Source organism: Bradyrhizobium sp. CCGUVB14 (assembly GCF_024199935.1).
Taxonomy (GTDB): Bacteria; Pseudomonadota; Alphaproteobacteria; order Rhizobiales; family Xanthobacteraceae; genus Bradyrhizobium.
Map to the genome: position 1 here is coordinate 560,375 of NZ_JANADS010000001.1, position 452,299 is coordinate 1,012,673.

Annotated in this window: 411 protein-coding genes, 4 tRNA genes, 1 other RNA gene and 8 pseudogenes (2 of these 424 cut by a window edge); 218 read left to right on the forward strand and 206 right to left on the reverse strand. The window is 64.4% G+C overall.

The features are described from left to right. The 3 genes from NLM32_RS02720 to NLM32_RS02725 form a co-directional block, all read right to left on the reverse strand. On the reverse strand, positions 1–1,680 hold the 5' portion of the coding sequence (locus tag NLM32_RS02720; RefSeq protein ID WP_254127748.1) for a methyl-accepting chemotaxis protein. It extends 420 nt beyond the left edge of the window; only the first 1,680 of its 2,100 coding nucleotides appear in the window; the start codon lies at positions 1,678–1,680; its stop codon lies off the left edge, out of view. A 154-nt stretch (positions 1,681–1,834) separates the two neighbouring features. Next, complete coding sequence (locus tag NLM32_RS45695; RefSeq protein WP_283048043.1) at positions 1,835–1,957, reverse strand: hypothetical protein; 123 nt, start codon at positions 1,955–1,957, stop codon at positions 1,835–1,837. 131 nt (positions 1,958–2,088) lie between these two features. Continuing rightward, positions 2,089–2,280 carry a hypothetical protein gene (locus NLM32_RS02725; protein ID WP_254127749.1) on the reverse strand — a complete coding sequence of 64 codons (192 nt, stop codon included), beginning with the start codon at positions 2,278–2,280 and terminating at the stop codon, positions 2,089–2,091. Positions 2,281–2,377: 97 nt separating this feature from the next. On the opposite strand from NLM32_RS02725, the gene NLM32_RS02730 reads away from it, so the two are divergent. Further along, a complete protein-coding gene (locus NLM32_RS02730) occupies positions 2,378–2,548 on the forward strand; it encodes a hypothetical protein (protein WP_254127750.1) in 171 nt (56 codons plus the stop codon). 123 nt (positions 2,549–2,671) lie between these two features. Continuing rightward, positions 2,672–3,799, forward strand: a complete 1,128-nt coding sequence (locus NLM32_RS02735; RefSeq protein WP_254127751.1) for a beta-propeller fold lactonase family protein — start codon at positions 2,672–2,674, stop codon at positions 3,797–3,799. Between the two features lie 311 nt (positions 3,800–4,110). On the opposite strand, the gene NLM32_RS02740 is transcribed toward NLM32_RS02735, so the two are convergent. The 4 genes from NLM32_RS02740 to NLM32_RS02755 all read right to left on the reverse strand — a co-directional run bounded on the left by NLM32_RS02740 (position 4,111) and on the right by NLM32_RS02755 (position 13,206). Then, positions 4,111–6,927 (reverse strand): hypothetical protein, encoded by a 2,817-nt coding sequence (locus tag NLM32_RS02740; RefSeq protein ID WP_254127752.1) that lies wholly within the window; start codon positions 6,925–6,927, stop codon positions 4,111–4,113. A 250-nt stretch (positions 6,928–7,177) separates the two neighbouring features. Next, a complete protein-coding gene (locus NLM32_RS02745) occupies positions 7,178–8,005 on the reverse strand; it encodes a hypothetical protein (protein WP_254127753.1) in 828 nt (275 codons plus the stop codon). 452 nt (positions 8,006–8,457) lie between these two features. Further along, a complete protein-coding gene (locus NLM32_RS02750; protein WP_254127754.1) occupies positions 8,458–10,905 on the reverse strand; it encodes an adenylate/guanylate cyclase domain-containing protein in 2,448 nt (815 codons plus the stop codon). Between the two features lie 255 nt (positions 10,906–11,160). Next, positions 11,161–13,206, reverse strand: a complete 2,046-nt coding sequence (locus NLM32_RS02755; RefSeq protein ID WP_254127755.1) for an AsmA family protein — start codon at positions 13,204–13,206, stop codon at positions 11,161–11,163. Positions 13,207–13,452: 246 nt separating this feature from the next. Between NLM32_RS02755 and NLM32_RS02760 the strand changes: the two genes are divergently transcribed. Continuing rightward, a complete protein-coding gene (locus tag NLM32_RS02760) occupies positions 13,453–14,127 on the forward strand; it encodes a Crp/Fnr family transcriptional regulator (RefSeq protein ID WP_254127756.1) in 675 nt (224 codons plus the stop codon). A gap of 52 nt (positions 14,128–14,179) precedes the next feature. On the opposite strand, the gene NLM32_RS02765 is transcribed toward NLM32_RS02760, so the two are convergent. The 4 genes from NLM32_RS02765 to NLM32_RS02780 form a co-directional block, all read right to left on the reverse strand. After that, positions 14,180–17,323, reverse strand: coding sequence for an efflux RND transporter permease subunit (locus NLM32_RS02765; RefSeq protein WP_254127757.1), 3,144 nt, complete (start codon positions 17,321–17,323; stop codon positions 14,180–14,182). Further along, the gene (locus NLM32_RS02770) at positions 17,323–18,252 is read right to left on the reverse strand and encodes an efflux RND transporter periplasmic adaptor subunit (protein ID WP_254127758.1); all 930 of its coding nucleotides are present in this window, start codon (positions 18,250–18,252) and stop codon (positions 17,323–17,325) included. The genes NLM32_RS02765 and NLM32_RS02770 overlap by 1 nt, the downstream gene beginning before the upstream one ends. A gap of 143 nt (positions 18,253–18,395) precedes the next feature. Next, complete coding sequence (locus NLM32_RS02775; RefSeq protein ID WP_254127759.1) at positions 18,396–19,061, reverse strand: OmpA family protein; 666 nt, start codon at positions 19,059–19,061, stop codon at positions 18,396–18,398. Between the two features lie 144 nt (positions 19,062–19,205). After that, positions 19,206–20,735 (reverse strand): caspase family protein, encoded by a 1,530-nt coding sequence (locus NLM32_RS02780; RefSeq protein WP_254127760.1) that lies wholly within the window; start codon positions 20,733–20,735, stop codon positions 19,206–19,208. 369 nt (positions 20,736–21,104) lie between these two features. Between NLM32_RS02780 and NLM32_RS02785 the strand changes: the two genes are divergently transcribed. Beyond that, a complete protein-coding gene (locus NLM32_RS02785; RefSeq protein ID WP_254127761.1) occupies positions 21,105–21,911 on the forward strand; it encodes an N-acyl homoserine lactonase family protein in 807 nt (268 codons plus the stop codon). 83 nt (positions 21,912–21,994) lie between these two features. On the opposite strand, the gene NLM32_RS02790 is transcribed toward NLM32_RS02785, so the two are convergent. Together NLM32_RS02790 and NLM32_RS02795 are read right to left on the reverse strand one after the other, a co-directional pair. Then, complete coding sequence (locus NLM32_RS02790; protein WP_375143621.1) at positions 21,995–22,714, reverse strand: methyltransferase domain-containing protein; 720 nt, start codon at positions 22,712–22,714, stop codon at positions 21,995–21,997. Between the two features lie 90 nt (positions 22,715–22,804). After that, the gene (locus tag NLM32_RS02795; RefSeq protein ID WP_254127763.1) at positions 22,805–23,347 is read right to left on the reverse strand and encodes a MarR family winged helix-turn-helix transcriptional regulator; all 543 of its coding nucleotides are present in this window, start codon (positions 23,345–23,347) and stop codon (positions 22,805–22,807) included. A 110-nt stretch (positions 23,348–23,457) separates the two neighbouring features. Between NLM32_RS02795 and NLM32_RS02800 the strand changes: the two genes are divergently transcribed. From NLM32_RS02800 to fahA, 5 genes are all read left to right on the forward strand, one after another. After that, entirely contained in the window at positions 23,458–25,074 is a 1,617-nt protein-coding gene (locus NLM32_RS02800; RefSeq protein WP_254127764.1) for an FAD-dependent oxidoreductase, read from the forward strand. An 8-nt stretch (positions 25,075–25,082) separates the two neighbouring features. Next, the gene (locus tag NLM32_RS02805; protein WP_254127765.1) at positions 25,083–25,313 is read left to right on the forward strand and encodes a DUF2783 domain-containing protein; all 231 of its coding nucleotides are present in this window, start codon (positions 25,083–25,085) and stop codon (positions 25,311–25,313) included. A 23-nt stretch (positions 25,314–25,336) separates the two neighbouring features. Beyond that, entirely contained in the window at positions 25,337–26,293 is a 957-nt protein-coding gene (locus NLM32_RS02810; protein ID WP_254127766.1) for an MBL fold metallo-hydrolase, read from the forward strand. Positions 26,294–26,295: 2 nt separating this feature from the next. Continuing rightward, on the forward strand, positions 26,296–27,642 hold the full coding sequence (gene hmgA, locus NLM32_RS02815) for a homogentisate 1,2-dioxygenase (protein WP_254127767.1): 1,347 nt from the start codon (positions 26,296–26,298) through the stop codon (positions 27,640–27,642). A gap of 211 nt (positions 27,643–27,853) precedes the next feature. Continuing rightward, entirely contained in the window at positions 27,854–29,125 is a 1,272-nt protein-coding gene (fahA, locus tag NLM32_RS02820) for a fumarylacetoacetase (protein WP_254127768.1), read from the forward strand. A 132-nt stretch (positions 29,126–29,257) separates the two neighbouring features. Here the strand turns inward: fahA and NLM32_RS02825 are convergent, their stop codons facing one another. Beyond that, entirely contained in the window at positions 29,258–29,569 is a 312-nt protein-coding gene (locus NLM32_RS02825) for a DUF1272 domain-containing protein (RefSeq protein ID WP_254127769.1), read from the reverse strand. A gap of 74 nt (positions 29,570–29,643) precedes the next feature. Further along, a complete protein-coding gene (locus tag NLM32_RS02830) occupies positions 29,644–30,123 on the reverse strand; it encodes an Lrp/AsnC family transcriptional regulator (protein ID WP_254127770.1) in 480 nt (159 codons plus the stop codon). A gap of 121 nt (positions 30,124–30,244) precedes the next feature. On the opposite strand from NLM32_RS02830, the gene hppD reads away from it, so the two are divergent. Further along, positions 30,245–31,363, forward strand: a complete 1,119-nt coding sequence (gene hppD, locus NLM32_RS02835; protein ID WP_254127771.1) for a 4-hydroxyphenylpyruvate dioxygenase — start codon at positions 30,245–30,247, stop codon at positions 31,361–31,363. Positions 31,364–31,512: 149 nt separating this feature from the next. On the opposite strand, the gene NLM32_RS02840 is transcribed toward hppD, so the two are convergent. The 6 genes from NLM32_RS02840 to NLM32_RS02865 all read right to left on the reverse strand — a co-directional run bounded on the left by NLM32_RS02840 (position 31,513) and on the right by NLM32_RS02865 (position 37,951). Beyond that, on the reverse strand, positions 31,513–32,166 hold the full coding sequence (locus NLM32_RS02840; RefSeq protein ID WP_254127772.1) for a hypothetical protein: 654 nt from the start codon (positions 32,164–32,166) through the stop codon (positions 31,513–31,515). A 131-nt stretch (positions 32,167–32,297) separates the two neighbouring features. Next, positions 32,298–32,828 (reverse strand): MFS transporter, encoded by a 531-nt coding sequence (locus NLM32_RS02845; RefSeq protein WP_254127773.1) that lies wholly within the window; start codon positions 32,826–32,828, stop codon positions 32,298–32,300. A 75-nt stretch (positions 32,829–32,903) separates the two neighbouring features. After that, positions 32,904–34,016, reverse strand: coding sequence for a CaiB/BaiF CoA-transferase family protein (locus NLM32_RS02850; protein ID WP_254127774.1), 1,113 nt, complete (start codon positions 34,014–34,016; stop codon positions 32,904–32,906). A gap of 206 nt (positions 34,017–34,222) precedes the next feature. After that, positions 34,223–35,023: a xanthine dehydrogenase family protein subunit M gene (locus NLM32_RS02855; RefSeq protein WP_254127775.1), complete on the reverse strand. Its 801-nt coding sequence runs from the start codon at positions 35,021–35,023 to the stop codon at positions 34,223–34,225. Positions 35,024–35,038: 15 nt separating this feature from the next. Beyond that, on the reverse strand, positions 35,039–37,381 hold the full coding sequence (locus NLM32_RS02860; protein ID WP_254127776.1) for a xanthine dehydrogenase family protein molybdopterin-binding subunit: 2,343 nt from the start codon (positions 37,379–37,381) through the stop codon (positions 35,039–35,041). Between the two features lie 84 nt (positions 37,382–37,465). Then, positions 37,466–37,951, reverse strand: coding sequence for a (2Fe-2S)-binding protein (locus NLM32_RS02865; protein ID WP_254127777.1), 486 nt, complete (start codon positions 37,949–37,951; stop codon positions 37,466–37,468). Between the two features lie 344 nt (positions 37,952–38,295). Here NLM32_RS02865 and NLM32_RS02870 point away from each other — a divergent pair, with 344 nt between their 5' ends. From NLM32_RS02870 to NLM32_RS02890, 5 genes are all read left to right on the forward strand, one after another. Further along, positions 38,296–40,335, forward strand: a complete 2,040-nt coding sequence (locus tag NLM32_RS02870) for a methyl-accepting chemotaxis protein (protein WP_254127778.1) — start codon at positions 38,296–38,298, stop codon at positions 40,333–40,335. A gap of 149 nt (positions 40,336–40,484) precedes the next feature. Next, a complete protein-coding gene (locus tag NLM32_RS02875; RefSeq protein WP_254127779.1) occupies positions 40,485–42,518 on the forward strand; it encodes a methyl-accepting chemotaxis protein in 2,034 nt (677 codons plus the stop codon). Between the two features lie 349 nt (positions 42,519–42,867). Beyond that, positions 42,868–44,355, forward strand: coding sequence for an MFS transporter (locus NLM32_RS02880; protein ID WP_254135191.1), 1,488 nt, complete (start codon positions 42,868–42,870; stop codon positions 44,353–44,355). Positions 44,356–44,359: 4 nt separating this feature from the next. Continuing rightward, a complete protein-coding gene (otsB, locus tag NLM32_RS02885) occupies positions 44,360–45,181 on the forward strand; it encodes a trehalose-phosphatase (protein ID WP_254127780.1) in 822 nt (273 codons plus the stop codon). Between the two features lie 237 nt (positions 45,182–45,418). Then, positions 45,419–46,882 carry a trehalose-6-phosphate synthase gene (locus tag NLM32_RS02890; RefSeq protein ID WP_254127781.1) on the forward strand — a complete coding sequence of 488 codons (1,464 nt, stop codon included), beginning with the start codon at positions 45,419–45,421 and terminating at the stop codon, positions 46,880–46,882. A gap of 42 nt (positions 46,883–46,924) precedes the next feature. On the opposite strand, the gene NLM32_RS02895 is transcribed toward NLM32_RS02890, so the two are convergent. Further along, positions 46,925–47,266, reverse strand: coding sequence for a hypothetical protein (locus NLM32_RS02895; RefSeq protein WP_254127782.1), 342 nt, complete (start codon positions 47,264–47,266; stop codon positions 46,925–46,927). 196 nt (positions 47,267–47,462) lie between these two features. Between NLM32_RS02895 and NLM32_RS02900 the strand changes: the two genes are divergently transcribed. After that, a tRNA-Ser gene (locus NLM32_RS02900) sits at positions 47,463–47,552 on the forward strand. A 46-nt stretch (positions 47,553–47,598) separates the two neighbouring features. Here NLM32_RS02900 and NLM32_RS02905 read toward each other — a convergent pair. Beyond that, a complete protein-coding gene (locus tag NLM32_RS02905; protein ID WP_254127783.1) occupies positions 47,599–48,396 on the reverse strand; it encodes an alpha/beta fold hydrolase in 798 nt (265 codons plus the stop codon). A 74-nt stretch (positions 48,397–48,470) separates the two neighbouring features. Between NLM32_RS02905 and NLM32_RS02910 the strand changes: the two genes are divergently transcribed. Then, entirely contained in the window at positions 48,471–49,388 is a 918-nt protein-coding gene (locus NLM32_RS02910) for a LysR family transcriptional regulator (protein WP_254127784.1), read from the forward strand. Between the two features lie 102 nt (positions 49,389–49,490). Here the strand turns inward: NLM32_RS02910 and NLM32_RS02915 are convergent, their stop codons facing one another. Both NLM32_RS02915 and NLM32_RS02920 read right to left on the reverse strand, forming a co-directional pair. Next, the gene (locus NLM32_RS02915; RefSeq protein ID WP_254127785.1) at positions 49,491–53,120 is read right to left on the reverse strand and encodes a hypothetical protein; all 3,630 of its coding nucleotides are present in this window, start codon (positions 53,118–53,120) and stop codon (positions 49,491–49,493) included. A 257-nt stretch (positions 53,121–53,377) separates the two neighbouring features. Further along, on the reverse strand, positions 53,378–54,328 hold the full coding sequence (locus tag NLM32_RS02920; protein ID WP_254127786.1) for a LysR family transcriptional regulator: 951 nt from the start codon (positions 54,326–54,328) through the stop codon (positions 53,378–53,380). A 99-nt stretch (positions 54,329–54,427) separates the two neighbouring features. Here NLM32_RS02920 and NLM32_RS02925 point away from each other — a divergent pair, with 99 nt between their 5' ends. From NLM32_RS02925 to NLM32_RS02935, 3 genes are all read left to right on the forward strand, one after another. Next, positions 54,428–55,609, forward strand: coding sequence for an MFS transporter (locus NLM32_RS02925; RefSeq protein ID WP_254127787.1), 1,182 nt, complete (start codon positions 54,428–54,430; stop codon positions 55,607–55,609). A 12-nt stretch (positions 55,610–55,621) separates the two neighbouring features. Then, complete coding sequence (locus tag NLM32_RS02930; RefSeq protein WP_254127788.1) at positions 55,622–56,656, forward strand: aldo/keto reductase; 1,035 nt, start codon at positions 55,622–55,624, stop codon at positions 56,654–56,656. A gap of 122 nt (positions 56,657–56,778) precedes the next feature. Then, positions 56,779–58,347: an amidase family protein gene (locus tag NLM32_RS02935; protein ID WP_254127789.1), complete on the forward strand. Its 1,569-nt coding sequence runs from the start codon at positions 56,779–56,781 to the stop codon at positions 58,345–58,347. A gap of 66 nt (positions 58,348–58,413) precedes the next feature. On the opposite strand, the gene NLM32_RS02940 is transcribed toward NLM32_RS02935, so the two are convergent. After that, entirely contained in the window at positions 58,414–59,718 is a 1,305-nt protein-coding gene (locus tag NLM32_RS02940; protein ID WP_254127790.1) for a TadE/TadG family type IV pilus assembly protein, read from the reverse strand. Between the two features lie 274 nt (positions 59,719–59,992). On the opposite strand from NLM32_RS02940, the gene NLM32_RS02945 reads away from it, so the two are divergent. The 5 genes from NLM32_RS02945 (at position 59,993) to recQ (ending at position 66,396) form a co-directional block, all read left to right on the forward strand. Then, complete coding sequence (locus NLM32_RS02945; protein ID WP_254127791.1) at positions 59,993–60,925, forward strand: glutathione S-transferase family protein; 933 nt, start codon at positions 59,993–59,995, stop codon at positions 60,923–60,925. Positions 60,926–61,104: 179 nt separating this feature from the next. After that, positions 61,105–62,406: an O-acetylhomoserine aminocarboxypropyltransferase/cysteine synthase family protein gene (locus tag NLM32_RS02950; protein ID WP_254127792.1), complete on the forward strand. Its 1,302-nt coding sequence runs from the start codon at positions 61,105–61,107 to the stop codon at positions 62,404–62,406. Positions 62,407–62,418: 12 nt separating this feature from the next. Further along, positions 62,419–63,420 carry a homoserine O-succinyltransferase gene (locus NLM32_RS02955; protein ID WP_254127793.1) on the forward strand — a complete coding sequence of 334 codons (1,002 nt, stop codon included), beginning with the start codon at positions 62,419–62,421 and terminating at the stop codon, positions 63,418–63,420. 105 nt (positions 63,421–63,525) lie between these two features. Further along, complete coding sequence (locus NLM32_RS02960) at positions 63,526–64,269, forward strand: polysaccharide deacetylase family protein (RefSeq protein ID WP_254127794.1); 744 nt, start codon at positions 63,526–63,528, stop codon at positions 64,267–64,269. Positions 64,270–64,530: 261 nt separating this feature from the next. Next, positions 64,531–66,396 carry a DNA helicase RecQ gene (gene recQ, locus NLM32_RS02965; protein WP_254127795.1) on the forward strand — a complete coding sequence of 622 codons (1,866 nt, stop codon included), beginning with the start codon at positions 64,531–64,533 and terminating at the stop codon, positions 66,394–66,396. A 177-nt stretch (positions 66,397–66,573) separates the two neighbouring features. Here the strand turns inward: recQ and NLM32_RS02970 are convergent, their stop codons facing one another. Beyond that, complete coding sequence (locus NLM32_RS02970) at positions 66,574–67,590, reverse strand: 1-aminocyclopropane-1-carboxylate deaminase (RefSeq protein ID WP_254127796.1); 1,017 nt, start codon at positions 67,588–67,590, stop codon at positions 66,574–66,576. Between the two features lie 158 nt (positions 67,591–67,748). Here NLM32_RS02970 and NLM32_RS02975 point away from each other — a divergent pair, with 158 nt between their 5' ends. The 3 genes from NLM32_RS02975 to NLM32_RS02985 all read left to right on the forward strand — a co-directional run bounded on the left by NLM32_RS02975 (position 67,749) and on the right by NLM32_RS02985 (position 70,154). After that, on the forward strand, positions 67,749–68,213 hold the full coding sequence (locus NLM32_RS02975; protein WP_254127797.1) for an Lrp/AsnC family transcriptional regulator: 465 nt from the start codon (positions 67,749–67,751) through the stop codon (positions 68,211–68,213). A gap of 107 nt (positions 68,214–68,320) precedes the next feature. Next, the gene (locus NLM32_RS02980; RefSeq protein WP_254127798.1) at positions 68,321–69,466 is read left to right on the forward strand and encodes a PLP-dependent cysteine synthase family protein; all 1,146 of its coding nucleotides are present in this window, start codon (positions 68,321–68,323) and stop codon (positions 69,464–69,466) included. A 127-nt stretch (positions 69,467–69,593) separates the two neighbouring features. Then, positions 69,594–70,154, forward strand: a complete 561-nt coding sequence (locus NLM32_RS02985) for a carboxymuconolactone decarboxylase family protein (protein WP_254127799.1) — start codon at positions 69,594–69,596, stop codon at positions 70,152–70,154. A gap of 16 nt (positions 70,155–70,170) precedes the next feature. On the opposite strand, the gene NLM32_RS02990 is transcribed toward NLM32_RS02985, so the two are convergent. Both NLM32_RS02990 and NLM32_RS02995 read right to left on the reverse strand, forming a co-directional pair. Further along, positions 70,171–71,754: a sensor domain-containing diguanylate cyclase gene (locus NLM32_RS02990; protein ID WP_254127800.1), complete on the reverse strand. Its 1,584-nt coding sequence runs from the start codon at positions 71,752–71,754 to the stop codon at positions 70,171–70,173. Positions 71,755–71,893: 139 nt separating this feature from the next. Beyond that, entirely contained in the window at positions 71,894–72,766 is an 873-nt protein-coding gene (locus NLM32_RS02995; RefSeq protein ID WP_254135192.1) for a hypothetical protein, read from the reverse strand. A 214-nt stretch (positions 72,767–72,980) separates the two neighbouring features. On the opposite strand from NLM32_RS02995, the gene NLM32_RS03000 reads away from it, so the two are divergent. After that, the gene (locus NLM32_RS03000) at positions 72,981–73,226 is read left to right on the forward strand and encodes a hypothetical protein (protein WP_254127801.1); all 246 of its coding nucleotides are present in this window, start codon (positions 72,981–72,983) and stop codon (positions 73,224–73,226) included. Between the two features lie 9 nt (positions 73,227–73,235). Here NLM32_RS03000 and NLM32_RS03005 read toward each other — a convergent pair whose 3' ends face one another. Further along, positions 73,236–74,171: an alpha/beta hydrolase gene (locus tag NLM32_RS03005; protein WP_254127802.1), complete on the reverse strand. Its 936-nt coding sequence runs from the start codon at positions 74,169–74,171 to the stop codon at positions 73,236–73,238. Positions 74,172–74,320: 149 nt separating this feature from the next. On the opposite strand from NLM32_RS03005, the gene NLM32_RS03010 reads away from it, so the two are divergent. After that, entirely contained in the window at positions 74,321–75,208 is an 888-nt protein-coding gene (locus tag NLM32_RS03010) for a branched-chain amino acid aminotransferase (RefSeq protein ID WP_254127803.1), read from the forward strand. Here the strand turns inward: NLM32_RS03010 and NLM32_RS03015 are convergent, their stop codons facing one another. Both NLM32_RS03015 and phaR read right to left on the reverse strand, forming a co-directional pair. Beyond that, positions 75,209–75,832 carry a trans-aconitate 2-methyltransferase gene (locus NLM32_RS03015; RefSeq protein ID WP_254127804.1) on the reverse strand — a complete coding sequence of 208 codons (624 nt, stop codon included), beginning with the start codon at positions 75,830–75,832 and terminating at the stop codon, positions 75,209–75,211. A 106-nt stretch (positions 75,833–75,938) separates the two neighbouring features. Continuing rightward, positions 75,939–76,523, reverse strand: coding sequence for a polyhydroxyalkanoate synthesis repressor PhaR (phaR, locus tag NLM32_RS03020; protein WP_254127805.1), 585 nt, complete (start codon positions 76,521–76,523; stop codon positions 75,939–75,941). Positions 76,524–76,828: 305 nt separating this feature from the next. On the opposite strand from phaR, the gene NLM32_RS03025 reads away from it, so the two are divergent. The 3 genes from NLM32_RS03025 to NLM32_RS03035 all read left to right on the forward strand — a co-directional run bounded on the left by NLM32_RS03025 (position 76,829) and on the right by NLM32_RS03035 (position 79,940). Further along, complete coding sequence (locus NLM32_RS03025) at positions 76,829–78,007, forward strand: acetyl-CoA C-acetyltransferase (protein WP_254127806.1); 1,179 nt, start codon at positions 76,829–76,831, stop codon at positions 78,005–78,007. A gap of 236 nt (positions 78,008–78,243) precedes the next feature. Continuing rightward, positions 78,244–78,969 (forward strand): acetoacetyl-CoA reductase, encoded by a 726-nt coding sequence (phbB, locus tag NLM32_RS03030; RefSeq protein ID WP_254127807.1) that lies wholly within the window; start codon positions 78,244–78,246, stop codon positions 78,967–78,969. 101 nt (positions 78,970–79,070) lie between these two features. Continuing rightward, positions 79,071–79,940: a DMT family transporter gene (locus NLM32_RS03035; protein ID WP_254127808.1), complete on the forward strand. Its 870-nt coding sequence runs from the start codon at positions 79,071–79,073 to the stop codon at positions 79,938–79,940. Positions 79,941–79,952: 12 nt separating this feature from the next. Here the strand turns inward: NLM32_RS03035 and NLM32_RS03040 are convergent, their stop codons facing one another. The 3 genes from NLM32_RS03040 to gloB all read right to left on the reverse strand — a co-directional run bounded on the left by NLM32_RS03040 (position 79,953) and on the right by gloB (position 81,997). Then, complete coding sequence (locus tag NLM32_RS03040) at positions 79,953–80,636, reverse strand: flavin reductase family protein (protein WP_254127809.1); 684 nt, start codon at positions 80,634–80,636, stop codon at positions 79,953–79,955. Between the two features lie 133 nt (positions 80,637–80,769). Next, positions 80,770–81,192, reverse strand: coding sequence for a cupin domain-containing protein (locus NLM32_RS03045; RefSeq protein WP_212303588.1), 423 nt, complete (start codon positions 81,190–81,192; stop codon positions 80,770–80,772). Positions 81,193–81,229: 37 nt separating this feature from the next. Further along, a complete protein-coding gene (gloB, locus tag NLM32_RS03050; protein ID WP_254127810.1) occupies positions 81,230–81,997 on the reverse strand; it encodes a hydroxyacylglutathione hydrolase in 768 nt (255 codons plus the stop codon). Positions 81,998–82,105: 108 nt separating this feature from the next. Between gloB and NLM32_RS03055 the strand changes: the two genes are divergently transcribed. Next, entirely contained in the window at positions 82,106–82,852 is a 747-nt protein-coding gene (locus tag NLM32_RS03055; protein ID WP_254127811.1) for a class I SAM-dependent methyltransferase, read from the forward strand. A 64-nt stretch (positions 82,853–82,916) separates the two neighbouring features. On the opposite strand, the gene NLM32_RS03060 is transcribed toward NLM32_RS03055, so the two are convergent. Both NLM32_RS03060 and prmC read right to left on the reverse strand, forming a co-directional pair. Next, the gene (locus tag NLM32_RS03060) at positions 82,917–83,705 is read right to left on the reverse strand and encodes a DUF4167 domain-containing protein (RefSeq protein ID WP_254127812.1); all 789 of its coding nucleotides are present in this window, start codon (positions 83,703–83,705) and stop codon (positions 82,917–82,919) included. Positions 83,706–84,168: 463 nt separating this feature from the next. After that, positions 84,169–85,065, reverse strand: a complete 897-nt coding sequence (prmC, locus tag NLM32_RS03065; protein WP_254127813.1) for a peptide chain release factor N(5)-glutamine methyltransferase — start codon at positions 85,063–85,065, stop codon at positions 84,169–84,171. A 91-nt stretch (positions 85,066–85,156) separates the two neighbouring features. On the opposite strand from prmC, the gene NLM32_RS03070 reads away from it, so the two are divergent. After that, positions 85,157–85,582, forward strand: coding sequence for an HIT family protein (locus tag NLM32_RS03070; RefSeq protein WP_254127814.1), 426 nt, complete (start codon positions 85,157–85,159; stop codon positions 85,580–85,582). Here the strand turns inward: NLM32_RS03070 and NLM32_RS03075 are convergent. From NLM32_RS03075 to NLM32_RS03090, 4 genes are all read right to left on the reverse strand, one after another. Then, positions 85,579–86,277 carry an ABC transporter ATP-binding protein gene (locus tag NLM32_RS03075; protein ID WP_254127815.1) on the reverse strand — a complete coding sequence of 233 codons (699 nt, stop codon included), beginning with the start codon at positions 86,275–86,277 and terminating at the stop codon, positions 85,579–85,581. The two genes, NLM32_RS03070 and NLM32_RS03075, sit on opposite strands and share 4 nt — an antisense overlap. After that, positions 86,274–88,115, reverse strand: a complete 1,842-nt coding sequence (locus NLM32_RS03080; protein ID WP_254127816.1) for an ATP-binding cassette domain-containing protein — start codon at positions 88,113–88,115, stop codon at positions 86,274–86,276. The genes NLM32_RS03075 and NLM32_RS03080 overlap by 4 nt, the downstream gene beginning before the upstream one ends. A gap of 11 nt (positions 88,116–88,126) precedes the next feature. Continuing rightward, the gene (locus NLM32_RS03085) at positions 88,127–89,002 is read right to left on the reverse strand and encodes a branched-chain amino acid ABC transporter permease (protein WP_254127817.1); all 876 of its coding nucleotides are present in this window, start codon (positions 89,000–89,002) and stop codon (positions 88,127–88,129) included. Between the two features lie 98 nt (positions 89,003–89,100). Beyond that, on the reverse strand, positions 89,101–90,435 hold the full coding sequence (locus NLM32_RS03090) for a substrate-binding protein (RefSeq protein WP_254127818.1): 1,335 nt from the start codon (positions 90,433–90,435) through the stop codon (positions 89,101–89,103). Positions 90,436–90,769: 334 nt separating this feature from the next. On the opposite strand from NLM32_RS03090, the gene NLM32_RS03095 reads away from it, so the two are divergent. Then, positions 90,770–91,255, forward strand: coding sequence for a hypothetical protein (locus tag NLM32_RS03095; protein WP_254127819.1), 486 nt, complete (start codon positions 90,770–90,772; stop codon positions 91,253–91,255). A 123-nt stretch (positions 91,256–91,378) separates the two neighbouring features. Continuing rightward, the gene (locus NLM32_RS03100) at positions 91,379–91,849 is read left to right on the forward strand and encodes a MarR family winged helix-turn-helix transcriptional regulator (RefSeq protein WP_254127820.1); all 471 of its coding nucleotides are present in this window, start codon (positions 91,379–91,381) and stop codon (positions 91,847–91,849) included. Between the two features lie 31 nt (positions 91,850–91,880). Here NLM32_RS03100 and prfA read toward each other — a convergent pair whose 3' ends face one another. The 3 genes from prfA to NLM32_RS03115 all read right to left on the reverse strand — a co-directional run bounded on the left by prfA (position 91,881) and on the right by NLM32_RS03115 (position 96,897). Continuing rightward, complete coding sequence (prfA, locus tag NLM32_RS03105) at positions 91,881–92,966, reverse strand: peptide chain release factor 1 (protein ID WP_254127821.1); 1,086 nt, start codon at positions 92,964–92,966, stop codon at positions 91,881–91,883. A gap of 57 nt (positions 92,967–93,023) precedes the next feature. Then, positions 93,024–95,291 carry a phosphoenolpyruvate--protein phosphotransferase gene (gene ptsP / locus NLM32_RS03110; protein ID WP_254127822.1) on the reverse strand — a complete coding sequence of 756 codons (2,268 nt, stop codon included), beginning with the start codon at positions 95,289–95,291 and terminating at the stop codon, positions 93,024–93,026. Positions 95,292–95,640: 349 nt separating this feature from the next. Beyond that, the gene (locus NLM32_RS03115) at positions 95,641–96,897 is read right to left on the reverse strand and encodes an aspartate kinase (protein WP_254127823.1); all 1,257 of its coding nucleotides are present in this window, start codon (positions 96,895–96,897) and stop codon (positions 95,641–95,643) included. Between the two features lie 164 nt (positions 96,898–97,061). On the opposite strand from NLM32_RS03115, the gene NLM32_RS03120 reads away from it, so the two are divergent. From NLM32_RS03120 to NLM32_RS03130, 3 genes are all read left to right on the forward strand, one after another. Further along, the gene (locus tag NLM32_RS03120) at positions 97,062–97,529 is read left to right on the forward strand and encodes a PH domain-containing protein (protein ID WP_254127824.1); all 468 of its coding nucleotides are present in this window, start codon (positions 97,062–97,064) and stop codon (positions 97,527–97,529) included. A gap of 14 nt (positions 97,530–97,543) precedes the next feature. Then, positions 97,544–98,317, forward strand: a complete 774-nt coding sequence (gene ubiG, locus NLM32_RS03125) for a bifunctional 2-polyprenyl-6-hydroxyphenol methylase/3-demethylubiquinol 3-O-methyltransferase UbiG (protein ID WP_254127825.1) — start codon at positions 97,544–97,546, stop codon at positions 98,315–98,317. 266 nt (positions 98,318–98,583) lie between these two features. Beyond that, complete coding sequence (locus tag NLM32_RS03130) at positions 98,584–99,483, forward strand: EamA family transporter (RefSeq protein ID WP_254127826.1); 900 nt, start codon at positions 98,584–98,586, stop codon at positions 99,481–99,483. 13 nt (positions 99,484–99,496) lie between these two features. Here the strand turns inward: NLM32_RS03130 and NLM32_RS03135 are convergent, their stop codons facing one another. From NLM32_RS03135 to NLM32_RS03155, 5 genes are read right to left on the reverse strand one after another with little or no spacing between them, the layout of a single operon-like run. Then, complete coding sequence (locus tag NLM32_RS03135; protein ID WP_254127827.1) at positions 99,497–99,973, reverse strand: DUF1178 family protein; 477 nt, start codon at positions 99,971–99,973, stop codon at positions 99,497–99,499. Continuing rightward, positions 99,970–100,860 (reverse strand): carbon-nitrogen hydrolase family protein, encoded by an 891-nt coding sequence (locus NLM32_RS03140; RefSeq protein WP_254127828.1) that lies wholly within the window; start codon positions 100,858–100,860, stop codon positions 99,970–99,972. The genes NLM32_RS03135 and NLM32_RS03140 overlap by 4 nt, the downstream gene beginning before the upstream one ends. Continuing rightward, entirely contained in the window at positions 100,857–101,132 is a 276-nt protein-coding gene (grxC, locus tag NLM32_RS03145; RefSeq protein WP_254127829.1) for a glutaredoxin 3, read from the reverse strand. The genes NLM32_RS03140 and grxC overlap by 4 nt, the downstream gene beginning before the upstream one ends. A gap of 47 nt (positions 101,133–101,179) precedes the next feature. Then, positions 101,180–101,977 carry a ComF family protein gene (locus NLM32_RS03150; RefSeq protein WP_254127830.1) on the reverse strand — a complete coding sequence of 266 codons (798 nt, stop codon included), beginning with the start codon at positions 101,975–101,977 and terminating at the stop codon, positions 101,180–101,182. Positions 101,978–102,021: 44 nt separating this feature from the next. After that, entirely contained in the window at positions 102,022–102,540 is a 519-nt protein-coding gene (locus NLM32_RS03155) for a macro domain-containing protein (RefSeq protein WP_254127831.1), read from the reverse strand. A 177-nt stretch (positions 102,541–102,717) separates the two neighbouring features. Here NLM32_RS03155 and NLM32_RS03160 point away from each other — a divergent pair, with 177 nt between their 5' ends. After that, the gene (locus NLM32_RS03160) at positions 102,718–103,566 is read left to right on the forward strand and encodes a methyltransferase domain-containing protein (RefSeq protein ID WP_254135193.1); all 849 of its coding nucleotides are present in this window, start codon (positions 102,718–102,720) and stop codon (positions 103,564–103,566) included. Positions 103,567–103,680: 114 nt separating this feature from the next. Here NLM32_RS03160 and NLM32_RS03165 read toward each other — a convergent pair whose 3' ends face one another. After that, on the reverse strand, positions 103,681–104,091 hold the full coding sequence (locus NLM32_RS03165; RefSeq protein WP_254127832.1) for a (deoxy)nucleoside triphosphate pyrophosphohydrolase: 411 nt from the start codon (positions 104,089–104,091) through the stop codon (positions 103,681–103,683). Positions 104,092–104,318: 227 nt separating this feature from the next. Between NLM32_RS03165 and NLM32_RS03170 the strand changes: the two genes are divergently transcribed. Next, a complete protein-coding gene (locus tag NLM32_RS03170; protein ID WP_254127833.1) occupies positions 104,319–104,687 on the forward strand; it encodes a hypothetical protein in 369 nt (122 codons plus the stop codon). Positions 104,688–104,691: 4 nt separating this feature from the next. Here the strand turns inward: NLM32_RS03170 and argJ are convergent, their stop codons facing one another. Then, the gene (gene argJ, locus NLM32_RS03175; protein WP_254127834.1) at positions 104,692–105,933 is read right to left on the reverse strand and encodes a bifunctional glutamate N-acetyltransferase/amino-acid acetyltransferase ArgJ; all 1,242 of its coding nucleotides are present in this window, start codon (positions 105,931–105,933) and stop codon (positions 104,692–104,694) included. 114 nt (positions 105,934–106,047) lie between these two features. Further along, the gene (locus NLM32_RS03180) at positions 106,048–106,956 is read right to left on the reverse strand and encodes a peptidylprolyl isomerase (RefSeq protein ID WP_254127835.1); all 909 of its coding nucleotides are present in this window, start codon (positions 106,954–106,956) and stop codon (positions 106,048–106,050) included. Positions 106,957–107,308: 352 nt separating this feature from the next. Here NLM32_RS03180 and secA point away from each other — a divergent pair, with 352 nt between their 5' ends. Then, positions 107,309–110,149, forward strand: coding sequence for a preprotein translocase subunit SecA (gene secA, locus NLM32_RS03185; protein WP_254127836.1), 2,841 nt, complete (start codon positions 107,309–107,311; stop codon positions 110,147–110,149). A gap of 238 nt (positions 110,150–110,387) precedes the next feature. Here secA and NLM32_RS03190 read toward each other — a convergent pair whose 3' ends face one another. Then, positions 110,388–110,822, reverse strand: coding sequence for a MarR family winged helix-turn-helix transcriptional regulator (locus NLM32_RS03190; RefSeq protein WP_057747431.1), 435 nt, complete (start codon positions 110,820–110,822; stop codon positions 110,388–110,390). A 179-nt stretch (positions 110,823–111,001) separates the two neighbouring features. On the opposite strand from NLM32_RS03190, the gene NLM32_RS03195 reads away from it, so the two are divergent. The 10 genes and pseudogenes from NLM32_RS03195 to NLM32_RS03240 all read left to right on the forward strand — a co-directional run bounded on the left by NLM32_RS03195 (position 111,002) and on the right by NLM32_RS03240 (position 121,233). Beyond that, positions 111,002–112,186: a substrate-binding domain-containing protein gene (locus tag NLM32_RS03195; protein ID WP_254127837.1), complete on the forward strand. Its 1,185-nt coding sequence runs from the start codon at positions 111,002–111,004 to the stop codon at positions 112,184–112,186. A gap of 154 nt (positions 112,187–112,340) precedes the next feature. Continuing rightward, positions 112,341–113,855 carry an amidase gene (locus NLM32_RS03200; protein WP_254127838.1) on the forward strand — a complete coding sequence of 505 codons (1,515 nt, stop codon included), beginning with the start codon at positions 112,341–112,343 and terminating at the stop codon, positions 113,853–113,855. A gap of 36 nt (positions 113,856–113,891) precedes the next feature. Then, the gene (locus NLM32_RS03205; RefSeq protein WP_254127839.1) at positions 113,892–114,749 is read left to right on the forward strand and encodes a branched-chain amino acid ABC transporter permease; all 858 of its coding nucleotides are present in this window, start codon (positions 113,892–113,894) and stop codon (positions 114,747–114,749) included. Between the two features lie 4 nt (positions 114,750–114,753). Next, positions 114,754–115,686 (forward strand): annotated as a pseudogene (locus NLM32_RS03210) (substrate-binding protein); the annotation flags it as partial. 249 nt (positions 115,687–115,935) lie between these two features. Next, positions 115,936–117,162, forward strand: coding sequence for an ISL3 family transposase (locus NLM32_RS03215; protein WP_254127840.1), 1,227 nt, complete (start codon positions 115,936–115,938; stop codon positions 117,160–117,162). A gap of 22 nt (positions 117,163–117,184) precedes the next feature. After that, a pseudogene (locus NLM32_RS03220) lies at positions 117,185–117,475 on the forward strand (ABC transporter substrate-binding protein); the annotation flags it as partial. A gap of 84 nt (positions 117,476–117,559) precedes the next feature. Continuing rightward, positions 117,560–118,639, forward strand: coding sequence for a branched-chain amino acid ABC transporter permease (locus NLM32_RS03225; RefSeq protein ID WP_254127841.1), 1,080 nt, complete (start codon positions 117,560–117,562; stop codon positions 118,637–118,639). Between the two features lies 1 nt (position 118,640). Beyond that, complete coding sequence (locus NLM32_RS03230; protein ID WP_254127842.1) at positions 118,641–119,375, forward strand: ABC transporter ATP-binding protein; 735 nt, start codon at positions 118,641–118,643, stop codon at positions 119,373–119,375. After that, positions 119,368–120,063: an ABC transporter ATP-binding protein gene (locus NLM32_RS03235; RefSeq protein ID WP_254127843.1), complete on the forward strand. Its 696-nt coding sequence runs from the start codon at positions 119,368–119,370 to the stop codon at positions 120,061–120,063. The genes NLM32_RS03230 and NLM32_RS03235 overlap by 8 nt, the downstream gene beginning before the upstream one ends. Before the next feature lie 237 nt (positions 120,064–120,300). Further along, entirely contained in the window at positions 120,301–121,233 is a 933-nt protein-coding gene (locus NLM32_RS03240; protein ID WP_254127844.1) for a transposase, read from the forward strand. A gap of 189 nt (positions 121,234–121,422) precedes the next feature. Here NLM32_RS03240 and NLM32_RS03245 read toward each other — a convergent pair whose 3' ends face one another. From NLM32_RS03245 to NLM32_RS03260, 4 genes are all read right to left on the reverse strand, one after another. Next, complete coding sequence (locus NLM32_RS03245) at positions 121,423–122,937, reverse strand: L,D-transpeptidase family protein (protein WP_254127845.1); 1,515 nt, start codon at positions 122,935–122,937, stop codon at positions 121,423–121,425. Positions 122,938–123,379: 442 nt separating this feature from the next. Next, positions 123,380–124,342, reverse strand: coding sequence for an acetyl-CoA carboxylase carboxyltransferase subunit alpha (locus NLM32_RS03250; RefSeq protein WP_254127846.1), 963 nt, complete (start codon positions 124,340–124,342; stop codon positions 123,380–123,382). A gap of 189 nt (positions 124,343–124,531) precedes the next feature. Then, positions 124,532–125,509, reverse strand: a complete 978-nt coding sequence (xerD, locus tag NLM32_RS03255; RefSeq protein WP_254127847.1) for a site-specific tyrosine recombinase XerD — start codon at positions 125,507–125,509, stop codon at positions 124,532–124,534. 17 nt (positions 125,510–125,526) lie between these two features. Then, a complete protein-coding gene (locus tag NLM32_RS03260) occupies positions 125,527–125,673 on the reverse strand; it encodes a histidine kinase (RefSeq protein WP_254127848.1) in 147 nt (48 codons plus the stop codon). 170 nt (positions 125,674–125,843) lie between these two features. On the opposite strand from NLM32_RS03260, the gene NLM32_RS03265 reads away from it, so the two are divergent. From NLM32_RS03265 to NLM32_RS03275, 3 genes are read left to right on the forward strand one after another with little or no spacing between them, the layout of a single operon-like run. Further along, positions 125,844–126,455, forward strand: coding sequence for a shikimate kinase (locus NLM32_RS03265; protein WP_254135194.1), 612 nt, complete (start codon positions 125,844–125,846; stop codon positions 126,453–126,455). Further along, positions 126,452–127,600: a 3-dehydroquinate synthase gene (gene aroB / locus NLM32_RS03270; protein WP_254127849.1), complete on the forward strand. Its 1,149-nt coding sequence runs from the start codon at positions 126,452–126,454 to the stop codon at positions 127,598–127,600. Before NLM32_RS03265 ends, aroB begins: the two co-directional genes overlap by 4 nt. Before the next feature lie 42 nt (positions 127,601–127,642). Continuing rightward, positions 127,643–128,947 carry an HlyC/CorC family transporter gene (locus tag NLM32_RS03275; protein WP_254127850.1) on the forward strand — a complete coding sequence of 435 codons (1,305 nt, stop codon included), beginning with the start codon at positions 127,643–127,645 and terminating at the stop codon, positions 128,945–128,947. Between the two features lie 151 nt (positions 128,948–129,098). Here NLM32_RS03275 and NLM32_RS03280 read toward each other — a convergent pair whose 3' ends face one another. Continuing rightward, entirely contained in the window at positions 129,099–129,368 is a 270-nt protein-coding gene (locus NLM32_RS03280) for a BolA family protein (protein ID WP_375143517.1), read from the reverse strand. A 105-nt stretch (positions 129,369–129,473) separates the two neighbouring features. On the opposite strand from NLM32_RS03280, the gene NLM32_RS03285 reads away from it, so the two are divergent. Further along, a complete protein-coding gene (locus NLM32_RS03285) occupies positions 129,474–130,112 on the forward strand; it encodes a J domain-containing protein (protein WP_254127852.1) in 639 nt (212 codons plus the stop codon). Positions 130,113–130,331: 219 nt separating this feature from the next. Here NLM32_RS03285 and NLM32_RS03290 read toward each other — a convergent pair whose 3' ends face one another. Next, a complete protein-coding gene (locus NLM32_RS03290; RefSeq protein WP_254127853.1) occupies positions 130,332–131,426 on the reverse strand; it encodes a citrate synthase/methylcitrate synthase in 1,095 nt (364 codons plus the stop codon). An 80-nt stretch (positions 131,427–131,506) separates the two neighbouring features. On the opposite strand from NLM32_RS03290, the gene NLM32_RS03295 reads away from it, so the two are divergent. Then, positions 131,507–132,721: a citrate synthase family protein gene (locus NLM32_RS03295; RefSeq protein WP_254127854.1), complete on the forward strand. Its 1,215-nt coding sequence runs from the start codon at positions 131,507–131,509 to the stop codon at positions 132,719–132,721. Positions 132,722–132,919: 198 nt separating this feature from the next. On the opposite strand, the gene NLM32_RS03300 is transcribed toward NLM32_RS03295, so the two are convergent. Beyond that, on the reverse strand, positions 132,920–133,579 hold the full coding sequence (locus NLM32_RS03300) for a VTT domain-containing protein (protein ID WP_254127855.1): 660 nt from the start codon (positions 133,577–133,579) through the stop codon (positions 132,920–132,922). Between the two features lie 297 nt (positions 133,580–133,876). On the opposite strand from NLM32_RS03300, the gene cobS reads away from it, so the two are divergent. From cobS to NLM32_RS03330, 6 genes are all read left to right on the forward strand, one after another. Then, positions 133,877–134,875 carry a cobaltochelatase subunit CobS gene (cobS, locus tag NLM32_RS03305; RefSeq protein WP_254127856.1) on the forward strand — a complete coding sequence of 333 codons (999 nt, stop codon included), beginning with the start codon at positions 133,877–133,879 and terminating at the stop codon, positions 134,873–134,875. A gap of 143 nt (positions 134,876–135,018) precedes the next feature. Further along, entirely contained in the window at positions 135,019–136,923 is a 1,905-nt protein-coding gene (gene cobT / locus NLM32_RS03310) for a cobaltochelatase subunit CobT (RefSeq protein ID WP_254127857.1), read from the forward strand. Beyond that, positions 136,920–137,990, forward strand: coding sequence for an esterase-like activity of phytase family protein (locus NLM32_RS03315; protein WP_254127858.1), 1,071 nt, complete (start codon positions 136,920–136,922; stop codon positions 137,988–137,990). Before cobT ends, NLM32_RS03315 begins: the two co-directional genes overlap by 4 nt. A gap of 103 nt (positions 137,991–138,093) precedes the next feature. After that, entirely contained in the window at positions 138,094–138,789 is a 696-nt protein-coding gene (locus NLM32_RS03320; RefSeq protein WP_254127859.1) for a hypothetical protein, read from the forward strand. 315 nt (positions 138,790–139,104) lie between these two features. Continuing rightward, positions 139,105–140,217, forward strand: a complete 1,113-nt coding sequence (locus tag NLM32_RS03325) for an NADH:flavin oxidoreductase/NADH oxidase (protein ID WP_254127860.1) — start codon at positions 139,105–139,107, stop codon at positions 140,215–140,217. A 131-nt stretch (positions 140,218–140,348) separates the two neighbouring features. Further along, positions 140,349–140,756 carry a hypothetical protein gene (locus tag NLM32_RS03330; protein WP_254127861.1) on the forward strand — a complete coding sequence of 136 codons (408 nt, stop codon included), beginning with the start codon at positions 140,349–140,351 and terminating at the stop codon, positions 140,754–140,756. Positions 140,757–140,802: 46 nt separating this feature from the next. Here NLM32_RS03330 and NLM32_RS03335 read toward each other — a convergent pair whose 3' ends face one another. The 3 genes from NLM32_RS03335 to NLM32_RS45700 all read right to left on the reverse strand — a co-directional run bounded on the left by NLM32_RS03335 (position 140,803) and on the right by NLM32_RS45700 (position 143,025). Beyond that, positions 140,803–141,048 carry a PilZ domain-containing protein gene (locus NLM32_RS03335; RefSeq protein ID WP_187437594.1) on the reverse strand — a complete coding sequence of 82 codons (246 nt, stop codon included), beginning with the start codon at positions 141,046–141,048 and terminating at the stop codon, positions 140,803–140,805. A 235-nt stretch (positions 141,049–141,283) separates the two neighbouring features. Next, positions 141,284–142,666 (reverse strand): DUF2235 domain-containing protein, encoded by a 1,383-nt coding sequence (locus tag NLM32_RS03340; protein WP_254127862.1) that lies wholly within the window; start codon positions 142,664–142,666, stop codon positions 141,284–141,286. 224 nt (positions 142,667–142,890) lie between these two features. Further along, a complete protein-coding gene (locus NLM32_RS45700) occupies positions 142,891–143,025 on the reverse strand; it encodes a hypothetical protein (RefSeq protein ID WP_256560985.1) in 135 nt (44 codons plus the stop codon). A gap of 422 nt (positions 143,026–143,447) precedes the next feature. Between NLM32_RS45700 and NLM32_RS03345 the strand changes: the two genes are divergently transcribed. From NLM32_RS03345 to NLM32_RS03355, 3 genes are all read left to right on the forward strand, one after another. Then, positions 143,448–143,744 (forward strand): hypothetical protein, encoded by a 297-nt coding sequence (locus tag NLM32_RS03345; protein ID WP_254127863.1) that lies wholly within the window; start codon positions 143,448–143,450, stop codon positions 143,742–143,744. Positions 143,745–143,984: 240 nt separating this feature from the next. After that, positions 143,985–144,263 carry a DUF1488 domain-containing protein gene (locus NLM32_RS03350; protein ID WP_254127864.1) on the forward strand — a complete coding sequence of 93 codons (279 nt, stop codon included), beginning with the start codon at positions 143,985–143,987 and terminating at the stop codon, positions 144,261–144,263. Positions 144,264–144,419: 156 nt separating this feature from the next. Continuing rightward, positions 144,420–145,115, forward strand: a complete 696-nt coding sequence (locus NLM32_RS03355; protein WP_254127865.1) for a hypothetical protein — start codon at positions 144,420–144,422, stop codon at positions 145,113–145,115. A gap of 335 nt (positions 145,116–145,450) precedes the next feature. Here NLM32_RS03355 and ftsZ read toward each other — a convergent pair whose 3' ends face one another. From ftsZ to NLM32_RS03370, 3 genes and pseudogenes are all read right to left on the reverse strand, one after another. Continuing rightward, positions 145,451–146,707 carry a cell division protein FtsZ gene (gene ftsZ, locus NLM32_RS03360; protein ID WP_254127866.1) on the reverse strand — a complete coding sequence of 419 codons (1,257 nt, stop codon included), beginning with the start codon at positions 146,705–146,707 and terminating at the stop codon, positions 145,451–145,453. 52 nt (positions 146,708–146,759) lie between these two features. Continuing rightward, complete coding sequence (locus tag NLM32_RS03365) at positions 146,760–147,374, reverse strand: hypothetical protein (protein WP_254127867.1); 615 nt, start codon at positions 147,372–147,374, stop codon at positions 146,760–146,762. Positions 147,375–147,545: 171 nt separating this feature from the next. Continuing rightward, positions 147,546–147,675: pseudogene (locus NLM32_RS03370) on the reverse strand (DUF2235 domain-containing protein); the annotation flags it as partial. 303 nt (positions 147,676–147,978) lie between these two features. Between NLM32_RS03370 and NLM32_RS03375 the strand changes: the two are divergent. Genes NLM32_RS03375 through NLM32_RS03385 form a run of 3 tightly spaced genes read left to right on the forward strand, consistent with a single transcriptional unit; the run spans position 147,979 to position 152,484 of the window. Further along, complete coding sequence (locus tag NLM32_RS03375) at positions 147,979–149,232, forward strand: DNA cytosine methyltransferase (RefSeq protein WP_254127868.1); 1,254 nt, start codon at positions 147,979–147,981, stop codon at positions 149,230–149,232. Continuing rightward, the gene (locus NLM32_RS03380; protein ID WP_256568204.1) at positions 149,225–151,576 is read left to right on the forward strand and encodes an ATP-binding protein; all 2,352 of its coding nucleotides are present in this window, start codon (positions 149,225–149,227) and stop codon (positions 151,574–151,576) included. Before NLM32_RS03375 ends, NLM32_RS03380 begins: the two co-directional genes overlap by 8 nt. Beyond that, positions 151,573–152,484, forward strand: coding sequence for a response regulator (locus NLM32_RS03385; RefSeq protein ID WP_254127870.1), 912 nt, complete (start codon positions 151,573–151,575; stop codon positions 152,482–152,484). The genes NLM32_RS03380 and NLM32_RS03385 overlap by 4 nt, the downstream gene beginning before the upstream one ends. A 7-nt stretch (positions 152,485–152,491) precedes the next feature. Here the strand turns inward: NLM32_RS03385 and NLM32_RS03390 are convergent, their stop codons facing one another. Next, complete coding sequence (locus NLM32_RS03390) at positions 152,492–152,971, reverse strand: very short patch repair endonuclease (RefSeq protein ID WP_309144828.1); 480 nt, start codon at positions 152,969–152,971, stop codon at positions 152,492–152,494. Between the two features lie 121 nt (positions 152,972–153,092). Then, positions 153,093–153,398 (reverse strand): 50S ribosomal protein L28, encoded by a 306-nt coding sequence (gene rpmB / locus NLM32_RS03395; RefSeq protein ID WP_254127871.1) that lies wholly within the window; start codon positions 153,396–153,398, stop codon positions 153,093–153,095. A gap of 536 nt (positions 153,399–153,934) precedes the next feature. Here rpmB and NLM32_RS03400 point away from each other — a divergent pair. The 5 genes and pseudogenes from NLM32_RS03400 to NLM32_RS03420 all read left to right on the forward strand — a co-directional run bounded on the left by NLM32_RS03400 (position 153,935) and on the right by NLM32_RS03420 (position 160,805). Further along, positions 153,935–154,744: a DUF3108 domain-containing protein gene (locus NLM32_RS03400; RefSeq protein ID WP_254135196.1), complete on the forward strand. Its 810-nt coding sequence runs from the start codon at positions 153,935–153,937 to the stop codon at positions 154,742–154,744. Between the two features lie 762 nt (positions 154,745–155,506). Further along, complete coding sequence (locus NLM32_RS03405) at positions 155,507–158,887, forward strand: helicase-related protein (protein WP_254127872.1); 3,381 nt, start codon at positions 155,507–155,509, stop codon at positions 158,885–158,887. A 10-nt stretch (positions 158,888–158,897) separates the two neighbouring features. Continuing rightward, a pseudogene (locus NLM32_RS03410) lies at positions 158,898–159,170 on the forward strand (RNA-binding S4 domain-containing protein); the annotation flags it as partial. Positions 159,171–159,313: 143 nt separating this feature from the next. After that, the gene (gene fdxA, locus NLM32_RS03415) at positions 159,314–159,652 is read left to right on the forward strand and encodes a ferredoxin FdxA (RefSeq protein WP_254127874.1); all 339 of its coding nucleotides are present in this window, start codon (positions 159,314–159,316) and stop codon (positions 159,650–159,652) included. A 349-nt stretch (positions 159,653–160,001) separates the two neighbouring features. Then, positions 160,002–160,805, forward strand: a complete 804-nt coding sequence (locus tag NLM32_RS03420; protein ID WP_375143518.1) for a CarD family transcriptional regulator — start codon at positions 160,002–160,004, stop codon at positions 160,803–160,805. Positions 160,806–160,977: 172 nt separating this feature from the next. Here NLM32_RS03420 and NLM32_RS03425 read toward each other — a convergent pair whose 3' ends face one another. Then, complete coding sequence (locus NLM32_RS03425; protein ID WP_254127876.1) at positions 160,978–161,649, reverse strand: hypothetical protein; 672 nt, start codon at positions 161,647–161,649, stop codon at positions 160,978–160,980. A 128-nt stretch (positions 161,650–161,777) separates the two neighbouring features. Here NLM32_RS03425 and NLM32_RS03430 point away from each other — a divergent pair, with 128 nt between their 5' ends. Next, entirely contained in the window at positions 161,778–162,665 is an 888-nt protein-coding gene (locus tag NLM32_RS03430; RefSeq protein WP_254127877.1) for a LysR substrate-binding domain-containing protein, read from the forward strand. Between the two features lie 528 nt (positions 162,666–163,193). Here NLM32_RS03430 and NLM32_RS03435 read toward each other — a convergent pair. From NLM32_RS03435 to cyoA, 8 genes are all read right to left on the reverse strand, one after another. Continuing rightward, complete coding sequence (locus tag NLM32_RS03435) at positions 163,194–164,585, reverse strand: adenylate/guanylate cyclase domain-containing protein (protein WP_254135197.1); 1,392 nt, start codon at positions 164,583–164,585, stop codon at positions 163,194–163,196. 138 nt (positions 164,586–164,723) lie between these two features. Beyond that, positions 164,724–165,257: a response regulator transcription factor gene (locus NLM32_RS03440; protein ID WP_254127878.1), complete on the reverse strand. Its 534-nt coding sequence runs from the start codon at positions 165,255–165,257 to the stop codon at positions 164,724–164,726. Continuing rightward, the gene (locus NLM32_RS03445) at positions 165,247–166,632 is read right to left on the reverse strand and encodes an ATP-binding protein (protein ID WP_254127879.1); all 1,386 of its coding nucleotides are present in this window, start codon (positions 166,630–166,632) and stop codon (positions 165,247–165,249) included. The genes NLM32_RS03440 and NLM32_RS03445 overlap by 11 nt, the downstream gene beginning before the upstream one ends. Further along, positions 166,604–167,452, reverse strand: coding sequence for an SURF1 family protein (locus NLM32_RS03450; protein ID WP_254127880.1), 849 nt, complete (start codon positions 167,450–167,452; stop codon positions 166,604–166,606). The genes NLM32_RS03445 and NLM32_RS03450 overlap by 29 nt, the downstream gene beginning before the upstream one ends. Beyond that, complete coding sequence (gene cyoD, locus NLM32_RS03455) at positions 167,449–167,829, reverse strand: cytochrome o ubiquinol oxidase subunit IV (protein WP_254127881.1); 381 nt, start codon at positions 167,827–167,829, stop codon at positions 167,449–167,451. The genes NLM32_RS03450 and cyoD overlap by 4 nt, the downstream gene beginning before the upstream one ends. Continuing rightward, entirely contained in the window at positions 167,826–168,455 is a 630-nt protein-coding gene (gene cyoC / locus NLM32_RS03460; RefSeq protein ID WP_254127882.1) for a cytochrome o ubiquinol oxidase subunit III, read from the reverse strand. Before cyoC ends, cyoD begins: the two co-directional genes overlap by 4 nt. After that, a complete protein-coding gene (gene cyoB, locus NLM32_RS03465; RefSeq protein ID WP_254127883.1) occupies positions 168,456–170,453 on the reverse strand; it encodes a cytochrome o ubiquinol oxidase subunit I in 1,998 nt (665 codons plus the stop codon). Positions 170,454–170,464: 11 nt separating this feature from the next. Next, complete coding sequence (gene cyoA, locus NLM32_RS03470; RefSeq protein ID WP_254127884.1) at positions 170,465–171,625, reverse strand: ubiquinol oxidase subunit II; 1,161 nt, start codon at positions 171,623–171,625, stop codon at positions 170,465–170,467. A 181-nt stretch (positions 171,626–171,806) separates the two neighbouring features. Between cyoA and NLM32_RS03475 the strand changes: the two genes are divergently transcribed. After that, the gene (locus NLM32_RS03475; protein WP_254127885.1) at positions 171,807–173,144 is read left to right on the forward strand and encodes an MFS transporter; all 1,338 of its coding nucleotides are present in this window, start codon (positions 171,807–171,809) and stop codon (positions 173,142–173,144) included. A gap of 55 nt (positions 173,145–173,199) precedes the next feature. Continuing rightward, positions 173,200–173,601 (forward strand): cytochrome c family protein, encoded by a 402-nt coding sequence (locus tag NLM32_RS03480; protein ID WP_254127886.1) that lies wholly within the window; start codon positions 173,200–173,202, stop codon positions 173,599–173,601. Positions 173,602–173,725: 124 nt separating this feature from the next. Here the strand turns inward: NLM32_RS03480 and NLM32_RS03485 are convergent, their stop codons facing one another. Then, a complete protein-coding gene (locus NLM32_RS03485) occupies positions 173,726–175,117 on the reverse strand; it encodes a M48 family metalloprotease (RefSeq protein ID WP_254127887.1) in 1,392 nt (463 codons plus the stop codon). Positions 175,118–175,249: 132 nt separating this feature from the next. Then, the gene (locus tag NLM32_RS03490; RefSeq protein ID WP_254127888.1) at positions 175,250–176,101 is read right to left on the reverse strand and encodes a thermonuclease family protein; all 852 of its coding nucleotides are present in this window, start codon (positions 176,099–176,101) and stop codon (positions 175,250–175,252) included. Between the two features lie 254 nt (positions 176,102–176,355). On the opposite strand from NLM32_RS03490, the gene NLM32_RS03495 reads away from it, so the two are divergent. The 4 genes and pseudogenes from NLM32_RS03495 to NLM32_RS03510 all read left to right on the forward strand — a co-directional run bounded on the left by NLM32_RS03495 (position 176,356) and on the right by NLM32_RS03510 (position 181,512). Beyond that, positions 176,356–177,561: an ABC transporter substrate-binding protein gene (locus NLM32_RS03495; RefSeq protein ID WP_254127889.1), complete on the forward strand. Its 1,206-nt coding sequence runs from the start codon at positions 176,356–176,358 to the stop codon at positions 177,559–177,561. Between the two features lie 134 nt (positions 177,562–177,695). After that, positions 177,696–178,484 (forward strand): enoyl-CoA hydratase, encoded by a 789-nt coding sequence (locus NLM32_RS03500; protein ID WP_254127890.1) that lies wholly within the window; start codon positions 177,696–177,698, stop codon positions 178,482–178,484. 2 nt (positions 178,485–178,486) lie between these two features. Beyond that, positions 178,487–179,231, forward strand: a pseudogene (locus NLM32_RS03505) (hypothetical protein). Between the two features lie 167 nt (positions 179,232–179,398). Further along, a pseudogene (locus NLM32_RS03510) lies at positions 179,399–181,512 on the forward strand (acetate--CoA ligase family protein). Between the two features lie 185 nt (positions 181,513–181,697). On the opposite strand, the gene NLM32_RS03515 reads toward NLM32_RS03510, so the two are convergent. From NLM32_RS03515 to NLM32_RS03525, 3 genes are all read right to left on the reverse strand, one after another. Beyond that, on the reverse strand, positions 181,698–182,516 hold the full coding sequence (locus NLM32_RS03515) for an enoyl-CoA hydratase/isomerase family protein (protein ID WP_254127891.1): 819 nt from the start codon (positions 182,514–182,516) through the stop codon (positions 181,698–181,700). Between the two features lie 86 nt (positions 182,517–182,602). Next, on the reverse strand, positions 182,603–183,763 hold the full coding sequence (locus NLM32_RS03520) for an acyl-CoA dehydrogenase family protein (protein ID WP_254127892.1): 1,161 nt from the start codon (positions 183,761–183,763) through the stop codon (positions 182,603–182,605). 15 nt (positions 183,764–183,778) lie between these two features. Beyond that, positions 183,779–184,843: an acyl-CoA dehydrogenase family protein gene (locus NLM32_RS03525; protein ID WP_254127893.1), complete on the reverse strand. Its 1,065-nt coding sequence runs from the start codon at positions 184,841–184,843 to the stop codon at positions 183,779–183,781. A gap of 245 nt (positions 184,844–185,088) precedes the next feature. On the opposite strand from NLM32_RS03525, the gene NLM32_RS03530 reads away from it, so the two are divergent. Further along, the gene (locus NLM32_RS03530; protein WP_254127894.1) at positions 185,089–185,874 is read left to right on the forward strand and encodes an SDR family NAD(P)-dependent oxidoreductase; all 786 of its coding nucleotides are present in this window, start codon (positions 185,089–185,091) and stop codon (positions 185,872–185,874) included. A gap of 214 nt (positions 185,875–186,088) precedes the next feature. Here NLM32_RS03530 and NLM32_RS03535 read toward each other — a convergent pair whose 3' ends face one another. Next, the gene (locus NLM32_RS03535) at positions 186,089–186,361 is read right to left on the reverse strand and encodes a GlsB/YeaQ/YmgE family stress response membrane protein (RefSeq protein WP_194479162.1); all 273 of its coding nucleotides are present in this window, start codon (positions 186,359–186,361) and stop codon (positions 186,089–186,091) included. A 40-nt stretch (positions 186,362–186,401) separates the two neighbouring features. Next, entirely contained in the window at positions 186,402–186,998 is a 597-nt protein-coding gene (locus NLM32_RS03540; RefSeq protein WP_254127895.1) for a YidB family protein, read from the reverse strand. Between the two features lie 163 nt (positions 186,999–187,161). Between NLM32_RS03540 and NLM32_RS03545 the strand changes: the two genes are divergently transcribed. Continuing rightward, complete coding sequence (locus NLM32_RS03545) at positions 187,162–188,169, forward strand: 2-dehydropantoate 2-reductase (protein WP_254127896.1); 1,008 nt, start codon at positions 187,162–187,164, stop codon at positions 188,167–188,169. An 18-nt stretch (positions 188,170–188,187) separates the two neighbouring features. Next, a complete protein-coding gene (locus NLM32_RS03550; RefSeq protein ID WP_254127897.1) occupies positions 188,188–188,403 on the forward strand; it encodes a hypothetical protein in 216 nt (71 codons plus the stop codon). 28 nt (positions 188,404–188,431) lie between these two features. Here the strand turns inward: NLM32_RS03550 and NLM32_RS03555 are convergent, their stop codons facing one another. Continuing rightward, complete coding sequence (locus NLM32_RS03555) at positions 188,432–189,040, reverse strand: hypothetical protein (protein ID WP_254127898.1); 609 nt, start codon at positions 189,038–189,040, stop codon at positions 188,432–188,434. Positions 189,041–189,249: 209 nt separating this feature from the next. Between NLM32_RS03555 and NLM32_RS03560 the strand changes: the two genes are divergently transcribed. The 6 genes from NLM32_RS03560 (at position 189,250) to NLM32_RS03585 (ending at position 194,064) form a co-directional block, all read left to right on the forward strand. Further along, positions 189,250–190,278, forward strand: a complete 1,029-nt coding sequence (locus NLM32_RS03560; protein ID WP_254127899.1) for an alpha/beta hydrolase — start codon at positions 189,250–189,252, stop codon at positions 190,276–190,278. A 90-nt stretch (positions 190,279–190,368) separates the two neighbouring features. Then, positions 190,369–191,886 carry an AMP-binding protein gene (locus tag NLM32_RS03565; RefSeq protein ID WP_254127900.1) on the forward strand — a complete coding sequence of 506 codons (1,518 nt, stop codon included), beginning with the start codon at positions 190,369–190,371 and terminating at the stop codon, positions 191,884–191,886. Positions 191,887–191,910: 24 nt separating this feature from the next. Beyond that, entirely contained in the window at positions 191,911–192,549 is a 639-nt protein-coding gene (locus NLM32_RS03570; protein ID WP_254127901.1) for an RraA family protein, read from the forward strand. A gap of 94 nt (positions 192,550–192,643) precedes the next feature. Next, positions 192,644–193,501, forward strand: a complete 858-nt coding sequence (locus NLM32_RS03575; protein WP_254127902.1) for a hypothetical protein — start codon at positions 192,644–192,646, stop codon at positions 193,499–193,501. A gap of 18 nt (positions 193,502–193,519) precedes the next feature. Beyond that, positions 193,520–193,891, forward strand: coding sequence for a cupin domain-containing protein (locus NLM32_RS03580; RefSeq protein WP_254127903.1), 372 nt, complete (start codon positions 193,520–193,522; stop codon positions 193,889–193,891). A gap of 96 nt (positions 193,892–193,987) precedes the next feature. Continuing rightward, positions 193,988–194,064, forward strand: a tRNA-Arg gene (locus NLM32_RS03585). 23 nt (positions 194,065–194,087) lie between these two features. On the opposite strand, the gene NLM32_RS03590 is transcribed toward NLM32_RS03585, so the two are convergent. After that, entirely contained in the window at positions 194,088–195,071 is a 984-nt protein-coding gene (locus NLM32_RS03590) for a GlxA family transcriptional regulator (RefSeq protein WP_254127904.1), read from the reverse strand. A gap of 105 nt (positions 195,072–195,176) precedes the next feature. Here NLM32_RS03590 and NLM32_RS03595 point away from each other — a divergent pair, with 105 nt between their 5' ends. From NLM32_RS03595 to NLM32_RS03605, 3 genes are all read left to right on the forward strand, one after another. Further along, positions 195,177–195,818, forward strand: coding sequence for an HD domain-containing protein (locus NLM32_RS03595; protein ID WP_254127905.1), 642 nt, complete (start codon positions 195,177–195,179; stop codon positions 195,816–195,818). A gap of 188 nt (positions 195,819–196,006) precedes the next feature. Continuing rightward, positions 196,007–198,013, forward strand: a complete 2,007-nt coding sequence (locus tag NLM32_RS03600) for an SPFH domain-containing protein (RefSeq protein ID WP_254127906.1) — start codon at positions 196,007–196,009, stop codon at positions 198,011–198,013. Positions 198,014–198,131: 118 nt separating this feature from the next. Further along, positions 198,132–199,271, forward strand: coding sequence for an amidohydrolase/deacetylase family metallohydrolase (locus NLM32_RS03605; RefSeq protein WP_254135198.1), 1,140 nt, complete (start codon positions 198,132–198,134; stop codon positions 199,269–199,271). 177 nt (positions 199,272–199,448) lie between these two features. Here the strand turns inward: NLM32_RS03605 and NLM32_RS03610 are convergent, their stop codons facing one another. From NLM32_RS03610 to NLM32_RS03625, 4 genes are all read right to left on the reverse strand, one after another. Beyond that, on the reverse strand, positions 199,449–201,059 hold the full coding sequence (locus tag NLM32_RS03610; protein ID WP_254127907.1) for an ABC transporter substrate-binding protein: 1,611 nt from the start codon (positions 201,057–201,059) through the stop codon (positions 199,449–199,451). A gap of 163 nt (positions 201,060–201,222) precedes the next feature. Next, the gene (locus tag NLM32_RS03615) at positions 201,223–201,807 is read right to left on the reverse strand and encodes a TlpA disulfide reductase family protein (RefSeq protein WP_254127908.1); all 585 of its coding nucleotides are present in this window, start codon (positions 201,805–201,807) and stop codon (positions 201,223–201,225) included. Beyond that, positions 201,800–202,261: a DsrE family protein gene (locus NLM32_RS03620; RefSeq protein WP_254127909.1), complete on the reverse strand. Its 462-nt coding sequence runs from the start codon at positions 202,259–202,261 to the stop codon at positions 201,800–201,802. The genes NLM32_RS03615 and NLM32_RS03620 overlap by 8 nt, the downstream gene beginning before the upstream one ends. Before the next feature lie 20 nt (positions 202,262–202,281). Further along, a complete protein-coding gene (locus NLM32_RS03625) occupies positions 202,282–202,710 on the reverse strand; it encodes a DoxX family protein (protein WP_254127910.1) in 429 nt (142 codons plus the stop codon). Between the two features lie 103 nt (positions 202,711–202,813). Here NLM32_RS03625 and NLM32_RS03630 point away from each other — a divergent pair, with 103 nt between their 5' ends. Continuing rightward, on the forward strand, positions 202,814–203,698 hold the full coding sequence (locus NLM32_RS03630; RefSeq protein ID WP_254127911.1) for a LysR family transcriptional regulator: 885 nt from the start codon (positions 202,814–202,816) through the stop codon (positions 203,696–203,698). Between the two features lie 8 nt (positions 203,699–203,706). On the opposite strand, the gene NLM32_RS03635 is transcribed toward NLM32_RS03630, so the two are convergent. After that, a complete protein-coding gene (locus NLM32_RS03635) occupies positions 203,707–204,432 on the reverse strand; it encodes an alpha/beta fold hydrolase (RefSeq protein WP_254127912.1) in 726 nt (241 codons plus the stop codon). 158 nt (positions 204,433–204,590) lie between these two features. Here NLM32_RS03635 and NLM32_RS03640 point away from each other — a divergent pair, with 158 nt between their 5' ends. Further along, a complete protein-coding gene (locus NLM32_RS03640) occupies positions 204,591–205,571 on the forward strand; it encodes a helix-turn-helix domain-containing protein (RefSeq protein WP_254127913.1) in 981 nt (326 codons plus the stop codon). A 21-nt stretch (positions 205,572–205,592) separates the two neighbouring features. Here NLM32_RS03640 and NLM32_RS03645 read toward each other — a convergent pair whose 3' ends face one another. Continuing rightward, positions 205,593–206,738, reverse strand: coding sequence for an acyl-CoA dehydrogenase family protein (locus tag NLM32_RS03645; protein ID WP_254127914.1), 1,146 nt, complete (start codon positions 206,736–206,738; stop codon positions 205,593–205,595). 120 nt (positions 206,739–206,858) lie between these two features. Between NLM32_RS03645 and NLM32_RS03650 the strand changes: the two genes are divergently transcribed. Continuing rightward, complete coding sequence (locus tag NLM32_RS03650; protein ID WP_254127915.1) at positions 206,859–207,557, forward strand: alpha/beta family hydrolase; 699 nt, start codon at positions 206,859–206,861, stop codon at positions 207,555–207,557. Positions 207,558–207,560: 3 nt separating this feature from the next. Here the strand turns inward: NLM32_RS03650 and NLM32_RS03655 are convergent, their stop codons facing one another. Beyond that, positions 207,561–208,535: a ketopantoate reductase family protein gene (locus NLM32_RS03655; protein WP_254127916.1), complete on the reverse strand. Its 975-nt coding sequence runs from the start codon at positions 208,533–208,535 to the stop codon at positions 207,561–207,563. A 157-nt stretch (positions 208,536–208,692) separates the two neighbouring features. Here NLM32_RS03655 and NLM32_RS03660 point away from each other — a divergent pair, with 157 nt between their 5' ends. Continuing rightward, positions 208,693–209,496 (forward strand): enoyl-CoA hydratase-related protein, encoded by an 804-nt coding sequence (locus tag NLM32_RS03660; RefSeq protein WP_254127917.1) that lies wholly within the window; start codon positions 208,693–208,695, stop codon positions 209,494–209,496. Positions 209,497–209,499: 3 nt separating this feature from the next. On the opposite strand, the gene NLM32_RS03665 is transcribed toward NLM32_RS03660, so the two are convergent. Together NLM32_RS03665 and NLM32_RS03670 are read right to left on the reverse strand one after the other, a co-directional pair. After that, entirely contained in the window at positions 209,500–209,778 is a 279-nt protein-coding gene (locus tag NLM32_RS03665; protein ID WP_254127918.1) for a hypothetical protein, read from the reverse strand. Between the two features lie 67 nt (positions 209,779–209,845). Next, positions 209,846–210,730 carry a LysR family transcriptional regulator gene (locus NLM32_RS03670; RefSeq protein ID WP_254127919.1) on the reverse strand — a complete coding sequence of 295 codons (885 nt, stop codon included), beginning with the start codon at positions 210,728–210,730 and terminating at the stop codon, positions 209,846–209,848. A gap of 111 nt (positions 210,731–210,841) precedes the next feature. Here NLM32_RS03670 and NLM32_RS03675 point away from each other — a divergent pair, with 111 nt between their 5' ends. From NLM32_RS03675 to NLM32_RS03690, 4 genes are all read left to right on the forward strand, one after another. Beyond that, complete coding sequence (locus NLM32_RS03675) at positions 210,842–212,206, forward strand: FAD-dependent oxidoreductase (protein WP_254127920.1); 1,365 nt, start codon at positions 210,842–210,844, stop codon at positions 212,204–212,206. A 35-nt stretch (positions 212,207–212,241) separates the two neighbouring features. Next, entirely contained in the window at positions 212,242–213,246 is a 1,005-nt protein-coding gene (locus tag NLM32_RS03680; protein ID WP_254127921.1) for an ABC transporter substrate-binding protein, read from the forward strand. A 177-nt stretch (positions 213,247–213,423) separates the two neighbouring features. Further along, the gene (locus tag NLM32_RS03685) at positions 213,424–214,197 is read left to right on the forward strand and encodes an ABC transporter ATP-binding protein (protein ID WP_254127922.1); all 774 of its coding nucleotides are present in this window, start codon (positions 213,424–213,426) and stop codon (positions 214,195–214,197) included. Continuing rightward, positions 214,190–215,011 (forward strand): ABC transporter permease, encoded by an 822-nt coding sequence (locus tag NLM32_RS03690; RefSeq protein ID WP_254127923.1) that lies wholly within the window; start codon positions 214,190–214,192, stop codon positions 215,009–215,011. The genes NLM32_RS03685 and NLM32_RS03690 overlap by 8 nt, the downstream gene beginning before the upstream one ends. 165 nt (positions 215,012–215,176) lie before the next feature. On the opposite strand, the gene gtdA is transcribed toward NLM32_RS03690, so the two are convergent. Continuing rightward, positions 215,177–216,217: a gentisate 1,2-dioxygenase gene (gtdA, locus tag NLM32_RS03695; protein WP_254127924.1), complete on the reverse strand. Its 1,041-nt coding sequence runs from the start codon at positions 216,215–216,217 to the stop codon at positions 215,177–215,179. 109 nt (positions 216,218–216,326) lie between these two features. On the opposite strand from gtdA, the gene maiA reads away from it, so the two are divergent. Then, positions 216,327–216,959 carry a maleylacetoacetate isomerase gene (gene maiA / locus NLM32_RS03700; protein ID WP_254127925.1) on the forward strand — a complete coding sequence of 211 codons (633 nt, stop codon included), beginning with the start codon at positions 216,327–216,329 and terminating at the stop codon, positions 216,957–216,959. Beyond that, positions 216,949–217,461, forward strand: a complete 513-nt coding sequence (locus NLM32_RS03705; protein WP_254127926.1) for a MarR family winged helix-turn-helix transcriptional regulator — start codon at positions 216,949–216,951, stop codon at positions 217,459–217,461. The genes maiA and NLM32_RS03705 overlap by 11 nt, the downstream gene beginning before the upstream one ends. Before the next feature lie 90 nt (positions 217,462–217,551). On the opposite strand, the gene NLM32_RS03710 is transcribed toward NLM32_RS03705, so the two are convergent. The 5 genes from NLM32_RS03710 to NLM32_RS03730 all read right to left on the reverse strand — a co-directional run bounded on the left by NLM32_RS03710 (position 217,552) and on the right by NLM32_RS03730 (position 222,818). Beyond that, the gene (locus NLM32_RS03710; RefSeq protein ID WP_254127927.1) at positions 217,552–219,165 is read right to left on the reverse strand and encodes a benzoate-CoA ligase family protein; all 1,614 of its coding nucleotides are present in this window, start codon (positions 219,163–219,165) and stop codon (positions 217,552–217,554) included. Beyond that, on the reverse strand, positions 219,162–220,316 hold the full coding sequence (locus tag NLM32_RS03715; protein ID WP_254127928.1) for an FAD-dependent monooxygenase: 1,155 nt from the start codon (positions 220,314–220,316) through the stop codon (positions 219,162–219,164). Before NLM32_RS03715 ends, NLM32_RS03710 begins: the two co-directional genes overlap by 4 nt. 190 nt (positions 220,317–220,506) lie before the next feature. After that, positions 220,507–220,722 (reverse strand): hypothetical protein, encoded by a 216-nt coding sequence (locus tag NLM32_RS03720; protein WP_254127929.1) that lies wholly within the window; start codon positions 220,720–220,722, stop codon positions 220,507–220,509. Positions 220,723–220,842: 120 nt separating this feature from the next. Then, positions 220,843–221,664, reverse strand: coding sequence for a cysteine rich repeat-containing protein (locus NLM32_RS03725; RefSeq protein WP_254127930.1), 822 nt, complete (start codon positions 221,662–221,664; stop codon positions 220,843–220,845). A gap of 152 nt (positions 221,665–221,816) precedes the next feature. Then, positions 221,817–222,818, reverse strand: a complete 1,002-nt coding sequence (locus NLM32_RS03730) for an NADP-dependent oxidoreductase (RefSeq protein ID WP_254127931.1) — start codon at positions 222,816–222,818, stop codon at positions 221,817–221,819. Between the two features lie 210 nt (positions 222,819–223,028). On the opposite strand from NLM32_RS03730, the gene NLM32_RS03735 reads away from it, so the two are divergent. Then, positions 223,029–224,324 (forward strand): dicarboxylate/amino acid:cation symporter, encoded by a 1,296-nt coding sequence (locus tag NLM32_RS03735; protein ID WP_254127932.1) that lies wholly within the window; start codon positions 223,029–223,031, stop codon positions 224,322–224,324. 12 nt (positions 224,325–224,336) lie between these two features. Beyond that, positions 224,337–225,257: an amino acid ABC transporter substrate-binding protein gene (locus tag NLM32_RS03740; RefSeq protein WP_254127933.1), complete on the forward strand. Its 921-nt coding sequence runs from the start codon at positions 224,337–224,339 to the stop codon at positions 225,255–225,257. A 183-nt stretch (positions 225,258–225,440) separates the two neighbouring features. Here NLM32_RS03740 and NLM32_RS03745 read toward each other — a convergent pair whose 3' ends face one another. Further along, positions 225,441–226,244, reverse strand: a complete 804-nt coding sequence (locus NLM32_RS03745; protein ID WP_254127934.1) for a RimK family alpha-L-glutamate ligase — start codon at positions 226,242–226,244, stop codon at positions 225,441–225,443. 389 nt (positions 226,245–226,633) lie between these two features. Between NLM32_RS03745 and NLM32_RS03750 the strand changes: the two genes are divergently transcribed. The 4 genes from NLM32_RS03750 (at position 226,634) to NLM32_RS03765 (ending at position 230,779) form a co-directional block, all read left to right on the forward strand. Then, complete coding sequence (locus NLM32_RS03750; RefSeq protein ID WP_254127935.1) at positions 226,634–227,407, forward strand: ferredoxin--NADP reductase; 774 nt, start codon at positions 226,634–226,636, stop codon at positions 227,405–227,407. A gap of 304 nt (positions 227,408–227,711) precedes the next feature. Next, positions 227,712–228,590, forward strand: coding sequence for a patatin-like phospholipase family protein (locus NLM32_RS03755; protein WP_254127936.1), 879 nt, complete (start codon positions 227,712–227,714; stop codon positions 228,588–228,590). A gap of 213 nt (positions 228,591–228,803) precedes the next feature. Then, a complete protein-coding gene (locus NLM32_RS03760; protein ID WP_254135199.1) occupies positions 228,804–230,429 on the forward strand; it encodes an FMN-binding glutamate synthase family protein in 1,626 nt (541 codons plus the stop codon). A 107-nt stretch (positions 230,430–230,536) separates the two neighbouring features. Beyond that, positions 230,537–230,779 (forward strand): PilZ domain-containing protein, encoded by a 243-nt coding sequence (locus NLM32_RS03765; RefSeq protein ID WP_254127937.1) that lies wholly within the window; start codon positions 230,537–230,539, stop codon positions 230,777–230,779. Positions 230,780–230,960: 181 nt separating this feature from the next. On the opposite strand, the gene NLM32_RS03770 is transcribed toward NLM32_RS03765, so the two are convergent. The 6 genes from NLM32_RS03770 to NLM32_RS03795 form a co-directional block, all read right to left on the reverse strand. Beyond that, positions 230,961–232,259 (reverse strand): hemolysin family protein, encoded by a 1,299-nt coding sequence (locus NLM32_RS03770; RefSeq protein ID WP_254127938.1) that lies wholly within the window; start codon positions 232,257–232,259, stop codon positions 230,961–230,963. Positions 232,260–232,369: 110 nt separating this feature from the next. Further along, positions 232,370–233,683 (reverse strand): AAA-associated domain-containing protein, encoded by a 1,314-nt coding sequence (locus NLM32_RS03775; RefSeq protein WP_254127939.1) that lies wholly within the window; start codon positions 233,681–233,683, stop codon positions 232,370–232,372. A gap of 13 nt (positions 233,684–233,696) precedes the next feature. Beyond that, the gene (locus NLM32_RS03780; protein WP_254127940.1) at positions 233,697–235,430 is read right to left on the reverse strand and encodes an ABC transporter permease subunit; all 1,734 of its coding nucleotides are present in this window, start codon (positions 235,428–235,430) and stop codon (positions 233,697–233,699) included. A 56-nt stretch (positions 235,431–235,486) separates the two neighbouring features. After that, entirely contained in the window at positions 235,487–237,493 is a 2,007-nt protein-coding gene (locus NLM32_RS03785) for a carbohydrate porin (protein ID WP_375143519.1), read from the reverse strand. Positions 237,494–237,872: 379 nt separating this feature from the next. Further along, positions 237,873–238,133 (reverse strand): hypothetical protein, encoded by a 261-nt coding sequence (locus NLM32_RS03790; RefSeq protein ID WP_254127941.1) that lies wholly within the window; start codon positions 238,131–238,133, stop codon positions 237,873–237,875. Between the two features lie 139 nt (positions 238,134–238,272). Continuing rightward, positions 238,273–239,079, reverse strand: a complete 807-nt coding sequence (locus NLM32_RS03795; RefSeq protein ID WP_254127942.1) for a creatininase family protein — start codon at positions 239,077–239,079, stop codon at positions 238,273–238,275. 140 nt (positions 239,080–239,219) lie between these two features. Here NLM32_RS03795 and NLM32_RS03800 point away from each other — a divergent pair, with 140 nt between their 5' ends. From NLM32_RS03800 to NLM32_RS03830, 7 genes are all read left to right on the forward strand, one after another. After that, entirely contained in the window at positions 239,220–240,242 is a 1,023-nt protein-coding gene (locus tag NLM32_RS03800) for an ABC transporter substrate-binding protein (protein ID WP_254127943.1), read from the forward strand. An 11-nt stretch (positions 240,243–240,253) separates the two neighbouring features. After that, on the forward strand, positions 240,254–241,069 hold the full coding sequence (locus NLM32_RS03805) for an ABC transporter ATP-binding protein (protein ID WP_254127944.1): 816 nt from the start codon (positions 240,254–240,256) through the stop codon (positions 241,067–241,069). Next, positions 241,066–241,884, forward strand: a complete 819-nt coding sequence (locus NLM32_RS03810) for an ABC transporter permease (RefSeq protein WP_254127945.1) — start codon at positions 241,066–241,068, stop codon at positions 241,882–241,884. Before NLM32_RS03805 ends, NLM32_RS03810 begins: the two co-directional genes overlap by 4 nt. Beyond that, positions 241,884–242,873, forward strand: coding sequence for a 2-hydroxyacid dehydrogenase (locus tag NLM32_RS03815; protein ID WP_254127946.1), 990 nt, complete (start codon positions 241,884–241,886; stop codon positions 242,871–242,873). The genes NLM32_RS03810 and NLM32_RS03815 overlap by 1 nt, the downstream gene beginning before the upstream one ends. Next, entirely contained in the window at positions 242,873–243,568 is a 696-nt protein-coding gene (locus tag NLM32_RS03820) for an AprI/Inh family metalloprotease inhibitor (protein WP_254127947.1), read from the forward strand. Before NLM32_RS03815 ends, NLM32_RS03820 begins: the two co-directional genes overlap by 1 nt. 138 nt (positions 243,569–243,706) lie before the next feature. Further along, entirely contained in the window at positions 243,707–244,114 is a 408-nt protein-coding gene (locus tag NLM32_RS03825; protein WP_254127948.1) for a YciI family protein, read from the forward strand. Positions 244,115–244,247: 133 nt separating this feature from the next. Beyond that, positions 244,248–245,528: an RNA polymerase sigma factor gene (locus NLM32_RS03830; RefSeq protein ID WP_254127949.1), complete on the forward strand. Its 1,281-nt coding sequence runs from the start codon at positions 244,248–244,250 to the stop codon at positions 245,526–245,528. On the opposite strand, the gene NLM32_RS03835 is transcribed toward NLM32_RS03830, so the two are convergent. Then, positions 245,525–247,006 carry a peptidoglycan-binding protein gene (locus NLM32_RS03835; RefSeq protein ID WP_254127950.1) on the reverse strand — a complete coding sequence of 494 codons (1,482 nt, stop codon included), beginning with the start codon at positions 247,004–247,006 and terminating at the stop codon, positions 245,525–245,527. The two genes, NLM32_RS03830 and NLM32_RS03835, sit on opposite strands and share 4 nt — an antisense overlap. A gap of 277 nt (positions 247,007–247,283) precedes the next feature. Between NLM32_RS03835 and NLM32_RS03840 the strand changes: the two genes are divergently transcribed. After that, a complete protein-coding gene (locus tag NLM32_RS03840; RefSeq protein WP_254127951.1) occupies positions 247,284–247,658 on the forward strand; it encodes a hypothetical protein in 375 nt (124 codons plus the stop codon). A 159-nt stretch (positions 247,659–247,817) separates the two neighbouring features. Further along, the gene (locus tag NLM32_RS03845) at positions 247,818–248,123 is read left to right on the forward strand and encodes a glycine zipper domain-containing protein (RefSeq protein ID WP_254127952.1); all 306 of its coding nucleotides are present in this window, start codon (positions 247,818–247,820) and stop codon (positions 248,121–248,123) included. Between the two features lie 57 nt (positions 248,124–248,180). Here the strand turns inward: NLM32_RS03845 and NLM32_RS03850 are convergent, their stop codons facing one another. Next, complete coding sequence (locus tag NLM32_RS03850) at positions 248,181–248,606, reverse strand: Tautomerase enzyme (RefSeq protein ID WP_254127953.1); 426 nt, start codon at positions 248,604–248,606, stop codon at positions 248,181–248,183. 160 nt (positions 248,607–248,766) lie between these two features. Here NLM32_RS03850 and NLM32_RS03855 point away from each other — a divergent pair, with 160 nt between their 5' ends. Next, positions 248,767–249,348 (forward strand): TetR family transcriptional regulator, encoded by a 582-nt coding sequence (locus tag NLM32_RS03855; protein ID WP_254127954.1) that lies wholly within the window; start codon positions 248,767–248,769, stop codon positions 249,346–249,348. 23 nt (positions 249,349–249,371) lie between these two features. Further along, complete coding sequence (locus NLM32_RS03860) at positions 249,372–249,755, forward strand: VOC family protein (RefSeq protein ID WP_254127955.1); 384 nt, start codon at positions 249,372–249,374, stop codon at positions 249,753–249,755. Positions 249,756–249,780: 25 nt separating this feature from the next. Here the strand turns inward: NLM32_RS03860 and NLM32_RS03865 are convergent, their stop codons facing one another. From NLM32_RS03865 to NLM32_RS03885, 5 genes are all read right to left on the reverse strand, one after another. Beyond that, positions 249,781–250,572 (reverse strand): DUF4239 domain-containing protein, encoded by a 792-nt coding sequence (locus NLM32_RS03865; RefSeq protein ID WP_254127956.1) that lies wholly within the window; start codon positions 250,570–250,572, stop codon positions 249,781–249,783. A 28-nt stretch (positions 250,573–250,600) separates the two neighbouring features. Then, on the reverse strand, positions 250,601–251,314 hold the full coding sequence (gene radC, locus NLM32_RS03870; RefSeq protein WP_254135201.1) for a DNA repair protein RadC: 714 nt from the start codon (positions 251,312–251,314) through the stop codon (positions 250,601–250,603). A gap of 98 nt (positions 251,315–251,412) precedes the next feature. After that, complete coding sequence (locus tag NLM32_RS03875) at positions 251,413–251,799, reverse strand: VOC family protein (protein ID WP_254127957.1); 387 nt, start codon at positions 251,797–251,799, stop codon at positions 251,413–251,415. Between the two features lie 251 nt (positions 251,800–252,050). Continuing rightward, a complete protein-coding gene (locus NLM32_RS03880) occupies positions 252,051–252,905 on the reverse strand; it encodes an intradiol ring-cleavage dioxygenase (protein ID WP_254127958.1) in 855 nt (284 codons plus the stop codon). Between the two features lie 79 nt (positions 252,906–252,984). Beyond that, the gene (locus NLM32_RS03885) at positions 252,985–253,923 is read right to left on the reverse strand and encodes a DMT family transporter (protein ID WP_254127959.1); all 939 of its coding nucleotides are present in this window, start codon (positions 253,921–253,923) and stop codon (positions 252,985–252,987) included. Positions 253,924–254,055: 132 nt separating this feature from the next. On the opposite strand from NLM32_RS03885, the gene NLM32_RS03890 reads away from it, so the two are divergent. The 3 genes from NLM32_RS03890 (at position 254,056) to NLM32_RS03900 (ending at position 256,195) form a co-directional block, all read left to right on the forward strand. After that, on the forward strand, positions 254,056–254,652 hold the full coding sequence (locus tag NLM32_RS03890) for a bifunctional transcriptional activator/DNA repair enzyme AdaA (protein ID WP_254127960.1): 597 nt from the start codon (positions 254,056–254,058) through the stop codon (positions 254,650–254,652). Between the two features lie 118 nt (positions 254,653–254,770). Beyond that, positions 254,771–255,211, forward strand: coding sequence for an antibiotic biosynthesis monooxygenase (locus NLM32_RS03895; RefSeq protein WP_254127961.1), 441 nt, complete (start codon positions 254,771–254,773; stop codon positions 255,209–255,211). A 66-nt stretch (positions 255,212–255,277) separates the two neighbouring features. After that, on the forward strand, positions 255,278–256,195 hold the full coding sequence (locus tag NLM32_RS03900) for a sigma-70 family RNA polymerase sigma factor (RefSeq protein WP_375143520.1): 918 nt from the start codon (positions 255,278–255,280) through the stop codon (positions 256,193–256,195). Between the two features lie 18 nt (positions 256,196–256,213). Here the strand turns inward: NLM32_RS03900 and map are convergent, their stop codons facing one another. Both map and NLM32_RS03910 read right to left on the reverse strand, forming a co-directional pair. Next, entirely contained in the window at positions 256,214–257,032 is an 819-nt protein-coding gene (gene map / locus NLM32_RS03905) for a type I methionyl aminopeptidase (protein ID WP_254127962.1), read from the reverse strand. A gap of 174 nt (positions 257,033–257,206) precedes the next feature. After that, complete coding sequence (locus tag NLM32_RS03910; protein WP_254127963.1) at positions 257,207–258,517, reverse strand: mechanosensitive ion channel family protein; 1,311 nt, start codon at positions 258,515–258,517, stop codon at positions 257,207–257,209. 235 nt (positions 258,518–258,752) lie between these two features. Between NLM32_RS03910 and NLM32_RS03915 the strand changes: the two genes are divergently transcribed. Then, entirely contained in the window at positions 258,753–260,546 is a 1,794-nt protein-coding gene (locus NLM32_RS03915) for a potassium/proton antiporter (protein WP_254127964.1), read from the forward strand. Positions 260,547–260,624: 78 nt separating this feature from the next. Here NLM32_RS03915 and modC read toward each other — a convergent pair whose 3' ends face one another. The 5 genes from modC to mepA all read right to left on the reverse strand — a co-directional run bounded on the left by modC (position 260,625) and on the right by mepA (position 264,803). After that, entirely contained in the window at positions 260,625–261,287 is a 663-nt protein-coding gene (modC, locus tag NLM32_RS03920) for a molybdenum ABC transporter ATP-binding protein (protein WP_254127965.1), read from the reverse strand. A gap of 2 nt (positions 261,288–261,289) precedes the next feature. Beyond that, the gene (gene modB / locus NLM32_RS03925; protein ID WP_254127966.1) at positions 261,290–261,985 is read right to left on the reverse strand and encodes a molybdate ABC transporter permease subunit; all 696 of its coding nucleotides are present in this window, start codon (positions 261,983–261,985) and stop codon (positions 261,290–261,292) included. 26 nt (positions 261,986–262,011) lie between these two features. Next, positions 262,012–262,797 carry a molybdate ABC transporter substrate-binding protein gene (gene modA, locus NLM32_RS03930; RefSeq protein ID WP_254127967.1) on the reverse strand — a complete coding sequence of 262 codons (786 nt, stop codon included), beginning with the start codon at positions 262,795–262,797 and terminating at the stop codon, positions 262,012–262,014. Between the two features lie 250 nt (positions 262,798–263,047). Next, complete coding sequence (locus NLM32_RS03935; protein WP_254127968.1) at positions 263,048–263,551, reverse strand: hypothetical protein; 504 nt, start codon at positions 263,549–263,551, stop codon at positions 263,048–263,050. Between the two features lie 307 nt (positions 263,552–263,858). Beyond that, the gene (gene mepA / locus NLM32_RS03940; protein ID WP_254127969.1) at positions 263,859–264,803 is read right to left on the reverse strand and encodes a penicillin-insensitive murein endopeptidase; all 945 of its coding nucleotides are present in this window, start codon (positions 264,801–264,803) and stop codon (positions 263,859–263,861) included. 571 nt (positions 264,804–265,374) lie between these two features. Between mepA and NLM32_RS03945 the strand changes: the two genes are divergently transcribed. Next, the gene (locus NLM32_RS03945) at positions 265,375–267,534 is read left to right on the forward strand and encodes an EAL domain-containing protein (RefSeq protein WP_254127970.1); all 2,160 of its coding nucleotides are present in this window, start codon (positions 265,375–265,377) and stop codon (positions 267,532–267,534) included. A gap of 18 nt (positions 267,535–267,552) precedes the next feature. Here NLM32_RS03945 and NLM32_RS03950 read toward each other — a convergent pair whose 3' ends face one another. Further along, positions 267,553–267,981 (reverse strand): hypothetical protein, encoded by a 429-nt coding sequence (locus NLM32_RS03950; RefSeq protein WP_254127971.1) that lies wholly within the window; start codon positions 267,979–267,981, stop codon positions 267,553–267,555. Between the two features lie 395 nt (positions 267,982–268,376). On the opposite strand from NLM32_RS03950, the gene NLM32_RS03955 reads away from it, so the two are divergent. Beyond that, the gene (locus NLM32_RS03955; RefSeq protein ID WP_254127972.1) at positions 268,377–269,102 is read left to right on the forward strand and encodes an RDD family protein; all 726 of its coding nucleotides are present in this window, start codon (positions 268,377–268,379) and stop codon (positions 269,100–269,102) included. On the opposite strand, the gene NLM32_RS03960 is transcribed toward NLM32_RS03955, so the two are convergent. The 3 genes from NLM32_RS03960 to NLM32_RS03970 form a co-directional block, all read right to left on the reverse strand. Next, on the reverse strand, positions 269,103–271,067 hold the full coding sequence (locus NLM32_RS03960) for a methyl-accepting chemotaxis protein (protein ID WP_254127973.1): 1,965 nt from the start codon (positions 271,065–271,067) through the stop codon (positions 269,103–269,105). Between the two features lie 200 nt (positions 271,068–271,267). After that, entirely contained in the window at positions 271,268–272,422 is a 1,155-nt protein-coding gene (locus tag NLM32_RS03965) for an acyl-CoA dehydrogenase family protein (RefSeq protein ID WP_254127974.1), read from the reverse strand. A 68-nt stretch (positions 272,423–272,490) separates the two neighbouring features. Beyond that, positions 272,491–273,174 carry a hypothetical protein gene (locus NLM32_RS03970; RefSeq protein WP_254127975.1) on the reverse strand — a complete coding sequence of 228 codons (684 nt, stop codon included), beginning with the start codon at positions 273,172–273,174 and terminating at the stop codon, positions 272,491–272,493. A gap of 93 nt (positions 273,175–273,267) precedes the next feature. Between NLM32_RS03970 and NLM32_RS03975 the strand changes: the two genes are divergently transcribed. The 3 genes from NLM32_RS03975 to NLM32_RS03985 are packed head-to-tail and all read left to right on the forward strand — an operon-like array spanning position 273,268 to position 276,307. Beyond that, positions 273,268–273,909 (forward strand): TetR family transcriptional regulator, encoded by a 642-nt coding sequence (locus NLM32_RS03975; RefSeq protein WP_254127976.1) that lies wholly within the window; start codon positions 273,268–273,270, stop codon positions 273,907–273,909. Between the two features lie 9 nt (positions 273,910–273,918). Further along, positions 273,919–275,529, forward strand: a complete 1,611-nt coding sequence (locus NLM32_RS03980) for an amidase family protein (protein ID WP_254127977.1) — start codon at positions 273,919–273,921, stop codon at positions 275,527–275,529. A 31-nt stretch (positions 275,530–275,560) separates the two neighbouring features. Then, positions 275,561–276,307: a hypothetical protein gene (locus tag NLM32_RS03985; protein ID WP_254127978.1), complete on the forward strand. Its 747-nt coding sequence runs from the start codon at positions 275,561–275,563 to the stop codon at positions 276,305–276,307. Here NLM32_RS03985 and plsY read toward each other — a convergent pair. Next, positions 276,304–276,990, reverse strand: coding sequence for a glycerol-3-phosphate 1-O-acyltransferase PlsY (gene plsY / locus NLM32_RS03990; protein ID WP_254127979.1), 687 nt, complete (start codon positions 276,988–276,990; stop codon positions 276,304–276,306). The genes NLM32_RS03985 and plsY overlap by 4 nt on opposite strands. Before the next feature lie 42 nt (positions 276,991–277,032). Further along, positions 277,033–278,133, reverse strand: a complete 1,101-nt coding sequence (locus NLM32_RS03995) for a prolyl oligopeptidase family serine peptidase (protein ID WP_254127980.1) — start codon at positions 278,131–278,133, stop codon at positions 277,033–277,035. A gap of 57 nt (positions 278,134–278,190) precedes the next feature. Here NLM32_RS03995 and NLM32_RS04000 point away from each other — a divergent pair, with 57 nt between their 5' ends. From NLM32_RS04000 to NLM32_RS04020, 5 genes are all read left to right on the forward strand, one after another. Then, complete coding sequence (locus tag NLM32_RS04000) at positions 278,191–279,213, forward strand: serine hydrolase (RefSeq protein ID WP_254127981.1); 1,023 nt, start codon at positions 278,191–278,193, stop codon at positions 279,211–279,213. Between the two features lie 129 nt (positions 279,214–279,342). Next, positions 279,343–280,374, forward strand: a complete 1,032-nt coding sequence (locus NLM32_RS04005) for an alpha/beta hydrolase (RefSeq protein WP_309144829.1) — start codon at positions 279,343–279,345, stop codon at positions 280,372–280,374. 147 nt (positions 280,375–280,521) lie between these two features. Then, a complete protein-coding gene (locus NLM32_RS04010; RefSeq protein ID WP_254127982.1) occupies positions 280,522–281,484 on the forward strand; it encodes a tetratricopeptide repeat protein in 963 nt (320 codons plus the stop codon). 59 nt (positions 281,485–281,543) lie between these two features. Continuing rightward, complete coding sequence (locus tag NLM32_RS04015; RefSeq protein ID WP_254127983.1) at positions 281,544–282,074, forward strand: hypothetical protein; 531 nt, start codon at positions 281,544–281,546, stop codon at positions 282,072–282,074. Between the two features lie 203 nt (positions 282,075–282,277). Further along, on the forward strand, positions 282,278–282,691 hold the full coding sequence (locus tag NLM32_RS04020; protein WP_254127984.1) for an SRPBCC family protein: 414 nt from the start codon (positions 282,278–282,280) through the stop codon (positions 282,689–282,691). Positions 282,692–282,799: 108 nt separating this feature from the next. Here NLM32_RS04020 and NLM32_RS04025 read toward each other — a convergent pair whose 3' ends face one another. Then, positions 282,800–283,291, reverse strand: a complete 492-nt coding sequence (locus tag NLM32_RS04025; protein ID WP_254127985.1) for a hypothetical protein — start codon at positions 283,289–283,291, stop codon at positions 282,800–282,802. A gap of 255 nt (positions 283,292–283,546) precedes the next feature. On the opposite strand from NLM32_RS04025, the gene NLM32_RS04030 reads away from it, so the two are divergent. Continuing rightward, positions 283,547–283,696, forward strand: coding sequence for a hypothetical protein (locus tag NLM32_RS04030; RefSeq protein WP_254127986.1), 150 nt, complete (start codon positions 283,547–283,549; stop codon positions 283,694–283,696). Positions 283,697–283,830: 134 nt separating this feature from the next. On the opposite strand, the gene NLM32_RS04035 is transcribed toward NLM32_RS04030, so the two are convergent. The 3 genes from NLM32_RS04035 to NLM32_RS04045 form a co-directional block, all read right to left on the reverse strand. After that, complete coding sequence (locus tag NLM32_RS04035) at positions 283,831–284,682, reverse strand: L,D-transpeptidase (protein ID WP_254127987.1); 852 nt, start codon at positions 284,680–284,682, stop codon at positions 283,831–283,833. A 142-nt stretch (positions 284,683–284,824) separates the two neighbouring features. Continuing rightward, positions 284,825–285,070: a hypothetical protein gene (locus tag NLM32_RS04040; RefSeq protein ID WP_254127988.1), complete on the reverse strand. Its 246-nt coding sequence runs from the start codon at positions 285,068–285,070 to the stop codon at positions 284,825–284,827. Between the two features lie 129 nt (positions 285,071–285,199). Continuing rightward, positions 285,200–285,409 (reverse strand): hypothetical protein, encoded by a 210-nt coding sequence (locus NLM32_RS04045; RefSeq protein ID WP_254127989.1) that lies wholly within the window; start codon positions 285,407–285,409, stop codon positions 285,200–285,202. 180 nt (positions 285,410–285,589) lie between these two features. Between NLM32_RS04045 and NLM32_RS04050 the strand changes: the two genes are divergently transcribed. The 6 genes from NLM32_RS04050 to NLM32_RS04075 all read left to right on the forward strand — a co-directional run bounded on the left by NLM32_RS04050 (position 285,590) and on the right by NLM32_RS04075 (position 293,161). Beyond that, the gene (locus tag NLM32_RS04050; RefSeq protein ID WP_254127990.1) at positions 285,590–286,279 is read left to right on the forward strand and encodes an aspartate/glutamate racemase family protein; all 690 of its coding nucleotides are present in this window, start codon (positions 285,590–285,592) and stop codon (positions 286,277–286,279) included. Between the two features lie 102 nt (positions 286,280–286,381). Continuing rightward, positions 286,382–286,804 carry a RidA family protein gene (locus tag NLM32_RS04055; RefSeq protein WP_254127991.1) on the forward strand — a complete coding sequence of 141 codons (423 nt, stop codon included), beginning with the start codon at positions 286,382–286,384 and terminating at the stop codon, positions 286,802–286,804. Between the two features lie 371 nt (positions 286,805–287,175). Further along, the gene (locus NLM32_RS04060) at positions 287,176–288,423 is read left to right on the forward strand and encodes a serine hydrolase (protein ID WP_254135204.1); all 1,248 of its coding nucleotides are present in this window, start codon (positions 287,176–287,178) and stop codon (positions 288,421–288,423) included. A 29-nt stretch (positions 288,424–288,452) separates the two neighbouring features. Then, complete coding sequence (locus NLM32_RS04065) at positions 288,453–289,448, forward strand: ABC transporter substrate-binding protein (RefSeq protein ID WP_254127992.1); 996 nt, start codon at positions 288,453–288,455, stop codon at positions 289,446–289,448. Positions 289,449–289,716: 268 nt separating this feature from the next. Beyond that, complete coding sequence (locus tag NLM32_RS04070; RefSeq protein WP_254127993.1) at positions 289,717–291,537, forward strand: tetratricopeptide repeat protein; 1,821 nt, start codon at positions 289,717–289,719, stop codon at positions 291,535–291,537. Between the two features lie 796 nt (positions 291,538–292,333). Next, complete coding sequence (locus tag NLM32_RS04075) at positions 292,334–293,161, forward strand: hypothetical protein (protein ID WP_254127994.1); 828 nt, start codon at positions 292,334–292,336, stop codon at positions 293,159–293,161. 155 nt (positions 293,162–293,316) lie between these two features. On the opposite strand, the gene lepA is transcribed toward NLM32_RS04075, so the two are convergent. Continuing rightward, positions 293,317–295,128, reverse strand: a complete 1,812-nt coding sequence (gene lepA, locus NLM32_RS04080) for a translation elongation factor 4 (protein ID WP_212445792.1) — start codon at positions 295,126–295,128, stop codon at positions 293,317–293,319. 113 nt (positions 295,129–295,241) lie between these two features. Between lepA and NLM32_RS04085 the strand changes: the two genes are divergently transcribed. Beyond that, positions 295,242–296,867: a glycosyltransferase family 39 protein gene (locus NLM32_RS04085; RefSeq protein WP_254127995.1), complete on the forward strand. Its 1,626-nt coding sequence runs from the start codon at positions 295,242–295,244 to the stop codon at positions 296,865–296,867. A 9-nt stretch (positions 296,868–296,876) separates the two neighbouring features. On the opposite strand, the gene NLM32_RS04090 is transcribed toward NLM32_RS04085, so the two are convergent. From NLM32_RS04090 to NLM32_RS04110, 5 genes and pseudogenes are all read right to left on the reverse strand, one after another. Beyond that, a complete protein-coding gene (locus NLM32_RS04090) occupies positions 296,877–297,194 on the reverse strand; it encodes an HPr family phosphocarrier protein (protein WP_254127996.1) in 318 nt (105 codons plus the stop codon). Continuing rightward, positions 297,191–297,592 carry a PTS sugar transporter subunit IIA gene (locus NLM32_RS04095; RefSeq protein ID WP_007597752.1) on the reverse strand — a complete coding sequence of 134 codons (402 nt, stop codon included), beginning with the start codon at positions 297,590–297,592 and terminating at the stop codon, positions 297,191–297,193. Before NLM32_RS04095 ends, NLM32_RS04090 begins: the two co-directional genes overlap by 4 nt. 132 nt (positions 297,593–297,724) lie before the next feature. Continuing rightward, positions 297,725–298,264, reverse strand: a pseudogene (locus NLM32_RS04100) (HPr kinase/phosphorylase). Further along, positions 298,261–300,051 (reverse strand): sensor histidine kinase, encoded by a 1,791-nt coding sequence (locus NLM32_RS04105; protein ID WP_254127998.1) that lies wholly within the window; start codon positions 300,049–300,051, stop codon positions 298,261–298,263. The pseudogene NLM32_RS04100 and the gene NLM32_RS04105 overlap by 4 nt, the downstream one beginning before the upstream one ends. A gap of 194 nt (positions 300,052–300,245) precedes the next feature. Continuing rightward, positions 300,246–300,947, reverse strand: coding sequence for a response regulator transcription factor (locus tag NLM32_RS04110; RefSeq protein ID WP_027535781.1), 702 nt, complete (start codon positions 300,945–300,947; stop codon positions 300,246–300,248). A gap of 240 nt (positions 300,948–301,187) precedes the next feature. Here NLM32_RS04110 and NLM32_RS04115 point away from each other — a divergent pair, with 240 nt between their 5' ends. The 3 genes from NLM32_RS04115 to NLM32_RS04125 all read left to right on the forward strand — a co-directional run bounded on the left by NLM32_RS04115 (position 301,188) and on the right by NLM32_RS04125 (position 306,486). Continuing rightward, positions 301,188–301,931 (forward strand): HugZ family protein, encoded by a 744-nt coding sequence (locus NLM32_RS04115; protein WP_254135205.1) that lies wholly within the window; start codon positions 301,188–301,190, stop codon positions 301,929–301,931. A 69-nt stretch (positions 301,932–302,000) separates the two neighbouring features. Continuing rightward, positions 302,001–304,592: a tetratricopeptide repeat protein gene (locus NLM32_RS04120; protein WP_254127999.1), complete on the forward strand. Its 2,592-nt coding sequence runs from the start codon at positions 302,001–302,003 to the stop codon at positions 304,590–304,592. Between the two features lie 277 nt (positions 304,593–304,869). Further along, positions 304,870–306,486, forward strand: coding sequence for a phosphoenolpyruvate carboxykinase (locus tag NLM32_RS04125; protein ID WP_254128000.1), 1,617 nt, complete (start codon positions 304,870–304,872; stop codon positions 306,484–306,486). Between the two features lie 241 nt (positions 306,487–306,727). Here NLM32_RS04125 and NLM32_RS04130 read toward each other — a convergent pair whose 3' ends face one another. From NLM32_RS04130 to NLM32_RS04140, 3 genes are all read right to left on the reverse strand, one after another. Continuing rightward, positions 306,728–307,543, reverse strand: a complete 816-nt coding sequence (locus NLM32_RS04130; RefSeq protein WP_254128001.1) for an acyl-CoA thioesterase II — start codon at positions 307,541–307,543, stop codon at positions 306,728–306,730. A 4-nt stretch (positions 307,544–307,547) separates the two neighbouring features. Beyond that, positions 307,548–307,919, reverse strand: a complete 372-nt coding sequence (locus NLM32_RS04135; protein ID WP_254128002.1) for a hypothetical protein — start codon at positions 307,917–307,919, stop codon at positions 307,548–307,550. A 70-nt stretch (positions 307,920–307,989) separates the two neighbouring features. Then, entirely contained in the window at positions 307,990–310,515 is a 2,526-nt protein-coding gene (locus tag NLM32_RS04140; RefSeq protein WP_254128003.1) for a glycogen/starch/alpha-glucan phosphorylase, read from the reverse strand. A gap of 207 nt (positions 310,516–310,722) precedes the next feature. Here NLM32_RS04140 and NLM32_RS04145 point away from each other — a divergent pair, with 207 nt between their 5' ends. Then, positions 310,723–310,950: a hypothetical protein gene (locus NLM32_RS04145; protein WP_254128004.1), complete on the forward strand. Its 228-nt coding sequence runs from the start codon at positions 310,723–310,725 to the stop codon at positions 310,948–310,950. 62 nt (positions 310,951–311,012) lie between these two features. Here the strand turns inward: NLM32_RS04145 and NLM32_RS04150 are convergent, their stop codons facing one another. Beyond that, on the reverse strand, positions 311,013–311,303 hold the full coding sequence (locus tag NLM32_RS04150; RefSeq protein ID WP_254128005.1) for a GIY-YIG nuclease family protein: 291 nt from the start codon (positions 311,301–311,303) through the stop codon (positions 311,013–311,015). Positions 311,304–311,506: 203 nt separating this feature from the next. Between NLM32_RS04150 and NLM32_RS04155 the strand changes: the two genes are divergently transcribed. Beyond that, complete coding sequence (locus NLM32_RS04155; protein ID WP_254128006.1) at positions 311,507–311,938, forward strand: hypothetical protein; 432 nt, start codon at positions 311,507–311,509, stop codon at positions 311,936–311,938. A gap of 110 nt (positions 311,939–312,048) precedes the next feature. Here the strand turns inward: NLM32_RS04155 and NLM32_RS04160 are convergent, their stop codons facing one another. Both NLM32_RS04160 and pyrE read right to left on the reverse strand, forming a co-directional pair. Beyond that, complete coding sequence (locus tag NLM32_RS04160) at positions 312,049–312,828, reverse strand: DUF2865 domain-containing protein (protein ID WP_254128007.1); 780 nt, start codon at positions 312,826–312,828, stop codon at positions 312,049–312,051. A gap of 151 nt (positions 312,829–312,979) precedes the next feature. Continuing rightward, entirely contained in the window at positions 312,980–313,543 is a 564-nt protein-coding gene (pyrE, locus tag NLM32_RS04165) for an orotate phosphoribosyltransferase (RefSeq protein ID WP_254128008.1), read from the reverse strand. 187 nt (positions 313,544–313,730) lie between these two features. Between pyrE and NLM32_RS04170 the strand changes: the two genes are divergently transcribed. After that, positions 313,731–314,357 carry a glutathione S-transferase family protein gene (locus NLM32_RS04170; RefSeq protein ID WP_254128009.1) on the forward strand — a complete coding sequence of 209 codons (627 nt, stop codon included), beginning with the start codon at positions 313,731–313,733 and terminating at the stop codon, positions 314,355–314,357. A gap of 144 nt (positions 314,358–314,501) precedes the next feature. On the opposite strand, the gene NLM32_RS04175 is transcribed toward NLM32_RS04170, so the two are convergent. From NLM32_RS04175 to NLM32_RS04190, 4 genes are all read right to left on the reverse strand, one after another. Next, a complete protein-coding gene (locus NLM32_RS04175) occupies positions 314,502–315,137 on the reverse strand; it encodes a LysE family translocator (protein ID WP_254128010.1) in 636 nt (211 codons plus the stop codon). A 94-nt stretch (positions 315,138–315,231) separates the two neighbouring features. Beyond that, complete coding sequence (locus NLM32_RS04180; protein ID WP_254128011.1) at positions 315,232–315,771, reverse strand: NADPH-dependent FMN reductase; 540 nt, start codon at positions 315,769–315,771, stop codon at positions 315,232–315,234. 11 nt (positions 315,772–315,782) lie between these two features. Next, complete coding sequence (gene polA / locus NLM32_RS04185; RefSeq protein ID WP_254128012.1) at positions 315,783–318,821, reverse strand: DNA polymerase I; 3,039 nt, start codon at positions 318,819–318,821, stop codon at positions 315,783–315,785. A gap of 235 nt (positions 318,822–319,056) precedes the next feature. Further along, positions 319,057–320,124 carry an acyltransferase family protein gene (locus NLM32_RS04190; protein ID WP_254128013.1) on the reverse strand — a complete coding sequence of 356 codons (1,068 nt, stop codon included), beginning with the start codon at positions 320,122–320,124 and terminating at the stop codon, positions 319,057–319,059. A 193-nt stretch (positions 320,125–320,317) separates the two neighbouring features. Between NLM32_RS04190 and NLM32_RS04195 the strand changes: the two genes are divergently transcribed. From NLM32_RS04195 to NLM32_RS04210, 4 genes are all read left to right on the forward strand, one after another. Beyond that, on the forward strand, positions 320,318–321,634 hold the full coding sequence (locus tag NLM32_RS04195; protein WP_254128014.1) for a UDP-glucose/GDP-mannose dehydrogenase family protein: 1,317 nt from the start codon (positions 320,318–320,320) through the stop codon (positions 321,632–321,634). 142 nt (positions 321,635–321,776) lie between these two features. Beyond that, positions 321,777–324,251: an ATP-dependent helicase HrpB gene (hrpB, locus tag NLM32_RS04200; protein WP_254128015.1), complete on the forward strand. Its 2,475-nt coding sequence runs from the start codon at positions 321,777–321,779 to the stop codon at positions 324,249–324,251. A gap of 239 nt (positions 324,252–324,490) precedes the next feature. Continuing rightward, positions 324,491–325,003: a TIGR02281 family clan AA aspartic protease gene (locus NLM32_RS04205; RefSeq protein WP_254128016.1), complete on the forward strand. Its 513-nt coding sequence runs from the start codon at positions 324,491–324,493 to the stop codon at positions 325,001–325,003. A 201-nt stretch (positions 325,004–325,204) separates the two neighbouring features. Continuing rightward, positions 325,205–326,704, forward strand: coding sequence for a phosphomannomutase/phosphoglucomutase (locus NLM32_RS04210; protein ID WP_254128017.1), 1,500 nt, complete (start codon positions 325,205–325,207; stop codon positions 326,702–326,704). A 151-nt stretch (positions 326,705–326,855) separates the two neighbouring features. Here NLM32_RS04210 and NLM32_RS04215 read toward each other — a convergent pair whose 3' ends face one another. The 10 genes from NLM32_RS04215 to NLM32_RS04265 form a co-directional block, all read right to left on the reverse strand. After that, positions 326,856–328,325 (reverse strand): methyl-accepting chemotaxis protein, encoded by a 1,470-nt coding sequence (locus NLM32_RS04215; RefSeq protein WP_254128018.1) that lies wholly within the window; start codon positions 328,323–328,325, stop codon positions 326,856–326,858. A gap of 525 nt (positions 328,326–328,850) precedes the next feature. Further along, positions 328,851–329,360, reverse strand: a complete 510-nt coding sequence (locus tag NLM32_RS04225) for an Lrp/AsnC family transcriptional regulator (RefSeq protein WP_200470386.1) — start codon at positions 329,358–329,360, stop codon at positions 328,851–328,853. A 97-nt stretch (positions 329,361–329,457) separates the two neighbouring features. Beyond that, positions 329,458–330,381: a sugar kinase gene (locus NLM32_RS04230; RefSeq protein WP_254128020.1), complete on the reverse strand. Its 924-nt coding sequence runs from the start codon at positions 330,379–330,381 to the stop codon at positions 329,458–329,460. A gap of 6 nt (positions 330,382–330,387) precedes the next feature. Continuing rightward, the gene (gene nudC, locus NLM32_RS04235; protein ID WP_254128021.1) at positions 330,388–331,326 is read right to left on the reverse strand and encodes an NAD(+) diphosphatase; all 939 of its coding nucleotides are present in this window, start codon (positions 331,324–331,326) and stop codon (positions 330,388–330,390) included. Positions 331,327–331,337: 11 nt separating this feature from the next. Then, positions 331,338–331,757: an HIT domain-containing protein gene (locus NLM32_RS04240; protein WP_148751635.1), complete on the reverse strand. Its 420-nt coding sequence runs from the start codon at positions 331,755–331,757 to the stop codon at positions 331,338–331,340. Positions 331,758–331,930: 173 nt separating this feature from the next. Continuing rightward, positions 331,931–333,058, reverse strand: a complete 1,128-nt coding sequence (locus NLM32_RS04245; RefSeq protein ID WP_254128022.1) for a muconate cycloisomerase family protein — start codon at positions 333,056–333,058, stop codon at positions 331,931–331,933. Beyond that, complete coding sequence (locus tag NLM32_RS04250; RefSeq protein WP_254128023.1) at positions 333,055–333,810, reverse strand: SDR family NAD(P)-dependent oxidoreductase; 756 nt, start codon at positions 333,808–333,810, stop codon at positions 333,055–333,057. The genes NLM32_RS04245 and NLM32_RS04250 overlap by 4 nt, the downstream gene beginning before the upstream one ends. Next, the gene (locus tag NLM32_RS04255; RefSeq protein ID WP_254128024.1) at positions 333,810–334,604 is read right to left on the reverse strand and encodes an amino acid ABC transporter ATP-binding protein; all 795 of its coding nucleotides are present in this window, start codon (positions 334,602–334,604) and stop codon (positions 333,810–333,812) included. Before NLM32_RS04255 ends, NLM32_RS04250 begins: the two co-directional genes overlap by 1 nt. Further along, positions 334,601–335,263, reverse strand: a complete 663-nt coding sequence (locus NLM32_RS04260) for an amino acid ABC transporter permease (protein WP_254123809.1) — start codon at positions 335,261–335,263, stop codon at positions 334,601–334,603. The genes NLM32_RS04255 and NLM32_RS04260 overlap by 4 nt, the downstream gene beginning before the upstream one ends. 192 nt (positions 335,264–335,455) lie before the next feature. Continuing rightward, positions 335,456–336,310, reverse strand: a complete 855-nt coding sequence (locus tag NLM32_RS04265; protein ID WP_254128025.1) for a transporter substrate-binding domain-containing protein — start codon at positions 336,308–336,310, stop codon at positions 335,456–335,458. A 184-nt stretch (positions 336,311–336,494) separates the two neighbouring features. Here NLM32_RS04265 and ffs point away from each other — a divergent pair. The 5 genes from ffs to NLM32_RS04290 all read left to right on the forward strand — a co-directional run bounded on the left by ffs (position 336,495) and on the right by NLM32_RS04290 (position 340,005). Beyond that, an RNA gene (ffs, locus tag NLM32_RS04270) (signal recognition particle sRNA small type) lies at positions 336,495–336,591 on the forward strand. Between the two features lie 94 nt (positions 336,592–336,685). Continuing rightward, positions 336,686–338,527 (forward strand): DNA polymerase III subunit gamma/tau, encoded by a 1,842-nt coding sequence (locus NLM32_RS04275; protein ID WP_254128026.1) that lies wholly within the window; start codon positions 336,686–336,688, stop codon positions 338,525–338,527. 27 nt (positions 338,528–338,554) lie between these two features. Further along, positions 338,555–338,875, forward strand: coding sequence for a YbaB/EbfC family nucleoid-associated protein (locus NLM32_RS04280; protein WP_027530442.1), 321 nt, complete (start codon positions 338,555–338,557; stop codon positions 338,873–338,875). A 1-nt stretch (position 338,876) separates the two neighbouring features. Beyond that, complete coding sequence (gene recR / locus NLM32_RS04285; RefSeq protein WP_027561562.1) at positions 338,877–339,479, forward strand: recombination mediator RecR; 603 nt, start codon at positions 338,877–338,879, stop codon at positions 339,477–339,479. An 88-nt stretch (positions 339,480–339,567) separates the two neighbouring features. Next, entirely contained in the window at positions 339,568–340,005 is a 438-nt protein-coding gene (locus NLM32_RS04290; RefSeq protein ID WP_254128027.1) for a hypothetical protein, read from the forward strand. Between the two features lie 162 nt (positions 340,006–340,167). On the opposite strand, the gene NLM32_RS04295 is transcribed toward NLM32_RS04290, so the two are convergent. Then, positions 340,168–341,532, reverse strand: coding sequence for an MFS transporter (locus tag NLM32_RS04295; RefSeq protein ID WP_254128028.1), 1,365 nt, complete (start codon positions 341,530–341,532; stop codon positions 340,168–340,170). A gap of 75 nt (positions 341,533–341,607) precedes the next feature. Beyond that, the gene (locus NLM32_RS04300) at positions 341,608–342,810 is read right to left on the reverse strand and encodes a DNA recombination protein RmuC (protein WP_254128029.1); all 1,203 of its coding nucleotides are present in this window, start codon (positions 342,808–342,810) and stop codon (positions 341,608–341,610) included. Between the two features lie 171 nt (positions 342,811–342,981). Here NLM32_RS04300 and def point away from each other — a divergent pair, with 171 nt between their 5' ends. The 3 genes from def (at position 342,982) to truA (ending at position 345,370) form a co-directional block, all read left to right on the forward strand. Beyond that, the gene (def, locus tag NLM32_RS04305) at positions 342,982–343,506 is read left to right on the forward strand and encodes a peptide deformylase (RefSeq protein WP_254128030.1); all 525 of its coding nucleotides are present in this window, start codon (positions 342,982–342,984) and stop codon (positions 343,504–343,506) included. A 203-nt stretch (positions 343,507–343,709) separates the two neighbouring features. Further along, positions 343,710–344,633 (forward strand): methionyl-tRNA formyltransferase, encoded by a 924-nt coding sequence (fmt, locus tag NLM32_RS04310; RefSeq protein WP_254128031.1) that lies wholly within the window; start codon positions 343,710–343,712, stop codon positions 344,631–344,633. Beyond that, a complete protein-coding gene (gene truA / locus NLM32_RS04315) occupies positions 344,633–345,370 on the forward strand; it encodes a tRNA pseudouridine(38-40) synthase TruA (RefSeq protein WP_254128032.1) in 738 nt (245 codons plus the stop codon). Before fmt ends, truA begins: the two co-directional genes overlap by 1 nt. 152 nt (positions 345,371–345,522) lie before the next feature. Here truA and dapE read toward each other — a convergent pair whose 3' ends face one another. The 11 genes from dapE to rpmH all read right to left on the reverse strand — a co-directional run bounded on the left by dapE (position 345,523) and on the right by rpmH (position 355,339). Then, positions 345,523–346,689 (reverse strand): succinyl-diaminopimelate desuccinylase, encoded by a 1,167-nt coding sequence (gene dapE / locus NLM32_RS04320; RefSeq protein WP_254128033.1) that lies wholly within the window; start codon positions 346,687–346,689, stop codon positions 345,523–345,525. Beyond that, entirely contained in the window at positions 346,686–347,339 is a 654-nt protein-coding gene (locus NLM32_RS04325) for a DUF805 domain-containing protein (RefSeq protein WP_254128034.1), read from the reverse strand. Before NLM32_RS04325 ends, dapE begins: the two co-directional genes overlap by 4 nt. A 236-nt stretch (positions 347,340–347,575) precedes the next feature. After that, positions 347,576–348,421, reverse strand: a complete 846-nt coding sequence (gene dapD / locus NLM32_RS04330) for a 2,3,4,5-tetrahydropyridine-2,6-dicarboxylate N-succinyltransferase (RefSeq protein ID WP_254128035.1) — start codon at positions 348,419–348,421, stop codon at positions 347,576–347,578. 174 nt (positions 348,422–348,595) lie between these two features. Then, on the reverse strand, positions 348,596–349,321 hold the full coding sequence (locus tag NLM32_RS04335) for a pyrimidine 5'-nucleotidase (RefSeq protein ID WP_254128036.1): 726 nt from the start codon (positions 349,319–349,321) through the stop codon (positions 348,596–348,598). Positions 349,322–349,506: 185 nt separating this feature from the next. Further along, the gene (locus NLM32_RS04340; RefSeq protein ID WP_254135206.1) at positions 349,507–350,493 is read right to left on the reverse strand and encodes a DUF1036 domain-containing protein; all 987 of its coding nucleotides are present in this window, start codon (positions 350,491–350,493) and stop codon (positions 349,507–349,509) included. A 155-nt stretch (positions 350,494–350,648) separates the two neighbouring features. Beyond that, the gene (gene argB, locus NLM32_RS04345; protein WP_254128037.1) at positions 350,649–351,536 is read right to left on the reverse strand and encodes an acetylglutamate kinase; all 888 of its coding nucleotides are present in this window, start codon (positions 351,534–351,536) and stop codon (positions 350,649–350,651) included. 276 nt (positions 351,537–351,812) lie between these two features. After that, positions 351,813–352,172, reverse strand: a complete 360-nt coding sequence (locus tag NLM32_RS04350) for a DUF423 domain-containing protein (protein WP_254135207.1) — start codon at positions 352,170–352,172, stop codon at positions 351,813–351,815. After that, on the reverse strand, positions 352,172–352,825 hold the full coding sequence (gene yihA, locus NLM32_RS04355) for a ribosome biogenesis GTP-binding protein YihA/YsxC (RefSeq protein WP_254128038.1): 654 nt from the start codon (positions 352,823–352,825) through the stop codon (positions 352,172–352,174). Before yihA ends, NLM32_RS04350 begins: the two co-directional genes overlap by 1 nt. A gap of 89 nt (positions 352,826–352,914) precedes the next feature. Further along, positions 352,915–354,768: a membrane protein insertase YidC gene (yidC, locus tag NLM32_RS04360; RefSeq protein WP_254128039.1), complete on the reverse strand. Its 1,854-nt coding sequence runs from the start codon at positions 354,766–354,768 to the stop codon at positions 352,915–352,917. Positions 354,769–354,784: 16 nt separating this feature from the next. Then, a complete protein-coding gene (rnpA, locus tag NLM32_RS04365) occupies positions 354,785–355,177 on the reverse strand; it encodes a ribonuclease P protein component (RefSeq protein WP_254128040.1) in 393 nt (130 codons plus the stop codon). Positions 355,178–355,204: 27 nt separating this feature from the next. Continuing rightward, a complete protein-coding gene (rpmH, locus tag NLM32_RS04370; RefSeq protein ID WP_008542748.1) occupies positions 355,205–355,339 on the reverse strand; it encodes a 50S ribosomal protein L34 in 135 nt (44 codons plus the stop codon). A 362-nt stretch (positions 355,340–355,701) separates the two neighbouring features. On the opposite strand from rpmH, the gene NLM32_RS04375 reads away from it, so the two are divergent. Both NLM32_RS04375 and NLM32_RS04380 read left to right on the forward strand, forming a co-directional pair. Further along, entirely contained in the window at positions 355,702–357,231 is a 1,530-nt protein-coding gene (locus NLM32_RS04375; protein WP_254128041.1) for a sensor histidine kinase, read from the forward strand. Between the two features lie 259 nt (positions 357,232–357,490). Continuing rightward, a tRNA-Arg gene (locus NLM32_RS04380) sits at positions 357,491–357,567 on the forward strand. A 246-nt stretch (positions 357,568–357,813) separates the two neighbouring features. Here NLM32_RS04380 and NLM32_RS04385 read toward each other — a convergent pair. Further along, positions 357,814–359,871 carry a hypothetical protein gene (locus tag NLM32_RS04385; protein ID WP_254128042.1) on the reverse strand — a complete coding sequence of 686 codons (2,058 nt, stop codon included), beginning with the start codon at positions 359,869–359,871 and terminating at the stop codon, positions 357,814–357,816. A 153-nt stretch (positions 359,872–360,024) separates the two neighbouring features. Between NLM32_RS04385 and NLM32_RS04390 the strand changes: the two genes are divergently transcribed. Then, a complete protein-coding gene (locus tag NLM32_RS04390) occupies positions 360,025–360,255 on the forward strand; it encodes a hypothetical protein (RefSeq protein WP_254128043.1) in 231 nt (76 codons plus the stop codon). A 9-nt stretch (positions 360,256–360,264) separates the two neighbouring features. Here NLM32_RS04390 and NLM32_RS04395 read toward each other — a convergent pair whose 3' ends face one another. The 7 genes from NLM32_RS04395 to NLM32_RS04425 form a co-directional block, all read right to left on the reverse strand. Next, positions 360,265–361,206 carry a sensor domain-containing diguanylate cyclase gene (locus NLM32_RS04395; RefSeq protein ID WP_254128044.1) on the reverse strand — a complete coding sequence of 314 codons (942 nt, stop codon included), beginning with the start codon at positions 361,204–361,206 and terminating at the stop codon, positions 360,265–360,267. Positions 361,207–361,414: 208 nt separating this feature from the next. After that, a complete protein-coding gene (locus NLM32_RS04400; RefSeq protein ID WP_254128045.1) occupies positions 361,415–363,196 on the reverse strand; it encodes a tetratricopeptide repeat protein in 1,782 nt (593 codons plus the stop codon). A gap of 155 nt (positions 363,197–363,351) precedes the next feature. After that, positions 363,352–366,462, reverse strand: a complete 3,111-nt coding sequence (locus NLM32_RS04405) for an efflux RND transporter permease subunit (protein ID WP_254128046.1) — start codon at positions 366,460–366,462, stop codon at positions 363,352–363,354. Next, a complete protein-coding gene (locus NLM32_RS04410) occupies positions 366,459–369,644 on the reverse strand; it encodes an efflux RND transporter permease subunit (protein WP_254128047.1) in 3,186 nt (1,061 codons plus the stop codon). Before NLM32_RS04410 ends, NLM32_RS04405 begins: the two co-directional genes overlap by 4 nt. Positions 369,645–369,652: 8 nt before the next feature. Continuing rightward, positions 369,653–370,888: an efflux RND transporter periplasmic adaptor subunit gene (locus NLM32_RS04415; RefSeq protein WP_254135208.1), complete on the reverse strand. Its 1,236-nt coding sequence runs from the start codon at positions 370,886–370,888 to the stop codon at positions 369,653–369,655. Positions 370,889–371,082: 194 nt separating this feature from the next. Then, the gene (locus tag NLM32_RS04420; RefSeq protein WP_254128048.1) at positions 371,083–372,180 is read right to left on the reverse strand and encodes a glycoside hydrolase family 3 N-terminal domain-containing protein; all 1,098 of its coding nucleotides are present in this window, start codon (positions 372,178–372,180) and stop codon (positions 371,083–371,085) included. A 198-nt stretch (positions 372,181–372,378) separates the two neighbouring features. After that, complete coding sequence (locus NLM32_RS04425; RefSeq protein WP_254128049.1) at positions 372,379–373,674, reverse strand: MFS transporter; 1,296 nt, start codon at positions 373,672–373,674, stop codon at positions 372,379–372,381. A 91-nt stretch (positions 373,675–373,765) separates the two neighbouring features. Between NLM32_RS04425 and NLM32_RS04430 the strand changes: the two genes are divergently transcribed. Together NLM32_RS04430 and NLM32_RS04435 are read left to right on the forward strand one after the other, a co-directional pair. Then, complete coding sequence (locus NLM32_RS04430) at positions 373,766–374,362, forward strand: TetR/AcrR family transcriptional regulator (RefSeq protein ID WP_254128050.1); 597 nt, start codon at positions 373,766–373,768, stop codon at positions 374,360–374,362. 264 nt (positions 374,363–374,626) lie between these two features. Beyond that, positions 374,627–375,946: an aminotransferase class V-fold PLP-dependent enzyme gene (locus tag NLM32_RS04435; protein ID WP_254128051.1), complete on the forward strand. Its 1,320-nt coding sequence runs from the start codon at positions 374,627–374,629 to the stop codon at positions 375,944–375,946. A 19-nt stretch (positions 375,947–375,965) separates the two neighbouring features. Here the strand turns inward: NLM32_RS04435 and NLM32_RS04440 are convergent, their stop codons facing one another. After that, positions 375,966–376,364 carry a VOC family protein gene (locus NLM32_RS04440; RefSeq protein ID WP_254128052.1) on the reverse strand — a complete coding sequence of 133 codons (399 nt, stop codon included), beginning with the start codon at positions 376,362–376,364 and terminating at the stop codon, positions 375,966–375,968. A gap of 229 nt (positions 376,365–376,593) precedes the next feature. Here NLM32_RS04440 and NLM32_RS04445 point away from each other — a divergent pair, with 229 nt between their 5' ends. Continuing rightward, complete coding sequence (locus NLM32_RS04445) at positions 376,594–377,034, forward strand: hypothetical protein (protein WP_254128053.1); 441 nt, start codon at positions 376,594–376,596, stop codon at positions 377,032–377,034. 181 nt (positions 377,035–377,215) lie between these two features. Here the strand turns inward: NLM32_RS04445 and NLM32_RS04450 are convergent, their stop codons facing one another. Beyond that, entirely contained in the window at positions 377,216–378,334 is a 1,119-nt protein-coding gene (locus NLM32_RS04450; protein WP_254128054.1) for an AraC family transcriptional regulator, read from the reverse strand. Positions 378,335–378,530: 196 nt separating this feature from the next. On the opposite strand from NLM32_RS04450, the gene NLM32_RS04455 reads away from it, so the two are divergent. Beyond that, the gene (locus tag NLM32_RS04455) at positions 378,531–378,869 is read left to right on the forward strand and encodes a hypothetical protein (protein WP_254128055.1); all 339 of its coding nucleotides are present in this window, start codon (positions 378,531–378,533) and stop codon (positions 378,867–378,869) included. Between the two features lie 36 nt (positions 378,870–378,905). Continuing rightward, entirely contained in the window at positions 378,906–379,193 is a 288-nt protein-coding gene (locus tag NLM32_RS04460) for a DUF1488 family protein (protein WP_309143668.1), read from the forward strand. Between the two features lie 15 nt (positions 379,194–379,208). Here the strand turns inward: NLM32_RS04460 and NLM32_RS04465 are convergent. From NLM32_RS04465 to NLM32_RS04480, 4 genes and pseudogenes are all read right to left on the reverse strand, one after another. Beyond that, positions 379,209–379,319, reverse strand: a pseudogene (locus NLM32_RS04465) (LLM class flavin-dependent oxidoreductase); the annotation flags it as partial. Next, complete coding sequence (locus NLM32_RS04470; protein WP_254128057.1) at positions 379,298–379,675, reverse strand: Rid family hydrolase; 378 nt, start codon at positions 379,673–379,675, stop codon at positions 379,298–379,300. The pseudogene NLM32_RS04465 and the gene NLM32_RS04470, both read right to left, overlap by 22 nt. A 45-nt stretch (positions 379,676–379,720) precedes the next feature. After that, a complete protein-coding gene (locus NLM32_RS04475; protein WP_254128058.1) occupies positions 379,721–380,743 on the reverse strand; it encodes an LLM class flavin-dependent oxidoreductase in 1,023 nt (340 codons plus the stop codon). 164 nt (positions 380,744–380,907) lie between these two features. After that, entirely contained in the window at positions 380,908–382,608 is a 1,701-nt protein-coding gene (locus tag NLM32_RS04480; protein WP_254128059.1) for an ATP-binding protein, read from the reverse strand. Between the two features lie 310 nt (positions 382,609–382,918). Between NLM32_RS04480 and NLM32_RS04485 the strand changes: the two genes are divergently transcribed. Continuing rightward, the gene (locus tag NLM32_RS04485; protein ID WP_254128060.1) at positions 382,919–383,212 is read left to right on the forward strand and encodes a DUF718 domain-containing protein; all 294 of its coding nucleotides are present in this window, start codon (positions 382,919–382,921) and stop codon (positions 383,210–383,212) included. A 17-nt stretch (positions 383,213–383,229) separates the two neighbouring features. Here NLM32_RS04485 and NLM32_RS04490 read toward each other — a convergent pair whose 3' ends face one another. Next, positions 383,230–385,251, reverse strand: a complete 2,022-nt coding sequence (locus NLM32_RS04490) for a YgiQ family radical SAM protein (protein ID WP_254128061.1) — start codon at positions 385,249–385,251, stop codon at positions 383,230–383,232. Between the two features lie 271 nt (positions 385,252–385,522). Between NLM32_RS04490 and NLM32_RS04495 the strand changes: the two genes are divergently transcribed. From NLM32_RS04495 to NLM32_RS04505, 3 genes are all read left to right on the forward strand, one after another. After that, a complete protein-coding gene (locus NLM32_RS04495) occupies positions 385,523–385,807 on the forward strand; it encodes a hypothetical protein (RefSeq protein WP_254128062.1) in 285 nt (94 codons plus the stop codon). Next, the gene (locus tag NLM32_RS04500) at positions 385,788–386,732 is read left to right on the forward strand and encodes a DMT family transporter (protein WP_254128063.1); all 945 of its coding nucleotides are present in this window, start codon (positions 385,788–385,790) and stop codon (positions 386,730–386,732) included. The genes NLM32_RS04495 and NLM32_RS04500 overlap by 20 nt, the downstream gene beginning before the upstream one ends. Positions 386,733–386,842: 110 nt before the next feature. Further along, positions 386,843–387,043, forward strand: coding sequence for a hypothetical protein (locus NLM32_RS04505; protein WP_254128064.1), 201 nt, complete (start codon positions 386,843–386,845; stop codon positions 387,041–387,043). Positions 387,044–387,111: 68 nt separating this feature from the next. Here NLM32_RS04505 and NLM32_RS04510 read toward each other — a convergent pair whose 3' ends face one another. Together NLM32_RS04510 and NLM32_RS04515 are read right to left on the reverse strand one after the other, a co-directional pair. Continuing rightward, complete coding sequence (locus tag NLM32_RS04510; protein ID WP_254128065.1) at positions 387,112–387,777, reverse strand: GntR family transcriptional regulator; 666 nt, start codon at positions 387,775–387,777, stop codon at positions 387,112–387,114. Positions 387,778–387,785: 8 nt separating this feature from the next. Beyond that, positions 387,786–389,198 carry an FAD-binding oxidoreductase gene (locus NLM32_RS04515; RefSeq protein ID WP_254128066.1) on the reverse strand — a complete coding sequence of 471 codons (1,413 nt, stop codon included), beginning with the start codon at positions 389,196–389,198 and terminating at the stop codon, positions 387,786–387,788. 178 nt (positions 389,199–389,376) lie between these two features. Between NLM32_RS04515 and NLM32_RS04520 the strand changes: the two genes are divergently transcribed. Continuing rightward, positions 389,377–390,261: a dihydrodipicolinate synthase family protein gene (locus tag NLM32_RS04520; protein WP_254128067.1), complete on the forward strand. Its 885-nt coding sequence runs from the start codon at positions 389,377–389,379 to the stop codon at positions 390,259–390,261. Between the two features lie 9 nt (positions 390,262–390,270). Here NLM32_RS04520 and NLM32_RS04525 read toward each other — a convergent pair whose 3' ends face one another. Genes NLM32_RS04525 through NLM32_RS04540 form a run of 4 tightly spaced genes read right to left on the reverse strand, consistent with a single transcriptional unit; the run spans position 390,271 to position 392,866 of the window. After that, on the reverse strand, positions 390,271–391,476 hold the full coding sequence (locus NLM32_RS04525; RefSeq protein WP_254128068.1) for an MFS transporter: 1,206 nt from the start codon (positions 391,474–391,476) through the stop codon (positions 390,271–390,273). Positions 391,477–391,484: 8 nt separating this feature from the next. Beyond that, on the reverse strand, positions 391,485–391,814 hold the full coding sequence (locus tag NLM32_RS04530; protein WP_254128069.1) for a hypothetical protein: 330 nt from the start codon (positions 391,812–391,814) through the stop codon (positions 391,485–391,487). Next, complete coding sequence (locus tag NLM32_RS04535) at positions 391,811–392,380, reverse strand: isochorismatase family protein (RefSeq protein WP_254128070.1); 570 nt, start codon at positions 392,378–392,380, stop codon at positions 391,811–391,813. The genes NLM32_RS04530 and NLM32_RS04535 overlap by 4 nt, the downstream gene beginning before the upstream one ends. A gap of 33 nt (positions 392,381–392,413) precedes the next feature. Then, complete coding sequence (locus NLM32_RS04540; RefSeq protein ID WP_254135209.1) at positions 392,414–392,866, reverse strand: MarR family winged helix-turn-helix transcriptional regulator; 453 nt, start codon at positions 392,864–392,866, stop codon at positions 392,414–392,416. Positions 392,867–393,254: 388 nt separating this feature from the next. Between NLM32_RS04540 and NLM32_RS04545 the strand changes: the two genes are divergently transcribed. Genes NLM32_RS04545 through NLM32_RS04555 form a run of 3 tightly spaced genes read left to right on the forward strand, consistent with a single transcriptional unit; the run spans position 393,255 to position 397,871 of the window. Beyond that, positions 393,255–395,588 carry a TonB-dependent siderophore receptor gene (locus tag NLM32_RS04545; protein WP_254128071.1) on the forward strand — a complete coding sequence of 778 codons (2,334 nt, stop codon included), beginning with the start codon at positions 393,255–393,257 and terminating at the stop codon, positions 395,586–395,588. Between the two features lie 8 nt (positions 395,589–395,596). Beyond that, positions 395,597–396,619 carry an extracellular solute-binding protein gene (locus NLM32_RS04550; protein ID WP_254128072.1) on the forward strand — a complete coding sequence of 341 codons (1,023 nt, stop codon included), beginning with the start codon at positions 395,597–395,599 and terminating at the stop codon, positions 396,617–396,619. Next, positions 396,612–397,871, forward strand: a complete 1,260-nt coding sequence (locus NLM32_RS04555) for a PepSY domain-containing protein (RefSeq protein WP_254128073.1) — start codon at positions 396,612–396,614, stop codon at positions 397,869–397,871. The genes NLM32_RS04550 and NLM32_RS04555 overlap by 8 nt, the downstream gene beginning before the upstream one ends. On the opposite strand, the gene NLM32_RS04560 is transcribed toward NLM32_RS04555, so the two are convergent. Continuing rightward, positions 397,752–398,615 carry a LysR family transcriptional regulator gene (locus NLM32_RS04560; protein ID WP_254128074.1) on the reverse strand — a complete coding sequence of 288 codons (864 nt, stop codon included), beginning with the start codon at positions 398,613–398,615 and terminating at the stop codon, positions 397,752–397,754. The two genes, NLM32_RS04555 and NLM32_RS04560, sit on opposite strands and share 120 nt — an antisense overlap. Positions 398,616–398,777: 162 nt before the next feature. Here NLM32_RS04560 and NLM32_RS04565 point away from each other — a divergent pair, with 162 nt between their 5' ends. The 6 genes from NLM32_RS04565 to NLM32_RS04590 all read left to right on the forward strand — a co-directional run bounded on the left by NLM32_RS04565 (position 398,778) and on the right by NLM32_RS04590 (position 406,834). Then, entirely contained in the window at positions 398,778–399,689 is a 912-nt protein-coding gene (locus NLM32_RS04565; RefSeq protein WP_254128075.1) for an alpha/beta fold hydrolase, read from the forward strand. A gap of 80 nt (positions 399,690–399,769) precedes the next feature. Further along, a complete protein-coding gene (locus NLM32_RS04570; protein ID WP_254128076.1) occupies positions 399,770–401,002 on the forward strand; it encodes a rhodanese-like domain-containing protein in 1,233 nt (410 codons plus the stop codon). A gap of 239 nt (positions 401,003–401,241) precedes the next feature. Beyond that, on the forward strand, positions 401,242–402,486 hold the full coding sequence (serA, locus tag NLM32_RS04575; protein WP_254128077.1) for a phosphoglycerate dehydrogenase: 1,245 nt from the start codon (positions 401,242–401,244) through the stop codon (positions 402,484–402,486). A gap of 115 nt (positions 402,487–402,601) precedes the next feature. Beyond that, complete coding sequence (locus NLM32_RS04580; RefSeq protein WP_254128078.1) at positions 402,602–403,621, forward strand: patatin-like phospholipase family protein; 1,020 nt, start codon at positions 402,602–402,604, stop codon at positions 403,619–403,621. 3 nt (positions 403,622–403,624) lie between these two features. Further along, positions 403,625–405,079 carry a GntP family permease gene (locus tag NLM32_RS04585; protein WP_254128079.1) on the forward strand — a complete coding sequence of 485 codons (1,455 nt, stop codon included), beginning with the start codon at positions 403,625–403,627 and terminating at the stop codon, positions 405,077–405,079. A 93-nt stretch (positions 405,080–405,172) separates the two neighbouring features. Continuing rightward, entirely contained in the window at positions 405,173–406,834 is a 1,662-nt protein-coding gene (locus NLM32_RS04590; protein ID WP_254128080.1) for a tannase/feruloyl esterase family alpha/beta hydrolase, read from the forward strand. Between the two features lie 28 nt (positions 406,835–406,862). On the opposite strand, the gene NLM32_RS04595 is transcribed toward NLM32_RS04590, so the two are convergent. Genes NLM32_RS04595 through NLM32_RS04605 form a run of 3 tightly spaced genes read right to left on the reverse strand, consistent with a single transcriptional unit; the run spans position 406,863 to position 411,516 of the window. After that, complete coding sequence (locus NLM32_RS04595) at positions 406,863–408,653, reverse strand: ATP-dependent Clp protease adaptor ClpS (RefSeq protein WP_254128081.1); 1,791 nt, start codon at positions 408,651–408,653, stop codon at positions 406,863–406,865. Positions 408,654–408,695: 42 nt separating this feature from the next. Next, complete coding sequence (locus NLM32_RS04600) at positions 408,696–410,312, reverse strand: MDR family MFS transporter (protein WP_256568211.1); 1,617 nt, start codon at positions 410,310–410,312, stop codon at positions 408,696–408,698. Beyond that, positions 410,260–411,516, reverse strand: coding sequence for an HlyD family secretion protein (locus tag NLM32_RS04605; RefSeq protein WP_254128082.1), 1,257 nt, complete (start codon positions 411,514–411,516; stop codon positions 410,260–410,262). Before NLM32_RS04605 ends, NLM32_RS04600 begins: the two co-directional genes overlap by 53 nt. A gap of 141 nt (positions 411,517–411,657) precedes the next feature. On the opposite strand from NLM32_RS04605, the gene NLM32_RS04610 reads away from it, so the two are divergent. The 7 genes from NLM32_RS04610 (at position 411,658) to NLM32_RS04640 (ending at position 419,299) form a co-directional block, all read left to right on the forward strand. After that, positions 411,658–412,266: a TetR/AcrR family transcriptional regulator C-terminal domain-containing protein gene (locus tag NLM32_RS04610; RefSeq protein ID WP_254128083.1), complete on the forward strand. Its 609-nt coding sequence runs from the start codon at positions 411,658–411,660 to the stop codon at positions 412,264–412,266. A 47-nt stretch (positions 412,267–412,313) separates the two neighbouring features. Continuing rightward, the gene (locus NLM32_RS04615) at positions 412,314–412,793 is read left to right on the forward strand and encodes a MarR family winged helix-turn-helix transcriptional regulator (protein ID WP_254128084.1); all 480 of its coding nucleotides are present in this window, start codon (positions 412,314–412,316) and stop codon (positions 412,791–412,793) included. Further along, entirely contained in the window at positions 412,790–413,560 is a 771-nt protein-coding gene (locus NLM32_RS04620; RefSeq protein ID WP_254128085.1) for an enoyl-CoA hydratase, read from the forward strand. Before NLM32_RS04615 ends, NLM32_RS04620 begins: the two co-directional genes overlap by 4 nt. Before the next feature lie 124 nt (positions 413,561–413,684). Next, the gene (locus tag NLM32_RS04625) at positions 413,685–415,766 is read left to right on the forward strand and encodes a methyl-accepting chemotaxis protein (protein ID WP_254128086.1); all 2,082 of its coding nucleotides are present in this window, start codon (positions 413,685–413,687) and stop codon (positions 415,764–415,766) included. Between the two features lie 132 nt (positions 415,767–415,898). After that, positions 415,899–416,837, forward strand: coding sequence for a dihydrodipicolinate synthase family protein (locus NLM32_RS04630; protein WP_254128087.1), 939 nt, complete (start codon positions 415,899–415,901; stop codon positions 416,835–416,837). Positions 416,838–417,221: 384 nt separating this feature from the next. After that, positions 417,222–418,622, forward strand: coding sequence for a selenium-binding family protein (locus tag NLM32_RS04635; RefSeq protein ID WP_254128088.1), 1,401 nt, complete (start codon positions 417,222–417,224; stop codon positions 418,620–418,622). 83 nt (positions 418,623–418,705) lie between these two features. After that, positions 418,706–419,299, forward strand: a complete 594-nt coding sequence (locus tag NLM32_RS04640; protein ID WP_254135211.1) for a hypothetical protein — start codon at positions 418,706–418,708, stop codon at positions 419,297–419,299. Here NLM32_RS04640 and NLM32_RS04645 read toward each other — a convergent pair. Genes NLM32_RS04645 through NLM32_RS04655 form a run of 3 tightly spaced genes read right to left on the reverse strand, consistent with a single transcriptional unit; the run spans position 419,277 to position 421,870 of the window. Next, complete coding sequence (locus NLM32_RS04645; RefSeq protein ID WP_254128089.1) at positions 419,277–420,002, reverse strand: DUF1045 domain-containing protein; 726 nt, start codon at positions 420,000–420,002, stop codon at positions 419,277–419,279. The two genes, NLM32_RS04640 and NLM32_RS04645, sit on opposite strands and share 23 nt — an antisense overlap. A gap of 18 nt (positions 420,003–420,020) precedes the next feature. Next, a complete protein-coding gene (locus NLM32_RS04650; RefSeq protein ID WP_254128090.1) occupies positions 420,021–421,214 on the reverse strand; it encodes an alpha-D-ribose 1-methylphosphonate 5-triphosphate diphosphatase in 1,194 nt (397 codons plus the stop codon). Further along, on the reverse strand, positions 421,211–421,870 hold the full coding sequence (locus NLM32_RS04655; protein ID WP_254128091.1) for a chloramphenicol acetyltransferase: 660 nt from the start codon (positions 421,868–421,870) through the stop codon (positions 421,211–421,213). Before NLM32_RS04655 ends, NLM32_RS04650 begins: the two co-directional genes overlap by 4 nt. Before the next feature lie 175 nt (positions 421,871–422,045). On the opposite strand from NLM32_RS04655, the gene phnC reads away from it, so the two are divergent. The 4 genes from phnC to phnE (NLM32_RS04675) all read left to right on the forward strand — a co-directional run bounded on the left by phnC (position 422,046) and on the right by phnE (NLM32_RS04675) (position 425,654). Then, positions 422,046–422,855 carry a phosphonate ABC transporter ATP-binding protein gene (phnC, locus tag NLM32_RS04660; RefSeq protein ID WP_254128092.1) on the forward strand — a complete coding sequence of 270 codons (810 nt, stop codon included), beginning with the start codon at positions 422,046–422,048 and terminating at the stop codon, positions 422,853–422,855. A 60-nt stretch (positions 422,856–422,915) separates the two neighbouring features. Continuing rightward, positions 422,916–423,851 carry a phosphonate ABC transporter substrate-binding protein gene (phnD, locus tag NLM32_RS04665; protein WP_254128093.1) on the forward strand — a complete coding sequence of 312 codons (936 nt, stop codon included), beginning with the start codon at positions 422,916–422,918 and terminating at the stop codon, positions 423,849–423,851. Positions 423,852–423,927: 76 nt separating this feature from the next. Further along, the gene (gene phnE / locus NLM32_RS04670) at positions 423,928–424,812 is read left to right on the forward strand and encodes a phosphonate ABC transporter, permease protein PhnE (RefSeq protein WP_254128094.1); all 885 of its coding nucleotides are present in this window, start codon (positions 423,928–423,930) and stop codon (positions 424,810–424,812) included. Next, positions 424,809–425,654 (forward strand): phosphonate ABC transporter, permease protein PhnE, encoded by an 846-nt coding sequence (gene phnE, locus NLM32_RS04675; protein ID WP_254128095.1) that lies wholly within the window; start codon positions 424,809–424,811, stop codon positions 425,652–425,654. Before phnE (NLM32_RS04670) ends, phnE (NLM32_RS04675) begins: the two co-directional genes overlap by 4 nt. A 124-nt stretch (positions 425,655–425,778) precedes the next feature. On the opposite strand, the gene phnF is transcribed toward phnE (NLM32_RS04675), so the two are convergent. Beyond that, the gene (phnF, locus tag NLM32_RS04680) at positions 425,779–426,507 is read right to left on the reverse strand and encodes a phosphonate metabolism transcriptional regulator PhnF (RefSeq protein ID WP_254128096.1); all 729 of its coding nucleotides are present in this window, start codon (positions 426,505–426,507) and stop codon (positions 425,779–425,781) included. A gap of 120 nt (positions 426,508–426,627) precedes the next feature. Here phnF and phnG point away from each other — a divergent pair, with 120 nt between their 5' ends. The 10 genes from phnG to NLM32_RS04730 all read left to right on the forward strand — a co-directional run bounded on the left by phnG (position 426,628) and on the right by NLM32_RS04730 (position 434,356). Then, positions 426,628–427,092 carry a phosphonate C-P lyase system protein PhnG gene (phnG, locus tag NLM32_RS04685; protein ID WP_254128097.1) on the forward strand — a complete coding sequence of 155 codons (465 nt, stop codon included), beginning with the start codon at positions 426,628–426,630 and terminating at the stop codon, positions 427,090–427,092. Positions 427,093–427,096: 4 nt separating this feature from the next. Beyond that, entirely contained in the window at positions 427,097–427,705 is a 609-nt protein-coding gene (gene phnH, locus NLM32_RS04690; RefSeq protein WP_254128098.1) for a phosphonate C-P lyase system protein PhnH, read from the forward strand. Positions 427,706–427,708: 3 nt separating this feature from the next. Further along, positions 427,709–428,824 (forward strand): carbon-phosphorus lyase complex subunit PhnI, encoded by a 1,116-nt coding sequence (locus NLM32_RS04695; RefSeq protein WP_254128099.1) that lies wholly within the window; start codon positions 427,709–427,711, stop codon positions 428,822–428,824. Then, the gene (locus tag NLM32_RS04700; RefSeq protein WP_254128100.1) at positions 428,821–429,729 is read left to right on the forward strand and encodes an alpha-D-ribose 1-methylphosphonate 5-phosphate C-P-lyase PhnJ; all 909 of its coding nucleotides are present in this window, start codon (positions 428,821–428,823) and stop codon (positions 429,727–429,729) included. The genes NLM32_RS04695 and NLM32_RS04700 overlap by 4 nt, the downstream gene beginning before the upstream one ends. After that, on the forward strand, positions 429,722–430,519 hold the full coding sequence (gene phnK, locus NLM32_RS04705; protein WP_254128101.1) for a phosphonate C-P lyase system protein PhnK: 798 nt from the start codon (positions 429,722–429,724) through the stop codon (positions 430,517–430,519). Before NLM32_RS04700 ends, phnK begins: the two co-directional genes overlap by 8 nt. Before the next feature lie 8 nt (positions 430,520–430,527). Then, positions 430,528–431,226, forward strand: coding sequence for a phosphonate C-P lyase system protein PhnL (gene phnL, locus NLM32_RS04710; protein WP_254128102.1), 699 nt, complete (start codon positions 430,528–430,530; stop codon positions 431,224–431,226). A 12-nt stretch (positions 431,227–431,238) separates the two neighbouring features. Next, on the forward strand, positions 431,239–432,396 hold the full coding sequence (locus NLM32_RS04715) for an alpha-D-ribose 1-methylphosphonate 5-triphosphate diphosphatase (RefSeq protein WP_254128103.1): 1,158 nt from the start codon (positions 431,239–431,241) through the stop codon (positions 432,394–432,396). Further along, positions 432,393–432,989 carry a phosphonate metabolism protein/1,5-bisphosphokinase (PRPP-forming) PhnN gene (phnN, locus tag NLM32_RS04720; protein WP_254128104.1) on the forward strand — a complete coding sequence of 199 codons (597 nt, stop codon included), beginning with the start codon at positions 432,393–432,395 and terminating at the stop codon, positions 432,987–432,989. Before NLM32_RS04715 ends, phnN begins: the two co-directional genes overlap by 4 nt. A gap of 25 nt (positions 432,990–433,014) precedes the next feature. Next, positions 433,015–433,626: a pyridoxamine 5'-phosphate oxidase family protein gene (locus tag NLM32_RS04725; protein WP_254128105.1), complete on the forward strand. Its 612-nt coding sequence runs from the start codon at positions 433,015–433,017 to the stop codon at positions 433,624–433,626. A 496-nt stretch (positions 433,627–434,122) separates the two neighbouring features. Then, on the forward strand, positions 434,123–434,356 hold the full coding sequence (locus NLM32_RS04730) for a hypothetical protein (RefSeq protein WP_254128106.1): 234 nt from the start codon (positions 434,123–434,125) through the stop codon (positions 434,354–434,356). Between the two features lie 22 nt (positions 434,357–434,378). Here NLM32_RS04730 and NLM32_RS04735 read toward each other — a convergent pair whose 3' ends face one another. From NLM32_RS04735 to NLM32_RS04745, 3 genes are all read right to left on the reverse strand, one after another. Next, entirely contained in the window at positions 434,379–435,161 is a 783-nt protein-coding gene (locus NLM32_RS04735; RefSeq protein ID WP_254128107.1) for an alpha/beta fold hydrolase, read from the reverse strand. A 4-nt stretch (positions 435,162–435,165) separates the two neighbouring features. Beyond that, a complete protein-coding gene (locus NLM32_RS04740; RefSeq protein ID WP_254128108.1) occupies positions 435,166–436,461 on the reverse strand; it encodes an O-acetylhomoserine aminocarboxypropyltransferase in 1,296 nt (431 codons plus the stop codon). Positions 436,462–436,558: 97 nt separating this feature from the next. After that, a complete protein-coding gene (locus tag NLM32_RS04745) occupies positions 436,559–437,353 on the reverse strand; it encodes an IclR family transcriptional regulator (RefSeq protein ID WP_254128109.1) in 795 nt (264 codons plus the stop codon). Between the two features lie 129 nt (positions 437,354–437,482). On the opposite strand from NLM32_RS04745, the gene NLM32_RS04750 reads away from it, so the two are divergent. The 7 genes from NLM32_RS04750 (at position 437,483) to NLM32_RS04780 (ending at position 444,058) form a co-directional block, all read left to right on the forward strand. Further along, positions 437,483–438,448, forward strand: a complete 966-nt coding sequence (locus NLM32_RS04750; RefSeq protein ID WP_254128110.1) for a tripartite tricarboxylate transporter substrate binding protein — start codon at positions 437,483–437,485, stop codon at positions 438,446–438,448. Positions 438,449–438,451: 3 nt separating this feature from the next. Continuing rightward, positions 438,452–439,069, forward strand: coding sequence for a flavin reductase family protein (locus NLM32_RS04755; protein ID WP_254128111.1), 618 nt, complete (start codon positions 438,452–438,454; stop codon positions 439,067–439,069). 49 nt (positions 439,070–439,118) lie between these two features. Next, a complete protein-coding gene (locus NLM32_RS04760; protein ID WP_254128112.1) occupies positions 439,119–439,979 on the forward strand; it encodes a fumarylacetoacetate hydrolase family protein in 861 nt (286 codons plus the stop codon). A gap of 3 nt (positions 439,980–439,982) precedes the next feature. Then, on the forward strand, positions 439,983–440,786 hold the full coding sequence (gene hpaH, locus NLM32_RS04765; protein ID WP_254128113.1) for a 2-oxo-hept-4-ene-1,7-dioate hydratase: 804 nt from the start codon (positions 439,983–439,985) through the stop codon (positions 440,784–440,786). A 23-nt stretch (positions 440,787–440,809) separates the two neighbouring features. Further along, a complete protein-coding gene (locus NLM32_RS04770) occupies positions 440,810–441,202 on the forward strand; it encodes a RidA family protein (protein ID WP_254128114.1) in 393 nt (130 codons plus the stop codon). Between the two features lie 13 nt (positions 441,203–441,215). Next, the gene (locus tag NLM32_RS04775) at positions 441,216–442,091 is read left to right on the forward strand and encodes an amidohydrolase (RefSeq protein WP_254128115.1); all 876 of its coding nucleotides are present in this window, start codon (positions 441,216–441,218) and stop codon (positions 442,089–442,091) included. 257 nt (positions 442,092–442,348) lie between these two features. Next, positions 442,349–444,058 (forward strand): methyl-accepting chemotaxis protein, encoded by a 1,710-nt coding sequence (locus tag NLM32_RS04780; protein WP_254128116.1) that lies wholly within the window; start codon positions 442,349–442,351, stop codon positions 444,056–444,058. Positions 444,059–444,196: 138 nt separating this feature from the next. On the opposite strand, the gene NLM32_RS04785 is transcribed toward NLM32_RS04780, so the two are convergent. Further along, positions 444,197–445,204 carry a luciferase-like monooxygenase gene (locus tag NLM32_RS04785; protein ID WP_254135212.1) on the reverse strand — a complete coding sequence of 336 codons (1,008 nt, stop codon included), beginning with the start codon at positions 445,202–445,204 and terminating at the stop codon, positions 444,197–444,199. Between the two features lie 259 nt (positions 445,205–445,463). Between NLM32_RS04785 and NLM32_RS04790 the strand changes: the two genes are divergently transcribed. From NLM32_RS04790 to NLM32_RS04800, 3 genes are all read left to right on the forward strand, one after another. Next, positions 445,464–445,967, forward strand: coding sequence for a Twin-arginine translocation pathway signal (locus tag NLM32_RS04790; protein ID WP_254128117.1), 504 nt, complete (start codon positions 445,464–445,466; stop codon positions 445,965–445,967). A gap of 11 nt (positions 445,968–445,978) precedes the next feature. Next, a complete protein-coding gene (locus NLM32_RS04795) occupies positions 445,979–446,608 on the forward strand; it encodes a ferric reductase-like transmembrane domain-containing protein (RefSeq protein ID WP_254128118.1) in 630 nt (209 codons plus the stop codon). Positions 446,609–446,721: 113 nt separating this feature from the next. Continuing rightward, positions 446,722–447,198, forward strand: coding sequence for a Crp/Fnr family transcriptional regulator (locus tag NLM32_RS04800; RefSeq protein ID WP_254128119.1), 477 nt, complete (start codon positions 446,722–446,724; stop codon positions 447,196–447,198). Between the two features lie 364 nt (positions 447,199–447,562). On the opposite strand, the gene NLM32_RS04805 is transcribed toward NLM32_RS04800, so the two are convergent. Further along, the gene (locus NLM32_RS04805; RefSeq protein ID WP_254128120.1) at positions 447,563–448,435 is read right to left on the reverse strand and encodes a dienelactone hydrolase family protein; all 873 of its coding nucleotides are present in this window, start codon (positions 448,433–448,435) and stop codon (positions 447,563–447,565) included. Between the two features lie 262 nt (positions 448,436–448,697). Here NLM32_RS04805 and NLM32_RS04810 point away from each other — a divergent pair, with 262 nt between their 5' ends. Further along, positions 448,698–449,021, forward strand: coding sequence for a hypothetical protein (locus tag NLM32_RS04810; RefSeq protein WP_254128121.1), 324 nt, complete (start codon positions 448,698–448,700; stop codon positions 449,019–449,021). Beyond that, complete coding sequence (locus NLM32_RS04815; protein ID WP_254128122.1) at positions 449,021–449,257, forward strand: hypothetical protein; 237 nt, start codon at positions 449,021–449,023, stop codon at positions 449,255–449,257. Before NLM32_RS04810 ends, NLM32_RS04815 begins: the two co-directional genes overlap by 1 nt. A gap of 842 nt (positions 449,258–450,099) precedes the next feature. Here NLM32_RS04815 and NLM32_RS04820 read toward each other — a convergent pair. Next, positions 450,100–450,174, reverse strand: a tRNA-Thr gene (locus NLM32_RS04820). A gap of 317 nt (positions 450,175–450,491) precedes the next feature. On the opposite strand from NLM32_RS04820, the gene NLM32_RS04825 reads away from it, so the two are divergent. Beyond that, positions 450,492–450,674: a hypothetical protein gene (locus tag NLM32_RS04825; RefSeq protein WP_254128123.1), complete on the forward strand. Its 183-nt coding sequence runs from the start codon at positions 450,492–450,494 to the stop codon at positions 450,672–450,674. A gap of 84 nt (positions 450,675–450,758) precedes the next feature. Continuing rightward, positions 450,759–452,299: the 5' portion of an FAD-dependent oxidoreductase gene (locus NLM32_RS04830; RefSeq protein ID WP_254135213.1), read on the forward strand. It continues 127 nt past the right edge of the window; only the first 1,541 of its 1,668 coding nucleotides appear in the window; its start codon is at positions 450,759–450,761; its stop codon lies beyond the right edge, outside the window.

Below are 452,299 nucleotides of genomic sequence, written 5' to 3' on the forward strand. Positions count from 1 at the left end.
GCCCGCGCGCGCCGCCTCGATGGTGGCGTTGAGCGCGAGCAGATTGGTCTGTTCCGCAATGCCGGTGATCAGCGCGACGACATCGCCGATGCGCTGGGCGGCATCGGCGAGCGCCTGCACCTCGGTATTGGTGCGATCGGCTTCGCTGGCGGCGGCGCCTGCAATGCTGGAGGATTCCGCGACCTGACGGCTGATCTCGGTGATTGAGGCCGAGAGCTCTTCGGTGGCCGCCGCAACCGTCTGAACGTTGGAGGAGGCATCGCCCGACAGGCTCGCGACCGAGGCCGCCTTGGACGAACCCTGCTCGGCGGTCGACGACATCGACTGCGCGGTGGCGTTGAGCTCGCCGGAGGCCGAGGCCAGCGTGTGCAGCGATTCCGTGACGGTCTTCTCGAACTGCTCGATCAAGCCGTCGACGGCATGCTGGCGCCGCTCCTTCCGGCCCTGCTCGGCCGCCTGCTCCTCGGCGAGGCGATCGCCGGTGATCATGTTCTCCCTGAACACCGACACCGCACGGGACATTTCCCCGATCTCGTCGCCGCGCTCGATGCCGGCGAGCTCGATCGCATAGTCACGCTCGGCAAGGGAGCGCATCGCCTGCGTCAGCTTGCGGATCGGCGCGCTGACGCGGCGGTTCACCAGGATGAAGCCGAACACCGTGATGGCGAGCGCGACCAGCATCATGCCGCCATTGAGCGCGAGGCTCCATTTCGCCGATGTCATCTGCTGACCGGCGCGGGAGACCATTTCAGCCAGCGCGGCCTGGCCGGCCTCGACGGTGTAATTGAGGATTGCGGTGTTGAGCTTGGAGAGATCCTGGACCTTGATGTCGATGGTCTGGTTGTTGCTCAGCGCCTTGATGAAGCCCTGCTGGCGCTCGGTCATGGCGGCGGCCTCGCCCTGCTTCGAGCGCGCGATCACGTCGGTGAGGCTGGCCGGCGCATCAGGGCGCGCCGCGACATCCAGCACCTGGCTCCAGGCCTGCTTGGCGCGGCCGGTGTCCTCGGCGGCGCCGACCATGTCGGCGGCGCTCCACGGCTTGCCGGCCGCGGCTGCGGCTTCGAGACGGATGGCGACGGAGCCACCGTTCGCACGCGCCGCCCAGGCCGACTGCTTGATGCCGAGGAGATGATCGACCACGGGATCGGTGAGCTTGAGCGCGTTCTCGATCTCGCCGGTCAGCGCCAGAATGGCATCGAGATAATCCTGCGCGCCCTTGCGAAACTCGTCGCCGACCTTGGCGTCACGCGTGGCCTTCGGCTGATGGATGGCGCCTTCCGCCTTGGTCCGCAACGGCACGAGGGCGTCGTGGATCGCGACCAGCTTGCTGGTGCCGGCGGCCAGACGGGAATCGCTCACGCCCGCGAGGCGGTCGAGCACGTTCTTGTAGGCGGCCTCCGATACGGCGCGGTTGGTGGCGATGCGGTCGTCGGCATTGGAATTGGCCGGGGCGTCCGCCACCAGCGCCGACAGGAAGGTGCCGCGCTCGAGCCGGAAGCCGAGCAGGGTCGCAAACAGCTGCTGGTCGGTGCTGGCGAAGCGCTCGACCTTCTGCGCCGCGTTGTTGCGCTCGATGGCGCCGAACAGCCCGGTCGAGAGCTGCCCGACCAGGAACAGGCCGAGGACGCCGATGATGGCGCCGAGAACCGAACGAATGGAGGGATTGCCGAACAATGCCATGGGGAGCGCCGGATCTCTGAATCTGAAAAAGATGCAGAAAAATACCGGCGTGCCCCTAAGATTTGGTTCACCACATCTACCCGGGTCCGCAGGCCGCGCGCGAGCGAGGCCCGATCGGTAGCCGGGGAGGGCTGGCTAGCTCAGGTCGCGCGGTTCATTTCGCCCGTCTGGCGGCCTGGATCTCGACGAACTCGGCGTCCGGATGCGTAACGATGGTCGTGAACATGATGCCGCTGATGATGAGCGACCAGGCGGTGTCCCAATAAATCCAAAACACTTTCCAGCCTCCGTTTTGCCAGCCTCCGTTTGGCGTCCTCCGCCCGCGGGACCGGAGTAACGGCGCGACAAGGCTGCCGTTCCCTGGAGATCCCGTGGCCGGGCCTCGGCTCGAGCAGGAGCCGACGAAGCTTAGCGCTTTCTGGTGTTGGTCGGCGATACCTTGCGATCGGTTTGATCGGCCTGACCGGTGTGGCGCTTTGCCACGACGTCTTCATCCCGCGGGCCTTCACGCGGGCGCGGCGGCGGCTTGGGCTGGCCGGACTGGCCGCCGTGCTTGCCGCCCATATCGGGTTTGCCTTCGAGGTCGTTTTCGCGGGGCATGCCGGGTCAATGCGCGCGGCCGGCAATGGTTCTTAATTAACCCGCACGGTATCGGCTGTGAACGAGTTCATACGCTCGCCGCCTTTTGCAGTGCAGGATGGCCGAACCCTGGACGGACGGATTTGGCCTGATGCGGAAGCAACTCGTCGCCTGGACTATCCTGACCTCGGCCCTGGTCGCGGTCGCGGTCTGGACCGTGCTCGGCCCGCCCGACCGTCCCGCCGGCCCGCATCTGCCCTCGCGCGACCTGACGGCTGCGGTGCGTTAACGCCCGCAACCGCACCGATACAATTTCGGCATCGATCGATCCCAATTGGATTTTGGTACAGCGGAACACGAGCCGCTATCTTCTGCCGCAAAACAACGACCCCACACCGGCCGGAGGACGCCCATGATCAGACCGACGCGCACCGCATCCCGCGCTGCGACGACCACCACACTCTTCACCGCTCTTGTCGCCTCTCTTGCCCTCGTTTCCGGAGTCCGTGCCGGCATGGCCGAAACCTTCGCCTATGTCGGCAATGCCGACTCCAACGACATCAGCGTGTTCAAGATCGCCGACAACGGTGAGATGACGCCGGTGCAGACGGCCGCCTTCACCGGCGTCGAAAAGCCTGGCTCCTCCACGCCGCTTGCGATCACGCCGGACCATCGCGTGCTGATCGCCGGCGTCCGCTCGCAGCCGTTCCTCGCGGTGAGCTTTGCGATCGATCCCAAGACGGGTCTCCTCAGCCATATCGGCAACGGGCCGCTCGCCGACAGCATGGCCAACATCGCCACCGACCGCGGCGGCAAGGTGCTGTTCAGCGCCTCCTATGGCGGCAACAAGGTCGCGCTGAATCCGCTTCAAGCCAACGGCGTCGTCGCCGAGCCGAAGCAGGTGATCCCGACCGGGCTGAACGCACATGCCTTCCTGCCCTCGCCCGACAACCGTTTCGTGTTCGCGACCAATCTCGGTTCGGACCAGGTGTTGAGCTTTGCGTTCGATGCCGCTGCGGGCACGCTGACGCCGAGCGATCCTCCGTCGATCAAGACGCCGGAGAAATCCGGGCCGCGGCACTTCGTGTTCCATCCCAACGGCAAGTTCGTCTATCTCATCCACGAGCTGAACGGCGACGTCGCAGCCTACAGCTATGAAGCCAAGAGCGGAGCCTGGGACGAGGTTCAGCGCACGACTGCATTGCCTGAAGGCTTCAACGGAAAGCCCTGGGCGGCCGACATCCACATCACCCCGGACGGCCGCTTCCTCTACGCGTCCGAGCGCACCACCAACACGCTCACCGCCTACAAGGTCGATGCATCAACCGGCAAGCTGACCACGATCGGCAGCGTGCCGACCGAGAAGCAGCCGCGCGGCTTCAACATCGATCCGACCGGCCGCTACCTCGCCGCGGTCGGCGAGCTGTCCGACGGCATGACGGTCTACGCCATCGACCAGAGCAGCGGCGCACTCAGCAAGCTGAAATCCTACCCCACCGGCAAGAAGCCGAACTGGGTGGAGTTCTTGACGCTGAACTGAGGTTCGTCCTCGTACCCTCGTCCAAGGCAGGGCTGTCGCCGTTGCGGGAAGCTCGCCTGTGGCCATCCTTCGAGACGCCCGCCTCCGGCGGGCCCTCAGGATCAGGACGGAGTGTGTGGCGGCAATTGCAAGGGGGCGACGATGCTGCGGAGCCTCATCCTGAGGAGACCGCGGAGCGGTCGTCTCGAAGGACGAGGCGCTCGCTCAGGCCTCGCCAAGCCCATATGCGATAGCCCTCCCCCACAAAGGGGGAGGGTAGGAAGACAGCGTTGCTGTCGGCCGAACGCGATACGACTTCGACCCGTCGCGCCCTAGCTGAAGAAATGCCCGCCCGAGGCCTGCGCATAGGCCTGCCATTGATGATCGAGCACGATCGTCTCGTGGCTGCCGTTGCTCTGGCTGATGTCGATCACGAGGTCGTTGGCGCCGCCGCGCTGGGCGGTGACGTCGGCCGACGCCTTGACGAGATCGGCCAGCGCCGCCATCGAGTTCACGACCACGCCAGAGCCGGCGCCTTCGCCGGTGTTGAGCACGGTCGCGGGATGCGCGCCTGACGAGGCGAAGGTGCTGGCCTCGTAATCGTAGAGCACCAGTGCATCACCCTTGTTGAAGTTGAGGTCGAACACGGTGTCGGTGGCGCGCTGGCCGGCGGCCTGGTCGGTGCCGTTGAAGCGGAATTGATCCGCGCCGGCGCCGCCATAGAGCAGATCGTTGCCGCCACCGCCGTTGAGCACGTCGGAATGCAGCCCGCCGATCAGGATGTCGTTGCCACCCTTGCCGTCGAGGAAGCTGCCGACCGGGCTGAACAGATTGGCGATCAAGAGATTGTTGCCGCTGTTGCCCTCGACCAGATTGTCGGAGACGACGGTGATCGTGGTGCCGCCATGGCCGTCGGACGCAAGCTGGTAGTTCAGCCCCGACGCATAGGCATGCGAGTCGAGCTGGAGCGTGATGGTGCCGGAATTGCCGCCGGTGATGGTGAGCACATTGTCGGCCGACAACGTCGCTTTCGTCGCCTTGCCGATGCCGGCGAGGTCGATGGTGTCACCGACGCCAAAGCCCTCGATCGTGTTGTCGAGATGGCCATGGTCCAGCGCCGCCTTGTCGATCTTCAGCGTCTGCGCGCCGCTCTCGAAGGTGATCGCCCCGGTGCCGGCCGCGTCGAGCGCCGCGAGTTCCAGCGTGCCGGCATGCAGCGTGGTGCCGCCGGTATAGAAGCTGGTCTGGCTCAGAACGGTGGTGCCGGTGCCGGCCTGATCGAGCGAGCCGTTGCCCGAGATCGTGCTGTTGAACACGAAGACGTCGGAATGCGTCGAGGCGAGCACGCCGTTGTCGATGACGTTGCCGGCGAGCGAGCCGCCGTCGGCAACAGTCAGCCTGGCGCCGGTCTCGATGCTGATGCCGGAGGTGAAGCTTTCGGCATCGGTCACGGACCAGCTGCCGCCCTGCACATCGAGCACCTCGAAATTCACCGTGTGCGCCAGCGTGCCGGAGCCGGTGCCGAGCAGGTTGAAGGTGTCGGTGCCGTCGCCGCCGTCGATCGTGCTGGTGAAGACAGCACCGGTGTAGTCGTTGACGATGTCGTCGCCGCCGCCGAGTGCGACGCTGCCCTCGATCGTGCCGTGATTGGTGATGGTGTCGGCGAAGGTGTCGGTGATGGAGATCGCCTCGCCATTGCCGCCGTGGATGAGACCCCAGTTCACGATCGTCGTCGGCGCCCAGCCGTTGCCGCCATTGCTGCCGTTGCTGCCATCGGGGCCGCCGGTGCCGTCACTGTCGTTGACGGTGATCGCGCGCTCGAAGCTGGTGATGACGCCGCCGATCTCGTTGATGATGGTGCCGCCGCCGATAGTGACGGCCTCCTGCAGGTCGACCGTCCCGTCGGCCTCGACGACATGCACGCCGGTGGCCTGGATGGTGCCGAAATTGTCGAGCGTCAAAAGGCCGTCCACGTCGATGCCGTCGCCGTCCACCGCCACGCCGGCGTTATAGCCGCCGGTGCCGATGATGATGCCGTGATTGGTCACTGTGGTCATCGACAGGCTGGGCGTGTCCAGATTGATACCGCTGCCGAGATCGCCGGTGATGGTGCCGTCATTGTTGACGGTGACGGGCTGGTCGCCGGTGATGCCGTGACGGGTGCCCTCGATATTGCCGCCGGTATGGTTGTTGACGGTGCCGCCGGCATTGCCCTGGAAGTCGATGCCGTCATTGTCGTCGCCGCCGGCATTGCCGCCGAAGACCTTGCCGTAATTGTCGATCACCATGTTGACGCCGCCGCGGATCGCGTCAGCATCGGCCGCCTTGATCAGCCCGGTCGCCTCGTTGGTGAGGTGAATGGTACCGTTGATCGAGACCAGGTCGGTGAAATCGATCGCCTGGCCGTTGCTGGAGCCCGATCCTGTCGACTGGATGGTGCCGGCATTGTCCACGGTGACAGAGTAGGTGGCGGTCGTGGTCAGCGTCGCGGCGGTGATGCGGACCGCATCGCCCTGCGACTGGATCACGCCGTGCTGGTCGTTGTCGAGCGTGAACGAGGTGATGTTGGTGAGATTCGAGGTGTTGAGGTTGATCGCGCGGCTCGCCGAGGCGGTGGCGTCGATCAGCCCGTCATTGTCGATGGTGATGATGCCTGCACCGGGACGGATCGCGTCATTGCCGGAGGCGCCGATCACGGCGCCGGTGTGATTGGTGATGTTGATCGTCTCGGTTGGCGAAACGATCGCGGCGAAGTCGAGCGCCTGGCCGCTCGTGCCCGCGACGATGTTGCCGGACGCATCTACCGTGCCGGAGACGATGCTGCCGGAATTGTCGACCGTGATGGTGCCGCCCGAGAGCGCGGTGTTGATGCGGAACGAATCGTCGCCCGTGATCAGCTTGGCGCCGGCCTCGTTGGTGAAGGAGAGATTGCCCGATGTGAACGAGCCCTTGGTGTCGATGCCACGCGTCGTCGCCGTGATGGTGCCGGCGTTGTCGATCACGACGGTCTGCCCGGCCGTGCCGCCGGTCCAGGTGATGTCGGTGGTATCTGACAGCGTGCCGCCGGCCTGGATGATGCCGGTGTCGGTGCCGCTGACGGTCTTCGCGGACGTGACTGTGGAACCGCTTGCCACGGTGAAAGAAGCCATGATCCCTCCCTGACGTGCCCTGGAAATTCGGCGCCAGTCGGCACCGCAAAATGTTTGTGGGGCCTGAGCGGTATCGGCGGGACATGACGGTGGGATGACGCGCTGTTAGATCACGTACAAAGATCGTAGCCCGGATGGAACGACTTGTCCGCCGAAGCTCGAAGAGCGAAGGCGGAAGCGCAATCCGGGACCTCAACCGCGCATCTCGTTCCACTCCATGCGGGCTACATGCGTTGGAGAGAAGGGCGGATTACCCGCACGCCCAGTCGAATTTCATGTCCTTGAAGTCGAGCTGTGCATTGCCGCCACCAAAATTGTAGCCGCCGAAATATTCCTCGAACTCGATGTAGAACGGGCTCATCTCCGGCACCGCCTGGCACGGCCGCATCGTGCCGCCGAGATGATTTTGGGCGTGGTCCTTGCCCCAATCGTGCAGGCGGAAATTGTCGCGGCTCACGACACCGTCGACATAGTAATAGTAGGGCTGGTACCCGGTCGGCGGCCCTTCCTTCACATGCTTGTCCTGAGGGCCCTTGCCGGAGTTGGGATCATCAGCGCGGGCCGTCAGCCCGATGGCGCGGTTTTCGGCGAGATCGTTGCGCGGCCTGCTCGGCAGGAGCTTCTTCGCGTAAGCGGGCGCGGATTCGTGAAACGCGCTAGCGCCGCCGACATCGAGCCAGCGCGGCCGCTCCGCGGTCGCAAGCGCAAGCGGCGCCGGCGGGGTTGCGAACGCGCCGCCATATTCGGCCTTGGTCAATAGGATCGCGGCATATTCGTAATCGAGAATGTCGGTCATGCGCGAGAGGCGCGGATGCGCGGGGCGCGCCGCCACCGCCTCGCGGATCTCGGGATCATCCGGCGCGCCGCCGTCATTGTGGTCGGGCGCGGTCGCAAAGAACGACACCGCGACGATGTCCTCGCCATGTACGCGGTAATCCTCCGGCAGCAGAAGCGTGAAGCCGTGCATCAGCGGGTAACCGGTCACGGGATCGAGCGGCCATTGCTCGCTCGCGATGCCCGGCGGCAAGCCATAGACCCAGCCATGGTCGCGTGTGCGGTCGGCGGGGCGGTCCAGCATCTGCAGATCATACGCACGCGAAGGCAAGGCAAACGCCACAGGTCTCTCCCATCCGAAGTCAGGCCTCGTCGCTGAGGCCTGAGTTAGTCGCGGGGAGAAGCGATGTGGTTCGTGGGGGCGCCACAAACTCCGTTGTCGTCCCGGCGAAAGCCGGGACCCATAGCCCCAGGGAGCAGTTTGGCGAAGATTGGTCGTTCGGTACTAATACCAACCGCAATCGATAGATTCCGCGGTATGGGTCCCGGCCTTCGCCGGGACGACCGCAACTCGCGGCTTCAAACACATCAGAGCTTGGTGATCTCAGGCCCCAAACGCCCGATGATGCCATCATGCCGGTGTTTTGCCCGACGTGTCAAACGGCGCTGACCGCCCCGGCGTGGCGCTTGCGCAAATCGTCGATCCCACAAACCCGCCTACTGTGCATGGGGTTGTTTTCGACTTTTTGTTTGCGGTTACCCTCTGCGCCGCGCGGCGGAGGCATCGACCAGCGCGTCCGCTTCGTCATGCCAGGACAAGATCTCCATCGCCAGCACCGGATGATTGAAACCCTTGAGCTGGAGATCGTCGAGCGCACGGGCTTCGACGGAGTGTTCGACCATGCCGTAGACGCGGCGGCTCACCACGATCTGGTTGGCCAGCGCCTCGCCGCAGAGGCGGGAGGCGAGGTTGGTGACGCTGCCGATCGCGGCATATTCCAGCCGCTGTTCGAAGCCGACCTGGCCGAGCGTAGCATAGCCGAGCGCGATGCCGATGCCGAAGCCGAGGCTGTGGCCGCGGTTGCGCCAGCGCTCGGTCAGCGGGCCGATGGTGTCGCGCATCTCCACCGCCATCTTCACGGCGCGCGCGGTGTGGTCCTCGAACTGGATCGGCGCGTTGAACAGGATCATCACGCCGTCGCCGGCATATTTGTCGAGCGTGCCCTCGTATTTGAAGATCAGCTTGCCGAGCGCGGCGTGATATTCGCGCAGCACGTTCATTGCCTCTTCGGGCTCGGTCGCCTCGGTGAAGGCGGTGAAGCCGCGCAGGTCGCAGAACACCACGGTGACTTCGCGGCGCTGGCTGGTCAGCAGCCCCTCGGGACTGTCGGAGGAGGCGATCAGCTGCGCCACCTGCGGCGCCAGGAAACGCTCGAGCTTGCGGATGCGCTCGATCTCGCCGAGCTGGGTCTCGACGCGTTCCTCCAGCGACTTGTTCCAGTTCTTCAGCTGCTCGGTCTGCTCGCGCAGCTTGTCGGCCTGGGCGCGCACGGTCTCGTTCGCGGTCTCCAGCGCGTGGCTCTTGTGGTCGACCTCGGTGAACAGGCGCGCATTGCGCATCGCCAGCACCGCCTGGTTGGCGAAGGTGCGCATCAGGCCGGTGAGGCTGCCTTCGAACGCGCCGCTGGCACGGCGCAGCACCACCAGCGAGCCGAGCGTGCCCTGCTGATCGACCAGCGGCACCGCCAGCACCGAATGGAAGCCGGCGCTGACCGCGACGTCGCGCAGCGGCTGCCCGGCGGCGTGATCGAGATCGGCAATCGCGATCGGCTCGCCGCGCGCGGCGGCCTCGCTCAAAATGTTCTCGCCTTCGTCGATCGTGACGTGGGCGCCCTCGACCGATTTGTCGATGCCGTCGGCCTCGACCAGGTTGAAGCGGCGTCGCTCGGCGTCGTAGCCGTAGATCGCCACCGCGTCGGCGTGGCTGATCTCCAGCGCACGCGCGGCGATGGTCGGCAGCACGGCGTTGAGGTCGAGCGAGGATGCGACCGCGCGGCCGACCTCTTCCAGCACCTTCAGCTCGTTGATCGACTGCGCGAGATCGCGGGTGCGCGCCTCGACCTTTGTTTCGAGATCCGAATAGGTCTCCTGGAGCTGGCCGGCCATGCGGTTGAACTGGCCGGCGAGCTCCTCCAGCTCGTCGGAGGTGTGCACGTCGATGCGGTGGCTGAAGTCGCCTTCGCCGAGCTTGTGCGCGCCGTCGCGCAGCGCGGTGATCGGGATGATCATGCGGCGCGCCAGCAGCGTGCCGGCGAGGATCGCGACCAGCAGGCCCATGCCGATCAAAAGCGCGATGCGCACGAGTTGGTCGCGGATCGGTGTCAGCGCCTGCACGGTCGGCTGCTCGAACAACACGCTCCAGCCGAGTTTCGGCACCGGGCTTGCGGCGGTCAGCACCGAATGGCCGTTGAAGTCGGTGCCTGATGTGTCGGGCTCACGGCCGGGCGAGATCGCAGCCGCGACCTGCGCCAGCTTCGACAGATCCTTGCCGATTTCGGGTCCCTTCGACGAGGCCGCCAGCACGCGGCCGCGCGCGTCGACCACATAGGCGAAGGCGGCCTTGCCGACCTGGGCGTCGGACAGGAAGTCGGAGAGGAAGCTGAGATCAATCTCCGCCACGGTGACGCCGGCATTGAAGCCAGAATGCGCCACCGAGATCGACATCACCGGCTTCTGATCGACGAAGCTCGCCGCCGAATAGCTGACCCCGCGCGCCACCGCGTCGGTGAAGCGCATGTCGCGGGCGAGGTCGGCGTGGCCGCCCGTCGTGGTCGACTGGCGCGAGACGCGCAGCACCTCGTGGCCGTCGCCGTTGAGCTGGAACAGCTGGGAGACGACGGAGACCTGCTGCAGCAGCTGGGCGTAATCGGCGCGGCGCTTCTCCAGCGTGTCCCGGCTTGCCGTCGTCACCCAGCTGATCTGGCGCTCGAGCTCGGAGATGGATTGCTCCATGCGCCGGGCGGCGGCCTGCGCCTTGTCTTCCAATCCGTCGGTCAGCGATGTCTTGGTGGCGCGATAGGAGATCCAGGTCTCCATCGCGCCGTTGACGGCGAGCACGAACACGACGAGGCCGACGAGGGAGGCGACGTATTTGACGAAAAGGCCCTCGCGCAGAAACCAGGTCTTGTCTTTCGCTCCCGCCATCCGGATCCTCTCGCGCCGCAACCGACGCCGGCGCTATGGGCCGTACGGGCCCCGCGGCTCTTCTACCACAATTTGGGCCTTTGGACCGGCAGGGGGCCGGTCAAGGGCGGGTGTGGTTACCCGCCGCCGACGTGGGGGCGGCTGGCCGGGCGGTGAATTGTCGCAGCCGGCAGGCCGCCTCGTCCGTTCGGATGAAGAACTGTGTGATGAGGCCGTGTAAGGCTGCGCGCGGAGTTCGCCGCCTTGGTCCGCCAATCACCGATTAAACAACTGCCGCATCACGTCGTTCATCGGCTGGCTGTCCTGCTGCGCCTCGGGCGGGTCCTGGGTCGGAGGGGTCGGCGAAGCCTGGGGGGCCGGTGTGGTCGGGCTGCCTGGCAGGCTGCGGCTCCGGCCGGTGCCGTTTCCGGCGCCGCTCGAGAGCCCCTGCTGGATCAGGTTGCCGATCGCCTCGCCCAGCTGGCCGCCGAGCAGATTGTTTTGCCCCTGTCCCTGCCCTTGCTGCTGCGTCTGCGGATTGGCATTGCCGGCCGCGTTGCCGCCACCGGGTGCGGCGGTGCCGCCGAGGCCGAAACTGTTCAGGATGTTGCCGAGCCCGGCTCCGTCAGGCCCGAACAGGCCCTTGCCCATCTCGCGCAATTTGGCATAGGCGGCATCCGGATTGTCGAGCACACCGGCCATGTCGGGATAGATCCGCGGCTGCGACCACGCGCCGGTGATCATCACGGGAATGCCGAAGCCGACGGGATCGGAGGTGCGGCCCTGGCCTTCGGTCGTCATCACCAGTTTCGGCTCGACGCGAAAGCCCATCATCTTGGTGTCGAGCGCAATGGTGCCGGCGCCGGTGACGCGCACCAGCGGCCCGATCAGATTGAGATCGGTCGTCACCGCCTGGCCCTTGTCGATGCGGAAGGACGCCGAGAGCTGCGACAGGTCCGTGCTCTGCTCCTGGCTGTCCTGCCAGCCCGACAGCGTGCCCGACGTCAGCGAACGGATCATCTGCGCGACGTTGATGCCGCGGATGGCGCCGTCCTGGAAACTGACGAAGGCGGTGCCCTGCATGTTCGCCATCAGCGCGCGCTGGCTGGTGCCGGCACTGCGCAACGCGAGCTTGGCTTGCAGCTTGCCGTCGATCCGGTCGAACTCGGCAAGGCCCTGCAGCAGCGGCAGCGCGCGCACGCCGACGAGGTCGGAATGCATCGCAAAGCTCGGCGCGCCGCTGGTCGCATCCAAAATCACCTCGCCCGCGACCTGGCCGCCATAGGCGCCGAGATTGGCGGTGCCCGCCTTCAAGATGCCGCCGGCAAGTTTGGCATCGACCGCCAGCGGCGCAAGACGGGCGTCGCCGACGACGGCTTCGTTGGCCGAGATCCTGATCTGCGCGTCGACATAATTAAGTCCGGACACGTCGATCGGCGCATCGCTCCAGGGTTGCCCGGTCGTACCGTCAGGCGATTTCGCCAGCGGGATCGCGAGCCGCTGGAAATCGAGATCGACCTTCACGAGCGGCTTGCTCGCGATGTCAACCGAGGCCCAGCCGTTGAATGCGCCATCGCCGAACGTGCCGTTGACGCCATTGACCATCACGACCGCACCGTTGAGCCGCAGCTCCGCGTGGCCGGCGAGCTGCGACTTCAGCACGTCGGGCATATCGATGGCGAAATCCACCGGGATGGTCTGCCGCTCGATCGGCGGCGCCGGTGTCGTGGCCCTGATGTCGAATTTGGTCGGATGATCGCCGACGCGCGCGGTTCCGGCGATATTGACCTTGCGGTCGCGGCCCATGACGGCGTCGGCATCGATCGCGCTGATGCGGCCGTCGACGCGATCGCGCACGCGCGAGAATGCGACTTCGCCGTTGGTGACCTTGATGCGGTCGATGGTCGCGCCGTCCATGTCGAGCGCAAGCGGCTTCGGCGAGGTATCGGCGTTGGGCAGGCGCTCGCGCAGCAGCGGTTGATACAGCACCGGATGGGTGACGATGATCTCGCTGATCTTCGGACGACCCGACCACACGCTTGCGAGCGACATGTCGGCCTGCACGCTGTCGATCGTCACGCGCGTGATGCCGCTGCGGTCCTTGGGGTCCTGGAGCGTGAGATCGTTCAGCGTGACGTTCAGCGTCGGCCACAGGCTGATCTTGGTGGTTCCGTCGATCGACAGGCGATAGCCGCTCGCCTGCTCGACGCGCGAGGCGATGGTCGCGGTCAGGAAGCCCGAGGGAATCCCGATCACCAGCAGGAGTGCGATCACGACGATGACGGCGAGCAAAGCTACGCCGGCGAATTTCACTGCTCTCATGTCGACTTTCCAACGACGGACGAGCGGCGTCGAATCCGGCAGATTGCCCGTCCTTCGCGCCCGAGTTTATCCCGGGACGGGAAGCCGCTCCAAGCGGCTAAAATTAGTCGGGAGGTGCTGCAAAGTTATGTGACTTATGACACACTTCTCCGACGCGGTTTTACGCGATTCTGACGATGATGCTTCCAAGCGATTTGCAAGCGATTTGCCAAAGAAACTGGCCAAGAAATTCACAAGGACGTTGAAATGAGCAAGCAGGCCGAATTTGCGGTCATTCTGAAAATGAATGCCATGTTCGCCGATCTCGGTGCGGACGAACTCCAGCGGTTGTCCAATCTCTGCCACACCCAGCATCTGGCGAATGGCGAGGTGTTGTTCCAGAAGGGCGATCCCGGTGACGCGCTGTACGGCGTGCGCCGCGGCCAGGTCCGTATCGAGACCGGTGCCTCCGACGGCAGCCGGCTGACATTGAACTTCATGGGGCCGGGCGACCTGTTCGGCGAGGTCGCGGTGCTGGACGGCCAGAGCCGCACCGCCGACGCGACCGCCGGCGAAGTGAGCGAATTGTTCGTGCTGCGGCGCGAAGACTTCCTCGCCTTCCTCGAACGCGAGCCGAAGGTCGCGATCAAGATCATTGCGCTGTTGTGCCAGCGCATCCGCTGGCAGAGCGAGCGCATGGAGGAATCCATGTTGCAGCCGCTGCCGGTCCGGCTGGCGCGGCGGCTCTGCGCGCTCGCCGCCGATTTTGGCTCCGAGGTGCACATTTCGCAGGAACAGCTCGGCGTCTTCGTCGGCGCCGCCCGCGAGAGCGTGAACCGCCAGCTTCAGGCCTGGCGCAAGGAAGCGATTTTGGATCTCCAGCGCGGCCGTATCCTGCTGCGGAACATGACCAAGCTGACGGCGATCGCACGGAACGAGTAGCGATCGCGACGAGGGGTTTCAGTTCGCTCGCCTCAGCCGCGCCGGCGGGAACTTACTCCGCCGCCGGGTGCACGATGCTCTTCGGCGCATGTGCCGCTTCCGCGGCCTCATGATGACCGTCGGTCTCCGCGTCTTCGCTGTGCACGATCAGCCGCTTGCCGAAGCGCCAGATCAGGGCGCCGAGGTCGTCCATCACCATGAACATCGCGGGCACGAACACCAGCGACAGGATGGTCGAGAAGATCAGGCCGCCGATCACCGCGAGCGCCATTGGCGAGCGGAACTCGCCGCCGGCGCCGACCGCGAGCGCGCTCGGCATCATGCCGGCGGCCATCGCGATCGTGGTCATCACGATCGGGCGGGCGCGCTTCATGCCGGCGTCGATCATCGCCTCGTCGCGCGGCTTGCCGGCATTGATGGATTCGATCGCGAACTCCACCAGCATGATCGCGTTCTTGGTGACGATGCCCATCAGCATCAGGATGCCGATCCACACCGGTGTGGTGAGCTGCTTGCCGGTGACGAGCAGCGCGGCAATCGCGCCGCCGATCGAGAGCGGTAGCGAGAACAGGATGGTGATCGGCTGCAGGAAGGTGCCGAACAGCAGCACCAGCACCGCATAGACCATCATCAGGCCGGCCGTGATCGCGGTGGCGAAGCCGTCGGACAGTTCATTGAGGCTTTCGGCGTCGCCGGAGGGGGAGACTTTCACGCCCTTCGGCAGGCTCTTCATGACAGGCAGATCGTAGATCTTCTTGGTCGCATCGCCGAGCGCCGCGGAGCCGACGAGGTCGGCGGCGACGGTTGCCTGCCGTTCGCGGTCGTAGCGGTTGATGCTGGTCGGGCCCTGGTCGAGCTTGACGTCGGCGATGACGGACAGCGGCACGCCGCCTTTCTCGCCGTGCTCACCGAGCGGCACGCGCAGCTGCTCCAGCGTCTTGAGATTGCCGCGCGCGGCATCCTCGAGCTGCACGCGGATCGGCACCAGACGGTCGCCGACGTCGAACTTGGCAAGCGCCGGACCGACGTCGCCGATGGTTGCGACGCGGATGGTCTGCGACAGGCTTTCGGTCGAGACGCCGAGCCTTGCGGCGAGATCGGCGCGCGGCTCGATGCGCAATTCGGGGCGCTCCAGCGAGGTCTCCGAGATCACGTTGGAGATGGTCGGAATTCGCTTCATCTGCGTCGCGAGTTCGCTGGCGACGTTGTTGACGATGTTGGCATCGACGCCAGTCACGACCAGGGAGATCGCGCGCAGGCCGTTCTCGTCCAGGAACCAGAAGCGGATATCGGGAACGTTCTCCAGCTCCTGGCTGATCGAGAACTCGAGCTCGCGCTGGGTGATGTTGCGGTCGTTCTTGGGCGTGTAATTGATGATCAGGGCAGCGCGCCGGACTTCCTGGGTGCCTGGCGGAACGCGGCCGCCGTCCACGAAGATGCTCTTCACTTCGGGCCGCTTGCGCAGCCGTGCGACGATGTCCTCGGTGACCTTTTCGGTGTAGGCGAGCTGCGTGCCCGGCGGCAGTTCGAGGGCGAGCAGCGAGCGGGCGCTGTCTTGCGCCGGCAGGAAGCCCTGCGGCAGCAGCGTGATGCTCCAGATCGAGGCCGCGAAGATGCCGAACCCGATCAGCACGGTGATGAAATAGTGCTTTACCGACCACGAGACGAGACCGTGATAGGTCCGCAGGATGCGGCCGGGTGGCGGCTCTTCATGATTGCCATGTTTGAGAAAGTAGGCCGCCAGCATCGGCGTCACGAAGCGCGCCGCGAGCAGGGAGAAGAACACCTGCACCGACACGGTGATGCCGAACTGCTTGAAGAACTGTCCGGCGATGCCCGACATGAAGCTCGCGGGCGCGAAGATCGCGATGATGGTCAGCGAGATCGCGATCACGGCGAGGCCGATTTCGTCGGCGGCTTCGAGCGCGGCACGGTAGGGCGATTTGCCCATGTTCATGTGCCGTACGATGTTCTCGATCTCGACGATGGCGTCGTCGACCAGAATGCCTGTCGATAGCGTGATGGCGAGGAAGCTGACGAGGTTGAGCGAGAAGCCGAGGATGTCCATCGCCCAGAACGCCGGGAAGATCGACAGCGGCAGCGAGACCGCGGCAATGATGGTGGCGCGAAGGTCGCGCAGGAATAGCAGCACGATGACCACGGCGAGGATGGCGCCCTCGAACAGGGTCGAGATCGCCGCCTCGTAATTGCCGTTGGTGTATTCGACCGAGGTGTCGATCAGCTTGAGGTCGACATCGGGATAGGCGGCCTTGAGTGCGTCGATGCGCTTCTGCACGGCTTCGGCGACCTTCACGTCGCTGGCGCCCTTGGAGCGCTTGATGCCGAGCGCGACGACCGGCTCGCCGTTGAAGCGGGCGAAGGTCCGGCGGTCGGCGATGGTGTCGGTCACGGTGCCGAGATCGTCGAGACGGACCTCGCCGCCGCCGAACAGCGGGACCATGGTGCCGGCGAGGTCGCTCAGCGTCTTGGCGCCGGCCAGCGTCCGGATCGCCTGGTCGTTCTTGCCGATTTCGGCGCGGCCGCCGGCGACGTCGACATTAGTGCCGCGCAGGCTCTGGCTGACATTGACGGCCGTCAGCCCCATCGCCTGCAGGCGGTCGGGATCGAGCGAGACCAGGATCTCGCGCTCGACACCGCCGATGCGTTCGACCTGGGCGACGCCGCGCACGCCCTGCAGCGCGCGCTTGACCACGTCGTCGACGAAATAAGACAGTTGCTCCGGCGTCTTGCCGGGCGAAATCGCGGCATAGGTGACGATCGGCAGGCCGATCACGTCGACGCGCTGGATCAGCGGCTCGGTCACGTTCTGCGGCAGGTTCGAGCGCACGCGCGTCACCGCGTCCTTGACGTCGTTGAGTGCGCGATCGGTGTTGGTTTCCAGCGCGAACTGGATGGTGGTGACCGACACGCCGTCGGTGATCGAGGAGGTGATGTGCCGCACGCCCTCGACGCCTGAGACGGCGTCTTCAACCGTCTTGGTGACCTGGGATTCGAGTTCCGCCGGGGCGGCGCCGAACTGCGCCACCGCGACCGAGATCACGGGAATGTCGGCCGAGGGCAGTCGCGTGATCGCGAGCTTGGTGAAGGAGGTCCAGCCGAGGATCAGGAGGATGATCGAAAACACCACCGACGGCAGCGGATTCCGGATTGACCATGCCGAGATATTGAGAGCCATCAGCGTACCCGCGTGCGATCGAGTTCATCGGCGAACATGGTCTTGATCTGGTCGCCGTCATGGAGCGAAGAGCCGGCGTCGGCGACGACGATTTCGCCGACGTCGACCCCTTCAAGGATTTCGGTTTGGCTGTCGGATGTCAGCCCGACGCGCACCCGGCGTGTCTCGACGGTATTGCCTTTGACCACCTGCACGGTGAGATGGTCGATCGCCGTCTTGGGAACCGCGACGCCGCAGCTTCGCTTGGCGTCGATCGAGGCACGGGCAAACACGCCGACCTTCAGCGACGGATTGTTGGTGACGCTGATGCGGACGCGGCCGAGCTGTGTGGCGCGGTCGATCTCGGGCGCAACCAGCCGGACGCGGCCGATCAGATCGGCGGCGTCATCCCGGCTGATCCGTACCGTCGCGCCGGGGCTGAGTTTTGGCATGTGCACGGCCGGGACCTGCGCATCCAGCTCGATCTCGTTGTTGACGGCGATGCGGAACATCGGTCCGGCCTGCGGCGATGCCGGTGCACCGACAACGGTCCGCACTTCCGTGATGAGACCCGGCGCCGGTGCCTTCAGCGAGATCGGACCCTGCGGGCCCGGCCTTTGCGGCTGGCCCGGGATCTGCGGCGGCGCCGTCAGGCGCGCCAGCTCCTGGTTTTCGGTGACGATCGCGCCTTCGGTGACGAAGACGTCGGTGACCTTCGATCCTTCCTGGTCGGGCATGACCACGGCCTCGCGCCGCGGCACGAAGAAGCCGGTGACGCGCACCAGATCGGAGAAGCAGGCGTTGGTCGACTTCGCGACGATGACGAGGGCCTCGCCCGGCGTCTCCTTCGCCTCGGGGCGATGCCGATGCTCGAACCAGTAATAGCCGAGGCCGAGCGCAACGATGAACGCCACGGTTCCCGCAGGCTTGAGATATTCGGAGATGTTCATCGCCGGATCATCCTGGCCTGGCTCGGGGTTGCTGGGATCGTTTCCCTGAAACGAAGCGGCGTCCCGCAGGGCTGCGGGACGCGCGCTGGGAGCAAGACTTTACACCACATCACGACTTGTCACTGCAAAGGATTACGTCGTGGTCACTTCGATGCGGTGGTCTTGTTTTCCATATTCACGACCTGAACGCGGCGGTTCACCTCCGCCATCGGCTGGTTCGGATCCTTCAGCTTGCTCTTGCCGTAGCCGACGGTGACGAGGTCGGTGGCGGCAATGCTGTACTTCTCGACGAGGTAGCGCTTGATCGAATCCGCGCGGCGTTCCGACAGCTCCTGATTGTAGCCCTCGCCGCCGGCGGCGTCGGTATGCCCGGCGACCACGAAGGTCGAGCCCTTCAAATCGGGGCTGGTCAGTGCGCGGCCAAGCGCCTGCACCGAAGGCAGCGACTTGGTGCTGATGTCGGCCGAGTTGTAGTCAAAGGTGATTTCGAGATCGATATTCGGCTTGTCCTTGGCGGCCGAGGCGATCTCCTCGCGCTCTGTCGACGACAGCGAGCGCGTGGCGCGGCCGCGGACCGACTGGATCAGCTTGGTTTCCGCCGCGTTCGGCGCCGGATCGGCCTGCGGAGCGATCGAGAGGCCGCGGGTGAGGGGCTTCTTCGGCGGCGGCGCCAGCGCGCGGACGATCTCGTCCTCGGTGACGTTCTTGCTGTTGCCGTCGTCGCCGGCGAAAGCGGGCGGGAGCGTCAGTGCGGCGCCGATGGTGAAGATGGACAGGATCGCGGTCAGTCCCTTTGCAGCCAATCTCATTGCCAGTCCCTCCTGCGCGAGCCCGCGCGGTACCAAAATTCCTGCAAGTGGCCCCCACGGCAAGGCCGCCTGCGGCACCCGTTCTGTTAGTCTTGCCGGACCGCCGCGGGTTCGAGGCGCTGCCGGCCTCAAATCAAAAAAATATCAACGCACTCCGTAACTTGCGAATTCCTGCACGATGTTCGGGTCCATCGCTTTGGCATTGGCGACGTCGAGCGCGCCCTCCTGGGCGGAGCCGTTGCGCTGCTTCGCGACGCCCCGTCCATAGAGCGAAGAGGTCAGGCGCGGGTTGATCTTCAGCGCGGCGTCAAAATCGGCGATGGCGTTCTTTGCCGCCCCGGATTTGAGGTTCACCAGCCCGCGGCTGTCCAGCGCATCGACGAAGTTGGGCCGCAGCCGCAGCGCCTCGTTACAATCCTTCAGCGCGCCCTGGAGGTCGCCGACCACGGCACGGGTCCAGCAGCGGTTGTTCAGCGCCTCGACGTCCTTCGAATTGATCCGGAGCGTCTCGTCAAAATCCTTGATGGCAAGGCTGTAGGCCCCCTTGCTGGCATAGACCTGGCCACGCCGATACAGCGCATTCACATCGTCCGGATTGGCGGCGATCTTAGCCGTCAGGCCCTTGATGGTGGGATCCTCCGCCAGCGCGGACGCGCTCGGCCCACCATCTGCATTCGGCGACGGGGCGGGCTCGGCCGGTTTGGCCGGCGGTGTCGGCGGAGGCAGCGCAGCTTCAACCTGCGGCTTCGGCGCCGGCGGCGGTGACGGAGGTGCAGGCGGCGCCGGCGGATTGTTCGCAGCCACGGGCGGTGCTGCTGGCGGTGGGGCGGGCGGTGCCGGAGGCGGGTTGTTGGCGACCGCAGGCGGCGCCGGTGCGGGAGGCGCCGGTGGCGGGGTCGTCGCCGTCGGGCGCGATCCGGCTGCACCCGGAATGAACGAGAAATCCTCGGCGAGCGAGGACGAGATCCACGGCACCTGCTCGCCGCGCGAGGCGCGGGTGACGCCCATCTTAGTGCGGTTCAGCGTTTCCTCCGCCATCAGGTCGGGGACACGGATTTCCTTGAGCAGTTCCTGGACGAACAGGCTGTGGTCGCCGCCGGCGTCCGATACCACCGATGCCAGCGCCGCCGAATACATCACCAGGGTGCCGTTCGGCGCGATGACGGGGGTCAGGCCCGCCGAGAAGCTGCGGAACCGCCGTTCGAACGGATTGCGCCTGGAGGCATCGATCAGCGCGATCTTGACGCCCGCGCCGCGGGTGTTGAGCTCGCCCAGGATCGCTTCGATGCTGAACCCGTCGCGACGGACGTCGGACTCGGTCCAGATCTGCGCGTCGACCGGGATCATGTAGCTCTGGCGCGCCGACTGGATGCCGAACCCGCTGTAGAAGATCAGCGCCACCGAGCCCGGCTTGATCTTGCCGTAGAGCTTGTCGAAGGCGCGGCGCATAGCGTCGCCGGTCAGGTTCTCGCCGACCTCAACGGTAAAGCCGTCGCGCTTGAGTTCGTCGGCGACGTCGCGAGCATCGTTGAGCGGCTCCTTCAGCGGGCTGTCGGCATCCGGGTATTTGGCATTGCCGATGACCAGCGCGTAGCGGTCGCCGGCCGCGTGCGACGGCGCGGTCGGGATGAGCGAGAGGAGCAAGGGCAGAAGAAAAAGGAAGCGAATTTTCATAATCAGCGCGGTCCAGCCAAAAAGGCGCCGTTCCCAGCTTGCGCCGCGGCGACCTTAACTTACGCAAAGTGCATTATCAAACCGGGGAGTGGAGGCGTCAACCGCTTGGAGATTCGGCACTATCGCGACAATTGACCGCGACGCAGGGGCAACTCGCGAGGGGAATAAATCGGCGGTCACGGCTCTCCTCGACGCGTTCTCGTTCAGGGTTCCGGCCGTCATGTTAGGCCGGCACTCGCGACGAAAATGTGATTGGTCTCACATTGCGCCCTGCGTCCATCGCGGGCTCAGGCGTTTGACCTTTATGGTGGGCAATGGCTTGGTGCGCGGCAGGTCCATTCAGAAAAAGCAAAAGCCGGGATCAAGATCATGGGAAACGCCTACGAAATCTACGCTCTTCGCTATGCGACGATGTCGCCGCGCACCCCCAGCATGAATTTTCTGGCGCCCGACCCGCATGACAGCGCGGCGCAGGATCTCGACTACTTCGTTTGGCTGATCCGGGGGCAGGGGCGCGATATTCTGGTCGATACCGGTTTCAATGCCGAGGAGGCTATCTCGCGCGCGCGCAAGCTGACGCTCAATCCGGTCGATGCGCTGGAGCGTTTCGGCGTCGCCGCGTCGAGCATTCGCGACATCATCGTGACGCATCTGCATTACGATCACGCCGGCAATCTCGATCGCTTCCCGAATGCGCGCTTCCATCTCCAGGAGCGCGAGATGGCTTACGCCACGGGCCGCTGCATGTGTAACGGACTGCTGCGACATCCATTCTCGGTCGAGCACGTCACCCAGATGGTGCGCCATGTCTACGGCGAGCGCGTCAATTTCTATTCCGGCGACGGTGAAATCGCGCCTGGTGTCACCGTGCACCGCGTCGGCGGCCATTCGGACGGCTTGCAGGTGGTCAAGGTCGAGACCGCGCGCGGTCCGGTGGTGCTGGCGTCAGACGCTGCGCATTACTACGCCAATCTGCAACGCCGCAGCCCGTTCCCGATCGTCTACAATGTCGGCGACATGGCCATGGGCTGGGAGACGATCGAACGTCTCGCCGGCCATCCCGACCGGTTCATTCCCGGCCACGATCCGATCGTGACCGAGATTTATCCGCGCGCCAGCGACAAGGTCGACGCCTGGGCATTGCATGTGCCGCCGACGCGGTCGTTCGCGAAGTGACGGAGCCAGGGCGCGTCCGTGTAAGTCCTGAGCGCAGCGGACATCAGGCGGTGAGGCGAGATTCGCGGGCGGCGGGCGTGATGTCAACGAGCGCCGGCAGGATCCTCGCAAGCAACGACATCGCGGGGAGATCTTCGAGCCGCTAGCTCCGGCGGAGAGAATACCGCCAGGTATCCTGCGTCCCCCGCGAGCTTGTATGCGGCAACCTCGCGATAGCCGACGGCGGTCAATTCGCAGCGCAAGAGCTCAATTGGCGTGCCATGCTTCGACGTTGGAAGCTCAAGATCGACAATTCCGACCCGCGCACCCTGCTTCAGGGCGGGCGCGAGATTGTAGAGGAAGGCATAGGGTTGGGCGATCTCGTGATACATATGCACAAGGATTGCGGCGTCCAGCGAGGAAGCGGGCAGACGCGGGTCGTGTGGTTCGCCGAGCGCAAATTGCACGTTCGTCAACTTCAGAAGTTCTGTTCGCCTGGCGAGTTCGACGAGGTAATCCCGCGTGACGTCCTGGGCAATGACAGAGCCGGCGGGGCCGACGAGGTGCGAGAGCCTGACCGTGTGGTAGCCACTGCCTGCTCCAATGTCGCCGACTGTCATGCCTGGTTTCAGTTCAAGAACGCGTGCGATTTGACCGGCCTCATTGAGGGCGTCGCGGCGCTCTTCGGCGGAGCGGCGTGGGCTGACGATCCGTGCGACAGGGCGCTGCGGTGAGGGAAACTCGCTTGCAGCGACTCCAGGGGGAGCCAGATAACCTATGTCAGCGGCGCATGCGCGAGTTGCGGCAAACGCCACAAATAGCATCGCCATATACGCCACTGCCGTCACGGGCCTACCAAGTTTTTTCAACCGGACTCCCACAAGCCGACGTCTGCGCCTCTATGCGTGCGCGCCCTAATACGCCTGCTTCGCATCTGCCTCTTCGCTGGTCTGGATCAGGTCGAGGCTGTCCTCGATCTTGCCGAGCAGCGCGGAGAGTTGCTTGCGCTCCTGCGCGGACAGGCAGGCGAGGATTTCGTCTTCCCGTCGCAGCAATTGCGGAAACAATTCCTCGTACAGTGCGCGGCCTTTCTTCGTCAGTTGCAGGCGGAATTCGCGGCGATCGGCTTCGTTCTCGACCCGCTCGATCAAGCCGTCATGCAGCAGCGCCGTCACTGCGCGGCTGATGGTGGATTTGTGCGTGCGGGTGCATTGCGAGATGTACTGCGCGCTGCAGGCATCGTTGCGGAAGCCGAGCGTGGCAATGACGCGCCATGCCGGAATGTCGAGGCCGTGACGTTCCTGATATTCGACCGCGAGCGCGGAACTGACCTCCGCCGCGAGCCGGTTGAGGCGGAACGGCACGAACTTGAACAGATCGAGCCGTGACTTTGGCCGCGGCGAAGCCTCATCGGCCTGCCGTGTCTTCAACGCGATGTCGCTGGATGTCCTCGCCAAGGGGCGCGCTCCGAATTCCAGTTGACGGCCGGCCGGCTCCGGTCCAAAATAGTTGCACGTGAGACTATCTAGCAGATCAGTCCTCCCCTGACCAGAGCCGAGGTTAGTGTATGGCGCAGGCCAATACGCATCAGGCCAAAACCCAGTTCGGCTATCGCCGCCACCCCGATCAGGATCGCCCCGGTCAGAATCCGGCCGAGCATCCGGTCGTGGTCGTTGGCGCCGGGCCCGTCGGGCTATCGCTGGCGATCGATCTCGCCCAGCGCGGCCAGCGCGTCGTCCTTCTGGACGATGCCGACCGCATCGGCGAGGGCTCGCGCGCGATCTGCTTCTCGAAGCGCTCGCTGGAATATTGGGACCGGCTCGGCGTCGCCGACCGCATGGTCGACAAGGGCGTCGTGTGGAGCGTCGGCCGCATCTTCCACGGCGAGTCCCAGCTCTATCAGTTCAACCTGCTGCCGGAGGACGGCCACAAGCGGCCGGCCTTCATCAATCTCCAGCAATATTACGCCGAGGCCTATCTGGTCGATCGCATCGGCGATCTGCCCGCGGTCGACCTGCGCTGGCGCAACAAGGTCACGTCGGTCGAACAGCGCAACGATTCCGTCGCGCTTACGATCGAGACACCCGAAGGCGCCTACCGCCTGCATGCGCAATATGTCGTTGCCTGCGACGGCGCGCGTTCCTCGCTGCGGCAGATGGTCGGCGCCGAGTTCGCGGGACAGGTGTTCGAGGATCAGTTCCTGATCGCCGACGTGAAGATGACGGCGGAATTCCCGACCGAGCGCTGGTTCTGGTTCGATCCGCCGTTTCATCAGGGACGTTCGGCGCTGCTGCACCGGCAGCCTGATGACGTCTGGCGCATCGATCTCCAGCTCAATCGCTATGCCGATCCCACAGTCGAGAAGAAGCCGGAGAACGTGCGGCCGCGGATCGCGCGCATGCTCGGGCACGACAAGTTCGAGTTCGAGTGGATCTCGCTTTACAAATTCCAGTGCCGGCGGATGGATCGCTTCCTCCATGGCCGCGTGATCTTTGCCGGCGATTCCGCGCATCAGGTCTCGCCCTTCGGCGCTCGCGGTGCGAACTCGGGACTGGAAGACGCCGAAAATCTCTCCTGGAAGCTCGACCGCGTGCTGCGCGGCACCTCGCCTGCGAGCCTGCTCGAAAGCTACCATGTCGAGCGCAGCCTGGCGGCCGATGAGAATATCCGCGAATCCACCCGCTCGACCGATTTCATGGCGCCGAATTCGCATCAGGAAGCCCGGCTGCGTCAGGCGGTGCTGTCGCTGGCCAAGGAAACCGAGTTCGGCAAGCGCATGGTCAACGGCGGAAGGCTGTCGGTGCCATGCAGCTACGACACGTCACTGTCGTCACCGGATGCGGAGGCGTGGAGCGGCGGACCCTCGCCCGGTTGCTCCATGCCGGACGCACCCATTGGCCAGCAGGCCTATCTGACGGATGCGTTCCGCAAGGGTGGAACGGAGTTTACCCTGCTGTCGTTCAGCAATGGCGCGGCGATCGATACGCCCGATGGCGTCAAGGATATCCGCATCGGCGGGGAGGGCGGACTTGCCGATCCCTCCGGCTTTGTCGCGAAGCGTTATGACGCCGAGCCGGGCTCTGCCTATCTCCTGAGGCCCGACGGCTACGTCGCCGCGCGCTTCCGCCATCCGACGCGTGCGGCGATCACGGCGGCACTGTCGCGGGCCGCAGGCTTGAATTGAGGTTTCGCATGCCGCTTTCCACCAGCTCCAATTTTGCGCGACCCGATGATGCCTTTCGCGCCGTCGTCGAGGCGCATCGCGGCCTTACTGACGAGCAGAGCGCCGATTTCGACGCCGCGCTGGTTTTGATCCTCGCCAATCACATCGGCGACATCGACGTATTGCGGGAAGCGCTCGCGCTGGCGAGACGCCGCATGATCGACGGCCAGCAGCAACAACAGCAACAGCAACAGCAATAACCCGACACTTGAAGGACGAACTGATGGCGAAGAACTTCGCATCCACCGGCGATCTCTCCGAGAAGAAGATCACCTTCTCCGAGATCGGCACCGATCTCTACGCCTTCACCGCCGAGGGCGATCCGAACACGGCGATCATCGTCGGCGACGACGGCTGCCTCGTGTTCGATGCGCAGTCGACGCCGGCGATGGCCAACAAGGTGATCGAGCGCGTCAAAACCGTCACCGACAAGCCGATCAAATATGTCGTGCTGTCGCATTATCACGCCGTACGCGTGCTCGGCGCCTCCGCCTACAAGGCGCAGGGCATCGTCGCCTCGCAGGAGACCCATCGTCTGATCGAGGAGCGCGGCCAGCAGGATTGGGATTCCGAGTATGGCCGCTTCCCGCGCCTGTTCCAGGATGCTGCCAGCATTCCCGGCCTGACCTGGCCGACGCTGACCTTCGAAGGCGAGATGTCGATCTACCTCGGCAAGCGCGAGGTGCGGCTGATGCAGCTCGGCGCTGGCCACACCTCCGGCGATATCGTCGCCTGGGTGCCGGACGCCGAAGTGATGTTCTCCGGCGACCTCATCGAATATCACTCGGCCTGCTATTGCGGCGACGCGCATCTGCGCGAATGGCCGCTGACGCTGAACGAGATCCGCAATTTCAATCCCAAGGCGATCGCGCCGGGCCGCGGCGATGCGCTGAGGGGCACAGCCACCGTGCGCGAGGCCATCGCGATGACGCGCGACTTCGTCACCTCGCTCTATGGCGCGGCCGAAGTCTCGGTCGCCAGGGGCCGGACGCTGAAGGAATCGATGGCCGCGACGCGCGAGGTGATGGATCCGAAATTCCACAGCTTCGCCATCTACGAGCACTGCCTGCCGTTCAACGTCTCGCGCGCCTATGACGAAGCGTCGGGGATCGACGATCCCGTGATCTGGACCGACAAGCGCGACCAGGAAATGTGGGCGGCCCTGCAAGGAGGAGGATAGTCATGAACATCAATACCTCGCCTGATCAGATCATCCGGAGCTCGGCGCAGGTGACGCCGGGCTACATGTCCGGCTTCGGCAACAGTTTTGAGACCGAAGCGCTGCCGGGCGCGCTGCCGATCGGGCGCAACTCGCCGCAGCGCTGCGCCTACGGGCTTTACGCCGAGCAGCTCTCGGGCTCGCCCTTCACCGCACCGCGCGGCACCAATGAGCGCTCCTGGCTCTATCGCATTCGCCCCTCGGTGAAGCATTCCGGCCGTTTCGAGAAGGTCGATGCCGGCCTGTGGCGCTCGGCGCCGTGCCACGAATATGATCTGCCGATCGCGCAATTGCGCTGGGACCCGACGCCGCTGCCGAAGGAGGAGGTGACCTTCCTCCAGGGCGTGCAGACCATGACAACGGCCGGTGACGTCAACACTCAGGCCGGCATGGCCGCGCATGTCTATCTCATCACCAAGTCGATGGTGGATCAGCACTTCTACAATGCCGACGGCGAACTGATGTTCGTGCTTCAGCAGGGCAATCTTCGCGTCGTCACCGAGTTCGGGCGCATCGATGCCGAGCCCGGCGAGATCGTGGTGATCCCGCGCGGCGTGAAGTTTCGCGTCGAGATCCCGAACGGTCCGGCGCGCGGCTATCTCTGCGAGAATTACAGCGGCGCCTTCACGCTGCCGGAGCGCGGGCCGATCGGCGCCAATTGTCTCGCCAATGCCCGCGACTTCCTCACACCGGTCGCGAACTACGAGGATAAGGACACGCCGACCGAGCTGTTCGTGAAATGGGGCGGCTCGCTGTTCAAGACCACGCTGCCGCATTCGCCGATCGACGTCGTCGCCTGGCATGGCAATTACGCGCCCTACAAATACGATCTGCGCACCTTCTCGCCGGTCGGCGCGATCGGCTTCGACCATCCCGATCCCTCGATCTTCACGGTGCTGACCTCGCCGTCGGAGACCGCGGGCACCGCGAATATCGACTTCGTCATCTTCCCCGAGCGCTGGATGGTCGCCGACAACACCTTCCGCCCGCCCTGGTATCATATGAACATCATGAGCGAGTTCATGGGCCTGATCTACGGCGTCTACGACGCCAAGCCGCAGGGCTTCGTGCCGGGCGGCAACAGCCTGCACAATTGCATGCTGCCGCACGGCCCGGACCGCGACGCCTTCGAGCATGCCAGCAACGGCGAGCTGAAGCCGGTCAAGCTCACGGGCACGATGGCCTTCATGTTCGAAACCCGCTACCCGCAGCGCGTGACAGCGCATGCCGCGAATGCGTCGACGCTGCAGGACGATTACGCGGATTGCTGGAAGGGGCTTGAAAAGCGGTTCGATCCGAACAAGCCGTGAGATTTCTTACCCTCCCCTGGAGGGGGAGGGTCGTTACGCATGTAGCGAAGCGAAATGCGTAGCGGGGTGGGGGTGACGGTCTCTCCGCAGGAAACACTGCCCGTGTTGAGAGATCACCCCACCCCGTCTCATATTTCGCTGCGCTCAATATGAGCCGACCCTCCCCCTCCAGGGGAGGGTGACACCGTCACCGCTGCGCCACGGGAAACCAATGCCCCACCCCAACGATCCCAGCCTCCGCTCCTTCATCGACATCGACCCTGCCTCCGACTTCCCGATCCAGAACCTACCCTATGGCGTGTTCTCGACCGCGGCCAATCCGACGCCGCGGGTCGGCGTTGCGATCGGCAGCTATGTGCTCGATCTCTGGGAGCTCGAGCAGGATTCCCGGCTCGATGTCGGTCCGCTCGGCGTGTTCTCCGGCCCCTCGCTCAATCCATTCATGGCGCTGGGGCCGAAGGTCTGGAGCAAGACACGGGCGCGGATCAGCGAGCTGCTGCGCCACGATCACCCGGAACTGCGCGACAACGAGGAGCTGCGCAAGCAGGCGCTGGTGCCGATGCGCGATGCGAAGCTGCATCTGCCATTCACCGTTTCCGGCTACACCGATTTCTATTCGTCGAAAGAGCACGCCACCAATGTCGGCGTGATGTTCCGCGGCAAGGACAATGCGCTGCAGCCGAACTGGCTGCACATGCCGATCGCCTATAACGGCCGCGCCTCGACTGTCGTCGTGTCAGGCACCAGGGTGAAGCGGCCACGCGGGCAGTTGAAGCCGCCGAATGTCGACGTGCCGAGCTTCGGGCCGTGCAAGCGGCTCGATTTCGAGCTGGAGATGGGTGCGGTGATCGGCCAGCCGTCGCCGATGGGCGGCATGCTCACGGAAAGCCAGGCCGAAGAGATGATCTTCGGCTTCGTGCTGCTCAACGACTGGAGTGCGCGCGACATCCAGCAATGGGAATATGTGCCGCTCGGGCCGTTCTTGGCGAAAGCGTTCGCGACCTCGATCAGCCCCTGGGTGGTGACGCGCGAGGCGCTGGAGCCGTTCCGGCTGAAGGGGCCGGCGCAGGAGCCGGTGCCGCTGGATTATCTCAAGCAGGCCAAGCCGCAGAACTACGATCTCGAGCTGGACGTCTCCTTGCGTGCCGCCGGCGCCAATGCGCCCGCCGGCATCAGCCGGACCAATTTCAAATACATGTACTGGTCCTCGGTGCAGCAGCTGATGCACCACGCCTCCTCCGGCTGCGCCATGAATGTCGGCGATCTCCTCGGCAGCGGCACCATCTCCGGCCCGGAGAAGAACCAGCGCGGCAGTCTCTTGGAGATCAGCTGGAACGGCACCGAGCCGGCCGAGCTGCCCGGTGGCGCCAAGCGCTCGTTCCTGGAGGACGGCGACAGCCTCGTGATGCGCGGCTGGTGCCAGGGCAACGGCTATCGCGTCGGGTTCGGTGAGGTCGAGGGGACGATTTTGGCGGCGGAGTGAGTTGCGAGCTCAGTGCCGTAGGGTAGGCAAAGCGACTTGTCCGCCATAGCTCGAAGAGCGACGGCGGAAGCGTGCCCACGATATCGATGACGTGGGCACGGCGCTAACGCGCCTTTGCCCACCCAACGAGACCTATCGCTCCTCCGGCGCCACGTTCCTGACCCGCGCGCAATGCGCCGCGACGTCGTCTAGGCTGTATTTCAAATGCACCCGCTTGTCCGAGGGCGCCTGCTTGCTCGTGCAGACGCCCGGCCGCCATTCCTGCGTCGGGCGGATCGGGCGCGGGGCAAAGCCGCCGCCGCAGTTCGGGCAGACGTTGGAGAGCTTTGTCTCCACGCAATCCGCACAGAACGTGCATTCATAGGAGCAGATCCGCGCATCCGTTGCGCTTGGCGGCAGGTCGCGGTCGCAATATTCGCAGTTCGGTCGCAGCTGGAGGGCCATGGGTGAATCTCCGCAAATTGGGCCCGATCATCGCAGATCGCGCCAGCGACGCGAATGGCGTAGTTCCCTCGATTTCAGCCAGCTTTCAAATCCTTCAGCGGCAGCCGCGAGCTTTCCTTGAGCCGGTCGAGCACGATCGATGAGCGCACATGCGCCACGCTCTGATGCGGCATCAGCACGTCGTTGACGAGATTGGAGAGTCCCTTGAGATCGCGCAGCACAGCCTTGAGCACGTAGTCGGCGTCGCCCGTGAGCGAATAGGCCTCCTGGATCTCGTCGATCCGGTTCACCAGCGCGCGAAAGCGTTTTGAATTGTCCGGCGAATGGGTCGCAAGTCCCACCTGGATGAAGGCGATCACGCCGAAGCCGAGCGCCTCGCTGGAGAGGTCGGCGTGGTAGCCGGCGATGACCTTCTCCTCCTCCAGCCGCATCCGGCGGCGCGAGCATTGCGAGGCAGACAGGCCGGCGAGTTCGGCAAGCTCCTGGTTGGTGAGGCGGCCGTCATCCTGGAGCGCGCCGAGGATCTTGAGGTCGAAGGCATCTACCGAGATCATGCGTCTTTTATCCACTTCGTGCACGGATCGTGCATAAGATAGCCAAATCGTCGCCTATTTGCACGCTCATTGCGCGGATGATGAAGGATAATTCTTTCCAGCAGCAATCTGGGAGAACACCATGGGTCCGTTTCCGCACGATGCACCGCCGGCCACGATCAGCGCCGACAATCCGATGGGCACCGACGGGTTCGAGTTCGTCGAATACGCGCACCCCAATCCGCAGGAGCTGCACGATCTGTTCAAGCTGATGGGCTACGCGCCCGTCGCGCGCCACAAGACCAAGAGGATCACGGTCTATCGCCAGGGCGACATCAACTATCTCGTCAACGAGGAGCCCGGCACCCACGGTTACGAGTTCGTCGCCGCGCACGGCCCCTGCGCGCCGTCGATGGCGTTCCGCGTGGTCGATGCGAAGGCGGCCTACGACCGCGCGATTGCGCTTGGTGCGGAGCCGGCGGACGCGTCATCCGCACAGAAGACGCTCGACGTGCCCGCGATCAAGGGCATCGGGGGCAGCCTGCTTTATTTCGTCGATCGCTACGGTGCCAAGGGCTCGGCCTATGATACCGAATTTGAGTGGCTGGATGCGCGCGACCCGCGGCCCCACGGTGCCGGCCTGTTCTATCTCGACCATCTCACCCACAACGTTCATCGCGGCCGCATGGACGTTTGGACGGGCTTCTACGAAAAGCTGTTCAACTTCCGCCAGATCCGTTTCTTCGACATCGAGGGCCGCGCCTCGGGCCTATTCTCGCGCGCGTTGACCAGCCCGGACGGCAAGATCCGGATTCCGATCAACGAGGATGCCGGCGATTCCGGCCAGATCGAGGAATATCTGTCGATCTACCGCGGCGAGGGCATCCAGCACATCGCCTGCGGCTGCCGCGACATCCATCACACCATCGAGGGGCTGCGCGATGCGAGCCTGCCGTTCATGCCGTCGCCGCCCGAGACCTATTTCGAGCGGATCGATGCGCGCCTGCCCAAGCATGGCGAGGACGTCGCGCGCTTGCAGAAGAACGGCATCCTGATCGATGGCGAGGGCGTCGTCGACGGCGGCCAGACCAAGGTGCTGCTGCAGATCTTCTCGGCCAACGCGATCGGCCCGATCTTCTTCGAGTTCATCCAGCGCAAGGGCGATGACGGCTTCGGCGAGGGCAATTTCAAAGCCCTGTTCGAGTCGATCGAGGAAGACCAGATCCGTCGCGGGGTGCTGAAGGTGGATACGGCGGCGTAAGGCGTAGACGTCAGGCACTTCTGCCGTCACGCACACTGCCGTAGGGTGGGCAAAGCGCAAGCGTGCCCACCACTATTGGTTGCTTCAGAAAGACCGTGGGCACGGCGCTTCGCGCCTTTGCCCACCCTACGAGAGCGAGTTCGCCAGCTCTAGCGCGACGACCCTGCCACCGCAGCATCCGTCGTGGCACTCCGCCGCTGCTCCACTCCCTCAGGCATTCGCATCACCATCGTGGCGAGGATGCTGACCGCGCCCATGGCGACGACGTACCAGACCCATGACAGCTTGTCGCCCGTCGCCCCGATGATCCCCGTGAACACGAGCTGCGCCGTGCCGCCGAAGATGGTGACGCCGAGTGCGTAGGCGATCGACAGTCCGGAGGTGCGGACGATCGCGGGGAAGATCAGCGGGATGAGGATGATGCCGGCGCCGCCGGACATCGCATGGAACGCCATCAGCACGGCGACGGTGACCACGTACACGGCCGGCGAGCCCGACGACACCACCAGGAGCAACGCGGGGTAGAACAGCAACGTCACGATGATGCGCGGGACCACGGCGATGGTCTTCAGGCTGTACCTGTCCGCGAGCGCGCCACCGAGCAGCGCGAAGATCGTGCCGCTCACGAAGGTGGCGAAGTTGGCCGTCATCGCCCAGCTCTGGCTGTAATGCAGCGTGTTGATGGCGTAGGTCGCGGTGTAGAGGAAGAAGTACTGGCCGATCGTCGCGCCGGAGATCAGCAAGATGCACAATACGATCTTGCCCCAGTGGTTGGCGAGGATGTCGGAGAGCACGCCGCCCATGGTGCCATGGGCCTCCTCGGCATCCAGCGTCTCATCGAGATTCTTGCGGATGAAGTAGCCGACCGGCGCAATCAGGATTCCAAGCAGGAAGGGAACGCGCCAGCCCCAGCTGTCGTTGGCGCCGGGCGTGATCAGAAATGCCAGGCCAAGGCCGACGAGCGCAGAGAACAGGCTGCCCAGGTTCTGGCTGGCGAGCTGCCAGCTTCCGAAGAAACCTTTGCGGTGCGAGGCGCGCTCTCCAGCAGATAGGTCGTCGCCGGCCCCATCTCGCCACCGGTCGAAAAGCCCTGCAGCAACCGCGCGAGCACCAGCAGGACCGGCGCCAGCAATCCGATCTGGTCGTAGGTCGGCAACAGGCCGATCATTCCGGTGCCCAGCGCCATTAGCCAGATGGTCAGCGTCATCGCGGGCTTGCGGCCGTAGCGATCGGCATAGGCGCCGATGACGATGCCGCCCAGCGGTCGCGCCACGAAGCCGACGCCGAAGGTCGCAACCGTCAGCAGCAGGCTTGTGTTCGGATTGTCCGCCGGAAAGAACGCCTTGGCGAGCCAGACGGCAAAGGCCGCGTAGACCGTGAAATCATAGAATTCGAGCGCGTTGCCGAGAATGGCTGCGCCGACGCGCATGGTCTGGGAGGGACGCGGACGGTCAGTCTGGTTCACGGGAAGCACCTTGTGTCACTTGTTTGAAACGCGAAGTGACGCAAAAGGTGCCTTGTGGCAACCCGCAAGAGTGCCTTAGCGGCCCGCTTTCCACGCAGCGGTGACCGCTGCGATCTCCGCGCCTTCCGGTTCGCGAACCGTCGACGGCGTACGCGAGAAGCGCGGGGCCGGCGCCGGCTGTTTCACCCCGTGGCGCTCGATGAAGACGTCGCGGGCGACCATGTGCGGATGCTCGGTCGCTTCCGACATGGTCAGCACCGGCGCGAAGCAGATGTCGCTGCCTTCCATGATGTTGCACCAATCCTCGCGCGTCTTGCTCTTGAACACGGCCTTCAGCTTCTCCTTCAGCGCGGGCCATGCCTTGGGGTCCATCTGCGCATCGAAGTCGGCGTCGGTGAGGCCCGCATGCTCGCGCAGCAGCGCGTAGAACTGCGGCTCGATCGAGCCGATCGAAACGAAATGGCCGCAGGCGCATTCATAGACGCCATAGAAGTGAGCGCCGCCGTCGAGGAAGTTGCGGTTGCGACCCTCGGTCCAGCGTCCCAGCGTTTTCATGTCGAAGAAGAACGACATCAACGACGCCGCGCCGTCGCACATCGCGGCGTCGACCACCTGGCCCTTGCCGGACTTTGATGCTTCCAGCAGTGCGGCGAGCACACCGACAACGAGATAGAGCGCACCGCCGCCGAAATCGCCGACCAGATTGAGTGGCGGCACCGGGGCCTCCCTGGTGCCGATCGCGGCCAGCGCACCGGTGATCGAGATGTAGTTGATGTCATGGCCGGCGGCATTCGCCAGCGGGCCTTGCTGGCCCCATCCGGTCATGCGGCCGTAGACCAGCTTTGGATTGCGTGCGAGCACGACATCCGGCCCAAGCCCGAGCCGCTCCATCACGCCGGGACGAAAACCTTCGACCAGCGCGTCGGCGCTGGCGAGCAGGTCGAGCACCTGCGCGATGGACGTCTTGTCCTTGAGATCGAGCTCGATCACCTTGCGACCACGGCCTGCCACCGACTTCATGCTCTTCTTCGCGCCGACGCGGTCGAGCGTGACGACCTCCGCACCCATGTCGGCCAGCATCATGCAGGCGAACGGGCCCGGTCCGATGCCGGCGAATTCGACGACGCGGAAGCCCGCGAGAGGGCCGGAGGTGCGGACGGATGTGGTCTGGGCTGGTTTGTCGAGCACGTTGTTGTTTCCTCGGGTCGCGGGCAGATGCCGATGGTTCGGCTGGCGCCTCTGACGTTCCTCTCTGGGGCGAGTTAATTGGCTGATTAACTTTTCTCGCCTTCACGCCAGCGAGGCAAGCGCTTTTCATGCATGGGCGCATAATAAAAGCGGCGCACATTGCTGCGCGCCGCGGAAGATTTGTGTTGAGTCGCTAGGTCGCGATGTTAGCCGGCGGCAGCCACCGCGCGCTGTGCCATCACCTTGATCAGATTGGCGCGGTACTCTGCCGTGCCGTGGATATCGGCCAACAATCCGCTCGCCGGAATGTTGACACTGTCGATCGCCGACGGCGACCAGTTCGCCTTCAGCGCGGCTTCGATCGCACCAACCCGCATCACGCCGCTCTGCGAGGCGCCGGTGGCGGCGACGCGGATCTCGCCCGACTTCGTCTGTGCGACGAAGACGGCGGTCAGCGCGAAGCGCGAAGCGGGATGCCGCATCTTGGCATAGCCTGCTTTCGCGGGGACCGGGAACGACACGGCGGTGATGATCTCGCCGTCTTCAAGCGCCGTCGTGAACAGGCCCTTGAAGAAATCCTCCGCCGAGATCGATCGTTTGTTGGTCTTCACGGTGGCGCCGAGCGCGAGCAGCGCGGCCGGATAGTCCGCGGCCGGATCGTTGTTGGCGATCGAGCCGCCGATCGTGCCGCGGTAGCGCACGGCGGGGTCGCCGATCAGCGATGCCAGATAGGCGACCGCGGGGATTGCCTTCTTCGCGGCATCGCTGGTCGCCACATCATAATGCGGCGTGGCGGCCTTGATGGTCAGCGTGTCGCCCGAGGCCTCGACGCCGATCAGCTCCTTGATCTTGCCGAGGTCGATGACATCGGAGGGGCTCGCGAGCCGCTGCTTCATCACCGGCAGCAATGTCTGGCCGCCCGCGAGCAACTTCGCTTCGCTGCTTTTTCCGAACAGGCTGGCAGCTTCGTCGACCGAGGAAGCACGATGATATGTGGTCTGGTACATTTTCGTTCCTCCCTCTCAAGCCGCGTGGATCGTGCGCCACACCCGATCCGGGGTCGCGGGCATTTCCAGATTGTTCTTGCCGATCGCATCCGTGATCGCATTGATCACGGCCGCAGAGGCGCCGATTGCGCCGGCCTCACCGCAGCCCTTGATGCCCAAGGGATTGCCCGGGCACAGCGTCGTGGTGTGGGAGAGATTGAACGAAGGCACATCGTCGGCGCGCGGCATGGCGTAGTCCATGAACGAGGCCGTCACCGGCTGGCCGTTGCCGTCGTAGATGGCGTGCTCGAGCAGCGCCTGTCCGATGCCTTGAACCAGGCCGCCATGGACCTGGCCCTCGACGATCATCGGGTTGATCAGCCGGCCGAAATCGTCGGCCGCGACGAAATTGACGAAAGAGGTCTTGCCCGTCCCAGGATCGACCTCGAGCTCGCAGATGTAAGCGCCGGCCGGGAAGGTGAAGTTGGTCGGGTCGTAGAAGGCGCTTTCCTTCAGGCCCGGCTCCATTCCGTCAGGCAGATTGTGTGCGGTGTAGGCCGCGAGCGCGACCATCGGCAGCGCAATCGCCTTGTCAGTGCCCGTCACCTTGAACTCGCCGTTCTCGATGACGATGTCGGCTTCCGAGGCTTCGAGCGCGTGCGCAGCGATCTTCTTGGCCTTGGATTCCATCTTCTCCATGGCCTTCAGGATCGCGGTGAGACCAACGGCCGCCGAGCGCGAGCCGTAGGTGCCCATGCCGAACTGCACCTTGTCGGTGTCGCCATGGACGATCGAGACCTGGCTGATGGGAACGCCGAGGCGATCCGCGACGAGCTGGCAGAACGTGGTCTCGTGGCCCTGGCCGTGGCTGTGCGAGCCCGTGAGGATCTCGATGGTGCCGACCGGGTTGACGCGGACTTCAGCGGATTCCCACAGACCGACGCCGGCGCCCAGGCTGCCGACAGCCTTCGACGGTGCGATGCCGCAGGCCTCGATGTAGCAGGAGACGCCGATGCCGCGCAGCTTGCCTTGCGATTTCGCTTGCGCCTTGCGGGCGGCGAAGCCGGCATAGTCGATCGCCTTCATCGCGGCGTCGAGCGAAGCATTAAAGTCGCCGGTGTCATAGGCCATGATCACGGGCGTCTGGTGCGGGAACTGGGTGATGAAGTTGCTGCGGCGCAGCTGGGCCGGATCGACCTTGAGCTGCCGCGCCGCCGTCTCCATCAGACGTTCGATCAGGTAGCTCGCCTCGGGACGGCCCGCGCCGCGATAGGCATCGACCGGCGTGGTGTTGGTGTAGACGCCGATCACCTCGGCATGAATCTGCGGGATGTTGTACTGGCCCGACAGCAGCGTCGCGTAGAGATAGGTCGGCACCGACGACGAGAACAGCGACATGTAGGCGCCGAAATTCGCGTAGGTCTTCACCTTCAGGCCGATGATCTTGTTGCTGGCGTCGAATGCCATCTCGGCATGGGTGACGTGGTCTCGGCCATGCGCGTCGGTGAGGAAGGCCTCGGTGCGGTCGCCGGTCCATTTCACGGGACGGCCGACCTTCTTCGAGGCCCACAGTGCCACCATCTCCTCCGGATAGATGAAGATTTTCGAGCCGAAGCCGCCGCCGACGTCGGGGGCGATCACGCGCAGCTTGTGCTCGGGGGCGATGTTGTAGAACGCCGACAGCACCAGGCGGGCAACGTGCGGGTTCTGCGAGGTCGTATAGAGCGTGAAGTGTTCTTCCGCCGCGTCGTAATCGGCGATCGCCGCGCGCGGCTCCATTGCGTTCGGAGCGAGGCGGTTGTTGGTGACGTCGAGCTTGACGACATTGGCGGCCTTGGCGAAGGCGGCGTCGGTCGCGCCTTCATCGCCGATCACCCAGTCATAGACCTGGTTGCCGGGGGCTTCGGGATGAAGCTGGGGCGCGCCGGCCTTGATCGCGGCATGGACGTCAGCGACCGCGGGAAGTTCCTCGTAATCGACGACGACGGCTTCCGCCGCGTCGCGCGCGAGATTCTTGCTGTCGGCGATCACGACCGCGACGGCCTGGCCGACGAACCGCACGGTCTCCGGCGCCATCGCCGGCCATGCGCCCATCTTCATCGGGCTGCCGTCCTTGGAGGTGATGGCCCAGCCGCAGATGAGGTTGCCGACCTTGTCGTCGACCAGCTCTTGTCCGGTTAGCACCGCGACCACGCCCGGCATCTTCAGCGCGGCGGAAGAGTCGATCTTCTTCACCTTGGCGTGCGCGTGCGGGCTGCGGATGAAATGGGCATGGGTCATGCCCAGCAATTTGATGTCGTCGACGTACCGGCCCTTGCCGGTAATGAAACGCTTGTCTTCCTTGCGCACGACGCGCGCGCCGATGCCTTCAACACCCATGTCTGGTCCTCCCGACCGGAATTGTTTTGACTGCGCTTTCCCTCGAAAGCCGCAGCGGTGGTTCTTTATTCGAGGCGAGCCGCTTTACTCGGCCGCCTGCGAGACCTTCATGCGTCCGGCTGCATCCAGCACGGCTTTGACGATGTTGTGGTAGCCGGTGCAGCGGCAGATATTGCCTTCGAGCTCGTGGCGCACGGTGGCTTCGTCGAGCTGGCCACCATGGCGTTGCACGATGTCGATCGCCGACATGATCATGCCCGGCGTGCAATAGCCGCACTGCAGGCCGTGATTGTCGCGGAAGGCAGCCTGCATCGGGTGCAGCTCGTCGCCCTTGGCGATGCCTTCGATGGTGGTGACGTTGGCGCCATCAGCCTGGCCGGCCAGCATGGTGCAGGACTTCACCGCCTTACCGTCCATATGGACGACGCAGGCGCCGCACTGGCTGGTGTCGCAGCCGACATGGGTTCCGGTGAGGTTGAGATGGTCGCGCAAGAGATGGACCAGCAGCGTGCGGTCCTCGACGTCGACAGCAACGGCCTTGCCGTTCACCGTCAGTTTGACTGTAGACACGGTTGTAGTCCTCCCGGGATGATTTTGATTGTTTCTAATTAGAGACCGTCGCCCCCGGGCTTGGCAACTAGGATTTTGGTCGCTCCGGTCATGGAAAAGTCATTTGATTCCGGCGGACGCAGGATGGTTTGCGGGCGGGCCAGGCGATCCCCGGACGGTGTGGCCGGGCCCGGGTGGGATGCCAGCCGTCATCCCAAGCGGTCGGCCTTTGGCCCATGACGCCTCGGGTCGCGCGAGGTGTGCCAAATTTACCGCCCTTTATTCATTGTGCCCTAGTTTTGCGCATCCGGGTCTGGGGGCGGGGCGCCTCCGGTCGCGGCTGAAGAGAATAAATGGGGGTTGGAATGTCCGGGCGTACCGCGTCGCCGTCTAAGCGCAGCTTGTTTCCGACCCTCCGGTTTCGCGCCAAGATCATCCTCGGCTTTGCCGCAGTGCTGGTGATCTCCGCCGGCAGCATGGCCTTTGCCTATTTCGGCTTCGAGCGGGTCTCATCCGGCGTCGGGTCCTACCGCTCGAGCGTCTCGGAGGCCGATCTCGCCCGTAATATCGACCGCGAGCTGCTCGGCTACCGCTCGGCCGTCAAATTTTTCGTCGTCACCGGCAAGGAAGAAGACGCCAAGGCGGCGCTGGATGCCGAAGCCAGCCTGAAGGCTGCCATCGACCTGGCCGTCAAGAGCGCCAAGACGTCGGCGCGGCAGGACGGCCTCGACAAGCTCGCCAAGGAGTTTGCGAATTTCGCCGCGACCTTCGCCAAGGTCCTCCAGGCCAAGCGCGACAGCACGCTGCTGGTGCAGAACCAGCTCTCGCGCCAGGCCAATCTGCTGAAGTACAAGCTTGATGACATCGGCAACAACGCCTCCGATTCCGAGGCGCAGTCGATCGAGTTCGGCACCAAGCAGGTCAACGCCCAGTTCCAGACCGCGAGCGCAGCGGCGACCAATTTCGTGCTGACGTCAGACCAGGCGATCGCGACCAGTGCGCTGGCGCGGCTGAAATTCGTCGAGAACTCGCTCGGCGCGGTCTATTCCATGGACGACAAGATCGTCGCCGGCCTGAAGGATGCCAAGACCATCCTCGTCGCCTACCGCGAAGCGCTGGAGAAGCTGATCGCCAACGCCAAGATGGTCGACGAACTCGTCACCGAGATGAGCGGCTCGGCGGGCGCGATCCTGCGCGGCGCGACCGCGATGAAGGCGGATCTGGTTGCCGAGCAGCAGCGGCTCGATTCGGAATCGGCCGCGACGATCGGGAAGACCGAGCAATTGGTGCTGATGCTGGCCGTCGGCGGCACGCTGCTCGGCGCGATCCTCGCCTTCCTGCTCGGCACCGGCATCTCGCGGCCGATGATCGCGATGTGCAAGGCGATGCGCGAGCTGGCCTCGGGCAATTTCGATGTCGTGCTGCCGGGCTTGGGGCGCAAGGACGAGATCGGCGAGATGGCCGGCGCGGTCGAGGAGTTCAAGGTTCAGGCGGTCGCCAAGGCGGAGCGCGATGCCGCCGCCAGCGAAGCCCAGAACCGGGAGCAGGCCGCAAGCCGCCGCGGCGAGCTGATCCGCTTTGCCGATGATTTCGAGAGCGCCGTCGGCGCCATCGTGTCCAACGTCTCGGCTTCCGCCGTGCAGCTCGAATCCTCGGCCTCCACGCTGACCCGCACGGCCGAGACCACGCAGGCGCTGTCGAGCCAGGTCGCCGGTGTCTCCGAGCAGGCCTCGAGCAATATGCAGTCGGTCGCAACCGCGACGGAAGAGCTCTCGGCTTCGGTCGAGGAGATCGGCCGTCAGGTCCGCGACTCCAGCCGCATTGCCGAGGCTGCCGTGGTGCAGGCCAAGGAGACCGATGGCCGCATCGGAAAACTCTCCCATGCCGCCCAGCAGATCGGCGAGGTGGTCAAGCTGATCACGGCGATTGCCGAGCAGACCAATCTACTGGCGCTCAATGCCACCATCGAGGCGGCCCGCGCCGGCGAGGCCGGCCGCGGCTTCGCGGTGGTCGCGAGCGAAGTGAAATCGCTGGCCAGCCAGACGGCGAAAGCCACCGACGAGATTTCCTCGCACATCACGGGCATGCAGGGCGCCACCGCCGAGTCGGTCGCCGCGATCAAGGAGATCGGCGCGACCATCGGCCAGATCTCGTCGATCTCGACGTCGATTGCGAGTGCCGTCGAGCAGCAGGGCGCCGCGACCCAGGAGATCGCGCGCAGCGTCCAGACCGTCGCGCAGGGCACCCAGACCGCCGCCACCGACATCGGTCAGGTCAATCGCGGCGCGGCTGAGACCGGCTCGGCCTCGGAAGAGGTGCTGAACTCGGCGAAGACCCTGTCGTCCGAAAGCACCCGCCTCCGCGCCGAGCTCGATCGGTTCATGGCGAACATCAGGGCGGCGTAGGGGCAGCCGCCCCGCGTCACCTAACCGCAAGTTGCGGCAGCGGTAAATTTACCGCGGCTTATCCTTTGCCATTTACCGTGCATTTGAGTCGGGGAGCGGGCTGCTTCCCGGCTGCGCCTGGTTTTCCGCGAATGGAATGGGGTGGGGGAATGTCTGCGAAGTCAAAGCCGAGCTCATCGAAGCTCTTCACCTTGCGTTTTCGTGCAAAAATCATCCTCGGCTTCGTGGCGGTGCTGGCCATCCTCGCCGTCAGCATGGCATTCGCCTATTTCGGCTTCGAGCGAATCGCGGGTGCCGTCGCGTCCTACCGGACCAGCGTGGCGAAGGCAGACCTGGCGCGCACCATCGATCGCGAACTGATCAGCTATCAGGGGCTGACCCGGGCCTACACGCTGACCGGCGCGGCGGACGACGAGACCGCGGCCAAGGGGGCCGAGGAGAATCTGAAGGCGGCGATTGCCAAGTCGATGTCGGCCACGACGGGGGCGGCGCGACGCGAGGAGGTCGGCAAGCTCGAGGCCGAGTTCCAGCGCTTCGCAAAGGTGTTCGGCGAGATCATCACGCTGACGCGCGAGAACAACAAGATCGCGACCGATGAGCTGAACAGCGTTGGCAACAAGATCCGCTTCAAGTTCGACGACCTCGCCGACACTGCGGCGCTCGCCGGCCTCGCCTCGGTCCAGACCACGGCCAAGGACATCACCTCGCAATATCTCGCGGTCTCCACCTCGGTCAGTGCCTTCGTCGCCAAGCCGGAGCCGAAGACCGCCGACGGTGTGGTCGCCCGCATCAAGTTCCTGGAGACGCTGCTGGTCTCGATCTACGCCAACGACCAGAAGATCACCGACCGTGTCACCGAGATCGGCGGTCTGCTGAAGCAGTACCGCACGTCGTTTGCGAAGCTTTCCGACAACGTGAAGATCATCGTCAAGTCGAACGGCGAGATGACCAAGACGGCCGCGTCCATTCTGAAGCTCTCGGGCGAGTTGCGGTCGGACCTGTCGGCCGATCAGCAGCGGATCGAGGCGAGCGCCAATGTGACGATCGCGGAAACCGAGCGGTTGATGCTGATGCTGGCGCTGGGTGGCCTCGCCATCGGTGCCGTGCTGGCCCTGATGCTCGGCAATGGCATCTCGCGGCCGATGATCGCGATGTGCAAGGCGATGCGCGAGCTGGCCTCGGGCAATTTCGATGTCGTCCTGCCGGGCCTTGGCCGCAGGGACGAGATCGGCGAGATGGCCGGCGCGGTCGAGGAGTTCAAGGTTCAGGCGGTCGCCAAGGCGGAACGCGATGCCGCCGCCAGCGAAGCCCAGAACAGGGAGCAGGCCGCAAGCCGCCGCGGCGAGCTGATCCGCTTTGCCGATGATTTCGAGAGCGCCGTCGGCGCCATCGTGTCCAACGTCTCGGCTTCTGCCGTGCAACTCGAATCCTCGGCCTCCACGCTGACCCGCACCGCCGAGACCACCCAGGCGCTGTCGAGCCAGGTCGCCGGTGTCTCCGAGCAGGCCTCGAGCAATATGCAGTCGGTCGCAACCGCGACGGAAGAGCTCTCGGCTTCGGTCGAGGAGATCGGCCGTCAGGTCCGCGACTCCAGCCGCATTGCCGAGGCTGCCGTGGTGCAGGCCAAGGAGACCGATGGCCGCATCGGAAAACTCTCCCATGCCGCCCAGCAGATCGGCGAGGTGGTCAAGCTGATCACGGCGATTGCCGAGCAGACCAATCTACTGGCGCTCAATGCCACCATCGAGGCGGCCCGCGCCGGCGAGGCCGGCCGCGGCTTCGCGGTGGTCGCGAGCGAAGTGAAATCGCTGGCCAGCCAGACGGCGAAAGCCACCGACGAGATTTCCTCGCACATCACGGGCATGCAGGGCGCCACCGCCGAGTCGGTCGCCGCGATCAAGGAGATCGGCGCGACCATCGGCCAGATCTCGTCGATCTCGACGTCGATTGCGAGTGCCGTCGAGCAGCAGGGCGCAGCGACCCAGGAGATCGCGCGCAGCGTCCAGACCGTCGCGCAGGGCACCCAGACCGCCGCGACCGACATCGGTCAGGTCAATCGCGGCGCGGCTGAGACCGGCTCGGCCTCGGAAGAGGTGCTGAACTCGGCGAAGACGCTGTCGAGCGAAAGCACCCGCCTCCGCGCCGAGCTCGATCGGTTCATGGCGAACATCCGCGCGGCGTAGGGGCTCGGACCGCGCTATTTGCTCCGATGTCATCCTGGCGAAAGCCAGGACCCATTACCCCAGGGAGAAGTTGCCGCGTGAGCTGGTAATTCCGGGTCTTCGCCAAACCACTTCCTGCGGTTATCGGTCCCGGATCTTCGCTGTGCTCGTCCGGGACGACAGCGGAGTTAGGTGCGCGAGTCTCATTTCCTCAAACGTTCCCTTGAACTCCTGCTGTCCGCGAATGTGTCATCTTTGCGGGTCGAGCCATGCATCTGCCCGGACGCAGTTCCCAAGGGAACCGGCCCTTGCCGCAGACGTTGTCGCAGGTGGCAGGCGGAATGCCGCACCCCCATGACCCAGCAACGTGATGGAATTGCAGCAGAGCCGAGCGCTGAACGATGGACCTGCAGTCTCGACGGCGGCCGCGACCGATCGGATCGTCGAGACCAGCATTCCCGCGCGGCTCGATGCGCTGCCCTGGAGCGGCTTTCACACCCGCGTGGTGCTGGCGCTTGGCATCACCTGGATCCTCGACGGGCTTGAGGTGACGTTGGCCGGCGCGCTCTCAGGTGCGCTGAAGCAGAGCCCGACACTGCACTTCTCCAACCTCGATCTTGGTGTTGCCAACTCGGCCTACCTCGCCGGCGCCGTGCTCGGCGCGCTCGGCTTCGGTTGGCTGACCGATCGCATCGGCCGCAAAAAGCTGTTCTTCATCACGCTCGCGCTCTATCTCTCCGCGACGGCCGCGACCGCGCTGTCGTGGAATATTGCAAGCTATGCGCTGTTTCGCTTTCTGACCGGCGCCGGCATCGGCGGCGAATACACGGCGATCAACTCGACCATTCAGGAACTGGTGCCGGCGCGCTACCGCGGCTGGACTGATCTCGTCATCAATGGCAGCTTCTGGATCGGCGCGGCGATGGGCGCGGTCGCCGCCATCGTGCTGCTTGACCCAGCATTGATCGGCCCCGATCTCGGCTGGCGTCTTGCCTATCTCATCGGCGCGACCCTCGGTCTGGTCGTGCTGTTGATGCGGATGTGGATTCCGGAAAGCCCGCGCTGGCTGATGATCCACGGTCGCCCCGATCAGGCCCACGCGATCGTCGACGACATCGAGCGTTCGGTGATCGGGCATGATCAGGATGCGAGCGATCGAGGCTTCGCCAAGATGCGGCTGAAGATGCGCGATCACACCCCGATCAGCGAAGTCGTGCACACGCTGTTTGTCACCTATCGCCAGCGTTCGCTGGTCGGCCTGGTGCTGATGGTCGCGCAGGCCTTTTTCTACAATGCGATCTTCTTCACCTTCGCGCTGGTGCTGACCGATTTCTACGGCATCAGCGCCGATCATGTCGGCTGGTACCTGCTGCCGTTCGCGGCCGGCAACTTCCTCGGCCCGCTGCTGCTCGGCCGCCTGTTCGACACGCTCGGCCGCCGCGCGATGATCATGTTCACCTATGGTATCTCCGGCCTGCTGCTGGCGCTGTCAGGTTATCTGTTCTCGATTGGCGCTTTGAGCGCGCAGGGGCAGACCATCGCCTGGATGGTGATCTTCTTCTTTGCCTCGCCTGCGGCGAGCGCCGCCTATCTCACTGTCAGCGAAACCTTTCCGCTCGAAGTTCGCGCGCTGGCGATCGCCGTGTTCTATGCGGTGGGCACCGGCATTGGCGGGGTGGCTGGCCCCGCGCTGTTCGGCGCGCTGATCGATACGGGATCACGCAACAGCGTGTTCGCCGGCTATCTGCTGGGGGCTGTCCTGATGATCGCGGCTGCGATCGTGGCGTGGCGCTACGCCATCTCGGCGGAGCGCAAATCGCTCGAACAAATCGCGCGGCCGCTGGCTTCTATGGAGTAGACTTATGACATCGGAACTTGCTGAACTGGATCAGAGGCGTCCCATGCTGGAAGATGAAGCACCCGACGCCGTGCCCGTGCCCCATGCGCTCGTCCCGCATCTCAACGAGACTGCGATCCTGCTCGACATCGACGGCACGCTGCTTGATTTGATGCCGACGCCGCGCGAGGTGTGGGTGCCGCCCGGCTTGTCGGAGACGCTCAACCGGCTGACCGAGCGCACATCCGGCGCGCTGGCCATGGTCAGCGGCCGGTCGCTCAACGACATTGACCTGATTTTCGCGCCGGATGTGTTCCGCGCCGTCGCCGGACACGGCGCGGAGATGCGCCTGTCGGTGGACAATGAAGCCGACGACGTGCACGCGCCGCCGATGGACAAGGAGCTGAAGCGGCGGCTGGCTGCGATCGCAAAGCTCAGCCCCGGCATTCTGCTCGAGGACAAGGGCTATTCGCTGGCGCTGCATTACCGCCTCGCGCCGCATGCCGAGAAGGCGATCTACGAGGCTGTCTCGCTGATCCGCGCCGATCTGCCGAATGCGCCGATCGAGGTGCTGCCCGGCAAGTTCGTTTGCGAGATCAAGCATTCCGGTTTCACCAAGGCGACCGGCGTACGCGAGCTGATGAAGCACGAGCCATTCAAAGGACGCCGTCCGATCTTCATCGGCGACGACGTCACCGATGAAACCGTGTTCGCGATCATGCCCGACATGAACGGGCTCTCCTTCTCGGTCGGCCGCCGCGCCATCGGCGTCAACGGTCACTTCGATGCGCCGAACGATGTGCGTGCGTTCCTCGCGCGCCTGCTCGACGATACAAGGTTGGAATAAGGCGAGCGTCATCGCAGAGCCACATTGTCGCGCGCGCTGTTCCATTGCGCACATGGCTCGCGTTGCGCGAATTTCACGCCAAGACTCTCATTTCCAAGTGGAAACGCCGGGTTCCCTCGCAGGAAAACAGGTTCCAACGCGCGTGCCTGACTTTGGTTTCATTTCGTAGAAATGATGACAGGAACCATATTGATGAACAGCAGTTAAACGGGTGGAATGAACAGGAGGGGACGACCTGTGAACTTAGTCGTCGTTTCGAATCGAGTTGCGCGCGGTAAACCCAACGAGCCCATGACGGGCGGCCTCGCAGCGGCATTGCTTCCCGTCGTGGAGCATTCAGGTGCGATCTGGGTGGGTTCCTCCGGCCGCGTGCGCGACGGCCATCAGAAGGAACCGTTCGCCGAGATCGAGGCGCTGGGTTCCGGTGCGATTGCGACGCTGGACTTGCCGGCTGCGCATTACGGTGGCTATTACGAAGGTTTTGCCAATTCGGCGCTGTGGCCGGCGCTGCATTCGCGCAGCGACCTGATCCGCGTCTCGCGCGAAGATTATGTCAGCTATCGCGAGGTCAACGCGTTCATGGCGCGCGCCCTGATGCGCTTCCGCAAAACCAAAACTGCGTTCTGGGTGCAGGATTATCATTTCCTCGCGCTCGGCGCGGAGCTGCGCGATCTCGGCGTCGACGATCCCATCGGCTTCTTCCTGCACACGCCGTGGCCGGTTGCTGCAGTCATGCAGGGCGTGCCCAATCATCGCGAGCTGATCACCGCGATGCTGGCCTATGATCTGCTCGGTTTCCAGACCGACGAGGATTGCCAGAATTTCCTCGGCTATGCCGGTGGCGAGCTCGATCTCACCATCGAGGACGGCGTGGTGCTGTCGCAACATGGACGGACGCGCTGCGAAGTGTTTCCGATCGGCATCGACGCGGAGAAGTTTGCAGCCTATGCCGCGAAGTCGGCCTCGCATCCCGACGTGTCGCGGCTGCGTCGCAGTCTCAACGGCGAGCGGCTTGCGATCGGCGTCGACCGGCTCGATTATTCCAAGGGCCTCGTCAACCGCATCAGCGCGTTCGACCGGCTCTGGACCGATCAGCCGCAGTTTGCGCGCAGCATCTCGTTGCTGCAGATCGCCAACCCTTCACGCGGCGCGATCGAAGCCTATGGCAATCTTCAGAACGAAGTCGCCCGCCTCGTCACCGACGTCAACGGCCGGCATGGCGAGGTCGACTGGACGCCGATCCGCTATCTCAACAAGGGTTTCAGCCAGGCCGTGCTGGCGGGCCTCTATCGCACCGCGCAGATCGGCGTCGTGACGCCGCTTCATGACGGCATGAACCTCGTCGCCAAGGAATATATCGCCGCGCAAAACCCGGCCGATCCCGGCGTGCTCGTGCTGTCGAAGTTCGCCGGTGCGGCCAACGAGCTCGAGACCGCGCTGCTGGTCAACCCGCATGACATCGACGGCATGGCCCGCGCCATCGCGGTCGCCGCCGCGATGCCGCTCACCGAGCGCAAGATGCGCTGGGAGGCGATGATGAAGACGCTGCGCGGCCACACCATCCAGCAATGGTCGTCGGATTTCGTCGCCGAGCTCGAGAGTTGCCGCCCCGAGAAAGTCGCGGCCGCCCCGCTCGCGGCGCAGCCGCCGCAGGCGCTGCGCTGGCTGAAGTCCGCGATCTCGGGTGTGCGGTTGATCTAGTTCTCTTTCCCTCTCTCCGCTTCCACGGGGAGAGGGAAAGCCTCAATAGCAATACGACACGCCATCCAGAATCGCGCATTGCCGCTTGTTCGGCGCGTTCGGGTCGTCCATTGGCACCATGCCCTTGCCCTGGCCGACGAATACGCCGGGCCCGACATGCACCGAGCTCTTGTTGCCGATGATCACGCTCTGGTGCGGGGTCGAGCTGGAGCGGGTCCCGTCCGGCCAGAGGATGGCGTCGCCCGAAAGCACCCCGCGCCGCCCGTCGTCGCAGGTCACATCGACGCCCTGCCGGGTGCAGGCCTGTGCGTTGGCCGGCGCGGTAAAGGCGGCGCCAAGGGCCAAAATCAGGCTCAGCGCGGCGATGGTTTTGCAGATGGTCATGGCGTCCCCGGTCGTGTTTGGCGTCCTCAGGTGAATCGTCGCGCCAAACCCGCGACGGGTTCAGCCTCAGGCGGGTTCCGGGCGGTCTCATGTCGCGAGATATTCCTAAGCAAATACAATATGTTGCGGAAAATTCACCCGATTTACCCGCGATCCCTTGCAAAATCACCGGCGCCCCTTCAAGAGAAGGCGCTCCGGAGAGATGGCCGAGTGGCTTAAGGCGCACGCTTGGAAAGCGTGTGTGCGGGAAACCGTACCGTGGGTTCGAATCCCACTCTCTCCGCCATCTGGCCGGCGACCCCACAACCTTCCTAGTCCGGTACGCGCGCACCCTAGTCCTCTCGCAGGAATTCCAGCACGGCTTCGAGAAAGGAAGCCTGCCGCTCGATATTGAGCATATGGACGCCGGGCAGCAGGACAAGTTGCGATTCCGGAATGGCGCTGGCGATCGCCTCGCTGTGGCTTGCCAGGGTGACGGTGTCGTCGATGCCTCCGATCACCAGTGTCGGTGCCCTGATCAGCGTGTTGGTGCGCCGGAGATCGGCGTCGCGTACGACGGCGAAGCATCCGGCAAGCCCGTCGGGCGCTGTCGCGAGGATCATGTTGCGAAAGGCATCGACCGTCGCCGATTCATCTCGGATCATCTGTGGCGGAAACCAGTTGCCGATGAACATGTCGGCCATGGCCGCCATGTTCCGTTCGCGAAGGACGCGCTTGATGAGGTCATCCCACTGCGGAGACGGGCCGAGATAGGGTGACGTATTCGAAAGAATGAGCCGGTCGATCCGCTTGGGCGCGCGAAAACCCAGCCATTGGCCAACAAAACCGCCGAGCGAGAGGCCGCAGAAATGCGCACGCGCGATCCCGAGCGCATCCATCAGCTCGATGACGTCGCGTCCGAGGCGGTCGAGCGAATAGGGGCCTTGGGGAGCATCCGAGCTGCCATGCCCCCGTGTGTCGTATCGCAGCACGCGAAAGGACTTCGAGAGCTCTGCGATCTGCCGGTCCCACATGCGGTGGTCGGTTGCGATCGAGTTCGAGAGGATCAGCACCGGGTTGTCGCCTCGGCTATCGAATTGGTAGGCGATCCGGCAGCCGTCTCCGGCAGTGACGTGGCTGATGTCGCTCATTCAGTATCTCCGTGCGCGAGTGTTCAACCGATCTAGCGCTCGCGCCGGAGGCGGAGAATTACTATGTTTGACCAATGTCTGTCGAAGAAACGAACAATCCGGCTTCATTCAAGTTGCACGACCTGCGCTGCTTCGATGCGGTGGCACGTCTGGGAAGTTTTCAGGCCGCGGCGAATGCACTTCATCGGACGCACCCGTCGGTCTTCGCGGCCGTGACGCGGCTGGAGCAACGCCTTGGCCTGACGCTGCTCGATCGGAGTGGCTATCGCGTCGAGCTGACCGAGGTCGGGCGGATGTTTCATGCCCGCGCTGCGACATCGTTGCGCGACATCGATAATCTCGATGGTTACGCGCGGCAGCTGGCGACTGGCGAAGAGCCGGTGCTGCGGGTCGTCCTCGGCGATCTATGCGACCGGCCTGCGGTCCTCGGTACGCTCTCGGCGTTCTTCGCGGGGAGGCCGCGCACGCGCTTGCACCTCGATTATGAAGCAGTGAGCGGACCCTTCGAGCGACTGGCTGATGGCTCCGCGGATTTGATTTTCCACCGCGTCGACGACTCGCGCTACGATCTGGAGCAGATCAGGTTTCGCGAGATCCGGCTGCTGCCGGTCGCCGCGCCGGGCTTCCTGGCCGCCGAGGCAGGCGCCGAAATAACACCTCGGCAATTGCAGCTCGTTACGCAGTGCGTGATCCGTGACACGGCACGCGACACCACTCCCGAGGATCACTTTCTGATCGACGGCGCGCCGCACTGCTCCGTGCCCGACCACACGATGAAGAAGGAGTTGATTCTGCATCGGATGGCTTGGGGCCATCTGCCGGAATTCATGGTCGAGAACGAACTTCGCACGGGCAAACTGATCAACATGCAGGGGCGCTATATCCCCGGGCGCACCGAAACTCTGGCGGCAATGCGGCGTATCGATCGGCCTCATGGACCGGTTGCCGAAGAGTTGTGGGGATGCCTCAAAGACAGCCTTCCGAAATTGTAGCTCTTCCGCCGGCACAAGGTCGCCGGATTAGATATCGGGACCGATGTGGACGAGGGTGAGGCGGCCGCGCCAACGCGGCCCCTGACCATCGTCAGATCAGCCCTACACGATCACAAAGTTCGATGCGTGCAATTGGCTGATGGCGGTGTCGACGAAATCGACAGACCCCGCGTTGGGGGCGCTGCCCAGGGCAAGCAGGGTCCCGCCGTGTCCATCGCTCTTCAGCGCGCTCATGATGTCGGCGACGGAGTGGTAATTGCCGACGCCGTTTGCAAGATCGATGACGCCGAGCGGGTCGTTGCCAAATCCGGAAATCGTGTCGATCTGATTGCTGGAGTTGATGAAGACGGTCAGGCCCGAGCTCTGATCGCTGATGTTGACATGGGCCGCGCCATTGATGATCGCCTGATTGCCGAACCCGACAAAGTTGAACTGGTCTGATCCGCCATTGGCCGTCACGACGTCCAGGCCAATCTGGTTTGTCACGGTTGCCGTGGATCCGTTGAGCACCACGTGATTGCCGACCCCACCGAGTGTGATTGCGTCGTGGCCCGCGCCGGCAACGACGCTGTCTGCTCCGTTGCCGGCCATGATCGTGTTTGTTCCCGAACCGACGGTGATCTGGTTGACCATGCCGTCGAGCTTCACGGTGTTGTTGCCATCGCCGAGCGTGACGCTGTTGGCGCCGCCTCCGCCCGTGACGAGATCGTTGCCATTTCCGAGGATGACGGTGTTGCCAAATCCGGACAGCGTCACCTGGTTGTCGCCGTTGCCGGCCTTTATCGTGCTCGCTCCGTCACCCGGATGGACGACATTGTTGCCGTTGCCCAGCGTGATGAAGTTTCCGAATCCGCCTGCGTCGATGGTGTCGTTGCCATTGCCGAGCGTCATCATGGTGGCGCCCGTCGAGCCCTTCACCGAGATATTGCCGTCGCCACCGGTGACGAGGTTGCCGAATCCCTCCAGATAGACGGTGCTGTCGCCGCTCGACACGTCAACCGTCCCGTAGAGTCCGGCGTAGATCGTGTCGTTCCCGCCATTGCTGTGGATGACATTGAACATGCCATAGGCATGGATGATGTCGTTGCCCGTCGTACCCTGAATGGTGGCATAGCCGGATGTCGGGCCGTCGATGATCGTGGGACCGGCCTGATGCGTGTCGATGATGGTCGTGTGGGCGTCGCTGACGGTCAGGCCCACGCTGTTTGTGTCGCTCAGGGTGAACGTCGTCGTTGCGCTGCCGTCGCCATGCGGCGAGGCCACAAAGCTGAGGCCGTGCAACTCGGCGGTCAGCTTGTCGGCGCTGGTCGCTGCAAGTTCGTAGATCCCGTTTCCAAGCGAGATCAATCCTGTCCCCGACAGGATGCCGGCCGCGCCCGCGAGCGTGATGATGAGGCCGTCCGTTGCTCCGGCGTTGGGATCCGTGATGCTGACGGTCGCGAATGGATTGATCGCAGCTTCGTTGCTGGTCGTTTGCCCCGATACGGCACCCGCGATGGTGGGCAGGGCCGCGGCTGTCAGCAGAATGCCGCCGTTGCTGTCCTTCGTGATGCCGAACTGCGCGACCGAGGTATTCGCCAATGTGAAGGTCTCGCTGGCCGTACCGTTGCTGACCGTGAGCTTCGAGCCGGACACAGTCGCCGTTGCGCCGGCGGCATAGGACAGCCCGGACAGGTCGATCTGATCGCCGAGCGAGATGCCCTTGATCTGGCTTGCAAAGGTCGATGCGCCCGAAACCAGCTTCTGCTCGATCTTCAGTGTGCCCTGGCCGGAAAAACTGATCGCGTCGTCGGACACCGCGCCCGCCTTGAGATCAAGCACGCCGCCGGCGATCGTGGTCGCGCCGACAATGCCGCCCGCTTCGACGAGTTCTGTGGCGCCGAGATGAATCGTCGATGCGTTCGCGGTGCCCTGATCGAGCACATCAAGCGTGCCGCCGTTCAGAGTGGTGGAGGTGAGGATGCCGCTGTTGGAGACGGAGAGGCTTCCTGAATTCAGGATTGTTCCGCTCGCCGCGCTGGCGTCGATCGCAGGTGCGCTTGGGTCATTCGTGGGGTCCGCAATGGATCCCGAAACCGTCATCACGCCACCGTTGATGGTGGCGTTCTTGGCGATCGCTCCCCCGGACAGGTGCAATTGGGCGCCGCTGCCGACAACGGCCGAATCGACTTCGCTTCTGATGACGATGCCGTACGGGCCTCCCGGAGGATAATAGACCGTCTCTCCCGAAGCATTGACGACACCGCCCGAGTTGACGACGGTGCCGCTGGCAAAGCCACCATTGGTGAGATTCTGGACACCGCCGGCATTGACGGTGGTTGACGTCACGTAGCCGGTGTCGACGTCCTGCTCGCCGCCATTATTGACGGTGGTGTGATCCGCCCGTCCTGGACCCGGCGCATCATGCATATACAGGCCGGCGACATGCTGAATGCCGCCCATGTTGATGGTGGTATAGCTCGCAGCGGACGCAAGCCCGACATCCTGTTCGCCGCCATCGATAATCGTGTGGCTGGCGGTGGCTTCCAAATCGTAATTGCCCAGGACCTGCTTGCCACCCGCCAATATCGTCGTGTTCGTGGCTGCGCCGAACACCTTGAACAATGTGCCGTTCGATACGGTGAAGCCATCTTCCGTGTAGCCATAGTCGGCAATAAGCGTTGCGCCACTCTGGACAGTGGTATTGGACAGCGTCGCGCCGGCCTCGAGGATGAGCGTTGCTCCTGCGGAGACGATGCTGTTCTCGAGGACGCCGCCGTCCAGAACCTGCAGCGTCACGCTCTTCGCAACGGTAAATCCGTTTTCAACCGTACCGTCGCCGATCCCGAGAGCGCTGCCGGCGTTGAAGACTGTCCCCGAAAAGCTGGCATTACCAAGGACGATGAGAACGCCGTATTGATTGACGGTCGTGTTGGTCGCCGTCGCGCCGGCCGACAGTTGCATCGTTGCGTTGCTGATTGTCGTGCCGGTCGCCGTGCCACCTGCAGCCACATTCAGCGTGCCGTAGTTCTGGACGATTGTCCCGGACACCAGCGCGCCGTTCGATACCGTCAAGGTTCCAAAACCTTCGACGGTGGTGCCGGTCGCCATGCTGGCGTCGACGGCCGGCTGGCCGGGGAAGCCCGCGAACGGATCGGGTATCGATCCCGAGACCGTCATGGCGCCGCCATTGACGGTCGCATTCACCGACGTCCCGCCGCCGGTGACGTCGAATTCACCCCCGTAGTTGATGGTGGCGCCGGTCGCCACGCTTTGGATGACCGGCGGCGGATACACGGGTGCCGTCTCTACGGTTTCGCCGGAAACGTTGAGTCTACCGCCGGAATTGACGATGGTGCCGCTGGCGCTGCCGCCATTCGTCACATTCTGGACGCCGCCGGAATTGACCGTCGTCGCCGTTGCGGTGCCCGTATCGATGTCCTGCTCGCCGCCGCTATTGATCGTGGTGTGATCAACGGCGCCGGGGGTTGGGCCTTCATGGACGAATTCGCCGGTGACACGCTGGATGCCACCTGAGTTGATGGTCGTATAACTGGCGACGCCATCCAGGATGACGTCCTGCTCTCCACCATTGATGACAGTGTGGGTCGCCGTGCTTGTCGAGGAAGATCCACCGACCGTCTGCAAGCCGCCAGTTTCGATCGTCGTGCTGTCGACGGAAACGCCCCCGGTGACATCCATCGTGTCGCCATTGTGGATGGTAACGCCACTGGCGGGAGGAACAGCCGTCATTTCAATGCTCCACGATTCGCGTTTGGAAAATCAAACTAAGCAAAATCGTGTGACGGCATTTCAACTTGAGGGTGCACGGGCTCGGAGTGTCTGTCAAGCTTCCGAAAGAAATCCCACGTATGCGAGAGTCGCGAAGCTAGCTGTCGCATTCATGTCATCGCACAGGCCGCTTCGCGTGCGACAATTTCTGGAGTTTCGCGTTGTGACGCAAATGTAGGCAGTGCGATTGACTGATACGCTCTTCGCCATTCGCCTCATTACACCAACTTCCACTTCCCATCCTGCGCACGTTTGAGCGCCGGGTCACTCACCCGCACGTGCTCCGCCAAAAAATCGATGAAGGCGCGCACGCGGGCGGGCAGAGGAGCGGCGTGGCCGACATAGACCGCGTGAATATCTTCGCGGTCGCCGGGATTGTAGCTTTGCAGCACCGGCACAAGGCGGCCGGCTTCGATGTCGGGGCCGATGTGGAAGAGGGCGAGGCGCGCGAGTCCGACGCCGCCGAGCGCCAGGCGGCGGGCGATCTCGCCGTCGCTGGCGCGCGCGGCGGGAGACGGCACGGCTTCCTCGGTGCGGTCGCCGCGCCTGAACGGCCAGCCGCCGCGGATGCGCGGAAAGGTCCAGCCGATGCCGCGGTGCTCGGCGAGATCCGACGGCGTCTTCGGTGTGCCCGCGCGTGCCAGATAATCCGGCGCGCCGACGACCACCATGCGGCTGGTGCCGAGCTTGCGCGCAATCAGGCGTGAAGTCTTCAGCGGACCGACGCGGATAGCGACATCGGCACGCTCCTGCATCAGATCGATCAGCGTGTCGGTCAGCACGAGATCGAGCGTGACCTCGGGATGCTCCGCAAGGAAGCGGGGGATCAGCGGCATCAGATGCAGCATGCCGAAGGGAATGTTGCTGTTGACCGTGAGGCGGCCGCGTGGCGCGGCGCCGGAGGCGGCCTCGCGCTCGGCTTCCTCCATCTCGCCGAGGATGCGCAACGAGCGCTGATAGAAGGCCTGGCCTTCCTCCGTCAGCGTCAGCTTGCGCGTGGTGCGGTTGATCAGCCGCGAGCCCAGCCGCGTCTCCAACCGCGAGATCAGCTTGCTGACGCCTGACGGCGTCAGGCGCAGCTTCCGGGCGGCCTGGGTGAAGCCGCCGAGGTCGACGACACGGACGAAAACCTCCATCTCGGCGGAGCGGTTGGTGTCGAAACGAGCCATGTTGAATTCACGTCACAAATGATTGGATTGTGGACATTCTAATGGTTTTGCCGCGGCGCGGCTATCTGCGTGGCTCGTCTTCATCCATTGGAGCTACGCATGCCTCCCGCCGTCCTCGCGCTCACCGCCGGTGCCTTCGGCATCGGCACCACCGAATTCATCATCATGGGCCTGCTGCTTCAGGTCGCTGCCGACATGCATGTCTCCGTGCCAGTCGCGGGCCTGCTGATCTCCGGCTATGCGCTCGGCGTGTTCGTCGGCGCGCCGGTGCTGACGCTCGCCACCCGCCGGCTGCCGCGAAAGACCGTGCTGCTGGCGCTGATGGCGATCTTCACGCTCGGCAATGCTGCCTGTGCGCTCGCGCCTAACTATGAATTGCTGATGGCCGCGCGGGTGCTGACCTCGCTGGCCCACGGCACCTTTTTCGGTGTCGGCTCGGTGGTGGCGACCGGCCTCGTTGCCGAGGACAAGCGGGCGTCCGCCATTGCCACGATGTTCATCGGCCTCACGGTCGCGACCCTGTTGGGGGTGCCCTTCGGTGCCTGGTTCGGCCTGATGCTCGGCTGGCGCGCGGCGTTCTGGGCGGTGACGGCGATTGGCGTGATCGCCTTTGCGGTGGTTGCGGCGCTGGTGCCCGGCCATGTCGGCAACGGCGACAAGCCGATCTCGCTGGCCGAAGAGATTGCCGTGCTCGGACGCGGACAGGTGCTGCTCGGCCTGGCCATGACCGTGTTCGGCTTTGCCGGCCTGTTCGTCGTCTTCACTTACATCCAGCCGATCCTGACGCGTTTCACCGGCTTTTCGGATGCCGCCGTGTCCCCGATCCTGCTGGTGTTCGGCGTCGGGCTTGCGGTCGGCAATGTTGTCGGCGGCAAGCTCGCCGATCGTGGGCTCGTGCGTGCACTGATCGGCACGCTCGCCGCGCTCGCGATCGTGTTGCTCGGTCTCTCCGCCGTACTGTCGGTCAAGATCCCCACCATTGCGCTGATCCTGCTGCTTGGTGTCGCGGCGTTTGCAACGGTCGCGCCGTTGCAGCTTCGCGTGCTGGAAGCGGCCGGCCCGAGTGGCCGCACGTTGGCTTCGAGCCTCAACATCGCCGCGTTCAATCTCGGCAATGCGCTCGGTGCCTGGGTCGGCGGCGTCGCCATCGATCGCGGGCTCGGCCTTTCCGCGCTGCCGCTGGTTGCGGCGGGCATCACCGCGATCGGACTCTTGCTGGCGCTGTGGAGCCTTCAACTCGATCGCAGGCAGGTCGCCGTTGCGGCCTGCCCGGCGGAATAGGGGGAGATGCACATGCAATACCGCAATCTCGGCGCTTCCGGACTTAAAGTGCCCGTTCTCAGCTTCGGGACCGGCACCTTTGGCGGCCAGGGCCCGCTGTTCTCGGCCTGGGGCCGCAGTGGCACCGACGAGGCGCGCCGGCTGGTCGACATCTGCCTCGAGGCCGGCGTCAATCTGTTCGACAGCGCCGATGTCTATTCGAACGGCGCCTCCGAGGAGATTCTCGGCGTCGCGATCCAGGGCCGGCGCGACAAGGTGCTGGTCTCGACCAAGATGAGCCTGCCGATGGGCGATGGTCCGCTCGACGCCGGCTCGTCGCGGCATCGCCTGCTGGCCTCGGTCGAGGCGGCACTGCGGCGCCTCGGCACGGATTATATCGACCTGCTCCAGCTCCACGCGTTCGACGCCTTCACGCCGATCGAGGAGGTGCTGTCCACGCTCGATACGCTCGTGCGCGCCGGCAAGCTGCGCTATGTCGGCGTCTCCAACTTCGCCGGCTGGCAGTTGATGAAGTCGCTCGCCATCGCCGATCGTCACGGCTGGCCGCGCTATGTCGCGCATCAGGTCTATTACTCGCTGCTCGGCCGCGACTATGAGTGGGAGCTGATGCCGCTCGCAGCCGACCAGGGCATCGGCGCGCTGATCTGGAGCCCGCTCGGCTGGGGCCGGCTCACGGGCAAGATCCGTCGTGGCCAGCCGCTTCCGCAAGGTAGTCGGCTGCACGCCACCGCGCAGTTCGGTCCGCCCGTGGACGAGCAGCGGCTCTATGCCATCGTCGACGTGCTCGACGCGATTGCTGACGAGACGGATCGCACCGTGCCGCAGGTCGCCATCGCCTGGCTGTTGTCGCGCCCGACGGTATCGTCCGTGATCATCGGCGCGCGTGACGAGGCGCAGTTGCGCGACAATCTCGGTGCGGTCGGCTGGTCGCTGAGCGCGGATCAGCTCAAGCGCCTCGACGAGGTCAGCGTGGTGATGCCGCCCTATCCCTATTATCCCTATCGCGTCCAGGAGGGCTTTGCGCGGCTGAATCCGCCGCTTGCGTGAGTGCATCGATCCCTGACAATTCGGCGCATTGGCGGCTGCCGCCAATGCGCCATGCAGAAACGCCGCTGTACAGGTCTCAACGCGCTCCGTAACCTCCGCGCCGCAATTTCAGGAGATGCGACGTGGCGAAGAAGACGGCGACCAAGAAGAAAAGCAACTCAAAGAAAGCAGCGAAGACCTCGAACAAGAAGGCCACCGTCCGCAAGGGCGCTGTTGCGAAACCGGCCAAGAAGACCCTCAAGACAGCAGTCAAGAAGGCCGCCGCGCGCCGTCCCAAGGGGCCGGCCTGGCAATGGTCGGCCGTCGAGACCGCGGCGGCGATCCGCTCCGGCGCGATCTCGGCGGTGGAAACCGTCGAGGCGCATCTGGAGCGCATGCATGCGGTGAATCCCCGGCTGAACGCGGTCGTCGTCGATCTCGGCGAGGACGCGCTGAAGGCCGCGCATGCGGCCGACAAGCAGCGCGCCAAGGGCGCCGAGCTCGGCCTCCTGCACGGCGTGCCCGTCACCATCAAGGAGAATGTCGACTACGAAGGCCGGCCTAATTTCAACGGCGTTCCCGCCAACAAGAATCTGGTCGCGCCGTCGGATTCGCCCGTGGTGCGTAACCTGAAGAAGGCCGGCGCGATCGTCATCGGCCTCACCAACACGCCGGAATTCTCGTTCCGCGGCTTCACCGACAATCCGCTGCACGGATTGACGCTCAATCCCTGGGATCCGAACATCACCTGCGGCGGCTCCTCGGGCGGCGCGGGGTCGGCGGTCGCCGCCGGCATCGGCACCATCGCGCATGGCAACGACATCGGCGGCTCGCTGCGCTGGCCGGCGCATTGCAACGGCGTCGCCACCATCAAGCCGACGCAGGGGCGCATTCCCGCCTTCAACGCCAGCGCGACGGCCGAGCGGCCGATGCTGGCGCATCTGATGTCGGCGCAGGGGCCACTCGCCCGCCACGTCGGCGACGTCCGTCTCGCGCTGGAGGTGATGAGCCAGCGCGATCCGCGCGATCCCTGGTGGGTGCCGGCGCCGCTGACCGGGCCGAAGCCGAAGGGGCCGGTCAAGGTCGCGCTGGCCAAGATCCCGGACGACATGGCGGTCGATCCGGCGGTCAGCGCGGCGCTTCGCCAGGCCGCCGATCATTTGGAGCGCTCCGGCTATCGCGTCAGCGAAGTCGAGGTGCCCGATATCAACGGCGTCTGGCAGACCTGGTGCGACATCATCACCAACGAGACGGTGGTGATGCAGGAGGCCGGCATGCTGAAGGTCACGTCGGAAGATTTCCACAAGGCGTGGGGCGGCATGAAGACCAAGGCGAGCACGCTCGATCTCAAGGCCTGGATGCAGGCGACGGCCGCCCGCAACGGCCATATCCGTGCGTGGCAATTGTTCTTCGAGGAGTATCCGGTGGTGCTGGCGCCGACCACGGTGAAGCCGACGCCAGGGCCGCGCGACGACACCGTCAGCGCCGAACGCGTGCAAGAGATCTTCTGGGGCGAGATCCGCTTCATCTCTGCGATCAACGTGCTGGGGCTGCCCGGCGCCGTGGTGCCGGTGGCCGTGCACGACGGCAAGCCGATCGGCGTGCAGCTCATCGCGGGCCGCTATCGCGAGGATCTCGCGCTGGATGCTGCCGCCGCGATCGAGAAGCGCGCCGGCGTGCTGACCCACCGGCTCTGGGAGACGATGGCCTGAACTTGCTGTTGTCTCGCTGTCGGGGCTTCGCGCAATACGCGCGAAGCCCCGATGCGTCCGCCGAGATCAGTTGGTCAGATGGGAGGCCGCGATCGCCTTCTGGAACAGTGCATTCAGCGCCGTGGTGATGTTGGAATCGCTCGAGACTTCGTAGTAATAGCCGGTCGTCGCGCAGGCCTGCATCTTGGTCGCGATCGAGCTGCGGAACGGTGCGATGTAGGTGTTGTACCAGCTGTTGTTGGTGATCGCGAGGTAGGTGGTATAGAGCACCGCGATCTTGACGCCGCGCGCCTTGATGGTGTTGCAGATCGTCGTCGTCAGCGGCTCCTGGCATCGCCCCGACGAGGTGATCACGGTCTGACTGCAGCTCGACGGATAATAGTAGTCGGCGACGCCGTCGGAGACGAAGAACAGCCATTTCTGCGGCGAGGAGGACGAGCCGTCGCCCGGCGTCGGGATCGTGGTGTTCATCGACGTCATGGTGCCGTCGAAATCGGTGCACATGTCGTTGTTGTAGTTGGTGTAGGGGATCGTCATCAGGTCGACGCCGGCAACCGCCGTCTTGACCGAAGACATGCTCGAGGAGAGCGCCGAGATCGTCGTCAGGCCCAATGCGGCGCAATCGCTGCCCATGGTGTAGACCGCCATCCGGTACTGGTTGCTGACGAGCTGGCTCGCGGTGGCGGTGTCGGTGAGCGACTGCGTTGCGTCGCGCACCAGGTCGATCCGCATCTTGATGCCGAGCTTCTTGGCGATCGAATAGTAGCTGTTGGTTTGAAGCGTCTTCTTCGAGCTCGACGTATAGGTGTCGTGACAGGCGAAGGCGCAGCTGTCGGAGGTCGCGTTCTGCAAGGCCGTCATGTCGGCCGTGGTCGCGCCCAGTCCCTGCGATGGGGAATTGTCGAGCAGCACGTAGAAGTCGATGTAGGCCGGCAGCGAGGCTGCAGCGCTCGAGGACGCCGAGACTCCGAGGGTCTTGTAGCCGAACATCCCCATGAAATAGGTGGTCACTGTCGCGGTCGCCGTCCCCGACGCCGTTCGGGTGGTGACGCTGTCGGTCACGGTGATGTTCACGGAGGTCGAGGTCATGCTGAGCGCGGCCAGCTGTCCGGTGAAGGCGTTCTGCGCATCGCTCTGCGCGGTCGAGGCGCTCTTGGTGATCTCGGTCTTGGCGGTGGCGACCAGCACGGCGGTGTCGAGCGCGGACGTCAGCTTCGTTTTGGCCCGCGTGGCCATGGAATAATCGATGGCGGCGCCGATGAAGGACAGTATCGGCAGCAGCGAGAGCGCGAAGATGACGGCGATATTGCCACGGCGATCTGAAGCAAAGGACGAGAGCAGGCGATGAGCATTACGGGTAGCAAGGTACAAGCAAGCATATCCTTACGCGAACAACAGTGCGTGGACGCTAGCATTGTGGAACTTACGCAAGGGTTGACCCGGTTCCACAAACGCGTGTCGGGATATTGCTGATCGTGTCGCCGACCGAACGAAAACTCCGAAAAAAATAGCTGTTTCTGCGCGTCGAGTTCGACTGGTCCCGTAGTACTCCGGTGTGCGCGCTTGACGCACGTCGGCGTTTGCTCCCAACATGCACGGACACCGCGCCGTAGCAGCGCGCATCAACCTTCAGTAGGGAGGCGACATGCCGGAGCATCTTCCGATCATCCTGCATCACTTCGACGAGTCGCCATTCTCCGAGAAGATCCGCCTCATCTTCGGTCTGAAGAACATCGCCTGGACCTCGGTCCGCATCTCCAGGATCATGCCGCGTCCGGATCTGATGCCGCTCACCGGTGGTTACAGGCGTACGCCGGTGATGCAGATCGGCGCGGACATCTATTGCGACACCCAGCGCATCATCCGCGAGCTCGAGCACCGTTTTCCCGCGCCGACCCTGTCTTCTGATCGAGGCGAGGGGCTCGCCTGGGCCAGCGCGATGTGGACCGACAAGTCGTTCTTTCAGAATACGGTGAACCTGGTGTTCGGTTCGCTCGCCGACAAGGTGCCGCAGAGCTTCATCGAGGATCGCGAGAAGCTGCGCGGTGCGAAGTTCGACATTGCGGCGATGACGGCGGCGATCCCGCAGATGCGCGACCAGTACCGCGCTCACGTCGGCTGGATCGAGACGCAGCTTGCCGGAGGTCACCCGTGGCTCGGCGGCGCCGCGGCTGACCTCGTCGACATCAATGCTTACATGAATGTCTGGTACGTCCGCTCCAACCTGGCTGTCGCCGATCAGCTGTTGGCTGAATTTCCCAAGGTGCGCGCCTGGGAAGAGCGCATCCGCGCGATCGGTCATGGCACGCGAACCGAGATGTCGACCGCAGAGGCGCTCAGGATCGGTCGGGCAGCGACGCCGCAGACAGGAGAGGCCAACGACCCGCACGATCCGAACGGCCGCAAGGTCGGTGATCTCGTCGACGTCAGGCCCGACGATTACGGCAGGATCGCCGTGCGCGGACGGATCGTTTCGCTGTCAGCCCAGAGCATCGCCATCCGCCGCCACGACGATATCGCGGGCGACATCGTCGTCCATTTTCCGCGCGCGGGGTTTGGGGTGACGCCGGCGGAGTAGTTAATCCAAGTTGACTCAAATTTTAGCCAATTCACCAACAACCATTAGGGTTACTTCCTCGATCTCTAAGCGAATTATTGTCCGCTTTACCACCCGCCTCTAACAGAGGGACGGCGGACAACGCACATGCCTCATACAGGCCAATAAGTGCGGCCCGCGTCCCACGCGGAGGTGGTACGATGCGCAACGAGACGATTGCTATTCACGCCGGCTACGAGCCCGAGGCCACCACGCACGCGGTTGCCGTGCCGATCTACCAGACCGCGGCCTACGCTTTCGACAGCGCCGACCACGGCGCGGCCCTCTTCAATCTCGAAGCTGAAGGTTTCCGCTACAGCCGCATCGCCAATCCGACCAGCGCCGTGCTGGAGAAGCGCATCGCCCAGCTCGAAGGCGGCGTCGGCGCGCTCGCGGTTGCGACCGGCCAGGCTGCGCTGCATTTCGCCTTCGTCAACGTCGCCGACCACGGCGGCAATATCGTGTCCGTGCCGCAGCTCTACGGCACCACCCATACGCTGCTCTCGCACATTCTGCCGCGACAGGGCATCACCGGCCGCTTCGCCGAGAGCGACAAGCCGGACGCGATCGCGAAGCTGATCGACGAGAACACCCGCGCGGTGTTCGCCGAGACGATCGGCAACCCCGCCGGCAATGTCTGCGACATCGAGGCCCTGGCGAAAATCGCGCATGCCCATGGCGTGCCGCTGATCGTCGACAACACCGTCGCCACGCCCATCCTGCTTAAGCCGTTCGATTACGGCGCCGATATCGCCGTGCATTCGCTGACCAAGTTTCTGGGCGGCCACGGCACCACGCTCGGCGGCGCCATCGTCGATTCCGGAAATTTCCCCTGGGCCAAGCACGCCGACCGCTTCCCGGCCTACAACAAGCCGGACGCCTCCTATCACGGCCTCGTCTATGCCGAGCGCTTCGGCAAGACCGCCTATATCGAGCGCGCGCGCAGCGTCTATCAGCGTACCATGGGTTCGGTGCTGTCGCCGTTCAACGCCTTCCTGCTGCTCCAGGGCATCGAGACGGTGGCGCTGCGCATGGAGCGCCATTGCGAGAACGCCCGCAAGGTCGCCGAATTCCTGCGCAACGATCCGCGCGTCGCCTGGGTCAACTACACCGGCTTCCCGGACAGCCCCTATTATCCGCTGGTCCAGAAGTATCTCGACGGCAACGCCTCCTCGCTGTTCACCTTCGGCATCAAGGGCGGCATGGAGGCCGGCAAGACGTTCTATGATGCGCTGAAGCTGATCACGCGCCTTGTCAATATCGGCGATGCCAAGTCGCTGGCCTGCCATCCGGCTTCGACCACGCACCGGCAAATGTCGCCGGAGCAGCAGCGCTCGGCCGGCGTGCTACCGGAAACGATCCGCCTCTCGATCGGCATCGAGCATGCCGCCGATATCATAGAGGATATCGACCAGGCGCTGGAAAAGGCCTGCCCGGCTGCGCATCTTCAGGCCGCGGAGTAGGCAATCGCGCCGATGAGCATCTTGATCGACAGGGATCAAGGTATTGTAAGCCCGGCGCTGGTACCGGCCGAAGGTGACTTCGCGCGCGATCACGCCGGTGCCGAGCTCAACATCGGGCTGATCAACAATATGCCTGATACGGCGCTGAAGGCGACAGAGCGGCAGTTCATGAAGCTGCTGCAGGCTGCTGCGGGGCCGCGCCGCATCCGTTTTCATTGCTTCTCGCTGCCGTCGGTGAAGCGGTCGCCGGAAGCGAAGTGGCATGTCGAGAGCGAATATTCCGATCTCTCCGATCTCAAGCGTCAGAGGTTCGACGGGCTGATCGTGACCGGCGCCGAACCGGTCGCGCCCGAGCTCGATCAGGAGCCGTACTGGCGCGACCTCACCGAGCTGATCGACTGGGCGAGGATCAATACCCGCTCGACGATCTGGTCATGCCTTGCCGCACATGCGGCGGTGCTGCACCTCGATCGCATCGAACGACAGCGGCTGCCGTCCAAATGCCATGGCATCTTCGACTGCGAGACCGTGACTGGCGATCCGCTCACGCGCGGTGCGCCAGCGCCGCTCAAGGTCTCGCATTCCCGCCTCAACGAAGTCACCGAGGGAGATCTCACGCAGGCCGGCTATCAGGTGCTGACCAGGTCGGCCCGGGCTGGCGTCGACGTCTTCGTTCGGCAATATGCCAGCCGCTTCGTGTTCTTCCAGGGCCATCCCGAATATGACGCGCTGTCGCTCCAGCGCGAATATCTGCGCGACATCGGCCGCTTCCTCGCGCGCGAGCGGGAGGCCTATCCGGCGCTCCCCGTGAGCTATTTTGACGCAGCGACGGAGGAAAAGCTCGTTCGCTTCGAAAAGCGGGCCAGGCATCAGCGGCATCCGGCACTGACCAATGAATTGCCGGCGCTGACTTTGCGCCCCGATATTGCGGCCGGCAGCGCCGCGGCGGCGCTTTTCCGCAATTGGCTGCAATATCTCGATGCGGACACCGAGGCTCCGCTGCTGGCGCGTTAACCCAGGGCTGTGGGTTCCGCGTTAGGATTACCCGAGCGTTAAGCTTGCCTCGAGCCGCGCGTAAATGTTTCAGTCGAGACATATAGAATCACAGGGAATGCACCCGTGCTGTCGGCCCTCAACGGACGCTTGAGCAATCGGCTAGCCCGGCATTTCCGCGCCGCGCCGCACCGCTTGCCGGCGCACGCGCCGATGGTGAGCTTCACCTTCGATGACGCCCCCGACAGCGCCGCGAACGAGGGCGCCTCGCTACTGGAAGCGCATGGCGGGCGCGGCACGTTCTACCTCGCCGGCAGCCTGATCGATCAGCCCGGGGACCATTGGCACGGCCTGTCGAACGACGCGATCATTCGTCTGCATCGCGGCGGCCACGAGATCGCCTGCCACACGTTCTCGCATCTGCGCGCGGTCGATCTCGACGAGAGCGCGATGGCGCGCGAGATCGAGCGGAACCGCAGTCATTTCCGCGGTATCGACTCCTCGATCAAGCTCGAGAATTTTGCCTATCCCTATGGCCTCGCTTCGGTCTGGCGGAAACCGCAGCTCGCCAAAACCTTTCGCTCGGCGCGTGGCATCCTTCCCGGCGTCAACAGCGATGTTATCGATCTCCAGTTCCTGCGCGCTTCGCCGCTGGTCAATTGCGAGATCGATGCGGCGGGCGTGGATCGCTACTTCGACGAGGCGGTCGCGAGCGGCGGCTGGCTGATCTTCTACGGTCACGACGTCGTCGATGCGCCAAGCCCTTATGGCTGCACACCGGCCCTGATGCGCCACGCGCTGACGGCCGCGGACAAGCGCGACATGCCGATCGTGACGGTCGCCGAGGCCTTGCGCAGGATCGGGGCGTAGTTTTCACCTCTCCCCGCTTGCGGGGAGAGGTCGGATCGCCCCCGGCGATGCGCAGCATCGTCCGGCGCGATCCGGGTGAGGGGGTACAGGTCTCACCACCATCTCATCTGCGGATAGATGCCCCTCACCCCAACCCTCTCCCCGTAAGAACGGGGAGAGGGAGAAGAAGCAACGGTGCAAGCCCCCGCAAATCGTCTTGCAACGCCCGTACGGCCATGCGACTTGCGTTGTGCCGAATCTCGCAAACCCCCGACACGCCCCATGCCCGTCCCTTCCACCGTTCCGCTGCCAGCGCCGGCCGATGGCCGCGATGCGCTGTCGGTGCTGCATTCGGTGTTCGGCCTGCCGGGGTTCCGAGGCGCGCAAGGCGAAATCATCCGGCACGTCACCGACGGCGGTAATTGCCTGGTGCTGATGCCGACCGGTGGCGGCAAGTCGATGTGCTATCAATTGCCGTCACTGTTGCGTGAGGGCTGCGGCATCGTTGTCTCGCCGCTGATCGCGCTGATGCGCGACCAGGTTGCGGGCCTGATCGAGGCCGGCGTGAATGCTGCCGCGCTGAACTCGTCGCTGACCTTGCAGGAGGCCTCCGAGATCGAGCGGCGCCTGATCGCGGGCGATCTCGACCTGCTCTATGTCGCGCCGGAGCGCCTGGTGACGCCGCGTTGCCTGTCGATGCTGGCACAAGCCAAAGTGGCGTTGTTCGCAATCGACGAGGCGCATTGCGTTTCGCAATGGGGGCATGACTTCCGGCCCGAATATGTCGGTCTCTCCGTCATCGCCGAGCGTTTCCCCGATGTGCCGCGCATCGCGCTGACCGCGACCGCCGACGAATTGACGCGGAAAGAAATCGTCCAGCGGCTCCAGCTGACGGATAGCCCGCAATTCGTCTCGAGCTTCGACCGGCCCAACATCCGCTACGAGATCGTCGATAAGCGCAATGCGGTGTCGCAGCTGAAGGAGTTTATCCGGGATCGCCATGCCGGAGATGCCGGCGTGGTCTATTGCCTGTCCCGCAACCGCGTCGAGGAGGTTGCTGGCGCACTCGCCGAGGCCGGCATTGCGGCGCTGCCCTATCACGCCGGGCTCGACAGTCAGGTGCGCTCGCGCAACCAGGACCGCTTCCTCAACGAGGACGGCATCGTCATCGTCGCGACCATCGCCTTCGGCATGGGTATCGACAAGCCCGACGTGCGCTTCGTCGCCCATCTCGATCTGCCCAAGAGCATCGAGGCCTATTACCAGGAAACCGGGCGTGCGGGGCGCGACGGCAAGCCGTCCGCGGCGTGGATGGCCTACGGGCTCTCGGACATCGTGCAGCAGCGCCGCATGATCGACGAGTCCACTGGCTCCGAAGACTTCAAGCGCGTGTCGATCGGCAAGCTCGATGCGCTGGTCGGGCTCGCCGAGACCGCGCAGTGCCGGCGCCGGCGCCTGCTCGCCTATTTCGGCGAGGTCGTGCACGGCGAAAGCTGCGGCAATTGCGACAACTGCCTGACGCCGCCGAAAATGCGTGACGGCAAGGTGTTGGCGCAAAAGCTCTTGTCCTGCGCCTACCGCACCGAACAACGCTTCGGCGCGATGCACTTGATCGACGTGCTGATCGGACGGTTGACCGAGAAGGTGACGCAGTTCGGCCACGACAAGCTGTCGGTGTTCGGCATCGGGCGCGAGCTCAACGAGAAGCAATGGCGCACCGTGCTGCGGCAGCTGGTGGCCATGGGTCATCTGCAGAGCGACAGCGAAGCCTTTGGCGCGCTGAAGCTGACCGAGACCGCGCGCGGCGTACTACGTGGAGAGACAGAGGTGTGGCTGCGCGAGGAAGCGCCCGGCACCCGGGTTCGGTCAAGCCGCGCAAAATCCCGCCGCGGCGACCTCGCGCCGGCGGCCAGCGCGCCGCAGGGCGACGTCGATCCCGAATTGCGCGCGCGGCTGCGCTCCTGGCGTTCCGATGTGGCGCGCGAGCGCGGCGTGCCGGCCTATGTCGTGCTGCATGATGCCACCATCGACGGCATCGTCCGGGCCTGGCCGACCACGCTCGACGAGCTCCGCAACGTCCCCGGCATCGGCGACAAGAAGCTCGAGCACTATGGCGACGAGCTGCTGCAGATCGTCAAGACGCGGTAAGGCTTCTCGTCATCCCGGACAAGCGCAGCGAAGCGGAGCGCAGATCCGGGATCCATACCGCGTGATCTATCTTGAGGCATGCGGGGAGACATTCTTCGCCAAACATCTCCCTGGGGTTATGGGTCCCGGGCTCGCGACTTTGTCGCGCCCCGGGACGACAGTCGTTGTGGGTCTACCTCAGCCGTTCCGGAACGCGTAGCCGTAGCCGTTCAGCGCCGGTGCGCCGCCGAGATGGGCGTAGAGAATCTTCGCGCCCTTCTCGAAATGGCCCTTCTTGGTCAGGTCGATCAGGCCCTGCATCGATTTGCCTTCATAGACGGGGTCGGTGATCATCGCCTCGAGCCGTGCGGTGAGGCGGATCGCCTCCTTGGTCTCCTCCGACGGAACGCCATAGGCGGGATAGGCGTAGTCCTCGATCAGCACGACGTCGTCTGCAACGATGTCCTGGCCGAGTTCGACGAGCTTTGCGGTGTTCTGAGCGATCGAGAGCACCTGCGCTTTCGTCTGCGCCGGCGTGAAGGAGCCATCGATGCCGATCACCTTTCGCGCACGGCCGTCCGCCGCGAAGCCGACCAGCATGCCGGCATGGGTGGAGCCGGTCACGGTGCAGACGATGATGTAGTCGAACTTGAAGCCGAGCTCTTTCTCCTGCTTGCGCACTTCCTCGGCGAAGCCGACATAGCCGAGCCCGCCGAATTTGTGCACGGAGGCGCCGGCCGGGATCGCGTAGGGCTTGCCGCCGGCAGCCTTCACGTCCTCGATAGCCTGCTCCCAGCTCTTGCGGATGCCGATGTCGAAACCGTCGTCGACCAGACGCACGTCGGCGCCCATGATGCGCGAGAGCATGATGTTGCCGACGCGGTCATAGACGGCGTCCTCGTGCGGCACCCAGGCTTCCTGCACCAGGCGGCACTTCATGCCGATCTTGGCGGCGACGGCGGCGATCATGCGGGTGTGGTTCGACTGCACGCCGCCGATCGAGACCAGCGTATCGGCGTTCGACGCGATCGCGTCGGGAATGATGTATTCGAGCTTGCGCAGCTTGTTGCCGCCATAGGCGAGGCCGGAATTGCAGTCCTCGCGCTTGGCGTAGATCTCGACATTGCCGCCGAGATGTTTGGACAGCCGCTCCAGCTTCTCGATGGGCGTCGGGCCGAAGGTCAGCGGATAACGCGGAAATTTGTCGAGGTTCATTGGTTCATCCCGATTGGCGTTGGTCTGGGATGTGGCTAGCATTGCACTGCAAAAAGGTGCTTTCGAATTTTGCGCCCATATTGCATGTGATCTTGCGAAAATTAGGCCAATAGCTAGAATTCCTTCCGAAGATAGATTAAATATCGGAAGCTTCTTCCATGCCCGCCCGACTCGATCGCATCGACCTCAAGATGTTGAGATTGCTGCAGAATAACGGTCGGCTCAGCAATGCCGAGCTGGCCGTATCAGTCGCGATCAGCCCCGCCACATGCCATCGCCGCACCCAGCGCCTGTTCGAGGACGGCTTTATCGCCACCGTCCGGGCCATGGTGGCGCCGAAGAAGGTGGCCAAGGGCACGCTGGTGATGGTCGGCGTCGTGCTCGACCGCTCGACCCCGGAGAGCTTTGCGATCTTCGAGCAGGCGATCGCAAAACTGAAATTCGTGCTCGACTGCCATCTCGTCGCCGGCGACTTCGACTATTTCCTGAAAATCCGCGTCGGCGACATGGAGGATTTCAACCGCATCCATGGCGAGCAGCTCATCGCGCTCCCCGGCGTCCGCCAGACACGCACCTTCTTCGTGATGAAGGAGGTCGTCGACAACGCGCCGCTGGAGTTCTGAGCCGGAGCGTTTTCCAGCGAAGTGGAAACCGGTTCGCGGCATGAAAACGCGTCAAACAACAATCCGCCGCTATTGATGCGCGATCCGCATCATGAGAGATTCCTCCGATGCAGACATTCCCCTACCGCAACCTCAATCCGGCCGGGCCGGCCTATCGGCGCGGCTGGGTCGACGAGGCCGTGGCCGCGATCGAGGCCGACCAGTGCCGTACGGCCGACACGCATCTGATCCGGCTGATCGTGCCGGCGCTCGCGGGCATCGATATCTATCTGAAGGACGAGTCCACGCATCCGACCGGCAGCCTCAAGCACCGGCTGGCGCGCTCGCTGTTCCTCTACGCGCTCTGCAATGGCCATATCCGCCAAGGCACGCCCGTCGTGGAGGCGTCGTCGGGCTCGACCGCGGTGTCGGAGGCGTATTTCGCGCAGATGATCGGCGTGCCCTTCTATGCCGTGATGCCGCGCACGACCTCGGCGGAGAAGATCGCCGCGATCGAGCACTATGGCGGCAATTGCCATCTGATCGACGACGGCCGCGCGCTCTATGCGGAAGCAGCTGCGCTCGCGACCCGGCTCGGCGGCCATTACATGGACCAGTTCACCTTCGCCGAGCGCGCCACCGACTGGCGCGGCAACAACAACATCGCCGAGTCGATCTTCACGCAATTGGCGGGCGAGCCGCGACCGATCCCGGACTGGATCGTGATGGGCGCGGGCACCGACGGCACGTCGGCCACCATCGGTCGCTATCTGCGCTATCGCCAATATCCGACGCGGCTGTGTGTCGCCGATGTCGAGCACTCCGCCTTCTTCGATTGCTTCCGCACGCAGGACCGCTCCCATGTGTGCGAGCGCCCTTCACTCATCGAAGGCGTCGGCCGTCCCCGCTGCGAGCCGTCGTTCGTGCCGGGCGTGGTCGACCGCATGATGAAGATTCCGGATGCGGTGACGATTGCCGCGATGAACGTGCTGTCGCGCCGGTTGCGGCGCGCGGTCGGCGGTTCCACGGGCACCAATTTCCTGGCACTATGCCGGCTCGCCTCGGAGATGCGCAAGGCAGGCCAGACCGGCTCGCTGGTGACGCTGATCTGCGATTCCGGCGAGCGTTACCGGCAGACCTATTATGAACCCACCTGGCTCGCCGCGCGCGGTCTCGATCCGGCGCCGTTCGAGGCGGCTCTGTCGTCGTTCCTTGAGACCGCACAGCCACTCGCGCTCGCGGTCGACGACGTCGTCAATCCGCAGAGCCCATGACGCTCTGAAGTCTTCGTAGCGGCGTCTCTCTGCTATTTGCGAAATTGCACGATCGTCACGGCAACTTCACTTGCCTTGCGCCCGCACGCGCGCGAGCGTTCGATCTTCTCAACGAGGAGATCTTGCCGTGCGCATTCCCATTCTTGATCCGAAACCGCTGAGCGACGAACAGAAGCCGCTCTATGCCGACATGCAAGCGGGCATCAAGGACCACTTCAAGGGCTTTGTGAACATGCGCGACGATGGCGCGCTGCTTGGTCCCTGGAATCCCTGGATCCGCGAGCCGCGCTTCGGCAAGCCGGTGTGGGAGCTGGTCAAGGCGATCGCGTCGAACCCGCTGCTGCCGGCGCCGGTGCGCGAGGTCGCGATCCTCGTCACTGGTTCACATTTTCGCTCCGGCTACGAGCTCTACGCCCATGTCCTTGTCGCCGAGCAGCGCGGCCTCTCCGACGAGAAGCTTGCGACCATCGTCGCCGGCCAGCGGCCCGTCGATCTCACCAAGCAGGAGGCGGTTGCCTACGACATGGCCTCTGCACTGGTGAGCGGCGGCGTGCTGCCCGAGCTGACCTATCGGGCTGCGGTCAAGGAATTCGGCGAGCACGGCGCGGCCGAGCTGTCCTACCTCGTCGGCGTCTACTGCATGGTCTCGGTCACGCTGAACACCTTTGACGTGCCGGTGCCGGAGTAGAAGCGCCTCGCGACGATCACTCTGCCGCCCTGCTTGCAGGCGGCGGGGGCATCCAGGCGATGCAACGATTGCGGCCTTCGGCCTTGGCCTGGTAGAGCGCCTGGTCGGCTGCGCCCATCAGCGCGTCGATGCCGGACATGCTGACGCTGGCTTCGGCAATGCCGATGCTCACGGTGACGCCGAACTGCACCTGATGAGCGTTCAGCCGCATCGCCATCGCGCGCTTGCGGATTCGCTCGGCAACGAGCTTGGCGCGTGACAGGCTGGTCTCGGGCAGCAGAACCGCGAACTCCTCGCCACCGATGCGGCCGACGAGATCGGACTTGCGCTTGCCCTCGTTGCATGCGGCCGCAACAGCCTTGATCGCCTCGTCGCCGACCGCGTGACCGTAGCGATCGTTGACCGACTTGAAATGATCGATGTCGAGCATCAGGACGGAGACCGAGCGGTAGTAGCGCTGGAAGCGGCTCCATTCCGCATCGAGCGAACCCAGGAAATGCCGGCGGTTGTACAGACCGGTGAGCGGATCGGTGGTCGCGAGCCGCTCCAGCATGTTGGCCTTGTCGTTGAGATCGGTGATGTCGACATAGGTCAGCATGCGGCCGCCGTTCGACATCGTGGTGCAATGAGCCCTGATCAATCGCCCGTCGGGCGTCTGGAGGTCGCGCACGTGATCGCCTGCCTTGACCTCGGCGAGACGCCTGCCGGGGAATTTCGCCAGCTCGTTTGCCGCAAGGTCCGGGGCGCTCGCGCGTTGCGCGCGGCTCACCAGCGAAGCATAGGCTGGGCGGGTGGCGGCTTCTTCCTCGCTCACCTCCCAGAACCGCCGCATCCGCAGGTTCATGAAGCTCGCATTCAGGTTGGAGTCGAGAAGGAGAACGCCGTCCTGAACGTTTTCCAGGGCGTCGCGCAGCAGCTTCAGCTCGTCGGAGAAGCGCACGATGTCGGTGACGGGCGTATAGGTCAGCATGCGTCCGCCGTCGGGCAAAGGCGTGCATTGGACGCGCACGACATCGCCGTTGGTTCGGCGTACGTCGATAGGTGTCGGGTCGCCGGCCTCGATCACGCGGACACGCTCTTTCACATGGGCTTCGAGGGCGGGATCCGGCACCTCGTAGGCTCCGATGTCGCGCCCGTGATGAAGCAGCGTGAGAATGGATGGGTAGCTGTCGGCGACCTGGTCAGGCAGGTGCCACATCTGGCGAAACGAGCGGTTGATGAGGCGCGCCCGGAGGTGGTTGTCGAGCAGCACGATGCCGGTCGGCACATGATCCAGGGCCGCGCGCAGGGCCAGCATCTGGGCGCGCATCAGCGAGTCGGGTGAGCGCTCCTGTTCGCTGCCGGCGGGGCGTTCGACGCTGCCCGGCTGTTCGAAAGCGACTCCCACCTGACGGTCCGATCGCCAGATCACGCGGCAGCTCAGGATGTCGCGTCCCGCAAGCGTGAGCTGGAATCGATCGGGGACGCCGAGACCGCTCTGCATCTCGAGCGTCGCGGCCTCCTCGGTCAGCCGGCGCACGACGCAATCGATCGACGACTGGCCGAAATTGAAGATGATCTTCCCAGCCAGGAACGTCCGTTCCGGCACCAAGCGGGACATCCGCAGTCTCCAAGGCTGAATACGCCGTCTGATTGTGCCGCAACGTTCCTTGCGGCGGCGTAACGCAATCGAAGTTTTCGGATGAGGATTAACGATCGGTTGACGCGGAACTCCAATGGAGGCCCACGGCGGCCCGCGCTCAGTGGCGCACGGCGTAAAGCGGCGTCCGCAGCGTCACCTGGTAGGATGGTTTCGGCATCCACGCGATCTGGGCGGTGATGCCGAACAGACGGTTGTCATTGTCATCCATGCGGTCGAGGTCGAGGCGCAGGATCGGCTGGGTGAAGGATTCCGCCAGGGTCCGGCCTGCGAGCTGCGCACCGCCGAACGACTGCATGCCGAGGCGCCCGATGAATTTCCAGTTGCTCGGCCATTGGTAATAGCCGCCGGCGTAGAGGATCGTATTCGGCCTGATCCGGGCCACCACGCTGGCAATGTCGGTGTGGGTGTATTGCACGCCGGCAAGCCAGCCGCGCGTCTCGTCCTCGTCGAGCGCGTAGTCGAATTCCAGGATGTTGTTGAACGAATTCGTCATGCCCGGCGCGTTCGGCACCGACTGCGTGATGGTGGATTGCAGGGTGATGGTCGGGATCTTGCCGCCGTTCTGCTGGTAGAGGTCGGCCTGCACGCCGATGTTCCAGCTGGTGACGTCGAATGTCGACCAGCCGCCGCCGATATCCGTCGCCGAGCCTGATACACCGCCATAGAGCGACACGCGATCGCTGACGTCCACGGTCAGCGGCAGGTCGACGGCAATCGATTTCGCCGCCGGCAAGCCGTTGGGCAGCGTCGCGCCGCGTTGGGCCGCCAGCGCTTCGAACGCGGCCGAGAGGGAGGTGTTGCCGAAACCGAGCCCGAGCGTGCCCGCGGGGATCGTGGCATAGGTCGTGCGAACATCGAGGTAGATGTTCGGGACGACAGGCTTTGCCGCCGTGTCCTCGGCCTCGTCGCCGGCGTAGGCGGCGCCGCCCGGGATCGTCAGACACAGCAGTCCCATCGCGACAGCGCGCAAGACCGGGGCGGACGCTGGGCTGTGGTGGGACACGTGACAATCCGACGCGTGGCACTCTGGTGACGGAGCTGTTCGCTAGATGGAACGTGATCGTTCGTGTGGTCAAGGTCTATCCGCGGGCAATGGACGATGCGCATCTACGCGGTTACCCTGCTGTGATTGCACCGACACACTCGTCCGGCACAGTGCAGGCCGGACAATGGAGACGATCATCATGAACACGTCGCGCCGCATCCTGCTCGCTGGAATGGCGGGGCTCGCCGTGGCTCCGACCGCAATGGCCGCGGCACCGGCACCGGCCATTGCGGATGCGACGGTTGCCGAAGAACGCTTCGCGCGCCTGATTGCCGCCGCGCATGCGCCCGACCTCGCCTGCGCGCGGCAGGCCGAACGCTATGCGGATGCGCATTGGCCGGACTATGTCGTGGCAGCCAGGGCCGTGCTCGAGGCCCGCGTGTGATTCGCGCCTCTAAGTCTCCACCGCGCGCCTGACCTGCTCGCCGATCTGTGACAGCACGAGCTGCGATTGTGGCAGGATCGCGCCCATGGCGTGGAAGTTGTGGACCATGCCGTCATGGCAGACGTGCTCGACCGCGACGCCCGCGGCGAGCAGCTTGCGCGCATAGGCATTGCCCTCGTCGCGCATCGGGTCGAACTCGGCGGTGTGGATGATGGCGGTCGGCAGGCCCGAGAGACGCGTCGCGCGGAGCGGGGAGATGCGGGGATCGGCGGCATCCAGGCCCTCGGGCAGGTAATCGGACAGATCGGCCTCGATGGTGATGCGGTCGATCAGATGGCCTTCGGCGAAGGCCTCGCGCGAGGGCGAGGTTTCCTCGAAGTCCAGCACCGGGCAGATCAGGCATTGCGCGACGATGGAGAGGCCGGCGCTCTGCGCCGCCTCCTGGCATACGACCGCAGCCAGCGTGGCGCCTGCGGAATCGCCGCCGACCACCAGGCGTTCGGCGTCGATGCCGAGCGACGGAGCTTCGCGCGCAACCCATTCGGTGGCGGCGATGGCATCGTCGACTGCGGCGGGAAATTTGTGCTCGGGCGCGAGGCGGTAGTCGACCGAAACGAGGCGGCAGCCGGTCGCATGTGCCAGCGCCGCCGCGATACGGTCATGCGTCGCGATGCTGCCGGCGACGAGCCCGCCGCCATGAAAGAACACGAAGCCCGGTGCGCGCTCGCCCGCCGACGCCGGCGAATAGAGCCGATAAGGCAGCTCTCCGCCAGGGCCGGGCAATTTGCCGTCGGAGGCGGTCACATCCGGCGCCGCGGCGCGCGCGAACTGCATCAGCTTCGCCAGCGATTGTCGCCGCGCTTCGACGCTCGGCCGGGTCCGCACCTGCGGCGCAGCCGCAGCCATCATGGTCAACAAGCGCTTTGCGAGCGGATCGAGCGGCATGGGAAACTCCGTGACGTGCCCGACACTATAGCGGTTTTGACCGCGTTGTTGTCTTAACCTCACGGGAGGGGAGAGTTGATGCTTCCCCGCAGCAAATCGTTTAGAAATTGGGACAATAGTGCCCGGATATTTTTCGAGGGAGGCCTGATATGGCCGAGATCAAGAAGCCGATCGAATATTCGCCGAGCTGGACCTTCTTCGAGGGCAAATGGCATGACGGCAACGTGCCGATCATGGGGCCGCGCACGCATGCGGCCTGGCTCGGCTCGGTCGTGTTCGACGGCGCGCGCGCGTTCGAGGGCGTCGCGCCGGATCTCGACCGCCATGTGGCCCGCGCCAATCAATCCGCGATCAATTTTGGCCTGAAGCCGGTGGTCGATACCGGCACCTGGCTCACGCTCGCACACGAGGGCATCGCGCGCTTTGCGCCGAATGCCGAGCTCTATGTCCGTCCGATGTATTGGGCGCAGAACGGGTCGGGCGGCGGCGTGCTGTTCGACCCTGAAACCACCAATTGGTGCCTGTGCATCTACGAGGCACCGATGCCGAAACCGGTCGGCAACGCGATCACGCTGTCGCCGTTCCGCCGGCCCACCGCCGAATGCGCGCCGGTCGACGCCAAGGCCGCCTGTCTCTATCCGAACAATTCGCGGGCGCTGGCGGAAGCCGCCTCGCGCGGCTTCCAGAACGCGCTGATGCTCGACATGCTCGGCAATGTCGCGGAGTTCGGCAATTCCAACGTGTTCATGGCGAAAGACGGCGTCGTCTTCACGCCGGTGCCGAACGGCACCTTCCTCAACGGCATCACACGCCAGCGCGTGATCAGCCTGCTCCGTGGTGACGGCGTCACCGTGGTCGAGAAGACGCTTCGCTATGCCGACTTCCTCGCCGCCGACGAGATCTTCTCCACCGGCAATTTCGCCAAGGTCGCGCCGGTGATTCGCATCGATGCGCGCGAACTGAAGCCGGGCCCGCTCTACACCAAGGCGCGAAAACTCTATTGGGATTTCGCGCACGCGGTGAAGCTGGCGGCTTGACTAGAGCCGGCGCCGCCTCCGAAACCGGCTGAACTGAAACGCCTGCGTCGAATGCCACGGCGTGTGGTGAACCTCGCTCCGCGTCTCGATCAGCTCGAACTCTGGCCCGAGCTCGCCTGAAAGGCTCGCGCTGTCGTGCCGCTGCACCGGCAGGCCGCTGCATTTTTCCGGGCCATCGGGCGCGAACGTCGCGATGATCACGTGCCCGTCCGGCGCGACCGCCGACCGCAGGCGCTCGACATAGGCGGCCCGGTCGTGCGGATCGGTCAGGAAGTGAAAGGCGGCGCGATCGTGCCAGATATCCCAGGTCTTCGCCGGTTGCCATGTCGTGGCGTCGGCGACGATCCAGTCGATCGTTGAGGCGGCCGCGCCGATTCGTTTCCTCGCCGCGTCGAGCGCGTTGGCGGAAAGGTCGAGCACCGCGATGTCGCGATATCCGTCTTGCAGCAGCGCATCGACCAGCCGCGACGCGCCACCTCCGATATCGATGATGGCTGCGTGATGATCCGGATGCGCCGCGCGAATCATCTCGAGCGAGATCGCAGGACTGTCCTGAAACCAGCTGACCTCGGTCTCGCCCTTGGTGGCGTAGACGTTGTCCCAATGGGTGGTCCGGTCAGGCATGGTGGCTCCGGCCTTGGCCGGGATGGCGGCGAGCGGATGGCGCTGCCGCAATCAATCTGGTGTTTGCGCGCCCGCATCTGCGGACGCGCCGGTCTGGACGAGAGGCCTACTCGTCCTTCTTTGACATGCGCTCGAGGCGCTCCTGCATGTCCTTCATCTGCTGGCGCAGGTCGTCGATGTTGCTGTCCTTGGCCGGCTCGGCGCTCGCATCGGGCTCCGGCTCCGAGCGGCCCGGCGTGGGGACGAACGGCTTGAACATCGAGAAGGTCTGCTGGAACAGCTCCATGTTGCGGCGGACCTGTTCCTCCAGCGGCGCAAACGGAGTTCCGGACAGCGAGTTGGCGATCTGCTTGCGGAACTTCTCCTGCTCCTGGGTCAGCGTCGCGATCGACTGCTCCAGATATTTCGGCACCACCATCTGCATGCTGTCGCCGTAGAAGCGGATCAGCTGGCGCAGGAAGGTGGTCGGCAGGAGATTCTGGCCGGCCTTGTTCTCCTGCTCGAAGATGATCTGGGCGAGCACGGAGCGGGTGATGTCGTCGCCGGTTTTGGCATCGTAGACCAGGAAATCTTCGCCGTCCTTGACCATGGCGGCGAGGTCTTCCAGCGTCACGTAGGTGCTCGTTCCGGTGTTATAGAGCCGGCGGTTCGCGTATTTCTTGATGGTGGTGGGTTGGTCTGATTTCGCCATGGGCTCTCACTTCAAAGACGCTGAGAACGGGAACCTGCAGCGCAAATGCCGCAGGGCGGGAAGAGTACGCAACGCAACAAAATAAGCATTTTCAAAGGGGTCACGCTACCGTTTTGTGCGGCACGGTTAATTGCACAGCAAAAACCTGCTTGCGAAATCGCCAAGAACGCTATTTTGAATGCGCTGCGGCATGAATTCGGTGACCTGCCGATTGACATGCCGCAACGACGTTAACAGGATGCCCTTCGAGACTGGCGAGCCGTTTCCCAGCCCCGTCTGCCCCCATTCAACCCCAGGAGATGCCCATGTCAGACGATGTCGTCATCGTCAGCGCCGCCCGCACCCCGGTCGGAAGCTTCAACGGAGCGTTCGCGACCCTTCCCGCCCACGATCTCGGCGCCGTCGCCATCAAGGCCGCGCTGGAGCGCGGTGGCATCGAGCCCGGCCGGGTCTCGGAAGTCATCATGGGCCAGATCCTGACGGCGGCCCAGGGCCAGAACCCCGCCCGCCAGGCCTCGATCCTGGCCGGCATTCCCGTGGAGAGCCCGGCCTGGGGCATCAACCAGCTTTGCGGCTCGGGTCTGCGCACCGTTGCACTCGGCTACCAGGCGCTGCTCAACGGCGATTCCGAAATCGTCGTGGCGGGCGGCCAGGAGTCCATGAGCATGGCCCCGCACGCCCAGCATCTGCGCGGCGGCGTCAAGATGGGCGCGCTCGACTTCGTCGACACCATGATCAAGGACGGCCTGTGGGATGCCTTCAACGGCTACCACATGGGCAACACCGCCGAGAACGTCGCGCGGCAGTGGCAGATCACCCGCGCCCAGCAGGACGAGTTCGCGGTCGCCTCGCAGCAGAAGGCCGAGGCCGCGCAGAAGGCCGGCAAGTTCAACGACGAGATCGTTCCGGTCACCATCAAGACCCGCAAGGGCGATGTGGTCGTCAGCGCCGACGAATATCCGCGTCATGGCGCCACGATCGATGCGATGGCGAAGCTCAAGCCTGCCTTCGAGAAGGACGGTACGGTCACCGCAGGCTCTGCCTCGGGCATCAATGACGGAGCCGCCGCCGTGGTGCTGATGACGGCCAAGCAGGCCGCGAAGGAAGGCAAGAAGCCGCTCGCGCGGATCGTGTCCTGGGCGCAGGCCGGCGTCGATCCGAAGATCATGGGTTCGGGCCCGATCCCGGCGTCGCGTGCCGCGCTGAAGAAGGCCGGCTGGAGCGTCGGCGATCTCGATCTGATCGAGGCCAACGAAGCCTTCGCGGCGCAGGCCTGTGCCGTCAACAAGGACCTCGGCTGGGATACCTCCAAGGTCAACGTCAACGGTGGCGCGATCGCGATCGGCCATCCGGTCGGCGCTTCCGGCGCGCGCGTGCTGGTGACGCTGCTGCATGAAATGCAGAAGCGTGATTCGAAGAAGGGTCTCGCCACGCTGTGCATCGGCGGCGGTATGGGTATCGCGATGTGTCTGGCGCGCGACTGAGCTTACACTTGACTGACGCGTGCGCTGCACACGTCAGTGAGTGCGTTGCACGCGATTAAAAAGGCGGCGGTTGCAAATCAAATATTCTTCGCAACTGCGCAAGCCTCGACTAAATACAAACGCCCGGCTCAACGCCGGGCGTTTTGTTCTTGATGTCCGTCAAACCAGCCGCATAATCCACCGTTAAAAAACCATCACTCAGAAACGTCCGAAGAGTCCAAGGGAAGGAATACGATATGGCACGAGTTGCATTGGTGACGGGTGGTACGCGGGGTATCGGAGCTGCGATCAGCAAGGCGCTGAAGGCTGCCGGCTACAAGGTCGCGGCGAGCTATGCCGGCAATGATGCCGCGGCGGAGAAGTTCAAGGCCGAGACCGGCATCGCCGTCTACAAATGGGACGTCAGCAATTTCGATGCCTGCGCCGAGGGCGTGAAGAAGGTCGAGGCCGAGCTCGGTCCGGTCGATGTGCTCGTCAACAATGCCGGCATCACCCGTGACACCGCCTTCCACAAGATGACGCTCGAGCAGTGGAACGCGGTGATCAACACCAATCTCGGCTCGCTGTTCAACATGACCCGTCAGGTGATCGAGGGCATGCGGGCGCGCAAGTTCGGCCGCATCATCTCGATCTCGTCGATCAACGGCCAGAAGGGGCAGTTCGGCCAGGTCAATTATTCCGCGGCAAAGGCCGGCGACATCGGCTTCACCAAGGCGCTCGCAATCGAGAACGCCAAGGGCGGCATCACCGTCAACGCCATTGCGCCTGGCTATATCAACACCGAGATGGTGCAGGCCGTGCCGAAGGACGTGCTGGAGAAGAACGTGATCCCGCAGATCCCCGTCAACCGGCTCGGCGAGCCCGAAGAGATCGCGCGCGCGGTCGTGTTCCTGGCGGCCGACGATGCCGGCTTCATCACCGGCTCGACCCTCACCATCAATGGCGGTCAGTATCACGCCTGATATGACGTCAAGCCTGTAGCGTTGGGCGAGACAAGGCGATAGTGAAGACGCAAGTGCCCGGCCTCGTGCCGGGCATAAGCGTCCTCAGAGCCCTTTTATCCATGACCCCGCGCACCGCCACACTGATCGGACTGACCGCGATCCTGATGTGGTCGTTGTTGTCGGTAATGACGGTGGCGACCGGCAAGATCCCGGCGTTCCAGCTCGCCGCGATGACGTTTGCGATCGGTGGTCTCGTCGGCCTGCTCACCTGGATCGGCCGCGGCGATGCCGCGAAAAGCCTGCGTCAGCCGCTCGTCGTGTGGCTGGTCGGCGTTGGCGGCCTGTTCGGCTATCACGCGCTCTATTTCCTCGCGCTGCGCTTCGCGCCGCCGGCCGAAGCCGGCCTTCTGAACTACATGTGGCCGTTGCTGATCGTGTTGTTCTCGTCGTTCCTGCCGGGCGAGCGGCTTGCCGTGCATCACGTCATCGGCGCCGTGCTCGGTCTCGTCGGCACCGTGCTGCTGTTTGCCGGCAATACCTCCGGCTTCGCGCCGGGCGCGGTGCCGGGATTGGTTGCGGCCTTTATCGCCGCGTTCGTCTGGGCAACCTATTCGGTGCTGTCGCGACGATTGAAGGCGGTGCCAACCGATGCGGTCGCGGGCTTCTGCCTCGCCACATCGGTGCTCGCCGCGCTGATGCATGGTCTGCTCGAAACCACGGTGTGGCCCGAGACGAATTTGCAATGGCTCGCCGTGATCGCACTCGGCATCGGCCCCGTCGGCGCGGCCTTCTACGCATGGGACGTCGGCATGAAGCGTGGCGATATCCGCGTGCTCGGTGCCGCCTCCTACGCGACACCCCTGTTGTCGACCGGCTTTCTCATTGCCGCCGGCTTTGCCAAGGCCAGCGCCAACATTGCGATTGCCGCTGTCCTGATCGCCGGCGGCGGTCTGATCGCGGCAAAGGATATGGTGCTGCGCAAGCGGTGAGGCTGAGGCGCATCAAAGCGCCGGCTGCCAGCCCGGCGGCCGATACATCGTCTCCGGAATCTGTCCGAGCTCCGAGCGCTGCAGACGTTGCGGCGTCAGGCCATAGAATTCCTGGAAGCTGAGAATCAGCGGCCGCCATTTGTCGGGGTCGATGCGGTTGCTTGTCCCGTCCATCATGATGTCGGGATGCGCGTGCACGCGGGTGATGCGGACCTCGATCGCAGCGAGATTGCCGCGCCAGACAGCATCGTCCTGCGCCATCTCATGCACGTGGGCGACCTTTGCTTCCATCTGCACCGGGCATTCGATCGCGCGGGGAGCGTTGACCGTCTCGCCCGCTTGCGCGGTCAATCCGCTGTGGCCGAACTTGTCCTTTTCGTGCCGGTAACCGCGATAGAGTTTGCCTGGCGGCACGGGATTCGAGCCGGTGGTGCGCGCGAGCCGGTCGACGGCGGCGACAAGGGCGGCAGATGGCAGATTGAGCACGCATTCGCCGGTGCGAATCATGTTCTCGGTGGTCTTGGAATTGCTTGCGAGCCCGAGCATGCAACGCCATCCCACCCACCATGCCGAAGACATCGGCGCGAGATTGTGCGATCCGTCCTCGTTGGTCGATCCGATCAGGACGACCGGCGTTCCGAAATATAAAATGGCCGGGTCGATCTGGACGGCGGCGGGATCGAGTGTTCCGTGCATCGTGCGCTCCTCTTTGTTGAGAGCGCCGTCCTACGGTGTTGACCGGATCGAACCCACCGATTCCAGATCGAGCAGAGCGCTTTCGAGCGCAGCGGATACCGGTTCGCGTGAAGAAAACGTGTCGAGACGATAGCTAGGGCTCCCAACCCTTCGGCGCGAGCTCGAATTTTGCGAACTCGAAGGCAGGCGCCACGGTGCAGCCGACCAGCGTCCACTCGCCGGTGGTCTCCGCCATCTGCCACGCATCCGCCGGCACGATCGCCTGCGGCCGCTCGCCGCTCACGAGATCCGTGCCGAGCCGCACCTCGTGCTGGGAGCAGCCTTCATGGGCGATGCGCAGTGTCAACGGGCTGCCGGCGTAATAGTGCCAGGTCTCGACTGCATCGATGCGATGCCAGTGCGAGCGCTCGCCGCGCGCAAGCAGGAAGTAGATGAGGGTCGAGCGCGAGCGGCCATTGGCGTCGGTGGTCTGGTCGCGAAAGGTCTCGCGATAGTGTCCGCCCTCGGGGTGTGGGCGGAGCTCCAGGCGCGCGATGATCTCGGCTGCGGTCGGCATCGATCCCCGTCAGGACTTGATCGTCAAAACTTGTATTTCAGGACTTGTTTTTGCGTTCGCGCAGCTCGCCGAACACGACGGCGGCATCCGCGCCCTTCATGTGTAGCCTGGCTGCGACCGACGGTTCATCAGCGCGCAGGAACACATTTGCTCGCTTCTCATCACCAAGCAGTGAGGGGATGGTCGGCTTGTTGTCCGCGCGCAGCCGCGTCACTTCCGCAGCGCGCGCCTGGAGGGCCGCATTGTCGGGATCGATGGTCAGCGCGAACTTGACGTTGGAGGCCGTGTATTCGTGGCCGCAATAGAGCTTGAAGTCGTCGGGCAAGGCCCGCAGCTTCAACAGCGAATCCCACATCATCGGATAGTTGCCTTCGAACACGCGGCCGCAGCCGATCGAGAACAGCGTGTCGGCGGCGAACAGCGTCTTCTCGGTGTCGAACACGTAGGAGATATGGTCGAGCGTATGGCCGGGTGTTTCCAGCACGCGCCCGAGCAGCGCGCCGACCTTGACCACGTCGCCATTGGCGACCCGCAAATCGACATCGGCGATCTTCGTCGTCTTGTCATGCGGCGCGACGACGCGGCAATTGTATTTCTGCTTGAGTTCGGCGACCCCGCCGACATGATCGCCATGATGATGGGTGATCAGGATATCGGTGAGCTGCCAGCCCTCGCGCTCCAGCGCCTTGATAATGGGGCCGGCTTCCGGCGCGTCGATCGAGGCGGTTGCCTTGGTTTCCACATCGTGGATCAGATAACCGAAATTGTCGTTTAAACAGTTGAAAGTACGAATTTCGGCGGCCATGACATCTCCATCGCGCTCAGCCCCGTCAGACAAATATGGCGTTAACGTTGCGCAGGCAATGCAATATTCAGCGCGCGGCCGCCGCCTTGTGCATGTTACATTGCCGTCATGAGCATCGACGTCGTTGACCTCAGAGAGTTCTATTCCCGGCGCCTCGGCATCGTGGCGCGGCAGATGATCAATCGCGGCATCCGGGAGCGCTGGCCGAATGCCGAGGGCCAGCGCGTGCTCGGCATCGGCTATCCCACGCCCTATCTCGGGCTGTTCCGCGAGGACGCGGAGCGCTGCATCGCCTTCATGCCGGCGGCCCAGGGCGTGTTGAAATGGCCCACGGGGCGGCCCGCGCTGGCGGCGCTGGTCGATGAGTTCTCGCTGCCGCTTCCCGATGCCGCGGTGGACCGCATCCTGCTGGTCCATGCGCTCGAGATGTCCGACGATCCGGCTGCGCTGTTGCGGGAGGTCTGGCGGGTGCTGTCGCCGTCCGGCCGTGTCATGGCGGTGATCCCGAACAGGCGCGGCGTGTGGACACGCAGTGACAATACGCCGTTCGGCCATGGCCGTCCCTATTCGCGCTCGCAGATCACCGACCTGTTGCGCCAGACCTGGTTCACGCCGACCGGCTGGGGCGAGGCCTTGTTCATGCCGCCTTATGCGGGCCGCTGGGTGCTGAAATCGGCGCAGATGTGGGAGCGTGCCGGTGCTGCGCTGTCGCTGCCATTTGCCGGCGTCCACATCGTCGAAGCGACCAAGCAGGTCTATCGCGCGATCCCCGCCAAGCGCGAACGGGCGCGGCTGATTCCCTCGCTGGCAAAGCCGGTACTGGTGCCGTCCTCGACGACGGTGACACGGGGCTGAAAACAAATCGTCCCGGCGAGGCCGGGACGATCATGCTTCGTAAATCCGAAAATCTGGTTGCGGCTCACTCGCTCGGGGCGAGATCGTCGCCGGACGCGGCAGGAGCAGCCTCGCGCTCGGGGCGCGGGCCGTTATGCGGCCGGCGGCGCCGCCGCGGGAAACGTTCGCCACCGCCGCTATTGCCGCCTTCGAAGCCACCCGGAGCGCCGTTCGTCTGCGGCTGCGCGCCGGTGATGAAGGACGGCAGGCGATCGACGTTGCCGGCATCGGCGATGACGGGCTGCGGCTGGTTCGGAGGCTGCGGCTGGTGCTGCTGATATTGCGGCTGCGGACGATGGTCGCGTTCGCGGTGTTCGCGCGGCTGCTGCTGATCGCGCTGATAGGGCTGCTGGTTGTTGTCGCGCTGCTGGTAGTCACGATTGTGATCGCGCTGGCCGTCACGCTGATAGGGCTGTTGCTGCTGCGGCGGCTGCGGAACGAAGCCGGGCTCCTGGCCGAAATTCGAGAAATTCTCGCCGTCGTCCTCGCCGTCGTCACCGCTCGAGGTGCTGATGGGCTCGTCGCCGCGCGGCTGCTGGTTCTGGCGGAACTGTTCCTGGGCCGCCGCGATCAGGCGAAAATAATGCTCGGCGTGTTGGTAGTAGTTTTCGGCGGCAACCGGGTCGCCGGAGGAGCGCGCGTCACGCGCAAGCTGAAGATATTTTTCGGCGATGTGCGAGGCGGTGCCACGGATCTTGATGTCGGGGCCGTTCGATTCGTAGACCCGGGTCATCGGGTTCTGGCCGCGCCGGTTATTGTTGTTGTTATTATTGTTGCGGTTGCGCATCCGCTGCTTGTTCTGACCGTTTCTCATGTCCTGCCTTTAATTCCAGCCCTAAAGGTTGCACGCATTACTGATTGCTAGGAGTGACCTGATGACAGCGGTTCACATGCCTCACGCGCACCGCGCGCAAGAGCGGATTGAACCCTGCCGATGTTCGTCGACCGTCGCGTTCAACAAAGACGCGTTCCCCACCCGCCAGCATTGATTGCCAGCGAACCCATTCATATCGCCTGCCGAAACAAGCCCTGCTTTGTTGCGTAAGTCTTCAAGCGCAATATCAGGCTTTCGTTCACGTTGCGGTCGGAAAGCAGCGTACCTCAATGGGCTATCGCGCTTAACAGGACCTGCGGCTTGGAACCTTAAATCAGTGAAGCTCTCGCCTGAGAGCCCGGCTTTCGCCCGTAGGTCTACGGGGCCGACACCGATGTGTTGATCGGAAGGTAGTCGTTCCCAAGGGATATTCCAAGAGGTTTTTTCGAGCCCAATCCGGCTTTTATGGGGGCATTTTTCGGGCCGAGACCGCTCTGGGAATGCCCGCCAGGTCGGCCCTGGGCGGCCTGTCGATCGATAACGCGGCGGCCGCCATCAAGGCCTGGATATCGTCAGCCTGGCCCTGTCCGGCCTCGACGATCAGGGCGCCGCCGGGCACGAGCCGCTCGGCCGCCTGCGGTATCAGGGCGCGGTAGGCGTCATAGCCGTCATTGCCGCCATCGAGCGCCAGATGCGGATCGTGCTCGCGCACCTCGAGGCTCAGTTTCGGAATTTCCCCGGCGGGAATATAGGGCGGATTCGATACGATCAGATCGAATGGACCGTGAAGCGCGGATGCATAGGAGCAGGCGACGAACGCCGCGCGGTCGGCGAGGCCGAGGGTGGCCGCATTGCCCTTGGCGGTGCCGAGTGCAGTGAGGCTGAGATCGGTGCCGACACCGAATGCCTCGGGAATCTCGTGCAGCAGCGCGAGCAGGATCGCGCCCGATCCGGTGCCGATGTCGGCGATACGCGGGCGCCGTCCCGCGATCGCGCCTTCGCGGAAAATCTCGAGTGCCAGCTCGACCACCGTCTCGGTGTCCGGCCGCGGCACCAGCGTCGCCTCGGAGAGGCGGAACGGCAGGCCCCAGAATTCCCGCGTGCCGAGAATGCGGGCGACCGGTTCATGTGCGAGCCTCCGCTGCGCATATGCTTCGAGCCGTGCGGCCTCCTCCGGCGTGAGGTGTCGCGCCGCCTGCGTGATCAGGCCGGTCAGGTCGAGCCCCAACGCGGCGCCGACGAGCAGGCGTGCATCGAGGGAGGGCTCTTCGATGCCGGCGGATTGCAGACGCGCCGTGAGCGCGCGTCGCGCACTCTCGATGCTGTGTCCGGATTCGAAACCTGTCGCCAATGGAGCCATCCTGCCTGGCATCGTGGATAGATCGGCGGCATTGCTTGCGTCAACGGAAAGGAGCGCGTTTGATCGCACCGCGCAGCGAAGGAGGGCATCCATGACGGCCTATGACGATCAGAACGTCTTCGCGAAGATCCTGCGCGGCGAGATTCCCTGCTTCGAGGTATTCAGGGATGATCGCAGCTTCGCTTTCCTGGACATCATGCCGCGCTCGCCGGGGCATACGCTGGTGATTCCGAGGGCGCCGGCGCGCGGAATCCTCGATATTGCCGACGATGATCTCGCCGCGGTCGCCCGGACCGCGAAGCGGGTTGCGATTGCGTCGATGAAGGCGTTCGATGCGGAGGGGATTATCCTGCAGCAGTTCAGCGAGCCGGCCAGCGGGCAGGTGGTCCTTCACCTGCACATGCATGTCATGCCGGTCAGGGCCGGCGTCGAGCTGCTGCCGGCGCAGACGCGCAAGGAGGACATGACCGTGCTCGCCGAGCATGCCAAGCGGATGATCGCGGCGATCGGCAGCTAAACGCCGAGATAGCGCTGCAGCAATTCGGGCTGGGCCTTGAGCTCCTGCGCCGGCCCTTCGTGAACGATGTGGCCGTTGTTGATGATGTAGATCCGCGTCGCCAGCGCCAGTGTTGCCGCAAGATTTTGCTCGACCAGCACGATGGTCTGACCGGCGGCCGCGAGCTCGCGGCAGGCCTTGACGAGATCGTGGACGATGACGGGTGCCAATCCTTCGAACGGTTCGTCCAGCAGCACGATCTTGGGATCGCGCACCAGGGCGCGTGCGATTGCGAGCATCTGCTGCTCGCCGCCGGAGAGCTCCGTGCCGCGATTGCCGCGCCGCTCCTTCAGCCGCGGGAACATCTCGTAGATGCGGCCGAGCGGCCAGCGTTTCGGGGCGGTGATGCCGGCGAGGACGATGTTCTCCTCCACCGACAGGCTGCCGAAGATGCGCCGCTCCTCGTGCACGAGCTGCATGCCGGCCTGTGCGATCTTGTGGCTCCTGCGCCCGGCGATGTCGATGCCGTCGAACTTCACGCTGCCGCTGCGCGGCGTCACGACGCCCATCAGGCTCTTCAGCGTGGTGCTCTTGCCGGCGCCGTTGCGGCCGAGCAGCGCCACCACCTCGTGACGTTCGACATGCATGTCGACGTCGAACAGGATGTGCGAGTCGCCGTAATAGCTGTTCAGGCCGTTGACCTCGATCAGGCTCATGCGGCGATCTCTCCGTGCACGCCGCCGAGATAGGCTTCCTGCACCGCGGCGTTGGTCTTGATTTCTTCTGGGCTTCCGGAGACCAGCACCCGGCCCTCCTGCAGCACCGTCACGCGCTCGACCAGCTCGAACAGCGAATCCATGTCGTGGTCGATGATGATCATGGTGCGTCCGCGCGCGATCGATTTGAGCAGCTTCACGGTCTCGACGCGCTCGCGCGGACTCATGCCGGCGAGCGGCTCGTCGAGCAACAGCAGGCGCGGCGATGTCGCGAGTGCAAGCCCGATCTCCAGCCTGCGTTTTTCGCCATAGGCGAGCTCCGACACGGGCGTGTCGGCGCGGCGGGTCAAATTGACCAGCGCGAGCGTGTGCTCCACCTGCTCCGTCAGGCCCTTGACGCCGGCGAGCGTGCGGAACAGGTCGAGCCGGAACTTTCCGCGCAGCTCTGCGAGCGCTGCGATCGTCAGGTTCTGCCGCACCGTGAGACCCGTGAAGAGCTGATTGACCTGGTAGCTCTTGGTCAAGCCGAGCTGGCAGACTTCGGTGACCTTCAGGCCCGTGATGTCGCGGCCCTCGAACATGATCTGGCCGGAGGTCGGCGGGACCTCGCAGGTCAGCATCTTGAAGAAGGTCGATTTGCCGGCGCCGTTGGGGCCGATGATGCCGCGCAGCTCGCCCTGATTGACGCTGAAGTCGATGTCGCTATTGGCGACGAGGCCGCCGTAACGCTTGGTGAGACCAGCGGCTTTGAGGATGGGGCCGGAATAGACGGGATGCTCGACCTCCTTGGCCCGCATCGGTGCAGGCGGGACCAGGTGCGGCGCTTCGACCTCGGCCTCCTCCGTCTCCATAGCCTTCCGGGCTCGCTTGCCGGACATGAGGCCGTAGAGATCGACAAGGCCGCCGACGATACCGCCGCGCAGGAAGCAGACCAGCAGCACGAACACCACGCCGAGCACGAGCTTCCAGGCGGCGCCCAAGCCCAGCGCGGACTGCAGGAAGTCCTGCAGGAACAGCCAGACGGTGGCGCCGACCAGCGGGCCGAACAACGTGCCGCGGCCGCCGATGGCGGTCTGCATCACGAGCTGGCCGGAGGTATCGAAGGTGAAGGCGTCGGGCGGCATGAAGGCCTGGAGCACGCCGAGCAGGCCGCCGGCGAAGCCCGCATAAGCCGCGGCGATCACGAAGGCGGTCAGCTTGTAGCCGTGGATGTTGTGGCCGACGGCGGTCGCGCGCAGCGGATTGTCCCGGATCGCGCTCAGAATCGCGCCAACCGGCGAGCGCACGATCCTGAGTGCGATGATGACGCCGATGAAATAGCACAGCGCGATGAACTGATAGAGCGACCAGCCATTGGTGAAGTGAATGGTGGTGAAGCCGAGATTGAAGCTCGGGGTCGGCACGCCCGGCAGGCCGTTCTCGCCGCCGGTGAAATCCGAGAGCGGATTGAACTCGACGAAGAAAAACACTTCCGCGATCGCCACCGTGATCATGGCGAAGTAGATGCCGGTGCGGCGCAGCGCGATCAGGCCGATCAGATAGCCGGTCGCCGCCGCCGCGATCATGCCGATGACCAGCGCGCCCAGCACGTTGCTGAAGCCGGCGCGAGTCAAGAGGTAAGCGGCGACGAAGCCGCCGGTGCCGTAGAAGGCGGACTGGCCGAACGACAAGAGACCGGTGAAGCCGAACAGGATGTCGAAGCCGAGGCCGAACAGGCCCCAGACCAGGATCCGGTTCACCGTGTTCGGCGCAAAGCCGAGATGGGGCAGCACGAAGGGAGCCACGATCAGGCCGATGGCGGTCAGGGTCTCGATCAGGAACGGACATTGCTTGAGCATCAGCGGATCACTTACTCGCGGCCCTGCACGCCGAGCAGGCCATGCGGTCGCACCACGAGCACGAGCGTCATCGCCGCAAACAGCATCACATAGGCGTAGCCGGGGTTGAACATGGAGGTGACGCTGATGATCTCGCCGGCGATCAGGCCGCCGAGGATCGCGCCGGGGAACGAGCCGACGCCGCCGATCACCACCACCACGAAGGTCTGGACCAGGATGTCGTCGCCGATACCCGGTGTCAGCGACACCACCGGCGCGTTGACGATGCCGGCAAAGCCGGCGGCCATCGCGCCGATCCCGAACACGATCATGAAGACGCGGTAGACGTTGATGCCGAGCGAATCGACCATCACCGAATCCTCGATGCCGGCGCGCACGATCATGCCGAGCCGAGTGCGGTAGAGGATGATGAACAGCGCGCCCAGCGCGATTGCCACGATGCCGACCACGGCCAGGCGATAGGTCGGATAGAACATGAAGCCGAGATTGGTGATGCCCTGGAACAGGGCCGGCGGCGGCACCAGCTGCGACTGGCTCGAAAAGATCAGGCGCACGAGCTCGACGAAGCAGATGCCGAGCCCGAAGGTCACGAGCAACTGATCCTCGTGGGGGCGATGATAGAAATGGCGGATGATGACGCGCTCCATCACGACGCCGAGCAGCATCACGAACAGCGAGCCTGCGATCACGGCGAGGATGAACGATTCCGTGTACTGATAGGTGACGAAGCCGGCATAGCCGCCGATCATGAACATCGCGCCGTGCGCGAGGTTGAGCACGCCGAGCGTGCCGTAGATGATGGTCAGGCCGGAGCTGATCAGCGCGAGCAGGGCGCCGAGCGCGAGCCCGTTGAAAAGCTGCGAAACGAGGTTGGGCCAACTAATCATGCGACGATCGCTGTTGTGACGTGCGATGAGCTTGCGTCAAAAAGGTGACGCCGCAGGTTCAGAGTAGGGCCTACGGCGTCACAGGGGTTAGCGCGTGCTCAGGTGTAGTCGCCGAGATGGCAGCCGAACGCGTCCGGTTTCTGCATCAGGCCTTCACCCGGGACGATCTCGACGACGTCGTACCAGTCTTCCTTGTTCTTCATGTCCTTCTGCTGCTTGCCCTTGACGATGATCACCGGGCGAACGCACTGGTGATCCTCGGGGCGGTAATGCACGTCCCCGACCAGCGAGGGGATCGTCTCGCCCTTCTCATAGGCCTTGATCACGTCGGGCGGATTGAAGCTGCCGGCCTGCTCGCACATGTGGGCCCAGTGCGCGAAGCTGACATAGGCGTTCTCGGCGCCCCATTCCGGCTTGTAGCCGTACTTCTTCTCGAAGGCCTCGTTGAACATCTTGGCCAGCGGGAACTTGTCTTCGATCGTCCACCAATAGTCGGTGGCGGCATAGACGCCCTGCATCAGGCCGCCGGTCTCGCGCGCGATGAACGGCACCTGGTAGGGGACGACCAGCTTCATCTTGTCGAGCACGCCGAACTGTTTTGCTTGTTGGGTCGACAGTACCGCGTCATGGCCCCAGTTGACGTTGATGAGCACGTCCGCGCCGGAGTTGGCGACGTTCAATAGATACGAGGAATAGTCGGGGGCGCCGAGCGGGGCGACCTGATTGGTCACGGTGGTCCAGCCGGCCGTCGCGAGGAAGTCCTGCATCGACTTGGTGACGGTGTGGCCGTAGGTGTAGTCTGGCGTCAGATACGCGGCCTTCTTGCCCTTGCCGAACTCCCGCACCATCACCGGGCCGATCGCGGCCGCCGCAGTCTGGCCGAAGAAGTTCTGACGCACGCCGTAGCGCACGCAGTCCTTGCCGGTGGTGTCGTTCGAGCCGGAGATGCCGCAGACGAACAGCACGTGCTCGCGCTGGGCGAGCTTGTTCAACGCGACCGCAACGGCGCTCGACGTGCCGCCTGTGATCATGATTGCCTTGTTCTCGCTGATGAAGCGCTGCTGCGCCTGCACCGCTTCGTTCGGCTTGGCGGCAGAGTCGGCGACGCCGAACTTCAGCTCCTTGCCGAGCACGCCCTTGCTGGTCTTGGGCGAGATCTTCTTGATCAGCTCGTGTCCTTCATTGATGTGCTCGATCGCGAGCTGATAGCCCTTGAGCTCGTCCTCGCCCTGCACGGCATAGGTTCCGGTGCGCGGCACCGAGATGCCGATGAAGGCGGTGGAACCCGACACGCCCGTGGGATAGGAGCCGATCGCCGGCTTGTCCTCGGCAAAGGCCGGCATCGCCGGCAGCATCGAGCCGCCGATGAGGCCCGCCGTGGTCTGGAGCAGGCCACGGCGCGAGAGGCCGCGGCGAATGAGATCGTCAGTCATGGTCGTTTCCTCCGAACATCGTTCTTGTTTGCAGGCAAAACACGACCTGTCCGGCGGCGGCCGGCCTCACAGGCCGGCCCGCGCCGGGCACGTCACATCCGCGTGTAGCTCTTGGACGTAAGCATTGCTTGTGAAGGCCTTCTGTCAATTTCGCCTTTGGTCGAACGACGAAAATTATGTCGTGAAAACATATCGGATCACGATATATATTAGTCTTTGTGAGTACGAGGCGGCGGGTTCGGCGAGAGAGATGGCGCGGCAGACGATAGTGGCGGGTCGCGGGAAGCGACGATCCTGGCCGCAGGAGGCGGAGCGGCCCGAGGCGGCGTGGCCCATGGAGGGCAACGACCCGCGCAGCCGGCCGGCCGGCGAGCGGGGACCGGCCGTCGGCGCCGGTCAGGCGAAGCGCGCGCCGGTGCCGATGAAGCGGTTGAGCGTGCGCGCCCAGAATGTCCTGAAGGAGCTCGCGGTCGAGCTCACCGGCGAGCAGCCGCCGAAAGGAAATTGGTCGCCTTCGCGCGAACTGCTGCGCGCGTTGACGGCCGAGCGTCTCGCCACCGCGCGCAATTGCGGTCCGCACACGATGCGGGAGATCGTCGACTGGGCGCAGGGCTGCGGCGTCACCATCAAGCCGGTGATTGCGCCCGGCGGCTCGCTGTCGCAGATGTGGGCGGAGCTGATTGCCAACGCATCGGCCGGCGCCCTGACCAGCGCGGAGATCGCCGGTGCCCTGCAGCGCTCGATCCGGCGGAAGAGCGTCCGCATCCCGATCGCGTTTCAGGTCATCCTGGTGAAAATCCTGCTGTCCAGCTTCGAATAGGCCGGCCTGCGAGGCCGCCGATATGTGTGCATCCGTGCCGACCGTCGGTTGGTTCCGCCGCGCCTTCCTTGCTAATCTCGGCGGCGCCCGCGCCATCGGCGGGCGCGACGTCGAAAGCAGGGAATGACTGACTCAAAGCGGAAGACGGGACGCGCGGCCTCCGCGGCGCCCTCGAAGGGCGGCGCGATGCGCGAGGCCGACTACACGGCACTGGCGCAATTCCGCTATCAGCTCCGCACCTTCCTGGCCTTCAGCGAGACGGCGGCCCAGAACGCCGGGCTGACGCCGCAGCAGCATCAGGCGCTGCTGGCGATCAAGGGACTGGCCGACCCCAACGGCGCCAGCGTCGGCGACATCGCCGGCTTTCTCCTGATCCGGCACCACACCGCCGTCGAACTCGTGGATCGCATGGCGAAGCTGAAGCTGATCGGCCGTGAGGCCGATCCCGCGGATGCGCGGCGCGTCCTGGTCAGGCTGACGGCCAAGGGCGAGCAGAAGCTGCGCTCGCTGTCGCGCATCCATCTGGACGAGTTGAGTGCCGCAGCACCCGCGCTGGCCAAGATCCTGCGATCGTTCAAGGCCAAGACGCGCTGATTATAACGCGCTGATCAAGCTGCGCTGAGGCTTACGCCGCCGCGCCCTGCGCGGCGAGCTGTGCGGCCTGGTGCTCGGTGGTCAGCGCATCGGTCAATTCGCCGAGCGCTTCGCCGGCGATCACCTGCGGCAGCTTGTAGAGCGTCAGGTTGATGCGGTGGTCGGTGACGCGTCCTTGCGGGAAATTATAGGTGCGGATGCGCTCGCTGCGATCGCCGGAGCCGACTTTCTCCTTGCGCTCGGCCGAGCGCGCGGCGTCGACGCGCTGCCGTTCGGCGTCGTAGATGCGCGAGCGCAGGATGTTCATGGCGGACGCGCGGTTCTTATGCTGCGAGCGGCTGTCCTGCATCATCACCACGATGCCGGTCGGGATGTGGGTGATGCGGATGGCCGATTCGGTCTTGTTGACGTGCTGGCCGCCTGCGCCTTGCGCGCGCATGGTCTCGATGCGCAGATCGTCATTCTTGATCTCGACGTCGACGTCCTCGACCTCGGGAAGCACCGCGACGGTGGCGGCGGATGTGTGGATGCGCCCCTGCGTTTCGGTGTCGGGCACGCGCTGCACGCGGTGCACGCCGGACTCGAACTTCAGCTTGGAGAACGCGCCGCGGCCCTGCACCTCCGCGATGATTTCCTTGAAGCCGCCGACGGTGCCTTCGCTCGCCGAGATCACCTCGACCTTCCAACCCTGCAAGGCGGCAAAGCGCTCGTACATCCGGAACAGATCGCCGGCGAACAGCGAGGCCTCGTCGCCGCCGGTGCCGGCGCGGATTTCCAGCACGACGTTGCGGTCGTCCATGGCGTCCTTGGGCAGCAGCGCGACGCGGATCTTCTGGACCAGATCCTCGATCTTCGGATTGAGCTCGTCGCGCTCGGCCTCCGCCATGCTGCGCATCTCGGCATCGGTCGCGGGATCGGCGATCAGCGCCTCGGTGTCGGCGAGTTCTTTCACGGCAGCACGATACGTCTTCACTGCTTCGATCAGCGGGTTGATCTCGGCGAGCTCGCGCGTGACCTGCACATAGCGCTCGGAGGAGAGCTGGCCCAGCGATTCGGCCTCGAGAGAGGCATGATGCGCGAGCAGAACGTCCAGTTTGGCTTCGGGGAGTGACGACATCGGTTTGGTCTCAAAAGGCGGAGGGAGGCGAGGCGGCGCAGACGGGCGGCAGGCCCGCTACAACGCCAGGCCTTCGGCCTCGGCAAATTCCGTCAGCTTCTGCCGGATCGAGACGCTGCCGGTCGGCGCATCCAGCAGCGGCCCAAGCATCGCTTCGGCCTTCTTGGCGTCGAGGTCGATCACCATCGCCTTGACCGGGCCAAGCGCGGTCGCCGACAACGACAGCGAGCGGTAGCCCATTGCGATCAGCGCCAGCGCGCCGATAGGCTTGGAGGCCATCTCGCCGCAGAGCGACAGCGATTTTTGTGCCGTCTGCGATTTGCGGGCGATGTCGCGCAGCGCCCGCAGGATCGGCGTCGACATGGTGTCGAAGCGCTCGGAGACCTTGGCATTGCCGCGGTCGACCGCGAACAGGAACTGGAACAGATCGTTGGAGCCGACCGAGATGAAGTCGACCTTCTTCAGCAGTTCGTCCATCTGATAGAGCAGCGCCGGCACCTCGACCATGGTGCCGATGTCGATGCGCTCCGGCAACGTGTGGCCGTGCTGGCGCAGATAGGTCAGCTCGCGCTCGACCAGCGCTTTCGCGGAATCGAACTCGGCGACCTCCGAGATCATCGGGAACATGATGCGCAGCGCGCGGCCGCCGCCGGCGCGGAGCAGCGCGCGGATCTGCCCGCGCAACAGGCCGGGACGGTCGAGCCCGAGCCGGATCGCGCGCCAGCCCAGCGCGGGATTCTCCTCGATCACCGTCTCCATGTAGGGCAGCGCCTTGTCGCCGCCGATGTCGAGGGTGCGGAAGGTGACGGGCTTCTGGCCTGCGGCATCCAGCACGGCGCGATAGAGCGCGAGCTGGTCGCTGGTGCGCGGCAGGCTCTGGCCGACCATGAACTGCAGCTCGGTGCGGAACAGGCCGATACCGGCGCTGCCGGTGTCCTCGATATGCGGCAGGTCGATGGCGAGGCCCGCATTGATCAGCAGCTCGACCTTCTGGCCGTCCTTGGTGACGCAGGGGCGGTCGCGCAGCGCCAGATATTGCGCCTGGCGGCGGGCGCGGAAGCGCACGCGCTCGGCATAGGCGGCCTCGACTTCCTGCGAGGGCCGCACATAGATCGCGCCAGAGGTGCCGTCGACGATGATGGCGTCGCCGGGGTCGGCGATGCCGGGCGCGTTCGGCACCTCGCCGACGGCGGGAATGCCGAGCGCGCGTGCCACGATCGAGACGTGGGAGTTGGCGGTGCCTTCCTCCAGCACGATGCCGCGCAGGCGCTTGCGGTCGTAGTCGAGCAGCGCCGCCGGTCCCATCGCGCGCGCGATGACGATGGCATTGTCGGGCATCTGCTCGCGCGAGGGCGCATGGTCCTGGCCAACCAGCTGCCGCATCAGGCGATAGCCGAGATCCTCGAGATCGTGCAGCCGGTCGCGCAAATAGGGATCGGTCACGCGCAGCATGCGGGCGCGGGTGTCGGACTGGACGCGTTCGACCGCGGCTTCCGCCGTGAGGCCGGTCGCGACCGCCTCGTGCAGCTTGTGCGACCAGCCCTGGTCGTTGGCGAACATGCGGTAGGCTTCGAGCACGTCGCGATGTTCGCCGCCCTCGGCGACGTCGCCGCGCTCGAGCATCCGGTCGAGATCCGAGCGCAGCTTGGCGAGCGCGGTGTCGAGCCGCTTGATCTCCTTCGGCAGATCCTCGGCGATGTAGTCCTTGATGACGACGCGCGGCTCGTGCAGCACGACGTGGCCGAGCGCGATGCCTTCCGAGAGGATCGCGCCGGCCTTTTGCGTCGAATGGCGCGCGGCCGGCTCGGCGCCGGGCTGGGCGAGGGCGGACAATTCGCCCGACGCGATCAGCTCCGCCAGCACCATGGCGGTGGTCTGCAGCGCCTCGAGCTCTTCCTCGACATAGGTGCGCTTGGCGCGGTTCTGCACCACCAGCACGCCGAGCGTGTTGCCGGCGCGCAGGATCGGCACGCCGAGGAAGGAGTGGTAGATTTCTTCGCCGGTCTCCGGGCGGAACGAGAAGGCGGGATGGCTCTGGGCGTCGTTCAAATTGAGCGGCGTCGCCTCGCTGGCGACGAGGCCGACCAGGCCCTCATGGGCGCTCAGCACGGTATGGTGCACGGCCTCGCGGTTGAGGCCTTCGGTGGCGTAGAGCTCGAGGGTGTTGTCGATGCGCAGCACATAGACCGAGCAGACCTCGGCCACCATGTTGGCGGCGATCAGCACCACGATCTTGTCCAGCCGCTCCTGGGCCGAGACCTGCTCCGCCATGGTTTCGCGGAGCCGTCTCAACAAGACGCGGGGACCTCCCGACGCGCTCCGCATGAACCGTCAATCTCCTCCGTCTGCCCGACCCGGCGATAATGGCCGGCGGCTGGCCTAGAATTCCAGAAAAACAATCAAATTGTCTGTCCGGCTCAGGCGCAAACAACTGCTTGCACCGAATCAGCAGCCTGAACTGGGACACAGTCTGCGGCAGCCCACCCTATTCGCCGTATAGCGAATTGAGGCTTGTTTTGCCAAGCAAAACGCCTGCCAAACGCGAAGGTGTGTACACCTTCGCGTTTGCTGCGACCGCTAAGAGAAAATTAGTCCAGGCATGGTCCGGAAACTGCGAAACGCTTTTCTGGAAAGACCATGCTCAAACGGTAGCCTGAAGCGCGACGACCGCGCTTTAGGCCTGATCGAGGCCGTAGAGCGTGTGCAGCGTGCGCACCGCAAGCTCGGTATAGGCCGTGTCGATCAAAACCGAGAACTTGATCTCGGAGGTTGTAATGGCCCGGATGTTGATATTCCGTCCGGCGAGGGCCGAAAACGCCTGGGCGGCGACGCCGGCATGGCTGCGCATGCCGCTGCCGATCACCGAGATCTTGGCGACGTCGGTGGCGGTGTCGAGCCGGGCATAGCCGATGGTGGCCTTGGCGGCGGTAATCGTGTCCTTGGCGCGGTTGTAGTCGGCGGCCGGCACCGTGAAGGTGAGGTCGGTGGTCTTGCCGTCCTCGGACACGTTCTGAACGATCATGTCGACGTTGATATTGGCATCCGCGAGCGGGCCGAAGATCGACGCCGCAACGCCCGGCTTGTCCTCGATCTGGCGCACCGAGATCTGGGCCTCGTCCTTCGAAAAGGCGATGCCGGTGACGACGTGGTTTTCCATGATCTCCTCCTCGCCGCAGATCAGCGTGCCGGGCGGCTGGTTGGCATGCGGGTCGATATCCTCGGGCTTGTCGAAGCTCGAGCGGACGAAGATCGGCATGTTGTGGACCATGCCGAGTTCCACCGAGCGAACCTGGAGCACTTTGGCGCCCTGGGAAGCCAGTTCCAGCATGTCTTCGAATGCGATCTTGTCGAGCCTCTTGGCCTTCGGCACGATTCGCGGGTCGGTGGTGTAGACGCCATCGACGTCGGTGTAGATGTCGCAGCGGTCGGCCTTGACGGCGGCGGCGATCGCCACGGCCGAGGTGTCGGAGCCGCCGCGGCCGAGCGTGGTGATGCGGTTGGTCTTGGGATCGATGCCCTGGAAGCCGGCGATGACCGCGACCTCCTTGCGATCCCTGAAGCGGGTGATGATCTCGCTGCCGTCGATGTCCTCGATCCGGGCCGAGGCATGGGCGTCGCTGGTCTTGATCGGGATCTGCCAGCCCTGCCAGGAGCGGGCCTGGATACCCATGCCCTGGAGCACGATGGCCAGTAGGCCGGAGGTCACCTGTTCGCCGGAGGCGACGACGGCGTCGTATTCGCGCGCGTCGTGCATCGGCGAGGCCTCGGTGCACCAGGCCACCAGCTCGTTGGTCTTGCCCGACATCGCCGAGACGACCACAGCCACTTCATGGCCGGCGTCGACCTCACGCTTCACATGGCGTGCGACATTGCGGATACGTTCGATGTTGGCGACGGACGTGCCGCCGAATTTCATCACGAGGCGGCTCATGACGACGCGTGCATTCCTTCATAAGGATCAGTATGGTGACCCGCGCTGGGACGGATGCCCAGGGGGATACCGACCGCGCGTATACAGAGGGGCGGGGCCGGGGGCAAGCGGGTTCCTGCGGGGCAGGCTTCAGGTCCAGCCGGGGGTATGGGTTAACCGAGATCATGGCGCGTTACATCGACGAGATCCTGCAGCCCGGCGAGCGGGTGCTGTATTCGACCAATGCGCACTGGATCTTCTATTTCCCGGCCATTCTGGCCTGGATCGTGGCGATCGCCCTTTTCGTGCTGTCCAGGCAGACCGATATCTACAGCGTGATGATCGTCTGCCTGTTCGGCTCCGGCCTGGTGGCGCTGGCCGCCCTGTTCTGGACCCTGAAGGGCTGGTTCCATCGCTTCACCACTGAGACCGACGTCACCAACCTCAGGGTTGTGCATAAGACCGGCTTCATCAAGCGCCGCACCTTTGAAATGGCGCTCGACAAGGTCGAAAGTGTCGACGTCAACCAGTCGATTCTTGGACGTATTCTCAACTACGGCGACGTGACCATAAACGGCGTCGGCGAAGGTCGCGAGACCATCCGGACGATCGCCTCGCCGCTGGCCTTCCGTAGTTCGATCACCACGCGGTAGGACCGCGCCCAACCATGAGCATGCAGCAAGATACTTCCGCAACTGCCACCGCCCAGCCCGGCTCGACCGTCGATGCCGCCGAGATCGCGAAATTCTCAAAGCTCTCGGCCGAGTGGTGGGACCCCAAGGGCAAGATGGCGCCGCTGCACCGGATCAATCCGCTGCGGCTCGGCTATATCCGCGACGCGGCCTGCCGCAAGTTCGAGCGCAATGTGCGTAGCCTCAACTGCCTCGGGGGCTTGCGCGTGCTCGACATCGGCTGCGGTGCCGGCCTGCTGTGCGAGCCGCTGTCGCGGCTGGGTGCGCAGGTCATCGGCGTCGATCCGTCGGCGAGCAACATTGCGGCGGCGAAGCTGCATGCCGACAAGAGCCATCTGTCGATCGACTATCGCTGCACCACGGTGGAGGAGATCGACCCGCGCGAGCGTTTCGACATCGTGCTGGCGATGGAAGTGGTCGAGCACGTCGTCGACGTCGGCGTCTTCCTGAAGCGCTGCGCCGCGATGCTGAAGCCGAACGGCCTGATGGTCGTGTCCACCCTCAATCGGAACTGGAAGAGCTTCGCGCTCGCCATCGTCGGCGCCGAATACGTGCTGCGCTGGCTGCCGCGCGGCACCCACGAATGGAACAAGTTCGTCACCCCCGATGAGCTGACCAAATATCTCCTCGACAACCGCCTCGTCATCACCGAGCAGACCGGCGTCGTCTACTCCCCCTTCGCCGACAAATGGACCCTCTCGTCGGACATGGACGTGAACTACATGGTCGTGGCGGAAGGGATGGTGTGAGGCCAAGCTGCCTCCAAACATCCGGTGTCGTCCTGGCGAAAGCCAGGACCCATTACCCTAAGGACTAGTTGTGAGGCGAAGCTCGTCACCACGGGTCTTCGCAAAACCACTCCCTGGGGTAATGGGTCCTGGATCTGCGCTTCGCTTGTCCAGGACGACGGCGGAGTTTGTAGCGAGAGCATCGCTCCTATGACATGGGCGTCATTGACCTGACGCCGTGTGCTCGGCAGTTTGCAGCAGCACTCCCCTCGCAGCCTCAAACCCCCATGCTCACCGTCACCAGTCTCTGGATTCCCTTCACCGTCATTGCTGCGCTCGGCCAGGTCGCGCGCAACGCGATGCAGAGGTCGCTGACGAAGCCGTTGGGGACCTGGGGCGCGACCAATATCCGCTTTCTGTTCGGCTTCCCGTTCTCCCTGCTGTTCCTGGGGCTTGTGCTGGTTGCGACCGGCGATCACATCGGCATGCCGCCGACCGTGTTCTGGCCGTGGCTGCTGCTGGGCGCGCTCAGCCAGATCGTCGCGACCGGCTTGATGCTGCTCGCGATGAACGACCGTTCGTTCGTGGTGACGACGGCCTACCTGAAGACCGAGGCGATCCAGACCGCGATCTTCGGCTTCGTCTTCCTCGGTGACCATCTGACCTGGCTGAAGGTACTGGCGATCGTGATCGCGACCGTCGGCGTCGTCATTACGGCGCTGCGGCCCGGTGGCGAGAAGAGCTTTGCGGAATTGAAGCCGACCATCACCGGCCTCGTTGCGGCGGCAGCGTTCGCGCTCTCCGCGGTCGGCTTCCGCGGCGCAATCATCACTGTGCCGAACGTATCGTTCGTGACCGCATCGTCGTTCACGCTGGTGCTCGGCCTGTTCGTGCAGACGCTGATCCTGACGATCTACCTGCTCTGGCGCGCGCCAAAAATACTTCAGTCGATCCTGGGATTATGGCGGCCGTCGCTGCTCGCCGGCTTCATGGGCGCCTTCGCCTCGCAATTCTGGTTCCTGGCGTTCGCGCTGACGGCCGCCGCCAATGTCCGCACCCTCGCGCTGATCGAGGTGCTGTTCGCGCAAGCGGTGGCGTATTACTCGTTCAAGCAGCCGATCGCAGCTCGCGAGATTTTTGGGATCGTGCTGATCGTGCTCGGCGTGGCGCTGCTGGTGGGTTTCTGACGCGCCCTGCGCGTCAGTTCCGGTCTTCGGGCAAGGTCGGCAGCGGCGACACTTCGATGCCTTCGTCGATCAGCGACTTTGCCTCGTCCGGCGAGGCCTCGCCGTAGATCGGGCGGTGCTCCTTGTCGCCGTAATGCATCGCGCGGGCTTCGTTGGCAAAGCGCTCGCCGACATTGTCGGCGTTCTTGACGATGTGGTCGCGCAATTCTTTCAGCTTGGTCCGCAGCTCGCGCTCCTGCGCCATCATCAGCGAGGTGGATCCAGACGGCGCAGCCTCGGGCGCCGGCGTGGTGGCCGGCTCCGCCGGAGGTGTTGCGCGCCCCTTCTTGCCGACGATGCGCGGCGCCATGATCGCCTTGTCGACCTTGGCCGAGCCGCAGATCGGGCAGGTCACGAGCTTGCGCTTCACCTGCGAATCGTAGGCCGACGAGCTCTGGAACCAGCTCTCGAACTCGTGCTTGCGGTCGCAATGGAGCGCGTAGCGGATCATGCTGATCCCCGCACCAGATGCAGATGATCCGGCCCGGCCTTGGGATCGGAGACGCCGAAGCGGCGGCCGTGCTGGAGCGAGGGGATCGCGCGGCGCGCGGTCTCGACCTTGGCCGGGTCGATCTTGGCCATGATGATGCCGGGCTCGACATCGCCCTCGGCAAGGATCTCGCCCCAGGGATCGATGATCAGCGAGTGACCATAGGTCTCGCGCTTGTTCTCGTGGGTGCCTGCCTGGGCAGCTGCGAAGATGAAGCAGCCGGTCTCGATCGCGCGCGACCGCAGCAGGATGTGCCAGTGCGCCTCGCCGGTCTTGCGGGTGAAGGCGGAGGGAACGGTGATGAAGTAGGCGCCACTTTCAGCGAGTGCGCGGTAGAGCGCGGGGAAGCGCACGTCGTAGCAGATCGTCAAGCCAATGCGGCCCCAGGGCAGGTCGGAGATCACGGCGGTCTCGCCCGGCTGGTAATTGGCGGATTCGCGATAGCTCTCGCCGTCCGGCAGCTCGATGTCGAACATGTGGATCTTGTCGTAGCTCGCGAGGACGTTGCCCTCGGGCCCGATCAGGAAGGAGCGGTTGACCGCCTTCTCGGCTGAGAAGCGCAGCGCCAGCGAGCCGACATGGATGTGGATCTTCAGCTCGGCGGCGAGCGCGCGATACGCCTTCAGCGAGGCGTCGTCCTCCTCGCTCTGCAGATGCTCGAACAGCGCCTTGCGGTTCAGCTGCATCATGTTGCTGACTTCGGGCGTCTGCACGTAGTCGGCGCCCTTGGCTGCCGCCTCGCGGATCAGCCTTGTTGCCTGCGCGAGGCTCGGCTCGGGCATCAAGCCGGTGCGCATCTGAATCATGGCCGCGGTGAAGGTGCGATTCTGAGCTTGATCCTGGCTCATGAGACCGCCTTGACGCTTTCGAGGAGCCCGTCGAGCTTGCCTTCGCGGTCGAGCGTGTAGAGGTCGTCGCAGCCGCCGATATGGGTTCCGCCGATCCAGATTTGCGGGAAGGTCGAGCCCTCGCCGGCGCGGTCGTACATCTCCTCGCGCCAGGACGGATTCTGGGCGACGTCGAATTCCGTGAAGCTCGCCTTCTTGCGGGTCAGAAGCGACCTGGCAGCGGAACAATAGCCGCATCCCGGCCTGGTGTAGATCTCGACAGCAGAGTTCATGGCGTCCAGCGCTCTCATGTCATGAATTTATTGAATTATATGGGACTTTACCGGCTCTCGACAACCCGGGCAAAGACCAGCACGTCGACCTGGGCCGCCTTGGCGCGAAGCAGTGCACGCGCGCAGGCATCCAGCGTCGCGCCCGATGTCAGGACATCATCGACAAGGATGATGCGTCGGCCCTGGACCTCGGCCTGACGGTCGGGGGATACCTGGAATGCGCCCTGCACATTGGTGGCGCGCTGGGCACGCGACAGGCCGATCTGCTGCTCGGTGGCGCGGACCCGGCGCAGCACCTCGCTCCGGACCTTGACCCCGCTCTGCCGCGCGATGATGTGCGCCAGCGCACCGGACTGGTTGTAGCGGCGGCGCCAGGCCCGGCGCCAATGCAGCGGCACCGGCACCAGCATGTCAGCGCCGGCAAGCAGCTCGCCGCCCGCGCGCGCCATCCAGCGGCCCATGGCGGGCGCCAGATCGGTGCGGTCCTGGTATTTCAGCGCATGCACCAGCGTGCGCGCGACATCGTCATAACGCACCGCCGCGCGTGCCCGCTGGTAGGCGGGCGGGCTGGCGATCGCCTCCATCGACAACATGTCGGGGCCGGGATCGTAGACAAAGGGAATGCCGAGCCGCGGACAATAGGGCCGCTCGATGAACGACAATTTTGCCCAGCACGCCGCACAAACGCCCTCGCCATCGACCGGCTCGCGGCAGGACACGCACAGCGTCGGCAGCGCAATGTCGAGCGCAAGCCGCGCCGCGCGCGACAGCACGTGGCGGCCAGCCGTCCATGCGGCGCGCAAGGGTTTGGCGATGGAGCGGGTCGGGGCGGCGTCGGCGTCCATGAGGGGAGGCTAGCGTTCCGCGACCATCCGCTCAAGAAGGGGCGTCAGGAAAGCAGATCGTGGTGCTCTCTCAGGATGGTGCGGGCGCCTCGCCGCTCCTGGGTCGGTGCCAGGATCGAGTCGTAGGCAAGCCGCATCTGGCGGGCAGCCCGCGCAGGGGGCATCGCGCCTATCCCTGTGCCCAGACCCGGGACGAGCAAGGACTGGATCGCCTCGTCAGCACCGGCATTGTGCGTGAGAATCGCGATCAATGCTGCCCGGAACGCGAGGTACACGTTCACGGTCTGATCGATGCGCATCGGGACGCGCATCGTGGGGGCACTCACGAGGAACGCGAAGCGCGGATGGCCTGTGGCAAGCACGACTGCCTGGCCGACCGGAAGCTCGCCATAATGGTGCTCGGCCAATTCGGCTTGCAGATTGGTCTGGAGGTCCCAGCCGAAATATCGCGAATAGAGCAGGTCGATCCCGCCGTCCATGTGCCCAAAGCTGTTGGCTGGGCTCAGGATCGCGTCGGCCTCTTGCGCAAAAATGTCGCCAAGCGAAACCTCGACGTCCGCCACGCCGGCGAACGCCGATCTCCACGCTTCGACTACGTCGGCGCTGATGTCGCGAAGATGAATGCTGAGCACTGTCGGAGTCTCGGTGAGACCTCACTATACGATGATGCGTTCGGCCGTTCCAACAGTCTCGCTGTTGCGTGGGTTGCCAGAGTGGCCGTCATGAGCGTAACCAGCGGCATGGCTCAGACCCCGCAGACCCCGCCGGCCTTGTTTGATCGCGCTTTGCTGCATGCGCGGCAGCAGCGCGCGCAGGCGCAGGGGCCGGTTTCCTTCCTGCTCGACCGGGCCGCTGAGGACATGTCCGACCGGCTGGCCGCGGTGATGCGTGAATTTCACGCGCCAGCTGATCTCTGGACGCCCGGTGACGGGCTCACGGCGCTGCGTGCGCGGTTGCCGTCTATCGAACGGATCACGCTCGATGCGGTGGGCTCGGAGAAACTGCCCTTCGCAGCCGAAAGCCTCGATCTCGTCGTCTCGGCGCTGGCGCTGCAATTCGTCAACGATCTGCCGGGTGTGCTTGCGCAGGTTCGTCGCGCGCTGAAGCCGGACGGTCTGCTGCTGGCTGCGATGATCGGTGGCGACAGCCTGACTGAGCTTCGGCAATCGTTTGCCGAGGCGGAGGCCGAATGCGAGGGCGGTGTGTCGCCGCGCGTGGCGCCGTTTGCCGATCTCAGAGACATCGGCGCGCTGTTGCAGCGGGCGGGCTTTGCGCTGCCGGTTACCGACGTCGACCGCGTCGTGGTGCGCTATGGCAATGCGTTCGCGTTGATGCAGGATCTCCGCCGCATGGGTGCGGCCAATGTGCTGATCGAGCGGCGGCGCGCGCCGAGCCGTCGCGCGACGCTGGTGCGCATGGCCGAAATCTATGCCGAGCGCTTTGCCGATGCCGATGGGCGCATTCGCGCCACCTTCGATATCATCTGGCTCTCCGGCTGGGCCCCGCATGCGAGCCAGCAGCAGCCGCTGAAGCCGGGATCGGCGAAGGCGAGCCTGGCGGAGGCGGTGAAGAAGGCGGGGAAAGAGTGATCCTCATGGTGAGGAGGCGCGTTAGCGCCGTCTCGAACCATGCAGGCCCGGCTCTCGCCGTATGGCTATCCTTCGAGACGACCGCTTTGCGGTCTCCTCAGTATGAGTTCTGTCTCACATCAGCAAATCAATCAGATGCGGGATCAGCGGAATGTCCGCCGGCGGCATCGGATAGTCGCGCAATTTGTTGGCGCGGACCCAGGCGAGCGTCTGGCCTTCGCGGGCCTCGACGATCCCCTCCCAGCGCCGGCAGATGTAGAGCGGCATCAGGAGATGAAAGGTCTCGTAACCGTAGCTTGCAAAGGTCAGCGGCGCGAGGCACGGCTCGGCGACGGTGATGCCGAGCTCCTCGTGGAGCTCGCGGATCAGGCTCTGCTCCGGCCGCTCGCCGGGCTCCAGCTTGCCGCCCGGAAATTCCCAGAGGCCCGCGAGCGTCTTACCAGGAGGGCGCTGCGCGATCAGCACGCGCTTGTCGGCATCGACGAGTGCACACGCCACCACCAGTGTCAGTTTGAGATCGGCCATGCGTGATTGTCGCTCGCTGAAGGTGATCGCAACGCTTTGCTAACCCCGTTGCGGCCGGCGTTTCTACGATCTCCACACGTCAGATTCAATCGACGGTTCTTCGCTCGGGAACGCGCAAACTTTCCGGGGTCGATCATCCGTGCGGGCAACAACAGCTTGCGCCGTGTTTCGGCATCTATCTATAATTGAGCTCGTCGAGGGGCGCTCGATGATAGGGGGCATGCAAGATGAAGTCGGTCGGAATTGTTGTCGTCGCAATGTCAGTTATGGCCGGGCCCGCCGTTGCGGACTCCTGCATCGTGCCGTTCATCAAGACCCTGGACAACCAAACCGTGTCCGGGACGATGTATGCGGCCAGCGGAAAACGCTGCAGCATCATCGTAGCGCGCACGCGGGGCCCCATCTTCAGCGCCCGCGTGGTCACGCAGCCCGGCAACGGCAGCGTATCGATCAGTGGCAACCGAGTGATCTATCTTTCCCGCCCCGGCTATGTCGGGGACGATCGCTTTGTTTATGCCCGCCAGGGACTGGATGCGGTCAATCGGCCGATCACGCGGACAGTCGACGTCAGCGTGAAGGTCTCCAGCCGGCTCTGACCCGTCAGGACCTGTAGTCGCCATTGATCGCGACATATTCCTTGGTGAGGTCGCAGGTCAGCACGCGGTCGCGGCCCTTGCCGAGGCCGAGCGAGACCTTGATGGCGATCTCCGGGGCCTTCATCGCTTCCGACACCTGTGCCTCGTCATAGGACGGATCGCGCGCGCCGCTCTTGGCGACGCGGATGCCGTTGAAGGAGATCGAGAGCTTGTCGCGATCGGCGGGCTCGCCGGCCTTGCCGACGGCCATCACCACGCGACCCCAATTGGCGTCCTCGCCGGCGATGGCGGTCTTCACCAGCGGCGAGTTGGCGATCGACATCGCGATTCTGCGTGCCGAAGCCTTGGTCTTGGCACCCTCGACGGTGATCTCGACCAGTTTTCGCGCGCCTTCACCGTCGCGCGCTACTTGCTCGGAAAGATTTGCCAGGATCTGGTTGAACGCTTTCACGAAGGCCTTCAGGCGCGGATCGCTGGCGCGGCTGATCTTGGGCGCACCGTGCTCGGCGGCAGCGCCGGTGGCGAACGCCAGCAGCGTGTCCGAGGTCGAGGTGTCGCCGTCGATCGTGACCGCATTGAAGGTGTCCTCGACGCCGGCCTTGAGCAGCGCCTGCAGCGCGGCGGGCGCGATCGGCGCGTCGGTGAAGATGAAGGACAGCATCGTCGCCATGTCGGGGGCGATCATGCCGGCGCCCTTGGCCATGCCGTTGATGGTGACCTTGGCCTTGCCGAGCTTCACGGTCGCGGTCGCGACCTTGGGGAAGGTGTCGGTGGTCATGATCGCCTTGGCGGCAGCGAGGTAATCGCCGGCCTCGGCGGTCTCGGCGAGGCGGCCCAGCACGCCGTCGAATTTGGTCGCGTCCAGCGGCTCGCCGATCACGCCGGTCGAGGCCAGAAAGATCTCGCTTTCGCTGCAGCCGACGGCCTTGGCCGCGATCTTCGCGGTCAGCGCCGTGGAACCGCGGCCGGTCTTGCCGGTGAAGGCGTTGGCATTGCCGGAATTGACGACCAGCGCGCGTGCCTTGCCGCCCTTCAGTTTTGCACGGCACCATTCGACCGGCGCGGACGGGCATTTCGACTTGGTGAAGACGCCCGCGACCGCGGTGCCCTTGTCCATGATCGCCAGCAGCACGTCGGTGCGGTTCTTGTAGCGGATGCCGGCCTCGGCCGTCGCGAGGCGGACGCCCGCGATCACGGGCATGTCGGGAACGTTCTTCGGGGCGAGCGGGGAGACGGTTGAGGACATCGCGGGGTGCCTTGGCTTGTGCCTTGGTGAGGTCTGGATATGCAGATGGCCGGGCGATGCCCGGCCATTGCGATGCTTAGATACTCTTGGCGTCACCGAAGTGACAGCAGATTTTTACTTCTTGGCGGGGGGCGCCATCTTGCTGTCGGCCGGCTTGGCGTCCTTCGACGCGTCGGCCGCCGGCTGGTCCATCCGCTCGACCTTGGCTTCGGCACGCAGCTTGGCGACGTAGTCGGCCTGGGCCTTGCGGGTGACGTACTGCTCGATCTGCGGCTTGACCTGGTCGAACTCCGGCGCCTTGCGGTTGCGCTTTTCCTCGACCTTGATGATGTGCCAGCCGAACTGCGACTTCACGGGATCGGAGATCTTGCCCGGGTCGAGCGCGAACGCGACGGCCGAGAATTCGGGCACCATCTGTTCCTTGGTGAAGAAGCCGAGGTCGCCGCCGTCGGCGGAGCCCGGATCCTTGGACTTCTTCTTGGCGAGCTCGGCGAAATCGGCGCCCTTGTCGAGCTCGGCCTTCACCGCCTTGGCCTCGTCCTCGGTCTCGACCAGGATGTGGCGGGCGCGCACTTCCTGCTCGCCGGTGATCTGCTTGGAGGCCTCCTCATAGACCTTCTTCATGGCGTCGTCGTTGGTGGCAGCCTTGCCTTCCTGGGCCAGCAGGCTGTCCATCAGCAGGCGGTTGCGGGCGAACGCCATCCGCTTCTTGAATTCCTCGCCGTCGGCGACCTTCTTGTCCTCGGCGGCCTTGGCCACGATCTTCATGTCGATCAGGAACGACAGGACATTGTCGTCCTTGGTCGCGGGATCCATCTGGGCGAGGCTCGGTCCGAGCTCTTCCTCGGCCATGGTCACGTCGCTTTTCTTGATTTCAGCGCCATTGACCTTCGCCAGGACCGGATCGTCGGCCGCCCGGAGCGGGCCGGCGACCGCCAGGGACAGCACCAAGGCAAAGCAGCCAGCCAGGGCGGACGCGTGGCGGAAACGCAGTCCGGTGGTTACCGGGAACGAGGTGGTCATGCAAAATCCTTATGTTGAAGCAGGGGCTGCTTAAGCGGGGCGGACACTCGCCCAATTCAGGGGGGCTTGGCAACGCGAAAAGTCTGTCAAAATGATGAATTGGCCGCAATGCGCCCGCCGTTGACAAGGCCCTGACCGGGCCATATCTCTGCCCGGTCGCGACCATGGCGATGGCGTTTATTTTGCTGCGTTTTTGGCCGTTGAACCCAGACTAGTCCAATTCCCACCCATATGGCGGATGACCCCCGCAGTCCGGGCTCTGACGCCAGCAGGCGTCACGGTGAGTTGATAGGCAAGCGGGTGACAACTTCTTGGCTGCAACGCGGTTAATTCGCGAACACAGGAACTAGGCATGATCGGCGCGCTCGCCCGCAAGTTTTTCGGCTCCGCCAACGACCGGCGGGTGAAGGGATACCAATCCCGCGTCAACGCGATCAACGCGCTGGAGGGAGAGGTCTCGAAACTCTCCGACGAGGCGCTCAAGGCCCGTACCGCCGAGTTCAAGAAGCAGCTTGCCGAGGGCAAGACGCTGGACGACCTGCTGGTGCCCGCCTTCGCCACCGTGCGCGAGGCCGCCAAGCGGACGCTCGGCCAGCGCCATTTCGACGTCCAGCTGATCGGCGGCATGGTGCTGCACGAGGGCGACATCGCCGAGATGAAGACCGGCGAAGGCAAGACGCTGGTGGCAACGCTCGCGGTCTATCTCAATGCGCTCGCCGGCAAGGGCGTCCACGTCGTCACCGTCAACGATTACCTCGCCCGCCGCGACTCCGGCTGGATGGGCCAGATCTACGGCTTCCTCGGCCTGACCACCGGCGTGATCGTCCATGGCCTCGACGATGCCGAGCGCAAGGCGTCCTATGCCTGCGACATCACCTACGGCACCAACAACGAATACGGCTTCGACTATCTGCGCGACAACATGAAGTACCGGCTCGAGGACATGGTCCAGCGGCCGCACTTCTACGCCATCGTCGACGAAGTCGACTCGATCCTGATCGACGAAGCGCGCACGCCGCTGATCATCTCCGGCCCGCTCGACGACCGTTCCGACTTCTACAACACCATCGACTCGTTCCTGCCCAAGCTCGACAAGAGCGACTACGACGTCGACGAGAAGCAGCGCACGGTGACGCTGACCGAAGCCGGCATGGAGAAGATCGAGAAGCTGCTGCGCGATGCCGGCCAGCTCAAGGGTGAGTCGCTCTACGACGTCGAGAACGTCTCCGTCGTGCACCACATCAACCAGGCGCTGCGTGCCCACACGCTGTTCACCCGCGACAAGGACTACATCGTCCGCGACGACGAGGTCGTCATCATCGACGAGTTCACCGGCCGCATGATGCAGGGCCGCCGCTATTCCGAAGGTCTGCACCAGGCGCTGGAAGCCAAGGAACACGTTCAGGTCCAGCCCGAGAACCAGACGCTCGCCTCGATCACCTTCCAGAACTACTTCCGCATGTACGAAAAGCTCGCCGGCATGACCGGCACGGCGCTGACGGAAGCTGACGAGCTGTTCGACATCTACAAGCTCGAGGTCGTTGAGATCCCGACCAATCTGTCGGTCGCCCGTCTCGACGAGGACGACGAGGTCTATCGCACCCAGAACGAGAAATACGCGGCGATCCTGGCCGAGATCGAGCGCGCCAATGCGCGGTTGCAGCCGGTGCTGGTCGGTACCGCCTCGATCGAAAAGTCGGAAGTGATTGCCGAATACCTCAAGAAGCACGGCTACCGGCAGATCGACTTCGGCAACGAGAATTCGATGCAGAAATTGTACGCCGCGGCGCGCGCCGGCAAGCCGGCCAAGCTGTTCGCAGTGCTGAACGCGCGCTTCCACGAGCAGGAAGCCTACATCGTCGCCGAGGCTGGCGTTCCCGGTGCGATCACGATCGCGACCAACATGGCCGGCCGCGGTACCGACATCAAGCTCGGCGGCTCGCTTGAAATGCGCATCCAGCAGGAGACTGCTGATATCGAGGACGAGGCCGAGAAGGCCAGGAAGATCGAGCAGATCAAGGCCGACATCGAGCACTTCCGCGACATCGTGCTGAAGGCCGAGGAGACCGTCGAGATCGAGCCGGCCAAGGGCTCCAAGCCCGCCAAGACCGTGAAGAAGCCGGGCGGCCTCTACATCATCGGCTCCGAGCGGCACGAATCCCGCCGCATCGACAACCAGCTGCGCGGCCGTTCCGGCCGTCAGGGCGACCCCGGCCGCTCAAAATTCTTCCTGTCGCTGGAAGACGATCTGATGCGCATCTTCGGCTCGGATCGTCTGGACAGCATGCTCCAGCGTCTCGGCCTGCAAGAGGGCGAGGCGATCATCCATCCCTGGATCAACAAGGCGTTGGAGAAGGCGCAGCAGAAGGTCGAGGCGCGCAACTTCGACATCCGCAAGAACCTGCTCAAGTTCGACAACGTCCAGAACGACCAGCGCAAGGTGATCTTCGATCAGCGCGTCGACCTGATGAAGGACGACAGCGTTGCGGAAACCGTTACGGACATGCGCCACGCCTTCATCGACGATCTCGTCGCCAAGCACGTGCCCGAGCATGCCTATGCCGAGCAGTGGGACGTCGCCGGCCTGAAGGACGAGCTGAAGCGCGTGCTCGATCTCGACCTGCCGGTCGAGGACTGGGCCAAGGAAGAAGGCATCGCCGACGAGGAGCTGCTCAAGCGCATCGAGACCAAGGCCGACGAGCACATGGCCGCCAAGGTCGCGCAATGGGGCCCCGACGTGATGCGTTACGTCGAGAAGACCATCCTGCTGCAGACGCTCGACCATCTCTGGCGCGAGCATCTGATCATGCTCGACCATCTGCGCCAGGTCATCGGCCTGCGTGGCTACGGCCAGCGCGATCCGTTGCAGGAATATAAGACCGAGGCCTTCAACCTCTTCCAGGAGATGAGCGCGCATCTGCGCGAGGCCGTCACGGCGCAGCTGATGCGGGTCGAGATCGTCCCGCCGGAGCAGGAAGCCCCGATGCTGCCCGCGATGGAAGCGCACAAGCTCAATCCGGACACCGGCGAAGACGAAATGGCACTCGCCAACGTGACGCTGGCCCCGCAGGCCACCGACGCGGCGTTGCGCGACCCGAAGAACCCGGCCAGCTGGGGCAAGGTCGGCCGCAACGAGGACTGCCCCTGCGGTTCAGGCAAGAAGTTCAAGCACTGCCATGGGCGGTACGGCTAGGATTTGATGCGATTGTGAGGCGCGACGTCAGCGCCTCACTTGCCGCCGTCGTCCCGGCGAACGCCGGGACCCATACCGCGGAATCTCTCGATGGTGCGCAGTCATTGTACCGCGCTAGACAGAGTAACTACCAATCGTTGAAACAACCACGCCCTGTGGTTATGGGTCCCGGCGTTCGCCGGGACGACAGTCTTTGTTGATTTGGCGACGCCGCAACTTTCGCGACAAGCGCCACACCTCAATTCGAGCTGTCGATCAAGCTCTCCAGCAGCCGCTTCAGCTCGCTCGTCGACTTGTCGCCGTAGCTTTCCAGGATGTGCTCTTCCTGGTCCACCGCGAGCGAGTTGAGCTTCTTGCAAAGCACCTTGCCGCGATCGGAGATGAACATCAGCACCTTGCGGCGGTCGTTCGGGTCCTGCACGCGGTAGACCAGCGTGTCGGAGACCATGCGGTCGATCATCTTGGTGAGCGTCGGATGGTTGAGCAGCACGGCATCCGCTAGCTCGCCCATCGAATGGCCATCGCCGTCCGACAGTACTTTCAGGATGCGCCACTGCTCGACGGGAACTCCCTCCTTGCTCAACCGCAGTTCGAGCTGCCGGTTGATCTCCCGGTTAGCTTGCGCGAGCAGGTAGGCGAGGTGTTCGGTGATTGGAGCGTTCGATTTTGCCACGGCTAAGACTTCGTCTTGACCCAAATGAGTGAATGTCTTGCAATCAATGCTGCTTCTATATGCACTTCAATTCTTGAATATTCAATATTTTCAAAATAGGATGATTGCACAACAAAAGGGCGGAAGCCGCGGCCGCCTGCTCAATGTGCTTTCAGGTCTGGTACCGGACAGGAGTTGGCGTGCGCGCGACGGTAAACTTCCCGGCTCACAGCGGTCCGGCGTTGCCGCCGTCTCTGCTGTTCAGGAATCTGTCGTCATCGGCGGCTGACGGCGCGTTGTCGCCGAGCGATCATGCCTTTCTTCGGCGTCGCGGTACCAACAAGCTGCGCGTCGGCTGCTTCATCTGCTGCAGCGGCTCCCCCGGCATCTGGGGGCCGTGCGCCACCAACACCGCGCAGCTCGCGGTCGCCGAGATCAACAAGCGTGGCGGCATTTTGGGGCGCGAGATCGAGCTGTCGATCTATGATGCCGGCGGTCCGCTCGACGGTGTCCTGAGCCGCGCCAAGCAGGCGGTCGTCGACGACGAGATCGATCTCGTCATCGGCATGCACACCAGCGCGGTTCGCGTCGCGCTCCGCAAGATCACCACCGCGAACCGGATCCCCTATATCTACACGCCGGTCTATGAGGGCGGCGAATTGACGCCGGGCGTCATGGCGATCGGCGAAACGCCGCGCTGGCAGAGCCGGCCTTCGATCCACTGGCTGGCGGACGTCAAGAAAGCGGCGCGCTGGTACCTGATCGGCAGCGATTATGTCTGGCCATGGCAGTCGCACCGCGCGGTGAAGCGCTACATCAAGGAAACCGGCGGAAGCGTCGTCGGCGAGGAGTTCGTTCCTCTCGGTGAGGACAATCACGAGCCGCATCTGGAGCGTATCCGCGCCGCAAAGCCGGACGTCGTCCTGATCTCGCTGATCGGGACCGACAGCATCACCTTCAATCGCGCCTTCGGCGAGTGCGGTCTTGCCGCGACGACGTTGCGGCTGGCCGGTGCGATGGACGAGACCGTGCTGCTCGGCATCGGCGCCGACAACAGCGAGAACATGTTCTGTGCCTCCGGCTATTTCCCCGGTGTCGGTTCGCGCGCCAATGACGACTTCCAAAGCCGCTATCACCGGATGTTCGGACCGAACGCCGCGCCGATCGGCTCGCTCGGCCAGTCCAGCTACGAGGGCCTGCGATTCCTTGAAGCTGTTGCGAACAAGGCCGGTTCGTTGGCGATGGGGCCGATGCTCGCGGCGGGGCGCAACATCGATTACGGCGGCGCGCGCGGCCCGGTGGTCGTACGCAACGGTCACGCGCGCATGCAGATGTATCTCGCCGAGGCCGATGGCCTCGACTTCAAGCTGATCAAACCGATCTGAGATGGCAGCGGCAATCGGGACGCGGGCAAACGCAAAATAATACTTGAAAAGGAAAATATTTCCGTTTTGAATGTTTCGGCGACGCCGGTGGTGCGTGCGTCGCGCCGGGGCGGTCGCGCCCAACGTTCGTTCCAAGACACTTCAGGAGAGCGCCGTGACAGTTGTCCTTCCCACGCCAGCCCAACTTCGCAGCGTTGCCGAGCAGTGCGGCCTCGCGCTGACCGACGACGATGTCGCCTCGTTCCGCGGCCTGATGCAGGGCTCGATCGATGCCTACAATCTCGTCGGCGCCATGCCCGACGAGGTGCCGGCGGTGAAATATCCGCGCACGCCGGGCTACCAGCCGTCGGCAGAGGAGAATCCGCGCAACGCCTGGTACCGCAAGTCGACCGTGAAGGGCGCCAGCTCCGGTAAGCTCAAAGGCAAGACCGTCGCGCTGAAGGACAACATCATGCTGGCCGGCGTGCCCATGATGAACGGCTCGACCACGCTCGAAGGCTATGTTCCCGATTTCGACGCCACCATCGTCACGCGTATGCTCGATGCCGGCGCCGAGATTGCGGGCAAGGTGCATTGCGAATCCTTCTGCATGTCGGGCGGCAGCCACACCAATGCGGTCGGCGCCGTCCACAATCCCTACAAGATGGGCTATTCGGCCGGCGGCTCGTCCTCCGGCAGCGGTGTCGTCGTCGCACTCGGCGAAGTCGACATGGCGATCGGCGGTGACCAGGGCGGCTCGATCCGCATGCCGTCCTCGTTCTGCGGAACCTACGGCATGAAGCCGACCTGGGGCCTCGTGCCCTATACCGGCATCATGCCGATCGAGATTTTCGTCGATCACACCGGCCCGATGACGGCGACGGTCGCCGACAACGCGCTGCTGCTCGAAGTGCTCGCCGGCGATGACGGTTACGATCCCCGCATCAAGGCACCGAAGGTCGAGGAATACACCAAGGCGCTCGGCCAGGGCGTCAAGGGCATGAAGATCGGCATCTTGAAAGAAGGTTTCGAGCAGGCGACTGCCGAGGCCGCCGTCAATGAAAGCGTGCGCGAGGCCGCAAAGCGTTTCAAGGATCTCGGCGCAACGGTCGAGACGGTCTCGATCCCGATGCATCTCGCCGGCCCCGCGATCTGGACGCCGATCGGCACCGAGGGCATGACCCAGACCATGATGTACGGCGACGGCTATGGCCTGTCGCGCGGCGACCTCTACTCGACCACGCTGATGGATTTCCATCGCGGCTGGCGCCGGCAGGCGGACTCGCTGTCCGAAACCACAAAGCTGTTCCTGCTGCTCGGCACCTACATCAACAACACCTTCGGTCCCCGTTACTACGGCAAGGCGCTCAACATCTCCCGCCGCCTCACTGCAGCCTACGACAAGGCCTTCAAGGATTACGACCTCCTGTTGCTGCCGACGACGCCGATGAAGGCGACCAAGCTGCCGGAGCCGACCGCCAGCCGCGAGGACTACGTCGCGCGCGCGCTCGAGATGATCTCCAACACCGCACCGTTCGACATCACCCATCATCCCGCGATGTCACTGCCTTGCGGCATGGTCGACGGCCTGCCGGTCGGCCTGATGCTGGTCGGTCGCATGTTCGAGGAATCCACCATCTACCGCGCCGCCCATGCGTTCGAGCAGATCGGCGACTGGAAGAAGATGTGAGCGAGGCATTGATGCAGGCGAGGTGGATCGTAGCGTATGGCTAACGCATTCGTCGCGGCGTTCGAAATCCTGAGCTTCGGCGCGATCATCGTCCTGATCGTGCTGGGGCTCGGGATCATCGCCAGCATGATGGGCATCTTCAACTTCGCGCAGGGCGAGTTCGTCCTGCTCGGGGCCTACATCACCTATCTCGCTTACGCCAAGGGCCTGCCGATCTGGGCCGGCATGGTCGCCGCGCCCTTTGTCGTTGGCGCACTCGGATTCGTGCTGGAGGCACTGATCATCCGCCGCTTCTACGCCGCGCCGATCGTGGCGATGCTCGGCACCTATGCGCTCGGCCTGATCATCCGCGAATCCGTGCGCGGCCTGATCGGCGGCTTCTATCTCACCGTCCCCGAGCCGATCGGCGGCTCGATCGATATCGGCACCATGCACATCTCGGCGTGGCGCTTCACCATCATCGTCATCACGCTCCTGGTGATGGCTGGCTGCTATCTCCTGCTGTCGCGCACGAGCTTTGGTCTGCGCATGCGCGCCACGCTGGAGAACCCGTCGCTGGCACGCGCATCGGGCATTTCCACGCCCCTGATGTACGGCGCCACCTTTGCCTTTGGGTCGGCGCTCGCCGGCCTTGCCGGCGCGCTGATCGTGCCGGTGTTCAGCCTCTATGCCGATCTCGGCATCCGCTTCCTGATCCAGGGCTTTGTCGCCGTCATGGTCGGCGGTGTCGGATCCTTCATCGGCCCGGTCGCCGGCGCGGGTGTGATCGGCACGCTCAGTGCCGCACTGCCCTGGATCATGGCGCCCGTGGTCGCCGATGTCCTGGTCTTCGTTCTCGCCATTGCCTTCATCAAATTCCGGCCGCAGGGCCTCATCGCTGGAAAAGGGGTTTAGTCACATGTTCGATCGTCAACTCTCACGCCGCCGCTTTATGTCCAATTTCGCTTTCGCCTCCGGTGCGGTCGCGACCGGGGTCGGCAGCTGGGTGATTCCGGCGCCCTGGGCCAATGCCGCCGAAGCCCCGATCAAGGTCGGCATCGCGACCGATCTCACCGGCCCGATCGCGTATGCCGGCAATGCCGACGCCAATGTCGCCAAGATGGTGATCAAGGAGATCAACGCATCAGGCGGGCTGCTCGGCCGTCCGCTCGAGCTCTACATCGAGGACACCTCGTCGAATGAATCGGTCGCCGTCGGCAACGTGCGCAAACTGATCCAGCGCGACAAGGTCGACATGGTGCTGGGCGGCATCACCTCGTCGATGCGCAATGCGATCAAGGACCCGATCGTGGCGCGCGGCAAGACGCTCTACATCTATCCGCAGCTCTATGAGGGCAAGGAGTGCACGCCCTATCTGTTCTGCACCGGGCCGACGCCGGCGCAGCAATGCGACGAATTCATCCCCTGGCTGATCAAGAACGGCGGCAAGAAGTTCGCATTGCCGAGCGCCAACTATGTCTGGCCGCACACGCTCAACGTCTATGCCCGCAAGGTGATCGAATCCAACGGCGGCGAGGTCGTGTTCGAGGAGTATTATCCGCTCGATCAGGTCGACTTCTCCGCGACCGTCAACCGCATCATCTCCAACAAGGTCGACGTCGTCTTCAACACCGTCATCCCGCCGGGCGTGGGTCCGTTCTTCAAGCAGCTCTATGAAGCCGGCTTCCTCAAGAACGGCGGTCGTCTGGCCTGCGTCTACTATGATGAGAACACGCTCAACATCAATCAGGCCGCCGAGATCGAGGGCCTCGCCAGCTGCCTCGACTATTTCAAGGTGCTGACCAAGGAGAATCCGTTCGACGCAAAAATCCAGGCGGCCTACGAGAAAGACGCCTCTTTTGAAAACCGAGTGGGTGCAGTGACGGCTTTGGCCGCTTGACGACGAGCGCCGCGTTCATCCCTATGTTCGACGGGATGAGAGACCATCCCTCCGTCCCGACCTGCCTTGCCCGGTGCAAGGGGGCGTTCGGCGGTCAAGGATGGCCGCAGGCCACCGCACCGCGGCGCGAAGCGTCCTTGAGGGCCGACCGCCCCCTTGCGATGCTGGGTGCAGGTGGGGCTCTGGGAGGCGTGTGGGACGGTGCAAAATCAGCTCTTCGAATCGGCGCTTGGGATTACCAAGCCGTGGTACGTTCGGGGCGTCGACTTCGACGCTGCCAAGAAGGTTCTGACGATCACTGTCGATTTCGTCGCCGGGACGCGATTTGCGGTCGCCGGTGTCGCGGGCGTCCACCCGGTTCATGACACCCAGATCAAGCGGCTGCGACATCTCAACTTCTTCCAGCACGAATGCTTCCTGGAGGTTCGGACGCCGCGGGTGAAGCTGCCCGATGGGAAGGTCGTCCTGGCCGAGCCCGCTTGGTTCGGCAAGCTCGCCGGCTTCACCCTGCTGTTCGAAGCGCTGGTGCTGGCCATGGCCCAGCAGATGACCTTTGCGGCCGTCGCCAAGCTGGTCGACGAATCCTGGCATCGGGTCCACGCGATCTGCTCGCGCTATGTCAATCTCGCCTTGGCCGAGGCGGACCTTTCGGCAGTGACCGCCGTGGCGATCGACGAGACGTCCTGCCGGCGCGGCCACAATTATCTGACCATCACCGCCGACACCGATGAGCGGAAGGTAGTGTTCGTCACCGAGGGCAAGGACGCCAAGACGGTGGCCGATTTCGCCGCCGATCTGGCCGCCCACAAAGGTACCGCCGAGCAGGTCCGTTTGGTCAGCATCGACATGTCGCCGGCCTTCATCAAGGGCGTCGCAGATCATCTGCCCAACGCCCGCATCACCTTCGACAAGTTCCATGTCGTCGCCCACGCTTCCACTGCCGTCGACAAGATGCGGCGCCTCGAACAGCGCACAGATCCAAGCCTCAAAGGGCTGCGCTGGACGTTGCTCAAGGACCGCGGCCGGCTGTCGGACGAAAGTCGCGCCGATCTCGACACCTTGATTGCTCAGGCCGCGACCAAACGCACGGCGCGTGCCTGGCTCTATCGCGAGCATCTGCGCGACATCCTCGATCGCAAGCAGATCAACGTCGTCTCCGCCATGCTCAAACAGTGGTGCACCAACGTCCTGCGCTCCAGGGTCGAGCCGATGAAGGAGGTCGCCAGAATGATCCGCAAGCACTTCGACGGCATCGTCGCCTGGACGCAAACCCGCCAGACCAACGGCTACATCGAAGCCCTCAACGGCCTATTCCAGGCGGCTAAACGCAAGGCCCGCGGCTACACCCGTTTCACAACGATGCGCACCGTCCTCTTCCTCATCGCCGGAAAACTCGACTTCACTCCGATCAACCCCCATGCCGCGTAGCCCACTCAAAGTTCAAAAGAGCCAGAAAGACTTCCCGGGCAACTTCCTGTTCGCGGCCGGAAGTGCCGCGACCGGCACCTATCGCGGCCTCAAGCTGTGGGAAGCGGCCGTCAAGGAAGCCGGCAAGGTCGATCGTGACTCGGTTGCGGCTGCGCTCGACCACGCCAAGATCGCGGAAGGCCCGGGCGGGCCGGCCGAGATGGTGCCGGGCAAGCGGCATTGCAAGATGAAGATGTACACCGCGGTCGCCAAGGCCGGGAACTACGAGATCGTCGGACGCAGCGACGGTCTCGTCGATCCCAAGGAATGCTGAGCCGGACTGTTCTTCACCTCTCCCCGACGGGGAGAGGTGAATCCGCGGCCAACTACCGGGCTGACTTACGATGATTGACTCGAAATGCTAAAGTCCATGGGTGTAGCTAAGCAGGCGGTTCACGCCGAAGTCGACGAGGGGGCGGCCGCTCCGGTGATTGAGCACGGTCCGGCGAAGCAAACTGCTTCGACACGAAAAGTCCTGCCGATCGTGGAGGGCGTGGTGCTCGTTGCCGCGCTCGCCGCGCCGCTGGTGCTGCAGGACTATCTCACGGTGTTCGCGACGCGCGTGGTCATCCTCGCGCTGTTCGCGCTGTCGTTCGATCTGGTCTGGGGCTATGCCGGCATCATGAGCTTCGGCCAGGCCTTGTTCTTCGGCTCGGCCGGCTATGGCGTCGCGCTGCTCGCGCGCGACTTGGACATCACCAACATCTTCCTGGTGCTGCCGGCGGGCACGCTGATCGGCCTCACCTTCGCGCTGCTGCTCGGCGGCTTCCTGCTGCTGGGCCGGCATCCCTCCAGCGTGATCTTCGTCTCGCTCGGCACCCTGACCGGTTCCTACGCCGCCGATCGCCTCGCGCGCGGCTGGTATTATCTCGGCGGCCAGAACGGCATTCCCTCGATTTCATCGATGACGCTCGGCGGCTACGAATTCTCGGAAGGCCCGGCGTTCTACTACCTCGTCCTCGGTATCCTCATCGTGGTCTATCTGCTCTGCCGCTTCCTGGTGCGCTCGCAGTTCGGGCTGGCGCTCGCGGGCTTACGCGAAAACGAGCAGCGCATCGCCTTCTTCGGCTACAAGGCGCAGCATCTGAAGGCGATCATCTTCGCGATCGGCGGCGCCATCGCGGGTCTCGCCGGCAGTCTCTATGCTTTCCACGAAGGCTTCGTCTGGCCCAACATGGTCGGCGTCGTGGTCTCGACGCAAGTCGTGCTCTACGTGCTGTTCGGTGGCTCCGGCACGCTGATCGGCGCCGTGATCGGCACGGTGATCGTCGAGGGCGTCAGCTTCTGGTTGTCGGACAATTATCGCGATATCTGGCCGATCATTTTGGGACTGTTGCTGCTGCTCGTGATCCTGTTCCGGCCGCTGGGCCTGATCAGCTTTGTCCTCGGCGAGCGCGAGCGGGTCGGCAGCTTCGGTGCCAGGATCAAGGGGAAGTAAAATGCCGCTCCTTGAAGCCGCGGGCATCTCGAAGATCTTCGGCAAGCTCACCGCGCTCGATGGCGCAGCGCTCACCGTCGGCGAGAACGAGTTTCACGGCCTGATCGGCCCCAATGGGTCCGGCAAGAGCACGCTGATGAAGTGCATTGCGGGTGCCGAAGTGCCGACGCAAGGCAAGGTGAGCTTCACCAATACCGACATCACCGCCTTCACGCCGACCGAGCGGGCGCGGGCGGGCATGAGTCTGAAGTTCCAGATCACCAGCGTGCTGCCGTCGCTGACGCTGTACGACAATATCCTGCTCGCGTTGCAGGCGCAGTCCTCGCTGCTGGACCTCGTCTTCTCGCGCACGCGCGTCGCGCTGCACGATCAGGTCATGACCATGCTGACGCAGTTCCGTCTCGCGAACCGCGCCTTCGACGCAGCCGCGGCGCTGTCGCACGGCCAGCAGCAATGGCTGGAGATCGCGATGGCGCTCGCCGGCAAACCCAAACTCCTTTTGCTCGACGAGCCGACCGGCGGCATGAGCCTGGAGGAGCGCCGCGTTACCGGCGAACTGCTGCAGCCGATCAAGCAGCATTGCTCGCTCGTCATCGTCGAGCACGACCTCGATTTCATCCGCGACATCTGCGATCGCCTCACCGTGCTCGACCAGGGCAAGGTGCTGGCATCGGGCACCGTGTCCGAGATCCAGGCCAACAAATCCGTCCAGGAGATTTATCTGCGCCGTGCCTGAATTTTTGGACATCAAGCATCTCGACGCCGGCTATGGCCGCAGCCAGGTCCTGTTCGACGTCAATCTCGGGATTCCCTGGCGCGGCGGCGTCGCGGTGCTCGGGCGCAATGGCGCCGGCAAGACCACGCTGATGAAGACCATCGTCGGCGAGTTGCCGGCATGGAAGGGCGAGGTCGGCTTCGACGGCCGCGACATCAGCCGCCGGCGGCCTGAGGAGCGCGTGCGCGCCGGCATCGGCTATGTGCCGCAGGAGCATTCGGTGTTTGCGCGCTTATCTGTGCGCGACAATCTCGCGGTCGGTTCGCTCTTCAACAAGGACGCCACCGCGGTCGACCGCGTGCTGGCCATCTTCCCGAAACTCGGCCAGCGCCTCGATCAACCCGCCGGCACGCTCTCCGGCGGCGAGCGCAAGATGCTCGCGATCGGCCGCGCCATGCTCGGCGATCCGAAATTGCTGCTGCTGGACGAGCCGACCGAAGGCGTCTGGATCGGCGTGATCGAGGAAATCACCGAGCGCCTGATCGAGCTCGCCAAGCAAATCGCCGTCATCATCGTCGAGCAGCACCTCGATTTGGCGCTGCGCGTCGCGGATTATGCGTATGTGCTCGACCGAGGCCGCGTCGCACTGCAAGGCGAGGCAGGCGAGGTGAGGGGCAATCCGGAGCTGATGCGGTATCTGGCGCCGTAGATCCATCAGCAAGTTCGGCGGCTATCTCTTACCGCGAGCCCCTGCCAATCCCGTCATCCTTGTAAGTCAGATCGTGCCGGATCGGCTAAGATAGCCGGCGCGGTAACGGACGGGAGACCGCTTCATCCAAGGGCCGCGAAGCCCGTGCCTCAGCGCGGCGCCCCGTCCGTTGTTCCATCGAACCCGAACAGTCGCGAGGGCCGCCTGGCGAGCCCGGTTGCGCAAGGAGGGGTGCAGATGGACGCGATCTATGTTGGCATTGATGTGTCAAAGGACCGGCTGGACGTGCATGTACGTCCAAATGGAGAAGCCTTTGCCGTCGCGCGCGACGGCAAAGGCTTGGAAGAGTTGGTTACGCGTCTTGCGGCTTGTTCGCCAACGCTGATTGCGGTGGAGGCGACAGGCGGGTTCGAGACCATCGTTGCGGCAGCGCTGGCCGGCGCCGAATTGCCGCTGGTGGTGGTCAATCCGGCCCAGATCCGGCACTTCGCCCAAGCCGTTGGTCGGCGTGCCAAGACCGATCCGATCGATGCGGCGGTCATCGCACGGTTCATCGAGGCCGTGAGACCAACGCCGCGCGCTCTGCCGGATCAGCAGGCGCGGCTGCTGGCGGAGCTGGTCAGTCGCAGGCGGCAGATCATCGAGATGATCGTTGCCGAACGCCAGCGCGAGAAGCGGGTCGAGAATGTGCGCGTTCGCAAGAGCCTTGTTCGCCACATCAAGGTTCTCGAGAAGGAACTACCGGAGATCGACAACGACATCGACACCTTGGTGCGCGGATCGCCGGTCTGGCGCGACAAGGAGGAACTGATGATCAGCTTTCCGGGAGTGGGCAACACGCTCGCTCGCACGTTCTTGGCCGAGGTGCCCGAACTCGGCACCCTCAACCGTCGCCAGATTGCAAGCCTTGCCGGCCTTGCTCCGTTCACCCGTCAGTCCGGCCGCTGGAAGGGCAAGAGCATGATCGGGGGCGGAAGAGCCGCGCTGCGCGCTGGGCTCTATATGGCTGCTCTATCCGCTAGCCAGCATCATCCGCAGCTCAAAACGTTCTATCGACGCCTGCTGGCCGCCGGAAAGCCCAAGATGGTTGCCCTCATCGCGGTCGCGCGCAAGGTTCTCACCATCCTCAACGCCATGCTCAGAGACCAAAAACAATGGCAATCCGCTTGACAAAGAACACAGTCGCTGAGGCGCGAGTGGCGCGATGCCAGGCATCGCGCCGGGAGCCTCGAAGGATGCACGGCCGAGCTGGCAGCCGGGCCGTCGCCCTTCGAGGGCCGCCGAAGAGGCGGCCACCTCAGGGTGACGGTGAGAGATTGTCGATTGGGTGAGGCCGGAACGAGAGCGTGGAAAGCCCGCTTACTTCACCGCGCCAAACCGGCTGTCGAACGAGTTCGACGACACCACCGGCGCTGCGCCGGCCATCTGCGCGCCGTCACCCGTGCTACCGTTCACCGACGGTTTTAGCGCCGGCCGCGTTGCGGCGACGACTTTTGTCTCGGCGGGCTTCGCGGGCTCGGCAGGCTTCGCGGCAACAGCCAGTGCGTCCTTCGACTTGTCGTGACCGGGCACGAACCTCGTCACGGCGGCCTTCAATTTGGAGGCCGTGCTCGGCGCTGCGGGCGCCGGGGCCACCGATGCGGTTGCTTGCGGCGGCGGCGTGGTTGCCGTCGTGTCGGCGGCACCCAGGCCCATCTTGCGGCCGAGATTGGAGAAGAAGCCGCCGGATTTCTCGGCCGAGGCGACGCGGGTGTTGGTCGCGGGTGCGCTGACGGCGACGACCGGCTCTTCCTGCGGCGCGGCTGCGGCCGGCTCGAGATTCGGCTTCGGCGGATTGACGGTGCCGGGGATCGTGCCCGGCGCCTTCGACATCGCCAGCATCTGCAGCGTATTGCCTTCGGCGCCTTCCGACAGGCCGGTCGAGCCTTCCGGAATCTTCGCGGCAAAGACCTTGTTCATGCCGCCGTCGATGCCGGTGTTCATGCGCGCCACCGGCGTGCCCTTGGCGACGAGCTTGTTGTATTCGGCCTCGTCGCGCTGCTCCTTCTCGCGCACGGCGCCGGCGATGTCCTCGGGGACGATATAGGCCGGGCACTTGGCGGAGGCGTCGAACACGGGATCGCGCTTGGCGTCGGGTGCGCGTGCCGCGTCGAACACGTACTTCTTCTCGCAGAAGTCGACCTTCGGCTCCTGCCGCGTCACCTCGAAATGATCATAGCCTTCCTTGATCATCTTCCAGAAGGCCATGTTCGGATTGTTGCGGTGCTTGGCCATGTTCACCGGCGTCATCTTGAACGGATAGGCCTGGAACTGGAACGCCTTCTGGCCGCCGAAGAAGGACTCACGGCCGAGCGAATAGATCTCCGCGATCTGCTCGTCCGTCATCGCGTAGCAGCCGCGCGACGAGCAATCGCCGTGCACCATCAGCTGCGAGCCGGTGCGGCCGAGCGCCTTGTCGAACGCGTTGGGGAAGCCGGTGTTGAACGAGAGGTAATAGGCCGACTGTGGATTCATCTGGCTCGGATTGATCGAGTAGAATCCTTCCGGCGCCTGGCGGTCGCCTTCGCGCACCTTCGGGCCGAGATCGCCGGACCAGCGGCAGATCGGATAGGTCTTCAGAAGCGCGAACTGGCCGGAGCGGGTCTGCTTCCAGATCTCGAGCTCGGCCTCCGACTTGAACAGGCGGATCAGGATCGGCGACTGCAGATCCATGTCCTTCTCGCCCATCGCGGCGACGAGCTTTGGCGAGACCGGCTGGTTGGCCTTGGCGTTGGTCGCGAGCGAGACCTGGTCGGTGTCGCAGCCGGCCAGCACAATGCTGGCGGCAAGCGCGACCGAAGCCAAAAGCGCACGAGCAAGCGAACGAGAATTCAAGATGGACCCCACAACGTGCCGGGCAAGCAGCGCGAACCCCGATTTTGGAGCATGGCCTGACCGGATGTCCGGACTTTGTTCAGACCAAGCCCCAGCGCTTATGCCCTGAAGCCATTGATTAAAATTCTAACCTCCGCACCTCAGGGTCGCAACCCGACCGGGGATCACGAGCCCGTTGGCGAGACGGCGTGGTCAACAGAGACTTAAACTGGGCCGTAACTTGGGACTCAATTGGGCTTGGCAGCCAAGCTGCCACAGAGATCGCCGATTTGGGCAAAAAAAGGGTTAATACGGGGTTACCGGGGCGTTCTCTCGTGCCCCGGACGCGGCGCAGCGCGCAGCGGTGCGACGCAGAGCCGGGGCCCAAGAAGCTGCTGGGTCCCGGCTCTGCGGAGCGTCACTTCGTGCCGCACCGCGTCCGGGACACGAGAATCCGTCCGAATCAGCCCAGTTTCCTACCGATATCGAGGAATTTCTGCCGGCGCTGCTTGCGGATGGCGTCGCCGTCCAGGCCGCGCATCTCGTCAAAAGCCTTGGCGATGGCATCGCCGGTGGTGGCGATCATGGCGGCGGGGTCGCGGTGGGCGCCGCCGACCGGCTCCTTCAGGATCGCGTCGATCACCCCGAAGCGCAGCATGTCCTGGGCGGTGATCTTCATGTTGTTGGCGGCTTCCTGCGCCTTGCTGCCATCGCGCCAGAGGATGGAGGAGGCGGCTTCCGGCGAGATCACGCTGTAGATCGCGTGCTCCAGCATCAGCACCTTGTTGGCGGTGGTGATGGCGATGGCGCCACCCGACATGCCCTCGCCGGTGATGATGGCGACGTTCGGCACGGTCAGCGCCATACAGGCATCGGTCGAGCGTGCGATCGCCTCGGCCTGGCCGCGCTCCTCGGCGCCGATGCCGGGATAGGCGCCGGCGGAATCGGCAAGCGACAGCACCGGCAGCCCGAACCGCTCGGCCATCTCCATGAGCCGCACGCACTTGCGGTAACCTTCCGGCCTCGCCATGCCGAAGTTGTGCTTGATGCGGCTCTCGGTGGAATCGCCCTTTTCCTGGCCCATCACGCAGATCGCTTCGCCGCGGAAGCGGCCGAAGCCCGCGACCAGCGCCTCGTCCTCGCCGAACTTGCGGTCGCCGGCGAGCGGGGTGAATTCGGTGATCAGGCCCTTGATGAAGTCGTTGAAATGCGGCCGCTGCGGATGCCGCGCCACCAGCGTCTTCTGCCACGGCGTCAGGTTCTGATAGAGGTCGGCCAGCGCCTGCGCCGCCTTGTCCTCGATCCGGCCGATTTCCTCGGCGATGTCGGTGCCGGAGGCAGCCAACGTCCTGAGCTCATCGACCTTGGAGTCGAGCTCGGCAACGGGCTTTTCGAAGTCGAGATAGCTGCGCATCTGGTCTGGCATCAACTCAATATAGGAGGACGGGGCGAAGAGGCGAAGCGAGGTTGGCTTCTCGTAAAGAAGTGTAGCTTCTTCAAAGGCTTGACCTGTGCACTCCCGGGAGCGCGCCAAATCACGAACAAGGCCACGGCTCTTTCTGCGGAGATGTGGCCGAAGTCAAGGCGGTTTCGGCTGCCGCCGCACGGTGGGCCTCTACTTCTCCGCCAGCGGGTGCAGGTCGCGCACGAGGCTCTTCAGCCGCTCCTCGACCACATGGGTATAGATCTGGGTGGTCGAGATGTCGGTGTGGCCGAGCAGGGTTTGCACGATCCGCAGGTCGGCGCCGTTGTGCAGAAGGTGACTGGCGAACGCATGGCGCAGCACGTGCGGGGAGACCAGCCGGGCCTGCAGCCCCGAGGCCACCGCGAGCTCCTTGAGGTCGCGGGCAAAATGCTGCCGCGTCAGATGTCCGCTCTCGCCGAAGGAGGGAAACAGCCATTTCGCGGTGACGATGCTGCCCTTCTCGCCCTTTTTGTTTTCCTTGGCAGCTTCCGTTGCCGACAGATAATCGGCCATCGCCTGCCGTGAGGCTTCGTTGAGCGGCACCAGCCGTTCCTTGTCGCCCTTGCCGCGCACCACGATCATGCGGGCGTCGCGCTTGGCGGCCGTGCGCGGCAGCGACACCAGCTCGGAGACGCGCAGGCCCGTGGCGTAGAGCACCTCGAGCAGACAATAGAGCCGCAAAGCGCGCAGCCGCTGCGACGGCGAGGCGTCCGCCGCCTCGCTCATCTCCTTGGCGCGGCGAAGCATGCGGTCGACATCTGATATCGACAGCACCTTTGGCAGGCCGCGACCGCGCTTGGGCCCGGAGAGGATCGCGGCGGGATCCTCGGTTCGGATGCGCTCGTTGAGGAGAAACCGGTAGAGATGCCGCATCGCCGACAGCCGTCGCGCGACGCTGGAGGATTTGAAGCCGCGCGCGTCGAGATCGCCGAGATAATCGCGCAGGACCTGCGTCTGTGCGTCCACAAAGCCGTGGCCGACGCGGCCGAGGAATTCGGAGAAATCGGTGAGGTCGCGGCGATAGGCATCGAGCGTATTGGGGCCGGCGCCCTGTTCCGCCGCGAGCATGTCGAGGAACAGGCCGGTGAGCTTGGCGTCGGAGGGCTTGCTGGCGGAGGATTTGCGCATGCCCCGGAGGCTAGCTGCTATTTCTTGAGAAATTTATCCGGCGGGATCGTCACCGTCATTTCCCGCGGCTTCGGATTGACGAAGTTGGCCAGCGTGAACACCACGCCATAGACGATGCCGGCGATCACGGCGACGACCGTCAGGAAGCGGAACAGGCTGGGCATCGGAAAAGGTCTCGGCGAGGTCTCAGGTTTGCAAATTAACCAATGAAATCATCCAACATGTTCGCCGTTTCGTGGCAAGAGTCCTCTGGCGAGGGCCCCGAGGGGGTCGTATAGGTGGCTAGGATGCCGCCTTTGGCGGCAGTTTGAGCGAGATCCAATCGAGCGAGATGATGTCCGACGCCGCGCTGCCAGCACAAGCGAGCCCCGAGACCGACATCCTGTCGGCGTTGGGCGCGCGTTCCATCGTGCTGGTCGGCATGATGGGGGTCGGCAAATCGACCATCGGCCGCCGCATGGCCGCGCGGCTCAAGCTGCCCTTCGTCGACGCCGACACCGAGATCGAGGCGGCGGCCGGCATGACCATACCGGAGATTTTCGAGCGCCATGGCGAGCCGCATTTCCGCGACGGCGAGGCGCGGGTGATCGCGCGCCTGCTCGACGGCGGCCCTGTGGTGCTGGCGACCGGCGGCGGCGCCTTCATGCGCGAGGAGACGCGGAGCCGCATCGCAGCGAAGGCGATCTCGATCTGGCTCAGGGCCGACCACGACGTCATTATGCGCCGTGTCCGCCGCCGCGCCGACCGTCCTCTGCTGCAGACCCCCGATCCCGAAGGAACCGTGACGCGCCTGCTCACCGAGCGCGAGCCGTTCTATGGCAAGGCCGACCTCACCATCGCCTCGCGCGATGTGCCGCACGACAGGATCGTCGATGAGACGATCGAGACGCTGCATGGGTATCTCTGCGGCCAACCACCAGCCGACCTCGCGAGTGCCGTTCGATGACTGCGCCCCTCAAGCATTCCGACCCCGTCAATGTCGATGTCGCGCTCGGTGACCGCGCCTACGACATCGTCATCGGTCGCGGCGTGCTGTCTTCGCTCGGCGAGCGGATCGCCGCTCTGCGTCCCGGCGTGCGCACCGCTGTTGTCACCGACCGCACCGTCGCTAAATACTGGCTCGAGCCGACCGAAGCCTCGCTCGCCGCCGCCGGCATTCCGACCTCGCGAATCGTCGTCGAGGAAGGCGAGATCTCCAAGACCTATGCCGGCCTGGAAAAGGTCAGCGAGGCCCTGATCGCGGCAAAAATCGAGCGCAACGATCTCGTCATCGCGCTCGGTGGCGGCGTGGTCGGCGATCTCGCCGGCTTTGCCGCCGCGATCCTGCGCCGCGGCGTCGATTTCGTGCAGGTGCCGACCTCGCTGCTGGCGCAGGTCGATTCCTCCGTCGGCGGCAAGACCGGCATCAACTCGCCGCAGGGCAAGAATCTGCTCGGCGCCTTCCACCAGCCGGTGCTGGTGATTGCCGACACCGCCGTGCTCGACACGCTGTCGCCGCGGCAATTCCGCGCCGGCTATGCCGAGGTCGCCAAATACGGCGTGCTCGGCGACGAGGCCTTCTTCACCTGGTTGGAGAAGAACCATTCGGACATCTTCAAGGGCGGCTCCGCCCGTGAGCACGCGATCGCGACCTCCTGCCGCGCCAAAGCCGGCGTCGTCTCGCGCGACGAGCGCGAGACCGGCGAGCGCGCGCTGCTCAATCTCGGCCACACCTTTGGTCACGCGCTGGAAGCCGCGACCGGTTTCTCCGATCGCCTGTTCCACGGCGAGGGCGTTTCGATCGGCATGACCCTGGCGGCGCAATTCTCGGCGAAGCTCGGCATGATCGGCGAGGCTGATGCAGCGCGCGTCGAGCGGCATCTCATCGAAGCCGGCCTGCCGACGCGCCTGCAGGACATTGCGGGTTTCGCGCAGGAAGGCCTGGCGGACGCCGACGCGCTGATGGCGCTGATGGCCCAGGACAAGAAGGTCAAGCGCGGCAAGCTCACCTTCATCCTGCTGGAGGCCGTGGGACGTGCCGTCATCGCCAAGGATGTCGAGCCGACGCCGGTGCGCGACTTCCTCAAGGACAAGCTCGCTCTCAAGGCGTGAGACGCGGCTCAACGGCACTTAGACAAGAAACCAGAGTGGTTCATGGACTGGCTCGGCTTCACCATCGTCATTATCTGCCTGCTCGTGTCCGGCTTCTTCGCCGCGAGCGAGACCGCGCTGACCGGCGCCTCGCGCGCCAGCATGCTGCGGCTCTCCAAGCAGGGTAATCACGACGCCGACGTGGTCTCGCAACTGCTCGACATGCGCGAGCGCCTGATCGGCGCGCTGCTGCTCGGCAACAACATCGCCAATATCAGCGCTTCGGCGCTGGCGACCTCCATCTTCACCGCCTGGTTCGGCGATGTCGGCGTGCTCTATGCCACCGGCGTGATGACGGCGCTGGTCGTGATCTTCGCGGAGGTTCTGCCCAAGACCATCGCCATCAACGCGCCGGACCGGATGGCGCTCGCGGTCGCGCGCCCGATGCGGCTGACCATGTACGTGCTGGGGCCGCTGCTGCGGGTGGTCGAGGTCATCGTGCGCGTGTTGATGCGCCTGTTCGGCCTCGCCGGCGAGCACCAGGCGATCCTGTCGCCGACCGAGCGCCTGCGCGGCGCCGTCGACCTCTTGCACCATGAGGGCAAGGTCGAGAAGCAGGACCGCGACATGCTCGGCGGCCTGCTCGATTTGCGCGAGCTCCAGGTCTCCGACGTCATGATCCATCGCACCGAGATGATGATGATCAACGCCGATCTGCCGCCGGAAGATCTGGTGCGCGAGGTGCTGGCGACCGAATACACCCGCATCCCGCTGTGGCGCGAGAAGCCCGAAAACATCATCGGCGTGCTCCACGCCAAGGATCTCCTGCGCGCGATCCGCGCCTCCGACGGCGACACCTCGCGCATCGACGTCTCCACAATCGCGCTGCCCCCCTGGTTCGTGCCGGAGATGCGGCCCGTGTCCGAGCAGTTGAAGGCATTCCGGCGCCGGAAAACCCATTTCGCGCTCGTCGTCGACGAGTACGGCGAAGTTGAAGGCCTTGTGACGCTGGAAGACATTCTGGAAGAGATCGTCGGTGACATCTCCGACGAGCACGACGTCGTGGTCGCCGGCGTGCGGGCGCAGCCGGATGGCTCCGTCGTGGTCGACGGCTCGGTGCCGATCCGTGACCTCAACCGCGCCATGGACTGGCGCCTGCCCGATGGAGAGGCAACCACGGTTGCCGGCCTCGTCATTCACGAGGCGCGCTCGATCCCCGACCGCGGCCAGAGCTTTACTTTCCACGGCTTCCGCTTCCGCGTCCTTCGCCGCGAACGCAACCGCATCACCGCACTCCGTATTTCACCGGTCCCGCGCGAGGCGGAGATGGAAGAGGCCAGGCCAAAGCGGGCCGGGACGTCGTTTTAGCCCGTCACAACCGGTGTCATCGCCCGCCTTGTGCGCACTTGCGCACTGGAGCGGGCGATCCAGTATCCCAGAGGACGGCGTTGGTGAGCTTGCTCTCACCACATCCGCCGCGGCGTACTGGATGCCCCGCCTTCGCGGGGCATGACAGCGGCTAATTTTCCCCCGGGGCCTGCGCATGGATGGCCAGCGCATGCACGCTGCCGGAAAGTTCCGCGGCCAGCGCCGCATTTATCATGCGGTGACGGTCGACCCGGCTCTTCCCTTTGAAGGCCTGAGACACGATATAAACGCGGAAGTGCGTCTCGCCGCTCGGCCGATGGCCGGAATGGCCTTCATGCAAATGTGACTCGTCGACGACCTGCAGGCTTTCCGGCGTGAAAGCTTCCTGCAACTTGTTGCTGATAGTGTCTTTCATAACCATGGGTGCCATTAAATCCTGCGATCACGCTCCGTCAATTGCCGGGGTAGCCAGCTAATTGCAATGTCAAGACTTGAAGGTTTTTGCATTGCGTAGTCAAAGTCAGCCATGCCAATCGATTCATCAAAGTTCTTCGACTCCATCCGCGTGAAGCCGCGGGGCAAGCAGCCCGAGGTGAAGCCGCGCGACACAGTGGTCGCCTGTGAATGGACCGGGTGTCAGAACAAGGGCGCGCACCGCGCGCCGAAGGGCCGTGATAACCAGCGCGAGTACTGGCACTTCTGCCTGGACCACGTCCGCGAGTACAATCAGAACTACAATTTCTTCTCTGGCATGAATGCCGATGCCGTCGCGCGCTATCAGAAAGATGCGCTGACGGGCCATCGTCCGACCTGGAAGATGGGCGCCAATGGCGGCGTCAAGAAGGGCGCGGAAGCCGAGATCGACGGTGCCTTCGATCCGTTCAGCATGTTCCAGGAGCTCAACGGTCGTACCGGCTGGCGCAAGGGTCCAGAGACCGCCCAGCCCAAGGCCGAGACGCGCAAGGTGATGAACGCCGAGCGCAAGGCGCTCCAGGTCATGGGCCTCGGCCCGGATTCAACGCTCGCCGACGTCAAGACCAAGTACAAGGCCCTGGTGAAGCAGCACCACCCCGACGCCAATGGCGGCGACCGCTCCACCGAGGATCGCCTGATCGAGATCATCAAGGCGTATAATTATCTGAAGACCGTGGTGCGGGAGGCGTAAGGCCTCTTGCCTCATACTCCCTGTCGTCCCGGACAAGCGAAGCGCAGATCCGGGACCCATAACCCCAGGGAGAGGTTTGGCGAAGACTCGCAGCGAAGTCTTCGTCGGTACTGACGCCGTCATTTCATCGATAGATCACGCGGTATGGGTCCCTGCCTTCGCAGGGACGACGGCGGAGTGTTTGGCTCTGCCGTCGCATTTCATTCGCATGCCGCCGCCTCACCCCTCCGGCATCGCCCCCACATACGACGAACTCGGCCGGATCAGCCGTCCCGTCCGCTGCTGCTCGCGCGCGTGCGCGGTCCACCCGGCGCTACGTGCCACCGCGAAGATCGGCGTGAACGCCTGCCTCGGGATCGCCAGCGCATCGAGCAGGATCGCGGTGAAGAACTCGACATTGGTCTCCAGCGGCCGCTCCGGATTCTTCTTGCGCAGCGCTGCGCGGATATAGGCCTCGACCTCGCCGGCAAACGGCAGGTCGGTGCCGTTGGTCGCGAGCGCCTCGACCGCGGTCTTGAGCACGTCGGCGCGCGGATCGCGCACGCGATAGACGCGGTGACCAAAGCCCATCATCCGCTCGCCGCGCGCCAGCGCCGCATCGACCCAGGGCTGGATGCGTTCGCGCGAGCCGATCGCATCGAGCATTTCCAGCACCGGCTCCGGCGCGCCGCCATGCAGCGGACCCGTCAGTGCGCAATAGCCGGCGGTGACGGCCGCGAACAGATCGGCCTGCGTCGAGGCCACCACGCGCGCGGCGAAGGTCGAGGCGTTCATGCCGTGGTCGCTGGCGGTGACGAGATAGGCATCTAACGCCGTGACCTCGCGTGATGCGGGCGCGCGCCCATGCAGCATGCGCAGCGTATCGGCGGCATGGCTCACGTTCGGATCGGGCGCGATGGGATCGAGCCCTTTCGCGCGCCGGACCAGCGCGCCCGCGATCACCGGAAACGCGCCGACGATGGTTGCTTCGTGCTCCAGCCCGTGTTCGGCGCGCAGGCTCGCGACCGCCGCACGAAACCCGTCGATGATGCCCATGCCCTGGGTTGCCGGCAGCAGCTCAGTGAGCCGTGCGAAAGCGCGCTCGCGCGCCGCACCCAGGCTCGCCCGGACATTGGCTTCGGTCAGGGTGGTCTTGCTTGCGCCGTTCCAGAGCCGGGCGGTGACGCCCTCAAAGCTCGATTTGGCGGCGAGGGTACCGACATGCTCGCCGGCGATGATCAACTCGCCGCGTTCGCCGTCGACATGGCTCAGCACGGTTTCGGCCGCGGGAACGCCGTCCAGCCCGATCTGGCTTTTGGTGAGGTGGATGTTCATGGCCCAATCTCCTTTTGCACTGCACCAGGAGAAAATCGGACCTCTCGACAGATTGATCAATCTTGATTACATCAATCAATATGAAAAATTCTGAAGGTCTCTATCTCTCTGCCCGGGAAGCCGCGGCGGAGCTCGCGATCTCGCCGGCCACGCTCTACGCCTATGTCAGCCGTGGCCTGATCCGCTCCGAGCCGACCCCGGATTCGCGCAAGAACCGCTATCGTGCCGAGGACGTCCGTGCCCTGAAGGAGCGCCGGGTGCCGTCGCCGGAGCCGCGCGGCCTGCGCAGCTTCGATGCCGACCTGCCGGTCATGGACACGGAGATCTCGACCATCACAGAGGAGGGCGCGATCTACCGCGGCGTCAACTGCATCGTTCTCGCCGAGAACGACACGCTGGAGCACACCGCAACGCTGCTCTGGGACGTCTCCGACGTCGATCCGTTCGCGCCGGACAATCAGCCGAAGATGTCCGACGAGATGCGTGCGATTGCGGACGCCGCGCGCCGCGCCGCCCCGATCGATCGCGCCATCGCGGTGCTCGCGCTCGCGGCCAGCGCCGATTCGCGCGCTTTCACCCGCGCGCCCGATGGCCGCGCGATGGTCGGCGCGCGCATCGTCCGGCTGCTCGTTGCCACGATGCTGAATTCCGAACCGTCATCGGAGCCGCTGCATCAGCAGATCGCGCGTATCTGGGCGGGCGACAACAAGCATGCGCCCGACCTCATCCGCCGCGCGCTGGTGCTGCTCGCCGATCACGAATTGAACGCCTCGACCTTCACCGCGCGCTGCGCGGCGTCGACGGGACTCAATCTCTACGATGCCGTCATCGCCGGCCTCGCCGCGCTGAAAGGCCCGAAACACGGCGGCGCCGGCGTGCTGGCCTCGCAACTGGTCAAGACGCTGGTCGACCGCGACGTCGAGCCGATGGTGCGCGAGCGCGTCGCGCTCGGCGAGCGTTTTCCGGGCTTCGGCCACGGCGTCTACAAGCGCGGCGATCCCCGCGCGCAATCGCTGCTGAACGCGCTGGCCCGTGCCGGCGCGCCGCGCAAATTCACCAAAGAGGTGCCTGAGCGGATTGCGGAGGCGACCGGAGAGTTCGTCAATATCGACTACGTCCTCGCCGTGCTCGTCCACGCGCTGCGCTTACCCGCGGGCAGCGAGCTCGCCCTGTTCGCGATGGCCCGCAGCGTCGGCTGGATCGCGCATGCGAGCGAGCAATTGCAGTTCGGAAAGCTGATCCGGCCGCGGGCAAGGTATGTGGGACCGGCTCCGGGGCGGAGGATGGGGGGATAGGCCACGCTGTCACCCTCCCCTGGAGGGGGAGGGTCGATCGCGCGCAGCGCGAGCGGGGTGGGGTGATCTCTCAACACGGGCAGATTTCGATGACGAGAGACCGTCACCCCACCCCGCTACACATTGCGCTTCGCTTCATGTGTAGCGACCCACGAGCGAGCTACGCTCGTCTCGGACCCCTCCAGGGGAGGGTAAGCACTACGCCCGCGGCTTCACCGCCGCGACGACGCCGTTCTGCCGCCGGCGATAGATCCAGATTGCTATGCCCGCCACGATCGCGACTGCCACCACAGTCAAAATCCAGAGATGCTTGAACGGATGCCCCTCGTGCGGCACCCCGAAATATTGGTGGAAGGCCGACACCGCCAGCACGCCCGGCAGCACATGGGCCGGGGCCCAGACCAGGATCGCCGGAATGTTGACCGCATAGAATTTCGCGGGCGCCATGCCGAGCGCGCCGGCCGTCACGGGCACGAAGGCGCGGATCGGCGGCACGAAGCGCGCGAAGAACACGGCCCAGGTGCCGAAGCGGTGGAAGAAGGTCTCGCTCTCCTCGACCACGCGCGGATAGTTCGTCAGCGGCCAGGTGTTGAGAATTTCGCGCTGCCGCCGATGGCCGATCAAGTAGGCCGAGCCGTCGCCGATCACGGCGCCCACGGCGGCCGCGAGCAAGACCCATTGCAGTTTCAGGTCGCCGCCGGGAACCAGGGCGCTCAGCGCCAGGATGATGGTCGAGCCCGGAATCACCGACCCCACCACCGGGACCGCCTCGAGAAGCGCCGCCAGGAACAGGGTCAGGTAGGCCAGCCACGCATGGACTGAGACGAACGATATCAGGGGGTCAAGGAACGACGTCACGAGGTCTCTGTAGCGGGCTGGGGCATTCGGGTTCAGACCCTTACATAACTAGGGTGGGGCGATGAAAGTGCCATTTGCCTGGGCAGGGCGCCTATCCGGCGCGAAATTTGGGCGGGATTTGCAGGGCAGCCTTCCAAAAATCGCGTTCCTTGCCTATCTAAATGAAAAGACAACGGAACTTTGATTGGTGCATGGGCTTCTGCCGGCACGTTGTCTCTGATACGTTCGCAGACGCACCCAGCCGCAGCCAACGTGCAAATAACTGGTCTCGGGACCGCCCGGGGCCTCGGAGGATTGATGACGACCGCCGCCCTGTCCAAAGTTGAGGAAGTTTCCGGTTTGCCCGACATGAAGGTGTCGGTGCGCCAGGTGTTCGGGATCGACAGCGATCTCGAAGTGCCGGCCTATTCCGAAGTCGATCCTCACGTGCCCGAAGTCGATTCCGACTACCGCTTCGACCGCGCCACCACGCTTGCCATTCTCGCCGGCTTCGCCCGCAACCGCCGCGTGATGGTGACCGGCTATCACGGTACCGGTAAATCCACCCATATCGAGCAGGTCGCCGCCCGCCTGAACTGGCCCTGCGTGCGCGTCAACCTCGACAGCCACATCAGCCGTATCGATCTCGTCGGCAAGGACTCAATCGTGGTCCGCGACGGCAAGCAGGTCACCGAATTCCGTGACGGCATCTTGCCGTGGGCACTGCAGAACAACGTCGCGCTGGTGTTCGACGAATACGACGCCGGCCGTCCGGACGTGATGTTCGTGATTCAGCGCGTGCTGGAAGTCTCCGGCCGCCTGACGCTGCTCGATCAGAACAAGGTGATCAAGCCGCATCCGTCGTTCCGCCTGTTTGCGACCGCCAACACGGTCGGCCTCGGCGACACCTCGGGCCTCTATCACGGCACTCAGCAGATCAACCAGGGCCAGATGGACCGTTGGTCGATCGTCACCACGCTCAACTACCTCAGCCACGACGAGGAAGTGGAGATCGTGCTGGCGAAGGCCAAGCACTATCGCACCCAGGAAGGCCGCGACATCGTCAACAAGATGGTCCGCCTCGCCGATCTCACCCGTAACGCCTTCGCCAATGGCGATCTGTCGACGGTGATGAGCCCGCGCACGGTGATCACCTGGGCCGAGAACGCCGACATTTTCGGCGATATCGGCTTTGCGTTCCGCGTCACCTTCCTCAACAAGTGCGACGAGCTCGAACGTCCGCTGGTCGCCGAGTTCTACCAGCGCTGCTTCAATGCGGAGCTGCCGGAATCGGCAGTCAACGTGGCGCTGTCCTGATCACTCTCGTGGCATGGGTCCGGCGAAGGCCGGGACCCATGCCGCGAGGTCTCTCGATGACGCGACGCTGATAGTTTTCCCTGACGCACCAACCGTCGGTGGCTATGGGTCCCCGCCTTCGTGGGGACGACGGTGAGATCGAGATGAGCACGCCCTCCAACTCCAAATTCCGCAACAGCAAGGAAGCCCCGACCGAGCCGTTCAAGCGCTCGGTGGCGTCCTGCCTGAAGGCGATCGCGAAGGCGCCCGAGCTCGACGTGAGCTTCGCGGCCGAGCGCCCGGGCCTCGCGCCCGGCAAGGCGCGGCTACCCGAGCCGGCGCGAAAAATGACCAAGCGCGATGCCGCGATCGTACGGGGCCACGCCGACTCCATCGCGCTCAAGATCGCCTGTCACGACGCCAAGCTGCATCGCAAGCTGATGCCCGGCAATCCGCAAGCGCGCGGCGTGTTCGAGGCGGTCGAGCAGGCCCGTGTCGAGGCGATCGGCGCGCGCCGCATGGCCGGCGTTGCCAAGAATCTCACCGCGATGCTCGACGATCATTTTCACCGCGGCAAGTTCGACGAGATCACCGACCGCGCCGATGCGCCGCTGGCCGATGCGCTGGCAATGCTGGTGCGCGAGCGCCTGACCGGCATGGCGCCGCCGACGGCCGCCAAGAAGATGGTCGATCTCTGGCGTCCGATTCTCGAAGACAAGATCGGCAAGCGGCTCGATCGGCTCGATAACCTCGTCGAGGACCAGACCAGGTTCGGTGACGCCGTGCATGATCTGCTGACTGCGCTCGAGCTCGGCGACGAGCGCAGCGCCGACAGCGAAGACAATGACGACAACGACGAGAACCAGGACGGCGACAACGATCAGTCCGGCGCCGAGGGCTCGCCCGATTCCGATGCCGCGCAGGAGATGAGCGCCGACCAGGCGCAGGCGTCGTCGGAAGAGATGAGCGACAGCGCGATGGAAAGCGCGCAGGCCTCGACCTCGGATACGCTCGACGACGGCGAACTCGGCGACGACGAGACGCCGGGCGAGGCGACGCGTCCGAACGCGCACGGCAAGAACGAGCCGCGCGGGCCGGAATATCACGCCTTCGCGCCCAAGTTCGACGAGGTCATCGCGGCCGAAGATCTCTGCGACCATGACGAGCTGGAGCGCCTGCGCGCCTATCTCGACAAGCAGCTCGCGCATCTGCAGGGCATCGTCGCCCGTCTCGCCAACCGCCTGCAGAGGCGCTTGATGGCGCAGCAGAACCGCGCCTGGGAGTTCGATCTCGAAGAGGGCATCCTCGATCCCGCGCGCCTGTCGCGCGTCGTGACCGATCCCCATCATCCGCTGTCCTTCATGCACGAGAAGGAGGCGACGTTCCGCGACACCGTGGTGACGCTGCTGCTCGACAATTCCGGCTCGATGCGCGGCCGCCCGATCACGGTGGCGGCGACCTGCGCCGACATTCTCGCGCGCACGCTGGAGCGTTGCGGCGTCAAGGTCGAGATTTTGGGCTTCACCACGCGCGCCTGGAAGGGCGGGCAATCGCGCGAGGCGTGGCTGGCCGCCGGCAAGCCGGCCAATCCCGGCCGCCTCAACGATCTCCGCCACATCATCTACAAGTCGGCCGACGCCCCGTGGCGCCGTGCGCGAAAAAACCTTGGCCTGATGATGCGCGAGGGCCTGCTGAAGGAGAACATCGACGGCGAGGCTCTCGACTGGGCGCACAAGCGCCTGCTCGGCCGGCCCGAGCAGCGCAAGATCCTGATGATGATCTCCGACGGTGCGCCGGTCGACGATTCCACGCTGTCGGTCAATCCCGGCAACTATCTCGAGCGGCACCTGCGCCACATCATCGAGGAGATCGAGACCCGCTCGCCGGTCGAGCTGATCGCGATCGGCATCGGCCATGACGTGACGCGCTACTATCGCCGCGCGGTGACGATCGTGGACGCCGAAGAGCTCGGCGGCGCCATCACCGAAAAACTCGCCGAACTCTTCAGCGAGACCAACACCGCGCCCACGCAACCGGCCAATCGCCCGCGACGCAAACTGCATTCGTGAGCAACAAGCAATCCCGCCGCCTCTTTCTCGGCCACGCGGCGGCGGGATTTTCAACTCTCGCTCTTTCCCGGCTCGCACAAGCGCAGGCCACGCCTAAGCCGGCGCAGCCCGAGCACGCCGTCACCGAGCCTGCCGGCATCGAGGTCAATGCGCGGCCGATCCCGAATTTCGAGCCGCGCGACCGCGTGCGCACGCGGTTCGGTCAGCTCGTCTATCGCAGCGGGCTGGTTTTGACCTCGCCGCATCGCGGCTTTGGCGGCCTGTCCGGCTTCCGCTTCCTCGATGACAAGGGCGCGCGGTTTCTTGCGCTGTCGGATCAAGGCACCTGGTTCACCGGCAGCATCCGCTATTCCGGCAGCAGGATGATCGGGCTCGACGACGTCGAGGCCGCGCCGATGCTCAACGCCGAGGGGCGGCCGATCACGGAGAAGCGGCTCTGGTACGACACCGAGTCGCTCGCGCGCGATGGCAACCTCGTCTATGTCGGCCTCGAACGCGTCAACCAGATCATGCGCTTCGATTTCGCCAAGGGCGGCACCCGCGCCCGCGGCGAGGTGGTGCCGACACCGCCGGGGTTACGCAAGCTGCCCTACAACAAGGGGCTCGAGGCGCTGGTGTTCGTGCCGAAGGACATGAAGGGGCAGCCGCTCGCGGGCACGCTGATCGCGATGTCGGAAGGCGGCTTCGATGCCGACGGCAATTTGATCGGCTTTTTGATCGGCGGCCCGTCGCCCGGCCAGTTCAGCATCAGGCGCACCGACAAGCAGTTCATCAGCGACGCCGTGCTGCTGCCGTCAGGAGCGCTGCTGATTCTCGAGCGCAAATTCTCCTGGTTCACCGGCATCAACATCCGCATCCGCTCGCTACAACTGAAGTCGATCGCGCCGGGCGCAGTGGTCGACGGCCCCGTGCTGTTCGAGGCCGATCTCGGCCACGAGATCGACAACATGGAAGGCATCGACGCCCACGTCACGGCCGAGGGCGAGACCGTGCTGACGATGGTGTCGGACGACAATTTCTCGCTGCTCCAGCGCACGTTGCTGTTGCAGTTCACGCTGGCGGAGTGAACGCGAGCCGGAGCGCAGTAAGGCACGAACCGCCGTTCGCAATCGCGCCGCGGCGGAGCGCCGGCGGGCTTGAACGCCGCACGCAGTCCTGCGACAAATTCACATGCCCCACCGCCGCGCCGTCATCGCCCTTCTTCTCGCCTTCGCCGCATCGCCTGCGCTGGCCACGGCCGAGCACAAATACGGCAAGGGCGAATACGCCATCATCCTCGGCGGCAAGGCGCCGAACGGGAAGCTGTCGGTTGCGGCGCATGGCGAGGGCGATGCCGGCTCGGAGAATTTCCGCCTCTCGCTGATGGCGGAGCCCGGCCATCGCAAGCTGATGACGCTGGACAACGTCACCGACGACAACATCCTCGACTCTGCGCCGGACGCCTTCCACGCGGCGTGGTCGGCGGAGTCGCGGACCGTCGTGGTGTCGTTCCGCAGCGAGCGCCACATCGTCACGCTGAACGTCTACGCCGTCGACGGCGCACGCGCAAAACTGCTCGACGGTCCGGACTTATTTCGCGACGCCACCGGCATCAGCGCTGATAACGCCAAGGATCTCGACATGCGCAGCTCCGTGCCGGCACTGACCTGGCTCGCGCCGCGCCGCTTCCACCTCACCGACTATCGCGTGTTCGTCACTGAGGACACCGCGCTCGCCGACAAGCTCGGTCCGCTCGGCAAGGCCTCGAAGCGCGACGGCGGCGGCAATACGATCCAGTTCTCGGCGGAGGCCGATGGCGAGCTCTTGCCCGACGGCAAGATCCGCATGGGCAAGCCGCAGCCGGGGAAGTTCGAGGAATTGCCGTAAGGGGCGCTAGTCGCCACATTCTCCGCCGTCGTCCCGGCGAAGGCCGGGACCCATACCGCGTGATCTGTCGATCACGAGCGGTAGAAGTACCGAGCCGCGAATCTTCGCCAAACCTCTCCCTGGGGTTATGGGTCCCGGCCTTCGCCGGGACGACAGCGGAATTTTACGCGCTACCTCACGCCAAACCCGCTGCGTAATGCATGGCCCCGCCCGCGGCCATGTCCCCCGCGCACCTCGCAATCCGCGCATCCCCCACTACACTTCATGCAATTGCTTTTATCCGCCCCGATCGCCCTCCATCCCCGGATCCCCCGCATGAGCGCCCTGTTTTCCCCGATCAAGCTGCGCGGCCTGACCTTGAAGAACCGTCTGGTGGTGTCGCCGATGTGCCAGTATTCGGCCGAAGACGGCGTTCCCACCGATTGGCATTTCACCCACATCAACAATCTCGCGCTGTCGGGCGCGGCGATGTTCTGCATCGAGGCCACTCATGTCGAGGCGATCGGCCGCATCACGCCGGGCTGCCTCGGGCTCTACAGCGACGCCTCCGAGGCCGCGCTGAAGCAGATCCTCGCCTCCGTGCGGAAGCATTCGAGCACGGCGATCGCGATGCAGCTCGCGCATGCGGGCCGCAAAGCGTCGAGCGCGCGTCCCTGGGACGGCGGCCAGCTCATTCCGCTCAGTGAAGGCGGCTGGCAGACGGTGGCGCCGTCGGCGCTGCCGCACAAGGAGGGCGAGGCCGCCCCCGTGGCGCTCGATGCGGCCGGCCTGAAGCGTATCCGCGAGGCCTTCGTCGACAGTGCGAAGCGCGCGGAGCGCATCGGTATCGACGCGATCGAGCTGCACGGCGCGCACGGCTATCTCATGCATCAATTCCTGTCGCCGATCTCGAACAAGCGCACCGACGAATATGGCGGCTCGCTCGAGAACCGCATGCGCTTCCCGCTCGAGATCTACGATGCTGTCCGGGCCGTATTCCCGCGCGAAAAACCGGTCGGCATGCGGGTGTCGTCGACCGATTGGGTCGAGGGCGGCTGGGATCTGGCGCAGACCATCGAATTTGCCAGGGCGCTGAAGGCGCGCGGCGTCGACTGGATCGATGCCTCCTCCGGCGGCGTTTCGCCGCAGCAGAAGATCACGCTCGGCCCCGGCTATCAGGTGCAGTTCGCCGACGCCATCAAGCGCGAGACGGGCTTGCCGACCATCGCGGTCGGCCTGATCACCGAAGGCAAGCACGCGGAAGACATCGTGGCGTCCGGCAAGGCCGACATGGTCGCGCTCGCCCGCGGCATGCTCTACGACCCCCGCTGGGGCTGGCACGCCGCGGCCGAGATCGGCGGCGAAGTCGAGGCCCCGCCGCAATACTGGCGCTCGCAGCCCTCGACGCAGAAGGCGCTGTTCGGCAAGACCACGTTCGGAGCGCGGTAAGGGGCCGCATGTGTGGCGCGAAGGCCGCGCCACATCACCCCCCACCTCACGCATCCGTAACTCTCCTCACCTTCCGTCGGTCGCAAAACTGGCCTAACCTCCGTCCGTTCGGGGCATCACGGAGGCCGGCCATGCGGTTTCGTGTTCGCAAGACTGCGCACTTTCTCGAGCGCGTGGGCCTCGCGATGGCCGGCGCGGCGTGCGGGCTGTTCGTCGGCGCCTATGTCGGATCGGCGATCGCTTCGCTCACCACGCAGGGCTTTCTGCTGTTGATGATGCTGCTCGGCGCGGTCGGTTTCTATCTCGGCATCGACACGCCGCAACTGCCCTTCGACGAGGCGCACAGCCACATCGACGCTGCGGAATTCCTGAGCTCGGCCGGTACCCTCTGCGCCACGCTCGCAGCGCTCGCGTCGGTCGCCGTCATCGTGCTGCGCCTGGAGGCGGAGGGCGCGTTGAGCTGGCTGGTGCTGCTGGGCTGGATCGCCGGCGTCGCGATGCAGATCGTCGCGGGCGCGAAAGCGCGGATGCGGGTGTAGCTTTCTTACCTTTCCCTCCAGGGGAGGGTAAGCGAACAGCTCTCTCCTAAAACACCACACCCACCCGCGTGCCACGCTTCCATGCGATCCGGCAGCGCTTCTTGGTGTTCACATGCAGCAGCTCGAACCGATCGGGAATCTTCACCTGCCCGCCGAGATCGATGCAGGCGCCGCCCGGCGAATAGTCCACCAGCGTACAGACGATGATGGGCGCGCGCGGGTCGGTGATGATCTTGGCCTGGCGGGACACCAGGCCCGACGGCTTCACACGGGCATGTCGGCGCGGATGCATTGGCACTCTCCTCCAATACCGCGGACAGCGCGGTGGCAGGTTCCGAGTGTGGAGGAGCAGTTGATGCGATGAAGCTAAGGTCGGGCGGAGAATTTTAATGAAAAGTAGCGGCGATTGAGGAAAGTGGCGGTAGCGGGATGCCCACCCTCCCCTGGAGGGGGAGGGTGGATCGCGCGCAGCGCGAGCGGGGTGGGGTGATCTCTCCACTCGGGCACTGTTCGTCGCGGAGAGGCTGTCACCCCACCCCGTCTCCCATTTCGCTGCGCTCAATGTGAGCCGACCCTCCCCCTCCAGGGGAGGGTGGCAGTGCCTCCGCCTCCGCGACCTCGCCCCCCGGCGCCACCGGCATCGGCACCGTCACGAAATCCTTCGGCATATTCACCGGCCGATAATCCGGCTCCACCGCCATCCGCTTCAACACGCTCTCATGCACATGCGCGCCTTCGGGAATGACGCGCGGTTCGCAATCCGGGATGTAGAAGCCGAAAAACACCTTCCGCTCCGGCCATTCCTTGTACTTCGCGCTCTTCGGCAAATACTCCAGCACGCGCCAGGCGGCGCTCATCGAATTGTGCAGCATGCCCGCTTTGCCGGTGTACGCGGGCCCGACATAGCTGAACGGCGAGTTTTTGCGCTGGATGCCCCAGGCGAGCTGGTTCACGGTGCGCGGGTTGAAGTTCAGCCCGGCCTTCGCCGCCTCTTCGATCATCCAGATCAGCGGATATTTCGACTCCGCGCTCTCGGCCTCCGGATAGCCGCCGCCGACGTCGCAATGCACGCCGGCGAACCACACCTGCAAAATGTCCTGCGGCTCCTTCTTCTCGTCGGGGACGTAGCGGTTGCTCCAGTATTCCTGCGGCTCCTCGTACGCTTTCAGGCGGAACATGCAGCGCCGCTCGTCGATGGCGATGGCCTGGCGGAAGATGTTGACGCTCGGATTGCGCAGCGTGAAGGCGAGCTCCTCCAGGCTGAACACGAGGAAGAACACGTCGCGCCGCGGCACGATCACGCTCGCCACCGTGTCCCAGACGCCGATGAAATGGATGGTCGGCCAGCGCGTCGAGGTGATGCGCGCGAACTGCGCGGCGAGGTCGAATGCGTCCTTCGGCAGCGGCCCCTCGTCGTCGACCGCGATGTTCTTGAGGTCCTCGATGTCGTTGCCGTGCCCGGTCCCGGAATATTGCTTGTAGGCGACGAGGCCGCTTCCTGCGAGGTTCGCCTGCTCCGGCGAGATCAGCCCGACCTTGTGGATCAGCCCCGCCAGCACGCGAACCGTGTAAGCGCCGCGCGAAAAACCGAACAGGTAGATGCGGTCGCCGGGCGCATAATGCTCGACCAGGAAGCAATAGGCATTGAGCACGTTGTCATCGAGCCCGTAGCCGGTGGCGAGCCCCAGCACCAGCTTGATGTTGGCCTTCCACCTGTTCCAGGTCGACGGCTCCGTCACCGTGCCGACCCCGGGGTCGTAAAACACCATCTGCCGCGGATGTGTCCTGTCGGTCTTGCGCAGGCAGCGATAGAGCTTCAGGACGTTGGAGATGTTCTCCGAGATCTCGTTGCCGGTGCCGTCACAGCAGATGACGAGGTTTTTCGGCTCGGGTTCGTGCGCGTGGTCCACGGGATGCGCCTCCGGGTGATGCTACCGGGGCGAGTATACCGGAAAAGCGCGACGGCGAGGAGACGAGGGCGGCGTGCTCCCTCGCCCCGCTTGCGGGGAGAGGGTTGGGGTGAGGGGGAGGCTCCGCGAGGGAGGTGAGAGTTGGACTCGCGGAGAGTCCCCCTCACCCGGAATTTGCTGCGCAAATCCCGGCCTCTCCCCGCACGCGGGGAGAGGCGAAAGACCTACTTCTTCTTCCCCTGACCGATCTCCGGCTGCCACGCCGCGTCCTTGCGGCTTGGCGCCGCGGCGATCGCCTTGATCTTGTCCTTCTTCGGCTTCTTGACTTCGCGATTGCTGCGTTGCTGTCCCTTGGGCATGACGTCCGTCTCCTCCGGGGTTCGAATTCGCAAGATTGGCGCTGCCGTATGCGCGAGCCGCGACCAAATAACGTGCGCGATGAGTGTCAGCCAACGAAGCGCCGCGCGCACGAGACGCGGAAGATGCAGCGCGATATGGACTAACGACCATTGCGTGAGTGGCGCTGACGCGATCGAGCCTACGCCTGCACCTCCCCGATAGCGAGGACTAAAACCGTCGCGCGCGAGCGCTGTTGCCTGCGACCGCGATGCACGCGCGCGGCGGCGATAGTGCTGGCTATTGCCGTGCAACGGGCGCATGGTCGCAGCCGGCAGGCGTCGGTTGGGCCCGCTCTTTGCGAAAGGCAGGCGCGCATGACCATCCGCTCGCGGCGTGACATCGTCACATCCAGGTATCCGTTTCGGCGTCGCGCGTGTCGCCGATGACCGACCATCCGGTTGATCTCGACAAGCACCGCGGCATGGCCGCGCAGAAGGCGACCGATCTGCGCCGCGCGCTGGCGGAGGTCGAGACCCATGTAAGGGAGCTGCGCGAGCGCGAGGCCGAGCTCGAAAGCCGCATGCTGACGGTGCCGGCGATGTCGTGGCCCGAGGCCGCGGTCAAGGCGCGCCATCTGCTCAACCTCTATGCCGCAAGCCTCCCCGTCGAGGACACCCGCCACCGCGCGCTGGTCGCCGCGCTGTTCGACGACTTTGCGAGACTTGGCGGGGATAGCTGAGGAAGCCGTGGGCCGCCTGCGGTAATCACGGCCCGCGCGCGGAATAAATTTGTCGTCCTGGCGAACGACAGGACCCATAGCCACCGAAGCGAGTTGTTACGCAGGCTTGTGCCACAGCGTGCTTCAATAGAGCTGACCGGGGTAATGGGTCCTGGCGCCTGTGCGCAATTGCGCACCAAGGCCAGGACGACGTCTAGCGGTCATCGCGCCGCGAAGCACCTTGCGTAACAGGAGTAAGCCATGACCCTCACCAGCGGCCGTTTCATCGGCCACGAACAGGACCGCGGCATCGTCCAGTTCTCGATGCAGGACGGCGCGAAGGAAGTCCCCTGCGCGATCTCGACCTCCGCCATGGATACCCTCGAACGCGGCCCGCAGACCCGCCCCGAGCAGCGCGAAGCCCAGTTCACCCGCCTCCGCGACCGCATCGAAGCGCGCGCGGCGAGCAAGTACCGCGCGACCGAGTTCGAGGGCACGCCCCCGGGGATCGTGCTGCGGAGCATTGATTTTCGGGGGTAGGGGGAGGGCTACCTTGTCGAAGGTGGCCTTGTCGAAGGTGACCTTGTCTAAGGTGACCTGGCACGCCGGCATGATGCCCCGTGGCAGCATCGGTTGTTGACATTAACCATCTGTTAACCATGCCGTCGCCTAATGTTGGCAATGGGGGGATTCACCATGCCGGCCCAGGTGACGCGACTGAAGTTGACGCGACCGAAGTTGATGCCCGTTTCGGCCGATCCGGCCATCCGGTCGGTGGCGAGGCTGGCGGTACGCGCCAGGGCCGTCCTACTCGGCAAAACACCTGTCCTACGGAGCAAAGCCATGTTCGGAAAGGACGACTTAGTCGACCATCTCAGCCGCGATCTCGATCGCGCGCGCGTAAGACGCGATGCACTCGCATCCGAAGCCACGACCCTGACGGCCCAGATCGCCGAAATCGAAGCCCGTCTTTCGGAGGAGAAGAAAAAGCGGGAGCGCGAGCGCGTCCTGGGCGAGATCGAAGCGATCAAGACGCGAATCATGCAAGCCGCCGGCGCGTTTGCACCTGTCGTCGACGGTCTTTCCAAGGCGATCGAGCAGGCTACGGCGGTCGTGCCCGAGGCGCGCGAGCTCAATAGTTTCCTGGTGTCGGTGGCGAGCGAGATCGACAGCGTGCTCGATCCCCTGTTGCGCGAACTGGATCAGCGCGCGGATGCGGTGCGAGCAGGACAGGCCGTGCCGGACCTGCCGAGTTCGGCCAACGAAGCGCCGCCCGTCGAGCTGCCGAAAGACACCAACGAGCGCCTGCTTCGCTTCCCGGCGTGGCTGTCCCGTGACAAGGAGGCGGACAAGACGGAAACCGCAGAGAGCCCGCGCAGCACGGCAGCGTGAAGCATCGGCGCGCTGGCTTCGTCGCGGCGCATCCTTCGAGACGCCCGCCTTCGGCGGGCTCCTCAGGATGAGGACGGAGTGCGCGACAGCACTTCGACAGGCGACGATGCCGCTCAGCCTCACTCATCCTGAGGAGACCGCAAAGCGGTCGTCTCGAAGGACGAGGCGCGCGCTCAGGCCGTCCATATTGCCATATGCGGGAGCCGTCCCGCGCAAGCGGGAGCGCACCTTCTTCAAGGCAAACCAGCCTCGCCTGATCTCATCGCGCTCTGGAGCCGCTTAGCGGCAGTCCATGTCCGGCATTGGAGCCGGGTAATCCCTCCTCCGGCGACTGCTCAGTTGGCGGCGCGGCGCAGGAAAGCCGGGATATCGAGAACGGCCTCGTCGGGCGCATTGCGCGCGGGGGCGCGGCCGGAGGGATGGAGCGGCTGTATCGCCGCGTGGCGCGCATAGTCCAGGCCGGGCCTTGCTGGTGGTCCCACGGGATGATGCGGCTGCGGGCGGAGCGGCGGGCTTTCTCCTTGCGGAAGGGGTGCGCTGCGCTCGATGCGATCGGCGATGCGCCTTCCGTCATTGCGCAGCCTTCCGGCGAGTTGGGCGAGGGCGGTTTCCACCGGCAGCGCCTGCTCCGCGTCGAGATTGTCTATGCCGGTCGCCACCACCGAGACGCGGACGATGCCTTCGAGGCTATCGTCAAAGGACGCGCCGACGATGATGTTGGCATCCGGGTCGGCCTCGTCGCGAATGCGGGTTGCGGCTTCGTCGACCTCGTACAGCATGAGATCCTTGCCGCCGGTGATGGAGATGATGAGGCCGCTGGCGCGCTTGATCGAGGGATTCTCGATCAACGGATTGGAGATCGCGGCCACGGCGGCGGCGAGCACGCGCTTCTCGCCCGAAGCCTCGCCCCGTCCCATCATGGCCTTGCCCTTCTCCTTCATGACGGAGAGGACGTCGGCAAAATCGAGATTGATCAGGCCTTCCTTGACGATGAGGTCGCTGATGCAGGCGACGCCCGAATAGAGCACCTGGTCGGCAAGCGCGAAGGCATCGGCGAATGTGGTCTTCTCGCTGGCCACCCGGAACAGGTTCTGGTTCGGGATGATCAGGAGGGTGTCGACCGCCTTCAGCAGCTCCTCGATGCCGGCTTCGGCGAAGCGCATGCGGCGCTGGCCCTCGAAGTAGAACGGCTTGGTGACCACGCCGATGGTGAGAATGCCGAGCTCGCGCGCGATCCTCGCGACGATGGGGGCGGCACCGGTGCCGGTGCCGCCGCCCATGCCGGCCGTCACGAACACCATGTGCGCGCCGGTCAATTGATCGCGAATCGTATCGATCACCTCTTCGGCTGCGGCGCGTCCCAGTTCCGGCTGCGAGCCTGCGCCGAGGCCCGCGGTCACCTTCGTCCCGAGCTGGATGAGGCGGCTTGCCTTCGACATGGCCAGCGCCTGCGCGTCGGTATTGGCGACGACGAACTCGACCCCCTGCAGCCCGGCCGTGATCATGTTGTTCACGGCATTGCCGCCGGCGCCGCCGACGCCGAACACGACGATGCGGGCCTTCATTTCATGGATATCGGTGGTGCCAGTCATTCTTCTCTCGCGATTGCTCCGGCAAGCCGGGGATTAGAGAAAGTTTCGATTGCTACCTGCGGGCCGCACGGTCTGCCTGAACGATTGAAGCGGCCAGATGTCCCAAGCGAAGCGCGGCGCGTTCCGCGAGCGAGCCGCCAGGGCGGCGATCGGTCCGCAGCGCCGCCATTTCGTCTTCCAGTCGTGTCGCCCACGCATTGGCTGCCTTCGTCTCGGCGCCCGCCTGCTGCAGCTCGACCGCGAGGCGCTCGGCGCGCTCACGCTCGCGCTCGAACACCACCCTGTAGGCGGTTGCGACGTCTTCGAGCCGCGCAATCTCCGCCTTGAATGCCTCGGTCTCAGAAGCGTTTTCCAGCGAAGTGGATACCGGTTCGCGCAAGGAAAACGCGTCAGAATAAGAATCTAGAGCCCCGTTCCGACTCCGTCGGAACGGAAATGGCTCTAACGCTTCGATCCTTGCCATGGAGTGATCGATGGGATCTGCCCGGCGGCCCGTTCGCGGGCGGGGCGTGTACCGCAGCTCGGAGAAATCAACCCTCACCAGCGCCTTGCCGTCATCAGAACGCGAGCGCGGCAGGCGGCGACGTCGCGCCAGCGACCGCGCGGCCTCGCGCGAGATATTGAGGCGGGCACCCAGATCGGCATACGTCAACAACGCAACAGACATCGGCGCTTCTCCTGGAGCAAACCGGGAAGGCATTTCGGGCTAATGATGGCTGGACGATTGCAGCAGGCTAGGCTGCGTTGGTTAATGCATGGTTAACACGCGCGCCATGCTGTTTACGGGTGCCGTCACCGTGCCACCCCCGGGGGATCGGAAGGCCGACCCGGGGTTCGGAGAGCCGACCCGGGGATCGGAGAGCACCATCTGTCGCGGCTGCGTCTTGGCGGCCTTGCGCAGGCAGCGAGAGCTTCAGGACGTTGGAGATGTTCTCCGCGATCTCGTTGCCGGTGGTGTCACAGCGGATGACGAGGTTTTTGGGTGCGGGTTCGTGCGCGTGGTTTACGGGGTGCGCCTCAGGGTGATGCTACCGGGGCGAGTATATAGCGGAGGGGGACCGGGCTTGTCCTCCGCATGGCCCAAAGCCGATTGCTTCAGCGATCATTTAGGCTTTTGCCGGCATAGTCCCTTCTGAGGTCTCTTCAAGAGTGGCGTGCACCAGTTGTCGCAGTGCGTGTACCCTCATCCACCAAGAATTCCAGAGAGCTGGGTGCCACAACCCCAGATTTATCTAGTGAGCGTCTAGTAGACGGCGCGAGTATTGCTCTGTATGCTACAATTTGGGGCAAGCGCATTCGTGCCGACAAGAACGTTTATTGACCTATTTGCGGGCTGCGGGGGGCTCTCGCTTGGACTATTCCAGGCGGGATGGCAGGGACTTTTCGCGATCGAAAAATCTTCCGACGCATTCGCAACATTAAGCCATAACCTCTGCAAGCCAGGGGGGCGTTTCGCTTTTGCCTGGCCAGATTGGCTTGGATGTCAGGCTCAAACCACAAGCGAGTTATTGCGCAAACATCGAGCTGATCTGATCGCGTTGAGAGGGACTGTCGATCTAATTGCGGGTGGACCACCTTGTCAGGGGTTCTCTACAGCAGGCCTTCGAAATCCAAATGATCCTCGCAACCGGCTTACAAACGAATACATTCGAATTGTGCAGATCGTTCAGCCAAAGTTCTTGCTGTTGGAGAACGTGAGAGGCTTTCAGGCTGCCTTCAAAGGCGCCGCCGAACCTTATTCCGCACGCGTGGTACGAAGGCTGTCGCGGGCTAAAGTTCCATACGACGTACATACGGCGATGGTGAAGGCCTCGGACTTCGGCGTCCCACAGCCGCGGCCGCGGTTTATCATGGTGGGTATTCGCAGAGACCTAAATTGGTGCGATGCGACTCCCTTCCAAGATTTAGCCCAGATGCTACACGCATTTCGTGGAGCGAAAGGCTTAGGGAACGGTACGACGAGTTCTCGTCAAGCGATTGGCGACCTTGAACTTGACCGACAAGAGACAGGCCCCTCGACAGATACCGAGGGATTTCTGCAGATAAACTATCGGCGTCCCGGGAAGCTCTCGAACTATCAAAGATTGCTGAGAGATGGTCTCGATCCCAACTATCAACCGAACAGCTTACGACTAGCGAATCACCGCGCCGAAACCGCGTCGAGGTTCGAGCACATCCTCAGGCATTGCCAGCGCGGGAAGAAGGTGCCGCAGGACTACCGAGATCGCCACGGGATGCGCAAGCAATGTATTGCTGCGCTCCATCCTGATCTTCCTGCGCATACGGTCACGACGTTGCCAGATGATCTTTTGCACTATTCGGAACCAAGGATTTTAACCGTGCGTGAGAATGCGCGTCTTCAGTCGTTTCCCGATTGGTTCGATTTCAAAGGTAAGTACACCACGGGTGGGAAGGCAAGGCGCCATCAATGTCCGCGATATACGCAGGTAGGCAATGCGGTGCCGCCTCTCATGGCGGAAGCGATCGGCTCTTCCTTGCTAGCTCTAGCTGAGAAACATGACTAGTAGGCCAGTTAATTTCATAGCTCATGCCCGTCTCAAGGACCTCGTTGGGCGAGGACTGATCAATGACGACAATGTCGCAATAATTGAGTTGATCAAGAACGGCAAAGATGCCGGCTCAAATCGAGTTGTTATCAAATTTCTGGAAGCTGCAGAGGAAGGTGACGATTCCAAATTGATCATTCAAGACTTTGGCCATGGAATGACGTTTGATGACATTCGTTACAAGTGGCTAAATATTGCCTATTCAGAGAAGAAAGGCACTCTTCGCAAGGATGGTGAGGCCTTCGCAGGCAATAAGGGTATCGGCCGATTTTCATGTGATCGTCTCGGCAGAAATTTGGATCTTTATACCAAGACATCCGGGGGCATCATCAATTGCCTAGAGATCGATTGGACTAAATTTGAGGTTGACGATCGAGATCGCCAAATTGGGACCATTAAGGGCCGTGTGCGCGATATAGACGACCGAGAGTTTACAGCTGAGACCGGGCTACCAAAATTTGCCCATGGCACGGTTCTTGTTATCCGTAGCCTAAGGTCTCGATGGCAGAAGAAGCATCTCATCGATCTCCGAAAGGAGCTAGAACGCTTTGCCATAGATCCCAATGGTAATTTCAGGATCTCGCTGACTTCGGCAGACTTCCCTGGCGATGAGGTCGTCAACGGAGATGTCGAGAATAAGATATTTGAGAAGTTGGATTTTAGAACAACGTCTATCGTCGCTTCAATCCCGGGTAACGGACGTGAGATATCAGTATCGCTTCGGCATGATGGTGATGAGGTATTTGCTCTGCGAGAGCGCAATCCCTATGCACACCTACGAGATTTGCAAATCACGGTCTTTTATCTCAACACAGCAGCTAAGGCGTTCTTCAAGCGGCAGACCGGTTATCGCTCAGTCGATTTTGGTTCAGTGTTCTTCTTTCTGAATGGATTCCGTGTGCCTCCGTATGGCAACGAGTCCAATGATTGGCTCTCGCTTGATCGACGTAAGGCTCAAGGTCAAAGGCGATTTCTTTCTGCGCGCGATGTGGTTGGATATATCGAGGTGGCTGATCGAGAGGGAACGTTCCAACCTGTCTCAAGTCGAGAGGGTCTCGTCCACAATGCTGCTTTTCTAGAACTTACAAGTGACGAGCAGAACATAAAATCCTCATTCGATGAGGAGATGCTTTATGGCCTGTTCCACAAGATATTTCGGAAGCTAGAGCGCTTCGTTGTTGAGGGCTTAGATTGGGATCGCATAAACGAAGTTGCTACGCCGGTAGACGAGGATCGACTTCTAGATTCCGATAAATTTGAGTATGAGACCGAGCGTCGTAGAATCCTCGATACGTTGATTCCGACGATTGGCGTTAGGACGCCCCGTAGCCATACGGTCGATGTTCAGATAAATCTCCCTTATGTTCTTAGGCTTGCTCATAGCGCGACGGCTTCTTACGACGAGTTCGTTCAAAATTTGCAGGAGAAGTTTGAGGGTACCTCGGCCGCTAACCTGTCGCCGTCCGAAAAGCGCGACCTTTCAAGATTTATCAAGCGGCAGGCGAAGGAGCTGGCAGTCAAGGGGGAGAGCGTTCAACAGTTGGGGCAGGCCAACACGGCGCTTCACAAAGCTCAAGCCGAGACCAAGCATCAGCTCGCCGTGGAGGAGAAGCGGCGGCTGTTTGCGGAGTTTGAGAGTACTGCAGATCAAACGCGAATCCTGCAGATGCATCATCAGATCGGACTTCTGTCAGGAAAGGTATTCAAAGCGTTCGATCGTGCAATCAGGAAATACAGAGCCGATCCCGATTCGCTTACGAAAGATCAGCTGTTCGATTTGATCGAGCGATCGATATTCGACATAGATAAGATTCGTAAGGTATCGAAGTTTGCATCCAAGGCTTCATTTGACCTCTCCACGAACAAGGTCAAAGAAGATCTTGTCCAATTTGTTCAGGAGTATATCGAGAGCTTTAATGAGGTCAGCCTGGATTGGAATATCAAGGTGACGTTTGCCAATCCGAAACAGATTTCTCTGGTAAGATCCTTTCGCCCGATTGAGCTCTCGATGTTGGTCGATAACTTGATAGACAATGCCGGAAAGGCCGGGGCGAAGTTGCTTGAAGTTGTCGTAGCCCAACGGGGCAGCAAGGTATCGTTGTCGTTCTCAGACAATGGTCGTGGATTGCCGGAGAAATACAAGCCGGAGGAGCTTTTTCACAGCGGAATTACGACAACTTCTGGTTCCGGTATAGGGCTCCGGCATGCTCAGAAGATTGTTGAGGATATTGAGGGGCGCATATCCATCAAAGATAACGAAGGGCAGGGAGCGACCGTTAAGGTCGAGTTCGATGTATCATGAAAACCGAGTACGATATAATTTGGGTTGATGACGATCTAGAATCAGTTGCCGACGACATAACGGACATAAGAGAGTTCTTTGAGAAAGTTGGGATAGAGGCTCGCATCCAGACCTATGAGGGCGGCAACGATGGTCTGCACGAATTGATTAAGGCCGGCCTTGCCAACCCAGAGCTAGACCTGATTGTCGTAGATTTCATGATGAATGGAATGAACGGTCGGCAGCTGATCGACGCGATCAGGACGAGCGATCACATCTTCCTCCCGGTTGTTTTTTATTCTTCTGCAGGGTCTGAACGTCTTCATCAGGAGGCTGCAGCGGCAGCCCTCGATGGCGTTTATATCTCTTCGCGGGACCGTGTAAGGCGGAAGATTGAAGATGTTGTGACCAGTTTGCTCCGAAAGGAGCAAACGACGAAGAGGACGCGAGGCCTCCTGATGGAAGGCGTTAGCGAGATAGACGCAAGTTTTGGGCAGCTATTCCATGGGCTCTGGTCCAAGTTGTCTGATGAAGAGAAAGATAAGGTCGTAACGTACTTCAATGAAAAGTTAGGAGAGAGGGCCGTCTCCGCTGCCAAGGCCCAGAAAGATCTGCCCGCAGAGCGTGAGGCTTTTAAAAAGTCGATGGAAAGCACCTTCGTCTCTGCCGCGTACGATACGTCGATACGCTGGAAGATACTGAAAAAGATGCTCACACTTGCAAAGCGTCATGAGGAGGATGCGTCGAAGGTGTTCTTTCGGTTGTTCGACGATCCGAGGGCTTTAGTGCAGATGCGTAACAACTACGGGCATCGCACACGAGTAGAGCTTGAGAAGGATCATACGGAAGAGAAGTGTATCGCCATTAGGCGAGAGCTCCGGGCGCAAACGGTAAATCTTGTGGGGATGATCAAGGGGGCTGGCTCCTAGCGAGCCGTCATCTAGTGCGCTTCAATGGGAGATGAGTCCGGATGGCTTTTGTCAAAAGCTTGAGGTCTCTCGTTTCGCATTCCCAAATCGTGAGCGTCTGCCAACCTTCCTTGCGAAGGTCCGCTAAGTTCCGTTTATCGCGTGATGCATTCAGAGTGAATTTCCTATCCCAGAAGGCAACATTCGAAGTGGGGCGTCGCCCGTCGCGACAACCTCGGTGTTGATGCCAGAAGCAGCCGTGCACGAAGATTGCTAGTTTGTGTTTCGGCAATACGATATCGGGGCGGCCGGCGAGGTTCTTCGCATGCAGGCGAAAGCGGTATCCATTTTTGTGTAACAATGAGCGCACAAGTCGCTCAGGTCTCGTGTTGAGCCCCTTCACGCCGCGCATGATCGCGCTGCGTTTCTCTTTGGATACAAAGTCCATCGACGTTGCTCGGTCGTGCTGCTGGTTGTTTGACCTGTTTAGGCCGCTCAGCCATTCCATGTATGGTCGGGTCTAGAACAAAAACGGCCGGATCTTCCGATCCGGCCGCAACGCAAAACTCTACTCGGCTAAGCCTACGCCACGCGACGCAACTTAGCCCCCGCCCAATTTCAAAACTTGCTTAGCTGGCCTTCTTGACCGGCGCGTCGCCGATCTTCTTCTGGATGGCGCGCTTCAGCTCGAGGGCGCGCGGCGACAGGGCGTCGGCCTTGGCCTTGAGCAGGAAGGCGTCGAGGCCGCCATTGTGGTCGACGCTCTTCACCGCGTTGGTGGAGACGCGCAGGCGCACGTTGCGCTCCAGGGCTTCGCTGATGAAGGTCACGTTGACCAGGTTCGGCAGGAAGCGGCGCTTGGTCTTGATGTTGGAGTGGCTGACCTTGTGGCCGACGAGGGGGCCCTTGGCCGTCAGTTCGCAGCGGCGAGACATCTCAAAATCCTCAGGTTCGACCCCCCAACGATTGCGGCCGCCATTCTGGGCGCCACGGGGGCTAATTCTGTGTCCTTGCAGGGAGCGGGCGGACGTATAGGGGGTGAGGGGCGGGACGTCAAGGTTTTGGGCGGTCTTTTCGCCTCTCCCCGTGTGCGGGGAGAGGCCGGAATGCGCGCGAATAGCGCGGATTCCGGGTGAGGGGGAGTCTCCGCGGGGGTGGGGCCGGTTGAGCGCACCGACTTCCGCCTCCCCCGGGGAGAGCCCCCCTCATCCCGACCTTCTCCCCGCGCGCGGGGAGAAGGAGAAGAACATCCCCCGATCACCAAAACGGCAGTGTTTAAAGCGCCTTACCATCACATAAAGGGCACATTCACCGCCGAAAGACTTCGGTGAGTTCCCGGCTCTTGTGGCCCGGATGCATTGCTTGCGGCCGTAACAGGCTTAAGTAACAACCACTCGCTTCCCGATTGGATCGTCTCGTGCACACGCCCTCCCTCTTTCCGCCCCGGCTGCGGTCAGCCGGCAGGCTGGCTTTGGCCGCTATCGGCGGGCTGGTGCTGGCGTGGGCGGCGGAGCCGGCAGCGGCGCAAGGCAAGCTCGAGGCGCAGTATGAGGCCACGCTGGCCGGCATTCCCGTTGGCCGCGGCGCCTGGAACATCGATATCCAGGACGACGTGTTCTCGGCGGCGGCCTCCGGCGGCACCACCGGCATTCTGAAGTCGTTCGCGGGCGGGTCCGGCACCGGCGCCGCGCAGGGGCGTGTCGTCAATGGCGCGCTGGTGGCGTCGGCCTACCAGGCTTCCACCACCACCTCGAAAAAGACCGAAGAGATCCACATCACCCTCGACAAGGGCAATGTGAAGGAGTTCGGCATCATTCCGGAGCCGCCGGTCGATCCTGATCGCATCATCGTCACCGACGCGCATCGCCGCGGCGTGTTCGATCCGATGACGGCCTCGCTGGTGCGCGTGCCCGGCACCGGCGAGGTGCTCTCGCCCGACGCCTGCCACGGCAGCGCGCCGGTGTTCGACGGCCGCATGCGCTACGAGCTGAAGCTTGATTTCAAGCGCATGGAGACGGTGAAGGCCGAGAAGGGCTATCACGGCCCGGTCGTGGTCTGCGCGCTCTATTTCGTGCCCGTGGCCGGCTACATCCCCGACCGCCCCGTGATCAAATACCTCGCCGCCCAGCGCAACATCGAGATCGCGCTCGCGCCGGTCGCCGGCACCCGCGTCCTGGTCCCGTTCTGGCTGAAAGTGCCGACGCCGCTCGGCCCGGCGATGCTGGAAGCGACCAGCTTCATCACCACCGCCCAGCCGCCCAGGGTCGCGAAGACGCAGTAGGCCTTTCTTACCCTCCCCTGGAGGGGTCCGAGACGAGCGTAGCTCGCTCGTGGGTCGATCGCGCGGGAGCGCGAGCGGGGTGGGGTGATCTCTCCACTCGGGCAGTCCCCGTGCGGAGAGATCACCCCACCCCGTCGCCCATTTCGCTTCGCTCAACGTGCGCCGACCCTCCCCCTCCAGGGGAGGGTAGGAAAGTACATCGCTTCAACGACTTACCTACTGTGCATGGGGTTGTTTTCGCGACATGCGTTGGAGGCCCCGCCGATCCGGGGAATCCATTTGACTCCTCCCCGATTCTGATTCGACTCGGCGCCATCCCCAACTTAACGAAATCCGTCACCAAATCGTCGCTTGTGCGCCGTCACAAAACTCCATCTAGTGCGACGGAAACAAGAGTCCCGCGACATGTTGCGTGAACGTAACAGGACTCAAGGGGGAGTCAGCGATTCGGCCGCGATTCGTTCTAGAGTCGTTCCGAAGCTTAAAGGCGATAGGGAAAAGCGTCGCAAAGTGAGACAGTTGCGCGGGATTTGGGGATCACGTCCCGTCACCCTGAGGTGCTCGCGCAGCGAGCCTCGAAGGGCGACGGGCCCGGCTGCTGCCGCTCGGCCGGTACACGGGCCGTTCATCCTTCGAGGCTCCCCGCCCGGCGCTGCGCGCCGCGCGGCTCGCACCTCAGGATGACGGATCGGGCGCTTCTCACCCCGCCGCCCCAAACAGCACTGACATTCGCCCCAATCGCCACTACCTAATCATTCAGACATGGCCTTTTCTTCTTCCCCCTTCGCCTCCGAGCGCGCGCCTTCCGATCGAGTGCCTGGCGCCGGCGTCACTGCGGTGCTCGGGCCGACCAACACCGGCAAGACCCATCTCGCCATCGAACGGATGCTCGCGCATTCCTCAGGGCTGATCGGCCTGCCGCTGCGGCTGCTCGCGCGCGAGGTCTATAACAAGATCGTCGCGCGCGTCGGCCCCGAGGCCGTCGCGCTTGTGACGGGCGAGGAGAAGATCAAGCCGAAGAATCCGCGCTACTGGGTCTCGACCGTCGAGGCGATGCCGCGCGATTTGGACGTCTCCTTCCTCGCCGTCGACGAGATCCAGATCGCCTCCGATCTGGAGCGCGGCCACGTCTTCACCGACCGCATCCTCAACCGCCGCGGCCGCGACGAGACGCTGCTGCTGGGCGCCGCCACCATGCGCCCGATCATCGAGCGGCTGCTGCCGGGCGTCTCCATGATCACCCGTCCCAGGCTGTCGCAGCTCGAATTCGCCGGCGACCGCAAGATCACGCGCCAGCCGCGCCGGACGGCGATCGTCGCGTTCTCGGCCGACGAGGTCTACGCCATCGCCGAGCTGATCAAGCGCCAGCATGGCGGCGCGGCCGTTGTGCTGGGCTCGCTCAGCCCACGCACGCGCAATGCGCAGGTGGAGATGTTCCAGAACGGCGACGTCGACTATCTCGTCGCCACCGACGCCGTCGGCATGGGCCTCAATCTCGACGTCGACCACGTCGCCTTCGCCTCCGACCGCAAGTTCGACGGCTACCAGTTCCGCCGCCTGACGCCGGCCGAGTTCGCGCAGATCGCCGGCCGCGCCGGCCGCGCCACGCGCAACGGCACTTTCGGCACCACGGGCCGCTGCGGCCCGTTCGAGCCCGAGCTCGTGAACGCGCTCCAGAACCACATCTTCGACCCCGTGAAGATGCTGCAATGGCGCAACTCGAAGCTCGATTTCTCCTCCCTCGGCGCGCTCCAGGTCTCGCTGAACCTGGCCCCGGGCCACGACACGCTGACCCGCGCCCCCATCGCCGAAGACATGCGCGTGCTCGACCATGCAGCCCGCGACGTCGAGGTGCGCGATATCGCGCATGGCAAGGCCGCCGTGGAGCGGCTGTGGGAGGCCTGCCAGGTCCCGGACTACCGAAAACTGTCGCCGGCGGCCCATGCCGAGCTGGTGACGACGCTGTACGGCTTCCTGATGCAGAAGGGCTGCATCCCCGATTCCTGGTTTGCGGCCCAGGTCGACCAGGCCGACCGCGTCGATGGTGATATCGACACGCTGTCGGCCCGGATCGCTCAGATTCGCACCTGGACCTTCGTCGCCAACCGGCCGGACTGGCTGCGAGACCCCGAACGCTGGCAGGGGATCGCCCGCGAGGTCGAAAATAAATTATCGGATGCGCTCCATGAACGCTTGACTGAGCGTTTCGTTGATCGCCGGACCAGTGTATTGATGCGCCGCCTGCGGGAGAACACGAGCTTGAATACGGAAATCGGCAAGACCGGCGAAGTCATCGTCGAAGGCCATGTCATCGGCCGCCTCGATGGCTTCACCTTTGCACCGGATGCGGCGGAAGCCGGCTCCGATGCGAAAGCCTTGCAGGCTGCCGCGCAAGCGGTACTCGCCGGCGAGATCAATACGCGCGCCGAAAGGTTGGGCAACGCGCCGGACGACCAGTTCGTGCTGACCTCGGACGGCACCATCCGCTGGACCGGCGATGCCGTGGCGCGCCTGACCGCGGCAGAGGAGGCGCTGCATCCGCGCATCCGCATCATCTCGGATGAGCGTTTGACCGGTGCGCCCCGTGAGAAGGTGCAGGCGCGGCTCGACCTCTGGCTCAAGACGCACATCGAAAAGCTGCTCGGGCCGATGTTCGAGCTGTCGAAGGCCGAGGACGTCACCGGCATTGCCCGCGGCATCGCCTACCAGCTCGTCGAGGCGCTCGGCGTGCTCGAGCGTCCCAAGATCGCCAACGAGCTGAAGGATCTCGACCAGCCCTCGCGCGCGACCTTGCGCAAATACGGCGTCCGCTTCGGCGCCTATCACATCTATTTCCCCGGCATCCTGAAGCCCGCCGCGCGTGCGCTGGCCGCGCTGTTGTGGGCGCTGAAGCAGGACAATGTCGATCTCTCGGCACTGTCGGGCGCTCAGCATCTCGCATCGTCGGGCCGCACCTCGTTCCCGGTCGACAAGCAGCTGCCGCGCGATGCCTATCGCGTGCTCGGCTACAAGCAGGCCGGCGAGCGCGCCGTCCGCGTCGACATCCTGGAGCGCCTCGCCGACCTGATCCGCCCGGCGCTGGCCTGGCGCGACAACGCGCCCGGCGAAAAGCCCGCCGGCGCGTTCGACGGCCGCGGTTTCGTCGTCACGCAGGCGATGACCTCGCTCACCGGCTCCGCCGGCGAAGACTTTGCCTCGGTGCTGCGCGCGCTCGGCTATCGCATGGAGAAGCGTGCGCCGCTGCCGCCGAAGCCGGCTGCGCCCGCTGCTGCGGAGACACCGGCGGCTGAAGCGTCTGCCGAGGTGCCCGCGACCGAGGAGGCGGCTGCGCCCGCGGATGCCGCGATCGAAGCCGTCACCGTCGAAGACGCGCCCGGCATGGAGCAGCACGACGAGCCGGCACACGAAGAGCCGGCGCTCGAAGCCTCGCCTGACGCGCCCGTCACGCCCGAAGATGCCCCCGGCATCGCGCCGCCGGCGGAAGAAGTCGCTGCGCCCGCCGAGGCTGCCGCTGAAGCCGCTCCGGCCGAGATCGCCGCAACGGAAGCCGCTGCATCTCCCGACGCTGCGGCGCCTGCGGAAGCTGCGGCGACGCCCACTGAGCCCGAACTCGTCGAAGTCTGGCGTCCCGGCGGCCGACACGACGATCGCAAGCCGCGCCACGAGCGCCATCGCCATCAGCGTCACAACAACAACCGTCCGCAGGCCGGTGCTGAAGCAAGCAGCCCGCCCGCCGAAGGTGAAGCAGCCCAAGCCGCCGACGGAGAGAAGCGTAACGAGCGTCATCGTCATGGCGGTCATCGCAGGGACGGTGGCAGGGATTTCCGCAAGCCGCGCGAAGGTGGTGCCGAGAGCGCACCGCGCCAGGACGGCGATCGGAATCGCCGCTTCGAGGGCAAGGACCGCGACAACAAGGATCGCGATCGCAACCGCGACAACAAGAAGTTCGGCGGCGATCGTGACAAGGGCCGCGACAACCGTGGCCGCGACCGCGACAAGGGCCGCGACCGCCAGGGTGGTCCGTCGCTGCGGCCGTACGCCTCGAGCGCGAACCCGCGCGAGCGCGATCGTCCGGCCGACCCGAACTCGCCCTTCGCAAAGCTCGCCGCGCTGAAAGAACAGCTTTCCGGTCGCAAGGAGTGATCCCACGACCGAGCGGCAGCGCCTCGACAAATGGCTGTGGCACGCGCGGGTGGTGAAGGCGCGCACCTCGGCTGCTGAGCTGGTCGAGTCCGGCCACGTCCGCATCAACGGCACGCGCGAGAAATCGCCGGGCCACGCCATCAAGATCGGCGACGTCGTCACCGTCGCGCTCGATCGCACCGTGCGCGTGTTGAAGGTGACCGGCTTCAACGAGCGCCGCGGCGATGCGGCCTCTGCGCGCTTGCTCTACGAAGAGCTCGGTACGAAGAACTCGGCGACGTAAAGCGCAATTAATTGCGCTTCGTATTCATTTCTTGGTCGATCAACCACATAAAGCCGTCATGATCGGGCGTTCCCGACCTTGCGGCGCCGGGCCATCCGCGCTACGCAAGCCGCGACTTTTAAAAGAGCTTTTCGGAGCGTTGGATGACTTACGTCGTCACTGAAAACTGCATCAAGTGCAAGTACACCGACTGCGTCGAGGTCTGCCCGGTCGACTGTTTCTACGAGGGTGACAACATGCTCGTCATCCATCCGGACGAGTGCATCGATTGCGGCGTGTGCGAGCCGGAATGCCCCGCCGACGCCATCAAGCCGGACACGGAACCGGGCCTGGAAAAGTGGCTCCAGGTCAACGCCGACTATGCCAAGAGCTGGCCGAATATCACCCAGAAGAAAGAATCACCCGAAGACGCGAAGGAATTCGACGGGATGGAAGGAAAGTTCGAGAAATATTTTTCTCCGAACCCCGGCTCCGGGGACTAAATTCCGGCGCAAACTTAACCCTAATACCTTCGTCAGCGTCGAAAACGAGCCCTGAAGACCCCTAAATCATTGATTTTTGCGGGAAATGTGCTATATTGGGCACATTAAGCTGAACCCCCGTCAGCCCAGTTGGCCCCGCCGGGTTCCCGTGAAACCAAATGTCGAACAGGGGCGTGGCAGTTTCCGCGCGCAGGCTGTGTCACAGAAAACGCGTAAAAAGAGTACTTCAGCGAGGGCTTCCCATAAGGAGGCCAAAAAAGTCGCCGCGGCCAGCCGTAGCGCATCCAAGGGTCGGGCCGCTGCCAAGGCGCCGCCGGCTGCAAAGTCCTCGAAGAACAAAAGAAGCGCAATGCCTAACAAGACTGCCAAACCGGCCGCGAAAGCGACCGTTGCCAAGCCTGCTGCTGCCAAGGCTCCCGCTGCCAAGCCTGTTGCTCCGAAGGCTCCTGTTGCTGCCGCCCCTGCCAAGGCCCCCGTTGCTGCTGCCAAGCCGGCCGTGAAGGCCGCTGCACCGGCGCCGAAGGTCGAGGAAAAGAAGGTCGTGACCCAGCGTCAGGGCTTCAAGGCCAATGAATTCGTGGTCTATCCCGCTCACGGCGTCGGCCAGATCCTGGCCATCGAGGAGCAGGAGATTGCCGGCGCGAAGCTCGAGCTGTTCGTCATCAACTTCATCAAGGACAAGATGACGCTGCGCGTTCCGACCGCCAAGGTCGCCAACGTCGGCATGCGCAAGCTGTCCGAGCCCGCGCTGGTCAAGAAGGCGCTGGAGACCCTCAAGGGCCGCGCCCGCGTCAAGCGCACCATGTGGTCGCGCCGCGCCCAGGAATACGAAGCGAAGATCAACTCGGGCGATATCGTCGCGATCGCGGAAGTCGTGCGCGACCTCTATCGCTCGGAGTCGCAGCCGGAGCAGTCCTACAGCGAACGTCAGCTCTATGAAGCGGCGCTCGACCGTCTCTCCCGCGAGATCGCGGTGGTGCAGCACTCGACCGAGACCGAAGCGGTCAAGGAGATCGAGGCCCAGCTCGCCAAGAGCCCGCGCCGTACCAACGCCAAGGCGGAAGCCGCCGACGGCGAAGGCGAGACGGATGCCGAGGGCGATACCGACGATACCGATGGCGACGACACCACCGTCGCCGACGAGGCCGCGTAAGCGTCTCGCATCGATCGCAAGCCATCAAAAGCCCGGCCGGTTGGCCGGGCTTTTTTGCTTTGGGCGGATCAAACGTTGCGACGGTGCGACCCATGCGTTCGCACGGCCGTGGGTGCTCGGGCCCGTGGAGAGAGCATCGCATCGAGGGAGAGTGTGACGAACGCGACCCGGATCATTTCCTGATCAGCGGAATCTGCAAATTGGTCGGCCGGTTCTGCTCGGTATCGAAGCCGCGTCCATCGATATTGCGGGCGCCCCAGAACAGAAGGTCACCCCTGAGATAGACGAGATCATATTCCATGAAGTTCGTGGCCTCGGCGAGGCCAAAGGGAGCGAAGGTCTTGCCGAAGATGCTCTGGGGCGCGCCTACGGCCCATGGTGCATATCCAACCGCGGCGACCTTGTTGAGCACATCGGCAAATCCCTGGGCCTGCGGTGTAACCTCGTAGGTCTCATCGGCGACGAAGTCGACTTTCTGCGCGCCTGGAGCGACGGGATGCGCGCCCCTCCACAGCAAATGTCCGCCGATCCTGATCCGCGCGAGCGGCACGGCGCCATAGGGATCGGCCGAGTTGACGATCTCGAGCTCGAAACGGTCGGAGGGAAGATATTTGAAGGCCCGCTTGAGATAGAACGACTTGAGCGTGCCGTCGGCGTTCTTCGCCGTGCTCGGGCGCACCTCCGGCGCGATGCTTTCCCAGTCGCCGAGCAGCGCCTGCTTCAATCCTGTCAGATCCAGTTCCATGCTGTTAGCCTTCGCTTGCGTGTTGGAGGATTGCGCAGCCGCTTCGCCGGATCCCGCCAGCGCGAGGATCAGCAGTGACGATTGAATGCTCTTGAGCATGTGAAGCTCGCTGCCGTGCGCCTCTGCCTGCCAGGCAGATCTCGTTCACGCCGGCTATATCGGCAGCTGGTCGCGTGGAAAAAGACTTTGTAAGCTGGCCCCATGCCCACGAGATATGGGAGATCGCGATGGAGCTTCGGCATCTCCGCTATTTCGTCGCCGTTGCCGATGCAGGCAGTTTGACAGTTGCCGCCGAGAAGAAGCTGCACACGTCGCAGCCGTCGCTCAGCCGGCAGATCCGCGATCTCGAGCAGGAGGTTGGCGTTTCCTTGATGAACCGCAGCGCCCAAGGCATCGCGCTGACGGCGGCGGGCAAGGCCTTTCTCGAACACGCCCGAATGGCACTGGTTCAGGCGGAGGCTGCCAGGGAAGCGGCGCTTCGGGCCGCGCAGCCCCCGCAGCCCGCTTTCTCGTTGGGCTTTCTGTCGGGCGCCGAGATCGATCTGCTGCCCGAGGTGGACCGCGTTCTGCGCGGCGCATTTCCCGGCATCGACATTCGCCTGTCGAGCGATTACTCGCCCTCGCTTGCCAAGGCCCTGATGCGGCGAAAGCTCGATGCTGCCTTCATCCGGCCGGAAGAGCATATGGACGATCTGCTCTGCCGACGCGTCCGCACCGATCCGCTGGTCTTCGTCTTTCCGAGCGACCATCGGCTCGCATCGCAAGCCACGGTGGCGCCCGAGGAGATTAGGGATGAAATTTTCTACCTACCGTCCAAATCCGCTCCCGCGGTTCGCCGTATTGTTTCTGATTATTTCAGTCGGACCGGAATCGACCTCAAGCCCGACAGAGAAGTGCACAATGTCGTCCACGCGATCTCCATGATCGCGTCCACGCGCGGCGTCATGATGCTGCCGGCCTACACGAAGCGATATCTGCCGGAGACGATCACCACCCGGCCGGTGCGGGGCGAGGCACCGATGCTCGATCTCGTCGTCGCCTATCACAAGGCGAACAAGTCGCCGATCCTGAAGCTGCTTCTCTCGGAAGTGGGCAAGCTCGCACCGTCGTCCTGAATTCTTGCGAGACGTGTCACGAGCAGGCGCGCATTTCACTTTGTAGTAACGGAGACGGTTTGTAATGAACGTGTGACGCAAAGGTTGTGCTATCGCTTGTAACGCTACAGGGGAGAACCTCAAGAAACCTCAAGGGAGCCAACCATGACAAGAAAACTATTCGTCGCTCTTGCAATCCTTTCTCTCTCGGCTTCTGCCGCCTCGGCAGCGCATCATCATCACCACGCGCTGAACACACAGGCTGGCGTTCCGGATCCTGCTTCTCAGCCTCCGACGGGGTGGACGGGCGGGCCGAACAGCACCGATCACGCCACTTATCTCCGCAATCTGCACGATTCCGGCTACAACCCGAAGAATGATTTCGACTCCAGCGGACACATCGCGAGCCAATAATATTGTTCGCACTGTGAAGGCGGACGTCGCCGACGAGGCCGCGTAGGCGCTCGCCTCGATCGCAACGCAATCAAAAGCCCGGCCGCCGGTCGGCCGGGCTTTTTGTTTGTGATGCAACTGCGGTCGAGACTTGCCTTATGGCGCTGCGCGCGGCTGGGTCCATATCGCGATCGGCCGCTCGAGCCCGCGGATCGCTTGGGGATCCAGGGCGATCAATGATGCAAATGTCTCGGCTGTGTTGCCGAGCTCCAGTTTGGCGCGGCTGACGAGATCGTGGCTCGCCACCAGCGCGCAGTCGAGCGTGCGCGTCAGCGCTTCGAGGCGGCTGGCGGCGTTGACGGTCGCGCCGATCACCGCAAATTCCAGGCAGGTGTGCCCGATGTCGCCGAGCACCACCGGCCCGTAATGCAGACCAAAGCTGACGTGCATCGGCGGCTCACCGGATGCTGTTCGCTGCGCGCTCCACCTGTCCGCCGCCGCAATCATGGCCTGGGCGCAGCGCAACGCGTTGCTTGCATCGCGCGTGCCGGCGAAGGGCGTGCCGAATGTCGCCATCAATCCGTCGCCCAGATATTTGTCCAACGTGCCGTCGTGACGGAAAACCTCCTGCTCCATCAATCCGTGAAATTCGCGCAACGTCCGCACCACCTCCTCCGGGGGGCGTACATCGGCAAAGGCCGTGAAGCCGACGATATCCACGAACAGCACCGCGACGTTCTGTGTGCGCACCTGCTTCAGTGGCTCGTCGTGCTTCGACAATTCCGTCACGACGTTGGGCGAGAAGTAGCGCGCAAGATTGCCGCGCTCCCGTTCCACGGCGGCATGCCGGATCAGCAGATCGTTGCTACGACGGACGGCGAGCGCCAGCGTCACGGCGACGATCATGAAGACGACGATTTCCTGGATGCGCAAACCGAATCCGATCGCGGCGGGCGAGATCAGTGCGAACAGCCTGTGATCGCTGCCTACCGCGTCGGCAATGCGGGCGGTCAGTGCGGGATCTCGATCGGGTTGCCACCACACCCAGGCCACGCCGATCGCCCAGAGCGCTGCGGTCCATGTTCCGACCGCAACCACCGTTCGCCAGGAATAGGCCAGCGTGGCGCCCGAGAGCAGTACGAAGAAGTAGATGAAGTTGCCGAAATGGTATTGCATCGCCACCGGCCAGTGCGTCGTGCCGAAGGGGTTCGGGACGATGATGACGAATGTGAGAAGCGCCAGGTCGCAGAATATGAGTGCTAGTTCAGACCGCGACACACCGACCCGCCCAACCCTCACCTGGGCCCAGCCGATCAGTGCGAACAGGCCGAGCAGCGCCACGTAGTAGAGCTGCTCCCAGGCCGGGTTGATGGCGGGCAGCAGGCAGGCGATGACGGCCAGCGCGACATAGCGCGCCCGCACGGCCAGTTGCAGGCCCTCCTGCTTGGCTGATGCGAGTGCGGCCTGCGCGAACTGGACGGTTTCGGTCTCGCGCTGGCTGCGCGCGCGTGAAGGCGAGGCGGACGAGTCGAGGCGCTCGACGAGCATTGTCACGGGGCAGTCTCCTCGCTTGGGCCGTTGCAGCACTGGCGGCGGCCGTCAGCCGCCGCATTCGACAGTCTAGTGATGCATGGCTACGAGGTCATCAGCCCGGATGAGTGTTTTCCATCCGCGTTAGCGAATCGCTCACTTCACCGGCCGCTTCTCGAGCTTTCGTGCCAGCGTACGCCGGTGCATGCCCAGCCGCCTTGCCGCTTCCGAGATGTTGAAATCCGTCTCGATCAGCGTCTGGTGGATGCGCTCCCATTCGAGCGTCTTGATCGAGGTCGGCCGCACGTCGAGCGCAACCTCGGCATTGCCTTCGGCCTTGGTGAAGGCGGCTTCGATATCGTCGGTGTTGGAAGGCTTGGCGAGGTAGTGACAGGCGCCGAGCTTGATCGCCTCGACGGCGGTCGAGATGCTGGCAAAGCCCGTCAGCACCACGATCAGCATCTCCTCGTCATGGGTGTGCAGCAGCTCGACACAGGCAAGGCCGGAGGCGCCGCCGAGCTTGAGGTCGACCACCGCATAGCCGAAGGATCGCTCCTCCAAAACCTTCCTGACGTCTTCGATCGAAGCCGCGAGCACGACCTCATAGCCGCGGCGCTCGAACGAGCGTTTCAGGGTGCGCGCAAAACCTTCGTCGTCCTCGACGACGATGAGCGAGCGGTCAGGCGTCAAAGCTGCCTCCGATCGCGAGTGTAGCGAGCGGCAGCGTCAGGCGGACGGTAGCGCCACGTTTCCTGTGGTTCTCGGCCGTCACGCCGCCACCCAGCTTGCGCACCACGTTGACCACCAGGAACAGGCCGAGCCCACCGCCGGCGCGGCCCTTGCTCGACTGATAGGGTTTTCCGAGCTGCGCCAGCATTTCCGGCGCGAAGCCGGGGCCGCGGTCGCTGATCGAGAGCACCAGATTGTCGCCTTCGCGTTCGGCGACCAGCTCGACCCACTCGCGCGAGACTTCATAGGCGTTGTCGAGCACGTTGAAGATCACCTGCTTCAGCGCGATGTCCGAGACGATCGCGACGTCCTCGCCAAAGGTGTTGACGAAATACAGGGTGCGCGCCGAGCGGGCGTCGCGCCATTCTTCGACCAGCGCAGTGACGAAGGCCGTCACCGTCGTCGGCGAGGATCCCTCGCCGCGCGCTTCGCCGGCCGAGACCAGAATGCCCGTCACGATGGTCTTGCAACGTTGCAGCGAGGTTTCCATCTCGGTGAGGTCCTCGGCAAGCTCCTGATCGGCGGCGAGGTCCGGCATGCGGCGCCAGTCGCTGAGGATGACCGAGAGCGAGGCGAGCGGCGTACCGAGCTCGTGCGCCGCGCCGGAGGCGAGCAGGCCCATACGGACGATGTGATCCTGCTCGGCGGCGTGCTGGCGCAGCGCCGCCAGATGCGCATCGCGCTCGCGCAAATTCCTGTTGATGCGGGTGACGAACACGACCAGCAGCACGGCATTGAGGATGAAGCCCAGCAGCATGCCGGTGACGGTGAGCGTATAGGTCTCGCTCAGCGGATTCGGCGGCAGATCGAGCGGCCGGTACGCCATCGTCAGCCACACGAAGCTCGCGCAGCTCAGCGCCACCAGCGACCAGGTCGAGCGGGCATCGAGCAGCACAGCGCCGAGCGTGACCTGGAGCAGGAAGAGCGAGGTGAAGGGATTGGTGGCGCCGCCGCTGAGGTAGAGTTGCGCGGTCAGCGCGGCGACATCCAGCATCAGCGCGACCAGGAGCTCGTTGTTGGTGATCGCGGCGCGATGGCGCACCCAGACCAGGCTCGAGACGTTGAGCAGCACCAGCGCGCCGATCACCGCGCCCATGCGGGTGAGGGGCAGGGGAATGCCGAGCCAGAAATGCACGCCGCCGATCGTCACGATCTGGCCGACCACCGCGGTCCAGCGCAGCTGGATCAGCAGCGCCATGTTCTTGCGGTTGGTCTCGTCGTCGGTGGGGGCAGCGCCGATCAGCTCGCTGCGCGCATCCGCTTGCGATTGCAGCGTGACGGCGAGCTCGCCGTAAGTGTTCCCGTCGTCAGGTCGGTTCGACGATCGTTCCAGCATCTGATCCCGTCCTGCGAGCGGAGGCATCCGAGCCGCCGGCCGTTTCGTGGACGAAGCGTGTGCGGCGGAACAGCCCGCCGCGGAATGTGACGAAAAGCCGGCCGGCCAGCATGAAAGCCAGGGCAAACCACGTCAGCGCGTAGATCAGGTGGTTATTGGGAAAGCGGACCACGGTCAATCCGCCGATTGGACCGCTGCCGGATCGTGATCCGGCGTCAGCATCGACGAAGAACGGGGCGACGTTCTTCAGGTCGCGCGCGGCCGCAATCGCGGCGACATCGCGCGAATACCAGCGGTTGTGCTGGGGCACGTTGTCCCGGAGGAAGCCGCCTTTCGGCTCGGTGATGCGCAGCAGCCCTGTGACCTCGATCTGGCCGTCAGGATTGCCGGCCTGGCGCGTCGATGGGTCGCGCCGCTCGGACGGCACGAAGCCGCGATTGATCAGGACAAGCGTGCCGTCGCTGCGCTGGAGCGGCGTCAGCACCCAATAGCCGGGGCCTTCCTCGGTGACGGCCTGAACCAGGGTCTCGCGGTCGTGCAGGAAGCGGCCGGACACGCTGACATGCCGGTATTCGTCGCCTGCGGTGGTGATCGCCAGCCAAGCCGCGCGCGCGGGGATCGGCTGGGCCGCGGCATGAACGCGCTGCTCGACGCGGTCGATCAGTGCGAGCTTCCAGGCGCGGCGCTCGACCTGCCAGACGCCGAGGGCAATCAGAACGACGAAAGCCGTGAGCGAGAGAGCCGTGAGCCACAGGGACGGGCGCGCAGCCTTTGCGGGGCCGCGCACGTCGTTGTCCACGGGGCTCACGAGATCGCTCACTTCATTCCCGTCATCTCGTGGATCGGCATCATGTTGCTGTTGAGGTGGTTCATCACCCACAGCGAACCGGACAGCGCGATCACCACCATCACGATGGTGAAGATCAGCGCCATCATGCTCCAGCCGTTCTCGGACTTCGGGCTCATGTGCAGGAAGTAGATCATGTGCACGACGATCTGGACGACCGCGAACGCCATGATGACCAGCGCGGTGATCTGCTTGCTCGGCAGCGTGCCGCTCATCACCAGCCAGAACGGGATCGCGGTGAGCACCACCGAGAGCACGAAGCCGAGCATGTAGCCCGAGAACGTGCTGTGGGCGTGGCCGGTATCGTCGTGATGGTCGCCCGCGTGGGCGGCGTGGGTGTCGGTGTTCATCGCAGAACTCCCAGGAGATAGACGAAGGTGAAGACGCCGATCCAGACCACGTCGAGGAAGTGCCAGAACATCGACAGGCACATCAGGCGACGGCGGTTGGCCTCGATCAGGCCGAAGCGCCAGACCTGCACCATCAGGGTCACCAGCCAGATCAGGCCGCAGGAGACGTGCAGGCCGTGGGTGCCGACCAGGGTGAAGAACGAGGACAGGAAGGCGCTGCGCTGAGGCGTCGCGCCCTCGTGGATCATGTGGGCGAACTCGGTGAGCTCGATGCTGATGAAGGCGACACCGAACAGGCCGGTGATCGCCAGCCACATCTGGGTCTGGCCGACCTTGTTCTGCTGCATCGTCAGCATCGCAAAACCATAGGTGATCGACGACAGCAGCAGCATCGAGGTGTTCACCGCAACCAGGTTGAGGTCGAACAGGTCCTTTGGCGCGGGCCCGGCGGCGTAGTTGGCGCCGAGCACGCCGAAGGCGGCGAACAGCATCGCGAAGATGAGGCAGTCGCTCATCAGGTAGATCCAGAAGCCGAGCGAGGTGCTGTAGCCTTCCGGATGCGGGTGTTCGTCAGCGAGATAGAAGACCGGCTCGCCAGTTTGTGACGGATTGATAGCGACAGTCATTTACTTGACTCCGGCGAGCAGCTTGGTGCGCGCGTCCTCGGTCCGGATGACGTCGTCAGCCGGAATGTCGAAGTCGCGGTGATAGTTGAAGGTGTGACCGATCCCGACGACGAGCATCGCGATGAAGCTCGCAGCCGCCAGCCACCACATGTACCAGATCAGACCGAAGCCCATCGCGGTGGCAAAGCCGGCGAGGATGACGCCTGTGCCGGTGCTGCTCGGCATATGGATCGGCTTGAACCCGGTGAGCGGGCGCTGATAGCCGCGCTTCTTCATGTCCCACCACGCGTCATTGTCGTGAACAACGGGGGTGAAGGCGAAGTTGTAGTCCGGCGGCGGCGAGGAGGTCGCCCATTCCAGCGTACGTGCGTCCCAGGGATCGCCGGTGACGTCCTTGAGCTGCTCGCGCTTGAGGAAGGAGACCGCGAACTGGATCAGCATGCACCCGATGCCGAGCGCGACGAGACCGGCGCCGATCGCGGCGATGACGAACCAGATCTGGAGCGAGGGATCGTCGAACACGCGGAGGCGGCGGGTCACGCCCATCAAGCCGAGCACGTAGAGCGGCATGAAGGCCATGTAGAAGCCCGTGACCCAGAACCAGAACGACAGCTTGCCCCAGAACGGATCGAGCCTGAAGCCGAACGCCTTCGGGAACCAGTAGTTGATGCCGGCGAACGCGCCGAACACCACGCCGCCGATGATCACGTTGTGGAAGTGCGCGATCAGGAACAGGCTGTTGTGCAGGACGAAGTCGGCCGGCGGCACTGCGAGCAGCACGCCGGTCATGCCGCCGAGCACGAAGGTGAGCATAAAGGCGATCGTCCACAGCATCGGCAGCTCGAAGCGGATGCGGCCGCGATACATCGTGAACAGCCAGTTGAACATCTTCGCGCCCGTCGGGATCGAGATGATCATCGTGGTGATGCCGAAGAACGAGTTGACGCTGGCGCCCGAGCCCATCGTGAAGAAGTGGTGCAGCCAGACCAGGTACGACAGGATGGTGATGACCACCGTGGCGTAGACCATCGAGGTGTAGCCGAACAGCCGCTTGCCGGAGAAGGTCGAGGTCACTTCCGAAAAGATACCGAAGGCGGGGAGAACCAGGATGTAGACCTCGGGATGGCCCCAGATCCAGATCAGGTTCACGTACATCATCGGGCTGCCGCCGAAATCGTTCGTGAAGAAGTTGGTGCCGACGTAGCGATCGAGCGAGAGCAGCGCGAGCACGACGGTCAGGACGGGGAAGGAGGCGACGATCAGGATGTTGGTGCAGAGCGCGGTCCAGGTGAAAACCGGCATCTTCATCATGGTCATGCCGGGGCAGCGCAGCTTGACGATGGTGCAGATCAGGTTGATGCCGGACAAGGTCGTTCCAACGCCGGCGACCTGCAGCGCCCAGATGTAATAGTCGACGCCGACATCAGGACTGTAGCCGATGTTCGACAGCGGCGGATAAGCCAGCCAGCCGGTGCGGGCGAATTCGCCGATGAACAGCGAGGCCATCACCAGCACCGCGCCGCCGACCGTCATCCAGAAGCTGAAATTGTTCAGGAACGGGAACGACACGTCGCGCGCGCCGATCTGCAGCGGCACCACGTAGTTCATCAGGCCGGTGACCAGCGGCATCGCCACGAAGAAGATCATGATCACGCCGTGGGCGGTGAAGACCTGGTCGTAGTGATGGGCCGGAAGGAAGCCTTCGGAACCGTTGAACGCGAGCGCCTGTTGCGCGCGCATCATCAGCGCGTCGGCGAAGCCGCGCAGCAGCATCACGATGCCGAGGATCATGTACATGATGCCGATGCGCTTGTGGTCGACGGTGGTGAACCACTCGCGCCACAAATAGCCCCAGAGGCGGAAATAGGTGACGCCGGCGAACAGCGCGCCGCCGCCGAGCGCGACCATCACGAAGGTGCCGACCAGGATCGGCTCGTGCAGCGGCAGTGAATCGAGGCCGAGACGGCCGAAGATGAGCTTGAGAAGATCAGGAGACATGCTGGATCTCTTTAGGAATCTGACTTCGGACGTTGTCCGAGGAAGAACGACGAGGACTTCAGCGGCGCGAAGGTCGGCCGCTTCAGGCCGGCGCCGGTCAGTGGCGCGGTGTCGAGCGGCGCCTTGATCGCGGCGGTGATGACGCCTTGCGGCGCCTCCGGCGTGCAGGTGCCGGCGACGAAGGTCGGCTCGGGACCGAACACGGTGCCGCGGCGGGCATATTTGTCGTAGGCCAGCGGCAGGGTGTTGTTCAGGCCCTCATGGCCGTTGCCGCCCTTGGCGTCGATCGCCATCATCTCGCTCTGACACATCTTGCCGGCCTCGACGCACATGTTGAGGATCAGGCGATAGAGGTCGGCATCGACCGTGCCCCAACGGCGCACCGGCTCGTTCTCGCTCGGCTTCTCGAGCTGGAGATATTCGGCGCGGCCGAGCGAGCCGCCGGCGGACTTGGCCTGTGCGACCCAGGCGTCAAAACCCTTGTCGTCGAGGCCGTGGAAGGTGAAGTGCATGCCGGAGAAACCGGCGCCGCTGTAATTCGCCGAAAAGCCCTTGTAAGCACCGGCGTGGTTGATCACGGCGTGGAGCGACGTCTCCATGCCCGGCATCGCGTAGATCTGTCCGGCGAGCGCGGGGATGTAGAACGAGTTCATCACCGAAGAGGCGGTGATGTGGAAGTTGATCGGGCGGTCAACCGGCGCGGCGAGCTCGTTGACGGTGGCAATGCCGTAGTCGGGGTAGATGAAGAGCCACTTCCAATCGAGCGCGACGACATCGACGTCGAGCGGGGCCCTGGACTGGTCCACGGCACGCTCCGCATGGATGCGGCCGATGTTGCGATAGGGGTCGAGCAGATGCGTCCCCATCCAGGTCAGCGCGCCGAGGCAGACGATGATCAGAAGCGGTGCCGACCAGATCACCAGCTCGAGCTTGGTCGAGTGGTCCCAATCCGGCTCGTAGCGGGCCGAGGTGTTGGACTGGCGGTAGCGCCAAGCGAACAGCACCGTCAGCGCCATCACGGGGACGACGATCAGGAGCATCAGGACGGTGGAGATGATGACGAGGTCGCGCTGTTGCGCCGCGATATCGCCGGCTGGCGCCAGCACGACGTAGTTGCAGCCGCTGAGCGCGACTGCCAGGGGTAGCAGCCCCAGGATCTTGAGACGGGACACGGGCCGAGCCTTTGAGAATGAGTTTCCTTTGCGGGGCCAATGGGTAGCTGCGGCGCAACAATCCGGACATTGGACAATTTGTCCAATGTTGCAGTGCGGAATGTTGCGCCAAACAGGGCCGGATTGTCCGGCGCCCCGCCGGGCGGTCGGCTTTGGTTTTCAGGACGTTAAGGGCGCACGCATGGCGACGGCACAGACCCCCGCAATGGCAGACCTCCACTCGGGCGAGCACGGCCACGACCTGGCCAGTCCCGGCGAGATCGCCATCGGCGTCATCATCGGCCGCACCTCGGAATTCTTCGACTTTTTCGTCTACGCGATCGCCTCGGTGATCGTGTTTCCGCGCCTGGTGTTCCCGTTCACGAGCGAACTGACCGGCACCCTCTATTCCTTCATGATTTTCGCGCTGGCCTTCATCGCCCGGCCGATCGGAACCGTCATTTTCATGACGGTCGACCGGGAGTACGGCAAGACGGCCAAGCTGGTCTCGGCGCTGTTCCTGCTCGGCACCGCCACCGTGGCGCTCGCGTTCCTGCCCGGCTATCACGACATCGGCGTTGCCGCGATCTGGCTGCTGGCGCTGGCCCGTATCGCGCAGGGTCTGGCGTGGGGTGGTGCCTGGGACGGCATGGCCTCGCTGCTGGCGCTGAACGCACCGGCCTCCAAGCGCGGCTGGTACGCGATGGTGCCGCAACTCGGCGCGCCGCTCGGGCTGATCGTGGCGAGTGCGCTGTTCGCCTATTTCGCCGGCAACCTCTCGGCTGACGATTTCTTCGACTGGGGCTGGCGCTATCCGTTCTTCGTGGCCTTCGCCATCAACGTCGTGGCGCTGTTCGCGCGCCTGCGCATGGTGACGACCGAGGAATATGCATCGCTATTCGAGACCCGCGAACTGCAGCCCTCGCGCATCTCCGACACGGTTGCGCGCGAAGGCCACAACATCATGCTCGGTGCGTTCGCGCCGCTGGCAAGCTTCGCGTTGTTCCACATGGTCACGGTGTTTCCACTGTCCTGGGTGTTCCTGTTCACCCGCGAAAGCCCGGTGCGCTTCCTGATCATCGAGATCGTCGCCGCCGTGTTCGGCGTCGCCGCGATCGTGGCCTCCGGCGTCATCGCCGACCGCGTCGGCCGCAAATCGCTGCTGATGGGATCGGCGATCGCGATCGCAATCTACAGCGGCTTCGCCCCGCAGCTGCTCGATGCCGGCGCGTTCGGTGAGACCATCTACATGGTGATCGGCTTCATCCTGCTCGGCCTCTCCTTCGGCCAGTCCTCGGGCGCGATCGCCTCGAACTTCAAGCAGATGTATCGCTACACGGCGTCCGCGCTGACATCGGACATGGCCTGGCTGTTCGGCGCCGGCTTCGCGCCGCTGGTTGCGCTGCTGCTCGCGACCAATCTCGGCGTCATCGCCTCGGGGGCCTATCTGCTCTCCGGCGCATTCTGGACCCTGCTCGCGCTCTGGCTCAGCGGCCAGCGCGAGGTCGGTGACATGGACGCGGGCGAAACCTCGAACTGACGGGAATAAAACTCGGGCCGGACGATCCTGTTTGCTGCCGCAAACAGGAGATCACATGAACGTCCGGTCGAATTCCGTCCTCCCGCGAAGCACGACAAGCCCGGCTCTCGCTGCGATCGCGATCGCGCTGCTATGCGCAGCCGGCCCCGCCGGCGCGACCGGCAACGTCGCGCGCGGCCAGACGCTCTACAAGGGCTGCGCCGACTGCCACTCGATCGCCGAGAACGGCGTCGGGCCGATGCACAAGGGCGTGGTCGGGCGCAAGGCGGGCAGCGTGCCCGGCTACGATTACTCGCCCGATCTGAAGAACTCGGGGATCGTCTGGACCGAGGAAAATCTCGACAAATGGCTGACCGGACCACAGGCCATGGTGCCGGAGACCAAGATGTTTTTCGATGTCCCGGACGCGCAGGATCGTGCCGACATCATCGCGTATTTGAAGGAAAAGGCGCGATAGGGCGGAAGAGCAGGTCTCGTAGGGTGGGCAGAGGCGCTTAAGCGCCGTGCCCACGACCCGTTTCCATTATTCATGGATGGTGGGCACGCTCCGCTTTGCCCACCCTGCGGCACCAGTCGTTTCGTCAGTCCGTCACGATCTTCACGCGGTCACGCACCTTCACCTGCGCGGTGCGATCGAGGCCGTTCAGCACACGAAATCGTTCGGCTGGATGATCGACGCCGGCCATGCGGTGCGACAGCGATTCCACGGTGTCGCCGGGCTGCACGGTGATGACCTTGATGCGCAGCGGACGCGCAGCCTGGATCTCCTCGAGGGTCAGGCGGCGGAACGAATTGACGGTCTCGCGCGCATTGCGCTCGCTCTCGGTCGACTTCTGCCGCGTGGCGAAGATGAAGCGATAGACGTCGCTGCCGAAGCGTAGCGCATAGACCTTGAACGACCACTGGTCGCCCTTGGCGGCGGCGGACGCGGCCGGAAAACCGTTGATCGTGATGTCCTCGGTGGAGGCCTTCTCGACGCCTTCCATCCAGCCGGAATTGAGGTAGTCGCCGAGCGACTGCTCGGCGGGCACGCGCACGACGTCGAAGCGCATCGCCTGCGAGCCGCCCTCGCGCACGCCGATCACGGCCTGCGCGGTGTTGTCGAGCGTGAAATTGTCCGGCGCCTGGAAGGTGAAGCCGAGTTTGGGATGCAGGAAGCGGCGGCCGCGGACAAAGCCTTCGCTCGGGTCCTCGCCAAAGACGAGGTTATCGATCGCGGCGAGATAGCTCTCGCGGTCGCGCTCGCCGCCTTCCGGGGCAACGTATTGCCGCGCAATGGTCTGCGCATTCTGCACGCGTTCGGGCGTGGCCGGGTGCGACGAGGTGAAATCCTGCGCGCGTGGATCGAGCGAGCTTTTGCCGGCCTTCAGCTCGGCATTGCGCTCCATCGCGGAGAGAAAGCGTGCGGCACCATACGGGTCGAAATGCGCCTTGGCGGAGATGCCGACGCCGATGCCGTCGGCCTCGAATTCCTGATTACGCGAGAAGCTCGCCATGGTGAGCTTGGTCTTGGCGAGGGCGAGCGCGGTGAGATCGGGATCGTTGCTCATGTCGGTGACGACACGGGTGACGATCGCGGCCTGGCGGGCCTGGTCCTCGCGCATCGCGGCGTGCTTCGACAGCACATGCGCCATCTCGTGGCTGAGCACGGAGGACAATTCGGAGGTGTCACTGGCCAGCGCGAGCAACCCGCGGGTGACATAGAGTTGGCCGTTCGGCAGCGCGAAGGCGTTCACAGCGCCGGAATTGAGAATGGTGACCTTGTAGCCCTGATCGGGGCGGTCGGACGCCGCGACCAGCCGGTCGACGGTCTTGCTGACCAGTGATTCCAGCCTGGGGTCGTCATAGGTGCCGCCGTAGCTCGCCAGGATGCGCTCGTGCTCCTTTTCGGTGGCGGGGGTCTGCGCGACGGCCGGCTTGGGCTTCGGCATCGCCACCGTCGGCGGCGCCGCCGCGGTCTGGAACCGGTTCATGTCCCCGCAACCGGCAAGCGCGGTGCCGAGCACAAGGCAAAGCGCGGCCGGCGCAGCCCGCAGGCGGCGGCCATCACCTCGTCCGTGCCGTTCTAGCACCCCATTCACGTCGCTTAACCCGTGCCCGGCCCTTTAAGGCCTTACCCCAATAGGCTCGCTTGCGCCCAGCAATTCAACCTGTCCCAAGAGACGCACGTCGATACGCGGCCCCGCAGTCCCCTCAACCCAGCCCCGGACACGAACACGTCGATTTTCCAGAGACTTAAGGGGCATTCCGGCGCCCTCAAACGCCGGCAGCGCGCGCTTTGAAATAGTCACAGCAAAGCCGTGTGTCCAGTTCCGTCCGAAGTTGAGGTAGGTCGTTGCCCCAGCTTGCCGGACTGACAGGACTTTGCCCTCGACCACCATAAAGCGCCCGATCCCGGCCAAAATATCGTCCGGACTTTCCGCGTTTTTTATGGCCGACGGGTCAGCCCAGTTGCCCTTTTTTTGGCGCCTCGCCTCGGCCTCTGACGACATCAGGGCGGCGGCGCACGCTTTGTCCGCGATCTCCGCCGAAACGAGGGCGTCGCCCTGGGCGAGCAGCATGGCCTGCACCGAGGTGTCGCTTTCGGCGACGAACACCAGCGCGCCCTGGCGGCCATAGCGGTCGGGTGTGTCGTCCGCGCTGCGCAGTGCCACGTCGCGGCCGACGAGCAACGAGGTCAGCGCTTGCCTGGTCGATGCGGTGGGTTCGATTCCGGCGAGGCGAACTTCGCGACCATCGTCGAGGCGGATGCTGCGCGCGTCGACGACGGCGGCAACGCGACCTTCGCCTTGTGCCTCGAATTGGCACGGCGCGGCGACCGCGGTGCGACCCGCGGCGAGAACAAATACGACGATGAGGTGAAGCCGTTGCGCCACGAGACCCGGAGAGGTTGCGTTACGAACCGATTTTAACTCAAGCGCGGTGTGGCGCGAAAGGGCTTCCTCACACTCCGTCATTGCGAGCGCAGCGAAGCAATCGTGAATCTTTTCGCGGAAGCAGTCTGGATTGCTTCGCTGCGCTCGCAATGACGTAGATATATTTGTCCGCAACACACCATTCCGCTTTGCGGAAATCGCGGACAGAACATGCGGCCTCTCCGCACCTGCGCTTGCTGCGCTCTTGCGCATGCGGCATGATTGCGGCAACAGCGTTTGCCAAGAGCAATAATCAAGCCGCCATTCAGAGCCAGGCGATCAAGGGAGGTTTTTCGATGAAGCATGTTTTGTCGGGCATTTTTGCTGCCGCGTTGGCTCTCAGCGCGAATGCTGCGCAGGCCCAGGACAAGCCACCCCTGAAGATCGGCGGCATCCTCGACATGTCGAGCCTCTATGCCGACATCACCGGCCCCGGCAGCGAGACCGCAGCCAAGATGGCGGTGGAAGATTTCGGCGGCGAGGTGCTGGGGCGCAAGATCCAGGTGATCGCGGCCGACCATCTCAACAAGGCCGACCTGTCCGCCAACCTCGCCCGCGACATGCTCGACAATCAGGGCGTCGAAATGATCTACGACGTCGCGGCGTCCGCGACCGCACTTGCCGCCGGCGAGATCGCGAAGGCACGCAACAAGATCATCATGTTCAACGGCCCGGGCTCGATCCGTCTCACCAATGAAGCCTGCGGCCCCTACACCATCCACTACGTGTTCGACACCTACGGCCAGGCCAACGTGACCGGCCTTGCGGCCGTGAAGTCGGGCCTCGACACCTGGTTCTTCCTCACCGCCGACTATGCCTTCGGCCAGGACCTGGAGAAGGACACCAGCGCGGTCGTGACGAAGACCGGTGGCAAGGTGCTCGGCGGCGTGCGTCATCCGCTCAACACGTCGGACTTTTCGTCGTTCCTGTTGCAGGCGCAGGCCTCGAAAGCCAAGGTGATCGGGCTCGCCAATGCTGGCGGTGATACCGTCAACGCAATCAAGCAGGCGGCCGAGTTCGGCATCACCAAGGGCGGCCAGAAGGTCTCGCCGCTGCTCGCTTTCGTCTCCGATATCGACTCGATCGGTCTCGAGACCGCGCAGGGCCTGCTGCTGGCTGAAGCCTTCTACTGGGATCTCAACGACGACACCCGCGCGTGGTCGAAGCGCTTCATGGAGCGGACCAAACGGATGCCGACCTCGGCGCAAGCCGGCGTCTATTCCTCCGTCACGCACTATCTGAAGGCAGTGAAGGCGGCCGGCACGACCGATGCGGCCGCAGTCATCAAGGTGATGAAGGACACGCCGATCAACGACTTCTTCGCCAAGAACGGCAAGATCCGTGAGGATGGTCGCATGATCCACGACATGTACCTGTTCGAGGTCAAGAAGCCGTCGGAGTCCAAGGGCCGCTGGGACGACTACAAGCTCGTCGCCACCGTCCCCGGCAGCGAGGCGTTCCAGTCGCTGGAGCAGTCGCGCTGTCCGCTGGTGAAGAAATAGAGATCATCATTGCGAGCGAAGCGAAGCAATCCAGGAATGTTTCCGCAGAGATAGTCTGGATTGCTTCGTCGCTTCGCTCCTCGCAATGACGGCGTGGCTATAGACAAGCAAAACAACAACAAGGGAGACGTCCCATGAACGACATGGTCCTGCAGAAGCTCGAAAGCGGACTGCTCACCATCACCATGAACCGTCCCGAGCGAAAGAACGCGCTCAACCCCGAGATGGTCGCAGGACTGGTCGAGGCGGCGCGGCGCGCGGCTGACGATCCGGAGGTGCGCGCGGTGCTGTTCAAGGGGGCAGGCGGCTCGTTCTGTGTTGGCGGCGACGTCAAGTCGATGGCGGCGGGCCGCGCGCCGCTGCCGTTCGAAGTGAAGATGGCGAACCTCCGCCGCGGCATGGAGGTCTCGCGCATCCTGCATCAGATGCCAAAACCCGTGGTGGCGCAGCTCGATGGTGCGGCGGCCGGTGCCGGCCTTTCGATGGCGCTGTCGTGCGACCTGCGCGTTGCCAGCGAGTCCTGCAAGATCACGACGGCGTTCGCCAAGGTCGGCTTCTCCGGCGATTATGGCGGCACCTATTTTCTCACCCAGCTGCTCGGTAGCGCGCGGGCGCGCGAGCTTTATCTGACCTCGCCGGTGCTGACCGCGAAGGAGGCGCATGCGATCGGCATGGTGACCAGGGTTGTGCCCGACGCCGAGATCGATGCGGCCGCGCATGAACTCGCGTTGTCGCTGGCGCAGGGGCCGTCGATTGCACTCGGCTACATCAAGCGCAACATCAACAATGCCGAACACCTGCCGCTGGAAGATTGCTTCGACGGCGAAGCCATCCATCACACCCGCTGCAGCGATACCGAGGATCACAAGGAGGCCGCGAAGGCTTTCGTCGAGAAGCGCAAGCCGGCCTTCAGGGGCGCATGACGATGGCGCCCTATATGCGGCTGCGGCAGATTTGTCTGGTCGCGCCGCAGCTCGCACCTGTCATCTCCGATATCGCCGAGATCATGGGCCTCGCCGTCTGCTACCGCGACGGCAATGTTGCCAAATACGGCCTGGAGAATGCGCTGCTTCCGGTCGACACGATCATGCTGGAGGTCGTCGCGCCCTTCAAGGGCGGGACCACCGCCGGCCGCTTCATCGAGAAGACCGGCGGCCGCGGTGGCTATATGGCGATCTTCTGCTGCAACGATCCGGACGAGCGCGGCCGCTACGCCAATGCGCTCGGCGTGCGCACCGCCAACGTCATCGACCATGCGCCCTATCACGGGGTGCAGCTCCACCCCCGCGACTGCCGCGCCGCTTTCATCGAGTTCAACCACACCGCAGGCAGTGACGACATTCTTGGCGCGTACCCGCCCGCGGGGCCGGATTGGCAAAGCTTCATCCGCAAGGATGTGACGCAGGCGCTGACGGCCGTGGAAATGCAGAGCCCGGACCCGCAGGGACTGGCGACGCATTGGGGCAAGATCATCGGGGTCGCGGCTGATGGCCCTGAGCTGAAGCTGCCCAATGCGACGTTCCGCTTCGTGAGGGGTACGAGCGAGATCATGAGCGCGCTGGAGTTTCGGGTGGCCGACGTGGCCCAGGTGCTGCACTCCGCCAAGGCGAAGGTTGGCGGTTGCGGGCAACGAGTTCCTGCTGGGCGGGGTGACGTTCCGCGTCAGTTGATTGGTTAGTCGTGATCCGTCACCCTGAGGTGCTCGCCTCTTCGGCGAGCCTCGAAGGGCGACGGCCACCGGCGGGGCCGTTCACCCTTCGAGGCTCCGCACGTGCCGCGTTGCGCCACGTGTCTCGCACCTCAGGATGACGGAGCAATATAAGAGCAAGGGTTCAACATGCCGCATCCGCTCGACAGCTTCTTCGCCCCCGCAAGCATCGCGCTGATCGGCGCATCGCGCGACCACGAAAAAATCCCCGGCCGATTGCTCGCGATGCTGCGCAAGAACGAGTATTCGGGAAAGATCTATCCGGTGAACCCGAACTACGCCGAGATCGATGGGCTCGCCTGCCACAAATCGATCGCGGAGATCGGTGCGCCGATCGATCTCGCCATCGTCATCATCCCTGCTCGTGCCGTGTTGCCGGCGCTCGAACAATGCGCGGCTGCCGGCGTCAAGAACGCCGTCATCATCTCTTCCGGCTTTGCCGAGGAGGGGGGCGACAGCGCGGCCATGCAGGACGCGATCGCAGCGCTGGCCAAGCGCACCGGCATGCGGATATCCGGCCCAAACGCCGAGGGCTTTTTCAGCCATGTGCAGCGCGTGGCGGCGACGTTCAGTCCGGCCGTAGACGTCAAGCCAGGTGTGGTGCCGCTGGTCGCCACGACGAAGCGGATTGGCATCGTCGCGCAGAGCGGCGGCATCGGCTTTGCCTATTATCACCGCGCCAAGGCGCTCGGGATCTCGACGAGTTACGTCGTCAGCGCCGGCAATGAATCCGATCTCGGTGCCGGTGAATTTTTGGACTACATGGTGCAGGACACCGCAACCGATGTGATCCTGCTGTTCATCGAGGGCATCCGCGACGTCGACAAATTCCTCGCGGCCGCGCGGCGCGCGGCGGAGTTGAAGAAGCCGGTCATCGTCACCAAAGTCGGCCGCTCCGGTGCGGGCGAGCGGGCCGCAGCCTCGCATACCGCGAGCATGGCCGGCTGGTCGGCGGCCTATGACGCCGTGTTCGCCAAATACGGCTTTATCGTCTCCAATGATCTCGACGAGGCGTTGACGATCGCGGCTTTGCTCGTGAGCAATCCGCTGCCGAAAGGCGATCGCGTCGCCGTGATTACGACGTCAGGCGGCGCCGGTATCTGGGGCGCAGATGCGGTTGCGCTGCAAGGCTTGCAGGTGCCGGAGCTGTCCCTGCCCATTCAAGCGGAGATCGGCAAGCTGATGCCGTCCTACGGCACCGCACGCAACCCGATCGACGTCACCGCGCAAGGCGTGACCTCGGGCGGCCTGCAGAAGAGCGTGGATCTGCTCACGGTGTCCGATGAAGTCGACGCGATCCTGGTCGTGCTGTCGCTGTCGAGCGACGTGCGCAAGCCCTTCAAGGAGCCGGAGCTGACACCGGTTCTGGCCATGCAGCACAAGCCGGTGGTGTTCTATTCCTATACGGTACCGTCCGACTTCGCGCGGCGCGAGATGGCGAAGTCAGGCGTCGTGGTCCTGTCTGGCCTCACCCATGTCGGCGTTGCGATGCGGCGGATCGCCGACTACGCGAAGTTCAGCCTGCCGAGGGCCGCCGAAGAGGTGCGGCTGCCGGCGCGCGATCTCTCGGCGCACCTGACGTCGCCGGTTTTGTCCGAAGCAGACAGCAAAGCATTGCTCCGAGCCGCCGGCATCCCACTGCCGGATGAGGTGCTGGTCAAGGAAAAGAGCGAGCTGGATGCGGCGGTCGCCCGCGTCGGCCTTCCGCTGGTGATGAAGATCCAGTCGCCGACATTCCACACAAGAGCGAAGTCGGCGGCGTGCGCGTCAATATCAACACCAAGGGTGAAGTGTTTCTGGCGTTCGAGGCGCTGGTCAACAATGCCCGCAAGCATAGGCCGGAGGCGGCCATTCAGGGCGTGCTGGTCGGGCCGATGGCGAAGAGAGGTGTCGAGATCATCGTCGGCACGATGACGGACGAGACGTTTGGCCCGATGATGATGGTGGGCCTCGGCGGGATCACCACCGAGCTGTTCCGCGACGTCGTCTATCGCCCGGCGCCGGTGAGTGCTGAAGAGGCCGGCGCGATGCTGGCAGGACTGAAGGCCGCGCCGCTGCTGAACGGATTTCGTGGAGCGGCGAAGGCGGATGTCGCGCCACTGGCGCAGCTGATCGCGGATGTCTCGGTGCTTGCCGCGCGGCATGCCGGAGAGATCGCGGAGATCGAGCTCAATCCGGTGCTGGTGCATCCGGAAGGGCAGGGTGTGACGATCGTGGATGCGCTGGTGGCGGGGCGGAAGTAGCGCGTCAAATCCACACTATCGTCCCGGCGAAGGCCGGGACCCATAGCCACAGGCAGTGGTTTGGCGAAGACTCGGAGTGGGCGCCTCGCGCCACACTCTTCCCTGTGGTTATGGGTCCCGGCTTTCGCCGGGACGACATGGGAGAATGTGGTAACGCCAGAGTGATATGGCGAACGCCGCCGCAGTCACCGTCCCTTGAAATTCGCCACGCGCCGCTCTTCCGTGGCCTTCACGCCTTCCTTGAAGTCTTCGGTCGCGCGCAGGCGGGTTTGTTCGGCGAGCTCGTGGTTGGTAGCGGCCATGACGCGATCGGCGAGGCCCGCGCGCATCGTGGCGCGGGTGGAGAGCAGTCCGAGCGGGGAGCATTCGGCGATCTCACCGGCGAGCTTCATCGCGGCTGATTTCACCTGGTCCTGTGGCACCAGCTCGTTGGCGAGGCCCCACTTGTACGCTTCCTCGCCGGTGACGCGGCGGCTGGTGTAGAACATCAGCTCGGCGTTGTTCTTGCCGATCAGCTCGGGCAGCGTCGTCGTCAGGCCGAAGCCGGGATGGAAGCCCAGCTTGGTGAAGTTCGCGGAGAAACGCGCTTCGGGGCAGGTGACGCGGAAGTCGGCCGATACGGCAAGCCCGAGGCCGCCGCCGATGGCGGCGCCCTGCACGGCCGCGACGATCGGCTTCTTGGCGCGGAAGATGCGCACGGCCTGGATGTAGAGATGGTTGATGGGGCCGAGATTGTCGGCGGGATCGCCCTTGGCCTTTTTCTCGGCTTCTTGCGCTTCCTGCGCCTGCCGCGCCGGATCGCCGAAATTGGCACCGGCGCAGAACGCCTTGCCTTGCGCCGAGAGAACGGAGGCGCGGATCTCGATGTCGCGATCGAACTCGTCGAGCGCATCCGCGATCTGGTTGATCAGCGAGATGTCGAAGAAGTTGAGCGGCGGCCTGCGGATCTCGATGGTGCCGACGTGCCCGACTTTCTCGACGCCGATATCTTTGTAGGTGCTCATTCTTGTCTCCAATATCTCAGTAGCGAAGAACCACCTCTCCCCATGGGAGAGGTGAACGGAGCCCGACGCCAGGGTTTCGATCCCATCTAGCGCAAGCCCAGTCCGCGGGCGATGATGCCGCGCAGCACTTCGGTGGTGCCGCCCTGGATGGTGAGTTTCGGTGCGGTCTTGATCGCGAAGTCGAGCTGCCGCTCCAGCGTCTCGCGGTTGGTCGCGGTCTCCTCGACGAAGGCCGCGAGATCGCGCACACGATGCGGGAGCTGCTGCTCCCAGACCGTGCCGATGTCCTTGACGATGGACGCTTCTACCACCGGCTCCTTGCCGGCCTGCAACATACCGGCGACGGAGACCGACATGCGGCGCATGGTGTGGAGCTGCGCCACCAGCCGGCCGATGCCTTCGGCGCTGCGCGTATCCGGATTGGGGCCGACCGCGCGGACCAGTTCGGTCAGCACGTAATAGGTCTCGAGGAAACGCTCGGGGCCTGAACGCTCATAGGCGAGCTCTGACGTCGCCTGCTTCCAGGCGCCGTCGACCTCGCCGAGCACGTGATCTTCGGGCACGAAGAAGTCGGTGAAGACGACCTCGTTGAACTCGTACTGGCCGGTGATCTGGCCGATCGGGTTCACCTTGATGCCCGGCTGCTTCATCTTGACCAGGAACTGCGTCAGGCCATGACGGCGGTTTTCCTTGGTCGGCGGCGAGGTCCGGAAAATGGCGATCATGTAGTCGGCGATGTGGGCCGATGAGGTCCAGATCTTGGTGCCGTTGATCAGATAGCCGCCATCGGTCTTGGTCGCGCGCGTCTTGGCCGCGAACAGGTCGGAGCCGGAATTCGGCTCGCTCATGCCGATCGCGAAGCAGATCTCGCCGCGGCAGATGCGCGGCAGGATATCCATCTTGATGTGCTCGGGCGCGTATTTGATCAACACGGGCCCGCTCTGGCGATCGGCGACGAAGAACCGCCGCGTCGGTGCGTTGGCGACGCGCATCTCCTCGGTGACCACATAGCGCTCGAGGAAGGAACGCTCCTGGCCGCCATATTTCTTCGGCCAGGTCATGCCGAGCCAGCCCTTGGCGCCGACCCGGCGGGAAAATTCCGGCGCGTCGGTGTCTTCGCGGTTGGGCTTGTGCGGATCGAAGGTACCGGCGGCGATCTCTTCGGCAAGGAAGGCACGCACTTCCTTGCGCAGTTGCTCGCACTTCTCGGGCAGGCGGATCGGATCGAAACGAAGAGCAGCGGTCATGTGTTTCGTTCCCTGTTAGCGCGACGCCACGAGTGGCCACAACTCATCGGCGCCTCTGGAGGCGACGAGCTTGCCGAGCTCGACGGCCCAGTAGCTTTCGGAGCCGAAATCGTCGCGCCAGGCCAGCGCCCGCAGCGAGTAGCGGTGCAGGATGTGCTCGATGGTGAAGCCGATCGCACCGTGGACCTGATGCGCGATGCCGCCGCCCTTTTCCGCGGCTTCCGCGCAGCGAATCTTCGCCGAGGCGGCTTCGAGGTAGACCTCATCATTGAAGGACGTGGCGTTTGCGATGGCGTCGGCGGCCGAGGTCGCGGCTGCCAGCGCGGCGGCGGATTCGCCCGCGAGGCGTGCGAGATTGTGCTGCACCGCCTGGAATTTCGAGATCTTCTTCTCGAAGGCGACGCGCTCGTTGGAGTAGCGCACGGAGATGTCGAGCATGGATTCCAGCGCACCGGCGATCTGGAGGCTGCGCGCGACGCCGCCCATCAGCATCAGATTGGTCTGGTCAACGCCATCAGGCGCAACCTTGATGGTGACAGGCTGCACCTTGTCGAGCGTTACGGTATCGCTGTGGTCGTAGCCGAGATTGAGCCCGGATTCGATGCGGGCCTTGCCGGCATCGACCAGCGCGATCGAGACGCCGTCCTTGCCATGCGCGAGCACCGCAAAATGCTTGGCCGCCTTGGCAAAGGGCACGCCGCGGGCACGGCCGGAGAGTGAGCCGTCGGCATCAATCGTGATGCGATCCTTCGGCGAGGCCGGCAGCACCGTCATCTCGCCGTCGGGCGAAGCGATCTTCGCCTGCGCCAGCAGCCAGCCGGCGAGCATGGTCTCGGCGAGGGGAACCGCGACGGCGAAGCGGCCGGCAGCATTCAGCAAGGCAAAACCATCGGCGAGGCTCGCGCCGGAGCCGCCGAGATCGTCGGACACCCAGGCCAACGGCAAGCCGGCTTCGCTCAGCGCCTGCCACAGCGGCGCCTGCCACGAATTCTTCTTGTCGTTGTTGATGGTTTGTGGGTCGGCGAGATCGGCGAAGATCTTCTCCGCGGTCTCGACGACGATATTGTCACTCTCCGCCACAGCGTTCCCCGTGTTTTGCCATTGGCGCATCCTGCCCGAGGGGCGGCGCGCGATCTCTTCTTGCGCCCGATGATCCGAAAAAGCCATGGCCCTGACAAGCGTTGATCGCAGGCCCATCTGCATCGCCGGCATGGGGGCGAGGATCAAAAAATGCTAATTCCGCTTAGCGGAGTTTGCTCGATTTGCAGGGCGCGGCAAACTCGCTAAACAAGGCGCCACATTCAATCACGGGGAAGGAAATCCGGATGGCCAAGGACAGTTTGTGCGCAATCGTGACGGGGTCCGCATCCGGGCTTGGCGCTGCGACCGCGGAAATTCTCGCGCGAAGCGGGGCGCGACTCGTCATCAACTATTCGTCGAGCAAGACCGAAGCCGAGGCCACGGCGGAGCTCTGCCGCAAGGCGGGCGCTGCCGAAGTGCTGGTCGCGCAGGGCGACGTCTCGAAGGATGACGATTGCCGCAGGATCGTTGCAGCCGCGAGCGGCTGGGGCAACCTGGACATTCTCGTCAACAATGCCGGCACCACCAAGCATGTTGCCCACGGCAATCTCGATGGGCTCTCGGCGGAAGATTTCCAGCGGCTTTATGCCGTCAACACGATCGGCCCGTTCCAGATGGTGCGCGCTGCGCGCAGCCTGCTCGAGGCCGGTGCAAGCGCGTCGGGGCGCCCATCCGCCGTGGTCAACATCTCCTCCGTCGCCGGCATCAGCGGCGTCGGCTCGTCGATTGCGTATGCTGCGAGCAAGGGCGCGCTGAACACCATGACGCTGTCGCTGTCGCGCGCGCTGGCGCCCTTGATCCGCGTCAACACGGTGTGTCCCGGCTATATCGACACGCCCTGGTTCACCAAGGGCCGCGGCGAGGAACAGGCAAAGCAGGTGCGCGACAGCGTGATCGCGAAGGTGCCGCTCAAGGTCGCATCTTCTGCCGAGGACATCGCGCAGCTCGTCTGCTTCCTGGCGATGCCGGCCTCCAGCAACATGACCGGTGAGGTCGTGCGCATGGACGCAGGGATGCATTTGATTACGTGAAGTCGTGCTCCGCGCGCGCGGCAAACACAGCCGTCGTCCCGGCCTAGTGCGCAATTGCGCACGGGGGGCCGGGACCCATAACCACAGGGCGTGGTTATGGCGCGAAGTCGGCAACTACTAATCTTCGCCAAACCAAGTTCGGTGGCTATGGGTCCCGGCCTTCGCCGGGACGACACCGAATTTGTTGATAGGCGAAGCGCAAAGCGGCTGTGACCTACCCCTTGATCACGCCGCTCGCGACCAGGCGGTGCCAGATGAACAGCACCACCACCGCGCCGATCGTGGCCATGATGAAGCCCGCGCCTTGGTCCGGGCTGTAATGGCCGATGGCCTGGCCGACGAAGGTCGCCAGAAACGCACCGACGATGCCGAGGATGGTGGTGAGGATGAAGCCACTCGGGTTGTTCGGTCCCGGTGCCAGAAAACGCGCGATGAGGCCGGCGACGAAGCCGACCACGATGATCCACAACAGGCCGCCCATGCTCATGTCAGTGCTCCCCTTGCCGAATGCGTAGATCCAACTTCGATTAAATTCGTCCCGAGATCTCGTTCTCGGTCGGCAGCCGTCCGTCCGGCGTCAGATGATCGACCACCTGCGGCAGGTATTGGCTGAGGCCGGAGAGCAGGTCGTCGCGCGACAGGCCGCTCTGGGCCGACAGGCTCTGGATTTGGTCGGCGCCGAGTGCGTTGGCGAGATCGCCGGGGCTGATGGCCTTGTTCTCGCCCTTGCCGACCCAGGTGCTCGCGGTCTCGCCGTGGCCACCCTGCTGGAGCTGGTTGAGGAGATCGCCGAGGCCGCCGCTGAGCACGGAGCCCGCCGCACCACCCGCGAGCAGGCCGCCGAGGCCGCCCTTGAGGACATCACCGAGGCCGCCACCGCCACCAAGCGCGCCACCGAGGCCGCCGCCCGGGCCCGCGTTCACCGGGGGAGGGACAGGTGTCGGCGCCGATTGCGGCGCGGCGCCCGGCTGGCCTGCGGTGATGTGCTTGAATGCCTTCCAGGCGAGCAGGCCGAGGATCGCCATCGTCATCGGCGACATGCCGCCGGACGATTGCTCTGAGCTCGGGGTGCTCGGGCCGCGGGGACCGTTCTGCATGCCGTTGAGGACGTCGAGTAGACCCATGGTGCTCTCCTTTGGCGTCTCGTTCGGCGAGCTCTCGCCGCTGACTGCCCCCGGGGCAAAAACATATGGGGCTCTCATGACGGTTACAAGGCGGATGCGTCGTGATGGGCATGCCGCTCTACCTCTGCTATCGAAGGCCGGTCGTTAAGGGGAGCAAGGTCTGGTGGTTACGGATCGACCGATCGTGGTGGCCGGCGCCGGCGCCATCGGCTGTTTTGTCGGAGGCCAGCTGGCAGCTGCCGGCCGTCGGGTCGCACTGCTGGTGCGGCCGCGGGTGAAGACCGAGATCGAGCGGTTTGGCCTGCGGCTCACGGATTTCGACGGCGCCGAGACGAAGCTGGATGCGGGCCGGCTCGCGCTGTCGGAGGATCCTTCCATCTTCCACAGCGCCGGCATCGTGCTGGTCACGGTCAAGAGCGCCGACACCGCCGATGTCGCGGACCAGATCGCGCGGCACGCGCCGCAGGATGCCGTCATCGTGTCGTTGCAGAACGGCGTCGGCAATGTCGTGGTGCTGCAGGAGCGGCTCGGCGGCCGGCGCGTGCTCGCGGGCATGGTGCCTTTCAATGTGGTCGCAATGGGTGAAGGGCGTTTCCACCGTTCGACCTCCGGCGACATCACCGTTGGCGAAGATGCCGACAACACGGCTGCGGCGCTCTCGGTGCCGGGGCTCAATCTGCGCGCCAGCCGCGATATCGCCGGCGTGCAATGGGGCAAGCTGATCATCAATCTGAACAACGCGCTCAGCGCGCTGTCCGACATGCCGCTCGCCGCGCAACTGGCGAACCGCGACTGGCGAAGACTGTTCGCCGACCAGATGGCGGAAGGTCTGGCCGCGCTGAAGGCCGCCGGCATCACGCCGGCCTCGGCAACGCCAATCCCGCCGAACTGGACGCCGACCCTGCTGAGATTGCCCGACATGATCTTCAACGCGATCCTGGGGCGGACGATGAAGATCGATCCCGAGGCACGCTCCTCGATGTGGCAGGATCTGAAGCAGGGCCGCAAGACCGAGATCGACTATCTCCAGGGCGCAGTCATTGCGTTGGCCGAGCAGAACAATGTCGACGCGCCGCTGATGCGCCGCATTGTTGCGCTGATCAAGCAGGCGGAGACGGCCGGGAAGGGCCCGCCGGGGCTTTCGCCGCAGCAGATCCGCGGCGCGGCTTGAGAGCGAGGGAGGAGCGGGATGAAGCGTTGTTTGATGATCGGGCTCGCGCTGGTCGCGCTGTGCGGCGCGTCGACGCTGGCCTGCGCCCGGCCACCGACCGTCACGAACTCTCCCGGCTACGATGCGCGCTTGCAGGAGAGCCGCAAGGCGTTGAGCAATTCACAGACGGCTCCGGAACCGGCTACGCCGCCCGTGACGACACCCAAGAAGAGCAAGAAGAAGCTGCCGAACTGAGGCAACAAACTCCACTGTCGTCGCAACTTTATCCCTTCTTCGCCGGCTTGCTCGGCGTCGGGCTGAACAGCTTCTTGATATCGTTCAGGCTCTCCGACAGCCGCGGCCATTCGCAGGAGAACGACCCCTTGGTGCAGGGCGTGCCCTTCTGGCGCAGCGCCTTCGGCCGTTCCACGGGCACCGGCACCCGCTCGACCTCGGTTCGCAGTGCGACCTGCTGAAGCTGCTGCACCTGTTGTTCCTGCTGCTCGCGCTGCTGCCGTGCCGTGGCATGGGCCGCTTCATTGCTGCGGCGCTGATCGGCGAGATAGGCGGTGTAGGATTCGTCGATCTTCTTCTGCTCGTCCGGCGTCGGGTTCGGCCCGGCGATGTCGAAGGTGCGATCCTGCAGGAAGTCGTAATAGGTGTACCCGCCGCCCGCCTTGCGCCGGCCCGCGAACTTGGCGTTGCAGTCTGCGAGCGCCGAGGTCTTCTCGGCCTTGGTCGGGGCTTTTTCGGCAGCGTCGGCGCATTCCTCGAAGTCGACCGGTGCGCGCTTCCACCATTGCGCGTGGGCATGCGACGACGTCAGCAGAAAAACTCCTGCTGCGGCAACGAGAAGCGGCGCCGCACGACGCGATGCAAACACGGACAACATTTTACGAGAGCATTCCCTGCAAAACTCAACCCAACCTGAGTCGGGCCCGATTTTTGCTCCATTATCGACGCCTTGTCACCCGTGGAACCCCGGAAATTCATGGCTGGGATGCTGACATTTTTTGCTTGACGTGGCGCAGGAGTCACAGCCGCGCGGCACTGGATGCGTTTAGAATTTTATCGGTTTGAATCCAAAGGGGAAAGTCGGTCATGAGAGTGCTGGCCTGCATCGCCGCTGTCGCATTGGTTTTGATTTGCGATCGAGCCTTTGCCGCGGACGAGGATGCGCCCAATCGCAAGCCGGTGAAGGTCGTTGCCGATGCGCGGCTCTCGGTCGGCGGCCAGGGCATGCTGCCGCTCTATCTCTCCAGCGACTGGTCGATGCCGCTGCCGGCGATTTCGCGCGCCATCGTCGTGCTGCATGGACGCCTGCGCAATGCCGACGAATATTATATGTCGGCTCATACCGCGCAGCTCGCGGCTGGCGGCGATGGCCAGAGCGCGCTGATGATCGTGCCGCAGTTCCTGGCCGAGATCGATATCGAAGCCCACAAGCTGTCCGCGGACACGCTGCGCTGGTCGCTGGAAGGGTGGGAGGGTGGCGACGCCGCGCTGGCGCCGAACCCGGTGTCCTCCTTCGAGGCACTCGACGCGATCCTCGCCAAGCTTTCCGACCGGCGTATATTCCCGAATTTGAAGCAGGTCGTGGTTGCCGGTCATTCCGGCGGCGGCCAGGTCGCGCAGCGCTACGCGATTGCCGGCAAGGGCGAGGTGGCTCTGTCGCGCCAGCACATCGACGTGCGCTATGTCGTCGCCAATCCTTCCTCCTATGCCTATTTCAGCAGCGAACGGCCTGAGCCCAAGATCGCCGCATCCTGCCCGGGTTACAACAACTGGAAATACGGCATGGACGCGCGTCCGCCCTATCTTGGCGACGCGACGCCGGTTGCGCTCGAGCAGCGCTATGTCGAACGTGAGGTGATCTACCTGCTCGGTACGCTCGATACCAATCCGGAGCATCCTGCGCTCGACAAGAGCTGCATGGCGAAGGCCCAGGGCCCGTATCGCTACGCGCGTGGCCACAACTATGTGGACCTGATGGCGAAGCGTGATCACGGCACGCCCAATCACAGGGTATGGGACGTCGCCGGCGTAGGCCACGACGGCGACAAGATGCTGACTTCGAAATGCGGCCTCGCGGCGCTGTTCGATATTCCGGGCTGCGGTGCGGAGCGTTGATGCCTTGAAGGTCCGGCCCCGGCTGTTACACTTCGCGCCGTGAGCGTCTCATCCTGAGGCGCCGCCAAGAAGACGAAGTGGAAACGCCTGATGCTCCTGCCCCTGTCCGATGTGCCGCGCTGGTATGCGCAACGCAAACCCGAAGGCAGCATCGCCGTCCAGCATGGGCAGGATCGACTGACATGGGACCAGCTCGAGCGCGGTGCCAACCGGCGCGCGCGGGCATTTGCGGCGAAGGGCGTCAAGCCCGGCGATTTCGTCGCGATCGGATTGCCCAACGGCAACGCGTTCTTCGAGACCAGCTTTGCGGTGTGGAAATGCGGTGCGACGCCGACCTCGCTGTCGTGGCGGCTGCCGCGCGGTGAAGCCGCAGCCGTGCTCGAGATCCTCCGGCCGGCGCTGGTGGTCGGCGGCGAGGCCGACTGGAATGCGCAAAATCGCCTGCCGGCGGATTTCGTGCCGGAAGGTTTTTCCGACGCGCCGATCGACCCGCCGGTGGCGCGCTACTGGAAGGCCATGACCTCAGGCGGCTCGACCGGCCGCCCCAAGGTGATCCTCGATCACAATCCCGCGGTCGTCGACACGGCCGCACCGCCGCCGCTCAACATGCCTTTCGGCGCCTCGCTGCTGAATCCGGGCCCGCTTTATCACAATGCGCCGTTCATCGTGTCGCATTATGCGCTGTTCTACGGCGGCAAGCTCACCGGCCTCGTCAAGTTCGACGCCGAGGAGACGCTGCGGCAGATCGAACGCGAGCGCGTGCAATGGGTCAATTTCGTTCCGACCATGATGCACCGGATCTGGGCGCTGCCGGAGAACGTTCGCAACGCTTTCGACGTGTCGAGCCTGCAGACCGTCTTCCACATGGCGGCGCCCATGCCGCCCTGGCTCAAGGAGAACTGGATCGCGTGGCTCGGGCCGGAACGGGTCTGGGAGCTCTATGGCGGCACCGAGCGGCAGGGTGCCTGCATCATCTCCGGCACGGAGTGGCTGACGCACAAGGGCTCGGTCGGCAAGATCGGCGAGACGGCGAAGCTCCGCATCATCGGCGAGGACGGCAACGACGTCGCGCTAGGTGAGACCGGCGAGATCTACTTCCTCAACAATGACGGCAAGGATGCCACCTATCACTATCTCGGCGCCGAGCCGAAGCGTCGCGCCGACGGCTGGGAATCGCTCGGCGATATCGGCCGGCTGGATGCCGAAGGCTATCTCTATCTCGGTGACCGCCTCGCCGACATGGTGCTGCGCGGTGGCGCCAACATCTATCCCGCCGAGGTCGAGGCCGCCGTCTCCGAATGTCCCGGCGTTCGCTCCTGCGTCGTGGTGGGCTTGCCGGATCCGGAACTGGGCCAGCGCGTGCACGCCATCATCGAGCCGGAGGCGAATGCGGATGGCCAGGCGATTGCGGACGGCATGGCCGACTTCCTGAAAGACAGGCTCAGCCGCTACAAGCATCCCGAGAGTTTCGAGATCGTCAGCACGCCGCCGCGTGACGATTCCGGAAAGGTTCGCCGCACATTGCTGCGCGACGAGCGCGCGGCGTGGATGAAGGAGGGCCGCGCCTTCCGTATCATGCCCGCGAAGGCGCGGGCGCACGCCGAATAAGACATCACAGAGGGACTGAATTCCATGACCATCACCATCGCAGCGAACAGCGTGTCGAAGCCGCCGGCCGATATCATCGAAGGTTTCCGGAACGCGCCGACCTCGATCATCTCAGACAATCTCGGCCGGCTGCCGGGCGCGGTCGGGCTCAAACCCTATCATCGCAGCGGCAGGCTGATCGGTGCGGCCTTCACGGTGCGCACCCGGCCCGGCGATAATCTTGCCATCCACCGCGCGCTCGAGCTGGTCGGCCCCGGCGATGTCATCGTGGTCGATGGCGGCGGCGACGAGACCCGGGCGCTGGTCGGCGAGATCATGAAAAACATCGCGCAGTGGCGCAAGGCGGAAGGATACGTGATCGACGGCGCGATCCGCGATGTCGCGGCGTTCGCCGGCGACGACTTCCCCTGCTTCGCCCGCGCCGTGATCCATCGCGGCCCCTACAAGAATGGTCCCGGCGAGATCAACGTGCCTGTGACGATCGGCGGTAGCGTGATCTCGCCCGGCGACATCGTGGTCGGTGACGAGGATGGCGTGGTGTCGTTTCCTGCCGCCGGCGCCGCGGCGCTGCTGGAGGCGGTACGCGCCCAGATCAAGCGCGAGGACGAGACGCTGAAGGCGATCCGCGAGGGCCGCTATCAGGGGTCCTACGGCAAGTCGTGATCTGCGCGAGGATGATTTGCCGACCGTTGCCGCTGTCGGAGGCTATTTCCAAATATTTTCCTCGCCAACGCGCTTTTAGCGGAGATCACTTCAAGTGCTGCGGAGTTACGCATTCGTCCTGCTTGCTGTTTTGATTCTGCTTCTGTTCACCTCCGGAGGACCACCGGAGATTGGGACTCTTGCCTCGGATGGTGCGTCGACGACTTCTTACGGTCGAATGACGGAAGAGACGTACGCAAAAGCAAACGATCTTGCCGTGGATGCAGTTGGAAAGCGTTTTGCGGCAAGTGGAATCTTGCGATGCCCTGGCGGAGCCAGCAGTGCTCAAGTCACTGGCGCGCGCGACGTGATCACGACGGTTGCTCACGCATTCCGGGACGTTTGCAAGCCCCACACGCCGCCTGAAAAATGTAGATTCGAATACTATTTGGGAGCGGAGAGGCGCACCATTCCTTTGTCGGCGGCCGTATGGATGGGATCCTGCATCGACAGTGCGCCAAAACAGGGCAGCGCCGATTGGGCCGTCGCAAAGCTCGCATTTCCTGCCGACGTGACGCCCTACGAAATTTATGAGCAGCCCGAAACTCTGGTGGAGCGAGAGCGTGTTCTGGCGGTCGTGGGCTATGATATCGAAGCCACCGGTAAGATGGACAAAGCCGGGCCGTTCAACAAGACGATACAAGAGTGCCAAATCCGCGACGCGAGGGATTGGCGGACTTTTGAAACAAACTGCGAGTTCGAATTCGGAGCATCAGGCAGCGCCCTGTTTCGCCAGTGGGGCCGCCGAATGACGATGGTCGGCATCGTCTTCGGAGACTATCATGATAAGGATTATTGTCCGCTTGGCCGCTGCGAGTTCCGGAGCCGCAAATGGTCGAGCTTGTTCGTTACCCTGAGGGGCGAGTTCAAGGACCAACTCTTGGCCACTGTGCGTCAGTCTGCAGCTAAATAGAGATAAAGGGATAGCGCCGTGAGCCAGAAGGACGAATTCCACAATCTCGACAATGCCGCCGATGGGCTGTTTCGCGAGCTGACGGCAGGGGTGACCACGCGCATCTTCTCCGGCGAGCAAGCGATGTTGTCGGTGGTGACGCTGGCGCCGCATGCGCAAGGCAAGCTGCATCATCATGCCGAGGAGCAATGGGGCGTGCTGCTCGAAGGCTCTGCGATCCGTGTCCAGGGCGGCGAGGAGATTGCCGTTGAGAAGGGCGACTTCTGGCGCACACCCGGCGATGTGCCGCACACCATGCGCGCCGGCCCTGACGGCGCCCGCGTGCTCGATATTTTTAGTCCACCACGACCTGAATACAAAAAGGCGGGGTCGGGTTTCGGGACGACCTGAAGTGCGCACGGATTCGGTCAAGCGAAGGGCTTCCGGTTCGGCCCCTGCTTTGATATGTACAGCCCCAGGCAACCCGCCGTTACCGGCGGGTTCCGCGGTCCCGTAGCTCAGCCGGATAGAGCGGCGGTTTCCTAAACCGTAGGTCGCATGTTCGAGTCATGCCGGGATCGCCATTCTCCTACTCCTCTTAGATCGCTTAAGCCGAAATCCGCGCAAAGCGTTTGCGATATTCGGCGGGCGTCACGCCGACGTGGCGGGCGAAGGCGCGGCGCAGCGTATCCGCGTCGGCAAAGCCGCAGTGCTTGGCCACTTGCTTGGGGGCTTCGTTTCCAAGCTCCAGCAGGCGCCTTGCAGCGTTGACGCGGGCTTCCTCCACCCAGGTGGCGGGCGTGATTCCGACCTCGGCACGAAACAGCCGCGCAAAGTGACGCGGACTGATGTCCATGCGCGCCGCGAGGCTTGCGACGCTGTGGTCCAGTCCGGGATTGGCGGCGACCCAGCGCTGCAGCTCCTGCAGCGCGGCGCGGCCGGCGGGGACGGTCTCGCCCTTGCGGGTGAACTGCATTTGTCCGCCCGGGCGTTTGAAGAACATGACGAGCTGGCTCGCGACTTTCATCGCGATCTCGCGCCCGAGATCCTCCTCCACGAGCGCGAGAGCGAGATCGAGCCCGGCGGTCACGCCGGCAGCCGTGCGGAGCTTGCCGTCGGTGACGTAGATCGTGTCCTTGTCCACGCTGACAGCGGGGAATTTTTCGGCGAGCCGGTCTGCGACCGCCCAATGCGTCGTGACCCGTCGGCCGTCGAGAAGCCCCGCCGCCGCAAGGAAGAAGGCGCCCGAGCATACCGACCCGAAGCGCCGGGTCTTGGAAGCGCGTCGGCGCAGCCAATCGATCACGACGCCGTCCGCCGGCACGTCGGCAGCGTTCGGGCATCCCGCGATCAACAAGGTGTCGATGCTGTCCTGGAAACCGCGATCGATGACGCGGTCGGGCATCAGCCGCACGCCTGACGAGCTGCGGATCGGACCCGGCTCTGCTCCCGCCACCATCAGCGCATAGGCTTCGTGCCCGGCCTGTAAATTCGCCTCGGCGAAAACGTCGAGAGGCCCGGCCACGTCGAGAAGCTGCACCCCGGGCAGCGCAATGATCACGACAGTTCTCGATCTCAGCTTCGCGCTCATGTCCGGCTCGGTCGGTATTTGTCCGTTTTTGACGTTTTACGTCATTTGAGGACAAGTTAGCTCCGATCTAGCTTGCGGTCGAGCCAGGATTTTCAGGAGACCATCATGCAAGAGATCACCGAAGCCGCCGCCATTCCCGACAGCAAGCTGGCGCGCGCCATCACCGCGTACATCCGAGACACCGAGACGGATCTGCTCTTCAACCATTCCAGCCGCGTCTATCATTTCGGCGCGCTGGCCGGCATCCGCCGCGGGCTGAAGTTCGACCGCGAGCTGCTCTATGCCGGCGCCATGTTTCACGACATCGGGTTGATACGGGGCCATGGCAGCAAGCACGAGCGGTTCGAGGTCGATGGCGCGCACGCCGCGCGCGATTTCCTGCGCAGCCACGGCATCTCCGAACACGATGCCTACACGGTCTGGACCGCGATCGCGCTGCACACCACGCCGGGCGTGCCGCAGCACATGCATCCCGTCGTCGCGCTGGTGACGGCGGGCGTCGAGATGGACGTGCTCGGACTGACCTACAAGGAATACTCCGACGCCGAGCGCGAGGCAGTGGTGAGAGCGTTTCCGCGCACGCCGCACTTCAAGGAAGACATCATCCAGGCATTCTACGACGGCATCAAGCACAAGCCGGATACGACGTTCGGCAACGTCAAGGCCGACGTCATCGCCGACAAGGAGCCGCATTTCCACCGTGGCAATTTCTGCGGCGTCATCCGCGGTTCGCACTGGCACGGCTGAGTCAGTTGCGCCGCCGGCGGTTCTCGCGGTTTTGCCGCGCGTCAAGACTCCAATAAAAAAAGATCGGCACGGCTTTGCGCGCCATCGTGCTTGCGAAGCGAGAGCCGTATTCACATCTCCGCTCCCGCAATTCTGGGGTGTGGCCTTGGTTAACACGGCCGCCCAGTTGCGAATTGTGGAGATGAACTATGAACGTCAATGGTTTCGATGGCGCCTGGCTGATGCAGCCGGCGCTTTGGGCCGCGGCAGCGATCGCGCTCGTGATCCTGCTGCGGATTGCCAATATCTTTCGTTATATTCCGAATAATCAGGTCGGCATCGTCGAGAAGCTGTGGTCGACGACCGGGTCGATCGACGAAGGCTTCATCGCGTTGAACGGCGAGGCCGGTTACGAGCCTGAAGTGCTGCGCGGCGGCCTGCACGTGTTCTTTCCGTTCATGTACCGGATCCACAAATCGGATCTCGTCACGGTCGGACAGGGCAAGATCGCCTATGTGTTCGCGCGCGACGGCGCGCCGCTTCAGCCATCGCAGGTGCTCGGCGCCAACGACACCGAGGACAGGTCGGATTTCCAGGACGTGCGGCGCTTCCTCCTCGGCGGTGGCCAGAAGGGGCCGCAGCGCAAGATCCTGCGCGAAGGCACCTATGCGATCAACACGACGCAGTTCGCGATCATCACCGACGAACGCGTCTACGGTCATGCCCTCAGCGGGCAGGAGCGTAGCGTGCTCGACGCCATGCAGCTCACCATCGCCGAGCGCTGGGGCTTCGCGCCCGTCGTGCTCGCGGCCGATCATGATCTGGTCGGCGTGGTCACCGTGCATGACGGCCCGTCGCTGCCGTCGGGCGAGATCATCGCACCAGAGGTCGGCACGGACTTGCGCGACGACGAGATCTTTCACAACAATTTCCAGGAGCCCGAGAAGTTCTTGGCGGCCGGCGGCTACCGTGGCCGGCAGCTCCAGGTCATCGTCGAGGGCACCTGGTACATCAACCGCCTGTTCGCGACCGTCGAGGCCGTGCCGAAAACGGTGATCCCGGTCGGCAATGTCGGCGTCGTCATCTTCTACACCGGCCCGCATAGCGACGACGTGTCGGGCGAGCAATATCGCCATGGCGAACTGGTCGTGAACGGCGGCCGCGGTGTCTGGAAGGACCCGTTGCTGCCCGGCAAATACGCGTTCAACACCTATGCCGGCAAGATCGAGATCATTCCGACCGTCAACTTCATCCTGAAATGGGTGCGCGGCGAGGTCGGTGCGATGAAGCTGGACGAGAACCTGTCGGAGATCTCGCTGATCACCCGCGATGCGTTCGAGCCGACGCTGCCGCTCTCGGTGGTGATGCATATCGACTACAAGAAGGCGCCGATGATCATCCAGCGCTTCGGCGACGTGAAGAAGCTCGTCGAGCAGACGCTCGATCCGATGGTCAGCGCATTCTTCAAGAACATCGCGCAGAAGATGACCCTGATCGAGCTGCTGCAGAACAGGGCGCAAATTCAGGAGGAATCGGCGGCGCAGATGAAGGCGAAGTTCGAGAGCTATTCGCTCGACCTTCAGGAGGTCCTGATCGGCACGCCGCGTGCCGCTGCCGGCGACCACACCATCGAGAACATCCTGATCCAGCTGCGCTCGCGCCAGATCGCGCGCGAGCAGATCGAGACCTACCAGGAGCAGGAGAAGGCCGCCGTTCAGGAGCGCGCGCTCAACGAAGCGAAGGCAACCGCGGCGGCGCAGACCGCGCTGACGCAGTCGCTGATCCAGATCAAGGTGAACGAGAACGAGGGCGCTGCCGCGTTCGCCCGCGCGCAAAAGGACGCGGAGACCCGAAAGGTGACCGCCGCCGCGGTCGGCGAGCAGTCACGGCTCGAGGGCCAGGGCGAGGCCGATCGCGTGCTTGCAGTCGGTACGGCCAACGCTCAGTCGACAAAGCTCTCGGTCGACGCTTACGGCGGACCGGAGTTCAGGCTCGCCGAGCAGAACTTTGCGAAGTTCGCGGAAGCCCTGACCAAGATCAACCAGCCCTTGGTGCCGCAATTCCTGATGTCCGGCGCGCAAGGCCAGGAGAGCAACAATGCGGGCCTGATCCCGACCGCGATGCTGAGCTCGATGTTCGGCCGCATGATGCCCGATGCGCTGGAGCGGCTGAAGGAAGAGGCGCCGCGCGCGGACCGCAGGCCGAACGGGCATTGAGCGCTGTTGATTTGCTTGAACGGCGTGAAAATTGCTAACAGAAGCGACCGGGCTGGAAGCGCGCCTTCCAGCCCGGTCCATGCTTACCCAAGTTGCTTGCCCACATTCGGAGACAATGATGCCTTTCGATTTGATCCTGCGCGGCGGACGGGTCGTTGACCCCTCGCAGAAGCTCGATGCGGTGACCGATGTCGCCTTTTCCGGCGGCAAGGTCGCCGCCGTCGGCAGCGGGCTCAAGGCGGATCCGGGCACAGACGTGCGCGACGTCTCGCAGTTCATCGTGACGCCGGGCCTGATCGATCTCCACACCCACGTCTATTGGGGAGGCACCTCGCTCGGCATCGATGCCGAGGAATTCTGCCGCGCCTCCGGCGTCACCACCTCGGTCGACACCGGCAGCGCCGGCCCCGGCAATTTCGCCGGCTTCCGCAAGCATGTGATCGAGCCGAGCCAGGTCCGCATCCTCGCTTATCTCCACGTCTCCCATGCCGGCATTTTCGGCTTCTCGCACCGGATCATGGTCGGCGAGAGCGAGGAATTGCGGCTGATGAATCCGATCGAGGCGGCGAAGGTGGCGGACGCCAACCGCGATGTCATCGTCGGCATCAAGGTGCGCGTCGGGCTGCACTCCTCGGGCACCTCGGGCGCCGTGCCGCTCGATATCGCGCTCCAGGTCGCCGACGAGGTCGGCATGCCCTTGATGGCGCATATCGACCATCCGCCGCCGACCTATGAAGAGGTGCTGGCGCGCCTGCGCCCCGGCGATGTGCTGACCCATGCGTTCCGTCCGTTCCCGAATTCGCCGGCGACCGCGCAGGGCACCGTGAAGAAGGCGGTGCTGGATGCGCGCGAGCGCGGTGTGCTGTTCGATATCGGCCACGGCAAGGGCTCGTTCGCGTTCAAGACCGCGCGCGCCATGCTCGCCAACGGCTTCTACCCGGATACGATCTCCTCCGACATCCATCAGCTCTGCATCGACGGGCCGGCCTTCGACCAAGTGACTACCATGTCGAAATTCCTCTGCATGGGCATGTCGCTGTCGGACGTGATCGCGGCCTCGACCGAGAACGCCGCAATGGCGTTGCGACGGCCCGAGCTCGGCAGCCTCAAGCCGGGCAGCGTCGGCGACGCCACGCTGATCTCGGTGAAGCAGGGCCAGTTCGACTATGAGGACGTCGTCGGCGAGCACCTCATCGGCGACAAGAAGATCGTCTCCGAAGGCGTCGTTATCGGCGGCCGCTGGTGGCATCCGAATTAGGCGGAGCACAAGGCGTCGCGGAGTTTCGCCTCTCCCCGCCTGCGGGGAGAGGTCGGAATTTGCGAGAGCAAATTCCGGGTGAGGGGGACTCTGCGCGAGTCTAACTCTCACCGTGTTTGCGGAAGCAGCCCCTCACCCCAACCCTCTCCCCGTAAGAACGGGGAGAGGGAGAACAGCCTACTCGTTCTTGTCCACATTCCAGAACATCGGCGTCGCCGGGCCGTCGATGACGCCGGTGAGCGATTTGCGCCATGCGCTCGGCGCCTGGAACTGGCCGAGCGGGACGTAGATCACCTGATCGTAGGCCTCCTTCTGGACGTCGAAGGCGATCTTCTTCCGATCTTCCGGCGAGGCGGCGCGGGCAAAGGCGTCGCGCAGCTCTTCGAGCTTGGGGTCCTCGGACCAGCCGAACCAGCCACCCTCCTTGCCCTTGCCGACCATCGCGCCATTGACGAGCGGGTTCATCGAATCGGCGGCGCCCTGGTATGTGAAGAACATGTTCCAGCCGCCTTCCTTCGGCGACTTCTGGTTGGCGCGGCGGGTCACCACGGTCTGCCAGTCCATCGCCTGAAGGTCGACCTTGAAGCCGGCCTCGCGCAGGAGCTGCGCGACCACGATCGGCTGCGCTTTCAGCAGGATCTGGTCGCCTGGCGCCAGGATCACCACGGGCGTGCCGTCATAACCGGATTCGGCCAGGGCCTTCTTGGCGTCCGCCATGCCGTTGCCCTTGATCAGGGTCTCGCCGCCGGCATCGCTGGCCAGCGGCGTATCGCAGATGAAGAATGCGCCGCAGAGCTTGTAGTATTTGGGATTGCCGATCTGGGCGTCGAGCACGTCCTTCTGGTTGATCGCGAGCAGCGCGGCGCGGCGAATCTTCACATTATCGAACGGCGGATGCAGGAAGTTCATCCGGCCGAACGATTGGAAGCCGAACTTGTTCAGGATGGTCACGTTGACATCCGGATTGGATTCGAGCGCGGGCAGCATGTCGAAGGGCGGGGTTTCGACGAAATCGACATCACCCGATTGCAGTGCGTTGAGCGCGGTCTGCGCGTCCGGCATCGTGATCCATTCGACCCGGTCAACTTTCACCACCTTGCCGCCCGATGTCCATTCGGCCGGCTCCTTGCGCGGCACATAGTCGGTGTTCTTCTCGTAGACGGCTTTCACGCCGGGTTGGAATTCGCCAGCGACGAATTTGAACGGGCCGGAGCCGATCTGCTCGGGAATCTGCTTGGTGATCGGGGTCTCCGCAAGCCGCTTGGGCATCATGAAGGCGCAGATCGACGATGGCTTGGCGATCGTCTCCAGCACCAGGCCATAGGGCTCCTTCAGCTTGAGGACGATCGTCCTGGTGTCTGCGGCCTCGATGCCGGCCGTGAAGTCCATCAGCTTGCGCGCCATGCCGTCGACGCTCGTGCCCCAGCGCTTCAGCGAGGCGACGCAATCCTCCGCCGTCACCGGCGCGCCGTCATGCCATTTCAGGCCGTCGCGCAGGGTGAAGGTGTAGGTCAGCCCGTCCGTGGACACCGTCCAGTCGGCCATCTGCGGCCGCACCTTGAAGGTGGAATCGATGCCGAGCAGCGTATCGTAGACCATGTAGCCATGGTCGCGGGTGATGATGGCCGTCGTGAAGCCGGGGTCGGTGACGCGAAGGTCCGATTGCATCACTGCAGTCAGGATCTTCTTTCCGGTCGCAGCCGATGCAGCCGACGTCCAGGCAGCGGTAAGTGCCGATGGTGTAACAGCCGCAAGCTGAAGCAGTTTCCGTCGCGAGACGTGAACCATTCGCAATTCTCCCGATGCAAGCAGACCAGACGGGGCTGCCGATGGCGGGCAGCGTATGGTTTGCCGCCCTGCCTTGCAATGACGGTTGTCTCGCAAATCCGACTTCGTTTGCGGTCGAGCAGGAGCCATCGGAACCGGTGGCGCGACGGCAAGCTGGCTCGGTCTAGGCTTGCTCGCGATAGAATTGCAGCAGGCGCGCGCCCGCGGGCGAGAGCCACTCGGGCGCTCCTGCGATGTATCCCTCGACATGGCCGCTCGTCCCGACCAGATAGGTGATGGGCATGCCGACGATCGAGAACATCTCGGTCGATGCTTGCGCCGCTGCGCCGTAGGCATCGACATAGCAGGCGAGGTTTTGCACGGCGAGGCTGCCGAGAAAGGCGCGGATCTTGCGAAAATCCCTGGTGTCGGTGCAGATCGCGACGATGTCGAGCCGATCGGGCCGCGATCCCGCAAGGCGCGCCAACGTCGGCAGATCGAGCCGGCAGGCTGCGCACCAGGTCGCCCAGAAGTTGACCAGGGTGATGCGGCCCGGCTTCGCAGTCACCACGGCATCCCGGCCGTTCGGATCCTGAAGCCTGAGCTGCGGCATCGCCGCTCGTGGCCGCACGACCGTGAACTGGCTGCGGCCGGCCTCGAACACCGGTGGCCAGCTGTCCTGCGCACGGATCGCGGGCGCGGAAGCGAAAAGCGCCGGCGCGGCGATCAGGAGCGATCGCCGGGATAACGCACGAGGTCTTTCACGCATGGATATAGGCAAAACCCTTGAGTTGCAGATCGACGACGCGTCCGATGCCGAAGGGGACGAGGCTCGCGCCCGGTATCAGCGGAATCGAGACCTGCTCCTTGGCTTCCGCGATCGCCTTTGACGATGCGCACATGCTGTAGGTGAGGTTGGGCAGCGACTGCCGCAGCGTCGCCAGCGGCTCGACCAGTGGCGTCTTGTCGGCCCTGAAGACGTCGATACCCTTGCCGTTGGCGACGACCTCGATCAGCAACCGCGCGCCCTTGTCGGCAAAGTGCTTTGCGAGATTGGCCGAATAGCTGATCGCGTGTCCCATCACGTAAGGCTCGTTGCTGTCGATCAGGATCACGACGCCGTCCGCGAGGCGATCCTCCCTGGCTGCGGCGGCGCCGCCGGCCGTGAGGATCGCGCTGCCGGCGAGCAGGCCCCTGCGGGACCATCCATTGCCAGAGATCATGACCGCGGTATTTCCGCGGGTCAGAACTGGCGCGGCGCGATCGGCGCCTTGCTGTTGCGTCCCCACAGCACGAACAGGCTGAGAGCCAGCAGGACCACGTTCAGAGGCGTGACCTCGGCCTCGCCGCGCGAAATGTGGAAGACCAGAGCAAACACCTGCAACACGGAGCAGCCGAGCGCGGCGAGCACCGTCAGTCGCGGCAGGATCCGCGTCAGGGCGGGCAGGATGATGCCGATCCCGCCGGCGAGATCGACCAGGGCGATGGAGCGAACGAAGGTTTCGGAATACTGGCCGGCCCAGGGTATCATCGCCGCCAACTGCGGAATGGGCGTGGTCAGCTTGACCAGCCCCGCCCCGATGAAGGCGAAGGCGATGAGGATCTGCGCCGTCCAGAGACCGATGCGAAGGGCGCGGCCGGAGGTGGGGGTTTCAAGAGCGGTGGTGGACATGGTGGTTCTCCAAAATGAGCGGGTTGCCACCATTTGATGGTTTCCATTCATTTGATCATTATATGTTCCGGCAGTGGTTCATTTCCTGGATGTTGATGATCTGATGGATTCCCTGGTCAGCATGAGGGTGTTTTGCCTGGTCGCGGAGCTGAAGAGCTTTGCGGCGGCCGCCGAACGCCTGCGTATTTCGCCCGCCATGGCGAGCAAGCACGTAATGCAACTCGAGAAGCGGCTGGGCACGCGGCTGCTCAACCGGACCAGCCGGCGGGTCAGCCTGAGCGAGAGTGGCACGCTCTATTTCGAGCAGGCCCGGCAGATGCTGGATTCACTCGACGAGGTCGAAGCCGCCGTCAGCAAGGCGACCGTCGTTCCCCGCGGCACACTGCGGCTGACCGCGCCGGTGTGGATGGCAAACACGATGTTCACGCGCATCCTCGCCGACTATCAGGCGCGCTACCCGGAAGTGTGCCTGGACATCGATCTCAGCGGACGGCTGGTCAATCTGGTCGAGGAGGGATTTGATCTCGCGCTGCGCGCGACCGGTGCGCCGGACGAGTCGCTGATCGCGCGTCCGATCACCAACGTGCCGTTCTACATGGTTGCGGCGCCCGCCTACCTCAAACGCGCCGGGCGCCCAACCAAGCTGGCCGATATCGCCGGCCAGGCGCTATTGCATTATGCACTTTATCCCGGCGAGAGCTTCTCTTTCGCCGGCGAGCACGGCACGGAGACCATCAAGCTCAATCCGGTGCTGCGCAGCGGCAATGAAACGCTGCTGCACATGGCCGCGCTGGAAGGCATGGGTCTCGCGTTCCTGCCGAAATGGCTGGTCACCGACGACATCGCCACCGGGCGTCTCGAACACGTCATGCCCGAGCACATCATCTTCGTCGGAAAGCTGTTCGCGGTCTATCCGAGCCGCAAATACCTTTCCGCGAAGGTGAGGACCTTCATCGACTTCGTCGCCGCCGACAAGCGGATGAGATAGCGTGCGCGCTAGTCGCGCCCCGCTTCCATGATCGCCCGGGCGAGGCGTGCCGGATCGGAGAAGCACAGCTCGTGGCTTCCCGGCACCTGCACCAGGCGGAACAGGCCGAGCTTCTCCGACAGCCGCGGATGCCAGCCATAGCTGTGTGGCAGCGCGGTGTCCTCGGTGCAGTTGATGTAGGACTTTGCCAGTTGCATCTCGGCCGGGTTGGCCTTGAGCGTGATCTTGTCGCTGAAGGTCGCCAGCGGATGCGGATTGAGCACGTCATAGGCGCGCTGCGCCGTCTCGGCATCCGTATCGTTGATGAAGGCTTCGCGCCAGATCGGGAAAGGCAGCACCACCGAACCGTCGCCACGCTCGGCCGCGATCATGTCGAACAGCCCGACATAGTGCGGCGGCACCATGTCGTTGAGGCATTCGCCGTTGTTGGGCACGAAGGCGTTCCAATAGACCAGCCGGCGAATCCGCTCGGGCGCGAGGTCGGCGACGCCGGTGATGATCATGCCGCCATAGGAATGGCCGAGCAGAATGACGTCTTTCAGATTGTTTTCGGCAAGGTAGTCGACGATCGACTGGATCGCCTCCTTCAACCCCGTCGTCTTGGCGTCGCCCGGGCGGTTGCCCTTGATCGTCGGGAGGTAGACCTGATGGCCGGCGGCGCGGATCGGGGCCGCGACGGGCTCGAACCCGGCACCGGTGTGCCAGGCGCCGTGGACGAGAACGTAGGTCGACATGTTGTGGCTTCTCCGCAGGATGTGGTTAGATCGGCATGGATGGGGTCCTTTGCGGCGCTCGCGAGGCGCGGCGGACAATTCTTGTTGTGCGAAGTGTGAACCGGCTGGCCGTTTTCCGCTTGGCTGGAAGTGAACCGGATTGGTCTCGGAGTGAACCGATGCAGCAGGTCAATTCCACAAGCCGGCCGCGGTACGTCGTCTGGAACACCGCGGAGACCCGGCCGGACGAGCAGTTTTCCTATTACCGCGAGGCGATCTGCCAGGCCTTCATGAACCTGACGCCGGAGTCGGCGACGACATCACGCTTCCCGGCCAAGGTGGAGACGATCGCCCTGGGTGCCGGAGCGATCAACCGGGTGGTGTTTCCCGAGCACACCGTGAATCGTTCGCGTGCCGACATCGCGGCGTCGCACGAGAGCTGCTTCTATCTCAACTTCAAGCTCGCCGGGCGATGCCGCATGCTTCAGGATGGCCGCGAGGTCAGCCTGTCGCGGGGCCAGGTCGGCATCGTCGACAGCGATCGCGAGGTGACGTTGTTGCACGATCGCGGTCCGACGCTGGAGGTCGCTTCGTTCTGGGTGCCGTCGCGTGCCTTGCGCGACCGGCTGCCGCCCTCGTTCGATTTCAGGGCCGAGCGCGTGTCCGACGATCCCCATGTCGGCCATCTCATCGTCGAGACCGCGCGTTCGCTGAATGCCGGCGCATTGCGGATGGCGGAGGAGGACAGCGTTCGGCTGTTCGACGTGCTGCTCGATCTCGTTGCGCTCAGCCTGTCGCGTCGCTCGCGGGCGCAGACGGCGGAAGCCGCAAGCTTCGCGGATGCCACCGTATTGGCGCTGCGCCGCGCCATTCACGAGCGGTTGCGCGAGCCGGGGTTGACGGTCGCGGCGGTCGCGGGCGCGGTCGGCATCAGCGAGCGCTATGTCCACAAGCTGTTCGAGCGCTCCGGCACGACGTTTTCGGACTATGTGATGGATCGCCGCCTCGTGGGCGCGGCGGCGGACCTGAAGGATTCGGCGCTGGGCGGCCGCGCGATCGGCGCCATTGCCTTCGACTGGGGCTTTTCGGATCTCTCCCATTTCACGCGGCGCTTCAAGCAGCGTTTTGGTTGCCGCCCGGGTGACTGGCGGGCGCGGTAGCAGCGCCCTGCAGCGACCTGACTATAGGGATCTGGCGATCAGCAGCTTCATGATCTCGTTGGTGCCGCCATAGATCTTCTGGATGCGGGAATCGATGAAGATCCGCGAGATCGGGTATTCCTGCATGTAGCCGTAGCCGCCGAACAGCTGGAGGCACTCGTCCGCGGTCTGGACCTGCTTGTCCGAGCACCAGTATTTCGCCATCGACGCGGTGACGGTGTCGAGGTCGCCTGCGACCAGGCGCTCGATGCACCAGTCGACGAAGACGCGCGCGATCATCGCCTCCGTCTTGCGCTCGGCGAGCGTGAAGGCGGTGTTCTGGAAATCCATCAGCGGCTTGCCGAATGCTTTCCGTTCCTTGGTGTAGTCGACGGTGAGCTTGACCGCGCGCTCCATCGCGGCGACGGCGCCGACCGCCAGCGCGAGGCGCTCCTGCGGCAATTGCTGCATCAGCTGGACAAAGCCCTGGCCCTCTTCCTTGCCCAGCAGGTTTTCCGGCGGCACCGTGACGTTGTCGAAGAACAGCTCCGACGTGTCGGAGGCGTGCAGGCCGATCTTGTCGAGGTTGCGCCCGCGCTTGTAGCCGTCGGCGCCCGCGGTCTCGACCACGAGCAGCGAGATGCCCTTGGCGCCGGCCTCGCCGGTGCGCGCGACCACGATGACGAGGTCGGCGGCCTGGCCGTTGGTAATGAAAGTCTTCTGGCCGTTGATGACGTAGGAATTGCCCTGCTTCTTCGCCGTTGTCTTGACGGCTTGAAGGTCCGAGCCGGTGCCGGGCTCGGTCATGGCGACGGCGCCGACCATTTCGCCCGAGGCCATCTTCGGCAGCCAGCGCTTCTTCTGCTCCTCCGAGCCGTAGTTCAGAATGTAATGTGCGACGATGGCGCTGTGCACGGAGACGCCGGTGGTCAGTTCCGGCACCGTGCTTTCGAGGTCGTCCAGCACGGCGGCGTCATAGGCGAAGGTCGCGCCCAGGCCGCCATATTCCTCCGGGACGCTCGCCAGCAATGCGCCCATCTCGCCGAGCCCGCGCCAGGCGAAGCGGTCGACCATCTTCTGCTCGCGCCATTTCTCGGCATGCGGCGCCAGATCCTTGGCGAGATATTTCCGGAACTGGTCGCGGAAGACGTCGAGCTCTTCGGTCATCCAGGAGGAGCGGTAGGACATGATTACCTCGGTTGATGCGGCTTGCCGGCTTGGTAGGCCAGTCCGATGCGGTAATTATTGTGTTTTCAGGCTGCGCCGGTGACGCTACCAAGGCGGCCGGAAACGTGTCTGTCGGGATGGTTGATTGTGACTGTCAAAACGCAAGCCGTCAAAATCAAAGAGCTCAAGTTCGACATCGAGCGCATCGGCAAGATCTCCGCGATCCTGATGCGGCCAGACAATGCGCGCGCGTGCTACGTGCTGGCGCACGGCGCCGGTACCGACATGCGGCATGCGTCGATGGACAAGATTGCAGTTGGCCTCGCAGACAGAGGCATTGCGACGTTCCGCTTCAATTTTCCCTACATGGAAAACAAGCAGGGCCGTCCGGATCAGCCGGCGGTCGCGCATGCCACGATCCGCGCGGCTGTCGCGGAGGCGGCGCGGCTGTGTCCCGGGTTGAAGCTGATCGCCGGCGGAAAATCGTTCGGCGGGCGCATGACGTCGCAGGCGCAGGCCAAGGCGCCGCTGCAGGGTGTGAAGGGGCTCGCCTTCCTCGGCTTTCCCCTGCATGCCGACAAGAAGCCGTCGACGGAGCGTGCCGAGCATCTCGCCCATGTCGGGATTCCCATGCTGTTCCTGCAGGGCACGCGCGATGGGCTCGCCGATCTCGGCCTTCTCAGGCCCGTCATCGCGGCGCTCGGCGCGAAGGCGAAATTGCATGAGGTCGAAGGCGGCGATCACTCCTTCGCCGTGCTGAAGAGGTCCGGCCGCACCAATGAGGAGGCGCTCGCGGAGGTGCTCGACACGCTCGCGGCCTGGATCGACAAGCTTGGCTGAGGCTCAGGCGGAATAGAGGCCCTTGTCGCGCGCCTTCTGGATCGCGAGCGCGGCGATGAGATCGAGCGTCGGCGTCGACAGGCCGGCGGTGCGCGCGAATGCAGCGGGGGCCTTCACCAGCACGTCGATCTCCATGGCGCGGCCGAGCTCGTAATCCTGCAGCAGCGACGGCTTGTGGTTGGGGGCGGGGCCGCTGCGCGTCACGCGCTTGACCTCGGGGATGAAGTGCTGGGCGATGTCGTTCGCCTCGGTCAGCATGCGCGGGATAACCTCAGCGAAGGCGGGATCGTCGCGCACGCCGCGCGCGGTCTGGCCGGTCAGCAGGCACAGCACCGACAGCGACATGTTGGTCAGCAGCTTTGACCAGATCGCTTCGCGGATATCGGCCACCGGCGGCGATTCCAGCCGTGCATCGTTGAAGACGCCGCGCAGCTTCGTGATGCGCTCGCAATTGCGGTCGTCGCACTCGCCGATCAGGAGGCGATTGCGGTCGGGCGTCAGGTTCTGCACCACGCCGGGCGCAGTCACCTCGTTGGAGGAAAAGATCACCCCGCCGATGATCCGCTCCTTCGGGATGCAGGCGCGCAGGCGGCCGCCCGGATCGAGGAAGGAAATGTCCGGCGGCGTCGGATGCCGCGGCGGCAGGCCGATGCCGTACCACCAGGGAATGCCGTTCTGAGCGAATACGATCGCGGTGTCGTCCTGGAGTAGCGGCTTGAGGCTGGAGACCAGCCCGGTCAGCGCCGTGGCCTTCAGCGTCGAGATCACCACATCCTGCGGGCCGAGCTGGGCCGGATCGCCGGAGGCGTTCACCTTGGCCGAGACCTCGGAATCGCCGACGCGCAGCTTCAGGCCGTTGGCGCGCACCGCCTCGAGATGCGCGCCGCGCATCACGCATGAGACCTCGTGGCCGGCGCGCGCCAGCCTGACCGCAAGATGGCTTCCGACGGCGCCCGAGCCGAAAATGCAGATGCGCATAAATGATGTCCCGTCCCTGATCCCAAGTCGCCGCCCGGCGGCAGCATGACACAAGCCGCCATGCGATGGACGCGGCCGCCCCACGCTGGAAAGATATGGATCGGGACGCGGTGCCTCGGCCATAGTGCGCGCCAAACGAACGACCGGAGGATCGCCGATGACTGCCAGCCCCGTCCTGTGGACCCTCGATGAGCGTGGGGTTGCGACCGTCACGTTGAACCGGCCCGAGGTCAACAACGCCTATGACGGCGCCCTGATCGCGGGCGTGCTCGCGGCCATGGACGAGCTCGGCAAGAAGCCAAACCTGCGCGTCGTCGTGCTCAAGGGCAACGGCAAGCACTTTCAGGCGGGCGCGGACCTCAAATGGATCAACAGCGTCCGCCCGCAATCGGCGGAGGCCAACGAGGCGGCGTCCCGGGCGACGTTCGAAGCCGTGCAGCGGCTCAACACGTTGCCGATTCCCACCGTGGCACTGGTGCAGGGTGGTTGCTTTGGTGGCGGCACCGGCGTGATCGCGGCCTGCGACGTCGTGATCGCCGCCGACAACGCCCTGTTCTCGATCACCGAGGTGCGCTGGGGCCTGACCGCCGCGATCATCATCCCGCAGCTCTGCGACGCCATTAGTGTACGGCAAGTCCGCCGTTACGCGCTGACCGGCGAACGCTTTGGCGCCGAAGACGCCCGCCGCATCGGCCTCGTCCATGAGGTGGTGCCGCTCGCCGATCTCGATGCCGCAGGCGGCAAGGTGGTGGAGCAGCTGCTCGCCAATGGTCCGGAGGCAATGGCCGAGACCAAGCGGCTCGCGCTGGAGAGCTCGTTCGGCGGAATGGCCGTGGACGATGCGGCCTACACGCGGCTCGTCCAACTCCATTCGCTCAAGCGCCAGAGCGCGGAGGCAGCGGAAGGGCTGGCCTCGTTCGCCGAGAAGCGGGCGGCGAAGTGGGGCGGCGGGAAGGGCTGAGCGTCAGCAGCCGCGGCAGATGTTGTTGATGCTGCGATAGACGGCGTCGTCGTCCTGCCGCATCTGCCGCAGCGATTCGAGCGTCTTGCTCTCGTCAGTTGCCGCTGGCGCAGGCTTGTTGCGCTTTGCCGCGAGCTCTTCTTCCTGCCGCTTGTAGCAGGCCTCACGATCAGGCTTGGCCTGGATGAAGCGGCAGTTCTGCTCGAGTGCTGCGGCGGGAGCGGCTGAGATCGCCAGGATGGTCAGGGCTGCGAGAGCAAATTTCACAAGTGTCGAATCCATGGCGGCTCTTCTCTCAGGTCAGCCCGGCGAGAGCAACCGTCATGTTGTGACACCGGCGTGATGCGGCTTACAGCGACGGCGCGAGTGACGTTTTCAGCAAAGTCAGCAGCGCTTGCACCGCGGCGGCGTTGCGTCGCCGCTCGGGGATTGCGGCCTTCACCCACAATTCCGGGATCGGAAAGTCGCGCAGCACCGGTTTCAGCGTGCCGTCGCGCAACGCGTCCGCGACGAGATAATGCGACATCAGCGCGATGCCGTTGCCGGCGATCGCGCTGCGCGCCAAAACATGTCCCTCGTTGGAGGAGAGCAGCGGGCTGACCTGGATGGTGATGCGGCCGCGTGGACCATCGAAGATCCATTCGGGCCCGGTCGGCATGAAGCTGAGGCAGCGATGCTCAACGAGGTCGCGCGGATGCTTTGGCGTGCCGTGCGTCTTCAAATAGGCTGGCGAGGCGCACAGCAATCGTTTCAACGGGACCAGCGGCTCGTCGACCACGCCGCCGAAGGAGTGCGGGAAGGCGCCGATGGCGATGTCAAAACCTTCGCTGACGGGATCGACCGGGCGGTCGATCAGCACGATCTCCAGCTTCAGCCTCGGGTTCTGCGTCTGGAACGCGCTGAAGGCGTCCGCAAGCCGCGCCACCGTCATCGAGGTCGGGGCCTTGATGCGGAGGTGATCGACCAGATCGTGCCCTTTCTCGCCCATGCGCGAGAGCAGGTCTGTCGCGTCGGTGACGACGCCGCGGGCGCGATGGACGTAACGCTGACCGGCCTCGGTCAGCCGCAATTGCCGGGTCGAGCGGTGAAACAGCGGCGTGCCGATCCGCGCCTCCAGCTGCGTGACGCGTTTTGCCACCACCGAGGTCGAGACATTGAGTTTGCGCGCGGCGGCGGAGAAGCCGGCCGCATCCGCGGTGGCAAGGAAGGCCTGGAGGTTCACGAGGATGTCCATGTCGACCTTTCTCGATTCGCGAAAGCTGATCGCGTATTTTGGTGGATTGTAGCCCGCCCCGCGCTAATTCATAGTCCAGTCCAAGCAAGAGATTTGGGAGAAGGACGCGCCATGCGGGCCACGACGATCGAAGAACCAGCGCGCCAGGTGCCGCTTTACGGCGAATATGAAATCGTCGTGCTCGGCGGCGGTCCGGCCGGCATCGTCGCTGCGGCGTCGGCAGCACGTGCCGGGCGCAAAACGCTGCTGATCGAGCGCTACGGTTTCCTCGGCGGCATGGGCACCGCGGCCGGCGTCACCAATTTCTGCGGCCTGCACGGCAACGTCTACGGCGAGGCTGTCAGGCTGGTGCAGGGCATGGCGTCCGACCTGCTGGCGCGGATCGACCATCTGAACGGCCTCAACGCGCCGCATCTGATCCTCGGCAAGGTCTTTGCCCAGGCCTACGACACCGCGGCCTACAAGATCGCAGCCGACGAATTGCTGGCGAGCCACAAGGTCCACATCCTCTTCCATGCGCTCGGTGCCGGTGTCGTGATGGGCGCTGACCGCCGTATCGACGCCCTGATGGTCGAGACCAAGGCCGGCCGGCAGGCGGTACGCTCGGAGATCTTCATCGATTGCTCCGGCGACGGCGATCTCGCAGTCTGGGCCGGCGCGCCATTCGACATTGGCGATGAACAAGGTCATCCCATGTATCCGTCGATGATGCTCCGTCTCAACGGCATCGATCCCGCAAAGGCGGGCGATGCCTGGCGGACCATCCCGCAATTGATGGAGGAGGCCACCGCGGCCGGCACGCACAAATTCCCGCGCAAGAGCGCGATCGTGCGGCCGCAGAAATCCGGCATCGAATGGCGGGTGAATTTCACGCAAGTGGCGCGCGAGGATGGCCACGCCATCAATGGCATCGAGCCCGACGATCTGACCCGCGGCGAGATCGAGGGCCGCAAGCAGGCGCTCGCAGCCTTCGAGTTCCTGCGCACCGTGCCCGGCTTTGAAAAGTCCTACATCGTCGATCTGCCGCCGCAACTCGGCATCCGCGAGACCCGCCGCATCAGGGGCGGTTACCAGCTCAGCGGCGAGGACGTGCTCGGCTGTGCGTCATTCGAGGATTCCATCGGCGTCAACGGCTGGCCGATCGAGGCCCATGTTGCCGGCGACGTCATCTTCACCTTCCCGCCGATCCCGGAATCGCGCGGCTACAACGAATTGCCGTATCGCATGCTGGTGCCGGAGGGCGTAGACAATCTGCTAGTCGCCGGCCGCTGCGCCTCGATGACCCATGAGGGCCAGTCGGCGGCGCGGGTTTCCGGGGCCTGTTTCGTGATGGGCGAGGCCGCCGGTTCCGCCGCTGCGCTAGCGCTCTCCGGAAACCGGATCCCCCGTGACATATCGGTTGAAAAATTTCAGGAAACGTTGAAACAACAGGGCGCTTTCATCGGGCGGGATCAACCCGTGCCAAAGGGCCTGTAACGGACTGCAAAAAGAGAATTATTGGAGGAAGCGGGATGATCGGAATTGCGCGGGTCGCGGCACTTAGCCTTTTGGCTATGATGGCGATGGGCACGGCCAGGGCCGAGGATGCACTGAAGGCCAAGGTCGGCGTGCTGCGGCTGTCGTCCTCCGCGCCGGTCTTCATCGCGCAGGACAAAGGCTATTTCCGCGAGGCCGGCCTCGACATCGAGCTGAAATTCTTCGACGCGGCGCAGCCGATCGCGGTCGCCACCACCTCAGGCGATGTCGATTTCGGCGTCACGGCTTTCACCGCTGGCCTCTACAATCTCGCCGGCAAGGGCGTGCTGAAGGTGATCGGCGGCATGAGCCGCGAGAAGGCCGGCTATCCCCTGATCGGCTATTTCGCCAGCAACAACGCCTATGCGGCCGGCCTGAAGACGCCGAAGGATCTCGCGGGCAAGCGCATCGCGATGACCCAGGTCGGATCGAGCTTCCATTATTCGCTTGGCCTGCTCGCCGACAAATACGGCTTCAGGCTCGCGGACGTGAAGATCGTGCCGCTGCAATCGCTCTCGAATGCGGCGGCGGCGCTGAAGGGCGAGACGGTTGACGCAGCGCTGCTGCCGATCTCCACCGCACGCAAGCTGATGGACGAGGGTGGCGCAAAATTCCTGGGCTGGGTCGGCGACGAGACGCCCTGGCAATTGGGCGCGGTGTTCGCCTCGCCGAAGACGCTGACCAACAAGGTGCTGGTGACGAAGTTCCTGGGCGTCCTCGCCAAAGCCGATCGCGAATATCACGACGTGATCCTGGCTTCGATGAAGGACGGCGTCGCGCCGATCAACGACAAGACCAAGCCGCTGCTGGAGATCATCGCAAAGTACACCAACCTGCCGGTCGAGCAGGTGGTCGGCAACTGCGCCTATATCGATCCGGACGGCAAGCTCGACGTCAAGAACGTCGACAACCAGATCAAATGGCTCCAGGAGCAGGGCTTTGCCGACAAGGGCTATGATGCGGATACGATCATCGCCAAGGACTATGTGAAGGCGGATTGATGCTGCTGTCCCAGGCCGCCAACTATGCCCGTCATCCTGAGGTGCTCGCGAAGCGAGCCTCGAAGGATGCACGGCCCGGATGCAGCGCGGCCGCTCATCCTTCGAGGCTCCCATCGCGATGCGTTCGCATCGCAATGCTCGCACCTCAGGATGACGGGTCGAAAGGAAGCCTGTGACATGGACCTGATCGCCAACCACATCAGCCATCGCTTCGGCGATCTCGCCGTGCTCGATGATATCTCCTTTACGGTGAGCGCCGGCGAGGTGGTGGCGATCGTGGGTCCTTCCGGCTGCGGCAAGAGCACGTTGCTGTCGATCCTGGGCGGCTTGCTGCAGCCGACCTCAGGCGCACCCGAACTCCGTGGCGCACCGCCGGCGGACAGCCTCAATCCGCTGACCTTCGTGTTCCAGGATTTTGCATTGCTGCCCTGGGCCACGGTGGAAGAGAACGTCGAATTTCCGCTGCTTCACACCCAGCTCTCGGCCGCGCAGCGCCGTGCGCTGGTCGAGGATGCCCTGCGCCGCACTGGCCTGACCGATTTCCGCAAAACCTATCCAAAGCAGCTTTCCGGCGGCATGCGCCAGCGCGTCGGCATTTCGCGCGCGCTCGCAGTGAAGCCTGCGATCCTGCTGATGGACGAGCCGCTGTCGGCGCTGGATTCGCAGACGCGCGAACTGCTGATGGAGGACTTCGTCCGCCTGCTCGCCGATGGCGGCATGGGCGCGGTCTATGTCACGCATAATCTCGAAGAGGCGGCGCGGCTGGCCGACCGCATCGTGGTGCTGTCGCGGCGGCCCGGCCGCATCCGCGAGGTCGTGACGGTGCCGATGACGCGCGCCGAGCGCGGCGAAGCGGCGGCACGCGAAAAGCTGCTCGCACTGCAGAACCAGATCTGGTCGCTGATCCGCAACGAGGCGATCGATGCCGAGCGTGAGGTCCAGCATGCTTGATCGCGCGACCGACACACCGGCCAAGGACGATACGACGCGGCGCGTCCGCTTTCGCGGCGCGGGCTTCGTGCCGGCCTCCAGCCGTTTCGGCGGCTGGATCGCGCTCGCGCTGGTCATCGCCATCTGGCAGGCGGCGGGAAGCACAGGCCTCGTCAATCCGTTGTTCCTGCCGGCCCCCTCGGCGATCGTGCGGGCGATCTACGAGCTCGCACTGTCGGGCGCGCTCTGGCAGCATCTCTCAGCGTCGCTGCTGCGCATCGGTGTCGGCTGGCTGCTGGGCACGGCGGCCGGTGTTGCGGTCGGCTTCGCCATCGGCCTGTCGCGATTGGCGCGCAGCGTCGGCATCACCTTCATCTCGGCGCTGTTCCCGATCCCGAAGATCGCGCTGCTGCCGCTTCTGATCCTCTGGCTCGGCATCGGCGAAGAGCCGAAGATCGCGACCATTGCGCTCGGCGTGTTCTTCTCGACCGCGATCTCGGTCTATAGCGGCGTCGATGCGGTGCCGCGCAACCTCATCCGCATGGCGCAAAGTTTCAACGTTCCCTTCGCCACCATCGTGCGCAAGGTGGTCTGGCCGGGCGCGCTACCCGCGATCCTCGCCGGTTTCCGCATCACGGCCTCCGTCGCGCTGCTGCTCGTCGTCAGCGCCGAGATGATCGGCGCCCAATACGGCATCGGCGCCTTCGTGCTCCAGGCCGGCAATCTCATGCAGACCGATCAGCTGCTCGCGGGCGTGGTGATCCTGTCGGTGTTCGGGCTGGTGGTGGGGAAGGTGATCGGCTGGCTGGAGGTGCGGTTGTTGCATTGGCGGTGATTGACGTCGTCCCGGCGAAAGCCGGGACCCATACCGCGTGATCTATCGAGGAATGACGATCTTCGTACCGCGAAGATAACTACGAGCCTTCGCCAAACTGCGCCCTGGGGTTATGGGTCCCGGCTTTCGCCGGGACGACACCGTAGATGTGGCGAACAGTCTGTCTTACGCGTTGCCGCGATCTTCCCGGAACAAATCCAGCTTCTGCTGCACCGGGCGGTCCGAGAAGCTGAACAGCACCGCATCCGCATCCGCCTCGTGCGTCACCCATTGCCAGCTCGGCACCACGAACAGATCGCGTGGGCCCCATTCGAACACGGCATCGCCGATGCGGCTGCGGCCCCGGCCTTCGATCGGGCAGAACACCGTCGCGTCTGTCGCGCGGTAGCGTGCGGTCTTGAATCCCTTGGGCAGCAACTGGATGAACGTGCCGATGGTCGGCATCGCGAAATCACCGGTCTCGGGGTTGCTGAATTTAAGCTTCAGCCCGTGGCAGGCGTCCCATTCCTGGCTCGTCCGGGCCTTCTCCAGCGCCTCGCGGGTGTAGGCATAGGGATAGCTGAAGATCGGCGAGGTCTTCGATGACCGCTTCACATCGACCGGCAGCAGATTGTGGCCGTAGCGGGCAAAGCTGTCGCCGGCGGGCCTTGTGATTTTCTGCTGGTCTTCTTTGGAGCCTTCCGCGAAGGAGCAGTCGAAGAACTGCACCAAGGGAATATCGAGGCCGTCGAGCCAGAACATCGGTTCATCGGTCTCGTTGGAATGATCGTGCCAGGTCATCGACGGCGTGATGATGAAGTCGCCGGGCTCCATCGCGGTGCGCTCACCGTCGACGGCGGTGTGGGCACCCTTGCCTTCGAGCACGAAGCGCAGGGCCGACTGGCTGTGCCGGTGCGCGGGCGCGACGTCGCCGGGCACCACCATCTGCACGCCGGCATAGAGCGATGTCGTGATCTTGGACTGGCCGCGCAGGCCAGGGTTCTCCAGCACCAGCACGCGCCGCTCGGCTTCCTTGGCGGTGATGAGCTTGCCGGCTTCCGTCATGTAGTCGCGGATGATGTCGAATTTCCAGAGATGCGGCCGGCAGGCGCTCTTCGGCTCCGGCGTGATCAGATCGCTCATCACCGTCCACAGCGCGGTGAGATTTTCGCCATCGATCTTCTTGTAGAACGCCTCGCGTTCCGGCGTCTTGGTTACGGCTTCCATGGCGCGGCTCCCGTCGTTTTTCCTTAGATTGACAGCATACTGACAATCTTTGTAGCGTCAATGGCGGCTGCTCCTGCTAAGTAACGAGAAAATTCGAAGGGAGGGTTTGATGAAGCTGCATGGCTATTTCCGCTCCAGCGCGGCCTACCGCGTCCGGATCGCGCTGAATCTCAAGGGCCTCGGCGCCGAACATCTGCCGCATCATCTTCGCAAAGGCGAACAATGCGCGCCGGCCTACCTTGCCATCAACCCGCAGGGTCTGGTGCCGGCGCTGGAGAACGATGCCGGTGCGGTGCTGACGCAATCGGTCGCGATCATCGAATGGCTCGATGAAACGCATCCCAACCCGCCATTGCTGCCGAAGGATCCATTGCAGCGCGCCAAGGTGCGCGCGTTCGCGCTGGCGATCGCCTGCGACACCCATCCGGTGCAGAATTTGAAGGTGCTGGCGCGGTTGCGCGAGCTTGGTCTGCCCGAAGAGAAGGTCCAGGACTGGGCCGCCTGGGTCAATCGCGAGGGCCTGTCGGCCTGCGAGACGCTGATCAGGGACGAGAAGGGGCCGTTCTGCTTCGGCGATGTCCCGACGCTCGCCGATCTCTGCCTCGTGCCGCAGCTTGCCAATGCGCGCCGCTTCGGCGTCGATGTCGCGGCGTATCCGCGTCTGCTCAAGGCCGAAGCCGCCGCCAAGGCGCTGCCGGCCTTCGCCAATGCCGCTCCGGAGAAGCAACCCGATGCCGAGTAAGCCTGCCACTCCGATCACCATAGACGCGGTCTATGCCGCGCCGGGCTATCTGTTCCGGCGCATGCAGCAGATCGCGGTCTCGATCTTCATGGAGGAGTGCAAGGCGTTCGACCTCACGCCGGTGCAATATGCTGCGCTGATCGCGATCCACACCCATCCCGGCATCGACGCGACGCGGCTGTCGGCGGTGATCGCCTTCGACCGCTCCACGCTCGGCAGCGTGATCGAACGGCTCCAGGCCAAGGATTTTGTGGAGCGCAAGCCGGCGCCGGAGGACAAGCGGATCAAGCTGCTCTATCTGACCAAGCCGGGTGCCGCGATCCTGCGTGAGATCATCCCCGCCGTCGAGCGTGCGCAGGCACGCATGCTGGAGCCGCTCAAGCCCGCCGAGCGCAAGGCGCTGATGGGGCTGATGTCCCAGCTCGTGGACCTCAACAACGAGGCCTCGCGGGTGCCACTGCGGGCCGAGGATGCGCTGGAGCATCTTGGGAAGGCGGGGTGATGGGGCGTGTGAGGCGATGTTCGTGCCTCATTCTCCACCGTCGTCCCGGCCTTCGCCGGGACGACAGCGAATGTTTAGCCCGCCGTCCCCTCACATCCGCAACAACGCCTGCCGATCGATCTTCCCCGTGCCCGTCTTCGGCAGTTCGTCGATGAAGATCACCTCGCGCGGATATTTGTACGGCAAGAGCTTGCCCTTCACATAATCCTGCAGCCGCCGCGTCGCCTCGCTTTGATCGGTAGTGCGATTGTTCATGACCACGACCGCCTTCAGCGTCATGCGCCGGTCCGGCAGTTCGGCTGCGAACACCGCGCATTCGCGGATCTCGGGATGGTCGGCGAGGCACAGCTCGACCTCGAGCGGGTAGACCCACTGGCCCGAGATCTTGATGAGATCGTCGGCGCGGCCGCGGAAGAAGTGAAAACCGTCGCTGTCGCGAACAAAACGGTCGCCGGTATAGATCCAGCCGCCCTCGCGGATGGTCTCGGCGGATTTGTCCGGCCGGTTCCAGTAGAGCGGCGTGTTGGAATCGCCGCGCACCCACAAAATGCCTTCCTCGTTGTCGCCGACGTCGCGCCCCTCCTTGTCGCGCAGTGCGACCTCGTAGCCGGGAACGCGCAGGCCCGCCGCGCCAAGCTTCTTCTGCGCGGGGCGGTTGGAAAGGTAGATGTGCAGCACCTCGGTCGAGCCGAGACCTTCGACGATCTCGAGGCCCGTGAGCGTCTTCCAGCCGTTGAAGACTTCGGCCGAGAGCACTTCGGCTGCCGAGAGCGCCATGCGCAGCGAGGAGAAGTTCGTGTTGGCCGCGCCCTCGGCCTTGGTCAGCGAGGTATAGAGCGTCGGCAGGCCAAAGAATACCGTCGGCTTGTACTGCTCGATCGCGGCAAAGATCGATGCCGGTTTCGGCTGTCCCGGCAGAAGCAAAGTTGCCGCGCCCGCCGAGAACGGGAAGGTGACGGAATTGCCGAAGCCGTAGGCGAAGAAAATCTTCGGCACGGAGAAGCAGATGTCGTCCGGGGTCAGCTTCAGAACGTTCTGCGCAAAGGCGACTTCGCTATAGGCCATGTCATGCTGGAGATGCACGATGCCCTTGGGCCGGCCGGTCGAGCCGGACGAGTACATCCAGAACGCCATCTCGTTGCGATGCGTCGGCGCTTCGGCCATTTCGGCCGGGAATTGCGAAAGCCAGTCCCCTGCGGCCATCGCTTTCGGCGCGGCGTGGTCACCCACATCGCCATTGACGACGATCAGTGCGCGCAGCTCTGTGCCCTTGCAGGCCTCGGTGTTGAAACGCGCGCAGAACTCGGCATCCGCCACCGCAACGGCGGCGCCGGAATCGGCGAGATAGAATTGCAGCAGTTCCGGCGGCGTCAGCGTGTTGATCAGCAGCGGCACGAAGCCGGCGCGCACCGCGCCGAAGAAGGCGGCGGGATAGGCCGGCGTGTCGTCGAGGAACAACAGCACGCGATCGCCGCGCTGCAGGCCAAGCGACGCAAGACCGTTACCCCAGCGGCAGGCCTCAGCGCAGAGCTCGGCATAACTCCGCGACCCCGCCGGGCCGATCAACGCGAGCCTGTCGGCATTGCCCCTGGCGAGATTGTCGAACAGCACGCGGCTGGCGTTGTAGATTTGCGGAACGGCAAAGCCGATCTCGCGGGCGCCCGCGCTGTCCGCGGGCACCTGGTCGCGTATCTCGTTGCTCATGCCGTGGCCTCGCCGTTCGCGTCTGTGCCGTTCTTCTCGGCTTCGTAGCGCGCCATGAAGGCCGGCGACATGTGGCGCAGGCGTGCATCGTCGATGCGGCCGGAGCGGGTGATGTAGCTATAGGCGAAGTCCATCAGGCCGAGCTGCATGTGCTGGGCAAAGTGCTCGTACCAGAAGGCCGAGGTGCGCGCGGCATTGACGAGCTTCTGCACCACCGGCTTGCGGTCGGCCTGGTAGCGTTGCAGTGCCGTCGTGAGATGCGCATCCGATTCAAGGGCCTTGACCAGCGCGATCGCGTCCTCGATCGCCAGCCGCGTGCCCGAACCGATCGAGAAATGCGCCGAGTGCAGCGCGTCGCCGATCAGCACCATGTTCTTGAACGACCAGTGCTCGTTCCAGACCCAGGGAAAGTTGCGCCAGACCGATTTGTTGGAGACCAGGCAGTGGCCGCCGAGCGTGTCCGCGAACACCTCCTCGCAGACGCCCTTGGACTGCTCGACATCCTTGTAGGCAAAGCCATAGGCCTGCCAGGTCGCGTGATCGCACTCGACCAGGAAGGTGCTCATGCTCGGCGAGTAGCGGTAGTGGTGGGCATTGAACGCGCCGCGGTCGGTCTTCACGAACGTCTGCGACAGCGTGTCGAAACGCTTCGAGGTTCCATACCAGACGAATTTGTTGGAGGAGTAGGACAGCGAGGTGCCGAAATCACCTTCATAGGTGCGGCGTATCAGCGAATTCAAGCCGTCGGAGGCGACGATCAGGTCGTGGCCGTTGAGCTGGTCGATCGTCTGGATCGGGGTGTCGAAGCGCGCCGTGACGCCGGCATCGAGCGCGCGCTGCTGCAGGAACTGCAGGAGTTCGAGCCGACCGATCGAGGAGAAGCCGACGCCGTCGATCGCGACGCTGTCACCGCAATGGTTCAGCGTGATGTTCTCCCAGCTCTCCATGTGCGGCGCGATCGCGTCGACCGTCTCGGGGTCGTCGGCGCGCAGGAACTCCAGGGCCTGGTCGGAGAACACGACGCCAAAGCCCCAGGTCGCGTCGGCCGGGTTCTGTTCGAACAGGTCGACTTGATCCTCGGGGTGACGCTTCCTCCAGAGATAGGCGAAATAGAGCCCACCGGGCCCCCCGCCAATCACGGCGATCCGCAAAGTCTGCCTCCCTAATTGACAGTATACTTACTATCTCAGGGTAGACTAATGGGCTCCGGCTTCCCACGCCAGCGGAATTATCGGAAAGGCGTGGCACGCCGCAGCGCGGCCGCGAGCACAATTTTCGCGTGTGCCCGAAACCGTCCGCCGCGAATCATAGCCAAACTGCGCCGGATTGACTACCCGCGCGTCAGACGCAGCGCTTCACGTAGACCCCGTTCACCAGCACCCTGGTACAGCGGACCACCGGCACCGGCCTGCGGACCACGACGGCTGCGTTCGGTCCGGCGCAACCGGCGCGATAGACGCCGCGGGCGCATACCACCGCATTGGCGTCGGTGGTCTCAAACGTCATGGTTGCGGCGAAGGCGAGCAATGCGGAAGCGACGAGCAGGAATGAACGCATGTTTTTCTCCCGGTCTTGTCGTGATTGAAATCGGATGGCGGCAAAAGATTAGTCGCAAGAGGCGTGCGAAAATTCACGCGGGGCAGTCCGCCATCAACGGCCCCGCGAGCTGCGTGCTGCTTATCGCGCGGCGAACGGGGCAAGCACCTCCTTGCAGCCGGGCGATAGCGACGCCGCGTTGCTGGAGATGCACTGCACGATGCGGCCGCCACCCGGCTGAACGCCGGCGCAGAGCGAGCGAATGTCGGCGCCGCAGGCGGAGCGGACGATGAACAGCTCTTCACGCGGTCGCAATGGGCGCAGGACGATCACGCTCGGCGCAGCCGCCGGTGCTGCTCCGGCAGCGGGCGCTGCACCAGTTGCCGGCGCGGCCGTCGCTGCTGCGCCGCCGCCACCGGCCGCAGCGGTCACGGCCTTTGCGCAAGCCGCCGAAACCTTGGCCTTGTTCTTCTCCAGGCATTCGAGCGCGGGAGCGCCGCCCGGCGGCACGCTGGCGCAAACCTTGGGATAGTCGCTGCGGCACGCGCTCTTGACCGCGCCAATCTGTGCGCTGCTCGGCTGCTTGGCCGCCGCTGCTTTGGGTGCGGATTCCGCGGCCGGTTTCGCCGCAGGCTCGGCAGCCGGCGCGGCATCGGTCTTTGCAGGTTCCGATTTTGCGGGCGCAGCTTCGGTCTTGGGTGCTGCAGCGGGCTCGACCGCGCGGACCGCGGTCTGGCATCCCCCCGACAGGCTCGACATGTGGCTCTGCAAACATTGATAGGCTTCCACGCCGCCGGGCGTCACGCTCGAGCAATGTGCGATGAAGTCCGAGCGGCATGCGGAGCGGATGGCGCTCTTCTGAGCCTCGGTCGGCGCTTGCGCGTATGCGCTTGTTGCAGTTGCGAAGAGTGCTGCGGCGAGCAACGCGTGACGCGTCGAAACATGTTTCAACATGTTGAACATCTGGGTGTATTCCTGCCCTGTCGGCAACGCCGATGATTTATGAAAAGTGATGCAAGCAATCGTTGCGGCCAATACCGCGTGCGGCATCATTCGCCGCCGCGAGCTCTACCGCAAGTAGATAATGTCAGTGCAATTGCGACGTAACTACGTCGTTAGAGCTTGACCATGCGCTTGCCCCGGTTCTCACCGGCGAGCAATCCGATCAGCGCTTTCGGCGTGTTCTGCAATCCGTCGATGATGTCTTCCTGCACCTTCAGTCTGCCGGCCTTGACCCAGGCCTGAAGATCGGCGAGCGCGCGCGGGCTCTCCTTCATGTAATCCATCACGATGAAGCCCTGCATCACGAGCCGCTTCACCACGATCAGGCCGGGCACGCCGCGCGGGCCGTGTGCCGACGGTGCGCCATCATACTGCGAGATTGCACCGCAGCAGGCGATGCGGCCGTAATTGTTCATCTGCGGCAGGCAAGCTTCCAGAATATCGCCGCCGACATTGTCGAAATAGACGTCGATGCCCTTTGGCGCGGCCGCGCGCAGCGCCTTGAACACTGCGCCGTCCTTGTAGTCGACGGCGGCATCGAAGCCGAGCTCGGAGGTCAGCCAGTGGCACTTGTCGGCGCCGCCGGCGATGCCGATCACGCGACATCCCTTGATCTTGGCGATCTGTCCGACGATCGAGCCGACCGAGCCCGCCGCCGCCGATACCACGACCGTCTCGCCTTCCTTGGGCTTGCCGACCTCGAGCAGGCCGAAATAGGCGGTGAGGCCGGCGATGCCGAACACGCTGAGCAGATGCGTCATCGGTTCGAGCTTCGGCATTTTCGTCAAATGCTTTGCGGGCACTGCGGCGAATTCCTGCCAGCCGGTGTCGCCGAACACGATGTCGCCTGCCGCCAGCTCCGGCGCCTTCGAGCTGACGACCTCGGCAATGCCACCGCCGGCCATCACGCTGTTCGCCTCCACGGCCGAACGGTAGGTCGCGCCGTGCATCCAGGCGCGGTTGGCCGCGTCGAGCGAGATGTAACGCACGCGCAGCAAGGCCTCGCCGTCCTTCGGTTCCGGCAACGAACTCTCGACCATCTTGAAGTGCTCGGGACCGAGCTTGCCGCTGGGCTTTTCAACCAGAAGAATTTGACGATTGCGGCTTCCACTCATGGCGTTCCTCCCTAATGGCTTGACGATTATTGATGCAGCTGCAGCCAAGAAAACGAGCAAGCCGCATTCGTTGTGCGCTGCATGAAGGCTAGATCTCCGCGTTCCGTTTCGCAACGGGAACATCCGGCTCGAGCAGCCGCACGCAAAGCGTGTTGCGTCGCTGTCATATCTGCGACATCATGAAGCGGCCGGTGTAGTTGGGGGTATTCAATGTCGAACAGGTTTACGCAATACATTCTGGCGGCGATGGTGCTCGGCATCATCATGGGCTCGGCGATCTTCAATTTCATGCCCGAGACGCGGGGCGACTGGGCCTCGTCCATCAACCTGATCGCCGTGATCTTCCTGCGCCTGATCAAGATGATCATCGCGCCGCTGGTATTTGCGACCCTGGTCGGCGGCATCGCCCATATGGGCTCGGGCTCGAAGCTCGGCCGCATCTTCGCCAAGACCATGGGCTGGTTCGTCAGCGCCTCCTTCGTCTCGCTGCTGCTCGGCCTCGTCATGGTCAACCTGCTGCAGCCCGGCGCGAACTTCCCCGGCACGCTGCCTGCGGCGGGGCAGTCGACCGGCCTGCCGGTCTCGGCCTTCTCGATCGAGAAATTCCTGACCCATCTGATCCCGACCTCGATCGCGGATGCGATGGCGCAGAACGAGATCCTTCAGATCGTGATCTTCGCGGTGTTCTTCTCGGTGGCGATGGGCGCCCTGCCGGAGCGCTCCAAGCAGATCCTGTCGTTGATCGACGATCTCGGCCACATCATGCTCAAGGTGACGAGCTATGTGATGCTGTTCGCGCCGTTCGCCGTCTGGGCCGCCATCACCGCGACCGTCGCCAAGAACGGCCTGCTGGTGCTCTGGAAGCTCATCGTGTTCATGGGCGGCTTCTACCTCTCGCTCTTCATCCTCTGGGGCATCCTGGTGGCCGTCGGCTTCATCGTGATCGGGCCGCGCTACAGCCAATTGCTCAGGCTGATCCGCGAGCCGCTGATGATCGCGTTCTCGACCGCGAGCTCGGAAGCCGCCTACCCGAAGACGCTCGAAGGCCTCAACCGCTTCGGCGCCTCGTCGCGGATCTCGAGCTTCGTGCTGCCGCTCGGCTATTCCTTCAATCTCGATGGCACGATGATGTACTGCACCTTCGCCAGCATCTTCATCGCGCAGACCTATCACATCGAGATGTCGCTCTCGACGCAGCTCGCGATGCTGGCGACGCTGATGATCACCTCGAAGGGCGTCGCCGGCGTGCCGCGCGCCTCCCTCGTGGTGATCGCATCGACGCTGTCGCAGTTCGGCATCCCCGAGGCAGGCCTGCTCATGATCATGGGCATCGACACCTTCCTCGACATGGGCCGCAGCGCCACCAACGTGATCGGCAACACGCTGGCGACCTCGGTCGTGGCGAAGTGGGAAGGCGAGCTCGGGCCCGAGCATGCGATGGGGCCGGGCGATGCCGTGCCGGGCGACATGGTGCCGGGCGAAGTGCCAGCGATGGCCGGCCACTGACGGGAGTACGTCATGCGCCCTTTGACGGCGATTTCGGGCGGCCTGTTGCTGGCAGCGTGTCTGCTGGCAACGCCTGCCTCGGCCCAGAGCGGCGGCAGTGAAGGGCTTAGCCCGACGCTGCTCGCCATCAAGAACGCGCACACCGTGCGGCTCGGCTACCGCGAAAGCTCGCCGCCGTTTTCGTTCCTCGACCAGTCGGGCCGGCCGATCGGCTACAGCCTCGAGCTCTGCGAGGCCATCGTCGAGGAGATCGGCGTCGAGGTCGACGATCCCAATCTGAAGATCGACTACGTCAAGGTCACCTCGGACGACCGCATCGACGCCGTGCTCCAGAACAAGATCGATCTGGAATGCGGCTCGACCACCGCCAATTCCGAGCGCGGCAAGCGCGTCGCCTTCTCGCCGCTGATGTTCGTCGCCGGCACCAAGCTGATGGTGCCGAAGGCGTCCAGCGTCCAGTCGCTGACCGATCTGAAGGGCAAGACCATCGTGGTGACGAAGGGCACCACCAACGAGCAGGCGATCCAGGCGGCTGACAAGAAGTTTTCGCTGGGGCTGAACATCGCCGTCGGCGCCGACCACGAGCAGTCGTACCAGATGCTGGTCGACGGCAAGGCCGATGCGTTCGCGACCGACGATATTCTGCTTTCGGGCCTGATCGTCCGCCACAAGGCGCAGGACAAGTTCCGCGTCACCGGCGACTATTTGTCTTACGATCCCTACGGCATCATGTTCCGCAAGGGCGAACCGCAATTGTCAGCGGTGGTGGATCGGACCTTCCGCAAGCTCGGCTCCAACCACGACCTCGTGCCGCTGTACAACAAGTGGTTCACCGCGCGGATGCCGACCGGCGAGCGGATGAACGTGCCGATCTCGCTGCAGCTCGAGGAAGCCTTCAAGGCGATGGACGATTCCGCCAGCGCGAATAATTAGTGGAGGCTCTTACCCTCCCCTGGAGGGGGAGGGTCGATCGCGCGTAGCGCGAGCGGGGTGGGGTGATCCCTCCGCTCGGGCACCGCTTCTGTGGAGAGACAGTCACCCCACCCCGCTGCGCATTCCGCTTCGCTCCATGCACAGCGACCCTCCCCCTCCAGGGGAGGGTAAGAGGGCCCGCGACTAGCTTCCCCCAAACACCCGATCCAACGCCGCGTCATACGTCGCCTGCACCAGCTCCGGATGCAGCTTTGCCAGCGCTTCCATCATCACGCCGGAATTGATCTCCAGCACGTGCCAGTCGCCGTCGACGCGCACCACGTCGATCGACGCGAAGGTGATGCCGATGGCGCTCGCGGCCTCGATCGCGAGTTTCACGCAAGCTGCGCGAGTCTCGCCGTCCTCCAGCAACACCGGCCTTGCGCCGGCATCGAGATTGTGTCGCCAGTCCGCGCCACGCCGCTTGCTGTAGACGACGCGGGGTTGATCATCGAGCAGGATCACGCGGACCTCGTCCTCGATCTCGACATAGGGCGAGATCACGAGCCCGGTGCTCATCGAAAAGACTTCGTCAGCCGCGCGGTCGAGCTCCGTCCCTGTCGTCACCCTGAAGACCGATCGTCCTGACGTCCCCTCGTTCGGCTTCACTACGATGCCTTGCGGATGGTCGTGAAGCAGCCCAAGCATGGCCTCGCGCCAGGCGGCATCAACGACATTCCTGCCGAGCTTCGGGTTGAGGAACAGGTGGTGCGGAATGCAGGGCACGCTTTCAAGCGACAGCGCCTCCGATGTCGCCGATTTGTCGTTGGCGAGCCGATGTGCGATCGCGCTGTTGAGGCCGATGTCGTAGCCGAAGGCGAAGCGGCGCAGCCCGCCACGACGCATTGCGATCAGCCAGCCGCCCGCGCGGACGTCGACGTCGATGCCATGGCGCATGCCATAGCTCCTGATCGCCTGGACGAAGATCCGCTCGCCGCTTGCCGCCATCTGTTCAGTCGCCTGTCCGGATCATCGTTCCTGTCGCCAAAAGCCGCAAAAATGCGAGAAACGACGCCGGGCCCGGGTGAAAGTCAGAGCTATTCTTAATGAAATTCTCGCGAGCAGGATGGAAATTAAGTGCTGCAATTGCGCCAGAAAGGGAAAAGAAATTGCCCTCTGTGCGCCCCGGACAGCAGATCCGTTAATGATGTGGCCATTTCCGCCGCAAATGCCGCTTTGACCGGCATCAATTGCATCCGGAACGAGGTTGATTATTGGTCTCAATGGCGTAGATCACACACGCGAAATCCTCCGCCATGGCAATGGTGTCCGCCCCGTTTTCAGGGCCGGGCAATGCTTTTGCCCTAAAACCGCAATTATTCGGAATATCGAAAATCATGAGCGCGTTTTACCGAGAGAAGGTTCTTTCCGTCCAGCACTGGACCGACACGCTGTTCAGCTTCCGCGCGACGCGCGATAGCGGCTTCCGCTTCCAGAACGGCCAGTTCGCGATGATCGGCCTCGAGGTCGAGGGCCGTCCGCTGCTGCGCGCCTACAGCATGGCCAGCGCCAATCACGAGGAAGAGCTCGAGTTCTTCTCGATCAAGGTGCAGGACGGTCCGCTGACCTCGCGCCTGCAGAAGATCAAGGAAGGCGACACCATCCTGGTCGGCCGCAAGGCGACCGGCACGCTGATCACCGACAACCTCATCCCCGGCAAGCGGCTGATGCTGCTCTCGACCGGCACCGGGCTTGCGCCCTTCGCCAGCCTGATCAAGGACCCCGAGGTCTATGAGCAGTTCGAGAGCATCGTGCTGGTGCACGGCTGCCGCCAGGTCTCCGAGCTCGCCTATGGCGAGAAGCTCGTCGCGAGCCTGCGCGAGGACGAGCTGTTCGGCGAGCTGCTCGCGGACAAGCTGATCTATTATCCGACCGTGACCCGCGAACCGTTCCGCAACCGCGGCCGCATCACCGACCTCATCAACTCCGAGCAGATCTTCAACGACATCGGCCAGGGCCCCCTCAACATCGAGACCGACCGCGTCATGATGTGCGGCAGCCCGGCGATGCTCGAAGAGCTGAAGGTGATGTTCGAAGGCCGCGATTTCATCGAAGGCTCCGGCAACAAGCCCGGCCATTTCGTGATCGAGAAGGCGTTCGTCGAGCGCTGATTGGCGCAAGCACAGCTGTCGTCCCGGCGAACGCCGGGACCCATACCGCGGAATCTATCGATTGCGGATGGTAGGCGTGCCGAACGACTAGTCTTCATCAAACTACTCCCTGGGGTCATGGGTCCCGGCGTTCGCCGGGACGACGTGTGATTGGAATCTCACCTCACACTCGCCGGCTGCCGCCACTCCCCCTCACCATCCTCCCCCGACTTTGTTATTGGCGTCGCCCGCGCGCGCCTTGTTATAAGCTCGCGTTAAATTCTCGCAGCGATGTTGCGATGCGAGAATGGGGGAGCTGCGCGCCTTGTCAGCGATCGACCATGGTCGTCCGCCGAGACCGACCGCCTATGTGCTGGCGGGCGGCGGCAGTTTCGGGGCGATCCAGGTCGGCATGATGCATGCGCTGGCGAAGCACGGGGTCGTCGCCGATCTCGTGGTCGGATCAAGCGTCGGCGCGATCAACGGCGCCTATTATGCCGGCGACCCCTCGCTCAAGGGCGTGCTCGGGCTGGAAGCGATCTGGCGCAGCCTGAAGCGGCAAGACGTCTTCCCGGTCACATGGCGAACGCTGCTCGGCTTCATGTGGCGGCGGGACTTCCTGATTCCGCATGATGGCATCCGCAAGCTGATCGAGGATCATCTGCCCTATCGCAACGTGCAGGAGGCCCAGCTTCCCCTGCACATCGTCACCACCGATTTCGTCTCCGGCGAGAGTGTGGTGCTGTCGGATGGCCCGGTGGTCGAGGCGATCCTGGCGTCGACCGCGATCCCCGGCGCCTTTACGCCGGTCCACTACCGGAACCTCTTCCTTGCCGACGGTGCGATCTCCTCGAATACGCCGGTCCGGATTGCGGTGAAGATGGGCGCAAAGCGGTTGATCGTGCTGCCGGCCGGGCATGCCTGTGCGGTCGAAACGCCTCCCGTCGGTGCGGTCGCCAATGCCCTGCATGCGCTGACGCTGCTGACCGCGCGGCAATTGGTGGCCGAGCTCGAAGCGCTCTCCCCCGATATCGAATATGTCGTGGTGCCGCCGCTGTGCCCGATGGTCGGATCACCCTACGATTTCTCGCTGACGGGCGAACATATCGATCGCGCGATCGAAGCGACCGGCGAATGGCTGGCGCGGGGCGGCCTCGAACGGCACGGCGTGATCCCGCACGAGGCGCAGCTGCACGGCCATTGAATTGGTCACTGATTTGTCATGTGATTGAATCTATTGCAGTGCGAAAGCCCGTCCTCCGGACGGATTGATCTGAAGCGTGCGGATTCGGTAGCCTCAAGACAGGTCCGCGTCATATCCATAGACGCGGCGCGGGCGTATCATACCCCGTCATGCTGACGAGAGGACGTGGTCGTGGCCAACGAGAACAAGACGCAAGCTTCGTCCGAAGGGCTGATGGAAACCCTGCTGCTTCCATTTTCGCCACGCTTCATCATCCTGACGATCTGCGCGGTCGTCACTGCGCTGCTGATCGGCATCGGCATCGCCGACCGCAAGATCTTCGACATCCTCTTGATCCCGATCTGCATCTTCGGCGCCCTGACGCTGCTCGGCGTCCGCGATCTCATGCAGAAAGGCCACGCGGTCCTGCGCAACTACCCGATCTCGGCGCATATCCGCTTCCTGCTCGAAGAGATCAGGCCGGAGATGCGGCAGTATTTCTTCGAGAGCGAGAAGGACGGCATGCCGTTCTCGCGCGACATCCGTGCGGTGGTTTATCAACGCGCCAAGATGCAGCTCGACAAGCGTCCGTTCGGCACCCAGGAGGATGTCTATCGCGAGGGCTATGAGTGGATGCATCATTCGGTGTCGCCGAAGGCGCATGCCGAGGAGAAGTTTCGCGTCACCATTGGCGGGCCGGATTGCGCAAAGCCCTATTCGGCCTCGGTGTTCAACATCTCGGCGATGAGTTTTGGCGCGCTCAGCCCCAACGCCGTGCGCGCGCTCAATGCCGGTGCCAAGAAGGGCGGGTTCGCCCACGACACCGGCGAAGGCGGCTTCAGCCCCTATCACGCCGAGATGGGCGGCGACATCATCTGGGAAATCGGCTCCGGCTATTTCGGCTGCCGTCATCTCGACGGCACCTTCGATCCCGAGGCGTTCGCGCGTGTCGCCGGCCAGGACCAGATCAAGATGGTCGAGCTCAAGATCAGCCAGGGCGCCAAGCCAGGCCATGGCGGCGTGCTGCCGGCGGCGAAGGTCTCGGAGGAGATCTCGAAAATCCGCGGCGTCTCGATGGGCGAGGATTGCATCTCGCCGGCCTCGCATCGCGCCTTCTCCACGCCTGTCGGCATGATGCAGTTCATCGCCGAGATGCGACGACTCTCCGGCGGCAAGCCGGCCGGCTTCAAGCTCTGCATCGGCCATCCCTGGGAGTTTCTGGCGATCTGCAAGGCGATGCTGGAGACCGGCATCTATCCCGACTTCATCGTGGTCGACGGCAACGAGGGCGGTACCGGCGCCGCGCCGCTGGAGTTCATGGACCATCTGGGCATGCCGATGCGCGAGGGCGTCAACTTCGTCCATAACGCGCTGGTCGGGATCAATGCCCGCGACCGCATCAAGATCGGTGCGTCCGGCAAGATCGCCACTGCCTTCGACATGGCGCGGGCGATGGCGATCGGCGCCGACTGGTGCAACTCGGCGCGCGGCTTCATGTTCTCGCTCGGCTGCATCCAGTCGCTGAGCTGTCACACCGATCGATGCCCGACCGGCGTTGCGACGCAGGATCCGACGCGAGCGCGCGCGCTTTACGTGCCGCTCAAGATCGACCGCGTGCATAATTATCACCACGCGACGCTGCACTCGCTGACCGAGCTGATCGCCGCGGCCGGCCTGACCCATCCGCAGGAGCTGCGCCCGGTCCATTTCAGCCAGCGGACCTCGACGACCCATGTGCAATCCTTCGCACAGCTTTATCCGCCGCTGCGCGCGGGTGAGCTGCTCGAAGGCACGGAAGACCCGCGGTTCCGCGACGCCTGGCGGATGGCACAAGCGGCAACATTCCAGCCGGCGCTGTGAGGCCCGCAGCCCACCGTATGATACCGCCGCGGGCCGCGGCGGCGTAAATTCGTCGCGAAAAGGTTGTATCTTAACGTTTGTGTCAGCTTCGGGTGTAAATTGGCCCGATGGATGAAGAACGGCGCGACAAGGCCAGGCACCGCGTATTGAAGGCCGGAACCATCGAGTTCGGCGGCGGCGCGATCGACTGCACCGTCCGCAATTTCTCCGACACCGGTGCCGCCCTCGACGTCACCAGCCCGGTCGGCATTCCCGAGCAGTTTACCCTGTCGATCAAGGCAGATGGCGCGCATCTCGCCTGCACGGTGGTGTGGCGCAAGGAAAAGCGGATCGGGGTGAGGTTCGGGTGAGGAATGTGGCGTAAGCTCGCCCAGCAAATTCAGGTGTCGTCCCGGCGAAGGCCGGGACCCATAACCCCAGGATTAGGTTTGGTGAAGACTGTCAGTTGCGCGGTACTGCTACCTGCGCACTATCGATAAATCACGCGGTATGGGTCCCGGCCTTCGCCGGGACGACAGCTGAGATCGGTGCTCACCCCGTCTCGACTTCACCCAGCCGGCTCGCCAGGATCTTGTCGATCCTCCTGCCGTCGAGATCGACCACCTCGATATGCCAGCCACTGAGGTCGAAGGCGTCGCCGACATTGGGCAGCACGTTGAATTGCTGCAGCACCAGTCCGGCCACGGTGTTGTAGCGATGATGCGGCGGCAGCTCGATGCTGAGGAGTTCGCCGAACTCGTCGACCGGCATCCAGCCCGAGACGAGCAGTGATGAGTCGGCGCGCCTGACATAAGCCGGCTCCGGCGGGCCTTCCTCGGAATGGAAGGCGCCGACGATCGACTCCAGAATATCGGCGGCCGTGACCACGCCTTCAAAGGCGCCGTATTCGTCATAGACGAACCCGACATGGACCGGCGCGGCCCTCAGGATTGCCAGCACATCGCGGGCATCGGCCGACGCGGGAATGCTCGGTGCTTCGCGGACGAGCGCCCGCAGATCCGGCGTGCGTTCGTTCATGTACGCGACCAGCAGGTCCTTCGCCTGGAGCACGCCGATCGGCGCGTCGCGATCACCGTCGGAGACGGGAAAACGCGAATGCGGGCTCTTTGCGATCAGCGCCTGGATCGCTGCCTGATCGTCGTTGAGGTCGATCTCGTCGACCTCGGTGCGCGGCGTCATCACGGCGCCGACCGGGCGGTCGCCGAGCCGCATCACGCCGGCGATCATCTCCTTTTCGCCGGGCTCGAGCACGCCTGCGCTCTCGGCCTCGTTGACGAGGTGATGGATCTCGTCCTCCGACACCTTCTCCTCGGCCTTGCCGCCGCGGCCGAGCAGCGTGAGGATCAGCTTGCCGGAGAGGTCGAGCAGAAACACCAATGGCAGCGAGACCCGTGCCAGCACATGCATCGCGGGCGCGACCTTGACCGCGATGCTTTCGGGATCGCGCAGCGCGACCTGCTTCGGCACCAGCTCGCCGACAATCAGGGTCGCATAGGTGATGATCGTGACGACGATGCCGACGCCGACGATGTCGGCAATGCCCGAGGACAGGCCGAGCTCGACCAGCCATTGCGTCAGCCGCTGCCCGAGCGTTGCGCCGGAGAACGCGCCCGAGAGCACGCCGACCAGCGTGATGCCGATCTGCACCGTCGAGAGGAACTTTCCGGGATCGGCGGCCAGCATCAGTGCGCGCTCGGCGCCGCGCACGCCCCTGGCGGCCAGCAGCGACAGCCGCGCGGGGCGCGACGAGACCACGGCGAGCTCGGACATGGACAACAGGCCGTTGATGACGATCAGGACGACGACGATGATGAGTTCGACAGACAACATTGTGCGCAAGGGGGAGGGACAATCAGCCCGGCGGTCGCCGGGCCAAGCCCTTTATATATGAAAGCGATGCGCGCTTTGCCCGGTTCCGACCAAATTGTCGCAGGCGAAGTTCAGGTGCTTTCGCCGGGATTTTCCAGGCTGAACGTCTCCGACTGCTCGTCATAGGCGAACAGCTCGGCATAACGGCCCCAGGATACGACGGTCTTCAGCGTCTCGCCGGCATAATCCTCGGACATGTAGTCCTCGAGTTCGTTGCGGAACCGTGCCGCCGGCGCGGTGTGCGAGGGCCGCTCGTCGAGCACGCGACGGATCAATCCCATCACCGGAACGTATGTGACGAGGTGCTCGGCGAACAGCTTCTTGCGCGCGTCGGTCTCGAGATGGGCGAAACGCTTGCCCGCGTCGGTGAGCACGAGGTCGCCTTCGCTCAAATGGGCGAACCGCAGCAGTTGTAGCGACTCGCCGAGATGAAGGATTTCGTCGGCCTCGAGCTGAAGCTGGCCGGCGAGCACCGGCAGGTCCGCGTGTCCGTTGTAGGGCGCGCCCGCCAGCGTCTCGATCAGGCCGGACAGCACGTTGGACGATACATGGTGCAGGGTCATGCCGACGCCGGAGCCGGGAATGCCTTCGATCGCGGGCGCCTTGGGCTCCGCACGCTGCGTCATGCGCGCGTAGATACTGTCGACGAGCTGACGGAAATGCGGATCGAGCCGATTGCGTGGATGTGCCAGCTCGACCTTGATCTCGACGGCGACCCGCCCCGGATTCGACGAGAATACCAGGATGCGATCGCACATCAGGACGGCCTCCTCGATGTTGTGTGTCACCATCAGGATCGATTTGATCGGCAGCCGGCCTTCGACCCAGAGATCGATCAGGTCGGTTCGCAGTGTCTCGGCGGTGAGCACGTCGAGCGCCGAGAACGGCTCATCCATCAGCAGCAGGTCCGGATGCACGACCAGCGCGCGGGCGAAGCCGACACGCTGGCGCATGCCGCCCGACAATTCCTTGGGAAAGGCCGACTCGAATCCGTCGAGGCCGATCAGGTCGATCGCGGCGAGCGCGCGCTTGCGCCGCTCGGCGGCATCGACGCCCAGTGCCTCCAGTCCGAGCTCGACGTTTTGCAGCACCGTCAGCCAGGGAAACAGCGCGAACGACTGGAAGACCATGGCGACGCCGTTCGGCGGTCCCGCGATGACCTCGCCGCGGCAGGTCGCCTGTCCCGTGGACGGTGCGACCAGACCGGCGATGATCCGCAGCAGCGTGGATTTGCCGGAGCCGGAGCGGCCGAGCAACCCGACGATCTCGCCGGAGCGGATCGTCAGGTCGACGTTCTCCAGCACCAGCAACTGCTCGCCGCTGCCCTTCGGAAAGGACCGGCAGACACCGCGGATATCGATGAGCGCAGGGGGTTGATCGAGCATGATGGTCTCCTCGTCAGCCGAGCCGCAGGCGGCGCTCGCCGAAGGCGTAGAGCGGTCGCCAGACCAGACGATTGAACAGCGTCACCAGGATGCACATCGTGGCGATTCCGAGAACGACACGCGGGAAATCACCCGCTTCGGTCGCAGCCGCGATATAGGCGCCGAGCCCGGTGGCGTTCAGATGCGTGTCGCCCCAGCTGGCGACCTCGGCGACGATCGAGGCGTTCCAGGAGCCGCCGGACGCCGTGATCGCGCCGGTGACGTAATAAGGGAAGATGCCCGGCAGGATCACCTTGAACCACCACCGCCATCCGCCGAGATGAAGGCTGCTCGCCGCTTCGCGCAGATCGCTCGGAAAGGCGCTGGCCCCGGCGATGACGTTGAACAGGATGTACCATTGCGTGCCGAGGATCATCAGCGGGCTCAGCCAGATATTCGGATTGAGCTTGAAGCTGACGATGGCGACGACGAAGACCGGAAAGGCGAGATTGGCCGGAAACGCCGCGAGAAACTGAGCCAGCGGTTGGATGCGTTCGGCCAGTTTTGGACGCAGGCCGATCCAGACGCCGATCGGCACCCAGATCAGGGTCGCAAGGCTGATCAGGATGATGACGCGCAGGAAGGTGACCAGCCCGTCGCGGATCGCAACGAGCACGTCGCTCAGGCCGAGGCTGGCGGAGAGATAGCGGTAGGTCAGCCACGCGGCGTAGGCCGTGCCTGCGAGGACGACAGCAAGCCAGAGGCCGTCGATCAGCCGCGACGGCGCGTCTCTGCTCCTTGTCGGCGCCCCCAGCTTGGGGAGCGGGATGCGTAAATTCGAGACCGCGCGATTGATGCTGGAGAAGGGCAGCGTCACGGCCCGCAGGGCGCGGGTCCGGCGAAACAGGTCGAGCATCCAGGAGGTGGGTGTCTCACCGGACGCCGTCTGTTCGAAGCGGAACTTGTCGGCCCAGGCAATGATGGGCCGGAACAGCAATTGGTCATAGGCGATGATGACGAGCAGCATCGCCAGGATGGCGTAGAAGATCGCCGGCAGATCGCGCTGCTGGATCGCCAGCGCGACGTAGGATCCGACGCCCGGCAGCGTTACGGTGGTGTTGCCGACCGTGATCGCTTCCGACGCGACCACGAAGAACCAGCCGCCCGACATCGACATCATCGCGTTCCAGATCAGTCCCGGCATCGCGAAGGGCACGTCGAGGCGCCAGAAACGCTGCCACCCGGACAAATGAAAGCTCTGCGTCGCCTCTTCCAGATCCTTCGGCACGTTGCGCATCGACTGGTACATGCTGAACGTCATGTTCCAGGCCTGGCTCGTGAAAATCGCAAACACCGAAGCCAGTTCGGCACCGAGCACCTGGCTCGGAAACAGATTCATGAAGAAGACGACCGTGAAGGTCAGGAAGCCCAGGATCGGCACGGACTGGAGGATGTCCAGGACCGGGATCATGACCATCTCCGCGCGCCGGCTCTTGGCGGCGATCGCAGCGTAGACGAAGGTGAAGATCGTCGAGCAAACGATCGCAAGCAGCATTCGCAGGACTGTGCGCAGCGCATAGAGCGGCAGGTTGACCGGATCGAGCGAGACCGGCGAGCGCTCCAGCTCCGACAATGGTGCGACGGTCTGCTCGCCGCCATAGACGATCAGCACCATGGCGCCGATCACGAGGATCAGCGCGACGACATCCCAGACATTGGGGCGCAGCGCCCGGCCGATCGCGACCGTGCGAATATCTCTCGGCTTCATGGGCCTGCCTTTTGGGCAAGAATCCTAGACTAGAATCCTAGACTAGAATTTTGGGGCTAGAACTCGGCGTGCAGACGGCCCGAGAAGATCGAGACCGGCCCACGGTCGGCGTTATAGGCCGGGTTTGTGATCAATTGATAGTCCGCGGTCATCGTCACGCCCTTGATCACCGAATAGGCGTAGTAGGCCTCGAGGATACGTTCGTTGCGGTAGTTGAGCTGGCCGTCGCCGATCAGCAGGCCGGTGCCGCCGGCGGCAAGGAAAGCGCGATGTGCGTCAGACAGGCCGTTGATGGCGCCACCGATGCCGATTGTGTCATCCGGACGTCCCCAACGGCTGCCCTTGATCGAGAGGCCGCCTGAGACGCTGCGGTCGATGTCGGTGAAGGAGAGAATCTGGTTCTGGCCGTCGTTCCAGCTTGCCCGCGCGAACAGTCCGACGTCGTTGACGATCTGCTGCTCGAGATTGACGTAGAAGCCGTACTTCGAACGGGTGCGCTGGTTCGCGGTCGTGATGTCGTTGATGTCGAGTGCGGGGTTGGCGGCAGCCTGTGCGACGACATCGTTGTAGTTCGCGGTGTTGCCGCTGTTGGCGAAGACGCCGACGCGCAGTTTGCCGGGTTGCTCGAGGAGCGTGTGACGCTCCTCGAACTCGACCACGCTGCCGCCGGTCTTGAAGGTCAGCACGTCGCTGTTCGGCGCGGACGGCACCTGGAACAGGCCGGCGCGGATCGCCCAGTCCTTGCGGTTGAGCTCGACCACGGCGCCGCGGGTATAGCCGGGCAGGTCGGCCGGGAAGTCGTAGGCGCCCGACGACCACATCGCCCAGTTCATGAAATCGGCGCGCGGGTCCTTTGCATAGGAGTTGCCGTCGAAGAAATCGCCGACGGCGAAACGGCCGACAATCAGCGTGACGCGGTCGATATCGCGCTTGCCCGCGAGCTGGTTCGGCGCGTCCTCGACCGCTTCCTGCTCGCCGCCGAGTCCGAACGTCTGCTTGAAGAAGTAGCGCTGCGCGCGGATTTTTGGGAACGGCGCGCCGGCCTTCTGGGCTTCGCCGTTGGAGAAGCCGGCGAGGCCGAGCGTGCCGTTGAGGCCGAAGCCCTGCGCGAGTTCGGGATTGAAATAGAATTCGCCGCCGTCCCACAGCCGCGCGCCCAGAAACGCCGTCGTCGTCCACGTCGCCTGGAACTGGCCGCCGCCGGGCAGGCTCTGCGGGCTCGCATAGGGCGAATGGATCGGGCCATAGCCTTGCGGCAGCACGGTGGTCTGGGCGTGGACGTTCCAGTCGTCGGATTCAGGCAGCTTGGTCTTGCCGCCGACCACCGGCATCCACGGCGTGTCGCCGAACTGGTAGTTCAGGCCGAGCTTGAACAGATGAATGCGCGGATCGACGTTGACGCTGCCGAGACCAAAGCCGCTAAGATCGTAGGACTTGCGGGAGAGGTCGACATATTCGTATTCGGCCTTCGCGGTCCAATTGCCGCTGACCGCGTATTCGAGACCGAGGCCCGCAGTCCATCCGGCCTGGTAGTGGCCGACCGGGAAGAGCGGCGAGACACCATCGGCATCGTTGACGTTGATATGCGTGTGTCCCCACGCGACGCCGCCGGTGACGTAAGGCATGAACCGGTCGAAGGCATAGCCGACGCGGCCGCGCACCGTGCCGATGTAGTCGATCGTGGTGTTGAAGGGCACCGGCGAACGCGCGAGTGCCGGGCCGTCGGTCGGACCCGTGAACGTTGCGTCGGCTTCGATGCCGAGCACGACGCGATTTGCGAGTTGTCGGTTGTAGCCAAGTTGATAGCCGCCACTGAGCCCGGTTGCGCTGTGGGGCAGGACGACGCCTTGCTCGGGCAACGGATTGGTGCCGGGTCCGAAGCCCGCGTCGCCGTAGCCGAAATGGCCGCCGACATAGAAGCCGGTCCACTCGTAAACGGTTTTCGCGGCGCGCGCCTTCAGCGGCAGGTCGGCGGCGAAGCCGGCACCCGGCAGCACGAGCACGCCCGAGGCAAGCGCCGTGGCTGCCCGCAGATACCTGTAACGGTGACCTCTCAACGTCAAAACTACGCCCCCAGACGCGACTGTGCCCAACCGCTCCCGACATCCCTGCCGATTCGCGGTGCTCCTGTCATCAGGGGCTTGGCTGTTCGCGCGATCGGACGAGACGTGCTCGTTTCGACGCGTTTCACCCCAAGATCTTGCCAAGTCCCTGCGCTTGTTGCGAACCTTATTGCTAATAATTCGCAATAGCAACTAGTCAGGAATGTCGCAGGCGATGGTTCGCACCGTTATGTGACGGGACTGCAACAACTTCCCGGTGCGGAAAAAGGATGACCCCGCCCGGGGGGACATCCGGGCGGGGTCGGGGGCACGACACGGGGTGGATGAGGCGCCCGTGTCGGACGCAGGATCCACGTGAGATCGGCCTCAGAGCCTCAAATCAGTAGCAAGTGCGAACGCTGCCGACGTACTGGCCGAAAGCGTTGTAACGGGGGGACCAGCCGCAGCGGTGATAGCCGTAATAGGGGTCGTTGCTGGCGGCGATCGCGGTGCCGACGACGGCGGCGGTCGCGATGCCCAGGCCGACACCGACGCCCCAGCCGAGCGGCTTGGCCTGAGCGGTCGACGTCGTGGATGCGACGCCAGCGGTGACGGTGAGAGCGGCGAGAGCGACGGCGGCAATCTTGGTCTTGATCGACATGTGAAACTCCATCCGGGTTGAGGCGGTCCGTTGTGGTCCGCGTGCCCAATTGGACGGAGGCTTGCCGAAACCGGTTCGAAAGCGCCTCGGCCGGCCCGGGAAATCGGCTCTTTCCCGAATGATTTCAGTTGGATGCGAGTTAGCCGAGGGGGCCTCTGGCGAGCCTGTTCACGTCGAAGTTATCGACTTCGGTCAGCAGCTCGCAAAAGGCGCGCGCGCCCTGGTCGATGAGCTGCGCGCCCTTCTCGGTCACGGCCAGCGTCGCATTGCCGACGGCGCCGCTGGCGTTGAGATCCTGCGCCTGCCAGGCAAAGGGCGCGGGCCGCTGCGTCGAGAGCCAGCGATATTGTTTCTCCATTGCGATGCTGCTCGCTGGAAAATCCGCGATCGCATCGGCGCGCACCTGATCGGGATAGCACGCCAGCATGATCGAGGTCTCGACCGCGCCGCCATGGATGCCGTGGCGCACTTCATCGGCCGGGAACAGTTTTTCCGCGCCCGACAGGCGCGACCACGATGTCGTCACCGCGAACATTTTTTGATGCGCGCGAAGGTCCTGCGCCACCAGCATCATCGCCGCGCTGTTGCCGCCATGGCTGGTGATGATGACGAGCTTCTTCACGCCGCGTCGTGCGATGTCCTCGCCGATCGCGGTCCATCGCTTCAGTGCCGTTTCGGTCGGCAGCGTCTGCGTGCCCGGATAGTCGATATGCTCGGTGGAGATGCCGACCGGCTCGACAGGCAGGAACGTCGCCGGAATGGTCGCGGGCAGCAGCTCCCGCACGCGGGCAAGATAGGCGTCCGCGATCAGCACGTCGGTCTCGAGTGGCAGATGCGGGCCGTGCTGCTCGGTTGCCGCCAGTGGCAGCACCGCGATCCAGCGCGCAACATCCGCAGGAACGGCATCGGCCCAGCGGATCGCGGTCCAGTCGCGGGAAGGCGTCATCAAGGTTTCTTTGCCCGAATTTGTCACGTAGTTTGGTGTTATGGAGGGGACGCGGGCCTGGCCGGCTCGCGTCCCCGAATGTCTTGCGGTTTTATCGCGTTGTTTTCACATCGGCCAGACACGATCGACGGAGTGCATTGATGAGCCCTTCCCATCTGCGGCGAGCGTTAACGGCAGGCTTGCTGGCCACGGTCGTGTCGATCCTGCCGGCGCGCAGCGAGACCCTGGACAAGGTCACCTTCGGCACCAACTGGGTCGCCGAGGCCGAGCATGGCGGCTTCTTCCAGGCGGTCGCCGACGGCACCTACAAGAAATACGGTCTCGACGTCACCATCGTTCCCGGCGGTCCGAACGAGAACAACCGGATGCTGCTGATCGCCGGCAAGATCGATTTCTTCATGGCCGCGAACACGCTGATGTCGTTCGATGCGGTCGCCAACAACGTTCCCGTGGTCACCATCGCCGCGGTCTTCCAGAAAGACCCGCAGGTGATGCTGACGCAGCCGGATGCGAAGGTCACCAAGATCGAGGAGCTCAAGCCGCTGACGCTGTTCGTCTCCAAGGAGGGCATGACCAGCTACTTCCAGTGGCTGAAGTCCGAATACGGCTTCAGCGAGAAGAACGTCCGTCCCTATAATTTCAATCCGCAACCCTTCATCGCCAACCCCAAGAGCGCGATGCAGGGCTACGTCACCTCCGAGCCCTTCGCAGTCGAGAAGGCTGCGGGCTTCAAGCCCAACGTCATCCTGCTCGCCGATGCCGGCTTCAACACCTATTCGACCCTGATCGAGACCCGCCGCGACCTGGTCGAGAAGAAGGCGGACCTGGTGCAGCGTTTCGTCGATGCCTCGATGATCGGCTGGTACAACTACATCTACCGCGACAATTCCGCCGGCAATGCCATGATCAAGCAGCTCAATCCGGAGATGACCGACGAGCTGCTCGCTTATTCTGTCGCCAAGATGAAGGAATACGGCATCGTCGATTCCGGCGATTCCTTGAAGAACGGCATCGGCGCGATGAGCGACGATCGCTACACCTCTTTCTTCAACAAGATGGTGAAGGCCGGCGTCGTGAAGGGCGATCTCGACTTCCGCAAGTCCTACACGCTGCGCTTCGTCAACAAGGGCGTCGGTGTCGAGCTGCGCCCCGCCAAGCTGTAACGACAGCGTTGATGTCCGACGCCAAAACTTCGCCCACGGTCGAGGCCAGCCTGACGGCGCTTGCCGTCAGCCTGCGCGGCGTGACGAAGACCTATGACAATGGCGTCATGGCGCTGGGTCCGTTCGATCTCGCGGTGCGCAAGGGCGAGTTCATCTCGCTGCTCGGGCCCTCCGGCTGCGGCAAGTCGACGGCGCTGAGGCTGATTGCCGGGCTCAGCGCGGCGTCATCGGGCACGGTACGGATGTCGCGCCATGACGGCCCGGCGCAGATCGGCCATGGCATCGGCTTCGTGTTCCAGGAGCCGACCCTGATGCCCTGGGCCAGTGTGCGCGAGAATGTGCGGTTGCCCTTGAAGCTCGGCGGCGCCCCGAAAGCCGAAGCGCGGGCGCGGGTCGACGAAGCGCTCGCCAGCGTCGGTCTTGCCGATTTCGCCGATGCCTTTCCGCGCGAATTGTCCGGCGGCATGAAGATGCGGGTGTCGCTGGCGCGCGCGCTCGTTACCGATCCGGATATCCTGCTGATGGATGAGCCGTTCGCGGCGCTCGATGAGATCACGCGATTCCGCCTCAACAACGATCTGCTCGCGCTGTGGCGCAGCCTTGGCAAGACCGTCATCTTCGTCACTCATTCGGTATTCGAATCCGTCTATCTGTCGCAGCGCGTCGTGGTCATGACGGCGCGACCCGGCCGTATCCAGGCCGACATCCGCATCGAGACCGTCGAGCCGCGCGGCGAGGAGTTTCGCACCTCGGCGGCCTATTCCGATTATTGCCGGCGCGTGTCGGCCGCGCTGGCGCCGTCCTATTCGGGACAGTCGATGCTATGAACGCGCAAGCCCCGGTCACTGCAAAGCCGTCGGCTGCGCAAAGCGCGGTGCGCTTCGTGCTGCCCGTCATCGTGTTCGCGGCCGGCCTTGCCGCCTGGGAGCTCGTCGTCCGCCTCCGGGAGATCCCGCCTTACGTGCTGCCGGCGCCCTCGGTGATTTTCCTGACGCTGATCAAGGACTGGGCGGTGCTGTCACAATCGCTCGCGACCACGCTGCTGACGACGCTGGAGGGGTTTGTCGCGGCCAGCATCGGCGGCATCGCGCTGGCACTGCTGTTCAACCAGTCGAAATGGATGGAATATTCGCTGTTCCCCTATGCCGTCGTGCTCCAGGTGACGCCGGTGATCGCGATCGCGCCGCTCTTGCTGATCTATCTGGAACAGCAGACCGCGGTCGTCGTCTGCGCCTTCATCGTCGCCTTTTTTCCGGTGCTGTCGAACACCACGCTCGGGCTGAATTCGGTCGACCGCAACCTTGCCGGCCTGTTCCAGCTCTATGGCGCATCAAAGCCGCAAACCCTGCGCTTCCTGAAACTGCCTGCAGCGCTGCCCTATATTTTGGGCGGCCTGCGCATTGCCGGCGGCCTGTCGCTGATCGGCGCGGTCGTGGCCGAGATCGCGGCGGGAACGGCGGGCGCCGGCTCGGGCCTCGCCTACAGAATCGCCGAATCCGGCTATCGATTGAACATACCCCGCATGTTCGCAGCGCTGCTTCTGCTGTCGCTTGCCGGGATTGTCATCTATGGGGTGCTGGCGCTAATTTCCCACCTCGTTTTACGGCGCTGGCATGAGAGCGCGCTTGGAAAGGAAAACTGATGTCTACCGGTTCGATTTCGTCCGACAAGATCGACCTTCTGATCTATGGGCCGGTGCGGCCGATCCTCGAGAACGGGTTTTCCGATCATTTCGTCGTGCACAAGGCCGAGACGCGCGGCGACCTCGAGCGGCTGACGCCGGCGGTCCGCGACAAGATCCGCGGCGTCGCGGTGACCTATCACACCGTCCGTGCCGACAAGGATTCGCTGTCGCAATTGCCCAAGATCGAGATGGTGGCGAGCTTCGGCGTCGGTTACGACCACATCGACGCCAAATACGCGGCCGAGCACAACATCATCGTCACCAACACGCCCGACGTGCTGACCGAGGAGGTCGCCGACGTCGCGATGGGCCTCTTGATCTCCACCGTGCGCGAATTCATCAAGGCCGACCGCTACGTCCGCTCCGGCCTCTGGCAGACCCAGAACTATCCGCTCAGCGTCGGCTCGCTGCGTGACCGCAAGGTCGGCATCGTCGGCATGGGCCGCATCGGCCAGGCCATCGCGCGCCGGCTCGATGCGTCGTTGGTGCCGGTGGTCTATCACTCGCGCAACCCGTCCAAGGACGTGTCCTACAAGCACTATCCCGACCTGATCGAGATGGCGAAGGCGGTCGACACGCTGATGGTGATCGTGCCGGGCGGCGCCTCGACCAACAAGATGATCAATGCCGAGGTGCTCAAGGCGCTCGGCCCGCGCGGCGTGTTGGTCAACGTTGCGCGCGGCTCCGTGGTCGACGAACAGGCGCTGGTCCAGGCGCTGAAATCCGGCACCATCCTCGCCGCCGGTCTCGACGTGTTCGCGGCCGAGCCCAATGTGCCGGACGAGCTCAAGACCATGCAGAACGTGGTGCTGTTGCCGCATATCGGCTCGGCCTCCGTGGTGACGCGCAACGCCATGGACCAGCTCGTTGTCGACAACCTCAAATCCTGGTTCTCCGGCAAGGCGCCGCTGACGCCGGTCGCCGAAACGCCGTTCAAGGGGCGCTGATGACCGCTCTTCGGGTCGTTGCTTTGCTGATCGCGGCCTGCGTCGCCGCGATCGGTGCCGCGCATGCGCAGGATGCGACGACCCTGAAGAAGGAGATGATCGGGCAGTGGGAGCTCTCGACCACCGAGCGCAGCAAGACCTGCGTTGTCACGATCAAGGGCGATCCGGTGGCGCAGGGCTTCAAGCTGGAGCTTGAGCCGGCGTGCAAGACGGCGCTGCCCTTCACCAAGGACATCGTGGCCTGGAGCATCAAGGGTCTCGGAGACATCGTCCGCCTGCAGGATGCCGCCGGTGAATCCGTGATCGACTTCACTGAGGTCGAGGCCGGCATCTTCGAGGGCCTGCGGCAGGGCGAGGGCGTCTACATTCTGCAGGACCTCGCCGCCGCGCGCTCGATGGCCAAGTCGATGGACCAGATGATCGGCGACTGGGCCATGGTGCGCGGCAACGGGCAGCCGATCTGCGGGCTGACGCTGACCAATACGGAAGCCGATCAGGACAATTTCCAGGTCTTCCTCAAGCCGAAATGCGATGCGGCGATCGCCCAGTTCAACCCGACGCAATGGCGGCTCGAGCGCGGCCAGATCATCCTGATGTCGAAATCCGGCGACGTCTGGCAGTTCGAGGCCGACGACAACGCGCAATGGCGGCGGGTTCCCGATACGGCCGACCCCCTGATCATGCTGCGCCAATAGGCGCCCGTCCGTTCCTGTTTCTCTGCCTGGCAATTTTTCCTGCGCCCATGTCGATCCGGCCCCGGCCGGATCGTCATCCCAATAGCGAGCTGATCGCGCGGCCGAACCGGCCGCGTCTCGCCTCAACAGGAGTTTTGCATGCGCTTTATGTACATCGTCACCTCCAGCCAGCCGATGAAGGGCCCGTCTCCGGCGCTGATGGAGGCCATGCAGAAGATTTCCGAGCGGGAAATCAAGGCGGGCCGGATGATCGACAATGGCGGCCTGATGCCGCTTGCGACGGGCGCGCGGGTGCGGATCGTCGACGGCGAGCTCAGCGTCATCGACGGCCCCTTCATCGAGGCCAAGGAAGTGGTCGGCGGCTACGCCATTTTCGAGCTGCGCGACAAGGCGGAAGCCCTGGCCATGGCCAAGGAGTTCATGCAGCTGCACCTCGATCACATGCCGGGCTGGGACGGCACCTGCGAATTGCGGGCCTTCGCCACGCCGGGCGTGGATGGGGCCTGCGAGGTCGATGCGAAATCAGGCGTAGCCGCTCACGCCTGATGACGAGCATCGCGCGTTCCATAGCGTTTTCGAGCGAAATGGGGACCGGTTCGCGCAAAGAAAACGCGTCAAAACAAGAAACCAGAGCCCCGTTCCGACCCAGTCGGAACGGAAATGGCTCTGGTCGGCGGCGATGACGGCCGCCGACATTGATCAAGCCGTCCGCGCCGCGATTCACGCAACTTGGCGCGTCGTGCAGCCGCGGCTGATCGCGACGCTGTCGCGGATGCTGCGCGATGTGCCGCTTGCGGAAGAGCTGACCCAGGACGCGCTGGTTGCGGCGCTGGAAGCCTGGCCGGCCATCGGCGTGCCCGACAATCCCGGCGCCTGGCTCATGACGACCGCAAAGCGACGTGCGCTCGATCACTTGCGCCGCGGCAAGATGCTTGGCGAGAAGCACGACATGCTGGCGCGCGACATGTTGCAGGAGCAGGAGATCGTGCCCGATTTCGACGCCGCGCTCGACGATGATATCGGCGATGAATTGCTGCGGCTCGTCTTCACCGCCTGTCATCCGATCCTGTCGCGCGAGGCGCGCGCGGCGCTGGCGCTGCGGATGATCTGCGGGCTCACCACCTCCGAGATCGCCCGCGCCTATCTGGTGCCAGAGGCCACCATCTCCCAGCGCATCGTCCGTGCCAAACGCACGCTGTCGAATTCCGGCCTCGCCTATGAGACGCCCAGCGGCGAGGCTCTGTCGGAGCGTCTCGCCTCGGTGCTGGAGGTCGTCTACCTCATCTTCAACGAGGGCTATCTCGCGGCGCGGGGCGACGAATGGCTGCGGCCGCAGCTCTGCGACGAAGCGCTGCGCATGGGCCGCGTGCTCGCCGGCCTCGCCCCGGACGAGCCCGAGGTTCACGGCCTCGTCGCCCTGATGGATTTGAATGCCGCGCGGGCGCGCGCACGGACCGATGCAAGCGGCGACCCCATTCTGCTGATGGACCAGGATCGCGCGCTCTGGGATCGCTCGCAGATCCGTCGTGGCCTGCGGTCGCTCGAACGGGCCCGCGAGCTCGGCGGTGCGGGACGGTTTTATGCGCTTCAGGCCGCGATTGCGGCGTGTCACGCCACGGCGGAAACGGCTGCAGATACCGACTGGCGGCGCATCGCGCAGCTTTACGCCGAGCTGACGTTTCTGGTGCGCTCGCCGATCATCGAGCTCAATCGCGCGGTCGCGGTCGGCATGGCCGAGGGACCGCAGGCCGGGCTCGACGTGCTGGACGGGGTCGCCGGCGCACCGGCACTGTCGGCCTATCATCATCTGCCGGCGGTTCGTGGTGATTTCCTGCAGAAGCTCGGACGGCGCGCAGAGGCGCGGCAGGCGTTCGCGGCCGCCGCGCATCTTGCGACCAACGCACGTGAACGCGCGCTGATGGAGCGCCGCGCCGCGGCGCTCGCAGGCGAGCAGCTTTAGGTCGTCGGCTTGGGCGGTGGCGCAGTGCCCTGCGCCCATTTCTCCATCTTGCCGAGCACGCCCCAGGCCGTCAGTGCCAGCGAGATGGGAAGCGCGAATTGGCTCAGGCCCGGCACTGCCGATGCAATCGTCCCGAACAATCCAGCCAGGCCTCCCGCATTGGGGCTTGCCGTCACGGCAGAGAGCAGCGCGGTAATGAGCGAACCGCCAATTCCGAGCGCCGTCTTCTTGCCATCCAGCATTTTGCCGATGGTTTGGCCGAGCGCGCCATTGACCTGTCCGAGCACAGGCTTGTTGCTGAGCAAGGCGCTGAGCAGATCGACCACCTGTTTGAGCTGATCGGTCGAAGCGGGATTAGCTGTCGCCGGCGTGCCGGGGACGGTCTTGGTGATGAGAGAGAGGAGCTGTCCAAGCACATTGACCGTCGGGTTGGCCGCGGGAGTCGTACTTACTGGCGTTGTTGCTCCCGGCTGCAAGGCCTGCGTGAGGTTCTGCAATTGGTTGAGGATCTGGGATAGCTGGTTGGATGACCCTGCAGGCACTGTTCCTATCGGCGGGATCGCGATCGGCGTTGCACCTGTCGGGGTCGCTCCCGGCTGCAGAAGCTGTGCAAGGTTTTCCAGCCGCCCCAGAACCTGGGAGAGATCGATATTTGCTGTCCGGACCGGTTGCAGGCCGGCGCGCGTGATGGCGGCGATCGTGGTCCCGTCGAGCAGGCCGGTATCCTCGAGGGCGTGCTGTTGCTGGAATTGCGAGACCGCCGCCTTGGTCTTCGGTCCGCTGATGCCGTCTTCGTCGAGCGGTGGATTGGCGCCGAGCCTGTTGAGCGTCTGCTGCATCAGCAGCACCGACGACGCCACGTCCTCGTCCGGCTCGGAACGGGGGGCAATGGACGGGCTGTCGTCGATGGTGATCGAGGAATCCTGTGACATCATCGCATGCAGGACCACCGCGGTGCCGAGCTGCGTATCGACATGGCTCGGGTCGAAGACGTGGTCCGCGACGAACTTGCCGGCATTTGCCTCGGTTGGTCCGTAGAGGGTCGAGCCGCCGTAGAGATAGGGCGAGTTGACGCCCTTGGCGTGATAGCCGAGACCGTTGAAGCATTCGAGCCGGTACAGCGTACGCGCGATGCACCAGTCCTGCGTGCCGACGAAGTGCTGGATCCGCAGCGCGTCCACGGCGCCGTCGACGAACGAGGAGAACGGGCCGCGGCCTTTCGGAACGAGGCACGTCACGCGCTTCAGCGTTTCGCCGTTGCCGAGATAGGTGTCGAAATCGAAATTGGATTCGCGATAATGGCAGAGCGCGATGAAGTACCAGGGTACACCGGTCAGCCGCTCGATCTGCTGATAGGTCGCCTTGCCGTTGATCGCCTTGCGTGCCGTCGCGTTGGCCTCGCCAAGGCGTGCGGGCCGGATCTGGAGATTGGCCCAGTTCCTTTCATACCCGCTTTTCAGACTCTCGTATGATACCATCTCCCGCTCCCGCGAATTGTTAAAATTATCAGGTCGTTGTGCAATCAGGCGTGAGCCGCATGCCACTGCCGGCAGGCACGGGCTCTGGGTGTGGTTCGGCAAATGTGGCAGGCCATCGCCGGAGCGCATGTGAAATGGCTTACACGTGCAGCGCGAAAGGTTGCGATCAAAGGACGCAACGACGTATGCGCGAGCGCGGCGGCGCCACACGCAATCCGGGAACTTGCCGGGTGGCGGTCCGTTAGCAATAGAGACGGTCTGATCGAGGAATCCTGCGATGGCCAAGCGCGTTCTCGCGATCGGCATCGAACCCGGCAGTGCGGACTACAGCGCGTTTCCGCAGCTCACGCCGGCGATGGTCCGCAACTATATCGAAGCGCAGCTCTTGCGCCTGCGCGGTCTCGGCTACGAGGTCACGAGCTGCCTGATCGATCTCGACGAGGCGGCGGAAGCGGCAGTCACGGTGGCGCTGCGCGACGAGCGCTTCGATTGCATCGTCATTGGCGCAGGCCTGCGCGAGCCGAAGGAACGGCTGCTGCTGTTCGAGAAGGTGCTCAACCTCGTCCACCGCCTGGCGCCGCAGGCCGCGATCTGCTTCAACACGACGCCCGCGGACACAATGGAAGCCGTGCAGCGCTGGGTCGCGCCGTAGCCGCGGCAAGCGCACCCTCGATCTGAGGCCTCCGCTGGTTGTCGCGACAGGCTGGCCCCGTGACGTAAAGGGCGGAAACAAGCCGGATTCACGCGATTATTCTGGCCCGGGATCGTCCCAAACGCTATGACTGGCCGCATCAGATGGGAGGATTCGGGAATGCTTCGACGTCTTGGAATTGCAGCATGTTTCGCGGTCGCGATGGCCATCCCGGTCCATGACGCGGTGGCGCAGGACGCTATCGGCGGCGCCATCCTCGGCGGCGTCGGCGGAGCGATCGTGGGCGGTGCGCTTGGCGGCGGCCGCGGCGCCGCCATCGGTGCTGTCGTCGGCGCCGGCACGGGGGCTGCGATCGCCTCCGAAGGCGAGCGTCGCCGGTCCGGCTATTACGCCTATCAGCGCGGCTGCTACATGCAGCGCCCGGATGGCCGCTACGTCCCGGTCGATCCGAGATATTGCTACTGAGCGGACAGCGCCGGCGTCGTCTCGCACGCGCCGGCGCTGCCTTGTCTGCCCCTGCCGCTAGGCAGCGTTAGCCCGGCTGACGGCGTCGCCAAGCTCGGCATTGGTGTAGGCCTTGCCGCCGATGCCCCACAGGCCGTCCACCGCGTAGACCATGTTGACGAAAATCCGCTCCCGCGGATGACGGCCTTCCGCGGCCTTGAACGCGATGTCGGTGGCGTCTGCGATGAAGCCCGCCTTTTGCTCCGGGCTCGCCAGTGCGAAGGACGGGACCTTCAATTCGACCACGACGATGTCGTTCGACGTCCCGCCGGCGAACGACCGGCCTTTCGGGATCGTGCTGATCTCGCCGATCACGTTCGGCGTGATGAAGGCATTGCCCGCGAGATCATGGTGCCTGAGAAACGAGGCGGTCAGATCGGCGAACATGGTTTTCTCGGCGGTTGCACTGAAGATGCCATCCGTGGCGACGACGGTGATCGGCATGACCAAAACTCCCTTCGTGGTGTGAGCGCCGCGAACGCCGGCTGCGATCGCGGCTTGCGATAATATTGCGATCGTTATATAACGATCGTGATTGCATTCGCACGACGAGGGCGGTGCCGTCAACATTAAAATAACGATCGTTATATGACGAGGTGCGCTGGTGCGATACAAGTCCGGACACAAGGAAGAAGCCCGCGCGCGCATGGTGGCGGCCGCCGGCCGCGGTTTTCGTCGTCAGGGTTTTGGCGGCATCGGTGTCGACGGCCTTGCCAAGGAGGCCGAGGTGACCTCGGGCGCGTTCTACGGGCACTTCTCGTCCAAGGGCGAGGCGTTCAAGGCTGCGCTGGTGGCGGGCCTCGAAGAGCTGCGCCAGGGTGTCGAAGCCCTGCGGGCCGAGCACGGTGCCAAATGGGTCGCGGCATTCGTCGATTTCTATCTCGGGCAAAAGCGGGTCTGCGAGCTCGGTTCGAGCTGCGCCTTGCAGAGCCTGACGTCGGAGGTGCAGCGCGCAGACGTCGGAATCAAGACCGTGTTCGAGGCCGAGATCGAGGGCGTGGTGAGCGCGGTGGCCGACGGCCTGCCCGGTCGATCGTCCAAGGACAGACGCGCGCGCGCCTGGGCGCTGCTCTCGATCCTGTCCGGCGGTGTCACGATGGCAAGGGCGGTCGCCGACAAGGATGTCAGCGCGGCCATTGCCTCGGCGTGCCGCGCGGCTGCGCTCAAAGCCTGTGCCGAAACCTGATCGACCGAAGGGGAGAGCCGCAGATGCAGATGTCGAATTATCTCTTCTTCACAACCCAGTGCGAGCCGGCGCTCGCGTTCTATACCGCCTGCGGTCTCGGCGAGGTGACCGAGATCAAGCGCCACGGCGCCGCCGGGCCGATGCAGGGCAAGATCATGCACGCGAAATTCGAGGGACCGGGCATCCAGTTCTATGCATCCGACAATGACGATGCCGAGCCGATGCGCGGCTCGGCGCACCACCTGATGATGGACGACGCGCAGGAAACGACAGACCTGTTCGCGCGTCTCGCCGAAGGCGGTACCATCACCACGCCGCTCGGAATCCAGCCCTGGGGCTACTACGGCAAGCTCACCGATCGCTTCGGTGTGCAATGGATGCTGAACTGCACGCTGGCGCCCGAGTAGGGCGAGAGCCTGGCTGCCGGCTTGATCAATTTCGTCCGGCGGGCGCTTCCGGCATGATCTGGCGCAGCGGCTCCGGCGAGATCGAGATCTGGCCGGTGAACGGACGATCATGCGCCGCGATCAGGAGCACCGAGGTAGCGACGCCGGTCGCGAACAGCGCAATCGCGATCGCCGATCCCAGTCGGTTGTCGCAATGAACGAAGCCGATCACCAGCAACTCGCACAGGGCCTGGAGATACAGGCACCACCATTTCACCGCGTTGACCGAGGCCAGGCTGACGATGATCCGCTGCCGCCGCGCATCCAGCGCCTGCTCCAGCGCGCCGACGATCTCGTGCTGCGCCGTCGACTGACCCGTGCCCTGTGGCGTCATCGCGATGACGAGCTGCAAGGCTTCGGCGAGCGGAGGCGGCGTTGCCTTCAGCGAAGCCTCCTGATGCGCCATCATCGGCCATTCCACGGTGACGGCCTGATTGACATAGTCACGCACCAGTCCGCTGAGCTTTGCTTCCTGCTCCGCCGGCAGGCCGGCGGCGAGCAGAACGACGCTGCGCAGTGCGCTGGCCTCGCGGCTCACCGCCGCGCCGGCGCGGTCGCTGTCACCCCAGACCTGCGCCGCAGTGAAGGCGACGAACAGGCCGAAGATGATGCCGAGCACGGGCAGCATGCCGGGCGAGATCGCCTTCAGCGCCTTCGCCCGCTCCTCCGTCGCCACCAGCGCGACGAAGCCGAACACCGTCGCCGCCAGCAGATAGGTGAAGCCGAAGATGACCAGCGCCATCAAGGGCACGGGCAGATTGTGCAGCCAGTCGCTCATGTCATCTCATCGCTTGCGTGAAGGTTTCTCAGATCAGCCGCATCCCGCGCAGGCTGGCATGGCCGTTCTTGCCGACGATGATGTGGTCATGCACGGCGATCCCCAAAGGCTTGGCGATGTCGATGATCGCCTTGGTCATCTGGATATCAGCCTGCGACGGCGAAGGATCGCCGGAGGGGTGGTTATGCACCAGAATCAGCGCGGTCGCCGACAGCTCCAGCGCGCGCTTGATCACCTCGCGCGGATAGACCGGGGTGTGGTCGACGGTGCCGGTCTGCTGTATCTCGTCGGCGATGAGCTGGTTGCGCTTGTCGAGGAAAAGCAGGCGAAACTGCTCCTTGTCGGCGAAGGCCATGGTGGTGCGGCAATAGGCGATCACCTCGTTCCAGGACGACAGCGCGTTGCGGCTGTTGACCTCGCCCTTGGCGACGCGGTGCGCCGCCGCGGCGATCAGCTTGAGCTGGTTGATCGCGGCTTCGCCGACGCCGTGGACCTCGCGCAACCGCGCCACCGGCGCATGGATGACCTCGGCGAACGAGCCGAAGGTCTTGATCAGCGTCTTCGCCAGCGGTTTGGTGTCGCGCCGGGGCAGCGCCGGAAACAGTGCCATTTCCAACAGCTCGTAGTCGCTGAGCGCATCCGCGCCGGCGGTGTAGAAGCGCTCGCGCAGCCGCTCGCGATGGCCGAGATAATGCGGCGTCTCTTCGGGCGTGCTGTCGTCAGGCTTGGCTTTGGCGGGCATCGGCACAACCATGCCGTACGCGGCGCGTTTTGCAACCATGAAGTGTCGGGACGTCCTGCGGGCGGTTTCGCTGCCGCCCGCAGGAGGCGCCATCCAGCCTACGCCGTCAGGCCGCCCGGCGGTGTGCAGATTTCGACCAGCACGTCGCCCGGCGCGTTGCAGTAGAAATGCGGCACGCGCGCGCCGCCGCCGCGATCCATGAAGGCGATCCGACCCGGGTTCAGGCCTGCGGCCGTCAGCTCGGCATGCTTGGCCTCGACCTCGCTCGCCTCGTCATAATAGAACCCGATGTGGAAGTTGGCGGGATAGTTGGCCGCCTCGCCTGTCTTGCCGCGCATCACGGTGAGGACGAAATCCTCCTTGTTGCGCAGGACGACGAGCGCGTCGCCGCGCCCCGCTGAGGGCGTGAAGCCGAAGAAGCGCTCGAAGAAGGCGGCAAGGGCCACCACGTCCGACGTCGCCAGGTTGAGATGTTGCAGTCGCATAGGTCTGTCTCCGTTCAAGGTGAATGAACGGACGAGGCGAGATCCCACACTGAGGCGGCGGCCGGGTTGACACGGTGACACGACACGCCGGTCAGCGTGACGATCGCGTCACTCTGTCCGGCCGTGGGTCCACCCGTGAAGACGGTGGCAGAATTCCTGGACAATCAGGAACAGGCCGGGCTTACCAATCCGGCCATGCCTTTTTCGGCGCGCCCTGCCTAGCAAAGATCGCGCGGAGCGGCAACGACCGTTCAACGGTCGCGCTTCAACCCCGGCACCAGCGCAGCCAGCCGGTCCCCGATCGGGCGTCCGAACATGGGGCCGCCCATGCCGCCGGGCGGCGGCCCCGGTGGCGGTCCGCCGTGCATGCCGGGCGGCGGTGGCGGCGGGCCCGCACGTCCGACCGTCGCCTCTGCGCGGCGATCGACGCCGAGCGTCAATGTCGCGACGTAGCGGTCGCGCTCCTCCTTCACCGCGCAGAAGGCGCGATGCTCGGGATCGGAGCGCTCGATGACGTGGTCGTTGGCATTGATCACCATGCGTTGCCGTGCGCGGCCGCCGTAATCGGGGACGTTGGTATAGATGAACTCGTTGAGTGCATCCGGCAGGAAGGTCTGCCCGGTCAGCACGGTCCGGTCGCGGAGAAAAACCTTGAAATGGATGTGGGTGGTGCGGCCGTCATACCAGCCGGGATAGATCGTGTTGAACGTCACCCAGCCGGCGCCGTCGGTCGTTTGCGTGCCGCGCAGGAACGTCTGGCCGGTCGCATCGACATTGTGGTTGTCACTCTGGCCGGCGAAGGCCGAATAGAGCCCCTTCGCGTCGCAGTGCCAGATGTCGATCCGTGCGTCATGGATCGCCGTGCACGATCCGGCATCGATCACCCGCAGCCGCAAGGTCAGCGGCACCCCGGGCCTGCTCGCGGCGATGTCGGATCGCACGAGTTTCGGGTCGGAATAGAACGGGCCTTCCTCCGCCTGCGGCGTCAGGATGCAGGCGGGCTGGGCGTCCGCGGCAACGGGGGCAGCGTCCGCGCGGTCCGACAACAGGCCCGCGGCGCTGGCCGACACAAACCCGAGAAAGCCGCGGCGCGTCGATGTGCTCACTCCGTCTCTCCTGTCTGCTTGACGAGAGATCGTCATCGGGAAACAGGATGGCAAGATCAGGCTTTGAAGATGGCGACAATCAGCCCCGTGGTTTCTGATCATGTCGCGCAGGCAGCGTGACAATGACCACCCCGGCGAGAATGAGCGCCATTCCGGCGAGAATTGACCAGGTGAAGCTCTCGCCGAGCAGGGTTGTGCCGAGCATCACCGCGAAACCCGCCCGCAGATAGCTCCCGCTGGTGGTGCCGAGTGGGCCGATCGTGCGGATCAGCCGGAAATAGATCACCATCGCGAGCGCCGTGCAGACCACGGCCAGTGCGATGACAGCTACGATCGCCTGCGCTTGGGGCGGCGCCAGCAGCCATGGTCGCTCGAGGATCGCGGCCGCAGGCAGCATCAGGATTGCGGCGCAGCTCATGGCGCCTGCCGCCGTGACGATCGCAGGAAGCCTTGTGAACCGTTGTCCCCAGATCGGCGCGAGCGCGTAGCAAAGGCTCGCCCCGAGCACGGCCGCCTGCGCCAGCGGTGCGGCGGTGCCGATTCCGGACAGCGCGTCGATCCCCACGGTCACGGCGACGCCGGCAAGGCCGAGAGCGACGCCTGCGATCTTGCGGCCGCTGATCGCCTGTCGCCCGCGCTCTGTCATCAAGGCGATCGCAAGCACGAACATCGGCGGCGTCGCATTGAGCACGCCGGCGAGGCCGCTGGTGATATGCGCCTCGCCCCAGCTGATCAGGGTGAATGGCAGCGCGCTTTGCAGCACGCCCTGCACGAGAAACGCAGCCCAGACCGATCCCCGGCGAGGAAGTGCGTGCCCCTGCGCCGTCGCAATGAGAAGGAGAAGAGCTGCCGCGAGGGTCACGCGTGCCGCAACCATCGTGAACGGCGGAATCGCGGGGATCGCCACCTTGATCAGCGTGAACGAGCTTCCCCAGATCAGCGAGAGCAGCAGCAACAGGGCGATCTCGCAGGCGAGGGTACCTTGGTCCGATGTTGCCTGTTCGGCCTGCGTGCTCATGCGGTGTGCTCCTTGATTTGCCGGCAGCATGATCAGGAAGCCGCGGCGCGGGCTGGCCGAATTCGGACCTCATCGTCCGATCGAGTCCGATTTCAGCTACTCGGCGGGCCGCATCGAAACTATCCTCGCGGCATGATGACGAGCCCGGCGCAACGGCAAACCCTGCCACCGCATCTCGACTGGGAGACCTGCGACCGGGCGCGGCTGGCACGTGCGCGGGATTTCGACGGCCTGTTTTTCTCCGGTGTTCGCTCGACGCGCATCTATTGCCGGCCGGTCTGTCCGGTTCGGCCGGCGCGCTCGGAGAATGTCACCTTCTACGCGACGGCAGCCGCGGCCGAGCGGGCCGGCTTCCGTCCCTGCCTGCGCTGCCGGCCGGAAACCGCGCCGGGTTCTCCGGCCTGGCTGGGGACGGCCACCACCGTCGCCCGCGGGATGCGGCTGATCGACGATGGCTTTCTCGATCGCGCCACCATGACGGAACTCGCAGGCGCGCTCGGCGTCGGGCCGCGCCACCTGCTGCGCCTGTTCCTGCGTCATGCCGGCGCGAGCCCGAGCGATATCGCGGCGACCCGGCGCGTGCAGGAGGCCAAGCGTCTGATCGACCAGACCGAGATGACCCTGGCGGAGATCGCCTTCGCCGCCGGCTTCGGCAGCGTTCGCCGCTTCAACGATGCCTTTGCCGCGACCTACAGGCGGCCGCCGTCGTCGTTCCCGCGGCGCCGTTAGGGCCTGGCGCCGACGAAAAAAAATCCGCACCGACCGTTTCCTTTGCACCTCCTCGTTCGTCTCTAGCGCTGTGGGCCTCGTCGAGCGGCCAGCAGGGTTTCCTCAAGGGAGAACATCGATGTCAGAGATCAAAGCCACGCCATCGCGTCGCGCCGTCGTTGCCACCGGCGTGAGTGCCGGCGTCCTGCTTGCCGCTCAAAGCGTCCCGTCCTACAGCCAGAACAGGAGTTCGAAAATGGAAGCCACCATTCGCACCGGCAGCGACGTCGCCACCCTCGTCAACGTCTTCACGGTCGAGCCGGACAACCAGCAGAAGCTGGTCCAGCTCCTGAAGGAGGGTACCGAGACCTTCTTCAGCAAGCAGCCCGGATTCATCTCGTCCAGCGTCCACGCCGGCAAGGAGGGCGGGCGTGCGATCAACTACTCGCAATGGCGAAGTGCTGCGGATATCGAGAATTTCCGCAAGGATCCGAAGTTCGCACCGTATGTCCAGCGCCTTGTTGCGATCGCGAAGGCCGAGACGATCCTGTGCGAGGTCGTCGAGGTCAATCATGCCTGACCCTCAGTGGGTGGTATCTCGATTCCGATTGACGTATCACGCCTGTCGGCGACGGGGAGAGCCTGCTTGACCGACGATGTGACCAGCAACAACTCGGGGGCGGTCCGGGAGACCGCCCAGCAAGCCCTCGACCGCCTGGCGGTGGAAATGCGGCCGCAGCTGCATCGTTACTGCGCGCGCATGACGGGCTCGGTCATCGACGGCGAGGACGTGCTTCAGGAGGCGCTGCTCAAGGCCGTCGAGGCGGCGCCGCGGACTGAGCCGCTCGACAATCCGGAAGGCTGGCTGTTTCGCATCGCCCACAATGCCGCGCTGGATTTCTTGCGCCGGCGCGCGCGCTACAACGCTGCTCACTCCGATGAAGATCTGGACATGATCGCCGCCTTGACCAGCCCCGTGAACGACCGCCAGATCGTGGCTGCGAGCTTGCAGACCTTCATGCGGCTGCCGGTGGCGCAGCGGAGTGCGGTGATCCTGCGAGACGTGCTCGGCTATTCCGTCGACGAGGTCTGCACCATCATGGGCGGCAGCATTCCCGCCACCAAGGGCGCCCTGCAACGCGGTCGCGTCCGCCTCCGCGAGCTCGCGGAGGAAGCCGATGACATCAGGCCTCCGGAGCTGGACACGGCGGAGCGCGCCCGCCTGATGCATTATGTCGAGCGCTTCAACGCCCGCGACTTCGATTCCTTGCGCGACATGCTGGCCGACGACGTGCGGCTGGAGATGGTCAACAGGACACGCCGTACCGGCCGCCACGACGTCGCCGAGTATTTCGGGCGTTACGCGCAGACCAGCCCCTGGCACTGCGTTCCCGGATTCGTCGACCGGCGCCCTGCGATCATCATGTTCGATCCGCAGGATCCGTCAGGCCCGCCGCGCTACTTCGTGCTGCTCGACTGGGAGAACGGCAGCATCGTCAACATCAGGGATTTTCTGTTCGCGCACTACGCGATCGAAGGCGCTGAATTGTTCACGCTGGACTGACGGCGCGAGGCCGGTAGATCAGCCGATCTGCTTCTCGCCGTGCCGCTCCGACAGCGTGAAGATCTCGACGCCGGTGGCGGTGACGCCGACCGAGTGCTCGAACTGCGCTGACAGCGAGCGGTCGCGGGTGACCGCGGTCCAGCCGTCGGAGAGAATCTTCACATGCGGCTTGCCGAGGTTGATCATCGGCTCGATGGTGAAGAACATGCCGGGCTTGAGCTGCACGCCTTCGCCGGGCCGGCCGATATGGATGATGTTCGGCTCGTCGTGGAACATGCGGCCGAGGCCATGGCCGCAGAAATCGCGCACCACGCTCATGCCCTGCGGCTCGACGAAACTCTGGATGGCGTGGCCGATGTCGCCGGTGGTGGCGCCGGGCTTCACGGCGGCGATGCCGCGCATCATCGCTTCATAGGTCACTTCGATCAGCCGCTCCGCCTTGCGCGCGATCGGGCCGACCGCATACATCCGGCTGGAATCGCCGTACCAGCCGTCGACGATGAAGGTGACGTCGATGTTGACGATGTCGCCTTCCTTCAGCGGACGGTCGCCGGGCATGCCGTGGCAGACCACGTGGTTGAGCGAGGTGCAGGTCGAGTAGCGATAGCCGCGATACATCAGCGTCGCCGGATAGGCGCCATGGCTGAAGGCGAACTCGCGGACGAACTCGTCGATGCGGTCGGTCGCAACGCCGGGGCCGACGATGTCGGTGAGCTCGTCGAGGCATTTCGCCACCAGGGCACCCGCCTTGCGCATGCCGGCAAAGGCGGCCGGCCCATGCAGCTTGATCTGTCCGGTCTTGCGCAGGGAGGTATCGGTGGCTTCGACGTAGCTCATGCGGGCGCTATCTTCTGGAATAGGGCGGAAGGGCTTGATTTGAGGCCCTAATTTAATGATTGCGGGCCTTCGTGCAAGCTTGGCAGGAGCGTTTTCGAGCGAAGTGGGTCCTGGTTCGCGTGAAGAAAGCGCGTCAAAACAAGGGGCCCACCCGCCATGTGCCCGAAAGCGGTCTCAATTCGGGACTTCTACGGTGGTTTCGACCGGCAGCGCCCCGCCGCGGACGCGGATTTCGCGGACCGGGTAGGGAACCCGAATGCCCTCGCGCTTGAAGGCGTCCCATAGCGACAGCATCACGTCGCTTTTGACGTTGTCCATGCCGTCGGGGTCCGCGAGCCAGAGGGTCAGCGAGAACTTCATGCCGGCTTCGGCGAACTCGGTCAGGATGCAGTTCGGCGGCTTGCCCTTCTGCGCGCGCGGATGGGCAGCCGCGGTCTCGATCGCGAGCCTGCAGACCAGCCTGGGATCGGCGTCGTAATTGGTGCCGAAGATGATCTTCACCAGCGTGTTCTTGTCGGTATAGGTCCAGTTGACGACCTTCTGCGTCACCAGATCCTCGTTCGGCACCAGGAACTCGCGGCCGTCGCCGGCGGCCACGGAAATATAGCGCGTCTTCATCGCACTGATGCGCCCGGTGTTGTCGCCGATGGTGACGAGGTCGCCCGGCTTCACCGATTTGTCGGCGAGCAGGATGATTCCGGAGATGAAATTGGCGACGATCTTCTGCAGGCCGATACCGATGCCGACGCCGACCGCGCCGGAGAACACTGCGAGCGCGGAGAGGTCGATGCCGACCGCGCCAAGCGCGATCACGATCGCGATCGAAAGCAGCCCGATGCGGATGATCTTGACCAGCAGCACCTGGACTGACGGCGTCAGGTCGGTCGTCGAGTTGATCTTGCTCTCGGCGAAATTGCTGGCGATGTTGGTGAGCCAGAGCGCGATGATCAGGAGCGCGCCGGCCTTGATCACCAGCAGCGGCGTCAAGCGCAACCCGCCGAGCACGATGGCGTAGGAGTCGAGCAGCTCGACCGTGGTATCGAGCTGGCCGAGGATGGACAGTGCGGCGAAGAACCAGGCCGCAACCGACACCAGCTTGACGAAGAAGGCGTTGCGCAGCACCGAGGTCACGAGCCGGATCGCGAGCCAGGCGAGCCCGAGCTTGGCGGCGACCATGAGGAGGTAGCTGCGGCTCGGCCAGGTCGCATGATACATCACGATGCGGGAGATGATCACGAGCAGGGTGAACACCGCCGTCGAGCCGCTCGCGACCATCACGCGGGCGAACTGGCGAAGCGGCAGCGGCCAGCGCATCGCCAGCGAGGTGATGTCGACCCGGTTGCGAATGGCGGCTTCCGCCGCATAGGCGATCCCGGCCGCCGCCAGCATGAGCCCGAACTGCAGGTAGAACCATGGCGAGGCGATTTCCGCCCCGACGCTGCGCGCGGTGGTCTGCACGAACTCCATGAAGTCTTTGAGGTCCATCGGGCAAGTCTCGTTGGAAAGGTCGCGTCGGGACAGGTCTCGTCGGGCGAGGATTTGATTCGAAAGTGCCGCAGAATCCCACAAAGGAAGCGGCCCGGCCATCGATACACCGCGAAGTGAAGCGCGTTAAGGCCGCAAAATACGGGCAGATTGCCGCGAGCGGGAGAAAATGGGTTGGCGCGCCGGTACGGCGACGATAAGGATGCAATTCCAGCGATTTGAACCCGGAAGGTGGATGGCCTCCCTCGACTCTTTCAGCATCGCCATTCTGCTCGGCGCCGTCCTCGTCATGGCCGGTATCCTCTCGAGCCTGCTCGCGCTGCGCTTCGGCGCGCCGCTGCTGCTGGTCTTCCTCGCGATCGGCATGCTGGCGGGTGATTCAGGTCCCGGCCAGCTCCAGTTCAACGACGTCGGCACCACCTATCTGGTCGGTTCGGTAGCGCTGGCGCTGATCCTGTTCGACGGCGGCCTGAAGACGCGTTTCGCCAGCATCCGCACCGTGCTCGCGCCCTCTGTGGTGCTCGCGACCGTCGGCGTGCTGCTGACCGCGCTGATCACGGCGCCGTTCGCGAAATTCGCGCTCGATCTCAACTGGGCCGAGTCGCTGCTGGTCGGCGCCGTCGTGGCCTCGACCGACGCCGCCGCGGTGTTCCTGCTGGTGCATACCCAGGGCCTGCGCCTGCGCCCGCGCGTCGGTGCGACGCTGGAAGCCGAATCCGGCACCAACGATCCCTTCGCCATCTTCCTCACCTTGATGCTGGTCGAATACATCTCGCTGGGCTCGAGTTCGCCCGGCCATGTGGTGATGGAGTTCGTCCAGGAGGCGGCGCTCGGCGCCGTCGTCGGCGTGATCGGCGGACGTCTCGTCGTCATCGGGCTCAACAAGGTCGCGCTTCCGCAGGGCCTGCACGCGCCGTTCGTCACCACGGCCGCGCTCGTGATTTTCGGCGGCTCGCAGATCATGCACGCCTCCGGCTTCCTCGCCGTCTATCTCGCGGGCATCATCATCGGCAACCGGCCGACGCGCGCGCACAATTCGGTGGTGGCGTTTCTCGATGCCGCGACCTGGCTGGCGCAGATCGTAATGTTCGTGCTGCTGGGCCTGCTGGTGTCACCGAGCCGGCTCGGCTCCAGCGTGCTGCCCGCGATCGGTATCTCCTTCGTCCTGATGCTGGTGGCGCGGCCGATCGCGGTGTTCGTGTGTCTCGCCCCGTTCCGCTTCAACTGGCGCGAAAAGATCTTCATCGCCTGGACGGGCCTGCGCGGTGCGGTCGCGATCTTCCTGGCCTCGATCCCGATGCTGGTCGGCCTGTCAAAGGCCTATCTCTATTTCGACGTCGCCTTCGTCGTCGTGATCATTTCGCTCCTGCTGCAAGGCTGGACGCTCGCACCCGCCGCGCGCAAGCTGCATGTGGCGCTGCCGCGCGCCGAGCGCGGCCCGCGCCGCGTCGAACTGGATCTGCCCGGCCAGCTCGAACAGCAGCTGGTCGGCTATCCGGTGCGGCCGAAGAGCCTGTATTTCCGCCGCGGTCTGATCCCCTCCTGGTCCAAGCCGACCCTGGTGATCCGCAAGGAGAGCATTCTGACGCCCGTGGAAGCCGAGCCGATCGAGCCCGGCGATTACATCTATCTGCTGGCACCGCCGGAAAAGGCCGAGGCGCTCGACCGCTTCTTCGTCGATATGCAACCAAGCTCGGCGCCCGATCCGCATCTGCTCGGCGACTTCATGGTCTCCGGCGAGCATACGCTCGCCGAACTCGCCGAGATCTACGGCGTGACGGCAAGCGACGACGACAGCAAGCTGACGTTGGCCGACTATTTCGACGTTCATCTCGATCGCGCGCCGAAGGAAGGCGCCGAGCTTGCGCTCGGCGAGATCGTGCTGGTCGCGCGCAGCATCTCCGGTGGCCGCGTCAACGTCGTCGGCCTCCGCCTGCCGGAAGACGACGAAACCCCGGCGCCGCTGACGCGCAGGCAGGCAATGCGGAAGAAGCTCGCGGAGATCTGGACGTCGGTGACGGGAGTTTAGAGGGCGCGGGCTGCCACACCCTCGGTGTCGTCCTGGCGAAAGCCAGGACGACGACGGAAAATGTTGCCGCACCATCCCCTACGTCAGCACCTTCACCCCGCCGAACGACGTCACGCGGCCCTGCCTCAGCATCACGATCTGCGTCGCAAGCTGGCGCAGCTCGGCGACGTCGTGGCTGACATAGACCATGGGGACATTGGCCTCGTCGCGCAGGCGGACCAGATAGGGCAAAATCTCGAGCTTGCGGGCCTCGTCGAGCGCGCCGAGCGGCTCGTCGAGCAACAGCAGGCGCGGTTTCGACAACAATGCGCGGCCGAGCGCGACGCGCTGGCGCTCGCCGCCGGAGAGTTTTCCGGGGCGGCGGTCAAGGAGGGCACCGATGTCGAGCAGCTCGACGACGCGCTTGTGCTGCGCCGGATCGGCCGCGAGGCGGTTCATCCGCCGGCCATAGTCGAGATTCTGCGCGACGTTGAGATGCGGAAACAGCCGCGCATCCTGGAACACGTAGCCGATGCGGCGGCGATAGGTCGGCACATGAATGCCGGCGGCGCTGTCGTCGACGGTCTCGCCGTCGATCACGATGGTGCCGCGATCGGGCCGCAGCAGGCCCGCGATCATGTTGATCAGCGAACTCTTGCCGGCGCCGGATGCGCCGAACAGGCCGGTGACGCGGCCTTCGCTTGAGAACGACGCCTGAAGCGAGAATTCACCGAGCTGTTTTTCGACATCGACGCGCAGCATGGTCAGTTCCCGTGCAGGCGCTGCGTGGCGCGGCGGGCGAACCATTCGGCGGCGATCAGCGCGCCGATCGCGAGCCCGACCGAGATCATCACGAGTCGTGCGGCGGCGGCGTCGCCATCCGGCGTCTGGATCAGTGAGTAGATCGCGGATGAGATGGTCTGGGTCTCGCCGGGAATGTTGGAGACGAAGGTGATGGTCGCGCCGAACTCGCCGATCGCCTTGGCAAAGCCGAGCACCATGCCGGCGAGCACGCCGGGCAGGGCCAAGGGCAGCGTCACCGTGAAGAACACCTTGAAAGGCGCGGCACCGAGCGTCTCGGCGGCCTGTTCGAGCCGGCGGTCGATCGCCTCGATCGACAGCCGCATCGGGCGCACCAGCAGCGGAAACGACATCACGCCGCAGGCAAGCGCAGCTCCAGTCCAGCGGAAGGCGAAGACGATGCCGAGATGATCGGCGAGAAAGCCGCCGACCAGGCCGCGGCGCCCGAAGGTGAGAAGCAGCAGATAGCCTGTGACGACAGGTGGCAGCACCAGCGGCAGATGCACGACGGCATCTAACACCGACTTGCCCCAGAAATCCTTGCGGGCGAGCAGCCACGCCAGCGCAATGCCGAACGGCGTTGCCACCAGCGTCGCGATGATGGCGACCCTGAGCGAGAGCAGGATCGCCGTCCATTCGGCGGGAGAGATGTCGAGCATCAAGTCGTAATATCAGATCGCGAAGATCAAGTGGTCGGGCTGATCAGGAACTTAAAACCGTATTTTTCCAGGATGGTCTTGGCGGCCGTCGAGCGCAGGAAGGTGAGATAGTCGTTGGTCTCGGGCTTCGCGGTCGTGGTCGCCGCGACGGGATAGATGATCGCCGGATGCGAATCCGCCGGGAAGGTGCCGACGATCTTGACGCCGGGCTCGACCTTGGCGTCGGTGGAATAGACGATGCCGAGATTGGCTTCACCACGGGCGACCAGCGTCAGCGCGGCGCGCACGCTCTCGGCCATGGCGAATTTCGGCTCCGCGGCCTGCCAGGCGCCGAGCTTCTCCAGCGCCGCCTTGGCGTATTTGCCGACCGGCACCGACTTGACGTCGCCGGTCGCGATCTTGCCGTCGCCGGCGAGCTTGGCGAGATCAAAGCCCTGCGCGATGGTGACGTTGTCGATCTTGGAGTCCTTCGGCGCGATCAGCACGATGCTGTTGCCGAGCAGGTTCACGCGGGAAGGCTCGTTGATGGTCTTCTTGGAGGCGGCGTAGTCCATCCAGTCGGTGTCGGCCGAGACGAACACGTCGGCCGGCGCGCCCTGCTCGATCTGTTTGGCCAGGACCGAGCTCGCGGCATAGCTCACGGAAAACTTGACGCCGGTCTTGGCGGTGTAGGCGGCGTCAACCTCGTCGAGCGCGTTCTTCATCGACGCGGCGGCGAAGACCGTGATGGTCTTGTCCTCGGCGGCGGCAGGCGAGAGGCCCGCGCCCGCGAGCATGACGAAGGCGGTGAAAAGTCCGGCAATACGATACATGGATGGCGCTCCGTGCGAGCCCGCGCGTGCTAACGCACGCGCAAATCTGGCGTTGGGTGGGTTCAGGTCGCGACCGGCGGAAGCGCTGTTCCACGTGTCCCCGCAACGGCTTACGGCCGACGGGGATATCGCAGCTGCGAAGATAGCAGGCCGGGGCTTCAGGTCAAAGGCGACCCTTTGTCCAACGCATGATCCGGAAAAGTGTGTCGCGGTTTTCCGAAAAGATCATGCGCAAACAATAACATCCCGCTCATTGCGCCGGCAGGATCGAAATCGACAGCGAATTGTCCTTGGCGCCGCTGACCTGGAGCACGAACGGCTTGTCCGAGAGCTCGTATTTCATGGTTTTGCGGATGCCGTCGCAATCGGTGGCGCCGCTGAAGGCCACCGGCTTGAGGAAATGCCCGTCCTGGACCAGGTCGACCCAGGCGCCGGAGGACAGGCTGATGGTGTAGAGCCCGGCCTTGGCCGCCTTGATGCTGGTGAAGCCGGCAAAGGTGCCGTCCTTCGGCGCCCGCTCCGGCGGCGTCGGCAGCTTTGCCTCCTGGGGCGCGACCAGGCCCAGCGTGATCGCCGATACCGGGACCGCGGCCTGTTCGGCGCCCGACGCGAGCTTGGTGCGGTCCGGCGCGGTCAGCGCGGCGCGGTCGCGCTCGATCGGCCATTTGAACTTGTCGCAGCCGCTGGGCTCCTCCGCAGCGAGAGCGGAGGTCGCACTGATCGAGAGCACCGCAAGGAGAGCGAGGACGCGCATGTCAAATCTCATCGTTGGCCGCGCGTGGGCGCAGCTTGCAGTCAGGTTTCGTCGGCGAACGGGATGCGCATCCCGGAATGCCGCGGGCTTACGGCCGCGCGGCCGGGCGATCCTAGCGCATTTGGGGGGATGCGGACCAGTCAGCAGTCCGTCATCCCGGACAAGCGAAGCGCAGATCCGGGATCCATACCCCCAGGGAGATGTTTGACGAAGACCCGGAGTGTGAGCGATGTCCCACACTCCTCCCTGTGGTTATGGGTCCCCGCCTTCGCGGGGACGACAACCGAAAATGGAGCGGCAGTGTGCCCTACGGCTTCGCATCACCCGCGCGCAGCACCGCTTTGCAGGCCGCCGGCATCTGGGCCAGCGTCATCGGCGGTTTCGGCTTTGGCGGCTCCGGCGGCGGCTTTGGGTGCAGCACGCCCTCGCTGAACCAATAGGCGAAATCGGAGGGCTTGCAGCCTTCGTCCTCGGATTGCGACGGCTGGCCCTCGCATTCGCCTGATCCCGCCGGGCAGCGCATGCGGATGTGGAAATGATAGTCGTGGCCCCACCACGGCCGGATCTTCGACAGCCACGAGCGGTCGCCCTTGGCTTCACGGCAGAGCGCCTTCTTGATCGCGGGATTGACGAAGATGCGCTGCACCGCCGGTTCTTGCGCCGCATCGCGCAGCACCAGCACGTGGGCCGGCGTGAACACTTTCGGATCGATGTCGAGCCGGTCCTCGCGCACCATCATCACCGCCGACATCTCCTCGCGCTCCTCGCGCGATAGCCGACGGTCCGGCATCGGCGTCAGCCAGATGTCGGCATCCAGCCCGATCTGATGGCTGGCATGACCTGATAGCGCCGGCCCGCCGCGTGGCTGGCCGATGTCGCCGACCAGAATGCCCGGCCAGCCCGCGTCCTTGTGCGCCCTGGTAGCCAGGCGCTTGATCAGCGCGATCATGTCGGGATGACCGTAATTGCGGTTACGCGACAGCCGCATCACCTGCCAATTGTCGCCGTTGAGCGGCATCTGCTGGGCGCCGCCGATGCAGCCCTTCACGTAGGAGCCGATGACATGCGCCGGTCCCATCGAGGGCAGCAGTTTTCGCGCGAACAGCTCTTTGGCGCCGAGATGCGGATCGTTCGGATGGGCGAGCGGCGGCAACGGTTTTGCGTTCACGCTGCCCTTGTCCTGGGCCAGCGCGCCGCCGGCGGCCAGAAGCGTCATCATCAGCAGGAGAGGGGCGATTCGGCGGGGACTCATGCTGACGTCCTTATAGCCGAAGCCTGCGTCAGGGTTAAGGATGAGGCCTTCGGCGGGGCGCCGCCTCACAACGTCTTTACAGCCGTTGGCGCCGATCAAGCGTGAGAGTCTGTAACGCCGCGATCCATAGTTCCGACCCGAGCGCCCTCAAGGCAGCGGGGACATCGTGCGAAAGTCGCAAATTTCCGCTGCGGCGACGCGATTCTTAACGGCGCGATAACTCTATCCTGCATTGACCAAAATTCGTGCGCGGAACGAGATGCACCCGGCTCCTGCATGCAAGCGGCCTGCATTCCGGAATTGATTCATGGAGACTGCGCGTTTTTGCATCTCCACTCTCGACGATCGCGACGAGCAAGCTGGTTCGACGCGCCGCCGGCGCCGATTGCGCCTCGCAAACAGGCAAGACGCTCCGGCGCCCGGCTGCCGCACAGCGCTTCGCCGGAGGACGAGACCACCCAAGATTACTTTTCTTTCAGACACTTGGAGCAAGACTTGCGTCCGCTGGGCGCGGCTAGGACGTGTGAAGTTGAGTTTGGGGTCCAAAAAAACAGGAAAGCGAAAGCGCAACGTGCTTGCCAGGGGCGGCGGACAGCCGCGCAAGCCGCGATTTGCGCGCGCGCCTCATCCGCCCGCCGAGCGCGACCAGCTCGTGCAGAGCCGTGCGGAAGCCGAAGCCGCCATCATCGAAGCGCGCAAATCGCATGAGCGGCTGCGCCAGGCCGTCGACCTGCTGCCGCAAGGCATCGTGATCCTCGATCCCGAAGGCCGCTACGTCCTCTGGAACAAGCAATATTCCGAGATCTACAGCAGGACCGCCGATCTGTTCGCCGAAGGCGCGCGCCTCGAAGACACGCTGCGGGTCGGCGTCGCCCGCGGCGATTATCCGGAAGCGGCCGGCCACGAGGACGAATGGATCGCCGAGCGACTGAAGAAGCTCCACGAGCCCGGCAAGCGCCACGAGCAGACGCTGTCCGATGGCCGCGTCATCCTGATCGAGGAACGCCGCACCGATGACGGCGGTGTCGTCGGCCTGCGCGTCGACATCACCGAATTGAAGCAGCGCGAGGCCTCGTTCCGCCTGCTGTTCGATGGCAATCCCGTTCCGATGATCGTCTGCGCGCTCGACGACGAGCGCATTCTCGGCGTCAACGACGCCGCGATCGCGCATTACGGCTATAGCCGCGCCGAGTTCGAGAAGCTGAAGATCCGTTCACTGCAGGCCTTCGACAGCGAGCCGCCCTGGACCACCGACCGCTCCAGCGACGAGCAGGCCGCGCGCACCTGGAAGCACGTCAAGGCCGACGGCGCGCTGATCGATCTCGCGATCTATTCCCGCGAGCTGAGCTATGATGAACGGCCCGCCGTGCTGCTCGCGCTGATGGACATCACCGAGCGCAAGCGCGCCGAAGCGCGGCTTGCCTTCATGGCGCAGCATGACGGGCTGACCGGCCTGCCCAACCGCAATCTTTTGCGCCAGACCATGGACGAGATGCTGCAGCATTCGCGGCGCAGCCCCGAGAAGGTCGCAGTCCTGATGCTCGGGCTCGACAATTTCAAGGCGGTCAACGACACGCTGGGACACGCGGTTGGCGACAAGCTGCTGCGCGGCGTCGCCAAGCGGCTGCGTTCGACCTTGCGCGACGAGGACGCGCTGGCGCGGCTGAACTCTGACGAGTTCGCGATCGTGCAGAGCGGCCTGACCCGGCCCGAGGACGCGGTGGGCCTGGCAAAGCGCCTGCTTGAAGCCATCGCCGATCCCTATCTGCTCGACGGTCATTCGGTGGTGATCGGCGCCTCCATCGGCATCGCGATGGCGCCCGGCGACGGTGACGAGTCCGAAAAGCTGCTCAAGAGCGCCGACATGGCGCTGTCGCGGGCCAAGTCCGACGCGCGCGGCACCTTCGCCTTCTTCGAGGCTGCGTTAGATGCAAAAGCGCAGAGCCGCCGCAAGATCGAGGTCGAGCTGCGCGACGCGATCCAGAACGACGTGCTGCGCCCGTATTACCAGCCGCTGGTCGATCTCCAGAGTGGCCGCATCACCGGCTTCGAGGCGCTGGTGCGCTGGCCGCATGCCGAGCGCGGCATGGTCTCGCCGGCCGAGTTCATTCCGGTCGCGGAAGAGACGGGTCTGATCAATCCGCTCGGCGGCCTGATGCTGCGCCGCGCCTGCCTCGATGCCGCGACTTGGCCGGACGACGTCCGCGTCGCCGTCAATCTGTCGCCGCTCCAGTTCCGCAGCGGCAATCTGCTCTCGATGGTCACGGACGCGCTGAAGTATTCCGGCCTGCCGCCGCGGCGGCTCGAGCTCGAGATCACCGAGACGCTGCTGCTGGAGAAGAGCGCGCAGGTGCTGGCGACGCTGCATGCGCTGCGCGCGCTCGGCGTCCGCATCTCGATGGACGATTTCGGCACCGGCTATTCCAGCCTCAGCTATCTGCGCAGCTTTCCGTTCGACAAGATCAAGATCGACCAGTCCTTCGTCCGCGATCTCGGCGCCAATCGCGAGGCGCAGGCGATCATCCGCTCCATCGTCAGCCTCGGCAAAGGCCTCGGCGTCATCATCACCGCCGAGGGCGTCGAGACCGAAGCCGAGCTGAGCTGCCTCCGCACCGAGGGCTGCGACGAGGGCCAGGGTTTTCTGTTCAGCAAGGCCCGGCCCAATGCCGAGATCATCAGCCTGCTGGCGGCGCAGCGCGGGATCGATGGCGATACCGCGCTGGTGGCCTAGCGTTCGGCAGATCGGACTCTAGTAGCCCGAGTAGGGACCGGACGGCATGCAGGAGTCGTCGACATAGTGGTAGCCGCCGCCATAGCCGTATCCGGAAGGATAGCCGTAGGCGGAATAGCCGCCGCCATAGTCGCCGCCGTAATAGCTTCCATGGCCTCCGTAGTAAGCGCTCGCGATCCCGGCGCCGACGACGGCGCCGGCGACCCCGTAACCGAGGCGGCGGTAGCCGTAGCCGCGATAGGCCAGGCCGCCACGATAGCCATAGCCACCACGATAGCCGTAGCCGCCGCGGTAGCCGTAACCCCAGCGCACTTCGGTGGTCACGGGATCGACCATCGCTTTGATCGTGGCCACGGATGTCGGCATCGGGCCCGCCTGGGCGCCTGTGACGAGCAGGGCACCGGCCGCGGCGAGAACGGTCGTCCGTAGAGAGTTCGAGAACCTCATGACCATCTCCGTGCTGTGCGGCGGCGCCCTGGCGCGGCCGTCAACAGCCTATTCGGGGCAGCTTTGCTGCGCCAGGCTTGATTCAAGTCAAACAGATCGCAGCCCTTGTGCCGCGCGCAGTCCCGCCAGGAACGTATCGACGCTCTTCGGCCCGTGAGTGATCGGTGGCTTGGCTCGCACGTGCAACCGACGATGCTGGTCGAAGCCGAGAGGTGATCGAGTAGAGCCGATTTGCTGTGACGGTATGAGCTCGGCAATGCGGAGATCGTCGGCCTCTTGAAGGCCTAGCGTAGCGCAGATACAACCTGCGGCGAGGACGCTGCGCTGGTGGCCTGGTCGGACCTCCGCCATTGTCAGCGCCTGACGATTGAATAGGATCGCGGAGTCCAGCGCCTATGAACCCCAATGCACCAGCGGCGCCGGACGTGCCACGCTATGCCCGGTTCTCGCGTCGGCTGAAAGCCATATTGCTCGACTGGATGCTGGCGATGGCCCTGATATTCGGCGCCTTGGCCGTTGCCGCTAATGTCGAGAGCAATGCGCTCGCCCGCGTTCTTGGCGTCGGAGTCGTTCTGATCCTGTTGCTCTACGAACCGCTACTGGTCTGGTGGGGCGGCGCCACGCTCGGGCACTACTGGACCAACCTGCGTGTCGTCGCCGACGATGGCGGCAATTTGAGCTTCGCCAGGGCGCTCGGACGATTTGCACTGAAGAGTCTGTTAGGCTGGTATTCGTTCCTGAGCATGGCGGCGACCCGCCGCAACCAGACGGTCCATGATCTTCTGACGCGCTCCACTGTGCAGATTCGCGACCCCGCAAAGGCCACACCGTCGCAATTCATTACTGAGCGGCGCGAGTTCGACGGTGCGGGGACGCCGTCGCGCTTGCGGCGCGCCGCCGTGACGGTGGCCTATCTCGGTGTCTGCTTTGTTCTCTATGTGATAGCGCTCGACCTCTTGCTCAGAGCCGGCATATTGTCGCGAGCCTGCTTCTACAGCAGCATGTGCACAGGCGGTGACCGCATCGTCGACGCCGTTGCCGGCATCGTGTTCCTGGTGGTGTTGGCCTTTGTCCTCGGCCTCGGCTGGCGTGGCCAGCTGCTCGGCGCGCGCAAGGCCTGATCAGGCCGCGCGCAGCCCCGCCAGGAACGTATCGACGCTCTTCATCAGCGCGGTCGCGTGCTGGCCGAGTTCGCCTGAGGCGACCATGACATTGCCGGCCAGCGCCCGTGACTGGTCTGCGGCCTGGCTTGCGCCGGCGACGTTGGCCGAGACTTCGGTCGTGCCGGTGGAGGCCTGCTGCACGCTGCGGGCGATCTCGCGCGTCGCCGAGCCCTGCTCCTCGACGGCGGCGGCGATCGTGGTGGCGATGCCGCTGATGTCGCGGATGGTGCCGCTGATGTCGGAGATCGCGGTAACGCAATTGCCGGTCGCGGCCTGGATCGCATTGACCTGGGTCGCGATCTCATCGGTCGCTTTCGCGGTCTGGCTCGCCAGCTCCTTCACCTCGGAGGCGACCACGGCAAAGCCGCGGCCGGCCTCGCCGGCGCGGGCCGCCTCGATCGTGGCGTTCAGCGCCAGCAGATTGGTCTGGCTCGCGATCTCGCTGATCAGGCGCAGCACGTCGCCGATCCGCTCGGCGGAGGCAGCAAGGCTCGTGACCATCTCGGTCGTCTCGGTGGCCTTGACCACCGCGCCGCTCGCGACCTGGCTGGAATGGGTGACCTGGCGGCCGATCTCGGTGACGGAGGAGGCGAGTTCTTCCGTCGCGGCCGCGACCGCATTGACGCTGGTGGAGGCTTCTTCCGACGCGGTCGCCGCGGCGGATGCGCGTTGCGAGGTGCCGTTGACGCTGGAGGTGATTTCGCCCGCGACATGCTGCATGCCCTCGGTCGCCTTGGCGACCGCTGCGACCACGCCCTTGACGTCGGCCTCGAAGCGGTCGGCCATCTGGCGCTGCAGGGCCTGCTTCTCGATCGCGGCCTTGGCCTTGTCGGCCTCCTGCGCCTCGCGCAGCGCGCCCGTTTCGAGCATACCCTGGCGGAACATCTCGACCGCCTTGGCCATGGTGCCGAGCTCGTCCGCCCGCTCGCTGCCGGGAATGGTGACGCTGGTGTCGCCGCTCGACAGCTTGTTCATGACCGCGGTGATCGCGATGAGCGGCCGCGACAATCCGCGCCCGAGCAGGAACGCCAGCAGAATTGCGGCGGCAAGGATTGCGACCGTGCCGAGGATCAGGTTGCGTTCGGAGGCGGCGAAAGCGGCCTCGTATTCGGTGGTGTCCTTGATGATCTCGAGCACGCCGACCGGCTGGCCTGCGTAGTTCTTGATCGGCCCGGCATAGACCTCGGCCGGGTGGCCGTCGAGCTCGGCCTCGCGCAGCAGCGGCGCGCCGCTGATCACGGCCCTCAGCTCGTCCGGCTTGGCGACGGCGTTCTCGCCGAAGGTCGAGGACAGCTTGTTCAGCGATGCGCCGTCGACCGAATAGACCGCAAGGTCGATGCCAAAACGCTTCTTGGCGCGGTCGACGAATTCCTTGCCGAAGGCGGCGCCGACGTCGACATTGGCGAGGTTCTTGCCGTCGCGCACGATCGGCGTCAGGCCGAAGATGCCGAGCGCCTCGCGGCCCGGCTCGACGCCGACGATCTGCCGGCCGGTCTTGAGCGCCTCGACCACGGTGGCGCGGCGCGCGGAGACGTCGTCGCCGAAGGTCTTGGGCGCGTGGACGCGATAGAACGAGGTCGCCGGCGGCAGCTGGAAGGTGATCAGGGGGATGCCCTGTGCCTTCAGGGCCTTGTTGGCGTCGCCGAGCAGGGTGCCCAGGCTGTCGCGGTCGCCCTTGGCGATGGCATCTCCAACCGGCGGGAGTGCCGCGATCACGGCGGAAACCGCCAGGGCCGAACGTCCCTCATAGTCGATCGCTGCGATGACGCTCTCATATTGCAGCTTGAGCTGCTGATCGAGCGCCATCCGTGTCAGCGCCCGCTGCTGGGTGATCGAGAAGCCGGAAAGGATGGCGCAGGCCACCGCAACGGTGAGCGCGATCGTGAGAATCAGGCGAGCCGCAATCGACTTGAGCATGAACATCGGAAATTCCCGGGCATTCCAAAGATTGATCTTGGTTTTGCAGAACGGTCCCAGAAATTGCTTAACAACAAGAGCGGATGGGCTCCGTGTTTCCACGGATTCGCTACGGCCCTTTTGCATGACTCAATGCGGTAAGCGCATGGAGGGATTGATCGTTCGCTATCGGCAGAGACAAAGCGACGCAGCGTGCGCGCAGGCGACTAGCGGTTTTCGGCAAGGATCACCTTGCCGACATCCTCGTAATGCGTGTCGCGCGCCTGGATCTGCTGGGCGATCGCGTGCATGTCACGAAACCGTCGCTCGAACGGATTGCTGCGGAATACGGCGGTGGCGCCGGCCATGTGATAGGCGGTGTCGACCACTTTTGCCGATTGCTGGATGGTCCAGGTGGAGGCGAGGCGGACGGCGCTGCGATGCGCCGCGCTGAAAGTGCCCGTCGCGGAGAGATCGCGCCACATCGCATGCGCCGTCGCATAGAGATAGGCGCGGGCGGCGCGCAAATCCGCTTCGGTGCGGCCGATCAGGCCCTGGACCGCCTGGTTGTCGCGCATGGCGCTGGCCGCCAGCGACTGGTGCTTTGCGCGCGCCAGCGCAATCGCCGCGTCCAGCGTCGCGCGCGCGACGCCGAGCGAGACCGCTGCGAAGCCGAGGCTGAAGGTTGAACCGGTCGGGAGCCGGTAGAGTGGGCCCGGCTCGCGTAGCGCGCTCGGCACGTCGCGGAACACGGCGAAGCGATCGGGAATGAAGAGATCCTTCACCTCGTAGGAATCGGTTCCGGTGCCGGCGAGCCCGATCGCCTGCCAGACATCGTGCATCACGGCGCTCACGAGCGGAAACAGGATGGTGCGCATCTCCTGCGAACCGTCGGCATTCTTGCGCGGCGTGCCGTCGGCATTGGCGATGCGGACATGCGCGCCAAGCCAGCTCGCCTGCCGCGAGCCCGAGGCGAAATCCCAGCGCGCGGTGACGCGGTAGCCGCCCTCGACCGCGCGCGCCTCATGCGCCACCGCGCCCCAGGCGAGGATGCCGGGCGCGGTGTTGAAGATCTCGTGCGCGCTGCCGTGGTCGAGGCTGGCCGCGATCATCGCGCAGACGCTGCATTGGCCGAGGCACCAGGCCGTCGATGCATCGGCCTTCGCGATCTCCTCCAGCATCTGCATGAAGATGTCTGGCGGCGCTTCCGACCCACCGAGGTCTTGCGGCAGCAGCGCGCGATAGAGCCCGTTCTCGATCAGCGCGTCGACGACGGCAGGCGTCAGCCGCCGCGTCCGCTCGATCTCGTTGGCCTCGCCCGCAATCAGCGGCGCGATGGCCCGCGCCCGCCCGACGAGATCGACTTCAACGGTTCCGTCCATATCCGCGTTTCCTCGCCCATTCTGCCGTGAGCGGTGAAACGCGATGGTGGTCTATCTGCGCAATTCAATCAAGTCGCAACGGCAGTCGTCGCGTCGTCTTTCCGGGCCAGCAAGAAGAAAAGGCGGGCCGACAGCACGAAGGCGAGGACAAAGAAGATCGTTCGCGCCAATGCCAAAACCTTGGCCTGCTCGGGCGGCACGACCGAGATCAGGATGCCGAAGGGGATGTAGCACCAGAGCACGATCGCAATGATGCGCCCCATTTTGCCGAGGCGGAGAAAGCCGAGCGAGAACAGGAACGTCGCGAGATAGCTGGCGTGAAACTTGACCTGAGAGGCGATCATCTGGACTTCGCCGTCGGCGGCCGAAACCGGCAGGCCCGTCTGGAGCGCGTGCACAACAGTCATGATGTGATGATTCTCCAGCGAATCCAGCAGCAGTGTCAGCATGGCAGCGGCCAGCGCGACGCCGATCAGCCGCGAATCCACCAGCCCGCGCAACCGGGCGGCCAGCGTCACGAAGAAGGCGCCGTAGAAAACCATGAAGAGATTGTCGAGGCCGAGATTGAGCCGAAGCCCCAGGACCGCAAGCGGCGAGGCAATGAAGGCGCGGTAATCGTCGATCGCGCGTGCGCTCTGGAAAAAGTCCTGCGAGCTGTGGGTCGCGAGGATGGAGGCAACCATTGCGGCGACTGTCAACGCTGCGAGACTGGCGAGCAGCGCCAGCGTGCGGTCCAGGCTTTTCTGATCCATGTTATATGCCCTCTGAGAAACCATCGATGCAATACAAATATCAATTGATATTCGAATATCAAGTGATATTTGAAGACGAGAGAGAATGTCCGCGTGGCGAAGCTGAATCGCGAAGAGAGCCAGGCTCGTACCAGGGGCCTCCTGATCGAGGCCGCCCGCCGGGAAATCGTGAAAAAGGGCTTTGCGACAGCCTCGATCCGCGACATCGCGGAGGCTGCTGGCTTCTCGCTGGGCGCGATCTACTCGAACTTCCCGGACAAGGAAGCCATCCTGCTCGAACTGATCCAGCAGCATCAAGCCGAGGAGCGGGCGCGGATCGAGGAGAATTTGGCGCGGGCGCAAGGCGACGCCGATGTGGCCATGGCGGGCATCGAGGCGTGGGCGGAGACAGTCAATTCCGACCCTGATCTCGGCGTGCTCGCGATCGAACTGCAATTGCACGCGCTGCGAAGCCCCGCATTCGCGAAGGTCTATAACGAGTCGAACCGCAAGCATCGTCGTGCGCTCGGCACGATGATCACGCATCTGTTCGAACTGTTCGGCAAGAAAGTGCCGGGAGAACCGTCGGAGATCGCGAGCGGCCTTGCCGCGCTGAGCCGCGGGCTCGCACTCTCTCCGACCGGTGGCGATGACGATCGCGGCGGGCGCATCGTGCTGACCTTCCTCAAGGCGCTGATTGAAGCCGCCCCGTCCGTGGACAAGGCGAAGAAGTCGCGCGGCAAGACAGGCGAGTAGAGGCACATCATGAAGAAGCCGACCCGAGGCGTCGCAGCGCTGCCCGAGCTGAGGCTCGAGGACGCGCCGATGAGCGACATCATCGATGCGTTGGCAGGCGGGCAGGTCACCGCGACGGCGCTCACCAAAGCTTATCGCGCGCGGATCGCAGCCTACGACCGTGCCGGGCCGGCGCTCAATTCGGTCCGCGCCCTCAATCCCGATGCGCTCACCATTGCAGCCGGGTTCGACGGCACCAAGCCATCAGCCAAGCGGCCGCTCGCGGGCGTGCCGATCCTGGTGAAGGACAACATCGCGACCTCCGACAAGCAGCCGACGACGGCGGGCTCGCTGGCGCTGGAGGGCGCACGCGCGAAGCGCGACGCCACCGTCGTCAAATTGCTGCGGAAGGCCGGCGCGGTGATTCTCGGCAAGGCGAATTTGACGGAGTTCGCCAACATCCTCGCGATCGAGATGCCCGCGGGTTACTCATCGCTGGGTGGCCAGGTGAAAAACCCTTATGCGCCGGCGCTGATGGGAGAACACGACATCCCGGTCGTGGTCCCTGGTGGCTCGAGCTCGGGGTCGGCGGTCGCCGTCGCGGCCGGCCTGTGCGCGGCCTCGATCGGCACCGAGACCTCGGGTTCGCTGCTGTATCCTGCAAGCATGAACGGGCTTGTCACGGTCAAGCCGACCGTCGGCCTGATCAGCCGCGCCGGAATCATTCCGATCGCGCACAGCCAGGACACCGCAGGGCCGATGACGCGCACGGTGCGCGACGCGGCGATGCTGCTCAATGTTCTGGCGGCCCAGGACCCGCTCGATCCCGCGACAAAGCGGCAGCGGCGGCCGGCCGATTATACCGCAGGCCTCTCGCGCGACGCCATGAAGGGCGCGCGTATCGGCGTGCCGGGCGACCCGGCCGATCCGCTGAACGATCGCTATTACGGCAAGCTGCAACCCGGTTGGGCCAAGGTGATGACCGAGACGATCAAGGTGCTCGAGGATCTCGGCGCCGTCATCGTGCGCGCCAACATGCCGACGCGTGGCTGGCTCGGCGGGCCGGGCACCGGCATGGCGGTGCTCAACCGCAATCCGTTGAGCATCAACAAGGGCAATCCGACCGGCTCGCCGATCGTGTTCCTCTACGAGCTGAAATACGGTCTCAATCTCTATCTCGAGGATTGGGCGACCAATACCGACATCAAGACCATGGCCGATATCATCGCCTTCAACGCGGCGCACGCGAAGAGGGCGCTGCGCTTCGGCCAGGATCTGTTTCTCGCCGCCGACCTCACCAGGGGCGACCTGAGCGAGCGCGAATACAAATCCGCGCGCGCGATGGACCTGCTCGCCGCCAGGACGCACGGCATGGATGCCTACATGAACCAGCACAAGCTCGATGCGGTGCTTTTCCCCGGCAGTAGCGGTTGCGTGATCTCGGCGAAGGCGGGCTATCCCAGCGTCATGGTGCCCGCGGGCTTCGTCTCCGGGGCCGGCGACAAGGAGACGCCGGACTATCCGCTCGGCGTGAGCTTCGCGGGACGTGCCTGGAGCGAGCACAAGCTGTTGCGTCTCGCCTATGCCTATGAGCAGGCATCGACCATGCGCCAGCCGCCGCCAGGGCTGCCGGCGCTCTGAACCTCGGCGGCGTGGCGCACGACCAACTCCCATGCCGATCGTCAGAATTCTCCTGATCCTGCTCGCTTTCGCGTCGCCCGCATTCGCGCAGGACGGTGCGCGTGATCTGGCCGCCGCGCGCGATGCCGCGAAGGCCTTCAAGGCCTATGTCGATGGCGTCGCGAAGAAGGGCGAGCGGCCGGATCTGACCCGGCCGGAGATCGCAGCCCTGCTTGGCCATGTCTTTGATCTCGACGCCCTCGCCGCGCTGCCGCCCGTGCAGGGCAGCGACATGGGCTGGCTGATGGACTGGACCGACACCGCAAACCAGACCCACAAGCTGTTCATCTTTTACGGCGCGAAGCCGGGGCCGCAGCCCGATTTCGCTGCGCTTGGGCGCAACATGACCGAATATGGCGACCAATACGCGGTGGCGATGAGTTTCATGATCCGCGGCATGGCCCGCGAGGCGGAGGCGGGCCAATTGTTCTGGAGAGAGCTCCCGCCGGAGCAACGTACCCGCATCCGCGAGGAGGGAATGACAGGCTTTCGCAAGAACAGCGCCGTCTACATCCTGACCACGGTCTGCGCGGCGATTCAGGGCGCCAGCAAGCCCGCCAACGCGCGGATGGTGGCGGCTGCGCTGCGCGATACGCGCGACGTCTGGGCAAGCTTTCTGCTGCCGCAGGACCGGGCCCGCGTGATCGCAGAGCTGGCCGACCTCCCGAAATGGGCGCCCGACGAGATGGCGCGCGCCGATCTCGCCACCTTCACGGCCGCGCTTCAGGCGGTGAATTAGACCTGCGCTTCGGCTTTCACGTCCGGGCTGCTTTGGCCGAGCCGCGGCTCCGTCCCCGCCAGCAGCCGTTGAATGTTGGCGCGATGGCGGATGATCACGTAGAGGCCGCCTGCGATCACCAGCAGGCGATAGGGCAGAGGGTGTTCGAAGCCGCAGACGAGGACGATCGCCGTCAAAGCCGCGAGCATCGAACTGAGCGAGACGATCCGCACCAGCGCCAGCACGGCGCCAAACACGGCCGCTGCACCCAGTCCCACCGGCCACGACATCGCCAGCAGCACGCCGAGCCCGGTTGCAGCCGATTTGCCGCCCGTAAAGTTCAGCCAGATCGAGCGGCCATGGCCCAGCAGCGCGGCAATGCCGGCGAGACACACCGCCCACGGCACCCAGACCTGCAGAGCGGTCGCGGCCGGCGGTGCCGGCGATAGTTCGGCAGCGAGCCAGGGGCAGAACCAGCGCGCAACGACGATGGCAGCCGCGCCCTTCAGCACATCGGCGATCAGCACCGCGAGCGCAGGCCATTTGCCGAGGGTCCGCAACACATTCGTGGCGCCGGTGGACCTGGAGCCGTGCTCGCGAATGTCGATGCCCCTGAGGAGCTTCCCCGCCAGATAGCCCGAGGGTATCGAGCCGAGCAGATAGGCGATCACCAATCCCGCCGCGCCTGCAATCCAGAAAGCCATCGTTCTCTTTCCAACGGATGTGTGCCGTGTCCCGACGAGCTTTTAGGGTTTCCGCTCGGCGGCGAGATGATCGCGAAGGAAGCTCACGATGCTCGCGTTGAGCTCGTGATGAAACGCGGTTCTGTCGAAGCCCGGCGGATCGGTGCACAGCCGCGGCAGTTCGGCGGCGAATTTCTCCGTGCACGGCGCCAGGAATCCAAAGTGGCCGGCGGGCATGACCCGCACCTCCGGCTTGCCCGGCAGGCTGCTCGCCGTCAGCACCACATTTTTGGGATCGATGCCACCGCCCCCCGATTTCGATCTCCAGATCAGCAGGGGAATGTGCACGTCGGTCAGTCCGTCTGCAGAGAACATGAAGTTCAAAGCGGTGTCAGCGAGAACCGCCGCGCGGATGCGCGGCTCGTGCGCCGGCTCGGGCGGAATGTCGCCGCGGCGAAACTGCTCGCATCCCGGCGAATGGTTGCCCTCGGTGCAGAGTCCCGCAATCTTTTGATAGTCCGGCCTGGCACCCGCCAGGATCAATCCGGTATAGGCTCCGGCGGAGAAGCCAAAGAAGCCGATCTTGTCGGGATCGATCACCGCGCGATCGCGCCACTCGTTCAGCATGAAGTCCAGCAGGCGGATCGTCTCTTTCGGACGCGCGGCGATGATGGACAGGCTGTCGCTCCGTGAACGGTCGGCGCCGTTGTCGCCGGGATAGTTGATGGCGGCGACGACAAAGCCGGCGTCGGCGAGCGCCTGCGCCGTATCATCGTGTCCACCGAACCAGCCGCCGCGGCCATGCGCGATGATGGCGAGCGGCAATCTGCTCCCGGACACCGGGCAATCCTTCACGCCCTGCAAGGTGGTGATGAAATTCATCGAGACCTTGCCGAGCGGCACAGGCTGCGGCTCCGCCGCGCAGGGATACCAGATCGCGCCGGCCAGAGTGGGATCGGTGTCCAGAAGCTGCAGACCTGCCGCATGCGCGGACGAGGCCAGGCCAAAAAACAAAGCGAGGCAAAACAAATACAACCGGCGCATCGACGCGGCTCCAAAATGTGGCGTCGACCTAGTGGAGTAAAATGGCCGGACTGTGTTGCACACAGGCATTTGCCTACAATGAAGGCTCCTGCAAAACCTGCAACGCCGCAAAACGGTCACACACAGAACGGCATCCTTGGGTTGCTCGTCGTGGGCAATGGTGGGGGAGAGCCTGACATGCGGACATGGATCGGCGTCATCGCGGCCGCGTGTGCTTTCGCTTCAAGTCCTGTCGCGGCCGCGCCTGCATCCGGTTGCGGCGTTCCGCACGAAATCCATGACGGATGGGCGATGAGCTCGCCGGACAAGCAGGGGCTGAACGGGGCGCTGCTCTGCACGATGGACCAGGGCATCAGCGGCGGCAAGCTCGCTGATGTCGACGACATCGTCGTCATCAGGCACGGCGTGCTCGTCTACGAGCGCTACTATGATTATCCGCATCAGATGAATTACGACCCGACCACGCGGCACAACGGTTATTCCATGACCAAGAGCGTCGTCTCGCTGCTGGTCGGCATCGCGATGGATCGCGGCCTGATCAGGGATCTGGACGCGCCGATCTCGTCCTATCTCCCCGATTATGCGGGGTTGGGCGCATCCGACAAGGATCGGATCACGCTCCGCCATCTCCTGACGATGTCGGCGGGATTGGGCGCCGAGCGGGCTCCCGGCGTGTCCTTCCAGTACAACAATGCGGAAACGGAGCTGATCGGCACCATCCTGAAGAAGATCACCGGGAAGGGCGTCGATGTGCTGGCGCAGGAGAACATCTTCGCGCCGCTCGGCATCAAGGACGTTGCCTGGTACAAGAACCCGGTGAGTGGCCTTCCGACGTCGGCGAGCGGGCTGAGCCTTCGGCCGCGCGACTGGGCGAAGATCGGCCAGCTCGTACTCAACCGCGGCGCCTGGCAAGGCAAGCAGATCGTCTCGGCCTCCTGGGTCGATCAATCGACCGCTGAGCACATCAAGACCACGGAGCCGAATTCCTACGGCTACCAATGGTGGGTCGGTCGCTCGCAGGACGGCGATCGCACCATCGAATGGGCCGCCGCAAAAGGCTTCAATTCGCAGAAGACCATCATCATCCCCGCACTCGACATAGTCGTCGTCTTCAACGCCGGACGGGAATCCAAGCACATGGTCGCGCCTGAGCTGGATCTGCTGGATCACTACATCCTGCTGGCGGCGTCGCGGAATTGATCGCGGCCATTGCGGCGCTGCGCCGCTTATGCATGCCGTGCATAATGATATTTTGACCTGACATTGGATTTTCGCTGATCCGGCCGGCACCTTCTCCGCAAGGGCCCAATTCCTTCCGGGGAACGCGACATGTCCGACGATGATCAGGCAGAATGTCCATTTGATCCGAGGCTGACGCGGCGTCGCCTGATGTCGCTCGCAGCGGCCACCACGGGCGCGATCGGTTCGACGATGCTGGATTTGCCCGCTCTTGCCGAGGAGACGACGACCGTGCACAGCGACCAGATCGAAAAACTATTGCCGGGCTTTCGCCGCAGCCGCATCAGGACCGATGGCGCCGAGATCAACACGCTGGTGAAGGGCGAGGGCGCGCCGCTGCTGCTTCTCCATGGTCATCCCCAGACGGTCGTGTGCTGGCACAAGGTTGCCCCGAAACTGGCCGAGCGATTCACGGTCGTGCTCACTGATATCAGGGGTTATGGCGATTCCAGCAAGCCGGACGGCGGCAAGGACAGCATCAACTATTCCAAGCGCGAGATGGCGCGCGATCAGGTCGAGGTCATGCGCGCGCTCGGCTTCGAGCATTTTTATGCGGCCGGTCACGACCGCGGCGGACGCGTGCTGCACCGGTTGCTGCTGGATCATCCCGCTGCGGTGACCAAGGCTGTCTTGCTCGATATCGCGCCGACCGCGACGATGTATGCGAAAGTGACCAAGGATTTCGCCATGCGCTACATGTGGTGGTTCTTCCTGAGCCAGCCCGCGCCGCTTCCGGAAACCCTGATCGGCAACAATCTCGATTTCTATCTGCAGGCGCACATCAACAAGCAGAACAAGACGCCAGGCGCGATCGATCCGGTTGCGCTCGAGGAATACCGCCGCTGCTATACGCGCGAGACGCTGCACGCGGTCTGCGAGGATTATCGCGCGGCCGCGGGCATCGATCTGCTCCACGACGCGGCCGATTCGGACAAGCGGATCGGCTGCCCCCTGCTGGTGCTCTGGGGCGAAAAAGGCGTCGTCGGATCGACCTACGACGTGCGCGCAACCTGGCGCGAAAAGGCTGTCGATGTGCGCGGCGAAAGCCTCCCTTGCGGACATTATCTGCCCGAGGAGGCGCCGGAGCTCGTCATCGACAGGCTGAGCGGCTTCTTCATCTGATTGCAGCAGTGGACCGTAAGGCGAACATCGCAAGGGGACGCCGCCCTGCCGGGCTCGCTCCGGTAACCCCATCCGCATTGAACCTGTCCGGCCCCCGGGCGCACCAAAAGCGCGTATGCCCCGAGAACCGCGACGAAGGAACGCGCGATGAAGGCCCTGAAAGCATCGATCTGTGTCGCGATGACCGCGCTCGCATCGACCCTGTCGCTCAGCGCGCCGTCCCGGGCGGGAGAGGATGACGCGGGCACGCTCACCCTGCAGATGAAAGAGCTCTATCGGGCCGGCAAGTACATCGAAGCGCTGCCGCTCGCCCAGAAGGCGCTGGCCCTGCGCGAGAAGGAGTTCGGCGCCGATGACGCCAACGTCGCGATGCCGCTGAACGATCTCGGCACGATCCACTACAATCTCGGCCAGTACGCGGTCGCCGAGCCGCTGTACAAGCGTGCACTTGCCATCAGGGAGAAGACGCTCGGTCCGGCGCATCCGGAAGTCGCGATGGTGCTGAACAATCTGGGCGACCTCTACCGCGCGGAAGGGCGTTACGCGGACGCTGAACCGCTTCTCAAGCGGTCCATCGCCATTGACGAGAAAACGATCGGTCCCGACGATCCGTCGATCGTGCTGCCGTTGAGCAACCTCGCCGCCGTCTACAGCGGTCAGCGACGGTACGACGAGGCCGTGCCGCTGTTCAAGCGCGGGCTGGCCGTCCTCGAGAAGGCCAACGGTCCCGACGACCCCGAAGCTACGGTGCTGATGAGCAACCTCGCCGACGCCTACATCAATCGTCACCGTTATGCCGATGCCGAGCGGCTGCTCAAGCGCGCCATGGCGGTGACGACGAAGGCGTATGGACCCGACCATCCCGACGTCGCGCAGGCGCAGAACAATCTGGCCGCGCTCTACGCGCGTCAGGGACGCAACGCCGACGCCGAACGGCTGTTCAAGCAGTCGGTGGCCACCATGGAGAAGACGCTCGGTCCGAACCATCCGGATCTCGCCGATGTCCTGGAGAACCTGGCCGGTCTCTACAAGGATCAGGGGCGCTACGCCGACGCCCGAGAGGTCATCAGGCGGTCGATGGCCATCCGCGGCAAGACGGGCGCGATCTGAACCGGCCGGTCGATCCGTCCTCGCGTGAGGATCATCGCGGATCGCGTTGGGAGCTTGTCATGGCGACGCACGCAAGGCTGCTCGGAATCGTTGTCGCGCTGTCGTGGCTCGGATTGTCTGCGGCAATGGCGGCCGGCGGCCCGTCGAAGGACATGTGGCGCGGCGCCTGGACGCTCGAGATGGACCGCTACGATCGGCCCTGGCTCACCTTTTTCGACACGAACCGCAAGACGGTGTTTCGCTTCGGCTGCGGGACGCATTACGAGCTGGATGCGGTCTATCCGGGCGAAGCGCCGAAGCAGGAGCACACCGCGGCCACGATCACGATCGGCAACGGCAAGACGCAGATGGATGTCGCCGGCTTCACCTACGCCGGCCCCGAGTCCTTCCCGCCGAACACCGCGATGTTCAACCAGGCAGACCTCGGCCATCCCGAGCTCGCCGAGGGCAAATGGGGGGCGCTGGAAACCCGCGTCCTCGATCTTCTGGCCTCTGGGCAACCCCTGACGATCTCGGCGGAGGGCAAGAGCTACGTGCTGCCGCCGACCAGCGCATCGCGCTGGCGCGCGCGTTTCCAGAAGGTCTGCTGAGGCGCCGACCGAAAGCCGGCGGCGGCACGCGCCTTTTCGGCAACATCTTCTCTGTCGATTTTTTTGTCGCATTGACGGTCGGGCCATGTCGGCATCGACTGGTCTCGACCGTCCTTGGGTGGACACGTCTCGGGCGTCCTGTACAGACCCCCTTACGTGACGTCGTCATCTCGAGCCGTCAAAATCGAACTGGAGCAATACCCATGAGGATCACCGTCGAAACCAGCGTCGCCGCCCCCATCGATCAGGTCTGGCGTGCCTATACGACGCCTGCCGACATCGTGAAGTGGAACGCCGCGTCGGACGACTGGCACACGACCAAGGCGACGGTCGACCTGCGCGAAGGCGGCCCGTTCTCGTCGCGCATGGAGGCCAAGGACGGCAGCATGGGCTTCGACTTCGCCGGCACCTACACGAAGATCGTCGAGCACAAGCGGATCGAATACGCGTTCGGCGATCGCAAGGCCGAGGTCGAATTCGTGCCCGAGGCAAAGGGCGTCGTCGTCCGCGTCGCCTTCGATGCCGAGCAGACGCATTCGGTCGAGCAGCAGCAGGGCGGCTGGCAGGCGATCCTCGACAGCTTTAAACGATACGTGGAAGCGAAGAAGGCGTCGTAGGGCGCGTATGGGGCAAGAGACGGGGAAGCCGGCGCACGCCGTCGGCTCCCTTGTGGGATCTGGCGGGGGTCAAAAGGCGGTGTCGACAATGTCGCTGGACATCACGTCTTATGATGCGGCCGGCCGCGCACTGCCCAGAATTGCGTCGGCCTCTTTTAAGCGTGCTTCTACCCCCGTCCTGTCCAGCGTTGCCCGATATGTGAATGTACCGCGACCAAGCGACAGGATGACTTGTTCAGGCCTGATGAATCTGTAGGCCAATTTCTGAAACAGGGTTTCGGGGATGCGTTCGGTTCTCGCATCCACCGCGGCGTACAGATCAAGCGATACTGCGATCTCGCGCCGCTCCTGGGCGGCCAAAGCGTTCAGCGCCTGCCGGACGAAGAATGCAGCGTCCTCACGCGTGAGGCGGTACTGCGGCCCCTCGCCATCAGCCTGAAGTTCAACCCAACGCTCCGTGATCTTGAGCGACAATCCATTGGAGAGTTCAATGCGATGACTCGGCTCCCATCCGAGAAGCTCGCGGAGCCGGGTCGTGAGCCGCCGCCATATCGCCGCGATGTCGCGCAGCGGACTTTCCAAGCTGTTCCGATTCGTCATCTCGCTACCAGCTGGCCAATCGTCAAGCTCCCGCGCTCATCTATAAGTGCGGCCGAGGCCGGTTGCAATTTCATGAAGCTGCGCCACAATTGGGTGATAGGCCATTCCGCCATCATGGTGGCGGAGAAGCGCCAAGTGTACAAAGGAGATTGGGCTTCAGTTGCGTGATCTCGCGAAATAATGAGGGACCTTATGGACGCGAACTCAGCCACAAGATTCAAGCAGCACGCAGAACGGGCTATTGCGGAGTTGTCCTTGGCGCTCACGCTCGCCAAAGAAGCCGCTCCAACAGATGAATTTTTGAGATTAAGGACATCGGTTGGCGATATCATCGCTCGGGTAGACACCCTGCTTCTCGATAATATCCATAACGATCACCCCCACCTGGATGACATGAAGCGCTAATCTGTTGGCGTCTGCTTCAGGTTTCAGGCAGACGTCGGACCAGGGGCCGTTGGACGCTCGCTATTGGCCGCGAGCTGACTTGAAAGCTGCGACTTGAATGTCTGCTCGCTCTCACTCGCAGACCAAGGACAGCGCTACTGCGCCTCGGCGATCTTCGGTCCGGATGACAGCATCTGCGCATTGGCTGCCGAGGGCCGCCTCGACGGCGACGCCGGATCCGGCGACCGGACCGCGGCGTCGGGCGTCGCGCGGGCAGCGGCTGGTGGAAGCACGATCACTTTCGCGCCGACCTTCACCCGCTCGTAGAGGTCCGTGACGTCGTCGTTGGTCAGGCGGATACAGCCGGACGAGACCCGCTTGCCGATCGTATCGGGCTTGTTGGTGCCGTGAATTCGATACTCGGTCTCGCCGAGATACATCGCCCGGGCGCCGAGCGGGTTGGTGGGACCGCCTGCCATGAACCGCGGCAGATAGGGCTGACGCACGAGCATCTCTGTCGGCGGACGCCAATCCGGCCATTCGGTCTTGCGGGCCACGGTCTGCTCGCCGGACCATGTGAAACCTTCGCGGCCGACGCCGATGCCGTAGCGCATCGCTTGGCCGTCGTTCAGAACGAGATAGAGGAACGTGTTCTTGGTATCGATGATCACGGTGCCCGGCGTCTGGTGACTGGCGTAGTCAACCACCTGCCGGACAAATGCTCCGGGACCATCGGTGGCTTTTGGCGGTTCGACCAGAGGGGCCGGGGCCGGGGCGGGAACCGGAGCCGGCGTTGGCGCTGAGACATGAGCCGGTGTTGCCACGTAAACCGCAGATGACGATGCCTGGGCCTCGTGCACGGACGGCTTCCGCGTCGGTTGAACTGTCTCTGGGTGAGACAGCAAGCCGTACCCCAGCGCGGCGACGGCCACAGCGCCAATGGCAACTCTCGCGGCCATTGGTACTGCGAGCGTCTCCGCCTTTCCACGCTTGGCCCGCTTCGCCATATTTCTCTCCGGATCACGATGCCCGGAAGAGGTACCCAGCAAATTTTAAGAAACCTCGAAGCGATTTCCGTTCGGGCTGGAACCGTTAAACGTCGTTAACGCCAACTCCTGTTCGGCCATGCAGGCGTTGGGAGCAACGCATTCAGCAACCCCGGCAAATGCCGCTGATCTTGCGGTCGACATTGGCATCCTCCTGATCGAGGAAATCCAAGGGACCCATCGTCGTTGCCGGGATATCGGCGGCATGCGGCTGGCGATGGCCGACCGGCGCTGTCCAGGGTCTTGTGGTCGTTTCCTTTCCGGCCACCGATGGATGGAACGATTGCGCAGACGCGGCGCCGATCGTCGATGCGAGGACGAGCGCAACCAAGAGTTTTGAGGTGATCATCGCGGCCTCCAGATGCCATTCCGCGCGCAATGCGCGGTTCTGACATTCAGATTTGCGTCGGAGACCCGTTATTCCGCTCGTAGCGGAGGCGTGATGCCGCCGTGACCGAGCCTTCCCGCTGGCGTCGCGTCAAACCGGCGCCTTCCTGCCGATCAGGCCGAACACGATCATGACGAGGCTGATGCCGCCGACGACGCCGGAAACCTCTCCAACCGTGCGCATCAGGGCGACAGGATCATTGGACCACAGCGTCATGTCGCGCATCGACAGGAAGAACAGCACAGCCAGCACCAGCAGCACGGTGCCCACCGCAATCAATCGCCAGTTTCGCTGTCGCATGCGAGACACTCCCCGTATCGCCCGCGGACGGGCGAAGCCGTTTACCCTGCAGGAGATAGTGTCGCCGAGGCCGGATCGGGTTCAACCCGCTGACATCGAGCCGTTCGCTCCGTGCCGCGATGGCGGGCGTTACCGTCTTCGTCTACGATCCCTGTGAACCGGATTTCGAAAGGCAAGGGGATGCGAACCATCGGCCTGATCGGCGGCATGAGCTGGGAGAGCACCGCGCTCTATTACAAGCTCATCAACGAACGCGTCCGCGATCGCATGGGCAAGCTGCATTCGGCGCCGCTGCTGCTGTACTCCTACGACTTCCAGGAGATCAAGGAGATGCAATATTCCGGCCGCTGGGCCGAGGCGGCGGCAAGCCTCGCGGACGTGGCCAGGCGGCTCGAAGGCGCGGGCGCCGGTGCGATCGTGCTGTGCACCAACACGATGCACAAGCTGGCGCCCGAACTCACCGCGCAGCTGACCATACCCTTCATTCACATCGGCGACGCAACGGCGCAACGCATCCGGGCCAAGGGATATCGGCGGGTCGGGCTGCTCGGCACCAAGTTCACCATGGAGGAAGACTTCTACATCGACCGTCTCCGTGCGCATGATCTCGATGTCCTGATTCCGTCTGCCGACGAGCGCGCCGACGTGAACCGCATCATCTACGACGAGCTATGTCTCGGCGTCGTCGCAGAGCCCTCGCGCCGCCGCTATCAGGACGTGATGGCCGCGCTGGTGGCGCGCGGCGCCGAGTGCATCATCCTCGGCTGCACCGAGATCACGATGCTGGTGGGGGCCGCCGATACGTCGGTCGAGACGTTCGACACGACAGCGATTCACGCGGAGACGGCGGCGGATTTTGCGATCGGGTGAAGGCAATGTCGGTGGAGGCTCGATAGGTCGATTTTCCCATTGCCGGCTTTCTGCTCTACAGTCGCGGCGCCGCTGACTGGCGCTCTGGCCAAGGGAGCTCTCATGAGCCGAACGATGCATGTTCCCACCGGAATCTTCGATAGCTCGCGATATGGCTTCGCGCAGGTCGCCACTGTCCCCACACCGTTCGGCGACATCGTGTATGTGTCCGGCCAGGTGGCTTGGGACGCAGATCAGAACGTCATTGGAGCCGGCGACATCGGTCGTCAACTCAGCAAGAGTCTCGAAAACCTCAGCGTAGCGCTGGGGACGGTCGGTGCGACCCTCGATCAGGTCGGCGCGTTGCGGCTCTACATCAAGCAAACCCACATGCACGAGGGCGAGGCAATCAGCGCTGCTCTCAAATCGGTGTTCGGCGATAACCCGCCGTGTACAACCTGGATTGGAGTGCCAAGCCTCGCCAGGGACCAATTCCTTGTCGAGGTGGAGCCTTCAGCGGTTTTCCTTGCGCGAGGCGGCGGATAGCAGCCCTGGGGCCGGACGCGGATATCGACCCGGGCGCGCCACCCGTCAAACTCCCAAGTGCCGGCCCCTGACCGCAGTCGTTAAGTGGTGCAGCTTGTAGGATGGGTAGAGCGAAGCGAAACCCATCAACCTTCCTTCACGATCGGGTCGAGCTAGTGCGCCCGTCTGTCTAGACGATGGGTTTCGCAACGGCTCAACCCATCCTACGTGCACCATGCTGACACCGTCTAGCCGTGGTGATAGCATGCTCTCCTCACATGCCTGCAAAGTCGTTCTGGTAAATGCGTACGCAAGAACGTTTGAGGAGGCTAAGTCCAGTGAACTGGGGAGCGCTCTGCACGCCGCGCGGTTGCTGCAGGCTTTTCTTGCCCGTGATCGTTGTCTCCGCGGTCTGGGCGCCATTGGCATGCGCAGAGGACGTCCAAAGCTCTTCCGGCGCGGCGGGACCGGCTTTTTCAAATAGCGGCCCCGATGCTGATATCTACGGCGCGGCGTCCGGCTATCCAAAGGGCACGCGGGCGACCACCACACAGCTTGACAAGCTCGTCGGAGCCTACAGCCACTTCGACGAGATTTACCCCTCTCGCCGGATCAGTCGCGCGGCGGTACCCTGGCAATTCAAGCGCGCACCAGAGCCATCAATCGCCTACAGTTTTGGCACCGAGCGGCTGAGCATCGGGGATTACCTCAAGCGAAACCCGGTGACAGGGCTCCTGATCGCCAGGGACGACACCATCCTGTACGAGCACTATCAATATTCGCGGACCGATCACGACCGCCTTCTTTCGCAATCGATGGCCAAGACGTTGGTGTCGATGCTGGTCGGCATCGCGGTCTCGGAGGGACGGATCAAGTCGATCGACGACCTTGTCTCAACCTATGTCCCTGGCCTTGCGGGAGCGGAATATGGAAACACATCCATCCGGGCCTTGTTGAATATGTCGTCGGGCGTCGAGTTTTCGGAAGTCTATGACGGGCACGACGATATAGCCCGGCTTGGGCGAGCGTTGTTCGTTGAAGAGACCAAAGATCCTGCCGCCGTCATCGCGCAATTCAATAACCGAACCGCGCCGCCGGGGACCAGATGGCACTATGCAAGCGTGGAAACCGAGATCCTGGGCCTGGTCCTGCGCTCCGCTACGGGCACGCCGGTTGCCGACTATCTCCACGATAGGATCTGGGATGCCATCGGCACCGAAGCGGATGCTTCATGGGCGATAGATGGCAGCGGCCGGGAGATCGCGTTTTGCTGCTTCAACGCGACCTTGCGCGACTATGCGCGCCTGGGCCGGCTGCTTGCACACGATGGCGCTTGGGAAGGTCGTCAGCTGATCCCTCGGCAGTGGTTGTTGGATGCCACGACCGTCAGGCCGAGCGACGGCTATCTTGCTCCGCGCGTGGCCACACCCTATTTCGGCTATGGCTATCAGGTGTGGCTCCTCCCTGGCGAGCAGCGCAGATTTGCTCTGCTTGGCATACGCGGTCAGGTCATCCTGGTCGATCCCGTCTCGAAGCTTGTGATGGTGCACACTGCCGTTCGTCAGAAGCCGTCCGAGCCGGGAGCGCTCAGAGAACCGCTCGCGCTGTGGTTCGCGGTGCTTCAGCAGCTCGGGCAATGACGATCTGCCACGGTTTATGAGCGAGATCCATGAAGCGGCGAGAACTTCTTGGTGTTATTGGCGGAGCGGCAGCATGGCCGCTAGGGGTGCGGGCGCAGCAATCCAAGAAAATACCTCGAATTGGCCTCCTGGTGACGGGTGCGATCGAATCTCCCGAGGCGCGCGCCGCCATCAAAGCCTTCGACCAAGGACTACGCGAATTTGGTTATGTCGATGGTCAGAACGTGCTCGTAGAGACTCGAGCTGCAGGCCTGAAGGTCGAACGGTTTCCGGCTCTGGCGATTGAACTGGTCCGACTTAACGTGGATCTCATCGTCGCTTCGAATACGCCCGCCGCGCGGGCCGCACAGCAAGCGACCACCACGATTCCCATTGTCGTGCCGGTTATGGGCGATCCTGTGGGGGATGGGCTGGTGGCCAGCCTCGCTCGACCGGGGGGCAACATCACTGGGTTGACCTTCCTCGGCCCGCAGCTTGTGCCCAAGCGCTTAGCACTGCTCAAGGAAGCGCTACCCACGGCCTCGCGGGTGGCCGCTCTTTGGCATCCCGGCGCCTATGGCGAGCGCACGATGAATGACATGATGGCGGAAGCAAAAGAGGCGGCACTAACCCTGGGAGTGCAGCTCCGACTTGTTGCTGTGCACGCCCCCGACGATTTGGATCTCGCATTTTCAACGATCATTGGAGAACGTGCGGATGCCATTCTCATATTTCCGAGCCCGATGCTTTTCAATCAACGAAAACGCATTGTCGACCTCGCGACACCGCGTCGGTTGCCTATAGTGGCTATGGGAAAAGAGTTTGTACAACTCGGTGGGTTCATATCCTATGGAGCGGACATTATGGACTTCAACCGGCGCTGCGTCGCCTATGTTGATAAGATACTTAAAGGCGCGAAGCCTGCTGACTTGCCGGTTGAACAACCAACCAAGTTTGAACTTTTCATCAATCTCAAAACTGCAAAAACGTTTGGAATCGACATCCCACCTTCGCTGGTCGCTCGCGCAGACGAGGTGATCGAATGAAAGTGCTCACTTCCGAAATTGGCCCATCTGCGGAGTTGCGTCTCATCTGACTGAGGTCCGCTCGTCGCGGCAGAGCGGACCGCATTTGCTCAACCCGAGTTTTCGCATTTTGACCCATAGCCGACCACTCATCAGCTTTTAGCGGAGTTGGTTCCGACCGCGCCTTGGAGTATTTTTTGGTCGCAACCAATGAGCGAGGTTTTTTGGCCACCGTGACGACGAATCATCTAGAGGTAGAGAGACCTGTTGTCTGGACTTGGAATTTGGAATGTCTCCCGGGAACCGCGGCCAAAAGCGGAACAAGGCACAGCCAGCCAAGAACCTGAGAGAGGCCAATCTTCGAGAGTCAGTCTCCGCCTATCTCAAGGAGGGGCGCCACCTTGATGCGCAGCGCCTTTGTGAGCAGGCCCTGTCGGCGTCTGGCGTGGACAAGGCCGAGATCCTGCATCTCATGGGCGAGGTCTTTTTCAGCGCAGGTCATTTCGGGCAGGCGGTCGAGTGGTTTTCGCAGGCGGTTCGAAGCGAACCTCGCCCACGCTATCTGGCGAACTTGGCGACAGCGTTGGCCAAGCAAGGGCGGATCGAACAGGCCCTGCAGGTGGCCGACAAGGCTGTTCAATTGGCGCCAAGCGACGCCTCGCTTTGGTCGCTCATGGGCAACCTCCTGATCGACGCGACCAGATCCTCTGACGCACTGCTTTGCTTCAAGCACGCATTTGAGCTCGATGGACATCTGTGGGAGGCGGCTTACAAGGCCGGCCACCTGCTGCACGGGCTGGAGCAATTCGACGACGCTCTCACTTTTCTCGATCGCAGCATCCAAGCGAAGCCTGATCATGCTCCGTCGTTCCACATGCGGGCATTGGTGTTGAAGAGCCTGAAAAGGCTGGACGAGGCGCGCGCGGACAACATGCGCGCCATCGAGCTTGATCCGACCAACGCGGATACCCACGGCAACCTCGGCAACGTCCTGCAGGCGCTCGGTCGGCACGATCAGGCTGTCTTGTCGTTCGACCGGGCGCTGGCGATGGCGCCGCACATTGCACGAACCATCACCAACAGGGCGGCATCTCTTGTCGAGCTTCGCCGCCTCGACCAGGCCAAGACGGAATATGAACGTTCGCTGGCGATCGCCCCCGAATTGGCTGTCACGGAATGGAACCTCGCGCTGCTCCAGCTGCTGACTGGGGAATTCGAAAAGGGCTGGCGGGGGCGCGAAGCCCGATGGGAGATCCCGCATCTGTCTCGCGGCTATCCTCAGTTGGGTTCCCAGCGATGGCTCGGCGATGAGAGTATTGCCGGCAAGACCGTGCTTGTCTGTGCTGATGAAGGGCTGGGCGATACGATTCAGTTTGTCCGCTATATTCCCTTCCTTGCCGCGCAAGGTGCTCGCGTTGTCCTGTTGGTCGAGGAGTCCCTGGCGTCACTCTTTTCGGGCATGGACGGATTGGTCCAATGCGTTCTCAAGCGAGACGATTCCGTCCTGCCCGCCTTCGATTTTCACTGTGCGCTCGACAGCCTGCCACTGATCTTCGGAACCACGCTCAACACGATTCCCTCGGCTCGCTCGTACTTGCCGGCCGTTTCGCCAGATCGGATCGCGCATTGGGAAACGCGTCTTGGGCGGCGCGATCGACGCAGGATCGGATTGGTCTGGTCCGGAAATCCACGGCACTGGAACGACCGCAACCGCTCCGTGCCTCTCAGCGTCTTCAGCCGCCTGATGGATGTCGACGCACAGTTCGTCAGCCTGCAGAAGGACCCGAGGCCGCTCGACAAGCAGGTTCTCGATCAACGACCGGATGTCGTCGATCTCACCGGCGACCTCGCTGATTTCTCTGATACGGCCGCGCTGATTTCGGCGCTCGATCTCGTCATTGCCGTTGACACAAGTGTCGCACATCTGGCTGCAGCGCTCGGGTGCCCGACGTGGATCCTTCTTCCCTACGTTCCCGACTACCGATGGCTGCTCGGTCGGGACGACAGTCCCTGGTACCCCACCGTCCGCCTGTTCAGGCAAACAGAGGGCCGTGACTACGACAGCGTCATCGACCGCGTGCGCGAGGCGTTGACGTTACTGGACGGCTGACGAATTTTTTGGGGCGCAGCGAGGCGGCTCATGGCAGCACACCAGACAGAATCTACTCAGGCCTAGCTATTCTCAGTTAGATCCTGAGCGGACGCTAAGATGTGTCGCATTTGCGCCCGCGGCTTCGTGGCCGTCCCGGGCGCGCCACCCGTAAAATTCCCAAGTGCCGGCCCCCAGCCGCAGCCGTTAAGTGGTGCGGCTCGTGGGGCCGTACCATGAAAACACCAAAGCCAAAGCAATGGACCGAGCAGGAGATTCGGCGGTTGATCGCGCTGGCCCGGCGGGGCGTTGGCGCATCGAAGATAGCCGCGGAATTGGGCCGTCACGCCGGATCAGTCAGGCGAATGGCGCGAGCGAAAGACATATTATTGAAGAAGTAGTGGCCTGGCGGAGCGCTGCCCGATCAAAGAGGGCACCGGACGATGTCCTACAGTCCAAAACCTCTGCTGATGTCCCGCATGAGCCGGAGTGCGGCCTCGGTATTGCGACCATAGAGGAATGCTTGATCGAGCTGGGTAAGGAACCCCATCCCGAATAGCGCTATGGCGATGCCTCTCATCATGGTTGTGGACCGGGTTGAACGATGCTGTGAAAGTTCAAACGGCCCCAGCCGCAGGATGGGGTAACAGCCGGGGCCGGCATTCCCATTCCAATGTGCCGCAATCGGCGGTGGGCGGCACGCAACAAGTTACGCACACAGACACTAACAAATTATTTTGTTTCCCAGTCACTCCACAGGGGCCGCAGCTGGTCGTGCAATACTGCGCTCCTCAGGAAGCGGTGAGCAAATTGAGCATTGGTCGACATGATCGCGCGCCGCATCGTTGGCCAAATGCTCCCAAAACTCGGCTTCGGCGAGCAGTTTCCAACTTCGATCAGGATGACGCGCGGCTGTCTGACGGCACAGCACTGCCATCGCGCGCAGGCGACCCGCAGTATCCATGTACTCCTCCCACTAATTATTCTTGTTGAAGCAGCCTATTTTCTTTTTTTGCGTCGGAGTCATTACGATTATGAGGCAAAACTAATTTTCAGCCGCGAAGCGCGCTTCGACTTCGTTACACCTTCAAATCGCGTTTCGCGCGCAACTGGCGCAATCTGCAAAGGCTACCGCCGACGCACGTCCCGTACATCTACGGGCGTTGCGCGGCGTGCATTCGCTGACGTCATCAGTCATGAAGCGATCATCGAGCAGTTGGTCGAACAACATCAGTCGAGACATTCGACACGACGGCCACTCGCGCCGAGACCGTGGCTGATTTCGCGATCGGATGAGGGCGGTCTCTTTGCGCTTGGCCCGTCAGACGTCCGCCATCGGAATCAATTCGAGCCTGGCGGCGGACCTTTCCAGCAGCCATGCCTGAGCCGTCCGCCGAGGGTCATTCCGATAACTTTGAAAATCCGCTTCCGATGCGAAGCTGACGATGTGCATTTACATCGTGCCGTCGGAGTTTCGAAGCCGACGCTCCAGACGTCCGTTGAACTCGGGCAGGAGCGGCAGCACCGCATCCTCGTAGGCCCTGAAGTCCGCGATGCCGTCCGCGGGTATCCGGGCGATGAGCGCAAACGTGACGGGGATGGGTTGATGGGACATCGTCGCCTGCCGGCTGCACCACTGCCATGATGCCATCCTGCCGGTGTTTTGCCAGACGCGTCAAGCCAATTTCGTAAAAATCGAAATTTCGCAGTTCCGACGAGACGTCGGCTACTGTGCATGGGGTTGTTTTGGAGATTGATGCTGTCCGGCCCCGGACATCCCGGGCCGGATCTCGATCCGCCTCAGCTGTCGACCTTCAGCGCGGCAATGAAAGCTTCCTGCGGGATGTCGACCTTGCCGAACTGCCGCATCTTCTTCTTGCCTTCCTTCTGCTTCTCCAGAAGTTTGCGCTTACGGGTGATGTCGCCGCCGTAGCACTTCGCGGTGACGTCCTTGCGCAGCGCGCGCACGGTCTCGCGCGCGATCACCTTGCCGCCGATCGCCGCCTGGATCGGGATCTGGAACATGTGCGGCGGGATCAGCTCCTTCATCTTCTCGACCATGGCGCGGCCGCGGCCTTCCGCGCGGGTGCGATGCACCAGCATCGAGAGCGCATCGACCGGCTCGGCGTTGACCAGGATCTGCATCTTGACGAGGTCGGCCGGCTTGTAGTCGGTGAGATGATAGTCGAACGAGGCGTAGCCCTTCGAGACCGACTTCAGCCGGTCGTAGAAGTCGAACACGACCTCGTTGAGCGGAAGATCGTATTTCACCATCGCGCGGGCGCCGACGTAAGTCAGCTCCTTCTGCGAGCCGCGGCGATCCTGGCACAGCTTCAGCACGCTGCCGAGATATTCGTCGGGCGTGAGGATCGTCGCCTCGATCCAGGGCTCTTGGATCTCCTCGATCTTCACCACGTCAGGCATGTCGACGGGATTGTGGATCTCGAGCTCGGTGCCGTCGGTGAGCTTCATCTTGTAGATGACGCTCGGCGCGGTCGCGATCAGGTTGAGGTCGAACTCGCGCGACAGCCGCTCCTGGATGATCTCCAGATGCAGCAGCCCGAGGAAGCCGCAGCGGAAGCCGAAGCCGAGCGCGGCGGAGGTTTCCATCTCGAAGGAGAAGCTGGCGTCGTTCAAGCGCAGCTTGCCCATCGCGGCGCGCAGCGTTTCGAAGTCGTCGGCGTCGACCGGGAACAGGCCGCAGAACACCACGGGGATCGCCGGCTTGAAGCCCGGCAGCATCTCGGTGACCGGCTTGCGGTCGTCGGTGATGGTGTCGCCGACGCGCGTGTCGGCGACTTCCTTGATCGCGGCGGTGATGAAGCCGATCTCGCCGGGGCCGAGCTCGTCGACCTGCTGCATCTTCGGCGTGAAGAAGCCGACGCGCTCGACGTCGTAGGCCGCACCGGTGCCCATCATGCGGACGCGGCTGCCCTTCTTCATGACGCCGTCGACAACACGAATCAGCACGACGACGCCGAGATAGACGTCGTACCAGCTGTCGACCAGCAGCGCCTTCAAGGTCGCGTCGCGATCGCCCTTCGGCGGCGGCAGGCGGGTGACGATGGCTTCCAGCACATCAGGGATGCCGAGGCCGGTCTTGGCCGAGATCATCACGGCATCGGAGGCGTCGATGCCGATGACGTCCTCGATCTGCTGCTTGACCTTCTCGGGCTCGGCCGCCGGAAGGTCGACCTTGTTCAGGACCGGGACGATCTCGTGATTGTTGTCGAGCGCCTGGTAGACGTTGGCGAGCGTCTGCGCCTCGACGCCCTGGCTGGCGTCGACCACCAGCAGGGAACCTTCGCAAGCCGCCAGCGACCGCGAGACCTCGTAGGCGAAGTCGACATGGCCGGGCGTGTCCATCAGGTTGAACACGTAATCCTTGCCGTCCTTGGCGCGGTAGGCGAGGCGCACCGTCTGCGCCTTGATGGTGATGCCGCGCTCGCGCTCGATGTCCATGGAATCGAGCACCTGCTCCTTGCCCGCCATTTCGCGGTCGGAGAGGCCGCCGGTCATCTGGATCAGACGGTCGGCCAGCGTCGATTTGCCATGGTCGATATGGGCGACGATGGAGAAATTGCGGATGTTGGAAATGGGGACGGTCGTCATGGGCGCGGGATACCACTCACATCCCCGTGCGGCAACCATATTGCTGTATTTTCAGGGCCTTTCTTCACGCCAAGCTGATTCCACGATGGCCCAAAACGCGCTACGCAACGGCCATGTCAACGACCTCGATCCCCTCCGCCCGCGCCCGCGTAAAACCCCGGGTGAGCTTTGACCGTTTCCGGGCCTGGCTGGTCGCCTACGCGACCGATCCCTCGGCCCGGCTCTGGCTGGTGATCCAGTTCGCCATCCTGCATGCGGTGATCTGGACCCTCATCCTGATCAATCTCAAGGCAGCGCAGGACGTTCACATGGACGTCGCAGAAGCCTGGGGCTGGGGCCAGAAATTCCTGTGGGGCTACGGCAAACATCCGCCGCTGTCGGGCTGGATCGCCGGCGTCTGGTTCAAAGTGTTCCCGGCGACGGATTGGGCGACCTATGCGCTGGCGATGGCGACGGTCGGCGTCGGCATGGTGATCTGCTGGCTGGTGGCGATGCGCGTGGTGGACCCGCGTCGCGCGTTCCTGGTCGTGGTGATGGTCGCGCTCTACCCGATCTTCAATTTCAAGGGGTTCAAGTACAATCCCGATCTGCTTCAGCTCGTCACCTTGCCGCTCGTCGTGCTCGCTTACCTCAACGCGTTCGAGAAGCGGAGCTGGCAGTCCGGCGTCTGGCTCGGGCTCGCCGGCGCGCTGGCGCTGATGACCAAATATTGGGTGCTGACCATGATCGGCGCCATCGGGCTCGCCGTACTGATCCACCCGGAGCGCATGAAATTCCTGCTGTCGCCGGCGCCCTGGGTCGCGATCGCGACGCTGCTGGTGGCGATGATCCCGCACATCGTCTGGCTTGCGGATGCGCATTTCGTGCCGCTGACCTATGCCGGCGACACCTACAGCATCGAGGATGCCGGCCAGGTGCGGCAGCTCGTGTTCGGCTATGTCCTGCATAATGCCGCGCTGCTGGCGCTTCCCGTGGCGCTCGCAGCCCTTGCGATGGCGCTGGTGCCGCCGTGGCTGACGCTGCTCGTGCGCGCGCCCTCGCGCATCGTCACGCGGGCCTGGGCGCGCGGCGCCAACGCAGGCGTCAATGTTTCCCAGGCGCTGAACATCTGGATCATCCAGATCATCGTTGCGGCCGGGCCGCCGCTCGGCGCGCTCGCCTTCAGCATCTACATGAAGACCGATTGGGGCATCTCGCTGTTCTTCCTGGTGCCGCTTGCGCTGGTCGCGATTCCGGCGCTGCGGGTGCAGAGCGCCGTGCTGTTCAATATCGTAGCGATCTGGCTGGTGCTCAGCGTGGCGACGCTCGTCGCCTCACCCTGGATCGCCGCGCGTGAGATGGCTGCGAATGCCGGCAACACCGCGACCTATGGCGCGCGCTCGGAGCTCGCGCGCGAGCTGACCCAGGCCTGGCATTCGCGCTTCGCCTCGCGCTGGGCGATCGTCGCCGGCACGATGGAATCGATCCAGCCGATGGTGTTCTACAGCCCCGACCATCCGGTTGCGTTCATCCCGAACGAGGCCTGGAGCTCCGGGCTGACATCGCTGGATGACGTCAAGAAATACGGCTTCATCGGCGTGTTCGATCCGACGGATGGCCGCCTGCCGGCATTCGAGAAGTGGGTGTCCGAGATCGCGCCGAACGCCGAGCGCATCGTGATGACGACGCGCCGCTTCACCCATGGCAAGGCCGGCCCGTCGATGACGTGGAACGTCTACATCGCCCCGCCGGCGAAGTGACCGAGGGGTCTAAACCCCTTCCTCGTTGAACTTGCTTTCAACGAGCTCGGCGATCGCCGCGAGTGCGGCTTCGGCGTCAGTGCCCGAGGCGGCGACCGTGATCGTCGTGCCCGGTCCTGCCGCGAGCATCATCAGGCCCATGATCGAGGTGCCGCCGACCGTCTCGCCGCCGCGCGTCACCCAGACCTGCGCGTTGAAGCGCTCGACCGCCTGGACGAATTTCGCCGAGGCGCGGGCGTGCAGGCCGCGCTTGTTGATGATCAGGAGCTCTTTGGAGATCGCACCCGCGGGCACGCCTGTCCCCGCTTGTGGTGCGTCGTCACTCATTTGCCGGCGAGCACGCGGCTGGCGATGGTGACGTATTTGCGGCCGGCTTCCTGAGCCATCGCGATCGCGTCGGGCAGCGGACGCTCCTCGCGCACCTTGGCGAGCTTCACCAGCATGGGCAGGTTGATGCCCGCGAGCACTTCGACCTTCGGTCGGCTCATGCAGGAAATCGCGAGGTTCGACGGGGTGCCGCCGAACATGTCGGTGAGGATCGCAACGCCGTCGCCTGAATCGACGCGGTTAACCGCCTCGATGATGTCGCTTCGGCACAGATCGGAATCGTCTTCAGCGCCGATCGTAATCGCTTCGATTTGCTTTTGTGGGCCCATGACATGCTCAAGCGCTGCCTTGAATTCGTCGGCAAGGCGCCCGTGGGTCACAAGTACTAGACCAATCATCGGAAAACTCCCGCGGGCGCTTTTGGTGCACCGCACGAACGCGCCACTTTGACCATCCAGAGCCCCCGCGCAAGGGGGGATGTTGCGTATCTCCCTGAATCTAGACGGATGGATAAGGGGAGCTGCGCCGGTCTATTCGGTCGCGAGTGTGCGTTTCATATGGTTACCATTTCCCTTCAAACAATCGCCGCAAGGGTTAGGTGGAGGTTAACTCTTGGTAGTGGTCAAGGCTGCGACAACCAAGGGGAGGGGCGAATAGCCGCGCCCGACCGGGATTCGCGGTATTTCGACACCAAAAATGGTGGTTTTCAGCGATTCCGGCGCCGGCAGCCTTTCAGCGTCGTCGGCGTCCAGATCGACCACGAGGCCGACCGTCGCATGCTCCACGAAGTCGCAGCGGCGGATTCCCAGTCCCCGAATCTCGATCAGGCCGGCCAGGAGGGGGGCGGGACGGACCGCAATTTCATCGCTGACTGTCGCCAGATGGACACGGTCGTCGCCGACCAGGATGGCGCTTTCGACCACGCCTGAGCGTCCCGCCATGATCAAATCGAAGGCAAGGCGCGACTTGCCGGCGCCCGAGGGCCCGCGGATCAGCACTGCCCGGGAGCCGACCTTGACTGCGGAGGCGTGAACGCTTCGCTCGCCTTCGTCCAGGCTGCCTTGGCTCATAGCGCCGGCAGCCTCACCACGAAGCGCGCGCCGGCAACCGTCGGCGCCCCGTCCTCGTCAGCGGGGCCGGCGCGATTCTCCGCCCAGATGCGCCCGCCATGGGCGTCGACAATCTGCTTGGAGATCGACAGGCCGAGGCCGGAGTTCTGGCCAAAGCCCTGGTGCGGCCGGTCGGTGTAGAAGCGCTCGAAGATGCGCTCCAGCGCGTCGTCGCGGATGCCGGGACCGTCGTCGTCGACCACGATCTCGATCTCGCCGCGCACGCGCCGGCAGGTCAGGCGCACCTTGCTGCCGGCCTCCGAGAACGACTGCGCGTTGGAGAGCAGGTTGGAGACCACCTGCCCGAGCCGCGAATCATGACCCGTGACCGCGAACGTGTCAGTCGGGCTGCGGCCCTCGAAGCGTGCCTCGACTGCGACGTCGTGGCCGAGCTTGGTTTCATTGGCGACCGCAACCAGCGTGCCGAGGAGCCGCTTGAGATCGACCGGGACCGCATCCTGCCGCTGCAATTCGGCATCGAGCCGGCTTGCATCGGAGATATCGGAGATCAGGCGGTCGAGCCGCTTGACGTCGTGCTCGATCACCTCGAGCAGGCGGGCGCGGCTGTTCTCGTTGCGCGCCAGCGGCATCGTCTCGACCGCAGAGCGCAGCGAGGTCAGCGGGTTCTTCAGCTCGTGGGCGACGTCGGCGGCGAACATCTCGATCGCCTCGATACGCTTGTAGAGCGCGCTGGTCATGTCGCGCAGCGCGCCGGAGAGATGGCCGATCTCGTCGCGGCGGCGGGTGAAATCGGGAATCTCGACGCGGGTCTTGATGCGACGGCGGACCCGCTCGGCGCTGTCGGCGAGCCGGCGCACGGGACCCGCGATCGTGCTCGCGAGCAGCAGCGACAGCATGATCATGACCGCGGCGGCGACACCGCCGACCTTCAGGATCGCCAAGCGCTCGGCCGTGACCATCTGATCGATTTCGTCGCCCTGGGTCGACAGCATCAGCGCGCCGTGGATCGCGCGCGCGCGCTGCACGGGGACCGCGACCGAGACGATCACCTCGCCGCGCGCATTGACCCGCACCATCGAGCGCTTCTGGCCCTGGAGCGCATCGGCGACTTCAACATAGCCGTTGCCGTTCTCGCGCCCGAGTTCGCGGTAGAGCGGCAGGTCGCCGCGGTTCAGCCAGGTGCGGGTCGCGACCATGGCGCGCTCGACCAGCCCGGGTTTCTCGGACGGTGGCGGCAGCGGAAAGGCCCTGAGAACGTCGAGGTCACGGCTGTCGAGCAACACCGAGCCGTTGGGATCGAAGATCCGCGCGCGGGTCTTGGTCGGCGAGATCAGCGTGCGCAACACCGGCGCCACGCGCTCGGGATTGATCGGAAAATCCAGCGAATCGTCGGGCCCGCCATAGCTCTCGCCCAGTTTCAGGTCGAGCAGCCGTTCGGGGTCGACGGTGATCGCGTTGGTTTGCACCGTCGCCGAGGCGCCGATCGCGCCGGCGATGATTTCGGCCTGCACCAGCAGGCTCTGCGCGCGCGCGTCGATCAGGCCGGCGCGGAATTGCGACAGATAGAGGATGCTCGCGACCAGGGCGACGAGACCCGCCAGATTGAGCGAGACGATGCGGCGGGTGAGGCTCGAGAACGACAGCGCGAAGAAGAACTGGCCGGCGCGCTTGAGCCAGTTCAGCGGTCCCCAGCCGCGCGTAGCCGGCTTGTCCTCATGCTCCGAGGCGCCGTGGGCGGTAACGTCCTCGGCGTTCGAACTCGGATCAGGCTGCGTTCGGTCAAGCAATGCTTACGCCCACGTTAGGACAGCTCGTGTGACGGTCCCCGCATCCTAGAGCATGATCCGGAAAAGTGTGCAGCGGTTTTCCGAAAGATCATGCTCAAACAATAAACTGAAGCGCGATTGCGCTTCAGAGCATGCCCGGTTCCGATGGAATCAGAACCGGCGCAGCCCTCATCTGTCGTGAAGGCGCGTGCGCCTCAGGCTTCCTTGAAGCGGTAGCCGACGCCGTACAGCGTCTCGATCATTTCGAAATCGTTGTCGACCACCTTGAACTTCTTGCGCAGCCGCTTGATGTGGCTGTCGATGGTGCGGTCGTCGACATAGACCTGGTCGTCATAGGCGGCGTCCATCAGCGCATTGCGGCTCTTGACCACGCCGGGCCGTGTCGCCAGCGCCTGCAGGATCAGGAATTCGGTGACCGTCAGCGTCACCGGCTCGTTCTTCCAGGTGCAGGTATGGCGTTCCGGGTCCATGCGCAGCAGGCCGCGGTCGAGCGCCTTGGCGTCGTTCTCCTTCGGCGCGACGGTCGGATCCTTCGGCGCCGAGCGGCGCAGCACTGCCTTGACACGCTCGACCAGCAGGCGCTGCGAGAACGGTTTGCGGATGAAATCGTCGGCGCCCATCTTGAGGCCGAACAGCTCGTCGATCTCCTCGTCCTTGGAGGTCAGGAAGATCACCGGCAGGTCGGACTTCTGCCTGAGACGGCGCAGCGTCTCCATGCCGTCCATGCGCGGCATCTTGATATCGAGGATGGCGAGATCAGGCTGGGTCGTGCGGAAACCGTCGAGCGCGGAGGCGCCGTCGGTGTAGGTCATGATGCGATAGCCTTCGGCTTCCAGCGCGATCGAGACGGATGTGAGAATGTTGCGGTCGTCGTCGACCAAAGCGATTGTGGGCATGAGCCTCTGCTTTCTGCTTTCCGTTTGGGTCGTGGCTTAAAACGGCGAGCAATCCAGTGATGCGCCGCATACATGGGTGCCGAATTGGCATTCGAACCTTGTCACCGAGCAATGCAAGCTGGGCTGAAGTGTGACCAAGTTCCACGAAACACGGCAGATTCGCCGCGTTTCGACCCATAACCAGACCCTCGTTTACCCGAAAAAAGGCCTGCCTTGCAACCACCTGAGCCGAGAAAGCCCATGCAACCGACCCCTGATTTCGCTCCCCAAACGCTCGCCAAATCGCTGCTCAGGCGGTCGCGACAGGGAGCGCTCGCGACGCTCATGCCCGGCAGCGGCGATCCCTATTGTTCCCTGGTCAATCTGGCCAGCCATCCCGACGGCTCGCCGATCCTGCTGATCTCCCGATTGGCGGTTCATACCAAGAACATCCTCGCAGACAGCCGGGTCTCCCTGATGCTGGACGAGCGCGCCGCGGGCGATCCGCTGGAAGGCGCCCGGATCATGCTGTCCGGCCGGGCCGAACAGGCCGAGGACGAGAAGGATATGCTGCAGCGGCGGTATCTCAATGCTCATCCTTCAGCGGAGGCCTTTGTTTCATTTAAGGATTTTTCGTTCTTCCGGATCCGCCCGACCGGAACCCATCTGGTCGCGGGCTTTGGCCGAATCGTCGATCTCAAGCCGGAACAGTTCCTCACGGACCTCGCCGGCACCGAGGACCTGCTGGCGGCCGAGGAGGGGGCGGTCGAGCACATGAATGCCGACCATCGCGAGGCCATGGGCCTTTACGCCACCCAACTGCTCGGCGCGGCCGCAGCCGACTGGCGCTGCACCGGATGCGACCCCGAAGGCCTCGACATGCAGGACGGCCAGACTGCGCTGAGGCTGGATTTTCCGGAGCGGGTCACGAATGGCACGGCACTGCGCAAGATGCTGGTCCGCCTCGCCGGCGAGGCGCGCGCGAAGGCCGGCCAGGCGCAATGATTTGAACGCTGCTGCCCATCGCTGCGACCCAAGACCGTAATGGTCGCAAGGCGCGCAGCGAGAGGGTTCATGACACGCCGTCGTTTGATGCTCGCGGGCTTGGCGCTCGCGATCGCTGCGTCGCTGGCCACGCCCGGCCTTGCGCAGAAGGGCAATCTCGCGACGGAGAGCGCCAGGATCAACGGGCTGACCAAGGCCGGCAGATATTCGGAGGCGCTTCCCCTGGCGCAGGCGATGGTCGCGAGCCTGGAGAAGAGCGACAACGGTCGCGAACTTGCCGCCGCCTTGAACAATCTCGGTCAGGTCTATGCCGGTCAGGGCCGGGACGACCTCGCCGAGCCGCTCTACAAGCGTTCGATCGCGTTGATGGAGAAGTCGCTGGGGCTCGACAACGCGCTGGTCGCGGCCGAGCTGACCAATCTCGCCGCGTTGTATCAGCGGCAGGGCCGCTTCGCCGAGGCCGAGCCGCTGTTCAAGCGGGCGCTGGCCGTCCGGGAGAAGAGCCTGTCACGCGAGCATCCCGATGTCGGCCAGGCCCTCAACAATCTGGCCACGCTCTATGTCAGGCAGCAGCGTCAGGCCGAAGCCGAGCCGCTGTTTCAGCGCGCGCTCGCGATCTACCAGAAAGCCGCCGGGCCCGAGCATCCTGCGGTCGCCACGGTCCTGAACAACATCGGCCAGGTCGATCGCGATCTCGGCCGCGACGCCGATGCCGAAGCGCCGATCAAGCGCTCGCTCGCGATCCGCGAAAAAGCGCTGGGACCGGATCATCCCGACGTCGCACGTTCCCTCAATAATCTCGCCGGCCTCTACGAACATCAGCATCGCTATGCCGATGCCGAGCCGCTGTATCGCCGCGCGCTCGCCATCCGCGAGCGTGCGCTGGGGCCGGATCATCCCGACGTCGCGACATCCACCGGCAATCTCGCTTATTTCCTCTTTGTGTCCGGGCGAATTGCGGACGCGTTGCCGCTCGCGGAAAAAACGCTTGCGAACGATCGCGCGCAGCTGCGCGTGGTGCTGCCGATCCTGTTTGCGGCGCGCCAGCAATCGCTGCTGCCGCAAGACAAGGCGCTGGACGAGGCGCTCGCTGCGATCCAGCGCGGCACGCAATCCTCCGCCGCATCGGCCGTGAACAAGCTCGCGGTGCGGCTCGCCGCCGGCAGCGACCGTCTCGCCGAGCTGGTGCGTAAGGACCAGGATCTCGGCGCCGAATCTGAATCGCTCGACAAGGCGATCATCGCGGCCGTGTCGAAGCCGTCGGCGCAGCGCGACGTCGCTTCCGAGCAGCGCAGCCGCGCCCGGATCGCAGGCATCGCAAGCGAGCGTGCCGGCTTGCAGAAGACGCTTGCCATCGAATTCCCAGACTACGCCTCGCTCTCCAACCCGGTGCCGCTGACGGTCAAGGACGTCCAGCCGCTGCTGTCGACCGATGAGGCGATGGTGCTTTATTCCGTCGTCGACAACCGCAGCTACGTCATTGCCATCACGCGCGAGGGCGCCGACTGGAAGGAAATTCCGCTTGGCGCGGACGCGCTGGCGCAGAAGGTCACGGCTTTCCGCCGCGGCCTCGATGTCGGCAAGGCGCGCGATGGCTCCGGCAAATCGGGCTTGTTCGACCTCGCCCTCGCCAATGAACTCTATGTCACGCTGCTCGGCCCGGTCGAGGCGCTGACCAGGGACAAGCGCAGCCTGCTCTCGGTGCCGTCGGGCGCGCTCACTGCGTTACCGTTTCATTTGCTCGTCACGGAGACACCGCAATCTGCGATCCCGGAGACGCTCGAGGGCTATCGCAGCGCTGCCTGGCTGCTGCGGCGTCAGGCTGTCTCGGTGCTGCCATCGGTGGTCAGCCTGAAATCGCTGCGTGCTTTTGCGCGCAAGGACGAGGGCGTCAAACCGATGACCGGCTTTGGCGATCCCGTGTTCAATCCCGCCGAGGGCGGCCCCGCCGATCGTCGCGCAGCGAGCGGCAAGGTTGCCGCGCGCAGCATCGCGACCATCGCTTACACCGACTTCTGGCGCGGTGCAGGCGTCGATCGCGCGCGACTTGCGCAGGCGCTGCCGCAACTGCCCGATACTGCAGACGAGCTGAATGCCGTGGCGAAAGATGTCGGTGCGACTGACGCCGACATTCATCTCGGTCGCGATGCCAGCGAAGCGACGCTCAAGCGTGCACCGCTTGCTCAATACAGCATCATCTACTTTGCGACCCACGGCCTCGTCGCCGGCGACGTCAAGGGTGTGGGCGAGCCGTCGCTTGCGCTCTCGATTCCCGACCAGCCCTCGGAGCTCGATGATGGCCTGCTCACGGCGAGCGAAGTCGCCCAGCTCAAGCTCAATGCCGATTGGGTCGTGCTGTCGGCCTGCAACACGATTGCCGGCGACAAGCCCGGCGCCGAGGCCCTGTCGGGATTGGCGCGCGCCTTCTTCTATGCAGGTGCGCGCGCACTGCTGGTTTCGCATTGGGCAGTCGATTCGGAGGCTGCTACCCGCTTGACCACTTCGACTTTCGATCTGCTCAAAAACGAACCAACAATCGGCAGAGCCGAAGCTCTGCGTCGCGCGATGTTAACGTACGTTGATGACGCCTCGTCGCCCCGCAATGCCTACCCCGCGATGTGGGGGCCATTCGCACTGATCGGCGAAGGTGCGGTACGATAGACCCGCGCGTTTGTGCGTCGCAAAACTCCGATCAACGCTGAAACACGCATTTGGTTGCGCGATCATTCGTGATTTTTGCGTTGGCTCGCTCAGAGCTGTCATGCGCGACGTTTGGCGCGGTCCTTGAATAAACCAAATCCTGCGGGATCAGCTTGGCAACGTCAGCGTTCATCAGTATTAGGTCATCCAACCGAGGCCGATGGCCTGTAATTCACGGTGACTGCGACGGCGCCAACTTAGGTCGCGCTATGTGTCGCGGGTTCTAGGAGGGTTTTTCGTGCAAGAGACGGGCGTGCGCAACGGTGCTTTCGGTGCCGACAAATTCGGCTTAAAGAATCTCAAGCAGGTTCACTGGAACCTGGGCGCACCGCAGCTCTATCAATACTCGCTCTCCGCGGGCGAGGCGGTGCTGTCCGCTGACGGTTCGCTCTGCGCCGACACCGGCGAGTTCACGGGCCGCAGCCCGAAGGACAAGTTCACGGTGCGTGACGCCACCACCGACAAGAAGATGTGGTGGGCCGGCAACCAGTCGATCACCGCGGAGCAGTTCGAGACGCTCTATCAGGATTTCCTCAAGCACGCCGAAGGCAAGAGCCTGTTCGCGCAAGACCTCTACGGCGGCGCCGATCCGGCCTACCGGATCAAGACCCGCGTCTTCACCGAGCTCGCCTGGCACTCGCTGTTCATCCGCACGCTTCTCATCCGCCCCGAGGCGGTCGAGCTGTCGAGCTTCACACCCGAGCTCACCATCATCGACATGCCGAGCTTCCGCGCCGATCCGAAGCGCCATGGCTGCAAGTCGGAGAACGTCGTCGCGATCGACTTCGCCCGCAAGATCGTGCTGATCGGCGGCTCCTACTATGCCGGCGAAATGAAGAAGTCGGTCTTCACCACGCTGAACTATTATCTGCCCGAGCGCGGCGTGATGCCGATGCATTGCTCGGCCAATGTCGGCGCCAATGGCGATTCTGCGATCTTCTTCGGTTTGTCCGGCACCGGCAAGACCACGCTGTCGGCCGATCCCAACCGCACGCTGATCGGTGACGACGAGCACGGCTGGGGCCCGAACGGCATCTTCAATTTCGAGGGCGGCTGCTACGCCAAGTGCATCAAGCTCTCGCAGGAAGCCGAGCCCCAGATCTACGCGGCGTCGACCCGCTTCGGCGCGGTGCTCGAGAACTGCGTCCTCGACGAGGACACCCGCATCGTCGATTTCGACGACGGCTCCAAGACCGAGAATACCCGCTCGGCCTATCCGCTCGACTTCATCCCGAACGCCTCGCGCACCGGCCGCGCGCCGCAGCCGAAGAACGTGGTGATGCTCGCGGCCGACGCCTTCGGCGTGCTGCCGCCGATCGCAAAGCTGTCGCCGGCGCAGGCGATGTACCACTTCCTCTCCGGCTACACCGCCAAGGTCGCCGGCACCGAGCGCGGCCTCGGCAACGAGCCGCAGCCGGAATTCTCGACCTGCTTCGGCTCACCCTTCCTGCCGCTCGACCCCAGCGTCTACGGCAACATGCTGCGTGACCTGATCGCCCAGCACAATGTCGACTGCTGGCTGGTCAATACCGGCTGGACCGGCGGCAAGTACGGCACGGGTTCGCGCATGCCGATCAAGGTGACGCGCGCGCTGCTGACCGCAGCCCTCGACGGCTCGCTCCGCAACGTCGAATTCCGCACCGACAAATATTTCGGCTTTGCGGTCCCGACCGCGCTGCCGGGCGTGCCGAGCGAGATCCTCAACCCGGTCAACACCTGGAAGGACAAGGACGAGTTCGACAAGACCGCCCGCGCGCTGGTCGGCATGTTCCAGAAGAACTTTGCCAAGTTCGAAGCCCAGGTGGACGCCGAAGTGCGCGCCGCTGCGCCGGACGTGAAGCTCGCGGCGGAGTAATCTTCGCTTCGTTGGAATGCGAAAGGGCGGCCGCGAGGCCGCCCTTTTTGTTTGTGCGGGACATGCGCGCGCGCCACACAATCAGTGTCGTCCCGGCGAAAGCCGGGACCCATACCGCGTGATCTATCGATAGCGTGCGGTGCAAGTACCGGCGAAGAAGAGGTGTCACTGCGCGTCTTCGTCAAACTACGCCCTGTGGTTATGGGTCCCGGCTTTCGCCGGGACGACAGCGGAGCAAGATCTACGCCTTGAAATACGCAATCTGCGTCGTCGTCGCGAGCAACCGCCCGGTCGGCGACCACAACTCGGCGTTCTGGTCGGCGTAGCTCTTGTGCATGATCTTCGAATCGGCCGTCGCGAGCACGCGCGTGATGTCTTCTGCGGCGAGCTCCTCCACGTCGGTGTGGAAATACGTCGTCAGCGACACCGTGCCGAACGGCACCAGCTCGCGCCTTGCGTGAAAGATGCGGCCGAAGAAGGCGTCCGACATCGACATCAGCGACGGCATGTCGAGCTTGCGCGGCTCGCGATCGCTGATCCAGAGCTTTGAGTAAGTGCCGGCGAGCTCGGGTTGCGGCGGGCCGAGCCGCATTTCGCCCTCGACGAAACGGAATTCATACTGGTTGGCCCAGGACGCCTTGATCTTCGGGAACGGCAGCGTCTGTTCGAACGGCTTGGTATCCGGATATTGCGCCACCCGGTGCTCCCAGGACGGCCGGCGCTCGGCGAACACGGCGGTCGCGAGCGTCGCGACCTCGCCGCCGCCCTGCGACAGTTCGACGCTCCAGTGCTGGCTGGAGCGGTTGGCCTTCACCAGCCGGATGTCGAGATCGAACGGGCCCTTGGCGATCGGCGCGCAGTAATTGACGGTCAGCGCCAGCGGATCACCGGAGCGTTCTGGATGCTCGATCAGCGCACGCAGGATGGTCGCGGCGGTGACGCCGCCGAACGGTCCGACGAACGCCCAGTAGTCGTCGCTGGTGTGCCCCTGCCAGTGCGAGTCACCGGCGGTGATGCGGGTGGCGTCGTCGAAGGGGTGCGGGAGCTTGGCGTGCATTGAATTAGACCTTCACAGCACTTCCGTCCCAAAGACGAAATTCCATCGTCTCATCATCGGGACCATATTTTTGCGAACCCGAAAGATCGTCGGCAGGATCGTCTGTGACCCAGACATCCGCAACTGAGCCGCTTATGCGCTTCATGGCGATGATGCTTTTGCCGCTCGTTAGATCGGCAACGAAGTCGTCGATGGCAATTTCCTCATCCTTGCCAGAAAGACTGGCAAGGATGCTGCCGTGCGTGTGCCAGGGGAAGCCGTCGAAACCCAGCGTCCAGTCCCCGTCGGGACATATGACAAGTAATCGAAGCTGCCCATCCGGGCTCGTATACTCGCCGCCAACGGGCACGACCGACTCCGGCTTGAGAAAGCTCAAGCCGTCATATGACGGCTATCCTGCCAAAGCAATAACCCCGCAGGTAACGCCGATTTCACGCTGCGGAAAATCAGCTCGCCGCGTCGCGCAGGGTCTCTGCCATCTGGAACGGCGGCGTGATCGGATTGACCGGCACGTTCCAGATTTCCTCGGCGTATTCGCGGATGGTGCGGTCGGACGAGAACCACGCCATGCGCGCGACGTTGAGGATGGAGGCGCGGGTCCAGGCCGGCGCCACTTGCCAGCGTGCGTCGACGCTGCGCTGCGCCTCGTAATAGGAATCGAAGTCGGCGCTGACCATGTAGTGGTCGAGATAGCGCAGCGCATGCGCGATGGATTCGAAGCGGCCGGGATCGCCGGGCGAGAATTCGCCGGCGCCGATCGCGTTGATGGCGCGCTGGAGCTTTGGCGAATTGCGGATCACGTCGGAAGCGTCCAGCCCCTGCTTGCGCCGGATCATGACGTCGCCGGCTTCCATGCCGAAGATCGCGATGTTCTCGATGCCGACCTGATCGCGGATCTCGATATTGGCGCCGTCGAGCGTGCCGATGGTGATGGCGCCGTTCAGCGCCAGCTTCATGTTGCCGGTGCCGGAGGCTTCCATGCCGGCGGTCGAGATCTGCTCGGACAGGTCGGCCGCAGGAATGATCACTTCGGCAAGGCTGACATTGTAGTCGGGCAGGAAGACGACCTTCAGCTTGCCGCCGATGGCGGGATCGTTGTTGACGACCTCGGCAACGTCGTTGATCAGCTTGATGATCAGCTTGGCGTAGCGGTAGCTCGCGGCCGCCTTGCCCGCAAAGATCTTCACCCGCGGCACCCAATTGCCGTTGGGGTCGTCCTTGATCGACTGATACAGCGCAACCGTCTCGATGACGTTGAGCAGCTGGCGCTTGTATTCGTGGATGCGCTTGATCTGCACGTCGAACAATGCGGTCGGATCGACCTTGATACCGAGCCGCTCGCCGATCAGGCGTGCCAGCGCGGTCTTGTTGTGAAGCTTGACGGCTCGGAATTTCTTCTGGAATTCGACGTCGCTGGCGCGCGCCTCGATCAGCGAGAGCTGGGTCGGGTCGTCGAGCACGGCTTCGCCGCACGTCTCGCGCAGCAGGTCGGTGAGCTTCGGATTCGCCAGCATCAGCCAGCGGCGGAAGGTGATGCCGTTGGTCTTGTTGGTGATGCGGCCGGGATAGAGATGGTTGAGATCGTGGAACACGGTCTCGCGCATCAGATCCGAATGCATCGCCGAGACGCCGTTGATGCGGTGCGAGCCGACGAAGGCGAGCTGGCCCATGCGGACGCGGCGGCCGCTCTTCTCGTCGATCAGCGAGACGGAGGCGCGGAAGTCGATGTCGCCGGGGGCGCGCGCTTCGGCCAGGGCGAGATGCTGGACGTTGATGCGGTAGATGATCTCGAGATGGCGCGGCAAGAGCTTCTCGAACAGCTCGACCGGCCACGTCTCCAGCGCTTCCGGCAGCAGCGTGTGATTGGTGTAGGACAGCGTCGCGACCGTGATCTTCCAGGCCTCGTCCCAGCGGAAATTGTGGAGGTCGACGAGGATGCGCATCAGCTCGGTGACGGCGAGGCTCGGATGCGTGTCGTTGAGCTGCACCGCGACCTTGGACGACAGGCTGCGCAGCTGGCCGTCGGAGGCGAGATGCCGCTTGATGAGATCCTGCAGCGAGGCCGAGACGAAGAAATATTCCTGGCGCAGCCGCAGCTCGCGGCCCGCCGGGCTTTCGTCGTTCGGATAGAGGAATTTGCAGATCGCTTCGGCGCGCGACTGCTCGGCGCTGGCGCTGACATAGTCGCCCTTGTTGAAGGCGTCGAGCTTCAACGGATCGGGCGAGCGCGCCGACCACAGCCGCAATGCGTTGACGTGCTGGCCGCGCCAGCCGACGATCGGCGTGTCGTAGGCGATCGCCTGCACCGTCTCGCCCGCGTGCCAGATCGCGCGGTCGCGGCCCTTGTCGTCGACATGCTCGACGCCGCCGCCGAAATTCACGTCGTAGATCACTTCGGGCCGCTGCAATTCCCAGGGATTGCCGAAGCCGAGCCATTCGTCCGGATATTCCTGCTGCCAGCCCTGATTGATGATCTGGCGGAACAGGCCGTAATCGTAGCGGATGCCGTAGCCGATTGCCGGGATCGACAGTGTCGCCATGCTCTCCATGAAGCAGGCCGCGAGACGGCCGAGACCACCATTGCCGAGCGCGGCATCCGGCTCGCATTTGCGCAGCTCAGGCAGCGACACGCCGAGATCGCCGAGCGCGACCTCGAAGATCTTCAACAGGCCCATGTTGTTGAGCGCATCGGTGAAGAGGCGGCCGATCAGGAATTCGAGCGAGAGATAATAGACGCGCTTGCGCCCTGCGTCATAGCTGCGCTTCTCGGCCGTGAGCCAGCGATGCACGATGCGGTCGCGCAGCGCCAGCGCCGCGGCCTGGTACCAGTCGTGCTTGGTCGCCATGCCCGCGTCCTTGCCGATGGCAAGGCGCAGCTTCGCCAGGATCGCGCCCTTGATCTCCGACAACGCGAGTTCGTCGATGGGCTGACCCGGGGCGGGGAAATTTGGCTGGAACGATTGATCTTGCAAGGCCGTCACTTCCTGGTCGCGAGAACACCACTGAACCCTACGCGTCTTGCCCCTGCACCGAAACCATCGCTGGCGCGGCCGTGCACTGCGCTGGCGTAAAATTATGCAAGGAACGGGCCGGTTTGGGAACCCGGACGAGCACGGAGGAACGCCGATTTGGTGCTAGATTGACCACAGATTCAGCCATCACTGTGGAGGAGACGCCCCATGAGACTGCTGATCGAAATCGCTGCCGCAGCGCTCCTTGTCATCTGCATCGCCACCTCGAGCGCCGCCTTCGCCGCCGGCCAGCGCAGCGCCGACGGCCTGAGCTGCGGCTTTACCGTCCCGCAAAACGCAACTCCCGCCGCCCGCTGCGCCGCCATCAAGCGCCAATGCGGCGGCAAGTTTTATGCGAGTGCGTGCGGGGATCGGTTGATATCGGCGGCGAATTGAGTAGGGCGAAACTGCATCCACATCGTCGTCCTGGCGAAAGCCAGGACCCATTACCCCGATTGTTAAATTAAGCCCGACCGATCATTCCAATCGGGATTTTCCTGCTCGATCAGCTTGATCTTCCAGTCGCGCTTCCAGAATTTTAGCTGCTTCTCAAGTGCGATCGCTTCTTGCGGAGTGGCGAACGCTTCGACATGCACGAGACGGAAGATCTTGTACTTGTAAACGAACTTCGAGCCTCTTCCGGCACGATGTAGTTCAAGACGGCCACCGATATCATTGGTGACGCCAATGTACAGCGTGCCGTGATGACGACTCGCGAGGATGTAAACGAAGTAGCTGCTCGCGCTCATGGCTCTGGCTCGCAAAAGCAACGCCGACCGGGGTAATGGGTCCTGGCTTTCGCCAGGACGACGATCTCAAACGACGGCCTAATTAATAAACAGTTGAGCATCAGAACAAATTAAGAACACTTTAGCAAGTCTTTGATATATCATTGTGATTCGGCGCATTGCCGACACAATATCTAGGGTCTGACAGCCGTCGCGAGGACTACATGTCCACCATTGCCTTCGATCAATTTGCCCTCACCCGGATCGCCGATTTCGCGCGGTCGCTGTCGCGGCTGCATCAGGCGGCGCGGCGCTATGCCGTCGACGACGACCAGTTCGATCGCGAATTCAACGCGGTGTGCCAGTCGATCTGGGGCTACACCATCGACGACATCAGCGATGATCTGTTCGCGCCCGAGGATCATCATTTCCTCGATACACTCGACGAAGCGAATGCGCGCATCTTCGCGGCCGAGCAGGGCTACGACCTCGTCAGCGAGACGGGCATGCTGACCGACTGGTGGGGCTTTTGCTGGATGATCCTGGCCGAGAAGCGCGGCCTGCTGACGGCCGAAAATCGCGCTGCCGCGCGCGCGGCGATCGAGGAGAAATATCTGGCGGCGCCGAATGTGATCGGAGTGATCATCGGGCGGTAGTGGTCTCTCCTCGTCAATGCGAGCGCAGCGAAGCAATCCCGACTGTCTCCGCGGACGGACTCTGGATTGCTTCGCTGCGCTCGCAATGACGGCTTGGTTGAAAGTTGGTCTTAATCCAACCCCGCACGCTTCGCCGATTTCGGCTGTGTCTTCGGCACCGTGACATCCGGCAGCGCCTCGCGCACGATCTCGGCTGCCGGCGCATCTGCCGCCACCGTCTCTGCACGCACCGGGGCCACCTTCATCTCGCCGAGCCGCGCACGGACCTGCGCGGTGAGGCCGGGATAGGAGGCGACGGGGGTGAATTCGGCGGTCTGCTCCATGCCGAGCCGGACGCCGGTATAGGCGACCAGGCCGTCGCTGGTGGCGATGACGTCGCCGGCCTTCAGTGACGAATCGAGCGTGAGGTCGACCGGCGCGAGCCCGACCGGCTCGCGGCCGTTGCAGGTGCAGTCCGCGCGCAGCGCCTTGCGGTAGGCGAACGCGTTCTCGCTGTCGGCGTAACGCTCGCCGGTCTGGCTATAGGCACCGTCGATCGAGGAGCCGAAGAAGACTTTTGTGGTGCTGGCAGGGCAGAAGGCCTGACACATCTGCGCCGGCGAGGCGAGGCCGCGCATCAGCGGAAAATATTTGCCGTCGCAGCTGCGCACGCAGAAGGCCGGGCCCGAGCCGCCGGCGGCCGCCGAGCGGGTTGGCGGCACATATTGTGGCTGGCTGGCCGAGTTCTGCTGACTGGCGAAGGGATCGACGAAGGAGTTCGCCTGCTGCGGCACGTCGCGCTGCGGGCGTTGCTGGGCTCCGCCGAAGAAGAAATCGAACAGGCCTTCGGCCGAAACCGGGGCAGGAGTTGCAAGCAGCGGTGCTGCAACGAGGGTAGCGGCCACTAGCATCGCGCGACGCCGCCGGCGCGCATGGGACAACTCTGTACGCAACGCTTACTCCACCCAACGCTACCAAACCGGCCGGGACCATCAGGTCTCAGCACATGATTCACCATAAAGCGGGATGGTAAATGAGCGGTTGAGGGGGCGCCTCGCGCCGTTACGCCTTCAAAAATTCCGACGCCTTGTACAGCGAGCGGAACGGCAGGCCGGCCGCACCAAAGGTGTCGGTGGCGCCTTCCTCGCGGTCGACCATGGTCAGCACCAGCACCACTTCGGCACCGGTCTCGCGCACGGATTCCACGGCCTTCATCGCCGAGCCGCCAGTCGTGGTGACGTCCTCGACGATCACGACGCGCTTGCCGGCCAGCGTCTCGCCCTTCGGCAAGCCTTCGATCGCGAGCCTGGCGCCATGCTCCTTCGGCTTCTTGCGCACAAAGAAGGCCGCGATCGGATGGCCCTTGATCCAGGAGATCTGCGCCAGCGCGCCGGCCAGCGGCACCGCGCCCATCTCCAGCCCGCCGATGAAATCGAGATTGTCGTCCTTCAGCGTCTCGAAAGTGAGCTCGGCGAGCAGCGTCGCGCCCTCCGGGTCCATCATGGTCGGCTTGAGGTTGAAATAGAAATCGCTCTTGCGGCCCGACGCGAGCGTCACCTCGCCCCGGCCGAAGGAGCGGCGGCGGATGATTTCGAACAGGCGGGCGCGGGAGGCGGATTTCGACACGGCGGTCCCTCGGGGGCGTTCTTGGAGGTGGCGGAATTTATCCGCGACGGCGGTGACATTCCAGAGGGGGCGTCCCCCGTCAACAGGGATCGGCCATCCCGGCGCGCCGGTTGTGGGGCTGCAACTTTCTGGGGTAGGTGGATGCCCGATATCCCGGGCAGGAAACTGGGCAAGGAAACAGGCAAAAATGACCATCGAGCTGCACACCTGGAACACGCCGAACGGCCGCAAGATCTCGGTCGCACTGGAGGAAATGGGGCTGCCGTACAAGGTGGTCCCGGTGAACATCTCCAAGGGCGAGCAGATGGCGCCAGGGTTCCTGAAACTCTCCCCGAACAACAAGATTCCCGCGATCCTCGACCCCGAGGGGCCGGACGGCAAGCCGGTCAGCATCTTCGAGTCCGGCGCGATCCTGCTCTATCTCGGCGAAAAGACCGGTAAATTCCTGCCGACATCGCTGGCCGGCCGGATCCCCGTCTACGAATGGCTGATGTGGCAGATGGGCGGTTTCGGGCCGATGCCGGGCCAGGTGCACCATTTCATCGCGCTCGAGAACGAGCAGGACCGCGCCTACGGGTTGAAGCGCTACATGGCGGAGACGCGCAGGCTCTACGGCGTGCTGGACCGCCGCCTCGACGGCCGCGACTTCGTCGCCGGCGATCTTTCGGTTGCCGATTTCGCCATTCTAGGCTGGGCCTGGCGCCACCCTCGGCACAAGGTCGAACTCACCGACTTCCCCAACGTCAAGCGCTGGTACGACGCCCTGATGGCGCGCCCGGCCGTGAAGCGGGGGATGGAGGCGAAGCTGGATTGATTGGACGCTGTCGTGGCCCGGCCAGTGCGCAATTGCGCACTAGGACCGGGCGACCCAGTATTCCAGAGACGGAAGTTTTTGATCCGAGAGGCTGCGGCGTACTGGTTGCCCCGGTCAAGCCGGGGCATGACAGCGTCGCGCCGTTCACACCTTCCGCGCTTCCACCGCCATCCGCACCGCAAGCCCGGCCAGCACGGTGCCCATCAGCCAGCGCTGCACCAGCATCCAGCTTGGCCGGCTCGCCAGGAACAGCGCGATCGATCCGGCTCCGAGCGCGATGATCGCATTGACGCTGACACTGAGCGCGATCTGGATCGCGCCCAGCACCACCGACTGCGTCAGCACGCTGCCGGCCGTGGGGTCGATGAACTGCGGCAGCAGCGCCAGATACAGCATCGCGATCTTCGGATTGAGCAGATTGGTGACGAGCCCCATCGCAAACAATTTGCGCGGGCTGTCGATCGAAAGCTGCTTCACCTGGAATGGCGAGCGCCCGCCCGGCTTCACCGCCTGCCAGGCGAGCCACAGCATGTAGCCGGCGCCGGCGAAGCGCAGCGCATCATAAGCGAAGGGAATCGCGAGCAGCAGCGCGGTGATGCCGAATGCCGCGCACAGCATGTAGAACACGAATCCCAGCGCGACGCCGCCGAGCGAGACGATGCCGGCCGCTGGCCCCTGCGTGATCGAGCGCGAGATCAGATAGATCATGTTCGGCCCGGGCGTGAGCACGAGACCGAGGCAGACGAGGGCGAAGCCGAGCAGGGCGGAAGTGTGGGGCATGATGAACCGGTGCGGGAGATGCACGCCTTCTAATACGCGCAACGCCGTGGGGCCATCGCGCAATTGCACGGAGGACAATTCGCGTTCGCGGGTGCTACGCCTCTGCCTGCACGGTGGCGATGAACGAAGCAAAGCTCTCCATTGCCAGACGCAATGGCTCGGCAAGTGTGGGATCGGCGACGATGCTGTGCTCGTCCCAGGCACCGCCGAGCAGCTGCAGCGTCACGCAGGCCTCCGTGGCGAGCCGGGCCGACATCGTCTCCAGCGTCAGCGTCAGGGCGGCGAGCGCGTGGGTCGCCCGTGGCGACGTGTTGATCAAGGCAACCGGCTTGTCGGGAAATTCGTGACTGCCGACCAGCCAGTCGAGCGCGTTCTTCAGCACGCCCGCGACGCCGCGGGCATATTCGGGGCTCGAGATCAGGAGGCCATCGACGCTCCCGATCAGCGCGCGCATTGCGCCGACCGGCGCAGGCACATCATCGCCATCGAGATCCGGATTGAAGAAGGGCAGGTCCGCAATCCCCTCGAACAGCATCACCTCGACACCAGCAGGAGCGAGCCGCGCGGCCGCGCGCAGGACTGCGGTATTGCTCGAACCTGCACGCAGGCTACCAGAGATGGCGGCGATCTTCATCGCGACGGCCGTCAGTGCGCCTCGTCCCAATTGTTCGCCGCGCGCGCGTCGACATGCAGCGGCACCGAAAGCAGCACGGCCGGGAATGGCGCGTCCTGCATGACGTGCTGCACGACGGGCAGCGTCTTCTCGACTTCCGCGTCGGGCACCTCGAAGATCAATTCGTCATGCACCTGGAGCAGCATCTGCGCCGAGAGCTTCTTCTCGGCCAGCGCGTCCTCCACGCGCGTCATGGCGCGGCGGATGATGTCGGCGGCGGTGCCTTGGAGACGCGCGTTGATCGCGGCGCGCTCGTTGAAGGCGCGCACCGAGGCGTTGGAGGCCTTGATGTCGGGATAGTGGCATTTGCGGCCGAACAGCGTGGTGACGTAGCCGTGTTGCCGGCAGAAATCCCGTGTCTCGTCCATATAGGCGCGGATGCCGGGGAAGCGCTCGAAGTACTTCTTGATGTAGGCTGAGGCTTCCTCGCGGGCGATGCCGAGCTGGTTGGCGAGGCCGAACGCCGAGATGCCGTAGATGATGCCGAAATTGATCGCCTTGGCGCGACGGCGGATCTCGCTCGGCATGCCCTTGATCGGCACGCCGAACATTTCGGACGCGGTCATCGCGTGAATGTCGAGCCCATCGCGGAACGCCTGCTTCAGCACGGGAATGTCGGCGATCTCCGCCAGCAGCCGCAGCTCGATCTGCGAATAGTCCGCAGAGACGAGCTTGTGCCTCGGCGTCGCGATGAAGGCGCGGCGGATTTTCCGGCCGTCCTCGGTGCGCACCGGGATGTTCTGCAGGTTCGGCTCGTTCGAGGACAGCCGGCCCGTCGTGGTCGCGGCCAGCGCGTAGGTCGTGTGGACGCGATGGGTCTGCGGATTGACGTAGGTCGGCAGCGCGTCGGTGTAAGTCGATTTCAGTTTCGAGACCTGGCGCCACTCCAAAATCTTCCGCGGAAAATCGTGGCCCTGCTCGGCGAGCTCGTCCAGCACCTGCGCGGTGGTCGACCACGCGCCGGTCTTGGTCTTGGTGCCGCCTGATAGTCCCATCTTGCCGAACAGGATGTCGCCGATCTGCTTGGGGCTGCCGACATTGACGGGCTCGCCCGCGATCTCCTGGATCTCGGCCTCGACGCGCGCCGCGGTCTGGGCGAAGTCCCCGGACAGACGCGACAGCACCTGGCGGTCGATCGAAATGCCGCGCCGCTCCATCCGCGCAAGCACGGAGACCAGCGGCCGCTCCAGCGTCTCGTAGACGGTGGCCATGTGCTCGGCTGTGAGGCGCGGCTTCAGCACGCGCCAGACACGCAGGGCGATATCGGCGCCTTCTGCCGACAGCGGCGCGGCCTTGTCGATGGGCACTTGGTCGAAGGTGATCTTGCCCTTGCCGCTGCCGAGCAGCTCGCTCTCCTTCAGCATGGCGTGACCGAACCAGCGCTCGGACAACGAGTCCAGCTCATGCGAGCCGCGACCGGCGTCCAGCACGTAGGAGATCAGTTTCGCATCGTCGGCGTTGCGCAAGGTGATGCCGTGCTGCGCCAGCATCACGGCCGCGAATTTGACGTCGAAGCCGATCTTGAGAATACCCGCCGATTCCAGCACCGGGCGCAGCGCTTCGATCGCATCTGCATGCTTGACCTGATCCGGCGCAAGGCCCGCGTCGAACAGGCCACCGTCGCCGCCGGACTGCTTGTGCGCCAGCGGCACATAGCAGGCCTCGTTCGGCGCCAGCGCCAGCGCGATGCCGCAGAGATCGGCCTGCATCGGATCGATCGAGTTCGCCTTGATCTCGATCGCGACATGACCGGCATCATGGATGCGCGCGATAAAGGCGTTGAGCTCGTTCAGCGACTTGATCGCCTGGTACTTGGTGCGATCGACCGGAAGCTTGCGCAGCGCCTCTTCGCGCGCAGCGGCGAGCGAGATCGGCGCGCCCTTGAGGCTCGCCGATTTGTCGCCCTTGTCACCACCCTTGGCGGGCACCGCAGGAGCCGCGAAGAGATCGCCTGACGTCTCGGACGATTTTGCCTTCGTGCTGTCGCCGCCTCTCGCCCCGCTGCTGTTCGACGCATCGGCATCGACATTGGCGGGGTCGATCTGCGAATGGTCGGCAACGCGGCGCGTGAGCGTGGTGAATTCCATCGCCTTCAGGAAGGCGATCAGCTTGCGCGCATCCGGTTCGTGGACGGCGAGGTCATCGAGCGGCACCTCGAGATCAACCTTGTCGTCGAGCAGCACGAGCTGGCGCGAGACGCGCGCCTTCTCGGCATTCTCGATCAGCGCTTCGCGCCGCTTCGGCTGCTTGATCTCGGTGGCGCGGAACAGGAGCTGTTCGAGGTCGCCATATTCGACGATCAGCTGCGCCGCGGTCTTGATGCCGATCCCGGGCACTCCCGGCACATTGTCGGTGGAATCGCCGGCCAGCGCCTGGACTTCGACCACCTTCTCCGGCGGCACGCCGAACTTCTCGATCACCTCGGGAATCCCGATGCGGCGATCCTTCATGGTGTCGTACATCGTGATCTTGTCGTTCACGAGCTGCATCAGATCCTTGTCGGAGGACACGATGGTCGTGTGGGCGCCGCGGTCGCTGGCCTGCCGCGCATAGGTCGCGATGAGATCGTCGGCCTCGAAACCGCCTTGCTCCAGGCAGGGCAGGTCGAAGGCGCGCACGGCCTCGCGGATCAGAGCGAACTGCGGGATCAGATCATCAGGCGCCGGCGGCCGGTGCGCCTTGTAGTCGGGGTAGATCTTGTTGCGGAACGTGACTTCCGACTTGTCGAACACGATGGCGAGATGTGTCGGCCGGTTGTCGGCGGGCATGTCGCGCAACAGCTTCCACAGCATGTTGCAGAAACCCAGCACGGCATTGACTTGCAGCCCGTCGGACTTGCGGTTGAGCGGCGGCAGCGCGTGATAGGCGCGGAAGATGTAGCCGGAACCGTCGACCAGGAAAATGTGGTCGCCCTTGCCGGCCGCCTTCGCCGCGACCGGTTTGGCAGCAGCTGTCGCAGCAGCGGATTTGGTGTCGGCTTTGGCGGAGGTCTTCGGGGAGGTTTTTGGCATGGCCGCAATGTATGAATTTTTGCGGCAAAAGACAGCCTTGGGAGGGGGATTTTTGGGCGCAGCCCACACTCAATTGTCGTCCCGGCCTAGTGCGCAATTGCGCACGGGGGGCCGGGGCCCATAGCCACAGGGAGAAATTTGGCGAAGATCGGCAGTTAATTGGGGCGTGGTACGGAGGCCGCAATCTATCGATAGATCACGCGGTATGGGTCCCGGCTTTCGCCGGGACGACAAGCTACTCCGCCGCCTGCAACACCGGCCCGGCCTTCTTCGGCGCGATCCAGAATGCATCCGGCCGCTCGAACAGGAAGTGCGCATTGAACCGCAGAGCCAGCCGCCAGATCGCGAGCGATCCGAGCACGCCGACGATGGTGACGATCAGCGACACCGTGCCGATGTCCGGGATGATGCCGGTGCGCAGCAGCAGCGTGCGCGTCGCCGCCATCGGCAGGAAGAAGGCGAGATAGATCACGATCGAATGCTCGCCACAGAAGCGGAAGAAATTCTGCCAATGCATGCGGGCGAGCAGCGTGCCCGACGTGATGATGGCACATGCGCCGGCGAAGCCGAGCACGAGCGACACGATCTTCCATTCGCTGGCGCCGTACGCGACGAGGCCGGCATTGACCAGCGCCCAACTCGCGAGCGCTGCAAGCGCGAGTGCGGGATGGCTACGCGCGCGCTCCGACAATGCGAACACGTAGGGTGCGAACAGATAGCCCGAATAGAAATAGACGAAGCGCGCGCAGAACTCGTCGATCGCGGTCCAGCCGGTCGTGATGCGCGCCGTCTCCAGCGCGGCCGCCACGAGCCAGATCGCGGGTGCGGGGATTCGCCGTGTCAGTTTTGTGACGACGAAGAAGATCGGCAGCAGGTAGATGAACCAGAGCGTGCCGAACGGCTCGATGAAGGATTCGAGATAGAGCAGGCCAGCGTCGCGCCAGCTGGATTCGGCCGCGAAAGCGGGTGCCTTGAAGGCGAACTGGATTGTCACCCAGACGACATAAAAATAAGCGAAATGCACAACCTTGCGATCGAGATAGGTTCGCCAGTCCCGATCGATCACCAGCGGCAGGAACAGGCCCGAAATCAGGAAGAAGTCCGGCATCCGGAACGGCTTTGCGAAGGCCACCAGGACATGCATGAAACCGGTCTCGCCGGCGGCGAGTTCAACACCAAGCACCGAATGCATCATCACGACCATGACGATGCAGATGCCCTTGGCATAGTCGACCCAATCAACACGCGCAGCGGCTGGGCCCCTGGTGCCCCCGCTCGCGGCGATTGTGCCTGTTGATGCCATGGTGTCCCGTTTCGAGGCGTGTTCCGCCCGATCCTGTGTGGGCGTGGGGCAGTGTGGGGCCTTGTGGTTTCCGACTTCTTTACCGGTACAAATCGCGTGCCGGTTTCTGAGCACAGGCTCTTCCTTCCCGACGGGAAAATGCTAAACCGCCCCCGGATTGGGGTTTCGTTAACCAAGACAGACAGGGTCTTCTATGCGCATCACGATGATCGGCACGGGTTACGTGGGACTGGTGTCCGGAGCCTGCTTTGCTGATTTCGGTCACGACGTCATTTGTGTCGACAAGGACGAGAAGAAGATCGCTAGCCTTCACCGCGGCGAGATCCCGATCTACGAACCAGGGCTCGACGAGCTGGTCGCGAACAACGTCAAGGCCAAGCGCCTGAGCTTCACCACCGACCTGTCGAAGCCGGTCGCGGATGCCGATGCTGTGTTCATCGCGGTCGGCACACCGTCGCGTCGCGGCGATGGCCACGCCGATCTCTCCTACGTCTATGCTGCCGCCAAGGAGATCGCGCAGTCGCTGTCCGGCTTCACCGTCGTGGTGACGAAGTCGACCGTTCCGGTCGGCACCGGTGACGAGGTCGAGCGCATCATCCGCGAGGCCAATCCCAAGGCTGACGTCGTCGTCGCCTCCAATCCGGAGTTCCTGCGCGAGGGCGCTGCGATCCGCGACTTCAAGTTCCCCGATCGCGTCGTGGTCGGCACGTCCGACGAGCGCGGCCGCAAGGTGATGGGTGACATCTACCGTCCGCTGTCGCTGAACCAGGCGCCGCTGATGTTCACCGCGCGCCGCACCGCCGAGATGATCAAATACGCCGCGAACGCGTTCCTCGCGACCAAGATCACCTTCATCAACGAGATCGCGGACCTCTCGGAAAAGGTCGGCGCCAACGTTCAGGAAGTTGCGCGCGGCATTGGCCTCGATAACCGCATCGGCACAAAATTCCTGCATGCCGGTCCGGGCTTCGGCGGCTCCTGCTTTCCGAAGGACACCAAGGCGCTGATCAAGATCGCGCAGGATTACGACGTGTCCTTGCGCATCGTCGAATCCGTGCTGGCGGTCAACGAGAACCGCAAGCGCGCGATGGCACGGAAAGTCAGCCAGGCGCTCGGCGGCTCCTTGCGCGGCAAGACCATCGCCGTGCTCGGCCTCACCTTCAAGCCCGACACCGACGACATGCGCGATGCGCCGTCGATTCCGCTGGTCACCGGCCTCCTCGACATGGGCGCAAAGGTGAAGGCGTTCGACCCGGTCGGCATGGAGCAGGCCAAGGGCGAGTTGCCCAACATCAGCTATTCCGAGGACGCGTATTCCTGCGCCCAAGGCGCCGATGCGCTGGTCGTCGTCACCGAATGGGTGCAATTCCGTGGTCTCGATCTCGACCGGCTGAAGAGCGTCATGGCGCAGCCCGTCGTCGTCGACCTCCGCAACATCTTCAGCCCCGAAGACATGGCTGCCGCCGGCTTCACCTATGAGAGCGTCGGCCGGCCGTCGGTTCAGGGCTGATAGCCACATATGATTGTCATACCCCGCGAAGGCGGGGTATCCAGTACGCTGGGATCTTCGGAATGGCCGGGATCCGACATGACTGGATCGTCTGCCCCGGCGCATAATTGCGCACACGGCGGACGATGACGGACCGAGACTTTTGCCCCGCACCTTCGACACGCCCCTCCCCATCGATGCCGTGCTCGACGACCTCTCGCGCACGCTGGAGGCGCACAATGCGGCTGTGCTGGTTGCCCCGCCCGGCGCCGGCAAGACCACGCGGGTACCACTGGCGCTGCTCGATGCGCCCTGGGCCAAGGGCAAGAAGATCATCGTGCTGGAGCCGCGGCGCATTGCGGCACGCGCCAGCGCCGATCGCATGGCCAAGTCGCTTGGCGAGCGCGCCGGCGAAACCGTGGGCTATCGCGTCCGCTTCGGCTCGAAGATCTCGCGGGCCACGCGCATCGAGGTCGTGACCGAAGGCATTTTCACGCGCCAGATCCTCGACGATCCCGAGCTCTCGGGCGTTGCCGCCATCCTGTTCGACGAATTCCACGAACGCTCGCTCGATGCCGACATGGGCCTCGCGCTGGCGCGCGACGCGCAACAGGGCTTGCGCGAAGACCTCCGCATCCTCGTGATGTCGGCCACGCTCGATGGTGCGCGCGTGTCAAAACTGCTTGGCGAGGCGCCCGTCGTCGAGAGCGAGGGCCGCGCGTTTCCTGTCGAGACGCGCTATCTCGGCCGCAAGGCGGATGCGCCGATCGAGCGGCAGATGGCGGATGCGATCGCATCGGCCCTGCGTGCCGACAGCGGTTCGGTGCTCGCTTTCCTGCCAGGTGCCGCCGAGATCCGCCGCACCCAGAATTTCCTCGGTGATCGCCTGCAGGATGCCAGTATCGAGATCGTGCCGCTGTTCGGCGCGCTCGATGCCGCCGTGCAGGACCGCGCCATCGCGCCGGCGCCGAAGGGGACGCGCAAGGTGGTGCTCGCGACCTCGATCGCGGAGACGTCGCTCACGATCGAAGGCGTGCGCATCGTCGTCGATTCCGGTCTCGCCCGCGTGCCGCGCTACGAGCCCGACATCGGCCTGACCCGGCTCGAGACCGTGCGCGCCGCGCGCGCCGCAGTCGACCAGCGCCGCGGCCGCGCCGGCCGTACCGAGCCCGGCGTGTGCTACCGGCTCTGGGACGAGCCGCAGACGGCGTCGCTTGCGCCCTATACCCAGCCGGAAATCCTGAGCGCCGACCTCTCCTCGCTGGTGCTCGACCTCGCGCAATGGGGCGTCGCGGACCCTGCCGCGTTGTCGTTTCTCGATCCGCCGCCGCAGCCTGCGTGGAAGGAAGCCAAGAGCCTGCTCGAAGAGCTCAACGCGCTCGATGGCGATGGCCGTATCACGGCGGAGGGCAAGAGCCTGCGCGCGCTGGCGCTGCCGCCGCGGCTGGCGCGCATGATCGTGGATTCGCATCGCGCAGGCAGCGGCGAAGAAGCTGCCGAGATCGCGGCCATTCTCACCGAACGCGGACTCGGCGGCGACAGCGCCGATCTCGAGCACCGGCGCGACCAGTTTCGCCGCGACCGGTCGCCGCGGGCGGCAAGCGCGCGCGATCTGGCGCGGCGCTGGGCCTCGCAAGTGGCGGCGTCCGAGAAGCCGGGACAGCAGGAGGACCTCTCGACCGGCCTGATGCTCGCCTATGCGTTTCCGGATCGGGTCGCGCGCAACCGCGGCAATGGCAGCTTTGTGCTTGCCAACGGCCGTGGCGCCGCGGTGGAGCAGACGTCCTCGCTCGCCCGCGCGCCCTATATCGCGATCGGCGAGATGACGGGGACGGCTGCGAGCGGCCGCATCCTGCTCGCGGCCCAGATCGCCGAGGACGACATCGAGCGGCATTTTGCCGAGCATATCGACACGGCCGACGAGATCTCCTTCGACCGCGGCGCGATGGCGCTACGCGCGCGGCGCAAGCGCGTGCTGCATGCGATCACGCTGTCCGAGGCCACGCTTGCCGTGTCGCCCTCGGAAGACACTGCGCGCATCTTCGCCGACGGGCTGATCGCCGCCGGCCTCGATCGGTTGCCCTGGTCGAAGGCCGCAAAGCAATGGCGCGACCGCGTGATGTTCCTGCGCAAGGCGGAAGGCGACAGCTGGCCCGATCTCTCCAACGACGGGTTGGTCGCGCGGCGCGACGATTGGCTGGTGCCGGCGCTCTACGACAAGATCGCGCTGAAGGATATTTCCGCCGGCGATCTCTCCGATGCGCTGATGGCGCTGTTGCCGTGGGAGATGCGCCCGCGGCTCGACCGCGAGGCGCCGACGCATTTCGAGGCGCCCACGGGAAGCGTGCTCGCGATCGACTACGAGGCCGAGCAGGGGCCGACCATCGCGGTGCGCCTCCAGGAATTGTTCGGCCTCAACACCCATCCGTCGATCGCTGCCGGCAAGGTGCCGCTGGTGCTGGAATTGCTGTCGCCGGCGCAACGCCCGGTGCAGGTGACGCGCGATCTCCCCGGTTTCTGGCGCGGCAGTTACGCTGCGGTCCGCTCCGACATGCGCGGCCGCTATCCCCGCCATCCCTGGCCCGAAGATCCGGCAAGCGCGCTGCCCACCCGGCGGGTCAAGCCGCGCGGGACGTGAAAGTGTCGACCCTCATGGTGAGGAGCGCGGAACGCGCGTCTCGAACCATGCAGGCCCAGCTCTCGCCCGTGGCCATCCTTCGAGACGCCCGCTTTCAGCGGGCTCCTCAGGATGAGGACGGGTCGCATTAACCGTACGCTCATCCTTTTCGTCAAAATAGCACCGGCTCGGCCGCGGCGTCGCTCGCGAACGGGCGTGCCGCGTGGTGAAATCGAGCGTTCCGGCTCGGAAGTGGTGTGATGCGTAATATTATGATCATCGCGGCCGTCATGATCGGCCTCGGCACTTTCATGGCGCAGATGGCGGACAAGATGAGCTCCGCCTCCGCCACGTCGGCGCCGCAGACGACGGTCGCGGTTGCCACCGTGGCGCCGGTCGGCGGCCGCAGCCTCAACATTCCCCGCGATGGCCGTGGCCACTTCCAGACCGAAGGCCGCATCGACGGCCAGCGCATCGGCTTCATGGTCGACACCGGCGCCTCCGTGGTGGCGCTGAACGAAACCTCGGCCGCCCGCTTCGGCCTGCGTCCCTCGCGCAGCGACTACAACGCCACCGTCACCACCGCCAACGGCACCATCAAGGCCGCGCGCACCCGCATCGCCATGCTGGATGTCGGCGGCCTCATCGTGCGCGACGTCGATGCCATGGTGCTGCCGGATGAAGCGTTGTCCGAGAACCTGCTCGGCCTCTCCTTCCTGTCCCGCCTGAAGCGTTTCGAATACGCCAACGGGCAGATGGTGCTGCAGCAGTAAGAGCGCCCTGTCGCGCTGACGAACCGTCATTCGCACGAATTTCCTGGGACGGCCCCAAGCGGAAGGTCTCGCGCCCGGCCGCGCTTTTCCGTTACCAAACTGCCGCAATTATCGGCCATAAGCCTTCATTCCCGCCTTCCGCTGCGGCCCGGCATTCGCTAAGGCTGCACCAAATCCTGCCCTTTTCACGAGATTGTCTCAATGTTTCCCAAGCCGAAATCCGTCTTGTTGCCCAACACTTACGCCTTCGAATCCGAGCCGATGGTGAAGCCCACCGGTTTTCGCGAATACGACGCGCGCTGGTTGTTCCAGAAGGAAATCAACCTCATGGGCGTGCAGGCGCTCGGCATGGGGCTGGGCGCACTGATCGCGGAGCTCGGCGTCAAACAGGAGATCGTGACCGGCCATGATTTCCGCGGCTATTCGGCCTCGATCAAATATGCGCTGATCTCCGGCCTGATGGCGGCGGGCTGCAAGGTGCACGACATCGGCCTTGCGGTGACGCCGATGGCCTATTTCGCGCAGTTCGATCTCGACGTGCCCTGCGTCGCCATGGTCACGGCCTCGCACAACGACAATGGCTGGACCGGCGTGAAGATGGGCGCCAACCGCCCGCTGACCTTCGGCCCCGACGAGATGACGCGGCTGAAGGAGATCGTGCTCAACGCCGAATTCAAGAACAGGGCCGGCGGCGCCTACCAGTTCCACGAGAATTACCCCGCGCGCTACATCGCCGACCTCACCAATCGTCCGAAGCTCAAGCGCAAGCTCAAGGTCGTCGCGGCCTGTGGCAACGGCACGGCCGGCGCATTCGCGCCGCAGGTGCTGGAAGCGATCGGTTGCGAGGTGATCCCGCTCGACACCGAGCTCGATCACACCTTCCCGAAATACAATCCGAATCCGGAAGACATGGAGATGCTGCACGCGATCCGCGACGCGGTGCTGCATCACAAGGCCGATGTCGGCCTCGGCTTCGACGGCGACGGCGACCGCTGTGGCGTCGTCGACAACACCGGCGAGGAGATCTTCGCCGACAAGGTCGGCGTGATGCTGGCGCGCGACATGTCGGCGATCCACAAGGATGCGCTGTTCATCGTCGACGTGAAGTCGACCGGCCTGTTCATCACCGATCCCGTTCTGCAGAAGCAGGGCGCCAGGACCGCCTATTGGAAAACCGGCCATTCCTACATGAAGCGCCGCACCAACGAGACCGGCGCGCTCGCGGGCTTCGAGAAGTCCGGCCACTTCTTCTTCAACAAGCCGTATGGACGCGGCTATGACGACGGCCTCGTCTCGGCGATCGCGATCTGCGACATGCTCGACCGCGCCCCCGGCAAGTCGATGGCCGATCTGAAGGACGCGCTGCCGAAGACCTGGTCGTCGCCGACCATGTCGCCGCATTGCGCCGACGAGACCAAGTACGGCGTCATCGACCAGGTGGTGAAGCACTTCGAAGGCCTGCAGGCCAAGGGCGCCAAGATCGGGGGGCAGTCGATCCGCGACCTCGTCACCGTCAACGGCGTGCGCGTCACGGTGGAGGACGGCAGCTGGGGCCTGGTGCGCGCGTCTTCGAACAAGCCGGAGCTCGTGGTCGTGGTCGAGAGCCCGGTCTCCGAGCAGCGCATGCACGACATGTTCGAGATGGTGAACAGCGTGCTGCGTAATCATCCGGAAGTCGGCGAGTACAATCAGAAGATTTGAGGCGCGCGTCTGCGCTTGCCGTATGCTGCGCTGTCATTCCCCGCGAAAGCGGGGAATCCAGTACGCCGCGGCTTCTCGGTGAATCACAGGCGTCTCGGAGTACTGGATCGCCCGGTCAAGCCGGGCGATGACAGCGCTTTTCAAGCGAGACTCACGCCGTCCGCAGCGACCCCAGGAAACCATCCACTTCGGCCTTGAGGCGCTCGGACTGCGAGGACAGTCCGGCGGCGGCCTGGTGCATCTTCGAGGCGGCCGCGCCTGTTTCGTTGGAGGCCTTGCTGACGCTCGTGATGTTGTCGTTGACCTCACGGGTGCCGGTGGCGGCCTGCTGCAGACTGCCGGCGATCTCGCGCGTTGCCAGGCCCTGCTGATCGACTGCGGTCGAGATCTGGCCGGAGATCTCATCGATCTCGGCGATGGTCGCGCCGATCGCCTGGATGGCGTTGACGGCATCGCCGGTGGCGCTCTGGATGTTCTGCACCTGCGCCGAGATTTCCTCGGTGGCTTTTGCGGTCTGGTTCGCCAGCGCCTTCACTTCGCTTGCGACCACCGCAAAGCCCTTGCCGTGCTCGCCGGCGCGCGCCGCCTCGATGGTGGCGTTCAGCGCGAGGAGATTGGTCTGGCTCGCGATGTTCTGGATCAGCGTGACGACCTCGCCGATCTTCTGCGTGCCGCTGGCGAGCCCCTCGACCACCTGATTGGTGCGGCGCGCTTCGTCCGCGGCACGCGCGGCGATCTCGGCGGAGCGGGCGACCTGCTGCGTGATGCTGGTGACCGATGCGGTCAATTCCTCGGTCGCGGCGGCCACCGTCTCGACGTTGCCCGAGGCGCGGGTCGAGGCTGCTGCCGCGGCTGCGGTCTGCCGTGCCGTGTCGGCGCTGTTGCTGCTCATCGCGGACGACAGATGCTGGACTTCGCCGGCTGCGATCGCCACCGCTTCGACGATGCCGCCGATGCTGCGTTCGAAATTGGTCGCAAGCCGCTGCTTGGCCGCTTCACGGTCCTGCTTGGCGCGCTGCTCGACCTCGCCGCGCTCCTGGTTGGCGCGCGCTTCCGCGGCCATCGCGGTCTGCGCCTCGGCGGTCTTCACCGCCGTCGTCTCGAACAGTTCCTGGAGCTTGTGCGCCAGCGCGATCAGCACGCCGGCCTCGATCAGCAGGATCACCGCATGCAGCACGACGCGGCCGAAATCGGAGCCGCCGGGATAGATCGCCGCGGGCAGCAGGAAGTTCAGCGCGATGTGATGCAGCGCGACCGCAATCGTTGCGGCGACGATCGGCCGGTAGTCGCAATAGGCGACCGTGCAGGCCAGCGCCGCGAAGAAGTACATGTGCATGTCGATCTGCCAGGGATGTCCCTCGAACTGCCAGGTGAACATCGACACGCCGCTCATCAGTGCGACGGAGAACACCAGACGCGTGGAGAGGCCATTGCCCGACATGCGCCAGGACAGGGTCGCGACGAGCGCGAAGATCGCCATGAAGATTGCGGGGATGAGCCAGGCCTTGCCGAGTGCAAGGCCGACCGTCACGCTGATCGGCACGTGCAACCAGAGCACCGCGACGAGAATTCTGCTGGTGGTCTGACGCAGCGATTCCAGTCCGTCGTTCTCGACAACCATCTCATCCTCTCCAGGACTGCGAGCCGAATGGCTCCACGCCAAAAGGCTACCTACCGAAACATGCTGAGACCGCTTGCGCGTCCATCACGAACCATGCGCCGGCATCATGCAGGCGGGTCAGTCCGTCATGGTCATCCGGGCGGACGACGAGGAGAGTGGGAAGGGCGGTTGCCCCGACGATCGCCGCTTGCGCGGATCCCGCAGCCTGAAAAACCTGCTGCGTGCTCCACCAGGGCGGAAACGCAACCGCGACAACAGTCGCACCCGGACGAACCTGTAGGGTGAGGATAGCCAGCGCGATCCAGCCTGCGACCAGCAATGCAGTCGCATTTGCCCAGGCGGGCCACCGCCGGGACGGATTCGCCGTTCTCCCCTCCATGGCGCGACAATAGGCGAGCGGACCTAATTCTCGGTAAATGCTTGCTTACCGAGGTGCCGAATCGGGCGAGGAATTGGAGTCGAACGGAAATCAGCGGCGCTTTGCCGCTGATTCGAATTGATGGGGTCCGGAGCTGAACGCCGGATTTACGCCGCGACCACGGCCGGGATCGGCAGCGCGGTGACCGACTTGATCTTCTCCATCGCGAAGCGCGAGGTGACGTTCTTCAGCGGCACGGCGCTGATCAGCTTCTTGTAGAAGATGTCATAGGCCTGCATGTCCGCGACCACGACGCGCAGCATGTAATCGACATCGCCGGCCATGCGGTAGAATTCCATCACCTCGGGCATGGCGCTGACGGCCTCGGCGAACTTCTTGAGCCAGGCGTCGGAATGATCGGAGCTCTCCACCGAGACGAACACGGAGATGCCGAGCCCGATCTTGTTCTGGTCGACCAGCGCCACCCGCTTCAGGATGACGCCGTCGGCCTCCAGGCGCTGGATGCGCTTCCAGCAGGGAGTCGAGGACAGCCCGACGCGGTCGCCGATTTCGGCAACGGACAGGGAGGCATCCTCCTGGAGTACCATCAGGATCTTGCGGTCGATGGCGTCGAGGCGGCGGCTGGTCTCGGGGAGTTGGACAGCGACGTCGGTCATTTGAAGAACTTTGTTCCAATATGAGGGCTGAATTCCGTCATATAGAGGAAAATCTTCTACCGCAAGCCCATAATCTCGGCGGGAAGCCAGAATGGCTCTAATACCTGTCTCGTAAAAACCCTTCAACTTCAATGCGTTGCGGCGCGGCCGGGCCGCCGCCATGGCGGGTGCATTTCAGGGCTGCGGCGGCCGCGGCGAATCGCAGCGCCTCCCGCACGCCGCTGCCCTCGGCAAGCCCAAGCGTGAAGGCGCCGTGGAAGACGTCGCCGGCGCCGAGCGTATCGACGGCGTCGACCGGAAAAGCCGGGGTTTCCTCCAGCGTGCCCGCCTCGTTCAGCCAGATCGTGCCGCGCGGGCCGCGGGTGGCGGCGAGGAAGGCAGGCGTCAGCCCGGCCAGCCGCTTCAAGGCCTCGCCGTCGTCAGCGACGCCGGCGGTCTCCTGGACCTGCTCGCTGGAGAACAGCAGATGCGAGGCGGCCGTGAGCAGACTGTCGGTGAGCGCCATCGCGCGGTCGACGCCGACGATGACGGGAATGCCGCGCCGGCGTGCTTCAATGCAGAGATCGATGCAGAAGGTGCCGCAACGGCTTTCGACGAGGACAGCCTGACAATCGGCGAGGAGTTCGTCGGCATCCGATAGCGTCACGGCCCACAGCGCGGGATCGCGATAGATCGTCAGCGTTCGTTCGCCGGTCGCGTCGATGATGATCGCGGAGACGGGCGTGGCCGCATCCCTCATGCGCACGATATGCCCGACGTCGATGCCCTCGGCAGCCATCCGCTCGAGGATGAAGCTGCTCGACGTCTCCCGCGCATCGCCCATCGGCCCGGCAAACGCGATGCGACCACCGAGCCGCGCCATCGCGATCGCGGCATTGAGCGCATTGCCGCCGCAGATCTCGGCAAGATGCGTGGCATTGGCCTTGCTGCCGCGCTTCGGCACCGCCTCGACCCGAAAGGTCAGGTCGCGCACGGGAATGCCGATGCAGAGGATGCGCGGCGCGATCTCGGAGAGCGCCATCGGCGGTCAGCTCTTGTCGTGCACCCAGCGGCCGAGCAGATGATGCGCGATCGCGAAGGGGTGCGGGCCGGCGAGCCCGTCCGGATGCGTGCGCTTCAGCATCAGCGCCGCCTCCTCGCGCGTGAACCAGCGTGCATCCTCGAGCTCGGAATGATCGACGACGACGTCCTCGTTCAGCGCACGTGCGCTGCAGCCGATCATCAGCGACGACGGATAGGGCCAGGGCTGCGTCATGTAATACTGCACGTCGGTGCAGCGAATGCCGGATTCTTCGAGGATCTCGCGGCGCACCGCGTCCTCGATGGTCTCGGCGGCTTCGACGAAGCCGGCAAGGCAGGAATACATGCCCGGCGGAAACTGCTTCTGGCGGCCGAGCAGGCACTTTTCACCGGACGCCACCAGCATGATCACGACGGGATCGGTGCGCGGAAAGTGCTCGGCCTTGCAGGCCGGGCAATCGCGCTTCCAGCCGCCTTCCTTCATCGCGCTGCGGGTGCCGCAATTGGCGCAATAGCCGTGGCGCTGGTGCCAGCTGACCATCGACTTCGCCATCGCGATCGCCGACAGCTCCTCGGGCGGAATCGCGCCCTGCATCGCCATGCCGCGCAACTCGGTGACGGTAAAATCCTCGCGGCCGATCAGCTTTTCGGCGGCCGCTTGCGGCATGCCCATGCCGAAGATCGCCGCGTCGTCGCGCAGGCCCAGAAAGATCGTGCCGGGATTGGCGCCGCATTTCAGCGCCTCGTCGATCGACAGCAGCGCGCGGGTCCTGTCGCCGTCGCGCTTCACCAGCAGCGAGTCGCGGTAGACGACATAGGCGCGCGACGACGGCTTCTGCTCCATCGCGAACAGTTTTTCGTCATCGCGGCGCAGATGCGCGGCGCGGTCGAGGATGTTGGTGACGAAGGCCGGCTGCCCGAGCGGAAACGAGTCGAATGCTGACATTTCTTGTTCTTTCAACCCAACCAGATTTTTCGGCGAAGTGCGCTGATGAAATTCTGTACTTCAGTGGCGTCATGCGCGAGCGGCGGCATCACGCCCCAGACCGGCCGCGGCCAGGCGGCGTCACCGGTGCGGCGCGCGATGATGTGAACGTGAAGCTGCGGCACGAGATTGCCGAGCGCTGCGACATTGAGCTTGTCGCATTTGGTGATCTCCTTCAGCGCGCGCGAGACGCGGGAGATCTCGGTCATCAATTGCGCCTGCTGGACCTCGTCGAGATCGATGATCTCGACCGCATCGGCGCGGCGCGGCACCAGCAGCAGCCAGGGATAATGCGCGTCCTTGATGACGAGCACCTTCGACAGCGGCAGATCGCCGATATCGATGGTGTCCTCTTTCAGGCGGGAGTGCAGCGACCAGGCGGGATCGGACATAGGTGTTTCCAGAATGCCCGATGAGGTCGGGCGCGTTGGGCCGAACCATACGATACCGATTCCCGGAGGGGAAGGATCGGAGCCGCGGGGGCGGCATGCTCCGCTGTCGTCCCGGATCGGCGTTCCGCTGCGCTGACGCTTGCCCGGGACGACAGCGAGGTTGTGGCGCCGTCTTACGCCTCTGCCAGCACCCGCGCATTGGCGCGGATCGAAGCTTCGCTGACACGGATGCCAAGGCCGGGGCCATCGGGCACGACAACGTGACCTGCGCGGTTGGCGACGCGCTCCTCGAGCACGTCCTCGGTCAGCACATGATGCGGCATGTAGAACTCGCAGCCGAGCGAGATGCCCGGCGTCGCCGCGATCAGCTGCGTGCCGGCGGCAAGACCGATGCCGCCCTCCCATAGCGTGCCGCCATAGCCGGGCAGGCCGGCGATGTCGGCGATCGCCATGATCGCCTGTGCCTCGAACAGGCCGCCGGCCTTCATCAGCTTGATCGAGACGGCATCGGCCGCCTCGCGGCGCACCACCTCCATCATGTCGCGGCGGTCGAAGCAGCTTTCGTCGGCGAGCACCGGTGTTTCCAATGCCGCGGTGAGTTGCGCCATCACGTCGAGAAATTTGCGCGGCACCGGCTGCTCGATGAAAGTCGGTGCGAACTCCTCGACATCGCGCAAGATCTTGATGGCGCCGAACGGCGCCAGCGCCTGGTTGTAGTCGACGCGAAGGTCGACCTTGTCGCCGAATTCCTTGCGGATCGCCGAGAGATGATCGAGGTCCTCGCGATGTGGCTTTACGCCGGTCTTGACCTTGTAGGTGACGTTCCCGTCCGGAACCATCTTGCGCATGCGTTCCAGATCGGCGGCGAAATCCGGATCCGCGATCGAGAACGACAACGGAATGGTGTCGCGCACGCGGCCGCCGAGGAGATCGGCGACCGACAAGCCGGAGGATTTACCGACAATATCGAGCAATGCCATCTCGATCGCGACTTTTGCTTCTGCGTGGCCGACCAGCGCGCGGTCGAGCTCGGTCATCAGCGCGCGGATACGGCGCACAGGTTTGCCGAGCAGGATCGGCCGCAGATAGATATTGAGCGCGGCGAACGCCGCTTCCGGCGTTCCCGTGAACACCTCCCACGGCGCCGCTTCGCCCCATCCGACCACGCCGTCGCTCGAGGTGAGCTCGATCAGCACGCGCTTCACCGTGCCCTTGACGTTGCCGACGCCCTGCAGGCGCGCCATCTTGATCGGGCTCTCGATCAGGAACAGGCGGAGACGTTCGACGGTTGCTTCGGTCATGTCAGGCCTCCATTGACGTGCCAGACCTGGCCGGTGACGTAGGATGCTTTCGGGGACGCCAGGAAGGCGATGATCTCGGCGACTTCCTCCGGCCGCCCGCGGCGACGCATCGGAATCAGCGCTTCGGTGGCTGCGATCTGCTCGGGCGACAGCCTGCTTTCGCTCGGCTTGTCCTTGACGATGAGGCCCGGCGCGACTGCGTTGACGGTGATGCCATCCCTGGCGAGCTCAACGGCGGTCAGGCGCACGAGTGCTTCCAGCGCGGAGCGGCTCGCAGCGGTGGCCGCGAAGGGCGCGAACTCGGGCCGGATCGCGTGCGCGACGAACGACGACACTGCAACGATGCGTGGATCATTCCCGGCGCGCAACAGTGGCAGCGCGGCATCGACCATCCGCGTGAAGGCCAATGCGGACTCGTCCATCGCTTGCCGAAACTGATCCGTCGGCGTACCGATCGCGCTGCCGCGGCGGGCGTGGCCGCCGACCAGGATCAATCCGTCCAGCCGGCCAAAGGCGCGTTGCGTGGCGCTGAGCGCGTCGGTGACGGCCGCTTCCTCGGCGAGATCGCCGAGACATTTTGCGACTACAGCGCCGTTCGCTTGCGCCTCCGCCGCCGTGGCGTCGAGACCTTCCGCGTTCGAGCGCGTGTGCAGCAGAAGTGCGACGCCCGGCGCCGCGAGCAATTTTGCCGTGGCGCGACCGATGCCGCTGGCGGCCCCGGTGACGAGATAGACGCGGTCAATATCGGGCATCAGGATGCTGTGGTGGCCGGCGGCAGCGCGCCGGTGCGGTGGAAATGGCTGAGGAAGGCGCGCGTCGCGGCTTCCTGCGGATTGTCGATCACCTGCCGCGCCGGGCCTTCCTCGACCACGACACCGTCGCGCATGAAGATCAGGCGGTCGGCGACTTCGCGGGCAAAGGCGATCTCGTGGGTCACGATCACCATGGTCATGCCCTCGGAGGCCAGCTGCTGGATCACGTTCAGCACCTCGCCGACGAGCTCCGGATCGAGCGCCGACGTTGCCTCGTCGAACAGCATCACATCCGGCTCCATCGCGAGCGCGCGTGCGATCGCGACGCGCTGCTTCTGGCCGCCGGAGAGCGTCGCCGGATATTGGTCGGCCTTCTCGGCAAGCCCGACCTTGGCGAGCTGCGCGCGCGCGAGCTTCTCGGCGTCTGCCTTGGCCATGCGCCGCACCGTGACCGGTCCCTCCATCACGTTCTGGAGCGTCGTCATATGCGGGAACAGGTTGAAGTGCTGAAACACCATGCCGGTGGTGGCGCGGAATTTTGCCAGTGTCTTCACGTCGGGAAGCTTTGAGCCATCACCGAACGCAAAGCGCGTGTCGCCGACGCGGACGCTGCCGCCGTCGGGCACGACCAGGAGATTGATGCAGCGGAGCAGCGTCGATTTGCCCGAGCCTGACGGCCCGATCAGCGCCACGACACCACCCTTGGCGACGTCGAGATTGATGTTCTTCAGGACCTCGTTGCTGCCAAAGCTCTTGCGCAGGCCACGGATCTCGATTTTCGAGGTGTCGCTCATTCGCTGACCGCCAGTCGCTTCTCGCCGCGGCGGACGATGATGGTGAGCGGGATCAGGATCGCCGCATAGGCGACCGCAACCGCGGTGTAGGTCTCCAGCGGCCGGTAGCTGTCATGCGCCGCGACCTGGCTCTGATAGACCAGATCGGGCACCGCGAGCACCGAGACCAGCGAGGTGTTCTTGAACTGGATGATCGACTGGTTCATCAGCGCCGGGATCATGCGCTTGATCGCCTGCGGCAGCACGATGCGCCGCATGCTCTGCCCCGGCGTCATGCCGAGCGCAGCGCCGGCTTCCGACTGGCCCTTGTCGATCGAGATGATGCCGCCGCGGATGATCTCCGAATAGAACGAGCCGCCATAGAGCGAGAGCGCCAGCGCCGAGGCCGTGATCGGCGTCATCTCGACACCTGCCAGGATCGGCAGCGCGTAATAGAACCAGATCAGCTGCACCAGGATCGGCGTGCAGCGAAACGCTTCGATGAAGGTGAGGGCGACCAGGCGCACCGCCTTGAACCGCGACAGGCTGCCGAACGCCCCGAACAGGCCGAACACAAGGCCGAGCAGCACGATGACCACCGTGAAGCCGACGGTGACGCCTAGCCCGTTGAGAAAGAGCCAGCGATAGCTCCAGAGGATGCCGAAGTCCCACTGATACATGCGTGCTTTCTTGCTTCACCTCTCCCGCTTGCGGGAGAGGTCGCGTCGCATCGAAGATGCGATGCGGGTGAGGGCTCTTTCCTCTGGGGGAGTCTTGCCAGCGGAGGCACCCTCACCCCGACCCTCTCCCGCAAGCGGGAGAGGGAGAGAAGCGGAGCGCGCCGACAGAGCTCGACCCAAGCTCATCATGCCTTACAGCGAAACGCCCGGCGGAATGTCCGCTTCGGTCACGCCCACCAGCTCCATGTTGGTGATGATCGCGTTGCGGATGAAGCCGAGGCCCTTGTTGAAGTCGATCCAGGTGTTGACGTAGTCGCGGAAGGTCTTGTCGTTCTCGCGGCGGAAGCCGGCATTCGACGTCGTGGCGAAGATCGGCGTCGGCAGCACGAACTGGCCGAGCGAGGGGTTCTTCTTCAGCACCGTCAGCGACAGCATGGTGATCAGGCACTGCGCATCGACGCGGCCCGTCTGCAGCGCGGCGGTGGCGTCGTCGGCGGTCTTCAGCCGCGAGATCTGCGCCTTCGGCGTCAGGCGGCTGACGACCTGGTCGTGCGAGGAGCCCTGGTCGACCGCGATCTTGACGTCGGGCGAGTTCAACTCGGCCCAGCTCTTCGGCTTGAAGTCCTTCTTGCAGAGGATGCCGAAGGCGTTGTTGAAGACCGGCACCGAGAAATCGACCACCAGCGCGCGCTTCGGGGTCGGATTGAGGCCGAAGAAGATGTCGATCTTGTTGGACTGCAGATCGAGCACCGAATTGCCCCAGGTGGTTTCGGTGATCTCGAGCTCGGCTTCCATGTCGTCGGCAAGCGCCTTGGCGATGTCGACGTAAAAGCCCTTCCACTGGCCGCTGGCGAGGTCCTTCATGTAATAGGGCGCGCCGCCGCCGACCGCGCCGATCCGCATCTTCTTGGTGCGGCGGATGCGGGCAAAGGTCGATTCGTTGGGATCGGCCGCCTGGGCCACGGCCGGAGAGGCCAGCGTGCTCGCGGTTACCGCGCCAAGGGCACCAAGTCCGACAATCGATGCAACATCACGACGTGTAACCATTGGGATCAATCGCTTTTCTGGTTAGGTGGAGTTCCGCCACGCGTTCTTACCAAGGCGACGGAGGCTGTGAAAGCACAGCCTATCGGCTGGGCAGGTCAGGAATTGCCCGGATGCTGGGCAAGATCAAGCTGGTCAAAGTGATACCCGCTTGCTTTCCCGACCTTTTGGCCCCAAATAGGGACCGGGAGATTGGCGGTGGACGAGCCACTCGCCAACCGGGTCAGGTCCGGAAGGAAGCAGCCCTAACGAGGTCCGGATCGGGTCGCTCGTCAGTCTCCTACCTGTTTTTTCGAGCGAATTGCGCCGGCGGGCTTCCCGCCAGCGCGCTCCTGTCCGCAAAAGCCAGCCGAGAGACATTCCATTGCGGATTGACCGATGACCGACGCTGGCGACCCTCCAAATCCCGACAGCGCCGGCCAGGCCGGCAACGCACCGTACCGGGTGCTGGCGCGCAAATACCGCCCTTCGAGCTTCGACGATCTGATCGGCCAGGAGGCCGTGGTCCGCACCGTCTCCAATGCGTTCGAGACCGGGCGCATTCCGCAGGCCTGGATCCTCACCGGCGTCCGCGGTGTCGGCAAGACCACCACTGCGCGTATTCTGGCCCGTGCGCTCAACTACGAGATGCCGGACGGCTCGGTGAGGGGCCCGACCATCCACATGCCGACGCTCGGCGTGCATTGCCAGGCGATCATGGAAAGCCGGCACATGGACGTGCTGGAGATGGACGCGGCATCGCATACCGGCGTCGACGACGTCCGCCAGATCAACGACAGCGTGCGCTACGCGCCGGCCAGCGCCCGCTACAAGGTCTACATCATCGACGAAGTCCACATGCTGTCGACGGCGGCGTTCAACGCCTTCCTGAAGACGCTGGAGGAACCGCCGGAGCACGCCAAGTTCGTGTTCGCCACGACCGAGATCCGCAAGGTTCCGGTCACGGTGCTGTCGCGCTGCCAGCGTTTTGATCTTCGCCGCGTCGAGGCCGATGTGCTGATGAAGCATCTCGCCAACATCGCCGCGAAGGAAAGCGTCGAGATCGAGCCCGAGGCGCTCGGCATCATCGCGCGCGCCGCGGAAGGCTCGGTGCGCGATTCGCTGTCGCTGCTCGACCAGGCCATCGCGCATGCGGCGGGCCAGGTGAAGGCCGATGCGGTCAGGCAGATGCTGGGCCTTGCCGACCGCACCCGCGTCATCGACCTCTTCGATTCGCTGGCGCGTGGTGACATCGCGAGCGCCTTCAAGGAGTTCCGCGACCAGTACGATGTCGGCGCTGACCCGATCGTCGTGCTCTCGGACCTCGCCGAGTTCGTCAATTTCGTCACCCGCGTGAAGATCGTGCCGGCGACCGCCGACAACGTCGCCTATGGCGAGACCGAGCGCGTGCGCGCGAAGGATTTCGCCTCGAAGATCTCGATGCGCGTGCTGTCGCGGATGTGGCAGATGCTGCTCAAGGGCATCACCGAGGTGCAGGCCGCGACGCGGCCGGCTGCGGCCGCCGAGATGGTGCTGGTGCGCATCGCCTATGTCGCCGACCTGCCGACGCCGGATGAGGCGATCAGGATGCTGGAGCAGAACGGCGGCGGTTCGCCGGTCGTGGGCGGCGGCGGTGCTGCGCGCAGCGGCGCGCCGGCGGCCCCGATGGCCTCCGCGGCGTCCGTGACCTCTGCTGCGCCGGTTCGCATGCCGACCTCGTCGCCGACTGCGTTCGGCGGCGGTGCCCGGCCGCAGATGGCGGCCCCCGCGCCGGACCCGCAGGCGGCCGCACCCCAGCTGCGCATCACCAGCTTTACCCAGCTCGTCGCGCTTGCCGGGCAGAAGCGCGACCTCATGACCAAGGGCGCGCTCGAAGGCGACATGCGCCTCGTTCGTTTCGAGGAGGGCCGGCTGGAGGTCGCGCTCGAGCCGAACGCGTCGAAAACGATGATCTCCGAGCTCGCGCGCAAATTCGAGCAGTGGACCGGGCGCCGCTGGACCATCATCGTGTCCAACGAGCAGGGCCAGGCGACGCTGCGCTCGGTGAGCCAGGCCGCCAAGCAGGAACATGCACGCAACGCCGAGGCCGATCCGCGCGTGCAGGAGGTGCTGTCGCGCTTCCCCGGTGCGAAGGTCGTCGAGGTCCGCAGGCTTGCCCCCGAGACGCCGGAATCCAATATTAACGCCGACTATGGCTCTGACGATCCGCCCGACGGTTCCGACGCCGACGACGATCTCTAGAGCCATTCTTTCCAAGGACGAAAACCCATGGCTGATTTCCTCGGCATGATGAAGCAGGCAGCGCAGCTGCAATCCAAGATGCAGGAGATGCAGGAGCAGCTCGCCAACGTAGAGGTCGAGGGCATCTCCGGCGGCGGCCTCGTCGCGGTGCGCATGACCGCGAAGATGGACGTCAAGGGCATCAAGATCGATCCCTCGCTGATGAAGGCCGAGGAGCGCGAGGTGCTCGAAGACCTGCTCGTCACCGCGCTCAGTGATGCCCGCCGCAAGGCGGAGACCGCGATGCAGGAGAAGATGCAGTCGCTCACCGGCGGGCTCGGCCTGCCGCCGGGGCTGTTCGGCCAGTAACATGGGCGCGGTTGCAGGTCCCGAAATCGAGCGGCTGGTCCAGCTTCTCGCGCGGCTGCCGGGTCTGGGCCCGCGCTCCGCGCGGCGCGCCGCGCTGCATCTGATCAAGAAGCGCGAAGCGCTGATGATGCCGCTGTCGTCAGCCCTGCAGGTTGCGCTCGACAAGGTTCAGGTCTGCAAGACCTGCGGCAATATCGACACGCAAAATCCCTGCACGGTCTGCACCGATCCGAAGCGTGATCCCGCCATCATCGTCGTCGTCGCCGACGTCGCCGATCTCTGGGCGCTGGAGCGGGCTAATGCGACCCAGGGGCGCTACCACGTGCTGGGCGCGACCCTGTCGCCGCTCGATGGCGTCGGCCCGCAGGACCTCACCATCGACGCGCTGGTCGCGCGTGCCCACGCGGCCGAGGTGCACGAGATCATTCTTGCGCTGAATGCGACAGTCGACGGACAGACCACCGCACATTACATCACCGACCTGCTTCAGGACGCCAACGTAAAAGTAACCCGGTTAGCGCACGGTGTGCCGGTCGGTGGCGAGCTTGATTATCTCGATGAGGGCACGCTATCGGCCGCCATGCGGCAGCGGACCCTGTTCTAGAGCGTTTTCGAGCGAAGTGGATACCGGTTCGCGTGAAGAAAACGCGTCAAAACGAGAATTTCCATCCAGACTTGACGGAACGGACGACATGACGAAACTTTTCGCCACACGATCGGCTTTGGTCGCGACGATGCTGCTGCTGGTGACACCGGCCATCGCCGCGCCGCAGGAGGACGATGGGGCGCCGCCGCCCTCGAAGCCCGGCAAGCTGATCAGCGCCGGCGAGGTGCTCTCGGGCGAGCTCAACGCCATGAAGATTCGCGACACCAAGAACGCCGGCAAGCGGGTTGCGATGTACCAGATCACCTCCGAGCCGCGCCGCCTGCCCGCGCCGAACGGGCTGTGCGATCTCGAAACCGGACCCGAAACCTTCCAGCTCGTCACCTCCAGCGACGCGCAGGCCACGCAGTTGAAATCGTTCGTCGGCAAGGAGATCTCGGTCAAGGTCGACGAAATCGCCTGCGCCAGCGATCCCGGCCAGATGAGCGAAGCCGTGGTGACGAAGTGGAGCTTGGTGAAGAAGTGAGGGGCCGCACGTAAGGTGCTTCCTCAATTTCGGTGTCATCGCCCGTCTTGTGCGCAATTGCGCACTGGGGCGGGCGATCCAGTACGCCGCGGCTTCTCAGTCAATCACAGGTGTCTCTGGAATACTGGATGCCCCGCCTTCGCGGGGCATGACAGTCGTCTCCTAAACCCTTATCGGCCCCAGCGCCTCAAAATGCCCGCGCTTCTGCAGCCAGACGAGCAGCACCAGGCTCGGGATCGCCACCAGCACGCAGATCACGAAGAACAGCGGCCAGCCGGTCGCAGCCGCCACGAAGCCCGCCCCTGACGATAGATAGGTCCGCCCCACCGCGGCAAGCGCAGTGAGCAGCGCATATTGCGTCGCCGTGTGCAGCGGGTTCTGGCACAGCGCCGAGAGATAGGCGACGAAGATCACGGTGCCGATCGCGCTGGTGAAATTCTCGGCGCAGATCGCGAGCGCCAGCGCCCATTGATTGGTGCCGACAATGGCGAGCCAGGAGAAGGTGAGGTTCGCCAGCGCCTGCACCACGCCGCCGATCCAGAGCGAGGTCGCGAGCGAATAACGCCGCGCGACAAAGCCGCCGGCGAAGCCGCCGATCAGCGTCGCAGCCAACCCGACGCCCTTCACGATCGCCGCATAATCGTTGCGGGTGAAGCCGAGGTCGATCACGAACGGCGCGGTCATCGTGCCGGAGAACGCGTCGGTGAACTTGAACAGCACGACGAAGGCGAGCGCCGCGATCGCGTCCTTGCGCGACAGGAATTCCGAGAAGGCGCCGATTGCCGCGTGGAGCACGCGCGTGAACGCGGTCTCTTCGTGCGTCGCAGCTTCCGCGCGCATCGATTGCTCGGGCTCGGTCGCGATCAGTGCCGTGATCGTCCCGATCAGCACCATCGCCGCCATGACCACATAGCCCCACATCCAGGCCGAGGTGCGCGTGATGCCGGTGCTCTCGAAGCCGGAGACGATGAACAGCGCACCCGCTGTCGAGACCAGCATGCCGATGCGATAGGCCGCGACATAGGCCGCCATGCCGGCGGCCTGCTCGCTCTCGGGCAGGCTCTCGACGCGGAAGGCATCGACCACGATGTCCTGCGTCGAGGACGTCGTCGCCACCAGCAGGGCGCCGAGCGCGACGTAGAACGGCGAGCGCGCCGGATCGGTCATCGCCAGCAGCAGGATCGAAATGATCAGCAGTATCTGCGAAAACACCAGCCAGCCGCGCCGCCGCCCGAAGGCCTGCGTGAACAGCGGCACATGCAGCGCGTCCACCAGCGGCGCCCACAAGAATTTCAGCGTGTAGGGCGTGCCGACCAGCGCAAACAGCCCGATGGTCTTGAGATCGACGCCTGCCTCGCGCATCCACACCAGGAGCGTCGATCCCGACAGCGCCAGCGGCAGCCCGGACGAAAAGCCGAGGAACAGCACGATCAGCACCCGCGGTTGCAGGTAAACGGCCAGACTGTCGCGCCAAGAGGTCGCAGGGGCGGATGCAGCGGCGGGCGAGGTCGCGTCGGGTGCGGTCATGGGGAGGTGTTAGCAGATTCTGGCGGAGATGCCTCTTCCCCCTCTCCCCGTTCTTACGGGGGGAGGTAAAAAGTATCACTCCCCAGCCTGGAGCTTCCTTGGAAACAGCTCCGGCGCGCCGGTCGATACCAGCCGCGGGCCGTCCGCGGGTGCGTCGGTCTTGCTGAAATCGAGCTCCTCGATCCGGCCTGCGCGCTTTTCGATCTTGTCGGCGGAGATCAGGATCTGGCGGACGTCCTCGTTGGCGTCGGCAAAATGCTTCTGCAATTTCAGCACGCGATCCCTGAGACGACCCAGATCGTCGCCGAGCTTGATCACCTCGGTCTGGATCTGGTCGGCGGCGTCGCGCATGCGCGCGTCCTTCATGATCTGCTGCATCACCTGGATCGCGAGCATCAAGAGCGAGGGCGACACCAGCACGACCTTGGCGCGATAGGCCTTCTGGATCACGTCGTCGAAACCGTCATGGATCTCGGCGTAGACCGATTCCGACGGCACGAACATCAGCGCCATCTCCTGGGTCTCGCCGGTGACGAGGTATTTTTCGGCGATGTCGCTGACATGCTTCATCACGTCGCCGCGCAGCCGCTGCGTGGCCATTCGCCGCTCCTCGTCGGTGCGGGCATCGTGCAGCGCCGTCATCGCCTCCAGCGGAAACTTCGCGTCGATGCAGAGCGGGCGCTGGTCGGGCAGGAACACGACGCAGTCGGGCCGCTTGCCGGTCGAGAGCGTGAACTGGAATTCGTAGGCGCCCTTCGGCAGGCCGTCCTGGACGATCGCCTCCATCCGAGCCTGCCCGAAGGCGCCGCGCGACTGCTTGTTGGCGAGCACGTCGCGCAACGTCGTCACCTGCGTGGTGAGGTCGGTGAGGTTCTTGTGCGCGTTGTCGATGATGCCGAGCCGCTCGTGCAGCGCGCGCAGGCTCTCCATGGTGTTGCGGGTCGAATGTTCCATGGACTGGCCGACCCGATGGGTCACCGAATCCAGCCGCTCGTTGACCGCCCGCGCCATCTCGGCCTGGCGGCCGGCCAGCGCCTGGGTCATGGCGTCGGCCCGGCCGGCGGCCTCGCTCTGGGCGTGCAGGACCTGACTGAGGCGCTCCTCCAGCTCGTCGGCACGGATGGCATGGGCCATGGCGAGTTCCGCGCCGCGCCGTCCGGAGCGCGCGATCACGACCGCAATGACAATCAGCAGGATGAGGACCAGGGCGCCGAAGCCGATCAGCGCATCAATGGTGCGCACCGGCCAGTCGCCCAGCATGAAAATGATCTCGTTCATGCCAGCCTTTCTAACCGATTCGCCGGGGCGCACGAACGAATAGCGAACATTTATGGTTAACCGATCCCTTATTTTTATGGTTAACAAAAGCTGAAGTTTTATGGTTAGCGGAGCGTTAACGCGTTCCCGGCCGCATTGACCGCTTGTCGCGCGCGGCTTAAATCGCCCGCCATGGCCCTCAGAGAAATCATCATCCTGCCCGACAAGCAGCTGCGTCTGGTCTCCAAGCCGATCGAGAAGGTCACGCCGGAGATCCGCAAGCTTGCCGACGACATGTTCGAGACCATGTACGACGCGCCCGGCATCGGCCTCGCGGCGATCCAGATCGCGCAGCCGCTGCGGCTGATCACCATGGACCTCGCCAAGCCCAACCCGGACGGCGAGACCAAGCCGGAGCCGCGCGTCTTCATCAATCCGGAGATCATCGCCTCGTCCGAGGATATGTCGGTCTACGAGGAAGGCTGCCTGTCGATCCCCGAATATTACGAGGAGGTCGAGCGGCCGGCGAAGGTGCGGGTGCGCTTCACGGACCTCGACGGCAAGCTGCACGAAGAGGACGCCGAAGGCCTCTACGCCACCTGCATCCAGCACGAGATCGACCATCTCAACGGCGTGCTGTTCGTCGACTATCTCTCGAAGCTCAAGCGCGACCGCGTGATCAAGAAGTTCGAGAAAGCCGCCAAGCGCGCGGAGTAAGTTTTGGCGTTGCCCCACACTCGCCTGCGCTCCCTCCCCCCTTGTGGGGGAGGGTGGGGGAGAGGGGTAGCCCAGCAAAAGGCGCTCTTGATTTGCGGAGCGTAAGCAAAGTGCCCGCGCTCAAACCGAGAGAGCGCGTCGTGTGGCACCCCTCTCCCTAGCCCTCCCCCACAAGGGGGGAGGGAACGTACCGAGTCCTTGTCATGCCCCTCCGCCTGTTCTTCATGGGCACGCCCGATTTCTCCGTGCCGACGCTGCTCGAGCTCGTTGCGCATGGCCACGAGATCGTGGCCGTCTACACCCGCGCGCCGAAGCCGGGCGGGCGGCGCGGGCTGCAGATGCAGCCCACTCCGGTCGAGGAAGCCGCGCGAAAGCTCGGCGTGCCCGTGCTGACGCCGAAGTCGTTGAAGACGCAGGAAGCGCTCGACGAGTTTAGCGCCTTTGATGCCGATGCCGCCGTCGTCGTCGCCTATGGCATGATCCTGCCGCAGGCGATCCTCGATGCGCCAAAGCTCGGCTGCTACAACCTTCACGCCTCGCTGCTGCCGCGCTGGCGCGGCGCCGCGCCGATCAACCGCGCGATCATGGCGGGCGATGCCGAGAGCGGCGTGATGGTGATGAAGATGGATGTCGGCCTCGACACCGGCGACGTCGCCATGGCCGAGCGTCTCGCCATTACCGACAGCATGACCGCGATCGATCTGCACGATCGCCTGTCCCGGCTTGGTGCCGATCTGATGGTGCGCGCGATGGGCGCGCTCGATCGCGGCGGGCTCCAGCTCAAGAAGCAGAGCGAGGACGGCGTCACCTACGCCGCCAAGATCGACAAGGCCGAGGCGCGGATCGACTGGAGCAAGCCTGCGCGCGCGGTGCTGCGCCACATCCACGGCCTGTCGCCGTTTCCTGGCGCCTGGGCCGAGCTTGAGAATGCGCGCCTGAAAATCCTGCGCTGCGAACTGGCGAAAGGCTCGGGCGAGCCGGGTGCGGTGCTGGACGAGCAGCTCACGATTGCCTGCGGCGAAGGCGCGATCCGCATTATCGAGCTGCAACGTGAGGGCAAGGGCCGGATGCAGGCCGCGGACTTCCTGCGCGGCGTGCCTGTGAAGCCGCCGATGCGGCTGGCCTGATGCCCCGCTACAAGCTCACCATCGAATATGACGGCGCGCCGTTTTTCGGCTGGCAGGTGCAGGAGACGCTGCCCTCGGTGCAGGGTGCGCTCGAAGTGGCGGTGAAGGCGATGACGGGCGCGGACCTGCGGGTCCATGGCGCGGGCCGCACCGATGCCGGCGTTCATGCGCGCGGCCAGGTCGCGCATGTCGACATCGAGAAGCAGTTTCCGCCGGGCCGCTTTCGCGATGGCCTCAACGCGCATCTGCGCCCGCATCCGATCGCCGTGCTCGAAGCCGACATTGTGCCTGATACGTTCGAGGCGCGCTTCTCGGCCGTGAAGCGCCACTACCGCTACCGCGTCGTCAACACCCGCGCCAATCTCGCGCTCGACGTCGGCCATGCCTGGCGCGTGCCGCGCCGGCTCGATGCGGATGCGATGCATGCGGCCGCCCAGCGCCTGCTCGGCAAGCACGATTTCACCACGTTTCGCGACACCGAGTGCCAGGCCAAATCGCCGGAGAAGACGCTCGACCAGCTCGACGTGCTGCGCGATGGGCGCGAGATCGTCATCGTCACCTCGGCCCGCTCGTTCCTGCACAGCCAGGTGCGCTCGATGGTGGGATCGCTGGTCTGGGTCGGCGAAGGCCGCTGGACCGCGGACGATCTCTCCGCAGCGCTGGAGGCCCGCAACCGCGCCGCCTGCGGCATCGTCGCGCCGCCGGAGGGGCTGTATCTGATGAAGGTGGATTATTGATTCTTTCTTCGCCTCTCCCCGCTCGCGGGGAGAGGCCGACGCGCGGAGCGCGGCGGGTGAGGGGGACTCTCCGCGAGTCCCACTGGCACCGTGATTGCGGAAGCAGCCCCTCACCCCGACCCTCTCCCCGTAAGAACGGGGCGAGGGAGAGGTCATCCAAAATACCGCGTCAAAATCCCGCGATAGACCTTGGTCAGCTTCTCCAGGTCAACCACCGGCACGCGCTCGTTGACCTGGTGCATGGTCTGGCCGACCAGGCCGAACTCGATCACGGGGCAATAGCTTGAGATGAAGCGTGCATCCGAGGTGCCGCCGCTTGTCGACAGTTCCGGCTTGCGGCCCGTGATCTCTTCGATCGCGGACACGGCGAGATCGGTGAATGGGCCGGGCTTGGTCACGAACACGTTGGAATTCGACGGCTCCCAGACGATGCGGGCCTTGATGCGGTTGCCGCACGCCTTGGTCAGGCGCGTCTCCACCAGCTCGCGCAGGCTCGCCTGCGTGTGGTTGTCGTTGTAGCGGATGTTGAATTTGGCGCGGGCCTCGCCCGGGATGACGTTGTTCGCCTTGTTGCCGACGTCCACCGAGGTGAATTCGAGATTGGAGGCCTGGAACTGGGCGCTGCCATTGTCGAGCGGCTCGTCGGAGATCGCCACGATCAGTCGCGAAATATCCGGCACCGGATTGGCCGCACGATGCGGGTAGGCGACGTGGCCCTGCACGCCGTCGACATAGAGGGTCCCCGACTGCGAGCCGCGGCGGCCGACCTTGATGGTGTCGCCGAGCGTCTCGACATTGGAGGGTTCGCCGAGCACGCAATGGTCGAATTTCTCGCCGCGCTCGGCGGCCCACTTCAACAGCTTGATGGTGCCGTTGATGGAGACGTCTTCCTCGTCGCCGGTGATCAGGAACGAGATCGATCCCGTGCCGTCGGCGCGCGGCTTGCCGCCGTTCGCCGCGAGATGCTCCAGCACCGCGGCGACCGAGCAGGCGATGCCGCCCTTCATGTCGACCGCGCCGCGGCCATGCAGGAAGCCGTCCTTCACCTCGCCGGAGAAGGCGCCGACGCTCCAGGCGTTCTCGTCGCCGGGCGGCACGACATCGGTGTGGCCGGCGAAGGTGATGTGCGGCCCTTCAGTGCCGATCCGCGCATAGAGATTGTCGACGTCGGCGGTGCCGGGTTCGCTGAAGGTCACGCGGTGGCAGGTGAAGCCGGCTGTGTTGAGCGCTTGTTCAAGCACGCCAAGCGCGCCGGCGTCGGCCGGGGTTACCGAGGGGCAGCGGATGAGGTCGCGGGCAATCGAAAGAGCATCGGTCATGAGCCCCGCTTAACATGCATGCCGCCGGGTGGGCTAGCGCTGGGCGGCACGAATTCGAGCTCGCGGCTCTGATCCCAGCTTTTCGCAGGGGAGGCTGCGGGTGAAGGGGCCTCGATCTCGGCGAGCGGATCGGGGCCGAACCGGTTGTGGCCCGAGGTGCCGGGCACGATGAACAATTCGACGAGGCCCCACAGCCACAGCGCGGAGATCGCCCAGTCGAACGGAACGAACCAGCCCGAGGCAGGAAGCAAGCCCGAGAAATGGAAGAACAGTCTCGGGACGAATACGAAGGGAATGATCCACCATCCGCTCCTGTCACGGTCATGCAGTCGCTTGATGGCGGTCGCGAGGAAGATCCAGAAGAACAGCGACGTGCCCAGCGCCTTGAGGATCAGCGTCGCGCGATCCGTTGACGCCAGCGAACGGTAGGTCCGGGGATCGACAGCCTTGAAGACGTCGTCGAGGGCGAAATCAAGATCGATGTCGAAGCCGAGCTTGAGGGCGAGGGTCGTGCCGCCTTCGACGGCCCGCACGACTTGACCGACGATCTCCAGCAAGCCCGCCAGCAAGGCCACGATCAGCAGCGCCTGCCACAGCAGGGCACGGTTGACGCGGCCGTCGAAGCGAAAAAGATACCAGCGCCAGTTCATCGCAAAGGCTCCGGACGGGAGGAGCCGCCCGGTTGTTGGTCGCGATGGAGCGCTGGACGGTTCGATTCCGCTCTCCGACCCGTCATCCTGAGGTGCGCGCCATGCGTCGCGAAGCGGCGCATGGGAAGCCTCGAAGGATGGACGGCCGAGATGCAGCCGGGCCGTCGCCCTTCGAGGGCCGCTGAAGAAGCGGCCGCCTCAGGGTGACGGCGAGGGAGTGACGCGCGTAGAGCCGTTTAATCCCGCAGCAGCTCGTTGATGCTGGTCTTCGACCGCGTGCGCTCGTCGACGCGCTTGACGATCACGGCGCAGGCGGTGCTCGGGCCGATCTGGCCGTTCTTCATGGGCTTGCCGGGCAGTGCGCCGGGCACCACCACCGAATATTCCGGAACTTCGCCCATGAAGACCTCGCCGGTCTCGCGGTCGACGACCTTGGTCGAGGCGCCCAAAAACACGCCCATCGCCAGCACCGCGCCCTTGCGCACGATGACGCCCTCGGCGACCTCACTGCGGGCGCCGATGAAGCAGTCGTCCTCGATGATCACGGGCTCGGCCTGCAGCGGCTCGAGCACGCCGCCGATGCCGGCGCCGCCGGAGATGTGCACACGCTTGCCGATCTGCGCGCAGGAGCCGACGGTGGCCCAGGTGTCGACCATGGTGCTCTCATCGACGTAGGCGCCGAGATTGACGAAGGACGGCATCAGCACGACGTTCTTGGCAATGAAGGCCGAGCGGCGCACGACGGCGCCGGGCACCGCGCGAAAACCGGCGTCGCGAAAACGGTTCGGGCCCCAGCCTTCGAACTTCGAGGGCACCTTGTCCCACCAGTTCGCCTGGCCCGGGCCGCCGGGAATGACGTCCATGTCGTTGAGGCGGAAGGAGAGCAGCACGGCCTTCTTCAGCCACTGATTGACCTTCCACTTGCCGTCGGCCCCGCGCTCGGCAACGCGCGCCTCGCCCTTGTCCAGAATTTCCAGCGACTGGTTCACGGCCTCGCGCACTTCGCCCTTGGTCGAGGTCGAGATGCCGTCGCGTGCATCAAAGGCACTGTTGATGGTGGATTCCAGGGCGGACAGGGACATCGGGATTTCCTCAATGGCAGACGGGAATTTTGATGGATTGGGCGCTTTTTCGGGATTTGAGGGGACGGAGTCAAGGCTCCGGTGTCGTCCCGGCGAAGGCCGGGACCCATACCCACAGGGAGGAGTTTGGCGAGGACTCGGAGTTACCGCTTCGCCTAAAACCACATTTCGTGGTTATGGGTCCCGGCCTTCGCCGGGACGACATGGAGAGAGCGTGCTGAGCCCGGCCAAAAACCCCGCCAGATCATCCGTGACGTGGTCGACATGGGCGGCGTCGCGGCCCTCCAGTTCCCAGTCCTCGCGCACCACTTCCTTGGTCCCGTCAGGCACCACCAGCACGGTGGTCATGCCGAGTTGATGCGGGACGGTGAGGTTGCGGGCGAGGTCTTCGAACATGGCGGCCTTGGCCGGGTCGACGGCATGAAGGCCGAGAAATTTCTGATAGGTCTGCGCCGCCGGCTTGGGTTCGAACTCGGCGGCGATGATGTCGAACACGCCGTCGAAATGCGAGCCGAGGCCGAGCCGCGCCAGCACCGCATCGACATGATCGACCGAGCCGTTGGTCAGGATCAGCTTTCGTCCCGGCAATTTTGCGATGGCCTCGCCGAGCGCCGGGTTCGGCTCCAGCGGCGAATGGTCGATCTTGTGCACGTAAGCGAGGTAGTCGTCGGCGCGTACGCCATGCAGGGTCATCATGCCGCGCATGGTGGTGCCGAAGCGCTGGTAATAGTCCTTCTGGATCTTGCGCGCTTCCTCCGGGCCGACCTGCAGCCAGTTGCACACGAACTCCCCGATCCGCGCATCGACCTGCTGCCACAGATTGACGTGATGCGGATAGAGCGTGTTGTCGAGGTCGAACACCCAGGTGTCGACGTGGGCGAAGGTGCGGGGTTGGGTCATCTCAATCTCTTCTGTGGGCCGAAGCAGTAGCTCCGCCTTCAATTGTCGTCCTGGCGAAAGCCAGGACCCATACTCCGCAGCCCAATGGGGCACTCCGGTCATCGTTCTTCGCCAAACCCAATCCTGGGGTAATGGGTCCTGGCTTTCGCCAGGACGACGGATGAGCAAGAGTAGCCATCATCACCTCACGGCGCCGCAAACCGCAGCGTCTTGCCGCCACTGCTCATGTCCACCGCTCCAAAACCGGTCGCCGCAAATCCGCGCGCGCCGCAATCGGTCTGCTCGTTGGTCTCGAACTTGGTCTCGCGGGTGCAGATCTGCTTGTCGCCGCCCCAGTTCAGCGGCTTGTCGTTCAGCTTGATGGCGCGGTTGTCGGCATCAACCGCTTCGGCGAAGCTGTAGATCTGCTTCGGCTGCCCGGTCACATCAGGGTGCAGGCAGGTCTTGGGATCGATGCGGTACCAGCCGCGGCTCGTCACCGACTTGCCGTCGTCGGTCGCGACCGCCGCCATCACCTTGTGCGGCGTGTCGTTGCACCAGGTCAGACCGCTCGGGGACGGCGCCTGTGCCGCATCGACCATGGTCTTGAACAGATTCGGCGATGAGACCACGTCGGTGGACAGGCCGCGGCTCTTCAGGAACGCAGCGAGCGCGGCCTGCGTCTTCGGTCCGTCGACGCCGTCGATCGCGCCGATGTCATAGCCCGCGATCACCAAAAGCCGTTGGATGCCGGCGAGCCGCGCCTGCTCGTCGTCATATTCGGAATCCTCGGCGAGATAGGCGACGAAATTGCCGTCGTCGCCCTGCGTCGGTGTGATCTGGGTGAAGGCGGCCTGGGTCTGTCCGGCGCGGCACTGTCGCGCGGCCGCGATAATGAAATTGTCCTGCGCCACGCACAGCATGTCGCTGCCGTTCTGCGGGATCGGGGAGGCGCCATAGACGCCGAGCGCCCGCGCATTGAGCAGGATGCGGTCGGCGGTCAGCGTGCCCTGAACCACGACGCGACAGGTGGCGGGATCGATCCTGAACCAGCCGCGCGTCGCAGTCGCCGCCTTGTCGTCGATGCCGATCGCGGCCTCGACGACATAGGACATGCGGTTGCAGATCTTGAGATCGGCGAAGGCCGGCGCGGAGGAGAAGACAAACGAGACGGCCGCCGCCGGCAGCGTCATCAGCAGACGCGTCAGAGGCGAGCGGCGTTGTCTCTGAACTCTCACCTCGTCATGCCCGGGCTTGTCCCGGGCATCCACGTTCTTGGATCCAGACGAAAGATCGTGGATGGCCGGGACAATCCCGGCCATGACGATGTCTCTCGTTTTTGCGTCGCTCACTTGTGGATCAGCGTGCCCGTGCCCGTGTTGGTGAAGAGCTCGAGCAGCACGGCGTGCTGCATCTTGCCGTCGATGATGACGACGCCCTCGACACCCTGCTCCAGCGCATAGATGCAGGTCTCGACCTTCGGGATCATGCCGCCGGAAATGGTGCCGTCGGCGATCAGTTTTCGCGCGTCTTTCACTGACAATTGCGGGATCAGCTTCTTCGACTTGTCGAGCACGCCCGGCACGTCGGTGAGCAGCAGGAGACGCTTGGCCTTCAGCGCACCGGCAACGGCGCCTGCAAAGGTGTCGGCGTTGACGTTGAGCGTCTGGCCGTCCTTCGAGGTTGCGAGCGGTGCCAGCACCGGGATCAGCTCGTAGCCGATCAGCTGGTTGAGCAGCGTGAGGTCGACCTTTTCGGGGTCGCCGACGAAGCCGAGATCGACCGCCTTCTCGATATGCGAGTCCGGATCGATGATGGTGCGCGTCGTCTTCGACGCCTTCACCATGTTGCCGTCCTTGCCCGAGAGGCCCACGGCCTTGCCGCCGGCTTCGTTGATGTAGCCGACGATCTGCTTGTTGACGGAGCCGGCGAGCACCATCTCGACGATCTCGATGGTCGCGGCGTCGGTGATGCGCAGGCCCGCGGCGAATTCAGAGACGATGCCGAGGCGCTTGAGCATGGTCGCGATCTGCGGCCCGCCGCCATGCACCACCACCGGATTGATCGCGGTCTGCTCGAGCAGCACGATGTCGCGGGCGAAATTCTTCGCGGTCTCCTCGTCGCCCATGGCGTGGCCGCCATATTTGATGACGATGGTTTCTTCGTCGTACTGCTGCATGTGCGGCAGCGCTTCGGACAGGATGCGGGCCTGGTCGAGCGGGGAGATTTCGGTCATGAGGCGGATCTCGCTGGCGGGACTAACGCGGCCAGCGTTCTATCTGATTGGCGGGCGAGGCGCAAAGTGTGGTGTTCGCTCTTACCCTCCCCTGGAGGGGGAGGGTCGATCGCGCGTAGCGCGAGCGGGGTGGGGTGACGGTCTCTCCGCGACGAACAGTGCCCGAGTGGAGAGATCACCCCACCCCGCTACGCATTTCGCTTCGCTGCATGCGTAGCGACCCACGGGCGAGCTACGCTCGTCCCGGACCCCTCCAGGGGAGGGTAAGGCGAAACGTCACTTCTTCGCCACCACCGCCGCCAGCGTCACCGCCAGCCAGCTCAAGATCATTGTCGTTCCGCCTGATGGCGCAGCCATCGGAAACAGTGAGTGCCCGGCATATTGCCGCAAAGTCAGGTCGCCCGCGAACAGCGCCGCGCCGATCACGAAGCCGATCGCGGCGATCAGGCCAATTCCGCCGTGCAGAAGGCCGCGCGCGAGCAGGGCGACAGCGGCCAATATGGCAGTTGCATGAAACAGCAGCATGGCGCTGGCGGAGGCAAGCCGGCTGGCGTCGGCGCCATGGGCGGAGGCAGCGGCCAGCGCCACGCCGGCGGCGCCCATCAAGCCGGCTAGCGCGATCAGGAGGCGAGCCATCACTTGGTCCGCTCCTCCAGCAGCTTGGCCATGGCGGCGCGCAGTTCGGCCATGCCGGTCGATGAGCGCGACGAGGTCGCGAGCACGTTCGGGAACGCCGCTGGATGCTTGGCCAGCGCCGCCTCGGTCTCGGCGATGCGCGATTGGAGCTCGGAGGCCTTCACCTGGTCAGCCTTGGTCAGCACGATCTGGTAGCTGACGGCGGAGCGGTCGAGCGTCTTGAGCACCTCGAGATCGACGTCCTTCAGCCCATGCCGCGCGTCGATCAGCACGTAGACGCGTGCGAGCGAGGCACGCCCCAGCAGGAATGTGTGGATCAGCTCGGTCCATGATGCGACCTGGCTCTTCGGCGCCTTGGCATAGCCATAGCCGGGCATGTCGACGAGACGCAGGTCGGTTTTTCCGGGGACCTCGAAGAAGATCAGCTCCTGGGTGCGGCCCGGCGTATGCGAGGTGCGCGCCAGCGCGTTGCGCCCCGTAAGCGCGTTGATCAGGCTCGATTTGCCGACATTGGAGCGCCCGGCAAAAGCGATCTCCAGCCCCGCCATCGGCGGCAGCGTCTGGATCGAGGGCGAAGCCCAGATGAACTGCCAGTCGCGGGCGAACAGCTTTCGTCCGGTTTCGATCAGCTTGTCGTCTGACTTATCGGTCATCTAAAAATTATCCCCCTCCTAAACGTGGATGCCCGGGACAAGCCCGGGCATGACGCTGTGGAGGCAGTTTGCCTGGCAGTGTCGGACGGCTACGTCGCCTCAGTCGTCACTTTTTTTTTGAACACGTTTCGAATGTTGTCCAACAGCTCCACCTTCACGCCGTTGCGGCGCATGATGAAGCTCTGCTGGAGCACCGAGAGCGTGTTGTTCCAGGCCCAGTAGATCACAAGACCCGCCGGGAAGCCCGCCAGCATGAAGGTGAAGATCAGCGGCATCCAGTTGAAGATGATCTGCTGCGTCGGATCCGGCGGCGTCGGGTTCAGCTTCATCTGGAACCACATCGTGATGCCCATGATGATCGGCCAGATGCCGAGCGCGAGGTAGTGGCCGAACAGCGGAAGCGTGGTCGGATCGAACGGGATCAGGCCGAACAGCGTGAACAGATTGGTCGGATCGGGCGCCGAGAGGTCCTTGATCCAACCGAAGAACGGCGCGTGCCGCATTTCGATGGTGACGAACAGCACCTTGTAGAGCGAGAAGAACACCGGGATCTGGATCACCACGGGAAGACAGCCGGCGACCGGATTGATCTTCTCCTTGCGGTAGATCTCCATCATCTCCTGCTGCTGCTTCACCTTGTCGTCGGGATAGCGCTCCTTCAGCGCCTGAAGCTGCGGCTGGACCGACTTCATCTTCGCCATCGAGGCGTAGGATTTGTTCGCCAGCGGGAAGAACAACAGCTTCACGATCACGGTCACGAGCAGGATCGAGATGCCGAAATTGCCGAAGAAGCGGTAGAAGAAGTCGAGACCGAGGAACATCGGCTTGGTGATGAAGTAGAACCAGCCCCAGTCGATCAACAGATCAAAATGGTTCAGCCCGAGCGCCTTGTTGTAGCCGCCGAGCCCCGCGAACGGGAACACGCCGACGACGCCGGCTTCCTTGGCACCCGCGAACAGCCGCGCGTTTGCGGTCGCCGTGCCGCCGATCGCGACGGTGACGGGATCGAGCAGATAGTCGGTCTGGTAGGTATGGACGTTGCCGACGAGGTTCGAGGAGAACTTCGCCTGAAGCTGGGCACTGGTGTCGGGCAGCAGCGCCGAAGCCCAGTACTTGTCGGTCATGCCGAGCCAGCCATTGGTGGCCTTGAAGTTGACCGACTTGGCTTCGTCGATCTTCTTGTAGGCATATTCCTGCAGGCCATCAAGATAGCCGATCAGGCCTTCATGCAGGATGTAATAGCCCGACACCTGCGGCGTGCCGTGGCGCGAGATCAGCGCGAACGGGTAGAGCGTGACCGGCGCGTTGCCGACATTGCTCACGTCGTCCTTGATGGTGAAGAGATAGTGGTCGTCGACCGAGATGGTGCGGCGGAAGGTGAGGCCTTCGCCATTGTCCCATTTCAGCACCGCCGGCGAGGTCGGCGTCAGGCTGCCGCTGCCCTCCTGCTGCCAGACGGTCTGGGCATCAGGCATCTTCGCCGTCACGCCCGTCGCGGCCACCCAGCCGAACTCGGCGTAATAGGGCTCTGCGGTGCCCGAGGGCGAATAGAGAATGATCGGCGGCGATTTCGGGTCGACCGTCTCGCGGAACTGCAGCAGCGCGAGGTCGTCGATGCGGCCACCCTTGAGCGAGATGCTGCCGGCGAGGCGCGGCGTATCGATCTTCACGCGGGGGCTTGCGGCAATCGCGGTGTCGCGGCTGACGGTCGGCTGGACCTGCTGGTTCGCGCCCGGCGCGGTGGTGGGCGTCGTGCCGGCCTGCGGGGTGGCGCCCGGCGTGGCGGATGCGGTCGGCTGCGGATTGGCCTTTTGCAGCTCGGCCTGGGCCTGCTGCTGGGCGCGCTGCTTCTCCATCGCCGGCACATTGTAGAAGTACTGCCAGGCGATCAGCACCAGGCCGGAGAGAATGACGGCGAGGATGGTATTGCGATTGTCGGTCATCACTTTGATCTCGTCATCAATCCGGTTTGCGGCTGGCGGCTGGGCCGGGCCTCGGCCCGCGTCCCTTGTTAGGTCCTCTGGCCGTATGCCGCGCGGGCTTCGTGAACGCTATGCGCAGATCGTCGAGCATGGTCGTGAAGTCGCGCGAGAGCGCGTCCCTGCGGCCGACCAGCACATAATCATGATGGGGTTGCATCGAAACCGGATCGAGCCGCTTCACCAGTTCGCGAAGCCGGCGCCGGATGCGATTGCGCTCGGGGGCGTTGCCGTTCTTTTTGGTAACGGTGAAGCCGATCCGGATCGGGCCAGCGTCGTCGCGGATGCGGCTTTGCAGGACGAACGCGGGACTATTCACCCGCGCGCCATTGGCAACGGCGAGGAAATCCGCTCGCTGCCTCAGCCGATCCATAATGAAATCCCAAAAAGGGGGTCCGGCTCAGGCGCTCAGACGCTTGCGGCCGCGGGCGCGGCGGGCAGCCAGAACCTTGCGACCGCCGGCGGTCGCGAGACGGGCCCGGAAGCCGTGGCGGCGCTTGCGCACCAGTTTGCTGGGTTGATAAGTCCGCTTCACGGGTTTTTCTCCGCTGACCGGGCAATTTGCCTGTAGAATTGATGGTAAAGTCCGGAAGATGCGGCCCCAAATGGGTCCTTTCCGGCCCCAGAAGAGCCGCTCCCGGTGTCGCACCGGGTCATCGCGGACAATTTGCGCGGCTTATAAGCGAGCGACTTGTTTTCGTCAACGCCACAGGACCGCGCAGTTCCGGTGAATATCACTGTTTCCTTGGGGTTTTTAACCCTTGAGGTGGCGGATGGCGGTATCAGCGCCTACATCCCACCTTGGCAGATTAGAGATCCGTAATTTGACCACCCCCAGGGTCGGGTCGCATCCTCCAGCAGTCGAGCTCTATCAGAAGGCCAGCAGGGGCGAATTTCGTGGTAGCGACAGACCTCCAGCAGCCGACCCAGGATCCGGATCGCGTGACCGATCAGGATCCGGATGGGCCATTGGACCAGCCGGTGACGCGATCCCGCGGACCGGGTGGCCTCGGCCTGTCCGGCAAGCTGTTGCTGCTGACCGTCCCCCTGGTGATGATCGCGGCCGTCCTGCTCTATGTGCCTGCGATCGCGAACTTCTGGGTCAACCGGCTCAACGACCGCGTCGCCGCGGCCAACACGGCGGCGCTGGTGCTCGATGCGGCGCCGCTCGGCATGGTGCCGGATTCGCTGTCGCGCGAAATCCTCAAGAGCATCAATGCGCGCGCGGTCGCGATCAAGATGGGCCAGCAGCGCCGCCTGCTCGCCAGCGACAATCTGCCCGCCACGATCGAGCACGACATCGATCTGCGCGACATGACCGTGTGGCAGGCCATCACCGGCTCGTTCCAGATGATGCTGGAGACCGGCAACCAGCCGATCCGCATCGTCGGCCCCGGCGTCGGCAACGCCCAGTTCATCGAAATCGTGACCGACGACCTGCCGCTGCGGCAGTCGATGTATCGCTTCTCCCGCAACGTCGTGGTGGTCGCGCTGATCATCGGCATTTTGACCGCCGGCCTCGTCTATCTCGCGCTCCATTATCTGTTCGTGCGGCCGATGCGGCGGCTGACGGCGAGCCTGGTCGGCTTCCACGAAAATCCCGAAAGCTCGGCGCGGATCATCGTGCCGAGCCAGCGCAGCGACGAAATCGGCGTCGCCGAGCGCGAATTGTCGGACATGCAGCGCGACCTGATGTCGATGCTGCATCAGAAGAGCCGGCTCGCAGCCCTCGGCCTCGCCGTCTCCAAGATCAACCACGATCTGCGCAATCTGCTGGCCTCGGCGCAGCTCCTGTCGGACCAGCTCGCCAGCGTGCCCGATCCGCGGGTGCAGCGCTTTGCGCCGAAGCTGGTGCGCTCGCTCGAACGCGCCATCGCCTTCTGCCAGTCGACGCTGTCCTATGGTCGCGCCCAGGAGGCCGCGCCCGACCGGCGCATGATGCTGATCGAGCCGGTCGTGCTGGAGGTGCGCGAGACCGCCGGTCTTGCCAATGACGTCTCGATTGCCTGGGTCGCCGCGATCGAGCGCGGGCTCGCGGTCGACGCCGATCCGGACCAGCTGTTCCGCGTGCTGCTCAACCTCGTGCGCAACGCCGCCCAGGCGCTGGAGAGCCATGCCTCCGGCGATGGTGGCCCGCAACAGATCCGGATCACTGGAAAACGCGAAGGCGGGGTCGCCATCCTGGAAGTCTCCGATACCGGCCCGGGCGTGCCCCAGAAGACCCGGGAGCATCTGTTCGAGGCGTTCCAGACCTCCGGCCGCCCCGGCGGCAGCGGGCTCGGCCTTGCCATCGCAGCCGAGCTCGTCCGGGCCCACGGCGGCGACATCCATCTGGTCGAAGGCACCATCGGCGCCACCTTCCGGATCGTCATTCCCGACCGTCCCGTGGAACTCCTCTCCATCCGCAACGAGCGGCAGCGGGCCTGATCGGCCAGCGGCTTGCAATCTCCTGTCATTTCCGGGGCGCGCCTCTTGGCGCGAGCCCGGAAGCCATAACCACCAGCCGGGGTAATGGATTCCGGGCCTGGCCCTTCGGGCCATCCCGGAATGACGAGCGAGTTGAAAATCTCCCCATCCCGGACCTTGCCAATCCGGCCAAGAGCGGTTAGTCAGAGCGCTCTTTCGCACCCCTCCCGGCGCTGTCTGGAGGCTGCAAGCGGGCCCAGCCCGCTGTCCTGCGAAAAACGCGCCCGTAGCTCAGCTGGATAGAGCATCAGACTACGAATCTGAGGGTCGGACGTTCGAATCGTTCCGGGCGCGCCATTTTTTCCATCATTGTCCCGTTTTTGTTCCAATGGAACCAGCGTATTCGCGGTTCCTGAAGTGGCCGTTCGTTCATTTGCGGTTCAGCGGTAAGGCTTATATTATCGGCTACAGGGAATGGAGCGTGCCATGCTGCGCCTCTTCGGAATTTATGCAGTCGGACTGGTGCTGATGTTTTCGGCCTTGTCGCCGGCACTCGCGACCGTGACGCCTCCGTAGGCGGGCTTCGTCGTGCTTCGCGCGACGCTATTCCGCCAAATCAGTGCGCGCCTTGTCGATCTTGGCGATCTGTAGCTTGAGCTGCTCCTGGACGCCCACCGCAAAGCTCGGCGCGATCCGTGCGAGATACGGTTTGCCGGAACGTTCCTGATCCTCCCTAGCTGTGTCGTCGACGATTTGCAGGCCAAATTTTGCGGCGCGTTCGGCTTCGTTTAGTCGTTTTTGGTGCGTGGCCTGATCGTCGATCTTGGCGCGCAGTCTGGAATAAGCGACGGCGTTCTCGGCGAACGCCAGAAGCGACTGAGCGTACAGCACCTTGGCTGGCGGCTGGTCAGTGCCGCATGAAAGGTCGAAGTTGGCCAATTTGCGCGCCTCGTCGTTCACTGCTTCTGCGAGCTTCGCATAGTCCGGATGCTCGATCGTTCGATGAATGTACGTGTATTCCATGGTGACGTAGGACGAGTACAGGCGCTGCCACAGCTTTAGCCGCGCCAACGGCTCGTCCGACTCGCATATCGTGGGGCGCTTGAATACGGGCTCGCATTTCGTGCGGCACGCATCGCTCAGCTTCTCGAAGAAATCGGCCTTTCGCAAACGGGCCCTGATACCGTCGATGGTTGCCTGCAGGTTGCGTAGATGCTCGGTCTGGACAACCGTTGCCACCTTCGCCTTGTTGTCTGCCAGCCATTCCTCGACATACACGACGAGCATCGAGCGGACTCGTAGGGCGAACCAATCGTCCTTGCGTTGCAGCGCTGGAAACACCTGATATGCAGCTTGCCGCTGTGGACGTTCATTCTCGCCGCGGCGGGCGCTTAGCCAATCATCCAGGATGGCGGCTGCGGCCTCGTGCTGCCCGAGCTGTGTCATGAGGCTGGCGCGGGCAACTGCGAAATAGGGTAGCACCTCCAGTCCACCTGGGCTACGCGACCGCCGGGGCTCGATCATCTCGTCCAGATTGTCGGCGAGGTAAGTTATTCGCTCCAGCACCTTTCCGGTCTTGGGCGCCTCGGCCTTGTCGATGAACTGATCCAACGCCTCCTGCAGGCATCCGTTGATATAGCCTTCCTGATCGGTTGTCGGAGGCTTTTCACGGCTGGGACAATAGATCTCGAACCACTCCCCGCATGGTGGAAGAACGGAGGCCGCCCCCGTGGACCGGAAGATGTCCAGCGCCATGTGCAGACCGTTGCGGACGAAATCGGAGCTGACTTCATTCAGGCCGCGTTCCCGTGCGAGGGGGTCGAGTGAGCCAACTGCAGCGTTTGCACCCGCGTTCAAGGCGTCGAGCCGCCGGAATGTATCGCTGTAGACGGAGAGATATTTCTCGACGGGGCCAGAATCGGCGGTTTGCTCGAACCAAGCGAACAGACATTTCAAGGGCGGTGTGATTGTGGATTTGGCGAACTGGGCGCTGCGTCGCAAATCGTCGTCGTCCGGCACTGTCTGGGACTTCGGCGCAAATGCCGTCTTCAGATAATCCTGATCACGCTCGATGATGGTGTCGAGATATGCTAGGTTCTGCAGTCCGGTCGATCCTCCCTGCACATATGTGCTGCTGGTCCCCGCGATTCCCGTGGATGCGAGCCGCTCTCGGCCGCCTTGCTCTCTCGTCGCGAAGGACAACTCGGCGACGCCGAGCTTGAGCGAGGTCAGATTGCGCACGAATAGCCTGATGAGACCTGAACCCTCACTGCCGACGGCACCAAAGGCAAACAGAATGACCAGGCCGATCGCCCCAAAAATCTGGCCGCGGGTGAGGTCCTCACCGGAGCTATGAACGACAACGCTGTTGACCCAGATGGCAAACAGCGGGCCGAACACGAAGCCGAAGATGATGTTGACCTGATTGCGCGCAAGGGCGCTGACCGGGGATGCAAAGTCGTGAATGGTCAGTACGGTCAGCAGGACCAAGATAACGATCATGATCACGACGACCTTACGCAGCGTTCGTGTCGTCGCCTCGCTCAAGCCGAGCGTAACGCGGCAAAAGCTTATAAAGCTCTGGTTGACCGGCCATTCAGTGAAGGCCAGCAATTCGTAGAGTGCGAAGGCGATCGTGGCCGATAGAATGAATGCAGTCATTCGAAGCGACCTTCCAGACAGTGCACATACCGGCGATGGGCGTCACGGCGATGTCCGATGTGCCGGTCGATTGTGCGCAACTCGACAAAGGTCGTACTATAGCTATATTGTGTGCTGTGGTTGCAAACGATTTCTGATGGAATCGGAGGCGATATGAAGATTACGGCGCAGGTCGCACTGATGATCATGGGGATCGCCGTCATCGTCGTCGGCGTCGTGCTGATGTTCAGGCATCAGTCGCAGGAAGCGATGTTCCAGGACCATCTGCTCGCGGTTTTCAATACGGATTATCATTGGCGGTCCATCGGGGACGCCTATAGTGGTATCGCTGCGGTCGCAGTCGGCGCTGTGATGATGGCGGTTTCGGCGCTCGCGGCTCGCTAGCCTGCAGGCCTAAGCCGCCCGGCTTTGCCCTTCGTCCCCGATCAGACGGACCCGGTTGCGGCCGGCGGCCTTCGCGTCATAGAGGGCGATGTCGGCTTCCGCGAACAATTCGACGATCCGCCGCCGATGCGGACGGCCAACCAGCGCAGCTCCGATCGAGGCGCCGACCTGGAGGCGAAGGCCGTTCCAGAATAACGGGCGGCTCAGCATCATGATGGTCTGCTGCAGCACGCGCGCGATCCGCGCAGGATCTTTCGGCGCGCGCAGGATGATCGCGAATTCGTCGCCACCGAGCCGGCCGACCAGGCCGGCATTGTAGAAGGCCCGCCGCAGACGCTGCGCGACCTCGCACAGGCATGCGTCTCCGGCCAGATGGCCCGATGTATCGTTGAGCTGCTTGAAGCCGTCGAGGTCGATCAGAACGAGCGCCGACGCAAAGCCGTGATTCAGGCTGTCGTTGACGACCTCACGATAGCGGGCCTGAAACACCGCACGATTGGCGAGCCCGGTGAGCGGATCGGTTTCGGCCTGTTGCCGCAGGCTCTCGAGTGCCTGTCGGTCGGAGGTGACGTCCTGCTTGGAGCCGAAGATCCGCACCGGCCTTCCGCCCTCTCGTACAGCGTTAATCGAGAGGCGCATCCAGCGCTTTTCACCGCGCCAGGTTCTGATCTCGGTATCGAGCGTGACCGGGCAGCCGCTCCGGATCACCTCGGCACGCGCGAGCTCCATGTGGCGCCTGGATTCGTCGATGTAGAGATCGACGATGCTTGCGCGCCGCAGCGGGTTGTTCTCGGGATAGCCGAAGATGTCGTAGACGCCCTGGGTCCAGTTCAGGCGCTCGGTCTCGAGTTCGCATTCCCAGGCGCCGATGCGCGCGGCATTCAGGGCCTGATCGTAGAGTCGTACGCGAACCTCGTCCGGCAGGGTCGAGGCAGCATGATTTCCTGTCATCGACGATCCGGCAGCATGTCGCGATTTTGCCCAAGTCCTTAAAGGCTAGGGCGGCTGCGTTAACGAATCCTGTATGTCGGCCTGCATCCGGCGCTGCGGGTTAACATTGAACGGACCGCGGTCGCATTTGCCGCAGGGTTGAAGTCCGTTTGTGCTGCGGAAGATAATACCTTTGCCGGCGGAGCCGTCAGGCGCCGCGCATGTGCCCTCAACGCGGGCCCGGTCCAAACGCGGCGGCCAGCGCCCGCAATTCCTCCCGCACGCGATCAACCACGCTCTCATAGTCGCGCGTCTCGGTTTGCCGGAACAGCCGCACGCTCGGATACCAGGGGCTGTCCGCGCGATCGAGCAGCCAGCGGTAGTCGGGCGTCCAGGGCAGCAGGATCCAGGTCGGACGGCCGAGCGCGCCGGCGAGATGCGCGACGCTGGTGTCGACGGTGATCACGAGATCGAGGCAGGCGATCAGCGCGGCGGTGTCGGTGAAGTCGGCGAGATCAGCGGTCGGGTCGGCAATGTCGCGTCTCTCCCGCAGCACCGCCGCATCATGCGGGCGCGGGGCCTTCTGCAGGCTGACGAAGCTCGCATTCACATCGAGAATACGCGACAGCGTTCGCAGCGGAATCGAGCGGGTCTCGTCGTTCACGTGATGTGGATCGCCGGACCAGACCAGGCCGACCCGGAGCCTGGTTCGAGCGCCAAGACGATTCTCCCAGGCTTGAACGAGGCTCTCCGGAGGGGCGGGCAGATATGGTCCGGACGGAATCGTCTCGAGACGGGTCTTGAAGGCAAGCGGCAGGCTGGAAATCGGGCAGTGCAAGTCGAACGCCGGCAGCGTGCCCATGGCCGACCGCGGAATGCAAAGGGATGCACCGCTCAGTGTCGACATCAGCCGATGCAGCGGGTCCTGCACGACAAGAATCACGCGTGCTCCGCGCTCCGCCAGCATCGGGACGTAGCGGACGAAGTGAATGGTGTCGCCCAACCCCTCGTCCGCCGCGACAAGGATCGTCTTTCCCGCGATGCCGTCTTCCCCGAGCCAGATCGATTGCTGAAACTGAGGGTGTCGTGGTGCCGAAGGCAGTTTCAATCGGGTCTGGTGTCCGCGCCAGCCGGCTTCGAAATTGCCGGTCAGGAGATGGGCCAGGGAGACATTCCACGCTGTCACCGCGCTGCTCAGCCCGATCGCATTCATGCGATCGGACAGCGCGAACACCTCGTCGAAGCGATGAAGCTGGAAAAGCGCCACCAGCTTGTTGTCGAAGGCATCCACGAAGCGCGGCTGGATCGAGATGGCCTTGTCGAACCACGCCAGCGCCTCGTCATTCCGGCCGAGCCGCCGCAACGAGAGGCCGAGATTGTTGCAGATCTCGGCATTGTCGGGATCGAGCTCGTGTGCCCGCCTGCCGTCGGCCGCGGAGTCCTCGAACCGTTTCAAACAATAGCGAACCCATGCGCGCGTTCGCAGCGTCGGGGCATGGTTGGGGAACAGGCTGTCGCTGAGATCAAGAGCTGCCACCGCCTCCTCGTTGCGCTCGAGCTTGTGAAGGAGAGCCCCGCTCTTATACAGAGCGTCGTGATGATGTGGATCGCGCTTGAGCGTCTGTTGAAAGCTCAGCAGGGCTTGATCGAGCCGCGCAAGCTGAATCAAAATGTCGCCGCGCTGTCGCCACAGCTCGGCATCGTCCGGCCGAAGCTGGATCGCCTGGTCGATGACGTTAAGCGCCTCGTCGCAGCGCCCATATTGCTGCAGCACCGTCGCGAAGCTCGCCAGATATTCGGGCTTCGGCGCGCGCTGGATCGCGCGGACGATCCACGCGAGGGCCTCGTTGTATTGCCTGGCCTGGAGAAACAGCAGCCCCATGAGATGCTGCGCGTCGGTGTGTTCCGCATCGATTCCGAGGGCCTGCTGATAGCAGGCACGCGCGTCGAGAGGCCGTCCGTCCCTGAAATGCGCAAGGCCCGCTTCGCAGAAGGCGGCTGCTGTGCTCATCGCTGCTCAAGTCCCGTTCATGGCGAACGTCCACCTCGGTGGCGGCAGCGGCTTCTGACGGGCGCAACCCCGCCTCTCTGGCGTCGCGGTTGATTCGACTTCAGCAGGGGGAGATTGCGCGAGGCTTGCGACGAGGTTCGGGGTCCCTTTGTGTCTTACCCGCCGAGATCGGGCAGAGCCGGCGCGCCGACGGCAGCGGATGCCTGAGGTGCGCTCGCCGCAGACGTCTTCTTCCGGCGCCTCAGCTTGTCCAGCAGCAGGTACATCGCCGGCGTCGAGTACAGCGTGAACAGCTGGGCGACGACGAGGCCGCCCATGATGGTGATGCCGAGCGGCTGGCGGATCTCATAACCCGGGCCGGTGCCGAAGGCGATCGGGACGGCGCTGAGGAATGCGGCCAGCATCGTCATCGTGATCGGCCGCGCCCGCAGCCGTGCCGCGAGCAGGATGGCGTCATGGGCGTTGAGGCCGCGATGCCGTTCCGCATCGAGGGCATAGTCGACCATCATGATGGCGTTCTTCATCACCATGCCGACCAGCAGGATGCAGGCGATGGTGGTCACCAGCGTGAACTGCGTCCCGGTCGCCCACAGCGCGACCAGCGCGCCGAAGGCGGTCGGTGGCAAGGTCGAGAGAATGGTCAGCGGATGGACGTAGCTCTCGTAGAGCATGCCGAGCGCGAGGTAGATCGCGATCAGCGCGGCTCCGAACAGCGCAGCCTGCTTGACGATCGACTTGTCGGCCTCCTTGGCCTCGCCGCGGAATTCCGCCTTGACGTCGTCGGGCAGCTTTGCCTCGGCCTCCTCCTTGCGGATCGAAGCGATGGCGTCGCCGATCGACGTGCCGGGCTTGATGTCGAAGAAAATCGTCGCGGCCGGAAACTGGGCGCTGTGACGGACCCACATCGCGGCGTGCGCGCGCTGCGGCTTGGTCAAGGCTGTCAGCGGCACCGCTTTGCCGCTGGCGCTCGGCACGTAGATCTGGCTCATGGAGTCGGGGCCGCTTGCGGCTTCGGGCTCGACCTCGAAGATCACGCGCGCATAGTTGGTTGGCAGGAAGAGAAGATTGATCTGACGCTGGCCGAAGGCGTCGTTGAGCGTGTTGTCGACCGCGACGGGCGTGACGCCGAGCATCGCGGCGCGAACGCGGTCGATGGTGAGCCCGGCCTGCAGGCCACCGGTCTCCCAGCTCGCGATGACGTCGATGATCTGCGGAATGCCGCGCACGCGCCGGATCATGTTTTCGGCGGCGCGTATCACCGCCTCTTCGTCGATGCCCCACATCGTATATTGAAACCGCGACCCGCCGGACTGGACGCCGAGATTGAGATCCTGGAGCGGCACGAAGAACACCCGGACGCCGTCGATCCGGTTCATGCGCTCGCGCAGGCGCGTGATGACCTGCTGGATCGACAGCTTGCGCACCTCGGGCGGCTTCAGCGCGACCAGCATCTGCCCGACGCTGAGCGCGTTGCCATTACCCTCGCCGATATAGGATGTAAGACCCGAGATCGCGGGATCCCCGAGGATCGCCTCGCCGACGGCGCGCTGCCGGTCTTCCATGGACAGAAACGAGATGTTCGACGGAGCCACGGTCCGTACGAACATGACGCCGGTGTCCTGGGTCGGCATGAAACCCTTCGGCAGTTGCAGATAGAGCCAGACGCTGGCCCCTGTGAGGGCGGTGATCATCAGGACGGTGAGAAAACGGTGGCGCAGCGTCCAGTCGAGGCTGCGGGCATAGAACGTGCGGTGGCCGGGGTCTGCGTCGGGGTTGTGCAGCCGCTGCCGGCCGCGATCGAGCAGATGTCCGCACATCATCGGCGTCAGCGTCAGCGAGATCGCCGCCGAAGAGACGATCGCGACCACCAGCGTCACGCCGAATTCGCGGAAGTAGCGCCCGACCACGTCGGGCATGAACAGGATCGGGATCAGCGCCGCGATCAGGGCGACGGTGATGGCGATGACCGTGAACGCCATCTGGCGGGCGCCGTTGATGGCGGCCTGCAGCGCGGGCTCGCCCTCCGACATGCGCCGAATGATGTTCTCGATCATGACGATGGCGTCGTCCACGACGAAGCCGGCGGCGATGGTCAGCGCCATCAGCGACAGATTGTCGAGGCTAAAGCCGCACAAATTCATCACGAACAGCGTCGCGGCCAGCGAGACGGGAATGGTGACGCTCGGGATCATCGTCGCCCAGAACCGCCTGAGGAACAGCGCGATGACGAGCACGACGAGCGCGGAGGCGATCACCAGCGTGAGCTTGACGTCGTTCACGGCGGCCCGGATCAGCGTGGTGCGGTCATAGATCGTGTGCAGCTTGATACCGGGCGGCAGCCAGCGCTGGATTTCCGGCAGCTCCGCCTTGATGGCATCGACGGTCTCGACGATGTTGGCGTCCGACTGCTTGTAGACGAACAGCACGACGCCGCGCTCGGTGCCGTACCAGCCGGCGAGGCGGTTGTTGATGACGCTGTCGCTCACGGAGGCGACATCGCCGAGGCGAACCGGCGCGCCGTTACGCCAGGCCAGCACGATATCGCGATAATCGACGGCTTGGAGCAGCTGGTCGTTGGCTTCGATGGTGAGGCGCTGGCCGTCGACCGAGACCGCGCCTTTGGGCAGGTTCTGCGAAGCATTGAGGACAGCGACGCGCGCCGCCTCCAGCGACAGGTTCATGGCGGCGAGCCGGGCCGGTGACACCTGGATGCGCACCGCACTACGCTCCGCGCCGGTGACGTTGATCCGCGCGACGCCGGGCAGTTGCGACAGCTTTGGCGAGATCACGCCGTCGGCGAGGCTGTAGACCTCACCGGGCGTGAACACGTCGCTGGTCAAGGCGAGCGCCACGACCGCGAAGCCCGCCGGGTTTGCCTTCCAATAGGTCGGCGGCCAAGGTCCCTTCGGCAGGTTTGGCCCGGCCGAATTGATGGCGGCCTGCACCGCGCCGGCTGCGGCATCGATATCCACGGAGAGCTCGAACTGCACCGTGATGCTGGTGCCACCCATGGCGCTGAACGAGGTGATTTCCGTCACGCCCGGGATCAGTGCGAGCGTGGTTTCGAGCGGTTGCGACAGTGCATTCGCGACCGTTGTCGGGCTTGCGCCGGGAAATGGCGCGTAGATCCCGATCGTGGGTCGTTCCACCGCCGGCACCGAGGCGATCGGCAAGCGGACATAGGCGACGCTGCCAAGCAGGAACACGCCGATCATCAGCAGCGTGGTCGCCACCGGCCGCAGCACGAACTGTGCGGTGATGCTCACGGCGCGGGCCGCTCGGCCTGCGGCAGCGCCGCCGGATCGTTGGCCGTCTCGGATCGCCATCCGAACCGCGTGCGTAGCGAGGCGAACGCCAGATAGACGACAGGGGTCGTATAGAGCGTGAGAATCTGCGAGACGATCAGGCCACCGACGATGGCGATGCCGAGCGGCTGGCGCAGCTCGGAGCCGGTGCCCGAGCCGATCGCAAGCGGCAGCGCGCCGAACAGCGCCGCCATCGTCGTCATCATGATCGGGCGGAAGCGCAGGATGCAGGCCTGCCGGATGGCGTCGAACGAGGAGGCGCCGTCCTCACGTTCGGCGGCGAGCGCGAAATCCACCATCATGATGGCGTTCTTCTTGACGATGCCGATCAGCAGGATGATGCCGATCAGCGAGATCAGATTGAGATCCTGCCGGTACAGCATCAGTGCCAGCAGCGCGCCGATACCCGCCGACGGCAAGGTCGACAGGATCGTGATCGGGTGGATGTAGCTCTCATAGAGCATGCCGAGGATCAGGTAGACCGTCACGATCGCGGCCAGCAGCAGCCATTTCTCGTCCGCAAGCGAGTTGGCGAACTCGGCGGCCGTGCCGATCAGCTTGGTCGTGACCGCATCCGGCAGTCCGATCTCGCGCTCGGTCTGGCGCAGCGCCTCCGTTGCGTGGCTCAGCGAAACGCCGTCGGCCAGATTGAACGAGATCGTGGTGGCCGGAAACAGGCCCTGGTGCGAGATCAGCAGCGGCGCGTGCTGCCGCTCGATCCGCGCGAAGGCCGACAGCGGCACCGGCGCGGAGGCCTTGCTGAAGGCACCGCTGAAGCCGCTGGTCGACTGATCGATGGTGCTGGCCGCAGCGGCGGCCGCGGTCAGATAGATCTTGCCCAGGATATCGGGATCGTTGCGCAGGGCAGGATCGACCTCGAGGATCACGTGATACTGGGTGAGGGGACCGAAGACGGTTGCGATCTGGCGCTGCCCGAACGCGTCATAGAGCGTCTGGTCGATCGTGTTCAGGCTGACGCCGTAGCTCGCCGCGAGCTGGCGGTCGATGGTGATCGACATCTGCAGGCCTTCGTCCTGGCGGTCGTCGGCGACGTCGGCGAGCTCCCGCCGCATGCGCAGCGCCTCGACCAGGCGCCGGCTCCAGAGCCGAAGCTCGTCCTCGTCGAGATCCTGCAGCGCATACTGGTATTGCGTGCGCGCGACGCGCGACTCGATCTGTAGATCCTGCGCCGGTTGCAGATGCAGCGTGATGCCGTGAACGCCCTCGACGGCATGCTGAAGCCGCGCCATGACGGCGGCCGCGGACGATGTCCGCGCGTCGGGGCTGCCGATATCGATGTAGAGCCGGCCGCTGTTCAGCGTCGTGTTGACGGATCCGATGCCGACGAAGCTGCCGACGGTGACGACGTCGGGGTCGCGCGCGATCACGGCGGCGAGCTGCTGCTGCCGCTCGGCCATCGCCGCAAAGGAGATGTCCTGGGCCGCATCGGTGGTGCCGATGAGGAGGCCGGTGTCCTGCAACGGCAGGAATCCCTTGGGGATCGCGACGTACAGCATCACGGTCGCGACCAAAGTGAGCACGGTGAAGACCAGCGTGAGCTTGCGGTGTCTCAGCACCCAGTCGAGCCCCCACAGATAGAAGCTGGCGGAGGCGTCGAAGCCGCGTTCGCTGATGCGGTACAGAAAGCCGTGCTGCGCGTTGGGGTCCTCGTGTCGCAGCAGCTGCGCGCACATCATCGGCGTCAGAGTCAGCGACACGAGGCCGGAGATGACGACGGCAAAGGACAGCGTGATCGCAAACTCCCGGAACAGCCGGCCCACCACGCCGCCCATCAGCAGCAGCGGGATGAACACCGCGATCAGTGACACCGTCAGCGAGACGATGGTGAAGCCGATCTGTCGCGCACCCTTCAGGGCCGCTTGAAGCGGATCCTCGCCGTCCTCGACATAGCGCGCGATGTTCTCGATCATCACGATGGCGTCGTCGACGACGAAACCTGAAGCAATCGTCAGCGCCATCAGCGAGAGATTGTCGAGGCTGAAACCGCACAGCGCCATGACGCCGAAGGTTGCGATCAGCGAGACCGGCAGCGTGACGCTCGGGATCACGGTGGCCCACAGCTTGCGCAGGAAGATGAAGATAACAAGCACGACGAGGGCCACCGTCAGCACCAGCGTGAACTGCACGTCGTGGATCGCGGCCCGGATCGTCGTGGTGCGGTCGCTGACGACGGAGATCTTCAGCGCCGCGGGGAGCGAGTCCTGCAGTTTCGGCAGGATACTCTTGATGGCATCCACGACCTCGATCGTGTTCGCACCGGGCTGACGCTGGATGTCCAGCAGCACGGCACGTTCGCCCTGGAACCAGGCCGCCTGCTCGGCATCCTCGACGCCGTCGATGGCGGTGCCGACATCGCGCAGCAGCACTGGCGCGCCGTTGCGATAGGCGATCACCGCATCCTGATAGGCCTCCGCGGTGAACAGCTGGTCGTTGGTGTCGACGTGAAACGCCTGCCTGGGACCGTCGAGCGAGCCCTTCGGATTGTCTGCGGTGGTGGCGGCGATGCCGCGGCGGACGTCGTCGAGCGATAGGCCGAGCCCGGCCAGCCGGGTCGGGTTCATCTGCAGGCGTATGGCCCGGGTTTGTCCGCCTTCGATGCTGACGGCACCGACGCCCGGGATCTGCGACAGTTTCGGCACCAGAATGGTCGCGGCGTGATCATTGGCCTCGTGCAGCGCCATCGTCTTCGAGGTCAGCGCCAGGATCAGCACCGGCGTGTCGGCCGGATTGACCATGCGATAGGTCGGCGGGCTCGGCAGCTGCTCGACCGGAATCCAGCCCGCCGCCGCATTGATCCGCGCCTGCACGTCCTGCGCGGCCGCGTCGATCTTGCGCGACAGGTCGAATTGCAGCGTGATCTGGCTGTAGCCGTACGAGCTGGTCGAGCTCATGTCGGTCAGCCCGGAGATCGTGCCGAAATAATGCTCCAGCGGCGCGGTGATCGAGGTTGCGACGACGGTGGCCGAAGCGCCGGGATAACGTGTCACCACCTGGATGGTGGGGAAATCGACATTGGGCAGCGGCGCGATCGGCAGCTCACGGTAGCCGAGCATGCCCAGCAGCACGACCGCGACGATCATCAGCGTCGTTGCGATCGGCCGGAGGATGAAGGGCGCGGACATGGCGGGCCTCAGTCAACGCGCGGCTCGGAGCGCGGCTGAGTGGTGGGCTGCGCCTTGGCGGTGGGCGTCTGGCCCTCGATCGTGATGCGCGCGCCGTTCTCGAGCCGGTAATAGCCGTCGGTGACGACGCGCTCGCCCCGGGCGAGGCCCTTGTCGATCAGCGCGCGTCCGTCGAAAATCTGCCCGACCGTGACCGGCCGGAAAGCCGCCGTATCGTCCGCCTTCGCGACCCAGACGAAATCGCCGCGTGGACCGTGCCGCACGGCGATCGCCGGCGCGGTGATCGCGTTCTTGCGCGTGTCCACCGTGATCCGCCCGTTGGCGAAATTGCCCGGCCAGAGTTTCAGCGCCTTGTTGGGAAAGGTCGCCTTCAGCTTGATGGTGCCGCTGGCCTGATCGACCTGGTTGTCGACCAGCGTGATCGTGCCCTTGTCGAGCTCGGAGGTGTTGTCGGCGGTGAGCGCGACCACCGGCGCATCAGTCTGGCCGAGGCTGAGCCGGGTCTGGCCGACCGCGACCGCGGCAAGGGTGTAGATCACCGAGATCGGCTGCAATTGCGTGACGGTGACGATGGTCGTCGGCGACACCGCGCGCACGTAATTGCCCTGGTCGACCTGGCGGATGCCGAGCCGTCCGTTGATCGGCGCGCGGATATTGGTGAAGCCGAGCTGCGTGCGCGCATATTCGATCTGGGCGTCGTCGTTCCGGACCTGCGCCTTGTACTGCTCGACCAGCGCGTGCTGCTGGTCCACGACCTGCCGCGAGATCGCGGCGGCCTTCTGGATCAGCGCGTCGTAGCGCTCCATGTCGATCTGGGCGCCGTCCAGCAGCGCCTGGTCCTTCTGCCTCACTGCGATCTGCTGATCGAGCTGGGCCTGGAACGGGCGCGGGTCGATCACCGCGAGGACGTCGCCTTGCTTGACGTCCTGTCCTTCCTGGAAAAGGATCTGGACGATCTCGCCGTCGACCCGGCTCTGCACGTTGACGGTGTTGTAGGCCTGGATCGTGCCGATGCCGGTCAGATAGATCGGCACGTCCTCCGCCTTCGCGGCGGCGACTTTGACGGCGACCGGTGGCCGCGGAGGGGGAGCGGGCGCGACACCGCGCTCGGCCTCCGCCGCCTGCATGAAGGGCAGCGCGAACGGGAGCTTGATGTCCTTGATGTCATTCCTGAAATAATAGGCCGCGGTGCCGGCCGGCAACACGACCAGCGCGCCGATGAGGAGTTTTGCTGCGCGTTTCACGTTCAAACCCATCACCTGAGCCGGCCGCCGGGTTGATCGTCCCGGGGTGGAACCTCCTTAGCACGAAGCAACCTGACGTTGATATTGGCAGGGCGCGATATGCTACCATTCGTAACATTAGCACGTGTAGCATATCGAGATCAACGGCGGTTCCGTTGAGAACGTCCGGCTTTCGGATGGATTCTGGTGGGGCCCTACACGACCTCGACGGTCGCCGCCTCGAACTGGGCGCCGGCGTTGCGATGGCTGGCAAGCACCTCGGGCGACAGCTCCGAGACCGAGTTCTGCGGGGTGCGATCAAGCATCGCGTGGACGCGCTGGCTCGAGGCCTTCAGAACCGCCGGGTCGAGCTTGCCGGAGTCCACGCCGTCGATGATCGATTGGGCGAGGAAGCGGGCACGCCCGGTGTCGGTCAGAGCCGAGCAGATCATCAGCATGTCGTTGCCGGCGGCCATGAAGCGCGCACCGGCATCCGGCGCGTCCAGCCGACCGGCCATGGCGCGCATGCCGACGTCGTCGGACACGATCACGCCGCGGAAGTTCATCGCCTCGCGCAACAGCCCCTGCGTGATCGCGCGCGACAGCGTGACGGGGTCGTTGGCATCGAGCTTCCGGTACAGGATATGCGACGTCATCATCATCTCGATCCCACCCTCAATCGCGGCGGCGAACGGCTTCAGCTCGCGCGCCTTGATCTGGTCGAGGTCGAGATCGATGACCGGCAGTTCGTGGTGCGAATCCACCTGCGTGTCGCCATGCCCCGGAAAATGCTTGCCGCAGGCCCGGACGCCGCGGCGCTCCATCGCCTTGGCGAACGGCAGCATCGACTTGATGACGTCGTCAGCGGTGCGGCCGAAGGCGCGCTCGCCGATGACAGGGTTGGCGGGGTTAGAGTGAATGTCGAGCACCGGCGCGAAGTTGAGATTGCAACCGAGCGAGGCGAGCTCGACGCCCATGGCGTCGCCGACCTGCTCCGCCGTTCCGGCCCAGCGTGCCGCGTAGGAAAAGCGCGTGATCGGCGCCGGCGTGCGGCAGACGCGTCCGCCCTCGTGATCGATCGCGATGAACTGCTTGTCGCGCTGCGAAGCGTCGCGGATCGCGGCGATCAGATCCCGGTGGATCGACAGCCAGTCCCGATAGGGCAGATCGTGGCGGAAATTGCTCTTGTAGAGGATGACGCCGGCGGGCCGGAGATCCCGCAGCAGCGCGCGGTCGCGGTCATCGAGAACGCTGGTCGGCTTCAGGCCGATGAAGAAATGGTCACCGACCGTTGAAAGGAGGGAAGCGCTCATTCGCCAGGCCGCCACAGATCGTTTCGGTTGATTGGGATGGAGCTGGACGCAACGCGAACTCTCAAGCTCCTGCACAAGCCTTTGCGTGGCCCGCTTCGTCATCACAATATTTCAAATTCCTTAACGGAATCAACCTCCAAATCTAGCAGCACGGGCGGCTGCGCCGGCAAGGTCAGTGCCTTGCCGGCACGTCGTCTCTCACGCCGCAGCCAACGCCGGCTGCTTCGGCCGCCGGCCAATCATCAGCGACAGCACGGCCGCGACGATGCCGGTCATGCCTGCGATCATGAAGGCCTGCAGATAATCGCCCTGCGACGAGCGCATGAAGCCGGCGAAGAAGGCGGCGCAGGCGGCCCCGAGTTGATGGCCGGCGACGACCCAGCCGAAGATCAGCGGCGCATTCTTGTCGCCGAAGGCTTCGTTGGCGATACGCACGGTCGGCGGCACGGTCGCGATCCAGTCGAGGCCGTAGAACACCGCGAACACCGACAGGCTGACGAACGAGAAGTCCGAGTAGGGCAGGTAGATCAGCGACAGCCCGCGCAGTCCGTAATAGAAGAACAGCAGCTTGCGCGGATCGAAGCGGTCGGTGAGCCAGCCCGACAGCGTGGTACCGAACAGGTCGAAGAATCCCATCAGCGCCAGCAGGCTTGCGGCCTGCACCTCGAAGATGCCGTGGTCGCCGCAGAACGCGATCAGATGGGTGCCGACGAGGCCGTTGGTGGTGAATCCGCAGATGAAGAAGGTCGCGAACAGGAACCAGAATGTCTGTGTCTTCGCGGCGCGCACGAGGTTGCCGATCGCCGCGACGAACGGATTGCCCTGCGCCGGTGCCGCCGGCTGGTCGTCATGCGTGCTGCCATAGGAGCGCAGGCCGATCGACGCGGGCCGCTCCGGCACCAGAAAATAGACCAGCGGAATCAGCGCCGCGCAGCAGGCGGCGACCGTCAGCACCACCGGCTTCCAGCCGCCCCATTCGACCAGCGATGCGAGGCCCGGCATGAAGATGAGCGTTCCGGTGGCCGTGCTCGCGGTCAGAAGTCCCATGACGAGGCCGCGATTGGTGGTGAACCAGCGGTTGACGATGGTGGCGCCGAGCACGTTGGCGACCGCGCCCGAGCCGATGCCGGAGAGCAGTCCCCAGCTCATGAACAACTGCCACGGCGCGGTCATGAAATAGCTCATCGCCGTCGAGACCGACATCAATGCCAGCGCACCCAGCACGGTGCGGCGGATGCCGAAGCGCTGCATCACCGCCGCGGCGAACGGACCCGCAAGGCCGTAGAGGAAGATGCCGACCGCGGCCGACGACGAGATCACGCTGACGTCCCAGCCGAAGGCTTTTTGCAGCGGCAGCATCAGCACGCCCGGCGTCGCGCGCAGGCCGGCCGAGGCGAGCAGCGCCAGGAAGATCACGGCAACGACCACGAACGCGTAGTTCGGGCCGAACGGCCGCCGGGAGACGGAGGTGGATTGAAAGGAGGCTTCGGGCATGTTACTTACCGGTACGTATTGCGATGCGGTACTAATACGTACCGGTCAGTAACATTGTCAAGCCCCCGTGCCTGAGATGAGACGAAGCCAGATGCCGAAGAAAGCCGAGAAACCCGCCGAAGCGCCGCTCCGGGCCGCCGACCGGATCCGCGCCTCCGCCGGAGAGCTGTTCTACCGCGAGGGCATTCGCGCCGTCGGTGTCGACGAGGTGGTGGACCGCGCCGGGGTGACAAAACCGAGCCTGTATCGCGCCTTCGCCTCCAAGGACGATCTCGCCGCCGCTTACTTGCGCGACTACGATCTGAGCTTCTGGGAAAATTTCGAACGCCCCGGCGGCAAGGCCTACGGCAATGCGCGCGATCACGTGCTGGCCTATATCGGCCAGCTTTCGTCGCGCGCCGTGGCCAAGGGCTATCGCGGCTGTGGACTGAGCAACGCCGCGGTGGAATATCCCTCGCGCGACAATCCCGCGCGGCAGGTCGCCGAAGCCCACAAGAAGGTCTTTCGCCAACGCCTGCGCGAGCTCGCCGCCGCCATGGGCGCACGCCAGCCGAACGTGCTCGGCGACGCGCTGCTGCTCCTGATCGAAGGCATCTACGTCACCGGCCAGCAGTCCGAAGACGGCCCCGCGCAGTCCGCGCTCGCGGCGGCGAAGCTGCTGATCGATGCGAGCGTGAAGGCGGGGTGATCGCACATCGCCTTTTGGAAAGGCCTGAGCGCACGCCTCGCCCTTCGAGACGACCGCTTCGCGGTCTCCTCAGGGTGAGGCTAATCGGCATCTGGAGCCTTCGAAGCGGTGGCCACGCCCTCCGTCCTCATCCTGAGGAGCCCGCCTAAGCGGGCGTCTCGAAGGATGGCCGCAAGTAGAAGTCCGCATCGTTGATTGTCATTGCCATGTCATTCGCGCTCTATTGATTGCGGCTTTCTTTGCCGCGCATCCGTAGAGGCTGATATGAATCTGACTGAAACGATTTCGTCCGACCGTCGGTCGATCTTGCGGGGCCTCGCGGCCGCAGCCGTCACGTCCTTGGCGAAACCAGCGTTCGCCGCCGAAAGCCTTCCCGCGCCGCCGACCGGAACGGCCGCCGCCATCGCCACCGACAAGGCCTATTGGGCGGCCGTGAAGGGCCTCTATGCCGTGACGGGCGACATCGCCAATTTCGAGAACGGCTATTGGGGCATCATGCCCGAGCCCGTGAGGCGCGAGTTCATCCGCCAGTCCGACATGGTCAACTTCCAGAACACCTATTACGCACGGCAGCGCGTCGGCACGGATTTCGAAGCCGTGCGCGCCAGGGTGGCCGAGGCGGTTGGTGCCGCGCCCGAGGAGATCGCGCTGACGCGCGGCGCGACCGAAGCACTGCAGCTGCTCATCGGCGGCTACAACAGGCTGAAGCCCGGCGACGGCGTGCTCTATGCCGATCTCGATTATGATTCGATGCAGTATGCGATGAATTCGCTCAAGGCGCGCCGCGGCGTCGACGTGGTCAGGTTCGACGTGCCGGAGCCCGCCACCCGCCAGGCGGTGTTGGACGCCTATGCCCGTGCCATCGAGGCCAATCCGAAGACGAAACTTCTGCTGCTGACCCATGTCAGCCATCGCACCGGCCTGGTCATGCCGGTCGCCGAGATCGCACGGATGGCGAAGGCGAAGGGCATCGACACCATCGTCGACGCCGCGCATTCCTGGGGACAGATCGACTTCCACGTCAATGACCTCGAATCCGATTTCGTCGGATTCAACCTGCACAAATGGATCGGCGCGCCGCTCGGCGTCGGCTTCCTCTACATCAGGAAGGACCGCCTCGCCGCCATCGACCGCGACATGGGCGATGAGGATTTTGCGGAGACCGACATCCGCTCGCGGGTTCACACCGGCACGGTCAATTTTGCGACCGTGCTGACGGTGCCCACCGCCGTCGCGCTGCATCAGCAGATCGGCGCCGCGGCAAAGCAGGCGCGCCTGCGCTATTTGCGTGATTACTGGGTGAGCCGTGCCCGCGGCTTCAAGGACCTCGAGATCCTGACGCCGGATGAAGCCGGCTCCTATGGCGCGATCACGTCCTTCCGCCTCGCCGGCAAGACCAGCAAGGCCGACAACGAGGCGATCGTGGTGAAGCTCCGCGACAGCCACAAGATCATGACGGTGCGCCGCGCCGGTGTCGCCAAGGGCCAATGCATCCGCGTGACGCCGGCGCTCTTTACCGACGAGGCCGATCTCGACCGCCTCGTCGAGGCGCTTGCGGTCGTCACGGGGACGAAGACGGGGTGAGGCGGGAGACGGCCGGGCGTCAACCGCGCTTGATGGATTGGATCAGGTCCCAGCGGTTGCCGTAGAGATCCTCGAACACAGCGACGATACCATAGGCCTCCTGCCGTGGCGGCCGAACGAAACGGACGCCGGCGGCGATCATGCGCGCATGGTCGCGCTCGAAATCGTCCGTTTCCAGGAACAGGAAGACGCGGCCTCCGGTCTGGTCGCCGATGCGCGCCGTCTGCGCCGGACCGGCCGCCCGCGCCAGCAGCAGGCCAGAGCCCAAATTGCCGCGCGGCCGCACCACCACCCAGCGCTTGCCGCCACCGAGCGGCGTGTCCTCGCACAGCTCGAAATCAAGAGCCCGCGTGAAGAACGCGATCGCTTCGTCATAGTCCGCGACCACGAGACTGACGAGGGACAGATGCTGATTCATCGCTCAATCCGGCGAATGACGGCAAGTTCGCCGTCGGCAAGACGAGGATAACATGACGTCGGCCCAGCCGCGCGGTCGCCGGAGGTTGTGCGCCGGCGCTGCCGTATGAGCGCGGTGGGCGGCACCGGGCCGGTATCGGCACGTCCGCGAGCCGAGGCCGCCCCATTTTATCAGCCGGCAGTCTGGTTTATCTCTGTCAATCCGGCGCCCGGCGCAAGGAGACAGACGCGTGCTCGACCATCTTCTCAGGTTCATGACGCTCGGATCGATCATCGTTGGCATGGCCGCGATTTATGCGGCGCTGCATACCAACAATCGGCGCTTGGGCGCGGACATCTTCCTGCGATATTCCGACCGGGTCTCCGATCTGCGACGCCGCCTACCGGTCTCGGTGTTCGTCGATCACGAGGCTGCCGGCGACATCGAGATCACGGCGGAAGAGCGCCGGGCCGTGCACGAGATCATTCACTCGATCTTCGAGCTCTACGAGCTCAAGGTGCACGGCTTCTTTCCGCCGGCGATCTGGAAGATCCGCGAGCCCGACATCGAAAGGCTGCTGTCGCTGCGGGTGTTTCAGCAGGAGCTGGCAAGCATGGAGGGCCGCTATACCAGGCATCCGCGTTTGGCGGCCTGGCTCGCGAAGATCCGGGGTCGGCAAGAAACGGGCTGACTTGCGCAGTGAATCGGACGGCGGTCCGCCACCCGAGCACCGGCGCGACAAGCTTCAGGATCGCCTCGATCGCATGCGCGCAAGTCGGCGCCGAGCTTGTTCGGGATCGTCATCAACAGCGTGTTGCGGCGAGGCTGTCCAATGCCCGAAGGACAGAATCCGATCTTCCTCATGGGGCAATCTAGTGGCGATCGGGAGCCTTTGCGATGGGCACCTCGGAGGAAACCTGGTCGCGAGCGGAGCCGTCTCCCGTGTCGTCATCCTGTTCGGGGGTGTCCAGAGTACGCCATTGCCTCGGTGTCATTCCGGTCCAGCGCTTGAACGCATGGGTGAACGCGCTGACCTCTCCGTAGCCGAGCAGCCAGGCGGTTTGCGAGATGGGCAGCTCATCGTCCTTCAGGTAGCTCTTGGCGAGGTCGATCTTCATCTCGTCGAGGATGCCGCTGAAGGTCACTCCCTCCAAGGCGAGGCGGCGCGCGAGCGTCCGATGGCTCATCCCCAAGCGGCGGGCGATCTCTTCGACCCGCGCCTCACGATGCGGGAGCAGGGGGGCGATCGCATTCTCGACGCTTGACCTGAGCGAGGCCGCACCGGATTTCCGGTGCGCGAGCGCCTGCTCGCAATATGTCACCAGCAGGTCGTTCAGATAATGGTCAGCGCTCTCGATCGGGATGAGGCCTGTTGATGTCGGGAAGGTGATCTCGTCGACGTCGCAGCCGAATTCGATCTCGCATCCCATGAACGATTTGATCCCCGCAGGCGTCGTGCGACGGCGATGGGCGACCCGCACCCGACTCGGAACCAGCCGACGATTGGTCAGGGCGCGGTTGATCCGAATAATGGTGGTCAGCCAGAATTCAATCTGGTGCCGATCCGATCGCCTGTTGACGCCGACATATCTCAGCGCAATCGTCATGTCCTTGGCGGCAAATCGCAGCGAAACCCCTTCATTGGCGAGGTGGCAATAGCGCTCTGCCTTGGACAAGGCTTCGGCGACCGTGCCGGAGGATGCCGCGACGTAATAGAGCAGCCCGATTTCACGCAGGTCGAAGTCCCGAGCCAGATGAAATCCGAGCGTGTCATCCTGCAGGACCTCCGCACCAAGCTCCAGAAATCGGATCTGGCTTTCAGCGCCAAGGCGCGCCTTGCGATCTTCGATCTGCTCGCGCGTCAATCCGGCCCTGGATAATAGTCCGTCCGCCTCGATGCCGGCGTCCTGCAAACGTGCCCATACCAGGCGCGCGATTCCGCCGGTGGCACTGGGCATTGTTTCAAAATGGGGCGAACGGGCAGTCGGCACACCGAACCCTTTCGTCGTTGCCGCTGCGGGCCTTGCTCCCTTGGCTCGCAGATCGTGATCGCGGCAGGAGAAATCAAGTTATTGGCTCACGATAACAAGAAACCGGGGGTCGTGTGACTTAAATCGGTTGCCTGCCCTCCGACCAGTCTTGCGTTCTCGGGGGCAGCCCCCTTCCCCGAAAGCTACGATGGTCTTGATGTCCAGCAGCGACGGCGCCGCACCGCCCATCAACGTGAAGATATTGCGAGGGTACGGAACGTTGCTCGGAATTCCCGACGTCGCCCATGGCGCGCGAATCGTCGCGCTCGAACGTGTCGGGGATTGCGAGATCAGCATGTTCGAGGCGCTGGGAGGGGGCTTGCCCCAAAGCCCGTTGTTCTGGATGGAGTTGTTCGACCTTCGCGTTCACGCGTCGCGCGACAGTCGCGGCTGCCACAACATGCGCGATGCAGTCGCAACATTCGAGGATTTTGCTTCGCAAGCGAGCCGCCTGGCTGAGGTATCGCCAGGCATGGTCGGCGAAACGGTGGGCTGACGATTGCCGCGTCCAGGAGCAGCTCCCGTCAAATCCGTGCAACTGACACGTGGCCTGCCACTGGGGTATGACGCGGAGCGGATGGCCTTTCTGTTCACGATGATGCATGGGGCCAGGATGGTCGACTGCGAGGTCAGCAGCGCAGCGCTGGACGACCTCGATGCCACGAAGGGCACCCGTCCCGACGAAAGGGAGGCCCAGTTCCTGCGCCTCCGCGATGTCATCGAGCGTGTCGCGTCATCCGCCTTCGAACAGCACGGCAAGCGTCGCGGCGTGCGGGTCCGCATCTTCTCCAAGCACGTCAAAAGCCTCAGACCTGCCTGAGGCGGCGCAATCGTCTCACCGCCACCCCTGCGCCGGCGCGACGTGCGTCAGGATCGCCTCGATCGCATGCGCGCAATAGTCGACGCCTGGTTGGTTGGGCAGGGTCAGTCGCAGATGATCGCCATCGCCTCGATCTCGACCCGTGCGGATGCCGGCGTGAGGGCCCCGACCTGAATGAGCGTGCTTGCAGGGCGGATTCGATCGAAGACCTCAGAATGAGCGCGAGCAACATTCTGGGTATCGGCCATGTCGACGACGTACACAACCGTACGAACGACGTGTTGCACTCCCGCGCCAGCCTGGGCCAGTGTATCAGCAATGATGGCCAGCGCGGCCTTGGCTTGCTGGTAAGCGTCGCCGTGCAGTTGGGGCGGACGCGCTGTTGTACCGGATATGAAGACCTGGTTTCCCACGCGGACAGCTCGCGAGTACCCGTATGTGTCTTCGAAGGCGTAACCGGACGAAATCTTCTGCTTTGACAAGCGAATGCTCCTGCTTGGTTCGGCCCAGTGCCGACGATGTCCGCGTCAGCGCCACCCCAGCGCCGGCGCGACGTGCGTCAGGATCGCCTCGATCGCATGCGCGCAATAGTCGACGCCGAGCTGGTTCGGGATCGTCAGCAGCAGCGTGTCGGCCTCGGCGATGGCCTCGTCCTGCCTGAGCTGCTCGATCAGCGCTTCCGGCTCGGCCGCATAGGAGCGGCCGAAGATCGCGCGGGTGCGCGGGTCGATGAAGCCGATCTGGTCTTCGCCGCCGCGTTCACGGCCGAAATAGGCGCGGTCGCGATCGTCCATCAGGGCGAAGATGCTGCGGCTCACCGACACGCGGGGCTCGCGGCTGTGGCCGGCTTCTTTCCACGCGGCGCGATAGGCGCGGATTTGCGCCGCCTGCTGCACGTGAAAAGCCTCGCCGGTCTCGTCGTTCTTCAGCGTCGAGCTCTGCAGATTCATGCCGAGCTTTGCGGCCCATACCGCGGTGGCGTTCGAGCCGGCGCCCCACCAGATCCGTTCGCGCAGGCCTGTGGCGACCGGCTCCAGGCGCAACAGTCCCGGCGGGTTGGGAAACATCGGCTGCGGATTGGGCTCGGCAAAACCCTCGCCGCGCAGGAGGTCGAGAAAGACTTCCGCATGACGCCGGCCCATGTCGGCGTCGCTCTGGCCCTCGGCCGGGCGATAGCCAAAATAGCGCCAGCCATCGATCACCTGCTCGGGCGAGCCGCGGCTGATGCCGAGCTGAAGCCGGCCGCCGGCGATGAAATCGGCGGAGCTTGCGTCCTCAACCATATAAAGCGGGTTCTCGTAGCGCATGTCGATCACGGCCGTGCCGATCTCGATTTGGCTCGTCTTCGCGCCGACGGCTGCGAGCAGCGGGAACGGCGAGGCGAGCTGTCGCGCGAAATGATGTACGCGGTAATACGCGCCGTCCAGGCCGAGCTGTTCCGCGGCAACCGCAAGCTCGATGGATTGCAGCAGCGTATCCGCGGCCGAGCGGGTCTGCGATTGCGGCGAGGGCGTCCAGTGTCCGAAGGACAGGAATCCGATTTTCTTCATGGGGCTATCTGGTGCACGTGGTCTTGGGATCGTGATGTTGGGATGACGTCTGGCGGATTGGCGAAGCGTCACCTGTCCAGCGGTGGAAACGGAGGCGGGTGTAGCACTGGAATGCGTCGAACGGGCACACTATGCCGTGTGTTTCGATCGAGGCGGTGGAGATTTCAATTGCCTCGATGGAGCGCCACGCGGATCATTCGCGCGAGGTCGGACCGGCGATAGGGTTTAGGCAGCAACAGCACGCCCGGTTCAAGCCGGCCGTGACTGAGAAGCGCGTTCTCCGTGTAGCCCGACGTGAACAGGACGCGCGTGGTTGGACGGCGCGCGAGCACGGCCTCGGCCAATTGCTGCCCGTTCATCCCGCCGGGCATGATCACGTCGGTCAGGAGCAGGTCGAAAGCAACATCGTTCGCGACCTGCGCCAATGCCTCTGAACCGTTGGCCGCCAGGATTGCGCGATAGCCGAGATGCGCGAGCTGTGCGCTGACGTATTCGCTCACCAGAGGATCGTCCTCGACGACGAGGATGGTCTCGTTGCCGCCGCGGATCTCCACATTTGCCGTCGGCTCCGACCAGGGCCCGGTCCCGCTGGCGCGTGGAAGATAGAGTTTGATCGAGGTGCCGTGGCCCGCCTCGGAATAGATCTTGATGTGGCCGTCGGATTGCTTGACGAAGCCATAGACCATGCTGAGTCCAAGTCCCGTGCCCTTGCCGGTCTCCTTGGTCGTGAAGAATGGTTCGAACACCTTGTCGCGGATTGCTTCGGGAATGCCGCTGCCGGTGTCGCTCACGGCCACCATGACGTAGTGGCCAGGCCTCACATCCGGATTTGCGCTCGCGTAGCCGTCGTCGAGCACGACATTGCCCGTCTCCAGCATCAGCTTTCCGCCTTCGGGCATCGCATCGCGCGCATTGACGGCGAGGTTGAGGATGGCTGTCGCCAGATGGTTGGGGTCGATGAAGGCCGGCCAGGCGTCTTCTTCGAGGGATGTCTGAATCTCGATCTGCTCGCCCAGCGAGCGCCGAAGCAGTTTGGCGGTGTCCTCCACCAGGGCGTTCAGGTTTGTGTCGCGGGGCTGCAACGGCTGCCGGCGAGAGAACGCCAACAGATGTTTCGTGACTTCGGCGCCACGCGTCGCCGCGTCGTCGATCATCCGGGTGATCGACGACAGTTGCGGATTATCGGCCACCGCCTGGTGAAGGATCTCGGTCATCCCGATGATGACCGTCAGGATGTTGTTGAAGTCGTGAGCAATGCCGCCGGTCAGATGCCCGACGGCTTCCATCTTCTGGATCTGGCGTTGACGTTGTTCTTCTTCCAGCCGTTCATTCGCGTCCTTGACTTCGCGCGCCCGGGCGAAGATTTCCGCCTCCATCCGCCCGGTCTGATCGCGCAATTCTCGCGTCAGCTTGTCCTGTTCAACGCCGTGCTGTTTGAGGTGAATGAACTCCGTGACGTCTTCCACGCAATGAATGATATAGGCGATGTGCCCGTCTGGACCGAACACGGGGGAGTTCCGCGGGCTCCAGAAGCGCTCTTGAAATCCGCCGCCTTCCGCCTCCGGCTTGCGGATGTCGTATTTCTGCACCGCCATGGGATCGGTTCGTTTGCTGTGCAGGACCCGGTACAGCGAAGCCTTCAGATTGCGGACGCCGTCGGCGGCCGGATCGTCGGGATTATCCGGAAAGACCTCGAACAAATATCGCCCCAGAATCGAAACGCGATCGGTCATCGTCGCGTTCAGATAGGCGTCGCTCACCGCGACAATGTGGAGGTCGGCGGTGAGGACGAGGTAGAGGCCAGGGACGCCTTCGAAGATTGCCTGGAAATCGGGCGCGTGCTGCAAAGACGGTTCCGTGCGCAAGCTATTCCTCTCCGCGAATCATTGGCAATCACCGCGAAGATACGCCGCGTTGATGGCATGATGCGCCTGTTTTGCCCGACGGGTCAAGTGTTTTGCGGTTTTTCGGAAATTTTGCACCCGCGCGACGGGTTCGGGCGCGACGACGATTCACTCAAATCTTGATGCGCGATAAGCCCTTGATTTCGCTATCCGCCGCTACTGTGCATGGGGTTGTTTTCGACATTTTGTCTTGGGAGGCGCAAGATCATCAGGTTGAACCGGACCTCGTCCGGTGCCCGCTTTTCATCAATCCATTTTTGGGAGGCGCATCATGCAGGTTTACAATGTGGTCAGGTTCAAGGTGAAGCAGGGTGAGGAGGCTGCCTTCCTCGATGCGCACCGGAACGGCAAGGCCAAGTGGCCGGGCCTCGAGCATGGCGTCATCATCAAGACCGGCGAGCAGACCTTCTGCCTGATCGGCACCTGGTCCAGTCAGGACGCGATGGTCGCGGCGCGGCCCGCGATGATCAAGACCCTCGACAGCTTCAGGTCGGTGCTGGAGGACCAGGGCAATGGACGCGGCGTCACGGATGCCGTGTCGGGGGCGGTGGTGCTCGACATCTAGCAGGCGCGCCGCGCCCGCTACTTCATCAACCGTATGCCCTTGGTCGTGAACTTCTGCGTCTTGCCGCCGGGGCGCAGGGGACGCTTGGTGCCGGCGGCCTTGCCGGTGCCGGGCGGCTGGTGCGCTGGGACGAGCTGGTCGGGACGGGAGCCGATCAGGTCGCGGCGGCCCATCTCGATCAAGGCCTCGCGCAGCACCGGCCAATTGTCGGGGTCGTGGTAGCGCAGGAAGGCCTTGTGCAGGCGGCGCTGGCGCAGGCCCTTGATCGCCTCGACCTTGTCGCTGCCGCCGCGGCGGACGCCGCGCAGCGGATTGACGCCGGTGTGGTACATCGCGGTCGCGGTCGCCATCGGCGAGGGCAGGAAGGTCTGCACCTGATCGGCGCGATAGCGGTTCTTCTTGAGCCAGAGCGCGAGGTTCATCATGTCCTCGTCGGTCGTGCCCGGATGCGCCGCGATGAAATACGGGATCAGGTAATATTTCTTGCCGGCCTGCTCGGCTGCGGCATCGAACATCCGCTTGAACTTGTTGTAGGCGCCGATGCCCGGCTTCATCATCTTGTCGAGCGGCCCTCGCTCGGTGTGTTCGGGCGCGATCTTCAGATAGCCGCCGACGTGATGGGTGACGAGCTCCTTGATGTATTCCGGGCTCTCGACCGCGAGGTCGTAGCGTACGCCGGAGGCGACCATCACCTTCTTGATGCCCTTGGTCTCGCGCACCTTGCGATAGAGCCGGATCAGGTCGTCATGGGAGGTGTTGAGGTTCGGGCAGATCTCGGGAAAGACGCAGGACGGCCGGCGGCACGCGGCCTCGACCTTCGGGTCCTTGCACGCCATCCGGTACATGTTGGCGGTGGGGCCGCCGATGTCGGAGATCACGCCGGTGAAGCCCGGCGTCTTGTCGCGGATCTTTTCGATCTCGCGCAGAATAGAACCCTCCGAGCGGTTCTGGATGATGCGGCCTTCGTGCTCGGTGATCGAGCAGAAGGTGCAGCCGCCGAAACAGCCGCGCATGATCGTGACCGAGAACTTGATCATGTCCCAGGCGGGGATCTTGGCATCGCCATAGGACGGATGCGGCGCGCGCGCGTAGGGCAGATCGTAGACCGCGTCCATCTCCTCGCTCGTGAGCGGGATCGGCGGCGGGTTGAGCCAGAGATCGCGGTCGCCGTGCCGCTGCACCAGCGGACGCGCATTGCCGGGATTGCTCTCACGATGCAGCACGCGCGAGGCGCGCGCATAAGCTTCCTTGTCCTGCTCGACCTGCTCCAGCGCGGGCAGACGGATCACGGTCGCGCCCTTCTGGCGCGTCGCGCCCTCGTCGGCGGAATCGAGATCGTCGGCGTGCAGCTCGGCATAGTCTTCGGGCACGCGGCGGAACAGCGCGACGCCCCTGACGTCATCGAGCTCGCGCGGTGCTTCGCCCGCGGCAAGGCGGTTCGCGACCTCGACGACGGCGCGCTCGGCATTGCCGTAGAGCAGCAGGTCGGCCTTGGCGTCGGCCAGCACCGAGCGGCGCACCTTGTCGGACCAGTAGTCGTAATGCGCGATCCGGCGCAGCGAGGCCTCGATGCCGCCGAGCACGATCGGCACGTCCTTGAACGCCTCGCGGCAGCGCTGGGCGTAGACGATGGTGCAGCGGTCCGGCCGCTTGCCGCCTTCGCCGCCGGCCGTATAGGCATCGTCGCTGCGGATGCGCCGGTCCGCGGTGTAGCGGTTCACCATGGAATCCATGTTGCCGCCGGTGACGCCGAAGAACACCTTCGGCTTGCCGAGCGCCTTGAACGGCTCGGCCGAATGCCAGTCCGGCTGCGCGATGATGCCGACCCGGAAACCCTGCGCCTCCAGCAGCCGGCCGATGATCGCCATGCCGAAGCTCGGATGGTCGACATAGGCATCGCCCGTCACCAGCACGATGTCGCAGGCATCCCAGCCGAGCGCATCCATCTCGGCGCGGCTCATGGGGAGAAACGGCGCCGGCTTGCGCGGGCGCGCCTGGGCCATCAGGGGCTTTTCGGCGGTGATGATCTGGGTGTCCATGGCGCACAGGCATAGGACTCCGGGCCCGCGAATACAACCGACGGAGGCGTGAAAGATGAAGGTTCCGTAGTCGTTCGGGCGCGTTAACCGTTCGCAAGCGCCTGCCTCACCTGGGGTACGCCGGCCGGCTCGGTGCCATGTTCGCGGACCATCGGTGGCCCGGCAGCCGCGTCCTCCGCCCGCCTGACCAGTGCCGTCCCCTGTGTGATGCCGTCCACATACCAGCGGGCTCTCGCGCGTCATCCTCTCTCCAGTTTCGAAGGAGAGATTCATGTTTCTGGTCGACGCGCTTTTGATCCTGGCGATGTTGTTTTTCCTGTTCCTGCCGATCACCGATCGCAGAACGGTGCGGATGAGGCTCTGCATGATCTGCACATTGTTTGCGGTGCTCTCGGTCTCCGTCAGCCACACCCATGTCGCACCGGTGCTGCTCGCGAGCCTGTCCGGATCTCCCGGAGCGTCGCAATCGCCGCACATCCTCAGAAAGCCGTCTTCCGGCTTCTCATCGTGGTCCGCATCCGATATTCGGTTGCTGCATGGGCAGGGAAATATCTGAAGGCGGTCACGAAGCGGCCGGCGGCGCCGCGCCGTCGGCTGAGCGCTGGCTCGGCGCCATTGCGCTGATCGGTTTCATCCTGGTGGCGACCGCTCAGGCCTCCAATCAGATTCTGGCGCGCGGACTGGCGGGCTCTGTCCCTCCCTTCGCGTTGGCTTTCTTCCGCTGGAGCATCGTTGCGATCGGGCTCGCGCCGATTGCGCTTGCGGAGATTCGCACCGGCCGCGTGCCGCTTGGCCAAAATGTCTGGCCGATCCTCGCGGCCGGCTTCATGGGCATGTTCGTCTGCGGTGGTCCCGTCTATGCCGCGGGCGTGTCGACGACGGCGATCCACATTGCGCTGATCATGGCGCTATCGCCGATCACGGTGCTGATGATCTCTGCGGTGCTCGGCATCGAGCGTGTCGGCCCGCTGCAATGGCTCGGCACGGCACTGGCGCTGTCAGGCGCGCTGCACATCATCTCCGGCGGCCATCCAGCGACGTTGTTTGCGCTGGAGACGGCATCGGGCGACGGCCTCGTCGTGATCGCGATGCTCGGCTGGTCGGGCTACACCCTATTGCAGTCGCGCGCCGCGCCAAAGGCCTCCCTGCTTGCGCGCATCAGCCTGTTCTCGGCCGCCGGCGCGTTGTTCTCGCTGCCGCTCGCGGCCTGGGAGATGTGGGCCATGCCCGCCCAGGTTTTCAGCACCAAGGCGCTCGCGGCCTATCTCTTCGCGGGGATCGTTCCGGGCCTGCTCGCCTATGCCGGCTTTGCCTGGCTCGGCGGCAAATTCGGATCGGTGCGGACCTCGCTTGTCCTGTATCTCGGACCGGTCGCCAGTGCGCTGTTGTCGTTTGCGATCCTCGGAGAGCCGCCGAAGTTGATCCATCTCCTGGGCGGTCTGCTGATCCTGGGCGGCGTCTGGGCCAGCCTGCGCCGATAGTTCCATCTCGACGTGTTGTGGTTCACGCGCAGGAACTATCCGCCGCGGCGAACATTGAGGGGAGGGTTTGCAGCGAGCCCGGCTCGCGCGCGCTCGTGTCCAGGATCCGGATGACCTCGATATTCGTCTCGGGCGATGGGGGAGCTGTGAGTACAGTCATAGAGAATTTGCTGTCGCGGAAGCAGAAGCTTGTGGAACAGCTCGAGAAGGCATCGTCGGTCGAGGACCGCGATAAAATTGAGCAGCAGCTCGAGCAGATCAACACCGCGCTGGATTTTCTGGACAGGCCCGGATCGAGAGACGCGCGGTAGAGCATAAAACCGGAAAAGCGTGATGCGGCTTTCCGTAAAGATCATGCTCAAAGAATAGCCTGAATAGTTCAGTCCACCTTCAGCGCTTTCGCATAGACCACGCCCGAATTGGTGATGTGCGTCGTCATCGCCGCCTCGAACGCGGCGAACTCGCCGCGCGCGAACAGATCGAGCAGCTTGCGATGCTCCTCGAAGGAGGAGCGGGTGCGCACGTCGATCGGCGAGGTCAGATTGGTGCGGAGCGCTGCGACCCGGCCCGAGACGAGCTGGTAGGATTCGGCGAGGTAGCGGTTGCCACAATGCGCGAACAGGCCCTCGTGAAAGGTGGCGTCGGCGCGGCCATAGGCGATGTTGTCGCGTGCCTCGACCGCAGGCTCCATCGCCGCAATCGCCTCGCTCATGGTCGCGATCGCACCATCGCGGTCGTGGCGAAAGGCGAGCTCGGCAGCCTTGGGTTCGAGCGCGATGCGGAACGTGCAGAGCGCGGTGATGTCCTCGGCGCTCGGCGTGAACACGAAGCTGCCGACCTGCGGCCGGATCACCACGAGCCCCTGCGCCTGCAACTGGCCCATCGCCTCGCGCACCGGCGTGCGGCTGACGCCGAACGAGCTCGCCACCATCTCTTCGGAGATGGCGGCACCGAGCGCGAACTCGCCGTCGATGATCGCCTGCCGCAGCCGCAGCATCACCCGCTGCGACAGCGATTTCGGCGCATCGAGCTTCAGCGAGCGCATGGATGCCCTCAGATGACCTTGCCGGGGTTGAGCAGCTGATCGGGATCGAGCGCGGCCTTCAATGTCCGCATCAAGGCGATCTCGGGCTCGCTGCGGGCGTGTCCGAGCCACTTCTTCTTCAGCGTGCCGATGCCGTGCTCGGCGGAGACGCTGCCGCCCATGTCGCGGACGAGACCATAGATGATCGTGTCCATCTCCTCCTTGGGCTGCTGTTCGACGGGAAGGCCCGTGACCCAGGAGACGAGGTGCAGATTGCCGTCGCCGATATGGCCGTAATAAACACTCTCGCAGCCCTTGATGCCGGAGGCGAGCGCCGCCTTGCAGCGCGTGGCGAACTCGTCCATCCGCGCCACGGCGAGGCCGATGTCGTAGGAGATATGGGGACCCAACACCTGGCCGAATTCGGCGCAGATGTCGCGAACGCGCCAGAACGCCTGCGTCTGCGCCAGCGATTGCGCCACGGCAGCATCCGCGAGCAGCCCGCGTTCCATCAGCTCTTCGAGCCAGGCCTGGAAACGCGGCGCATCGACGCTCTCGTCGGTGCCCTGCGCCTCGACCAGCACGTAGAGACCTTGGCCGGCGGCGACCGGGGGCTTCACGCCGGCACGCGTCGTGATCACGTCCCAATAGTCCGGCCACATCACCTCGAACGCCGACAGCAGCGGGCCGAGCCCGCTGCGTGCGGCATCGAGCAGCGCGATCACCGCGGCGTAGTCCTTCAATGCGCAGAGAGCGGCCATGGTCGAGCGTGGCTTCGGAAACAGCCGCAGCACCACGCGGGTGATGATCCCAAGCGTGCCTTCCGAGCCGATGAAGAGATGTTTCAGATCGTACCCGGCATTGTTCTTCATCAGCTTGTTGAGGCTGGTGATAATGGTGCCGTCCGGCAGCACCACTTCGAGACCGAGCACCAGCTCGCGCGTCATGCCATAGCGGATGACGCGGTTGCCGCCGGCATTGGTCGAGAGATTGCCGCCGATCGCGCAGGAGCCGCGCGAGCCGAGATCGAGCGGAAAGAAGAAGCCGGCTTCATCTGCGGCTTTCTGGATCGTCTCCAGCGGCGTGCCTGCTTTCACCGTCATCGTCATCGAGGCGCGATCGATCTCCTCGATGCCGGTCATGCGCTCCAACGAGATCGCGACCCAGCCGGCCTCGGGCGCGGCGCCGCGGCACAGCCCGGTCAAGCCGCCCTGCGGCACGAAGGGCAGGCGCGCCTGCCGGCAGGTCAGAATCGCATCGGCAACGCCCCGCGCATCGATCGGCCTGATCACCGCGAGCGGCGTCTGCGGCAGGCTCGCACTCCAGTCGTTGCAATTGCGCGCGGGCACGTCGCTGCCGGTCAGCACGGCTGCGGCACCGAGCTTGTCACGCAAGGCGGAGAGCAATGGCTCGGGATGTCCGACGGGGGTCACCATGTTCATGCGAGACCTCCTCCAAATTTGGCTGCGCCTCATGCGCGCGGCGACGGCGGAAAGGATTTGCGTCCATGTTGTATGTAAGGTACAAGATTAAAAGTAAAGCAAAAACAAGGCTCGGCAAGTCCTCTTGGATCGCTGGCGATCTGGGGCTTATTCCGGAGCTGCAACAATGGGTGGTGCTATGACGGAGGCAATTCGCGGGTTCTGGGTGGCGTCGGCGACGCCGCTGGCGACGGACGGCAGCGTGGACTCCGCCAAGCTTGCTGCTCATGCCAAAAAGCTCTTCAGCAAGGGCGTGGACGGCGTCGTGCTGTTCGGCACCACCGGCGAGGGCACCTCGTTCAACGTCACTGAGCGCGTCGCGACTATCGAAGCCGTGCTCAAGGCCGGCGTGCCGGCGGAGCGCATCGGCATCGGCGGCGGCTTCCCCGCCATCAGCGACAGCATCGCACTGACGCGCGCCGTGCTCGGCCTTGGTCTGCGCCACGTGCTGTATCTGCCGCCGTACTTCGACCGCAGCGCGACGCCTGAAGGCATCGAGGATGCGTTCGCGGCGATCTTCGATGGTGTCGCCGACGATCGCCTCCGCGCCTATCTCTATCACATCCCGCAGGTCTCGGGCGTCGCGATCCCGACGACGGTTGCCGCGAATTTGCGCAAGCGTTACGGCAAGGTGGTTGCGGGCCTGAAGGACTCCAGCGGCGAGTTCAAGCAGTTCCAGGCATTCCGCGCTGCTGCGCCGGAACTCGCCATCACCGTCGGCAACGAAACCGACATTGCGCGTGCGATCGCCGGTGGCGGCGCCGGCACCATCTGCGGCATGGCCAACATTACGCCGGAGCTGGTCAAGGCGATGATCGACGGCAAGGATGTCGAAGCCCGCATGCAGGCCGCGGTCGATATTGTGGTGAAGTCGCCGTCCTTCCTGACGACGCTGAAGGCCATTCTCGCCGCGCAGACCGGCGATGCCGGCTGGTTGCGTGTGCGGCCGCCGCTGCGGGCGTTGTCTGACGGCGCCGCGCTCAAGGCGAAGCTGGACGAACTGACCAGCCCCGCGATCGCCTGAACGCGAGTCTCATTCCGCGGTGCGCGCCGACATGGCGCGGGCCGCGACCAGCGCGGCCGCGAAGCCGGCCGCCGCGCCCACGCCGAGCGCCCAGCGCGGGCCCAGATTGTCCGCCACCCATCCGACGATCGGTGCGCCAATCGGCGTGCCGCCGAGCGCGACGCCGAGGCGCAACGCCATCACGCGTCCTCGCATCCGCGGTTCGGTGGAGAGCTGCATCATGGCGTTGGAAGTATTGGTGACCGTCAGCGCCGCGACGCCGATCAGGACAAGGCTGCCGGCGAACAGCCAGTAGCTGGGTGTAAGCGCGGCCAGCGTGCATCCTGCCCCGAAAGCCGCGGCTCCCAGCAACAGTGAGACGAACCGCGGCTGGGCGCGCCCTGCCGCCAGCAGCGCGCCCGAGATCGTGCCGACCGCCATCGTCGACGACAAAAGGCCAAAGCCGCGCGCATCGGTGTGGAAGACGCTGACGGCCATGGTCGAGATGAAGATCGGGAAATTCAGCCCGAACGTGCCGATCAGGAACAGCATGATCATGATCGCCCTGAGATCGCTGCGCGCCCACACGTAGCGGAAACCTTCCGTCATGCCGCCCGGTGCCCGGTGCGCCCGCGCATTCGGGCGGAGCTCCGAGCTGCGCAGCATGGCCAGCGAACAGAGCACCGCCATGAAGGATGCGGCGTTGAGCAGGAAGGCCCATCCGGTGCCGATCGAAGCGATGACGATCCCTGCGACCGCGGGCCCGACCATCCGTGCGGCGTTGAAGGATGTCGAGTTCAGCGCGATCGCGTTGGAGAGTTCGCCGTCGCCGACGAGTTCGGCTACGAATGTCTGGCGCACCGGCGCATCGAAGGCCGCGGCACAGCCGAACAGGAAGGCAAACACGTAAACATGCCAGAGCGCGACCTTCCCGGTGACCGTGAGAAGGCCGAGCACCAGCGCCAGTACACCCATGGTCGCCTGGGTCGCGACCAGAAGCCGCCGCTGGTTGAAATGATCGGCGGCAAAACCCGTCCACGGCATCAACAAAAGCTGGGGCCCGAACTGGAGCGCCATCACCACGCCCACCGCCGACGCATTGTGCCGCGTGAGCTCGGTCAGAACCAGCCAGTCCTGCGCAGCGCGCTGCATCCATGTCCCGGTGTTGGATACCAAGGCGCCCGCGGCCCAGACGCGGTAATTGTAGTTGCGCAGTGAGCGAAACGTGCCCGCCACCGGCGCGCTCACGAACCCGTGGGCCGGTTACCGCCGTGGAACCGGCCGAACCGCCGCGCGAGAAAGAGGCTCAGGAGCAACGCGCCAAGTCCGAAGGCTGCGACATCGTCCGTGTCCAGCAGAGCGAACTCTCCGACGCGGCAGACGAGGAGATAACCGACGATCACGTTGAAGGCGCCCCAGAGGACATTGACTGTCGAAGAGGACAGACCTTCGCCCGGCGGTTTTGCGAACGGAGTCTGGAACGGTTCCCCGCGCTGCCCGCTGACGAGATGTGGAACGGCGTTCGCCAGAAATGCGCCGCCCCAAAAATAGGAAACGAGATGAAGCCAGTTCATGCCTGCGCGCTCCGGGTTGCCAGTAGATCGATGATCGCCTGTGTCGGGCCGCTCTCGCCGAGCCGCGGAAACACGTTTGCGATGCTGTAGTCGTGCGCCTCGGAACGCGGGTCGGTCATGGCGTCGGTGGCAAGGGTGACGTTGAAGCCCGCCTCATAGGCCTGCCGCGCGGTTGATTCGACGCCGGTGCCGGTGGCGACGCCGGCGATGACGACCTGCGTGACACCGCGCTGCCGCAACTGGTTCTCGAGATCGGTGCTGGCAAATGCGCCCCATGTCCGTTTGGTCACGGTGAGATCGCTTGGCTGCTGATCGAGCTCGGGAATGAGATCGGTCCATCCGTCGGGGAACGGGCCGCGAGGGCGCGGCCGCTCGGTGCGGCCCGGTGCACCACCGGCGACATTGACGAGCACGACCGGCAGGCGATGCCGCCGAAACGCCGCGGCAAGCGCGCTGGCGCGCGCCACGACGTCGCCCATCGGGTGAACGGAAGGGAGGTCGACGATGCCGCGCTGCAGGTCGACGATGATGAGCGCGGTGATCGGGTCAAGCAGCGTGAGAGCCATGATCTGTCCTTCCGGCAGCGCGGCGGGGCCGGGTCAGTCGTCGACGAGCCGCTTGAGCAAGGAGACGGCGGCGGCCAGCTCGTCCTGCTCCCGCGGTGAAAGCCGTGCCGAAATGGTGCGCGAGAGCCAATCTTGCCGGGCGGCGCGACCGACCCGGATCCAGTCGCGGCATGCTTTCGTCAGCGACAGAATGGTCTGGCGACCATCCTCCGGGTCGGGAGCGCCACTGACGAGGCCCGCGGCCAGCAGAGCGGCGACCGCGGTGCTCATCGATTGCGGGCGCATCTTTTCCGATCGCGCCAGGCTCGACACCGTGGCGGGTCCATCCTTTTCCAGGCGGAGCAGGATCGACACCTGGGACGGCGTCAAATCCTCCGGACCTGCCTGCTCGCGCAACCGGCGCTTGAGCTTTCCGACCAGCGAACGGAGGTCTTCTGCGAGCGCGCCGGCGCGCGCGGAGGGGCGTTGGTCGGACGAATTGATCATCACGGAAAGAGTGGCATATATGAAGATAATCTGTAAAGATTGCCTGTACAGATAATCTGTACAAAAAGACGTGAGCGAACATGCGGCCACGGTGATGTCGTTGGGGCTCGCTTGCATGAGCGCCGAGGTCGCGCGGCAACCGTGCGACACGGCGTCGCGTCGACGGCGCGCCGCCAGCATCGACGATGAGCAGATGCGCTCATTTCGTGCGCGTTCCGATCGTGACGTGCCGGTTCCTGCCCACGTAAGCATCACGCATCGTTGATTGCGCGATCGTTCCCGCTCTTAGAACGATTCAACACTAGAGCGATTCAAGTCACAGCCAGGTTCTCTTCATTCGCAGCGGCTGATAGATGCGCGAACTTCAATGCTGTGACTTGGAAGTGAATTGAAAGTGCGTGCTCCTGTGGATGGCCGTCGTGTGAGCGGTCGTCGAATTCGCGCCGGCAAGAGCCGCGCAAGCCTTCTCATCGGAGCGGCCGTGCTGCTCGCGGAATATCCCTTCGACACCGTCAAGGCGCAAACGGCGCTGCCGCCGGTGAATGTGGATGCGCCGACGCAGCGGCCGAAGCAGGCACGGGCTTCGGAGCAGTCGCAACGACGCGCTCAGGCGGCCGCACGCCGTAGCCCGACCGCCGGTCCGACCGCGGCGCCGACACCGTCCGAACGTGCGGCGACTGAGGCCGCCGCACAGCAAGCCGCAAGGCTCGGCTATCGCGCGATGCCGAGCGCGAGCACGCTGCGCTCGGGCGCATCGCCGCTCGACACCTCGCAATCCGTCAACGTCGTGCCCGCGCAGGTCATCAAGGACCAGCTGCCGCGCAATATCGACGATGCGCTGGTCAACATCAGCGGCATCACCCAGACCAACACGCTCGCCGGTACCCAGGACGCCGTGATCCGCCGCGGCTTCGGCGACAATCGCGACGGCTCGATCATGCGCAACGGCATGCCGCTGGTACAGGGCCGCAGCCTGAACGCCGCAGTCGACAGCGTCGAAGTGTTGAAGGGGCCGGCCTCGCTACTCTACGGCATCATGGATCCCGGCGGCATCGTCAATACGATCAGCAAGCGCCCGGAGCTCTATCAGCACGGCTCGGTCACGCTGCTTGGCTCGACCTACGCCAATAATCGCAACGGCGCCGACGGCACGCTCGACGTCACCGGTCCAATCGGCGACGGCGGTCTGGCCTACCGCTTCATCGGCTATGGCGTCAGCGAGGATTACTGGCGCAATTTCGGCCGCCATCGGGAAATGCTGGTGAACCCGTCGCTCGCCTGGTACGGCGAGACCACGACGGTCCAGCTCACCTACGAGCACCGCGAATTCATCTATCCGTTCGACCGCGGCACCGCCTTCGTCGACGGCGCGCCGCTGGCGATCCCAAAGGAGCGCCGGCTTGATGAACCCTTCAACAACATGTGGGGAACGTCGGACCTGGTGCAGGGCTCGGTCGAACAGAAGCTCGACGACAATTGGAAGGTCACGGCAGCGTACAGCTACAACACCGAGACTTACAGCGCCAACCAGCTCCGCATTACTAACGTCAACGCCAAAACTGGCGTCGAGACTCGCAGCAACGACGGCACCCAGAACTCGCTCAGCAATGCCAGCTACGGCACCTCCTATATGCAAGGTGACGTCTGGGTCGGCGGCTTCCGCAACGAGATCCTGTTCGGCGGCGAGGCGATGTATCGCACGATCGATCGCCGCGACCTGATCCGCCAGGCGACGCCGAGCTTCAATTTCTACAACCCGGTCTACGGCCTGGTCACGCCTGGCACGACCGTCTCGGCAACCGACAGCGAACAGACCGACAAGCTCGGTACCCGCGGCTTCTTCGCCCAGGACACCTTCCATTTGACCAACTGGCTGTCGGTGGTCGGCGGCGTGCGCTGGATGGAGTATGAGCAGCTCGCCGGAAAAGGCCGGCCAGTCTTCATCACCAACACCAATCTTGCGGGCGACAAGGTGCTGCCGCTTGGCGGCGTCATCGTCAAGCTGAGCGAGGAGCTCTCGTATTACGTGAGCTATACGCAGTCGCTGAAGCCAACCTCGACGATCGCGCTTTTCTCCGGAGCCCCCACCGGCTTCGTCGTCGACTCCACCATTGCGCCCGAAGAGGGAACCCAGTGGGAGACCGGCGTCAAATTCGACGTCAATAAGCGGTTGTCCGGCACTTTGGCGATCTACGACATCGAGAAGAAGAACGTGCTGGTCCGCGACGATCTTGGCAACAATGTCATCGCAATTCGGACGTCCGCGAAGGCGCGGTCGCGCGGCGTCGAACTGGATGTGACGGGCAAGCTGACCGACGATTGGAGCATGATTGGGAGCTATGGCTATACCGACGCGCGCCTGGAGGGCGATCCCGTCAACGGCAACGCAAAACTGCTGAACGCCGCGATGAACACGGCGTCGCTTTATCTGGTCTACGATTTCGGCGAGCGGTTGCCCGGACGTCTGCGACTCGGCGGCGGCGCACACTATGTCGGCGACCGGCCGGGCGACTCGCTCAACTCGTTCTTCCTGCCGGCCTACACCGTTGCCGACGTCTTCGCGACCTACGATACCAAAATCGACAAGGTGCCCGTCACTTATCAGTTCAACGTCAAGAACCTGTTCGACAAGGTCTACTATACGTCCACCACCGGCAGCGCCTTGGCCGTTGCGATGGGCGATGGCCGGCGCATTTCGCTGTCTGCCACGGTGAAGTTCTAACGATGGGAATGCGGCGCAAAGTCATCGCGGTCCTGATCGCGCTTACGTCTGTCTACCTTGCGGCCACACGTGCGAGTCGCGCCGAAGAGATCACGCTCTATTCGACCAGGGAGGCTGCCCTGGTTGCGCCCGTTGTCGCGGCCTTCACGGAAGCGAGCGGCATCACGGTGAAAATCGTCTTCGTCGAGGACAGTCTCGTCAAGCGGCTGGCATCGGAAGGTGATGCATCGCCCGCCGACGTCCTGCTGACGATCGGACTGGACAAGACCACCCAGCTTGCCTCGGGTGGTTGGACACAAGCTTTCGCGTCGCCACGTCTTGAACAGGCCGTTCCGGCCAATCTTCGCGGGGACAGCTCGCAATGGATCGCGCTTGCGATCCGCCCGCGCGTCGTGATGGCGCGCAGCGACAGCCTCATCACGGCGATCGACTATGAAGACCTCGCGGATTCGCAATGGCGCGGCAAGCTCTGCATGCGCTCACCGCTGCATCAGAACAATGTCGCGCTTGTTGCCGCCTATCTCGCTCATCATGGTGAAGCGGCGACCGAGGCCTGGCTCGCCGGCCTGAAGGCCAATCTCGTCCACAAGCCCGATGGCAAGGACAACGACGTGATCCGCGAGATCGCGCAAGGAACGTGCGAGATCGGTATCGGCAACACCGTGGCATTGGCGCAATTGCGTGACGGACGGGAAGGGGCCGATTGGCGCGCCTGGGCGATGGCGGTCAGGGTGGTTCCGGCCGCTTTCAAGGGTGGCGGCACGCATGTGAATCTCACCGGTGCAGCCATCGCGAAACATGCGCCGCACGTCGCCGGCGCGCAGAAATTCCTGGAATTCCTGGCCACGCCGCCGGCGCAGCGAATGTTTGCGGCCGCCGAGCTTGAATATCCGGTGCTGGCCAACGCGGAGCGCGCGCCGATCGTTGCCGAAATGGGCACGTTCACGGCCGATGCGCTGTCGATCGACGAGATCGGCCGGACTCAGCAAGCCGCCATCGCGCTCATCAGGAAGGCGGGCTTCGATGGGTAGGCTTGGCTCCACAATCAAGGCGTCGCTGCTTCAGGTCCATTCCATTGCCGGCCTCGTGCTCGCGCTGCTGTTGTCCCTGATCGCGCTGACCGGCGTGATCATGAGCTTCGAGGACGAGATCGTCGACCATCTGAATGCCGGCATCATGCAGGTTGCGCCACGGACAACGCCGGCGCTGCTGCCTGACGCGCTGTTGGCGCGGTTGAAGGCGGTGTCGGATACCGGCAAGGTTACGGGGATCATGCTGTCGAGCGATCCGTCGGCGGCCGTGCATGTTCGCTTCGCGCGTGACGAGCAGGGCGCGCGGCCGTCCTCGCTCTATGTCGACCCCTATGACGGCAGCGTGCTTGGCGTTCCGCGCGGCGAGGAGTTCTTCGCAACGGTGCGCAGGCTGCATCGCTGGTTGCTCATTCCCGGCGACGCCAAGGGCTGGGGGCGCCAGGTCACCGGTGTTGCTGCGCTCGGCCTGATCGTGATGCTGATCTCGGGTCTCGTGCTGCGCTGGCCGCGCCGGGCAAGCAGCGTGAAGATGTGGCTGAAGCCGAATCTTGGGCTCAGTGGCCGCGGCCTGCATCGCTCGTTGCACGCCGTCATCGGCACCTGGGTCCTGCCGGTCTATCTCGTGATGACCTTGACCGGGCTCTGGTACTCGTTCGATTGGTACAAGGACGGCGTGGTCTGGCTACTGTCGCGTCCGCATGTGGCGGCAGCGAAGATGCAGCCGAAGCAATCGCGTCCAGCCGGCCGTTCCGAACCGGCGGAGCCGGTCGGATTCGATCGCGCATGGTCGACCCTCCAGCATGAGGAGAGCGGCGGTTTCGCCAGGGCTCAGCTGACGCTGCAGGCTGGCCCGGGCGCGGTGATGCGGATCCGGTCGTGGCCGAAGGACTCGACGCTCGAGTCCATGCGCGATGAATTCCGCATCGATGCCGTCACCGGCCAGGTCGTTTCGGCGGAGCGCTATGCCGACAAGACGCTTGGCGAGAAGGCGATTGCGGGCGTGCTCGATATTCACCGCGGCGCCGCGCTGGGCTGGCCCGGCAAGCTTGCGTTCATGATCGCCGCGGCGCTGATGCCGCTGTTCGCGATCACCGGCGTGCTCCTGTACCTGTCGCGCCGCAAATTGCGGCCGTCACGCCAGCGCGCAGTGCTCGGCGATAATGCCGCCGATCGCGCGGGCGAACGGCAGGTTGCAACCCTGGGCGACGCCAAGGGTGAGCTCGACGGCGTTGAGCTGCGGCAGGTCCGCTAGATCGCCCGCGTGCCGCAGCGATTTGCGCTCGCCGAGCCTGATCGGCAGCGCCGCATAGCCAAGGCCTGCCTTGACGGCGCCGACCAGCGCGGAGAGGCTGCGTGCTTCGCAGGCGATGGTCCATTCGCGTTCGACCAGACGCAGGCTGCGCAGTGCTTCACCGCGATAGGCGCAGCCGTCGGCAAAAGCCACCAGCGGAACGGCATCACCGGGTCGGCTCGATGCGGCGGCCTTACCGAACCATGCCATCGGCTCGAACGCGATCGCCGCGTCAGCTTCATTCGAGGGCGCACGCTTGTAGAAGGCGAGATCGAGCCGGCCGTGACCGACGTCCGCCGCAAGCCGTGCCGACAAATCGGTGCGCACCGTGAGCTGCGCCTTGGGGAAGCGTGAACGGATTTCGCCGAATGCCGCGGCGAAATCGCGCTCGAGAAAATCGGCGGGCATGCCGAGCCTGATTCGCTCATCTGACGCCGGCCGGCGCATCGCCGCGACCGCGTGCTCATTGAGCGCGATCATCTCCCGCGCATGTGCGATCAGCTCCGCGCCCTTTTCCGTCGGGCCGAGCACCCGGCCGCGTGCCCGCTCCAGCAGGGGATGGCCGACCAAAGCTTCGAGCCGGGCGACCTGAAGGCTGATCGCGGATTGCGACCGCCCCAATTGCTCCGCCGCGCGCGAAAAGCTGTTCAACTCGACGATGGCGAGCAGCGCGCGCAGCGTATCGATATCGAGGGTCGTCGGCATGGCGAGGCTCCGGACAGTGCCGCCGAATACAGCTGCGGCGAGGCGGGCAGTCAGAATGAGATTTATCAATCAAGCCATTGCAGAAATCAATTTCTCCCGTGCGAAGGCTGCGCGCTATCAGGCATGCAGCGCCAGCCGCAACAGAAGGCGCGGGAGAAACACATGCAACGCCGCAATGTTCTGAGAGGTCTGGGTCTGACCGCCACTGCCGTCATGGCCACCACGCCAGCTCTCGCGCAGGGCGTGGGCAACGCTGCGAGCGCGCCACCATCGCCCGCGCCGACCTCCTGGAAGTCTCCGCAACTGGCGACCGGCAACCGGCTCGGCCACTGCCGCGTCGGCAACGGCCCGACGATCTGCGTGGTGCTGCACGAATGGCTTGGCGATCACGTCAACTGGGAGCCGGTGCTGCCCTATCTCGATCCCGCGCTCTACACGATCGTGTTCATGGATCTGCGCGGGTACGGCTGGTCGCGCGCTATGAGCGGCAGCTATACGCTGGATGAAGCCACAGCCGACGTGCTGCGCACCGCCGACGAGCTCGCCATCGGCCGATTCCATCTCGTCGGCCATTCGATGTCCGGCCTGGTGGCGCAGAAGATCGCGCTTGGGGCTGGAAGCCGGCTTCAGAGCGTGACGCTGTTCTCACCGGTGCCGCCCACCGGCTTCCGCGCCGACGAGGCCGCGATGAAGGCGCTCAATGCCGTCATCGACGAGGACGAGGCGGCCGGGCGAGCGATCACGGCGCGCACGTCAAGCCGCTACGGCGCTGGCTGGCTGCGCCGCAAGCTCGCCATCGCGCGCGAGGCCTCGACGGTCGAGGCCAAGCGCGGCTATCTCACCATGTTCACGTCCTCAGCCATCACCGGCGAGACCCACGGGCTGGCTGCGCCCCTGCATGTCGTGACCGGTGCGCTGGACATTCCGTTCTATCGCGGCGAGCCGCTGCGGAATGCCTTTGCGCTGGCCTATCCCCGCGTGACGTTCGAGATCATCGACGACGCCGGCCATTACTCCATGCTGGAAACCCCGGTGCGGGTCGCCAGTATCATCGAGAAGCAGCTGGCCGGATGAGGCCGCCATGCGGCGGAGTGACTAGCCAAGTCCGCCGCAATCGTTCAAAAGCCCATGGCCTGTCCACCAGGGTTCACGCCATGAAGCTTTCGACCGTCACACCCGCCGATATCCGCCGCGCGCTGCTGTTGCGCGAGGAGATCGCGCTGCTCGATCTCAGGTACGAGGCCGCCTTCGCCACCGGCCATCCGCTGTTCGCGGCCAACATGGCCGTGGACCGGATCGCAGTCGAGGCTGCGGTGAGGCTGCCGCGCAAGGATGCGCCGATCGTGCTCTTCGATGATGGCGAGGGGCTCGTCGCATCCGGCGCCGAACGCCTTGCTGCACTTGGCTACAGCAATGTCCGTGCGCTCGATGGCGGGCTGAAAGCCTGGCGCGCGGCTGGCTATGAGGTATTCGAGGACGTCAATTCCTACTCAAAGGCCTTTGGCGAGCTGGTCGAGTCGCGCCGCCACACGCCGTCGTTCAGCGCCGACGAGGTGGCAAAGCTGATCGCCGAGAAGGCCAACATCGCCATCCTCGATGTTCGTCGCTTCGACGAATATGCGACCATGAACATTCCTGGCTCGGTCAGCGTGCCCGGTGCGGAACTGGTGCTGCGGGCCGGCCAGGCGGCGCCGGATCCCGACACCACCATCATCGTCAATTGCGCCGGGCGCACCCGCTCGATCATCGGCACCCAGTCGCTGATCAACGCCGGCGTGCCCAACAAGGTGCATGCGCTGCGCAACGGCACGATCGGCTGGACGCTGGCGCGGCACACGCTGGCTCATGGTGCTGACCGGCGCGGCGCGATCGGGTCGTTCGAGGGCGGCCCGGCCAATGCCCGCGACGTGGCCTATCGCGCCGGCGTCCGCCATATCGGCGCGAACGAGATGTCGGCGATGGTCGCCGAGACCAGTCGCACGCTCTATCGCTTCGACGTACGCGATGTGGAGGAATATGCGGCCGGCCACCTCCCGGGCTTCCGGCACTATCCGGGCGGCCAGCTCGTGCAGGAGACCGACATGGCCGCGCCGGTGCGCGGCGCACGCATCGTCCTGACCGACGACAAGGGCGTGCGCGCCGACATGACGGCATCCTGGCTCGCTCAGATGGGCTGGGAGGTCTATGTGCTCGAGGGCGGCTATGCCGGCACTCTCGAGGTCAGCCCGCCGCTGGTGCTGCCCAAGCCCGACCCGGCGCATCGCTACCGCCGCCCCTATGAGGGAACCGACATCGCCGAGCGCGCGATGCAGGCCTATCTCGACTGGGAGTACGGCCTCGTCGATCAGCTGCGCCGGGACGGCACGCACGGGTTCTATGTGATCTGAAGCGGTCGGGTTGATCCACCGAAGTTGCGGGCAAAAACACGTCGCATCGACGATACCGCCATCCGCGGCCAGCAAGTCGCGAAGCGGCTGGGCGCATAAGGCGGATGTTCCGGCGGTTCGGTATGCTTTTAGTGCGTCACCTGGACGGAGCGAAGCGAAATCCCATATCCAAACCCTATTGTGCTGTGCGTCGCCGGCGGTCTATGTGCTGCGGCAAAGCCGCCATTCATGGAGATATTATGCCAGCCCCAGGCCAAAGCCCTGAGCGGAGCGCGAAGGCGCTGCTGCTTGAAGGTGTCAACGACAGCGCCGTTGATCTGTTCAAGAGCGCGGGTTTCACCAATGTCGAGCGTCTGACCAAGGCGCTGGACGGTGAGGCGCTGCGGCAGGCGCTCAAGGGCGTGTCGCTGCTCGGCATCCGCTCCCGTACCCAGATCACCGACGAGGTGCTGGAAGCCGCCGACGGGCTGCTCGCGGTCGGCTGCTTCAGCGTCGGCACCAATCAGGTCGATCTCCTGGCGGCGCGCAAGCGAGGCATTCCCGTGTTCAACGCGCCGTTCTCCAACACGCGCAGCGTCGCCGAGCTCGTGATCGGCGAGATCGTGATGCTGCTGCGGCAGATCTTTCCGCGCTCGGTGTCGGCCCATGACGGCGGCTGGGACAAATCCGCGGCCGGCAGCCGCGAGGTGCGCGGCCGTACGCTCGGCATCATCGGCTACGGCAATATCGGCTCGCAGCTCTCGACGCTTGCGGAAGCCATGGGCATGCGGGTGATCTACTACGATCGCACCGACAAGCTCCGCCATGGCAATACCGAGCCGGTCGAGAAGCTCGAAGAGCTGCTCGCACAGAGCGACGTGGTCAGCCTGCACGTGCCGGAGACGCCCGAGACATCAGGCATGATCGGCGAGAAGGAGCTGCGGGCGATGAAATCAGGCTCGTTCCTGATCAACAACAGCCGCGGCACCGTGGTCGATCTTGATGCGCTCGCCGGTGCTTTGCGTGACGGACACATTGCCGGTGCCGCTATCGACGTGTTTCCGGTCGAGCCGTCCTCGAATTCGGAGCGTTTCAAGAGCCCGGTACAAGGCCTCGGCAACGTGATCCTCACGCCGCATGTTGGCGGTTCGACCGAAGAGGCGCAGGAGCGCATCGGCGGCGAAGTGGCGCGCAAGCTGGTCGACTATTTCATCACGGGATCGACCATGGGCGCGGTGAACTTCCCGGAGGTGCAGCTGCATTTGCGTCCCTCCGGCGTGCGCTTCAGCCACGTCCATCGCAACGTGCCGGGCATGCTGCGCCGCCTGAACGAGGTGTTCCTCCAGCGCGACATCAACATCGCCGCACAATATCTGGAGACCGCGGGCGATCTCGGCTATGTCGTGCTGGACGCCGATCTCGGCGGCGAGGATTCAGGCGCGCTGCTGGCGCAGATCCGGGCGCTCGAAGGCACAATCGGCGCGCGGCTGGTGTTCGAGCACTAGCCCGACGTCACGTTCCGGTTGCATTCCGCGGCGTAAGCTCATTACACTGTCCGTATCATCTTCGGCGTGCTGCAAATCACGTCGAATTTGAGCTTCAGTCGCGTGAGTATCCGCCATGGAACGAGACGCCGTACTGATCGATCTCGCGCTTCAGGGTGGCGGTTCGCACGGGGCCTTCTCCTGGGGGGTGCTCGAGCGCCTGCTGGAGGAGAAGTGGCTCACCATCGCCGCAATCTCCGGAACCTCCGCGGGTGCGATGAATGCGGCGGTGCTGGCGGATGGCTGGACGGCCGGCGGCGCCGAGGGCGCGCGTGACGCTCTGGAGCAATATTGGCGTCGCGTCTCGAAGGCCGCGGCCTTCAGCCCGCTGCAGCGCTCGCCACTCGATCGGCTGATGGGGCGCTGGACGCTCGATACCTCGCCCTTCTACATCCTGACCGACCTGATGTCGCGGGTGCTGTCGCCCTACGATCTCAACCCGACCGGCTACAATCCGCTGCGCGCGGTGCTGGCCGAGAGCGTCGATTTCGAGCGGCTCGCGCGCTCGCCGATCCAGCTCTTCATCACCGCGACGCGCGTGCGTACCGGCCGCGGCCGGATCTTCCGCAACGCCGAGATCACGGCGGATGTGCTGCTGGCATCGGCCTGCCTGCCGACGATGTTTCGCGCGATCGAGATCGACGGCGAGCCCTATTGGGACGGCGGCTATGCCGGCAACCCGACCATCACGCCGCTGGTCCGCGAGAGCGACGCGCACGACACCATCCTCGTCCAGATCAATCCGACCGAGCGGATGGATGAGCCGCGAACCGCCGCAGAGATCCTCAACCGCCTCAACGAGATTTCCTTCAACTCACCGCTGATGAAGGAGCTGCGGATGATCGCGCTGCTGCGACAGGCGGCTGATCCCGGCAGCGGCGAGGGCGCGCGCTGGGCGAAGATGCGGACACACCGGATCAAGAGCGACATGCTGGCGAAGTTCGGCGCATCGTCAAAGCTCAATGCGGAATGGGAGTTCGTCTCGATGCTGCGTGCCGAGGGACGCGTCGCCGCGGAGGCGTTCCTCGCCAAACACGGCATGGATATCGGCCGGCAATCGACTGCCGATCTCGATGTCCTCCTGGCGGAGTGCTGAGGCATGGGGCTTCTTGGCCTCTTCGTCGGGCTCGGGCTGCTCGTCCTGTTTGCCTTTCGCGGCTGGAGCGTGCTGCTGCTCGCGCCGGTCGCTGCGCTCGTTGCCGCGCGGTTTGGCGGCGAGCCGCTGCTGGCGAACCTGACCCAGGTATTCATGGTGAACGCGGCGGGATTTCTGGCGCAGTTCTTCCCGATCTTCCTGCTCGGGGCCGTCTTTGGCAAACTGATGGACGATAGCGGCGCGGTCACGTCGGTCGCCGCCTTCATGGCCAAGCGTCTCGGCGAGCGCCGCGTGATTCTCGCGGTCGTGCTGGCAGGCGCACTCGTCACCTATGGCGGCGTCAGCCTGTTCGTTGCCTTCTTCGTTATCGCCCCGATGGCGCGGTCGCTGTTCCGCGCAGCTGGCATTCCGCGCCGGTTGATTCCCGCCGCGATCGTGCTGGGGACGTCGACCTTCACGATGTCGGCCCTGCCGGGCACGCCGTCGATCCAGAATGCGATCCCGATGCCGTTCTTCGGTACGACGCCCTTTGCGGCGCCGGGCCTGGGTATCGTCGCCTCTCTCATCATGCTCGGCACGGGATTGTGGTGGCTGCATCGCGCCGAGGCCAAGGCCCGGCGTGCCGGGGAGGGCTATGGCGATGACGTCGAGGATGCGACAGAGCGCGCGGCATCCGACGAACTCGTGCGTGAACGCGCAACGACGGCGCGCGAGTTCGATCCGGCGGAGTTGCAGCATGGCCGTCGTAGCGATCAGCCGTCACCGGTTCTGAGTGCCGTCCTGCCATTGGTCGTCGTCGTGGCGGTCAATCTCCTGATGTCGCTGGTGGTGTTGCCGCGGCTCGACGTCGCCTATCTGGCCGAGGAGCGCTTCGGCAACACGTCGCTGGCCGCCGTCGCGGGCGTGTGGTCGGTCGCGGTCGCCTTGACCGCGGCGATCGTCACGACCATCGCGTTGAACTGGGCACGGCTGCCGGAATTGCGGCAGACCATGGATGCCGGCGCCAATGCGTCGGTGCTGCCGGCGTTTAGCGTCGCGAGCCTGGTCGGATTTGGCGCGGTCGTCGCCGCGCTGCCGGCGTTCGCGCTGGTTCGCGAATGGGTGCTCGCGATCGAAGGCGGTCCGCTGGTCTCGCTCGCGGTCGCGACCAACATCCTGGCGGCGCTGACCGGCTCGGCGTCGGGCGGCCTGACCATTGCGCTGGACGCACTCGGCCAGACCTATGTCGAGCTCGCCGCGCGCACGGGCATCGATCTTGCGCTGATGCATCGTGTCGCGGTGATCGGCTCGGGAACGCTGGACATTCTGCCGCATAACGGCGCGGTGGTCAGCCTGCTCGCCATCTGCGGCCTGACCCATCGTGACAGCTATCTGGACATCGTGATGGTCGGCATAGTGACGTCGCTGCTGGCGCTGGTGGCCGTGATCGCCTTGGGCAGCGTGTTGGGATCGTTCTGATCTGGACACAAAAGTCAATGAATTGACGCGCCCGTGAAGGTCGCTTTCAATGCGTCCCTCTGTCGGAACGAACAAAAGCAAGGGTAGGAAACGATGGCGCGAATGGATGCGAGACTGTGTGCATTGCTCGCAGGCGCGGTAGTCACGTTCGGCGCGACCGCCGCATTGGCGGCGACGTTGCCGGAGGATGCGGATACCGTCTGCAAAGGTCTCGCCGGCGGCACTGACGCCGTCAAGATCGACACCGCAACGTTGCAGGCCGCGTCTCAGCTCGCTGTCGCCGAGCGCGGGCCGACGCCGGCGGGACGCGTCACGCCGGCCAATCCCGCCTTCTGCAAGGTGCTCGGTCATATCGAGTCCGTGGATCCCAAGGCGCCGCCGGTCAAATTCCAGGTCAATCTGCCGGTCGAATGGAACGGGCGCTCGGTGCAATATGGCGGCGGCGGTTTCAACGGCGTGCTGATCACCGGCCTCGCTTTGCCGCCGGCCTATCCCTTCGACAAGCCGTCGCCACTCGCGCGCGGCTTCGTCACCTACGGCACCGATTCCGGTCATGAGTCCAAGCCCGGCGAGCCGCCGCAGTTGTTCGCGTTGAATGACGAAGCGTTCGAGAATTTTGCCCACCGCGCCTACAAGAAGGTGCGTGACGCCGCGGTCGCGCTGATGCAGCAGGCTTACGGCAAGAAGCCCGAAAAAATGTACTTCATGGGCTCGTCCGAAGGCGGCCGCGAAGCGCTCACGATGGCGCAGCGTTATCCCGACGATTTCGACGGGATCTTCGCGCGCGTGCCCGTCATCAACTGGGTCGGCCTGCAGCATGCGGGCACCCGCTCCGGTCTCGTCACCATGGGAGCGGGCTGGATCAATCCAGCGCAGGTCAATCTCGTGGGCGATGCCGTGCGCGCGGCCTGCGACAGGGCGGACGGATCCGACGATGCGCTGGTGCAGGATCCTGTCGGCTGCAAGGCGGCGTTCAAGGTCGAGACATTGCGTTGCGCCGACGGCAAGAGCGGCGATCAGTGCCTCACCGACGCCCAGATCAAGGCGATCGACACGCTGCATGCCACCTACAAATTCCCGTTCCCGCTCGCTAATGGTCTCGACGACTATCCGGGCTGGGGCGTGTCGGGTGAGGATACGCCGGCGATCGGGCCGACCGGCGGCTGGATGGCGTGGTGGCTCGGCGCCGCGCCGCCGGCGCAGCCGCCAGCGCCCAACAACGGTATCGCCTGGATCTACGGTGCCGGCGGCATTCAATACGTGTTCGCGCGTGATCCCAAGCTCGACGTCACCACCTACAAGGTGGAGGACCACAAGGCGCGGCTGCTCGAGGTCTCGAGCCTGATGGATTCGACCGATCCCGATCTCAGCCGCTTCCGCGCCCGCGGCGGCCGGCTGATCATGCTCGAGCACATGGCGGACTACGCGCAGAGCCCCTATGCCGGCATCCGCTATTTCGAGAGCGTCGAGCGCAAGCTCGGCAAGGCCGAGACCGCCGAGTTCGCGCGGCTCTACACCGCCCCCGGCGTCGACCATGTCGGCTCCGGCGCGCCGGCCAATGTCGACATGCTGAGCGCGCTGGTCGACTGGGTCGAGAAGGGCACGGCGCCGGGCGATTTGGAGGTCGCCGAGCAGAAGGTCGAGGCACCGTCATTCGCAGTGACGCGCGCGATGCCGCTGTGCCGCTGGCCGGGTTGGCCGCACTACAAATCCGGTCCTGTGACGGAGGCCGCCAGCTTCAGCTGCGCACCGTAGCCGCAATGCGAACATGGCGGCGGTGGATTTACCCCGCCGCCATGGCCTGCGCGCCGCCGAGCAATTGCGCATTGAGCCGGCCGCCGGAGAACAGCATGTCGTCGAGCGCTTCGTCGATATCGGCTGACGTTACCGAGTTGCCGCCGTCGCGCGCGATGCTCGCTTGTGCCAGCCGTCGCATCAACTCCTTGATGAACGCGCAACTCGTGCCTTCGCTGCGTCTTGCCGCTTCCGCGACGACGGCGTCGTCGAGTGGCAGTCCCTTGCCGTAGAGCCGGACCAGCTTGGCGCGGCCGGTCCCGTCAGGGAGCGGCACTTCGATCGCTTGATCGATGCGGCCGGGGCGACCCGCGAGAGCGCTCTCAAGCTGCTGAGGCCGATTGGTGGTCAGCACGAACAGGATGTCAGCATCCTGCTTCAAGCCGTCCATCTCGTTGAGCAGCCGGTTGAGTAGCGGTTCCTCGCAGCCGCTCATGTTCTCGCGTTGACGTGCGATCAGATCGACGTCTTCGATCACCACCATGGCGGGCTGCAAGAGGCGGGCGAGATTCATATAGGCGCCGAGCAAGCCGATTTGCTCTGCCGTGATGATCAGCGTCGTATGCCCGGGTAGATGGGTCGCGAGATAGCGGATCGTGTGAGTCTTGCCCGTACCGGGTGGGCCGTAGAGCAAGATGCCTTTCCTGGTCGATTGCCCGAGGCGGCGCAGCATGTCCCGTGTGCCCACGAAGTTCAGGACGTTGCGCTCAAGTAGCCGCAATGTCTGTTCAGGCAAGATCACCTCATCGCGACCGACCGACGGAAGCCGGTGCACCGTGATCCCGCGCGAACGCCCGCGATAATCGGAATCGGCATCGAGAGAGAGAATCTTGCCGCGGTAGGTGCGCGCGGCCTGAACGGCGTCCTCCAGTGCGGTGAAGCACTGCTGGACAAGTGTCGAGCCCGCAGCCCCGGCCGGCGCCATGATTTCGATCCGCACGCCAGTCTCGCGGCCATATTCCCGATGAATGGCCAGAAGCACTGCATAGCGAAGGCCTGAGGTCGCGCAAAGCCAAAGACCATTGCCGAGGCATTTAGCCGGTGTCGGTTCGCCGATATCAACGTCGTTGTACTGAAGCGGTGCGATTGCGGCCGCGAAATTGTCGTTCTGCATCAATCGCGACATGGATAGCGTTTCGTAACCGCGGTCCTCGGCGATACCTAACAGGCGGACCGGTGACGCTAACAATCTGTCGAGAGCGGCCTGGACGTCTGCCCGCATGTGGCCGGGAAACTGGTGTACCGTCGTCACCAACTCTCTCAGCGGCACGTCAGCGAAGTGCCAATTCAAGACTCCAAACGTGTAATTGAACTCCTCCGAGGGCAGATCCTGCGACGCGCTTGCTGCAGCGAGCATGCAATCGGCGCAGAGCCACGCTGTGCGATTGACTAATTGCGCTTCCGATTGCGCTTTAGGCTGGCCGCAAAGCTCGCAGCAAGGCTTCACCGTTTCGCTTGTGATATCGAGCTGGTGGCCGGCGGACGCGACGCGCCGCCGTGCGGATTCCAGCAGGGCGCCAGCGACGGATGACGGATAGGGACCACAGGCTGCCGCGCCATGCCTCTCGATGTCGGCAAAAACGGAGTCGGCTTCACTCTCTGACTTGCCGAAGACGCGACGCAACAGATCAACGATGAATGCACGCGGAGTATCTTCGTCGCCGTGCAGGACAAGCTGGGCCGGCAGGTCGGCGACCTGAGTATCGCTCATGGAATATCCCTTTACGCAACCTATAGTCGATATGAACAAATAGGGAACATAAAAAGGCGCGGCCGTCAAGCGTGACGGCCGCGACAATTCGGTGGTTCGTTCTCTGAGGCGTTAGTGCGCGCCGCCGCCACCGGCGGCCTTCACCCGGCGCGTCAGCAGCACCGCGATCGCGGCGAGCACCAGCACCACGCCGATCACCGCAAAGGTGTCGGAGAAGCCCATCACCAGCGCCTGGCGCTTCACCGTCTTGCCGAGCGCGATGATGGCCTGCTCGCGCGCGGCGTTGGGGTCAGGCACGCCATGGGCGATGAAGTAGTCTGTCATCTGCGCGATGCGGCTGCGGACTTCCTCGCGGCCGAGCGTCACGGAGTGGCCGATGATGTTGGAATGAAACTGCTCGCGCTTGGTGACGATGGTCGCCAGCACCGCGGTGCCGATGGCGCCGCCGAGGTTGCGCATCATGTTGGAGATGCCGGAGGCGGCGGGCGCATCCTGCGGCGCGACGCTGCCGAGGCTGAGCGCGGACAGCGGCGCCAAAGTGAGGGCCTGACCCACGGCGCGGACGACGTTGGGGATGAAGAACTGATCGCCGGAGTAATCGAGCGACATCATGATGTTCATGAACGAGCTCGCGGCGAACAGCAGCAGGCCGACCGTCGCGATATAGCGGGTGTCGAACCGCTGCATCAGCTTCGGCACCAGCGGGATCAGCAGCAGCTGCGGCAGGCCGGTCCAGGCCAGCACGTTGCCGATCTGCTCGGCATTGTAGCCCTGTACCTGCCCGAGATAGGCCGGCAGCAGGTAGACCGAGCCGAACAGGGCAAAACCGAGGAACACCGCGGCGATCGTGCCGACGCCGAAATTCCACTGCGTCAGCAGGCGCAGGCGCAGCAGCGGCTTCTCGACCACGAGCTCATTATAGATGAACAGCGACAGGCTGACCGCGGCGATGATCGCAAGCCGCACGATGAAGGGCGAGCCGAACCAGTCGTCTTTGTTGCCTTCCTCGAGCACGGCCTGGAGGGAGGCGAGGCCAACCGCCATGGTCGCGATGCCGAACCAGTCGCCCTCACGCAGCAGGGCGAGATTCATCGGCTGGCGCTCCAGGGTCGCGAACAGGATCGCCACCATGACCGCGGTGGGCAGCACGTTGACGAAGAAGATGGTCTGCCAGCCGTAGTTCTCGGTGAGATAGCCGCCGATGGTCGGGCCGATCGCGGGCGCGAAGGTCACGGCGAGCGAGAACATGGCAAGGCCGATCGGCTGCTGGCCCTTCGGCAGCTTGGTGAAGACCAGCGTGAAGGCCATGGGAATCAGCACGCCACCGAAGAAGCCCTGAAAGCCGCGCATCGCGATCATCGATGGCAGATCGTGGGTGAAGGCGCAGGCCACCGAGAACGCTGCAAACAGCGTCGCGAAGCTCAGCATGATGTTCCGGAACGAGAACACCCGCGACAGATAGTCGGTCAGCGGGATCACGATGATCTCGCCGATCAGATACGACGTCGAGATCCAGGATCCGTTGTCGACGCCGGTGCCGATGCCGCCCTCGATGTTGAGCAGCGAGGCGTTGGTGATCTGGATGTTCAGGATCGCCATGAAGGCGCCGATCATCGCCGCGAAGACGGCGATCCAGACCGTGGCGCTCGCGCGGTTGGGATCGGCTGCGACGCGCTCAGGCGTCGCGGTCGATGTTGCGGGCGTCGAGATTGAGAGGCTGTTTGACATGGCACGACCCTCCGGAAACAAGCTTCGCTCTGGATGTTGCTTTAGGCGTCGTTGTCGCTTGCGCGGTCGGCGCTGAACGGGTTGCGATCGTCGGGATCACGGACATGCCGGGCCGCAGCTCGATCGCAGGCTGCGTTTCGGCATCCAGCGCGATCTTCACGGGGATGCGCTGCACGATCTTAGTGAAATTGCCGGTGGCGTTGTCGGGCGGCAGCAGGGCGAACTCCTGGCCACTGGCCGGCGCAATGGAGTCGACGTGGCCGTGCACCACCTGGCCCGGGAACGTGTCGACCTCGATCTCGACCTCTTGTCCGGCGCGGACATGGGTGAGCTGGGTCTCCTTGAAATTGGCCACGACATAGGCGCCTTCGGCGGGCACGATCGACATCAGCTGCGTGCCGGCCTGCACGAACTGGCCGACGCGGAGTGTGCGGTTGCCGATGACGCCGTCGATCGGCGAGACGATGGTGGTGTAGCCGAGATTGAGCTCGGCCTGATGCTGAAGCGCGGCGGCACGAGCGGCGGCTGCGTTGGCTTGCGCGATCTCGGCCTTCAGGAGCTCGACCTGCTTGAGGGCGGAGGCGAGATTGGCGGTGTCGCGCTGGATCGCGGCGTCGGCGCCGGCATTGCGCGACTGCGCTTGCTGCGCGTTCTGCACGCTGCCATAGCCCGTGGCGGCGAGATCGGTGTAGCGCTTGTTCTCCTGCTGCGCGAAGGTCTTTGCGGCAGTGTCGACATCGATGGTCGCCCTGGCTGCGGCGATCACCGCATCCTGCACATCGAGCTGCGCCTGCTTGCTCGTGATTGTCGCATTCGCGGCGGCGACATCGGCCTTGGCCTGGTCGAGCGCGACGCGGAAGTCGCGGTCGTCGATCCGGGCCAGCACCTGGCCTGCCTTCACATGCTCGTTATCGCCGACCAGAACGCGGTCGAGATAGCCGCTGACCTTCGGCGCGATGGTGGTGTTGTCGGCCTTCACATAGGCGTCATCGGTGGAGACCAGGAACCGGCCGACGGTCCAGTAATCGTAGCCGTACCAGCTGGCACCGGCCAGCGCCGCAGCTGCGACACCGACCAGCAACAGCTTGCGAAGGTTCAGCTTTTGGCGTCGCGCCGGTTGCGGCTGGGCGGGCAGGACGCCCTCCAGCCCGGGGGGCGGGACCACGGTGGCTTCTGTCTTTGACGGGTTGGTGTGGACGGTCATGGCCGCCTCCCTGAATTAGGAAACTTGACGATTTCCAAAATAGGACTAGCTTTGGGATAGTCAATGGAATGACAGGCATCATCTAAAAACATGGCTCAGGTAAAACCGTCATCAGAGAGCCGCCCGCGCGGACGGCCGCCGGTGCGCAGCGACGACGAGACGAAGCGGATCGTCATCGAAGCCGCGCGGCATGCCTTTGCCGTCGATGGCTACGCTGCCACCAGTACCGAAGAGCTGGCGCGCGGCGCCGGCATCTCCACCAAGACGCTCTATCGGCTGTTTCCGGGCAAGGCGGCGCTGTTCGAAGCGATGTGCGCGGATCGGCTCGAGCGGCTGCTCTCCGACGTCAATCTCCAGGCCAACAATCAGGCCGACATCGAAACGAGTCTGGCTGCCGTTCTCGTCGCCTGCGCCGATCTCGCGCTCGATCCGGAGGTCGTGGCGCTGCAGCGCATGGTGTTGCAGCAATCGGCCACGTTCCCCGACCTTGCCGCGAATTTCTACAGGGACGGCATCGCCCGCACCGCGGCAGCGCTCGCGGGCTGGCTGCGCGACCAAGTCAGGAAGAAGCGGATCGCGCTCGACAACGTCGATGAAGCCGCCGGCATGATGATTGGGATGATGGTGTCGGCGCCGCAGCGCGCCGCGATCTATGCGAGCCTGACATTGCCCTCGCGCAAGGAGATCGAGAAGCGAGCGCGGATATGCGCGGCGATCCTGCTTGACGGCTGTCGCGGGGCGTCGAGCTAGCGGCCGCAGGCTTTGACATCTCGCCGGACCTATATTATATACTTCGCATGCGAAATAAATCGCCCGAGGCGAGGCACCATCGGCTGATCTATCTGCTCAGCGTCGCGCAGCGGCGGTTGCAGCGCTGGATGGCGGCACAGCCTTTGCGCGAAGTGACGCCGGCGCAGGCGGGACTGCTGTTCATTCTCGGCAAACAGGATGGTGCCCTCATCGGCGAGGTCGGTGCCGCGCTCGATCTCGGCCCGGCCGGCATTTCGGGCCTGGTCGATCGCAGCGCGGCGGCGGGATTGGTTGAACGACGCGCCGATCGTGCGGACGGCCGCGCCTGGCGGGTATGGCTGACGCCGAAGGGCCGCTCCGTGCTGGCGCAGGCCAAGACCGAGGCGGCTGCCGTCAACGCAGCGCTGACGGAAGGATTTACCAGCGCGGAGATCGACATCGTCGCGCGCTGGCTGACCAGCATTCAGGACAAGTTTCCAAGAGAGCCTTCACAAGAGATCCAGAGGACTAAGAGGAGACATTCATGACCGAGCATGTGCGAGTTGAAAATAACGCCGGAATTCTCACGCTCACGCTGGCGCGTCCCGACAAGAAGAACGCGCTGACGGATGCGATGTATCGCGTGCTCGCCGACACCATCGAATCCGCCGAATCCGACCCATCCGTGCGCGTGATCCTATTCCGCGGTGAGGGCGACATGTTCACCGCCGGCAATGATGTTGGCGAGTTTGCGGCCGTCGCGTCGGGCAAGTCCGAAGGCAGCCGCAATGTCGGCCGCTTCATCCAGTCGCTGGCGCGCTGCACCCGCCCGCTGGTCGCAGCGGTGCAAGGCCGCGCCGTCGGCGTCGGCACCACGATGCTCCTGCATTGCGATCTCGTCGTGCTCGCCGACAACACCCAATTGTCGACGCCTTTCGTCAGTCTCGCGCTGGTACCGGAAGCCGCATCGAGCCTGCTGATGCCGGCACGCATCGGTTATGCCCGTGCCTATGAGATGTTTGCGCTCGGCGAGACCGTGCCGGCCAAGGCCGCGCTGGAATGGGGTTTGGCCAACCGCGTGGTGCCGCTCGACAAGCTCGATGCCGAGGCGCTTGCGCTCGCTCAGCGTCTTGCCAGGCAGCCTGCCGGCGCGCTCACGGCAACCAAGAAGCTGATGCGCAACGGCGAGGCGCTGGTGGCGCAGATGCTGGCGGAGGGCGAGCAGTTCGCGCAGCGCCTGCGCACGGCGGAGGCGCGCGAGGCGTTCACGGCTTTCGCGGAGCGGCGTCCGCCTGACTTCACGAAGGTTTCGTGACGTCGGAGCCTGATTAAAGGTTTGGCAAACCGGGGAATTCCCGGCATTTGACTAAAACCTTAACTGAACATTGGCATGTCGCGATGCAAGGTGGCCTCTCCTGGAAGTAGGCCCCTTGTGACTCATGGCAATGTTTAAGAAATCGGTAAGCTCGCTTCTCCTGACCCTGATGGCCCTGCTGGCGGCCGGTGCGCTTGCCTCGACGGCGATCCAGATGGTCGGAGCTTTCGGTCGCTACAGCGACAGTCTCGAGACCGCGCGGCTTGCCGCGGCCGACAAGGCGATCTTCCACGGCGTGCTGTCCCTGCGCAACAATCGCGGCGATGCCCAGAGCGCGATCCTCGGCGAGGACGATCCGCGCGCCAAACTCGCCGAAGCCGAGAAGGCAGAGTTGGGTGGCTATGACGGCATCAATGCTGCGCTCGCCACTGTTGATTTCGCCCGTCGCGATGAACTCGCCAGCACACTGACGCAGCGCTGGGGCGAGGCCGCCCCGCAATTCCAGCTGTTCTACGACGAGGCCAAGCGCCCGCGCGCCGAGCGCAAGATCGAGCGGACCAATTCGTGGTACGACGCCGTCACCAAGGTCATCGACACCGCGAACCTCGCCTCCACCGCAGTGTCGAACCGCGCCTGGATGAACGATCCCTTCATTGCCCGCATGATCCAGGTCCGTCGCCTCGCCTGGCAGGTGCGTGACCGCTATGGCATTCATTGCTCGGTGCTGCGCTCGAACGTCAACAGCAGCAAGCCGCTCGACGACACCCAGAAGCGGTCACTGGCGCAGTGGGACGGCACCATCGCCTCCGGCTGGGCCGGCATGGCCGAGCTCCTGGCGGCGCCCGACGTGACGTCGGAACTGGTCACCGCGGCCAAGGAGGCGCAGGCCAAGACCGACGGCGTTCTCAAGCAGATCGGTGATCTCACCAAGAGCTTTGACGGCAGCGGCAAGCCGGCGATGCCCGCGTCGGAATGGAATACGCTCTGCCAGTCGCCGTTCCCGCTGATCGTCGCGGTCGCGACCAAGGCACTCGACCAGTCGATCGCGCGCGCCGAGACGGTGCAGGCCAAGGCACTGACCAATCTCGTGGTGCAGTCGCTTGCGTTCCTCGTCGCGCTCGCCGTGACGCTCACCGGCGTCTATGTCGTGCGCAATCGCCTGATGCGCCCGGTTCGCGCCATTCTCGACGCCATCGCCCGGATCAGCGCCCGCGATTATGCGACGCCGGTTCCGCAATCCCGCTATCCCGACGAATTCGGTACCATGGCGGCCGCTCTCGAAAGCCTGCGCGAGAGCGCGGCGACCGCGGAGCGTCTGGGCCAGGAACGCGAATCGCAGCAGGCCCTGCAACTCGCCCGCTCCGGTACCGTCGACGACGCATGCCGCAGTTTCGACGACACCGTTCAGGCGGTGATCCAGAGCGTCGCGGCGTCGACCAGGGAGCTCGATGCGACCGCGACCGATGTGCGCACGCTGGTGTCGGAATCGAGCAGCCAGACGGCTGCGGTCTCCTCTGCCGCCGAGCAGGCCACCAACAATCTCGAGAGCATCGCGGCTGCGACCGAGGAGCTCTCGGCCTCCGTCGGAGAAATCTCGGCGCAGGTGCAGTCCAGCGCACGCGATGCGCGCGAAGCGGTGTCGCAGGTCGAGCAGACCAACGCCACCGTCGAGATCCTCGACCAGACCGCGGGCCGCATCAGCGAAGTCGTGAAGATGATCCATGCCATTGCCGGCCAGACCAATCTGCTCGCCTTGAACGCGACCATCGAGGCGGCGCGCGCCGGCGAAGCCGGCCGAGGCTTCGCGGTGGTTGCCGGCGAGGTCAAGAGTCTCGCAGCGCAAACCGCGACCGCGACCGAGGAAATCTCGCGCCAGGTCGAGGAGATCCAGGGCGCGACCGGGCAGGCGGTCGCCGCCATCCGCTCGATCGGCGGTGCCATCAGCGGCATCGACGAGAAGATGACCGCGATTGCCGCCGCCGTCGAACAGCAGCGTGCGGCCACCACCGAAATCTCGCGCAACTTCCAGCACGCCGCCCAGGGCACCCGCGAGGTTACCGATACCATCGGCAGCGTCGCCAAGCTCAACCAGGAGACCGGCAACGCCGGCTCGGTGCTGTCCCAGTCCGTGACCAAGATGTCGGCCGATGCCGACCGTCTCCGGGTCGCGGTCGAGGGCTTCCTTGGCGCGGTGAAGACCGCCTAGGCTTTCATTCCTTGTTCCAACGGCAAGCGGATCGGCATTGCCGTGGGTGCCTGCGGCCTGTAAATGGTAGCGGTACCAAGCATGCCCGCGGGCGTATCAAAACTAACGGCAGGACGACAGGGAGTAATTTCGATGGCGGTCACCCCCCACAAGGCCCAGCGCCCCTATCGCGGCGTGTTCCCGGTCGCGCCGACCATCTTCGACGAGCGTGGCGAGCTTGATCTGGACGGCCAGCGCCGCTGCATCGACTTCATGATCGATGCCGGCTCGCATGGCATCTGCATTCTCGCCAATTTCTCCGAGCAGTTCGTGCTGACCGACGCCGAGCGCGAGACCGTGATGCATGCGGTGCTGGAGCATGTCGCCGGCCGCGTGCCCGTGATCGTCACCACCACGCATTTCAGCTCGGCGGTGTGTGCGGCGCGGAGCCAGCAGGCTGAGGCCGCCGGCGCGGCTATGGTCATGGTCATGCCGCCCTATCATGGTGCGACCTTCCGGGTGCCGGAGAAGGGCATCGTCGAATTCTTCAAGGTGCTCTCGGGCGCGATCAATATCCCGATCATGATTCAGGATGCGCCGGTCGCGGGCACGCCGCTGTCGGTCGAGCTGCTGGCGCGGCTGGCGCGCGACTTCGGCAACATCCGCTATTTCAAGATCGAGGTGCCGGGCGCGGCGTCAAAGCTCCGCAGCCTGATCGAGGCGGGCGGCAAGGACATCGAGGGCCCCTGGGATGGCGAGGAGGCGATCACGCTGATGGCCGATCTCGACGCGGGCGCGACCGGCGCGATGACCGGCGGCGGCTATCCCGACGGCATCCGCCAGATCATCGATCCCTATTTCGCGGGCGATCGGGAGAAGGCGAAGGCCGCCTATGAGCGCTGGCTGCCGCTGATCAATTACGAGAACCGTCAATGCGGCCTGATCGCCTGCAAGGCGATGATGCAGGCCGGCGGCGTGATCAAGTCGGACGCTGTGCGCCATCCGCTGCAGCCGCTGCATCCGGCGACGCGGGCGGGATTGCTGGAATTGGCCAAGGAGCGTGACGCTCTGGCGCTGCGCTGGGGGAAGTAAGGCTCTCCAGCGTCATTGCGAGGAGCTCTCAACGCGTAAGCTCTCGTAGGGTGGGCAAAGCGTAGCGTGCCCACGACCTGCGTATTATCGAGAAAGGACGTGGGCACGGCGCTTCGCACCTTTGCCCACCCCACGAGACTGCGCACTCCGCTGTCGTCCCGCAAGCGCGCCTGTGCGGGACACGCTCCAGCCCATCCATCAGCCCATTCTGACTGAAAGCGTCGAATTAACGCGGCTCGGGCGGTTTCCCGTAGCGCGGTGATGACATATTGTACGGCTGCCAACACGCCTGCGGAGCATCTCAAGACATCGCGTAACACCTCTTCATTATGCCGTTATCCCGAGCCAGGTTGGCGCGAACCGACAGAACAGGGAGGCAGTGCCATGACGATGAGGCCGGATCCCACCTTTCACGCATCGCCCAAGCTTGCGATGGAAGCGCTTGCGGAGAACTTTGCCTACACCTTGCTGCTCAGTCCGGATTTCTCAAAGCCGGACGCTCTCGCGGTCGTCGACGTCAAGCCGGGATCGCCGACTTACAGTCAAATCGTCCACACCGTGACGATGCCTAACAAGGGTGATGAGTTTCATCACTTCGGCTGGAATGCCTGCTCGTCCGCCTTGTCGCCGCTCGCCGGACACGCCTTCATCGAGCGTCGCTATCTCGTCATCCCTGGGATACGCTCGTCGCGGATCTACATCATCGATACCAAGCCCGATCCGACCCAAGCCAAAATCCACAAGATCATCGAACCAGAGGAAGTCTTCAAGAAGACCGGCTACTCGCGGCCGCACACGATCCATTGCGGGCCGGACGGCATCTATGTGAGCACGCTCGGCGGCGGCGGCAAAGACGGCACCAACGGACCTCCAGGCGTCTTCATCATGGATTGCGAGACGTTCGAGGTCCTTGGACGGTGGGAGATCGATCGTGGCCCGCAGACGCTGCACTATGACTTCTGGTGGAATCTGCCGCGCGATTACATGGTGACGAGCGAATGGGCGTTGCCGCCGCAGTTCGAGAACGGGATCGTCCCGGAGGATCTCCTCGCGAACAAATATGGCCATCGTCTCCATTTCTGGGATCTCCGCGCCCGGCGCAACGTGCAAACCATCGACCTCGGCGCCAATCATCAGATGGCGCTGGAGGTACGGCCCGCGCACGATCCGGTTCGCGAGTACGGCTTCGTCGGCGTCGTGGTCGACACCACCAATCTCGAAGCATCGATTTGGACCTGGTGGCGCGAGGGCGGAAAATTCCATGCCGAAAAGACGGCGACGATCCCTCCCGAACCAGCGCCGAAGGAGAAGCTGCCGCCGCTGCTCCAGGGATTTGGCGCCGTGCCGCCACTGGTGACAGACATCGACCTGTCGATGGACGATCGGTTTCTCTATGTCTCGTGCTGGGGCACGGGTGAAATGCGCCAGTATGACGTCAGTGATCCGCGCAAACCGAAGCTTGCGGGCTCCGTCCACATCGGCGGCATCGCGCGCCGCACGCCCCATCCGAACGGCAAGACCTTTGCGGCAGGTCCGCAGATGGTCGAGATCAGCCGCGACGGCAGGCGCGTGTATTGGACCAACTCGCTCTATTCCACCTGGGACGACCAGTTCTATCCCGAGGGAGTTCCGGGCGTGGAAGTCATGGCCAATGTCGGTCGCAATGGCGGCCTCGAGCTCGCCAAGGACTATTTCGTGAGCTTCCCCGACGGATATCGTGCGCACCAGATCAGGCTCGAGGGCGGCGATTGTTCGACGGACTCCTTTTGCTACCCGTCGGTCTAGATTGGGGGCACACGAGCCTCGCGTTTGGCTGGCTCTGGCTCGCTCTTGTTGCGAGCGGTCTCTATCACGGGGTCAATCCGGGGATGGGATGGCCGCTCGCCGTTTCGGCCGGGCTCATGGACAAGAGCCCGCGCGCGCTCTTTCGCGCGTTGTGGGCGCTGTCGGCCGGGCATCTCCTGGCAACACTTTTCGTGCTCCTGCCATTCGCGTTCCTGCTCGTCCTCGCCGAGTGGCAGCGTGCAATCCAGCTCATCGCGAGCCTTCTCGTCATTGGCTTCGGCATCTATCAGCTGATGGCGCGGCGCCATCCCCGTGCGCTGGCACGAATTCCGCCGACGCAATTGGGGCTCTGGTCATTTGCTGTGGCCATTGCTCACGGCGCCGCCTTGATGCTCGTGCCGATTTATCTCGGACTCTGTCAGGCCTTCGAGCTCGATGCCGGCCATCAGGCGGCGGGCGCGCTGATGAAGGCAAGTCTGGGGATGATGTTGCTGGTGTCCGTGGTGCACGTGACCGCCATGGTCAGCGCCGGCGGATGTCTGGCGTGGCTGGTCTATCGCTATCTGGGATTGAAGTTCATCTCGCGAAGCTGGTTCAATCTGGATGCAGTCTGGGCGACCAGCCTGGTTCTGGTCGGCGCGGTGGCGCTCGCCTTCAATCTCGTGAGCTGGCGTTGAGATCCATATGCGCCAGAGCCCACTCGCCGATGATGCGAAAGCGCGCCTTGGCATCATCCTGCTTGAACAGCGTAATGCGATCGATCGCGAGCGTCTCGAGCTTCAGCGCCGCAAACCGTGCCCGCAGCATCTCCAGAATTGGCCTGCGGCGTTCCGCATCCAGCCGTCCCGTGAGTGTCATGTGGAAACGAAACTCTTCCATCACGTAGGGATAGCCCCAGCGGTCGAGATACTCGCGCTGTCGCTCGCTGAGCTTTTCGGGTTTCCGCCGCGCGCGATCTTCCGCGGTCAGGGCCGGACGAAATGAATCGAAATCGCGGACGCAGTCGGCCGCCAGTTGCTGGAGCGCGTCGACCGGCTCGGCTGGAATGACGGCGATGAACCCGCTGATGGCATCGACCACGGGGCGGATCACCGGGATCGGCCGCGCCTTCTCGGCGAATGTCGCACAGGCCGCGCTGAGCTCAGCCTCGGTCCTGCCGGATGCCAGCGCCATCGGCGCCTTCAGCGTGCCGTGAAAACCGTATTTGCGGGGATCGGCGGTGATGTCGCGCCAGTCCGGCGCGACATCCAGAGCGCCTTGCGGAAACGAAACCTCGTCGTCCGCATAGGCATCATAGCCAAGCAACTCGGCGCCGAAGCGTGACAGCGCATTGTCGGCGCCGGCGGCAAAATAGATCGCGTAGCGGGGAAAACCTGTCATTGCCGGAGCATAGCCAATTTATGCCGCAACGACAGTCTCGCGCGGCGTCGCCGCTGTGCCAAGCAGCCGGCTCGCATCGGTGAGATGCACGAGCTTGCCCGCGGCGATCACCGCGATCAGCCGCGGCCGCAGCGTCACGCTGTCGTCGACCAGCAGGATGTCGGCGCGACGGCCCGCGGCGAGCGTGCCGCGATCGGTCAGGCCGGTGGCTTTCGCCGGTGCCGACGAGATCAGCTTCCAGGCCTCGTTAAGCGGCAGCACGCCGTCGGCGACTAGGCGGAACGCAGCGAGCAGCGGCGCCGGATAGTAGTAGTCGGACGCCAGCACCGAGCAGAGCCCCTTGGCGATCATGTCGGAGGCCCTGGTCCAGCCGGTGTGGCTGCCGCCACGCACGACGTTCGGCGCGCCGTAGACGATGGCGTCGCCGTGATCCGCGGCTTCGCGCGCCGTCTCCTCGTTGACCGGAAATTCGGCGAGCGTCACGCCCATGGCGCGAAAGTCCCGGCGCATCGCCGGGGTCGCATCGTCATGCGAGAGCATCCGCACTTCGGCGCTACGCGCCGCAGCAGCGAGACGGGTGATGGATGCCGGAACGTCGGCTGCACGCGACACGATCCGCGCGACGAGCTTGTCGAAATCCTCGCTCGATAGCCCGGTGCGCTCCACCATGCGGTTGCGCTTGCGTGGATTGGAGATGTCGGCGACGACTCCATCCATGTGGTCATTGAAGGCGAACAGGTCGACGCGGCCCTCGGCCAGCCATTGGACGATCTCGGTCTCGGCATCGAGATTATAGGTCTCGTGCCGCAGGTGGAAGCGGGTGTCGGCGGCGAAATGCGGGCGCTGCCGCTCGATCGCCTCAAGCAGGCGCCTTGCATTGTCGCCGCTGCGCAGGCCGGGCTCCCACGACCAGGTCGTGGCGTGGAACACCGTGGTGATGCCGTTGCTGATGACCTGGCGATCCGTGTCGGCGAGCGCGACGTCGATCGGAAAGTCGACGCCGGCGCGCGGCATCATCTGCCGCTCGAAGGCGTCGCCGTGCAGATCGACGATGCCGGGCAGCACCAGCAGATTGCGCGCGTCGATCGCCAGCCGTGCGCGGCCGCGAGATGCATCGATCTGCGCGATGTCGGTTCCCGATACTGCAAGGGAGGTCTCGGTGAGCTCGGAGCCGATCAGGGTCCGGCCACCCTCGATGAAAATGTCTGTCACGCGACCGGGCTTCGTTTGCTGGCAGGGGAATGTACCCCTGCTTCATATGTCGTCAGGAAATCTTCAATCGCGAGCTTGCGGAAATCAGGCAGCGCCGCACGCAATTTGTCGTGATCCCAGTCCCACCATGCCAGCCTGGCCAGCCGTCCGGCAACCTCTTCCGAGAACCGGCGGCGCACGATGCGCGCCGGATTGCCGGCGACGATGGTATAGGCCGGCACGTCCTTGGTGACGATGGCGCCGGCCGCGATCACCGCGCCGGTGCCGATGTTGCGGCCCGGCAGCACGACTGTGCCATGGCCGATCCAGACGTCATGGCCGATATGGACGTGATGTTGGCGCCGCCAGTCGAAGAATTCGGTGTCGTCGCTCTCGCCCGGAAAGTAGGCGCTGGAGCGGTAAGTGAAGTGCGCCTGCGTGGCGCGATGCATCGGATGATTGCCGGGATTGATCCGCGTCATCGCCGCGATCGAGCAGAACTTTCCGATGGTGGTGTAGGTGATCTGCGCGTCGTTGACGACGTAGGAGTAATCGCCCAGCGCCACTTCGTGCAGGATGGTGCGCGCGCCGACCTCGGTATAGGCCCCGAGCCGGGTCTCGTGCAGCTTCGCCGAGGGATCGATGGTCGGTTCAACCGAAAGCACTTTGCCGGCCATGTTGCGTCCGAAAGCTTGAGGGCGAGGCGTTCGTCTTCGAGCGGCTCGATGACAATGTCATGACGATGCAATGACAGGGGATGAGGTGTGTTGGATCGCCGCACCGCATCGCGCATGTCACACAAGTGTCAAGCGCCGGGGATAGCGGTGGGCTCCAGCTACTCTGGAGCCCTGCATGCTGGTGGTTGAAGGTCTGACGTGCCGCTTCGGCGCAAAAGCCGCGGTGGACGACGCTTCGTTTCAAATCTCCCCCGGCGGCTTCGTCGGCGTGATCGGGCGCTCGGGCGCCGGCAAGTCGACCATGCTGCGCATGATCAATCGTCTGGCGACGCCGACGCAGGGCCGCATCCTGTTCGACGGTCTCGACGTCACCGCGCTGCGCGGCAAAGAGTTGCGGCAGTGGCGGGCGCGATCTGCGATGATCTTCCAGCAGTTCAACCTCGTCGGCCGGCTCGACGTGCTGACCAACGTGCTGATGGGACGCCTCGCCACCATGCCGGCCTGGCGCTCGCTGACGCAGACCTGGCCGGAGCAGGACAAGGCGCTGGCGATGTCCGCGCTCGAGCAATTCGATATCGCTTCGCTCGCTGCCCAGCGCGCCGATCAGCTCTCCGGCGGCCAGCAGCAGCGTGTTGCGATCGCGCGGGCGCTGGTGCAGCAGCCCGACATCATCCTCGCCGACGAGCCGATCGCCTCGCTCGATCCGCGCAACACCAAGATCGTCATGGATGCGCTGCTGCGCATCAACAAGCATTTCGGCATCACCGTGCTCTGCAACCTGCATTCGCTCGACCTGGCGCGCAGCTATTGCGACCGGCTGATCGGCATGTCGGCAGGCCGCGTGGTGTTCGACGGCGCGCCGTCCGCGCTGACCGACCTTGTCGCGCGTGAGCTCTACGATCTTGAAGCCACCGACGTCATGGGTGGTACGCCTGCTTCGGCGCCCGATGGCATCCCGGCGCTTGGAACGGCGGCCGCCGCCTGAGCCGCGCCTGTTGAATTTCCTGTTTCGCGTCAACCGACCCCAACCGATGAAGAGGGTATCATGATCACTCGCAGACTGGTTCTTGCCGGCGCCGCCGCGCTCGCGTTCACCGCTTCCGCTTCAGCCGAGGACTGGAAGGCCAAGTATCCCGAGCTGACCTTCGCGGTCGTCCCGGCCGAGAACGCCTCCGGCGTTACCGAGCGCTGGGCGCCGTTCATGAGCTATCTCTCCAAGGAATTGGGCGTGAAGGTCACGCTGCGCATCGCCAACGACTACGCCGCCGTCATCGAGGGCCAGCGCGCCGGCAACATCCAGATCGCGAGCTACGGCTCGGCATCGTTCGCGCGCGCCCGCCTGACCGGCGTCAAGACCGACGCCTTCGCCAACGACATCAATGCCGACGGCTCGACCGGCTATTATTCGGTGTTCTTCGTCAAGGCGAGCAGTGCCTACAAGAAGGTCGACGACCTCAAGGGCAAGAACCTCGGCCTCGTTGATCCGAACTCGACGTCGGGCAACAACGTGCCGCGCTTCGAGCTCGACAAGATGGGCATCCCGGATGCCGACACCTATTTCAGCAAGGTCGTCTTCACCGGCAGCCACGAGAACGCGATGCTGGCGCTGGCGCAGGGCACGGTCGACGTCGCGGCCAACCAGTGGACTACCGACGACGATTCGACGCTGGCGCAGATGCTGACCAAGGGCATGCTGAAGAATGCCGACGGTTCGGCGATGAAGAAGGACGATTTCCGGATCATCCACAAGTCGGCACCGATCATCAACGGTCCCTACGCCTACAACTCCGACCTGCCGGATGACGCCAAGGCGGCCATCGCGAAGGCCTTCTTCGACGCGCCTGCGAAGGACAAGGCGGCGTTCGATCGCCTCCAGGACGGCCAGAAGAAGGGTTTTAATCACGCCACCACCAAGGACTGGGATGGCACGATCGAGCTGATCAAGTTCGTCGATGCGCTGCGTAAGAAGAAGGCGTCCTGATCTCAGGACGACGTCACTGGAGCCGGGTCGATGGACCCGGCTCTTTCTCTTTTGACCCTCCACTTTCCCTGGCCAGATGACCGCCGCGGTTTCGATCCTCCCCGAGCAGCAGCTCGCTGCGCTCAACGCCGCCTATGACAAGGCGGTCTTGCGCAAGCGGCTCCGCCTCCTGTTGGGCGTCGCGATCTTCGCCGCGGCGCTGCTTCTCGCCGCGATCGGCGCAGAAGTGAATCTGCGGACCCTGTTCACCTATTTCGGCAACTTCGTCAGCTATTTCGACCGTATCCTCACGCTCGACAGCGGCCAGCGGGTCTGGACCGATGTCGGCGAATGGCTGTGGGGCTGGCGCAAATGGCTGAAGATGCTCGGCGAGACCCTGCTCATCAGCTATGTCGGGACGCTGACCGGTGCCGTCTTCGCTTTCGCGCTGAATTTCTTCGCCGCTGAAAACACCTCGCCCGCACCGTGGCTGCGCTTCGTGGTGCGGCGCCTGCTTGAATTCGCGCGCACTGTTCCCGGAATCGTCTTCGCGCTGATCTTCGTCATCGCCTTCGGCCTCGGGCCGATGGCCGGTGTGCTCGCGATCGCGATTCACTCCACCGGTGCGCTCGGAAAGCTGTTCTCGGAGATCGTCGAGAACGCGGATATGAAGCCGGTCGAGGGCATCCGCTCGACCGGTGCGAGCTGGCTGTCCTGCATGCGGTTCGCGATCCTGCCGCAGGTGACGGCAGGCTACGCCAGCTACGCGCTGCTGCGCTTCGAGATCAACGTCCGCGAAGCATCCGTCATGGGCTTCGTCGGTGCCGGCGGCATCGGCCAGGAGCTCGTCGTCGCCATCCGAAAATTCTATTATTCGGACGTCAGCGCGATCCTGCTGCTCATCATCGTCACCGTCTTCATCATCGACATCTCGACAGGCTGGCTGCGTGGACGCCTGTTCGGCAAGGAGGCGCGGACGTGACGGGACCGCAGGAGGTCGACACCGCAGAGATCCGCGCGCGTTACCCGGACGTGTTCGACCGGCCGGCCTCGGCGCGCCTCGCGATGCCGATGATGCTCGTTGCCGCGCTCGGGATCTTCGTGTTCGGCCTGGTCGATCTCGATTTCTCGCCGTCGCGCCTGATCTCGGGGCTGAGCCAGCTCGGCTGGATCAGCATGATGATGATCCCGCCCGATCCGGGGTCGTCGCTGCCGATCTATCTGAAGGCGCTGGGCGAGACGCTGTCGATCGCGCTGCTCGGCACCACGCTGGCGGCCGTGTTGGCGCTGCCGGTCAGCCTGTTCGCGGCCCGTAATATCGTGCCGGGCGTCGTGCGCTTTCCGGTGCGGCGCTTCCTGGATTCGATCCGCGGCGTCGATACGCTGATCTGGGCGCTGGTGTGGATCAATGTCGTCGGGCTCGGCCCGTTCGCCGGTGTGCTCGCCATCGCCGTGTCGGATTTCGGCGCGTTCGGAAAGCTGTTCTCGGAGGCGATCGAAGGCGCCGACCAGAAGCAGGTCGAGGGCATCCGCGCCTCCGGCGGCAGCGCATTGCACGAGATCCGCTTCGGCCTGCTGCCGCAGGTACTGCCTGTGATCGCCGGCCAAGTGCTCTATTTCATCGAGTCGAACACGCGTTCGGCCACCATCATCGGCATCGTCGGTGCTGGCGGCATCGGGCTTCAGCTGGCCGAACAGATCCGCGTGCTGGAATGGCAGAAGGTGTCGTTCCTGATCCTGATGATCCTGGTCGCGGTCGCCGCGATCGATTTCATCTCGGGCAAGCTGCGGTTCGCGATCATTGGCCGCAGGGCGGTGGCCTGAAGCACCGGTTTCGTAGGGTGGGCAAAGCGAAGCGTGCCCACCATTCTCTCGAATCTTGGAAAGATCGTGGGCACGGCGCTGTCGCGCCTTTGCCCACCCTACGAGGCCGGATTGGTAGAGAGCCCTACGGCTCCACCAAAAACTCCACCCGCTCCGCGGCGAACCGTGAGTGCTTCGTCACCAGCGGTTTGCCCTCGAGATCGAGGTCGGTCGCGTCAACCACCAGGATAGGCCGCCCCAGCGGTAGATCGAGCCGAGCGGCGTCGGTGGCGTCGACGATGCCGGCGGTGATCCGGGTGGCGCCGCGGCGGTAGTCGCGGATCCCGTAATGCTCGAGCATCTTCGTCATCGAGCGCGTGGCGGCAAATACCGTGCCGGCGCCCGGAAACAGCTCTGCCGACAGCCAGGTCGTGGAGACGCAGATCGGCGTGCGGTCGGCGAGGCGGATGGCCTCGATCCGCACCAGCGGCGCGCCGGTCTTCAATCCCAACTCTCGCGCGAGCTCGCGGGTCGCCACATCGTCTGATGCCTCGATCATCTGGCCATGCGGCTCGCGGCCGTCGGCGCCGACGATCTCGGAGAAGCGGGTGCGCGAACGCAAGGGATAAGCGAGCTTCTGCGCCTCGACATAGGTTCCGCTGCCGCGCTCGGCGCGCACGATGCCACGCTCCGCCAGCGCCGCCAGCGCGCGCCGCACGGTGTGACGATTGACGCGATAGGTTTCGGCGATTTCCATTTCGCCCGGCAATTTGTCGCCTGCGGCAAAACGGCCGTCGGCGATGCCGCGCTCGATGCCGTCGGCAACGAGGCGCCACAATGCGACGCCTGAAGAGGCGGTGTCCTGCATGCTCATGTCGGCGGTCAGCCTAGCCCGAAAATCACACGCTTGTCACGAAACAGTCATGGCGCTTCCGTATCAAGTTGTCTATTATCATAGACAACTTGAATTCGGCAAGTTCTGTCAAAACGGTCGGTGGATCCGGTGACCCAACACAACATCCAGCAAGCCCAGCGCCAGGCCGCCATGGCCGTGCTGGCGCACGCGGAGGCGGGCGAGATCGCCGCCCGCCTCCGCACGATTCCCTTGCCCGGTCATCAGGATCTGCGCGAGCCCGAGAACGGTCTGGTGATGCTGCGCGGCCGGGTCGGCGGCGACGGCGCGCCGTTCAATCTCGGCGAAGCGACGGTGTCGCGCGCCGCGGTGCGGCTTGCGAGCGGCGAGGTCGGCTTCGGCTACACGCTCGGGCGCGACGGCGAGAAGGCGCGGCTGATCGCGTTGTGCGACGCGCTGGTGCAGTCTCGCGATTTTGGTGGGCTGGTGGAGCGCGACGTTATCGCGCCGTTGCGCGAGCAGCTTATGATTCGGCGCAGCCGCGCGGCGGAAGAGACCGCCGCGACGAAGGTTGATTTCTACACCATGGTGCGCGGTGAGGGGTGAGGCCATGACCACGATTGCGGAACTGCCGCCGGGGTTCGTCGACAAGGTGTTGTCGGCGCAATCGATCTTTCGCTCGGTCATGGATGCGATGGCGCGACCGGGCGCGGTCCAGCGCATCGTGCCGATGGCGGGAACGGCCGGCCCGATGATGCGCGGCACCGCCGCGATCGCGCTGACGCTGTTCGACCACGACATGCCGCTCTGGCTCGATGCGCGGATGTCGGAAAGCTCCGACGTCCTGAAATGGCTCAAGTTCCACACCGGCGCGCCGGTGATCCAGGATTCTTCCATCGCGGCTTTTGCGCTGATCAGCGACGGAGTGTTGCTGCCGCCGCTGGAGCGTTTTGCGCTCGGCACCAACGAATATCCTGACCGATCGACCACAGTGATCATTCAGGTCGAGAGCCTGGATTCAGGTCCGAGTTTCGAGCTGCGCGGCCCCGGCATCGACGGTGTCGCGACGCTGCAGGCGTCGTTCAAACCCTTCGACCTGTTTGACCAGCTGCGGTTCAACGAGACGCTGTTTCCGCGCGGCATCGACGTGGTTCTGGTCGCCGATGACGCTGTGGTCGCGATCCCGCGCACGACCCGCGTTACGAGCATGGGAGTCTGACGCATGTATGTCGCAGTCAAAGGCGGCGAACGCGCCATTGAGAACGCCCATCGCCTGCTGGCCAATGCACGGCGCGGCGACCAACGCGTCGCGGAAGTCTCGCTCGACCAGATCTCGGAACAGCTCGGGCTCGCCGTCGACCGCGTCATGAGCGAAGGCTCGCTCTATGACCGCGAGCTGGCAGCGCTCGCGATCAAGCAGGCCCGCGGCGATCTGATCGAAGCGATCTTCCTGGTCCGCGCCTTCCGCGCCACCTTGCCGCGCTTCGGCACCAGCGAGCCCGTCAATACCGCTGCGATGCGTGTGCAGCGGCGGGTGTCTGCGACCTTCAAGGACATTCCGGGCGGCCAGATCCTGGGTCCGACCTTCGACTACACGCACCGCCTGCTCGATCCCTCGCTCGCTGAAGGTTTTGTGCCGGAAGCGCCGGCGACATCAGAGGCGTCAACTGCGGCGACGCCGCGCGTCATGGACATTCTGGGTCGCGACGGGCTGATCGAGACCTCGCCGCAGACGGAAGACGGCGCCAGCGTCGGTGATCTCACCCGCGAACCGCTGAACTTCCCGGCCGATCGCGACCTGCGCCTGCAAAATCTCGCGCGTGGCGACGAAGGGTTTTTGCTGGCGATGGGCTACTCCACCCAGCGCGGCTATGGCCGCAATCATCCCTTCGTCGGCGAGATCCGCTTCGGCGAGGTCGAGGTCGAGTTCGCCGCCGAAGACGTCGGCTTTGCCGTGCCGCTCGGCGCGATCGAGCTCACCGAGTGCCAGATGGTCAACCAGTTCAAGGGCTCGGCGACGGAAGCGCCGTGCTTCACGCGCGGCTACGGCCTCGCCTTCGGCCAGAGCGAGCGCAAGACCATGTCGATGGCGCTGGTCGACCGGGCGTTGCGCGCCCGCGAGCTCGGCGAAGAAGTCGGAGCCCCTGCGCAAGATGAAGAATTCGTGTTGTCGCATTCGGACAACGTCCAGGCGACCGGCTTCGTCGAGCATCTGAAGCTGCCGCATTATGTCGACTTCCAGTCCGAGCTCGGACTGCTCCGCAAGCTGCGCAAGGAATTTGCCGAAGCCTCACCTGATGCCAACGCGCCCGATGCCATGAAGGAGGCCGCGGAATGAACGCGCCCGCCTATAATTTCGCCTATCTCGACGAGCAGACCAAGCGGATGATCCGCCGCGCGATCCTGAAGGCGATCGCAATCCCCGGCTATCAGGTGCCGTTCGCCAGTCGCGAGATGCCGATGCCCTATGGCTGGGGCACCGGCGGCGTACAGGTCACGGCCGCGATCCTGGGACCGCAGGACGTGCTGAAGGTGATCGACCAGGGCTCCGACGACACCACCAACGCGATCTCGATCCGCAAATTCTTCGCCAAGACCGCCGGCGTCGCGACGACGACGTCGACGGAAGATGCGACCGTGATCCAGACCCGCCACCGCATCCCCGAGGCGTCGCTGCATGCGAACCAGGTGCTGGTCTTCCAGGTGCCGATCCCGGAACCCCTGCGCTTCCTCGAGCCGCGCGAGACCGAGACGCGCCGCATGCACGCGCTCGCCGAATACGGCCTGATGCATGTGAAGCTCTATGAGGACATTGCCCGCTTCGGCCACATCGCGACCGCCTACGCCTATCCGGTGAAGGTGAACGCGCGCTACGTGATGGACCCGTCGCCGACGCCGAAATTCGACAATCCCAAGATGGACAATTGCCCGGCGTTGCAATTGTTCGGCGCCGGCCGCGAGAAGCGCATCTATGCGATCCCGCCTTACACCCAGGTGGTGTCGCTCGATTTCGAGGATCATCCGTTCGAGCCGTACCGTTTCAACGCGCCCTGCGCGTTGTGTGGCGCCGAAAATTCCTACCTCGACGAGATCGTCACCGACGACAAGGGCAGCCGCATGTTCGTCTGCTCGGACACCGACTATTGCGAGGGCCGCCAGGCCGCCGGCCATCACGGCAGCATGAGCGCTGCGCCGTACAAGGACAAGGCGCAGGGAGAGGCACAAGGGAAAGCAAATGGCTGACCAGGATCTGCTCGAAACCGATCAGCCGCTGCTGGTCGCTGATACCCTCAGCAAGTCCTACGGCCGCATTGCCGCCTGCCGCGACGTGTCGTTCTCCCTCTATCCCGGCGAAGTGCTGGCGATCGTCGGCGAATCCGGCTCCGGCAAGTCGACGCTGCTGCAATTGCTGTCGGGCCAGCTCGCGGCGAGCGGCGGGCAGGTGTCTTATCGCATGCGCGACGGCGTCACCCGCGATCTTGCCGCGCTTGGCGAAGCCGAGCGTCGCCTGCTGTTCCGCACCGATTGGGGTTTCGTGCATCAGGATCCGGCGCAGGGTCTGCGCATGGCGGTCTCCGCCGGCGCCAATGTCGGCGAGCGGCTGATGGCGGTCGGCTGGAATCACTATGGCCGCATTCGCGAGAGCGCTTCCGACTGGCTGACCCGTGTCGAGATCGACGTCGCGCGCATCGACGATGCACCGCGCACCTATTCGGGCGGCATGCGCCAGCGCCTCCAGATCGCACGTAACCTCGTCACAGGTCCGCGGCTGGTCTTCATGGACGAGCCAACCGGCGGTCTCGATGTGTCGGTCCAGGCCCGCCTGCTCGATCTCTTGCGCAATCTCGTCGCCGAACTGCACCTCGCGGTCGTCATCGTCACCCACGATCTCGCGGTTGCACGCCTGCTGTCGCATCGCGTGATGGTGATGAAGGGCGGCCGCGTCATCGAGACCGGCCTCACCGACCAGGTGCTGGACGATCCGCGCGAGCCCTACACGCAACTCCTCGTTTCCTCGATTCTGCCGCCATGAGCTCTCCGATGACCGCCATGATCGATGTCGCCGACGCCAACAAGACCTTCACGATGCACCTGCAGGGCGGGATCGAATTGCCCGTGGTGCGCGGCGTGACCTTCCATGTCGAGCCCGACGAATGCGTCGTGCTGTCGGGGCCATCAGGCGCCGGCAAATCCTCGATCCTGAAGATGATCTTCGGCAATTACCGCTGTGACTCCGGCCGCATCGGCATCCGCCATCGCGGTGAGGTGATCGACCTCGCCACCGCCGAGCCGCGCCAGGTGCTCAACGTCCGCCGCGCCACCATCGGCTATGTCAGTCAGTTTTTGCGGGCGGTGCCGCGCGTTGCAACCATCGACGTCGTCGCAGAGCCCTTGATCGCTGGCGGCCTGGCCCGCGCCGATGCGCAGGCGCGCGCCGGCGAGCTGCTGCATCGCCTCAATATTCCCGAACGGCTCTGGCAGCTTCCGCCGGCGACCTTCTCCGGCGGTGAGCAGCAGCGCGTCAACATCGCGCGCGGCTTCATCTCGGACCTGCCGATCCTGCTGCTGGACGAACCGACCGCCTCGCTCGACGCCGCCAATCGCGCCGTCGTGGTCGCGCTGGTCGCCGAGAAGAAGCGCCGGGGCGTCGCCATGGTCGCCATTGTCCATGACGACGAAATCCGCCATTTGATTGCCGACCGCATCGTCGACGTCACCAGCTTTGCCGCCGCGGCCTGAAGGAAGAGGAATATGAACGCCAAGCCGAAGGACATTGTGATCGCCAACGCCAGGATCGTGCTGGCCGACCGGGTGATCGAACAGGGCTGGCTCGCTCTTGCCAATGGACGCATTGCCGAGATCGGCGAGGGCATGGCGCCCGCGGGTGCGGAGGATGCCGGGGGCGATCTCGTCATGCCCGGCCTGATCGAGCTCCACACCGATCATCTCGAAGCGCATTACGTGCCGCGCCCGAAAGTATTCTGGAATCCAGTCGCTGCCGTGATCTCCTATGACGGCCAGCTTGCGACCTCGGGCATCACCACCGTGTTCGACTCGCTCCGGGTCTGGCGCGAAGACGGCGCCGAGGAGGTCGATGGCCGCGCCGGCGTGCTTGCCGCCGCGATCACGGCCGCGCGCGACGGCAATCTCCTGCGCGCCGACCACTTCCTGCATCTGCGCTGCGAAATCCCGATGCCGAGCGTGGTCGAGGAGGCCAAGGAGCTGATCGACCGTCCCGACGTCAAGCTGATGTCGCTGATGGATCATACGCCCGGCCAGCGCCAGTTCCGCGACGAGGGGAAGCTGCGCGACTACTATCGCGGCAAGAACGGCGGCAAGACCGACGCCGAGCTCGACGAGCTGTTCGCGAAGCGCTTCGAGTATCAGCAGAAGTACGCTGCAACCAACATGCGTCAGATTGTGTCGCTGGCGCATGAGTACAAAATTCCGCTGGCAAGCCATGACGACACCACGGAGGAGAACGTTGCGGACGCCGTGCGAGACGGCGTTGCGGTGGCCGAATTCCCGACCACGCTGGAGGCCGCGCGCGGCCTGCACCAAGCCGGCATCGACATCCTGATGGGCGCGCCGAACGTGGTGCGCGGCGGCTCGCACTCCGGCAACATCGCCGCGGTGGATCTCGCCCGCGAAGGTCTGCTCGACATCCTGTCGTCCGACTACATCCCGTCCAGCCTGCTGATGGGCGCGCTGCAACTGCCCGAGCATGCGCCGTCGATCAGCCTGCCGGCAGCCGTTCGCACCGTGACCAAGGCGCCCGCCGATGCGGTCGGTCTCACCGATCGCGGCGAGATCGCAATCGGCAAGCGCGCCGATCTGATCCGCGTCCACGTCGCCGGCAGCGTTCCCGTGGTGCGCAGCGTCTGGCGCGAAGGCGGCCGCGTCGCATGAGCGAGACCGTCACGACGGCCGCTGGGCAGGTGGGCGCGATCGGGCCCGGGCGACTGGTGCTCGTGGTCGGCCCGAGCGGCGCCGGCAAGGACACGCTGTTGCGGCTGGCGCAGGCGGCCTGTGCCGGCGATCACGACATCGTCTTCCCGCGCCGTGTCGTGACGCGTGCATCCTCCGCCGACGAGGACAACATCGCGCTGAGCCCGGACGAATTCGCCCGCGCGCGCGATCACGGCGATTTCGCCGTGCATTGGGACGCGCACGGGCATTCCTACGCCCTGCCGCTGGAGATCAACGACGACATCCGCGCGGGGCGCGCCGTCGTGGCCAACGTCTCGCGCACGGTGATCGCTGCGCTACGCCAAAATTATGCAAACGTCGTCGTGGTCGCGATCACCGCGCCGCCGGACGTGCTGGCGCAGCGCCTTGCCGCGCGCGCGCGTAACACCGACGGCAATATCGCGGATCGGCTCACGCGGAACGTCGATGACGCATCGGCCAATGCCGATGTCACGATCCTCAATGCCGGCAGCGCGGAGTATCACAGCCGGCACCTTTTGCGCGTCATCAGGAACGAATGCTGGCGCGAGTAACGGCCGGCGCAACCAGGAGAACGGAATGTCGGTGATCGAAACGGTCGAACAGCTCGAAGCTATCTACGGCACCGTTGGTGACGCCTCGACCGTGAAAGTCGCCGACCACGTCACCCCGCTCTACCGCATCTTCATCGAGAAAGCGCCGTTCGCAGCCCTCGCCACCATCGGGCCCGAGGGCATCGACTGCTCGCCCCGCGGCGATCTCCCCGGCTTCGTCCGCATCCACGATCAGCATACTCTGATGTTGCCCGATCGCCGCGGCAACAACCGCGTCGATTCCCTGCGCAACATCGTGCGCGATCCCAGGGTGTCGCTGATGTTCCTGATCCCCGGCTCGGGCAATGCGGTGCGCGCCAATGGTCGCGCCCATCTATCGATCGATCCCGAGCTGCTCTCTTCGTTCAAGGTCGAAGGCAAGGCACCGCGCAGCGTCATGGTGATGAAGGTGGACGAGATCTACTTCCAATGCGCCCGCGCCATCGTTCGCTCCGATCTCTGGAATCCCGACAAGCGCATCGACCCGAAGACGCTGCCGACACCGGGCCAGATCCTCGCCGAGATGAGCCAGAATAAGGTCGGCGGTGATGAGTATGATCGCATCTGGCCGGAGCGCGCCGCCGCGACGATGTGGTGACGCTCTTACCCTCTCCCCCTGCGGGAGAGGGTGGCTCGCCGCGCTAGCGGCGAGACGGGTGAGGGGTCTCTCTCCGCGCGCGCATATCTCACAACTGAATTCGCCGATAGATACCCCTCATCCGGCGCTTCGCGCCACCTTCTCCCGCAAGGGGAGAAGGGAAGAGGCACTGCAGTTTTCGCGCGCGAGACGAAACTGCCTGCCTGCGGTTGCGACAGGAGAAGCGCCTCGGCGCGCCCGCTACAAATATGGATAGCCATTTCATTGACCAATCGGGCCAATCGATCGATATTCGGAGCATCGAAACTGCTCCTCGAGCCAAAGCCGCGACATGAGAACCGATTACCAGCGCAATCTGAACGACATGCAAGCCTGCATGACTCGGCGCTGTTTCTCTGCGGCAACCGGCGCTTGTTGTTGTTGCTGATCGCGCTCTAGCAACACCTCACATCGCAAATTTCAAGACAGGAACGCCGATCTCGGCGAGCGAGCAGTCATGTCCCAAACCCAATTTCAAGCCCAGTCCAACGCCTACATCATCGAAATCCACGATCGCGCCGCCGGCATCATCACAAGAGATGAGCGCGGCTTCCGTTTCTTCTCCTCCGAGCGCCTGTTCGACAGCCTCGAAGGTCGTCAGTTCCGTTCTGCGCGCGAGGCCGAGCGCGCCGCCCGCGCCGTGTTCTCCGAGCGCAGCCGGCGCGCGAATTCCGCACTCTTCGCCAACTGATCCAGAGAAAACTGAGTGCGACCTAGCCCTTCAGCGCTGTCAGCAACTCATCCGGGCGCTCGGCCATGATCATGTGGCCGGCGCCTGGAACGACGACGGTCTTGGCATGCGGGATCGCGGCCGCAAGTGTCTTGCCGGCTTTGGCCGGTGTCATCATGTCCCGTTCGCCGAGGATGAGGGTGGTCGGCACCTTCACGCTTGCGGCCGCGATCAGCGCATTCGCGTAGCTATTGCAGGCCGACAAATCCTTGAACAGCACACCCGGCTCGCACGACTTCAGCACTGCCTGTGCGCCGCCATGCATCCACAGGCCCGGGGCGAGGCTGCCGCCGAGTTCGGCGTTGAAGCCGAGGCCCCAGATCGAGACCATGTCGTTGGCATCCTGCGAGTTGGCTTCGGCAGCCTTCAGCAGATCGGGGCCGACCGTCATGGTCGCCGCCGTGCCGATCAGGCTCAGCGCGGAGACCTTGTCGGGATGCCGTGCTGCGGTCTCCAGCGAGATCAGCGATCCCATGGAATGGCCGATCAGATGCGCTTTGGCACTACCGGCCGCGCCGAGCAGCGCCGCCGTCCAGTCGGCCATGTCGGCGACGCTTGTGAGCGAGGGGCCGGCCGAGCGGCCGTGACCGGGCAGGTCGGGGGCCAGCACGCCAAAGCCGTGATGGGCGAACCAGCGCGTATGCAGCGCCCAGGTCGAATGATCGAAGCCGGCGCCGTGGATGAAGGCGACCGTCGGCAGGGACTTGTCGAATTCGCGGCCGCCGGTTGCGACAAACACCTCGGCGCCGTTGACGGAAAGCTTCATCGTGTCAAACCTTCTGCGAGAGGCGCAGCGCCTGCGCGAGATCGTCAATGATGTCGGAGGCGGTCTCGATGCCGACCGATAGCCGCACCAGCTCCTCGCCGATGCCGGCGGCTTTGAGCTGCTCGGCATCCATCTGCTGGTGCGTGGTCGAAGCCGGGTGGATCACCAGCGTCTTGGCGTCGCCGACATTGGCGAGATGGCTGATCATGCGCAGCGATTCGATGAACTTGCGCCCCGCAGGCCGGCCGCCCTTGATGCCGAAGGAGACGATCGAGCCCGCGCCGCGCGGCAGCAGCTGCTTGGCGAGCTGATAGTCCGTGTGGTCTTCAAGTGAGGGATGCAACACCCAGTCGACCGCCTTGTTGGACTTGAGCGCCTCCAGCACGAGGTGCGTATTCTGGATGTGGCGGTCCATGCGCACGCCCAGCGTCTCGACGCCCTGGAGGAGCTGGAATGCGTTGGTCGGCGACAGGCAGGCGCCGAAATCGCGCAGACCCTCGGTGCGCGCGCGCATGATGAAGGCGGCGGTGCCGAATTGCTCGTCGAAGACGATGCCGTGATAGCCGCCATAGGGCTCGGTCAGCACGCCGAACTTGCCCGACGCACGCCAGTCGAAGCGGCCACCGTCGACGATGGCGCCGCCGATCGCGATGCCGTGGCCGCCGATCCACTTGGTCGCCGAATGCATCACGATGTCGGCGCCAAGCTCGATCGGCCGGCTGAGATAGGGCGTCGCAAAAGTGTTGTCGATCAGCAGCGGAATTTTGGCGTCATGCGCGATTCCCGCGACCTTCGGGATGTCGAGCACCTCTAGCCCGGGATTGCCGATGGTCTCGCCGATCACGAGCTTTGTGTTCGGCTTGATCGCCTTCCGGAACGCATCATGATCGCGCGGCTTGACGAAGGTCGTGGTGATGCCGAAGCGCGGCAAGGTGTGTGCCAGCAGATTGATGGTGCCGCCATAGAGCGAGCTCGACGCCACGATGTGGTCGCCGGCATTCAGCAGCGTGGCGATGGCGAGATGCAGCGCGGCCATGCCGCTCGCGGTACAGATCGCACCGACGCCGCCCTCGAGCGCGGCGAGCCGCTCTTCCAGTACGCCGGTGGTGGGGTTCGAGATGCGCGTATAGATGTGGCCGGCGCGCTCCAGGTTGAACAACGCCGCCGCGTGATCGGAATCCTGGAACACGTAGGACGTGGTCTGGTAGATCGGCACCGCGCGGGCGCCGGTCGCGGGATCCGGATGCTGGCCCGCATGCAGGCTCAGGGTTTCGAAGGCAGGCGGTTTTGGCGCGGGCATGCGTGGCCTCGTTGGTCGATCGGCGATGGCGGTCCTTGTGCCACAAAAACGTGCGCCACGTCAGCCCATTGACAGCGCCGCGCGAGCGCGTGCAGCGCTAGGCAATTGTGCCAATCGCCTGCTCGATCGTGCGGGTCTCGCGCAACAGGATCTCCGCGACCTCCTGCTCGCGGCGCGGACCGAGCCTCGTCCGAACGGCGGAGACGGTCATTGCCGCCGCAGGGCGTCCGTCCGGCGTCTTGATCCAGGTCGAGATCGATTTCGTGCCTTGCACGAGGCCGATCTCCCGCATGCCATATCCACGTCGCCGCGCCGCCGTGACCTGGCTGAGCACGGTTGCGGCGTCGGTGCGATAGGTCTCGAACCGCTTCTCGTTTGCCGTGACGATTTTTCGCGCGTCCGGCGCCGGCAGCGCGGCGAGGATGGCGACGCCCGCGCTGGAGACGCCGAGCGGGCGGCGCGCGCCGACCTCGATCGACAACACCTGGATCGGATAGGCGCCGATCCTGCGATCGACGCACAGCGTGTCGTTGCCGGTTCGCACCGTCAGGAACAGCGTGTCGCCGATCTCGGCGGAGGCGCGGCGCAGCGACGGACCTGCGGCGACCAGCAGCGGCGAGGGCCGGGGACGCGCGAGCGCCAGTTCCGGCACCTGGTTGCCGATCGCGTAGCGGCCGGTCCTGTCGTGGCGCTCGACAATGCCCTCCTCGATCAGCACGTGGACGATGCGATGCACGGTCGGGCGCGTCAGCCCGGTCGCCTGCACGACCTCGGCCAATGGCACACCGTCCTCGCGGCCTGCGGCAAGAATACGCAGCACCGACAACGCGCGCCGGATCGCCTGCGCGCCTTGTCGCGGTTCTGTCGCACTTGAGGTAGTTCTTCCGTCCATAATATGGACAAGAACGCCACAATTCACTCGACAGGTAAAGTGGCATCTGGAGATTGCGCTCCGATCGGGATGCCCTGCGCGACGTCAGGGCGATCGACTTGAAATTGGAAGCGCCGTCGGGAGGTTAACATGAGATTGATCGGGATCGCCATCGCTGCTGTCGCGGCGATGCTGGCAGCGCCCGCATCGGCCCAGCAATGGCCGGCGCGCAGCGTCAAGCTGATTGTGCCCTATCCCGCCGGCGGCAATGTCGACAGCGCCGCGCGCATCGTCGCCGACAAGCTGCAGGAAAAGCTCGGTCAGCCCTTCATCATCGAGAACAAGGCCGGCGCCGGCGGCATGATCGCGGGCGAGGCGTTCGCGAAATCCGCGCCTGACGGCTACACGCTGTTCGTCGGCGCCAACGGCCCCGTGCTGTTCGCGACCGAGATCAACAAGCGCGACGCCTATAATTGGAAGAAGGACTTCCTGCCGATCTCGACGATCTCGATGACGCCGCTGGTGCTCGAGGTCCACCCGTCGGTGCAGGCCACGACTTTCAAGGAGTTCATCGACCTTGCCAAGCGCGAGCCCGGCAAGCTGACAATGGCTTCGCCCGGCCCCGGCACCACCAACCATCTGCTCAGCGAGCTGATGCAGTCGAGCCTCGACCTGCAATGGGTCACCGCGCATTACCGCGGCAACGCGCCGGCGATCAACGATCTGCTGGGCGGGCAGGTGCAGTTCGCATTCGACCAGCTCACGGTCAGCCTCCAGCACATCAAGGCCGGCCTGTTCCGTGCGCTCGCGGTCACCAGCCCGCATCGGCTGAAGTCGCTGCCTGACGTGCCGACCTTCACTGAGCTCGGCTACAAGGACTTCGACGGCCAGACTTTCACCGGCCTGTTCGCGCCGGCGGGCACACCTGCTCCGATCGTGGACAAGCTGCACGAGACGCTGGTGGCGATCCTGAAGGATCCCGGCGTGGTCGACAAGTTCGACAAGCTCGGCGGTGAAGCCGTTGCAATGACGCCGGACGAATTCAAGGCCTATCTCGAGCGCGAGGACGCCAAATGGATCCCGATCGTGCGCAAGGCCAATATCAAGGCTGACTGAGCGATGCGGATCGACCCCAGCGAGCTCGGCGCGGAGCGAATCTACCGGCTGATGACCGGCATCGTGGTGCCGCGCCCGATCGCCTGGGTGACGAGCCTGTCGCGCGGTGGCGTGCTCAACCTCGCGCCGTTCAGCGCCTTCACCTTCGTCTCGCAGAAGCCGCCGATGCTTGCCATCAGCGTCGGCCGCAAGGGCGCCGACTACAAGGACACTGCGCACAACATCCTCGACACCGAGGAATATGTCATCCACATCGCCGACACGCCGCTGATGTCGGCGGTGCACGACAGCTCCGTCGAGCATCCGCCTGAGATCAGCGAGGTCGAGCATCTCGGGCTGGAAACGTCGCCTTGCGAGCGCATCAAGGTGCGCAGGCTCGCCGCCGCGCCGGTCGCGATGGAGTGCGTGTTCCGGCAATGCCTCGAGTTTGGCGAGGCGCGCAGCCGGCTGATCGTCGGCGAAGTCGTGATGTTCCACATCCGCGACGGTCTCGTCAGTGACGGCAAGGTCGAAACCAGAGCGCTCGACCCGATCGCCCGCATCGGCGGTCCGCGTTATGCCCGCCTCGGCGAGATTGTGACGCTGAACACCGTGTTCCAGACTCCCAAATCGAAGGATTGAGCGTGCGGACGCCTTGCGTCAGCCGCCTGAAGACCATTGGAGAACGACGATGCGACTGGTGAGTTATCTGGTGGACGAAGAGCCGCGCTATGGCGCGGCCGTTGATGGCGGCGTCGTCGACCTGACCAGGCGGATCGGCCGCAAGTTCGCCGACGTCAAAGCGCTGATCGCAGCCAATGCACTGGCGAATGCGCAGGAGGCGGTGACTGGCCAGAAGCCCGACTACGCGCTGGAGAAGCTCACGCTGTTGCCGTCGGTGCTGGCGCCCGAAAAGCTCTGGTGCATCGGCGTCAACTACGCCGAGCGCAACGCCGAATATAAGGACAATTCGGACCTGCCCAAGTATCCGAGCCTGTTCGTGCGCAGTATGTCGTCGATGACCGGCTCCGGCCAACCGCTCGAGAAGCCCAAGGTGTCGGAGCAGCTCGACTATGAAGGCGAGCTCGTCATCGTTATCGGCCGGGGTGGCCGTCATATCAAGCGGGAAGAGGCCTGGTCGCACATTTTCGGCATGACGCTGTGTAACGAGGGCACCATCCGTGATTGGCTGCGCCACGGCAAGTTCAACGTCACGCAGGGCAAGAACTTTGACCGCTCCGGCAGCATCGGCCCGTGGATCGTCACGGCAGACGAGCTCGACCCGCGCGGGCCGCACGACATCGTCACGCGCGTCAACGGCGAGGTACGCCAGCAGGACACCACCGAGCGGTTGATGTTCCCGTTCGATTTTCTGATCTCCTATCTCTCGACCTTTGCGACGCTCAAGCCCGGCGACATGATCGTGACGGGCACGCCGACAGGGGCGGGCGCGCGCTTCGATCCGCCGCGCTGGCTGAAGGTCGGCGACGTCGTCGAGGTCGAGTCCAGCCGCATCGGCGTACTGCGCAACACCGTCGCGGCGGAGCAATAAATCATGCTCGACACCGCCACGATCGAGCGCCTTGCTGCGCGCCTGGATGAAGCCGAGCGCACCAAGGCGCTGATCCCGATGTTCTCGAAGGATTACCCGGATTTCAGCATCGCGGATGCCTATGCCGTCCAGCGCGCCTGGACCAAGCTCCAGCTTGGCCGCGGCCGGGTCATCAAGGGCCACAAGATCGGCCTGACCTCGAAGGCGATGCAGAACGCGGTCGGTATCTCCGAGCCCGATTACGGCGTGCTGTTCGCCGATATGTTCTATGCCGACGCGACGCCGATTCCGTTCGACCGCTTTCATGCGCCGCGGATCGAGGTCGAGCTCGCCTTCGTGCTGAAGGCGCCGTTGCGCGGGCCGGATTGCACCATCTTCGACGTGCTCAACGCCACCGACTACGTCACGCCCGCGCTGGAGATCTTGGAGACGCGGATGCATCGGGTCGATCCCGAGACCGGCAAGGCGCGGAAGGTCGTCGACACGATCTCGGACAACGCCGCCAATGCCGCACTGGTGCTCGGTGGCCGGCCGTTCCGCCCGCTGGATGCCGATTTGCGCTGGATCGGCGCGCTGCTGTTTCGCAATGGCGAGGTCGAGGAGACCGGGCTTGCCGCCGGCGTGCTCAACCATCCCGCCAACGGCATCGCCTGGCTCGCCAACCGGCTGGCGCCGCATGACGAGCATCTCGCCGCCGGCGAGGTCGTGCTGGCGGGCTCGTTCACGCGTCCGGTCGATATCCGCCGCGGCGACACGTTTCATGCCGACTATGGCGCCTTCGGCTCGGTGTCGTGTCAGTTCGTCTGAACCAACAATAAGAGGAAACGATCATGACAGGCCCAATGCGGCGCAAGAGCATCCATATCGGCAGCTTCAAGCACGCCAATCCGATTCCGAACGCCTGCCGTATCGGCAATCTCGTGATGTCCGGCGTCATCCTCGGCCGCGACGCGGCCGGCGTGATGCCCGAGAGCCTCGACGCGCAATGCGCCAACATGTTCGCGCATATGAAGGCGACGGTGGAAGCTGCCGGCGGCACCACGGACGACATCATCAAGATGACGGTGTGGCTGAAGGACCGCTCGCAGCGCGCACCCGTCAATGTCGAATGGCTGAAAATGTTTCCGGATGAGCATTCGCGCCCGGCGCGTCACGCGCTGCCGATGGACAATATGGACGGAGGCGCGCTGGTGCAGTGCGACTTCACCGCTGTGATCGACTGAGGGAGTCTTGCGCATGCCGACCTATCTGCCGTTCGATCCGAACCCGCGCCGCCCCGTCAAGGCGCCGCCGCCGAAGACCGTCGACAGCCAGTTTCACGTGCTCGGTCCCATCGACAAATATCCGGAGCGTCCGGGCGCGGCCTATCGGATGCCGACCGCGACTTGGGAGGCGGCGCTGCGCGTGCACAAGACGCTCGGCATCGAGCGCGGCATCATTGTGCAGACCACGACGTATGGCGCGGACCATTCCGTCGTGCTCGACGGCCTTGCAGCCATGGGCCCGAACTATCGCGGCTGTGCCAACGCGCTGGTGTTCGCGGAGGCGAACGACGCCTATCTCGCGAAGCTGCATGATGCCGGTGTCCGCGGCGCGCGCTTCAGTTTCCGGCAGGAGCTCGGCGCGGTGCTGTCGGATGCCGATTTCGCCCGCGCGATTGCGCGCATCCGCGAGCTCGGCTGGTACGTCAAAATCCAGCCGGAGAAGGACGGCATCGTCTCCAGCGTGGCCAAATACGAAAATCTCGACGTGCCCGTGCTGATCGACCACATGGCGCGGCCGGTGCCCTCGAATGGCAAGGACGATCCGAACCTGCGCAAGATGCTGGAGCTGCTCAAGAAGGGCAATTTCTGGGTCATGCTCTCGCTCGGCGAGAAGACCTCGCAAGCCGGCCCTCCCTACGATGACGTGATCCCGATCGCGCGCGCCTATATCGAAGCCGCCATCGACCGCTGCGTCTGGGCCAGCGATTGGCCGCATCCGGTCTCGGTGAAGCAACCGCCGAACGATGCCGATCTGCTCGAACTGATGTATCGCTACGCGCCGGACCAGGCCGAGCTGGAGAAGATCCTCGTGCACAATCCGGCGAAGCTGTTCGGGTTTCCGGATTAGTACCTCCGTCATTGCGAGGAGCGAAGCGACGAAGCAATCCAGACTGTCTCCACGGAGGCACTCTGGATTGCTTCGCTGCGCTCGCAATGACGGCTGTGGCCGCGTTAACGCTTCGGTAACACCCAAGACGCTCCGTGGCGCCTTCGTGGCGTAACTGAGTTCTTAACGAATTGCCTCTAATTTGCGCATTCCCACCTCGTGATGGCCTGCCGCCTGATTCTCGATGGCGCCGTGCCCAGCAACATCGAAGAGGCAGAATGCCGGCTCTCAAGGACCTGTTTTCGCTGCGCTCGATCGGCGCCAAGCTCGCCCTCATGACCGTGGTCGGTGCGATCTGCATGGCGCTTGTCGCCTCCACCGTGCTGTGGATCGCTCGCAACCAGCTCGTCACCGAGCGCATCGAAAAAGCGCATGCCGCCGTCGACATCGTCTGGAATTTGGCCGACGGCTATTACAAGGCCTACAAGGCCGGCCAGATGACCGAGGAGGAGGCCAAGAAGCGCTTCCTCGAAGCCAATAATTACGTCTGGTACGAAGACCACAGCAACTACGCCTACATCTACGACTACGAGACCGGGCTCTGCGTCTCCAACCCCGGCATCCCGCAATTCGTCGGCAAGGACATGCGTCCGAACAAGGACGCCAACGGCATGCTGTTCGCGGTCGCGCTGATGGACATCGCGAAGAAGGGCCAGGGCTCCCTGCGCTATTCGTTCCGCCGCAGCGGCAGCGATCCCACCCCGCTCGACAAGGTCGCTTTCACGCGCGGTTTCGCGCCGTGGAACCTGATGATCGGCTCGGCCGAATACATGTCGGAGGTCGACAATTCGTTCTGGTCGATGGTGCAGACGGCCTCGATGGTCATCGCCGTCCTGATGCTGATCTCGATCATGATCGCCTGGGCCGTTGGCCGCAGCGTGGTGAAGCCGTTGACGAGCCTGAAGGAGCGCATGGCCTCGCTCAGTCAGGGCCAGCTCGACGCGCCGGTCGCGCATGCCGATCGCCGCGACGAGATCGGCGAGATGGCCCGTACCGTGCAGGTGTTCCGCGACGCCATGATCGAGACCAACCGCATGCGCGAAGAGCAGGTGGTGGCCGAGAAGCGCCAGGTCGAGACCCGCAAGGTCGACATGAACAAGCTCGCCGATCAGTTCGAGCGCGAGGTCGGCGAGATCATCGAGCTGGTCTCGGTCGCAGCCGGCCAGCTCGAGACGTCGTCGACGACGCTGTCCAAGACCGCCGACACCGTTTCGCAAGTCTCGAACCGCGCCTCCACGGCGTCGGGCGAGGCGTCGGCCAACGTGCATTCGGTCGCTGCCGCGAGCGAGGAGCTCGCCTCCTCCATCGGCGAAATCTCCCGCCAGGTCGAGACCTCGGCCAGGATTGCGGGCGAAGCCGTCAGCCAGGCGCAGAAGACCGATAGCCGCATCAGCGAGCTGTCGCAGGCTGCGAGCCGGATCGGCGACGTCGTCGATCTGATCCAGACCATCGCCGGCCAGACCAATCTGCTGGCGCTGAACGCGACCATCGAGGCCGCGCGTGCGGGCGAAGCCGGCCGCGGTTTTGCCGTGGTCGCCTCCGAGGTGAAATCGCTCGCCGAGCAGACCGCAAAGGCAACCGACGAGATCAGCCAGCAGATCAACGACATCCAATCGGCGACGCGGGATTCGGTCGCGGCGATCAAGGAGATTGGCGCGACCATCGGCAAGATCTCGGAGATTTCAGCCGCGATCACGACCTCGGTCGAACAGCAGGGGGCGGCGACGCAGGAGATTTCCCGCAACGTGCAGCGCGCCGCCGCGGGCACCTCGCAGGTCGAGACCAGCATCGCCGACGTCCAGCGCGGCGCCTCCGAGACCGGCGGTGCCTCCGCCCAGGTGCAGTCGGCTGCGCAATCGCTCGCCAATGAAAGCACCCGCCTCAAGCGCGGCGTCGCCAGCTTCATGAATTCGATCAGGGCGGCGTAAGCGGCGCTCTCTTGCGGCCATCCTTCGAGACGCCCGCTTGCGCGGGCTCCTCAGGATGAGGTCCTGTATTGCTGTTAGACCCTCATGGTGAGGAGCCCGCCAACGGCGGGCGTCTCGAACCATGCAGGCCGAGCTGCGTCACACCGCCCTGCGCTCCGCCAGCCGATCCCGGACCTCGGCCGCGATCTCGAACGAGCGCAGCCGCGCGGTGTGATCGTAGATCTGGCCCGTGGTCATCAGCTCGTCGGCCGCGGTGTCGGCGATCAGCGCCTTCAGCTTCACTTCGACCATCGCCGGCGTGCCGACCGCGGAGATCGCCAGCGACTGCGCGACGCCGGCCTTCTCGGCCGGCGACCACAGCGCGTCCATGTCGTCGACCGGCGGCGGCAGCTGGCCGGGCGTGCCGCGGCGCAGATTGATGAACTGCTGCTGCAGCGAAGTGAACATGCGTTGCGCCTCGTCGTCGCTGTCGGCGGCGAACACATTGACGCCGACCATTGCATAGGGTTTTTCCAACTGCGCCGAAGGCTCGAACCGCGCGCGGTACTCGCGCAGTGCCGGCATCATCATCTGTGGCGCGAAGTGCGAGGCGAAGGCGAAGGGCAGCCCGAGCATGGCCGCAAGCTGTGCGCCGAACATGCTGGAGCCGAGGATCCACAGCGGCACCTTCGTCCCCATGCCGGGCACGGCGCGGATCGCCTGGTTCGGCTGCACGTCGCCGAGCAGCGCTTGCAATTCCAGCACGTCATGCGGAAAATTCTCGGCCGCCGTCGCAAGATCGCGCCGCATCGCCCGCGCCGTGAACTGGTCGGTACCAGGCGCACGCCCGAGGCCGAGATCGATCCGCCCCGGATAGAGCGATTCCAGCGTGCCGAACTGTTCGGCGATCACCAGCGGCGAATGGTTCGGCAGCATCACGCCGCCCGAGCCGACGCGGATCGTCCTGGTTCCGCCCGCGACATGCCCGATCACCACGGATGTTGCCGCACTCGCGATTCCCGTCATGTTGTGGTGCTCGGCCAGCCAGAACCGCTTGAAGCCCCATTTCTCCGCGTGCTGGGCGAGATCGAGCGAATTGCGAAAGGCTTGCGTGGCGTCGGAACCCTGCTTGATGGGAGCGAGGTCGAGCACGGAGAAGGGGATCATGGGGAAGGCACCGGGGGTGGAAGGCTGCGATGACATGTAATGTCACCGCGTAGGATGGGTAGAGCGCAGCGAAACCCATCATGTATCGTCGGGCAAGGTCTCGATGGGTTTCGCTTCGCTCTACCCATCCTACGAAGCTGGCCCGCACCCCGTTCACAACCCTGTTATTGCGACCCATGGCGCCCTTCGTCGCAACTGGGCGTTTCGCGCCTGTTGTTGTACCCTGCGTGCAACGCCACCGTCGCCAGGAGGACCTGACATGACCATCGTCGTACTCAGCCGCCGCAACCTCCTCGCGGCCGGCGGTTCCGTCCTCGCAACCGGCGTTTTGACAGCCGGAGTGTCCGGCCTCTTGTTGCCTGCCCGTGCGGACGGCCTCGCACCGACCGAGTCGATGACGGGCGGGGCGAACAACTACCGCAAGGGCGCGGCGATCGTGGATCGGATCGGCAAAGGCGGCTTCTGGATGAGCGGCACCGTGCGCCGTGCCGGCGATGGAGCGCCGCTGGCCGGTCAACGCATCCAGATCTGGGCGCACACGGTCGAAGGTCAGGAGCACGAGCCGCAGAGTCACGGCGCCACGCTCACCGACAAGGATGGCGCGTTCCGGCTCGAGATGCCGCAGATCATTCCGATCTTCGGCCAGCCGCACGGCCACCTCGCCTATGACAGCGGTGAGTTCAAGACCGTCTTTCTGCGGCCGATCATGCGGAGCGCCAAGGAAACCAGCCTCGAGGCGCATTTCGTGCTTCAGCCGGCCTGATCGCGTTGCAGATGAAGGGGTGGAGATCGGCCCGGGTGCCACTGATCTGGGCCGCCCTTGCCGTGGCCATCGGCGTGCCGATCGCGCTCGCAGCGACAAGCGAACAGCTCGCATGGCGCGGCCCGGTCTACATCCTCGCCGGTTTCGCAGGCATCATTGCCCTCGGTCTGGTGCTGGTTCAGCCGCTGCTGATTGGCGGATATCTGCCGGGCCTGTCGGCCTATCGCGGACGGCGTGCGCATCACTGGATCGGCGGCGCACTTGCTCTGGCGGTGGTGATCCATGTCGCCGGCCTCTGGATCACCAGCCCGCCCGACATGATCGACGCGCTGACCTTCTCGTCGCCGACGCCGTTCTCCCCCTTTGGCGTGATCGCGATGTGGGCCATCTTCGCCGTCGCGTTGTTGGCATCATTGCGTCGGCGGTTGGGATTGCGGCTGCGCACCTGGCGCATCCTCCATCTGCCACTCGCGATCGTCATCGTGATCGCAGGCATCGTCCATTGCCTGCTGATCGAGGGGACGATGGAGACCATCTCGAAGGCGGCGTTGTGTGCACTTGTGCTCGCGGCGACCGTGAAAGTCATGGCTGATCTCTGGCGGAAGCGGACGCTGCGTGGCGAGAGCGCCGTGCGGCAGTGAATGATCGCGCCGATTCCAGGCTGCGCCGCTGCCACCGATCATCCGATCGGACGATGCGCAACCCGTCCGCTGCTCTGCTTGCCGCGAATTCCGGTGAGGCATATCCTCGCGCGATGACCATCAGTGCTCCCGATCTGAAAGCATTCCTGCTCGCGACGCCGTTCTTCGGCGGTCTGTCGGACGCGAGCCTCGACCTCCTGATCTCGATGCTGGTCGAATGCCGCTTTGATGCCGGCGCAACCGTCGTGGCGGAAGGCGAGCCGGGACGCTCGATGTTCATCGTCAAATCCGGCCGCCTGGCGGTGACCAAGCGGACGAACTCAGGGCACGTCGTCCCGATTTCCGCTCTGGAGCCCGGCGATTTCTTCGGTGAGATGACGCTGATCGAAATGCAGAACCGCTCCGCCACGGTGGTCGCGGAGTCGCCGACGGTGCTCTACGAGCTGACGGCCCCAAAACTCTACGCCTGCTACAAGGCTGACATCCACGCTTACGTGATCGTCCTGCAGAACATCAATCGCGAGCTGTGCCGCCGGCTACGCCGCTCGGATGACCGGTTCGCGGGGCATCAAATGGGCGAAGACAATTGATCCCTGCGTAGGATCGGCACGCCGGTCCGGCTACAGCAGCGCCAATGAGTGCAGCGAGTTTCGATGAAAACCGAAGGCAATCAAGCCGGAGAGAAGCAGCGCAGTCCCAGTCACGATCAGGCAACACGCAATCACTATCGGAGCCTCTGGTTCGTCGTCGATGACCAAGACGATAATAGATAAAATTTTACCGACAATCGAAAGGAAGAATTAACCTTACCTGCGCGGCCCGGCAGGCAGTGCGTAGGATGGGTAGAGCGGCTCGTCCGCCGTAGCTCGAAGAGCGAAGGCGGAAGCGAAACCCATCATCTCTCATCACGGAGCGAGCCATCGATGGGTTTACCTTCACCCTCTCCAAGGGCACCTATTCGTTCAGTTCGGTCGCAAGGAAGTCGTGCATGTCCTGGACTGAGCGCGACGCAGCGTTGGCATCGTATTTGAGCCAGTGGCCGAACAGCCGCATTCCCTCGTTGAGGTCGGGGGCATCGAAGGCGTGATAGGCTCCGGGATAGATCACCAGCTTGACGCGCGCTCCCTGGCCCGCGCGCCGTTCCATCCAGAGTTCACAATTTCTGGTCGGGCTCCAGTCGTCGAGGTCGCCGATCGAGATTGCTGCTGGAATCGTCAACTGGTCGGCGGCCAGGGCGCATAGGGGGTAGTAGGCCACGGCGGCCCTAAACTTCAGCCCATCCGGAACGGCAAAATAATCGACCGAGCGGGGCGAGGCCAATTGCAGCGCGACGATGCCGCCCTGCGATGATCCAACGACAGCAATCCGCTTCGGATCGACGTAAGGGAGCTTCGCAAGATAGCTCAGTGCGCCCAGCGCGTCCCTTTGCCGGGCAAGCAACACGCCTTGCCGGACAACTGTCTGCGCATCACAGGCGTGTTCGATGCCGCGGGTCGTAAAGCTGTCAACGCTGAGCGAGACGTAGCTCCAGCCTGTGAAGAGCTCGGCCATCCGCGTGCGGGTCTTTTCCAGCAGTCCGACGCAGCCGTGGAGATAGACGACCGCAGGGAAGGGGCCGGGTCCCTCAGGTCTGGAGAGGTAGCCTTCGATCGCATCGGGCGTGTTGGCCGGCGTTTCGCCGCGCTCGCGCGCCCGCTGCTGCTGGATTTGCCCCATGATGACGGGCGCATTGTCGAACTTCACCAGATCGCCGGCCGAAGCGACGGTTTGAATCTCGAACGTCGCGAGAATCGTCAGGATGAGACGTGTGATAATCCCACTACGCACGTTTTGGCTCCCGTGGCACGCCGGCTCGCTGAGCCCGCGTAGGATGGGTAGAGCGTAGCGAAACCCATCAGGCCTCTTCACCGAACGGGCCCTCGATGCGTTTTGCTCCGCTCTACCCGTCTTTCGAGCCTAGCTTTCACTCGCGCGATATCGGCACGTGCCCCATTGTGGTCGCCGAGAGTTTTTGAGTAAAGACCGGATTAATGAGATGCGGCTAGCCTGGTTATCTCAGGGCCATTCATGGCAAGCGTTGGGAGTGCCTATGAGCAAAGTCAAAGCTCCCCGTGAGAAGAAGCGGCTAAGTTACGAGCGCGACGGGCGCAACACTTATGGTGAAAACCAGAAGAGTAGTCGGAAAAACATCCCGCGAAGCAAGCAAATCTCTCATCAAGAAGAACGTCGAACTATCCGGCAAGCTCTTATAGGAGTGCAGGGACAGGTTGCCGATGAAGGCTCGGATGAAGCGCAGTCTCTGGTTCTGAGAAGAGGCCAAGTAAAGAAGTTGAAGGCGTTCCGGAAAACAGCGGACACGCCGCTAGGCGAGGTCGTCAAGGATCGGTTGCTCAAGAGAAAGGGCAGCACGTAATGGATGGTGCTGGGGCGTTTGCCGTTTTCCACGCCTACGAGGACGAAAATGGAGACGAACAGGTGAAATTCATCGGCATCTTCGGTACCAAAGAGAAGGCCCAAGATGCTGTAGACGCTCTAGCGAAGATGCCGGGCTTTGTTGATCACCCTCTTGGCTTCTCGATAGACTTTCATCTGTTTGACCGCGTCAGTTGGTCGGAGGGGTTCGTTCACGTCCCGAGCGGGCATAGCTAATCACAGCTTCTGGCGTTGGCTGATATCGCTGCGTGCCGGGCAACATACGCTTCTGGACCCTCAGCGGAAGTTTGCTTGAAGTTTATCCCCTTCCAGGCATGGAGCGGAATATGCCGGCTATGTCCGCCATGCGCGCCCGCTCCAACCCGTCGGGCAAAACACCAGCCTCCCGCCAAACTCCCGTCAATCCCTTTCCCTAAAAATATTCCACTTTACCGAAATTCGGAATTACGTCATTCTCTCTGCATCCCGGCCCGAGGAGAGGGGCGATCGTACGTCGTCACGAACGTGGGTTGGGGAAGCGGTGGACGCGGCAGCGCCGGCGCGGATGTGAGGGCAGGGCGGGCAGAGGATTGAGCCGACCCCCGTGAGCCCGTCGCAAGCCGTGTCGTACGAACGGCGCCTGTATCCGAAGACGCTTTGGGCCGAAGCCGGGCTTGTCCGGCGAAGCCCGCAGGGCGGAGACGGAATCGCTGCGTACGGCCAAACCGTGTGGTCCCGGCTGTCGTTGCTACAGCCAAGCTTTGGCGAGGATGCATCGTCCCAACCGGGCGCGGTGCATCACCTCTCGTGAAGTGACGGTGACAACTCAGAACTCGTCGCCGGGGAGAGCGCGGCATACGCCGTCAACCCATCGCGCAGGGAAGGCCGAGTGTTCGGCGCCACCTGTATGCTGCTGTGCGGTCTCCTTGCGCTACACATTCGCGCAGCGGACCGCGGGTGCCCGTCGGCACCCGGTCTTCCCTGCGCCCTCTTCAGAAGAGGGGGGCAACGGAAACGAGCAAAGCTCGGGCGCTGGATGCCGCGAGAACGCTGATTCATGCGCATTTCGAGAGATGAAATGGTGCTGCCAGACAGGATTGAACTGTCGACCTCTCCATTACCAATGGAGTGCTCTACCACTGAGCTACGGCAGCATGTGCTGGGATAAGAATCGGCCGCCCGAGGGGCCTACCAAGCGGGCCGATATCTGCCACAGGCCTCCCCGCTGTGCAAGCTTGCAAGGACGGCCGAAACGAGAAAATCGGGGCGATATCGGGGGTAATACGGCTGTTTGGGCCGGAAACGACCGACTTTCCGCCGTTTTCGGTTCCGCGTCCCCCCGGCCAACTGGCCAGTTGGCCCGTGCGGCAGATTCGACCCATTTTGAGTTTCGCACGATCGGGACCGCGCGGGCCACTTGAGCTGCCGCATTCTCTGGGCATGTTATCGCCAACCGCTGTATGGACCCGTGATGGCTGACGAGAACGACAGAAGCGCGAACCAGGCGAGGACCTCGCGGGACGACCGGCTGAAATCGGCGCTGCGGGAGAATCTGAAGCGGCGGAAGGTGCAGGCGCGCGAACGCGCCGCAAGTACCGACCCCTCGCAAGTCGGCGATGGTTCCCTAGATGAGGGGACCGCCGGGAAGACTTGAGATTCGAATCCGCAGCTGGAATTTTTTGGAGTGCATGCAGTGACCTTGGGGCACGACGATCTACACCAAGCCGATCGCGACGCGATGATGTCGCGGTTCACCCGCCCCGAGCAGACCTTTCCGACGCTGACGTCCGCCGAGATCGAGCGCATGCGGCATTTCGGCGAGGTCCGCACCTATCAGCATGGCGAGCTGCTGTTCGAGACCGGCAAGCCGGGGCCGGGCATGTTCGTCGTGCTGAAGGGCCACGTCGCCATCACCCAGCGCGACGGGCTCGGTCATGTCACGCCGCTGATCGACCAGGGGCCGGGGCAATTTCTGGCCGAGCTCAGCCAGCTCTCCGGCCGTCCGGCGCTGGTCGACGGCCGCGCCGAAGGCGATGTCGAGACGCTGCTGCTGCCGCCGGAGCGCCTGCGCGCACTGCTGGTGGCCGAAGCCGAGCTCGGCGAGCGCATCATGCGCGCGCTGATCCTGCGCCGGGTCAATCTGCTCCAGGCCGGCGTCGGCGGCATCGTGCTGATCGGTCCGTCGCATTCGGTCGGCGTGGTCCGCCTGCAGGGCTTTCTGACCCGAAACGGTCAGCCGCATCATCTGCTCGATCCCGAGCGCGACCGCGACGCCGCGGAGGTGATCGCGCGCTATTCGCCCAAGCCCGAGGACTGGCCACTGGTCGTCACGTCCGACGGCGCAGTGCTGCGCAATCCCGGTGAGACCGAGCTTGCACGCGCGATCGGCATGATCGGCGGCCCGCGCAATGACCGCATCTACGACGTCGCGATCGTCGGCTGCGGACCGGCGGGGCTCGCGACCGCCGTGTATGCGGCGTCCGAAGGGCTCTCGGTTGCCGTGCTCGACACCCGTGCCTTCGGCGGCCAGGCCGGCGCCAGCGCGCGCATCGAAAACTACCTGGGCTTTCCGACCGGCATCTCCGGCCAGGCGCTGACCGCGCGCGCGTTCAACCAGGCGCAGAAGTTCGGCGCCGACATCATGATTCCCGTCACGGTGCAGTCGCTCGACTGTACGCGCAGGGACGGCGCATTTTCCGTCGCGCTCGACGGCAGCGATCCCCTGCGATCACGCGCGGTGGTGGTCGCGAGCGGTGCGCGCTATCGCCGGCCTGATATCGTAAACCTCGACAAGTTCGAGGGCCGCGGCGTCTGGTACTGGGCCTCTCCGGTCGAGGCAAAGCTGTGTGCCGGCGAAGAGGTGGCGCTGGTCGGCGCCGGCAATTCGGCGGGGCAGGCGGCGGTGTTCCTCTCCGGACACGCCAAGAAGGTGCTCATGATCATTCGCGGCGGCGGGTTGGGAGCCAGCATGTCGCGCTATCTCATCGAGCGCATCGAGGCGACGCCTAACATCGAGCTGCTGTTCAACACCGAGATCAGCGCGCTCGAAGGCGACGAGGCCTCGCTGCTGCGGCGCATCCGCTGGAAGAGCCGGCTGTCTGATGATGAGGATTCCGCCGACATCAAGAATCTCTTTCTGTTCGTCGGCGCCGATCCCGCCACCGGCTGGCTCGACGGTTGCGGCGTGACGCTCGATCGCGGCGGCTTCGTCGTCACGGGCGCGCAGTCCGAGCTGAACCAGGGCAAGCTGGTGGCGCCGCTGGAGACCTCCGTGCCCGG

What these genes read in the sequence shown, in the direction of transcription:
- NLM32_RS03800 (WP_254127943.1), top strand. Translation starts at nt 239,220, where the DNA reads ATGAGCCCTTCCCATCTGCGGCGAGCGTTAACGGCAGGCTTGCTGGCC.
- NLM32_RS03085 (WP_254127817.1), bottom strand. Translation starts at nt 89,002, where the DNA reads ATGATTAGTTGGCCCAACCTCGTTTCGCAGCTTTTCAACGGGCTCGCG.
- NLM32_RS02780 (WP_254127760.1), bottom strand. Translation starts at nt 20,735, where the DNA reads ATGAAAATTCGCTTCCTTTTTCTTCTGCCCTTGCTCCTCTCGCTCATC.
- map (WP_254127962.1), bottom strand. Translation starts at nt 257,032, where the DNA reads ATGAGCTACGTCGAAGCCACCGATACCTCCCTGCGCAAGACCGGACAG.
- NLM32_RS03010 (WP_254127803.1), top strand. Translation starts at nt 74,321, where the DNA reads ATGGCCGAGATCAAGAAGCCGATCGAATATTCGCCGAGCTGGACCTTC.
- NLM32_RS03520 (WP_254127892.1), bottom strand. Translation starts at nt 183,763, where the DNA reads ATGACCGCTGCTCTTCGTTTCGATCCGATCCGCCTGCCCGAGAAGTGC.
- NLM32_RS03840 (WP_254127951.1), top strand. Translation starts at nt 247,284, where the DNA reads ATGGCCAAGCGCGTTCTCGCGATCGGCATCGAACCCGGCAGTGCGGAC.
- NLM32_RS04600 (WP_256568211.1), bottom strand. Translation starts at nt 410,312, where the DNA reads ATGTCAAACAGCCTCTCAATCTCGACGCCCGCAACATCGACCGCGACG.
- NLM32_RS04440 (WP_254128052.1), bottom strand. Translation starts at nt 376,364, where the DNA reads ATGAATCAGCATCTGTCCCTCGTCAGTCTCGTGGTCGCGGACTATGAC.
- NLM32_RS03330 (WP_254127861.1), top strand. Translation starts at nt 140,349, where the DNA reads ATGCGGTTTCGTGTTCGCAAGACTGCGCACTTTCTCGAGCGCGTGGGC.
- NLM32_RS03490 (WP_254127888.1), bottom strand. Translation starts at nt 176,101, where the DNA reads ATGACGGAGTGTGAGGAAGCCCTTTCGCGCCACACCGCGCTTGAGTTA.
- NLM32_RS03680 (WP_254127921.1), top strand. Translation starts at nt 212,242, where the DNA reads ATGATCGGAATTGCGCGGGTCGCGGCACTTAGCCTTTTGGCTATGATG.
- NLM32_RS03675 (WP_254127920.1), top strand. Translation starts at nt 210,842, where the DNA reads ATGCGGGCCACGACGATCGAAGAACCAGCGCGCCAGGTGCCGCTTTAC.
- NLM32_RS04695 (WP_254128099.1), top strand. Translation starts at nt 427,709, where the DNA reads ATGTATGTCGCAGTCAAAGGCGGCGAACGCGCCATTGAGAACGCCCAT.
- NLM32_RS04540 (WP_254135209.1), bottom strand. Translation starts at nt 392,866, where the DNA reads ATGATCAATTCGTCCGACCAACGCCCCTCCGCGCGCGCCGGCGCGCTC.
- NLM32_RS04790 (WP_254128117.1), top strand. Translation starts at nt 445,464, where the DNA reads ATGACCATCGTCGTACTCAGCCGCCGCAACCTCCTCGCGGCCGGCGGT.
- gtdA (WP_254127924.1), bottom strand. Translation starts at nt 216,217, where the DNA reads ATGGAAGCCGTAACCAAGACGCCGGAACGCGAGGCGTTCTACAAGAAG.
- NLM32_RS03055 (WP_254127811.1), top strand. Translation starts at nt 82,106, where the DNA reads ATGAGCATCGACGTCGTTGACCTCAGAGAGTTCTATTCCCGGCGCCTC.
- NLM32_RS03625 (WP_254127910.1), bottom strand. Translation starts at nt 202,710, where the DNA reads ATGTCCACCACCGCTCTTGAAACCCCCACCTCCGGCCGCGCCCTTCGC.
- serA (WP_254128077.1), top strand. Translation starts at nt 401,242, where the DNA reads ATGCCAGCCCCAGGCCAAAGCCCTGAGCGGAGCGCGAAGGCGCTGCTG.
- NLM32_RS04205 (WP_254128016.1), top strand. Translation starts at nt 324,491, where the DNA reads ATGCGTAATATTATGATCATCGCGGCCGTCATGATCGGCCTCGGCACT.
- NLM32_RS03140 (WP_254127828.1), bottom strand. Translation starts at nt 100,860, where the DNA reads ATGAGCCAGGATCAAGCTCAGAATCGCACCTTCACCGCGGCCATGATT.
- NLM32_RS03260 (WP_254127848.1), bottom strand. Translation starts at nt 125,673, where the DNA reads ATGCCCAGCCTGTTCCGCTTCCTGACGGTCGTCGCCGTGATCGCCGGC.
- NLM32_RS04170 (WP_254128009.1), top strand. Translation starts at nt 313,731, where the DNA reads ATGACCATCGAGCTGCACACCTGGAACACGCCGAACGGCCGCAAGATC.
- NLM32_RS03485 (WP_254127887.1), bottom strand. Translation starts at nt 175,117, where the DNA reads ATGAACCGGTTCCAGACCGCGGCGGCGCCGCCGACGGTGGCGATGCCG.
- hpaH (WP_254128113.1), top strand. Translation starts at nt 439,983, where the DNA reads ATGCTCGACACCGCCACGATCGAGCGCCTTGCTGCGCGCCTGGATGAA.
- NLM32_RS02800 (WP_254127764.1), top strand. Translation starts at nt 23,458, where the DNA reads ATGGCGCAGGCCAATACGCATCAGGCCAAAACCCAGTTCGGCTATCGC.
- NLM32_RS04335 (WP_254128036.1), bottom strand. Translation starts at nt 349,321, where the DNA reads ATGACCCAACCCCGCACCTTCGCCCACGTCGACACCTGGGTGTTCGAC.
- hmgA (WP_254127767.1), top strand. Translation starts at nt 26,296, where the DNA reads ATGAACATCAATACCTCGCCTGATCAGATCATCCGGAGCTCGGCGCAG.
- ftsZ (WP_254127866.1), bottom strand. Translation starts at nt 146,707, where the DNA reads ATGACTGGCACCACCGATATCCATGAAATGAAGGCCCGCATCGTCGTG.
- mepA (WP_254127969.1), bottom strand. Translation starts at nt 264,803, where the DNA reads ATGAGTCCCCGCCGAATCGCCCCTCTCCTGCTGATGATGACGCTTCTG.
- def (WP_254128030.1), top strand. Translation starts at nt 342,982, where the DNA reads ATGGCCCTCAGAGAAATCATCATCCTGCCCGACAAGCAGCTGCGTCTG.
- NLM32_RS04425 (WP_254128049.1), bottom strand. Translation starts at nt 373,674, where the DNA reads ATGCCCGAAGCCTCCTTTCAATCCACCTCCGTCTCCCGGCGGCCGTTC.
- NLM32_RS02790 (WP_375143621.1), bottom strand. Translation starts at nt 22,714, where the DNA reads ATGCTATTTGTGGCGTTTGCCGCAACTCGCGCATGCGCCGCTGACATA.
- NLM32_RS03555 (WP_254127898.1), bottom strand. Translation starts at nt 189,040, where the DNA reads ATGTTGTCCGTGTTTGCATCGCGTCGTGCGGCGCCGCTTCTCGTTGCC.
- NLM32_RS03570 (WP_254127901.1), top strand. Translation starts at nt 191,911, where the DNA reads ATGACCATCACCATCGCAGCGAACAGCGTGTCGAAGCCGCCGGCCGAT.
- NLM32_RS04110 (WP_027535781.1), bottom strand. Translation starts at nt 300,947, where the DNA reads ATGCCCACAATCGCTTTGGTCGACGACGACCGCAACATTCTCACATCC.
- NLM32_RS04260 (WP_254123809.1), bottom strand. Translation starts at nt 335,263, where the DNA reads ATGTATCAGTGGGACTTCGGCATCCTCTGGAGCTATCGCTGGCTCTTT.
- NLM32_RS02895 (WP_254127782.1), bottom strand. Translation starts at nt 47,266, where the DNA reads ATGACCATCTGCAAAACCATCGCCGCGCTGAGCCTGATTTTGGCCCTT.
- NLM32_RS03955 (WP_254127972.1), top strand. Translation starts at nt 268,377, where the DNA reads ATGAACCCCAATGCACCAGCGGCGCCGGACGTGCCACGCTATGCCCGG.
- NLM32_RS03635 (WP_254127912.1), bottom strand. Translation starts at nt 204,432, where the DNA reads ATGTCGACCTACGTTCTCGTCCACGGCGCCTGGCACACCGGTGCCGGG.
- NLM32_RS04145 (WP_254128004.1), top strand. Translation starts at nt 310,723, where the DNA reads ATGAGACTGCTGATCGAAATCGCTGCCGCAGCGCTCCTTGTCATCTGC.
- NLM32_RS04240 (WP_148751635.1), bottom strand. Translation starts at nt 331,757, where the DNA reads ATGTCCGATCCCGCCTGGTCGCTGCACTCCCGCCTGAAAGAGGACACC.
- phbB (WP_254127807.1), top strand. Translation starts at nt 78,244, where the DNA reads ATGGCACGAGTTGCATTGGTGACGGGTGGTACGCGGGGTATCGGAGCT.
- fdxA (WP_254127874.1), top strand. Translation starts at nt 159,314, where the DNA reads ATGACTTACGTCGTCACTGAAAACTGCATCAAGTGCAAGTACACCGAC.
- cyoB (WP_254127883.1), bottom strand. Translation starts at nt 170,453, where the DNA reads ATGTCTCCTGATCTTCTCAAGCTCATCTTCGGCCGTCTCGGCCTCGAT.
- NLM32_RS03025 (WP_254127806.1), top strand. Translation starts at nt 76,829, where the DNA reads ATGTCAGACGATGTCGTCATCGTCAGCGCCGCCCGCACCCCGGTCGGA.
- NLM32_RS03500 (WP_254127890.1), top strand. Translation starts at nt 177,696, where the DNA reads ATGAACGACATGGTCCTGCAGAAGCTCGAAAGCGGACTGCTCACCATC.
- NLM32_RS04520 (WP_254128067.1), top strand. Translation starts at nt 389,377, where the DNA reads ATGACGGAGGCAATTCGCGGGTTCTGGGTGGCGTCGGCGACGCCGCTG.
- NLM32_RS03825 (WP_254127948.1), top strand. Translation starts at nt 243,707, where the DNA reads ATGCGCTTTATGTACATCGTCACCTCCAGCCAGCCGATGAAGGGCCCG.
- NLM32_RS03850 (WP_254127953.1), bottom strand. Translation starts at nt 248,606, where the DNA reads ATGCCGATCACCGTCGTCGCCACGGATGGCATCTTCAGTGCAACCGCC.
- NLM32_RS45700 (WP_256560985.1), bottom strand. Translation starts at nt 143,025, where the DNA reads ATGCCCAAGGGACAGCAACGCAGCAATCGCGAAGTCAAGAAGCCGAAG.
- NLM32_RS03120 (WP_254127824.1), top strand. Translation starts at nt 97,062, where the DNA reads ATGGCGCGTTACATCGACGAGATCCTGCAGCCCGGCGAGCGGGTGCTG.
- NLM32_RS02810 (WP_254127766.1), top strand. Translation starts at nt 25,337, where the DNA reads ATGGCGAAGAACTTCGCATCCACCGGCGATCTCTCCGAGAAGAAGATC.
- NLM32_RS02880 (WP_254135191.1), top strand. Translation starts at nt 42,868, where the DNA reads ATGGAATTGCAGCAGAGCCGAGCGCTGAACGATGGACCTGCAGTCTCG.
- NLM32_RS03685 (WP_254127922.1), top strand. Translation starts at nt 213,424, where the DNA reads ATGGACCTGATCGCCAACCACATCAGCCATCGCTTCGGCGATCTCGCC.
- NLM32_RS03180 (WP_254127835.1), bottom strand. Translation starts at nt 106,956, where the DNA reads ATGACCACCTCGTTCCCGGTAACCACCGGACTGCGTTTCCGCCACGCG.
- NLM32_RS03790 (WP_254127941.1), bottom strand. Translation starts at nt 238,133, where the DNA reads ATGTCGATCAAGACCAAGATTGCCGCCGTCGCTCTCGCCGCTCTCACC.
- NLM32_RS04395 (WP_254128044.1), bottom strand. Translation starts at nt 361,206, where the DNA reads ATGACAGGAAATCATGCTGCCTCGACCCTGCCGGACGAGGTTCGCGTA.
- NLM32_RS02950 (WP_254127792.1), top strand. Translation starts at nt 61,105, where the DNA reads ATGCGCAACGAGACGATTGCTATTCACGCCGGCTACGAGCCCGAGGCC.
- NLM32_RS03160 (WP_254135193.1), top strand. Translation starts at nt 102,718, where the DNA reads ATGGCTCAGACCCCGCAGACCCCGCCGGCCTTGTTTGATCGCGCTTTG.
- NLM32_RS04180 (WP_254128011.1), bottom strand. Translation starts at nt 315,771, where the DNA reads ATGAAGATCGCCGCCATCTCTGGTAGCCTGCGTGCAGGTTCGAGCAAT.
- NLM32_RS04230 (WP_254128020.1), bottom strand. Translation starts at nt 330,381, where the DNA reads ATGGCGCTCTCCGAGATCGCGCCGCGCATCCTCTGCATCGGCATTCCC.
- cobT (WP_254127857.1), top strand. Translation starts at nt 135,019, where the DNA reads ATGAGCACGCCCTCCAACTCCAAATTCCGCAACAGCAAGGAAGCCCCG.
- NLM32_RS03090 (WP_254127818.1), bottom strand. Translation starts at nt 90,435, where the DNA reads ATGACTGACGATCTCATTCGCCGCGGCCTCTCGCGCCGTGGCCTGCTC.
- NLM32_RS04775 (WP_254128115.1), top strand. Translation starts at nt 441,216, where the DNA reads ATGCCGACCTATCTGCCGTTCGATCCGAACCCGCGCCGCCCCGTCAAG.
- NLM32_RS04530 (WP_254128069.1), bottom strand. Translation starts at nt 391,814, where the DNA reads ATGAACTGGCTTCATCTCGTTTCCTATTTTTGGGGCGGCGCATTTCTG.
- NLM32_RS04455 (WP_254128055.1), top strand. Translation starts at nt 378,531, where the DNA reads ATGTCCAGCAGCGACGGCGCCGCACCGCCCATCAACGTGAAGATATTG.
- NLM32_RS02775 (WP_254127759.1), bottom strand. Translation starts at nt 19,061, where the DNA reads ATGAGATTGGCTGCAAAGGGACTGACCGCGATCCTGTCCATCTTCACC.
- phnC (WP_254128092.1), top strand. Translation starts at nt 422,046, where the DNA reads ATGCTGGTGGTTGAAGGTCTGACGTGCCGCTTCGGCGCAAAAGCCGCG.
- NLM32_RS03960 (WP_254127973.1), bottom strand. Translation starts at nt 271,067, where the DNA reads ATGTTCATGCTCAAGTCGATTGCGGCTCGCCTGATTCTCACGATCGCG.
- NLM32_RS04300 (WP_254128029.1), bottom strand. Translation starts at nt 342,810, where the DNA reads ATGAACGAGATCATTTTCATGCTGGGCGACTGGCCGGTGCGCACCATT.
- ubiG (WP_254127825.1), top strand. Translation starts at nt 97,544, where the DNA reads ATGAGCATGCAGCAAGATACTTCCGCAACTGCCACCGCCCAGCCCGGC.
- NLM32_RS04010 (WP_254127982.1), top strand. Translation starts at nt 280,522, where the DNA reads ATGAAGGCCCTGAAAGCATCGATCTGTGTCGCGATGACCGCGCTCGCA.
- NLM32_RS03040 (WP_254127809.1), bottom strand. Translation starts at nt 80,636, where the DNA reads ATGCACGGAACACTCGATCCCGCCGCCGTCCAGATCGACCCGGCCATT.
- NLM32_RS03240 (WP_254127844.1), top strand. Translation starts at nt 120,301, where the DNA reads ATGGACGCGATCTATGTTGGCATTGATGTGTCAAAGGACCGGCTGGAC.
- NLM32_RS03965 (WP_254127974.1), bottom strand. Translation starts at nt 272,422, where the DNA reads ATGGACGGAACCGTTGAAGTCGATCTCGTCGGGCGGGCGCGGGCCATC.
- NLM32_RS03070 (WP_254127814.1), top strand. Translation starts at nt 85,157, where the DNA reads ATGACGGCCTATGACGATCAGAACGTCTTCGCGAAGATCCTGCGCGGC.
- plsY (WP_254127979.1), bottom strand. Translation starts at nt 276,990, where the DNA reads ATGGCTTTCTGGATTGCAGGCGCGGCGGGATTGGTGATCGCCTATCTG.
- NLM32_RS02990 (WP_254127800.1), bottom strand. Translation starts at nt 71,754, where the DNA reads ATGTCCCGCTTGGTGCCGGAACGGACGTTCCTGGCTGGGAAGATCATC.
- NLM32_RS03655 (WP_254127916.1), bottom strand. Translation starts at nt 208,535, where the DNA reads ATGCGCATCTGCATTTTCGGCTCGGGCGCCGTCGGAAGCCATCTTGCG.
- gloB (WP_254127810.1), bottom strand. Translation starts at nt 81,997, where the DNA reads ATGGCCGCCGAAATTCGTACTTTCAACTGTTTAAACGACAATTTCGGT.
- cobS (WP_254127856.1), top strand. Translation starts at nt 133,877, where the DNA reads ATGACGACCGCCGCCCTGTCCAAAGTTGAGGAAGTTTCCGGTTTGCCC.
- NLM32_RS03745 (WP_254127934.1), bottom strand. Translation starts at nt 226,244, where the DNA reads ATGGCGGCAAGCGGCGAGCGGATCTTCGTCCAGGCGATCAGGAGCTAT.
- NLM32_RS03530 (WP_254127894.1), top strand. Translation starts at nt 185,089, where the DNA reads ATGGCCAAGGACAGTTTGTGCGCAATCGTGACGGGGTCCGCATCCGGG.
- fahA (WP_254127768.1), top strand. Translation starts at nt 27,854, where the DNA reads ATGCCCCACCCCAACGATCCCAGCCTCCGCTCCTTCATCGACATCGAC.
- NLM32_RS03095 (WP_254127819.1), top strand. Translation starts at nt 90,770, where the DNA reads ATGGAGGGCAACGACCCGCGCAGCCGGCCGGCCGGCGAGCGGGGACCG.
- NLM32_RS03665 (WP_254127918.1), bottom strand. Translation starts at nt 209,778, where the DNA reads ATGGATTCGACACTTGTGAAATTTGCTCTCGCAGCCCTGACCATCCTG.
- NLM32_RS04725 (WP_254128105.1), top strand. Translation starts at nt 433,015, where the DNA reads ATGTCGGTGATCGAAACGGTCGAACAGCTCGAAGCTATCTACGGCACC.
- NLM32_RS04590 (WP_254128080.1), top strand. Translation starts at nt 405,173, where the DNA reads ATGGCGCGAATGGATGCGAGACTGTGTGCATTGCTCGCAGGCGCGGTA.
- NLM32_RS04780 (WP_254128116.1), top strand. Translation starts at nt 442,349, where the DNA reads ATGCCGGCTCTCAAGGACCTGTTTTCGCTGCGCTCGATCGGCGCCAAG.
- NLM32_RS03295 (WP_254127854.1), top strand. Translation starts at nt 131,507, where the DNA reads ATGAAAAATTCTGAAGGTCTCTATCTCTCTGCCCGGGAAGCCGCGGCG.
- NLM32_RS03775 (WP_254127939.1), bottom strand. Translation starts at nt 233,683, where the DNA reads ATGCTCGATCAACCCCCTGCGCTCATCGATATCCGCGGTGTCTGCCGG.
- NLM32_RS03895 (WP_254127961.1), top strand. Translation starts at nt 254,771, where the DNA reads ATGTCAGAGATCAAAGCCACGCCATCGCGTCGCGCCGTCGTTGCCACC.
- NLM32_RS04630 (WP_254128087.1), top strand. Translation starts at nt 415,899, where the DNA reads ATGGCGGTCACCCCCCACAAGGCCCAGCGCCCCTATCGCGGCGTGTTC.
- NLM32_RS03720 (WP_254127929.1), bottom strand. Translation starts at nt 220,722, where the DNA reads ATGCGTTCATTCCTGCTCGTCGCTTCCGCATTGCTCGCCTTCGCCGCA.
- nudC (WP_254128021.1), bottom strand. Translation starts at nt 331,326, where the DNA reads ATGTCAGCATTCGACTCGTTTCCGCTCGGGCAGCCGGCCTTCGTCACC.
- NLM32_RS03595 (WP_254127905.1), top strand. Translation starts at nt 195,177, where the DNA reads ATGCAAGAGATCACCGAAGCCGCCGCCATTCCCGACAGCAAGCTGGCG.
- NLM32_RS03980 (WP_254127977.1), top strand. Translation starts at nt 273,919, where the DNA reads ATGAAGAAGCCGACCCGAGGCGTCGCAGCGCTGCCCGAGCTGAGGCTC.
- NLM32_RS04570 (WP_254128076.1), top strand. Translation starts at nt 399,770, where the DNA reads ATGAAGCTTTCGACCGTCACACCCGCCGATATCCGCCGCGCGCTGCTG.
- NLM32_RS04625 (WP_254128086.1), top strand. Translation starts at nt 413,685, where the DNA reads ATGGCAATGTTTAAGAAATCGGTAAGCTCGCTTCTCCTGACCCTGATG.
- NLM32_RS04640 (WP_254135211.1), top strand. Translation starts at nt 418,706, where the DNA reads ATGGGATGGCCGCTCGCCGTTTCGGCCGGGCTCATGGACAAGAGCCCG.
- NLM32_RS04385 (WP_254128042.1), bottom strand. Translation starts at nt 359,871, where the DNA reads ATGACTGCATTCATTCTATCGGCCACGATCGCCTTCGCACTCTACGAA.
- NLM32_RS02770 (WP_254127758.1), bottom strand. Translation starts at nt 18,252, where the DNA reads ATGAACATCTCCGAATATCTCAAGCCTGCGGGAACCGTGGCGTTCATC.
- NLM32_RS02730 (WP_254127750.1), top strand. Translation starts at nt 2,378, where the DNA reads ATGGCCGAACCCTGGACGGACGGATTTGGCCTGATGCGGAAGCAACTC.
- NLM32_RS04280 (WP_027530442.1), top strand. Translation starts at nt 338,555, where the DNA reads ATGGCTGATTTCCTCGGCATGATGAAGCAGGCAGCGCAGCTGCAATCC.
- NLM32_RS03605 (WP_254135198.1), top strand. Translation starts at nt 198,132, where the DNA reads ATGCCTTTCGATTTGATCCTGCGCGGCGGACGGGTCGTTGACCCCTCG.
- NLM32_RS04500 (WP_254128063.1), top strand. Translation starts at nt 385,788, where the DNA reads ATGGGCAGGGAAATATCTGAAGGCGGTCACGAAGCGGCCGGCGGCGCC.
- NLM32_RS03225 (WP_254127841.1), top strand. Translation starts at nt 117,560, where the DNA reads ATGCTAAAGTCCATGGGTGTAGCTAAGCAGGCGGTTCACGCCGAAGTC.
- NLM32_RS04555 (WP_254128073.1), top strand. Translation starts at nt 396,612, where the DNA reads ATGGGTAGGCTTGGCTCCACAATCAAGGCGTCGCTGCTTCAGGTCCAT.
- NLM32_RS03750 (WP_254127935.1), top strand. Translation starts at nt 226,634, where the DNA reads ATGAGCGCGTTTTACCGAGAGAAGGTTCTTTCCGTCCAGCACTGGACC.
- NLM32_RS04390 (WP_254128043.1), top strand. Translation starts at nt 360,025, where the DNA reads ATGAAGATTACGGCGCAGGTCGCACTGATGATCATGGGGATCGCCGTC.
- NLM32_RS03645 (WP_254127914.1), bottom strand. Translation starts at nt 206,738, where the DNA reads ATGTCCTACCGCTCCTCCTGGATGACCGAAGAGCTCGACGTCTTCCGC.
- NLM32_RS03325 (WP_254127860.1), top strand. Translation starts at nt 139,105, where the DNA reads ATGAGCGCCCTGTTTTCCCCGATCAAGCTGCGCGGCCTGACCTTGAAG.
- NLM32_RS03760 (WP_254135199.1), top strand. Translation starts at nt 228,804, where the DNA reads ATGGAAACCCTGCTGCTTCCATTTTCGCCACGCTTCATCATCCTGACG.
- NLM32_RS02910 (WP_254127784.1), top strand. Translation starts at nt 48,471, where the DNA reads ATGTCTGTCGAAGAAACGAACAATCCGGCTTCATTCAAGTTGCACGAC.
- NLM32_RS04150 (WP_254128005.1), bottom strand. Translation starts at nt 311,303, where the DNA reads ATGAGCGCGAGCAGCTACTTCGTTTACATCCTCGCGAGTCGTCATCAC.
- NLM32_RS04430 (WP_254128050.1), top strand. Translation starts at nt 373,766, where the DNA reads ATGCCGAAGAAAGCCGAGAAACCCGCCGAAGCGCCGCTCCGGGCCGCC.
- NLM32_RS04755 (WP_254128111.1), top strand. Translation starts at nt 438,452, where the DNA reads ATGCGGATCGACCCCAGCGAGCTCGGCGCGGAGCGAATCTACCGGCTG.
- NLM32_RS03275 (WP_254127850.1), top strand. Translation starts at nt 127,643, where the DNA reads ATGGACTGGCTCGGCTTCACCATCGTCATTATCTGCCTGCTCGTGTCC.
- NLM32_RS02870 (WP_254127778.1), top strand. Translation starts at nt 38,296, where the DNA reads ATGTCCGGGCGTACCGCGTCGCCGTCTAAGCGCAGCTTGTTTCCGACC.
- NLM32_RS04350 (WP_254135207.1), bottom strand. Translation starts at nt 352,172, where the DNA reads ATGGCTCGCCTCCTGATCGCGCTAGCCGGCTTGATGGGCGCCGCCGGC.
- polA (WP_254128012.1), bottom strand. Translation starts at nt 318,821, where the DNA reads ATGCCAAAAACCTCCCCGAAGACCTCCGCCAAAGCCGACACCAAATCC.
- NLM32_RS04340 (WP_254135206.1), bottom strand. Translation starts at nt 350,493, where the DNA reads ATGACGCTGCCGGCGGCGGCCGTCTCGTTTGTCTTCTCCTCCGCGCCG.
- NLM32_RS02750 (WP_254127754.1), bottom strand. Translation starts at nt 10,905, where the DNA reads ATGGCGGGAGCGAAAGACAAGACCTGGTTTCTGCGCGAGGGCCTTTTC.
- NLM32_RS04290 (WP_254128027.1), top strand. Translation starts at nt 339,568, where the DNA reads ATGACGAAACTTTTCGCCACACGATCGGCTTTGGTCGCGACGATGCTG.
- NLM32_RS04045 (WP_254127989.1), bottom strand. Translation starts at nt 285,409, where the DNA reads ATGCGACAGCGAAACTGGCGATTGATTGCGGTGGGCACCGTGCTGCTG.
- NLM32_RS03820 (WP_254127947.1), top strand. Translation starts at nt 242,873, where the DNA reads ATGACCGCTCTTCGGGTCGTTGCTTTGCTGATCGCGGCCTGCGTCGCC.
- NLM32_RS04795 (WP_254128118.1), top strand. Translation starts at nt 445,979, where the DNA reads ATGAAGGGGTGGAGATCGGCCCGGGTGCCACTGATCTGGGCCGCCCTT.
- NLM32_RS04605 (WP_254128082.1), bottom strand. Translation starts at nt 411,516, where the DNA reads ATGACCGTCCACACCAACCCGTCAAAGACAGAAGCCACCGTGGTCCCG.
- NLM32_RS04065 (WP_254127992.1), top strand. Translation starts at nt 288,453, where the DNA reads ATGAAGCGGCGAGAACTTCTTGGTGTTATTGGCGGAGCGGCAGCATGG.
- NLM32_RS03430 (WP_254127877.1), top strand. Translation starts at nt 161,778, where the DNA reads ATGGAGCTTCGGCATCTCCGCTATTTCGTCGCCGTTGCCGATGCAGGC.
- otsB (WP_254127780.1), top strand. Translation starts at nt 44,360, where the DNA reads ATGACATCGGAACTTGCTGAACTGGATCAGAGGCGTCCCATGCTGGAA.
- NLM32_RS03230 (WP_254127842.1), top strand. Translation starts at nt 118,641, where the DNA reads ATGCCGCTCCTTGAAGCCGCGGGCATCTCGAAGATCTTCGGCAAGCTC.
- NLM32_RS04295 (WP_254128028.1), bottom strand. Translation starts at nt 341,532, where the DNA reads ATGACCGCACCCGACGCGACCTCGCCCGCCGCTGCATCCGCCCCTGCG.
- NLM32_RS03435 (WP_254135197.1), bottom strand. Translation starts at nt 164,585, where the DNA reads ATGCTCGTCGAGCGCCTCGACTCGTCCGCCTCGCCTTCACGCGCGCGC.
- NLM32_RS03890 (WP_254127960.1), top strand. Translation starts at nt 254,056, where the DNA reads ATGATGACGAGCCCGGCGCAACGGCAAACCCTGCCACCGCATCTCGAC.
- NLM32_RS03135 (WP_254127827.1), bottom strand. Translation starts at nt 99,973, where the DNA reads ATGATCCGCTACGCGCTCCATTGCGACCGCAAGCACGAGTTCGAGAGC.
- NLM32_RS04410 (WP_254128047.1), bottom strand. Translation starts at nt 369,644, where the DNA reads ATGTCCGCGCCCTTCATCCTCCGGCCGATCGCAACGACGCTGATGATC.
- grxC (WP_254127829.1), bottom strand. Translation starts at nt 101,132, where the DNA reads ATGAACTCTGCTGTCGAGATCTACACCAGGCCGGGATGCGGCTATTGT.
- NLM32_RS04195 (WP_254128014.1), top strand. Translation starts at nt 320,318, where the DNA reads ATGCGCATCACGATGATCGGCACGGGTTACGTGGGACTGGTGTCCGGA.
- NLM32_RS04615 (WP_254128084.1), top strand. Translation starts at nt 412,314, where the DNA reads ATGCGAAATAAATCGCCCGAGGCGAGGCACCATCGGCTGATCTATCTG.
- NLM32_RS03795 (WP_254127942.1), bottom strand. Translation starts at nt 239,079, where the DNA reads ATGACGCCTTCCCGCGACTGGACCGCGATCCGCTGGGCCGATGCCGTT.
- NLM32_RS04700 (WP_254128100.1), top strand. Translation starts at nt 428,821, where the DNA reads ATGAACGCGCCCGCCTATAATTTCGCCTATCTCGACGAGCAGACCAAG.
- yidC (WP_254128039.1), bottom strand. Translation starts at nt 354,768, where the DNA reads ATGACCGACAATCGCAATACCATCCTCGCCGTCATTCTCTCCGGCCTG.
- NLM32_RS03075 (WP_254127815.1), bottom strand. Translation starts at nt 86,277, where the DNA reads ATGAGCCTGATCGAGGTCAACGGCCTGAACAGCTATTACGGCGACTCG.
- NLM32_RS02980 (WP_254127798.1), top strand. Translation starts at nt 68,321, where the DNA reads ATGCAGACATTCCCCTACCGCAACCTCAATCCGGCCGGGCCGGCCTAT.
- secA (WP_254127836.1), top strand. Translation starts at nt 107,309, where the DNA reads ATGATCGGCGCGCTCGCCCGCAAGTTTTTCGGCTCCGCCAACGACCGG.
- NLM32_RS03250 (WP_254127846.1), bottom strand. Translation starts at nt 124,342, where the DNA reads ATGCCAGACCAGATGCGCAGCTATCTCGACTTCGAAAAGCCCGTTGCC.
- NLM32_RS02825 (WP_254127769.1), bottom strand. Translation starts at nt 29,569, where the DNA reads ATGGCCCTCCAGCTGCGACCGAACTGCGAATATTGCGACCGCGACCTG.
- NLM32_RS03495 (WP_254127889.1), top strand. Translation starts at nt 176,356, where the DNA reads ATGAAGCATGTTTTGTCGGGCATTTTTGCTGCCGCGTTGGCTCTCAGC.
- NLM32_RS03730 (WP_254127931.1), bottom strand. Translation starts at nt 222,818, where the DNA reads ATGAGTGGAAGCCGCAATCGTCAAATTCTTCTGGTTGAAAAGCCCAGC.
- NLM32_RS03170 (WP_254127833.1), top strand. Translation starts at nt 104,319, where the DNA reads ATGAAGTCGGTCGGAATTGTTGTCGTCGCAATGTCAGTTATGGCCGGG.
- NLM32_RS02805 (WP_254127765.1), top strand. Translation starts at nt 25,083, where the DNA reads ATGCCGCTTTCCACCAGCTCCAATTTTGCGCGACCCGATGATGCCTTT.
- NLM32_RS02745 (WP_254127753.1), bottom strand. Translation starts at nt 8,005, where the DNA reads ATGCTGGACCGCCCCGCCGACCGCACACGCGACCATGGCTGGGTCTAT.
- NLM32_RS04655 (WP_254128091.1), bottom strand. Translation starts at nt 421,870, where the DNA reads ATGGCCGGCAAAGTGCTTTCGGTTGAACCGACCATCGATCCCTCGGCG.
- NLM32_RS02735 (WP_254127751.1), top strand. Translation starts at nt 2,672, where the DNA reads ATGATCAGACCGACGCGCACCGCATCCCGCGCTGCGACGACCACCACA.
- NLM32_RS04810 (WP_254128121.1), top strand. Translation starts at nt 448,698, where the DNA reads ATGAGCAAAGTCAAAGCTCCCCGTGAGAAGAAGCGGCTAAGTTACGAG.
- phnF (WP_254128096.1), bottom strand. Translation starts at nt 426,507, where the DNA reads ATGAGCATGCAGGACACCGCCTCTTCAGGCGTCGCATTGTGGCGCCTC.
- recQ (WP_254127795.1), top strand. Translation starts at nt 64,531, where the DNA reads ATGCCCGTCCCTTCCACCGTTCCGCTGCCAGCGCCGGCCGATGGCCGC.
- NLM32_RS02755 (WP_254127755.1), bottom strand. Translation starts at nt 13,206, where the DNA reads ATGAGAGCAGTGAAATTCGCCGGCGTAGCTTTGCTCGCCGTCATCGTC.
- NLM32_RS03810 (WP_254127945.1), top strand. Translation starts at nt 241,066, where the DNA reads ATGAACGCGCAAGCCCCGGTCACTGCAAAGCCGTCGGCTGCGCAAAGC.
- NLM32_RS04535 (WP_254128070.1), bottom strand. Translation starts at nt 392,380, where the DNA reads ATGGCTCTCACGCTGCTTGACCCGATCACCGCGCTCATCATCGTCGAC.
- NLM32_RS03100 (WP_254127820.1), top strand. Translation starts at nt 91,379, where the DNA reads ATGACTGACTCAAAGCGGAAGACGGGACGCGCGGCCTCCGCGGCGCCC.
- NLM32_RS03610 (WP_254127907.1), bottom strand. Translation starts at nt 201,059, where the DNA reads ATGGTTCACGTCTCGCGACGGAAACTGCTTCAGCTTGCGGCTGTTACA.
- NLM32_RS02930 (WP_254127788.1), top strand. Translation starts at nt 55,622, where the DNA reads ATGCAATACCGCAATCTCGGCGCTTCCGGACTTAAAGTGCCCGTTCTC.
- recR (WP_027561562.1), top strand. Translation starts at nt 338,877, where the DNA reads ATGGGCGCGGTTGCAGGTCCCGAAATCGAGCGGCTGGTCCAGCTTCTC.
- NLM32_RS04580 (WP_254128078.1), top strand. Translation starts at nt 402,602, where the DNA reads ATGGAACGAGACGCCGTACTGATCGATCTCGCGCTTCAGGGTGGCGGT.
- NLM32_RS03130 (WP_254127826.1), top strand. Translation starts at nt 98,584, where the DNA reads ATGCTCACCGTCACCAGTCTCTGGATTCCCTTCACCGTCATTGCTGCG.
- NLM32_RS03375 (WP_254127868.1), top strand. Translation starts at nt 147,979, where the DNA reads ATGCTACAATTTGGGGCAAGCGCATTCGTGCCGACAAGAACGTTTATT.
- NLM32_RS04745 (WP_254128109.1), bottom strand. Translation starts at nt 437,353, where the DNA reads ATGGACGGAAGAACTACCTCAAGTGCGACAGAACCGCGACAAGGCGCG.
- NLM32_RS03830 (WP_254127949.1), top strand. Translation starts at nt 244,248, where the DNA reads ATGACGGCCGCCGACATTGATCAAGCCGTCCGCGCCGCGATTCACGCA.
- NLM32_RS03935 (WP_254127968.1), bottom strand. Translation starts at nt 263,551, where the DNA reads ATGCGCGTCCTCGCTCTCCTTGCGGTGCTCTCGATCAGTGCGACCTCC.
- NLM32_RS02920 (WP_254127786.1), bottom strand. Translation starts at nt 54,328, where the DNA reads ATGGCTCGTTTCGACACCAACCGCTCCGCCGAGATGGAGGTTTTCGTC.
- NLM32_RS03515 (WP_254127891.1), bottom strand. Translation starts at nt 182,516, where the DNA reads ATGAGCACCTACAAAGATATCGGCGTCGAGAAAGTCGGGCACGTCGGC.
- phaR (WP_254127805.1), bottom strand. Translation starts at nt 76,523, where the DNA reads ATGGCGAAATCAGACCAACCCACCACCATCAAGAAATACGCGAACCGC.
- phnE (WP_254128094.1), top strand. Translation starts at nt 423,928, where the DNA reads ATGACCGCCGCGGTTTCGATCCTCCCCGAGCAGCAGCTCGCTGCGCTC.
- NLM32_RS02970 (WP_254127796.1), bottom strand. Translation starts at nt 67,590, where the DNA reads ATGAACCTCGACAAATTTCCGCGTTATCCGCTGACCTTCGGCCCGACG.
- hppD (WP_254127771.1), top strand. Translation starts at nt 30,245, where the DNA reads ATGGGTCCGTTTCCGCACGATGCACCGCCGGCCACGATCAGCGCCGAC.
- NLM32_RS03620 (WP_254127909.1), bottom strand. Translation starts at nt 202,261, where the DNA reads ATGATCTCTGGCAATGGATGGTCCCGCAGGGGCCTGCTCGCCGGCAGC.
- NLM32_RS03165 (WP_254127832.1), bottom strand. Translation starts at nt 104,091, where the DNA reads ATGGCCGATCTCAAACTGACACTGGTGGTGGCGTGTGCACTCGTCGAT.
- NLM32_RS02875 (WP_254127779.1), top strand. Translation starts at nt 40,485, where the DNA reads ATGTCTGCGAAGTCAAAGCCGAGCTCATCGAAGCTCTTCACCTTGCGT.
- NLM32_RS02905 (WP_254127783.1), bottom strand. Translation starts at nt 48,396, where the DNA reads ATGAGCGACATCAGCCACGTCACTGCCGGAGACGGCTGCCGGATCGCC.
- NLM32_RS03385 (WP_254127870.1), top strand. Translation starts at nt 151,573, where the DNA reads ATGAAAACCGAGTACGATATAATTTGGGTTGATGACGATCTAGAATCA.
- xerD (WP_254127847.1), bottom strand. Translation starts at nt 125,509, where the DNA reads ATGCGCAAATCCTCCGCCAGCAAGCCCTCCGACGCCAAGCTCACCGGC.
- NLM32_RS04225 (WP_200470386.1), bottom strand. Translation starts at nt 329,360, where the DNA reads ATGACCGACGTCGCTGTCCAACTCCCCGAGACCAGCCGCCGCCTCGAC.
- NLM32_RS03600 (WP_254127906.1), top strand. Translation starts at nt 196,007, where the DNA reads ATGAACGTCAATGGTTTCGATGGCGCCTGGCTGATGCAGCCGGCGCTT.
- NLM32_RS04815 (WP_254128122.1), top strand. Translation starts at nt 449,021, where the DNA reads ATGGATGGTGCTGGGGCGTTTGCCGTTTTCCACGCCTACGAGGACGAA.
- NLM32_RS04715 (WP_254128103.1), top strand. Translation starts at nt 431,239, where the DNA reads ATGAACGCCAAGCCGAAGGACATTGTGATCGCCAACGCCAGGATCGTG.
- NLM32_RS03035 (WP_254127808.1), top strand. Translation starts at nt 79,071, where the DNA reads ATGACCCCGCGCACCGCCACACTGATCGGACTGACCGCGATCCTGATG.
- NLM32_RS04750 (WP_254128110.1), top strand. Translation starts at nt 437,483, where the DNA reads ATGAGATTGATCGGGATCGCCATCGCTGCTGTCGCGGCGATGCTGGCA.
- NLM32_RS04585 (WP_254128079.1), top strand. Translation starts at nt 403,625, where the DNA reads ATGGGGCTTCTTGGCCTCTTCGTCGGGCTCGGGCTGCTCGTCCTGTTT.
- NLM32_RS03860 (WP_254127955.1), top strand. Translation starts at nt 249,372, where the DNA reads ATGCAGATGTCGAATTATCTCTTCTTCACAACCCAGTGCGAGCCGGCG.
- NLM32_RS04015 (WP_254127983.1), top strand. Translation starts at nt 281,544, where the DNA reads ATGGCGACGCACGCAAGGCTGCTCGGAATCGTTGTCGCGCTGTCGTGG.
- NLM32_RS04040 (WP_254127988.1), bottom strand. Translation starts at nt 285,070, where the DNA reads ATGATCACCTCAAAACTCTTGGTTGCGCTCGTCCTCGCATCGACGATC.
- NLM32_RS03320 (WP_254127859.1), top strand. Translation starts at nt 138,094, where the DNA reads ATGCCCCACCGCCGCGCCGTCATCGCCCTTCTTCTCGCCTTCGCCGCA.
- NLM32_RS03875 (WP_254127957.1), bottom strand. Translation starts at nt 251,799, where the DNA reads ATGCGACTGCAACATCTCAACCTGGCGACGTCGGACGTGGTGGCCCTT.
- dapE (WP_254128033.1), bottom strand. Translation starts at nt 346,689, where the DNA reads ATGACCGATGCTCTTTCGATTGCCCGCGACCTCATCCGCTGCCCCTCG.
- NLM32_RS04130 (WP_254128001.1), bottom strand. Translation starts at nt 307,543, where the DNA reads ATGCACGCCAAGCTCCCGCACCCCTTCGACGACGCCACCCGCATCACC.
- NLM32_RS03345 (WP_254127863.1), top strand. Translation starts at nt 143,448, where the DNA reads ATGACCGACCATCCGGTTGATCTCGACAAGCACCGCGGCATGGCCGCG.
- NLM32_RS04730 (WP_254128106.1), top strand. Translation starts at nt 434,123, where the DNA reads ATGTCCCAAACCCAATTTCAAGCCCAGTCCAACGCCTACATCATCGAA.
- phnH (WP_254128098.1), top strand. Translation starts at nt 427,097, where the DNA reads ATGACCACGATTGCGGAACTGCCGCCGGGGTTCGTCGACAAGGTGTTG.
- NLM32_RS04210 (WP_254128017.1), top strand. Translation starts at nt 325,205, where the DNA reads ATGTTTCCCAAGCCGAAATCCGTCTTGTTGCCCAACACTTACGCCTTC.
- NLM32_RS03150 (WP_254127830.1), bottom strand. Translation starts at nt 101,977, where the DNA reads ATGGACGCCGACGCCGCCCCGACCCGCTCCATCGCCAAACCCTTGCGC.
- NLM32_RS03205 (WP_254127839.1), top strand. Translation starts at nt 113,892, where the DNA reads ATGGCTAACGCATTCGTCGCGGCGTTCGAAATCCTGAGCTTCGGCGCG.
- NLM32_RS03640 (WP_254127913.1), top strand. Translation starts at nt 204,591, where the DNA reads ATGCAGCAGGTCAATTCCACAAGCCGGCCGCGGTACGTCGTCTGGAAC.
- NLM32_RS03910 (WP_254127963.1), bottom strand. Translation starts at nt 258,517, where the DNA reads ATGGACCTCAAAGACTTCATGGAGTTCGTGCAGACCACCGCGCGCAGC.
- NLM32_RS03290 (WP_254127853.1), bottom strand. Translation starts at nt 131,426, where the DNA reads ATGAACATCCACCTCACCAAAAGCCAGATCGGGCTGGACGGCGTTCCC.
- NLM32_RS04245 (WP_254128022.1), bottom strand. Translation starts at nt 333,058, where the DNA reads ATGACCGAAGCAACCGTCGAACGTCTCCGCCTGTTCCTGATCGAGAGC.
- aroB (WP_254127849.1), top strand. Translation starts at nt 126,452, where the DNA reads ATGACTGCGCCCCTCAAGCATTCCGACCCCGTCAATGTCGATGTCGCG.
- NLM32_RS03475 (WP_254127885.1), top strand. Translation starts at nt 171,807, where the DNA reads ATGGCGACGGCACAGACCCCCGCAATGGCAGACCTCCACTCGGGCGAG.
- NLM32_RS03445 (WP_254127879.1), bottom strand. Translation starts at nt 166,632, where the DNA reads ATGCTGGAACGATCGTCGAACCGACCTGACGACGGGAACACTTACGGC.
- NLM32_RS02765 (WP_254127757.1), bottom strand. Translation starts at nt 17,323, where the DNA reads ATGGCTCTCAATATCTCGGCATGGTCAATCCGGAATCCGCTGCCGTCG.
- NLM32_RS04275 (WP_254128026.1), top strand. Translation starts at nt 336,686, where the DNA reads ATGACCGACGCTGGCGACCCTCCAAATCCCGACAGCGCCGGCCAGGCC.
- NLM32_RS02760 (WP_254127756.1), top strand. Translation starts at nt 13,453, where the DNA reads ATGAGCAAGCAGGCCGAATTTGCGGTCATTCTGAAAATGAATGCCATG.
- NLM32_RS04190 (WP_254128013.1), bottom strand. Translation starts at nt 320,124, where the DNA reads ATGGCATCAACAGGCACAATCGCCGCGAGCGGGGGCACCAGGGGCCCA.
- NLM32_RS03805 (WP_254127944.1), top strand. Translation starts at nt 240,254, where the DNA reads ATGTCCGACGCCAAAACTTCGCCCACGGTCGAGGCCAGCCTGACGGCG.
- NLM32_RS04565 (WP_254128075.1), top strand. Translation starts at nt 398,778, where the DNA reads ATGCAACGCCGCAATGTTCTGAGAGGTCTGGGTCTGACCGCCACTGCC.
- NLM32_RS04740 (WP_254128108.1), bottom strand. Translation starts at nt 436,461, where the DNA reads ATGCCCGCGCCAAAACCGCCTGCCTTCGAAACCCTGAGCCTGCATGCG.
- NLM32_RS03080 (WP_254127816.1), bottom strand. Translation starts at nt 88,115, where the DNA reads ATGCTCAAGCAATGTCCGTTCCTGATCGAGACCCTGACCGCCATCGGC.
- NLM32_RS04400 (WP_254128045.1), bottom strand. Translation starts at nt 363,196, where the DNA reads ATGAGCACAGCAGCCGCCTTCTGCGAAGCGGGCCTTGCGCATTTCAGG.
- NLM32_RS02915 (WP_254127785.1), bottom strand. Translation starts at nt 53,120, where the DNA reads ATGACGGCTGTTCCTCCCGCCAGTGGCGTTACCATCCACAATGGCGAC.
- NLM32_RS04515 (WP_254128066.1), bottom strand. Translation starts at nt 389,198, where the DNA reads ATGAACATGGTGACCCCCGTCGGACATCCCGAGCCATTGCTCTCCGCC.
- NLM32_RS03355 (WP_254127865.1), top strand. Translation starts at nt 144,420, where the DNA reads ATGCCGGCCCAGGTGACGCGACTGAAGTTGACGCGACCGAAGTTGATG.
- NLM32_RS03540 (WP_254127895.1), bottom strand. Translation starts at nt 186,998, where the DNA reads ATGGGTCTACTCGACGTCCTCAACGGCATGCAGAACGGTCCCCGCGGC.
- NLM32_RS03380 (WP_256568204.1), top strand. Translation starts at nt 149,225, where the DNA reads ATGACTAGTAGGCCAGTTAATTTCATAGCTCATGCCCGTCTCAAGGAC.
- NLM32_RS04115 (WP_254135205.1), top strand. Translation starts at nt 301,188, where the DNA reads ATGCAACCGACCCCTGATTTCGCTCCCCAAACGCTCGCCAAATCGCTG.
- NLM32_RS04735 (WP_254128107.1), bottom strand. Translation starts at nt 435,161, where the DNA reads ATGAAGCTTTCCGTCAACGGCGCCGAGGTGTTTGTCGCAACCGGCGGC.
- NLM32_RS04155 (WP_254128006.1), top strand. Translation starts at nt 311,507, where the DNA reads ATGTCCACCATTGCCTTCGATCAATTTGCCCTCACCCGGATCGCCGAT.
- NLM32_RS04055 (WP_254127991.1), top strand. Translation starts at nt 286,382, where the DNA reads ATGAGCCGAACGATGCATGTTCCCACCGGAATCTTCGATAGCTCGCGA.
- truA (WP_254128032.1), top strand. Translation starts at nt 344,633, where the DNA reads ATGCCCCGCTACAAGCTCACCATCGAATATGACGGCGCGCCGTTTTTC.
- NLM32_RS02860 (WP_254127776.1), bottom strand. Translation starts at nt 37,381, where the DNA reads ATGGGTGTTGAAGGCATCGGCGCGCGCGTCGTGCGCAAGGAAGACAAG.
- NLM32_RS04095 (WP_007597752.1), bottom strand. Translation starts at nt 297,592, where the DNA reads ATGATTGGTCTAGTACTTGTGACCCACGGGCGCCTTGCCGACGAATTC.
- NLM32_RS04435 (WP_254128051.1), top strand. Translation starts at nt 374,627, where the DNA reads ATGAATCTGACTGAAACGATTTCGTCCGACCGTCGGTCGATCTTGCGG.
- NLM32_RS03740 (WP_254127933.1), top strand. Translation starts at nt 224,337, where the DNA reads ATGCGCCCTTTGACGGCGATTTCGGGCGGCCTGTTGCTGGCAGCGTGT.
- NLM32_RS03985 (WP_254127978.1), top strand. Translation starts at nt 275,561, where the DNA reads ATGCCGATCGTCAGAATTCTCCTGATCCTGCTCGCTTTCGCGTCGCCC.
- NLM32_RS04635 (WP_254128088.1), top strand. Translation starts at nt 417,222, where the DNA reads ATGACGATGAGGCCGGATCCCACCTTTCACGCATCGCCCAAGCTTGCG.
- prfA (WP_254127821.1), bottom strand. Translation starts at nt 92,966, where the DNA reads ATGTCGTCACTCCCCGAAGCCAAACTGGACGTTCTGCTCGCGCATCAT.
- rnpA (WP_254128040.1), bottom strand. Translation starts at nt 355,177, where the DNA reads ATGGATCGGCTGAGGCAGCGAGCGGATTTCCTCGCCGTTGCCAATGGC.
- NLM32_RS03405 (WP_254127872.1), top strand. Translation starts at nt 155,507, where the DNA reads ATGGCCTTTTCTTCTTCCCCCTTCGCCTCCGAGCGCGCGCCTTCCGAT.
- NLM32_RS03005 (WP_254127802.1), bottom strand. Translation starts at nt 74,171, where the DNA reads ATGCCGCTCGATCCGCTCGCAAAGCGCTTGTTGACCATGATGGCTGCG.
- NLM32_RS04025 (WP_254127985.1), bottom strand. Translation starts at nt 283,291, where the DNA reads ATGACGAATCGGAACAGCTTGGAAAGTCCGCTGCGCGACATCGCGGCG.
- NLM32_RS03390 (WP_309144828.1), bottom strand. Translation starts at nt 152,971, where the DNA reads ATGGAATGGCTGAGCGGCCTAAACAGGTCAAACAACCAGCAGCACGAC.
- cyoC (WP_254127882.1), bottom strand. Translation starts at nt 168,455, where the DNA reads ATGACTGTCGCTATCAATCCGTCACAAACTGGCGAGCCGGTCTTCTAT.
- NLM32_RS04050 (WP_254127990.1), top strand. Translation starts at nt 285,590, where the DNA reads ATGCGAACCATCGGCCTGATCGGCGGCATGAGCTGGGAGAGCACCGCG.
- NLM32_RS04005 (WP_309144829.1), top strand. Translation starts at nt 279,343, where the DNA reads ATGTCCGACGATGATCAGGCAGAATGTCCATTTGATCCGAGGCTGACG.
- NLM32_RS03280 (WP_375143517.1), bottom strand. Translation starts at nt 129,368, where the DNA reads ATGGTTATGAAAGACACTATCAGCAACAAGTTGCAGGAAGCTTTCACG.
- argB (WP_254128037.1), bottom strand. Translation starts at nt 351,536, where the DNA reads ATGACCGAAATCTCCCCGCTCGACCAGGCCCGCATCCTGTCCGAAGCG.
- rpmB (WP_254127871.1), bottom strand. Translation starts at nt 153,398, where the DNA reads ATGTCTCGCCGCTGCGAACTGACGGCCAAGGGCCCCCTCGTCGGCCAC.
- NLM32_RS03845 (WP_254127952.1), top strand. Translation starts at nt 247,818, where the DNA reads ATGCTTCGACGTCTTGGAATTGCAGCATGTTTCGCGGTCGCGATGGCC.
- NLM32_RS02955 (WP_254127793.1), top strand. Translation starts at nt 62,419, where the DNA reads ATGAGCATCTTGATCGACAGGGATCAAGGTATTGTAAGCCCGGCGCTG.
- NLM32_RS04020 (WP_254127984.1), top strand. Translation starts at nt 282,278, where the DNA reads ATGAGGATCACCGTCGAAACCAGCGTCGCCGCCCCCATCGATCAGGTC.
- maiA (WP_254127925.1), top strand. Translation starts at nt 216,327, where the DNA reads ATGAAGCTGCATGGCTATTTCCGCTCCAGCGCGGCCTACCGCGTCCGG.
- NLM32_RS03765 (WP_254127937.1), top strand. Translation starts at nt 230,537, where the DNA reads ATGGATGAAGAACGGCGCGACAAGGCCAGGCACCGCGTATTGAAGGCC.
- NLM32_RS03425 (WP_254127876.1), bottom strand. Translation starts at nt 161,649, where the DNA reads ATGCTCAAGAGCATTCAATCGTCACTGCTGATCCTCGCGCTGGCGGGA.
- modA (WP_254127967.1), bottom strand. Translation starts at nt 262,797, where the DNA reads ATGTATCGTATTGCCGGACTTTTCACCGCCTTCGTCATGCTCGCGGGC.
- NLM32_RS03060 (WP_254127812.1), bottom strand. Translation starts at nt 83,705, where the DNA reads ATGAGAAACGGTCAGAACAAGCAGCGGATGCGCAACCGCAACAATAAT.
- NLM32_RS04420 (WP_254128048.1), bottom strand. Translation starts at nt 372,180, where the DNA reads ATGAGCGCTTCCCTCCTTTCAACGGTCGGTGACCATTTCTTCATCGGC.
- NLM32_RS04175 (WP_254128010.1), bottom strand. Translation starts at nt 315,137, where the DNA reads ATGCCCCACACTTCCGCCCTGCTCGGCTTCGCCCTCGTCTGCCTCGGT.
- NLM32_RS04160 (WP_254128007.1), bottom strand. Translation starts at nt 312,828, where the DNA reads ATGCTAGTGGCCGCTACCCTCGTTGCAGCACCGCTGCTTGCAACTCCT.
- NLM32_RS03950 (WP_254127971.1), bottom strand. Translation starts at nt 267,981, where the DNA reads ATGAGGTTCTCGAACTCTCTACGGACGACCGTTCTCGCCGCGGCCGGT.
- NLM32_RS03690 (WP_254127923.1), top strand. Translation starts at nt 214,190, where the DNA reads ATGCTTGATCGCGCGACCGACACACCGGCCAAGGACGATACGACGCGG.
- NLM32_RS03420 (WP_375143518.1), top strand. Translation starts at nt 160,002, where the DNA reads ATGCCTAACAAGACTGCCAAACCGGCCGCGAAAGCGACCGTTGCCAAG.
- cyoD (WP_254127881.1), bottom strand. Translation starts at nt 167,829, where the DNA reads ATGAACACCGACACCCACGCCGCCCACGCGGGCGACCATCACGACGAT.
- NLM32_RS03565 (WP_254127900.1), top strand. Translation starts at nt 190,369, where the DNA reads ATGCTCCTGCCCCTGTCCGATGTGCCGCGCTGGTATGCGCAACGCAAA.
- NLM32_RS03045 (WP_212303588.1), bottom strand. Translation starts at nt 81,192, where the DNA reads ATGCCGACCGCAGCCGAGATCATCGCGCGCCTGGAGCTCCGCCCACAC.
- NLM32_RS04770 (WP_254128114.1), top strand. Translation starts at nt 440,810, where the DNA reads ATGACAGGCCCAATGCGGCGCAAGAGCATCCATATCGGCAGCTTCAAG.
- NLM32_RS04215 (WP_254128018.1), bottom strand. Translation starts at nt 328,325, where the DNA reads ATGGTTGTCGAGAACGACGGACTGGAATCGCTGCGTCAGACCACCAGC.
- NLM32_RS03590 (WP_254127904.1), bottom strand. Translation starts at nt 195,071, where the DNA reads ATGAGCGCGAAGCTGAGATCGAGAACTGTCGTGATCATTGCGCTGCCC.
- NLM32_RS03015 (WP_254127804.1), bottom strand. Translation starts at nt 75,832, where the DNA reads ATGCCTGACCGGACCACCCATTGGGACAACGTCTACGCCACCAAGGGC.
- NLM32_RS04505 (WP_254128064.1), top strand. Translation starts at nt 386,843, where the DNA reads ATGACCTCGATATTCGTCTCGGGCGATGGGGGAGCTGTGAGTACAGTC.
- NLM32_RS04785 (WP_254135212.1), bottom strand. Translation starts at nt 445,204, where the DNA reads ATGATCCCCTTCTCCGTGCTCGACCTCGCTCCCATCAAGCAGGGTTCC.
- NLM32_RS04120 (WP_254127999.1), top strand. Translation starts at nt 302,001, where the DNA reads ATGACACGCCGTCGTTTGATGCTCGCGGGCTTGGCGCTCGCGATCGCT.
- NLM32_RS03815 (WP_254127946.1), top strand. Translation starts at nt 241,884, where the DNA reads ATGTCTACCGGTTCGATTTCGTCCGACAAGATCGACCTTCTGATCTAT.
- NLM32_RS03535 (WP_194479162.1), bottom strand. Translation starts at nt 186,361, where the DNA reads ATGAGCATGGGCGGCCTGTTGTGGATCATCGTGGTCGGCTTCGTCGCC.
- yihA (WP_254128038.1), bottom strand. Translation starts at nt 352,825, where the DNA reads ATGACCGATAAGTCAGACGACAAGCTGATCGAAACCGGACGAAAGCTG.
- NLM32_RS03770 (WP_254127938.1), bottom strand. Translation starts at nt 232,259, where the DNA reads ATGTTGTCTGTCGAACTCATCATCGTCGTCGTCCTGATCGTCATCAAC.
- NLM32_RS02725 (WP_254127749.1), bottom strand. Translation starts at nt 2,280, where the DNA reads ATGCCCCGCGAAAACGACCTCGAAGGCAAACCCGATATGGGCGGCAAG.
- phnL (WP_254128102.1), top strand. Translation starts at nt 430,528, where the DNA reads ATGACCGCCATGATCGATGTCGCCGACGCCAACAAGACCTTCACGATG.
- argJ (WP_254127834.1), bottom strand. Translation starts at nt 105,933, where the DNA reads ATGTCCTCAACCGTCTCCCCGCTCGCCCCGAAGAACGTTCCCGACATG.
- NLM32_RS03660 (WP_254127917.1), top strand. Translation starts at nt 208,693, where the DNA reads ATGACTGCCAGCCCCGTCCTGTGGACCCTCGATGAGCGTGGGGTTGCG.
- NLM32_RS03550 (WP_254127897.1), top strand. Translation starts at nt 188,188, where the DNA reads ATGAAGCGTTGTTTGATGATCGGGCTCGCGCTGGTCGCGCTGTGCGGC.
- modC (WP_254127965.1), bottom strand. Translation starts at nt 261,287, where the DNA reads ATGCTGCGCGTCGATGTCGAAAAACAGCTCGGTGAATTCTCGCTTCAG.
- modB (WP_254127966.1), bottom strand. Translation starts at nt 261,985, where the DNA reads ATGCTCGACATCTCTCCCGCCGAATGGACGGCGATCCTGCTCTCGCTC.
- NLM32_RS03885 (WP_254127959.1), bottom strand. Translation starts at nt 253,923, where the DNA reads ATGAGCACGCAGGCCGAACAGGCAACATCGGACCAAGGTACCCTCGCC.
- prmC (WP_254127813.1), bottom strand. Translation starts at nt 85,065, where the DNA reads ATGGCTCCATTGGCGACAGGTTTCGAATCCGGACACAGCATCGAGAGT.
- dapD (WP_254128035.1), bottom strand. Translation starts at nt 348,421, where the DNA reads ATGTCCCTGTCCGCCCTGGAATCCACCATCAACAGTGCCTTTGATGCA.
- NLM32_RS03365 (WP_254127867.1), bottom strand. Translation starts at nt 147,374, where the DNA reads ATGTCTGTTGCGTTGTTGACGTATGCCGATCTGGGTGCCCGCCTCAAT.
- fmt (WP_254128031.1), top strand. Translation starts at nt 343,710, where the DNA reads ATGCCCCTCCGCCTGTTCTTCATGGGCACGCCCGATTTCTCCGTGCCG.
- lepA (WP_212445792.1), bottom strand. Translation starts at nt 295,128, where the DNA reads ATGACGACCGTCCCCATTTCCAACATCCGCAATTTCTCCATCGTCGCC.
- NLM32_RS03350 (WP_254127864.1), top strand. Translation starts at nt 143,985, where the DNA reads ATGACCCTCACCAGCGGCCGTTTCATCGGCCACGAACAGGACCGCGGC.
- NLM32_RS03000 (WP_254127801.1), top strand. Translation starts at nt 72,981, where the DNA reads ATGAACACGTCGCGCCGCATCCTGCTCGCTGGAATGGCGGGGCTCGCC.
- NLM32_RS04035 (WP_254127987.1), bottom strand. Translation starts at nt 284,682, where the DNA reads ATGGCGAAGCGGGCCAAGCGTGGAAAGGCGGAGACGCTCGCAGTACCA.
- NLM32_RS04475 (WP_254128058.1), bottom strand. Translation starts at nt 380,743, where the DNA reads ATGAAGAAAATCGGATTCCTGTCCTTCGGACACTGGACGCCCTCGCCG.
- NLM32_RS03615 (WP_254127908.1), bottom strand. Translation starts at nt 201,807, where the DNA reads ATGCGTGAAAGACCTCGTGCGTTATCCCGGCGATCGCTCCTGATCGCC.
- NLM32_RS04090 (WP_254127996.1), bottom strand. Translation starts at nt 297,194, where the DNA reads ATGAGTGACGACGCACCACAAGCGGGGACAGGCGTGCCCGCGGGTGCG.
- NLM32_RS04490 (WP_254128061.1), bottom strand. Translation starts at nt 385,251, where the DNA reads ATGGACACCCAGATCATCACCGCCGAAAAGCCCCTGATGGCCCAGGCG.
- NLM32_RS04485 (WP_254128060.1), top strand. Translation starts at nt 382,919, where the DNA reads ATGCAGGTTTACAATGTGGTCAGGTTCAAGGTGAAGCAGGGTGAGGAG.
- NLM32_RS04325 (WP_254128034.1), bottom strand. Translation starts at nt 347,339, where the DNA reads ATGAACTGGCGCTGGTATCTTTTTCGCTTCGACGGCCGCGTCAACCGT.
- NLM32_RS04825 (WP_254128123.1), top strand. Translation starts at nt 450,492, where the DNA reads ATGGCTGACGAGAACGACAGAAGCGCGAACCAGGCGAGGACCTCGCGG.
- NLM32_RS04085 (WP_254127995.1), top strand. Translation starts at nt 295,242, where the DNA reads ATGTCAACGACCTCGATCCCCTCCGCCCGCGCCCGCGTAAAACCCCGG.
- NLM32_RS04510 (WP_254128065.1), bottom strand. Translation starts at nt 387,777, where the DNA reads ATGCGCTCGCTGAAGCTCGATGCGCCGAAATCGCTGTCGCAGCGGGTG.
- NLM32_RS04760 (WP_254128112.1), top strand. Translation starts at nt 439,119, where the DNA reads ATGCGACTGGTGAGTTATCTGGTGGACGAAGAGCCGCGCTATGGCGCG.
- NLM32_RS02945 (WP_254127791.1), top strand. Translation starts at nt 59,993, where the DNA reads ATGCCGGAGCATCTTCCGATCATCCTGCATCACTTCGACGAGTCGCCA.
- NLM32_RS04620 (WP_254128085.1), top strand. Translation starts at nt 412,790, where the DNA reads ATGACCGAGCATGTGCGAGTTGAAAATAACGCCGGAATTCTCACGCTC.
- NLM32_RS04000 (WP_254127981.1), top strand. Translation starts at nt 278,191, where the DNA reads ATGCGGACATGGATCGGCGTCATCGCGGCCGCGTGTGCTTTCGCTTCA.
- NLM32_RS02975 (WP_254127797.1), top strand. Translation starts at nt 67,749, where the DNA reads ATGCCCGCCCGACTCGATCGCATCGACCTCAAGATGTTGAGATTGCTG.
- NLM32_RS04560 (WP_254128074.1), bottom strand. Translation starts at nt 398,615, where the DNA reads ATGCCGACGACCCTCGATATCGATACGCTGCGCGCGCTGCTCGCCATC.
- phnN (WP_254128104.1), top strand. Translation starts at nt 432,393, where the DNA reads ATGAGCGAGACCGTCACGACGGCCGCTGGGCAGGTGGGCGCGATCGGG.
- NLM32_RS03915 (WP_254127964.1), top strand. Translation starts at nt 258,753, where the DNA reads ATGGCCTCCCTCGACTCTTTCAGCATCGCCATTCTGCTCGGCGCCGTC.
- NLM32_RS04800 (WP_254128119.1), top strand. Translation starts at nt 446,722, where the DNA reads ATGACCATCAGTGCTCCCGATCTGAAAGCATTCCTGCTCGCGACGCCG.
- NLM32_RS02830 (WP_254127770.1), bottom strand. Translation starts at nt 30,123, where the DNA reads ATGATCTCGGTAGATGCCTTCGACCTCAAGATCCTCGGCGCGCTCCAG.
- NLM32_RS03705 (WP_254127926.1), top strand. Translation starts at nt 216,949, where the DNA reads ATGCCGAGTAAGCCTGCCACTCCGATCACCATAGACGCGGTCTATGCC.
- NLM32_RS03780 (WP_254127940.1), bottom strand. Translation starts at nt 235,430, where the DNA reads ATGAAGCCGAGAGATATTCGCACGGTCGCGATCGGCCGGGCGCTGCGC.
- NLM32_RS03560 (WP_254127899.1), top strand. Translation starts at nt 189,250, where the DNA reads ATGAGAGTGCTGGCCTGCATCGCCGCTGTCGCATTGGTTTTGATTTGC.
- NLM32_RS02840 (WP_254127772.1), bottom strand. Translation starts at nt 32,166, where the DNA reads ATGGGCGGCGTGCTCTCCGACATCCTCGCCAACCACTGGGGCAAGATC.
- radC (WP_254135201.1), bottom strand. Translation starts at nt 251,314, where the DNA reads ATGCCCGCCAAAGCCAAGCCTGACGACAGCACGCCCGAAGAGACGCCG.
- NLM32_RS02740 (WP_254127752.1), bottom strand. Translation starts at nt 6,927, where the DNA reads ATGGCTTCTTTCACCGTGGCAAGCGGTTCCACAGTCACGTCCGCGAAG.
- NLM32_RS03285 (WP_254127852.1), top strand. Translation starts at nt 129,474, where the DNA reads ATGCCAATCGATTCATCAAAGTTCTTCGACTCCATCCGCGTGAAGCCG.
- NLM32_RS04495 (WP_254128062.1), top strand. Translation starts at nt 385,523, where the DNA reads ATGTTTCTGGTCGACGCGCTTTTGATCCTGGCGATGTTGTTTTTCCTG.
- NLM32_RS03735 (WP_254127932.1), top strand. Translation starts at nt 223,029, where the DNA reads ATGTCGAACAGGTTTACGCAATACATTCTGGCGGCGATGGTGCTCGGC.
- NLM32_RS03480 (WP_254127886.1), top strand. Translation starts at nt 173,200, where the DNA reads ATGAACGTCCGGTCGAATTCCGTCCTCCCGCGAAGCACGACAAGCCCG.
- NLM32_RS03115 (WP_254127823.1), bottom strand. Translation starts at nt 96,897, where the DNA reads ATGAGCCGCCTCGTGATGAAATTCGGCGGCACGTCCGTCGCCAACATC.
- NLM32_RS04550 (WP_254128072.1), top strand. Translation starts at nt 395,597, where the DNA reads ATGCGGCGCAAAGTCATCGCGGTCCTGATCGCGCTTACGTCTGTCTAC.
- NLM32_RS03865 (WP_254127956.1), bottom strand. Translation starts at nt 250,572, where the DNA reads ATGAGCGACTGGCTGCACAATCTGCCCGTGCCCTTGATGGCGCTGGTC.
- phnK (WP_254128101.1), top strand. Translation starts at nt 429,722, where the DNA reads ATGGCTGACCAGGATCTGCTCGAAACCGATCAGCCGCTGCTGGTCGCT.
- NLM32_RS03710 (WP_254127927.1), bottom strand. Translation starts at nt 219,165, where the DNA reads ATGAGCAACGAGATACGCGACCAGGTGCCCGCGGACAGCGCGGGCGCC.
- ptsP (WP_254127822.1), bottom strand. Translation starts at nt 95,291, where the DNA reads ATGCGGAGCGCGTCGGGAGGTCCCCGCGTCTTGTTGAGACGGCTCCGC.
- NLM32_RS04255 (WP_254128024.1), bottom strand. Translation starts at nt 334,604, where the DNA reads ATGAGCGACACCTCGAAAATCGAGATCCGTGGCCTGCGCAAGAGCTTT.
- NLM32_RS03725 (WP_254127930.1), bottom strand. Translation starts at nt 221,664, where the DNA reads ATGTTCAACATGTTGAAACATGTTTCGACGCGTCACGCGTTGCTCGCC.
- phnD (WP_254128093.1), top strand. Translation starts at nt 422,916, where the DNA reads ATGATCACTCGCAGACTGGTTCTTGCCGGCGCCGCCGCGCTCGCGTTC.
- NLM32_RS03835 (WP_254127950.1), bottom strand. Translation starts at nt 247,006, where the DNA reads ATGGTATCATACGAGAGTCTGAAAAGCGGGTATGAAAGGAACTGGGCC.
- NLM32_RS04265 (WP_254128025.1), bottom strand. Translation starts at nt 336,310, where the DNA reads ATGGTTACACGTCGTGATGTTGCATCGATTGTCGGACTTGGTGCCCTT.
- NLM32_RS02785 (WP_254127761.1), top strand. Translation starts at nt 21,105, where the DNA reads ATGGGAAACGCCTACGAAATCTACGCTCTTCGCTATGCGACGATGTCG.
- NLM32_RS03670 (WP_254127919.1), bottom strand. Translation starts at nt 210,730, where the DNA reads ATGGACATCCTCGTGAACCTCCAGGCCTTCCTTGCCACCGCGGATGCG.
- NLM32_RS04070 (WP_254127993.1), top strand. Translation starts at nt 289,717, where the DNA reads ATGTCTCCCGGGAACCGCGGCCAAAAGCGGAACAAGGCACAGCCAGCC.
- NLM32_RS02925 (WP_254127787.1), top strand. Translation starts at nt 54,428, where the DNA reads ATGCCTCCCGCCGTCCTCGCGCTCACCGCCGGTGCCTTCGGCATCGGC.
- NLM32_RS03265 (WP_254135194.1), top strand. Translation starts at nt 125,844, where the DNA reads ATGTCCGACGCCGCGCTGCCAGCACAAGCGAGCCCCGAGACCGACATC.
- NLM32_RS02855 (WP_254127775.1), bottom strand. Translation starts at nt 35,023, where the DNA reads ATGTACCAGACCACATATCATCGTGCTTCCTCGGTCGACGAAGCTGCC.
- NLM32_RS04250 (WP_254128023.1), bottom strand. Translation starts at nt 333,810, where the DNA reads ATGCCCGATATTGACCGCGTCTATCTCGTCACCGGGGCCGCCAGCGGC.
- NLM32_RS03630 (WP_254127911.1), top strand. Translation starts at nt 202,814, where the DNA reads ATGGATTCCCTGGTCAGCATGAGGGTGTTTTGCCTGGTCGCGGAGCTG.
- NLM32_RS03335 (WP_187437594.1), bottom strand. Translation starts at nt 141,048, where the DNA reads ATGCATCCGCGCCGACATGCCCGTGTGAAGCCGTCGGGCCTGGTGTCC.
- NLM32_RS03970 (WP_254127975.1), bottom strand. Translation starts at nt 273,174, where the DNA reads ATGGATCAGAAAAGCCTGGACCGCACGCTGGCGCTGCTCGCCAGTCTC.
- NLM32_RS04645 (WP_254128089.1), bottom strand. Translation starts at nt 420,002, where the DNA reads ATGACAGGTTTTCCCCGCTACGCGATCTATTTTGCCGCCGGCGCCGAC.